The following is a 335254-nucleotide window of genomic DNA, read 5'->3' as shown; positions in this document are numbered from 1 at the left end:
ATAACGACTGGCATCATCCCGATGAACTGGATAAGAACGGCAAACCAAAACAGCCACTCAGCCCAATGATAGTGAATCGTCAAAACTGACATTATGCCAGATGGGAGCCAGCCAGCGTGGAGAAGTCTTGTTGGCACGTTATGACGGTGATTTGGCATTGGATGGCGCTTCGGAAACCGTTCATCACTATGATGGTATTGTCTGGCGTCCGGTCAGTGACCGCGATTTAAAGCGGGAAATGGTGGCAGCCTTTATGGAAGAGAAACTACCGTACTCGCCGCATGGTATTAGCTCTGCCGTAGATGCCCTGAAATTACAGCTTCCCATGATGCAGCAACCAAAGCGCCACTTAATCGGGTTCAGTAATGGCGTGTTTGACCTGAAAGCCTGCCAGTTCCGGCCTCATCGCAAACATGACTGGTTGCTATTGGCGAATGATGTTGCGTTTAATTCCCCTGTTTCTGGGGAAACCCTGCAAGATTATGCGCCTCAGTTCTGGCTCTGGCTCAATCGGGCAACAGCCAACTGTGAGAATAAGTTTGATCGGGTACTGGCGGCACTGTTTATGGTGCTGGCGAACCGTTATGACTGGCAGCTTTTTCTGGAAATCACCGGTGCCGGAGGCAGTGGCAAAAGCATCTTTGCTGAAATTTGTTCAATGCTGGCAGGCAAAGGCAACACTGTTTCTGCCAGTATGGCCGCACTGGAAAACCCACGGGAACGGGCGCTGATTGTGGGATATTCGTTGATTATCCTGCCAGACCAGACCCGCTATGTAGGCGATGGCTCCGGTATCAAGGCCATTACAGGCGGGGATGAAGTCGCTATCGACCCGAAGCATAAGCAACCCTACTCCACTCGTATTCCTGCTGTGGTGTTGGCGGTAAATAATAATGCCATGAGTTTCAGTGATCGCAGTGGGGGTGTGTCACGGCGTCGGGTGATTTTCAACTTTTCCGAAGTCGTGCCAGAAAACGAACGTGATCCACTTCTACGGGAGAAGATTGCAACAGAATTGCCTGTGATTATCCGGCATCTGCTTCATCGGTTCGCTGACCCACAAGCCGCAAGGCGTTTATTGGCAGCGCAACAGAGATCAGAAGAAGCGCTGGATATCAAACGTGGCACTGATCCGCTGGTTGATTTCTGCGGCCACTTGATTGCATCTGATGAAGCTGACGGCCTGTTAATCGGGAATGCGGAGATTGTGCCATTTAATCCTCGTAAGTACCTTTATCACGCCTACCTTGCTTATATGAAAGGCAACAACCTGAATAAACCCATTTCTGTAACCCGTTTTGGCATGGATATGCCGGGCGCACTGGCGGAGTACAGGGAGCATTACCTGCGCAAGAAAAGCAAATGCGGCATTCGTAGCAATCTGAGCCTGAATATTGATACCGCCATTGAGTGGCTGCCAAAACTGACAAGTCATAACCTGGCAGAAGAATAATTTTTTCTTTATTGATGATAATTTTCAAAGAAATATAAAAAAGTGTTCACTACTGTTCACTTTATAATTTAAACCAGATATATCAACACATTATAGGGTGAATAGTTATTTTTAAACTGTTCATAACTCTTCAACCCTGTTCACCTTTTTCAGATTGAAGGTGAACGGTTGGATGAAGAGTAGTGATGAGTTTGATTTCAAGTTATCACCATTTAACAACATGAATTTAAATGAAAATATTAATAGGTGAATAGGGTGAACAGTTTTATCCCTAATTCTTTAATAGGGTGGCTTAGATAAAAAGGCTTTTCTGGCTGGCATAGTGTTTTTCAAAATCTCTGGTTTGTCTGGTTAATGTATTAGCCGGACAAAACAGAGAAGACAAGCGTAGCGCGTCAGTGTGATTTGAATCTGTCGTACTAGGTGAAATTTAAAAGAGGTAATTATCTGATTTTGTTTAGTCAGAGAAGTTAATCACAATTTTCCTGATGTACTTTTATTCTTACTGGAACATATAAATAATTTTATTATATCCTGCACCCTTCTCAATAAACCTAAAATACATAATGGTCATTCTATTACTAAATTATTTTTACTATTCAGGTCGTAACTAAGGATTGATACACCCCAAAATTATGGAGAGTACAAATGAGCAGGGTAATGGATAAAATAAACCAACTACTTGATCGCTCAGGTTTAATATTTACACTGATTACGGAAAATTTACCTGAACAAACTTTCGCAGTTGTCGATTTTTCTCTGTATGAAGCGTTATCAACCCCTTTTCGGCTGGAAGCCACACTGACTTGCCATATTGCTGACATTAATTTTGCCGATGTTTTGGACAGAAATGCCGCTTTTGCCGTGCATCGCAATGGGCGAGTTGAACGGCAACTCACCGGCATGGTGACACATTTTTCACTGCAATCAACCGGACGCCATCTCAGCCACTACCATATCACCATTCAACCTTCTTTATGGCGCGCATCTTTACGGGTCAATAGCCGGATTTTCCAAAATCAGTCCGTGATGGATATTGTAGAAAGCCTGCTCAGAGAAAATGGGGTGCGTAATTTTTTCTTTGCGCTCGGTTACAAGCACCCACCACGAGAATTTTGTGTTCAGTACGATGAAAGCGATCTGGCCTTTATCCAGCGTTTACTGGCTGATGAGGGCATTTTTTACTACTTCACTTTCGATCAGGAACAGCACGAGCAACGCATTGTGTTTCACGACTCCTGCCTGTCTCTTAATCAGGTGATGACCGTCCCCTATCGCCCGGAACCCGATGTGACGGGTGAAACAACCTGTATCCGCCAGTTTAGCTGGTCAGAACGCGTGGGTGTGACCAATATCACGACCAAAGACAGAACGTTTAAAAACCCACGCTGGAACCGAGAATTCTGGTATGAAGGGCGCAATCTTGACAATCAGCGAAGACTGAACAGCTACCATTATTACGATTTTCCCAGCCGCTATAAAGATGATGAGTTAGGACAACGGGCAAGCCAGTATCGTCTGGAATACCTGCGCCGGGACACTCAGCTGGGTAACGGTCAGGGTGACTGTTTCGCCATGTGGCCGGGGCAGTTATTTAACCTGATGGATCACCCCAGAGCGGTTTTTAACGACCAGTGGCAGTTAATTCAGATAACCCACTCAGGTCAACAGCCACAAGCCGATGAAACCCAGTCAGGCGGTGGCGGTACGTGGCTGTCTAACCAATTTACCTTTACCACCCGAAAAAACTCTTACCGGCCTTCCCCCTACCCGAAGCCTCAAATGGCAGGTCCACACATTGCCACGGTTGTGGGGCCAGAGGGCGAAGAAATTTTCTGCGATGAACACGGGCGCGTCCGTATCCAGTTTGACTGGGACCGGTACGGTGAATTTAATGACCGCAGTTCTTGCTGGGTACGGGTCAGTCAGGCGTGGGCAGGGCAATTAATGGGCATGATTGCCATTCCCCGTATTGGTCATGAAGTATTAGTCGATTTTGTCCACGGCGATCCCGACCAGCCGATTATTGTCGGGCGGGCTTATCATGCCAACAATATTCCCCCAAACCGTCTGCCGATGGCGAAAACCCAGATGTCGATCCGTTCTAAAACCCACAAAGGAGAAGGGTTTAACGAATTACGTTTTGAAGATGAGAAAGATCGCGAAGAAGTCTTTATTCATGCTCAGAAAAACCTCGCCATTCAGGTGCGCAATTCACGCGGGGAACGCATTAACTATAACCGGACAACCAGCATCGGGCATGACGATGAATTGGTTATCGCCAATAACCGCAAGGTGACCGTAGAAGGTCAACAGGAGCATAAAACCACGGGCAATTATATTGAGCAGATTGACGGTGACCGCTCATTACAGCTCAAAGGCGATTTGGCTGAAAAAATTCAGGGGGTCGTCAGTGTGGATGCGCAGGGAGATTTGACATTACAAAGTGGCAGTAAGCTGACTTTGCGTGTCGGTGGGAGTTTTGTGGTGCTTCATGCTGGCGGCATCGATATTAAGGGTGCTGCCATTAATCTGAACTCCGGCGGTAGCCCCGGTGATTTATTGGCGCCTGCCAACCCTGCTATTTTGCTCGCGGCAGCCAGTGAAGGTTCAATGTTCGTCGCGCACTGTCCTCTGAAAGATAAGGAGAATCAGCAATGAGTCAGGAAAAACTCTACGCCATTATTGATGGGGCAGCAGAACCGGATTTGTTTTTAGCCTTAGAGCGTTACGATCCGCCTTCTGCCTGCCTTTATGGTGAACCGCTCCAGCCGGAACTGGTTAAAATCGCGCCCTATCTGGTACAGGTTACTGAAGAAGTTAAAATCTGGCTGGAATGCCGCAGAACGCCGTGGGGCATTTTCGTCCACAGCGAAGCCGATATGAAAACCGTGCGGCAACATTTACGCAAATACCTGCAAGTATTGCTACCTAAACAGGAAAAACCCGTTTTTTTTCGTTTTTACGATCCGCGTAATATCTGGGATTTTCTCGGCGTATTAAGTGACTGGGAGTTGCATTGCTTTTTGGGGCCAATTACTCGTGTTACAACACTTTATCTTGAAGAAGAACGCACGGATAACTTTGTTAAGGTGAGAGAACCTTTTCCCGTTGGTGCAACCAGCAAACGAAAAATGCTCGCTATCACAGAAATTCAGCTAGAGAAAATACAGGCCATGTTTACAGGACGGTATATTGAAAAATTAGCCGGATTCATTCCTGACTGGCTGGAAAAGGCTGATTTTGATTTTATCCCTCATATCGACACGGTGGAGTGCGCTCGGCAATTTTTTGACTGGTTTAGCGAAAATGGCATTACGGATGACCGTAATGTTCGTGGGCTGCTCCAACTTTTTATCATCCGGCATTATCTCACCATCGATGACCTGCCAGCAGCGTTATATGCCCAATTAACCGAATACAGCCGGCCAGGGCATATGCGGGCGGAAAGTGTATTAATTCAAGAAATGGGTCAGGTGCCTCTTTAACCAAAACAGGGAACAACAAGATGGGTAATGCAGTTAAAGTGGGTGATATTGGTACAAAGCACGGTAATTGTCCTGCAACCCCCGTTATTGCAGGCGCCAGTACCGTGAAAGTTGACGGAGTCTATCTCGCACGACAAGGTGACGCACTGGCTTCTCATTCGTCACACTCACGGAAGATCGCCGGCGGTTCCGGCTCTGTATTTATTGAAGGAAAACCTGCTGCCAGAACGGGCGATGCTGTTGATTGTGGCGGTATCGTAATTGGCAGTGGCAGTGTGAATATTGGTTAAGGAGAGGAGGTAAAATGACGTCAATAAAGGCCGGCTCTGCAATATGTGATTGTGACAACCCGGATGATTGCACCCACAAAATTAATGTTACATTGGGGGATAAAACGTTTAGTTATGAACAACTGCTTCCCTTCCCAGCTGTACTGTATTATGTGGTTCCTAAGCCCGAAAATGAAACAGATAAGCCTAAACTTCCTATAAAGTTAAGTGCCTTTAGTAAGGGGTGTATTTCTCACAATCCAAACTGCCCAATTGGAAATTTATCTGGTGAGGATGGGATGCCTATAGCGCAATTTTCGCCTAACAAACCGTATACTGGGGAGTTAGTCTATTCAAAGAAAATTGATGATTTTTCCCTCAAGGAAAACAGTCCGCTCGTTATTTTACAACGTTTTTTGAGCAGAGACTTTAGCTCACATATAGAAGAAGAACGTTTTTATATCAGAGCAGACGAGTGCTCAGGAAAACCATTAATAGATAAAAAATACAAACTGGCAGATAAAATTTTAACCTCCACAATAGGTAATAAGGCTATCCTTGGTTCAAACATTCACCTTGTCCTGAATGAAAAACAGGAATTTAACGTTGCCATTGGTGCATCAGAGGAAATTGAAAAGTTTACCGATGAGCAAAGAAGACAACAACAAAAAGAAACCAACAAAAAAAAGGGAATGCGGTATAAAGGATCACAAGGATGGCGAAGAAATACACAGCCTTATGAAGTTCGTAATTCACTAACAATTGAAGGCGAAATCACGGCTGAAAAAGGCACTGAAACACGTAGCTGGTCAAAAGAACTTGAGTTTGAGTTTAAAAAAGGGAAAAAGAAATTAGGCCCAGTCGATACTGCTATCGATAGTATTGGTAAATTCAATGATCTTCTTGCATTTGGGCATGATCAAGATAAGTTTAGGGTTATTAATTTAGATCTTATTAATCCCTTAATTAATATTAGTGGCAGTTATGAACTTGCGCATAATGATAAATATGAACTTTTCTATAAATATAATGCTGATATTACAGCAACACCCTTAGTCGGTTTAGAATTACGTGTTGATGTTATCCAAATATTTGCTGCCTATTTTAAAGTCAATAAAGTTGTGGCTAAAATACGAGAAAAAGGAGAAGAGCTCGAACAAGAAGTCAAGCAAGGTAAAAACGGGGCATTTTATGGTGTACAACTAGATTTAATTCTCAGTGGTGATTTGAGTGTTATGTTTGGTTGGGAGTCTGATGATAAAGGTGATTGGTCTTTTAAAAAAGATACGATGTTAGAAACTGGATTTGGTATCAGAGCCGAAACCAATATTCGTGGGGGTGTTCGCTATTATGCTGTTAATGGCTATTTTGATGCTTCTGCACAAATAGCAGCCAAAGTATTAGTGGCACTAGAATCTACAGAAAAAAGTATGGAGTTAATACTTTATCATGATGGAATACAAGCGTCAGCGAGTATTAAATATGGGGCAAGCATTAAACTCAAAAAAGATGATGAAAATCAATGGGAAGTACCTATAGAAGATGAATATGAACCAATGGAAAAACCTTGGGTGTTTCAAGACCCACTACCAAAAGAAAAATCTACTTACAGGATCTCTTTGGGGTAGCTTGTTATTTTTTGCATTATTAATGACAATAAAAACCGCATTAGGGAAACCAACAATGGAACATAAATATCTCGTCTCATTTAATACTCAGCGTAGTTTATGTATTTTAAAAGTAAATGGGATGTTAATGCTAGAAAACACATCCTCACGGACAGGAACAGAATCAAGTGGTTATAATATATCGGCTTTTTTGGAGAATGGATCTAATACAATAGAATTACTAATGGGTCGTATATCAATTGATAGAGATACAGAAAAATTTCATCCTGAATCATGGTGTGAAGCGACAATTAGAAAAGTTGCTTCACATGATGAACAAGGTGAAATTATTAGTAATATCAAGTTAACTGTGGATGATAACAGAAACGTTATAACGAAAAATTCGATAAATTTAAATGAAAAATTTGATTATGCAAATTTATCCACAAAAAAAGGAGAGAAAAATTTATTTTCGGCTCAAAAAACATTTTCAGTAAATAGTTTACCAAATTGGATGTGGATAAAAGCGCAGCCAGTTACTGATAATGATTTACCAGCTATAAAAGCATTTTATCAAGAGATTAGTAGTGCTTTTTCTCATCGTGATCTGGATAAGGTATGGAAAATGAGCCAGCCAGCATGGGAGGAATGGGCTATAGCAGACAATAGTAGCGCAAAAATATTTTTTGATTCGATGGATTTTGACGAAGATATAAGTGGTAATTTTTTTATTAAAGGACCTGAGTGGAATAAATATAAACTGGTTAGTTATAAAAATGGTCGTCTATTCCGTTTAGAAAAAGGTGTTTTTGGTTCTTCTCCTGTCATCTTTCACAACAAGGAAAATGGGAGAAATACGACTTATAATCCTTACTTATCTATAATCAATGGCAAAATCGTTATTTCAAGGTAATTAATTTATTAGGCTGGTCAGTTATTAATAATACTGGCTGGCCTTGTTTATACTAATTTAATAAAATTATTAAATCATCATTAACATGGTTTTAATAATGATTTCGTTAGATAAATCATATGATGAAATATATTATAACAATATGGTTAGTTTTCACTTTAATAGTATTTTCCCGTTATAATAAATGATTTTTATCAAATAGCAATATCTATTATTGCCACAATTATAAAAATCAGGTAGTCTAAATCAACTTAAACGCTTTTTAGCGACAGTAAAACTCCCGTAGCCTGAAAGGGAGAGCAAAATTGCGGTACATCTGCCCACCTTTGGAAGCAGATATTGTCAGGACACCTAAACCCTCGTCTGGCAATGAAGGTTTCTTAAATAAAAATACGCCCAAAAGGTGCTTTATCTTGTCACTGAAGTGTATTGAACGTGGGTTCGTACACTGGCGTTTCAAATCAACATAAATCCTATTTCTCTTCAATGAACAACAGGATAGCTTTTGCGTATCTGTTCATACTTTTATCTATCCCTGTTTGAATTATTCAACAGACAATTTTTCTACAGCTAATCCATCAACATGACTACCGTTTGACATTTAACCTTACGGCGTTTTGCTGTGCCTGATGGCACTTCAACGTTCGCACGATTTTTGTTGATTGTTTACAGAACTCAAGGCGTCACTTTTTGCGGATTTATCGCTGAAAGTGACGCCGCAACTAAAGGGCAACACAACTCTGACAGGCTCACGCCTGCTTCACCACACAGTGAATCTGACACTGCATTTTTAGATTGAAAAGGAGAACTTGACGATATCGAGGCTGGCTTTTTTGCCGGTGGGGATGACCTGCACACGCAGGCGGCAGTACCGTGTACTCAACCGATACCCCGCAATACCTCAACCTGCGTTCACTCTGGCGCACAGATATTCGTCAAGGGCAAAACCGGTGTTTTCTGTTTTGCCGCACTGACGCGCGCCAGAGATCGCATATCGTTGGGTATCGATAGGGAAAATGAGATGAGTCGATTGATTAAAGAATTAAAGTTTTTTGCCCGACAAGGTGGTGGTAGTCATAAAACCTGTCATGATCGCATTCGGATTGCTGGGCGTTTGGGTGCTTTGTTATTGAGCCTGAATATTCAGATTAAAAGCCTCAATAATCTGAAAACCAAACATGTAGAGCATTACGTTGATGCCCGTTTATCTCAGGGGGTCACCAAGCGCACAGTACAAAATGAAATGTCCGCACTGCGTAATATCTTCCGCATGGCTGGCCGGGAAAAACTGGAAACTTCTCCAAGACTGAGTAATCAGGCATTAGGGTTAAGTGGAACCAGCCGCGCCGGAACGAAACAAGCAATCCCTGATGCCACGTTTCAGATTATTTATCAAAAAGCCCTTGAACGTGATGTCGGATTTGCCGTCACACTGAAACTAGCCCGATTGTTGGGATTACGTTCTCAGGAAGCGGTGCAATGCAGTGCGTCATTGAAAAGCTGGCGCAAACAATTAGAACAGCCAGAGCCGAAACTGCATGTTGTTTTCGGTACAAAAGGCGGCCGACCAAGACAAACCCGTGTACTGGATGTTACTGCGGTAAAAGAGGCTGTCGGGCAAGCCATTGCTGTTGCAGAACAACGCGGCGGTAGATTGATTGATAAGCCCGATCTCAAACAAGCCATGAACTACTGGCGAACACATACCACAAAGATTGGTTTAACCGGTTGTCATTCTCCCCACAGTTTGCGCTATGCATGGGCGCAGGATGCTCTGGTGTTTTACCAACAAAATGGTTTTAGTCGTCAGGAAGCTCGAGCATTGGTTTCAATGGATTTAGGTCATGGTGATGGTCGCGGGCGGTATGTAGAACGAGTTTATAGCCGTTAAACTTAGTCGTTCAGTTATTGAGTAAGCTAAAACAATCAGTTAAAGTATTCTCGCCATTGGCACAATCCAATGGTCAAGGCGTCGCGGCCTTGAATGATCAACCCACTGGTAGGAAATTTCTACCAGTGTGCCTGTTATCGCCTTTTCAATGGTGGTTCAGGCAGGGAAGGCATAGCCTTGCCGGAATGGTTGATCTCCGGTCCGCGAACCCTGTCTGAATCACCACCATCAATATTAATTAATGGAAGGGGTAACAGGAATGAATGACAATATTAGAAATGATTGGCATCAAGCCGATATAATTGCTGCGCTACGTAAGCGTGGTACAACCTTAGCGGCTGTTTCCCGTGAAGCGGGACTTAGTTCATCGACATTAGCAAATGCATTCAGTCGACCGTGGCCTAAAGGCGAATGGATAATTGCGAATTATCTTGGTATACATCCTTCGGAAATCTGGCCTAGTCGGTACTTTGATATGTACGGCCAATTTATTGAACGTAAGGTTCGTAAAGTTTCAAAACTAGAAGATGTATAATTTAAAGAAGCATGTCGTAGTGGGGTAATTTATCACCCCACAGATTCTTTAGCTTTTCAAATATCCAAATTACGGTTATTTTTTATTCTGATAAAATTTAAATTAAGTTAAATCACCGTTAACTAGTAAATCAAACGCTAAAAATAGCTTCCGCAATTGTGATTTCAAAGAACTAACTTCAGTTTCCTTAAATAAGGGAAATGCTTCTTCTTGAATGTATTTTCTTAATTCAATTATATCTATTTGCATTATATTTTTGATTATTATTGATATTTCTTTGTGTTTTGTTATTTCCTCTTTTTTAATATGTTTGATGGAGTTGAATTTTTTCTCTGAATAAAATTTATCTAATTCAACGCTTTTAATTACAGAATCTATTTTTCCATGCTCTTTTATTCTTGCTTCTACTTTATCTATTTCACTTTTTGATAAACCAATGTTATGAAAATCACATTTCTGTATCAATTTAGAAAAAGGGATTCTTTTATTTGAAGTTAGACTAGTGATAAAATCAATGGCCGCATTATTTGGTATTCCATTTTTTTCAAAAATATAATCTTCCAAATATTGAATTTCTTTTACCCTAATGTAAACAAATTGCTTGTCTCCTAAGGCTACAACTAAATTCTTACTAATTCATCTAAAATAAGTTTTTTTATTGCCTTTTGATATCTAAGAACGTCATATGGAGGTAATCCTTCATCTATTTTACTTATTTCATCATATATTTTTTTATAATTGTCTGTCTCTATAGATGTATATGTTATTTGTGATTTGTCATCTGTTCTATGTGTTTTAAAGGTATTCATTTCATCCTCTTTGAATTCAATAAAAATAATTCTTTCGGCAGACTTTCTTTTATCTTCTTTTGGTAATTGTGAGGAAAAGTCAGCCAGTAATTTTTTTACATTTCTATCGGTTAGTGAATATCCAATAAAAATTATTGAACTTTTTATCATGCTTGATAAGATTTTGGCACTGATTAGGATTGATGATTCATTATCATATTTTTCGTAATCTGAACTATTAATTACTATTGATTTAGGTGTTCTTATATCTCCGTGTATCTTATATAATTCACTCCATCCAATAGTATCATCAAAAAAACCTTCATTACCAATATACATTTTAGGTTCAACGTTTTGTTCAGATAAGAGTGTTTCAATAAATGAATCGTAATTTGTTGTTATAATCATCTTTGCATTTTTTAAGAATTTTTTAAATGATTCAAATTCTTCTTTATCAAGATCTAACTTTAATTTATTTTGACTAAATCGCTGGCATAAGGAATATTTAAATGGTGATATTCCCTCATCAAAAACTCTTTTTGGTGTTAATCCTTCTAATGATATCTTACCGGATTTAAATAATTTATTATATTCTCTTTCAATATTAGTGGCTGCATCAGCATAAACCTTATGGTCTAGATCTAAACCATTATTTTCCTCTATGTATTTTTCTTTTATTTCTGATAAGTAATTATAAAAATTGATATTATTGTTATCAATTTTATTCCAATATTCTTCCAATAAGTCTTGCCATGTTGGAGAGTTTTCCAAATATCTTTTAGACATCCCAGAACCAATAAATACTATTGGATAGTTTTTGAAATTAAAAATAGTGTCATACATTTTAACTCCTTATTATTAAATTATTATCATTTAGATGTATTGCATATAGTAAATCACATTAAATCACTTTTTCTAGATAGTGTCGTCATAAATAAATTCATGTAATAATCACCCTATATTACATGAATGGATGACTTAACCATGAGCACACCCGCACACCGCCGTCACGATATTTCCGATCATATTTGGAGTTTGCTTGAACCTCACCTACCGGGGCGTAAGGGGGCCTGGGGGCGTGTTGCTTATGATAATCGATTATTTATTAATGCCGTGTTCTGGATTTTACGGACAGGCGCACCCTGGCGAGATTTACCGCCCGATTATGGCGACTGGAAAAATACGCATCGCCGTTTTTGTCGGTGGCGGGACAAAGGCGTATGGGAAGGACTGCTTGAAGAACTCATCTTTGAACCCGATTTCGAATGGCTGATGATTGACGCCAGTCATATTAAGGTTCATCCCCATGCCGCAGGAGCGGCAGGAGGCAATCAGGATATGGGGCGCACAAAAGGGGGCTCAATACAAAGATACATCTGGCCGTGGATGCGCATGGTATGCCGATCAGAGCGCTTATTACAAGCGGTCCCACAGCGGATTGCTCACAAGCTGAGGCCTTGATTGACGGAATAGAGGCAGAACATTTATTAGCGGATCGGGGCTATGACAGTAATACCGTTGTTGAACAAGCAAAAAAACAAGGCATGGCAGCGCAAATTCCCGGCCGAAAAAATCGCAAAGTGAAACGAGAATATGATCGAGACCTCTATCGACTCAGGCATTTAGTTGAAAATGCGTTTCTTCATCTTAAACGCTGGCGTGGCATAGCAACCCGCTATGCCAAAAATAGTGCATCGTTTCTTGCCGCGGTCCAAATCCGTTGCCTTGCTCTTTGGTTAAGTATCTCATGACGACACTATCTAATGATTTTATCATTGTTTGCGTAGTTTATGAGATTAGTATATCCACATGAAGTATTGAGAAATGTATAGGCTCTTTTTGAAATTATTATTGCATTTTTAGTAATATTTATTTTATTGATGATATTTTTGCAATAAACGGTTGGTTCTCAATAGGCCAGCCAAGCAAAAATTAGGCAAAGAGAGGCAAAATAATATGGGGGTATTACAGGGGGTATGGTAGATAATTGAACCAATAAAAATTATTTAAAAACAATTAAATAATCAATTTTATCGAATCCTGTAGGGGTACCATTTAAAATCAATAAGTTATCTTCATTTCGCAACCACAATTTTTCCTGATTGGGACGGATTTGGGACACCTCCACCAAAAAGCACATCAATTTGTCGTGCATGTTCGGTCAGATGATTCGGTGCTAAGTGCGCATAACGCCTGACCATTTCGATTGACTCCCAGCCGCCCATTTCCTGCAAAATTGATAATGGAACACCTGATTGTACTAACCAACTCGCCCATGTATGGCGTAGATCGTGAAAGCGAAAATTCTCTATTCCTGCACGCTTTAACGCCGAATTCCAGGCTGTGTTATCATCAACACGCATTTTCCTTACGTTAGGTAATGCGACTCCATTGGGATTGATTGCTGATTTGGAATGGACAAAGACCCACTTATTATGGTTTCCGATTTGCTCTCGCAGTACTCGGCAAGCCGTTTCATTTAAGGCTACCCCTATCGCCTTTGATGATTTACTTTGATCAGGGTGTATCCAGGCAACCTGTCTTTGCATATCAATTTGTGACCATTCCAGATTAATAATATTTGAGCGCCTTAATCCGGTAGCCAGTGCAAATTTGACAACAGATTTAAGGGGTTCAGGGCACTCATCAACCAATCTTTGCGCCTCTTGAGGTTCTAACCATCTGACCCGTTTTTCTCTGACGGCTGGAACTTTGATTACAGGGGCTTTTTCTAACCATTTCCAGTCCCGTTCAGCCGCTCTCAATAAGGCTTTTATCAAGGCTAAGTGTTTTGCCTTGGTTGCGACTGATACTGACACTTCTTTATAGGCGGGGATCTCGTGCCCTTTCTTCTTAGCCGCCTGAACCTGACTTTCCCAACGTGCTTTAGCTTTACGGTTTTTCATCTTACTGACCGCCGTATAGATACTGGCCTCCGTAATATCTTTTAACCGTACACTGCCGAAGTATTCCAGCCAGAATCCCATGCGCCCCTTATCATCATCCAATGATTTCTTATCCGCTTTTTCCTCAATCCATCGCAAACAGGCTTCGTCAAAGGTGACATCAGGAAAATCACCTAACCGTTCTATGCGCCATAATTCGGCTTTTCTTCGGTCGTGCAACTCCTGAGCTTGCTTTTTGTCCGTTGTTCCAAGCGACTCTTTAATTCTTTTGCCGCCTGGTGTCGTGTAGTTCCCATACCATGTATTTCCTCTACGGAAGATTGACATTTTTTATCTCCTTTTTCTGCCACATCTACCGTGCTCACTGGCACAGTTTGGATCGAATTGTTAAGTGCTGCAAGACATGCCGCGTATGTAAATAAATAAGGGGATCTGGGTTTGGCGGGATCTTTCTTGTTGTAGGCTATTTTACCAATAGCACACCAATAGGATAATGTATCGACATTAATGCCGATAAAGTCAGCCGCCTGTTTTCGGGTAAGACTGACTTTTTTCTTATTATTGGCGACGACTCTCATTTTATCTCTCTCTGAATATAATTCGTATATTTCACGTATAGTAAACCCGCACGGATTTAGTGCTGAATTTCATATGATTGAGTTGTTTATTTTTATTTCAGATAATCTATTGCCGCTATTTTCCTTGCATTATTGAAAGAATTAGTTATCAATGAGGGTGATTTTTATTTCCGAGGCTGAAAACTCAGTATCGGCATTCGATAGCGGCTTTTTATTTTATTCAACTACCGTATAACAATTTTTTATTATTGGCAGAGTTTTGTTTTCTGTTGGGATTGAGTAAAAGGTAATATATCCATTAAATACATATAACTTCCTTTTCGCTGATAAAGCCCATAGCCGTGACCATCAACAGGTTCTAAATGATAGCAAGGGATCGGTTCGGTATGTTTTTGTCTGACGTGGTACATCGCCAATATACCAATCTAACTTGAAGATGCCGGTTTCAAAATCTGGAAATTATCATTCAATCGACAAGCGAGTCCACCCGCTTTTTCCCGGAGTGTGACACGAAAAAAGGAGTGAATTGCCTCGCGAAACACTTTCGGTGTGGCGAAGTAGACATTGTTACGCACCTGCTCGTTCATATATTTCCATAATCGCTCTATGGGATTGAGATTAGGACTGTAAGGTGGCAAGTAATGCAACTCAATGTTGAGGATCTCGGCGATATCTTTCACCAAATCGGTACGGTGATAACCCGCCCCATCCAAGATGAGATGAATTTTCTGCGAAAGCGGATAGGTTTCTCGAATGGCACCGAAAAAATACGCCACATTTTCCGCGTTAATGCTCGGATATTCACGAATAATAGTCTCTTCAATACACTGTAAATTAAGGGCGCCCATGATGTTGAGTCGGGTACGGCTGCCTGTAGTTTCAATCATTTTGACGTGCTTTACCCCTGATTTTATCCAGCCATAGCTTAATTTTGTAGACTGTGAGGGATGCACAGCATCAATAAACAGAATCGGCTCATTCTGACCGAATTCGTCTTTCAGGGCGTGGTAGGCCTCAATAAATTGTTGCTGTTTATCCGCATCAAATTTATGAGGAACCCCTTTCGGCTTCTTGTAACTGAACCCTTGACGGTGAAGCCATTTGGTCATCCCGGCCACGGTGAACGAAACCTGCCAGCGTGCCTGGACATAGGCCACAATGTGTGCGGTAGTATGCATCAGATTCACCGTCAAATAATCCACCAGTTCAGCGGTTTGCCGGGCAGACAGATGGCTTTCAGAACCGCCATTTTCAGGGGCGAGTTTTTCCTGACTGAAATAATCTTTCAGATGACGACTGACAGTGCTTTCATGAATACGTAAGGCCTGAGCAATCATCTGAGCAGTCCAGCCCTCGGAAGCCAAAAGAACCGCTTTGATGCGGTCGCGAACGCGTCCATCACGCGTTGTATCATGCATCAGTTCGAGGGCGTGTTTTTGGTCTGGTGTCAGATGAATTTTCATGGTTGCAAGCATGATCTGATTCGGATAAGAAATCAAGCATCTTCAATGATGATTGGTATAGATAATGTTTAAATTCCTCTTCATTATTTATTTCCCGGTCATTATTCTTTTCTGCCAAAAAGGGAAGATAGAAGTGCTCTGAATACGGAACGATGGCTGTCACAATAGGGGTAATAATACCTTTAATGTGGTGGGTACTTTTAGGTGTTGTTGTCGGTTCTTCGATGATGGCAGAAATAAAGGTACGCATAAATCCTCATGTTAACGCTTTTATTATTTTGCAGTGATTACTCCTATCACTTTGATACCCCTAACGTTATCACCGAAAACCCCTTAAATCCATACCCTGAGTGATATAAATTAAATAATTCCATTATATTATTGATATTAAATAGTTTTTATTTGGAGTGAGCTGAATGATTTTTTTAGCGTGATAATGACAGGGGCGGTGAGCATCCAAGACGCTGTATGAGAAAAAAAACAGTGTCTTGGCGTAAAAAATCGGCGGAATTTGCGCGTGGAATGAAGCCGGGAGGCGGTTATCGTTTTCGTTTCATGCCACGAAATAAACAGACAATCACCCCGACGATATCGATTTCAGGCGAAACCGGGATCAGAGGAACACGGGTATCGTCAACCGACAAATAGCCCATGCCACCGCCCAGCTTATAACGATAAACAGAATACTGTTCACCGATGCGGGCATAGACTAAATCATCATTGCCCCTCTCTCCCTGAGTATCGACCACGATTAAGGCGCCCGCCGGGACATCAGCGCAACCGGTATTTTGGGGGATGCGGTAAGCCCGGCAGGTGTCAAACGCAGCCTTCTGCTCAGACAGGGCCGGTACCATGAAAGCGTCGCGGGTGGCATGTTCCTGCTCATAAATTTTGACCGACACATAGCGGTTGTACTGCCCGGCCATGTCATCCTCATCGTGAAGTTTATTACCACTGCCATCACTGAGCCATTCCGGGCGCACACCCAGCGCCTGGGCTAAGTCAATGATCCGGCCGGTTTTCGTCGCCGTCCCGGAGAGTAATTTCCATATCATGGATTGTGCCATGCCAGCTTTTTTTGCCAGCGAAGATTGGGTCAGTCCTTTATCTGCCATGGCTTCTTTTAATCTGTCAGCAAGCGTCATAAGTGCCTCATGAGTTTATCTGGGTATTCTGAATGATGGGTTGCTTATTCTATCCCTAAAGTGATACCTTTACAAACACACTGATAGTGATTTAATCTGACCGTTAGTGATATTATGATGGCAAACGTATGGGAACGGGGAAAAATGAAAAACAGCGTGATAGAGAAAGTGATAGATATTGCCGGCAGCCAGACCAAACTGGCTCAGGCACTGGGGTGTGCGCAATCGCTGATTAGCGGGTGGCTGTATGGCAAAAAACGGGTTTCGGTGTCATTGGTGCCCGAGATCGTGATTTTTTCAAACGGGGTGGTTCAGGCCCATGAACTGCGTCCGGATTTGCCTAAAGTCTTTCCACCCCCTGATGTCAGGGTCGGTGAGTAAACAGGCAGGGTGTTTAGCGTAGGGTAACAGGGAGAAACGACATGAGTATGAGCTTGATGGTGCAGGCAATGAGTATCCGGGTGGGCAATCCCCTGCGGAAACTGGTGCTGATTAAGCTGGCCGATAATGCGAATGATAAAGGGGAATGCTGGCCGTCGTATCAGCATATTGCGGATCATTGTGAGTGCAGTAAAAGTGCGGTGAGAAATCACATTGCTGCCCTGATTAAGCTGGGCTTGCTGAGCAAAGAAAACCGGCTCGGTAATCATAATGGGAAAGGAAATGCCTCGAATGTTTACACCCTGCATTTATCGGCTGCCCCTGTGTCGCTAAATAACATTTCCCCTGTGCCAGCCGCTGGCAGCCCTGTGTTATCTGCTGGTACCCCTGTGCCGCCAGATGGCAGCCCCCCTATGCCGTCAGATGGCACCAGAATCAGTCACGCTTTTGAACCCGCCAATGAATCAGTCAAAGAACCTATAAAACCCCAGGGGGCTGGGCAGAGAGAAGCCGCAAAAAAATCAGCATTCGATCCACTCACTGCTAAACCAGAAAACGTCAGCGCCGAAACGTGGGCAGACTGGGTGACGTTCCGGCAGGAAATCAGGAAACCCCTGACGGAAACCAGTTGCCGACAGCAGGCCAGACAACTGGCTGCATGTACTAACCCTGATGAAGTGATTTGTACCTCGATTGCCAACAGTTGGCAGGGACTCTTTCCTGACAGACCCAAATTCGGGCAACGGCAGCAAACCAACACCCATACTGGATTTGAACACAAGCGCTATGAAGCTCACGGTGCGAACTGGACAAAAAATATTTAAGGAGCAGAAAACGTGATGGAAACACAAGAACCCGGAATATTAAAAATCGTTCCCCGCTTTGCGCAGGCCAGCTTTGCGACCTACGAGCCGCAGAGCCTGATAGCTGAAAATAACCTGAAAACTTGTCAGGGCTATGTCCAGACATGGGAGGACCGCAAGCAGGCCGGGGAAGGTATGATCCTGTGCGGACGTCAGGGAACCGGCAAAACTCACCTTGCCGTGGCCATTTGTCGTGAGATTGCCGCCGGGGGTGATGAAGCGGTTTTTATCACCACCGCATCACGTATCATCCGGGCGTTTCGTCGCTCATGGAACAGCGAAGGGGAGATGAGCGAGTTTGACACCCTGAAATTTTACAGCGAGCTGGATTTGCTGGTAATTGACGAAATCGGGATGCAGTACGGCACAGAGTCTGAACGCCATATTCTGTTTGAGGTGCTGAATAATCGCTATGAAGACCTGCTGCCCACTCTCCTGATCAGTAACTTGCCTGTCACTGAGCTGGCGCAGTTTTTGGGTGACCGGACGCTGGACAGAGTGCTTCAGGGTGGCACGGTACTGGCTTTTGACTGGGAAAGTTACAGAAGGGAAATCGCATGAACGAATATGATTTGGAAATGGCCGTCATCAGTGGTTTGTTATCGGGTGGGGCGACACCGGACGCTTATGACGTATTGGCGATGTTGCCGGATGAGGCGTTCAGCTCCGTTCATCTGCGCCGGGTGTACAGAGAAATCAAAAAGCAGGCCCTGAGCAGCACCATTATCGATCCCTTTTTCATTGCAGATGCGATGGGAGAGGAAAGGGGTATTCTGGCTAACTTGCTGGAACTGGCTAAGACCCCGGTCTGGCAGGCAAACCTAAAAGGCTATGCGGAAAAGGTCATGCGTTACTGGCGTGTACGTCAGGTCACTGATCTGATTAACCGTTATCAGAAAGCGATTCAGGCCTGCGGCAATCACACGCAAGCGGAAGCACTGATTGAGGCGTTTGCGTCCCAGTTTAATGGATTATCCCAGGGCGATAGCAGCTTACAACCCGTTGTCATCGGCACATTGCTGGATAGATACGTTGAAACACTGGAAGCGCGTCATCAGGGCAAGACAGGCATGATCCTGACAGGCATTGAGCCGCTGGACGAATTGACCGGCGGATTTAACCCGACTGACCTGATTTTGCTGGGTGGACGTCCGGGGATGGGCAAAACGGAACTGGCCCTGTGCATGATTGACGGGATGACCCGTGACGGGGGCGGGGCTTTGTTGTTTTCCATGGAAATGGCAGCGCCACAAATTGCTGAACGAATGGTGGCGAGTTCGGCTGCGATGCCGGTGTCTAAACTCAGAAACGGTGAACTGTATGATGAAGACTGGGGACGCATTGGTCATGCACTGGGTTCACTTATCGATCGGGATATTCATGTGCTGGATGCCAGTGATCTGAGTATCGAACAAATTTGTGCCATCAGTGAAGCCCATAAGCGTCGCCACCCGAACTTAAAGGGCATTTTCGTAGACTACCTTGGGTTGATTAAAAAACCCCGGGCTGACCGTCACGACTTAGCCATCGCAGAAATCTCGAAGACGCTGAAAGGGCTGGCGAAACGACTGCATACCCCGGTCACGGCCTTGAGCCAGTTATCCAGAGACGTGGATAAACGTCCCTTGCATCAGCGTCGACCGGTGGGCGCTGACTTACGTGATTCCGGTTCACTGGAGCAGGATGCGGATCGCATTATTTTTACTTATCGGGATGAAGTGTATCACCCGAATAGCCCTGCCAAAGAGTATGCGGAGATTATTCTGGAGAAAAACCGCCACGGGCAGATCGGTACGGTTTATCAGGCATTCAGGCACGGCCATTACCTGCCAACCGATCAGATAGCGGCTGCGGAAGTGTGCCGCAGGCCGCAACACACCAGACAAAAACAACGCCGCTATGCCAATCGGGCACTTTAACCGAGGAGTGGATGAATGCGGGATATTCAATTAGTCATGGAACGCTGGGGCGCATGGGCAGCGGATAACCGCGATGGGATTTACTGGTCCGCCATTGCGGCCGGTTTCAAAGGACTCATTCCGAACAGAGTGAAGTCTCGGGTACAGTGCTGTGATGATGACGCCCTGGTGATTTCCAGTTGTATGGCAAAACTGAACCAGCAATATAGTGATGCCCATGACCTGCTGTTTGATTATTACGTCTTTGGTAAGACCTTTATGCAATTGGCCCATGATTATCACTGTTCTGATACGCATATCGGGAAACGATTACAAAAGGCCGAAGGCGTGATTGAGGGGATGTTAATGATGCTGGATATCCCACTGGACATGGATAAAGATATGCCGTTAGAGCAACACCCATTATGAGGCGGCATATAAAAATAAATCTTTACGATCGTAAAAACGCTGCTATTGTGATAAACGTGATGACAAAGTCACCCGCTTATTAATAGCAGATATTTTAAACCTTGCCCCGTGCAAGGTTTTTTTACGCCTGAAATAAACATAAGACTTGCTGTTGTGATAGGTCAGAGTTACATGTGTGTTCATGCACAAAAACTCACCAAAAGGTTAGAATTATCATGTTAAAACATGAAGATATGACAATAACAGCCGCCTGTGTTTTAGACGCCGTGCCTTTGCATACGTGGTTTTCTGTTTCTGAAGTGTCTAAATTAATGGGGCTGCCTGAACCCCGTTGCCAACTACTGTTAACACAATTTCGTCTGGCGGGTTTAATGGAAAGCCGGGAGGATGACACATTTTTCAAATGTTCTTCCTGATGGGGCTATTTCCCAGAATGTGAAAGCGCAGGCCGGTGAATGCCGGCTTTTCGTGTTGTGGTTCGCCTGAAAGCCGCCAGCGTCAAGAGGAAAAAAGCGAATGGATTTACGCCCTGTCACCTTAGTCAACGATGACGCCCTGAAATTTATCAAAACCCTGCCGGATAACTGTATCGACCTGATTGCCACTGATCCACCGTACTTTCGCGTGAAAGCGTGTGACTGGGATAACCAGTGGGAGGACGTGACGGCTTACCTTGCGTGGCTGGACGAACTACTGGCCGAGTGCTGGCGGGTTCTGAAACCGAACGGCAGCCTGTATATGTTTTGTGGTTCGCGTCTGGCCTCGGATACGGAACTGCTGGTGCGGGAACGGTTTAACGTGCTGAACCAGATTATCTGGGCGAAACCGTCTGGCCCGTGGCGCAGGCAACATAAAGAAATCCTGCGCATGTATTTTCCGGCCACGGAACGTATTATTTTTGCTGAACATTACCAAGGCCCCTATCATCCGAAAGGCGACGGCTATTTCAAACAATGTCGGGACCTCAAACAGTCGGTATTTAAACCGCTGGTGGATTATTTCCGTGATGCCCGCAAAGCGTTAGGTATCACGGCAAAAGACATACATGCTGCCACTGGGAAGCAGATGGCCAGTCACTGGTTCAGCGACAGTCAGTGGCAGTTACCCAATAAAACTGACTACCAGAAACTACAGACGCTGTTTGACCGTATCGGCCAAGAAAAGCACCAGCGTGGCGAACTGAACATCCCGTATTCTGAGCTGGTGGACTCGCATTTAACCCTGTCGCGTCAGTATGATGAATTGCGGCAGGAATATGGCTTAATGCGCCGCTCATTCACCGTCACCACCGGTGTGCCTTATACCGATGTCTGGCAGTTTGCCCCTGTGCAATATTATCCGGGCAAACACCCGTGCGAAAAACCGGCTGATTTAATGGCGCATATTATCCAGTCCAGCAGCCGGGAAGGGGATCTGGTAGCCGATTTCTTTATGGGGTCCGGGGCAACCCTGAAAGCGGCGTTGAAATTGAACCGTCGTGTGTTGGGGGTTGAGTTGGAAGAGGAACGGTTTAAGCAAACGGAGCAGGAAATAATAGGCTTGAGTTTATAGCTCAATAAATCACTTATCATCTTTCAAATTATAAGCCTTGCTATAGTCGTAATCCGATTGAGATGAAAATTTGGCCCAAGTAAGGTTTCAGGTGCGTTAACCGCAGGATGAAATTACCTTTATTAATAAATAATTAAGTGAGGTTTTTATGTCTAAAGTTAATAAGCCAGAGAATAAGGCTGCTCTTAAGTGCCTATTCGATCCTAACCAATATAATATTGGCGACAATAACATAACCGTGCCAGCTGGTACTTCCGCATGGGCGCTGAGTCTAGTCTATTTAGGAAAACAGTTGCATCGCAGTGGTTGGAATGCTCCTATAGAACATATGCGTCTTGCTCACAAGTCAGAAGTTGGAAGTGTGGGTGATGGGAATGCTTATATTGAGAAAAGTGATAAAGATGGTTATTGGTCTCGTTGGACACCAACACAAGAAGATTTGTTGGCTTGCGATTGGCAGTTATTGGAGTCGGTGTGTCCAGAAGATAGTATGCTGATTTTTGACCTGAAATCAGGGAACGGAAGTGAGTATGCTGGATATGAGGATAATCAATATGGCACTTTAAACATTATTCGGAATAAAGTGGGTTTTAAAGAAATTTTATTCTTCAAATCCGCAATGGGATCGTTTAATGATATGCCTGTAGGGTATCTCTCTTTTAAGATATCTTATGATATAGCTAACCATCAGACCCTTGAGAATTTACTCAAGAAAAAACTTTATATTACAATAGATGACACAACCTATAACATTGGTCACTATGGCGTATTTTCTCCAGATGATAACAAAGAAGAAAAAACATATAAAGTTAGTTATGAACATGATTATCCATCTGATATAGATAAACTCTATAAAATAATGAGTCAATCCGAACATTCTAAACGGTATTACCTAAATTGGAATGATATACCTAGCCCTGATTTAAATAATATATTGGAATTTGATATCAAGTTTGGTAGTAATCCTTCTGAGGCTGGGTATTTGAATTATGGATATTCGAGTCATGATGGAGTCGATGGAAATGGTGAAAAACTTGGTGTTTTTGGCACCTTGAATATAATAAAAAATAATACGAAGATTCCTGATATATTGGCTTTCTATTATGATGCAGGCCCTCATACTTTTTTAATTAATGTTCCCTATGATCGCTTTAATGCTCAGAGAATAGCAGAGCTATTCGAGAAAAATCTTTATATAACAGTTGATAATAAGCTCTATAAGCTGGGTATTCCTTCATCTGGTGATGCAAGTGGACCTGCTAATAAATTCAGCATTTTTTATAATATATATGATGATTCAGAGTTATTAAATTTAGCTGGAATATTAAAGAAAACAGGAGAAACAAAGCGGATCATCTTAACATGGCTCAATAAATAATTAATCTTTTTTTATAGGTTTAAGGCTACGAACCTTCAGCGTAGCCTTTATATTTTTGTTGTTAGAATTTTTTGTTTATACCCCGACCTGAATCAAATTAGATAAATTTCCACAAACTACAACTCACAAGGGTGAACTCATTCACCCGACAAATACCCATTATCCAATGTAAGGGAAATATAAATTGAAAGAAAATCCTGATATCTGGGTACACCTCAGTGACTGGTTCAACTCGATAAGAGGACAAGGCATTGGCGCAACCCTCGCCGGGACAATGGCATTTCTCCGAGGTCGCTATAACGGTAGCGGCTGGTTAAAGGTGTCTATTGATGCCTTTATGTGTGCCATGTTCGCCTGGTTCATTCGTGATGTATTAAATCTGTTTGGCTTGAATCCTGACTTAGCCTACATCGGCAGTGTAGTGCTTGGTTATCTGGGTACGGACTTTATCGGTCAATTGTTACGTAAGGTGGCAAAGAAAAGAACAGGAGCCTCTTCTGATGGAAATCAGCGATAAAGGTCTTGAGTGCATCAAACAATATGAAGGCCTGAAACTACAAGCCTATCCTGATCCCGCAACCGGTGGCAGGCCGTGGATCATTGGTTACGGTCATACAAAAGGGGTTAAAAAAGGGAATGCGATTACAGAACAGCAGGCCGAAGTATTCCTGCATGATGATCTCCAACCTATTTACACCACATTAAAGCAATGGGTTAAAGTTCCGTTGAATCAAGGCCAGTTCGATGCCTTGTGCTCGTTTATCTTCAATTGTGGCAGCGGTAATTTTTCGGGTTCTACTTTATTGAAGAAACTCAATCAAGGGGATTACACCGGCGCAGCGGCAGAGTTTTCCCGATGGAATAAAGCGGCAGGCAAGGTTATGCGTGGGCTGGATAATCGCAGAGCATCTGAACGCCAGATGTTTTTATCATGAAACTTAATTTCACCTCTGGCGTTGTTATTGCATTGATTATTGCCTCAGCCGCCACCTTCTTATACCGCTCTGGATATAAAAAACAGCTCGGTATTAATAGCGGCCAGATAACTGAAATCCAGCAACTGACTGACACTATTAACTACCAGAACACGCATATTGAAATACTGAATGAACTGGATACCCGCCACACTCAGGAACTTGCCAATGCCAAGACTGAAATTGACACTCTTCGGGCTGATGTTGCCGCTGGCCGTCGTAAACTGCTCATCCAAGCCACCTGTCCTGTGTCAGAAACTACTTCCTCCTGCAGCGTGGGCGATGCAGGGTCCCCACAACTTACAGAGTCAGCTAAACAAAATTATTACGATCTCCTCCGAATGATGGTGGAGAACGTGCAGCAGACCAAGTACTTACAAGATTACATCAAAACGGAGTGTTTGTACTAATAGCTATCCCACCATATTGAACAGTGGGGGATTATATAAACCGAGGTAGTTATTTATTCTGAATAGGTTAAAACTCAAGGTCACAAAACATATTGAAAGTTCGAATTTTTTTCAAGGATAATAACCTCACGATCACTTAATGAGGTTCTTTATGGATACAGATTCGATTAGTTTTGAAGCCATGATAGCGGCACAGCAATCAGCCAAATGGGCATATTGGGCAATGTTTGGTACTTGGTTTGCGGGAATTGCAACTTTTTTCGCTGTATTAGTAGCTTTGTTTAACGCGTCTGCTTGGAAAAATCAATTGATAGTGAAGGAAGAGCAACTATGGGCTACTGCACTGATGCAATATATCTCTTGTCTTGAAAAATGCCCTGATATAATAACAAGCGACGAAAGAATGCAATACTCAACTGAATTAAGCAAACTTGATGGTACTTATGATTTATTGCTTACCCAATTTGCATCATTAAAAATAGCATTAATGGTTAGCAAAACTGGAACCAACAAGTTTGAAACTAAATATAAGGATAAGTTTAATAACTTTATGCCTTTTCATTACTCTTATATCCGTGGAAGCATGGAAAGGGATGTATTATTAGATGTATTACCAGAACTGACTAAAGGTTTAATAGAATTCAAGTAAACCACCTTCGGGTGGTTTTTTGCTATATGGAGACCAGAACATGCCACCTCGCATTCACCGAGCCTGTCGCAAGTCAGGTTGCCCGAAGACCACTACCGACCGCAGCGGCTACTGCACTGACCATTTGCACACGGGCTGGCAATATCACCAACAAGGCAAGAGCCGACATGCCCGGCTACGGCAGTCAATGGGATAAGCTAAAGACGCGGGTCAAACAACGGGATAACTTGCTGTGCCAGCACTGCTTACGGCAGGGGCTGGTGGTCACAGGCATCACTGTTGACCATATCCAACCCAAAGCCCACGGTGGCACTGATGCGTTAAGCAACCTGCAATTATTATGTGAAGCCTGCCATCGGCAGAAAACCGCGACCGAGCGATTACGAAAATATTAATTTCCAATTGTAATCATTATACATGTCATCGTGATAGGGGAAGGGCGGGTCAAATCGCTACCCCTCTCGTTCCCAAGGACCGCCGCCTTGCCTTTTTTTACATCGCCGCGAAATGCAAACCTTTTTTTGGGGTGCCCCAACGGTCCCATTTTACCGGAGATATCACATGGCAGGACGTCCGCCAACCCCGACTCACCTGCGTTTGGTGAGGGGGAACCCATCAAAACGCCCGATTAACGCTCATGAACCGAGGCCAGAAAAAGGGGTCCCCGCTGTCCCTAAACATTTCGGGAAAATGGGCCGGTATTGGCACGCGCGGATCGCCGGGGAACTGGATAAAGTCGGTGTCCTGACCCGCCTTGATGCCAAAGCCCTGGAGTTACTGATTGAAGCCTACGTCGAGTACCGGACGCACTGTGACACACTGGAGAAAGAAGGTTACACCTACCGGACCGATCAGGGATTAATTAAAGCGCACCCGGCAGCAGGCATGAAAGCCGATGCGTGGAAACGCATTCACACCATGCTGAGTGCGTTCGGTATGTCGCCCTCCAGCCGGGCCAAGGTCAACATGGCCGGGGAAGACAAAGCCGATCCTTTGACTGAATTTTTACAAATGAGAGACTGACATGGCAAAAGTCACCGATGGCATCCGCTACGCTGAACGGGTGGTGGCGGGCGAGATTGTCACCGGTGAACTGGTCACCCTCGCCTGTCAGCGTTTCCTTGATGACCTGAAAACCGGCGAATCCCGCGGCATTTATTTCAGCGAACCCCGCGCTCAGCATATCCTGAACTTTTACAAATTCGTGCCACATGTCAAAGGGGCACTGACAGGCAAACCCATTGAACTGATGGACTGGCATATCTTCATTCTGATTAACCTGTTTGGCTTTGTGCGTCCGCTGGTGAATGAAGCCACTGGGGACGTGGTGCTGCGCAATGACGACAGCGGGCGGCCGGTCATGGTGCGCCGTTTCCGTACGGCCTATAACGAGGTCGCGCGTAAAAACGCCAAATCGACCCTGTCATCGGGTATCGGGCTGTACATGACCGGGGCGGACAGTGAAGGCGGGGCCGAGGTGTATTCTGCGGCCACCACCCGCGATCAGGCCCGTATCGTGTTTGAGGATGCGAAGAACATGATCAAGCAGGCCAGACCCACATTAGGGCGGCTGTTTGAGTTTAACAAACTGGCGATTTATCAGGAACCCTCGGCGTCCAAGTTTGAACCGCTGTCCAGTGATGCCAATAACCTGGATGGTCTCAATATTCACTGTGGCATTGTCGATGAGCTGCATGCGCACAAGACCCGCGATGTCTGGGACGTACTGGAAACGGCCACCGGTGCCCGGTTACAGTCCCTGCTGTTTGGTATCACCACGGCCGGCTTTAACAAGGAAGGGATTTGTTACGAGCTGCGCGACTATGCGGTCAAGGTGCTGCGCGGACAGGTCCCGGATGACACCTTTTTTGCCCTGATTTATACACTGGATAAAGACGATGATCCGTTTGATGAAGCGGTGTGGCAGAAAGCCAATCCCGGTCTGGGGATTTGCAAGCGCTGGGATGACTTAAGGCGGCTGGCGAAAAAAGCCAAAGAACAAGTGTCTGCCCGGCATAACTTCTTCACGAAACACATGAACCTGTGGGTGACGGCGGAATCGGCGTGGATGGACATGCTTAAATGGGATGACTGCGACCCGCTGGCGCCGCCGCATGAGCTGAAAACTTACCCGATGTGGGTCGGGGTGGATTTGGCAAACAAGATTGATATCTGTGCGGCGGTGAAAGTCTGGCAGGCGAATAATGGTCATGTTCATGCCGACTTTAAGTTCTGGTTACCGGAAGGCCGCATCGAACGTTGTTCCCGTCAAATGGCGGAACTGTACCGCAAGTGGGGTGAGTCAGGGGTACTCACCCTGACCGATGGCGACGTGGTGGACCATGGACAGATAAAAGAAGAATTACAGCACTGGATCAGCGGTGAGAACCTGAAAGAAATCGGCTTTGACCCGTGGAGTGCGACCCAGTTCAGCTTAGCGCTGGCCGAAGAGGGCCTGCCGTTGGTGGAAGTCGCTCAGACGGTACGCAACCTGTCGGAAGCCATGAAATCACTGGAGGCGATGGTCTACAGCGGTAAATTCCACCATAACGCCCACCCGGTGATGAACTGGATGATGAGTAACGTCACCGTCAAACCGGACAAAAACGACAATATCTTCCCCAACAAATCCACGCCCGAGGCCAAGATAGACGGTCCTTTTGCCCTGTTTACTGCCCTGAGCCGGTTACTGGTCAATGGCGGTGAGCAACAGGAAAGCCTGTCTGATGTACTGATGAGCCGGGGCCTGCGTTCACTCTGAGGTTTTCATGAAACTATTACTCATTACTGCCCCGCTGGTCGGGCTGGCAGGCGGTGCTCTGCTGTCTTACGGCGCGTGGCTGTTATTGCCGGCTGCGGGGTTTATTGTCTCTGGCAGTCTGTGTCTCGGCTGGTCGTATGGGGTCTCACGCATGCTGAGCCAGAAACCCGATAAGGAGGCCTGATGTTTTTTCCCGGATTGTTTCGAAAATCCGCCAAACCGATGACCTCACGTGAACTCAGTGAGCTGATTGGCCTGTCTTACGATACTTACACCGGACGAAAGGTCAGTCCGCAGCTGGCGATGCAACTGACCGCCGTCTTTAGCTGTGTGCGGGTGCTGGCGGAATCGGTCGGTATGCTGCCCTGTTCCCTGTATGAACAACTGGGACGCGGCAATCAACGCGCGGTGAAAGAGCGATTACATAAACTGCTGTCAGTCAAACCCAATAACTACATGACGCCGCAGGAATTCTGGGAGTTACTGATTGCCTGCCTGTGCCTGCGGGGTAATTTCTATGCCTATAAGGTCAAGGCCCTCGGCGAAGTGGTGGAGTTACTGCCCCTCGATCCGGGCTGCGTGGTCGCCAGACTGAACAGTGACTGGCAGCCGGAATATCAGGTGACGTTCCCGAACGGGGAAAGCCGGACCCTGACACAGGGTGACCTTTGGCATGTCCGTATTTTCACGCTGGATGGCCTGACCGGGTTAAGCCCCATTGCCTACGCCCGGCAAGCGATAGGGTTAGGATTGGCGACCGAAGAGCACGGGTCACGGTTATTCGGTAACGGGGCCGTCACCAGCGGGGTACTGCAAACGGATGAGAAACTGACGGATGACGCCTTTGAGCGCCTGAAAACCGATTTTGAAGCGCAACATTAGGGGCTGGCGAATGCACACAAGCCGCTCATTCTGGAAATGGGGCTGAAATGGCATCAAATCAGCCTGTCCGCCGAAGATGCGCAGTTTCTGGAAACCCGCGAGTTTCAGCTGGAAGAAATTTGCCGCATCTTCCGGGTGCCGCTGCATATGGTGCAGAACACCGACCGCGCCACCTTTAACAATATTGAAAATCTGGGGATTGGGTTTATCAACTATTCTCTTGTCCCGTATCTCACCCGCATTGAACAACGAATTAATGCCGGGTTAGTCAGAAGCAACAGGCAAGGGCGGTTTTACGCCAAATTCAATACGGGCGCACTCTTACGCGGCGACATGAAATCCCGTTTCGAGGCCTACGCCACGGGGATTAACTGGGGGATCTACTCGCCGAATGAGTGCCGGGAGCGGGAAGAACTCAACCCGCGAGAAGGGGGCGATATTTACCTGACGCCCATGAACATGACGACCAAACCGGAAAATACCACCAAACCCCAAACGGAGGATAAACCGCATGCCGATGATGACGAAACAACGGCTTGACGTGCCCCTGAAAATCAAATCGGTCAGCGACGCCGGCGAGTTCGAGGGCTACGGTTCGGTGTTCGGGGTGAAAGACAGCTACGACGACATTGTCCTGCCCGGTGCCTTTGCGAACACCTTAAAGCAATGGAATGAAAAAGGCCACCTGCCCGCGTTGCTCTGGCAGCACCGCATGGATGAACCCATCGGGATTTATACCGAAATGAAAGAAGACGAGACCGGGCTGTATCTCAAAGGGCGGTTACTGATTGAGGATGACCCGCTGGCAAAACGCGCCCACGCGCATCTGAAAGCCGGTTCCCTGTCAGGATTGTCTATCGGTTATCTGCTGAAAGACTGGGAGTATGACCGGATCCGCGAGGCTTTTTTACTGAAAGAGCTGGATTTATGGGAAGTGAGTCTGGTCACCTTTCCGTCCAACGATGAAGCCCGGGTCAGCGAAGTCAAATCCGCTTTTGCCCGCGGCGATATTCCTGCCCCGAAAAGTATTGAACGGGTCCTGCGCGACGTTGGACTCTCTCGTTCTCAGGCGAAGGCGTTTATGGCTGAGGGCTACCGGGCACTGTCGCCGCGTGACGCGGAAACCGTGTCTGCATTGAATGCACTGAAATCATTACATTTTAATTAACCGGAGTTTTTTATGCCTATTGAAGTGAAAGACGTACAACAGGTCGCGCAGGAAATCCAGCAGCGTTTTGACGAGTTCAGACAGAAGAACGATCAGCGCATTGAGGCGATTGAGGCCCAGAAAGGCAAGCTGGCGGAACAGGTGGACACCCTGAACGGCAAACTGTCTGAGCTGGACAGCCTGAAATCCGAGCTGGAAGCAGAGCTGACGGAGCTGAAACGCCCGGCAGGGGGCAATCACAGTCCGGCCGTGAGTGAACACAAGACCGCGTTTATCCAGTTTATCCGCAAGGGCAAGGACGACGGGCTGGCCGAACTGGAACAAAAGGCGATGCAGACCACCACTGATCCCGATGGCGGTCATGCGGTGCCGGAAGAGCTGGATCGCAACATTATCAGCGCACTGAAAGACCAGGTCGTGATGCGTCAGGAATGCGCGGTGATCACACTGGGGACCCCGGACTATAAGAAGCTGGTCAACCGGGGCGGGACAACCAGCGGCTGGGTGGGAGAAACCGACAAGCGCGAGGAAACCGCGACCTCCCAGCTCGGCGTGATTGAGCCGGTCTGGGGAGAAATTTACGGCAACCCGGCCGCCACTCAGCGTATGCTGGATGATGCCTTTTTCGATGTGGAAGCCTTTATCTCATCGGAACTGACACAGGAATTTGCGGAGAAGGAAGAGGCGGCGTTTACCCACGGTGACGGCAGCAAGAAACCCAAAGGGTTACTGGCTTTTGGCTCAGATGACAAGGCGGACAAAGATCGCGAGTGGGGCACCCTGCAACACCTGCGGCTGAAAAAACCGGCCGAGGTCACGGCGGACGACATCCTGCAACTGATCTACACCCTGCGCAAACCGTACCGCACCGGCGCGAAATTCATGATGAACAACAACCTGCTGTTTCAGGTGCGTACCCTGAAAGACAGTCAGGGCAACTACCTGTGGCAGCCGGGCTTGCAGTTGGGCCAGCCTTCCGCCTTGCTCGGCTACGGTATTGCCGAGAATGAGCAGTTTGCGGATTTGGGGGCCGGGGCGATACCTGTCGCTTTCGGCAACTTCAAACGCGGCTACACCATTCTGGACCGCCTCGGGGTGCGCATGTTGCGCGATCCGTACACCCATAAACCGTTTGTGCAGTTCTATACCACCAAGCGTGTTGGCTCAATGCTGGTGGACAGCCACGCGGTGAAACTGCTGAAAATGGCAGAAGGCAAAGCCTAATCACCGGGGCGGCCCGCGTGCCGCCCTGTTATCAGGAGACCCTGATGCTATTACCGACGATTGAAGAACTGCGGTTACAGTGCCGGCTTGATTCTGATGAGGAAGATGCCTTGTTGCAGGCTTATCTTGAAGCCGCCAGAGAAAAGGCCATTAATTACCTGAACCGCAATTTTTACGAAGAGGCTGTGCCTGAATCAGACCCGGAGGGGCTGGTTCTTTCCCCATTGATAAAGCTGGCCCTGATGCTGGCGGTCGGGTTCTGGTATGAAACCCGCGATCCGAAACGGTTGCCACCGGGCTTCCGGGACTTGCTGGACGATTACCGGATAAAACCCGTATAGGAGGACAGGATGTTGGTGAATGAAATCAACAAACGTATCAAACTCTTTCGCCCCATTATCACACGGGATGAACTGGGGTCAGAAACCATCACCTCCGAATATGTTACCACGGTCTGGGCCAAAGCCGAGGCGATGTCTAACCGCAAAATTCGCACCGCCGATCAGCAACAGGTCATTGAAATGCAGCAATTTACCGTGAGGCCAAGAAAGGACATTGAACCCCATTGGCTAATTGAACATCAGGGGCGGCTGTTTACGGTTCGCGCGGTAGATCGCAATCGTGCCGACCGAACCCTTATTACCACAGAAGCGGATGTCCGTCATGATAGAGTCTGACATCAAAACTGATTTAGAGCGGTTAACCCACTTGCCTGTTTACCCGCTGATATTACCGTCCAGTGTATTAGAGGGGGTAACCTATCAGCGGATCAGTGACCCGAAATTCAATACCGGTCTGGCCCCGACACGACTCATTGAAGCCCGTTTTCAAATCAGCCTCATTTTGCATGACTATACCCGGGCGCTGAAACTGGAGCGCATTATCCGTTCTGCCTGGGAATCGGTACAGCATGGACTGATTGGGCGTACTGCCGTGCAGACCGTTTCACGCGGTCCCTTGTATCAGGCGTCAGAAGAGCTGACGGAAAACCGTAAGCGTTATCGCATCACGCGTGATTTTATCATCTTCTTTGCGGAGGACACCGATGATTAGTACTGACCTTTCCGGTCTGGAGGCGTTGGGACGTCGATTGCAAGCACTGGACACCGAATTGCAGACCCGGATATTAAGAGATGCGGGCAAAGAAGCGATGCAAATTGTGCAGGAAGATATGATCGCCCATGCCGGGTATGACAAGAAAAGTGATGGTCCCCATATGCGGGACGATATCAAAATCCGCGCAACAAAATCGAAGAAGTATCCAGGCGGAGTCATGATTATTGTTGGCCCCACTCAGCCCCATCGCATGAAAGCACTGGCGCAGGAAATGGGCACCATCAAGCAAGTGCCTCGCCCGTTTATCCGTCCGGCGCTGGACTACAACAAAACGGCTGTTTTAAGAGTGCTTGCACAGGAAATTCGCGCAGCATTGTCTGTCTACAGTAAATAACCCTGACGGGAGTAAATCACCATGGCAACATCGTCACCTGAATACGCTGTATTGCCCGCGGGCACGGTCGTGAAATTCGGCAAACCCGGCGACAGCGTGGAAAACATGAAACAGTTAATTAACTGTAAGGCATTGGGTGCAACAGGACTCACGGGCAGTTTTATCGACTGCACCACTCTGATTGATACCAATAAACAATTTATTTCGGATATGCCGGAGGGACCCGAAAAGTCATTGGGGTTTATTGATGACCCCGAAAACGCCGATTTTACCGCGTTCCTGAACGCCGCTCAGAATCGTGAAACCGTCCAGTTTTACATTGCCCTGCCGAACAAGCGCACGGCAACGATGATCCTGGCTCTCTCAGGCTGGGAAATGAATGATATCAACGCACCCGCCAGTGAAGTCATTCAAATTACCGTCAAAGGCAAACAGAATAACCTCGTCTGGGGTATCGCCACCACGAAAACAGGAGTCACCCAATGAAAGGCCTGAAAGCAGCATTATTAACCCCGCGTCCTCACGTGAAGGAAGTTGAGCTTTTTGGTACTAAAGTCAATTTGCGCCGAATGACCGCGTCTGAACTGATGGGGCTGGAGGAAGCGGTAGAAAAACTTCACGACGAAAACGCACGGGAAGCTTCGCGGCTCAATATCCAGATGGTGCTGGATTGTCTGGTGAATGACAAAGGAAAACCCCTCGACAAAGCTGATCTGCCCACGGTGGATGAACTGATGGAAATTCACGATAATGCCACGATTATCGCGGCCATCAATATTGTGAAACGCCATGCTATCGGCACGCTGGAGGATGCCGAAAAAAACTAATTCAATCGCCGCTGTTGCATTTTGCCTTTACCCTTGCAGAGCAACTCGGCGAAATCGATCCCTATCGAATCCTGTTTTTGCCTGCATCCACCCTGAACGAGTGGCAGGCGTATTATCGGCTGAAAAAGCACAAACAGCCCGCTAAGACGCCGGCCGCCTCCGTACCGGTATCCCGTGATACAGTACAGGCACAGTGTGATGCGGTCATGAAATTGTTAGGTTAAGTTATGGCAAATTTATCCACACTCACCGTAGGCTTACTGGTCAATGCCACGTCGTTTAAGTCACAAATTACCGAAGCGTACCGCCACGCCGGGCGGGAATCGGAAAAATTCGCCGACAAAGCCAAATCAGGTGCGAGGAAGGCGGAATCGGCTTATCAGTCTCTGGGCAAACAAATTAAATCCGTTTCCGGTCAGTTGATGGTATTGGCCGGCACGGGTTTTTCATTGGGGGCCATTCTGACCGCCACCCGTAAGTATGGACAGGCTTTATCCGATTTGTCTGCCATTACCGGGGCCACGGGAGAGCAATTAAAACAGCTGGATGCTAATGCACAGCGGTTGGGGCGTACCACGGAGTTTGGGGCCGTCCGAATTACCGAAGCGTTTAAGTTGATGGCTTCCGCCAAGCCGGAACTGCTGAAAAGTACTGAAGGATTGACGCTGGCGACACAAAAAGCGGTGACGTTAGCGCAGGCCTCCGGGATTGATTTACCGGAAGCGACTAAAGCACTGGCACTCTCATTAAACCAGTTCGGAGCCAGTGCAGAGCAGGCTGACCGATTTATCAACGTCCTGGCAGCTGGGGCAAAATATGGCTCATCCGAAATTGGTGAAACAGCGCAGGCGATTAAAAACGGCGGGACGATGGCTGCACAGGCAGGGATCAGTTTTGAGGAACTGAACGCGGTCATTCAAATTCTGGCCGAACGGGGAATAAAAGGGGCCGAAGCAGGTACGGCTATCCGAAATGTGATCCTGGCCTTAGAGAATTCAACGGATAAAAAACTGAAACCGTCTGTGGTGGGATTGTCTGCCGCACTGGACTATCTGGCTAAAAAGAATCTGTCTACCACAGAGGCGACCAAACTGTTTGGGTGGGCGAGTATCAGTGTTGCTTCCAACTTAGTGAAAGGCCGGGGAAAATTAGATGAACTCCGGCAGTCATTGACGGGGACGCAGGTTGCCTATGAGCAGGCGGGCGCCCGGGCGAACAACCTGAGTTCGGATCTGGACGTATTAAACAGTGCGTTTGAAGGGCTGGCAATTAAAGTCGGCCAAAGTGCAGATGGCCCGCTTCGAACCGGGGTTCAGAGTGCAACCAGTGCTATTAACACACTGTCAGAAAACTTTAATTTGGTGGCTACGGTTGCATTACACACACTGATCCCCGTAATGACAACCCGACTGACCGCCAGTTTGCGTGAAAATATCACTACGTGGAAAGCCACGGAAAAAGCCGCTCGTGATACAGCCAAACAGCAGGCAGCGACAGCACAAAGAGCGATAGAATCTGCCAGAGCTATGCGAGAGCAAGCCGGACAGCAAAATCAGTGGCTGACCACCCAAAAGATGCTTAATAAGCAGCACGGTATCTATGTTAATTATCAGAAAGAATATGCGGCCAACTTTCGAAAAATTAGGGAATCGATCATTACTGAAACGTCAGCAAAGAATCAATTAGTCGCAGCTAACCGAAGATTGTCGTATTCCACTCGCCTTTTGTCAGGTGTTACAGCGGGTGCGAGTGGCGCGCTTTCCATGATTGGTGGGCCATTTGGTGCAGCTATGTTGGCAGGTTCTGCCATCTATTATTTCCATCAACGGGCGCAAGAGGCTCGCGAAAGTGCAACTAATTTAAAGGATGCTGTGCTCGAAACAAAAGATGCATTGATGCAACTTTCAAAGGTTGAGCTATCCTCTAAGATTCTGAATTACAGAGATGCATTGGAAAAACAAAAAGAAGAAACAGGCAAGATATGGCTTGATTTGCAAGGGAAGAAAAACCTTGTGTCCGGTGTTGGACTTGGGGGCTTGTGGGCAAACAAAAAGAAAGCGCAAGAAGAAGTTACACACGCAGAGGCGGAATACGAAAAAGCGCTTAAAAAAACGGAATTTCATAAGAAACAGCTTGAAGAATCCCAAGCCGCATTAAAGGCGCTTGCAGCGGGTGAAAAACCCAAGTTAAAGATCGACGAAGGCGATAATGGTAACCCATGGGAAGGCGAAGGAAAGGACAAGACCGACAACGATAAAAGTAACAGCAAAGGAAAGCAAACCCTGAATCAGTATCGTCAGTTACGTCTGGAAATAGAAAGGGTACACACGACAAGTTTAGGACGTATCATCCTGAGTGAACAAGAAATTCAGCGAAAGCTGAATGAGGTCAGTAAATCCGGTTTAGTTTCCCAAAATGAAATTTTGCGGCTAAGCACCCTCAATGCCGAAAACCACCAAAAGCAACGGATGGAACTGACAGAAAAATATGCCCCGGTAAAAGCCCTGATCCGTCAGGAAAAAGAAGCCAGTGCAGAACTTAAGGCCCTGTATGCTGAACGATTGCTGTCAGAGCAGGAGTATTTATCAGCCAGCAAAACCCTGTGTCAAACTTCTGTCAAAGATAAACTGGCGGAGCAGGCCAGACAGATCGCTGCCCCGCGTCTGGATATGACAGGTGAAGTTGACCCCATCGCTCAGCTTAGAAACCAGCTTACTGAACAAACGGCTTTATACGATGCTTATTACCAGAATGGCATCATTAAAAAAGAACGCTATGAGCAATTGGTGGCCGCAGCCGGCACACGTTCTAAAGACGCGCAATTTTCGGCAGCCAAAGAACTGTATGGTGCGCAGGGAAGTTTTCAGAAAATGCAAATGAACCTGCTGGATGCTGTTGAACAACGGACCGGGAACGCCTTAACCGGAATGCTGATGGGGACAAAGTCATTTTCTGAATCCATGAAGGAATTATCGGCATCATTGGCGCAGTCCATCATCCAGGATCTGGTGCGTATTGCTATGCAGGCACTGATAACGAAGGCGCTTTCTGGCTTCTTTGGCGGTTCAGGCGGCAGTATGGCGAATATGGGGACCAGTTCTCTGGCCTCAGCAGGTGGCGGCTTATCACCTATTGGCACAGGCACGACAATAATGCCTGATGTCTGGAAAAGCCCAATCCCCCTGCCTAATGCCAAAGGCGGCGTTTACCAATCCACAGACTTAAGTCAGTACAGCGGACAGATTGTCAGCAGCCCGACCCTGTTTAAATTTGCCAAAGGGGGTGGATTGATGGGGGAGGCGGGACCGGAAGCTATTCTGCCATTAAAACGGGGTTCAGATGGAAAATTGGGTGTTCAGGCAATGGGCGGCACCAGCAACCAGACCACCAATCATGTCAACATTGTTATCAATTCTGATGGTAATCACGAAGTGAAGACAACCAGCGGCTTTGAATCGGCAGGACAGGATATTGCGAAGTTTGTTGATCAGCGCTTCAAATTATTGCTGCATAAAAGTCTGGGGCAGGGCGGTGAACTCAGTGTGGCTATCAAAGGAGGCAGAAGGTGATAAAGACGTTTGATTTTCCCGCGAGGGTCGGTGCTGTTGGGGAATTTGAGCCTGTTGTGCGTTCTGTCCAATTTGGTGACGGATATAAACAAACTTCGGGAGATGGCATTAATTCACAGCGCGAAAGCTGGCCCTTGTCCTTTGTGGGGGCGTTATCTGAAATAGAACCCGTGATGGCTTTTCTACGCGAGCACCAGGGATGGCGCTCATTTAAGTGGCGCAATCCGTTATCTGAGATGGGGCTGTATCAAGCCGGAAAATTCACGATACAGGCCAGTGGAGCATATTTCACTCTCTCTGTGACATTTACCCGCATCTATCACCCGTAAGAGGTTTTACATGACGATCACTGCGACACTCCAGCGCCTTGAGCCGGGGAGCAAAATCTTATTGTATACGGTAGATGGCTCGGCCTTTGGCGGGCCAGAACTGCATTTTCACAGTCACCCTATCGCTTATACCGAAGCGGAACTGGAAAGCTCGGATAGCCTGCCGGCTAAATCGATCTGGTGGCAGGGTGTGGAATATAAGCCGTGGCCTGTTGAAATTAAAGGACTGGAAACCCTCAGTGACGGCAGGGCAGTGTCACCGACCCTGAGTGTGGCTAATCTGGATGGTGCTATCAGCGCCCTGTGTCTGGCTTATCAGAACATGGTGCAGGCGCGTGTCACTATTCGTATGACCTTTGCGCATTATCTGGATGCGAGAAACTTTCCAGACGGCAACCCGCAAGCCGATCCGACACAGGAAAAAATCGATGTTTTCTATATCGACAGTAAGACCCATGAAGATAACGAAAGCATTCAGTTTGCTTTATCGTCACCGGCTGACTTACAGGGCATACAAATCCCTACCCGTCAAATCCACAGTCTTTGTACATGGTGTATGCGCGGGTTATATCGCAAATCACCTTGTAACTATACGGGAACGCGATATTTTGATGAGGAGGGTAACCCGACTGATGACCCGGCAAAAGATGCGTGCGGTGGCTTGATGAGTGACTGCAAGGCCCGATACGGTGAAGCGGCTCAATTGCCATTTGGTGGATTTCCGGGTTCGGCGTTGTTGAGAAGATGATGGTACTTCTGGATATTAAAAGAACTAAAGGTTAATATTTACTGATGTATTGACATTATGAAGGTGCATTCAATGGGAACTGATGATAAGACTATTGATCCTTTATTTGATGATGCTGTTGAATATGTAATAACCAAGGAATATACATCTATCAATGAGGTAAAAGAGTATTTTGGTATAGGTTACAATAGAGCAGCTTTGTTATTGGAGCAAATGGAAATAGTTGCATGGGAATGTGATAATGAAACTTCCCGATATAAAAGAATTGCTCCGTTAACACAGAAAATAACGAGACAAGAAAAAAAAGAACCCAGTCCCAGAGTAGTTAATGCCAAGCAAAATGATTCTAAGGTGTTAGGTTTTGACGGCTTTGAATGGTTTATGGCGAGCATTAGCTTTATTGTTGTTATGTTCGTTTTCGTTTCTTGCTCCAGTCGATCACCAGCACTTGAGACAGATTATTGTTCAGATGATAAGGTAGCGTATACTTATGCTAAAAAGTTTATATCATCTCATTTAAAAGCCCCATCGACTGCTAAGTTTGCCAGTTACTACGATGTTAAATCGAACAAGCCCGCAGAATGTAAATTTAATTTTATTGGGTATGTTGATGCTCAGAATAGCTTTGGTGCAATGATAAGAACAAAGTTCAATGCTGTAGTGCGTTACGAACGTGATAATGACAAATATTATTTAACCTGAATTCCTTTTCATCCCCCAGTGGGCGCAGTTTTGTCTCGATAACGGATACCGCCTGCGCCGCAGACAAGGCCGCATGTATCCCAGTGAAATCATGACAATTTTAATCCTCTTTCAGCGGTCGCATTACCGTGATTTTAAAAACTTTTATTTGGAGCATATCTGGCAATACCATCACCGCGACTTCCCCTCCTTGCTCAGTTATACCCGTTTTATCAGCGTTGCCCCGTCCGTTTTGGTCCCCTTATCCAGTTATCTGACTCAATTAAAAGGAAAACCGACAGGCATTGCTTTTATCGACTCCACGAGTTTGCGCGTTTGTCATAACATCCGTATTCCTCGTCATAAGGTCTTTCAGGGCATAGCGCAACGCGGAAAAACCTCAATGGGATGGTTCTATGGGTTCAAATTACACCTGATTATTAACCATCTGGGCGAAATTTTAGCGCTTAAAGTGACCCCGGGTAATGTGGATGATAGGGAGCCTGTACGCGAATTATCAAAAGATCTCACGGGTTCTCTTTACGGCGACAAAGGATATCTGAGTCAGGAATTGGCGGATGATTTAGCTAAAACGGATATCACCTTTATCACGAAAAAGCGCCGCAACATGAAAGCGCTTGCACTGGCTGAGTGGGATAAGGTTATGCTTAAAAAGCGTTTTATCATTGAAACGATTAATGGACAATTAAAAAACGGCTCTCAATTAGAACATTCTCGTCACCGAAGTATAACCGGTTTTTTGTTAACCATTTTAACGGGATTGATTGCTTACTGCCTTAAAGAGAAAAAGCCATCACTGAAAATTTTCTACTCAGAAGAAGATATTTCAGTAATAGCTTAAGCGGAATTGGGGTTATTTAGAAAATTTAGATATGTAATCTACCCTACCTATTATTTATTCAATAACCCGTCTTCTGAAGCAAGCCCTTGTATTGGGTGCTTTATCTGGCGGGTTTTCTATTTTTAGGTATCCACATGCGCCCCCACATCACTCAATCTATCCTGAATCACGCCAAAGCCGAATACCCCAATGAATGCTGCGGACTGGTGATTCAGAATGGCCGAAAGCAGCAGTACATTCCCTGCCGCAATACCGCTCCTTCACCGACAGAACAATTCAGCATTCACCCCGCAGATTACGCCAATGCCGAAGAGACAGGAACGGTTGTTGCGATTGTCCACAGTCACCCCGATGCCACGACACAGCCCAGTCAATTAGACATTGCTCAGTGTGACCTGTCACAAATTCCGTGGGTCATTGTTTCATGGCCGGAAGGGGACATGCGTACCATCATGCCAACCGAGGGGGTAAAGCCTTTACTTGGCCGCCCGTTTGTACATGGCATCTGGGATTGTTATGCCATCGTGCGTGACTGGTACAAACTGGAGTGGATGCTTGAACTCCCTGATTTTGAACGTGCCGATGGCTGGTGGAGTCGGGGCGAAAATCTGTATATGAAACAGTATGCCGTGGCCGGATTTGTCGCCTGTCGGGGTGAATTACAAACAGGGGATGTGCTCATTATGCAGGTACAGGCCAGTGAACCCAATCATGCCGGAGTTTATCTGGGGGATGGCCTGATGTTGCATCATTTGTACGGGCAGCTCAGTAAGCGAGAACCCTATCATGGTTACTGGCAGGAACGCACCATCATAACCTTACGTCACTCATCCGCATCGGCGGGTTTTTTGTTGAAGGGAGTCACATCATGAACACATTACGAACCGTGCGGCTTTACGGTGTGCTGGGAACTCAGTTCGGTCGGGTACATCAACTGGCTGTCTCTACGCCGCAGGAAGCGATCCGGGCGCTGTCTGTGCTGGTTGACGGCTTTGAACGCTTTTTATTGACCGCCAAAGAACAGGGGCTGACTTTTGCTGTGTTTAACGGAAAACGCAATATCAGTCGGGAAGAATTGGTGTTTTCCGGGCAGGACGATATCCGCATTGCCCCGATGATTATCGGCAGCAAAAACGCCGGTGTTTTCCAGACCATTCTGGGCGCGGTGATGGTGGTGGCCGGGGCATTTTTGTGGGCGACCCCGTTTGGTGCGCCGATGGTGATGTCCGGGGCAGGTATGATGCTGGGTGGCGTGGTGCAAATGCTCTCGCCGATGCCGGGCGGGCTGGCCCGGCGCGAAGATCCCGACAACAAACCGTCCTATGCTTTCGGAGGGCCGGTGAACACCGTTGCACAGGGTAATCCGGTGCCCATCGGTTATGGCCGACGCCGTATTGGCGGGGCCATTATTTCAGCGGGTATCTATGCGGAAGACCAACAATAACTCTCTGAGGATGAAAGATGGAAAAACAGCCCATTCAGGGTCACAAAGGCGGGAGACAGCAGCCACGCACCCCGGTAGAAGCACCGGATTCCCTGCAATCCACCGCCTACACCAAAATCCTCCTTGCCCTTGGCGAAGGGGAGTTTGCAGGCGAGTTGGATGGCCGGCGTATTTTTCTGGATAACACGCCGCTTATCGGCGCTGACGGTACGCCCAATTTTGAAGGGGTCAAATGGGAATTTCGTCCCGGCACACCCCATCAGGCGTATATCCCCGGTCTGCCAGCGGTCGAAAATGCCCGAACCGTCAGCGCCGAACTGGTCAGCTCGTGGGTGACGACGGTCACTAATACCCAATTGTCAGCGGTCCGCCTGCGGTTATCATGGCCCCAGTTGCAGCAGCAAAAAGAGAACGGGGATGCGGTCGGTTATCGCATTGAATATGCCATTGACCTCGCCACCGATGGCGGGGCTTTTAAGGAAATCCTGAAAACCGCCGTTGATGGCAAAACTACCACCAAATATGAACGTTCCCACCGGGTGGATTTACCCGCCGCCTATTCGGGCTGGCAGGTGCGCCTTCGGCGGCTGACGCCAAAACAGAACAGTAACCGGATCGCCGATGCGATGATGGTAGAAGCCATTACCGAGGTGATCGACGCCAAATTAAGCTACCCGGAAACGGTTCTGTTATTTGTTCAGTTTGATGCCAAACAGTTTCGCAACATCCCGCAAATCACCTGCGAACCCAAGATGCGTATCATCCGTGTGCCCGCCAATTATGACCCGGCACGTCGCCGTTATTACGGTAGCTGGGATGGCACCTTCCAATGGGCATGGAGCGACAATCCGGCATGGGTGCTGTATGACCTGATGATCAATGATCGGTTCAGTATCGGTACCCGGGTGAAAGCGGAAAACCTGACTCTGGCAAAATGGGATCTGTATAGCATCGCACAATATTGCGATCAGACGGTGCCGGATGGTGAAGGCGGTGAAGAGCCGCGGTTTACCTGCAATGTTTATATTCAGTCACAGGAAGATGCCTGGGCGGTGTTGCGTGACATTGCGGGGATTTTTCGGGGAATGACGTTTTGGGCCAATAACAACATGAATGTGTTGGCGGATATGCCCCGTGACAGGGATTATCTCTTTACGGGTGCCAATGTGCGTGACGGAAAATTCACCTATGCCAGTGCCAGCGAGAAAACCCATTACTCCACGGCCATGGTGAGCTGGTCCGATCCGCAGAATGGCTATCAGGATACGATTGAACCGGTGTTTGAACACCGTTTGATACGCCGCTATGGTATCCGGCAGGCCGATATCACGGCCATCGGTTGTACCCGCCAGAGTGAAGCCATTCGGCGTGGCAAATGGGTGTTGCACACTAACGAACACGACCGGACCGTCACCTTTACCGTCGGGCTGGAGGGGCGTATTCCCCTGCCGGGTTACCTTATCGGCATATCGGATAATCTGCTGTCAGGGCCGGGTCGAAGTGGGCGTATTCAGGCCGTGCAAAGTCGATATATGCTTACCTTGGATCGGGTGCCGTCGGCAAAATCGGGGGACTGGCTGGTTATCAACCTGCCTTTCGGTAAGACAGGAAAGGATCTGATTACCGCGATCAACGGGCAGGAGGTCTCCGTGAGTAGCGGTGGCTATGCCTATGCAGATATTCCTGAGGTGGGTGCCGTCTGGGCCATTGAATCCCGCTATAGCGTGGAGCAACCCTTCAGGGTGATGGGGATCAAAGCGGGAGAGGACGGTGTCTCGTTTGACATTACGGCAGTTGAGCATAACCCTGACAAATATGCGCTTATCGACAGAAACATCCGCATTGACGAACGTCCCGTTACCATTCTTCCGCCTAGTGTTCAGCCGGCACCGAAGCATGTCCTTATCGACAGTGATACTGCGATCAATCAGGGCATTATCACCACCACGTTGCAGATCACATGGGACGCCGCCGACAGTGCCGTGGCCTATGAAGTCAAATGGCGCAAAGACAACGGCAACTGGATAACCGCTCCCCGGACGACCGCCCGGCGTCTTGAAGTACCGAACGTCGATGACGGATGCTATCAGGCGCGGGTCAGGGCGACGAATGCCGCCGCCATATCCAGTATCTGGGTGAACACGCAGGATACCTTGCTGGGAAGCCGCAAAGGGACGCCATCGGCACCGCAGTCTCTCCGCACCACGTCGCTGCTTTTTGGTATCCGGCTGGACTGGGACTTTGCCAACCCGACGGATGTCCTGTTGAAAACAGAAATTGGCTACAACAAAAACGGCGAGGATGACGACACGCTGCAGTTCGCCGATATTGCCTATCCGCAACGCACCCACACCTTGCAGGGGCTGTCGGCTGGGGAGCGGCTCTACTTCCGGGCACGGCTGGTGGACAAATCGGGTAACGCCTCGGCGTGGACGTCACTGGTCAGCGGTGCTGCGTCCAATGATACCGGCTGGATAGTGGAGGCCAGTCAGGATCATTTTCTGGACGCAGAAACCGGGCGGCGTTTACAGGAGCAACTCAATGAGCAGGCCCGAGCCGACGTGCGTCACAAGCAGTCTATTGCGGAAAATGCGCAGGCCATTGAGAGATTGCATGACATGCTGAGGGAGCTTAAGCAGCGTATATAACCTGTATTCGCTGTGACTTGACCTGATGTTATCCTGTGGTAGGACACGATTAAATCTGATGGTCGGCTATGAGCGAAGCAGACTTTAATGTTAAAGGACCTTAACGATGAAGGTCTTACTAACATTATGGTGTGTAGTTGTAATGTTCAAAGGAAGACCCCCTAGTGTTTTAAACTAGCGCGTTTCCTTAATGATGTTTAAACATAGGCCGATCGCGGGATGTGTTATATGAGATTGGAAAAGCCCATGGTAGTACCCATGGACAGTTTAAAAAGAATTAATTCGCTGCTTGCAAGGGTACTTGTTTCAGACGATTTAGCGCCAACTCTAGCTTCGCTAGATCAAACAATTTTAGCTTGCGTTGTGCCCATTTATCTCCAGCAGGCCAATGACGTATACCATCGAGCAAGGATTCTGCATCGGGAGGGACTTGCTCTTGAAACAGCAGCCAGTCTACGGTAGACAGCAGTTCTATCCCGTAAGGAGACTCGAAACCGTCGATTAATTCAGCCGTTCTTTCCAACGCGGGGAGGTAGGCTTTCGCTTCAAATTTTAAGTACAAAGCGATCTTGTCGCGCTTGTCATCGTTAAACCAAATCACATCTAGAGGACCGCAATCGCTAATACGCTTTTCACTCTTTAGGTAGCTTCCATCCAATCCATCTAATAAATGACGTAGCCTATCGGCGTAAGGACCATAATTATTGGCTACGAATTTAAGGTTCAATGGGTTTTTTAGCTCCTCAGCCTCTATCGCACGCTCTAAAAACCATGCCAGTTTTTGAATTTCCAACAAACTGCATTCCATTCCTAACACCCAGTAACGACGCACAAGTTCAGCAATCAAAGCGCGGGCAGGAGTTAGCTTTTCTACACCTTTTGGTTTGGTCACATTTTGATATTTTAATGTTGGTTCATAAACAATGATTTCTATATTTTCAAGATCACCCAATATTTGGTTGATATATGGTTTTACCTCATCCCAGTTAAGGCCACCATTACCAGCTCCCAATGGAGGAATAGCAATGGAATGTATGTGATTTTTTTCAATAAAACAGCGAAGATCTACCAGTCCATCGATAATCCACTGTATCTGTGATTTAGCCCGCCAATGTTGTTTTGTAGGAAAGTTCACAATCCAACGAGGTCCCATCAGTTCACCTGTATCGGTAACAAACATCTTTCCAGTCTTAACTTCTTTTTCTTTACATGCTTTGGCATAAGCGTCCATGTTGGCAGGAAAACGTTCTTTGAACATCAACGCAATACCCTTGCCCATAACACCAACTGTATTAACTGTGTTAACCAGAGCTTCTACATTAGCTTCCAACAGGTTACCTTGTGTAAATTTTATCATCGTCGGCCTCCTTAAAAGTACCAGCCGGGTATGCAATGTATATCCAGTTTGACTCCTAACCCATTGGCTTGTTTTTGTAATTCCTGTTGTACACTCTGTGTATAACATACTGCACCCAGCAAAGCATTGATGGGCATATACTTATAGATTAGAGCTTCTGCTTGATAACGCTCAACCTTTTCCGGGTCATCCGGATCACGCTGAAAATTGCGTTGTTGCAACAATGTCCAATCAATAGCTGTTAAATCATTCAACTCATTGTAATAATTGGTTATTACTGGGTACGCATGACGATCAGTAAATACAAAAGGTAATCCTATTTCTGCTACTCGATGCATGCTAGAAACCAGAATGACAATATCGGAATTGGACACCTTTTTTACCCCACCACGACCCGTATAAATGTTGTACATCATGGGAGAAAAAGGAGTAAAATAAAAAGGGACATAATCATTAAGTACACCTTGAGGTGGAAGAAGTACAGTTCGATGACCACGACGATTTATTAAATCTTCATTCCCAATAGTTACCCAGTTTGGCGAACGTGTTGCACCGTTTCCTGCATGTAATCCATTGGCTAGAATCCAAGGAATATTTTGGCGATGTGTAATTCTCCAAATGAGTGCTTTTTCCGGATTAAGATTAGTATATGCCATTAACTGAACATTCCTCCGTTGACATTAACATCAACTGACTGTCCATTCAGTTTTTTCATAACAGCCCTCTCAATACTCGTCGTGGGAACATAGATCATGAAGAATTTTGAAACATTGACAATATTAGGAGACAAGCACTCCGCCATGCATATGGCTCTTACAATCAGGATTGTGGTAGTCTCGCTTATTCATTATGTCCCAATTAATTAACCCGAAACCTTCATCATAGTCATAAAGTTTGATAGCAGTATTAGCCAGGGGATGCTGGGGAATTACCTTCCAGTTTTCTGCTTTAGCTACTTCCCGTTTGACTGTAATTAAAATAAAGTTTTCATCTGGTCGATCTTTCTGAACACGTCCATCAAAAGGGTTTCTTGAAAACCAATGAAAAGGCACGTATTTCTCAAGGTCATATTCCTTACGACTGTCGATTATTTCCTTATCAGCAACATCACGAAATTCTCCCAGTATTGCCCTGGATTTTAATCCATGCGTCAATATAGAGCTGACATTGTTCAAACTTGTGAGGTGATAAAGTAACTTTTGAGTTTTTATATCAGCCATATTTTTATTTCCCTTCAATTACTATAGTGTACTATAGTGGCTTCGCTCGATTCTCAGTTATACGACTTGGGCGAACTGCACCTGCGTACTTATAAATGGTTGCCCGAGACACACCATAGCACTTAGCAATTTCAGCAACTTGTATATCAGGGTTACGCAGAAGAGCCTTGATTTTCTTTACTTGCTTTTCATCTAAGGCAGGTTTCCTTCCCCCTTTACGGCCACGAGCACGAGCAGCAACTAATCCAGCCTGCGTTCGTTCTCTGATAAGGTTCCGCTCAAACTCTGCTAACGCAGAGAATAGGTGTAAAGTTAGTTTTCCTGTAGCATTGCCTGTGTCTATACATTCTGTAATACTCTCGAAACCAATGCCGAGCTGTTCCAACTCACCTACAATCCTTACCAAATCGGATAATGATCTTCCCAAACGATCAAGCCGCCAAACGATTAAGGTATCACCTTGCTCCAGAGCTCGGAGACAATGGTCAAGAATAGGGCGATCCGCAGACTTTCCACTAATTTTTTCTTCATATATATCAATACAACCAGCTCTGTTCAAAGCATCTCGCTGTAAATCTAGTCGCTGATCATCTGTAGATACACGAACGTATCCAAATCGCTTTCCCATACCTTTTCCTAACATAGATAAATATACGGGTATTCTTACATAAAAGCGGATTGTTAGCACGATGTTTAATCAATAAGTTAATGTGTCGATAAAACTACTGTTTGTTAGAACAGTGAAAATCTGGTGCTATTGTTGTACCAACTTGATCTATAGATAAAACCATATGGACTTTAGTGTCCAGAGAATGAACTGCACTTCCTAATCTCTTGTAACTTAGAAGGAGCTAATCTAATTAAACTTAATACATATTAGTGATTTCTGCTTATGGCACAATAGGGGTGTGATGGTCGCAGTTACGACTTTTGTTTAAGTGAGTTATGTCGTGGTGTGACTACAAAAATAATGAAAATTTTGCTCGTTATTTTATTCGCCAAATAGTGTCGAGTGACACGACGGTTGCATTTACCTCTCTATGGTTCTGGGAATACGTCTGCTATCCCAAATCGATAGTCAATAGCAATGGAATACATTTGCTGTCGTTATTTTGCGAGCCGCTTTGCAAAGGCCATTTTTGTCAGTGGCATGTTATTTGGGTGGGGGATAGAGTGGCGGTGAAAATTTCGACGCGGTTTTAACGTGCTGGTCACACGATAAAACCGCTAACCACAAAAACTACAGGAGATAGTTATTATGGCTGACACGTATTCTACTGCAGGCACCCGCATTTACAAAATTTCCCAACCGGAACGTTATCAGAAAGTGGTTTATCGTCCCAAGGGAGTGAACCGCACGACTCCTGCCATTAATTTAAGCGGAAAATGGCTACTGGAAGCCGGTTTTTCTATTAACGATCCGTTAAAAATCAGAGTGATGCCCGGTTGTTTGATTATCACCGCCCAAAATTTTCATGAACTGTGGCACTGCTTAAAAAGCCTGAATGAAGGTGAATGGGATGATATCGCTGTGGCACGCTGGCTGCGTCAATTCCCCGGAAAATTAAATAAAAAGTTGTCGGGATAGACTTTTAATTCAATTTTTTATCAATTAAAACATAATATTGAACGCTTCTTAGTGAGCTTCGCTTTGCATTGAAATGGCAAAAGTTTTCTTTTGCGAAGCCGTTCGCATTTTATTTTATTCATCAACAGAGAATGAACTGATGGAGCTTAAATTTTCTACTGAAGACGCTGAAAAACCGGAATGTGTGTTAACTGGTAACGATATGCGACAGATGGGCTTTACACCCAATACCCTGTTTCATATCCAGCAATATAACAACGGGTTGATGTTGACATTGGCGAAGCCTGATGATGATCCGGCTATCTTGTTCCACGCCGTGGAAGATGATCCGAAGCCGGGCATCGATTGGGTACGTGACAATGGCGAGCTGTATCTGGCTGGTGACTGGTTAACGGAAACCGGTTTGCTGGATAAGCCCGTTCAAATTGCTTTCGGTCACGGCAAGATTATGTTGATGACAGAGTCTGACCTTATGCCTGCTCGTACCATCATGTAGTCGTTCTTAAAAAAAGAATAAAGCTGGAAGATCAATCTACCAGCTATTTTAATTTATATATCAATCAAAAATTAACTTTTTTTAAATATTGCATAGCCGCACTATATGCTCCTATTGAGTGGGGATTTAAGTCTTCCATCCGTTCAAAGAATTTTTTTGCATGTCCACACATAGCAATTAAAAACTCTTCCTTTTCAATAGAAGTCTTAACTTCTGAATGGCAATTTACACTAACAAGTACTCTATTTCCCTTTGATGGAGTAAACTTAACCTCTATCGGTTGATCTGGAAAATAGCATTTGAACTCTTCATTATTATATAATATTGATAGTCCTTCGGCTAAATAACACCAAAGATCATCAATATAATCATACATTGACTTATCAATAAGACTAATACCATTGATGGTTAATTCTAAAGCGCCATCAATATAATCAGAATTTTCTATACTTCCATCATATTGAAAAATATCAATATATTCATCTTTGATTTTAATGTATGTATTTATGTTTATCATAGTTTACCTGGATAAAATTGACCTATTCTTCCATTTTTAAAACCAACTACATAATCTTGGCCTTTATACTGACCAGAAATTTGGAATTTACCGACACTTCCTTTGCTTATTACTGTATCTCTATTTTGCTTCATCACACTCCCGATAGCATCGGTAATATCATTTATTGACATTTTACGAGAAAGAAAACTTTGCTTAGCCTTTATCGAACCATCCCAATAATTAGGGTGGTGTCGCTCAAGAATATGTTTCATACCTGCTTTGTCCAGTTTGAAAGTTTGATTTCCAAAACGGTAATCTTTACCTTCAAATTTTTTCAGCTCATTAATAACCTTATAAGGGAGCTGCTTTTTAGGCATGACCTCAGAAGTACCACTCAATCCAAACGGGTCAACCCACGATAATGGATTATGCACATACCCATACGGATTCAGCCCGCCCATCAGCCCGATGGGGTCCGGCGAGATATATTGCCCCGTTTCGTTACTGTAATACCTAAAGCGATTATAGCAAAGCCCTGATTCCTCATCGAAATATTGGCCCATGAACCGGAAGTGACAACCAACATGATAATCCGCATCATTGGACGCAATCACCTGAGAATGATCTGCCTGCCCCCAGGCTTCTCAGCCGCTGTGCCCAGATAAGCTGGCCGGCCTCGTTGAGCATCTCGCGCGGCGTTCCCTGATGGTCACTCACCACATAGTGCAGCTTGCCTCGCTCAAAACGGGCTGACGGTGTGAGTGCGCCCGGTTCGTAGAGCCAGCGGACACGCTGATTTTCCGCCGGTGTGCCATCGGCATAAATCGGCGTTTCCTCAACCAGATGGTCACCGCTCCACAGGTAATCCTGTCCGACGATGGCATCCGCTCTCAGTGCTAAATCCGGTTTGCCATCCAGCCACAATTTTAAATTTGTGGCAGCCAATTTTCCATCGTGAATTTTCAGTTTTTGGAGTCGCCTACCAAAAGGATCGTATTTATACTGCCAACGCGAGCCGTCCGGGGTTTCGCAGTGGGTAAGCTGGTTTTGCGTATCCCAGCGATAGCGCCAGATTTGCGGACGGAAGCCATCACGGCGTTCAGTTTTTTCCACCAGACGACCGTTATCATCATAGCGATAACGGTTATCCCCTTGCTGCACAACACGTCCGGCTTTCTGGCGTTGATTGATTTGTGCTACCGCTCCCCGTGCATCGGTGGGTAGATGTTGACTCAGATTGCCGTTGGCATCATAGCTGAATTGCTCTTCATGCGGACGCGCACCCTCGTACAGGGTATGGAGTATTTGGTCGTTAGTATTGTAACGATAACGGGTTTGTCCCCAGCGGCTGTCGTCAATCACCCGTACATTGTGGGCGCGGTCGTATTGCCAGCTCCGGTTGACAGCGGTGGCCTGGGGTGGGAAGTGCGGATCGTTTTGCGCCAGCGTTTCCCGGAAAAATTGGGTAGCCTGACCCGCCGACTGATGTGCCAGCAGGCCAGTTGCGGTGTAGCGACTGGCAAGGATAAAACCGTTGGCACTTTCCCGCACGGTTTCCCGCCCCAGCGCATCATGCTGGAATGTCAGTGGTGCATGCTGGTTAAGCTGAAAGTGATTCAGACTCCCCGACAGGTTATAACCGAAGTGCAGGGTATTGCCATCGACACTTTCGCTGACAGGACGTCCGGTCAGATTATCCCATTCGCGCGTGATTTCCCGCCCATTGATACGCTCACAGGTCGGCAGGCCAGTGGTCTCGTCATATTCGTATTCCACCACGGCATCGGCATTGGTGGCTTTCACTAGTTGATGCCGCTTGTTGTACTCGTAACGCGTTGTGGCTTTCAGTACCCGTTGGTTTTCTTCCGGTTGCCAGCTTTCCTGTTTGAGCAACAAACCCGTAGTGGAATAATGCCAGCGGAGCTGTTGTCCGTCGGGATATTGCGTCAGTGTGCGGCGTCCCAGTTTATCGTACTGATATTCAAGAGTACGCCCGGTAAAATCAGTTTCCCGGATAATCTGCCCCGCGGCATCCCGCTCATAACGGTAGGTTTCGCCGGTGGAGGCGGTCACTGAGTTCAACCGGGTCAGCCGGTCATAGCCAAAGTGTAATACCGTGCCATCGGGTCGGGTAACCTGAGTCAGCAGGTCAAACGCGCCGTAAGTATAGCGGGTGGTACGGCCTTCGCCGTCAGTCACGGCCACTACTCGCCGTTCACTGTCATAGGCCAGTTGTTGCGTGGTGCCATCCGGCAGTTCGACTTCCGTCAGGCTACCGTTGAGACTGGCATGGTCGTCGCTGTAACGGTAGTGAGTTTGTTGTTTGAGAGCATCGGTGAATTGGCGCAGGCGGCCCAGTTCATCCAGTTGCAGGCCGGTGGTCTGACCGTCTGGGGTCATCACGGCAGCCAGCCGCTGTTGTTCGTCATAGGCATAGTGCCACTGACGCCCATCCGGTAGCAGGCGCTGACGCAATTCACCGTGCGTGCCGTATTGGTATTCTTCTTTGTGCCCCAATGGATTAGTCAGCGCTGTCAGGTTGCCTTGCTCGTCATAGTGAAATTGCCAGCGCTCACCGGTGGGCAGGACACTTTCGATAAGCTGCCCGTGTTCGTCATAACCGTAAGCAAAGGTTTCTCCCGTCGGCAGAACCATTTCGGTCAGCGCACCATCAGGGTTGTAATCGAAAGTCGTCATTCCACCGGCTGCATTGGCTTCCCAGACGATTTGACTGTAGCGCCACTGGCGGCGTGTGACGCGTCCCAGCGGATCGACTTCACGGATCACCAGCCCGTTGTTATCGTAATGGTGCTGGGTTTCACCACCTTCAGCATCCCGGTAAGTGGTGATACGCGCCTGGTCGTCATAGTGGAAACGGTCACTCCAGTAGCCGCTGGGGGACGTCATGCTCAGTACCCGCCCCTGCTCATCATAAATGAGATGCAGATCAGTTTGGTCGGTATCGTGCCAGCGGGTCATCCGCCCCTGTGCGTCATATTCATGCCACAGATGGTTGTGCTGGAACGCATCACATTGATGCAGATAACCTTGTGGATCATAGTGACAGGTCACCAGCCGTTGTTGTTTTTGCTGTTCAAGATAGTCCACTGTCTGGAGTTGCTGATCCTGATACCCCAGAATCAGCCGGAAGCCATCCGTGCGCGTGACTTCGATCAGTTGTGCGTGTTTATTGTAAATAAACCGGATCGCGTTCTGACGGCGGTCAGTGATCGCGGATAGCTTGCGGATATTGCCAACGATGTGATTGAAGTGATAGCTGAGTTGGGACTGGCGGTCGGTCAGTTGCAATTCACCATTCAATTCGCCGGTCAGCAGGTAATGGGGAATATGCTGGTTACGGGCGAGTACCTGATTATCCGGCGTATTGAAATCATAGATGACTCCGTCTGCATCGGTGAAATTGATTTTGCCGTCAGTCAGTGCCAGCTGGCGTGACCAGTCATCTGCCCATTTCGGGCCAAACAGGCCGTTTAAGTTGGCAGTGGAGCGATAGGTGCGGGTCAGGGTAATCGGCAACAATCCGGGGATAGCGATAACCGGCCAGACTTGCAGGAAGTCGCCGGTGGCCATATCGACAGGTTCACTTTTTGTGCTACAAGTCCCGTTGCAGCTACCATCTTTATCGGTGGATTTGTTGTCAACAGGGTCTTTTTCGGTGTTTTTGGGTTTGGCCGGCGCGGGGTTGGCAGTTTCTGGCGACTGGCCTTTGATTTTGGCACCTTTTTTGGCAACAGCTTTGGCAAGTCCAAGAATACCTGTCGCTAAAGAAGCGCCTTCGTATATTAAATGACCCCCTTTCTCGGCATCGCTTTTCATTTCCATCTTAATCGCATCAGCATTGACCATATCAACGGCCTTTTGCTGCAATTCAGACACCCCGACAGGAGAGCCCCCCATATATTCCCAGGCTTTTTCGGCAGCAACGGCCGGTGCCGTTGTCATGATTACGGCTCCCTTGCCAAGCAATTCCCCCATTTCAGGAACGGTATTCCAGAGTGCTTTGCCTGCCCCGATAGCCGCTTCGCCCGGACTGTCCCAGGCGGCTTGCAGATGGTGTTTACTCTCATCCACCCATTTGTTGAAGTCATCGGCGGTTTCCTGAAACCAGTCAACGGTGTTATCCCACATCCCTTTTTCCGCCGGGGCCTCTGGCTTAACGGCCGGATTAGCGGCATGCGGAGGAGAGGCGGACTGGGGGGCCTGTCCGACAATGCTACCAATTGTATTCCCTTCTCCGGTCGGGCTATCGTCTCGTGGCTTTTGCGGCAACGCAGCATTGGGTTTGGGATGATCGTCGTCGTCTTTCTCTTTTTCCCATTCTTCCTTTGGAAATTCACCCCTTTTGAATTTTTCAACGGTATCCTGAGCCGTTTTCTTAAAAGCCTGAGCTTCGAAGTCAGCGTCTGCCTGATTATAGTGAACGTCTAATTCCGGGTCGTCGCCGTAATCGCCGTAAAAACGGGTGCTTTGCCGGTATAGTGTCTCTGCATTGCTGAGCGCTTTCTCCGCCTCAGCCTGTGTGCGAATGTTAAATTCTTTGCAATATTCTTCGGCTCTGACATCGTTGCTATCTGATGTGACGAGCATCTTATCTGACATGGTTTCCCTCCTTATGCCCCGTTCATCCAAAATTTATCCCCGTGGCGCAATACCAGTTTGTTGCCGGCACGAACCGTGCGGGTATGCTCCTGCGGATGGCATTTTCCGCCGACGGTGCCGCTTTTGACGCCATTCGCTACGCCGGGCTGGTCGCCCAGTGTCTGCGGCACAAAGCTCTGGGCAAATACCACCACCGGCTGGCCATTGGCACGCACGGTTTTTTCCGGGGCTGAGCTGTCTGCCAGTTTCGCCACCACCGGATAGGGGATGGGTGGGGTGGAAGGCCCCATCGGGGTTTTGCACACGTCCGGCAGCATGCCGATAATCATCCAGGTACCCGCGGTACGGGCGATGTAGTTATCAGCCATCTTTTTTCTCCTCTTCCAGTGGCGCCAGTTTGAGTAAAGGGGCATCCGGGTTGATTTCAAACCGGGCTTCGGCGACCCGTACGGGCAGAGAGGCTTTGAAGCTCAGACGGCAGGTTATATGCAGTGTTCTGGCTTCGCTGTCGATAATTAACGTATCGAGGCGCATCGGTACGGGCAGCAGCATGCCGTTATGCATCCGCAGCAGGATAAACGGGCGATGCCCCGGCAGTTTGACATGCAGGTCACTATGGGGCGTCAGGCCACTCAGGGTGAGGGCAATATCGGTTTCCGGCCAGTCAATCTGCTGGTCAGCCGGGGCGCCGTTCCAGTAACCAAAGTCAAAATCTTTTGGCAGATAGGGATGGCGGTGCTCCAGCCAGTCGGCATCGTAAGTGCCGGCAAGTTGGCGGCGGGGCAGCCACGGGCGACCGATAAACCCCATTCCCTGCGGCTGACAGGCGGGGGTATCGGGCAGTAATGTGCCAGCCAGTTGCTCCGCAAAATGCTGTGAGGTAAACGGCGCATCCGGTCGAATAATGCGCGGGGCAGGGTAACGGGTGAGTTGTTTGGCATCGGCATACCACGGTGTGATAAATCCCATCCCCAGCGGGTTGGCTTCCCAAACGGCATGCGCAATCGGGGCATTTTCCCCGTCCGGGTGCTGCTGGCGCTGTTCGGGTGTCAGTCGGTCACGCTCTTTGAGGTGTTGGCTCGCTTTATCGTCTGCCTGAATTTTGCATTCGCCCCCAAAGGCATAGCAGTAATCCAGTGGCAGCGTGGTAAAAGGTGTTGGTTCAGTCAGTTGCCAGTGGCCAGCGGCGTCACGGATAAATTCCCGTTCACCGGTTACGGTGAGGGTTTTGTCGAGCAGGGGCTGGCCCTGCTTAGTTTGTACCTGTAACCGCACGGGAAATTCGGTGCAGGGCTTACCTTCTGGCGCATAAGCCGTGCCGTTGACAATCACGTCGCAGCGCGGTTTAAACGGCGCAAGGTCACTTTCCTGCAACACCTGCGAGGCATTCATCTGCCCGCGGTATTCATCCTGTAAACACAGGGGCGGCGCGGGCAATAATTCGGCGACGTACTCCCCCTCTCCGGCAGGCATCAGTTGGTAGCCGATTTTCATGACCGCGACGTGATGCTCGGTATCGTCGACATCGAGCATCGGGTAGTTCATCACCGCAAAGGGCGTCAGGTTACGAAATTCCATCTCAGTCTGTCCTTGTTAGTTCAGGTCGATGTCTTTACCGGTGATTTGTACCGGGCCACTGGCCTCAAATTTGAACTCACTGCCCTGAATGGTGATTTTGCCCTCGCTATCCATACGCAGGACGCTGGCACCGCATTTCAGCTCAATCACATCACCGGCATTGATAGACAAGGTATTGCCGACCACAACGGATTTATGGCTGCCAACCTGTTCAGTCTGGCTGGCGCCGACGGTGGTGTTCATGCTGGCGCCGACGGTCAGTGCGTAGACCATGCTGATGGTTTCCGTGCTGGTCATTTTCACCATTTCATTTTTGTGCTCATTCACTTTGATGGTCTGGTTTTTTTCCACGGTTTCGCTGTGGTTAGCCAGTACATGGGTATCGCGGTTATTGAGTACCTTGGTGTTCATGTCTTTCTGGGCGTGCAGTGACAGGAGTTCACTACCTTTGGCATCCTCAAACAGCAGTTCGTTGTAGCCTTGCCCTTTGTGGGTTTTGGAGCGGAACGCCATCTGGGTTTTGCTGCCCGGTAAGCTACCCGGTGGAATGTTACTGGCATGGTAGGTACGCCCGGTCACTATTGGCTGGTCGGGGTCGCCATGCAGGAAATCCACCACTACTTCCTGTCCGATACGGGGAATGGCCAGCATGCCCCAGCCCTGACCGGCCCACGGCTGGCTGACCCGTATCCAGCAGGAGCTTTGGTCATCGCTTTTACCGTAACGGTCCCACGGGAATTGCAGACGCACGCGCCCGTACTGGTCACAGAAAATTTCTTCACCGGCCGGGCCGACCACTTTGGCAATCTGCGGGCCATCAATCACCGGTTTGGGCAACGGGGCCGGGCGCCAGTTCTGGTTCTGGCGGATGAAGGTAAAGTGGCTGTGCAGTGTCGTGCCGGCGCCTGAGCTGGCGGTTTCCAGTGCCTGCGGTTGACAGCCGCTGTGGCTGGCGGAAACGGTCTGCCATGACTGGTTCAGGTCTGCCCGGGGATGGTTATCGAGAATGAACAGTTTGCCCGGTTGCAGGGCGATGGCATTGCCGCTGCCCTGTCCGGTCACGGCGTCGCTGCGCAGTGCCTCCAGGCGGTAGCGGGTAAAATCCTTGCCATGCGTCTCGTCCTTGAAGCGGCCCGGATAGTCGTAATGCTCGTAATACAGTTGTTGCAGGTTTTCATCCCGCATCTGTTGCTGAAATTCTGCCGGCCAGGCCGGGTTTTTGAAAGTGTAATCCTTAAGCTGTACCTGAGCCGGGCGCACCTGTGCGCTGCTGGTCAGACTGTTGACCGCCGGTTCCCCCAGTGTACTGCCTTCACCCGGCTTTTTGTCCCGCTCCACCGGCAAAGCCTCCGCCACTGATCATGCTACCGACACCGGCAGCAGTGTTACCACCCGCGCCCGTCAACAGGCCTTTGGCCTGTTTCGCTATCTGCGTCGTTTGCTGTCCTTGTTCCAACAGCGCTTTTCCTTTCTTCAATTTGGTGAGGTGCTTTTTCACTGACATAGTTTGTCTCCCTGAGATAATGGAATGTTATGCAATAGGCTATTCCGCCTGATAACAACGCAGGCCATAACATTCGGGCACAAGATTTAAATCTAACTCACATTGTCTCCGACAAATTGGTTAATTAAGGACGCAATATGCTGCTTTACGATAATTTGAAGGGACTTTGTTTTCCGAATATATCAGCTGATCTGTGACAAATAAAATGGAGGAAATAATAAATAACGGCTGGGTAAAGGCCAAATTAAATCAAGTGCAATAAAAAACGGCATCTGACAATGACAGTGTAAAAAGTTAAAATGATTGCCTTTTAGGAATAATATTCTGATATGGTGTATATAATTAGTGTATAGATCTGCTTAATATTTATCCATAAAAGATGTCTTTTCCGTAACTTTATGAGGTAAAAATAAAAAATAGTTAACGGGTTTGACCAAAATCATGATCATTTTCATTTCATGAACTCGATCACAAAAAAGCTGTTATTAGAAATGAGATTTTTTTATTTTCTGTCTTTTTTGTTTAATAAGAAAGAGCGTAATAATGAATGATGTATTTGCATTGAATATATAAGCTCCAGCCATTCATTCAAATAAAAGTAAATATTGCGATGAGATCAGTCCTAAATGGAAATAGCCAAATTAATATTTGGTTAATTGAGCAATATAAGGATTAAGTCAATTCAAACAACTTAACTTAGTTAGACAACTGCCTGGATTTCAAAGGGCAGTTTTCTGCCCTATAGTGATAGTAACTTACTTTCTCATTGCGCTATAATTTCCCGCTTTTCTGTCACAGACCCTATTTCTACCTATGCCAGAAATACCTATGATTCACATGGGTTCTATGAAGTTTGCCGCGAGTTCAAGAGATTAAATATCACTGCAACAATTCACTTTTCTATTGGATATTGAGTAGTCATCATCAAAATTATGTGCATAAAGTAACTTATTTATTATATCGAAAAAAGAATAAGGGGGCATAATTGGTATATGGAATTGAAATATAAATACATTGCCTTAAATTATCGAGTTCTATAGGGCTACAAACTCATCAGAGAACGGTTTGTTCAGGATGTTATCAATGCTCGTTTTTTAAATATCAAGTGCGCAATAATCCCACCAACCAATCCCCAAAATGCTGAGTTGATCCCCAGTAAATTTGCTCCTGATGCTGTGATTAGAAAACAAATAATAGCGGCATCCCTTGTAGATTCATTTTTGATTGCCAGATTCAGACTATTTGTAAAAGTGCCAAGAAGGGCTAATCCGGCCAAAATCTTTATGAATGGAGCTGGAAAAGCGTTAAATAAATAAAAGATGGTTCCGCCAAAAATGCCTGCCAGTATATAGAAAAAACCAGCACTCACAGCGGCAATATACCGTTTATCCCGATCTGGGTGAACATCATTTCCCATGCAAATGGCTGCTGTAATTGCGGCAATGCAAATGCTGAATCCCCCAAAAGGGGTCAGAATAATAGTTATTAATGATGTCCAAATAAGTAATTTGGATGTACGAGGTGGATATCCCGCCGCCTGTAGGGTAGCAATCCCCGGTGCATTTTGTGATGCCATCGTGACGATAAAAAATGGAATGCCTACACCAATAAGTGTGGTTGCGCTAAATTGTGGCATGACAAACTTAGGCAGGGAGAACATGATGCTTTCACCTGTCAAATTTAAGTTGCCGCTGAGGATACAGAGAATAACCCCTGCCGCAAGTGTTGAAATTATTGCATATAACGGAAAATAGCGGCGGAAAACTAAGTAAATAAGTAGCATGATGCTACAAAGCCAAAAGTTGGATTGTAGTATTGCAAAGGCATCCAAACCGAAGCGGAGTAATATTCCGGCAAGCATCGCGGCTGCGATGGAGTGCGGGATGTAGTTCATCAATTTGGCAAATAGCCCAGTGATACCGCATATCAATATTAATGTCGAAGCGAAGATGAAAATACCAATGGCTTCATTGACTGAGGTATTCGGAAAATGTGTCGCCAACAATGCAATTCCCGGTGTTGACCAAGCCGTTAAAATAGGAGTGCGATAATAAAGTGATAACGCAATTGTTGAGATTCCCATACCAATACCGAGCGTAACTAGCCAAGCACCAATTTGTGATGATTCGACACCAACCGCTGCCAATGCTTGGAGAATTATCGCAACTGAACTAGCATAACCAACTAATACCGCAACAAAACCTGTAACAAGCGTTGATGGTGAAAAATCTCTAAAAAATGATTGCTTAGGCATACGATATGACCTATCGGATGTTATAACGGACGATGGTGAGAATATCATCGTCTGTTTTAGCATTCAACCCATGTATTTATTTTGAGAAGGCACCAATGAGTGATATCACACCGAAAATTGCCGAAAAATTTAAGTCATTAAGAGCTTCTCGAGGGTTAAGCCTCAGTCAGGCTGCTAAACTGACGGGAGTTAGTAAGGCGATGCTTGGGCAAATTGAACGCGGTCAATCAAGTCCGACGATTTCTACACTGTGGAAAATTGCAACAGGTTTTAATGTCGCCTTTTCAACCTTTTTGGAGGGAACAGAGCCTCAGCTTCAGCCTGTATTACATCGATTTAATGAATTACCGATCTTTGAACAAAACAATTCAGGTATGCGAGTAACGCCACTGATCCCCTTTGATGATGAATTTTTCATCGATTTATTTAAAATAGAATTGTTACCGGGGGCTTCAAGTGAATCTTCTCCACATGAAGTTGGAGTGGTAGAGCATGTTATTGTGCTCAGTGGGGTGTTAGATCTGCGTATTAATGACACCTGGCATAAAATTTCAGCAGGTGAATCAATGCGTTTTCATGCCAGTTGTAACCATGCTTATGTTAATTCAGGTGATGAGATTGTTGTTATCCATAACCTCATTCATTACCCACATGACTCGTTACCTACATAATAACCTGAAAGAGTTGGCGTACAGATTGTTTATATAGATGTTAATATGGCGATTTAAATCGCCATATCTTAACGTTATCTAATTTATTTAGATTCAGGCAGTGTAGTGTTGACTACTTTTGGATGCTGTATTCACGTTTCATCATTGAAGAGAAATTATCATTAAAATATGATTTTTAATTATATTAATAATATACAGTCACATAATATGCATTTGATTTATTTGCACAATGAACATAAAACTTTTTATAATAATATTAATTTAGTATCAAAATAAGATAATTAAACTATTAATATATGAGTCTTGTAACTAAGAATGTAAATTAAACTTCATTTATTACAAAAGCTAAAGTGTAAAGATAAAATAAACAAAATTGAATTATTATTGCTTGATATAAGCAGGAAATATAATTTCCTTGACAATGACGAACTGTTAGCGATATTAATTTATAATATGGTAAAAAATCTGAAATATTCATCTGATATATCTATCCAATCAGATTTAAAATTGCAGTATATATATTCTTCTATGGCTTTCAAGATGCAACTTGAAAGACGACAGGTGTATAGCAAGTAGCAAGTAGCAAGAGAGAGGGCATATGAATAGCCGGATAATACATCAGTATTCCACCATACATGCTTTGATGTCTGGTGTTTTTGATGGAATGTTTACAATATCGGAAATCAGCCAAGGTGGCTCATTTGGTATTGGCTACTTACATGCACACGCAGGTGAAATGATTGCACTGGATGATATTTTTTTTGAAATTCAGGGAGAGGGTAATGTGCGCCGTTTCTATGCTCACGAGCAGTTGCCATTCGCACAGTTGACATATTTCAACCCTAATGAGCAGTTTCCTGTTTCGAATATCAACAAAAAATCTCTTTATGCCGAATTATCCACTCAGGTAAATATTGATAATATTTTTGCTGCGATAAAGATTGAAGGTAATTTTAAAAATATCCGGTTTCGTCGTATGAATTGCCAGGAAAAACCTTTTATTGAAGCAGTTACAGAACAATCCGAAGAAACATTGCATGATATCTGCGGTGTGATGGTTGGATTTTGGACACCAGACATCTTTCACGGTGTTTCTGTTGCAGCGTTTCACATTCATTTTATTGATGAAACCCGGACAAATGGCGGGCACGTTATTGATTTTGAATTACATAATGGTCTTTTAGGTTATGAGTTAAAACAAGATATAAAGATCCATTTGCCAGATAAATAGTGAATATCTTAATGCCGTCCTCAAAATCAATCATCTGCATGATGTTATTAGAAAAGCTAAAGGATGATAAGGGCCTGTAGAAAAACGATATTTTTTTATTCTCATTTAAGGCAGGGAAAGAGTAACTTCAATCCCTGCTCTGGATATCAGTGACTTGTTTTTAAGACACTTGAATATTCCACTGGAACCCAATTATATCCCTGTTTTTCTTTACGAATATGCCCGATCCCTGGGAAGGGTAGGTGGGCACCACCAATTAACCATTGTTGATGTGCCGCTTTTTCGAAAATAGATTCACGTGCTTCAATGGCTTTATTGTTATCTACATCGAATTCAATAGAAACTTCTGGATGTGCCAGTTGTACTGCATGAAAATGTACGATATCACCCAAAATCAACATGTGACTTTTGCCTGAATGTATCAGGTATGAAGTATGGCCGAGTGTATGACCAAAAGTGGATATTGCTTTGATGCCGGAAATAATCTCCTCTCCACTTTTAAAAGTATGAAATGCCTTTGCAGCAATATACGGTGCTACAGATTTTTGGACCATGTTAGCGAATGACTGATTTTTTTCTGAAGTTGAAGCAACAAGCTGAGGGTTCAACCTGAAATTATTTTCTTCCTCAGAAATATATACGGTCGCATTCGGGAATATGGCTTTACCCTCCGGTGAAGTAATGCCACAAGCATGGTCTGGGTGCATATGTGTCAGTAATATGGCTTTTACTTCTTCTGGTTGATAACCCGCAGAACGGATATTATTAATGATATTGCCCGCGGTGGGCCCAAAGCAGTGGCTACTGCCTGCATCAATTAATACCAAACCTTCTTTGGTATTAACAAGATAAGCATTTATCGCTGTCTGAATGCCCTCTTCATTTTCAATCTGGTACATTCGTGCGATCATTGCCTGAACATTTTTTTCATCAAGACCTTTTAGTAAAGAAGGGGAAAGATCGACGTGTCCATCATAAACAGCGGTAACCGTGAAATCACCAAGGAGATAATGATAATAACCAGGAACCTGATTTGCAGGTTGTTTAGCAAATTTTGTCGAAGCGGTGGACATTGTAGAAGTTGCCATAACGCCTGCGAGTGTCAATGTAATAGCAAGATATGATTTCTTAAAAATATTTTTCATTAAATACTCCAGAAATTAAGGAAATAAAATAACTATAATTTATCAGTGTTATTAAAATAAATTAATTAATGAAAAATAGGATGGATGCAGATTTAAATGTTGATAAATTAATAATTGGTTGAATGATATAAGATAAAAAAATAGATAACACGATATTATGGGTGTCAAAAAAACATCTGCTCCCCTTAAAAAGGATTAAATCAATTATAATAAGTCATTCTCACAAACAGTCCTGATTTATTTTTTTATCATCTCATAAAATGAGGTTGTCAGATTAATTTGAATTGATATTGAATGAAATAGTGGTTTATTCTTATTGCAATAAAATCCTTGGCCCTGCTCCTTTTTCTCCCAATATATCATTTGGGTTGCGTAGCGGGCACTCTGTCAGTGAAAGGCATCCACAACCGATACAACTATCCAGATTATCACGTAACTGGGTTAGCGTTGTGATACGTTGATTCTCCATATCCCGCCATTGTGAAGAGAGCATACGCCATTGTTCTGCCGTGAGTTTGCTGTTGGGTGGGAATTGACTTAATATTTTTTGTATTTCTTTCAAAGGAATACCTGTACTTTGTGCAACTTTGATAATCGCGATATAACGCAGAACAATGGCAGGAAATAGTTACCATCAGCCACCTTTCCGGTGCACGTATTGCCGTGAACATTGTCAGTGGCTGGTTTCGCGGCGAGTTTAAGGCCATTGGTGAACCCTGGCTCGATCATGAAGAGCGCTATTTACGCTCTGAGGAATTTATTCGCTGCCTGCGGGGGATATGGCAGGAAGAACAGTTCACTTTTGCCGGAGATTTTTATCGTTTTCGGAATTACAGCTTAAAACCGAAACCTCTTCATCCACAGCCGGAAATTTTTCAGGGAGGCAGTTCACGTGCCGCGCGGGACATGGCTGTACGGGTTTCTGACAGGTATTTCACTAACGGCAATAGCATAGAAGGTGTGCGTCAACAGATCGAAGATATTCAGGTTAAATCGCAGCAGGTGCTGCAAGAGATTATTGATCACACTGATGTGGAAGCAGTGAAAGGTTTTCAGCATGAGACACAGAATGCGGGCTTGGCTTCACCGGAAAAAGAAGGGAACTGGGCGAAATCCAGCTTTGATGATTTGGTGCAGTATAATGATGGTTTTAAACCGAGGCTGATTGGTACACCGCAACAACAAATAGCTGAACGGATTATCGACTATAAGAAAGTAGGCGTAGATCTATTGTTGCTGGGATTCCTCCATTGTCAGGAGGAGGTTGAGTTCTTTGGACGGGAGGTTATCCCTCGTGTTCGGCATTGATATTGCCAAACACAAAAGTGCGGATTTTGGATAACGATACGTATGGTTACTGTTTTTTCACGGGGATGTGGATTATATCGTGGTTCACATCCCCAAAATAAAGTCAAACCGTTAAGTCAACCTGTTGATTATCAATCAGACGTGTTTTTCCTAACCATGCCGCCATCAGGATCACAGCCTTTTTACTCTGTGATGTTAAAGGTTCCAGATTTTCTGCATCACGAATAAATATCTCATCTGGCATAAAACCTTCTTCTCGTAGATGAGTGGACATTATTTCAAGCAACTGTTCAATATCCCGTTCACCATTTCTCAACCTTTCAGCCGCACATTGCATGACTTGGTTTAGCAGAGGCGCCACTTTTTTCGCTTCTGGAGACAGGAGATTGTTGCGTGAACTGAGTGCCAGCCCATTTTTATCGCGGACAATAGGTACGGAAACCAGAGTAATATCATAAGCCATGTCAGCAATCATTTTGCGGATAACCTGCAACTGCTGAAAATCTTTTTCACCGAAGTAAACCAGATCAGGCTGGATCAGATTGAACAATTTGCTGACAACCGTGGTGACTCCACGGAAATGCCCTGGTCGGCTCGCACCTTCAAGCACATAAGAGAGTTCAGGGACTTCAACAAAAGTCTGTTTGCCGTTTAAGCCATTCGGATACATTTCGTTGGCATTAGGAGCAAAAACCATCTCAACATTGTGGCGACTCAGTTTTTCGCAATCTTCCTGTAGAGTTCGCGGGTAGTTGACTAAGTCATCTTCGCGATCAAATTGCATTGGATTGACAAAAATGCTCACAATGACTACGTCAGCCTGGGCTTTGGCAGTATCAACCAGAGCCATATGACCATCATGCAGATTGCCCATTGTAGGCACAAAGGCAATTCGTTTTCCGGCCTGACGCCAACGACGGATTTCACGGCGTAAAATGGGGATTGTTTCTATAATCAGCATTGCTCTACTCCTTTATAATTGGCCGTCATGCTGTGTATACCCGTCGTTTTTCTTGAAATCCATAGGGTATAGATTAATTGAATGAATGTGCTTGGTCGGGATAAGTGCCGTTTTCCACCTGTTCAATGTACAGGTTGATGGCATCCCTGATGTTGCCGGTCTCTTTGAGAAAATCTTTGGCAAATTTTGGTGGTTTCGCGGTAATGCCTAAAGCATCATGCATGACGAGGATCTGGCCATCAGTTTGATTGCCCGCACCAATGCCAATAACTGGGATTTCCAGCGCTTCAGTCACTTTCCGTGCCAGTTCTGCTGGCACACATTCCAGCACCAATAATTGCATCCCGGCTTTTTCTAAGGCAATAGCGTCGTTAATTAATTGTTGAGCTGTGGGCTCATCACGCCCCTGTACTTTATAGCCCCCTAATATGTTAACGGCTTGTGGTGTCAGTCCCAGATGCCCGCAAACGGGAACAGAACGGTCGGTTAGCATTTTTACTGTCTCACACAGCCAGCTTCCACCTTCAATTTTGACCATGTTAGCGCCTGAACGCATTAAAACAGCAGCATGATTGCAACCTTGCTCTGGAGTGGCATAACTCATGAAAGGCATATCGGCGATCAGAAAAGCATGGGGAGCACCAGCGCGGACGTTTCGGGTATGGTAGGCAATATCCTCCACTGTAACTGGCAGGGTAGAATCAAACCCTTGTACGGTCATGCCGAGTGAATCGCCAATAAGCATGACATTGATACCTTGGGCAGCAAACAGGTGAGCGAAGCTAGCATCGTAAGCCGTGATTGTCGCAAACTTACGTTTCTCTTTTTTTAACTGGCTCAGGTCAGCCAGAGATATTGGTTTCATTATTATCTCCTGAATAGTTATACCCGAATGAACCAGGCCCAAATTATCCAGAAATCGGCCACAACTGTATGAGATGTTGCGTTACTTTTCTTTCATAAAACTACTGTGCTACAACCAAAACGTCAGGCCATTTTCTGGAACATGTTTTAATCGTTCTGCTAATGTTTCTTTATCAGGAAACACGAGATCCGGTGCAATTTCTGCAAGCGGATAAAGCATAAATTCGCGTTGTTTTAAACCGTAGTGGGGAATAGTCAGGCGTTCAGTATTAATCACTTGGTCACCGAATAACATAATATCCAGATCAAGTGTTCTCGGCCCCCAACGCTCGTCTTTGCGGACACGCCCTTGAGCCAGCTCTATCGCTTGAGTGTGATCAAGCAAGGTTTCTGGTAGTAAGTGAGTATCCAATGCAACAGCCAGATTGAGATAGTCTGGCTGATCCTGTGGTCCCAACGGTTTAGTTCGATAAAATGAGGAACGTGCAATAAAAATCGTGTCAGGGATTGTTTTCAGGGCAGCAAGTGCATTATCAACTTGCTGCAAAGGATCAGCCTGATTACTGCCAATAGCGATGTAAATCCGGGTTATAGTATTAGACATGATTCCTGTTAATTCCTGTTATGGCGAGGGCGATTATGACCCCCCCGGTGATGGCGTGTTCTGCGACGAACAGGTTCACAGCCAAGTTCAGAGATCATGCCCCGCTGTTGTGAAGGGGTTGATTGTTGGAATTTTGTCCACCAGTGCACCAGTTCTTTCAGTTCATGACGTGGTTCAATGCTGGCGCGCAATTCCAGTAAATCAAAAGCAGCCCGGAATTTTGGGTGCTCCATCAATTTATTTGCTCGTTTCCCCTGACGGCTCGGTAGGCGAAGCTGCAATAGCCAAATATCACGCATAGTTGTGGTATGGCGTTTTGGAATGGCAATTGAACGGCACTGTTCATCAAGAATATCATTCATCGCCAGAGCAAAGGCATCGTAATACTGTAATCCACCTTCCTGCGTCAGTTTTTCCGCATGTTCAATCAGTGGATACCATAATATTGCCGCAAATAAGAAAGCAGGATTGACCCGCTTGTCATTCTGGAGACGATAATCGGTATTTTTTAATACCTGCTGCAACAGTTTTTCCATCGCTGAATCACCGCGTTGGGTGAATCCACGTTGGATTAGCGGGAATAATGGTTCAAATAGCTGGTATTCACGCAGTAGTTTATAAGTACTGTAACCGTGCCCTGTCTGTAGTAGTTTCAGAGATTCATCGAATAGACGGGCGGGAGGAATCTCTCTTAGCAGAAACGCAAGACGTGGGATAGGTTCGGCAGTGGTCTCATTGATAGTCATGTTTAGCTTGCTGGCGAAACGGATGGCACGCAGCATCCGTACAGGATCTTCGCGATAGCGGGTTTCCGGATCACCAATCAGGCGAATGATCCCTTCTTCCAGATCGGCCATTCCACCGACATAATCCCGTAGTGCGAAATCTTCAATACCGTAATAGAGGCTATTGATAGTGAAATCGCGGCGGATGGCGTCTTCTTCCACTGAACCAAAGATATTGTCACGCAGTAACATCCCACTTTGGGCTTTGTGTGACTGATTGCGGTCATTGCATTCAGTTTGTTCATGTGACCCACGGAATGTGGCAACTTCAATCACATCTGGCCCAAACATAATGTGGGCAAGGCGAAAACGGCGACCAACAAGGCGACAGTTACGGAATAACTTACGCACTTGCTCTGGTGTTGCGTTGGTGGCAATGTCAAAATCTTTCGGTTTTTTGTGCAGTAATAAGTCACGTACACCGCCGCCTACCAAATAAGCTTCAAAGCCAGATTTATTCAGGCGGTATAGAACCTTCAATGCATTTTCACTGATATCTTTGCGTGAAATAGGGTGCTGTTCCCGCGGGATCACGGTGATCAGGGGGGCAGAAGGCTTTACCTTTCCAGATGTTTTCTTCATTTTGATGTTTTCGGCATTTGATGAAGATATGCGATTCACTCTGCTGTGTTTAGGCAGAGTGCTGCTCTCTGTTTGAGCAGAATGGTCAGATACGGTGACTGGCCTTTCACTGGCTGCCTGTGTTTCGCGCTTTATCTTAGTTTCGCGGATCAGCAAATTACGGCAGAAAGTTGCTACTCGGTTAAAAATGGTACACCTCGATAGTGACGAATCAAATTAAAACAAAAAAACAGCCGCTAATCATAACTTACTGGACATTCTTTGAGAATGCTTGCAGTGCTAATAGCAACACTTTATTTAAATTGTCTATTGATTATGTTTTGGGGAAGAACATGATTTATATTCCAACCAAAGATAGCCTGTTTTAGTAATTGATCTGTGGTGAGATCTTGCCAGCCTGCAATGGTTGGTTGATTTAAAAATGATAACGCATCAATAAGCAATGGACGTGGATCATCAAGAGGGATCGGTTTTGCATGATTTTGCTTGGAAAGTTTATTGCCCTCTTGATTTAATACCAGGGGCAAATGCACATAATCTGGCGTTTTAAAATTCAGATACCGATATAAGGATATTTGGCGAACTGTAGGTTCGATCAAATCTGCTCCTCTGACAATTTCAGTGATGCCTTGATAGTTATCGTCAATAACAGCGACAAGATTATAGGCAAATAAACCATCTTTGCGATGAATAATGAAATCTTCTTCAGCCATTTTTGCAGATACGGTGATATTTCCCTGCAATTTGTCGTAAAAACCATAAACGGGATACTGTTGTTGCAGGCGAATGGCGGCATTACGGGCCGGCAGGTGCAAATGCTGGCAGAAACCATCATAAAATCCGCCCAAATTCTGAATGCGTTGACGGGTACAGGTACAATAATAACTATTTCCCTGTTGTAGTAGCTGCTCAAGTATCTCCCGGTAAGCGTCGTGGCGTTGGGATTGGTATAGTACTTCTTCGTCCCAGTGAAGGCCGTAGTGCTCTAATGCTTGTAATATCCTACTTGCTGAGCCAGGAACTTCTCGCGGAGGATCGATGTCATCGATTCTCATCAGCCATTTTCCTTGGTAAGCACGAGCCTGTAAGTAACTGCCCAGTGCTGTCACCAGAGAACCAAAATGGAGATCGCCAGAAGGGGATGGCGCAAAACGCCCAATATACAGCGGAGTATGTTTATACAATGGAAAGTGTTCGGATTCGGATTGAGTCATGTCAGGATCAGTTAAGGGAGTATACGGCGCCTTTCAGCGCCGTACTCAACCCATCAGTTAGCCAGCCATTTGCTTTTCGCGAATTTCAGCTAACGTTTTACAGTCAATACATAAATCAGCTGTGGGGCGAGCTTCTAAACGACGAATGCCGATTTCGACCCCACAGGATTCACAGTAGCCGAAGTCATCATCTTCGACTTTCTTCAGCGTTTTTTCGATCTTCTTGATCAATTTACGTTCACGATCCCGATTACGTAATTCAAGACTGAATTCTTCTTCTTGCGCCGCACGGTCAACCGGATCAGGGAAGTTCGCTGCCTCATCTTGCATATGAGATACAGTACGGTCTACTTCATCCCTGAGTTGATTGCGCCATGCTTCCAGAATCAGCTTGAAATGCGTTAACTGGGCATCGTTCATGTATTCTTCGCCTGGCTTTTCCTGGTAAGGTTCTACCCCAGCGATGGCGAGAATGCTCAAGGACGAGGTTTTACGTTTTTGCCCTTCTTGCATAATGCTTCTCCTTACACACGCACTATCAAACGACCCCCCAACAGTAGGGGGAAAAAATAGGCCGCTATAAATAGCAGATGACTGCGAGGTTGGCAATTATTCCTACCATTAGTTTTGCAATGGTGTGAAGACAGCCGTGTTTACTGGCTAAATAATGTTGCAAAACTTACCTCATTAGCATGATCTGTTTACAAATCATCCCATTGATACAAAAGGCAATTTGTGACTTAGAACCATCCTGTTTTCTGTCATGCTGGCCCCGTAACAAATTACTTCGACCCCTAAATTGCATGCTTGTTCCAAAAGAAAAGCATAATCGTGGTCAATATGTTTTGCTGCCATCACTTGATTGATACCAGAATGTAAAACAGCAAAGCACAGGACAGCTCGTTGTCCCTGTTGCGCTATCAATGATAGTTCACGTAAATGTTTTTGCCCACGAATTGTCACTGCATCAGGGAAATATCCTTTATTGTCTTGCAATAAGGTGACCGATTTTATTTCAATATAGCAATTAACTTTTTGTTTTGACTCTAACAATAAATCTATCCTGCTTTTCTCTTTTCCATAGCTCACTTCGCGGTTGATTTTTTCGTAGCCGGATAATTCTGAAATTAGATTTTTTTCAATAGACTGATAAACCAGATCATTAGCCCGCAGTGTATTCACGCAAATCCAATGCCCGTTTTGAGTTTGTGTCAACTCCCAGCTATTGGGATATTTACGCTTAGGATTGTCTGATGTGGAATACCACACAGTATCTCCGGGAGTTGCACAGCCTGTCATCGCGCCAGTATTGGCACAGTGTATAGTGAGCGTTTCACCTTCTGGAGTGAGGACATCAGCCAGAAAACGTTTGTAGCGACGAATGAATGTAGCAGGCTTCAATGGTGGCGAAAATTCCATAAACTTTCCTTTATAACTAACGGGTTCACTATCATTAAGCCATTTGCATGATGCAACTTGAACTAAAATTAAACATGAAGATGAAATTAAACGTGAACTGAAATTAAAATCGCCAATGCTACAATGACCGCCCTTGAAAGTTAATTGCTATGGTGAGCCTTTGTTATTACCTATTTATGACGTTGTAGACGCTGTCATAACTCAGTTGGAGACCTCGAAACAGGTTTTATTACATGCTCCGACAGGCGCAGGAAAATCAACCGGATTACCGCTGGCAATCCTGAATAATACCCGGTTTAGCGGACGTATTATTATGTTGGAACCCCGACGTATTGCAGCGCGTAGTGTTGCTGAACGTCTGGCAGAGCAATTGAATGAACCAGTAGGTATGACGGTAGGTTACCGAATGCGTTCGGAGACTAAAGTCAGTGCCTCCACACGCCTTGAAATAGTGACTGAGGGGATCTTGACCCGGATGCTGCAACAAGATCCTGAATTGAGTGATGTCTCTCTTGTCATTCTTGATGAATTTCACGAACGCAGCTTACAGGCCGATCTTGCGCTGGCTCTGTTGCTGGATGTGCAGAAAGGGCTGCGCGACGATTTACGTATTCTGGTTATGTCAGCCACGCTGGATAATCAGCGCCTTTCTTCTCTGTTACCTGAAGCACCTGTGATTGTATCAGAAGGCCGTAGTTATCCAGTGGTGAGAAGTTACCATCCACTTCCTGCTCATCTGCCTTTTGAACAAACAGTGGCTTCCACAGTATTACGCTTATTACAGCAAGAGACAGGCTCCTTACTGCTATTTTTACCTGGTGCGGGTGAAATTCAGCGTGTATTGGCTCAGTTGGAGGGCAAGGTTAATAACGAGACATTATTGTGCCCACTATACGGTGCTTTATCACTAGCAGAACAGCGCAAAGCAATAGCGCCTGCTCCGGCAGGAATGCGTAAGGTGGTACTGGCGACTAATATTGCAGAAACCAGTCTGACGATTGAGGGAATTCGTCTGGTGGTGGATAGTGGTCTGGAACGTACCAGCCGATTTGAACCAAAGAGCGGCTTAACCCGTTTGATTACCCAACGCATCAGTCAGGCATCAATGATTCAACGAGCTGGTCGGGCGGGCAGGTTGGAAGCTGGCGTATGTTGGCATTTATTTAGTCAAGAGCAGGCTGAGCGTGCTACAGAGCACAGTGAACCGGAAATTCTGCATTCAGATTTGAGTAACTTGCTGCTTTCTTTATTGCAGTGGGGATGTCGTGACAGTGGCCAATTACATTGGTTAGACAATCCACCACAAGCTGCCCTGGCTGTAGCCCAATCTCTGCTTACTCGATTGGGAGCATTGGATGATAAGCAACAATTAACTGCCCGTGGTTGGCGAATGACTGAATCCGGTTGTGAGCCTCGTTTGGCCGCTATTTTATGTCTGGCAAGAGAGTGGTGTTCGGATAAAGGATCATGTGCGGAGAAAGAATCGGCAGGAGATGCACTGGCAACAGCAGCGAAACTGGTTGCGATCCTTGAGGAGCCGCCACGATGGGGGCAACCGGATCTCGTCCATTGTCTCACCTCCAATCAGTCTCATTGGCAACAACGGGCAAAACAGCTATTCAAAAGTCTGGTCAGAAGCCTGGCAGATAATACTGTTGCGGAGCCTAACAGCATTAATCTGGAGTATGTGCCTGAGTTATTAGTGCAGGGGTTTCCTGACCGAATTGCGAAAAATCGTGACAACCTTGGGCGTTTTCAACTTGCTACTGGCTTGGGTGCGGTATTGGAGCGAGAAGAGTCGCTTTCAGGTGAAACATGGCTGGTAGTACCGGTATTGCAGCAAGGTAGCAAAACACCGGATGCGCGCATTCTGCTTGCCTGTCCGTTGAATATGGAACAAATAATCAGGCAATATCCTGCTTTGTTTACAGAACAGACAGCTATTGAATGGGATGATAATAAGGGAACGCTGCGTGCATGGAAACGGCTGAAATGTGGACGTTTGACGGTTAAGGCACAGCCTTTGGCAAAACCTTCTGCGACGGAATTGCAGGAAGCCCTATTAAATTGGGTCCGGCAGGAGGGACTGGCAGCTCTGACTTGGTCACAGGAAGCATCGCAGTTACGAATTCGTTTGCAACGGGCCGCAGAATGGCTGCCGGAAATTGAATGGCCTGCTGTTGATGATGATGCTTTATTGGATTCTCTTGAACAGTGGCTGCAACCTGCATTGGAAATGGAACATGTGCAAGATTTAAAGAGATTGCGACAAGTTGATCTGTCATCAGCTCTTGTGACTCTTCTTGATTGGCAGCAGCGGCAAATACTGGATAATGAATTGCCTACTAATTACACTGTGCCAACTGGAAGCCGGATCAGCGTCGAATATTTCTACGATAAGCCACCCGTATTGTCAGTCAGAATGCAGGAAATGTACGGCGAGCAGCAAAATCCGGTTTTGGCGAAAGGGCGAATTCCTGTCGTTGTCGAGTTGTTGTCTCCGGCTCATCGTCCATTACAAATCACTCAGGATCTCGCGGCATTTTGGCGGGGAGCTTATCGAGAGGTACAAAAAGAGATGAAAGGGCGTTATCCCAAACACTTATGGCCAGATGACCCTGCTAATGCAGCGCCGACGAGGCGCGTGAAAAAATATATGTAATTATTTTAATAAATTCAATATTTATACGTTTCATGAACAATTGGAGAATTCGGTATGTCTGATGATGATCGTCAGCCAATCGGACGTAAGGGTAAAAAATCGGGACATCGTCGTGGGCGTCAGGCGAATAAACGTCATCGGCGGGATAATTATGACTATGATGATTTTGAAGGCGAAAATGATAACGATAACGACGATGAGGATGAAGTCATGACGAAAAAAGGGAACAAATCCTCGCAGGTAAAAAGGCGGGGAAAATGGGTCTGGCTGCTGCTATTGAAAATCTTTATTGTGTTGACAGTACTCATTGTTGTGTATGGTTTTTATCTGGATAACAAAATTCGCCATCGCATTGATGGCAAAGTTTGGGATCTTCCTGCTGCGGTATATGGCCGTATGGTAAACCTTGAGCCGGGCATGAATTACAGTAAGGCTGAAATGGTTCGGTTATTGGAAGGTATGCAGTATCGGCAGGTGACTAAAATAACCCGTGCAGGTGAGTTTGTGGTCAGAGGCAATAGCATTGAAATGTTGCGTCGGCCTTTTGATTTTCCTGATGGTAAAGAGGGGCAAATTCAGGCTCGTTTAATTTTCAATGACAATCATTTGGTCAGTATTGAAAACATGGAAAACCAGCGTCAGTTTGGTTTCTTCCGCCTAGACCCAAAACTGATCACAATGATGCAGTCCGCGAATGGTGAGCAGCGCCTATTTGTTCCACGTTCCGGCTTTCCTGATTTACTGGTTCAGACATTATTAGAAACGGAAGATCGTTATTTCTACGAGCATGACGGCATCAGACCCCTTTCGATTTTTCGTGCAGCGCTGGAAAACTTGCTGGCAGGCCGTTCAGTTCAAGGGGGAAGTACCTTAACCCAGCAGTTAGTCAAAAACTTATTCCTGACTAACGAACGTACCTTAAGCCGTAAAGCTAATGAAGCCTTAATGGCATTATTGCTGGATGCACGCTACAGCAAGGATCGCATTCTTGAACTCTACCTGAATGAAGTTAACTTAGGGCAGAGTGGTGATGAGCAGATCCGAGGTTTCCCGTTAGCGAGTCTTTATTATTTCGGGCGTCCGATTGATGAACTGAGTCTGGATCAGCAAGCATTATTGGTCGGGATGGTTAAAGGGGCTTCGTGGTATAACCCGTGGCGTAATCCTAAGACCGCACTGAAACGCCGTAATGTTGTATTGAAGATCCTCCAGAACCGAAAAGTGATTGATCAGGAGCTATATGACCTGCTAAGCGCTCGTCCACTCGGTGTAAAACCCAAAAGTGATGTAATAACACCACAGCCTGCATTTATGCAGATGGTGCGTCAGGAATTACAGCAAAAGCTGGGTGATAAAGTTAATGATTTATCCGGTGTAAAAATCTTTACTACGTTAGATCCGGTTGCACAGGATGCAGCGGAGAAAGCAATAGAACAAGGTATTGCTGATCTGCGCAAGTCGCGTAACGTGCCTAATTTAGAAGGGGCAATAGTCGTTGTTGATCGTTTTAGTGGCGAAGTCCGGGCGATGGTTGGTGGCTCGCAGCCACAATATGCGGGTTTTAACCGTGCTATGGATGCTCGTCGCTTAATCGGTTCGCTTGCCAAGCCTGCAACTTATCTGACTGCATTGAGTGAACCCGATAAATATCGTCTGAACACTTGGCTGGCGGATGAACCTATCTCAATACCTCAGGCTGGTGGTAAACCATGGGAGCCGAGAAATTTCAGCCGTACTTTTAGTGGCCGAGCCATGTTGATAGATGCGTTGGCACATTCAATCAACATCCCGACAGTCAATTTGGGTCTGGATGTGGGGTTAGATCATGTTGCTAATACTTTAGTGTTATTAGGCATTCCGGCTAAAGAAATCCAGAAAGTCCCTGCAATGTTACTGGGAGCTATCAACCTGACGCCGATGGAAATGGCTCAGGAGTTTCAGACCATTGCCAGTGGAGGAAATCGGGCTAAACTCTCCGCACTGCGCTCTATCATTGCTGAGGATGGCACTGTGATTTACCAAAGTTACCCACAGGCGGAAAGAGCTGTACCTGCCCAAGCCGCTTATTTGACGTTATATGGTATGCAGCAAGTTGTTGCGCGGGGAACGGGTCGTTCACTGACCGGAAAATATGGCAAATATAATCTGGCGGGGAAAACGGGAACGACCAATGATCTGCGTGATACATGGTTTGCTGGAATTGATGGTAAAGAAGTCGCGATTGTCTGGGCTGGGCTAGATAACAACAAGCCGACCAAGCTGACGGGAGCAACGGGAGCACTGAAGATTTACGAACGTTATCTGGCAAATGAAACACCATTGGCGCTGAATAACCGTCCACCGGAAGGGATTGTTGATATGTCAGTTAATGAAGATGGTTCCTTTAACTGTGCTGGAAATGGTATCAGAATGTTACCGGTCTGGACAGATGACCCACAAGCGTTATGTCAGCAATCCGTGCAGCCGCCAATTGAGGAAGGTAAAGAAGAGGCTCCGGGCTGGTTGCGTGAGATGTTTGGGCAATAACCTGTAAATAAGCAGTTTTAAAATGCAATTCCCCACGCTTGAGCCGTGGGGAATCGGAAAAATGAGAATGGTGATGTTATTCAGTCGAAAAATAGAATTAAGGTTGATAATTGGGCGAGGTGATACTTAGTGAAAGCCAGACTATGAATGTTATTATCTTATCCCTGCTATTTATATCTTATCCCTGCTATTTATTTCCGCTGTGTTATTACATGGTATCAGTGGTATTGGTTTTCCTATTGCCAGTACAACCGCATTAAGTTTATTTATGCCTTTGAAAGAAGCGGTAGTTTTAGCATTATGGCCAACATTGTTGGTTAATGTGTTAAGTGTGATTTCAGGTGGAAAAATTGGCCCGATATTACATAAATACAGTTTACTGGCGCTCTTTTCATTATTAGGTAGTTTTATTGGGGCGAAACTTTTATTTCTGATTAATCCTGCCTATCTTCAATTACTGCTGAGTGGAGTCATTGCGTTTTACATTGTTAATAGTGTACGCAGCGATAATTTTCGTTTACCTGCAAGTCCGATTATTTTGGCGCTATTTGGCTTGGTGGCGGGTGTCATTGGCGGAGCGACAAATGCTATGTCACCCATATTAATAATGTGCCTGTTGGCGATGAGCAATGATCGTCATGAAATTGCACGGGCAGAGAATCTCTGTTTTTTGCTCGGAAAAATCAGCCAATTGGTGGTATTGCGTAATGAGGCATTCGAATTATTTTCTTCGGATTATTTGTGGCCTGTGCTGTTACTCACGGGGTTATCTGTCCTTTTTCTCTTTATTTTTCCGCTGGTTGATGCTCATTCTGTTAGGTGTATTGGCGGTAATGTCTGCAATTCAGGCGGTACGGGTTTTGGTGTAAGCAGTAATCCATAACACCACAATATTATTGTAGTGTTAATTATTGTAGTGTTATGGAGGAAACCGATTACTTCAATTTAGCAAAACAACGAGTTAGCAAAACAACGAGCTGCCGCATTAACGGTACGCTGGATATCTTCATCTGAGTGAGCGATGGACATAAATCCCGCTTCAAATGCGGATGGAGCCAGATAGACGCCTTCATTCAGCATGAAATGGAAGAATTTCTTAAAGCGTTCAACATCACATTTCATCACATCCTGATAGCAGGTAACGCTTTCTGCGTCGGTAAAGAAAATACCAAACATACCGCTAACGTGATTAATCACCAGAGGAATACCCGCTTCTGATGCCGCGTTCTTCAGACCAGACGCTAATTTGTCAGTCAGTTCACTCAGACGCTGATGAACACCAACCTGGGCAACTTCTTTCAGGCAGGCCAGACCGGCAGCCATCGCGATAGGGTTACCGGAAAGCGTTCCGGCTTGATAAACCGGGCCGGTTGGTGCCAGTTTTTCCATGATTTCCTGACGGCCACCAAAGGCACCTACAGGCATACCGCCACCGATGATTTTTCCAAGAGAGGTGAGATCTGGTTCAACACTGTAATATTCTTGCGCTCCACCTAAAGCAACACGGAACCCCGTCATAACTTCATCAATAATTAGTAAAGCACCGAATTCATCACACAGTTTACGCAGTCCCGGTAAAAATTCCGGCTGTGGAGGAATACAGTTCATATTTCCGGCGACAGGTTCGACGATAATACAGGCAATTTCTTCCGGGTATTTTTCGAAGGCAGCACGTACTGAATCCAGATCATTGTAGATACAGGTCAGAGTATGTTTGGCAAAGTCGGCAGGAACTCCCGGTGAATTTGGTTGCCCGATGGTCAGAGCGCCAGAGCCTGCTTTTACCAGCAAACAGTCTGCGTGACCGTGATAGCAACCTTCGAATTTGATGATTTTATCGCGTTGAGTATATCCTCGTGCCAGGCGAATGGCGCTCATGGTCGCTTCTGTACCTGAATTCACCATGCGAACCATATCCATAGAGGGAACGAGTTCTGTTACTAGTTTGGCCATTTCTACTTCGGCAGCCGTTGGAGCACCAAAGCTTAGGCCATGTTCAGCGGCTTCAATGACAGCATTACGAATGGCAGGGTGGTTATGTCCGAGAACCATTGGCCCCCACGAACCAACATAATCGATATAGGCGTTACCATCGACATCATAAAGATAGGCACCATCGGCACGTTGGATAAAAACAGGTGTACCGCCAACGCCGTTAAAAGCACGTACCGGGGAGTTAACACCACCGGGGATGACATGTTTTGCCTGAGAGTAAAGTGTTTCGGACTGGCTCATTAATAAATGCTCCTGAAAGACGATGGGTATATGAAGCCGCCATTTTAAATGACCCTAATAGGTAAGCCAAATCATAAGACTCCATCATAAGAATGAGTGGGGGGATATCGTGTATACCCTGCATCTTGAAATCCATAGGGTATACATGGCAAAAACTTGAACGAATCAGTCAGGTATTAGATAATCACCGTTAACTGATCAGAAGGTTTATACCCTTTCTCTTGGGCATCCAACAACTTTCCGAGAACTTTACCGGAAAACCGGACTGGAGTAAAAATATGAGCGATGATGCTGCACTACCTTTGCAGTTTACTGATGCCGCAGCCAACAAAGTTAAGGTATTGGTTGCAGATGAAGATAACCCGAACCTGCGTTTGCGGGTCTATATTACAGGTGGTGGTTGTAGCGGTTTCCAGTATGGTTTCACTTTCGATGACCAAATCAACGAAGGTGATCTAACAATTCAGAAACAAGGTGTTGAGCTGGTAGTTGATCCGATGAGCCTGCAATATCTGGTAGGTGGTAGCGTCGATTATACCGAAGGATTGGAAGGTTCTCGCTTTATTGTCACTAACCCGAATGCAAAAACCACTTGCGGTTGTGGTTCTTCTTTTAGCATCTGATTCCACTATTTATTCATCTTATTCATCAAATCCAATTATTCATCAAATCCAAAACATGAGGGCAATGAAAACATTGCCCTCATGTTTATTGTCATTAGCCTTGTCTCATTGTTTATCGCTTATCTCCGTTCAACATCGTTTAACTGTTGACATAATTGTTCTGTCGCCAAAATAATCCTCGGCCCGGCACGGCTGAACCAATCATCGTTAAGAATAATAATTCTGGCGTTTAATTGTGGCTGCCAAAATTCTGCGACTTTCTGCTTTTGTTCTTCGGTTCCACCCATCACAATGACTTCTGGTTGACGGACAAGAACTTGCTCACGATTAACCTGAGGCCATGGAACTGGGCTATCGGCAAATATATTTTTTCCTCCGCATACGGAAACAATTTCACTTTGAATAGAATGGCGGGATGAGGTAAAAATCGGATTTATGCCAAATTGTATAAATACGGGTTTGGTATTTGAATTGGCATAAGTCTGCTTTAGTTGGTTGAATTTTTGCCGGATATCCGCAGCAGATTTTTTGGCTATATCAGGCTGTGGGCTGTAGGCCGCCAGACGCTCCAAATCTATTGCAATATCTTCTACTTTTTTCACATCAGAATAAAAAATCGGAATGCCTAATGCCGCGAGTTGTTCCAGTGGTCTTTGGGGATTACCCCCTCGCCATGCCAAAATTAAATCAGGTTTCAGGGCAATGATCCTTTCAACATTGATGCCTTGCCAGTCTGCGACTCGTTCCAGTTTTTTCGCTGCTTCAGGATAATCGGAGTAAGCACTGGCTGCGACAAGCTGGTCGCCCATTCCCGCCGCATAGGCAAGCTCAGTTGTGGAAGGAGCAAGGCTGATAACACGGGATGCAGCCGCATAAAGTGGGGTACTGAAAATGTATAAAAAGCTGTATAGAAGAAATGAAAATGCTATCGAGGTAAAGTGATGAGAGGCATTTTTCCAAAGTGATTTCATTATTTATGCTCCATGTGAGTATTACAGTTCTAATTGTTCTGTAAACAGATGTTCTCATCGGTGGCAATAGTGATATTGCTGTAATCAGTGTTACAAATAAAAAAAGAAGGTGACTATAGATTTCGAGGTGCAACTACTGAATCTTGAGATTCATAGGGTATAGGGGATTTCATCAGGCATAAATACTATTTTTAATAAGTAATCTAACTATCTAACACAGAAGCTATTTTTAAGTTAATTAGGTATTAAATTAAAAAATATTTTTCAAAGGTAGAGGTTTTGGTTAAACAAATAGGAATACATGTAACGGTTCAAACATAGTCTGGTAGTTTCCTATTTTGTTTGGTAACTACCAGATAACGAATTTTAGGGGGTTGTAGAAATCGTAAACAGGGTAATTGTATTGATATAGCCCCGTTTTCTGGTTTTAAAAAAATAATCCCCGTGACTCAGAAGATTACTTTAGTAGGTATTTTTATTAACTTAAATCTCTGACTAACGCTATATGGTCTATATAAATTGTTTCTTCATGTATATGTTTTGTTACCTTCACTATTTTATTATGTACTAATGCTAATTCTAAAATTTTTAATAATTTATCACCAGGGCTTGACTCTATTCCATAGGTTAGTAGAGCATTATCAAGTAATATATTTTTAGATCCAACTATATCATTTATACCATAGGCTAATTGAGCATCATAAATGGCTTTTCTTGTATCTAAATCCTCTATAGTAACATATATATTATCTATATTAGGTGCTGCAACATCTATATAAATAATATTTCCACCTACTGTAAATGGTCCATAATATGGTTCATCAGGGTCATTATAATCCATTGTGTTTTTATTCATATTGAACCTCTATCAATATCATATGTATTAGAGAAATAAACCGGGTCTTATCATGAAAAAATAATAGCAACACTAATATATATAAACTTCATTCAAATAGCATGAACTCATCACATTAATATTTATTACATAAGTAATACATCTATACCTCAGTATTTCAGATGTTGACCGCCTGGCAAGCGCGATAAGCATATTCAAGCTGAAAAATGTGATGGCAGGAAAGACAACGATAGCGCTGACGTTTACCTTGACTTGTACCATGTTTTCTCATCGACTCAGTTTGTTGATAAGATAGACACTTCATTTCTATCATAGCCATATTATTTCTTGCAAAAAGTTGGGGAGTATGGTGTTTAATATTTACCAACTATTGTAGAATTCCTCATAATTAACATTCGTAATAAAGTGTTTTTTTGTGAAGTATGTTTTTTTATTTTTCTTTGATTAGTCTATCAAAATATAATTAATGTATTATTTAATATGTTTTTAAAAAAGTTGAAACTAATTTTTATTTAAATTAAAAATATTTTTCAAAGGTGGAGATTTTGGTTAAACAAACAGGAATATATTATGGTTAGTATTGAGTATGCTTTACTGGAGCCCCATTTTTCCCGTCGGATATTTTCTGAAATTATTCACAAAATAACCCCCAATTTTCTTTCTCAAGCTATTGATGTCAGCTCAGATTTAGATAGAAATGCACTAAAGCCAGCAAAAGGATTACCAGGTTATTTTACTTATGGATGGAAAAAGGCGGTAGATGAAATTATACGTGTGAACCATCTGGGCATACAGTACATATCCCTGCGTTTTGTTTCTCATGCCGGAAATATCAATGATATTAATGAGAGCATGACAACGTTTGAAACGATACTTTCGCTGATACAGCAGGAAATAAAACATTTACCAATAAAGCTTATTGTCGATCCTTTCGGTTTAGCTTTAACATCAGATGGTCAGTGGGGGATTTTACGCGATCATAAATCTTTTGATAGAGAAAAAACTTACACTTTATTAGAGCGTGTTGGATACATATTATCTCGTAACCAAGTGTATGGAGTAATTACTTTAGGACGTATTCCGGAAGAAGTTAAATTAACAAAAAAAGGAATTGTCGAAGGGGGAAATAATACAAAAATATTTTCGTTCTCACAAAATAGTGAAACAAGTATAGCATATGTTTATCTTGACAGCATAGGTCATAATACTGGACAAAAAATACAACCTGGTAATGTAGAGGAAATGGATCTTTGGTCATTAATGGATATATGGCATGGCGCAGATGTCTCAGTTATCAAGCCAATGGAAAGTTATCATTTGATGTCTTCTCTTGATTATCTTATTAAAAATGAAGTATCCAGAAATTCTTTCCTGAATTCCAAAATTGTTGCAGAAATGGCTACACAGCATGATTTCATTCGTAAGACATTAAGCGAAATGAGGGAAAATCCAGCTTTACTGGCAGAAAAGTGCGCTCGGTTAAAACTAGCTGGTTATACCGTTTCTGGAACGACTTATATACTGTCACTCCTTGCGCGGGAAAAGGGGGTTAATATGGCAAGGGCACGACTCGAAGAGATGTGGTTGACTGCACTTGGTGTAATGGGTGAGAACTGTGAATGTTTGATTGATCGGAATGCTTCATGTTTTTTGGAAGGAAGTATTCTTTATTAATCAGCCATAATTGAATTCAGGGCAGAGCAGAACATGACTGCTTTGTTCTGAAAGAAGAGAAAGATGATTTAAAATAAATTTAGTACATAGGGCGCATAGGCATAGTAAGAAAGAAAAACAGCTTTTTTAGCTATCATGATAGTGACTTTCATGATTGGTCTCGATACGACCGGATTTAGTCAGTGACTTTCACGAATGCATTCACATAGGTGAAAAAAGCAATAGGTAGAAAAGAGGACGAGCATTATTTGTCATCTGAGCTGACAGAACTTTCAGTTGTATTAGAGCCTATTCCATTAGGCTCTAAGCGGTTACTGTTTACTGAGTTCGGTTAGCATGGCATTGACCATCCGGGTGGATTCACGTGCAGCAACAACCAGAAACTCATCAAAGCTGATGTGAGATTCCTGATCTGCAACGTCAGAGATAGCACGAACCACAACGAAAGGCACTTTATATTGGTGACAAACGTGGCCAATGGCTGCTGCTTCCATTTCAACCGCAGCGACTTTCGGGAAAGTAGCCCGGATACGCGCTAATGGTTCTGAGCCATTGATAAAGGCATCGCCACTACACACCAGGCCACGGACTGCGTTCAGATTAAGGGACTGGATACATTTTTCGGCTAAAGAAATTAATTGAATATCAGCAATAAAAGCAGGAGGGCATTGTGCCATTTGACCCGGCTCATAACCAAAGGCGGTGAGATCCGCATCGTGGTAACGTACTTCTTCCGACACTACGATATCGCCCACTTTCAGTTTAGGATCAAGACCGCCTGCGGAACCTGTATTAATCACAATATCCGGCTGGCAGTGTTCAATCAACAAGGTGGTTCCCAGTGCGGCAGAGACTTTACCGATACCGGATTTCAGCAAAGCGACGTCAACACCATTCAGCTTACCGGTATAGATCTCACAGCCACCCCGTGACAATGTTTGCAGGCCATCAATCTGGTCGCGTAACAAAGTCACTTCTTGTTCCATTGCACCTATTACACCTACTTTCATTGTGTCATACTCACTTTTGTTATTAATGGGTTGTGCCTACCGGAATAGGCCTGATTTAAACCGAAGTGTATCATTGAATAACCGTTTGCCGGAGATTCCGGCTATAAATAATCGTATTATTCGGTATGGGGGGATTGATGCCTAAGATTGATTTCAAGCAAAAATTGAATTTCCAGCGTAAATATAGACACACTTTCATGCATTCTGCTGACGAGGAGCAGGTAAATCGTCAGTTTGAAAGTGATCGCGGGCGTATCATCAATTCAGCAGCTATTCGGCGCTTGCAGCAGAAAACACAAGTGTTTCCATTGGAACGTAATGCCTCCGTGCGTAGCCGATTAACCCATTCATTGGAAGTCCAGCAGATTGGTCGTTATATCTCAAAAACGATTATTGCAGAATTGGCAAAAAAGAATTTATTGGAAAAATATGGTCTGAATGAGCGTTTGATTGCTTTTGAAAGCCTGATTGAGATGGCCTGTTTGATGCACGATATCGGCAATCCCCCATTTGGTCATTTTGGTGAGGCGGCAATTAAGGATTGGTTTTCCCGTCGGCTCGATCCTGAATTTTTACCTGAGTCCACTGACCATGCCAATCGACAAGATAAATGTCAGGTCGCAGCGTTACGTTTATGTGGTGAAGAGAAAAAAGATCTGTTCCGTCGTCAATTACGTATGGATCTATGCCAGTTTGAAGGTAATGCTCAGGCCATTCGGCTGGCACACAGCCTGCTTAAACTGAATCTGACTTATGCCCAAATTGGTTGTATTCTGAAATACACTTGCCCGGCTTACCGCCTTGAAGAATCTCCGGCAGAATTCAGTTATCTGATGAAGAAAAAAGGTTATTACTGGTCAGAAGACAGTTTTATCGGTGAATTAAAAAAAGAGCTGCAATTAGGGGAATTCTGCCGTTTTCCACTGACATATATTATGGAGGCCGCAGATGATATCTCTTATTGTATCGCAGATCTGGATGATGCTGTTGAAAAGGGTATTTTCAATGTTGAGCAATTGGTGGGGTATTTAAAACAGGAGTGGGAGGAAAATGGAGGTTACAGAAAAGGTGATCTGTTTGAATTGACAGTTACTCAGGCTTATAAAAAAACAACCAATAATGAAGCCCGCCGTAATATTCATGAACAGTTTTTTATGTATCTGCGCGTGTTTATTACCGGGCGGCTGGTTCCCTATACGGCTCAACGTTTTATTGATCATCTGCCTGAAATTTACGCAGGAACTTTCAATCATGCTTTGCTGGAAGCTAACGGCGAAGAGTATCGTTTATTGAGTACATTAAAAAGCGTTACGCGGAAGCGGGTATTTAATCACCCGGAAGTGGAAGAGCTGGAGTTGCAGGGCTACCGAATTATTACCGGCTTATTGAATGTATATAGCCCATTGCTGGAATTATCCCGACAGGATTTTCTGGAACTACACCGAAATAATTTCCACAAAAAATATTTTATTGAAACGCGTCTGTTGCATAAGCTTTCCACCAAACATCGGCTGGCTTATAACGAAGCTGTAGAGGGGATCACCACCACTGATGAAGCTGAGAAAGATGTGCTCGAATTTTACTATCGTGCCCGTCTCATTCAGGACTACATCAGTGGCATGACAGACCATTATGCATACGAGGAATATCGTAAGTTTATGGTATCTAAGTAATCTGAGTTCTGTTTAAGCTGTCGCTAAATAATCAACTCGGATCAAGGACATCGTTCTGTACTCGCTCAAAAACAGGGGGAGCTTATCTGATGTTCCGCTAATGCGACAGAACCATAATATTCTAGAATTCAGTACTTTTTGCATAAAAAAATCAGGTGTTCAGAATAGGTATTCAAGAGAGGAAATCTCATCCCCAAATGAAATTTATTTAAATTTTTTAATGACTTTTCAACGAGGCAATGCGATAAAACCCTTTTCTAATCCATGAACTCCCATACCTTCCGGCATCGCTTCTCCAACAGTTACCTGCCGGATTCAGCCTGAATCGTTAAACTTTTTCCGTTTTCTCCTTGAGCCGCCCTCAGCATGATGGTCATGCTCCCAATAGTTAGATCTGTTATGAAAGATAGTATTCACGCTCAATGAACGTACCGACCACTTTGTCATGCATCTCTTCGGATTTGGAATAACCTATTGTCTTTCTATTCAGCCTCTTTATCCGGATACGAAGCGTAAGATTTGTTCTCTCAATACGTTGGGTAAATTTCTTTCCCGTGAGGTGTTTTTCTTTAGGCAGACAATCGTAAACGGCATAATCATCTGTACAGTAAAACCGGATAGTAAAAGGAGACAAGAGAGCCAGCAGCTTTTTCAACGTTTTCCTGCTGCGATCCCCAAACACATGTGCCACTACCCGTTTCCTATTCGGCTCCCAGGCATACCAGAGCCAGCGTTGATTTTTCTTATTACCGACAAAGGACCACTGCTCGTCTATTTCACAAACAAGATGAATCTCACTGCCCGCAAGCGGCAGCGTAGTTACTTGTCTTGGTGTGAGCTTTTTAATGTGCGAATGACGGTGTTAATGCCGACGTTCAGAACCCGAGCCGTGTCCCTAACACCGGCGTTATTCATGGCCATATCAATAATTCGCTCTTTCATACCGGGATGGCAGGCTTGATAGGTATAGTGCAGTTGGAAGGTTTTGCGACAGGCATAGCAGTGATAGCGAGGATGTCCAGTACGTCCTTTTCCATGCCCTTTAACCTCGTCTGTTTTATGACAGTAACGACAAATCACATCCACTTTAGCCATATCTCACCCAGAATAAAAAGTAGGGAGTTTATCACAAGATCTAATCATTGGGAGCATGACCCAGCATGATACCCGGAAAGGGGGCTTTAATTTCTTTTTGAGTGGACGGTTGCTGGAAAAAATAAAAACAAAGTTAATGAATTATAGAAGAAATATTCTTTAATCATCACGCAATGCCTGTACGGGTTCCATTTGTGAGGCTTTATGTGCGGGATAAAAGCCGGAGATAAGCCCCGCTACGATTGAGCTACCTATTCCTAACGGAATGGATAAAGGAGCCAGAGAAAATGACCAACCGGAATAAAGCACAAAAAGAAAGGAAACAATGACACCGACCAGTGCGCCAAGAACTGCACCGGTAAAAGTCAGTGCAGCAGCTTCATATAAAAACAGGTGCCGGATATCCTGAATTCGCGCGCCTAAAGCCATACGTAACCCGATCTCTTTTCGTCGAGCTGAGACGTTCATCAACATGACATTGGAAATTGCAATGCCGCCGGTGAGCAGTGAAATACCCGCTAATCCGATCAACATAAAAGAGAAAGTTTTGCTTTGTTCTGTTTGCCCTTGCAGTAATTGCTGAGCAACTCGAACATCAATGTCAACTGTGGGAAACTTATGCTTAAAGAACGTTAATAAGTTATTTGCATCGGCTTCTGTGGTGGCGCTTGTTACAGTGCGGGAAATAATACCATTCAGATCTGCACTGGGCGATATTTTACGCATGGCATTAAGAGGAACCACAACGACCGAATCCAGTGAAAAAGGAAAAATAGGGTTTTGCCCTTTTACATCGAAAACACCAATGACTGTATATAAATAATCACCAATCTGAATTTGTTTTCCAAGTATCCGTGATGCATCCCCTTCACCGAAAGTAACGGCGACTTCATTACCGATGACCAGATAAGGCGAATGCTGATCATAATCAGAGATAAATCGGCCATAACGAAGTTGCAGTTGCATAACTTCTTCAAGTTCTGCCGTGGAACCTATCAGGATAAGATTTTCTGTTTTTCCGTTATAGCGTACAGGGGAAGGATAATAAATCCACGGTGCAACTGAAGATAAACTGGGAATCGCTGTTTTCAGGTCAGTCGTTTTAATTGAATCACTATTAACACCACCATGGTAGGAATATAGATTTGTTGTAATGACGTTGATATCAAGCCCGCTGAACATTTTCAATGCAGAAAGAGTGGCATTGTGCCCGGTATTCACAAATGCCACAACAGACGCACAGCCAATAGCAATCCCCGATAAAGCAAGCAGTGTACTTCTCCCTGTCGCCATTAAATTACGCCAGGCTTCTTTCCACATCATTAATGCTGACATACCGTAGTTGCTGAACTGGCTTTTATCATGCATGTATTGTCATTCCTCTGATTTCATACAACTGCCCATAAAGTATACGAAATTCGCGTTGCATATGGTTTGCAACCATAGAATCATAGATTATTAGGACCAGCGTCATTGCATTATTTGTGTGAATAGAAGAAAGCAACGATAAGATTTCATCTGCCGTTGACATATCAATGCCGCAAAGAAAATATTTCCCGGCGGTGGGTTTATCCAGCAGACCGAGAATATTCAGCAATGTGCTTTTACCTGAATCTGATGTACCGACAATAGCGCAACTCTGACCAGAAAAAATTTGTGTTGTGATATTATTCAGAACTGGCGCTTCGCCCTTTTCACCTTGTTGATAAGTGCGGGTTAATCCTTGCATATTGATAACCAGTAATATCGGTGCTGTAGACTGAGTGGTATTTATATGATCCATTGTTTTTATAACTTTCCCATTTTAATATTTATAATTGCCTTTGTCTGACCTCCCTAAATAAAAGCCAGCCTGACTGTAAGTTTATTGTTTTTTGTGTTTATTTACCCTTATAAAAAATAATACTATCATTATTAAAATGATATGCCTATATTAACGCAGAGAGATTAATGACCAAATAATAATTGAATTTATTTAAATATATATAGTTTTAGTATAATGCGTTGCAGTTACAATCAAAATACTCCATTTATATAATTAATGCCCTCATAATTATTTATTATAAATTATGATAATTGTGGGCAAGTTTATAATATGAAATTTAATATATTGGTTGTTTCAAATTTTAAAATTGCAACTTCATTAAACAATGATTTAGATTTGGCCTGAGTTATAATACTTGTATTTATAAAAACACATTTAATCTGCAAATTCTAAAACTATGACAGGAGAATTTTTATGTTCAAAAAATTATTAACCGTCGGTGCATTGGCTGCGGTATTAATTGGAGGAATTGGAACTGCATCGGCAACCAATATCGCTCCCTGCCCTAGTCAGAGAGTAACTGAAAAATCTCATGACGATAAAGGTTATTTGTATGAGAAGTATGTTATCAATCCTTACAATAATTTTGCTGTCTCATATATTAAGTATGAGGACGATCTTAAGCAAAATGTTAAATGGGAACTCCAACGTAAAACTGGAGAGTGTTTATTTAAAGGGTCACAAAAAGGCTTTGGAGCTTACTATTTAGGTAGAGTAGTCTGGTAGATGAGTCTAAAATTTTACCCTAAAGTCTTTCAGTATAATCTTTTGATAAATACAATAAACCTCGTTAAATAACGAGGTTTTAGGATATTACATTTCGTTATTTCCTTTATTAATCGATTTTATTTCCTTTCATAATTTCAACTAATTTTCCAATATTTCAAATATAAAATAAAAACATATACTGTGGTCATGTATTAAATGGTTAGATTGAGCACTAGAAATAGTACTCGCGCTCAATGAAAGTTCTTATCGGCTCTGTCGCATTAAATAAATCAGCCTAAGCGATAATGAGATACGTTTTTTTAAACGATAAAATTATTTAGCCGTGGATAACCGTTCACCCTCCTCTTGCTGATACTGGCCTTTTCGAAGCATAGTAACGAGTTCGATCCTCTGCCAGTAACGTTTGTGCCCGGCGGAACGATTTAAATCCTGGCATCAGACTGACCCGGCGTTTGATATGGCGATGGTCCTGTTCAATGAGATTATTCAGGTAGTTGTTTTGCCAGATTTCGATCAACTCCTGCGGCGATTTCCCAGCATTGAATAGGGTGAGCGTGGCGGTATTGGCCCCACTTTTATCGATGGTTATGACGGCGGGTCTGCCGTGCTGACGCATCGCCTTACGGAAAAAATGCAGAGTGCCTGCCGCATCACAGTGAGCGTTCAGCAGGAAGTCAATCGTCTGACCATCGGTATCGACCGTCCGGTAAAGGTATTTCCACTGACCTGTCACTTAGATATAAGGTTAAGTAAGTTCTTTGGCAGTTCTTAATATATCAGGAGCTGCCGCAATAACGTGGTTGATCTCATCAATGAATTCCAGCAATTCTGGCTCTAAATCGGCCAGAGGAGTCCCCTGTTTCAACTGTTTCTCAATAAGTTCACAAATCGCTTTTAGTTTGGGGACACCGTTGTAGCAGCAACTACCATGTAATTTATGAACGTGATGGGCAAACTGTTTGCGATGAGATTCACCTTCTGAAGTTAAAGCCTGCTCAATCATGGCCTTCATTTCTGGCAGAGGTTGCACGAACATTTCTAACATTTCCCGCGCCAATGATTCTTTACCGGCAGTTTGTTGTAAAGCCAGCCGCCAATCGATAACTTGTGGCTTTTTTGTCGGGCTGTATTGATTCAGCAGGGCTTTTAAGCGAACTTCATCCAATGGTTTGAACAGACAGTCGGTAAAAGGTGAATGGTCTCTATTGCGAGTTTCATCACAGAGAAAAGCAGTGACAGCAATAATCGGTGTCTGTTTATGCTCAGGTAGTTGGTGGATCTGTTCTGAAGTTTGAATGCCATCCATATCCGCCATTTGAATATCCATCAGAATGAGGTCTAATGGGTGTTTCTCCGCCATTTTCAGGGCTTCCATACCACTACTGCATAAAATGGTATTTTCCACTTGTTCATTTAAGAGTGTGCCAATTAATTTCAAATTGGCCGGGTTATCATCTACTGCCATGACTGTCATGGACAAACGGGGGAGCGCGGGAGGTTGAGGCAAACGTTCTGGTAAAAAGCCCGACAGGATATCTTCTTTTTCCAGCCAGATATCAAAATAAAATACCGTCCCTTTAGTGGGCTCGCTGGTAAAATCGATTTCTCCGTTCATTTCATTCACCAGCTTTTTGGTGATACTCAATCCTAACCCAGTACCACCATAATGGCGGGTAATACTCGCATCAGCCTGATTGAATGCCTGAAACAGAATAGGGCGATATTCTGATTTAATACCAATGCCGGTATCGGTCACGGTAAAATCAATGTGTACCATATGGTGTCTCTGTTGACGCAGTTTGATTTCCAGCGTAACACTGCCTTTGTCCGTGAATTTTATGGCATTGCCAATTAAGTTAGTGAGTATTTGCTGCAAGCGGATGGGATCACCAATCATCAGATTTGGCAACTTGTCATCAATGTAATGATACAGAGGAAGATTTTTCACATTGGCAGAAGGTGTCAGTAATTCGATAACTTCGTTGACGGTGTCACGCAGCAGAAAGGGAACCTGATCCAGTATCAGTTTATTGGACTCCAGACGTGAAAAATCCAGAATGTCATTGATAATTTTCAGTAGATTATTAGCAGAACGCTCAATGACATAAAGATATTCAGCCTGTTGAGATGTTATTGGTGTTTTCAACATCTGACGGGTAAACCCAATAACGCCGTTGAGTGGCGTGCGTAATTCGTGGGACATATTCGCCAGAAATTCTGTTTTTATCCTGACGGCTTCTTGTGCCCGTTTCTTGGCAATAGTCAATTCAACATTTTGGATTTCTAACTGCTCCATCGTAATTTGCAGGTCAGAAGTGGCTTGATCGATATGCAATTGCATCTCATCTTTATACTTTGACAAGGATTTTGCCACCGTATTGATCCCGTTTTGGAGCGCAGATAATTCTCCCGGCATGGCACCCGTGACTCGCGTGTTTAACTGCCCCTGACGGATACGGTTAACTGCTTTCACCATACAATCCAGGGGTTCTGTCACCTTACGTACCAAAATGTGGGCAGACAGCGCAGTGCCTCCAAGGCAAAGGATCAGCAGAATGATAGAAGTTGCGATTTCTTTGTATTGTTGAAGCTGAGCAGCCCGTAAATCCAGATCAATAGCAATATAACCGATAGGAGTTGCATTATTGATAGGATTGCGCTCCTCATGAGCAGAATTGGTTTCCGAGATAATCGGCATTTTCAGGACGATACTATTACTATCTTCTTCTTTAGTCAGTGTTGTCGGTATGGGATCATTTGGTCTGAGGCGCAGTAGATCGACATCATATTTATCATTGGAAATTTCGAATAATTTATGATGTTCATCGAAAATCGCAATAGCCATAACGATTTCGGAATTGCGGTGATGGAGGCTATTTATCAATGATTTTACGCGCTTACTGTTATCCAGATTTATCCCCACCTCACTGGCAATGGATAAAGGCTCAATAATGCTAATCCCACTACGAACTATCAGGCTCTTCAACTCATAATAGCGGTATGAGATAAATGATATACTCACAAGCGTTCCGACCAGTAGAACAGGAACCAAAATCAGGCTCATCATACGGGTGCGTAGGCTATATTTGGTCATAAGCGTCCATTGTGGGAAAATCAAAACTCAATTTTTCAAAGTCAGTCAGAATCATGGTGCAATTTTACTCTCCAAACCGTCGCTCCGTAAACCCAGGTATTATTTCAGTTACCGCAGATAATCTTGATGCTCAAGGGCAGGGTATTGCCCGTCATCAGGGAAAAACGATTTTTATCCAGGGGCTATTGCCCGGTGAGCAGGCACAAATTCAACTGACAGAAGAAAAACGCCAGTTTGCTAAAGCTAAGGTGGTAAAACGGTTATCAGACAGCCCATTTCGTGTGGATCCGCGCTGCCCGCATTTCAAGGTGTGTGGAGGTTGTCAACAGCAACATGTTGCGGCTGAATTACAAGCTAAAACTAAAGCTGGTGTGCTTGAACATCTGATCCAACGGGAAACAGGGGTCAGTATCAGTGCTCAGCCTATCATCCACAGCCCAGAATATGGGTATCGGCGTCGGGCAAGGCTCGGCCTGCAATATCAAGTCAAACAACGTAAGTTATTGATGGGTTTTCGTCAGAGCCAGACCAACGATTTGGTGGATGTTAAACATTGTCCGGTAATGCACCCTGATCTGGAAAAATTGTTACAGCCATTATCTCAGTGTTTAAACAGCCTGAAAGCCGTTAAGCGACTGGGGCATATTGAATTAATTCTGGCGAATAATAGCCCATTAGTTGTTTTACGTCATCTTGACCCCATAAAGCATGAAGACAGAGAGGCACTACGCATTTTTTCTGAGCAGTATAAGGTAGCGATTTACCTGGCTGGCGATGAAAAATCCCTTGAGCTGTTGTCTCTTGGAGCGTTGCTTCCAGAATCTCTGTCTGCTGAACATTCGGCGGAAGGGCAATCTGAGCCGTGGTATCAGGTGGATGGTTTGAAGCTGGTTTTCAGTCCACGGGATTTTATTCAGGTTAATGATGAAGTTAATCAACAAATGGTGGCTCAGGCACTGTCGTGGCTGGACTTACAGCCAGAAGACCGGGTATTGGATCTTTTCTGCGGAATGGGGAACTTTACGCTGCCGATAGCCACTAAAGTACAGGCAGTTGTCGGTGTGGAAGGCGTTGCGGCATTGGTTGCAAGTGGACAATATAATGCTCGGCTAAATGGGCTTAATAACGTCAGTTTTTTCCACGAAAATCTGGAATCAGATATTCATCAGCAGCCTTGGGCTGCGCAGGGGTTCAATAAGGTATTGTTGGATCCTGCCCGTGCTGGTGCTGCGGGCGTCATGTCACATATAGTAAAACTGGCCCCTGAAAAAGTGGTTTACGTTTCTTGTAATCCCACAACTTTGGCGCGGGATAGCAGAGTTTTGCTAGAGGCCGGTTATCATCTTGTTAGTGTGCGGATGCTGGATATGTTTCCGCACACTGGTCATCTGGAGTCCATGGTACTGTTCTGCCGTGAACGGATGACCATCGAGTAGGGAGAAATTATGGTTGCGGTAAGAAGTGCTCATCTCACACCAGCAGGTGAATTTGCTGTCGATAAGTGGATCGCGAGTTTAAACATCGTCAATCCACACTCCAGTAAAAAATTAGCTGAAACATGGCATTACTGTTACGAGAAGGTTCAGGATCAGCCCAATGCAGAGCTACTGTTGTGGCGCGGTGTTGAAATGGTAGAAATCCTGTCTACGTTGAGTATGGATAATGACAGTATGCGTGCAGCACTGCTTTTTCCCTTCCTTGATGCAAAAATAGTCAGCAATGAAACAGTGACAGAAACCTTTGGAAAATCCATTACAGATCTGGTGCACGGTGTGCTGGAAATGGATGCTATCCGCCAGTTGAAAGCGACTCATACGGATTCTACTTGCTCGACTCAAGTGGATAATGTACGTCGTATGTTGCTGGCGATGGTAGAAGATTTTCGTTGTGTGGTTATTAAACTGGCAGAGCGGATCGCCTATTTGCGGGAAGTAAAAGATGCCAGTGAAGATGAACGGGTATTGGTCGCAAAAGAGTGTTCCAATATCTATGCCCCTCTTGCCAACCGACTGGGTATTGGTCAATTAAAATGGGAGCTGGAAGATTTTTGCTTCCGTTACCTGCATCCTGATGAATATAAAAAAATAGCTAGTCTTTTACATGAACGCAGGATTGATCGCGAGCAGTATATAGAAAAATTTATCACGACTTTGCGTCGGTATATGCTCAAAGAAGGGATCTCCGCAGATATTTACGGGCGTCCCAAACATATTTACAGCATCTGGCGTAAGATGCAGAAAAAATCCCTCTCTTTTGATGAACTGTTCGATGTGCGTGCAGTCCGTATTGTCGTTGAACGGTTACAGGATTGCTATGCGGCATTGGGGATAGTGCATACTCACTATCGTCATCTGCCGGATGAATTTGATGATTATGTTGCCAATCCGAAGCCAAACGGCTATCAATCAATCCATACCGTGGTACTGGGGCCAAACGGTAAAACACTTGAAATCCAAATCCGTACCCGTCAGATGCATGATGATGCTGAGCTTGGAGTAGCTGCCCACTGGAAATATAAAGAAGGCACCGCGATTGGTGGGGGTAAATCAGGTAGTTATGAAAGCCGGATTGCGTGGTTGCGGAAACTGATCGCATGGCAGGAGGAAATGGCAGATACTGGCGAGATGCTGGATGAAGTGCGCAGTCAGGTATTTGATGATCGTGTTTATGTTTTCACGCCAAAAGGGGATGTGATTGATTTACCGATTGGTTCAACACCACTGGATTTTGCTTATCATATTCACAGCGATGTTGGTCATCGCTGCATTGGGGCGAAAATTGGTGGGCGGATTGTGCCGTTCAGTTATCAGCTCCAGATGGGGGATCAGATTGAAATCATCACCCAGAAACACCCCAACCCAAGCCGTGACTGGCTGAATCCGAACCTTGGCTATGTCACTACCAGCCGTGGACGGGCAAAGATCCATAACTGGTTCCGTAAGCAGGATCGCGATAAGAACATTATTGCCGGACGCCAGATGTTGGACAATGAACTGACACATTTAGGCATCACGCTTAAAGAGGCCGAAAAAGAACTTATTTCTCGCTATAACGTGCATTCGTTAGAAGAAGTACTGGCTGGTATCGGTGTGGGTGATATCCGTATTCACCAACTGGCGAATTTCCTGCAAAACAAATTCAATAAAACCACGGCAGAAGAAGCAGACCGTAAGGCACTCCGTAGTCTGGAGAACAAAACATATTCTCCACGCAATACCAATACGCAAAAAGACAATGGCCGGGTTGTCGTAGAGGGTGTTGGCAATCTGATGCACCATATTGCCCGTTGCTGCCAACCGATTCCGGGAGATGATATCGTTGGGTTTATTACACGTGGACGTGGAATTTCTATCCACAGAGCAAGCTGTGATCAACTGGCTGAGCTGGAAATCAGTGCACCAGAACGGGTTGTGGATGCAGTGTGGGGAGAGAGTTATTCCAGTGGTTATTCCCTCGTAGTGCGGGTAATTGCCAATGATCGCAGCGGATTACTGCGTGATATCACCACGATACTCGCCAATGAGAAAGTCAATGTACTTGGTGTCAGTAGCCGCAGTGATGTGAAGCAACAACTGGCTACGATTGATATGAACATTGAGATTTATAATTTACAGGTGTTGGGACGAGTGCTGGCGAAGCTCAACCAACTGCCTGATGTCATTGAAGCCAGACGCCTGCACGGTGATTAGAAAAATATGGATAAGATAAATTTAACTTCAATTGAACGCCTTAAAGGGATTATGGCGCAGTTGCGCCATCCCCAAGATGGTTGCCCATGGGATAAAGTACAAACTTCTTCTACTATTGCCCCTTACACATTGGAAGAAACCTATGAAGTCATTGATGCCATTGAACGCAATGATACCAATGCCCTGAAAGAAGAGTTGGGTGATTTACTGTTTCACATTGTCTTTTATGCCCAGATGGGAAAAGAACAGCAATTGTTTGATTTCGACGATATCTGCGAGGCGGTTTGCGATAAGCTGGAACGCAGGCATCCCCATATCTTCAATCAACAATCAGGCATCAACAGCGAAGAAGCCATTGGTAGTTGGGAACAACGTAAGGCTGCGGAAAGAGCGGAAAAAGATCAACATTCCGTGCTGGATGATATCCCTGCCAGCCTGCCCGCATTGATGAAGGCGTATAAGATCCAGAAACGTTGTGCTTCTGTTGGTTTTGATTGGGATACCGTCGGGCCCGTTCTGGATAAAGTTTATGAAGAGATCGACGAGGTGATGGATGAAGCGAAGCAGGCGGTTGTAAATGATGCGCGTGTGGAGGAAGAACTGGGTGATTTACTGTTTGCCGTCGTTAACTTATCCCGACATTTAGGGCATAAACCCGAAATAACGTTACAAAAAGCTTGTCAGAAATTTGAAAATCGCTTTCGCAAAGTTGAGAAACTTTTTCACGATAAAGGATTGTTATTGGAAACTGCCACATTGGATCAAATGGAAGCAATGTGGCAGCGGGTAAAAAAACAACAAATTTAGGGATAAATTACATGTTTGTCATAATACTCACGTATATAAAACCATGAGCAGATGTTGATCTATTTTTAGAAGAACACCGTGCATTTTTGGATGGATGTACTTGAGCGGCCATTTTTTAGCTTCAGGGCCAAGAGCACCAAAGAGCACCAAGATGTGGCGGTGTTATTTTGCTTAACGCCATGAGCCGGAATGAACTTGATATATTGTTAGAAAGTGATCCATTTTTTCGCGAAAAAATGGCTGAATATTCAATCATTAAATTTCATCCAGCAAAATTTAATGCGTGCTTATCTGACTTTATCCTCAGCTAACACTATTTTGTAAAAAGGCTAATGTAAAAAGTCCGATTTTTCTTAAGATTAGCCGGGCTTTTTTTGATCTATGTTGTGATTAGTTTCATTTGGAAATTACTACAATTTGAAATTTCTACAATTGGACAGATAAAAGAGATAGAGTTTGTAGCGCATTTAAGGTTAGAGTATACTACTTTCCCGTCCTGTTATATTCATCATCCTTTTAAACCTAAACTTTCAGGTTCAGCATGAAAACTAATTATATTTTTGTGACCGGCGGGGTCGTATCCTCTCTGGGTAAAGGCATTGCCGCAGCCTCTTTGGCGGCCATACTCGAAGCCCGTGGACTCAATGTCACCATTATGAAACTGGACCCGTATATCAACGTCGATCCAGGTACAATGAGCCCAACCCAACACGGGGAAGTTTTCGTTACCGAAGATGGCGCTGAAACTGATCTCGATTTAGGCCATTACGAACGTTTCATTCGAACCAAAATGACACGTCGCAATAACTTCACGACAGGTCGTGTTTACTCCGAAGTTCTGCGTAAAGAACGCCGCGGCGATTATCTGGGCGCAACCATTCAGGTTATTCCTCACATCACTAATGAAATCAAAGACCGTATTATCCGTGGCGCGGAAGGTTACGATGTTGTGCTGGTGGAAATTGGCGGTACTGTAGGTGATATCGAATCCCTGCCATTCCTTGAAGCTATTCGTCAGATGGCGGTAGAAGTCGGCCGCGAGAATACTCTGTTTATGCATTTGACTCTGGTGCCTTATATGGCAGCAGCAGGCGAAGTGAAAACTAAACCTACCCAGCATTCAGTGAAAGAGCTGCTTTCCATTGGTATTCAGCCGGATGTTTTGATCTGCCGTTCAGATCGCACTATTCCAGCTAATGAGCGGGCAAAAATTGCACTTTTCTGTAACGTACCAGAGAAAGCGGTTATCTCTTTAAAAGATGTTGATTCTATTTATAAAATTCCTGCCCTCTTGAAATCTCAGGGCTTAGATGATTATATTTGTAAACGATTCAGCCTCGAATGCCCGGAAGCTAACCTGTCTGAATGGGAACAGGTCATTTATGAAGAGGCGAATCCATCAGGCGAAGTGACCATCGGTATGGTGGGCAAATATATTGAGCTGCCGGATGCGTATAAATCAGTTATTGAAGCACTGAAACACGGTGGATTGAAAAATCGTCTGACCGTCAACATCAAACTGATTGATTCTCAGGACGTCGAAACCCGTGGTGTTGAAGTATTGAAGAATCTGGATGCGATTCTGGTGCCAGGTGGTTTCGGTGGTCGTGGCATCGAAGGCAAAATTATGACAGCCCGTTACGCCCGTGAAAATAAAGTTCCTTACCTGGGAATTTGTCTGGGTATGCAGGTTGCTCTGATTGAATTCGCACGCAATGTTGCAGGCATGGAAGGGGCTAACTCTACTGAATTTGAGCCTGAATGTAAGTTACCAGTTGTAGGTCTGATCACTGAATGGCGTGATGAGAACGGCAACTTAGAAGTACGCAGTGAAGAGAGCGATCTCGGTGGAACGATGCGTGTTGGTGGCCAACTGTGTCATCTGACTGAAAACAGTCTGGTACGTAAACTTTATGGTCAGGACGATATTATTGAGCGTCACCGCCATCGTTACGAAGTGAACAATCTATTGTTGAAACGCATTGAAGACGCGGGCTTACGTGTTGCCGGCCGCTCAATCGACAATAAATTGGTGGAAATCGTTGAGAACCCGAACCATCCATGGTTTGTGGCGTGTCAGTTCCACCCTGAATTTACTTCAACACCTCGTGATGGTCATCCGTTATTTGCCGGTTTTGTTGAAGCCGCACGCAAGTACCAGAAAGGCCAGTGAAATAAGATATGGGGTGATCGATGGGGCTTTACTCGATTCTTTGAGTGACCATCAATTGCCCAGAATTTAACTTGTACTGAGGAAAACCTAATGTCCAAAATCGTTAAAGTGCTCGGCCGTGAAATCATCGACTCCCGTGGTAATCCAACGGTAGAAGCGGAAGTACATTTGGAAGGCGGCTTTGTTGGTCTGGCCGCGGCACCATCAGGTGCATCAACGGGTTCTCGCGAAGCGCTGGAACTGCGTGATGGCGACAAATCCCGTTTTATGGGCAAAGGTGTACTGAAAGCAATTGCAGCGGTTAATGGCCCAATTGCTCAAGCTCTGGTTGGTCAGGATGCGAAAGATCAAGCCAATATCGATAAAATCATGATCGAGTTGGATGGTACTGAAAATAAATCTAACTTCGGTGCTAACGCGATTTTGGCCGTTTCCCTTGCGAACGCCAAAGCGGCGGCAGCGGCAAAAGGTATGCCTCTGTACGAGCATATTGCTGAACTAAACGGGACTCCGGGTAAATTCTCCATGCCTTTGCCAATGATGAACATCATCAATGGTGGTGAACATGCTGACAACAACGTGGATATTCAGGAATTCATGATTCAGCCAGTAGGTGCGGGCACGCTGAAAGAAGCGGTGCGTATGGGTTCTGAAGTTTTCCATAATCTGGCAAAGGTACTGAAAGCAAAAGGTATGAGTACTGCGGTGGGCGATGAAGGTGGTTATGCACCAAATCTGGAGTCTAACGCAGCAGCACTGGCCGCTATCAAAGAAGCTGTAGAAAAAGCAGGTTATGTACTGGGTAAAGACATCACTCTGGCGATGGATTGTGCCGCTTCTGAATTCTATAACGAAGAAACCGGTAACTATGAACTGAAAGGTGAAGGCAAGACTTTCACTTCTCAGGAATTCACTCACTACCTGGAAGAGCTGACTAAAGAATATCCCATTGTTTCTATCGAAGATGGTCTGAATGAATCTGATTGGGACGGTTTTGCTTACCAGACTAAAGTCTTGGGCGATAAAATCCAGTTGGTTGGTGACGATCTGTTCGTAACCAATACCAAGATCCTGAAAGAAGGTATCGAAAAAGGGATTGCTAACTCCATCCTGATCAAATTCAACCAGATCGGCTCTTTGACTGAGACGCTGGCTGCAATCAAGATGGCAAAAGATGCAGGTTACACAGCGGTTATCTCTCACCGTTCTGGTGAAACTGAAGATGCAACCATTGCTGACTTAGCAGTAGGTACGGCGGCAGGTCAAATCAAGACCGGTTCCATGAGCCGTTCTGACCGTGTTGCTAAATACAATCAGTTGATTCGTATTGAAGAAGCATTGGGTAACCGTGCTCCTTTCAATGGCCTGAGAGAAGTGAAAGGTCAGGCATGATTGGCTGACGGGTTTCAATAAAAAAACAAATATTATTTATATTTTGGCGAAAGAGTAATATTCTTTCGCCTTTCTTAAAAAGATAATTTTAGTTATGTGCTTTTCTCTTTATTACATTTCTTTATTACATAATGGAGGATTATTTAACCATTCGTAAAATAAGAAATGTGATATAACTCTTTAAAATAAACTCTTTTCTTTACTCTTTTAATTAATAAATAAGCAAATATCACGTAGCAGATCCCAAAATCGCACTCCGTGTATTTTATTTATCGTTCAGACTCCTTATTATTTCAGATGTAATGTAATTCATTAACATTTAGAACAATGATTCATCAATTATTATTTTTACATTACGGAGTTATGTTTCATTGTTACATGGAGTCTTCATGGACGCTTCAGAATCTTTAACCCCTGCGGTTGGGCCAATACCCTCAAGTAAAAGAGGCTTAATTATTCTCGCGCTGGATATCATTTTGTTAATTGCTTTGCTGAAATTTTTGCCTTATAGCGAAAAAGCAAATGCAGGTTTGGCATTAATGGCATTTATCGGGGTGTTATGGCTGACCGAAGCCATTCACGTCACTATTACTGCACTTTGTATTCCAATTCTGGCTGTCGGAATGGGATTGATGAATACAGGTGACGCGTTGAAATCTTTTGCAAACCCAATTATCTTTTTGTTCTTTGGTGGCTTTGCACTGGCGACAGCACTGCATATTCAAGGTCTGGACAGACTGATAGCTAACCGTCTTCTGATGATTGCTCGTGGGCGTTTATCAGTGGCGGTCATGCTGATATTTGGTATCACGGCTCTACTTTCGATGTGGATTAGCAATACAGCAACCGCAGCGATGATGTTGCCACTGGTTCTGGGTATTTTAGCTAATCTGGATGTCCGTACTGAACGTAATACATTTGTTTTTGTGTTGTTGGGTGTGGCATATAGCGCCAGTATTGGTGGTTTGGGCACGTTGGTAGGTAGCCCACCTAATGCGATTGCAGCAGCACAGTTAGGTATAGATTTCATTACATGGATGAAGTACGGCGTGCCAATGGTGATCATCCTGTTACCCGTTATGGTGATGCTGATGTATATCATGTTGCGTCCGAATCTGAATCATAAATTTGATCTGGAGCTGGAGCATCTGGAATGGAATAGTAAACGTGTTATCGCCATGTTGATTTTCCTGCTGGCTGTTGTTTGCTGGATTTTCAGTTCCCTCATCAGTGATGCTCTTGGCGGTATCAAAGAATTAGATACTATCATTGCCGTGAGTGCAGCTATTCTGATTGGCATGACTGGTGTATCAACATGGTCACAGATCCAAAATAACACGGAATGGGGCGTGTTGATGCTGTTTGGTGGTGGTCTGACACTGAGCGCTGTTCTGAAAAACTCTGGTGCAAGTGAAGTTATGGCGAATGGTATGGCTGCGACATTTGGCTCAAGTTCGTGGTTTGTGATTATTGTTGCTATTGCTACATTCATTATCTTCCTGACTGAATTTACCAGTAATACAGCCAGTGCCGCGTTACTTGTCCCTATTTTTGCCACAGTTGCAGAAGCTCTGGGTATGCCGGTTATCGTGTTGACCATGATTATCGGTATTGGTGCATCTTGTGCATTTATGCTACCTGTTGCCACACCACCGAATGCCATTGTTTATGGCACTGGCTATATCAAGCAGGTTGAAATGGTACGGGTGGGTTTTGTGCTGAACTTGGCATGTATTGCGATTATTTCTGTAATTGCTTGGTTCTTCTGGGTGTAATTTTTATCAATAAATAAATCATCAATAAAATGGCCACCTTTAAGGTGGCCATTTTATTTGTGAGTATTGAAAAACGGCCAAAAACCATTGATAAAAAAGTGCATATTAGTGATTGAGAAGGATCTTGATATTAATCAGATGATTTAATAAGAATTCGCTAATTTTTGTGACATTGATGCATTTACCAGAAAAAATTAAATGAAATAAAAGATATTCTTATTGTAGATACTGAATACAGTAAAATTTGACAATAGTGACAGTGATAGCATTAAGTTCTTTGTGCAACTAATAAAATACAGTAGGTGTTTTATATGTATGCTGATATTGTAGTGTTTTTGTGATGCAAATTAATTTATTTTCCCTGAATCACCATAATATTCATATTATAAGTACATTAATATAACCGAAGAATTATTCATAAAATCAGACTCATAAATTCAGAAGAGTAGGATTAAGCCATAATAACATTAACAATAGGGCATACTATGCGTTACAGTTTAAAGAAAAAACCGCTGTACAAGATCCTTTACGTACAAGTCATTTTTGCAATTTTACTGGGTATTTCTCTAGGCCATTTTTATCCAGATATAGGTGAATCACTTAAGCCATTAGGCGATGCTTTCATCAAGATTGTGAAAATGATTATTGCTCCTGTTATTTTTCTGACCGTCGTAACAGGAATAGCGAGTATGAACAATATGAAAACAGTGGGTAGTGTTGTCGGAAAATCAATGTTATATTTTCTGACATTTTCAACACTTGCTTTAATTATTGGTTTAATTGTCGCTAATATTATTCGTCCCGGTGATGGACTGAATATCTCGCCTGAATCGTTGGATGGTAGTAAGGTCGCGGATTATGTGAAGAAAGCTCACGAATCATCTTTTGTGGGTTTTCTTATGGATGTGATACCTGAATCCGTTGTCAGTCCGCTTGTAAACGGAAATATTCTTCAAGTTCTCTTTATTTCTGTTATCTTTGGCCTCTCGTTAGCATTAACAGGGAAAAAGGGGGAGCCTGTATTAGTATTTTTACAAAGTCTTTCTGAACCTGTTTTTAAAATGGTGAGTATGTTAATGAAACTGGCGCCAATTGGTGCATTTGGAGCAATGGCGTTTACCATTGGTAAATATGGTCTTTCATCTATTGGTAATCTGATAATACTCATCGCCACCTTCTACATTACATCATTAATATTTGTTTTGGTTGTTCTGGGGGGAGTAGCTAAATATAACGGATTTTCTATCATCCAATTAATGAAATATATTAAAGATGAGCTATTTTTAATATTAGGTACATCTTCTTCTGAAGCAGCTTTACCTAGCTTAATGAGGAAAATGGAAAATGCTGGTTGTGAGAAATCTGTTGTAGGGTTAGTTGTCCCAACAGGTTACTCATTCAATCTTGATGGTACTAATATTTATATGACAATGGCTGCATTATTTATTGCTCAAGCCACGGGTATTGATTTAACTCTCACAGAGCAAATTTCTTTATTATTAATTGCAATGATCAGTTCAAAAGGTGCCGCAGGTATTACAGGCGCTGGCTTTATTACTTTGGCTGCGACTCTATCTGTTGTACCAAGTATTCCAATAGCTGGAATGGCACTTATTTTAGGTATTGATAGATTTATGTCTGAATGTCGTGCATTGACCAATTTTGTCGGTAATGCCTGTGCTTGTATTGTTGTAGCTCGTTGGGAAGGTGCTTTGGATAAAGAAAAAATGAATCGAGCATTAAATGGTGAACTGCCAGACTCTGTAAAAGAGTTATAAGCGTTTTGAATCGCCACCTTTGAGGTGGCGATTATTTTTCGGGATGATTTTCTCTTAAAGTGATTATTCTTTGGTGCTGATATAAATATTTTTGACCTGAGTATAAGCATCCAAAGCCATCTTATGTGTTTCTCGCCCAAGCCCTGATTTTTTATAACCACCAAATGGTGTGTGGGCAGGAAGTTCATGATAGGTATTGATCCACATACGGCCAGCTTTAACAGCTTTAGCGACACGCAGAGCACGATTAATATCCTGTGTCCAGACCGCACCAGCCAGACCATATTCTGAATCATTAGCCATCTCAATGACTTCGTTTTCATCACTGAATGGGATAACACAGAGAACCGGCCCGAAGATTTCTTCTCGTGCAACACGCATATCATTGGTCACATTAGTGAGAATTGTTGGCTGAACAAAGAACCCATCGTCATATCCTGCTCCTGTTATGCGTCTGCCACCAGTAAGGATGGTTGCTCCTTCCTGTTTGGCAAGATCAATATAGCCCAGGATAGTATTCATTTGTTCTTCACTGACCTGACATCCCATTTCAGTTGCAGGATCCATTGGGTCGCCGACTCGAACGGATTCGAAGACGGTTTTCAACGAGGGCAGGAATGAATCATAGATATCTTTATGCAGGAATAGACGAGCACCAGATTCACAAGCCTGTCCCTGATTCAGTAAAATCGCGTTAGCTGCATGCTTGACCGCTTTTTTCATATTGGCATCAGGGAAAATGATATTGGCCGATTTTCCTCCTAGCTCCAGCGTGGCCGGAATAAGTCTCTTAGCGGCAGCGGCTGCAACGTTGTAACCGACTTCTGTTGAGCCTGTAAAGGCTACTTTGTCAATACTTTCATGATCAAGGATTGCCTGACCGACGACAGAACCGCGACCTGTGACAATATTGACAACGCCCGCAGGAAGAACTTGATTTATGATGCGTCCCAATTCCAGCAAACTAATGGGAGTCAGACTGGCAGGGTTGATAATCACGGTATTACCTGCCGCTAAGGCAGGAGCGAGTTTCCAGGCTGCCATCAGCAGTGGGAAGTTCCAGGGAATGATTTGCCCGATTACACCGATTGGCTCTCTGATCACCAGACTCAGGTTATCATCATCAATAACATCCATTGCATCAGAGTGAGAGCGGATCACACCTGCAAAGTAACGGAAATGATCGATAGCAAAAGGAATGTCAAAATTGCGGCATAAAGCTTGTGTCTTACCACCATCTAATGTTTCAAGGGTGATAAAACGCTCTGCTTCTGCTTCCAATAAGTCGGCAATTTTCAATAGGATGGATTGTCTTTCTGCCGCTGAAGTTTTGCTCCAGGCGGGTAAGGCTTTAGTTGCTGCTTGAACGGCAAGTTCAACATCCTGAGCATTTCCTGCCACATATTCAGTGAGTAATTCTCCAGTTGCCGGGTTATAGCTCTTCATTGTTTCTTTTGAAACACTATCAACCCATTCACCGCCAATCAGCATCTTATAAGACTTAGCAGGTAATAGTTCTTTTACGATATCATGTAATTTCTTCATCATATTCTCCAGGTACTTTTGATTTTTGGGTATGCTAAACCATCTGTTCAAAGAGTATTATTGGATTAATTCTTAAATTCGGATTTAAATATAAAAATCTTATATCAATAAATAAAAATCTTATATCAATAAATAAGGGGGGGTAATTGATTTTTATAATAAAATAATAAACACATGAAATAAATTTTGAGAATTATTATTGGTATGTGATTATATTTTGTATGGTCTATTTTTCTGCTGTCTTTTTTCAAGATGTTATCGGAGGAGTAGCTTAGAGAGTAGTTTAAATGACCATAAACAACTTAATGATACAAGATAATAAGTAAACAAATTATCAATACGTTTATATTTAATGATAATTTTTTTAGTTAAGGTGATTTATTTTCTCAGCACTCTGCTATTATTATACTACCAATCATTGGCGGGGATGATTATGAAAAATTTGTTATTAATTTGTTTATTAGGTTTTACATTGGCCGGGTGTGATAGTCAACTTAAGATTGACGGTACAAATGAAATGGCAGTAAAAACATCCATCGAAAAAATAAGAGATACTTTATCTGAAGATAAAAAATTAAAATTTGATGATTCATTGAATATTATCATGCTTAATAGTATCGATTTTGATGAATTATTTAAAAATAACAAGTATGGAAATATCAAATATGAAGATATGGAAAAGCTGGAATATAAGTTTTATCAATCACTGAATGGAAAAACAGCCGATCAGGTTATTAGTGAAGCAGAAAGAATTAAATCGAATACGAGTACTATTAACAAATGAATACAATTATCTGCCTGTATTTTTCAAGTTACAAATCTTATTGTTGAGTGCGCTCAATGATAACTACTGATTTCTTAAGCGAAGTGCCCTGATTATGGGCATTTTGTTACCGTTACTTATGATCTTCCAATAGAGTTAATCGCTCTCCGCACTGACGGCAAACATAGCAACTTTTTCCCCTGAGCACTTTATTGTGCTGCCTGATGGTTAATTCATGCTGTTGGCAGTGGCAAGAATAAATGAATGTCTTACTACAAACGGATTGGACTGAAAATTGGTGTGTTCGATTGGCTGGTACTTTAAACACAGTTTCCATGATATAACGCCACTCCTTGCCATGAGGTGCTACTTTGCCAAATTGATGGTAAGCCAATAAATGAGCCAGTTCGTGAGGGATCACTTCATCAATAAATGATTGTTGATTTTCAATGAGCAGAATTGGGTTAAGGCGAATTTCCCAATCCTGTAGACGAGCACTTCCCGCAATTGTACCTCGTTGTTGATAGGTCACATTGGGTTCGGGAAAGGTTTGTTCAAGAAAATCATTTGCCTGAACTATTTTTTGCCGCAAAGTACGCATGACTGCTTGCTGAAGAGGAAGCGGAACCTTAACGAATTTCATAACAGCAATAATTATATAGTAACTTAACTAACGAAAACGAATATGTATGGTTGTAATACTAAAAAGCCCGCTGGTATCGGCGGGCTTTTTAGGCGTAGCAGAGGTTATTTCAACCCTGCTGCATTACGTAGGATCATGGCCTTATCTGTCGCTTCCCACGGGAACTGCTCACGGCCAAAGTGACCGTATGCTGCGGTATCGCTATAGATCGGATGCAACAGATCCAACATCTTGATGAGGCCATAAGGACGCAGATCAAAGAATTCGCGTACTAATTGGATCAGTGTTGACGTTGGCACTTTTTCAGTTCCGAACGTTTCAACCATGATGGAAGTGGGTTCAGCAACACCGATCGCATAAGACACTTGGATCTCACAGCGATCAGCCAGACCTGCTGCGACAATATTTTTAGCCACGTAACGTGCAGCATAAGCCGCAGAACGGTCAACTTTAGATGGATCTTTACCTGAGAACGCTCCACCACCATGACGAGCCATACCACCGTAGGTATCTACAATGATCTTACGACCTGTCAGACCACAGTCACCCATTGGGCCTCCGATCACGAAACGGCCTGTTGGATTGATGAAATATTTAGTCATCGGAGTGAGCCATTCAGCCGGCAATACAGGTTTGATGATCTCATCCATAACTGCTTCATGCAGCTCTTTCTGGCCAATTTCTTCAGAATGCTGAGTAGAGAGTACGACTGCATCAATACCGACAATTTTACCGTTGTCGTATTGGAATGTAACCTGACTTTTGGCATCAGGACGCAACCACGGCAGTGTTTTGTTTTTACGTACATGAGCCTGACGCTCAACCAGACGGTGAGCATATGTAATAGGTGCTGGCATCAATACGTCGGTTTCGTTGGTTGCGTAACCAAACATCAATCCCTGATCACCTGCTCCTTGCTCCAGAGGATCAGCCCGGTCAACTCCCTGATTAATATCAGGTGACTGTTTGCCAATCGCACTAATTACTGCACAAGAATTAGCATCAAAACCCATGTCGGAGCTGGTATAGCCAATTTCACGTACAGTACTGCGGGTTATTTCTTCAATATCAACCCAAGCGCTGGTGGTAATTTCACCACCAACCATAACCATACCGGTTTTCACATAAGTTTCACAAGCTACACGAGCCTTGGGATCTTGTTCTAAGATCGCATCAAGAACGGCGTCGGAAATCTGATCAGCAATTTTATCTGGATGACCTTCTGAAACGGATTCAGAAGTAAAAAGGTGTGTAGTCATTATATTTCGTTACCTTAAATATAATTTCGGTTTAAGGGTGGATGTTTTACCATCTAGACGGCTAGTCTAAGTTACTATCGCCAAATATACCAGTTTTTTTAGTTTTAAATATCTTTCACAGTATGACATTTTGGGTTTCTTCTCTGCTTTTCTCTAGGTTCGAAATCTATCGGGTAAATCTATCTAATTCTGTTAAGTACAAATAAATTTCGTTTTGCAATTTTGCAGGATTACAGGTATAAAGCGCCCGTAACTGATAGGTTTTTGCACTTCAAGTTATGGGCGTTTGCAGGGTGCGTTTATACGTGTTCTGCTTCTCAATTGAGAAACGGCTTTCGGATGATAAGCCATGTGGAGTGAATGGGGTTATGAACCATTATCTGCTGATTGTTAACGGCCAACAGCCACATTATGCCATTGATGTATCCACATCTTGTTCCTCTCTTATTGATATGAATTCAACCCGATGTTATCTGAAGCGTTTAAGCAGGCGGGTCATTTTGAACAGAAGTCATATTGCCAAACAGTAAATACATATTGTTTAGTTCCCTCTAAACGTTTCTATAATTTAAGAGCATGCTATTCCCTGACATTTATTAATGCGCAAGATACGCACAATAAATAGCGTCTTGGGTTATTGACTTACAGGTGAAGGCAAATCTCTACTCCATGAAGGAGACTGCCATGAATGATAATATCGCACGTAAAATGCGACAGACCTACAATATTGCATATTGGGGCGGTAACTATTACTACGTCAATGACCTGGGTAATGTCAGTGTTTGTCCAAATCCTGATTTGCCAGAAGCACAAGTTGAGCTTGTCGATTTGGTAAAAAAAGTTCAGGAAGAGAAAAAACAGTTACGGTTGCCTGCATTGTTTTGTTTTCCCCAGATCCTGCAACACCGTTTGCGCTCTATTAATACTGCATTTAAACGCGCACGTGAATCTTATGGTTATAAAGGTGATTATTTTCTGGTTTATCCGATTAAGGTAAACCAGCAGCGCCGCGTGATTGAGTCGTTGGCAAACTCTGGTGAGCCTGTTGGGTTGGAAGCGGGTTCCAAAGCTGAACTGATGGCCGTGTTGGCTCATGCAGGCATGACGCGGACTGTCATTGTCTGTAATGGCTATAAAGATCGTGAATATATTCGTCTGGCACTGATCGGTGAAAAACTGGGACACAAGGTGTATCTGGTTATCGAGAAAATGTCCGAAATAGAAATAGTGCTGGAAGAAGCGGAGCGCATTAATGTCATCCCCCGTCTTGGAGTACGGGCGCGCCTTGCTTCACAGGGAGCCGGTAAATGGCAGTCCAGTGGCGGTGAAAAATCTAAGTTTGGTCTGGCAGCGGCACAAGTGCTGCAATTGGTTGAAACCCTCCGTGCGGCTGGAAAACTGGATAGCTTACAACTGCTGCATTTCCATCTGGGTTCTCAACTGGCGAATATTCGGGATGTGGCAACAGGCGTGCGTGAATCCGCCCATTTTTATGTCGAGCTGTATAAACTGGGCGTTAACATTCAGTGTTTTGATGTTGGTGGAGGGCTGGGCGTTGATTATGAAGGTACACGTTCCCAGTCAGAATGTTCTGTTAACTACGGCCTGAATGAATATGCAAACAATGTTATTTGGGGCATTGGTGATGCCTGTGAGGAACATGGCCTGCCACATCCAACCGTGATCACTGAATCTGGTCGGGCATTGACCGCTCATCATACTGTTTTGATCTCCAATGTTATTGGGGTTGAGCGTAATGAGTTCACCGATACAACGCCACCCGCAGAAGATGCGGCACGTCCTCTGACAAGTTTATGGGATACATGGCTGGAGATGCAGGAGGGAGGCTATAAGCGTTCTTTGCGTGAATGGTTGCATGACAGTCAATTTGACCTGCACGATGTTCATACCCAATATGCACACGGGATATTGAGCCTTTCTGAAAGAGCCTGGGCAGAGGAATTATATTTAAATATTTGCCGTCATATTCAGCAGGATCTTGATCCAAGCAACCGTGCTCACCGGCCGATCATTGATGAATTACAAGAGCGCATGGCGGATAAATTGTATGTGAATTTTTCCCTGTTCCAGTCTATGCCTGATGCCTGGGGTATCGATCAACTGTTCCCTGTTCTGCCACTTGAGGGGCTGGATAAGCCATTAGATCGTCGTGCTGTATTGCTGGATATTACTTGTGACTCTGATGGTATTATTGATCATTATGTTGATGGTGACGGTGTGGCAACAACAATGCCAATGCCAGCTTACGATCCGGAAAACCCTCCATTAATTGGTTTCTTCATGGTCGGGGCATATCAGGAAATTCTGGGCAATATGCATAACCTGTTTGGTGATACAGCGGCCATTGATGTTTACGTTTCAGAAAACGGTGAAGTCACATATCAGCAGAGTGAAGAGGGTGATACGGTAGCCAATATGCTTCAATATGTGAAACTGGAGCCACAAGTGTTATTGACTCGTTTTCGTGATCAAGTGAAATCGACGGATTTAGGTGAAAATTTGCAAGAGCAATTCCTGCAAGAGTTTGAAAGTGGTCTGTATGGTTACACTTACTTGGAAGATGAGTCATTCTGATTAGTTACTAACCTTCATTAATAGTCATTCTTAATCATGGATTTTAGATAATCATTTGTTTTGGGATGGCTATTTTATTTAATTACTATGCGAAGTCGCACTCTTTCTGTGAACTTCTTTTGTGATAAATTCGAATACAAAAATAGCGGGCAAACTTAACAAAGAAATAAGGAGCGAGTTAGTGATAAATACTAAAGATATTATCTTCTTCCCTGAGCCTGATCCTAATGAAAATCCCTGGGTACATGGTAAACCTGCTGAAGAGGCGATTGACGTTGTAGAATACAATCCTGAATGGTTAGCTACATGGCAACAACTTTCTTCGGTTATCAAAGAAACACTTGGCAACGTTGTTTTGAATATTGAGCACGTTGGGTCAACGGCAGTTCCTGGGATGGTTGCCAAACCTGTTATTGATATTGATCTTATTGTGGAAGACCCAACTCAAGAAGAAAAATATGTACCAGCATTGGAGCAGCTTGGTTATGATTTAACGGTTCGTGAACCGAGTTTTTATCAACATCGATGCCTCCGCTTGGCAAAACCTAGAGTTAATCTTCATGTTTTTGGCCTTAATTGCCCTGAACATATTCGACATATTTGGTTTCGTGATTGGCTTAGAGAACATCCTGAAGATTGTGAACGATATATAGCTGCGAAGATAACTGCTAAAAATAATGTTAAACAGGTAATGGACTATAATAAGAGAAAAGAACAAGTGGTATATGAAATTTATCAACGTATATTTCAAAGTAAAGGATTGCTGTAATAATGTTTGATATTATTGTGCGGATAAAAATCTGTTTTGGCTTCGATTGACAGAGCACTTTTATATTCTTATTTTTTTACCATCCTCCTATAAGGAGTTTTACCTTTCAAGCCACTGTGTGGCTTGTGATAGTGGTAAATCGCCTCCCATTTTACCAATTTAATGCTAACCGACATTCCACACCTAATTCAGGATTAATAACCTAGTCTGCTAAGGCTGTTGAAACGATGAGAACAGAGAGTGCGGATTTTCATCAACGCTTTTTGAAGTCGAATAGATGTTTACCTTAATTAACTCTTGGTTAATGACCATAAAAAAAATCTAATTGCTTTTTATAATCTTAAGCTTCATTGTTAATAAATAGCATAATTAAGAGAACCACTAAGCCTGTTTTTTTAAGCAGTTAATTTGAATATTTTTTATAATTTACCTCATATATTAAAGGTGTTTTTATATACCATACAACGCTTTTATATGAATCAGTGAGAAAATTAACTATGCAAAATAAAATGAAAGATGTGAATGACTTGCTTGATGATTTAATTTCTAAGCCTGAAGTACAGGTACGTTGGGAAAATGAACCTGAAAAAGTCATGCAAGAATATCAGCTAACACCAACACAGTACCGCGCACTTTCTGAGGGCAATATAGACGATTTGATCAATGAAGGGCTGGCGGATAGACATGTCCAGCAAATGAGAGTTAGCTGGTAATGATTGATTTCAGTTCCCATTTCCTGGAAACCATAGGCTTGCGGGTATCTCGCTTGGCTGTCGGCGGGAGCCATTTTGGTGTAAGTGCCTGTAGAAAAGATGTCATGCGTATTGTTTCTACAGCATTAGATTTGGGGGTGAATTTTTTTGATACAGCCGATATTTATAGCAAAGGTGAAAGTGAAAGTGCATTAGGTGATGCGATATACGGGCGTCGGCATGATATTGTTATTGCGACAAAATTTGGTCATGATGAGACGGCAAAAGGCGCGAGCCGGGCAGCAATGACTCAATGCTTACACAATAGTCTTAAACGCTTGAAAACGGATTATATCGATTTATATCAGCTACATGCACCTGATCCGTCAACGCCTGTCGAAGAAACTGTTTCTACCCTTCAATTATGGGTAAAAGAAGGCAAAATCCGATGTTACGGCATTTGTAACGTCAGGCTTTCAGAAATAGAGCATTATTGTGATACAGCCCAGGCAACGGGGGGAATATTACCTGCCTGTGTGCAAAATCCTGTCAATATATTGAACTACCAGAGTTATGAAGAGATACGGCCTTCCCTCAACACATTTCAGCTTGGTTTGTTGGCGGCACTTCCTCTGGCTCGTGGGTTATTGGGAGGGCGTTACCGTTCTGTGCTGGATGTTCCTCGAACACATCCTTTGTCAGGTTATAAGGGGATTGGTTATCGTAATGTGCGCACAAAAAAAGCCATTGATCGATTAATATACGCTGCACAACAATTAAACCGTCCCCCATCTGTATTAGCGTTGGAAGTCATATTGGCAAATAAAGATATTATTTCTGTTCTGGTTGGTATAAGTCATTCTGACCAATTACTTTCTTTGGCTGATCTTAATTCATCATTACTCCAGCAAAAAACGATTGATTATATTCTTGGGCGACGTTTAGCTCTGGATTGAATATGTACCAAAAATTAATTCATCATTATATTGGAGGTATATTAAATGGCTAATATTCTGAATTTAGATGCATTAAAAAATATGAAACTTAATTATGATCCTTCACCGTGGGCAACTTGCGATAATACGTTTAAGCAAATGATTCCTGATGATGATTTTCCGGGCAGTCACTGGACTTATCATTCGCAGCGTAAACTTGCTGAAGCGCTTGGCAAGAAAGGGTCACAAGAATGGTATCAACATAATGTCAAAACCCGGCCTCTTCTGGAATTGGGAGTAAAAGAGCCTTACATGCCAGATGAGCTCGCTGATATTTGGCTGTCAGTTGCAAGCGATCTTTTGTCAGATGACTATATCGAATGTATCAGTGATGTCAGCGAATATAATGTCAGAAAGTTGCAATTTCAGGCACATTTTTGGGAATTCGGCCCTGGTTCATTCTTCCAGCCTCATGTAGATAAACCGCACAAGATGGTAACTCACCTAATGTATCTAACGGATAATTGGGTGCCTGAAATGGGAGGGTGTTTGCAATTATTACGCTCTGCTGATCCGAAGGATGTTGTGGTGGAAATCGCACCGAGAAAAAATACGTCAGCACTTATTCGCAGAACAGATTCAGCCTGGCATGCGGTTACACCTATTCCTAGAGAGATGCAGGCAGTAAGAAAAGTTTTGCAAGTATGGTTTTGGGATACACCTGCAACTTGAGATCAACCGAAGAGTGTTGCCTAGGAATAAATGAACATTTAACTGTTGGTTAATTATGATTATTAATCAGCCAGGAATAGTCACATGATAAATTGGTTGAATACACTTTCTGAATATAATGATGTGGTTGCTTCTGGCTTAGGGATACCGATTATCCGGCCAGAAAATACCGAGCAGGAAATTCGCTGGCGTCAAGTCATAGAAGAAATGTATGCGGAAGAATTGCGTACCAGTGACAATCAGGATGTTGCCATATTGAATATAGGGGAAAATACGTATCCAATGGCTTTATTATATGCAAAGGTGATGGGGTATCGCGTTATTTCAGTTAATGACATTGATAATATTACCTTGCTATTAACAGAAGTCAGAGAAAAAAATATTCTGCTCATAACCATGGCACATAAATTGAAAGTGGGTTTTGTTGCTAATACGCTGGAAATAGCTTCTGAGCTTGGCAAAAATATCGGTTTTTTATGTGGAAGAACTTTTTCTGGCCTCAGTTATTTAATTGCTAAATCGTTATTAAAACCTGCTCTGTTAGAACAGCATGAATTTCTTATTGACGCACCGAAACATAAATATACAAGTGATGAAAGTCAGCCAGAAAAATTAGCAGAATTACTAGCACAACCCGCTATGTTGAAAACGATCAGAAGTCATGGTGAAGGAAGTCATGCAAAACTGCCCGCATTAACTGTTTGTGGGTTGCTTGAAGAAACAGAATTCCCTCTGATGCCTGAATGTGGGTGTTCGCGCCTGACCCGGCGATGTAAACGAGCACATGGAAAAACACAAGTGTTTTATGGGGTAGATATTCGTGCCTATGCCATTAATTATATATGTTGCAATGGTTTTAATATGGCTGAAGAACTTTATCCTTCACCAGTATCAATGATTTTGGCATTGACAGAAGGGTGGCCAGCAGCTGTTTTAGCGCCCATTCGCCCATTGATTGCTCCAGATTACCTTCTGACGTTACTCAGAAATATGGCGAAAGAAGAAATGCCCCTTGGGCAAATTGTGGCAGTATTGAATGATGCTTGTGCTGTGCTTGGGCAACCTTTTACGTTTGCATTAATGGGTGATCCAACATTGCAATTGTCATTAAAAGATGAAACTCTGTCTCTGCCAATAGGCCTGTATGATAATACTGAATCAGAAACAACCCGCCAGCTCATGATAGGGATTCAAACAGTATTAGAAGAAGGAATTCATGGTCATCGATTACTACGTTCAATTGATGCGTGGTTAGGTAAGACGGTGGCGGATAAATTATTCAGCTTGCGTGAAAAGCTGATAAATATTGAGCGGCTGGCTCTTTTTTCTCTGAAAAAACATGAAGTTTCTTATCTCCAGGAAGATAAAAAAGCGCTCTTGCGAAATAACGCGCTTATCCAACTATTGATTGTTCAATGGGAAAAAATCTTGGTATCGCTGTTACATGAGGGGCGTGAAAATTTTGATGCCTTTGATTTACTGCATTACGATCAATTGATGAATACATTAAAAACCGTTGAACCTTGCCGGCGATGTGGAACATTAATGGAAGTCTCTTCATTTGGTCATGCCGGGGGAATAACGGGATGTAGCGAAACTTATATGTGTCGAGTCTGTGGTCCGCTTGCTGCTTACCGTTGTGATGGTATTCGTTTGGAAGATTTGACAGAAACATGGATTGCCCGGCAAGGGGAAAGAATCACAGCAAAAATTCGACTCCATATTCCCCATTCTGTTCATCCTATTTCTCAGCGGGTGCATTTGGAACTTCGTGGATATGATAAATCCACAGGACAATGTTTTGCCTCTGAAATAAAAACAGCAGAATTGAAAAATAATAGTGTCATCCAGTTTGAATTTAAATTGGATGAAAATCAGGGATGTGATTTACATAGTATTCGAATTATCGCTGTATCTGGTTTTGATATTGCTTTTCTCCGTATCCGTTTGGCTTGCCTACCTAAAAAGTCACAGGGATAACATTTTTCATGTCATCACATTACAGCAGGAAAATATGATGAGAGTACTGGTTCTTAATCGTCGCCCTATTGTAGAAAAGATTGCATTATGGTTTTCTGAAGCCGAAATTGACGTTTTTCTTATAACACCAAAGGCGTTATTATATCCATCGGAAAAATTACCTAATAAATCCCATCAATATATTAAGGGGATTTATCCTGTTGATAATTATGATTCACCTTCAATTAATGAATTAATTCTTAAATTAGTCGAAGAAAAGCAAATTGATCGTATTATTTCGGCAACAGAGATTGATGTCTTACGGGCAGCGAAAGCACGTGAAAAAATGGGTTTAATGGGCCAAAGCGAAATATCAGCACTGGCATATCGCAACAAGTGGATAATGAAATCCCTATTGAAAAAGAATGGGCTCCCAGTTGCCAGAATGCTGCAAATCACTGACAGGCAATCGGTAGAGAAATTTGCTGATGAGTGTGGTTTTCCTGTTGTGATTAAGCCGGTTGATGGAGGGGGCTCGGTAGGTGTGCAGATTATTCACCATGCCGCACAATTACAGGATATTAATTTTGAGTTATTAAAATCAGGTTATCTTGTTGAAGAATGGATTGAAGGGGAGTTTTTTACGATTGATGGGCTGATGAGAAACGGTGAAATGCTACATTGCTGGCCTTCACACACAACAGCTAACTTTTCGGCAGTTAGTGGGAATTCTGCGTTGCTTAGCTGGATGCTATTGCCAGATAACCCTTTAACAACGGAATTGTCTGCGCTCATTTCACGGGTGATTATGAGCCTTCCACCAACGCCGGATACTACGGCATTTCATGCAGAAGCTTTCTTTTGTGAAAAAACACATCGCCTTGTGCTGTGTGAGATTGCATGCCGTCCTGGAGGAGCAGGGCATGTACCTGTGTACGAAATGGCATTTGGCCTGAACTTGTATAAGGAAACGCTGCTTGGTCAGGCAGGGCTTCGCGCTCAAGAAACTTATCGGCATATTTATCCTCAGACGATGGCAGGGTTTGCCTGGTTTCCTCCCAACGAGGGGATATTTCATTATGCACCGGACAGTTGTCCTGTTTCTGGCATTATTGATTATCAACTAATGGCACGTACTGGCAGATATTATCAGGCTCCTCGCTCGATTTCAGATCACATTGCTAAGGCATTTGCTTTGCAGCCGATTGATCGTGATCCTGCGGGGGTTATTACTGAAATTGACACCTGGTGGAAAAATAATGCAATTTGGTGGAATGAAGAGAGTAGCCCCAATAAGACGAAGGGTATAGCCGATAGAGCAGCAACTTGAAAGATAAATGGTATATTTTATTTTCATGCTTTATGGATGGGAACTCAATGGCGATACAACGGGTATCAGATAATTGGTTTGCGGAAGTAACAAAACATTTGAAGGAATATTGGCAAGATCGTGAAGTTGGTTTATTAATTGATTGTTCAGATAGTCTGGATGCGTTAAAAAGTTTGATGTTCGAACTGCAAATATGTGGTGCCAAAATAAAAGCGTTAATATCCGTATCGGATAAAATGTGGCGGCCTAAAGGGGTATTGTGTTGGCATATAATTAATATTGAAAAATGTCCTTTATCAGAGTTATTGAAAAAGGAGTTTGTTTGTATCAAACATTGGTTGGATAAAATCGATCCAGAGAAAAATATCACTTTCCTAGGAGGAGTGAGATTAGCCATTTCTCCATTAGCGGCCCGACCTGTTTATGGTTGGCAAAGGCCTGGATGGGCAAAATTTGAAGATAAGACTTATATTGATGAAAATTTTCGTCGATGGGGAATTAATACACCGCCTTATAAAATTATCGCACCTGATTGTAACGATGCGGTAGCCGCATTTTATCTTCTGAATAAAGGTAAAGGAGTTATATTGGCTGCCGATAGTTCAAAGTCATTTAATGCAGGTTCAGAAGGTTTGTCTTGGATTAAGGATCATCATGAACTTATTAAGGCGTTGGATAAATTTCGCCATCAAACTGAAAAACTTCGTATGGCTGAATTTATACAAGGAATTCCATGCAGTATCCTTGCACTGGTTTTGCCCAATGGGGTTGCTGTCTTTGATCCGATAGAAATATTGACGGTTTTTGAGAAATCAACTAATCAGCTTTTGTTCTGTGGTTCCTCGAATCGTTGGCGACCTGGAAAACATGCCGAAGTTATGCGTGATTATACCCGGTTGGTGGGAGAAAAACTGTCAGAGGAGGTCGGTTATCGAGGGATCTTCAGCCTTGATGGAATATGGACGGGCAGTGAGTTTTTTGCGACAGAAATTAATCCTCGCCATGCATCTGGATTGGGGCTTAATCGTGCAGTTCCTTTGTTTCCTGATTATTTATTTAACCGGGCTGTTCAGGAAAATAATGCTTTTATTACGGAGCTTGACCCTTATCAGGTTGAAATCATCTGGCGTGATATGATCCAACATTATCCAGGTCAAGATATCACTGTATTGGATAGAGATGAAAAACAGCAAAAAGTGATTGAAATTGAAGTGAATGACCAGATGATCGTATTGGGAGTTCCTTCTGAAGGTGTTGATGCACTTATTTATCGCCCACTGGGTCAGGAAAAATTACTTGGGAATATTGTAGCTGAACTGGTCAGTCGAGTCTCCCATCGTCATTATGTAAGTTTTATCGATAATAATATAAAAAATGACTGATTTTCTAATGTTTCAAGTTCTGTTTTGTAATCTGAAATATACTGGATATAAGAAGTATATATCCTTCGTCTTTCAAGTTGCCTCTGCTCACTTACCCCGGTCACATAGTTATCTATGCTCCGGGGGATTCTTTCCTTTGCCGCCGCGAAGCTACTTGAAATCCATTAGGTATAGAATATATTCATAGCTTGGGGAGAAAACGCTCTTCAAGCTTATTTTATCTTTTTTGCATTAGATCATGATTAGTATTGTGATATCGATTGAGAATAAGAAATCCAATGCCTGTTAAGGTAACGTATAATATAATATTCCCCCATAAGATAGTGCTGGAAAAGCTGAGAAGTTGGGTGAATAACCAGGGGGATATGACAGTAGCACCTCCGAAAGCAAATTGAAGGACAGCAGAATAACGCCCTTCATAACCAGAATGAGAAAAAATTAAAATAGCGATTCCCATTTGTGCTCCGAGGATGGCTTCAGCAAGGCTAAGCAGTAAGGTTACAATCAAAATTAAGATAAATTGTAATGCAAAGTCACCATGAAGAAATAAAATAATGCTATAAGCGATCGTTTGTAAAAATCCAGACCAGGCTAAAGATTTCAGGCAACCAAGTTTATTGCCTAATCTCAACGCAACTTGCTGAAAGCAGGGAATGCCAAAACAAAGGCCGGTAAATACAAAAGCGGCAAACCAAGATGGTAAAGCGCGCTCAATCAGAAAGTAGTAGGGTAAGACAAGCTCGATGCTTTTTCCTGCCAGTAGTAATATACCAATCAAAAAAACGAAAATAAGATATTTTCTATCCTTCAGGATAGAAAAAGAGGAAATGTGTTTTTGATCAGTTTGTATTGGATTTTGAATAATTTTATTAGACTGTTTAGTAGCGTTTTGAGTTATGATGAAAATAATGATCCCTGATATAAAATAACCAAAAGAATTTCCCCAAATAATCAAATTAACGATGATATCAGATATTCCATCTTTATTAATAAAGAATAACGAGAATAAGGCGCCAAAACCTAATCCAATATTTCTACAGCTATTTATAATAGCAAAAATATTCATCTGAGTATTTTGCATAGGAAATAGAACCCTGATGGCAGCAGGATTGGCACACCAGTAAATACGTTCACCGATGGAAACACACATAACGATGATAGCGACCTGCCAGTGTGTTGAAACAACTAACATCCAGGGAAATGCACTAAATCGCAATAAACTACCTACCAGCGTTGAGTTAGCTGGCCCTAATCTATCAGCCAATAGGCCTGCTGGGTAACCGGCAATAAGTAATGCGATCATCGCTCCTATCGTCATTGCCAGCCCAACATCTACGATATTTAACCCTTGCACTAACACTAAATAAAAGATCGCCATAGGGCGCCAGATCCCTCCACCCATACTGCCAATTGCCATGGCCAGTAAAAACAGGTGTTCTTGACGGTTTAATGCCATGATTTTTTTCTCTCATGCAATTAATGAGCTATACCCTTCGTTTTTCAAATACAGATTCAAAATATTGGGTCAATGATGATGTTTATAACCTTGAGCTATTTTTTGTAAAAATACTTTCATTTCTGTTCTGGAAGTCAATTGAATATAATTGCCATCAAAGTTATCCAGTAATACTTTGTCTTTTTTAAGTTGATGTTTTCTATATTTTATTATTTGTCGTAAAAAATCGAAATTTATTTTTTCATAGCAACCAAGTGCCATATCAGGACGTTGTTTTCCATACCATTTAGTTATACGTTTTATGGCCTGGAATAAACAAATATAAGTTGGTATGTAGAGATGAATGACAGTATCTGCTTTTTCTAAACGTAGTGGCAGACTTGGACCATAATTACCATCGATAATCCATGATGATTGATTCGTTAAGGAGCATAATTTTTGCTGCCATTCTTCTACTGAAGGGGCTATCCACCCTTCTTGCCAATATTCTTTATCAAGATGAAATAAGGGAATCGAGCAGATTTGGCTTAGCTGTCTGGCAAAGGTTGATTTTCCCGCTCCAGGAGAACCAATCACTAAGATACGTTGCATATTATTAATCATATTTATCCCCACTGCATGAGATTATTTTTGTCCATTCGTTCAAGACAGGGATAATTGTTTTCTCCGATAGTTCATAGCGGCGAGCTTGCAGGTGATTAGGAACACCATTTTTTTTGGCTTTATCTTCGATCAATTGATATTGGCGACGAAGAAATCTGGCAGACAGCGCAAAATCATGGGCGATTTCTAAAGTGGAACATTGAAGCTGGTGAAGAATGGCAGCCGTGACAAGCCCTGTACGATCTTTCCCTAAGCTGCAATGAAGCATCACATTTCCTGTGTCAAGTAATTCTGTGATTTCCTGAGCAATTTCCCATGCCACATGGCTCATAGTGAAATAAAGATTAATATAATCAGATTCTGTGACAATATGTGTTTGATTATTCTCTGGTGGTTTAAATCTAATAGGGCGATTGATATATTTAGTTGATGCAGGAATATGCGGTTTGAATTGTGGTTCATATTCTTCAGGTGTGCGTAAATCCACCCAAATATTGATGGGAAACATTTCTGATAATTTATTAAATGCTGCTTTTTCTTTTCCTCTTTGTATACCACAACGAATGAGCGTTCCACGGTTATTTTTTTCGGTATGCTTGATTTTTAATATTCTGCCATTCAGAATAGCAGAGTGATGTATTGGGTATATCTGTAGTTGGCTGATATTATTTAATTGTTTTTTCATTACTACTCACTGTTATTATTTACTCTAAATTTTTTCGTTATGATGGTATTCTGAGGGAAAAATTTGCTTAAGAAATTTCACCATTAATTCTAATTCTCCAATACCAATTCTGACATAGCCATTCATTCTTTCTTGTGAACTCATATCACGGATGTAAAATCCACCTAAAGCGGCGGTTTCTACTAATTTAGTGGGATGATCACCAATAGTTTTGACATTGATAAAATTGGCACCTGAAGGAAGAATTTGCCAATTTGAACGTAATTTCATAATGGTTTCAATAACATATTCTCGTGTTTGAATAATGGATTGGCAAATTTTATTAATATGTTCTTTTTTCGCTAAAATTTCTTGAAGTAGTGTCCAAGTACTGCCTGAAATAGCTGATTCAGTTCTTTCCTGGGACAGGATATCTATAATCGTAGAAGAGGCTATTATGGCGGCAATACGAGCGCCCGCTAAACCGTAACCTTTAGAAAATGATCGAATATAAATAATGTGTTCAGGTTGGCCTAAAAGAGCTAAATGATTAATGTTACCAAATGCTATAAAACATTCGTCAATAACCAATAAGTGACCATGTTTGGCGCAAGCATGAGAAATTGCTAATAACGTATTATTATCAAACTCTATCCCAGTCGGGCTATTGGGATTTGAAATTGTAACAATAGAAGGTGGGGTTATTTGGATTGTTTTTAATAATGTTTTGATACAAAAATTTTCTGCGCATTGCTCATCGAAATAAATGGGTAATATATCAATTTGATTAAGATTGGCGTGATCAATCCAACCAAAATAGTTAGGTACAGGAATAATTAATCTTTTTGTTGTACATGCAATTAGACGTAATATCAGACCAATGGCGACGTCTGACCCTGGAGTGAAATAAATAGAAGACGAGTTAATTCCTAATATTTTTGCAGCATGTTCATGTTCAACTTGAGGATAAGGGTAAAATTGATGTCTCTGTGGCGGAACAGTAATCTCCTGAAGGATTTTTGTTAATGCTTTATGGTGTAATTCACCACTACGTAAGTTTATTCCATCAGATAAAAATTCTCGCTGACGAGAAGGGCGCTTGGGTGCCAAAGGCAGCGGATAAATATTATTAACAGATGTTGTCTTTGCCATTAATACACTCCGTAGCAGATTTTTTAAATTTGGGCTCCTAATAAACGAAGTTGCCCTAAAAAGTCTGGGTAACCGCGCTCAAGGTGATCGATACCACCTATTTGTGTTTTCCCTGATATTTTTAATGCTGCAATAACTAAGGCTGCGGCTCCACGTAAATCAGCGGCTTGAACTGTTATGCCACTTTTGCAGGGAACATGGGGAATAATGTCTACTGATCTGGCATTGTGAATAACTTTGGCTCCCATCTTTTCCAATTCTTCAATATATTGAAAACGCTTGACCCAAACTTGCTCTGTAATACTTCCGCCTAATTGAGATGCCATCAGTAAAAGAGCCATAAAAGGTTGACTGTCACTGAATATTCCGTGCGAGGTCACTTGAATATCCAATCGGGATGCAGGGGACACCTGGGCGATGGTGAGAGTATTTTCTTCCCATTGAAGCTGATAACCCAATTTTTCCAGGCAAGTTATTTCAGCCGATAGCCCGGTTTCGATAGCATCTTGCGAAACGCCAGTAATAGAAATTGGAGCATTGCAATAGGCGGAAAGGGTCAAATAAGTCATAACTTCGATCAGGTCAGGGCCAAGAGTCGTTTCAAAACCCTCCGCATCAGGTTTCCCCGCAATGACGATTCGGTCTTTTTCCCACGCAATATCAACCTGCTGACATTTAATGGCTTCAACTAATGCCGCAACGTCTGGTTTAGAATAAGGATTGATAATCTCGCTAATACCCTCAGCCCTTGCAGCGCATAACAATGCGGCTTTTGTTGCGCCAGAATAAAGTGGGCCAGTTAATTTGCCAGTGCTTTTTTCAACGACAGCAAAGTGAGCCATATCGATTTGAGTGGAGGAAAAACGTGATACAGTGGCTTGGATCATATTTCCTATGGTTTCAACTTTGGCACCGAATCGTTGTAAAACGGTACATAGTTGTTCAATGGGGCGTTCTCCTCCTTGACCGACTCCAATCTTACAGCCACCGGTTTCACCTAATATAACGTGGCCTGCATGAGCCAATATCCCAGGGGCAAGATACCAGGCACCATGAATCAATGTACTTAAATCTTCAGGTATTTTGGTATTGTTTAAACCACGGGGATCAATGTGCATGGTGCGTTTTTCTGGCTCATGCAATATGTTGGCACCCAGTAATTGACCTATTTCGCCCAATATCCTGATATCTGCAATATCAGGAACATTTTTGATTAAAGAAGGTTGTTTTGCTGACAATGCCAGGCTGAACAACGGTGGGAAAGCATGCTTAAATCCTGAAATGTGCACATGCCCTGATAATTGGTTGCCGCCCGTCACTTCAATCTCTTGCATATGATTTCTCCAGCACTTATTCCGAAATAAAAACAGCCGTGAGTACACGCCGGTAAGTTCCTTCAGGCGCGGAAGCAGAAATGGGCGTTACCATATGCCATGATTGTTCTGAACGTTGTAGGATCACTGACGTATTCAGTTCAGGTGGGATCTCACGATAAATATCTTGTGAATCATCAGAGTGTAAAATACGCAGACAACCTCCCCAATCAGGAGACCAATTTCGGCTGAAGTTAAAGATTTGAGTCACAATTTTTTCGGTTTTATCTGTATGTGGCCCTAACCATTGAGAAGAACGATATCGCCATAGCGTTAAATTCAAACGAGCCGAGCTGAGATCTTTTCCGATCAATTTTCCCATTCGAGTCCGATATTGATCGCTTCTTAAATATTCGCAAAATTCATTCCATACAGAAGAAAGAGGGGTATCTTTTTCAATACGTAATGCTTCCAGACTGTAGGTTTTTTTATCATCGGTCTCTTCTGCCATTTTTTCTGCAATGATAAAGCCTTCATGAGGAAATGTTTCCATCAGGCTGTTGGCTATCTCCTCGTCAATAAAAGGAGATACCATGCCCCAGTGGTAGGGGAAGTTTGTTAATGCTTGGGGCAGTAATAAATTAAACATGAGTTTCATCATCCTTATGATTTAAAGGTTATCAGGGCATACATAATGCAGGAGTAAGGCTCGCCGTGCATGTTGCGAACCAGGCGCCACCTTACGGACACTGTGCCAGGAGCGAGGGGAAGGCAGGAGGATCACTGAGCGATTGGGAGAAGGCGCAACGGCTTCCTTGATATCATCAGGCTCAGATGAACCGAGAATAAGTAACTCTCCTCCTTCTATGCTACCCGTCGGGAAATAGAGGGTTTGAGTCAGGATCTTATCGGGGCGGTCACAATGGGGAGCCAGCCAGCAATTTTCATGGTAAATAGTAAAGCGCACGTGTAAACGAGTCTTTGAGAGATCGCGTTCCATCAATGTTGAAAAGTAATGGCGATAATCATCGCTTAAGATAACTTTCAGCATTGATTTCCATGCGGTGGTCAGGTGATTCCATGTTTCCGGCACAGGAATACCGTTATCAATAGCCAATAGATCCCAAGTGCTATAGTATTTTCCGTCACCTTCTTCACGGTGAGATTTACAGAAACCCGTATGTGGAAATTCTGCTTGTAATCGTTTGAAGACGTTCTGAGATAAAAAATGATCTGAACAAAACCATTTAAACGGTTCTTTTTTCTTTTTGAAATCAGGGGAGTGCCAGCGGATATTCATAGGTGATCTCCTGATGTAGGGGATTGCTCATATCCCGCTTGCTGTGTAATTTTTTTCATGACTTCAGTGGCGCGATCTTTTTGATTAGCGAATAGCAATGCGTAGCCTTTTTGTCGTTCTTCTGGTGATTGAGGCAATGCATGAAAAAGCTGGCGGTTATATTTACCTACCTCGGTTATTGAGGAATTTTCGTGTAATTCGTTGTAAGGGGTATAAACAGTGGGACGGACTCTGGCACCTTCAGCAATCAACCAGTCGATTGTCTTAATTGATGCTTCTATTGTGTCTCCGGGTAACCCAAGAATAATGAAAGCGTTAATTTCTATGTCGTTCTGTTTGGCAATTGCGAGTAGCTCTTCAACCTTAGCCTCAGTATTTAGCTTTATTTTGGGTAATTGCAGGTTTGGTGAGACAGAAATGGTTTCTACTCCCAGACTGATTCGGATGCAGCCAGCTTGTGCCATCAATTCAATCAATTCTTTATTCAAATGATAAATTGTTGTCACGCATTTCCATCGAATAGGCAGTTTTAATTCGATGAATTTATGACACAATTCTTTTACCCATCGACGATTCAGGGTAAAAGTGGGAGCGTAAAAAGAGACATAATCAAATGGCTGGATATGCTGCTGTTCCGTGATATATTCAATGACGCGATCTACCGAAAGCCGCTCACAAAATTCGCATCCTACCGGGCATCCTCGTGCGACAGGAATAACGAGCTCACGTCGTTCAGGAATACCACAAAATTTGTTCAAGTCATTCTTATACATCCGATCATATGCCGCGTAAGGGATCTCCAATGTATCGGGGAGTATCCACTCTTCTGGACTCAGCATCTGACCGACATCTCCTTGTAAATAACCAAGGGGGGTTTTCACAATAAGACCGGGAATACGCTTTGTATCGGGTGCATAATTTAGCAGGAAAGATTCAACACCACTTTCATAATCACCGCTGAAAACAATACCTTCAAAATCAAATTGCTTAAACCAATCAGGAACCTGCTTTGATAATCGTCCGAAAGTAAATATTTTCACTTGGGGTAGAATCTCTCGACAATACATTGCTGTGCGGCCGAAACTATCCACGGCATCAAAATCATTAAATAAACCAATAAAGTCATAGCCTTTTGCCAATTCCTGGGCTAAATCATGCCAGGTGAGATTTAATGCACCACCGTCTAACGCAGTAACTTGCCATGATGAGTTTCTTTCCCTGATATAGGTGGCAACTTGAAATAAAGGCAGGTGATGACCGGCATTGAAATAAGAGGGAATATAGGGAGGAATCAATAATAGTATACGCATATGCAAACCTCCTAAGTTAAACAGTGAAAAACTGCGTGTTTGCCAAGTAGATAAATTGACAAACTGCCATCGTCGCGTAACAGCCAGATGGAAGAAAAAACTCGACTGTTAAACTGGCACGATCAGGGAATTCTTGATCTTCATTGAGGTCGATAATTTTTATAAAGGTATGCACAATGGTTGGGCGAAGACTTTGCTTTTCTACTTTTTCCCCATCAACGATATTAAATCGAATAAAGGGATACCAAGGCATCGTAGCGGCAAACGTCATGACATCAGAATAAGCAGTGGGTAAAACATAGGGTATGGATGAGCGCATCACATGTAGCCCGTGGTGATATCGCTGGAATTCTTGGGCGACGAGATTGTTCCATTGGTAAGAGCCAAAAGAAGCATAATAAAAAGAGAGCCGTCTGGGATCTAATTGATGGAAAAAATGTTCAGCTTTACCTTGCCATTTTTGGGCTGTTTGTGCTTCTGGTGATGCCGATTGGCGTATCAATGACAAGGCTTTTTCCCATTTGCCGTGGTGAAAAGCTTGCCCAATAAGATGAGTTGTAGATGGCCCTCCAGGTACACCGAATCTTTGTGTGTCATAGTAGTTAATAAAAGCATGGTTATGGAATGTCTGTTTTGCCAAGGCGTGTGCAATAGGCTTATCTAAGTTACGTATGACAATTCGAAAGCTATTACCCACGAGTTGGCCAATCTTGATATTTTCTTCAAAACAACCAACTTCATGCAATGAGAGCCATTTACTTGATGTCATATCCAAATGCGCATTAATGGCACTGGTATCTATTATATTTCGTGATAAAGATTGAATAGATATTCTCTGACTTGTTATTCCATCTTCATCTTTTAATCCTGCATACCCAATATGGCTTTCTGGTATTTCTAATATACTGGCAATATTTGTCACTGCTTCAGAGGTTGTCATTCCTTTTTTGCGTAATTGAAAATGCCAGATCTGTTTTTCTATTGAGGGTTGATAGAAGTTTGGAACTTCTTCCACGAGAAAATCGGCAGGCACTTTTTTAAGGCAATATTGAACATCCTTGCAGAAAAAGGTATTCGGTGAATATTTGGAAGAGTTTGTATTGAGTTCCATATTATTCATTGAAAAATCTCCAATTTTCAGGCCACCATTTTCAATGGTCAAAATAAGACTCATTGTTTTTGTATGATCAATACGCCAACACGTTATGTGTTAATATGGTGAACTTTCTTTAGCGAAATAATCATCAAGGTTTCCTTCTCGCCAAATATCCGTCGTGGCACAGTGCAAACCACCGCCAAAAGGATAAGCATTGCGGAAAGGTACAGGGATGACTTCAAATCCTAATTTATCCAGTTGCTCTATTTGATGAATTTCACTTTCTTCTACACACACAGTTTTCTCATCAAGTGACAATATATTCATTGACAGCCATGTACTTGAATAACATAACGGGGGAGACTGGTGATGTGCGGGAGGCGCTGCTGTGATAATTTGCCAGTCATTACGAATAAATAATTCTCTGAATTCGGGCAGTAATGGCCTATCAGGATTATTTAAAACTAAACCGGGACGCAAAGGTAATAGAGTACAGTCTATGTGGCTTGGGAAAGGATCACCAGGAAAATTGACAGCATGAATGCGGTAATCAGGAAAATGGCGCCGTAACCAATCAATACCTTTCATGTTTGTCGTAAAGCCATGCTGTACGAAAAGATCTTTTCCACATCGGAAAATATCTGCAGCTTCAAAAATGGGTTCTTCTTCTGTTGTGACGAATTCTTTTTTCATTACCCACTCTTTTCGGGTTTCCATACTGATCTTTTCAGATAAATAACCATGCCGGTAACTCTTATCCGAAAGCCGGGGACGAGGGGCTGATTCATGCCGCATGGTTTTATCTTCTTTCATATAAGCCGCAATCAAAGGTCGATAACACAAATACTCAAAGAAACGAGATCTGAAACTCATTGTTGCTTCAAGAATTTCCCGGCCAATAGTGATGAGAATGTCTCTTGGCGGTTGACAACCGAACATAGTGCCTTGGGTAAAATCCGGGGTCTGTACAGGAGAATTAAAATCTAATGGAGTTGGTCGATCAACACGAATGCCACGTGAAGTCAGTATAGAAGATAATCCATCCAATTGTTCATTGGCAGCATCAATGGATTCTTGGCTTCTTGGGCCATAACGACCGCGCATATCTGAATCTTCTGGGATGCGAGCCATAAAGGCAGGCTCTGGTGGAGGAATGCAGGCATGATCTGCACGACCGACAATGACATGCCGTAATTTTCCCCATTCTGTATGACATTCTACATGGATAGGGAGATTGTTTGATTTTGGGTTATTATGGGTATTAATAGAATTAGTCATAATATTTTCCTTTAATATTCTTTTTCATATTTATATATAATTTTTCAAAATAGTAAGCATATTTTCATAATGTCATGTGCTACAAGGGTAATGATTCTCCATAGTAGAATCGTTAGTTAATGTAGCCTGCAATGTGCTATGTATGATTTGTCCAAATATCAAACAATAGGTCAAAATGCTTATCATAATGAAAATTTTTATATATGGCTCATAATTTATTGATGATTATTTATTTCTAACTTTCAAACTATTAAACCTTGTTGTGACTAAAAATGATATCTATCAGTCTTAAAATCAATTCAAAAATTTTTTTCCACGGTTAACTAAAAGTTAAAGTGGGACTTAATTTTCTAATGTTCTTCATGGTAACATCAAATGCTCAGTACAGGTTATTTTATCAACCAGTGACCAGTTTTTATTGATCACAACAGTTTTAGCGTTTCCTGTCATACTTTAAATGCATAGATGACTATTAAACTTTAAATACCTCTTTCTTTGATTTTAATTTTATCGAATTTAATATCTTACAATTTTGTATTCTCAAAATGACTATAATATTAGTATGTTTTTGCTTTAATATGAATTATTAATTGTCCTATTTTGAACTAAAATATAACCTTGACATCTTTGTATGCTTTATATAACCTCATATTACTATTGTTAATATTTTGTTTTTTATTGGTGGGATTATTATGATTTTATCAAAGAAAATAAATCATTTTTTGAGTGTTGTAGAATGTGGGTCTTTCAAAAAAGCTTCCAAAAATATTCATATAAGCCCTCCAGCACTTTGTAAAAGTATCGCTGATATAGAAGAGGTATTGGGATTTAAGCTATTTAACCGTTCTAATACAGGAGTAACTCTGACGGAAGAAGGAATAAATTTATACAAATATTTATTACCTATACGTGATAATGTTGAGAATATTAAATCAAGTTTTTTCTCAAGATTAAAAAAAAAGAGATTAAAGTAGGAACAGATAGTTACAATAAATTGTTTAAAAAATTAACAAGTAAAATAATTGAAAATGGCCAAATTGATTTTATTAGTGAAAGGTATCAATTTGGAGATCATCGTAGTAAACTCCTTTCAGGAGAATTGGATCTTTTTATTTCAATTCATCCACCAACAGAAGACGAATTAGAACGAATTTCTTGTAAAAAATATGGTCATGAAGTAGATATGTTTATTTTTTCAAAAAAAATATTGAATAGAAATAACTCATTAGATAATATTATTCGTAATGAAAAAATGGTTCTACATTCCGAAATAAAAAATCATCCATTGTTTTATGATTTATTGAATTATCGAGAAGAACATGAAATTAAAACTCAAATGTTAGTTGTTCCAGAAATTAATTATATTATAGATTTTGTTTGTTTTGATATTGGTTATTCTATAATTAATAGTTCAGCATTGAGCTCCAGGTATCTAAAAAATATTGATTTGGAATTTATTCCTAATACTTTATTTCCATCTAAATTATTCAGTTATCTTTATTATTTAAAGAGAAGGGAGTTAGAATTGAAAGATTTTTTAATTCACTTTTCTAATTTTTAATTCCTCTTTAAATTAGGTTTTGTATTTCTCATGAAATAATATTTTGTCTATTAACTTATATACTAACGTTTATTAAATATAATGTTATAAATAATATAGGCAGGGAGTAATAATGATGAGTAAAGTAACACTGATATTCGGTGTAATTACACTTGCTTTCGGTTTAAATGGTGCAGTGCAAGCAAACGAGTTTATGCTTGAGCAAGTTGAATCTGGAGTAACTTCGGCTGATTTAACCCCGCGCCACGCCGTACATTGGGTTTCAGTTAAGCAGATCGAGAGAAGTTTGGAAGGACAACCGCCAATGGCTGTTGGGTTTGATGTTGATGATACAATCATATTTTCTAGTCCAGGGTTTTATCGAGGAAAATTAGAATATTCACCTAATAATGAAAACTATCTGAAAAAGACAGAGTTTTGGGAAAAAATGAATAATGAATGGAATAAATTCAGTATGCCGAAAAAAATCGGTATTGAACTAGTTCAGATGCATATAAAACGAGGAGATGATATTTACTTTATTACAGGGCGTACCGAAACAAAAATAGAATCTATTACTCAGCATATACAGAAAGGCCTACATATTCCTGAAGATAAAATGCATACTGTAATTTTCGCAGGGGATGAACCAAATAAAAATGATAAAGTAAGTTGGATAAAAAAGCATAAGTTGAAAATTTATTATGGAGATGCTGATGCAGATATTATAGCAGCTCGCGAGTTAAATATTCGTGGCATTCGTATCTTGAGAGCATCAAATTCTTCTTATCAACCTTTGCCAAAAGCCGGAAGATTTGGAGAAGAAGTCGTTATTAAATCTGATTATTAATATAACTATTTATTGGTTTTAATGTTTTTGTGTCACAGTAGTGACGATCTTGCTGATAACATTCATTGCACTATTGAGAGCTTCAGTAAACACGGTTAGATTTACCCGTCGTTGGTTCTAAACCTTTAACTGTCAAGCCGGGTTATTCCATGCTGAATTTAATGGCTTCAATGGGATTTGGGAAAGCGATCGGGTCATGTTCTTTTTCATAGTTTTTACTCATTAATATCATGATTTTCATGTAATTGGATTCAAGTCAACCCGTTTCAGGTTGATCATCAAACAACAGAGCTATCTCACGATTGAATAAACCCTCGTTTGTCTTTCAGATCATTGTAGCGTTTATTCAATGTAATTCTTCTCAAAATAGTGGTAAGAAAAAAATATGTCTAATACTATATATGTCTAATACTATATATGTCTAATACTATAGAAGTAGTTACCAAGCTGGAGTGTTTGGGGCTTTTTCTGTTAGAGCATGAATAAGTACATATCTGTTCTCTTTAGGCAGTAATTTATTATTTTTTAAATTAATTTTAAAATCTAGACTCTTTTGAAATTAGCGTAATCAAGCTCTGTGCTAGTTAAACACAGGACTTTTGGGGAAATATCATGAATATTAGTTCCTTAGGAAACCAAATCGATAACTCCTTGGTTTCAAATGCCTTCGGCTTCCTGCGCTTCCCGTTGAATTTCCAACCTTATTCCAGTGATGCAGAGTGGGTGATTACAGGTGTGCCTTTTGATATGGCTACATCTGGACGAGCTGGCAGTCGCCACGGGCCAGCAGCCATTCGTCAGGTATCGACTAATCTGGCTTGGGAAAGCAGCCGTTGGCCATGGAACTTCAGCCTGCGTAATCGCCTGAATATCGTGGATTGTGGTGATCTGGTATTTAATTTTGGTGATGCTCAGGATATGAGCGAAAAATTGCAGGCTCATGCTGAGAAAGTGCTGGCGTCAGGCAAGAAGATGCTTTCTTTTGGTGGTGATCACTTTGTTACATTGCCACTCTTACGTGCTCATGCGAAACATTTCGGTAAAATGGCACTGGTGCATTTTGACGCTCATACGGATACCTACCCAAATGGCAGTAAGTTTGATCACGGTACGATGTTTTACCATGCACCAAATGAGGGGCTAATCGATCCAGCCCACTCTGTACAAATCGGTATTCGTACCGAGCACGATACCGATAATGATTTCACGGTATTAGATGCCGGACAGGTTAATGATCGTAGCGTTGATGATGTTGTTGAGCAGATCAAAGCTGTTGTCGGTGATCTGCCTGTATATCTGACTTTCGATATTGATTGTCTTGATCCGGCATTTGCACCCGGCACAGGGACTCCCGTGATCGGTGGTCTGACTTCAGATCGTGCGTTGAAAATCCTGCGTGGTCTGCAACCTTTGCATATCGTTGGCATGGATGTCGTGGAAGTTGCTCCTGCCTATGACCAATCAGAAATTACCGCGCTGGCGGCAGCGACGATTGGATTGGAATTGTTATATTTACAGGCCTCGAAAAAGCGTGTTTAACATATTCAGCTAAATAAGCACTGTTTTTGTAATAGCAAAGTTTTAAAGCCCGTCCAATTGACGGGTTTTTTCTTTTTTTACTGCCTTTACTGATCGTTACTGTATCTAGTAGCCATATGAATAAAATCTATGGTCACCCTCGTTTTTGCAACACTCATTTTTGATGAATTTTGGGCTTGCTTAAATCTATCCGGCGTCACTATAGGCAAGGATGCCCGCGCCTCAATGCGTTTCGCACCTGATGAACCTTAAAAGCGACTCGGCTTCAAAAGAGCCATTTTTTATTCTAACCCCAATTCCGCTTAAGCTATTACTGAAATATCTTCTTCTGAGTAGAAAATTTTCAGTGATGGCTTTTTCTCTTTAAGGCAGTAAGCAATCAATCCCGTTAAAATGGTTAACAAAAAACCGGTTATACTTCGGTGACGAGAATGTTCTAATTGAGAGCCGTTTTTTAATTGTCCATTAATCGTTTCAATGATAAAACGCTTTTTAAGCATAACCTTATCCCACTCAGCCAGTGCAAGCGCTTTCATGTTGCGGCGCTTTTTCGTGATAAAGGTGATATCCGTTTTAGCTAAATCATCCGCCAATTCCTGACTCAGATATCCTTTGTCGCCGTAAAGAGAACCCGTGAGATCTTTTGATAATTCGCGTACAGGCTCCCTATCATCCACATTACCCGGGGTCACTTTAAGCGCTAAAATTTCGCCCAGATGGTTAATAATCAGGTGTAATTTGAACCCATAGAACCATCCCATTGAGGTTTTTCCGCGTTGCGCTATGCCCTGAAAGACCTTATGACGAGGAATACGGATGTTATGACAAACGCGCAAACTCGTGGAGTCGATAAAAGCAATGCCTGTCGGTTTTCCTTTTAATTGAGTCAGATAACTGGATAAGGGGACCAAAACGGACGGGGCAACGCTGATAAAACGGGTATAACTGAGCAAGGAGGGGAAGTCGCGGTGATGGTATTGCCAGATATGCTCCAAATAAAAGTTTTTAAAATCACGGTAATGCGACCGCTGAAAGAGGATTAAAATTGTCATGATTTCACTGGGATACATGCGGCCTTGTCTGCGGCGCAGGCGGTATCCGTTATCGAGACAAAACTGCGCCCACTGGGGGATGAAAAGACGACAAAAGTCGTCGACATCGCAGAAAATTTCAACTAACTTGTCCATGGCCTGTTCCTCCCCGGAGTCGTTTTAGGCTTTCACCAAAACTTTGCTCCTGGAACAGGCCTCTCGTCAATTTCTTATCCAGAATTCAGGTTATTCTAGGTTTCTCATAAGGCCGATAGACCGCTCATGTCATCAATTATCAGTCTTCGCAAAACCTGGCAGGTAACTGTTTAAATTTACTGATGCGGGTGTCAGAATTAATTTTCAAACACCGTGCAGTGTGTCGCTAACGCCTAGGCTATCCGGGCTAATTTGTTTGCCAGTGCACAAGCCACGATATTAGAGTGTTTTCGTTCAAGCTGTCCTCTGCCCCAATCAGCTCATTTCCCTGGATAACGTTCCAATCGTTGCATAAACACTCGTGCACATTGCACCAGAAGTCTTCGTAAATTCTTATTTCCTCGCTTACTGATGCCCAACAGGGTATTTCTTCCTCCTGTGCTGTATTGCCGAGGAACTAATCCCATTGATGCAGCAAAATCACGGCTTTTTACATACTGTTTGCCATCGCCTAACTGTGAAGAAAGTAAGCTGGCCGTGATGAGACCTACTCCAGGGATCGTCCTGAGACGTTGAGCGATGTCATCCATTGTTATTGTTTATTTTAGTTCAACTTCCAATTCAGCAATTTGCTCAACAAGATAAAGATAATGTGCATGAAGTCGCATCAATAATCGGAGCAGGTAATCGGGAAGTTCATGTTCAGCCAATACTAAAGATAAGCGCTTAATAACAGCCTCTCCCCTCGGTAAGCTAATCCCGAATTCCAGCAAGAAACCGTGCATCTGGTTAGTCGTTTTGACTTTATCCTTGACCAGTGACTCTCTGATCCGATGCAATGATAAAAACAAATAAACCGTGGGATGAATCATTCCACACAGTTTAAAGCGAAAGACAGTTGCTCATTAGTGCCCAAAAACGCACCTATTGTTGCCAAATTGAAACAATCAGGTAAAACCACAGATTAGCTTTGCAACATAATAATTGTCCGAGTGTAACAGTGTTAATTCGGCGTAAGTGGGTTAAAATTCCGGTTGATAGATTACAGGCCGTCAATATTGTTTTACCTTTGCGAGGAGTCCGATAGCTAAGCTTTCCCGATGTTATTTAAATATCGCTGTCGCTTTTCGATGTAAAACGTGCGTTGCTCATCAGAAAGTCACTTTTTATCAAAGTGGCCGAATTCATTAAAGTACAACTGTGCAAATGTTGATGTATTTATGGTCATATCGATAATTTGTTCTTTAACCCTAGATTGGGTTGTAAGCACAGTAGGTATATTTGAGCTGAAAGACCTTACTACAGGAATCGCGGTGCTAACCTTTGTTTCCTTTGTCATGCCCCTTTACGTCTTCTGATTTTTGGCAATAACGACAATAGATAACAACTTTAAATATGTGCCACCAATAAAAAGGAGGCGGAGTTTACCATAACAACTAACTGTTTAATATATTGACAATTTTCTTACTACTAACATGTGACTTGCTTTTTAACAGGATATTCTTAGCTGATTTCATGGATTCTTCAAGAGATTCCGGGCGGATGTTCCTCTGTTGGCGAGAGAACTCCAGATGATCGAGAGAAACGGTCAGTTGAGGTTGGTATTGTTGGTATAACCAAACACCTTTGTCATTATGGTAATGATACTGCTTTGCTAACCAGTGCCCATAGCGGGCGATGAGTGAAACAGCCTCTAGAATGTAATAAACTGTGGATTGTTCCAGCAGATAATGCAGATTTAACCGTACCCAGCCAGGACGGGCAAGATTGTTTCCCTGTGCTAGTTTTTCTTGGATATTCCGGCTATCGTCTTGGTTGATATCCAATAACTGGTGGGCATAAGGTCCTGCACAAGAACAACCGCCTCTGGCCTGAATTCCGAATAAGTCATTTAGCATGGCAACAACCACACCATAATGTAGTCCTTTAATATTAAATGAGAAGATGGCTAGTCTGGGAAGGGAAGGATTGCCCATTAACTCGAAATTAGGGAGATTCCTCCAATATAAGAGTGTTTGTTCAACCAGATCTTTTTCCCGTTTTTTAATGTAGTCTAGACCAATTTGTTGTTGGATTTTAAATACCAGCCCTGCACGAATTGATTCAATGATGGCAGGAGTGCCACCTTCTTCACGACGTTCGATATTGTCGACATACTGGTGGGTTGATGCATTTACATAAGATACGGTGCCACCGCCATTAAGGCCAGGGATAGTCTGACTAAAACAATTATTTCTAATCACCAACAAGCCCGGTGTACCAGGACCACCTAGAAATTTATGAGGTGAAATAAATATGGCATCCATTGGAATTTCCTGTAAATCAATGGACATATAGGGCGCTGCTGCCGCAAAATCCCAACATGATAGTGCATTAAAGCTTTTGAGTAGGGTAAAGATTCCAGTAATATCGGTTTTAATCCCTGTGACATTCGAAGCAGCAGAGAAAGAGCCGACTTTGAGAGGAACATGTTGATATTTGAGGAGTTGTGTTTTTAATTCTGTTTGATCAAGTATACCTTCTGGAGTGAGTGGAATACGAACCAATTCTACATCCGCTTCCCGCCAAGGCAGATCGTTGGAGTGGTGTTCATAACCGCCTATGAAAACAACAGGTTTTTGTTCCTTATAACGAGGAATATTCAGCATATGAATAAAGCGGTTAATAGCACTGGTTGCTCCTGATCCAGTGAAAATAATGTGATACTCCTGAGTGGCGTTTAGCGCTTGGCGGATAATGTGACGGCTTTGCTCACGCAGATATGTTGTTTGGAACCCAGTGATTGAGGTTTCGGTATGTGTGTTTCCATAGAAGGGCATCACTTGTTGCTGAATAAACTGCTCGATAAAACTGAGGCTTCGCCCGGAAGCCGTATAATCTGCATAGATCAATGGCTTGATACCAAACGGGGTTTTAATGGGCCAGCACTCTCCGATAATCGATTGGCGGATAAGATCCATACTTAATGACATTGTTTTTGTTTCCTTTTCCTGATTGTCAAATGCATTTATGGGCAATAATTAGTGTCATTTCTCCAAATGGAGTTGGGATTTTTCGGGTATCTAGACGAGAGGGGTGATTGGCTTTTAACGCCTCTTCAATCTGTTCTGATTCGATAGAAAATGGGCCATTTGCCAGTTCAGCAGGGAGGCGGCCCAATACATGAAACTCAGGTTGAGTGCGTTCTTGGTTCAGTGATTCGTGGAAACTAATCAATGTTCCGCCGGGAAACAATGATGCCCAGAGCCTAACTTTATACAATCTTGAAGATTGGTAGCAAAATAGAGAGACATTGCAGCTACTATTATTTGGTAAGGTCCGCCAAAAAGGGTGGTGTTCATATCACCAGGAAGAAACTTGATGGACTGAGAGGGATTAGATTCATCAAATCCATCCGAATCTATCAATTGCATTTGTATTGCTGTACAACAGAGAGGCAAATCAAACAATGTGATTTTGCTTTGTGGGTGAATAGCTAAAATATTTTGGGCTAGCTCTGCAGAGCCTGCTCCAACATCAAGGAAATGCAGTCCATCTTGCCAATTATCAAGCGACTGAAGGATAGATAGCAGGATTGGGTTTCTTGTACTTCGGTGAAAAGCTCGTAAACGCGATGTCGCTTTTTGCCAAAAACGTTGGTCATGCATATCCATTTGTTGTTTTGGTTGTGTGTTTTGTACCAGCCATTCAGCGGATTTCGTCAATGTGAGAGATTTGATTTCTGCCAGCGAGCAGAGTGTTTCCCCGAGATAATGTTGTGAATGACTAAGCAAGTAAGGCTGATAATTGGATTTAATAAAAAAACTCTGGGCTTGTTTTTCCATAATCCCCAGGGAGACATAAGAGTTGAGAAGTAATGTTAATCGTGTCGGGCACCAGTTGAATTGTTGGGCCACAGTGGTTGCATCGGCCATAGTGATGAAGTGATCAAACAGTCTGTGATGGAATGCGAATGCGAGTATATTCCAGCGAATTGGGCCTAATAGCATATTAAATAGATATTGTTGCTCGTTAGTTTTGTTTATTGACAAATTCATCTGTGAGTCACTTTTAATAACTTGTGAGAATGAGGAGGTTTTCCTCTAATTTCTATCAGAATACCTGTGGTATTTTGATAATCTGGTTAGAGGTTTCTTCATCGCTCAGGCAGTTCATTGCAAGCATGAACGAGAATAAACTCCGTGAATAACATGTGTTGAAGCCAATTAATTGATAACCGTCCCGTCTTAAGATTGTTTTTCCTGTCCAATATCACTATAGGGATTGTGGTGTCGCCCGATATAAAACACGGAGCAATCTGATATCAAATGACGAACAAACTAGATTTTCGTTCACAGAATGATAAAAATTAGCTCTGCGTTTGATATTCTTTACTACCTACCCTCCTTTTAAATAGCTAGCCGTATGTTGAAGTCCCGATTATTTGCACGTGGGACAGATAAAGAGAAAGTGGAGGGATTACAATGAAACTACCACCGCTTGTCGAGCCTGCACCTCACTTAGATAAAGAGGAAAAGGAGAGATACAGCCGTCATTTATTACTGCCAGATATTGGATATATCGGCCAGTGTCGTCTGAAAAACGCCAAAGTGTTAGTGATAGGGGCTGGGGGATTAGGATCACCTATATTATTCTATTTAGCTGCGGCGGGTATTGGAACAATAGGAATTATCGATTTTGATGTGGTTGATGAATCAAATTTACAACGTCAGATAATTCACGGTCAATCCGATATCGGACGCAACAAAGCGGATAGTGCTCGTCAGTCGATACAAGAAACCAACCACCTTACTCATATCATTTGCCATCAACAACGCCTTGAACCAGAGAATGCATTAGAACTGATCCGTCAGTACGATTTGGTACTCGATGGAACGGATAACTTTTCAACCCGTTATCTGGTAAATGATGCTTGTGTGCTGGCTGGCAAGCCTTATGTATGGGGATCTATCTACCGTTTTGAAGGACAGGCGTCCGTGTTTTGGGAAAATGCACCGGGTGAGCTGGGACTGAACTACCGTGATTTATATCCTGTACCTCCACCACCTGAACATGCTCCCTCTTGCTCTGAAGGTGGGGTATTTGGCGTGCTGTGTGCTGCTATTGGTTCTATTATGGCGACTGAAGCCATCAAATTGATTACGGGGGCAGGAACAAGCCTTTTAGGTCGTTTGATGGTCTATGACGCGTTGGATATGACATATCGTACGTTACCGCTTCGCCGTGCTCAAAATCGTATGACGATAACACAATTGACAGATTATCAGATCTTCTGTGGTCTCAAATCACAAACCCCTGATGAAGTTGTTCCCCAAATAACTCCGCAAGAGCTTCAAAAAATGTTGGAGCGGGGAGAAGCTGTTCAATTGGTGGATGTACGAGAACCTGGCGAACGAGCTATCTGTAATATCGAAAACTCTATTGGGATACTTCAACAAGAAATTATAAATGGGATAGGTCTCAAACTGCTTGATCGACAATGTCCGGTAGTTGTGTATTGCAAGATGGGTGGACGCTCCCGAAAAGTACTGCTTGCCATGCAGAGACAGGGATTTAAATCACTATTTAGTTTGGAAGGCGGAATCCTAAATTGGATCCGACAAGTTGATTCCTCACAAGCTACATATTAAGGAGTATCCAATGCTAGTGTTATCTCAAGTCCAATTGGATGAAATTGTGAAACATGCTGAGAAAGAACATCCAATTGAAGCTTGTGGACTCATCGTTGGTCCCTGTGGGAGCGATAAGCCTGAATTGGTTATTCCTATGCACAATAGTGCTGCTTCCGAGGTTTATTTCCGGTTTGATTCGAGACAACAGCTTCAGGTTTGGCGTCAGATGGAAGAAAAAGAACTGGAACCGATAGTTCTTTACCACTCTCATTCTGGCTCACGGGCTTATCCGAGTAGAGAAGACTTAGCTTTTTCTGTTTCACCCCAGATTCACCATGTCATTCTTTCTACTGCGCCAGCATCGCTGCTTGAACTGCGTAGCTACCGATATGTGCAGGGACATGCAATCGAAGAAATCATAAAAATTACTCAATGAGGAAATAATAATTATGTCGGTCATGGTCCATATACCTACTATTTTAAGAACATTCACTAATGACCAGAAAACTGTAACCTCTTCTGGTGAAAGTGTTTGTGAAGTTATTGATAAATTAGATATTGATTTCCCTGGAATTAAAGATCGTTTAGTGAAGGAAGGAGATGTTCACGGGTTTATCAATTTCTATGTAAATGACGATGACATCCGATTTGGAAAAGGGCTGCAAACTACCGTGAAAGCCGGCGATGTGATCACCATCCTTCCGGCAGTGGCTGGAGGATAATTCACAACGTTAGAACCGTTATTTATTGTAATCGGGGGCGTATTCATGCCAAGAAAAAAAATATTTCAGTTATTGCGGCTCAGTGGCACATTTAGTCAGGCCGATGCAGCGTTTGCCCCGTTTATCAGGGCATTAAATTCTCAGGCGGAGAAAATCGGTATTGCGGTCAATGAATCTTCAATTAAGGCTTCGAACAACGAATTGGTGTTGATATTACAGGAGCAGGAAGGCTGGCAATTTATGCTGACGGTTACTTCGCCTGTGATCAATGGACAGGTTTGTGATGAAGTCGCATTACAAGCACTGACCGGATTAGTTGCTGTTCACAGTCGCTCATTGGATCGGATTGTTCCGTTAGGTATTGAATATATTTCGGTGATTAGCGCCTCTTTGGTATTGCAACAGCTATTGGCTGGGTTAATAGCGTGGAACCGAGGCAGCAGAATACAGAAAGCTACTTTTGATCTAGTGCAAGCCGGAGTATTAGCTGTCGGACAATATCTAGCAGGTGCTACTGCAGAAACTGGAGCTGAGGTGTTCTCATGTGGCGAAGCAGATGTCTCTCTCAGGCCTCCTTTTGTATCTCTTGATGGTGTCCTGTTTGAATTAGAGTCTCTTTCTCCACTGCTTTGGCAGAAGTTTTGGCTTCAATTAGGGGCAGATATTCAACAGATAGGCAGAGGCTGGCATACCTTTATGCAGCGATATGCTAGAGGGACTGTGTCACTGCCTGGAGAGATGGTGGCACTACTTACCAGTCATGTCTATGCAGATTTGGCTGATCTGGCTCGTCAGACAGGAATTGCAATTACCCCAGTCAGGCGTATTCAGGATCGTAAGATGGATCGAGATTTACAGTCATTACTTGAGTTCGGCCCTTGGTCTATTAAGGCCATTGGTGATGAAGCCAAGAAGCCTGCTCGGATGCTCTCGGACACTGTGAAATCTGGGTTGCCACTTGCAGGAATCTGTCTGGTGGAATCCTGTCGGAGAATTCAAGGACCTATGGCAGGGCATTTGCTCGCCATGCTTGGAGCGACTGTGACGCGCATAGAGCCGCTGGGGGGCGATCCTTTGCGTGATATGCCTCCTCTGGCTGGTGATTCTTCTGCCCGTTTTCAGGCGTTGAACGCTCGTAAGCAGGTGATTGAAGTAGATATCAAATCAGCTGAGGGAAAACAAACCATCGAAAAATTGGTTCATGATGCTGACTTATTTATACACAACTGGGCGCCGGGAAAAGCATCTGAGCTAGCGCTGGATATCTCTGATTTAAGTCTTAATCACCCTGATTTGGTATATGTCTATGCAGGTGGTTGGGGGATACTAGACAATGAAATGATGATTCCTGGCACGGATTTTATGGCTCAGGCTTATTCCGGTATGGCGGATGTGATTGCCCAAAGTTCGGGTGTTAAAGGTGGTACGTTGTTTACAGCGACTGATGTTTTCGGAGGTATTCTTGCCGCACAGGCAGCGATCATGGCTCTTTACTGTCGGGTTAGAGGCACGTCAGGACTGAGTGTTGGAAGCTCATTGCTGGGGGCTGCAACGATGTTGATAGAACCCATTCTCACCGACAATTCGTCTATCCCAAAAGAGAGCTCCTTACCCGAATGGTGTTGTACCGATTTGGCATCACTCCCTACACATCCACTTGTTGAACCCTATTTGATGAGAGGGAGTTACACACAATTACGTGAATTATGGAGGCCCTTATGAATCCAGCAGGTATTATCAATTTAGTCCCCGAATCAGTTCGCCATGAATGGAAAGCATCAGGTGCTTATCCGGAATCAACTGTATTTGAAGCCTTTCGTAAGCAAGTTGAAAAACAGCCTGATGGGTTAGCGGTTTGTTCCCAGGATGGAAGTTATCGTTATTCTGAAATTTATCAGCAAAGTTTGAGGTTGGCAGCAGGTCTGGCTAATGCAGGGCTTGTGCGTGGTGATGTGATTGTTTATCAGTTGAGTAACAGTTGGCGCTCGATTGTCATTGATATTGCTGCCGCTGCTATAGGCGTCGTGGTGTGTCCTTTTCCACAAGGAAGAGGTCGGTTAGATATTGAGTCGATCCTTAAGCGCAGTCAGGCGCGTGCGATTATTGTTGAAAACCGGCATGATCAGGGTGATGTATGTCAGATTATCGAAGCGTTACGGCCTTTGATATTATCGCTACGTGTATTGATCACAGTGGGAAAAACTCGTGACTATTGGCTATCATTTGAAGCATTACTGGATGGGAAGCCTTTAACACAATTTCCTTTGGTTTCCGCTGATGATCCAGTGCGTTTTCTCATATCTTCCGGTTCTGAATCAGAGCCTAAATTAGTTGCATATTCCCATAACGCCTTGTTAGGAGGACGGGGACGTTTTATGGAGGAACTAAGAGGAAACCATACGAGGTTTGTTCCTTTGTATCTGATGCCCCTAGGCTCGGCATTTGGTTCTACTGCCAGTGCATGTGTTATAGCATGGCTGGGTGGCACTATTGTCATTTTGCCTAAGTTTAGTGTCGATGCGGCATTGGAGGCAATTCATGATTATCGCCCGACTCACATTCTCGGTGTGCCGACCATGTTCCAGAGAATTGTTGCCGATGATCGCCTGAATGACTTGGATCTTCGTGATTTAGTCGCATTAGTCAGTGGAGGAGCTTTGATCGATGAAGCCACAATTAACCGCTGTTATGAAAAATTTGGGTGTCGATTTGTCAGCCTTTACGGATCAGCTGATGGTGTAAACTGTTTTAATGCTTTGACTGATACACGAGAAAAGATTGCTATGACGGTTGGGCGTCCTAACCCTTCCATTTGTGATATCCGAATTGTTGATGAACGTCATCAACCACTGCCTCAGGGACAGATTGGGGAGATTGCGGCTCGTGGACCAATTTCTCCCATGCAGTACGTGAATTCCCCCATGCTGGATGAAAAGTATCGAGATCAAAATGGTTGGGTTTACACTGGTGATTTGGGATGCATTGATGAAAGTGGCTATCTTAATTTGATGGGAAGGAAGAAGGATGTCATTATCCGTGGAGGAGTCAATATTAGCCCTATTCAGATTGAGAAACTGATGACTAATCATCAGGATATTGTCAGTGCTGCATGTATTGCCATTCCTGATAGGGACTTAGGACAAAGAATTTGTCTCTGTTTGTCACTGCGGGAAGGCGTACAACCACTTTCTCTAAATGATGTGGCACAGTTTTTGCTGTCATATGGATTAGAGCAACACAAATTACCAGAATATCTTTGCCATTTCAGTCAATTACCTCTTAGCCCTGCAGGTAAAGTTGATAAACCTACTCTTCATAATATGTTATCAGAATTGGCTCAAACCTATTGTATTGAAAATAAATCAGTGCATCAGAAGAGGTAAGTGTATATGGCGATTCAAAATGAAGCCCATAATAAGAAGACGGAATTATCGCTAGGATTTATTTTAGTACTGGCGATGGCACTGCCTATGCTGATTCTTTATGCTAGTGGAGCATTGGCACCTTTTATGTTACAGGAGGGTGAGATTGACCGCGAACTCCTGGGAGGATTTACGCTAGCAGCATTTGGTGTAGCTGCTATTTTATCCTTTCCCGCGGGAAGATGGGTGAAAAAATTAGGTATCCGTTGGGCAAGTATTACGTTGTTTTTGTTCACTGGTGGAGCATTTGCAGCATTGGTTTTGGCAAATCATCCTTGGCTGATGATACTGGCAATAGCAGTCTGCGGTATTGCGCAGGCTTTGGCAAATCCAATGACCAATCAGGCCATTGCGACTCAGGTGACACCTACACATAAATCGTTCATGGTGGGAGTAAAGCAATCTGGAGTTCAACTCTCCGCATTGGTGGCAGGGACGATTTTGCCATGGATGGCAGCACAATGGGGATGGCGGGTAGCGTTAGGTGCTATTGTTCCAGTGTGTCTATTCATGGCGATTTTAGCTGCGATCTGTAACTGGCAGCCAAAAGTGACTGTTCCACAGATGAAATCCCACAGAACAGAACAATTGAACACAATAAGTATGCTTATGTTAATGCAAGGTTGTGTTGGTATTGTGTTGGCAGCCTTTATTACCCAGGTACCGATGTTTGCTTCTCAATTGGGAATGCCTATTAGTCAGGCTGCATTTCTTGTCACATTATTCGGGTTGATGGGCTGGATCTCTCGTTTGGTGCTGACACCTCTGGCAAGTCGCTTTAAGCAAGAATCCGATTTATTGGCTTTATTGTTTGTATTCGCATTTCTCGCTTTACTTGCGACATTTAATGCCTCCCCACAAAATCTCTGGCTGGTTTATGTCGGGGTGATTGGGATTGGTTGTACGCTTGTAGCAACCAATGCTCTGGCGATGTCTATGATTCTGCATCATGATTGTTTTGGTGAGATACCCATTGCATCTGGACGAGTTTCTTTTGCATTTTTTGGTGGGCTGGCATTGGGATCATTGCTTTTCCAGTGGGTGGTGGCTTATGTTGGATCGACATGGGCAGGAATGGTGTTCATGTTAATACTATTAAGCTTCGGCTTTCTTGCAGTGCTCCGTTTGCGCTGGTCTTTGTCACAGATGATGTAAGCAGAAGGCACTCATTATGTACTTCGATTACCAGAGATTGATTCATAAATTGGCAATGTCTGTGGCTAAGATTGAGAAACAGATTGCTCCCCGTTTTCCTTTATATCGACTTATCGATAGTCCGTCATGGATGACGTCATCTCGTGGCTCTTGGGTTGCTGGATTCTGGATGGGGAGTTGTTGGCTAGCAGGTTATTTCTCAAATCATCCTACTTTGATATCCCGTACCCAATTCCGTTGGGATCAAATCCAATCCGAGAAGTATGTTCAGTCTATATTTCGGGCGATGAATGCTTGGTACGGATTTGGTCCCGCGTTGCGTTTAGTGAATGATGCTCGGGCTGGCGAACTTATCCTCCAATTTCAAGAAAAATTGAGTCAGACCTTTGCTCCTTGGCAGGGCTTTCCTGTTGGGACTGAAATGGGAGGAGGAGAATATGGAAACAACTGCCTATCAATAGATCCTTGTGCCGCATTGGTTGAATTAGGAGTACATCATCATTGGCAGGAGATGCCACAAGCACATGCCCAATTAACTGCCCATCAATTAATTCACCCTTCAGGAAAATTTTATACCCACAGTCATTTTTGTCCGTCAGAGAGTTCAGAAAAATGGAAGCCAGTGGGAGAGGCAGGCAGTTGGCCACGTGGGCAAAGTTGGGGAATGTTAGGAATGGCTTGTGCTGCTTTGTATAATCCAGAAACATTTCTCCACGTAGCGGAATTATCTTGCAGTGTATGGTGGCAAGACTATTCCGTTCATTCTTCCGATGTGCCAAAGACGGGGCATTATAAGCATCCTGTTATTGATCCTTCTGCAACACTGATCAGTGCTGTGGCTTTTTTTAAGCTGGATGAAGCCTGTGGCGGGCATTCTGTCTGGTGGGAAAGAGGAAAAGTTTTACTGCATCAGGTACTCACTTATCCCAGTTTTATCGAAGAGGACGAAACAATCAGGTTTGTTGGATGTTGCTATACCACTTCTGAAAATAACCAAGAAATTATAGAAATGCCTTATGGCTACTTTTTCCTATGTCAGGCTTTGCTTGTCGTTTCAGGTACGATCAAAGCTAGTACATTTTGATGAATAATTATGGAGAGCCTATGCATCATTATATCGGAATTTGTGTGGTCACTCAGTCTCAAATTGTAAGTCAAGGTGTGAAAGAAGCAATTAACAAGTTGGAATTGTCAATTGGCACTGAATCTGGTGACTGTGGAGTTTGGGAACCCAATTCGGCAGTTTCGGTTGACTTTATTATGACGTACTTGCTTCAGCAAGCCAGAGAATACTTGCTGGCCTATCAGAAAAAACATCAATTTTCTTTCCATGTTATGACCTATGAAACACTGGATGAAGCTCTGGCCGATATGACATTGCATCCAGACAGAACACTCGATCTAGTGATTGCTGATGATCAGTTTTTACAGCATGGGGATTACGAACAGGTCTGTCATCAGTTTTTCCAGTTGATTGAGTCGAACTCTGGGAAATTTTCTCCCTACTCTTGTTTGTTTTCGTTGTCAGAAATGACGCAGGATAGTGCACAAATACAAATGATGGATTCTGTGACGTTCAATATTAGGCAGTCTGATCCGCTGGTTTGGGAAATACAGGTATTAAAAAATCTGATGGATCATTTGGATAATGTTTATATTAATCCCTTGCTCGTTAGAGCAACGACTTCTAAATTGATGACCTCATCGATGGCACAGTTTATCTATAATTATATGGAGTACCATTTCCAAGAGCGTTGGGACTTTCACTACTATACAGGGTCGATGATCTCTGGGTTTATCGATTCCATGCTTCGTTTATGTGATAATACATCTACCTTGTGTGAAAGTGGGCCGAATGAGCACAGCTTGGCTGTTTCTGCACTTTGTGGCTGGCAATTTTATCAGCATGGTTACGTGATTGCAGCGACTTCAGGTATGATTGATGAGTTTCGTGGCACATTATACAACCTAAAGCGTGCTCACGCGCCAGGTATCATCATTTGTGCAGATAGTCCTGGCAATAGCTGGTATCCATTTCAAGGTACGATGCACCAAGATTATGATGGCAGGAAATCGATTGAAGCCAAAGGAATTCCGTGTGTCTATATTGATGATAGAGCGACCTTACCTGAGCGGTTGAGTGAAATCGGTGCTCTATTACAGTCACAGCCCGGTCCTGTGTTTATTTTGGCAACGCAATCTGCTTTGGAATGCACTCTGAAATCTGAACAGTTGCCCTATCCGAATCAGTGGAATCTTTTGTCTCCACGGATTGAGGATAGTGAAACGTCTGTCATAGATGCCGTGATGTTTCTGATCAATCATGACAAGCGTCGTATACTGTGGCAATGTTGCCATTTGGCAGATCAAGAACGTGAACTGATTTATCAGATTGCTGAAAAAGCAGGAATAGTGTTAGCAGATGCGATGATTTCGCCGGGGGGGATCAGTGATTACCATCAGCAAAAGCTTGTTAATAACTATATCGGAACGTTGTCGAACTACGGCTTCAGCCGCAGAATATTTCGTTATTTACATGAGGGACAGGAGCTTGCTGCACCTGAAAGCCAGAGTATTTTTTTCCTCAAAAGTAAAGTCGATGAAGCATCCTCGCCACTTTCTCCCAGTAAACTTAAAAATAAGTGTCATATTGTTCAGGTGAACTGTCGTTCAGAACACATGTCACCTTACACTGATTTGGCTGTACATAGTGATTTACTCCCGTTCTTAAAAACAGTACTCGCCCGGCTTAATGTGGATGAAGAGGTGCTTGCTTATCGTCGTCACGAACTGGCACGAGTCCAGAATTGCCCTGACACAACGCCGATAGATTGGCTGCCACAGATGCCGATGTCACCCAATTACTTTTACGCCCACTTAGGGAAACAGTTGCATAATCTGATTAGTAAGCAGGGATTTGTCTATACAGGTGTTTATGATGTAGGGAGATGTGGAGTCAGTGCGATTCGGAATTTACCGAAAACAGGAAAAGGATTTTCCGGTTGGTATGGTCGGGCACTGATGGGAGATGCGTTGATGTCATTACCCTATTTGGCTCGCACATCATCTCAGAATATTCTGGCATTTATTGGTGATGGTGCCAGAGATTTAACTCCAAACATCGAACATCATATTGAGCGAGCATTGATGCAAAATCCACATCGACAGAAGATTAATATTTCTGTGTTTTATTTGTGTAATGGTATGCTGTCAATGATTCGATCATATATCGATAAGCGAAGTGCAACCAATGAGATAAAACAGTCCTCTCTTGTTGCATCATCGCGTTATCTAGCTCTGGTCACGACTTCTAATATCCAGATTTCCTCTGAGCCACATGGAACAATACAGGTCATTCGTGAGCGCTGGGCAACTTTTGATGCAGCCTATTGCGAAACTGTGTTAACAACTCCTCAAGCTATTTATTTTATCGACGTCATGCTCTCACATAACTCCGATGGGGATGGGCTAAGCCTGCTCTCTGAAGCTGCATGGCAATGTGTCAATATAGTATAAGGAATGTAACGTGAAATTTGGTTTTATTGCACATCCTACATCAATACCACTTAAGCGACATTCAAAGTTGATGGATATGTTTATCCGAACTTGCCGTGATCAAGCTCAAGGATTTCAACCGAATATTTGGCAGCATGAAAACTTAGTTCCTTTTACACGATTTGAAAAAGTGATTAGTGCAACGGGAGCTACCTGTAGTGGGATCATTCATTACATGCCATTAACTGCCGAAGAAATGCTAACACAGCCTAAAGTGATTACTGAGCGTGTAGTTGCAGGAATTAGTCAACTTTGCGAAGAAGGTGCTGAGTTGGTGGGGCTAGGCGGATTCACGGGTATTGTCGGCCAACGTGGTTTACAAACAGCCGAACAGGCTGTAGTTCCGGTGACGACAGGGAATTCTCTGACAGCTTATGTGGCTTACCGGAATGTGCTCGATACACTGGCAAATTTAAATATAAGTGAAGATGAGGCAGAAATAGCCATTGCTGGCTATCCAGGTTCCATTGCCCTCGTGCTTGCCCGCTTATTACTGCCTTTAGGGGTTCGCTTACATCTGGTGCATCGTCACCGTGAAGCGGTTACCGAAAAATTGTTGTCTTATCTGCCCGAAACCTACCACGCTCAGATACGGCTGACAAATGATATTAGCACATGTTATCCAATCGTTTCGTTCTATGTCGCGGCAACCTCCACTGGTGGGGTTATTGATCCTACCAGATTAAAACCTGGTTCAGTGGTGATTGATGTGGCACTTCCCCGGGATGTTTTGCCTCAAGATGAACCAAGGCGAGATATACTCCTGCTTGATGGGGGATTGATTTCTGCCAATGATCAGATCTCTTTTGGCGGAGCTCAGCCTGAGTTTGAGCCAAAAATGTTTATGAATGGATGTCTGGCTGAAACTCTGATTCTTGCTCTTGAAGAACGGGCAGAACTCTATTCTATTGGCAGAGAGTTAGATTGTAATAAAGTTCTCAATATTGGAGAGATTGCCTTGAAACATGGTTTTAGTCCGACCCGGCTTGCCAGTCTGGGGAGGCATGTAAAAGAGCAGGATTGGGTGGCGATCCGACGTTATCATCATCCTCAACCTCCAGCAGAACTGGTTTCTCATCCTGGTATCTCGAATTTCCGGGAGACGGTAGAACGTTTCCGCCAGTACATCAACCCTGAAATGATCGATTTCTATGAATATAATCATCTGGAAAGAGTATTTGTTAAAGGAGAAGGACTCAAACTGACTGATACGCAGGGAATTGAATACTATGACTTTATTTCTGGTTATGGATGTGTAAATGTTGGTCATAACCATCCGGCCATTGTGGCAGCAGTAACAAATTATTTAGCCCATCAACAACCTACTTTTATTCAGTATGTCTCGATTCCATATCAGGCGTCACTATTGGCAGAAAAACTGGCTAATATAGCACCGGGTGCTTTATCACGAGTATTTCTCAGTAATTCAGGGACAGAAGCCGTTGAAGCTGCAATAAAATTGGCATTAGCCGCATCGGATAAAAATACATTGCTATATTGCGAAAATGGGTATCACGGAAAAACCATGGGGGCTCTCTCCGTCACAGGAAGGGAGAAGCACCGTAAGCATTTCGAACCTTTATTGAGTCAGTGTCATGCTATTCCATTTGGGGATGTCGTCGCATTGGAACAGCAATTGAAATTGGGCAATATCGCTGCGTTTATTTTGGAACCTATCCAAGGTGAAGGCGGTGTCATTCTTTCTCCTCCAGGCTACTTGCAAGCTGTGCGCCGTCTTTGTGATCAGTATGACTGTTTGCTGATTTTGGATGAAATCCAGACGGGACTGGGGCGTACTGGAAAAATGTTCTACTGTGAGTGGGAACAGGTGTGTCCTGATATTCTGACTCTATCGAAATCGCTGTCTGGCGGTGTCATTCCTATTGGTGCCACAATTTCGACCCCTAAAGTGTGGGATGCGGCTTATGGCAGTATAGATCGATTTATATTGCATACATCAACATTTGGCGGAGGAAATTTGGCTGCAGCTGTTGCTTTGAGTGCACTTAAGTTGATTGAAGAAGAAAAACTAGCCGAAAATGCTATAGATGTGGGGTCCTATTTGAAAAAATTATTACAGGACGTTGCTGGCGACTATCCGTTTGTGAAATCGGTTCGGGGAAAAGGCCTCATGTTAGCCATTGAGTTCGAGCAACCCTTTGCTGGAAGTGTTGCTGCCACAGTTAATGAGTTGGCTCACCGTTTCAGTTGGGATGCTGTTGGAACCTACTATCTGTTGTCAGATAAGGCTAAATACCATATTGATGAGGCTCTGCATGAGATAGAGCAAGGCATGGAAGACATGTTCGTTTTGCGCATTGTCACTAAATTGGCACAAGAACACCAGATTTTGACATTTATGACCGCAAATAGTAACCGAGTGATGCGGATTCAGCCACCACTAACCCTTACTCACGATGATGCTAAATATTTTGCTGAGGCATTTCGTCAGGTTTGCGAAGATATGTCGACATTTCATTATTAGATCATCTGAATTGACCTGGATGTCAGAAGGAATGAGTAATGACTCAGTTAACACTAGACCAACATGTGCTGGTCGAAAAAGCACGTCGCTTTACTTGGGAACACCTCGTGCCATTGGAGAACACGGTGACTCAACAGGGAGGAATTGAGCCGGAGCAAGCCAGGATTCTGATGAGATTGGGGCAGGAATCAAAGTTGTTTGCGACCAATATTGATTTTCAGTATGGCGGTGTTGGACTGAGTACATTTGAAAATGTACTCATTCAGGAACAATTGGGGGTGACAAAAGATGTTCTAATCAGGCGGGCAACGGGAAATATCTATGAATGTCTGATGCTGGGTACAGCGGCTCAACAGGAACGATACTTATTTCCAGCACTGAAAGGAAAGCGTTGGTGCTCGCTAGCTGTTTCTGAGCTTGAGGCTGGATCTGATGCAGCTTCCATTAAGACCTGTGCAACTAAGAGCGATCAGGGGTGGGTGCTTAATGGACGGAAAGCGTATATCAGTGATGCCGAGTACTCAGACTATTTTATTGTGGCAGCGAAAACAGCCGCTGAACTGGGGGCGAAAGGGATTTCTCTGTTTTTAGTAGACAAAAATGTGCCTGGCTTCTCTCTCGGTAAGAGTTTTAATATGATGGGATTTATTGGCACTAGCCATAATGAACTGATATTTAATCAAATTCATGTGGAAGAAGACGCCTTACTGGGTGAGATGAATCAAGGATTTAAAATATTATGTCAAACTCTGGGAAGGGCACGGCTTGCGAAAGTTGCTGCACGTGGTTTGGGTAAATGTGTGCGTTTACTTGATCTGATGACAGAACATGCCAAGCAACGTCACCAATTTGGAAAACCTATTGTTGAAACTGGGAATATTCGATACATACTTGCAGATTGTGCTATTGAGATTCGGGCGGCGCGAGCATTGTTGTGGGAAACAGCTAGACGAATGGATAAGGGAGAATCGTGTCGTGAAGAAATTTCGATGCTGAAAGTGTTTGTTACCGAGCTGCTGGGGAGAGTTGCCGATCATGCCGTTCAGATTTTTGGCGCTTCAGGTTGCCATGACGGGCATTTAATAGAAAGTTTTTATCGCGATGCACGGTTATTCAGAATTATCGATGGAACATCTGAAATCCATCGTAATATTATCGCTAACTCTTTAATCAAACAGGGCGCACCTATTATTGTTGATGTGTAGTGTTCTCGGAGGGCTCTATTCCAATCTGTTTCAGAGCCCTCATGATGATTAGTTTATTGTAAAATCAGCCTGTTTTTTCGCTGATAAATCACAATACCTAGTGCTACAAGGAAGAATATCATTGAGAACCAGACAGGTAGGGTCGGTGTATATTGATAAAATACAACTCCCATAACAGGTCCGGCAGCCCATCCTAGTCCCTTACCGATCAAATTAATTGAGGCTGCATAAGCCTGATGTTTTTCACCGACAGTCTGACTCAGCAACGTAAGGTTGGCAGGAATAATCAAACTCATGGCGCCTCCCAGACAAACCATCGCAATCAGCATACAAATATAGGTGCTGCTTATCGCAAGATATATCAGACTCAACAAACCGAAGAAAAATCCAATGATCATGAGTCGGCCTGCGTACTTGGTAGTGAAATTAGTGAATATAATTTGTCCTGCTGCCATACTGATCATAGATGAAGTCAACAGTTCCCCACTTCCTTTTAAAGCCTCTTGAGTAGAAAACCCAAGTTGATCTTGTAATCTGAGACCAGTGGTCTGCTGGAGCATGCCATAAACGAGTAAGACGCAGAATGTTATTAAAGCAAAGGGTAAAATCGAGTTGTGTGGCTGGGGGCATGAAGAACAAGGGAGCATGGGATTCTGTGGTGCATGGGATAGTGGACGTGTTTTCAAAAAACGATGCCCCAAGCTAATGATGAGCATAATTACCCCCAAAATAAACAGCGCTGATGGAAATTGTGTTATGCCGGAACTCATTGCAAGATAGCCACCAATAATGCTACCAAAGCCAAATGTTGCCCCAATCACCCCCATTCCTGAAAGACGATCGTGGTGTGAAGTTTGGTTTACAACATACGCTTGTGCGCTGGGCATAAGTCCTGCAACACCAATAGATTGAGTCAGTTTTAACAGTAAGAACAAGGAAAAAAGCAGCGGGATAGTAAGTTCAAAGGATGTGTGAAATTTGATCATCCCAGCAGTTAATATCAGAAATAATGCAGTGCTCACAATTCCGATAACTACAGGTGCTTTTTGCCCATGTTTATCTGTATAGCGGCCCCAGAAGGGAGCAAAAATCATCATACTGAAAGCCGAGACAGAAAGTAATGTTCCTGTCAACAATTCATTGATTCCCATAGTGCGCCCTATAATTGGGAAACCAATCATAAATAGACTGTGTGCTATAGCGTTCCCAAGAAGCATTATCATCAGAGGAAATAATGAAAGATAATGAGTCGGTAATTTAATCAACATGATACATTTCCTTATTAAGATAATTAGTTCGATAGGTAACAGGGGTGCAACCTTCATGTTGACGAAATGTTTGTATGAAATGGCTAGTGCTGCTGAAACCACATAAATGTGCTATAAAAGTGATACTATATTGTCTATCTTGAAGATACGTTTTTGCAAGCTGTAACCTATATCCTCTTAGCCAGTCAAAAACAGTTTTTCCATAGTTTTTTTTGAAGTTCTGATTGAGTCGAGTGTGACTCATTCCCACTTGTTTTGCCAAATCACATAAGGTCGGAGGATCAGTCAGTTTAGTAATCAGAATCTCTCGTGCTTTTTCTACCGCATTACCTTGATAGCAACATGAGCCTAAATGATTTTTGAGGTGATGGAAATAGATTGTCCTAGTGGAAGTAACCAGTGTGAAATGAGTTCTAATGTCCTTCCCTCTGCTTTCATCCGATCAAAGGGGGTTCTGAGAGGGTTCTCGATCAGAGGGGCAATCCACTCATCATTATCCTGTTGTACTGCCACATGGGAGACATACAAATTAAAAATTGATAGAAGTTGCTCATCATTAGCTGAAAAGGTGCGTTTTAAACGTTCTGTAGGAAATTTGAGAACGGCCATTTCATGCCGGAGATTCGAAGTGCTAAAGCGGTATAATGCCTGATGGTGATGAAGATTAAATAACCAGATATCTCCTGCACTAATCGTATGATTTAGTTGTGTTTCTGAGAAACCTAGATGGCTTTTTCCTTTCAGTCCAAATATTATAAGTGTGGTGTCATAAGGATAGCTGCTCTTAGAAAACAGAGGTTCTTTTCCATAGTAATAGCTTTTTGTAAAATAAATTTCTTTACCAATATTAAAGCAACGAAAGTTACTTTGTCCCTGTTGTTTTGGGAGGTAAATATTGTACCAACCCATATTCTGGCATTCTGAATCAGAATGCAATTTTTGTGTCACAAGATTGGACTTACAATCAATAGGTTGTTTTTCAATGATTTTTTTAATTGATTTTTTTGAAATCACATTCATCGTTTAGTTCACCATAAATGATAATAATTATTATTAATATTTTATTCTTATCTAATATTGGACATTCAATTGTCTAGTTTTTTTTAAATGTTATGTGATTCTTGTCAGTATATTTATAATCTTATGAATAAAAATAGTTATAAGTTGTCTAACTTATTTGTTGATTGGAGGTAATATAACTTAGGGCAAGAGCGTGAATATTTTCTAATCAGAAATAAATTCATTGATTCGATCGAATAGCTGTGATCTTATACTCTCTCTTGAAAGCCTTACCGAACATTTTTCAAATATCGAATATCCGTGCCAGACAGCTAAAGTTGATGGCCCTCTGTTTGCCGCACTTCGTGCGGTGATTGCTGGCGCTGAGGGCTGGAGTGATATTCAGGAATATACTGAAGGTCATCATGACTGGTTCCTTAAACAAGGCATGTTTAAAGAAGGCATTCCTGTTGATGACACCTTTGCCCGGATTATTTCTCGGATCAAACTAGAACGTTTCCTCTCTATTTTATCAACTGGATGCGTTCGGTTCACCAACTGACTAAACTTTAAAAAACGGTTGAAAGCGTTCGAGGAGGAGGAAGTCGGCACTGAAGGCATCATCCTGACAGAATGCAACTCATCGCGCTGGAAAAAAAACAGGATGATGAAGCGTGCGGTGAAATTGAAACCGAACATCCCGGTTATCTGGGGCCCCTGGTTTATGTGGGGAATTTCAAAGGCGTCGGCGGATTTATCAGCAAACGTATATTGATACTTACAGTAAGGTGGCTCACTGTAAGCTTTACACGACCAAAACCCCGATTACCTCGCAGATTTACTTAACGATAAGGTATTGCTGTTATATGAAGAACATTATTTGTCTGTTACGTATATTAATTGACCGGAGAACGGAATGCTGTGGTAAGTGGATAAACATGACTATAAGCTCTACCTCGCGAGAAGTGATATAGACCACACCAAAAGGAAAGTGATGTCGCCCAAAACCAATGGTATTTGTAAACGTTTTCATAAAATGATCCTTTAAGCGTTTAATCAGATAGCCTTCCGCAAGAAGCTCTAAAGGAGCCTTGAAGGACTGCAACAAGATCTGGATGACTGGTAGTGCATTACAACTATTTTTCAGAGACTGGTAGTCATCAATAAATTGTTGCTGTTTATCCGCATCAAATTTATGAGGCACTTCGTTTGGTTTTTTGTAGCTGAAACCTTGGCGGTGAAGCCATTTCGTCATTCCACCCACGCTGAAAGACGCCTGCCAACGTGCCCGGACATAGGCCACAATTTGAGGGTAGTATGCATCAAATTTGCCGTCAAATAATCAATCTTCATGAATACGCAAGGCCTGTGCAATCATCTGAGCTGTCCAGCCTTCGGAGGCCAAAAGCACGGCCTTAATGCGATCACAGACTCGACTGTCACGAGTTGTCTCATGCATCAATTCGAGGGCACGTTTTTGTTTTGGTGTCAGATGAATTTTCGTGGTTGTAAGCATGATCTGGTTTGGATAAGAAATCAAGCATCTTCAATGGTGGTTGGTATATCAGGGCAAAATCTATTGTGGTCGAATGCCAATGGAAACTTTACTGGATGAAAAACGGGTTTGGGCTGAAAAGAATTTAACCCAAATCTGATGAGATGGAACGTCCCATATGGCGTCAATTGTACCAAAATGAAATAAGCATATTCATTTTATGGGAGCGCCCATCATGCATCATGAAATTCTTGGTATTGATCTAGCTAAATCTGTTTTTCAGCCCTGTTTACTTACCGGTAACCATGTTGTGTTTAATAAAAAAATTACCCGAAGTCGGTTACTGGATGCTGTCAGACAATGGAACCCAGTACTTTGATTGCCATGATGACCTGTAGTACCGCCCACTATTGGGGATGAACGATTGAACTTCTTGGTTTTGAGGTTTGCCCTATTCCTCCTCAGCACGTGAGAGCCTTCGTTAAAAACCATAAAAATGATGCCAATGATGCTTTGGCAATCAGTGAAGCTGCGAATCGGCCTGGTATGCATTTTGTTCCGGTAAGAACCTGTCTCAACAAGACCCTTGCGTTCTCCATAATATCCGACAGTCTCCCTCGGTGATCACACTAGTACATGTCGGATAATTTTAAGTAACCCCATCATAATTCAAAATCAGTGTTGCAAAAATGAGATGACCATAGATTCTTTCTCTACTCTATCCTTACCGCAATCATATAAATAAAAAAATCCCCCCAAAACTCACTTATTGTTCCTAAATTGAAACAATCAGGCAAAACGACAGCTTAATCTTGCAGCATAAAAAAACTGCGTTAGGATGTTTTAAAAGGCATTTCTATGAGGAGAAAAGCATGATAATCACTTCAACTGAATTTAAGAATAATGACTTCTTGCGCAAAGAGCATGAATTTAACGAATTTGGTGCCAATGGTGGTAATCGTTCACCTGAGCTAGCCTGGACAAATGTTCCAGCCGGAACAAAAAGTTTTGCTATTACGGTCTATGATCCGGATGCGCCAACGGGCAGCGGTTTCTGGCATTGGGTTGTTTTTGATATTCCGCGGGAAGTACAAACTTTGCCCGCAGATTCGGGACGGAGTGATGGCAATAAGCAGCCAGCCGGCGTGATCCAAAGCAAAAATGATTATGGCGCGTTCGGTTTTGGCGGGCCTTGTCCTCCTGAGGGAGATAAAGCTCATCGCTATATTTTCACGGTGCATGCCTTGTCGGTAGAGAAACTGGGTATTGATTCAGAAACAACAAACGCGGTTGCGCGTTTTATGATCCAGGCCAACACTCTGGCAACAGCCACTATTACCGGTTACTACCAGCGTTAACGGATTAATCGTTCTTCAGTTTTAAGTTAAAGGGTATCAATATATGAGCGGTAAAAAAATTCAATGGAACCAAGGGATACAGCAGGAAGCGGTAGAGATCCTTTCTAAGGATGGTGGAATGATTGTTTGTCCAACTAAAGTGGGCTACATCATTATGACTTCCGATGCGAAAGGGCTGGAACGTAAGTTTGAAGCCAAGCAGCGTAATCGCAATAAACCGGGAGTAGTACTGTGTGGATCTCTGGAACAACTTAAAGAGCTGGCTCAGCTTAACCCGGAAATTGAAGAACTTTATCAAAAACATTGGGATGCAGATGTATTATTGGGTTGTATTTTGCCATGGAAAGAAGAAGCTGTAGGACGCATTCCCGATGATGGTTCTAAAGAATTGATGATGGATAAGCGTGGTACAAGTTGCTTCGTGATTAAATTCGGTAAACCTGGCGAAATTCTGGCGAAAGCATTGTGGGAAGAATACGGTAAATTCTCTTTTGCCAGTTCAGCTAATCCATCAGGTAAAGGTAATCGGGGATTGGTTGAATGTATCGGTGAACGTATTGAAGAGCGTGCAGATTTGATTATTGCCGCTAATGATTATGTTAAATCTATCCAGCCAAATGAAACTGAACAAACCCGTTATGAGCAGGGTGTGATGATTTCAATGGTGGATGAAAACGGCAAATTAGTTCCGGTACAAAATGGTCAGCGTGATATTACACCGTGTCCGGTATTGATCCGTAAGGGTTTGGATGTCAACAAAATTATGGTAATGATGTCTGATATTTTCACGACTTGGGATTACCGTCACGGTAACTATTATTGATAGATAACGGTTACGCTTGGGCTGACAAGGTGATATTCGTTGCGGGTACAGCATTGTGGATACTGTACTCGTAAAAATTTTCTTGGCTATTTCTGTCTGTTATTTGCCAGATCTTGTCTCAGCTTATGCTGTAAGGTATTGGCAAAAAACTGCACACGTGAAGAGAGTGTTTCTTCTGATTTAAACAATATCCAGGATTGATAGATATCCATGTTCCATTCGGGAAGAAGTCGTATTAGTTTTCCGGCTGCTACGGATTCATGGGTGATGTAATCCGGCAGATAGGCAATACCGGCACCAGCCAGCGCAGAACTCATCAATGCTACACTGTTATTGATGCGAAATCGGCTGCGTACTTCAATATCAAATTTATGCCTTTCTTTTCTAAACGGCAGAGAAATAGTATGTGCGGGGCCACGGAAGAGCAGGTAATCATAGCGGGGGAGATCTTCCGGTTTCTTGATGGTTGAAAACTGACCGATATAGTTAGGAGCGGCGTAAAGCCCCCAAGTGATATCAATCAGAGGCATAACAAGTGCATGATTTGGTGTTTCACGCCCTATCACAACGGCTATATCGCAGTGATCATCTTGCATATTAATAATTCTGTCTGTCAGTTCCAGATCAACACTGACATGGATATTCCCGGCGATAAAATTGTTCAGGACAGGGACAATACATTGGCTGCCAAAGGATACCGGAGCAATCAGACGCAGGCTACCCATTGGCTCTTCATGAAAATTGCGGATAAAACGTTCGGCGTTTTTGGCTTCATCAAGAATACGGTGGCAGTACTGGTAATAATTCATCCCAACTTCTGTCACCTGGATTTTGCGTGTGGTTCGGTTGAGTAATTGAGTGCCCAATCTTACTTCTAGCTGCGCAATTTCACGGCTGACAGAAGACTTGGACAGTCTTAATGATTTTGCCGTTTCGGTAAAACTCAGTGTCTCCACTACACGGGCAAAGATCACCATTGAGGTAAGATTCTCAATATTATTCATAAAGTAACCTGATGATTTACTCCGAAAAAGCATAACATATCACAGGTTATGCGAAGAAATGCCAATATTCCTGGTGGAAATTTTTCTTGTGACGAACGACTGTTTCATTATAGAAACAGTGTGCTATATGATGGCATTTCTCCAGAATAAAGAGTAGTAATCTTATCAGGATTACAATTTTTTCTTTTTCAGTATGTCTAAATCTTTTGGAGGGCAATGTGAGATGAACCAAACTATAACTCAAAAAATTCTCGCACGAGCAAGTGGGCGCGAACATGTCACTCCGGGTGAAGTGGTTTGGGCGAAAGTGGATATTTTAATGTCTCACGATCCCTGTACTCCGGGTGTCGCCAGTGTATTTAAAAAAGAGTTCGGGCAGGATGCCAAGATATGGGATCCTGCCCGTTTTATTATGATCCCCGATCATTTTGTCTATTCCGCTGATCCACAGGCCAATCAGAACATTCGGGTGATGCGTGAATTTGCCGCTGAGCAGAAGGTTAAATATTTCTATGATGTTGGGACTCCCAATTATAAGGGGGTTTGTCATATCGGGCTGGCTGAGGGAGGGCATACCCGTCCCGGAGAAGTCCTGTTGGGCACAGATTCCCACACGGTGACTGCGGGGGCTTTTGGTACATTTGCGATTGGGTTAGGTATTACTGATGCCGCTTATGCGATAGGGACGGGAGAAATTCCGCTCAAAGTTCCGAGCTCTATTCGTGTGAACTTTATCGGTACTAAACCAGCTCATGTTCTGGCTAAGGATATGATCTTGGCGGTATTGGCGGAATTAACTGTGGATGGAGCAACATATCAGGCTATCGAGTTTGGTGGAAATGTCATTGATGAATTATCTGTCGAAGAACGAATGACGATTTGCAATATGGTCGTCGAATGTGGCGCTAAAAATGGCATTATGGTGCCGAATCAGGCGACGCTCGATTATCTGGCAGAGAGAAATGATATTCCTTTTGACATCGTTTACCCCGATGAGGACGCACAATATACCAGGGTATTAAATATTGATGTTTCTGATATGCAGCCGAAGATTGCTAAGCCCCATTCCCCAGACAATGTTGTTTCCATTGAACAGGTTGCTAATGTTGCGATTTCACAGGCGTATATCGGCTCCTGTACAGGCGGCAAACTGGAAGATTTTGTTGCCGCTGCCCGTATTATAAAAGGGCATAAAGTCAAAATTCCAACTTATGCTGTGCCAGCAACAAAAGAAGTGTTCCATAAAACTATCACCACCCAGATTGATGGTATGTCTGTCTATCAAATCTTAAGCGATGCAGGAGTGAAACTTTCTGCTGAATCTGGATGTGCCGCCTGCTGCGGTGGCCCACCGGATACCTTTGGTCGTGTTAATGATCCGATATCAGTGATATCCACCACCAATCGTAATTTTGTCGGAAGAATGGGGCACAAGCGTGCCAATATTTATCTTGCTTCCCCTTACTCTGTTGCTGCGGCAGCGATTACTGGCCAGATCACCAATCCGGGAGCATTTTTATGAGTGATGTTGTCATGAATGATGCTGTTTTGAATGAACAAAAGGAAAATATTATTTGCGGTCAGGTCTATGTATTGGCTGACAATATTGATACTGACCAGATTCTGGCCGGAGAATATATCAAAGTAAATCCATCTACGCCCGAAGGTTATGCGCAGTTGGCTTCATTGGCGATGTGTGGATTACCGGAAGGATCGTTGCCTTTTATTGATGAAGAAAAAGGAAAAGCAAAATATCCGATTATTGTGGCGGGGCAGAATTTTGGTTGTGGCTCTTCCCGTGAACATGCAGTGGCTGCTTTAGGTGCTTCTGGCGTAAAGGCGATTTTAGCGCAATCTTATGCCCGTATTTTCTTCCGTAATTGCGTTTCTACCGGAGAATTATTACCTGTTGCGGCACAAGAGCGTCTGTGTGACAAATTAGTTACGGGAGACAGTGTTGAGATTGATATTGAAAACCAGACGGTGACTTTGCTGAAAAGTGGTGAACAATATCCGACTGACCCTGTGGGAGAACTGGCCAATATTGTTGCTGCTGGTGGACTGTTCTCTTATGCGCGGTCAACCGGAAGAATTAAGTAATACTGGAACCAAATCATATTGACGTAACATGCCAGTAGATTATGAACTGGCATGTATTTTGCCATCCTATCTTGTAGATTGCCGCCTTGTAAGCTACGTCGTCAACTCTTCCGAGTTTTTCATCCCTTATTTTTATCCCACAAGGTAGGTCAATATCTGTTGTTGTGGCATCAGAACGAAATTGCCAAGGAACTGGCAACCAGCTTGATACTTATCAGATAGTGTTTGTCGTAATTTAATGGTTATAGTGCGATGGATACAATCAATTTCCATAATCTCTGCTGCATGGAAATCGAAAAATCGCTTTACATGGGGATAGAGCGCTTTAAAAAGGCTCTCTTTAATGGAAAAAACGAGCGTAAAAGCCTGAATAAAAGAAAGTGAGCATTTTGAAAGTAATTCAGCCTCAGCTTCATTAATAATACTGGCTGAAACACTGTCGATCGTATCCTGTTTGATTTCCTTTTCAATATCAATGCCTATTAGTTGATATTTATCGCTGGAAGCAGCAAAAACGATAGCGCAATGGGTTGAGTGAGAGATGGAACCGTAAATTTTTTCAGGCCAGACAGGGGAACGATCTTTTGCTGTTTCCACCTGAAACTCAGGATGTCCCATGGACTTCAATATCTGTCGGGTGCAGTAACGAGCGGCCAGGTATTCTGCCCGCCGTTTGGTAACAGCATTATGTAACCGTGTGGGATAAGTAATACCATATTTATCAAATAAATTATCCTGATAGAAGTTGGGAGCGAAATAAGTCAGCATAACTTGAATCTCAGGGTGATCAGATAATTGGCCTCTTTGTATGTCCGTGAAAAAAGGTTCATTGATGGTGGCCATTTGTACAGGGATAAAAGTAATTTCTTTCATTATGTTTTGTGGGAATTGTTTGTTGGAAATATTGGTAAATTGTCTTCGGCTGATTTTGCCATACTTGGTTTTTAGTTCACTAATTTGTTAACTCTTTTTATACTGTATCTTTTTATCGTATATATCGATAATAAACTGAAAAGTGATATTATCCTATTGATTGTATGGATGTTTTACTTATTCCAATTGAAAAAGAGGTAAATGTGGAAATATTAGTGACAGGTGGAATGGGGTACATTGGCAGCCATACCTGTGTCCAGATGATTGAAGCGGGAATGACGCCGATTATTGTCGATAATCTGTGTAATTCTAATCGTGAAGTTTTGAATCGTATTGAAGCACTGACGGGTATCAAGCCGCTGTTTTACGAAGGCGATATTCGTGATGAAACATTCCTGGATTCTGTTTTCTCCCGTCACTCAATTGAGTCAGTTATCCACTTTGCTGGTTTGAAGGCAGTTGGGGAATCAGTCGCAAAACCGCTTGAATATTATGATAATAATGTTAATGGAACTCTGGTATTAGTGCGTAGCATGCACAAAGCAGGTGTGAAAAGCATCATTTTCAGTTCATCGGCAACTGTGTATGGCGATCCTGCGATTGTGCCTATCACAGAGCAATCTGCGGTGGGTAATACCACAAGTCCTTATGGTACAAGTAAATATATGGTGGAACGTTGCCTGTCTGATTTCCATCATGCGGAAAATGACTGGTCAGTGGTATTACTACGCTATTTTAACCCGGTCGGCGCACACCCTTCTGGTACGATGGGAGAAGATCCGCAAGGCATTCCTAACAATTTAATGCCGTATATCGCCCAAGTGGCGGTAGGGCGTCGGGAAAGGTTGTCTGTTTATGGTAATGACTATCCTACACAGGATGGAACAGGCGTCCGTGATTATATCCATGTCATTGATTTAGCTGATGGACATATAGCGGCATTGAATGCAGTTGGCAGGAAATCAGGTTTGCATATCTACAACTTGGGAACTGGCAAAGGAACGAGTGTATTGGAAATGGTGGAAGCATTCGGTCAGGCATGTGGTAAGTCTGTTCCTTATGAAATTTGCCCACGTCGTCCGGGAGATATTGCTGAATGTTGGTCAAGCCCGGAGAAAGCTGAACGTGAACTGGGCTGGAAAGCAAGCCGTACCATTGTGGAAATGACTAATGATGCGTGGCGTTGGCAGTCACAGAATCCCAATGGTTATAAAGCCGGATAACACATCTAATTAGCATCAAGTACAAGGGCATAACCACGCTGTAAGCGTGGTTTTCAACACCAATTTTAATCGCAATAGGACATAACACGTTATATTCCTCCTATAGTTTTAATAAGTTGGTTAGTGCGGGATGTCTTCTGCATTTTGTTCATTTATGAGTAACTTTGGTTTCTCGTGCCAACTGGCAGGCTTTACGTTCATTTGGTTCACGATCTTTGATGATTTTGGCTGTTTCATCCACCGTGGGAAGAGAAAAACCCATGTCATCATAAGCCACAAAACCCATCAAATGATAACTACTGAGCGGGACATCCACAGGAATGCGAAATTCCTTTTTTTCCTCAGGGACCAGGGAATCAAATGAGTACACGATCAGGGATTGTGGTTCACATTGAATATTAAGAGGCAAAATCGCCAGATAACCACCTGCTACAGGTTGATCGCCTTTATTTTGCAGTGTTCCTCCCACAAAGAATTTTTCATTAGCTCCCAATCCCATGTGGAATAACAGATGAGCTTCCCCTTGCGCCCGTAAGATCGGGCTGAACAGACAACTTGCCAGTAATATCAGCATTGTTCCGTATGTATAGCCACGCCATCTCATTTTTTTCTCCTGCTTATTAAATTTTTATATCGATCAGTTGCCTGTTGTTATTTCATTAGATGTTTATTTTAATGATATGCAAGACGATTTCATTTTAGGCTTTTCTGCATCTGGAGTTTTAGATTCTAAGATCAGGTGCCTGAATTGATTTGGATCCAATATTGCAATGTAACTGGCTAAATAATGATTACATCCCAAACTGTCAGCTATGTTCAGGCCATCTGGTGGTTTGAGTAAGGTCACTTTTGACAGGGATTCATATTCCAGTATGAGTGGAATATGCAGGGGAAGATGGGGAACCAGATCTTTTTCGTAGTTGAAGACTGCATAATTGGAGAAATGGTGGTCAATATAGGTAACAAATTCATGATTCCCCGGTTTTGGGCTGGCGAATAAACAGGCTTTATGTTTATCACCAAGTAACGGAATATCTCTCATAAGATAAGCAGCAATGGTGGCGCCAAGGCTATGACCAAGTATGGTATATGGCGTGTTGATTCCGATGAATTGTGCGATTGCGTTGCAGAATCTGAGATATTGGAGATCACCTTTATACTCAGGATCAACAATATTAAGTTTCAATGAGTTATAAATGCTATAGAAACCCATACTGACTTTTTGTTCAGGAGTATCTGCCCATGGTGAGGTGAAAACAGGAACAAGATCATGTAGAGCTTCAAATAGGTTTGAAATATCTGTCCCGCGAATAACAATAACATACTCTTTTGGCGTTTTTTTATTCTCTGCGATATATCCATAGCAGACGCTAACAGGCAGCATAATTAAAAATTGCTTATTAGTTTTTGGATCGACAGAGAAAGACAGATCATTACCACTAATATAACCGACAAGTTTCCAGCCATCTTCTTCTATACGCGGATCAGGCGGAGGAGTGGGATTATTGTAATATTGTAGGTTCATATCTGCTGCGTACAATATTAACGATGCCAATTGGGCTTCTCTGGATAATGTTATGTTATACATAATCTATTTCCTCTTTATCATTGTTGGCTGTGTGTATCATGCATATCTCTGACACACTGCAATTCGAATATCTTGCAGCATAAAAAATATAAAAGGGATAATTTAAGCGTATATCATTCTGCCAGAATTTCTGGGAATTTGATCGCGTTATGTTTTTAACCAGTAATTAATCAGTAATCATTGTCGAATGAAGGGAACTGTCGGAGAAATGCTTTCTATTTATCAATATAGAATTAATTAATTACGTTTTGTTATATATAGTTTTGATTTGTTCTTTTAAATCTGCCGCTATGCAGCGTTATCCTTTATTAATCTGTAAGTATTATTTTTAAATATTACTGAATATTAAGAGGCTAATATGTCAGCACCACGTTCGGTTCTGGAATTGATTGGAAATACACCATTACTGGAACTGACTCATCTGGACACTGGCCCATGTCAGTTATTTATGAAGTTAGAAAACCAAAATCCAGGTGGTTCTATTAAAGACAGGGTTGCACTCTCAATGATTGAGCAGGCGGAAAAGCAAGGTTTGCTAAAGCCTGGTGGCACTATCATTGAAGCTACCGCAGGTAATACTGGTATCGGGTTGGCGCTGGTTGCTGCTATGAAAGGCTATAAGCTGATCCTGGTTGTACCGGATAAGATGAGCAGGGAGAAAATATATCACCTGAGAGCATTAGGAACGGATGTTCGTTTGACACGTTCTGATGTGTGTAAAGGACACCCAGAATACTATCAGGATTATGCCTTACGTTTGTCAAAGGAAATCAGCGGAGCCTATTATATCGATCAGTTCAATAACCTTTCGAATTCGCTTGCTCACACGACAACGACTGGCCCTGAAATATGGCAGCAAATGGAACATGACGTGGATGCGGTAGTTGTGGGCGTCGGCTCTGGTGGGACACTGGGCGGCTTAAGTCAATACTTCAAAGAAGTTTCTCCTAATACTGAATTTGTTCTTGCTGATCCCAAAGGTTCTATTCTGGCTGATTACGTTGAATACGGTCACTACGATGAAGCAGGAAGTTGGTTTGTTGAAGGTATTGGGGAGGATTTTATCCCTCCGCTTGGGGATTTCTCCCAAATTCGTCATGCTTACCGGATCATGGATGCAGAAGCATTTTCTTGCGCAAGAGCGCTGCTGTTACAGGAGGGTATTCTGGCTGGCTCTTCTTCCGGTACGTTATTGGCGGCTGCTTTACGCTATTGTCGTGCGCAAAAAACACCAAAACGGGTGGTGACTTTAGCTTGTGACAGTGGCAATAAATATTTATCCAAAATGTTCAATGACTACTGGTTATTGGAGCAGGGATTGCGTTCACAGCAGAAAGAGAACGATTTAAGCGATTATGTAACGTATCGTTACCGGGATGGTGCGACGGTTTTTGTTTCTCCACAGGATACCTTGCAAATTGCTCATGGGCGAATGCGGTTGTATGACATTTCACAACTCCCTGTGCTCGATAATGGTCAGGTTGTCGGCATCATAGATGAGTGGGATTTAATGCATGCTATTCAGGCTGATTCCCGTAATTTCTCTTTGCCTGTCAGTCAGGCAATGACCAGCCAGGTTAATACTCTTCATAAAAAAGCGTCATTAGAGCAACTGGTTGCGACTTTTGATGCGGGCCATGTAGCGCTGATTGTTGAAGATGGTAATCACTTCATCGGCCTTGTTACTCGTACGGATGTGCTGAACGCATGGCGTCAACAACTCAATTAATCTCTTTCAGGAATAATTTAATGACTAAATTTGATACTAAAAGCGTTCATGCTGGTTATATCCCTGACCATACTGGTGCTGTAATGCCTGCAATTTATGCTACATCCACTTATGCACAACCAGCGCCGGGTCAGCATACAGGGTATGAGTATTCCCGCAGTGGTAATCCTACACGTGATGCTTTGGAGCGTGCAATTGCTGAGCTGGAAAATGGTAGCCGGGGTTATGCTTTTGGCTCTGGTCTGGCAGCCAGTTCGACTATTCTGGAATTGCTGGATAAAGACAGTCACATTGTTGCCGTAGATGATCTGTATGGCGGAACCTATCGTTTGCTGGAAAAAGTACGTCGCAGAACAGCTGGTTTACGCGTCACCTATGTTGAAGCGGGAGATATTGAGGCATTGGAAGCGGCCATTCAACCAGATACCCAAATGATTTGGGTTGAAACCCCTACAAATCCACTACTTAAACTGGCTGATTTAGCGGCGATTGCCCGAATAGCACAACGCCATAAGATTATCAGTGTTGCGGATAATACTTTCGCTTCGCCTTATATTCAGCGTCCGCTTGATTTAGGGTTTGATATTGTTGTTCACTCTGCGACTAAATATCTGAACGGCCATTCGGATGTTGTCGCAGGGCTTGCGGTGGTAGGTAATAATCCTGAATTGGCAGAGCAGGTTGCTTTTCTGCAAAATTCGATTGGCGGAATTCTTGATCCTTTCAGTAGCTTTCTTGTTCTGCGTGGAATACGGACATTGGCACTGCGTATGGAACGACATATCAGCAACGCAGAGAAGATTGCTCACTGGTTAGAGCAACAACCACAAGTAGAAAAAGTTTTTTATCCCGGTCTTACTTCACATCCTCAGCATGAACTGGCAAAACAGCAGATGAAAGGGTTTGGTGGCATGATTTCTATCGTGCTGAAAGGTGATGATGACTATACGAATAGGATGATTAATGCTTTGAAATTATTTACGTTGGCAGAAAGTCTGGGAGGTGTAGAAAGTTTGATTGGTCAGCCATTTACGATGACCCATGCTTCAATTCCGCTGGAAAAACGTCTGGCGGCAGGTATCACACCACAATTAATCCGTATCTCAGTAGGTATTGAAAATGTAGATGATTTGATTGCTGATTTATCACAAGCATTGGAAACAGCAAATCTGTAGAAAAAATATAATGTTACAATATAAGTAAATAAAAAGTCGTATGCTGACCGGGTTTCCCGGTTGGCATTTTTTATTACTATAATTTACAGATATTGATTAAAATTGCCTGTATCCTCTATCTTGAAATCCATTATCTTGAAATCCATTGGGTATAGCGTGCTTGCCTTTTAGTGGTAAAGTATTTTTTAATCATCTGGATGGGAAGAGATACTACTTTTTCTGAATCAGACGTAAGAGGTGTTTTAGTTACCTCGTGAACAGAGGAGAATGGTTATGGCTGTTTTAGATATACTCACAATTCCTGATGAAAGATTGAAGCAGAAATGTGTTGATGTCACTGATGTAGAGGATGTCCAGACTCTGATTGATGATATGCTGGAAACAATGTATGACACGGATAATGGTATTGGGTTGGCCGCTCCTCAAGTGGGAAGAAAAGAGGCTGTGTTAGTCATTGATATTTCGCCGGAACGCAATCAACCTCTGGTTTTAATCAACCCTAAAATCGTTGAAAAAGAGCGTCGGTCTGTAAATCAAGAAGGATGCTTATCTATTCCCGGATATTACGCAGACGTAGAGCGATTTGAAAAAGTAAAGGTGGAAGCTCTGGATCGGCATGGTAAAGCGATTACAGTGGCAAGTGAAGATTTTTTGTCTATCGTTATGCAGCATGAAATTGACCACCTGCATGGTATTATCTTTATCGATTACTTATCGCCATTAAAAAGGCAGATGGCGCTAAAAAAAGTGAAAAAGTATTTGAATAGCAGAGCAAACTAACTGATTGTTACCAGTGAAAATAGTATCTTTAGTTTCATTTCAATACTATTGAATAATGTGATTGATATATTGGTATTGTTCAAATTATTAATTATAAATACATATAAAAGATTTAAAATCTATACCAATAGATTTCGAACTACATCGCTAAGTACAATAATACTGCATAATTTTATGCAGTATTTCAGTTTTGAACCATCGCGGCAATAAAATGGTTTTGGTTTTTGCGTGATTGTTTAGATGGTGAAATAAACAGGGGAATTATTGTGATTGAGACAAGTGAGATTGTATTTTATCAGCAATCTAATTTTATTATCAGCCTGAGCTTGATAGATACCACCGATGCTAAGGACGGTAATTATGTGATGATGATTGATGCAGAAGGTATTAATCATTTGAAGGTTTCTTCGGTTAAGGCTGGAAATGACATCAGGTATGCCCATATTCCTTCAATAGCGAGTAGTAATCGAATCACTTGTTCTATTTATATTCAGAACAGGGAGAATGGCAGTTATCCACTGGTTGGAACTATTTATGTTCACTACCATCCATCGTCGGAACATATTAATATTACTGAAATTAAGATATCTCCCAACTCTCTGCTCGACTTAGCCATTGATCAAGTGGATAACACTAAGTTTCATTTTATACTGAGAAAAAGAGAGTGACTTTGGTTTATTATGTCGAAAGTTAAGCAAGGTGGTCATATACAGACCACCGCAGGATGATAATAAATCAGATAAAAAATAATCATGCCGTTGTGAATTTAGCGGCAGTTTCTGGTTTTATAGCGTATCCATAAATACGAATGGAGCCATCAGGTTCTTTTTGGCAATAAACCCCCTGCAACTTTTGTTCGAAACCTGGCAATTGACTGATACATTCTTCCAAAGCAAGAAAATAGCTTAATACAGCGCCTCCCCAAACTTCGCCGGGTACGATACAACATAAACAGGGGGGATAAGGTACTGCACCTTCTGCTGCAATTTTCTTGTCCATATTTTGCAGGGGAATTAGTTCCACATTATTACGGACAAACTCGATATTGGCTTGTTGAGGACTCATGACCATTTTAGGAAAGTGAGATTTTCGGAAGATCTCTTTTTGTAATTGTTTGATGTTGTTACGTACATATAGATCATGCATTTCCTGACATAATTGGCGAATTGTGTAGTTAAGATAGCGTGTTTTATAAGTGCGATAGAGTGTAGGTAACATAGTTTCTACGGGAGCATCTTGTTCCAACAATTGCTCAAAACGAGCAAGTTGGGAGACAAGATGAGTTATTTTGGCCATATCTTCGGCAGGTGTGAGTACAAACAGGATAGAATTCAAATCACATTTTTCTGGAATGATACCATTTTCGCGCAGGAAGTATGCCAAAACAGTCGCAGGTACACCGAATTGAGTATATTCTCCAACATTGATATCAATTCCCGGCGTTGTGAGTAAAAGTTTGCAAGGATCGATAAAGTATTGATGCTCGTCATAACACTCAAATGAATGCCATTTTTCTCCCGGCAAAAAATCAAAGAAACGCAGGTTACTTGCGATTTCATCTGTATCATAATGCGCCCAATGACGGCCATCAATGGTATCTGGAATAAACGGCTTGATATGCTGACATTGTTGTAAGATCAACTTCCGTGTTTCAATGCCAATTTTCACGCAATCCATCCACATTTTCCTGCCACTTTCTCCTTCATGTATCTTGGCGTTGACATCAAGGGCAGCAAAAAGAGGATAGAATGGACTGGTAGATGCATGGGCGGTAAAGGCGTGGTTAAACCGTTTGTGGTTTACATAACGTGGTTGTCCTTTGATGTGCCGATCTTTTTTATGGATCTGTGATGTCTGAGAGAAACCCGCTTGTTGTTTGTGTACAGATTGTGTGACCAGAATACCGGGGTCATTTTCATTAAGTTCCAGTAATAATGGTGAACAATTCGCCATCATCGGAATGAATTGTTCGTAACCAAGCCAGGCAGAATCGAACAAAATGTAATCGCAAAGAGGACCGATTTTATCCACGATCTGTCTGGCGTTATAGACAGTACCGTCATATGTCCCTAATTGGATGATGGCCAGACGAATCGGACGTTTTTCTTCTGCGCGTTCAGGGGAAACTTCTTTTATTAAGTTGCGCAGATAATCTTCCTCATAGCAATGGGCATCTATACCTCCAATCAGACCAAATGGATTACGGGCCGTTTCCAGATAAATGGGCGTAGCTCCTGCCTGAATAAGTGCACCGATGTGATTAGATTTATGGTTATTTCTATCGAAAAGCACCAGATCACCGGGAGTTAATAAAGCATTCAATACGACCTGATTAGCAGAAGAAGTGCCGCTGAGGATAAAGTAGGTTTTGTCAGCATTGAAGACTTTCGCTGCATTCTTTTGGGCAGCGCAGGGCGCGCCTTCATGAGTGAGCAAATCTCCCATGAAAACGTCGGAGCTACACAGATCTGAATGAAACAAGTTTTCACCGAAGTAATTGAAAAATTGTAAGCCGGTGGGATGACGGCGAAAAAATTGCCCGCCTTGATGTCCTGGGCAATCAAAGGCAGAATTACCCTGTGATACATATTTGGTTATGGCACCAAAAAAAGGAGGCAATAAGTTATTTTCATATTTCTCTGCTTCTCTATCCAGTTGTTTCCCATAAAAGTTTTCATTGCCTTTTTCTGGTTGAAATACCCCCGTAATACGAGATAAGAGATTGGGCGGTATAGATTCATTCGGTGATATGACAAGATAAATAGGAAGTGGATAACCTGTTTTTTCGATACGTTTTAATTCACCATTTAATGCATCTTCCAATGAAATAACGACAGCAGATACATCAATAAAATTAGTTTCATTAATACTGATAGTTTTTCTTTCACTATTAAAAAAATCGCATACATTATTACTGCATGCAATATTAAGTTTTTTTATCATTTCAATCTTCTTATATTAAATCTAAGTCAATACGGAATTGTGGAAGAGTGGTATTGGGTATAATGATTAACTGTTTTATACCCTGCGTTTTTCAGGTTGCAGCTTTATGAGCTGTAACTACCCCAGTCATATAGAGATACTGAAGGGAAATCCTTTGTAGTTGTACTGTCTTTTGAAATTTATGAAGCCTTAAGCCAGGGAGTAAATCATAAGAGATAAATATTAATCTTTAATTAGTAATAAATAGTAAGTCGTGAAAAGCAATGGCTGAAAGAACGAGATTACTATGCCACAAGAAAAATTAAATAGCCAAAAAAATTATGTTAGTAAAAATTATATTTTTATATGTATACATTCAAATGTAAATTTATTAAAAATAGTTTCAAATACCTGACACGATTATCAGATTGGGATTTTTTATCAGTATTGAAATCTATCATCTTTAAAGTTGTAGCTTTGTTGATTGCGTTAATCAGATCCTACGAAAAAATGACGGGCCAATAATGGTGCGGTAAAACTTTTCTTTAAATAGAAACCGCGGGGAAGTGTCATAATTGGTTGACCATATTCACCAATAGCTTCTGTTAATGCCCGGCTATTTGCCGCCTTCGGGCGTAATTGGAGTACTTCACCGTGACGGGCGGTAATATTCTCAACTTTACCTAAGACGATTAAGTCCATTAACTCTTCCCAATCACATCTTAGGAGTTCTTCTTCAACCGGATTTGGGCTCCAGAGGAGTGGAGAACCAATACGGCGTTCGGAAAGGGAAATTTTTCTTTCTCCTTCAACAGGCACCCATAGAACACGTGACAGTTTGCGTCTGACATGGCAATTTTCCCATGTGATACCACTGTTACCGGTTAAAGGTGCGACACAGACAAAGGTTGTTTCCAGAGGTGTACCTTTTCTGTCCACCGGGATTGTTTTCAATTCAACGCCGATATGCTCGAAATCCTGCTCAGGTTTACTGCCTGCATTTGCGCCCAGATAATATTCAAGCAACATGCCTACCCAACCTTTATCACGTTTCAAGTTAGGAGGTATAGGGAGATTGGCCTGTGCGGCCAGCTCTCCCAGGGTTAAACCTGCCAGAGATTGAGCACGTTCGAGTAATTGTTGTTCGTTTTCTGGTGGTGCCGGCGGTATGAATTGCATGTTTATAAGATATATTTAATGGTGTTTAAAAAATGAACACGTAATTGTGGGAGTTCATTATAAGTTTATTAGTATACTGACTGGCTTGATAATAGCATGATATAAAAGATTTTTTCAGGTGTGTTTTCAGTATTAAAAATAGACTCATTATGATTGTTCACCTATTCCCAGTGATAATAAACAGGATCTTACACCATGTTATCCACAGATTTATGGGATAAGTAGTAAAAAGTGGGATTACTGGTTTGATTTACAGACAGATGTAACCAATGAGCATCAACGATTTTCTCACACCACTCTTTGACATTCAGATTATTTTGCTTCCATAAAGCGATTTCTTTGGTTAAATCATTTATCAGACATTTTTTCAACAGTGGAATTTCATAGAGAGCCGCCAGCGGTGAAAACTCCATTACCAGCCAGTAAGGTGAATTACTGGCTTTTTCAATGTTAGCGCTTTTTCAATTTAAATTTAATGCTTAACTTTTAGCACTTAACTTCTTTCGGCAATATATCGTGCGATAACATCTCCCATTTTATCAGTGCTGACTGCTTTATCATGACCTGCTAAATCAGCCGTTCGATAACCCTGTTCCAGAGCATCATTGATCGCGTTCTCAATAGCATCTGCAATATCATCACGCCCAAGGCTATAACGCAGCAACAGTGCTGTGGATAAAATCTGGGCGATTGGGTTAGCGATATTTTTGCCAGCGATATCAGGGGCAGAGCCGCCGGCAGGTTCATATAAGCCAAATCTTTTTTCATTCAGGCTGGCAGAAGGCAACAGGCCCATTGAACCAGTGATCATGGCACATTCATCGGATAAAATGTCACCAAAAATATTAGAGCACAACAGAACATCAAATTGAGAAGGAGCTTTGATCAACTGCATGGTGGCGTTGTCGATATACATGTGATTAATCTCAACGTCAGGATATTCCTTCGCAATCTCACTAACGACTTCACGCCATAAGACAGAGCTTTGTAAGACATTCGCTTTATCAATTGAAGTGACTTTATGCTGACGTTTGCGAGCAGATTCAAAAGCAATTCGGGCAATTCGTTCTATTTCAAAGCGATGGTAGATTTCAGTATCAAAAGCGCGTTCGTATTTTCCTTCTCCTTCCCGTCCCTTGGGTTGACCAAAATAGATCCCGCCAGTCAACTCTCGCACGCATAAAATGTCGAAACCTGTTTCCGCAATATCCTGACGAAGTGGGCAAAAAGATTCTAAGCCAGCATATAAACGCGCAGGTCGCAGGTTGCTGAATAGTTTGAAATGCTTACGTAATGGTAGCAATGCGCCCCGTTCTGGTTGACTGGCTGGGGGTAAATGTTCCCACTTGGGGCCACCAACGGAGCCAAACAGGATAGCATCTGCTTTTTCACAACCAACGATTGTTGCTTCAGGTAAAGGACAACCATGCCGGTCGATGGCAATTCCCCCAATATCGTATTCGCTGGTTGTGATGCGAATATTAAAACGATGACGGATAGCATCCAATACCTTGTAGGCTTGCTGCATGATTTCAGGGCCGATGCCATCGCCCGGTAATACTGCAATATGATGGTGAATTGAAGTTTGTTTGTTTGCAATAGTGTGGTTTGACATCGTTATTCCGCTTCCTTTGTAACGTCCTGAGATATATTTTTCTGGGAAATATTCGGGTTAATGTTTTTAGAAAGAAAGCCTTGTATACGTTGCTTTTCTTTTTTAACCTGTTCTGCCTGCCAAATATTGTTCAGGGCGTGGATCATCGCCTTAGCAGATGACTCAATGATATCCGTCTCCAATCCCATACCATGAAAACGGCGACCAAAGCATTCCACAATAATATTGACTTGTCCGAGAGCATCCTCCCCATGACCTTTGCTGGATAATTGGTAGGAGATCAATTTCAGTGGATAACCCGTAACGCGATTAATAGCATGATAGATAGCATCGACAGTCCCATTTCCGGTCGCAGCTTCAGATTTAATTTCATCACCACAGGTCAGACGGACAGTTGCTGTTGGAACAATATTGGTTCCGGATTGGATGCTAAAATAATCCAGTCGATAGTATTCATTTTCCTGATGTTGTTGATTAATGAATACCAATGCTTCCAGATCGTAATCAAATACCTGACCTTTTTTGTCTGCCAACCGCAGGAAGGCTTGGTACAGAACATCCAGATCATAATCCTGTTCCTGATAGCCCATTTCAGTCATACGATGTTTTACGGCAGAGCGGCCAGAGCGGGAAGTCAGATTCAGTTGGGTATCTTTCAGGCCGATGGAATCCGGCGTCATGATTTCGTAAGTTTCGCGGTTTTTCAGAACACCATCCTGATGAATACCTGACGAATGGGCAAAAGCATTACTGCCTACAACCGCTTTATTAGCTGGAATCGGAGTATTACAGATTTGGCTGACTAATTGGCTGGTACGATAAATTTCTTTGTGATTAATGTTGGTATGGACTCCTAACATTTGTTGGCGGGTTTTGATTGCCATGATCGCTTCTTCCAGTGAACAGTTTCCGGCGCGTTCGCCTAAACCATTAATTGTTCCTTCAATTTGCCTGGCTCCGGCTTGAACTGCGGTAATGGAATTGGCTACTGACATGCCTAAATCATCATGGCAATGGACAGAAATAATGGCTTGATCAATATTAGGCACCCGGTCAAATAAGGTTTGGATAATACCGCCAAATTGGTAGGGTGTTGTATAACCGACTGTATCAGGAATATTGATCGTTGTTGCTCCTGCTTTGATAGCCTGTTCTACGATATGACATAAGTTATCGATATTAGAACGACCGGCATCTTCACAGGAAAATTCGACATCATTGGTATAATTGCGTGCTCGTTTGATAGAGCGAACTGCCATTTCGACAACATCGTCAAACCCTTTTTTTAATTTATGTTCGACATGTAAGTTGGAGGTGGCTAAAAACACATGTAGCCGAAAGGCTTCTGCAATTCTCAAAGCTTCAGCCGCAATGTCAATATCATTATCAACACAGCGGGACAATGCACAGATGCGGCTGTTTTTAATCTCACGGGCAATCGTCTGGACTGATTCAAAATCCCCTGGAGAAGAAACCGGGAAGCCGGCTTCAATGATATCAACGCCCAGTCTTTCCAATGCATAAGCGATTTGCAGTTTTTCTTTCACACTTAAACTGGCCTGTAACGCCTGTTCCCCGTCACGCAGAGTTGTATCGAAGATAATGACTTGCTGGCTCATGTTGTGCTCCTGTCAATTGGCTGTCATGTTGAGTTTTAGAGCGCCGAGCCGGTATAAAAAAACCCGCATACGGCGCGGGTTTTTTATCTCTGGTATAAGTTAACTTAGAATTCAGTCTACCAGCATACCGCGCACATTAAAGGCGATTAGTAGTAGGCTTAGTAGACGGAAATTGTGAATCATGTAAGTCAACCTTTGAAAATCTGTTAAACGAGTATTATCGGTTCGATATATTTATTGATACGTTATCTGCAAAACAATGTCAAGCAGCATAAATAATGACTTAAGAATAAATAATATTCATTGATAGTTCTTTTTTTGACCTTCATTTAGCCTTAGTGACTATTTTTTACATTTTTAGCGATGTTTTTATCTATTTTTCGTATCAATATATGAAGTAAAATCCGGCCTTAATGGATAATAGATATGATGTTTGTGCTTTTACACAGATGTTCATTGAAGAGACAGGGATGAAATGAATATTCACTATGGTGTTCTTAGATATATAAATAATAACTACATTTATAATTTACATATCAATAAAAATAAATTATTAACAACATTAATCAGTTATATTGATTACTGTTGGTATTTTGTCATTTTTATTAATGTAAATCATTGTCTTCTCTGAAGGCGATTTTTATAAAAATAAACTTTCTGAAAATAGTTATAGATATTAATTTATGATAGACAGTTTATTTTTGATGAATTTTAGTGATATATAAAAAGTTGGTTTTAGCCCACATAGGTTTGGTAATTGGAATCAGTCATTTGCTATTGAATTAATTATGATTGTTATTCTGTTATTATCGACGACTTTTTATACCTACTTCGCTAAAGTAAATTGAAATTCATAGGGTATAGATAAGAATATGTCGTATGCATATTTCTTGTACAAGGAACAATCTCAATTAAATTGTAACTAATTGGGTAAATGCTCTCATTAATTGATATGGCTTTTTAAAATGTTGAAATTTTGCATGGTAAAGTTGCCAATATTCATTCCTTAATGAGAGCGCTGAAATAAATATAGTGGAGTGAAATTAGATAATGGCTGGATACAACTCAGTAACTACAGGTATGGGAAGAAAAGAACCCTGTGAAGTTCAATTGCGTAGTGTAGATCTCAATTTGCTTACTGTTTTTAATGCTGTTATGCAAATGCAGAATATTACACGCGCGGCTCAGGCATTAGGTATGTCACAGCCAGCAGTCAGTAACGCAGTTTCCCGTTTAAAAACGATGTTTGATGATGAGTTATTTGTGCGACATGGGCGGGGAATTCAGCCAACAGCAAGAGCAAAGCAGCTTTTCGGACCACTTAGGCAGGCACTTCAGATTGTGCATAATGAATTACCCGGTGCCGGGTTTGATCCCGATAATAGTGCAAGAATATTCAATCTTTCTATTTGCAGCCCACTTGATATCCGTTTAGCTGCTCAAATTGTTGGAGAAATAAAAAAACACTCTCCGAATATTGATGTGGTGATTAAAACGCAAATTAGCGACAATATTGAGAGGCAATTAAAATATCAGGAAATAGAATTTGTTATCAGCTATACCAAATTTGAACATCCTGATTTTCAGCATTTCCCATTATTTAATGACGAGTTGGTTCTGGCTGTTTCTCAAAAACATCCCAGAATTAGTGAATGTATCAATCAACAGCAATTGCTGGAGGAGAGACATGCGATTGTGGCATTAGATAACACTGATTCATTCAGTAAACCTTACTACGAAAATAGTGAATTATTGGATTCGGTCTCTTATCAGGGAACAGATTTAAATAGTGTTCTCAACATCGTGTCTCAGACTTATTTGGTTGCTATAGCTCCTAAATGGATGGTTGAACACTATGCCAAACAATTAAATATACGAGCAGTATCGCTGTCCAATAGTAACATTTCTTGTCCTTGTTATTTAATATGGCACGCTTCTATGAACAGAGATAAAGGGCACCAATGGATGAAATCGTTACTAAGAGATCTTAGTGAACAGGAATAAGGTGGTATTTAACTCTACATATCTATAGTTATCTGATAAATCCTGCAAACTTCCCCCGTCAGGGGGGAGAAGATCGTAAAAATATTCTTCCCCCTTTCATCAGGAATGGGTAGACTGCGCGAAAATAGCTAACACATGTAAGCTGAAACGTAGTCAGTTATCTTTGCTGAATATGATGAACCGAAGACTTAGAACAGGAATATATTGTGATAACAAATTTTTTGCACTCTTATCACTTGATCACGCGATTACAGCAGCAAATCAGCAAGTATCCTGAAAAGATTGCATTTCGCCAATGGTCACCGTCAGAACAGTTTGAAATGAGCTGGCAGGATGTTGATAGGAAAACAAACTCTATCGCAAAATCCTTGTTATCGCTTGGTGTGGAGATTCAGGAAAAAGTCGGTATTTTTGCGCATAACTCAATGGCATGGTCATTGGCAGATCTGGCTATCTTACAGCTACGTGCTGTCACTGTACCGCTTTATTCCACCAGTAGCCGTGATCAGGCTGCATTTATTCTTAATGATGCCGACGTACGAGTATTATTCGTTGGAGGACAGGAACAATATGATGTTGCGGTGACTCTGATAGCGTTGTGTCCGCAGCTTAATCATCTGGTTGTATTGGATGAATCTGTTGATTTGCAGGAATGTCCGCAAGCATTGTATTTATCGGCATTTATTGCGACCGATTGGTCACAGTATCAATCTGAACTCGATAGCCGTATCGCGGGGCAGAATTTGCGTGATCTCTTTACTCTGATTTATACCTCAGGCACAACCGGAGAGCCTAAAGGTGTCATGCTGGATTACCAGAATATGGCTGCTCAACTTTATCTGCATGACCAGCGATTAACGCTGACTGAGCAGGATGTATCTCTGAGTTTTCTGCCGTTATCTCATATTTTTGAGCGTGCATGGAGTTATTACGTCATGCATACAGGCGCTTTGAATGTTTATCTGACTGACACAAATTTTGTGCGTGAGGCGATGGTTGATGTGCGACCGACAGTGATGTGCTCTGTCCCGCGTTTTTATGAAAAAGTATATAGCGCAATCCTTGAAAAAGTTTCCCGTGCTCCGTTTTGGCGCAGAATGATTTTTCACTGGGCGATCAAACGGGGTGAAAGTCGTTGGTTACGCCAATTAAACAGTAAGAAAGGGTGCCCGTTTTCTTTATGTGGCGAAAAACTGGCAGATCGCTTGGTATTGGACAAACTTCGCCAGATATTGGGTGGCCGGATCCGTTTTCTGCCAGTCGCGGGAGCTCGCCTTGACGATTCCATCATGCAATTCTTCTTGTCTGTTGGGCTCAATATCAAGTATGGCTATGGTATGACAGAAACTTGTGCCACCGTTTCCTGTTGGGAAGAAAAAAATTATCTGTTAGGTTCGATTGGAAACCCATTACCCGGAGTCGATGTTCGTATTAGTACTGAGGGCGAAATTCAGGTTCGTGGCTCAATCGTGATGAAGGGATATTTTAACCGACCGGAAGAAACTGTTCATGCTTTCACCGAAGATGGTTGGTTGCGCACCGGAGATGCAGGCGGGATAGATGATAAAGGTAATTTGTTCATTACCGAACGCCTGAAAGATTTAATGAAAACATCAACGGGGAAATATATTGCTCCACAATTGATTGAGGGGACGTTAGGTCAGGATCGTTTTATTGAACATATTGCTGTTATTGCTGATACCCGTCAGTTTGTTTCTGCACTGATTGTACCTAGCTATGAAGCGCTGGAGGATTACGCAAAATCCATTAATCTCCATTATCACAGTCGTCTTGAGTTATTGCGTAATCATCAGGTTATCGAGTTATTTGAACAACGCCTGAAAGAATTACAAAAAAATATTGCGAAGTTCCATCAGGTGAAACGTTTTACTCTGTTGCCAGAGGCTTTTTCCATGGAAAAAGGCGAATTAACACCAACACTAAAATTGCGGCGCAAGGTGATCTCACAACATTATCAGAGTGAAATTGAATCTATGTATCGGGATTGAAAAGAAATGGCAAAAAAGATTATTGAAAATATAGCATAAAAACATGGTAGTTTCTGGTTCAAATTAGCTCAATGGCAATATCTTTATTAAAAAAATGTTTTTAGTATGTGAATTGATGTTTGATAACCTTGGTATCTAACGTTATGTTAATGGTTCAGTGTATTCATGAAATGAGCTTTATTAAGTACGCTTATTAAATATTCATTTTATATAAATAAGAAATGGAATAAGTAAGGTTGTTTCTCATGATGGCCTTATGAAGTTCTGACATTAACTTGCAAACAGAGCCTGGAGGCAAACTCGATGGAGATGTTGTCAGGAGCCGAAATGGTCGTCAGATCGTTAATCGATCAGGGCGTCGAACATGTATTCGGTTATCCGGGCGGGGCAGTTTTGGATATTTATGATGCCCTGCATACGGTTGGGGGAATAGAGCATATTCTGGTGCGTCATGAACAGGGAGCTGTTCATATGGCAGATGGATATACTCGTTCAACAGGAAAAACAGGGGTTGTATTAGTCACTTCAGGGCCAGGAGCAACCAACGCTATCACAGGAATTGCAACAGCCTATATGGATTCAGTTCCGATGGTCGTGCTGTCTGGTCAGGTGCCTAGTTCTCTGATAGGTAATGATGCTTTTCAAGAGTGTGATATGGTAGGGATCTCCCGCCCTATCGTAAAACACAGTTTTCTGGTGAAGAAAGCAGAAGATATCCCAAGTACAATCAAGAAAGCCTTCTATCTGGCGGCCAGTGGTCGTCCTGGGCCAGTTGTTATTGATTTTCCTAAGGATACCGTCAATCCAGCACTGAAATTTCCATATGTTTATCCAGAAAAAATCAGTATGCGTTCTTATAACCCCACGATACAGGGGCATAAGGGACAGATTAAGCGTTCGCTGAAAACACTGTTGGATGCGAAAAAGCCAGTACTATATGTGGGCGGTGGTGCCATCAGTTCAGGGTGTTCACCGCAATTGCTGAAATTGGCAGAGCGTTTTCATATTCCTGTTGTCAGTTCGCTGATGGGGCTTGGTGCTTTTCCTGCGACTCACCGGCAGAGTCTGGGAATGCTGGGAATGCATGGCACGTTTGAAGCCAATAAAGCAATGCACAATTCTGATGTTATTTTTGCTGTGGGAGTGCGTTTTGATGATCGTACTACCAATAATCTTGCTAAATATTGCCCGAAAGCGACGGTATTACACATTGATATCGATCCGACATCGATTTCTAAAACTGTAACGGCTGATATTCCGATTGTGGGTGATGCCAGACAGGTACTTGGTCAGATGCTGGAGTTGTTGGATACAACGGAAGACACACAAGACCCGGATGCCATAAAAGATTGGTGGCTTTCCATTGAACAGTGGCGTAGCCGCAAGTGCCTTGATTATGATCGCACCAGCCCGAAAATAAAACCGCAGGCAGTGATTGAAACTCTCTATCGCCTGACCGAAGGAAAAGCTTATCTCGCATCAGATGTCGGCCAACATCAGATGTTCGCCGCACTGCATTATCCATTTGATGAGCCAAGACATTGGATTAACTCCGGTGGCTTAGGCACCATGGGATTTGGTTTGCCGGCAGCACTCGGTGTTAAGCTAGCGAAACCGGAAGCGACCGTTGTATGTGTGACAGGAGATGGCAGTATTCAGATGAATATTCAGGAACTGTCTACTGCATTACAGTATGGTTTGCCGGTGCTGGTACTGAACTTAAACAACCGTTTTTTAGGGATGGTGAAACAGTGGCAGGATATAATTTATGCAGGTCGCCACTCTCAATCCTATATGGAGTCACTACCTGATTTCGTCAAATTAGCAGAGGCTTATGGTCACATTGGTGTATCCATCCGAACGTATGATGAACTGGAAAGTAAACTGACTCAGGCTTTGCGTGAGGTGGCTGAAAACCAGCGTCTGGTTTTTGTTGATGTTACCGTTGATGAAACAGAACACGTTTATCCAATGCAGATCCGGGGAGGAGCAATGGATGAGATGTGGTTAAGCAAAACAGAGAGGACCTGATCATGCGCCGGATTTTGTCTGTATTACTTGAAAACGAATCGGGAGCATTGTCTCGTGTGGTGGGTCTGTTTTCCCAACGTGGCTATAATATTGAAAGTCTGACCGTAGCACCAACGGAAGACCCAACTTTGTCACGTATGACTATTCAAACCAAAGGCGATGCTAAGGTACTAGAGCAGATTGAAAAACAATTACATAAGCTGGTGGATGTTCTACGGGTCAATGAGTTAACTGCCGGTGCTCATGTTGAACGTGAAATTATGCTGGCGAAGTTGCGGGCCAGTGGATATGGCCGTGAAGAAATCAAACGTAGCACAGATATCTTTCGCGGGCAGATCGTTGATGTCACTTCAACGTTGTATACCGTCCAGTTGGCGGGCACGAGCGAAAAACTGGATGCGTTTCTTGATGCTGTGCGAGAGGTTGCAGAGATCGTGGAAGTTGTACGTTCAGGTATTGTTGGTGTCAGCCGTGGTGAGAAAATTATGCGATGAAAGATCGCAATATGCGGATTAATATACAGATATTTACCGGGCCCTACTGTAAAGTAGGGCTTTTTCTATCATATTACTGAGGAGTTAATGTGAAACTGGATGAGATCGCCCGCTTAGCAGGGGTTTCACGTACTACGGCCAGTTATGTTATCAATGGTAAAGCCAAACAGTATCGTGTCAGCGATAAAACAGTGGAAAAAGTGATGGCAGTGGTCAGGGAGCATAACTACCATCCTAATGCTGTTGCCGCTGGTCTTCGGGCGGGGCGTACCCGTTCAATTGGTTTAGTGATACCGGATTTGGAAAATACGAGTTATACCCGCATTGCCAACTATCTTGAACGTCAGGCACGGCAACGCGGATATCAGTTATTGATAGCCTGTTCTGAAGATCAGCCAGATAATGAAATGCGTTGCGTTGAACATCTTTTGCAACGGCAAGTGGATGCTATTATTGTTTCCACCGCTCTTCCTCCTGAACATCCATTTTATCAACGTTGGGCAAATCGCTCTCTGCCGATTATCGCACTTGATCGTGCATTGGATAGTGAACATTTTGTCAGTGTTGTCGGAGATGATCTTGAAGATGCGAAAATGCTGGCACAGGAATTGCGTCGATTCCCGTCAGAATCTGTTCTTTATTTAGGAGCACTGCCTGAATTATCAGTTAGCTTTTTACGCGAGCAAGGATTCCGCGAAGCATGGAAAAATGATCCGCGTAAAGTGAACTATCTTTATGCGAACAGTTATGAACGTGAAGCCGCAGCAGAAGTTTTTGCTTCATGGTTGGAAAATAATCCAGTACCTCAGGCGTTATACACAACTTCATTTGCCTTGCTTCAGGGTGTGATGGATACCATTCTTAAGCGCAGTGGGCGATTGCCGGAGCAATTGGTCATTGCAACATTTGGTGACCATGAATTACTCGATTTTCTTGAATGTCCGGTATTATCAGTGGCACAACGCCACCGTGATGTTGCAGAACAGGCTCTGTCGCTGGTATTAGCCAGTCTGGATGAAAAACAGAGACCGGCTCCAGGAATGACACGTATGCGCCGTCATTTATGTCGCCGCGGAAGTTTGAGCCGTAAAATCTGATTGTGTGCCCTCATGTAATATGAGGGTGCTATATCATGTATCTAAAATCATTAAATGGGTTCGTTGACGTAATTTTGAGATTATTCTGACTAAAATTTTTCTAAACAAAAATCTATGAGTAAAAAAATGGCTAACATGCTATTGAAGGTGAAAAAAAATATTTTTTCTTTTAAAAAGACATTATAAATGAAAGTTATTTCTTTAATGAAAGAAAGTATTCTATTTGATTGATATTAAAATAATTGTAGTTTTTGGTATTCTATTTTATTTCATTTCATTATTACTTTTTATACTATTTTAACTTGAGTATATTTTTATTATTGATAGATTACCACTGATTAACAATTGGGCAATAATGCGATATGGATTACATAAATTAATTTAAGTGGTAATTATTTGCCCTAAAAAATTTTTTTCAGATTAACTCCGGCAGCATTATTAAATAATTCATATTTATCAAAAAGTTATATTTTATTAATATTACCAAATCTGAAAAATCCTTCTTTTTCTCTCTTAAATCTTTCTGTAAATCTAGCTAAAGCACATCGGCTCTGGCTTGACAAGGTTTTCATACCATCCGTAAACTCTTAATTGTGGTGATTTGTGGGATAATGTGGAGATTTGGGCCACCAAGGGGTAACCTGAGTATGTTTCGTGGAGCAACGCTGGTTAATCTCGATACTAAAGGGCGACTTATTGTACCTGCCCGATATAGGGAAACACTGAATACGGAATCAAAAGGTCAAATGATTTTTACAATTGATCTTCATCAGCCGTGTCTGTTGCTCTATACATTACCCGAATGGGAAATCATCGAAGAAAAATTATCTCGCTTATCCAGCATGAACCCAGCCGAACGTCGCGTTCAACGTTTGTTATTAGGACACGCTAGTGAATGTCAAATGGACAGTGCAGGGCGTCTTTTGTTAGCCAATACATTGCGTCAACATGCAGGGCTAACAAAAGAAGTCATGCTGGTTGGGCAATTTAATAAATTTGAATTGTGGGATGAGCAAGTCTGGTATCAGCAGATACAGAGTGATATCGCTGCTGAACAATCCACACATGAACCTTTATCAGCAAGGCTACAGGATTTATCACTATAAACATGGCAAATAGTCATTTTAAGCACACCAGTGTATTACTGGATGAAGCTGTCAATGGATTGAATATCCGGGAAGATGGAATTTATATTGATGGAACATTCGGGCGAGGGGGACACTCTCGCCTGATTTTATCAAAGTTGGGACCGAATGGTCGTTTGATGGCAATAGATCGCGATCCGCAAGCCATTGAAGCATCAAAAACAATTACTGACTTGCGTTTCTCTATTACTCATGGGCCATTTTCAGACTTGGCTACCTATGTAAGAGATGCAGGTCTGGCTGGAAAAATTGATGGTATTTTGCTGGATTTAGGGGTGTCTTCACCGCAACTGGATGATCCTGAGCGTGGTTTTTCATTTATGCGTGATGGACCTCTGGATATGCGGATGGATCCCACCCGGGGACAATCAGCCTCAGAATGGTTAATGAAGGCTGAAGCAGATGATATTGCATGGGTACTAAAAACTTTTGGTGAAGAACGTTTTGCCAAACGGATTGCAAGAGCCATTGTTGCGCGCAATCAGGTAGAACCCATCACGCGGACCAGAGAATTGGCAGAGCTCATTGCTCAGGCGAGTCCAATTAAGGAGAAACATAAGCATCCTGCGACACGCAGTTTTCAGGCTATTAGGATCTACATTAACAGTGAACTGGAAGAAATAGAACGTGCATTGGAAGGTGCATTACAGGTTTTAGCACCACAAGGGCGATTATCAGTCATCAGTTTCCACTCGTTGGAAGATCGCATAGTGAAACGCTTTATCCAGCAACATAGTCAGGGGCCACAGGTTCCAGCAGGTTTGCCTCTTACCGAAGTGCAATTAAAAGCATTAGGAGGGCGTAGTCTGAAATCAATTGGCAGGTTGAAACCCTCAGAGGATGAAGTGGTAACCAATCCGAGAGCGAGAAGCTCGGTATTGCGATTTGCTGAAAAGGCAGGTGAATAATGGCAGGTGAACGTCATGGATTAGTGGGAGTCATTGGTAGCGATTTAATCCGCAATGCCAAAATCCCATTGATTTTACTGGTGGCTGTAGTGATTTCAGCGATCAGTGTTGTGACGGTCACCCATCAGACCCGCTTATTGACTGCGGAGAAAGAACGTCAGGCAATTCAGATTAATGCTCAGGATATTGAATGGCGTAACTTGCTCCTTGAAGAAAATGCATTGGGTGATCACAGTCGGATCGAATCTATAGCGACTGAAAAATTTCATATGCAACATGTCGATCCGGTACAAGAAAACATTGTGATTACTCAATAAGTCCAGTTGACAACTAAAAGGTAGGCGATGAAAGCTGCACGCTCTTTAAAGTTGAAAAAACAAGAAGATAAAGCCAGTTTTGTCAAATGGCGTTTTGTCTTGCTGTGTGGAGGCATTTCGCTTGCTTTAATCGGGCTTTTGATTCGAGTGGCTTATTTGCAGATCATTAATCCTGACCGTTTGGTGAAAGAAGGGGATTCTCGCTCTTTGCGTGTCCAATCTATTCCGACTGCCCGTGGTATGATTAACGATCGTAATGGACGCCCACTGGCAGTCAGTATACCTGTAGATGCTGTCTGGGCAGATCCCAAAGAAATCTTTGAAAAAGGCGGTATTACGGATGATACCCGTTGGCAGGCGTTAGCTGATGCGCTCTCCATTCCTCTTGATCAATTAACCAGTAAAATCAATGAATATCCTAAAGGGCGTTTTGTTTATCTTGCTCGTCAAGTGAATACCTCTATTGGTGATTATGTTGGAAAACTGAAACTTCCCGGTATCTATCTGCGCCAGGAATCCCGCCGTTATTATCCGGCAGGGCAGGTGACTGCACATATTATTGGTGTGACCAATATTGATGGCAATGGTATTGAGGGGGTGGAAAAGAGTTTCGATAGCTGGCTGACAGGTAAGCCGGGAACCCGGACTGTTCGTAAAGATCGCACCGGGCGAGTTATTGAAGATGTTTCATCTGTAGACAGAAAAGCTGCCCATGATTTGGCGCTCAGTATTGATGAGCGTCTTCAGACTCTGGTTTATCGGGAATTGATGAAAGCTGTGGTACTTAACAAGGCGGAATCTGGCTCTGCCGTATTGGTAGACGTTAACACCGGTGAAGTGTTAGCAATGGCAAACAGCCCGTCTTATAACCCGAATAATCTGGCGGGAACGCCAAAAGACGCCATGCGTAATCGTACCATTACAGATATGTTCGAACCCGGTTCTACAGTGAAACCACTGGTTGTGATGAGTGCGCTGAATAGTGGCATTGTTAAAGAAAATACCGTGCTGGATACCAGACCTTACCGATTGATGTATGGTTCGAGAGGACATGAAATCAAAGACGTAGCTCCACGCCCTGAATTAACCATCACGGGGATTTTACAGAAATCGAGTAACGTTGGTGTTTCTAAACTGGCGTTAGCGATGCCTGCCTCGGAGCTGGTAGATGTTTATTACCGCTTTGGGATGGGAAAACCGACCGATTTGGGGTTGGTCGGAGAAAAGAGTGGTGTATTTCCAAAAAATAGACAACGGTGGTCTGATCTTGAAAGGGCCACCTTCTCTTTTGGCTACGGGCTGATGGTAACACCGTTACAGTTAGCGCGAGTCTACGCAACAATAGGCAGCTTCGGTATTTATCGCCCATTGTCAATTACTAAGGTCGATCCCCCAGTTCCGGGTACTCGAGTATTTCCTGAGAATATCGTGCGCACAGTGGTGCACATGATGGAGAGTGTGGCATTACCTGGTGGAGGTGGGGTACGTGCGGCGATAAAAGGCTACCGTATTGCAATCAAAACCGGTACGGCGAAAAAAGTCGGGCCGGATGGTAAGTATGTAAATAAATATATCTCTTATACCGCAGGAGTTGCGCCTGCGAGTAACCCACGTTTTGCACTGGTTGTGATTGTCGATGATCCACAAGCAGGTAAATATTATGGCGGTGCAGTTTCAGCACCTATTTTCGGCAACATCATGAGTGGTGTTCTCCGTACGATGAACGTCGAACCCGACGCATTGCCTGCGGACGATAAAAAAGAGTTCGTGGTTAATAACTAATTTGTGATGAATAAATAAAGAGGATAAAAGTGGAAGATCGTAATTTACGCGATTTATTGGCTCTTTGGGGAGTTGATGCTCCTGAGCTTCCGCTGCGAGAAATGACATTGGACAGCCGCAAAGCGGCTGCCGGAGATCTGTTTGTTGCGGTTAAAGGGCATCAGACAGATGGTCGAAAATACATTCCTCAAGCTATCGCTCAAGGGGTCACTGCGGTGATCGCTGAAGCGAAAGGAAAAGCGGATAACGGCACCATTCAGGAAATGCACGGTGTTCCGGTTATCTATTTTGATGATTTAAATAATAAACTGTCGAAATTGGCAGGTGAATTTTATCAACATCCAGGTAATAAATTAAAACTGGTAGGTGTGACGGGAACCAACGGTAAGACCACGACAACACAATTATTGGCACAGTGGAGTCAAGCTCTTGGAGAAACCAGTGCGATAATGGGTACGGTAGGGAATGGCCTGTTAGGTATGACAGTTCCCAGTGAAAATACCACAGGCTCCGCCGTTGATATTCAGCTTGATTTACAACAGCTCGTTGATCAGCAAGCGACTTTTGCAGCAATGGAAGTTTCTTCACACGGTCTGGTTCAAGGGCGAGTAGCTGCATTACCTTTTCAGGCTGCTGTTTTCACTAACTTAAGCCGTGATCATCTTGACTATCACGGTGACATGAAAAATTACGAAGAAGCCAAATGGTTGTTGTTTAGTAACCATGAGGTCAAACAGAAAATTATTAATGCCGATGATGAGGTTGGGCTGAAATGGCTCTCTTGTCTGCCAGAGGCCGTTGCTGTCACGATGGAAAATCGTTTGCCGGAACGTTGGCAGGGGCGTTGGTTATCCGCGGAGGAAATTCGTTATCACGATAAAGGTGCCTCCATTGCATTTACCTCTGGTTGGGGGGCAGGAACTATCGAGAGTCCTCTGATGGGGGCCTTTAATGTCAGCAATCTGCTATTGGCGCTTGCAACGTTATTATCACTGCAATATCCATTGGAAAAACTATTGAAGACGGCAGCTTGTCTGATGCCAGTCTGTGGGCGTATGGAGGTTTTTTCGGCATCAGGTCACCCTACGGTTGTCGTGGATTATGCCCACACTCCGGATGCATTGGAAAAAGCGTTGGTTGCTGCACGGTTGCATTGTAAGGGACAGCTTTGGTGTGTATTTGGTTGTGGAGGCGATCGCGATAAAGGCAAACGTCCACTGATGGGAGGCGTTGCAGAACAAGAGGCCGACCGGGTTGTTGTGACTGATGATAATCCTCGTAGTGAAGAACCTCAGTCTATTGTTGCGGATATTTTGGCAGGTTTCATCAACCCGGGAAGTGCAATGGTTATTCATGGGCGTGTTGAAGCTGTCACTAGTGCCATTATGCAGGCGGGCGAGGAAGATGTTGTGCTGGTAGCAGGTAAAGGCCATGAGGATTATCAATTAGTGGGTAATCGTCGGCTGGATTATTCAGATCGCCTGACGGTTGCACGTTTATTGGGGGTGGCCGCATGATCCCATTGACACTACAGCAACTGGTACAAGTTACCGAAGGAACGCTACATTGCGCTTTTGAACAGCAGGCTGCTACAACTCAGATTCGGTCTGTAGAAACTGATAGCCGTAAAATAGTTCGTGGTGATTTGTTTATTGCTTTAAAAGGGGAAAACTTTGATGCCCATCACTTCGCGGCTGATGTTGCGAAACGGGGAGCAGGGGCACTATTGGTTAGCCGACCTCTTGATGTTGATTGTCCTCAAGTGATCGTGCAGGACACCCGTTTGGCGATGGGAAAACTGGCAAGCTGGGTTCGCCAGCAAAGTAATGCGCGAGTTGTTGCATTGACCGGTTCTTCTGGCAAAACATCGGTGAAAGAGATGACCGCAGCGATTTTGCGTCAATGTGGTAATACGTTGTATACCGCAGGGAATTTCAATAACGATATCGGTGTGCCATTAACCTTGTTCAGACTCACTCAGGAACATCAGTTTGCCGTAATTGAGTTGGGTGCTAACCACATTGGTGAAATTGCTTATACCACTGAAATGGTATGCCCTGAAAGTGCATTGGTAAATAACCTGTTTTCTGCTCATCTGGAAGGATTTGGCTCGTTGGCGGGAGTTGCGAAAGCAAAAGGTGAAATTTTTGTAGGGCTTTCACCAACAGGAACCGCCATTATCAATCTGGAGAGCAATGACTGGCATAACTGGCAGCAGGCTATCAGTGAGCAACAGACAGTATGGCGTTTTTCTATTACCCCGGCAGCAGAAGCTGATTTTTACGCGACAGATATTCAAGAGCAGTTGTTAGAAACGCATTTTTGTCTGCATACGCCAATTGGAAGTCGTAACGTCAAATTACCGCTACCCGGTAAACATAATATTGCCAATGTGTTAGCTGCCAGTGCGCTGGCGATTTCCGTAGGGGCTTCCCTCGATAATATTTACGCTGGCCTATTGGAGTTGAAAGCTGTTCCGGGGCGTTTATTCCCTGTTCATTTGACCGAGGGAAAAATGGTTCTGGATGACACCTATAATGCCAATCCAGGTTCTATGATTGCCGCAGCGCAAGTATTGTCCCGGATGCCAGGCTATCGCGTGATGGTTGTCAGCGATATGGGGGAATTGGGAGAACAAGCGGTTGAATGTCACCGTCAGGTTGGTGAAGCCATCGCATCTACAAACATCGATCAACTAATTAGCGTCGGACCTTTAAGTGTACATATCTCTGATGCAAGTGGCCGGGGGCAGCATTTTGCAAACAAGGCTGAATTAGTTGCAGCGCTGCTTCCTTTACTGAAAAAACACGAAACGATTTCTGTATTAATTAAAGGTTCACGCAGTACCAAAATGGAAGAGGTAGTGAACTCATTGAAGGAGAACTTCCAATGTTAGTTTGGCTGGCCGAATATCTAGTTAAATATCACACCGGTTTTAACGTCTTTTCCTATCTGACGTTCAGAGCCATTGTCGGCTTGCTGACTGCACTGTTTATTGCGCTGTGGATGGGACCAACTTTAATTGTTTACCTGCAAAGATTACAGATTGGTCAGGTTGTGCGCAATGACGGGCCGGAATCCCATTTAAGTAAGCGTGGAACACCGACTATGGGCGGGTTATTGATCCTGTTCTCTATTACCATTTCTGTTCTGTTATGGGCACGTTTGGATAATCCTTACGTTTGGTGCGTACTGGTCGTTCTGCTTGGTTACGGCATCGTAGGATTCGTTGATGATTATCGAAAAGTTGTTCGTAAAGATACCAAAGGGTTGATTGCCCGTTGGAAATATTTCTGGCAGTCCGTACTGGCACTGGGTGTGGCATTTACGATGTACAGCATTGGTAAAGATACACCAGCAACACAACTGGTTGTGCCATTTTTCAAAGAAGTGATGCCGCAGCTTGGTTTGCTGTATATCCTGCTGACTTATTTTGTGATTGTAGGCACCAGTAATGCCGTTAACCTGACGGATGGTCTGGATGGATTGGCAATTATGCCAACAGTGTTTGTAGCAGCCGGTTTTGCATTGGTGGCGTGGGCGACAGGTAATGTTAATTTCGCTAACTATCTGCATATTCCATATTTAAGTCGTGCAGGTGAATTGGTGATTGTTTGTACTGCAATTGTCGGAGCAGGATTGGGTTTCTTGTGGTTTAACACTTATCCGGCACAAGTATTTATGGGCGATGTTGGCTCATTGGCTTTGGGTGGGGCACTGGGAACCATTGCGGTATTACTGCGTCAGGAATTTCTGCTGGTCATTATGGGCGGAGTATTCGTTGTAGAAACGCTGTCTGTCATTTTGCAAGTTGGTTCGTTCAAGTTACGAGGGCAGCGTATTTTCCGCATGGCACCTATTCATCATCATTATGAACTGAAAGGCTGGCCAGAACCGCGGGTTATTGTGCGTTTCTGGATTATTTCTTTGATGCTGGTGCTGATTGGTCTGGCAACATTAAAGGTACGTTAATCATGACAGGCTATATGACTAACAACACGGCTCCTAATTATATTGATTCTAACCCTATTACTCCTAACTACATGGGTAAAAAAGTCGTCATAGTTGGGTTGGGGTTAACTGGACTTTCTTGTGTCGATTTTTTCATGGCGCGTGGGGTGACGCCACGTGTGATGGATACCCGTAACATGCCGCCGGGAATTGATAAGTTAGCTGATAACGTTGAATGTCATACAGGCAGTTTCAATACACAATGGTTGATGGAAGCTGACTTAATTGTCTCCAGCCCAGGTATTGCACTGGCAACACCTGAATTGCGGGCAGCGGCTGACGCCGGGGTTGAAATTATCGGAGATATTGAACTGTTTTGTCGTGAAGCAACAGCACCAATTGTGGCTATTACCGGTTCAAATGGCAAAAGCACAGTGACCAGTCTGGTTGGTGAAATGGCAAAAGAAGCGGGATGGCAGGTTAGTGTAGGTGGTAACATCGGTATCCCGGCTTTAGCGCTGTTGAAGCAATCGACTCAACAGCCATCGTGCCAGCTATATGTGCTGGAGCTTTCCAGTTTTCAGCTTGAGACAACTTACAGCCTGCGGGCAGCCGCCGCGACAGTTTTGAATGTCACGGAAGACCATGTGGTTCGTTACCCTGAAGGATTGGCACAATACCGTGCAGCAAAACTGCGTATCTATGATCAGGCAAAAGTATGTGTAGTGAATGCACAGGATGAGTTGACCTTGCCAATGGCAGGTGAAGATAGCCGTTGTATCAGTTTTGGAATAGGCCAGGGTGATTATCAACTTGATAATGAACATCAGCAATTGGTCGTTAATCAACAACCAATGTTGTCCACACAGGAAATGTGTCTGACCGGGCAACACAACTACACCAACGGACTTGCAGCATTAGCACTGGCGGATGCTGTAGGTATACCTCGTGCGGCGAGCCTGCGGGCACTGCGAACTTATCAGGGATTGGCACATCGTTTTCAGGTAGTACACATGAGAAATGGTGTTCGTTGGGTAAACGATTCTAAAGCTACCAACGTAGGCAGTACTCAGGCTGCACTGAGTGGTCTGACCCTGGAAGGTACGCTTTATCTTTTAGTGGGTGGAGATGGAAAAGAGGCAGATTTCGCGCCACTCAGACCTTATGTATTAGGGAATAACATTCGCCTTTACTGTTTTGGTCGTGATGGTAATCAGTTGGCACAACTACGCCCGGAAGTATCCAGATTGACGGATACGATGGAACAGGCGATGCGGGAAATTGCACCGAAACTGATTACCGGAGACATGGTGTTATTGTCACCGGCTTGTGCGAGCTTTGATCAGTTTAATGGTTTTGAACATCGGGGGTGTGAATTCGCCCGTTTGGCGGAGGAGCTAGGCTAATGACCATTCCAAGCCTTGGTAAATTTAAAAATTGGCTGGCGGATAATGTGGAAACAGATCCCACAGATATCGTCATGTATGATCGTACCCTGGTCTGGATGATATTTGGGTTAGCCATGATTGGTTTTGTGATGGTGACATCGGCCTCAATGCCAGTTGGTCAGCGCCTTGCACAGGATCCATTTATCTTTGCACGTCGCGATGCAATTTATCTGATTCTGTCGTTTAGTCTGTCACTTATCACACTACGCATTCCGATGGAGTTTTGGCAGCGTTACAGCAACGTCATGTTATTGATTACGATCATGATGTTGATCGTGGTGTTGTTTGTTGGCAGTTCGGTTAATGGAGCATCACGTTGGGTAGCGATTGGCCCCCTGCGTATTCAGCCAGCGGAATTGTCGAAGTTATCGCTCTTTTGTTATCTCTCCAGTTATTTGGTGAGAAAAGTGGAAGAGGTGAGGAATAACTTCTGGGGATTCTGTAAACCGATGGGGGTCATGATTGCGCTGGCTATCTTACTGCTGGCCCAACCTGATCTGGGAACAGTGGTAGTGCTGTTTGTGACAACACTGGCTCTGCTGTTTCTGGCGGGGGCAAAATTATGGCAATTTCTTGCCATCATTGGCTGCGGGATCTTTGCCGTCGTCGTGTTGATTGTGGCTGAACCATACCGGGTGCGCCGGGTAACCTCTTTCCTCAATCCGTGGGATGATCCCTTCGGCAGTGGTTACCAGCTCACACAGTCCCTGATGGCATTTGGTCGTGGAGATTTTTTTGGACAAGGGCTGGGAAACTCTGTTCAGAAGCTGGAATACCTGCCAGAAGCTCATACTGACTTTATTTTCTCTATTTTAGGAGAAGAATTAGGTTATTTGGGTGTGGTTTTAGTGTTGGCGATGGTATTCTTCGTCGCTTTCCGCGCAATGATGATTGGCCGCCGGGCATTACAGCTTGATCAGCGTTTTGCTGGTTTTCTGGCATGTGCCATTGGTATTTGGTTCAGCTTTCAGGCATTTATCAACGTCGGCGCTGCTTCTGGAATGTTGCCGACGAAAGGGCTGACATTACCCCTGATAAGTTACGGTGGTTCGAGTTTGCTCGTGATGTCAACAGCCATCGTTTTATTATTGCGAATTGACTATGAAGTGCGTCTGGCAAAAGCACAGGCGTTCGTAAGGAGTCCTAAATGAGTGGCAAAAACCGGCGGTTAATGGTAATGGCAGGCGGTACTGGAGGCCATGTGTTTCCGGGATTGGCGGTTGCCCATTATTTAAAAGAACAGGGCTGGGATATTCGCTGGTTAGGAACGGCTGATCGCATGGAGGCTGATTTAGTTCCGAAACATGGCATAGATATTGAATTTATTCAGATTTCGGGATTGCGCGGTAAAGGGATAAAAGCGCTGCTTGCCGCTCCAGTCAGAATTTTTAAGGCTATCCGGCAGGCTAAAGCGATTCTCCAACGCTATCAGCCGGACGTGGTGCTGGGAATGGGTGGATATGTTTCGGGACCGGGCGGCATTGCCGCATGGCTATGCGGTATTCCGGTTATTCTGCATGAGCAAAATGGCATTGCCGGTTTGACTAATCGCTGGCTGGCGAAAATTGCGAAAACAGTCTTACAAGCATTTCCGGGAGCATTTCCTGAAGCACTTGTGGTTGGTAATCCTGTGCGTAAGGACGTATTGGCATTACCTGTGCCGGAAGAGCGCCTTGCAGGCAGACAAGGGCCTGTCCGCGTGTTGGTTGTTGGGGGGAGTCAAGGCGCGAGGATCTTGAACCAGACCATGCCGGAAGTGGCTGCCCGCATGGGAGGCAGCATCACGATATGGCATCAGGCAGGGAAAGGTGCGCAAGAAGAGACACAGGAAAAATATGGGAACGCAGTCAACTCTGAATTCAAAGTGACTGCGTTTATTGATGATATAGCGCAGGCTTATGCATGGGCCGATATCGTAGTATGTCGTTCCGGCGCATTGACCGTCAGTGAAGTATCAGCGGCAGGATTACCCGCGATTTTTGTGCCATTTCAGCATAAAGATCGTCAACAATACTGGAATGCCTTACCACTAGAGAAAGCAGGGGCGGCAAAGATACTCGAACAACCCCAATTTACGGCTGATGCTGTGGTGGAATTGCTGAAACAGTGGCAACGCCCGCAATTGCGGGAAATGGCAAAAAAAGCCCGTTCCGTTGCCATTATTAATGCAACTGAACAAGTGGCTGCGGCATTAATTGATGCTGCCGAAAAATATTCAGGCCGTTCTAAATAGGTCTATGTGTTCTGAATACTAGGTGTCCTAAATACTAGGTGTTCTGAATAACAGTAGAACAGTGATGTAAACATAACGAGTGAAGATTAAAACGTGAATATACAACAGTTGGCGAAACTAAGAGCTTCAGTGCCTGAAATGAGAAAAGTCAGGCATATCCACTTTGTTGGCATCGGTGGTGCTGGCATGGGTGGTATCGCCGAGGTGTTGGCTAATGAAGGTTACCAAATAAGTGGTTCTGATCTGGCTCCCAACTCTGTCACACAACAGTTAATTGCTCTGGGCGCGACCATTTATTTTAATCACCGAGCGGAAAACGTGCGTAATGCCAGTGTCGTTGTTGCATCTACTGCAATTCCTGCTGACAACCCGGAAATTATTGCCGCCCGTGAAGCACGCATTCCGGTTATCCGTCGTGCAGAAATGCTGGCAGAGCTGATGCGTTATCGACATGGAATTGCGATTGCAGGAACACATGGCAAAACCACGACAACGGCGATGATTGCAGGCATCTATGCTCAGGCTGGCCTTGATCCTACATTTGTCAATGGTGGATTAGTCAAAGCAGTGGGGACTCATGCTCGTCTCGGTACTAGCCGTTACCTGATTGCAGAAGCGGATGAAAGCGATGCTTCTTTCCTGCATTTGCAACCGATGATGGCTGTTGTGACGAATATTGAGCCAGATCATATGGATACCTATCAGGGCGATTTCGAAAATCTGAAGCAAACATTTGTCAACTTCCTGCATAATTTGCCGTTTTACGGGCGTGCGGTGATGTGTGTCGATGATCCGGTTGTGAAGGCGTTAATTCCCCGCATCGGGCGTTATGTCACGACTTATGGCTTCAGCAAAGAGGCTGATGTTCGTATTACCCATTATGAACAAAAAGGGGCACAGGGCTTTTTTACTATCAGCCGTGTGGATTCACCTGAACTTCATGTAATTCTGAATGCACCTGGGCGACATAATGCGTTAAATGCCACTGCCGCAGTTGCGGTTGCGACCGAAGAAGGAATTGATGATGCCGCTATTTTGTCATCATTGGCTGAATTTCAGGGAACCGGTCGTCGTTTTGATTTTCTTGGAGAATTTTCCCTCAGGAATATTAATGGCAAAGAAGGCGGTGTGATGTTGGTGGATGATTATGGTCATCACCCGACCGAAGTTGATGCCACGATTAAAGCGGCACGAACTGGTTGGCCTGATAAACGTATTGTCATGGTATTTCAGCCCCATCGCTATACGAGAACGCGTGATCTGTATGATGATTTTGCCAATGTTTTAAATCAGGTGGATGTTTTATTAATGCTGGATGTGTATTCGGCAGGAGAAACGCCGATTCCGGGGGCGGACAGTCGTTCCTTATGTCGTACCATCCGAAGTCGAGGGAAGTTAGACCCCATATTTGTGTCAGAACCGGAACAAATTTCAGTCATGTTGTCACAAATAATGGAAAACAACGACTTAGTATTAGTACAAGGTGCCGGGAATATCGGTAAAATAGCGCGCAATTTGGCTGAAACAAAATTACAGCCATCTTTTAATGAGGGGGAACATCATGGTTGATAAGGTCGCTGTTCTGTTTGGGGGAACTTCCGCTGAGCGTGAAGTTTCACTGCAATCGGGGCAAACTGTTTTGGCTGGGTTGAGAGAAGCAGGTATTAATGCACATTCAGTCGATACAAAATACGTTGATGTGACTAAACTCAAGGAAGAAGGGTTCAGCAAAGTCTTTATTGCTCTGCATGGGCGTGGTGGAGAAGATGGTACATTGCAAGGTGTACTGGAATTCTTACAGCTCCCCTATACTGGCAGCGGTGTAATGGCATCCGCCTTATCAATGGATAAATTGCGCACAAAACTGTTATGGCAGGGAGCAAAACTGCCCGTTCCTCCTTATGTCGTGATTAATTCTCAAAAATTTGAACAACTTAATGATTTTCGAATCAAAGAATATGTTCAAGAATTAGGGTTACCACTTATGGTAAAGCCAAATCTGGAAGGTTCCAGTGTCGGCATGACCAAGGTGAATGACTATTCAGAGCTGCGTGGTGCATTGGAACTGGCGTTCCAATATGACACAAATGTACTGGTTGAGAAGTGGCTATTTGGCCCTGAGTACACAGTGGCATTTCTTGGTGATGAGATTCTTCCCTCCATTCGGATTGAGGCACCGGAAGTATTTTATGACTATGAAGCTAAATATATTTCCAACGAAACGAAATATTTCTGTCCAAGTGGCTTGAGCACAGAAAAAGAGCAGGAGTTGGCTGATATTGCATCAAAAGCCTATAAGGTACTGGGCTGCTGTGGCTGGGGACGGGTTGATATTATGGATGATGGTAATGGCAATTTCTATTTATTAGAAGTGAACACTTCTCCAGGTATGACAAGTCATAGTCTGGTGCCTATTGCTGCACGTCAGGCAGGCTTAAATTTTTCACAGTTAGTCGCGAGAATTCTGGAGCTGGCCGATTGATATGTCACAGGCAGCCCGGAATACGCGGGAGATTGAAGTTAGAAGCTCCCGCCCCAGTAATGGTTATTATCTGGCTGGGATCCTCTTCTTCTTGATAGTGGTTGGCACTGTCACATGGGGAGGCTGGATGACATTAGAGTGGATGAAGGATTCAAACAGGCTGCCACTTTCAAAACTGGTGTTGACTGGTGAGCGGTATTACACCACGAATGATGATGTCAGACAGGCCATTCTGTCACTGGGAACGCCTGAGACATTTATGACACAGGATGTGAATGTCATCCAAGAACAGATAGAGCAACTACCATGGATTAGGCAAGTCACTGTACGTAAACAGTGGCCTGATGAACTGAAAATTCATTTGGTAGAATACGTGCCTTATGTGCGTTGGAATGATACGCGCATGTTGGATGCGGAAGGAAGGGTATTCAGTTTACCGATTGAGCGTAGTGCCGGGGGACATTATCCCATGCTCTATGGCCCGGAAGGCAAAGAAAAAGTCGTATTGGCAGAATATCGCACGATGGCTGCACAGCTTGCTGCACATAAAATGAAATCGAAAGCAGTGATCATGACGGCGCGTAATTCTTGGCAACTGGTACTGGATAATGACATCCGGTTGGAATTAGGCAATAAAGATCAAGAAGAACGAATTCAACGTTTTATTGAACTTTATCCTGTGTTGTTGAAAAACACGGGAAAACGTGTCGCCTATGTGGATTTACGTTATGACAGTGGTGCTGCGGTAGGTTGGGCTCCTTTATTAACTGATGCGCCGGCTTTAATGAACGGGCAAGAAAATAAATAGTGACTGGCAATAATACAGAGACAGGCAGAATAACGATGATCAAATCAACGGACAGAAAATTAGTAGTTGGCCTTGAAATCGGGACAGCAAAGGTATCTGCCCTGGTTGGTGAAATTCTGCCCGATGGTATGGTTAATATTATCGGAGTGGGAAGTTGTCCATCCCGCGGCATGGATAAAGGTGGTGTCAATGATCTTGAGTCAGTCGTTAAATGTGTTCAGCGCGCGATTGACCAGGCTGAATTAATGGCAGATTGCCAAATATCTTCAGTTTATCTGGCGTTATCTGGCAAGCATATTAGTTGTCAGAATGAAATTGGTATGGTGCCAATTTCAGAAGAAGAAGTGACACAGGATGATGTGGACAGTGTAGTCCATACCGCCAAATCAGTTCGTGTTCGCGATGAACACCGTATTTTGCATGTGATCCCACAAGAATACGCTATTGATTATCAGGAAGGGATCAAAAATCCGGTTGGGCTTTCTGGCGTGCGGATGCAGGCCAAAGTTCATTTGATTACCTGCCATAACGACATGGCGAAAAACATTGTAAAAGCTGTTGAGCGTTGTGGCTTGAAAGTTGACCAGCTTATTTTTGCAGGATTAGCAGCAAGTTATGCTGTTTTGACAGAAGATGAACGTGAATTAGGCGTATGTGTCGTTGATATCGGCGGCGGAACGATGGATATCGCTGTATATACTGGCGGTGCATTGCGTCATACCAAAGTGATCCCATATGCAGGAAATGTTGTTACCAGTGATATTGCCTATGCATTTGGTACACCTCCGAGTGACGCTGAAACCATCAAAGTGCGCCATGGTTGCGCGTTGGGTTCGATAGTCAGCAAGGATGAAAGCGTCGAAGTCCCAAGTGTGGGAGGGCGTCCTCCCCGTAGTTTACAACGCCAGACATTGGCTGAGGTTATTGAGCCGCGTTATACCGAACTGCTGAATTTAGTCAATGATGAAATTTTGCGATTGCAGGAGCAGTTGCGTCAGCAGGGAGTAAAACATCATCTGGCCGCAGGTATCGTTTTAACAGGCGGGGGTGCTCAAATAGATGGATTGGCCGAATGTGCTCAACGGGTATTCCATACTCAAGTACGTATTGGTCGTCCCCTGAACATTACCGGCTTGACAGATTATGTGCAGGAGCCTTGCTACTCAACAGCAGTCGGCCTTCTGCATTATGGCAAAGAGTCTCACCTTGGTGGAGATTCTGATGCTGATAAAAGAACGTCAGTAGGCGGCTGGTTCAAAAAAGTCAGTAGCTGGCTGAGAAAAGAATTTTGATTTTTTATACAGAGGCCGTGAAAATGACGCTGGCCTCGACATAAAGGCACAAAACGGAGAGAAATTATGTTTGAACCACTGGAATTAACCAATGACGCGGTGATTAAAGTCATCGGCGTCGGCGGTGGCGGCGGTAATGCTGTTGAACATATGGTGCGTGAGCGTATTGAAGGTGTAGACTTCTTTGCGGTTAACACTGATGCTCAAGCGTTGCGCAAAACAGCTGTCGGTCAGACTATCCAGATTGGCAACGGCATTACAAAAGGATTAGGCGCTGGTGCAAACCCTGAAGTCGGTCGTACTGCGGCGGAAGAAGATCGCGAATCATTGCGTACTGCTTTGGAAGGGGCCGACATGGTGTTTATTGCTGCTGGTATGGGCGGTGGTACAGGAACTGGTGCTGCTCCTGTTGTGGCTGAAATTGCCAAAGAACTTGGTATCTTGACTGTTGCTGTTGTCACCAAACCATTTAATTTTGAAGGCAAGAAGCGTATGGCCTTCGCGGAACAGGGTATCACTGAGCTGTCCAAACATGTGGACTCGTTGATTACCATTCCAAATGACAAGTTACTGAAAGTACTAGGGCGTGGTATCTCTTTGTTGGATGCGTTTGGTGCAGCCAATGACGTACTGAAAGGTGCGGTTCAGGGTATCGCTGAACTGATCACCCGTCCTGGACTGATGAATGTTGACTTTGCTGACGTTCGTACTGTGATGTCTGAAATGGGTTATGCCATGATGGGCTCAGGTATTGCACAAGGTGAAGATCGTGCAGAAGAAGCGGCTGAAATGGCCATCTCCAGCCCATTGCTGGAAGATATCGATTTGTCCGGAGCGCGTGGTGTTTTGGTCAACATTACCGCAGGTTTTGATTTGCGTCTGGATGAATTTGAAACGGTCGGTAACACCATCCGTGCATTTGCTTCTGACAATGCAACGGTGGTTATCGGTACGTCATTGGATCCAGATATGAATGACGAGCTGCGTGTTACTGTTGTGGCTACTGGTATTGGGATGGATAAACGTCCTGAAATCACACTGGTGACTAACAACAAATCATCTCAATCAAATACATTGGATCGTCGTTACCAGCAGATGCCTGGAGGAATGTCGCCATTGTCTGATGAGAATAAACCTGCTGCAAAAGTGGTTAATGATCAAAATACACAAACAAGTAAGGAACCTGATTATCTAGATATCCCAGCATTTTTGCGCAAGCAGGCTGATTGATAGCTAAAAAATTGGTTTCTCCGCTTTTTGTGTTAAAATATTCTGCCAATCATATTTTATAGTGGTTGGCAGGATCGGTAACATTGCGAGATATAAACGATGATCAAACAAAGGACATTAAAGCGTATTGTTCAGGCGACAGGTGTCGGCTTGCACACCGGTAAAAAAGTCACATTGACAATGCGTCCAGCGCCGGCTAATACCGGGGTCATCTATCGTCGTACTGACTTGAATCCTCCGGTAGATTTTCCGGCAGATGCCAAATCCGTGCGTGATACTATGCTCTGCACTTGTCTGGTAAACGAACAGAATGTGCGGATTTCAACCGTTGAGCACTTGAATGCGGCATTGGCAGGTCTGGGTATCGATAACATTGTTATTGAAGTTGATGCACCAGAAATTCCAATTATGGATGGTAGCGCCAGCCCATTTGTTTTCCTGCTGTTGGATGCAGGTATTGAAGAGTTGAGCGTTGCGAAAAAATTTGTGCGCATGAAGGATACAGTACGTGTAGAAGATGGTGATAAGTGGGCTGAATTGGCACCATATCACGGTTTTAGTCTGGATTTTACCATTGACTTTAAACATCCCGCTATTGATTCCAGCTCTCAGCATTATAGTCTGGATTTCTCTGCGGACTCTTTTGTTCGTCAGATTAGTCGTGCGCGTACTTTTGGATTTATGCGTGACATTGAGTATCTGCAATCTCAGGGCTTGTGCTTAGGTGGCAGCTTTGATTGCGCAATTGTGGTAGATGATTACCGCATACTTAATGAAGATGGCTTGCGTTTTGAAGATGAGTTTGTCCGACATAAGATGTTGGATGCCATCGGTGATTTGTTTATGTGTGGTTATAATATTATCGGCGCATTTACTGCATTTAAATCAGGTCATGCATTGAACAATAAATTGCTGCAAGCTGTTCTGGCACAAGAAAGTGCTTGGGAATTTGTCACATTTGAAGATGAAACTGAAATACCGTTGGCTTTCCGTGCACCATCTACCGTGCTGGCATATTAATACAAATGTTATTAATACAAACGTTATTGATAAAATATGTATTGAGAATATTCTTATGATTCATCAGTGGGTTATGTTATCTATTACACTCCTCTCGCTGATGTTTTTTATTCAGCGCTAGTCCTTCATCTTGGCTGTACTGGTACTCTCTCCGGCCAGCGCAGCCAATCGTTCTAATTTCCTTCTCAATTTTTCAGGGCAGCGTTTAGCCAATACCATCAATGCTTCTGCACTTTCATGGCTTAACTGGCGCATTGATAAATCCCGATTATCATTATTAAGTTTTTTTGCTGAGATTTTTTCAACTTTCTGTCCATTATTACGACTATTAACCATTAATGATGGATTAATCCTGATGTCGATAGAGGATAAAGATGGTAGAATTTCGCATCTTAGGGTTGAGAGTAAGATAGGGATTTCATAGTAAAGTCTGGTTTTCCAACTGGCATTACCTGTTTCCAGTACCAGAATTTGTTTACGATAATTTGCGACTCGGCACCAGGGACGTAGTTGCACGGGAAGCAAACTGAGGACGGTACGATTGAGTTTTAGTAATGCAATGGCATGCCGTTGAATGGTTTGAAGTGGGCTTTTGCCAGCAGTGGCCGCATTTTCAAATAATGTTTCAGACAACAACGTCTCTAGTGATTGTGGGCGGCTATCTCGCATAATGAAGATGGTTCCGTATTTATTAATGAAGGGTTAATGAGTATTTTAAATCTTTGGCGACAATTTGGTAGGCGTTATTTTTGGTCTCACCTTTTACTGGGCATGGTCGCCACAGGAATCGGTGTGCCTCCTGCTTTGGCAAGTGTGACAGAAAATATTCTCCATACGAATACTTCATCTGCTCAGAGAAAACACAATCAGGTGCTTTCGTCATTTGAACATTTATTTCAATTACAAAATTCTCGGCGTCAACCTTCTAATTATTTAAATTATTGGCAGCAACATACTGTCCGCAATGTTATTCGTCGGCTTTCTTTTGCTTTTTCCATTACTGAACTTGTCAGAAACGAAGAAGCAAAAGAAAGTATCCGAATTGTCATGCCATTCATGCAGCAATTAATGCTGGATACGTTACATGCTATGCTGATACAAACACCAACCCGATTTGAATCTGCGGTTGATGTTGCAATTGTGGCAGCAATCTCTCCTGATATCCATACTCCAGCACTTTGGGTTGCTCAAATTCAAGGTATTCGGGCTGGGCCTGTGGCTAACCATAGATCTTTATCTTAATGCGTCTGCCTGATTTCTGAATGAATAGGGCAGTCATGAAATATTAGTCATAAAAGACACAATTGGTTGGCTACAACTGTAGCCTTATCTGAGATGTATTAATTATGTTGATTAAATTACTTACTAAGATTTTTGGTAGCCGTAATGACCGTACCCTGCGCCGTTTGCGTAAAGTGGTTGATGTTATTAATCGTATGGAGCCTGATTTCGAAAAGCTGTCAGATGAAGAGCTGAAAGCAAAAACTGATCAATTCCGTGCCCGGATCAAAGAAGGAGAATCACTGGATAAGATCCTGCCGGAAGCGTTTGCTACGGTTCGTGAAGCCAGTAAGCGTGTATTTGGTATGCGTCACTTTGATGTGCAATTGTTGGGCGGTATGGTACTCAATGAGCGCTGTATTGCAGAGATGCGTACTGGTGAAGGTAAAACTCTGACAGCAACGCTGCCTGCTTATCTGAATGCGTTGAGTGGACGTGGTGTTCATGTTGTTACCGTGAACGATTATCTGGCGCAACGTGATGCTGAAAATAACCGCCCGTTGTTTGAATTTTTGGGTCTGAGTGTTGGCATCAATTTGCCGGGGATGCCAGCTCCAGCCAAACGCGCGGCCTATGCTGCTGATATTACTTATGGCACCAATAACGAATACGGTTTTGACTATCTGCGCGATAACATGGCATTTAGCCCAGAAGAGCGGGTACAACGTAAACTGCATTATGCATTGGTGGATGAGGTCGACTCCATCCTAATTGATGAAGCCCGTACTCCATTAATTATTTCCGGGCCAGCAGAAGACAGTTCTGAACTTTACATCAAAGTAGATAAGCTGATCCCTAAATTAATTCGTCAGGAAAAAGAGGATTCAGATACCTTCCAGGGAGAAGGTCATTTCTCTGTTGATGAAAAAACACGTCAGGTTAACCTTACCGAGCGAGGTCTGGTTCTGATTGAAGAACTTTTGGTGGATGCTAAGTTGATGGATGAAGGTGAGTCCTTATATTCACCGACCAATATTATGCTGATGCACCATGTTACTGCTGCATTGCGTGCTCATGCTCTGTTTACCCGTGATGTGGACTATATCGTCAAAGACGGTGAAGTTATCATTGTTGATGAACATACTGGGCGTACTATGCAAGGACGCCGTTGGTCTGATGGTCTGCATCAGGCAGTGGAAGCTAAAGAGCGTGTTGAAATTCAGAATGAAAACCAAACGTTGGCTTCCATTACTTTCCAGAACTACTTCCGTCTGTATGAAAAATTGGCGGGTATGACAGGTACTGCTGATACTGAAGCCTTTGAATTCAGTTCCATTTATAAACTGGATACTATCGTTGTACCGACAAACCGTCCGATGATCCGCCAGGATTTACCTGATTTGGTTTACATGACTGAGGCGGAAAAAATTGATGCGATTATTGAAGATATCAAGGAGCGTACAAATAACGGTCAGCCAATATTAGTGGGGACTATCTCAATTGAGAAGTCAGAACTGGTTTCCAACGCACTGACAAAAGCAGGGATTGAGCATAACGTTCTGAATGCGAAATTCCATGCAATGGAAGCAGATATTATTGCACAGGCCGGACAAGCAGGTACTGTAACCATCGCAACTAACATGGCAGGACGTGGTACAGATATCATGCTGGGGGGAAGCTGGCAGGCAGAGGTTGCCAAGCTGGAAGAACCTACGGAAGAAAAAATCGAACAAATCAAAGCAGCATGGCAAGAGCGTCATGATGCAGTACTGGCAGCAGGTGGTTTGCATATTATTGGTACAGAGCGCCATGAATCACGTCGTATTGATAATCAACTGCGGGGTCGTGCTGGACGTCAGGGAGATGCGGGTTCTTCACGCTTTTACCTGTCAATGGAAGACTCTCTGATGCGTATCTTTGCTTCTGAACGTGTTACAGGAATGATGCGCAAATTGGGTATGCAGCCGGGTGAAGCCATTGAACATCCGTGGGTGACCAAAGCCATTGCGAATGCTCAGCGTAAAGTTGAAAGCCGTAACTTCGATATCCGTAAACAATTGTTAGAATATGATGATGTTGCCAATGATCAACGTCGCGCGATTTATGCACAACGTAACGATCTGCTTGATGTGAGCGATGTCAGTGAAACGATTTCCAGCATCCGTGAAGATGTTTTCAAAGTCACTATTGATGCTTATATTCCACCTCAATCTCTGGAAGAGATGTGGGATGTGGCTGGCTTGCAGGAACGTTTGGCCAACGATTTTGATTTGGCTCTGCCTATTAAAGAGTGGTTGGATAAAGAGCCAGAGTTGCATGAAGAAACGTTGCGTGAGCGTATTCTTGAGCAGGCAATTGAAGTTTACAAACAGAAAGAAGAAATTGTCGGCACAGAAATGATGCGTAATTTTGAAAAAGGCATCATGTTGCAAACGCTGGACACATTGTGGAAAGAGCACTTGGCTGCGATGGATTACCTGCGTCAAGGGATTCACCTACGTGGCTATGCGCAGAAAGATCCAAAACAGGAGTATAAGCGCGAATCCTTCGCTATGTTTGCCAATATGCTGGAATCACTGAAATACGAAGTGATCAGCACCTTGAGCAAAGTTCAGGTCAGAATGCCAGAAGAAGTGGAAGCACTTGAGCAGCAGCGTCGTGCGGAAGCAGAACGTCTGGCAAGACAACAGCATTTAAGCCATGAAATTGAGCAAGGTGCTTTGATGTCAGAAGCTGAAGCACAAATGGCAAGTGGTATCCGTAAAGTCGGACGAAATGATCCTTGTCCATGTGGTTCAGGTAAAAAGTATAAACATTGTCACGGTCGTTTATAATTAAAGTTAGTCATAAACAGCCAACAGCCAGCGATATTTCATCGCTGGCTACTTTGCCCAACTTTAAGAATTTATTTCCCCAGTATCAGTTCCTGCATATTGCCAACACCCTCAAGAAATTGGTCGTCATGGGAAATCAATATCATGGCACCAGTATAATCATGCAATGCTTGTTGAAGTAATTCTCGTGACTCAATATCCAGATGGTTATCCGGCTCATCTAACAGCAGCAAGGCTGGTGCGGAAGGCCCACAAAATAGGCAAGCAAGAGCTACCTTAAGTTGTTCACCTCCGCTCAGATAACTGACAGGTTTTAACGCTTCTTCTCCACGCATACGTAGTTGTGCCAGCCGAGTACGGTAACGATCTTCAGTCCAGCCTGGTGACTGTAATTGAAAGTTATACAGAGCTGACTGTGTCTTATCCAGAAATGAAAAGTGTTGATCCATCAGACTATGTGAAGAGGTTACGCGGCAGATACCTTTTATTGGTGCCAATAGCCCCGCCATTACCTTTAATAAGGTGGATTTTCCACTACCATTTTTGCCAGTAATGGCGAGACGATCACCATTATTTATGGTTAAACTAATAGGGGAGTCGGAACCAAAGGGTAAAATGACATCTTGTAAATAAAGCAACGGAGAAGTTGCCGCTTGTGGCATTGCAACAGCGATTGACAGTGGATCGATAATTTCAAGTTTTGTACTGGCTTCAGCAGCTAATGAAGAACTGCGTTGCAATCTCTCTTCATTCTGTTTTGCTATCCGTGATAACGTGACTTCTGAGCGTCCAAGTGAGTGATCAAGAAGGAGTTTAGCTTGGTTGGCATTTTCCCTACGCTGCTTACCCTGACTTTGCCTTTTATCAGTTTTTTCCCGATCTCTTTGCTTATCGCGCAAGGCTTGTTTGAGGTTTTTTCTGGTCTGATCAACATCACGTTGTACACCCAACCGGAGCTGTTTTTTACTCTCCTGCCATGTTTCCCAGCCACCAGTACTACGGGATAATAATCCGCCACTGAGCTAACCAAAGGCGTCCTTGTCGATCAAGATGGTTACTTGGTTCATCCAGGATCATAAAACCAGCTCCCCGTCTTTTAAGGGCCAACAATCGAAGACGCGTTTGTTCTCCTCCACTCAGTGAATCGAAGGGCTGGTTTAATATCTCTGGGGCTAACTCACCTTCTGCCAGTAAGGATTCGACCTGAAATTGCCAATCCCAATTTCCCTCCATAATGTCAAAATCAACCGTTTCACCAGCGCCAGCGAGGATGCGCTCATTGGCATTTATAATATTAGTCAGCCCGAGCATATCTCCAGCGTTGCCGGTAAAAGCGGACAGGCCTTGTGACAAATAACCGACATCACAAAAATGTCTTACATAGCCTTCTGAAGGCGGAACCTGTTGTGCCAATATTGATGCTAACCAAGATTTGCCAATACCGTTACGGCCCACTAAAGCGTGTTGTTCTGTATGCAAAAAAATATCAATATTAGAAAATAATGGATTGATTTCACCAGAAAATTGATAGGCTATTTGTCTTGCTTCGATTAGTGGTTGATCTTCATATTGCATGAATGATTTTTCCTCAATCTTTAAGATGTAAAATGCTTATTTTTAGTTATTAGGCAGAGCCTTATTTGCAATTTTTTCTGTTCATTTCCTAAGTTGCCTCACAATTGTATTTTATTATTATCTTATTTAAATCAAATGATTAGCTATAAGTGTGCAGTGGTTGCCACTATGATGTAATTCGAAATTTGTTGAGTATCTGTATACATAATACTCTCTTATCTGTAGATGGTTTGGTAAAAAGAGGTAAGAAGTGACTCAGATCTCGTGATATTAATCCTGTGTTTTTCCCGTAAGGCTGTTTTATTATGGTCTGCAAGAAAGACTATTCTGGAAAAGCATTATGGAAAAAAAACATCTGCATATTGCGGCAGGAATTATTAAAAATAGCAATGATGAAATTTTTATCACCCAACGCCGTGCTGATTCACACATGGGGGGATTTTGGGAGTTTCCGGGAGGGAAACTTGAACAGGGAGAAACACCAGAACAGGCTTTGATTAGGGAATTAAAAGAGGAAGTTGGTATCACGGTAACTCATTGTGAATTACTGGAAACTATCACACATGAATTCTCGGACAGGAATATTACCCTTTACTTTTATTTGGTTGACCAATGGAAGAATGAGCCATTTGGTAAAGAGGGGCAGCCTTATCGTTGGATCTCGCAAGCTGAATTAATTGCTGATGAATTTCCACCAGCAAATCGCAGTATTGTCAATCTATTAACAAAAGGTCGAACTAACTGAGGCAAATATCGCGGTAGTGTCAGATGATTCGATACTACCGTGATATATTTTAGCGAAAAGCACCGTACACTTTCACCTAATACAGGCGGAAATATAAGGTGTGATTACTAATCAGGTTATTCACTCCAGTCATCATTTTCTGTGTTGTCGCCCTGACTGGGGATTTTCTTTTCTTCATTAGCCCACTCACCCAGGTCAATTAACTGACAACGTTTACTGCAAAATGGGCGATGAGGACTGATTTCACCCCATATTATTGTCTTGCCACATGTTGGGCATGCGACAGTCAATACTTCAGACATTTTATTCTCTCCTGCTTAGTTTGATGATTATATTAACAGCAGGCCAATTCAAATGACAAATGTGTAGGCACAGTACCGTTTTCACTATCCATTGGTAAGAAACGGATAGCAAAACGGGTTTTGTGGCCGGAGATTTGTGGATAAATCAGTGAGTTCAGCACAATATCTAATTTTAATCTCAATAGATCTGCCTCATCAGCGTTTCCTTGATAGAAACCGTTATGACTAATTTGCGCAGAGAACATCGTTGAATGGCGTATCAACCCCAGAATACTTTCTAATGCCTGTTTTAATGGTAACAAGCTATCTAGCCAGGATTTAACTGTTTCATCCCGGATAGATTGTGGTAGATGTAGCCACAGATGTAATGTTGGTAAATCAAAACTGCAACATCCTCCTGGGATGCTGAGCCGTTGACGTACCATGCTGATAATACGATCTTCCTTAATTTGTTGGCTAAGGCGCGGAGCATGATGTAATGCGAGGCTCCGCTCTTTTAGTTGCTCTATCAGCTTGTGAATCATAGGAGTGTCCACATTAGGTGCGCTGAGCCATTGTTTTAATTTTATTTGTTGACGGTCCAGTTCCTTTAGTAATTCAGAGCGTACTTCACCACGTTCCAATATCTCAATTAATTCAGCAATCGTACGAAAAAACGCGAGACTGTTTGCTTGTGAATCCAGATAACGCTGTTTTTCTAGCTGTTGTAGTGAAGACTCAATCCTCAACCATGAACGCATTTTCTCATTTAGTGGATGTTCAAAAATAATAGCGGAGGTTGCATCATTCATTACGTTCTTCCTGTCTAACTAATTCTGCTTGTTTCAGATATTTTTGATGTAATTCGATTATACGTGCAGTGAGATCTTGCTTTTTTTGATCGTTAAGTATGACATCATCTGCCTTTTCCAGACGTTCTTGACGACTGGCTTGTGCAGCCAGGATATTTTCAACTTGTTCACGACTGACGCCATCACGTGTAATTGTCCGGCTGATTTGTATCTCAGCAGGAACATCAACAACCAGGATACGGTCAGCCAAGTGTGTTAAGTTGTTTTCTATTAACAGAGGAACGACCCAAATAACATAAGGATAACTGACCTGATTTAATTGTTGTTGGGTTTCTGCATGTATTAGTGGATGAAGAAGTGAGTTGAGCCATTGTTTTTCTTCTGGTGCTGAGAAAATCTCCTGACGTAGTGCGGTGCGGTTTAAACTGCCATCTGGTAATAAGATGTCGGAGCCAAAGTGTTCTGAGATTGCTTGTAATGCGGGAGAGCCAGGAGTAACAACCTCTCTGGCAATAATATCTGCATCAACAAGCGGGACACCAAGGGATGAAAATACATTAGAGATAGTCGTCTTACCGCTACCAATTCCACCTGTGAGTGCAACAATATAATTCATTCTATCCCTTAAAAGATTTCTGATAGCATATGCAAATTGTAACTCAAGGGATGCACATGGGCTATAAACAAACATGTATAATTCCAGTTTTTACACCCCGTGAGAAAAAATAATGAAAACATGCAAATTAAGCTTTACGCCAATCTGCTATGCCAAAATAGTACCTAACTGAAAGATAGGCAGGTACATGGCGAGTAGTAGTAAGCCAACAATCACCGCCATAATCAGCATTAATACTGGTTCAAGTAATTGAACTAATTTATCAGCATAGTTGATAAATTGTTCTTGATACCATAACGCTAGATTACCCAAAAATATGTCGAGTTCACCTGATTCTTCACCAATTATGACAAATTGTTTACATAATGGTGGAAAACAGTCTTCTCTTTTCAAGGCATTACTCATTGGTATCCCTTGCTGAATCTGTCGGTGAAGGCTTTTTATCCCCGCTATAAATAAAGGATGGTGTGTTGCATTCAGTGCACATTCCAGACCGTGGGTTAAGGTCAAACCTGCTTTCTGTGTCATAAACAGAATATGGAATATTTGACTGGTATGTTGGTAGATTATGAGTTTTCTGCAAAGAGGAAGCTTCAGAAGAAGCATTTTTTCCTTTGAATGCAACACTGGGAATCGAAAACGTAACCAGGAATAGAGGCTTATCAATATTAATATTGTTGTTAAAAATGATATGCCCTGGTTAGTCAGAAAGTCAGATGCTGACAAAACTCCCTGTGTTAATAAAGGAAGTGAGGTATCAAATGCAGAATATACCTGTTTGAATTCGGGCAGGACGACAATTAACATTAACAAAATGACAAGTACTGTGATAAAGGCGATTATCAAAGGATAGCGATACGCTTTTTGGATCTTTTTATGCAGTATATTTTGTTGTTCTAATTTATGAATAAGTAGTTGGCAGCAGGTTTCGAGTTGGCCGGTTTGCTCTCCTACTGCGATAATTTGGCAAAATAAGCGAGAAAATAATCGAGGATAGCTTTTCAATGCGGTGGAAAATGATTCTCCTTGGCTGATTTTTTGAATAAGATCTGTCAATACACATCGCCAAATGATGTTCTTGCATTCTTGTAATAGAATAGTCAGCCCTTGCAATAAAGGGATACCTGATGTTAGTAATGTATTTAGTTGATAGACGAAATGCAGACGGTAAGTAAGCTCCTTTTCGCTGTAATAAATAAATCTTTTACATTTTATCGTATAAGGTTGCAAATCAAGTTGGCTCAAGTACTGGAAAATAGAGTGTCTATTTCGGCCAATACTTTCTCCTCTTATAATATTTCCTTTTTTATTAACCGCTTGCCATTGATAAATATATTCCATTTTCATTCTGTACTCTCTGCCTTGATATCTATTGGATATGTTTCTTGTCCTGTAATTTGATAAACCTCTTCCAGTGTTGTTGTGCCCTGTTCTACTAACGCTAATCCAGCAGAGAAAAGAGTTGCTTGCTGTTGTAGGATGGGAAAATAGGGAAATTTGTCAGAAGATTTTTCTGATAAAGCTTGCTGGAGTTCAGATGTGATTTCGAGAAATTCATAGATGGCTATCCTGCCATAATAACCAGAAAAACAGTGTTCACAGCCGACTGCCATCCATTGCTGCACAGTAATTTTTTGTTGTTTTATCTCTCTGTTTTCAAAATGTATGATCGCAGGTTCATCCGTTTTTTTCCGGCAATGGGGGCAAAGTTTGCGAACTAACCGTTGGGCAATAATTAATTTTACACATGATGCAGTGGTATAGCCTGAAACCCCAAGATTTTGCAGGCGAGATAGTGTGTCTATTGTGGAATTTGTATGCAGGGTGGATAAAACCAGATGGCCTGTTTGAGCAGCTTTCATTGATATTTCAGCCGTTTCGTTATCACGAATTTCACCAACCATGATGATATCGGGATCTTGCCGTAGTAATGCCCGTAAAACTTTAGCAAAATCGAGACCAATTTTGTTATTTACCTGTGTTTGGTTGATGCCCGTTAAAGGAATTTCTACCGGATCTTCAACACTACAGATATTCTTTTCCGCTTGATTTAAGTATTTCAGGCAACTATACAATGTGACAGTTTTACCGCTTCCTGTCGGGCCTGTGACTACAATCATTCCCTGTGGTACACGAAGTTTCTGCTTTAAAAGCTGTAACTGGGTCTTAGATAGACCCAGTTGTTCCAATGATAATTGGTGTATGGTGTTTAAAATTCGCAGAACAATTTTTTCTCCATACAACGTTGGTAATGTAGATATGCGTATTGCATAACTGGTTTTGTGATCATTCCAGTCAAATTGCCCGTCTTGCGGTTGGCGTTTTTCAGCGATATTAAGTTTTGCCATGATTTTTAAGCGAGCAGGAATACCCGCATTCATTTGAGAAGAGGGTGATGACATAGAATGCAACACTCCATCCACTCGAATACGTATCCGATAGTTGTATTGAAAAGGTTCAAAATGAATATCTGATGCTCTTTTTTGTATAGAGATTGAGATTGTCTGATTAATTAACTGAATGACAGGAGTATCAATATCTTCGGTATAGCTGTCATTCAATTGTGTATCATTGTGATTATTGTTTGGAATACTTAAGTTTTCTATTCGGTAGGCTTCTGTTTCATTGTTCTCAGCACAGTAACTTTCTGTACAAGATATAAATTGTCCTTCTTGTGTCAACATAGATTCAATTTTAGCTTTTGGCCAAATATCAAAATCGATTATTGCACCAGAAATAAAACGTAGTGAAGCAATGAACTCTTCGTTAGGGGATTGGCTACAGGCAATAGTTATGGTATAAGCATCCCTTTTTATAATAATTGCCTGATGTTTTTGGCAGAGTTCTTTGATTTTTCTTTCAATTAAAATGTTTTCCGTATTTTTCATTTATTATATTCCTTTGCTGTTTAAATGGTTTAATACTCTTTTTCCAAAGAGTATCTTGTAAGATAATATTTCTCTATAAAATGATTTGTTATATTTTGCAATTATTAGCTAATGATTAAATTAATGGCTGTTAAAACTTCAGTGTCTCCTGACATTTTGTTTTTAATGATTCATTTTCGGCATTACATGTCGTTTGCCAATGTGTAATACCTGTTTTAATATCCTGAATCGGTTTTAAGAGGATATTAAGGCCATTGAGATTTTGTTTACCAACGATAGTTATTTCTCCCATTTTTACAGTTATGGTACTGATATAACGGCTGTTGTGACCAGATGGAATAGATGTATGGCCAGTATTGCACTCTTTGTAGCTTTCTGTTTCAAAACGGCAAATTTCAACTCCAGATTTATAAGGTACAATAGCCTGGAGCACATCGGTTAATGCTGCCTTTTGAATATAGCCTTGATAGCTGGGAATACCAATTGCACCAAGGATAGATACAATTGCCATCACAACCATGACTTCCATTAATGTAAATCCTTGTTGATTCATATTATCTCCTTTTTATTTTCTTCTTTTATGTGTTTTTCTGCATATTCCCGCTATATTTTTTCAGAGCGATGCATGATTTTTAATATGAGTTGGTGCTAATAAGGATGGAGATATTTTAAAAAAAGAAAATAATGTTAGTGCATTTTGTGGAAATGGTTCGAAAAGATAACGATTGATTACATTTTTTACCGGAAAATTTTCGAGCTTGCTCGCAAATGAAAGCACGAGCAAAAATATCTCTCGATTGAAAATGCTAACATACTCATCTGTTACACTTTGAGCAGTTGTCTTCCAATGTAGTGGAAAAATTAGCGATGAAACAGTTCGATGGAGTAAGAGAATGAAGTTAAATGAAGGGTGGATTGATGATGCCAGAAAAGTGACTTCTCCACATTATGATTTGCGCCCGGAAGATGAAATCCCATCATTACTTGTCATTCATAATATTAGCTTACCACCTGGTAAGTTCGGCGGGCCTTATATTGATCAGTTATTTATGGGAACGCTGGATCCCGATGAAGATCCTTTTTTTGAAGAGATAAAAGGATTGCGTGTTTCTGCTCACTGTTTGATCCGTCGGGATGGTGAAGTTGTACAGTATGTTCCATTCGATAAAAGGGCTTGGCATGCGGGTGTTTCCTGTTATTGTGATCGTGAAACGTGCAATGATTTTTCAATAGGTATTGAGTTGGAAGGGACGGATTACGAACCATTCACTGAAATCCAGTATCTTAAGTTGGTGGAAGTCACTCAGCTACTTATTAAACAATACCCTGATATTCGTAACAATATTACAGGGCATAGTGAAATCGCACCGGGTAGAAAAACCGACCCAGGGCCTTATTTTTATTGGGAACATTATCGGCAATTATTGAAGGAGCGAGTTGGATGACACTTTTTATCCTGTTGTTAATACTGGCATGGGAACGCATTTTTAAAATGGGAGACCATTGGCAGCTGGAACGCTATCTGGCCCCTTTTTTTGCCAAAGTAAAATTATATTCACTGTGGGTAAGTTTAGGGATGACCCTTGTGGTTGTTTTCTTGACATGGAAGCTCATTGGGGTCCTGAGTACAGTGGCTTTTGGTATGCTGGCAATTTTATTGTGCATCATGATTAGTTTGTTATGTGTTGGTGCGGGTTCTTTGCGTCACAGTTATCGTGAATATCTCCGGGCCGTGCGTATTGATGATTCAGATCAGCAAAATATCCATCTTACCCATTTGACAATGGGGCAAGGAATTCCATCGAATACAACAAAAGATGAACGATTACGTGAAATACAAAATGCATTAATCTGGATCAATTTCCGTTACTACCTCGCTCCAATTTTCTGGTTAGTCGTGATGGGGGGATTTGGCCCGGCTATTTTGATGGGTTATGGTTTTTTGAGAGCTTATCAAGGATGGTTAGCAAGATATGGGACTACTGTACAACGTGCTCAATCAGGTGTTGATGCGCTATTAAATTGTCTGGATTGGGTCCCTGCACGTTTGGCTGGTATCGCTTATGCTCTGTTGGGACATGGTGAAAAGGCACTACCTGCCTGGATTGCTTCACTCAGCGACTTGCGGACATCCCAATATAAGGTGGTCAGTCAATTGGCACAATTTGCATTGAGTAAGGAACCTCATCTGGATCTTTTGGATACTCCCCTGGCAGCAGTGAAAATCGCGAAAAAAGCGACATTTACCATTGTGATCATTGTTGCTTTGTTGACGATTTATGGGACGTTAGCCTAGTTGAGAACAGTCACTTTAGGGCACAATATAAAAAAATCCCCGCCAGTGTCAGGTTTGACATATATGGCGGGAATTGCATGAAAAGGAGCTTTATACCGTCCATCTTTCAGGTTGCTTCTTTGATGGCTGTGAGTGTTCACTTGCTACAGTGATGCAACTTGAAATCTATTGGTACATATCAATTAGCCTGAACCTATTCATCCTTAATAGTTTTCCATCCTGAAAAGTTGGAATATTCCCTGAGTTGGCACTTAGTGTGACCACTTGAAGAAAATATCCATAACATTCTTGTTATTCCTGAGGAGAGAGTATTGCGTTCAAAGTGTCTTGCTGTTTTTTTCTAACCACTCATTTGCCACTGCTGTGTAATGTGTAACTGAAACTTCTATGTAAATTGAATCTTGAATATATAGCTCACAATCTATCCAGTATATTGATTGTGTATATCGAATATCCAGAGGTAACTCTTTAATTATGCTTAGAGATTAGACATTAGGAATTTTACCGATAATATGGTCTTATTGCTGTTATATTAAAGGATTAAATCCATTTTCTCTTTCACTATGTGTTACAAACTAATAATAATATATAAATTTAAATAATTAATAAACAAATGAATTGATATACTAAATGAATTATAATAATGGCTAATGAATTCGCATTATGCCCTAAAATGCTTACTTATTTTATTGTCTAAAAGTCCCGTTTAGTTATAATTTTCTGATAAAAATTAAAATTATTTGTTAAAATTTGCAGGTTTTTATGATTTAGCCCAAGGTCTTTATAGACAGCTAGTGAATACTTTGTTACTTTATGGCCTGTATTTTAAATTGGTATTACCAATTGACTAAATCCCGACTAAGTGAAGTCAGTTGAATGAGGTTGATTGTCTAAAAGTTAGTCTGAATATCCTGCCAAACAGGGTATAGGGATATAGTTGAAGTAACTAATTCACATAAAACTAATTCACATAAAAATAGTTCGAAAGTAACGTTTACTTACTGAATGGCTTACAGCAGATATGGCTTATAGCAAAATTCGCCAACCAAAGTTATCAGATGTGATTGAGCAACGTCTTGAACACCTCATTCTCGAAGGCTCATTACGTCCTGGAGAAAAACTGCCGCCTGAGCGTGAACTGGCGAAGCAGTTCGAAGTATCACGCCCTTCATTGCGCGAAGCCATTCAAAAACTGGAAGCTAAAGGCTTTCTTTTCCGTCGCCAGGGTGGAGGAACATTTGTACAGAATAATCTCTGGCAAAGTTTCAGTGATCCACTCGCCCAACTTATTGCAGAGAATCAAGAATCACAATTTGATCTCCTGGAAGCACGCCATGCACTGGAAGGTATTGCGGCTTATTACGCTGCTCTCAGGGGAACGGATGAAGATTTTAAACGTATTGAGAAAAAACACCTTGCTATTCAAGAAGCCCAACAATGCGGGGATATCAATGCGGAATCAGATGCTGTCTTGCAATATCAACTTGTTGTCACAGAAGCAGCCCATAACGTGGTATTGCTGCATTTATTGCGTTGTATGATCCCGATGCTGGAACAGAATATCCGGCGTAATTTCGAATTCATTTATACCCGCAAAGAAATGTTGGCAGTAGTAAGTAACCATAGGGCAGAGATTTTTCACGCAATAATGGCGAGAGAACCGGAAAAAGCGCGTGAAGCTTCGCATCGCCATTTGTCTTTTATAGAAGAAGTTTTATTGGATCTGACTCGTGAGCATACGCGTCGTGAGCGCTCACTAAGACGGTTCCAACAACATCAGGACTAAGAGCCTATCCCCTGGGGCGTCATGGATTAATACAACTCCCAAATGGGATAGATTCTAAACTTGACTGTACAGATCCTGGCTGCTGCGTCTGTACAGTTGTTAGCTCTTTATTTAAGGGGTTTAGCGGCAACATATAGCAGGGCCTATCTTCCGGTCATGACTGGCTGAATGTCAAAGGGTATGACCAGAAGATAGGCTCCAAAACAACCATTAGAAATAGATAACAGATAAGGAACACACCATGTCAGATATTTTGAAAAATGACGTGGATCCGATCGAAACTCGCGATTGGTTACAGGCGATCGAATCGGTCATCCGTGAAGAAGGTGTTGAACGCGCTCAATTCTTGATTGATCAGGTTTTGAACGAAGCACGTAAAGGTGGCGTTAATGTTGCGGCTGGTACTGCAAACCGTGATTACATCAACACTATTCCGGTTGAGGATGAGCCGGCTTACCCTGGTAATCTGGATTTGGAGCGCCGCATTCGTTCTGCTATTCGTTGGAATGCGATCATGACTGTTCTGCGTGCATCCAAGAAAGATCTGGAGCTGGGTGGTCACATGGCTTCATTCCAGTCTTCCGCTACTGTTTATGAAGTTTGTTTTAACCATTTCTTCCGGGCTCGTAATGAGAATGATGGTGGCGACTTGGTTTATTTCCAGGGGCACATTTCTCCGGGCGTTTATGCACGTGCATTCCTTGAAGGTCGTTTGACTGAAGAACAGATGAACAATTTCCGTCAGGAAATTGGCGGCAATGGTCTGTCTTCTTACCCACATCCAAAATTAATGCCTGATTTCTGGCAGTTCCCAACTGTTTCAATGGGGTTGGGTCCGATTTCTGCTATCTATCAGGCTAAGTTCCTGAAATATCTGGAACACCGTGGCCTAAAAGACACTTCTAAGCAAACCGTTTATGCTTTCCTGGGCGACGGTGAGATGGATGAGCCAGAATCCAAAGGTGCGATCACTATCGCAACTCGTGAAAAGCTGGACAACCTGGTATTTATCATCAACTGTAACTTGCAACGTCTTGATGGACCAGTAACAGGTAACGGTAAAATAGTTAATGAACTGGAAGGCATTTTCGATGGTGCTGGCTGGCAGGTACTGAAAGTCCTGTGGGGTGAGCGTTGGGATGCACTGCTGCGTAAAGATACCAGCGGCAAACTGGTTCAACTGATGAATGAAACGCTGGATGGTGACTACCAGACATTCAAGTCCAAAAATGGCGCGTATGTTCGTGAACATTTCTTCGGCCGTTACCCAGAAACTGCGGAATTGGTCAAGGACATGACTGATGACGAAATTTGGGCTCTGAACCGTGGTGGTCACGATCCTAAGAAAGTTTTCGCTGCACTGAAAAAAGCGCAGGAAACCACAGGCAAACCAACTGTAATCCTGGCTCAGACCATCAAAGGTTACGGCATGGGTGATACCGCCGAAGGTAAAAACATTGCTCACCAGGTTAAGAAAATGAACATGGAAGGCGTTCGCCAATTCCGTGATCGTTTCAATGTACCTGTATCTGATGAGCAAATTGAAAACTTGCCATACGTAACTTTCGACAAAGACTCTGAAGAATCTAAATATCTGCATGAGCGTCGTAATGCACTGGGCGGTTACCTGCCAAGCCGTCGTATTAATTTCGACGAAAAACTGGACATCCCAGCTCTGGAAGATTTCAGCTCTCTGCTGGAAGAACAATCTAAAGAAATTTCTACCACTATTGCTTTCGTTCGTGCACTGAACATCATGCTGAAGAATCAGTCGATCAAAGATCGTCTGGTTCCAATCATTGCTGATGAAGCACGTACTTTTGGTATGGAAGGTCTGTTCCGTCAGATCGGTATCTACAGCCCGAATGGTCAGCAGTATACTCCGCAAGACCGTGAGCAAGTTGCGTACTATAAAGAAGATTCTAAAGGCCAGATCCTACAGGAAGGTATCAACGAGTTGGGTGCTGCGTCATCCTGGTTGGCTGCTGCAACTTCATACAGCACCAACAACCTGCCAATGATCCCATTCTATATCTACTATTCCATGTTCGGATTCCAGCGTATCGGTGATCTGTGCTGGGCAGCGGGTGATCAGCAGGCTCGTGGCTTCCTGATTGGTGGTACTTCTGGTCGTACGACTCTGAACGGTGAAGGTCTACAGCACGAAGATGGTCACAGCCATATTCAGTCTCTAACTATTCCTAACTGTATCTCTTATGATCCAGCGTTCGCTTATGAAGTGGCTGTGATCATGCATGATGGTCTGGAGCGTATGTATGGTGAAAAACAAGAGAATATCTACTACTACATCACCACTCTGAACGAAAACTACCACATGCCAGCAATGCCTGAAGGTGCTGAAGAAGGTATCCGTAAAGGTATCTACAAGCTGGAAAGCATAGAAGGCGCGAAAGGTAAAGTTCAGTTGCTGGGCTCTGGTTCTATCCTGCGTCACGTTCGTGAAGCAGCTAAGATCCTGTCTGACGAGTATGGTATTGGTTCTGACGTTTATAGCGTAACCTCCTTCACTGAACTGGCTCGTGATGGTCAGGATTGTGAGCGCTGGAACATGTTGCACCCTTCAGAAGAACCACGCGTTCCTTACATTGCTCAGATCATGAACGATGCACCAGCAGTCGCTTCTACTGACTACATGAAGCTGTTTGCTGAGCAGGTCCGTAACTTCGTACCAGCAAGCGAATTCCGCGTATTGGGTACTGACGGTTTCGGTCGTTCTGACAGCCGTGAAAATCTGCGTCATCACTTTGAAGTTGATGCTTCTTACGTGGTTGTTGCAGCTCTGGGTGAATTGGCTAAACGTGGCGAAGTTGATGTGAAAGTGGTTGAAGAAGCAATCAAAAAATACAACATCAACCCAGAAAAAGTTAACCCACGTCTGGCATAAGAGGTAAAGATTAATGTCTATCGAAATTAACGTACCTGATATTGGTGCAGATGAAGTTGAAGTTACTGAAATTATGGTGAAAGTTGGTGACACAGTAGAAGCAGAACAGTCACTTATCACTGTTGAAGGTGACAAGGCTTCCATGGAAGTTCCATCGCCACAGGCGGGAGTGGTTAAAGAAATCAAAGTTGCGGTCGGCGATAAAGTGGAAACCGGCAAACTGATTATGATTTTTGAATCCGCAACTGGTGCAGCAGGAGCTGCACCAGTACCAGCACAACAGGAAGCGGCTCCGGCAGCAGCGCTTGTAGCGGCTGAAAACAAAGAAGTTGCTGTACCAGATATCGGTGGTGATGAAGTTGAAGTTACTGAAATTATGGTGAAAGTCGGTGACACTATTACTGAAGAACAGTCACTGATCACCGTTGAAGGTGACAAAGCTTCTATGGAGGTTCCGGCCCCATTTGCGGGTACAGTGAAAGAGATCAAAATCGCAGTTGGCGATAAAGTAAAAACTGACTCTCTGATCATGGTATTCGAAGTTGCCGGCGCAGCACCTGCGGCAGCTCCAGCAGCGGCTCCGGCTTCTGCTCCTGCGGCGGAACCTGCGAAAGCAGCACCAGCGGCAGTAGCCAGCCAGCCAGCAGAAAGCAAAAATGAGTTTGCAGAAAACGATGCTTATGTTCATGCAACTCCAGTTATTCGTCGTCTGGCACGTGAATTCGGCGTAAATCTGGCTAAAGTAAAAGGGACTGGTCGTAAGGGGCGTATCCTGCGTGAAGACATTCAGGCTTACGTGAAAGATGCAATCAAACGTGCAGAAGCAACACCTGTGGGTGGTGGTCTGCCGGGTATGCTGCCTTGGCCGAAAGTTGATTTCAGCAAGTTTGGTGAAATCGAAGAAGTTGAAATGAGCCGTATCCAGAAAATCTCCGGTGCTAACCTGAGCCGTAACTGGGTAATGATCCCTCACGTTAACCTGTTTGATGAAGCGGATATCACTGAAGTTGAAGAATTCCGTAAGCAACAGAACAAAGAAGCTGAGAAGAAACAGCTTGGCGTGAAGATCACTCCGTTGGTATTCGTTATGAAAGCGGCTGCGAAAGCACTGGAAGCAATGCCGCGTTTTAACAGTTCTATCTCTGAAGATGGCCAGAAGCTGATCCTGAAAAAATACGTCAACATCGGTATCGCGGTTGATACACCTAACGGTCTGGTTGTTCCTGTATTTAAAGATGTTAATAAGAAAGGCATCGTTGAACTCTCAAGAGAACTGGCAGAAGTATCTAAGAAAGCGCGTGCTGGTAAGCTGACTGCTTCCGATATGCAGGGTGGTTGCTTCACTATCTCAAGCCTGGGGGGCATCGGTACAACCGGTTTTGCACCAATCGTGAATGCACCAGAAGTAGCCATTATTGGGCTGTCCCGTTCTTCTATGAAGCCGGTCTGGAATGGCAAGGAGTTCGTTCCTCGTCTGATTCTGCCTATGTCTCTGTCTTTCGACCACCGTGTGATCGATGGAGCAGATGGTGCTCGTTTCATCACTTACATTAATCAATTGATGAGCGATATTCGTCATCTGGTGATGTAATGCGAAGGCCGGTAAATATGCCGGCCTAATAATTATGATCGTGACAGGTATTTTATACTTGTATCTGGCAGGTTGCGATTTCTGTCACGTTAACGCGCTTTTCAGGTTATTTACAATTCTGTAAACTGCTCGCGGTGTGTACGTCCCGGTGGAATATGTTTTTTCGTCTGACCCGCCGGACAAATAATTAAGAGGTCATGATGAGTACTGAAATTAAAGCCCAGGTAGTGGTGCTTGGAGCAGGCCCGGCAGGGTATTCTGCTGCTTTCCGTTGTGCAGACTTAGGTTTGGATACTGTTCTGGTTGAGCGTTACTCTACTCTGGGTGGTGTTTGTCTTAACGTGGGCTGTATCCCATCTAAGGCATTGCTTCATGTTGCAAAAGTGATTGAAGAAGCAAAAGCGTTGTCACAACACGGTATCGTGTTTGGAGAGCCACAAACTGATATTGATAAAATCCGTCTCTGGAAAGAAAAAGTTATTTCCCAGTTGACAGGTGGTCTGGGCGGCATGGCTAAAGGCCGTAAAGTTAACGTTGTTAACGGTGTTGGTAAATTTACAGGTGCTAACACTTTGGTAGTAGAAGGCGAAAACGGCACAACAACGATTAATTTTGATAATGCCATTATCGCAGCGGGTTCACGCCCAATTCAACTGCCATTTATTCCACATGATGACCCTCGCGTATGGGATTCTACCGATGCACTGGAACTGAAAACTGTTCCGGGACGCCTGCTGGTTATGGGCGGCGGTATTATCGGTCTGGAAATGGGTACTGTTTACCACGCTCTGGGTTCTCAGATTGACGTGGTAGAAATGTTCGATCAGGTTATTCCTGCTGCGGACAAAGACGTTGTTAAGGTGTTCACTAAGCGCGTCAGTAAAAAATTCAACTTGATGCTGGAAACTAAAGTGACCGCGGTAGAAGCTAAAGAAGATGGCATCTACGTGACAATGGAAGGTAAGAAAGCACCAGCAGAACCTCAGCGTTATGATGCAGTTCTGGTTGCTATCGGCCGTGTACCAAACGGTAAACTGCTTGATGCTGGCAAAGCGGGTGTTGCTGTTGATGAGCGTGGTTTTATCCATGTTGATAAGCAAATGCGCACTAACGTACCTCATATCTTCGCTATTGGTGATATCGTTGGTCAGCCAATGTTGGCACATAAAGGTGTTCATGAAGGTCATGTTGCAGCAGAAGTTATCTCTGGTAAGAAACATTACTTCGATCCAAAAGTTATTCCATCTATCGCGTACACTGAACCAGAAGTTGCATGGGTTGGTCTGACTGAGAAAGAAGCGAAAGAGAAAGGCATCAGTTACGAAACTGCAACTTTCCCGTGGGCTGCTTCTGGTCGTGCGATCGCATCTGACTGTTCAGATGGTATGACTAAACTGATTTTCGATAAAGAAACTAATCGTATTATCGGTGGTGCTGTTGTTGGTACTAACGGTGGCGAACTGCTGGGTGAAATTGGTCTGGCTATCGAAATGGGTTGTGATGCAGAAGATATCGCTCTGACTGTTCATGCTCATCCAACGCTGTATGAATCAATCGGTATGGCTGCGGAAATGTACGAAGGCAGCATCACTGACTTGCCAAATCCTAAAGCGAAGAAAAAGAAATAATTCTTTATAATTTGCAGTAGGTTAGCAAAGATATTAAACGGCTTCCAGAGATGGGAGCCGTTACTTACAATATATGGCATTGCCAATTAAATAAAGAGCGGGATTGAGTTAATTGATAGCCATTAGGGGTAACACTCCAGCGATTGCTTATTTTAGGGTCCAGACGCATTTCAACGGCTCCAAAGTTAGAATTGTCTGTAAATACAAAACCTAATCGTTGATAAATCGGTATAGCATAGCGTTCAGCGTAGAGTTTTAATATGCCTGAATGATTTAACGAAATGGAAAAATTCACCGCATATTCAATCAGTAAACTTCCATATCCTCGACCACTGGGATAAGTCAATATATACCCTATTAGATCAGCGGTATCGTGAGAAATGATTGACGATGCTGGAATGAATATCATGATACCAACCGGTTCAGGAGCACAAAAACAGACAAAATAACGGTGCGTATTTATATTTCCTCCGATACTTGCATTGGTATAAATATTGTTTATTGAATTTGCCGTATTGATAAATGATTGGTGTCTTCTCATATCGGGGTGAACCAGAGCTTCATTTCGCTTTAATCCGTTCAGTGCTGATATCATGTCTTCTTTGGAAACTTCTTTGATAATCGTTTTATAATCGGGATAACTTCCTTCTTCAGGGATGGAGCTTAAATGAGAAGTAGATGGTATATCATTTATTGTTTGGATATTTGGCATAATACCCTCCATGACAAGGCATTTTGTGTATCATTTGGTATTTTTTACTATTGCCTAACGGTACTTATTGCTTTTTTAGGCTAAAATAGCAACAAACCGCATTTAGTACCTTAATACACCTTTTAAGCTCATATATCCAGAGTTTTATCACGGTTCAATGTTGATTTTATGTGAATGAATTAACATGTCATTCAAATTTTGGTATGCTAATTGCTCGAAGCTCGGCATAATTTTAGTGTTATGTGAGCAAAATCCTCTGACCTGGCATCCTTGATGGTCATTTCATGGTGATCGTTACCGGGTGCAGACAGCCGGGTATATAAAATGACAATGAGAGCGAGGAGTAAGTCGTGCTAGAAGAATACCGCAAGCACGTAGCCGAACGTGAAGCGCAAGGCATCGTCCCTAAGCCATTAGACGCAGCTCAAGCAGCCGCGCTGGTCGAATTACTGAAGAATCCACCTCAAGGTGAAGAAACTTTTCTGTTAGACCTGTTGACAAACCGTGTTCCCCCCGGTGTTGATGAGGCGGCCTATGTAAAAGCTGGTTTCCTTGCTGCTATCGCTAAAGGTGAAACAACTTCACCACTTGTTACGCGGGAAAAAGCCATTGAGTTATTGGGAACCATGCAGGGTGGGTACAATATCCATGCTTTGATTGATGCTCTCGATGATGAAAAATTGGCTCTTATTGCAGCGAAGGGGCTATCCCATACTTTGTTGATGTTTGACAGTTTCTATGATGTGGAAGAAAAAGCGGAAGCAGGTAATCCACATGCTCAACAAATTATCCAGTCATGGGCTGATGCAGAATGGTTCCTGGAACGTCCTGAACTGGCAGAAAAAATTACAGTTACTGTCTTTAAAGTCACCGGTGAAACTAACACCGATGACCTTTCTCCTGCACCAGATGCGTGGTCTCGCCCGGATATTCCATTACATGCCTTGGCAATGTTGAAAAATGCCCGTGAAGGTATCGAACCTGATCAGGCGGGTGTTGTTGGCCCAATCAAGCAAATTGAAGAACTCAATAAAAAAGGCCATCCTCTGGCGTATGTAGGGGATGTCGTGGGTACAGGCTCTTCCCGTAAATCTGCTACAAACTCTGTATTGTGGTTTATGGGGGAAGATATCCCGTTTGTGCCAAACAAACGTGGCGCAGGTGTTGTATTGGGTGGAAAGATTGCGCCAATCTTTTTTAACACGATGGAAGATGCAGGCGCATTGCCAATTGAGGTAGATGTTTCCAAACTCAATATGGGTGATGTTATTGATATCTACCCTTATAAAGGTGAAATTCGTCATCACGATACCAATGAAGTGCTGGCAGCTTTTGAACTGAAAACGGATGTACTAATTGATGAAGTGCGCGCAGGCGGCCGAATTCCATTAATTATCGGCCGAGGTCTGACAGCGAAAGCCCGTGAATCTTTAGGATTGCCACACAGTGATATTTTCCGTCAGGCAAAAGCAGTTGAGAAGAGCAGTCGTGGTTTCTCGCTGGCACAGAAAATGGTAGGTCGTGCCTGCGGTACTACTGGGATCCGTCCGGGAGAATACTGTGAACCAAAGATGACTTCTGTTGGCTCTCAGGACACAACTGGCCCAATGACTCGTGATGAATTGAAGGATTTGGCCTGCCTTGGTTTTTCGGCAGATCTGGTTATGCAGTCATTCTGCCATACAGCGGCCTATCCAAAACCTGTTGATGTGACAACGCATCATACCTTGCCTGATTTCATCATGAACCGTGGTGGTGTATCCCTGCGTCCGGGAGATGGAATTATCCATTCATGGCTGAACCGTATGTTATTGCCGGACACTGTAGGTACAGGTGGAGATTCCCATACGCGTTTCCCCATCGGTATCTCTTTCCCGGCGGGTTCTGGGTTAGTGGCATTTGCGGCTGCGACAGGGGTTATGCCGTTGGATATGCCTGAATCCGTATTAGTTCGTTTTAAAGGTAAAATGCAGCCAGGTATAACCTTACGTGATCTGGTTCATGCAATTCCTTACTACGCGATTCAGCAAGGTTTGTTGACTGTAGAGAAAAAAGGTAAGAAAAATATTTTCTCTGGCCGTATTCTGGAAATTGAAGGTTTGCCAGAACTCAAAGTTGAGCAGGCATTTGAATTGGCAGATGCTTCCGCAGAACGTTCCGCAGCAGGCTGTACGATCAAACTGGATAAAGCACCGATCATTGAATATCTGCAATCTAATGTCGTCTTGCTGAAATGGATGATTGCAGAAGGCTATGGTGATCGTCGGACATTAGAGCGTCGTATTATCGGTATGGAAAATTGGTTGAAAGATCCACAATTGCTGGAAGCAGATACAGATGCAGAATATGCAGCAGTGATTGAAATTAATTTGGATGACATCAAAGAGCCTATTTTGTGTGCACCCAATGATCCGGATGATGCTCGTCTGTTATCAGAAGTTGCTAACAATAAAATTGATGAAGTATTTATCGGCTCCTGCATGACGAATATTGGTCACTTCCGTGCGGCTGGTAAGTTACTGGATCAACATAAAGGCCAGTTACCGACCCGCCTGTGGGTTGCTCCGCCAACGAAAATGGATGCTGCTCAACTGACAGAAGAAGGCTATTACAGCGTCTTTGGTAAGAGTGGTGCGCGCGTTGAGATCCCTGGTTGTTCACTGTGTATGGGAAATCAGGCTCGTGTTGCAGATGAAGCGACGGTGGTATCTACGTCTACGCGTAACTTCCCAAACCGTTTGGGCGCGGGAGCCAATGTATATCTGGCATCTGCGGAGTTAGCTGCTGTGGCTTCATTGTTAGGTCGCCTGCCAACGCCAGAAGAGTATCTGCAATTCATGGCCAAGGTGGATGAAACAGCGGCAGATACTTATCGTTATCTCAATTTTGATCAATTGAACCAATATACCGAAAAAGCAGACAACGTGATCTTCCAAACTGCGGTGTAAAAAATATCTTGCTAAGAAATGAGAAGGCGAAGGCCTTAACACCGCTCGCTTAAACGCGAGCGGGCTTTTTTTGTAAGGATAACGCTTACCAATATGCTGAGACTGAATTTTAATCAGATGGAACAACAAAGGTTCTGTCGCATTAATGGTGTTTGATACGGGTCATGTATTAAATGGTTAGATTAAACGTTAAAAATAATACTCACGCTCAATAAAAGTCCCTACCACCTTATCGTGCATTTCTTCGGATTTTGAATAACCGATAGTTTTTCTATTCAGTCTTTTTAATCGAGTACGCTGAGTTAAATTCGTTCTCTCTATATGCGGAATAAACGTTTTTCCCGTCAGATGCTCTTCTTCGACAAGGCTGTCATAAACAACATAATCATCCATGCAGTAAAACCGAATATTAAAAGGGAATAAGAGGGCAAGTATGTTCTGATTTGCGACAATAACAATAATGGACGTCAACTTTAACCATGTTTCACCATTAAAAAGCCCCTAAGCGTATCACAATAACTAATCATTTAAGACATGGACCATCCTGGTTTACTTAAGTGAGCAGTATTAAGAAGGAGTCCTCTCTTTTTTATGCCTATTTTTTGTGGCAAATTTTGTGTCAGTTTGTGGACAGACTCGGAGGTGGAATCATCGGAAATGCTTAAAATCCAGATGTGGTTGATATAACAAAAATGTGGAGGTAAGTGATGGAATATGAATTTATACAGGATATCACTGGTCAGGTGATGACAAATTTCTCAATGGATCATGAAGCTATTGGTCACTGGTTGAATGAGGAAGTAAGAGGCGATTTGAGTGTCTTAGATAAAATAATTTCAGCATTGATGGACATAAAAGATAGCGAGCGTCAATGGCAATTGAATGGTCATGAATACACACTGTTGATGAATGAAGAAGAAATTATGATCAGAGCTAATCAACTCCAGTTTGATACAGAAATGCTGGAAGAGGGAATGAGCTATTACGATAATGAGAGCCTGGCACTTTGTGGTACAGATGATTTTATTAATATGTTAGCCAATTACAGAGATTTTGTTTTGCAAAATAATTAAAGGTAAGTGTTTATGTTCAACCAATGGCAGATTTCTGCCATAATCCATATTCCATCACTTTTGTGTGACGTATTTGTGTAACATATTTGTGTGACATTGTACTGGCTTTTTATTTATAAACAGGAGCCTATATTGCTGGGAGTTTCTTCCCGGCAGGTTCCAACAAAAAAGGTAGGCTTTTATGGAAGAGATCAATCTATCAGGCGAGATTGATAAGGCTGCAAATTGGTTTGTCAATAATCAAAATCTACTGATCCAGTATGCAGTGAATATTGTGTTTGCCATTCTAATTCTGATTGTAGGCTTGGCTGTTGCCAAACTGGCAAATAAAGCAGTGAAACGCGTCATGACGCTACGTGGTATTGATGCGACTATTTCTGACTTTTTGTCAGCAATAATTCGTTATGCCATCATCGCCTTTACTATTGTTGCAGTGCTTGGAAAATTAGGCGTTCAAACCGCCTCTGTGATTGCCGTTATTGGTGCCGCAGGTTTGGCTGTCGGTTTGGCATTACAGGGATCACTGTCAAACTTTGCTGCTGGCGTGTTGTTGGTAGTTTTCCGTCCACTCCGCACTGGTGAATATGTCATTATTGGTGCAGTGGAAGGGACGGTTGTACAAGTTCAAATTTTCTCCACAACGTTACGTACTGCGGATGATCGTATTATTGTGATCCCTAACGGAAAAATTATTGCGGACAATATTATCAATACCAGCCGTGAACCAAACCGCCGTACTCAGATAATGGTCGGTGTCGCTTATGACGCTGATATTGATGAAGTAAAGAAAGTGTTGGGTGATGTTATCAAAGCTGATAAACGCATTCAGCATGAGAAAGGTGTCACTATTCGGTTGCATGAAATGGCTCCTTCATCGCTCAATTTTATTGTACGTGTGTGGACAACTAATGGAGATGTCTGGAGCGTTTACTGGGATCTGATGGAAAATTTCAAACGAGCTTTGGATAAACACAATATTGGTATTCCTTTCCCACAAATGGATATTTATCTGCATCAGCAGCAAGTCGCTCTACAGAAGAAAACGGATCAATAATCAATATATTTGGTGTGAGAAATTTTGGTGTGAGAAATAAAAGTATTCTCACACCAAGTCAGCACTGCTTAAATAGCTTGGGTTTGCCACTCTTTTCACTCTGTTTCTTCCAATACCTTTTAATTGCTCTATAAATTTCTTTAATGATAGATAAGAAATATTCATTTCTGCTAATGAATGAATTTTCCTAATATGCAGACAGAACTTATCTGATTGAATAAATATTAGGAATTTTTGTATGTTTTCAACATTGATTCAGGGCTTTTTTCTCAGTGCTGCAATGATTATTCCACTTGGACCACAAAATGTTTTTGTGATGCAGCAGGGAAGTAAAAAACGCTTTCATTTGATGAGTGCAGCATTATGTTCTATCAGTGACATTATTCTTATCATGGCAGGAGTCTTTGGGGGTAGTGCTTTGCTTGGGCAGTCAGCATTTTTGTTGCAAGCTGTAACGTGGGGAGGCGTTGCATTTTTGCTATGGTACGGATGGGGAGCTTTTCGGCTGGCATTATCAACAGATATTGCATTCTCCAGTACAGAAACTTTGGCTCAAAGCCGCTGGCGGGTTATTGTGACATTATTTGCAGTAACCTGGTTGAATCCTCATGTTTATCTGGATACTTTCGTTGTATTAGGTAGCATTGGAGGACAATTATCAGCAGAACACAGACCGTGGTTTACCGCCGGGGCGGTTACCGCATCCATCACTTGGTTCTTCGCATTGGCTATTCTGGCTGCATGGTTTTCACCAATTCTTAATCAGCCACGATCTCAGCGCATTATTAACTTATTTGTTGGTTGTGTGATGTGGTATATCGCATGGAACTTGTTTAAGCAAGGATTACAGATTTTTAATTAAATTAAACATTTCTTTATAACTTAAATACTTCTTTATAATTTAAATACTTCTTTATAATTCAAACCATTCTTTATAAATATGGTTCTTTATAAATATAGTGTGCTAATGTTTCTGAAAGTAACTTGTCTTAATTTGAGAATTCTGTAGAAAATACCTATTTATTTGCTGTGTACCTGATAGATGAAGGGTATATCCGAAAGGAGGTTTTAGTGAAACGTAACTCACTGATATTTGCTGTTATGTTAGCTGTGGGTAGTTTGTCATGTATGACGGCTTCGGCTGCGGAATTACCGTCTACTCCGCATGTATCAACTTCTGGTAATGCGACAATCAAAGCGGCTCCAGATATGGCGACTTTGTTGATCCATGTGAAAGTGGATCAGAAAAGTGCAGCAGATGCAAAGAGAAAAGTTGATGAGCGTGTTACAAAATATTTTGATTTTTTGAAAACAAATGGTATCGAAAAGAAAGATATTAATGCAGCCAATATACGAACTCAGCCAGAATATCAGTATGATCAGAAAACAGGCAAATCAACTCTTACGGGATATAACGCTTCCCGCTCAGTTGAAGTCAAAGTTCGTAAGCTGGATCAACTGAATACACTTTTGGATGGAGCCTTGAAAGCGGGATTAAATGAAATTAATTCCGTACAGTTCAGCGTGGCCGATCCTCAGCGCTATCGTGATGCAGCCAGACAGAAAGCAATTGCGAATGCGATTCAACAGGCAACTGAATTAGCAAAAGGTTTTAACAGTAAGTTAGGTTCCGTATATAGCATTACTTATCGTCCGCCTGAAGCGGTGCTTTTTCCAATGAGTCGGTTGCAATTCAAATCAGCTCTAACGTCCGCGGCTTCTGCGGAAAACTCATCTGATGAAACTTATGAACCGCAGAGCATAGAGTTTTCTGATCATGTTGATGCAGTTTTTGAGTTACAGCGTTAATTAGTTTCATCATCTTCCTGACGTAACATCTGGCGCCCTAGTTTTAGCAGGGCGTCAGTCACTTTTCTCATAGCGCTGCTTTCCGGGGCAAAGCGATGCCAGTAAAGCATACGGCGTTGACACAAGCCGGGTGTTAAATCAACTAATTCACCTGCCTTCAATTCCTTGTCGATTTGTAAGTGGGGGATCATGCAACATGTCGATCCTTGTTTTGCCAATTGAACAAACGCTTCGGACGAGTTAACGATATGGCAAGGCACACTGCCCGGTGATAAATCAAAATACTGTTGTAAAAAGGCCTGATGCATATCATCCAAATGATCGAATGCAACAGCAGGGGCTTTCAGTAAAGCTGAGCGAGTTACTCCATTGGGGAAAAAACGTTCAGCGAATTTAGGGGAGGAGACGAACAGATAATCAAGAGCACCTAGCTTATCCACCAGACAGCTTGGTAGGGGTTGTGATTGAATACTGATGGCACCAACAACTTCCCCACGTCTCAAGCTTTCTTGTGTACGTGTTTCATCTTCCACCTGAATATTGAGCTGGATAGGCAAATCAGAAAGCACGGGATGAAGTGCCGGTAAGAGCCAGGTTGCCAGACTATCCGCATTGACGGCAAGAGAGAGCAACAAAGGAGTATCATTACCATTTTCATCACCAAGCCATTGTGCTTCGAGCAACTCTACCTGATGTAATAACGCAAGCAGTTTTTGCCCTTGCTCTGTAGGACGGGGAGGAACGGTACGAACCAATAACGGTTGACCGAATAAGTTTTCTAATTGCTTGATACGTTGGGATACTGCGGATTGAGTGATACAAAGCTTTTGTGCTGCACGTTCGAAACCGCGTTCACGTATCACGGCATCCAACGCTTGTAGGGATCGGTAATCAGGGCGTTTCATCGAAAATCAGGTTCTCCGTTTTTACTCTTCTCTTTGAATATCTGGGTACTATATTGTGTGTTCAAACGATTTTTGGGTCTAGGTAGCACTATGCCATATTTTTTCACAGGATAAGATAAAATATTGTTTATACTGGTGGCTGGATTTTTCTTGTAATTGATTATAGGCAGTAATTGATATGACACAGGACGAATTGAAAAAAGCGGTAGGTTGGGCAGCACTGGAGTATGTCAAACCGGGAACGATTGTTGGGGTTGGTACAGGTTCAACGGCATCTCATTTTATTGATGCGTTGGGGACGATGAAAGACAAAATTGAAGGTGCAGTATCCAGCTCGGAGGCATCAACGGAGAAATTGAAAAGTCTTGGCATTCCTGTGCTTGACTGTAATGAAGTTGATTCTTTGGACATTTATGTTGATGGTGCTGATGAAATCAATGGCAACATGCAAATGATTAAAGGTGGTGGAGCAGCATTGACCAGAGAAAAAATCATTGCTGCTGTGGCAAAGCAATTCATTTGTATTATTGATGAATCCAAGCAGGTTGATATATTGGGTAAATTTCCGTTACCAGTTGAAGTTATTCCGATGGCACGTGCTTATGTTGCCCGTGAGTTGGTAAAATTAGGAGGAACTCCGGTTTACCGTCAGAACGTTATCACTGATAATGGTAATGTCATTTTGGATGTTCATAATCTTGCCATTCTTAATCCAATCGAATTAGAAAACAAAATTAATGCTATTGCTGGTGTGGTAACTGTTGGCTTATTTGCTAACCGTAGTGCGAATGTCGTACTGGTTGGTACAGCTAATGGTGTAAAAACGATTGCAAAGTAATTATTAGTTAAGGGCAGAATAGTCTGCCCTTAAAAAATTTTTAGAGTTATACTCAAAAAATAAAATTTAGATATATATATTGTATATTTGTCTGATTAATACTCAAAGTTCTATATTTATCTCGTAACTAAAAGTTTTACTTTGCGTAACAACTTTTTTATTGTTTCTTATGCTGTTTTACCGGCAAACGATTGTATTGCTGTTGACGTTTTTTTTGTTATTTTAGTGAAACCTATCGGCATTACGAAAATTAGTACAAATAAGGCGGATAAATGGTTAAGGTATCTTTAGAAAAAGATAAAATTAAGTTTCTGCTGCTGGAAGGCGTTCATCAAAGCACAGTAGACAATTTGCGGGCAGCAGGGTACAGCAATATTGAATATCATAAGGGCGCATTAGAACCGGAAGAGCTGAAAGAAGCGATCCGCGATGCCAGATTTGTGGGGATCCGTTCCCGTACTCAGTTAACCGAAGAAATTTTTGCGGCTGCTGAAAAATTGGTTGCAGTTGGGTGTTTCTGCATTGGCACTAATCAGGTTGATCTGAACGCCGCAGCAAGACGCGGTATTCCCGTATTTAATGCGCCGTTTTCCAATACACGCTCAGTGGCTGAAATGGTATTGGGAGAGCTGCTGTTGTTATTGCGTCGTGTTCCAGAAGCCAATGCCAAAGCTCACAAAGGGGAATGGCACAAACAGGCTGCGGGTTGTTATGAAGCACGTGGCAAAAAATTAGGCATTATCGGTTACGGTCATATCGGCTCACAACTTAGTGTCCTGGCTGAAAGCATCGGTATGAATGTCTACTTCTTTGATATTGAACATAAATTACCATTGGGGAACGCCCAACAAGTTCATCACTTATCTGAATTGTTAAATATGAGTGATGTTGTGAGTCTGCATGTTCCTGAAACATCTTCAACCAAAAATATGATCGGTGCGGCAGAATTAGAGCTGATGAAACCGGGTTCAATTTTAATCAATGCTTCACGCGGTACTGTTATCGATATTCCTGCATTAGTTAATGCGTTAGAAATTGGGCATATTGCCGGTGCTGCGATTGATGTATTCCCCGTGGAGCCGGCAACCAACAACGAGCCTTTTGTCTCCCCATTAATTAAATTTGATAATGTACTGCTGACGCCACATATCGGTGGATCTACACAAGAAGCGCAACAGAATATCGGTTATGAAGTCGCCGGAAAGTTGGTCAAATATTCTGACAACGGTTCTACACTGTCGGCGGTTAATTTCCCGGAAGTTTCACTGCCAGTACATGCTAAGGATACTAATCGATTACTGCACATCCACGAAAACCGTCCGGGTATTTTAACCAGCATCAACCAGGTTTTCACCGATCAGGAAATCAATATTGAGGCACAATACCTGCGTACTGAAGGTGATATTGGTTATGTGGTTATTGATATCATGACGCAAAATCCGGCTCAGGCTGAATTAGTTTTGCAACAACTCAGAGCCTTACCAGGTACGATCCGCTCCCGTCTGCTTTACTAAGGTGAGTTGTACTTAATTGAATGAACACAAGTAAGTTAGGTGAAAAACACGTAACTAAATAAAATAAGGGCTATTGAAGAAACAATAGCCCTAAATTAATCTGCTAAACTCAATCCTTTGCAATTATCACGACCAATGCCATATTTTTTCTGGTGTGATAATTTCTGGTAACGGAATATCCCAGCTTGCACTGGGCAGTGTATTAATCAACTGGAAATTGTGTGCCAGCCCAATCGGATAAAAATTTTTCTGTTGCCATTTGGCCAGCGTTCTGTCATAGAACCCTCCTCCCATGCCTAACCGTTGCCCTGTAAGATCGAAAGCAACCAGAGGGATAAACATAACGTCCAGTTCAGAGATAGGTAAAACCTGCCTAACGTCCAGTGATGGCTGTTCTATATTAAAGTGGTTGCGGACAAGAGAAGTTTCAGGTTGATAACGTAAGAACAATAGGTGATTCCGGCTGAAAGGATGCAATACTGGTAAGTAAACCTGTTTATTTTGCTGCCAAAGTTGTTGAATCAATGGACGTGTATCTAATTCTCCGTCAAAGGAGAGATACAGGGCAATTTTCTCTGCTTGGAGGATCCTTGGGTGAGCCATGACTCGCTCGGCAGCCTGTAGAGCAAATTGCAGTTGTTGTTCAGGAGAAAGGCTTTTACGTAGTTGTCGTATTTTTTGTCTGATGCTTTTTCGAAGAGAGAAAAAGGAATCTGATTGCATAGATACCTGCCTATTAAAGTAGTGCAGAAAAGGATACAAAACAGATAGATAGGGTTCTCCAAGATGCCGTTACAGGTGGTAACCCTTGAACCCTTGGTTCAAGGTGAACGCAGCGTCGCCCCTATTAGGCTTCTTGGCTAGCCAAGCATGCTCACAAGAAACGGAGCACCACATTCTATCAGATATGAAATATCGGCTCAGGGGACATCCCCGCTCACGAACACCTCAGAGAAATTTTTTATTACTTTAAACTAATTAGCCAGGAATCTTCAATCAGAACCTACCCATTTAGTCTTAAGTAATATCATGTGGCCTATTGTATGGAACTGTTCAATAGTCTGCTGGAGCATTTTAATTTTCTGTTCCATATTGTAGGAATAATCACGGGTTTTCATTTTTTCTTGTGCTAACTCGTGACAGATATTCAGTGCCACAATAAAAACCAGTTGCTCAGTGTTAGTCACTCTGGTGCGTTCTTTGAGGTTATGCAAACGCTGATCAAGTTCCTCCGCCGCAGCCTGTAATGCTTCTATCTGCTCTGGTGGACAATTGACACGTAATGACCGCCCAAAAATCTGAATATCTACTGGTTGTGCAGACATGACACCTTCCTGATTTATTACTGTATCGATACCTTTGTTGATACCTTAATTCTGATATACCCCTTTAGCTTTCAAGTTGTAAGTTGCTATATGTTATTAGCTGTAACTCGAAATTTATTGGGGGGTAAAAAACATATTTTGGTATAAAAATAAGGCCGACACCAATCATTACCGTACAATACCAAAAGACAACCTGATTATGTTGTCTGGTATAGCGACTCCCCTTGATGGTAGCATAGCATGAACTTATATCGCCAACGATGATCAATATACATGTCTATACAAAACTCATTACCTAATTATCAATCATTTGATGAAATTTTGCATCAACAGTCCGTTGCACTGACAGCCGCAGAGATGCATGGCTTAATAAGTGGTTTATTATGTGGTGGAAATCACGACAGTAGCTGGCAGACTCTTGTACATGATCTCGCTAACGATGGTCTTGCATTTTCACAGATACTCGCACAGTCAATCAGAGAATTGTATGAAGTCACTTTCGAATCATTGGATGATAGTAACTTTAATTTTAATTTACTGCTTCCCGATGATGAAGCTGGTGTTTTTGCATGTGCTGACGCGTTGGCAGGATGGGTAAACCATTTCTTGTTGGGATTGGGGGTTGCAGATCCAAAAATAACAGAAAAAAAAGAAATTCAGGAAGTTATTACTGATTTGCGCAATATAGGTATGCTGGGATACGACGAAGGTGAAGATCAAGAAGAGCTATCTCAGGCACTGGAAGAAGTATTGGAATATGTCCGTGTTGCAGTGCAGCTTTGTTATATTGCACTGGCGACGCCCAAAAAAGCAGGCAATACAACGCAAAAAGATGAAAAACCAACGCTGCATTGATTGGTAATTAACTAATTATTAATAATAACGAGATTGCAGGAGAGGGTATGACTAAACAAGAATATTTATCCCGTCGTCAGGTACTATTGTCAAAAATGGCACCAGCCAGTGCGGCCATTATTTTTGCGGCCCCACCTGCGACACGCAACTCAGATAGTGAATATTCTTATCGTCAGCACAGTGATTTTCTTTACCTGACTGGGTTTAATGAACCAGAAGCTGTTCTGATTCTTATTAAAAGCGATGAAACTCACAACCACAGTGTGTTGTTTAATCGAGTGCGTGATCTCACCGCAGAAATTTGGTTTGGTCGTCGGCTTGGGCAGGAAGCCGCTCCAGAAAAACTGGGGGTGGATCGTGCTTTGCCATTTAATGATATTGATGAACAACTCTACCTCTTGCTGAATGGGTTAGATGTGGTTTATCACTCTCAGGGGGAATTTGAATATGCTGATAAGATCGTATTCAGTGCCCTGGATAAGTTGCGTAAGAATAGCCGCCGTAATCTCAGTCCCCCAACAATAATAGCAGACTGGCGTCCGTGGCTGCATGAAATGCGTTTGTTTAAATCAGAAGCTGAATTGGAAATCATGCGCAAAGCCGGGAAAATCAGTGCCCAGGCACATACCAGAGCTCTGCGAAACTGTCGTCCAAATATGTTTGAGTATCAGCTTGAAGCTGAAATTCACCATGAATTTACCTATCACGGTGCGCGTTATCCTGCTTATAACACTATTGTTGGTGCAGGAGAAAATGCTTGTATTCTGCATTACACAGAAAACGACCGTCGTATGAAAGATGGCGATTTAGTGTTGATCGATGCAGGTTGTGAATATGAAGGGTATGCGGGGGACATTACGCGGACGTTTCCGGTCAATGGCAAATTTACCCGTCCTCAACGAGAAATTTACGACATTGTGCTGAAATCCATCAATGTTTCTCTTGAACTTTATAAACCGGGTACTAGCATTCGTGAAGTGACTGAACAGGTTGTGCGCATCATGGTTGAAGAGCTGGTTAAACTAGGCATTATGCATGGTGAAGTGGAATATTTGATCGAGACTAATGCCTATCGCCAATTTTTCATGCATGGTTTAAGCCACTGGCTGGGACTGGATGTCCATGATGTGGGGCATTACGGTGTTGATCGTGATCGCATTCTGGAACCGGGTATGGTACTCACTGTTGAGCCGGGGCTGTATATCGCACCGGATGCTGATGTGCCGTCGGAATACCGTGGTATTGGGATCCGTATTGAAGACGATATTGTGATTACAGAATCAGGCAATGAGAATTTGACTGAGTATGTCGTTAAAGATCCTGATGAAATTGAAGCACTGATGGCACAGGCAAAACAGGGCTACAGTAATCAGGAAGTCAAGTCATAATGAGCGTGATTATCGTGGGAGGAGGGATGGCTGGTGCAACATTAGCGCTTGCTATTTCTTCTTTGAGCCGGGGACAGTTGCAAATCTCCTTAGTTGAATCAGCAGAGCCAACACAAGAACATCCGGGTTTTGATGCAAGGGCGATTGCTTTAGCTTATGGTACATGTCAGCGTTTGAGTCAGATAGGTGTCTGGTCTGCACTGAAAGATTGTGTGACCCCAATTACTCACGTTCATGTCAGTGACCGCGGTTGTAGTGGTTTTGTTAATATCCGGGCCGACGATTATGACATTCCGGTATTGGGTAACGTGATTGAGTTGCACGATGCCGGAAACCGTCTGTTTGATTTATTAAAACAAGCACCGAATATCAAACTTTATTGTCCAGCTAAAGTGAATGCTGTTGAGCGTCTGGACACTTCAGTTTTTATTACCTTGAATAATGGCAAAGAACTTACGGGAAAACTGTTGATAGCAGCGGATGGAAGCCAGTCTTCCGTAGCAAAAGCCTGTAATATTCCGTGGCAACAGCAGGATTACGGTCAGATTGCCATCATTGCTAATGTCCTGACATCTGAACATCACCGAGGCCGGGCATTTGAGCGTTTTACTGAACATGGCCCGTTGGCACTGTTGCCAATGACAGAAGGGCGCAGCTCGTTAGTCTGGTGTCATCCATTGGATAAATGGGTGGAGATTAATCAGTGGGAAGATGCTAAGTTTCTCCATCAACTGCAAAAAGCGTTTGGCTGGCGGCTGGGAAAAATGTTGGAAACCGGTCAACGGCACAGTTACCCATTGGCCTTAACTACATCTAACCAGCAGATCAGCCATCGTTTGGCATTAGTAGGTAATTCATCCCAAACCCTGCATCCAATTGCAGGACAGGGTTTTAACTTAGGTATGCGTGATGTAATGGCATTAGCCCAGGTTATTTCGGCTGCTGCGATTGAGGGGCACGATATCGGCTCTTATCATGTTCTGACTCGTTACCAACAACAACGCTTTGCAGATCGTGAGGCAACGATCGGTATTACTGATGGGTTGGTCAGGCTGTTTGCCAATGACTACTTTCCGTTGAGAATCGGACGCAATCTTGGCCTGATGGTGATGGAAATGTTGCCACTGATAAAGGGCACACTGGCCCGACAGACATTGGGTTGGGGCGCCCATCGTTCAACGGCAGAATAAGTCAGATTTAAGAGGAAATAAAAACATGCAATCATTTGATGTGGTGATCGCAGGAGGCGGTATGGTTGGCCTTGCGCTGGCCTGTGGTTTACATGGTAGCGGCTTGCGCATTGCGATTGTAGAAGAGCATCCACCAAGCAGTATTTTTCATACCGATGATGAATATGCGTTGCGTGTTTCTGCCATCAATGCAGCCAGTGAACGGTTATTAACCCATCTCGGTGTCTGGCAGAAGCTCCTCGCAATGCGTGTCAGCCCTTATCAGGGGATGGAAGTCTGGGATCAGGATAGCTTCGGTCGTATTCAGTTTGATGCGGCGGAAAATGGCCTCAATCATCTTGGACATATTATCGAAAATAATGTGATACGACAGGCTCTTTGGCAACAGGCTGAAAGTTTATCTGATGTAGCCATGTTTGCCCCTGTTTCTCTTAAGAATGTTGCCTGGGGAGAAAACGAAGCCTTTATTACCCTGTCCGATGAGCGAATGCTGACTTCACGGCTAGTTGTTGGTGCAGATGGTGCTCAATCATGGTTACGTCAGCATGCAGATATCCCATTGACTTTCTGGGATTACGAACATTATGCATTGGTCGCTACCATTCGTACTGTGGAGCCTCATCAGGGGGTTGCGCGCCAGGTTTTTCATGGGGATGGTATTCTTGCTTTCCTGCCACTTTCTGATCCTCACCTATGTTCTATTGTCTGGTCATTGCCTGCGGAAGCGGCGCAACAGCGCAAGACAATGGAGACTGAGTTGTTCAACCGGCAATTGAGTGCTACTTTTGACATGCGATTGGGGCAGTGTGAGTTGATCAGTGACCGTCAGACTATCCCATTAATAGGACGTTATGCTCGTAATTTCGCTGCACATCGGTTAGCTTTATTGGGAGATGCAGCACATACAATCCATCCATTGGCCGGGCAAGGAGTTAATCTGGGGTTTATGGATGTAGCAGAGTTGATCGGAGAATTGATCCGTTTGAACCAGCAAGGCAAAGATATCGGTCAATATCTCTATCTTGGTCGTTATGAGCGTCGCCGTAAACACAGTGCGGCTGTTATGCTGGCTGGTATGCAGGGATTTCGGCAGCTATTTGATGGGAATAATCCTGTCAAGAAATTATTTCGTGATGTAGGGCTGACTTTGGCTAACCGTTTCCCCGGAGTAAAGCCACAATTACTCCGTCATGCGACGGGTCTTCATGATCTGCCGGATTGGTTGATTACTCAAACCTCTTCAGTTGAAAAAATCTAATTCTTCCTCTTGTTTGGGATTAGTTTTTTTTTATAACAGGCTAAAGTGTATTCAGTTAGTTTGCTTCACACTTTAGTCTATTTGTAATAAAAAAAAGAATATTTTTTACATATTACTGCCATTTTTTAGCGTTCTCACACAATAAAATAGAAAAAAATTCCGCATGATAATGAAGGGTTTTTGAAGGTATCATTGTTATGTTGATAATTTATTTTATGGTTCATTTCTATTTTCAGTGATAACTTCTAGTCCAAGGTATCGTTTGCGTCATTAACCGCTTCTTTGCTTCATGATCCAACATTTGCCGGTTAATACGCCGTATGTATGTTATTCAGATCAAGAACGTTTTCATGTCAAAAATGGAAAGAGGGAAATAATGTCAAAACACACCCCACTATATGATCAGCATCTGGCATGCGGGGCGCGCATGGTGGATTTTCATGGCTGGATGATGCCCCTTCACTACGGTTCACAAATCGACGAGCATCACGCCGTGCGTACTGACGCAGGTATGTTCGACGTTTCCCATATGACCATTATGGATTTGCACGGTGCAGGTTGCCGTGATTTTCTCCGTTATCTTCTGGCAAATGATGTTGCTAAGCTGACTGAAAAAGGTAAGGCGCTTTATACCGGTATGCTTAATGCTTCCGGTGGTGTTATTGACGACCTGATTGTCTATTTTTTCACTGATAATTTTTATCGCATGGTCGTTAACTCGGCGACACGTGAAAAAGATTTGGCCTGGATCCAACAACATGCGGAAAAATACCCTGTTGAGATCACCGTTCGTAATGACTTGGCGTTGATTGCAGTTCAAGGTCCTAACGCGCAATCCAGAGTTCAGTCTTTATTAAATAATGAGCAAAACCAATCCATTGCAGGTATGAAACCTTTCTTTGGTGTGCAATCTGGTGACTTATTTATCGCAACTACGGGTTATACCGGTGAAGCGGGTTATGAAATTGCATTGCCTCAGGAACAAGCTGTTGATTTTTGGCAGCAGTTACTGAAAGAAGGTGTTAAACCAGCGGGACTAGGCGCACGGGATACACTGCGTCTTGAAGCCGGTATGAACCTTTATGGTCAGGAAATGGATGAATCCATCTCACCTTTGGCTGCGAATATGGGATGGACGATTGCATGGGCACCGGAAGAGCGCCAATTTATTGGCCGTGAAGCCCTGTTGAAACAGCGTGAAGCTGGGGCAGAACAATTGGTTGGGTTAATCATGCGTGAAAAAGGCGTCTTGCGCAGTGGGTTAACAGTTAGTTTCACAGATAAAACGGGTGAAGTACGTTTTGGTGTTATTACCAGTGGGACGTTCTCACCTACCTTAGGATTCAGTATTGCCCTTGCTAGGGTGCCGCAAGGGGTTGGAGAACAGGCGATTGTCCAGATCCGTAATCGCGAGATGCCGGTTCAGGTTGTAAAACCGGTTTTTGTCAGGATGGGAAAATCGCTTGTAGGATGATTTTGGTCGCAACATTTTAATTAATAAAAATAAGGAGATGGAACCGATGAGTCATGTACCAACTGAATTAAAATATACCGAATCACACGAATGGATTCGCTCTGAAGGAAATGGCGAATATACCGTGGGTATTACCGAACATGCTCAGCAGTTATTGGGTGATATGGTATTCGTTGACTTGCCTGAAATCGGAGCGGTCATAAACAGTGGTGATGATTGTGCAGTCGTTGAATCAGTCAAGGCGGCTTCCGATATTTACGCACCACTGAGTGGTGAAGTTATCGCAGTCAACCCAGCTTTAGAAGGTTCGCCTGAATTAGTGAATAGAGAGCCTTATAACGAAGGCTGGTTATTCCGCATCAAGGTTACTGATGAAAGTGAATGGACCAACCTGCTGGATGCAGAAAGTTATCGGTCACTATTGGAAGAAGAAGAGTAGTAATCACCGCCCCACATCACCTATGTCGCCAACGCCATACAGTGAGTGGGGCGTTTTTTATGTGTGCCGTTTTTAGCTAGTTTCAGGAAATTATTATCAATGATCCAGACTCTAATCCAACTTGAAAATCAAGGTGAATTCATCCGTCGCCACATTGGTTCCTCTGCTGAACAGCAAAAAGAAATGCTGGCAATGGTTGGCTCGAACTCTCTTGACGATCTCACTAATAAAATTGTTCCCTGTGATATCGCATTGCCAGAGCCACCAGCAGTGGGCGAAAGTGCGACAGAGCAACAGGCACTGGCTGAACTGAAAGCAATGGCAAGTCAGAACAAACGTTATCAATCTTATATCGGTATGGGATATGCCCCTGCAATACTACCGCCGGTTATCTTGCGTAATTTACTGGAGAATCCCGGTTGGTATACAGCATATACGCCTTACCAACCTGAAGTTTCTCAAGGGAGATTAGAAGCCTTGCTGAATTTCCAGCAAGTCACCATCGATCTGACCGGATTAGATCTTGCTTCAGCATCCTTGTTGGATGAAGCCACAGCAGCAGCCGAAGCGATGGCAATGGCAAAACGGGTTAGTAAACTGAAAAATGCGGAGCGTTTCTTCGTAGTTGATGATGTTCACCCACAGATATTAGATGTAGTACGTACGCGAGCGGCAACATTCGGGTTTGATGTCATTGTTGATAAAGCAGAAAAAGTACTGGAACTAGAGGGTATTTTTGGTGTTTTGCTGCAACAAGTTGGTACTACAGGTCAGATCCATGATTACAGTGATCTTATCGCAAAACTGAAACAGCAAAAAATTATTGTCAGTGTTGCCGCTGATATTATGGCACTGGTTATGCTGACTGCGCCGGGTAAACAGGGCGCTGATATTGTCTTTGGTTCAGCACAGCGTTTTGGTGTTCCAATGGGATACGGTGGCCCACATGCTGCATTCTTTGCTTGCCGTGAGGAATATAAACGCTCAATGCCGGGTCGTATTATCGGTGTTTCCCGCGATGCCGCTGGCAACCGGGCATTGCGTATGGCAATGCAAACACGTGAACAACATATTCGCCGTGAAAAGGCGAATTCCAATATCTGTACCTCACAGGTATTACTGGCAAATATTGCTGGTATGTATGCGGTTTACCACGGTGCTGAAGGTCTGAAAAGAATTGCGGGGCGCATTCACCGATTGACCGATATTTTAGCTGCAGGTCTACAAAAAGCGGGCATAACGCTACGTCACAAAACATGGTTTGATACATTGGCTGTAGAAGTCGCTGATAAGGCATCAGTACTGGCACGAGCGGAAAAAGCACAAATCAACTTACGGACTGATATTCTTGGTGCCGTTGGCGTGTCATTGAGTGAAAAAAACAGCCGTGAAGACTTGATAACCCTGTATCAGGTTTTAACTGGTGCTGAAACCGTGTTAGATGTTGATGCTCTTGATAGTGAAATATCAGAAAACAGTCAATCTATACCGACTTCAATGCTGCGCAGTGATGAAATTCTGACACATGATACCTTCCGCCGTTATCATAGCGAAACAGATATGATGCGCTATATGCATAGCCTGGAACGTAAAGATCTGGCACTGAATCAGGCGATGATCCCATTAGGGTCATGTACAATGAAACTGAATGCGGCTGCTGAAATCATACCAATCACATGGTCTGAATTTACTGACCTGCATCCTTTCTGCCCGTCAGAACAAGCACAGGGTTATCAACAATTGATTAGCCAGCTCTCACATTGGTTGGTATTACTGACAGGATATGATGCGGTATCTATGCAGCCAAACTCTGGTGCTCAAGGAGAATATGCTGGCTTACTGGTAATTCGTCATTACTACGCCAGCCGTGGTGAACAACACCGTCATATCTGCCTGATCCCAAGCTCAGCCCACGGCACAAACCCAGCATCTGCACATATGGCAGGTATGACGGTGGTTGTGGTGAATTGTGATAAAGAAGGCAATATCGATTTGGCAGACCTGTGTGAAAAAGCGGAAAAATACCGTGATGAACTGGCTTGTATCATGGTTACCTATCCATCAACCCATGGTGTATATGAAGAAACCATCCGCCAGATTTGCGACATTATTCATCAAAATGGTGGGCAGGTTTATCTTGACGGTGCAAATATGAATGCTCAGGTTGGGATCACAACGCCGGGCTTTATTGGTGCTGACGTTTCACACCTGAACCTGCATAAAACCTTCTGTATTCCCCATGGCGGTGGTGGTCCGGGTATGGGGCCGATTGGTGTGAAAAAACACCTTGCCCCTTTCCTTCCGGGGCATTCCGTGGTGGAAATGGGATCATTAACTACATCGGGTGCCGTGTCGGCTGCACCATTCGGCAGTGCATCTATTCTGCCGATTAGCTGGATGTATATCCGCATGATGGGAGCAAAAGGGTTGAAACAAGCCAGTCAGGTTGCGATCCTGAATGCAAACTACATCGCTGCTCGTCTGAAAGGTGCTTATGAAATCCTTTATACTGGCCGCAATGGTTACGTTGCCCATGAATGTATTTTGGATATTCGCCCACTGAAAGAAGAATTCGGCATCAATGAAATGGATATCGCCAAGCGTTTGATTGACTATGGCTTCCATGCACCAACCATGTCATTCCCTGTCGCCGGAACTCTGATGGTTGAGCCAACAGAATCAGAAAGTAAGATTGAAATTGATCGTTTTATTGATGCAATGCTAGCAATCCGCGAAGAAATCAAAAAAGTGGCGGAAGGTGATTGGCCACTGGAAGATAACCCGCTGGTGAATGCACCACATATTCAGGATGAGCTGATTGCTGACTGGGAGCATGCGTACAGCCGTGAAATTGCCGTTTTCCCGACAGCAGAGACAAAAGCAAATAAATATTGGCCGTCGGTGAAACGTCTTGATGATGTGTATGGGGATCGTAACTTGCATTGCTCTTGTGCACCAATTGAAGATTATCGTTAATCATAGTGTTGTTTAATTGATTTAGAATCAAATCGATTAGAAATAAAAGCAGTGTTGAGAGCCACTCCCCCACTGCTTTTTTATATTAGCTAGAGACATCCGCTGGAATAATTTAATCCTTTTTTAAGGTGATAAAGTGATAAGAATCCATTTTGTGGTACATGAATATTTTGAAGCGCCAGGGGCATATGAAGATTGGGCTAACGCAAGAGGATATCAGACTACATTTTCACGGGTTTATCTCGGCGATAAATTACCAGATTCAGTTGAGGGTATTGATTTTCTGATAGTAATGGGAGGGCCGCAAAGTCCCGCAACCACAACGACTGACTGTGCACATTTTGATGCAGCAGCGGAAAAGCAACTTATTGTAAAAGCGATTGCATCAGATAAGGTCGTTATTGGTGTCTGTCTTGGTGCACAGTTAATTGGAGAAGCATTAGGGGCTGCTTTTGAGCATAGTCCTGAGAAAGAAATAGGAAAGTATCCTATTATGCTTACTGCGGAAGGTTTAAAAAATGATAAATTTACTCATTTCGGTGAACGTCTTGAAGTTGGGCATTGGCATAACGACATGCCGGGTTTGACTCAGGATGCAAAAATTATCGCTTATAGTGAAGGTTGCCCCAGACAGATTATTGAATACCAAAGTTTGGTTTATGCTTTCCAGTGTCATATGGAACTGACTACAGAGGTAGTTGAATTGCTTATCCAAAATTCAGAAAAAGACCTTAGTAAAGCGGATAAGTATACATTTGTTCAAACACCGGAAATACTACGCTCCCATGATTATAGTGAGATGAATAATAAGTTATTTGTTTTTCTCGATAAATTGGCTAACCAATATATGAAGTTAAATTGATTGATATAATCGTCACGACGGTTTTTAAGTCGTGACGATAAACTGAACGCTTTTAATTGGGAATAGAAAATTACACTTTTAACCAACCTTTTTCTCTTGCTGCTTCCAGTTGTGGTAGCAAATATTTCCAAAATTCAGGGTAACTTTCAGAAATAAACTGGAGCAAGTTAAAGACTTGTTCAAAACGAATACCATTTTCTACCCAACTCTGCCCATTATTATGCAAGTTCATAAATACTGGCATAACCCTGTCGAGCATTTTGGCAAAACGTGCTTCAGGTGTTTCTCCGTCTTCATACTCGTACCAAAGGGCGAGAAAATAATCTCTCTGCGTTTCTGGCAACAAGCCGAAAATACGTTTGGCAGCTTGCACTTCTTGTTCATGAATAGCTTCACGAGCAGCTAAATCAAACGCCATAACATCCCCGGCATCGATTTCCACAATATCGTGAATCAATGCCATCTGTATAACACGGCTGATGTTTACCTCTCCGGCATAAGGAGCAAAACTGATAACTGCAAGAGCAAAGTGCCAGCTATGTTCCGCAGAATTTTCATTGCGCTGATTGTTCAGAATTTTCGTTTTACGGTGAACATATTTTAATTTATCCAGCTCCATGATAAAGGAGATAACATCGGTAAACGGGCCGAAATTAACAGGAGATACAGTCGATGACATAAGAAACTAAACCTCAAATATTATTTTTCTTCCAATGAATAAGGCAGTGCCTGAATAGAGAGAGAATGCCCTTCATCGTTGCGAATACGGAATACATTATCTGTTTCCATATCATTGCTCATAACGATCTGTACCCAAACAGAGCCATCAGCCAATTTGACCGCAGCGAGAACTGAGCCAGTCCGACGCCATTTATCGCCTAACTGCCATTCCAGTTCATCACCTGCCACAGGAAGAGAAGAGGCGCTACCTGCCAGCCAATACATTGCCCGCTTATTAGCACCACGATATTTAGCACGTGCTACTATTTCCTGACCGGCATAGCAGCCTTTTTTGAAACTAATACTGTCTTTGATGGCCTGAAGATTAGTAGCCTGTGGAATAAATTGTGCGCTGCTTGCTTCATCAATTACGGGGAATCCTGCTTCAATCTCCAACGCCAGCCACTGCTGGCTATCGTTCAATTGTGCCTGAAATTTTTCAACTAACACTTCGGCTAATTTGGTTGCAGTCGTGTTATCTGTAACTAAAAGAAAACGTTCTGTAGGGAGAGAGAAATGAAGAATAGTTGTTGTTTCATGTTGGATAACGGTTGCTTCTGCATCAGGTAAAATGGGAAAAAGTGTTGCCAGTGCTTCCCGGCTTCCCACTCCGGCGATACCAAGCAAGATATTTTTTTCGTCTTTGATAAAGGACACTTTGGAGAATACAGCATACTTTTTCAATTCAGCCAGTTGCGTATCCAATACTGAGCGGCGTTCAATATAGGCAAAACCTTCTCCACGATGAAACAGCCGCAGATTGCTCCACATCTTTCCTTTAGCATCACAATGAGCACATAGTACATGTTGATTTGCAGCCAGGGAGTTAATATCTGCGGTCACCTGACCTTGCAGATATTTTTCTGTATCAGTCCCGGTTGCGGTGGCCATTGCCCAATCATCAAGGGAAATTAATGTCAGTGGAAGTGTTGTGGAAGATAATGGAGATTGTGCAGAAAACGGAATTTGGTAAGCCATAACAGCTCCTGCCATAAACTATCTGAGAAATAACGTTAATGGTAAAAGAGATGAAGCTCAATGCAAAGGAGTTATTTTTGTTATTTGCTGGTTGAAGGTTTATTGGCAGATTGGTGTGATACCTTTTATTGCGATACTTTTCGCATATTGTAGAGATACCAACAGTTCAATCGTTACCAACGATGAAAAATAGCTCAGAATCATAGATAATTACAGGTTCTTACTGTAACAAGTTTTTACAATGATAAATTTTTTACAATGATAAAGTATTGCCGTCCCTATGGCACGAATGAAAATAATCAAGAGGCTTTTTAAACATGGATATTGACAATAAAGCGCGTATTCACTGGGCATGTCGTCGTGGGATGCGTGAACTGGATATTTCTATTATGCCATTTTTTGAATATGAATATGACTCGTTAAATGATAATGAAAAACGCATTTTTGTTCGTTTGCTGGAATGTTCAGATCCTGATCTTTTCAATTGGCTGATGAATCATGGCCGCCCGGAAGATGAGGAGCTTTTCAACATGGTGCAATTGATTCAACGCAGAAACCAAGCTCGTGGCCCTGTGGCACAGTGAACTGAGAGTATCTCTCCGAGCCCGCCTGTTTTCCTCTGGCGTGCATGGAATTATTCTTCTGGTTGCTCTATTAACACCGTGGTTTGCCAATAGTTTTTATGTCTGGCTTCTGCCGTTGATCATTATCTCCATCGTAGCGAGTTGGATAAGGAGCCTGAGAAATATCATGCAGTGTCAGGGGAAACTAATACTGTTTTGTGGCAATAAGGTACACTGGCAAAAAGAAAGATGGAAAATGACTCAACCACCGTGGCTTAGCCGTTATGGGATAATGCTCACCTTACGTACCTTTGAGCAAGCGGAAAGTTTTCGCCATCGGCCTAATATTCGATTATGGGTGGCATCGGATAGTATGTCGGTTAAAGATTGGCGTAGTTTTAGCCAGATTATGCGTAGTACAGAATTGTGGAAAGAAAAGGCAGAAAGATCATGAAAATCTGACAGACTTATTCCTGAGTGGAGAATCTGTTGTGGCTAAGAAATAGATATATCACTACTGAACTGGCGAATGGCAATAAGCTGTTTTATTAGCGAATTCGGTGACCGCCTGGACGGTCACCTCTGATGAAAGGTATTCTCTTATCACCATCTATAAATCAGGCTACAAATTTTTATAATGAGTACCAACACTTTGAATCTCGATTATTTTGTCAGTGTCATTTTTGATGAATGTTACCCTGTGTTCTTGGCTTAGTCTTATACTAAATAAATCTCTACCTTGCAATTTTTCGAAGTTACTGCCGCTTGCTGTACCAATATTTTTTGCTGCTGTGATTGGATCGTTACCCTTTTGTACCTCTTTTATAAATGAGCTATATTTTTGCTTTGCAGCATCGTCCATATTAGCAAATCCATTTTTGGATTTGTTATCTCTAAGTTTTTGCAAACTAACTTTCCATTTAGACGGTGCTGTTGTGGACGACGCTACTGGACCCAATTTAGGCCCTTTTGTTGGACCGGCCAGATAACCTATTCTGCCATCAGGTAGCTTCTGAGGTGGTCGAAAGAAAGACTGAGAAAGTTTTTTTCTCCCAATATAATTCTCTAATGATTTAGTTTCTAGTCCGTTGTAAAAACTTCTTGAAAAAATCCTATTTCCTAGTGATGTCGCAGCAGATAAGATAAATAAAAAATCAATTAATTTAAAAAATCTTGCCGCGTTTGATTGTTGATTTTCCTCCAGTGGGATTTCTTGTGAAGCAAAGAAATAGAGCGCTAATAATTTATCTTCATCTAAATAATCTTTCAATGGCTTATTTTCAAGACCAGGAACATCCCAGGTATTTTCAGGATATTCACCTTCAAAATCCAGTTCGTTCTGGAGAAATCCATTTGCCATATCTTTAGAAATTTGATCACCATTCTCACCCAATAGTGCAGATGAAAGATTAGACATGTATTCTTGATAAATGCTATCCGCGGTATCCTTATTCTTATAATAGTCATCTGGAAGTTGAGAGACATTATGAATACCACTTACCGCTAAAGCGTAAGCTAATATTACTTTTTTAGCTCGATATTCAATTCCATATGCTGCTGTATGACCTTCATCTGTTTGCTTAAAGTTTAGTATACGTATTATATCTCCCGCTATTTGCTTTTCAACGGATGGATAACCTTCACCTCTAGCATCAGGCGTTAATTGTATTACACTCGAAGTTGTTATGGATTTTATAACCATTGTATTTTCAACCATTGTACTTTCCCATTATGTTGGCGTTTATTGAAATAAAGACTAATATAAATTGCAGCGTTGATTTCCGCTGTTACGGTTTCTTGACTGCTTTAATTAAATTATCAAGTTTATTTTCTCTCTATAATATCCTTACAAACACCTCGGATAATTGAGGTGCTAATATTTTAATAATAAGTAACTAGATAATCATTTTTTATGATTATGACTTAATATAAAAAACATGTGTTTATGTGACTGATGGATATATAGATAACATAGCAATTTTATGGTGTCAAGCACTGCTAAGTGACTTAATTTTGATTATATTATAGGCATGAGTGATTCGATTTTAATTAAATCTCTGTAGCCTGAGCCAGTTTATCAGGACTCTTTTAGAGACAACTGTAGCGAATGAAACAGCATTATCTCTATATATTTTGTTTTAGTGTTATCTCTAATGACAATGGAGAAGAAAGTAAAACAGATAAAATTACGCGATGTAGTTTTGATATTAATTTTTTTCCATCATTATTGTATGGAATTTCTGACAAATATGTTGGCGTATATGCTGTTAAATTTTTTTTAAATTGTTGTTAGTTTTAATTGTGAAATAATTTAAGCGTTATCACATATTTCTCAATCTTTTATGGTGGTGAATTGATTTTGCAAATAGAATTTACATTTTATTATATATTCATTAGTTATAAGTTAATGCAATTTATTTATGAGTAATATGCTTCTGCTAATAACTAAGTAATTTGTCATTAGTTCAATTTTAATTAACTTTAAAATAATCAGGGTCTTTAGATAAAATGTCACTTTCTGATGGATTAGTTACTTAAAGGTAGTATTATAATTAAGACTGTATCTTGCATACGTACAGTTATTACGAAATTTCAACTTTAAAGAAGGGACTTATATGAAGGTTTCCACACTTGTTGTATCAGTTGCTTTGGCTGGCTTTTGCTTTGTTGCAAACGCCTCTACTCTTGATCATGTTGCTGTTTATTCTACAGAGAAATCTAACGGCTCTATGTCAGCGGGTGGCAAAAATGCTTACACTAAATCCTTCGAAGTTGCAGTAGCGAACTTATCCGGTAAGGATATTGATTTGTCAAAGTTTTGTTTGAAAGCTTACTCTCCTGATAAAAAAGAATTTAGGCTGGATACGGTTGATGAAGGGCTGAATCAGGGCACACTGAAAGCGGGCAAGTCCGTCAAAGGTATTGCTGTGTTTGCTTCTGAAAATGACGTAGTTCATAAAGCCGCTCTGATTAAAATTTCTGACGATTGCAAGTGACCAGATAAAGCAGCCGGGAAGGCTGCTTTATCTGGATTAGCCTTTCAGGCCTGCTCTGAACTCTTAAGAAAATTTAAGTGATGTTAAAACAGTGCTTCCATCTCTGACAATATTTGCATACTCCATTGATTCAAGCGCTCATCAGTCTCTTCAAACTGGTTCACATCATCCAGCGCAAGGCCGACAAACTGTTTGCCATCTTCCGTCAGTGGTTTTGGGCTGGTGAATTCATAACCTTCAGTCGGCCAGAAACCGATAAACTGCACGCCCGTAGGAAGCAAATGGTGATACAGCATTCCTAAGGCATCTAGAAACCATTCGCTGTAATCAATTTGATCGCCCATGCCATACATGGCAACAATTTTCCCTGTCAAATTCAGTGATGGAAGTTGATCCCAAATAGCCAGCCAATCTTCCTGTATTTCACCGAAATCCCATGTAGGAATGCCGAGGATCAAGACAGAATATTCTTCCATCAATTTAGGATCACAATCTTTGACGTTGTGTAGGTCGATCAGATCCTCACCAAGAATATCGCGTATTTTTTCTGCTACCATTTCAGTATAGCAAGTGGTAGAGCCGTAAAAGAGACCAATTTTCATCATTATTTATCAGAGAATTTCTAATATGAGAGAGGGTATTGTAACAGAAGAATTGCTTTTTCAGGCATAATAGCCGATCGGAAGGCACAGATATAAAGGAGGGCTTGTGCCAAGAAAACACGTATTAAAAACTGATGTATCGGAACAGAGCCCGTCGGCTAATCCCCTGATAGAGCAATTTTTGGATACGATCTGGCTGGAAAAAGATCTGGCAGAAAACACATTGGCTTCTTATCGACTTGATTTACAATCTCTGAATAATTGGCTGGTGTATGGTGGTTATGATTTGCTTTCTGTACAGTCTATCGAACTACAATCATTTTTGGCTGAACGGGTAGATGGCGGTTATAAAGCCAGTAGCTCTGCGCGTTTGTTGAGTGCCATGCGCAGATTGTTTCAGTATCTCTATCGTGAAAAAATGCGGACGGATGATCCAACCGCGCTTTTATCTGCCCCCAAGTTACCTAAGCGCTTACCAAAAGATTTAAGCGAAAAACAGGTTGAAGATTTGCTAAACGCGCCCTCGACTGATCAACCAATAGAACTGCGGGATAAAGCGATGCTTGAAGTGCTTTATGCTTGTGGGTTACGCGTATCTGAATTGGTTGGATTAACATTATCGGATGTGAGTTTACGTCAGGGCGTTGTCAGGATCATGGGTAAGGGGAATAAAGAGAGATTAGTTCCTTTAGGAGAAGAAGCGCTCTACTGGCTGGAACAGTATTTAGAGTATGGACGCCCATGGTTACTGAATGGCATAGTGTCCGATGTGTTTTTTCCCAGTAAACGGGGAACACAGATGACGCGCCAGACTTTCTGGCATCGGATCAAACATTATGCTGTATTGGCTGGTATTGATTCTGAGCGTTTATCCCCGCACGTTTTACGCCATGCTTTTGCAACACATTTAATCAATCATGGTGCTGACTTACGGGTTGTGCAGATGTTACTCGGACACAGTGATCTCTCCACAACACAAATTTATACACATGTGGCAACTGAACGTCTTAAAGTGCTACATCAACAACATCATCCTCGCGGATAACAATTCATAAATGGCTGTTCATTGAGCACTGTTTATGAATATCTTGCGAAGAAAGGTGCAAAAAGGAACAAAGTAATGAAGAAGATTGCGTTTTGTCTTTCCTTGATACTAACTGCTTTTGCTAACAATACTTTTGCTGACGACAGCATGATTAATAACTCATTGTCAAAAATGGGACTTAAGGCAGAAAGTATCACGCCATCACATATTGCCGGGGTAAGTACTGCTTTAACCCCGCATGGAACTCTTTACATCTCCAATGATGGTAAGTATCTGTTCCAGGGGCCACTTTACGATCTCAGTGGAAAAGTACCAAAACAAGTGATTAATCAGGCTTTGGTAAAAAAACTGGAAGCCTTGAAAGATCAAATGATCATTTATAAGGCGCCAAAAGAAAAACATGTAGTTACTGTATTTACAGACATTACTTGTGGATATTGCCGTAAGTTACATGAAAATATTAAGGAATATAATGATGAGGGAATAACTATCCGTTACCTGGCATTCCCTCGTCATGGCCTGCAACACCAATCAGCGAAAAATATGCAATCTATTTGGTGTAGTGCGAAACCTGCTAAGGCATTGGATGATGCTTTTAAAGACGAGAAAATTTCACCTATTGAAAGTTGTAAAAAGGATATTGCTAAACATTATGAGCTCGGCTTACAGTTTGGTGTCAGTGGGACACCCGCTATGATACTCAAAGATGGCAGTATGATCAGTGGTTTTATGCCGCCAAAAGATTTAGCTGACGCATTAGCGCAGCATGCTGAATAACCATCGCCAACAGATCCTGATTTAGTGAATAACAGGTAGTGAATTAAGTCCAGTGAATAGAAAAACACAACTCCGCCGCCGCCCGGCGGCGGATGATAGCCACCTTCCCGATAGTATCCATCCGTTATTACGCCGTTTATATGCTACGCGTGGTATACGCCAGGCTGATGAGTTAGAACGCGGAGCGAAAGGGTTACTTAATTATCAATCTCTCAATGGCATTGAAGAGGCTGTTTCCCTGCTTATTGCAGCATTACACCAACATTGGCGCATTGTTGTTGTCGGTGATTTTGATGCTGATGGAGCAACCAGTACCGCATTAAGCATTCGTGCATTATGTGCAATGGGATATCGGGATCTGGATTATTTTGTGCCTAATCGTTTTGACGATGGTTATGGATTAAGTTTGCAGGTCGTGAATGATGTCGCCAAAAAAGGGGCAGATCTGATCATTACCGTCGATAATGGAATCTCTTCCCATGAAGGTGTTACAGCAGCACATCAGTACGGTATTAAAGTGATCGTCACAGATCACCATTTGCCGGGGGAAATACTGCCAGCCGCAGATGCCATTATCAACCCCAATCTGGTGGATTGTTCCTTTCCTTCAAAAGCATTGGCGGGTGTTGGTGTTGCTTTTTACCTGATGTCCGCTCTCAGAGCAGAACTACGTAAAATAGGGTGGTTTGAGCAACAGGGTATTCCTTTGCCGAATCTGGCAGAATTGCTTGATTTGGTGGCATTGGGAACAGTAGCAGATGTCGTTCCTCTTGATACCAACAACCGTATTCTGGTGTATCAAGGATTGAACCGGATCCGGGCAGGGCGTTGTTGTGCCGGTATTCGTGCATTACTGGAAGTTTCCAAACGGGAATCAGGAAAGCTGGTTGCCAGCGATTTGGGGTTCTCCCTAGGCCCACGGTTAAATGCAGCAGGGCGACTGGATGATATGTCCGTTGGCGTCGCATTGCTGTTGACTGATGATATTGTACAGGCACGACAAATTGCCTTGAATTAGATGGATTAAACCAAACTCGCCGTGAAATTGAACAGGGTATGCAGCAGGAAGCCTTGCAGATCTGTGACCAAATTGAACGTACTCATACTGAATTACCTTATGGGCTGGCTATTTATCATCCTGAATGGCATCAGGGAGTCGTGGGCATTTTAGCATCTCGTATTAAAGAACGTTTTCATCGTCCGGTTATTGCTTTTGCTCCTGCGGGAGACGGAACACTAAAAGGTTCAGGTCGTTCCGTCAATGGACTCCATATGCGAGATGCTCTTGAGCGCCTTGATACCTTATATCCGGGATTAATGCTAAAATTTGGTGGTCATGCTATGGCAGCCGGGTTATCGATTGAGCAGGATAAATTCGACCAATTTCAGCGCCGTTTCTCTGAGTTGGTGGCAGACTGGCTGGATGTCGCTCAACTTGAAGGTGTCATCTGGAGTGATGGTGAGCTGGCATTAAAAGAGCTGTCACTGGAAGTTGCTGAGATCCTGCGGGATGGAGGTCCTTGGGGGCAGGCATTTTCTGAGCCGGTATTTGACGGTAAATTCAAGCTGCTGCAACAGCGGATTGTTGGTGAAAATCATCTGAAAGTCATGCTTGAGCCGTTAAAAGGAGGGCCGATGTTGGATGGTATTGCGTTTAATATCGATACAAAATTCTGGCCAGATAACAGCGTTAAGACGGTGGAACTGGCTTATAAACTGGATATCAACGAATTTCGCGGTAATCGTGATGTTCAGCTTTTAATCCAGCACATCTGGCCTCACTGAATTGGCTTCACTGACTGAGTCGATCGATTGGCTAAGGTAGTGTGATTAACCATCTATCCATTGCCACATAATCAAATGTGATTATGTGGCAAGTCACTTGAAATGCTATAAACCCTTTGCCAGATCCGCTACAATACACGGTTCGAAAATATCCATACGATCATTTTTCTGTAAAAAACATCGTTTTTTATAAAAACACAACGTATAAGACACGAAATATGTTTGAAATTAATCCGGTAAAAAACCATATTCAGAACCTGTCTGAGCGGACAGCAGTTCTGAGGGGGTATCTTTGACTATGATGCCAAGAAAGAACGTTTAGAAGAAGTCAATGCTGAATTGGAGCAGCCTGATGTCTGGAATGAACCGGAGCGGGCACAGGCGTTGGGTAAAGAGCGTTCATCGCTGGAAGGCATTGTAGAAACGATTGATCAGCTTGAGCAAGGCTTAGAAGATGTAAACGGCTTGTTGGAACTGGCCATTGAAGCTGATGATGAAGAAACTTTCAATGAAGCGGTAGCTGAATTGGAACAATTGGAAGAAAAATTAGGCCAGCTTGAATTCCGTCGCATGTTCTCTGGCCAATATGACAGTGCAAACTGTTATTTGGATCTACAGGCAGGTTCTGGTGGTACGGAAGCACAAGACTGGGCGAGTATGTTGATGCGCATGTATTTGCGTTGGGCGGAATCCAAAGGCTTTAAGACCGAAATTATTGAAGAATCTGATGGCGATGTTGCCGGTCTGAAATCTGCTACCATCAAAATTATCGGTGAATATGCCTACGGTTGGTTACGTACAGAAACTGGTGTACATCGTCTGGTACGTAAAAGCCCGTTTGATTCTGGTGGTCGCCGTCATACATCATTCAGCTCAGCTTTTATTTACCCGGAAGTTGACGATGACATTGATATCGAAATCAATCCTGCTGATTTGCGTATCGACGTATACCGTGCCTCTGGTGCGGGTGGTCAGCATGTCAACAAAACCGAATCTGCGGTGCGTATTACTCACGTACCGACAGGTATTGTTACTCAGTGCCAGACAGACCGCTCTCAGCATAAAAACAAAGATCAGGCGATGAAACAGTTGAAAGCTAAACTGTACGAGCTGGAAATGCAGAAGAAAAATGCTGATAAACAGGCTATGGAAGAGAACAAATCGGATATCGGTTGGGGTAGTCAAATCCGCTCTTATGTTTTGGATGATTCCCGCATTAAAGACTTGCGTACAGGTATCGAAACCCGCAATACGCAGTCTGTGCTGGATGGTGATTTGGACAAATTCATTGAAGCAAGCTTAAAAGCTGGCCTATGAGGAACTAAAATGTCACAACAACAGCAGGGGGCTGAACAGGCTCCTGATTTAAATAACGAACTGAAAACACGCCGTGAAAAACTGGCTACACTGCGCAGCAACGGTATTGCATTCCCGAATGATTTTCGTCGTGAAAACATTTCTGAAGATCTGCATGCAAAATACGATGACAAGACTCAGGAAGAGCTGGAGGCGCTGAACATTGAAGTGACTATTGCAGGTCGTATGATGACCCGCCGTATCATGGGTAAGGCATCTTTTGCAACCTTGCAGGATATGGGCGGCCGTATTCAGATCTACGTTTCCCGTGACGATCTGCCGGAAGGCATTTATAACGAACAGTTCAAGAAATGGGACTTAGGTGACATTTTAGGTGCACGCGGTAAATTATTTAAAACCAAAACCGGCGAGCTTTCTATTCATTGTAGTGAACTGCGTTTACTGACTAAGGCATTGCGCCCATTGCCGGATAAATTCCACGGTCTGGCGGATCAGGAAACCCGTTACCGTCAGCGTTATCTGGATCTGATCTCGAATGATGAATCGCGTAAGGCATTCCAGATCCGTTCCCGTGTTATGTCTGCGTTGCGTAATTTCATGATCAGCAAAAACTTCATGGAAGTTGAAACGCCGATGATGCAGGCGATCCCTGGCGGAGCGAGTGCGCGTCCATTTATTACTCACCACAATGCGCTGGATATCGACATGTATCTGCGTATAGCGCCAGAGCTTTACTTGAAACGTCTGGTGGTGGGTGGTTTTGAACGCGTGTTCGAAATCAACCGTAACTTCCGAAATGAGGGGGTTTCACCACGCCATAACCCAGAGTTCACCATGATGGAACTCTACATGGCCTATGCTGATTATCAGGATTTGATCGTTCTGACAGAAGAACTGTTCCGCACACTGACTCAGGAAGTGTTGGGTACGACGTTGGTCAAATACGGTGAACAAGAGTTCGATTTTGGCAAACCTTTCGTGAAAATGACCATGAAAGAAGCGATTTGCAAATACCGCCCGGAAACCAATGTGGCGGATCTGGATGATATGGTTAAAGCTGTTGCTATCGCTGAATCTCTTGGTATTGAAGTTGAAAAAGGTTGGGGATTAGGCCGCGTTCAGTGTGAAATTTTTGAAGAAACTGCGGAAAGCCATCTGATTCAGCCGACATTTATTACTGAATATCCGGCAGAAGTTTCTCCACTGGCGCGTCGTAATGACGATAATCCATTCATTACTGACCGTTTTGAATTCTTCATTGGTGGACGTGAAATCGGTAATGGTTTCTCCGAGCTGAACGACGCAGAAGATCAGGCAGAACGTTTTGCAGAGCAGGTTCGTCAGAAAGACGAAGGTGATGATGAAGCCATGTTCTACGATGATGACTACGTAACTGCGTTGGAACACGGCATGCCGCCAACAGCGGGTTTGGGTATTGGTATCGACCGTATGGTGATGTTGTTCACTAACAGCCATACCATTCGTGACGTGATCTTGTTCCCGGCTATGCGTCCGAACAAATAATCGCTTTTTGATTAAAATCAATAAATAACGTCCTGCTCAGTTTGTTGAGCGGGGCGTTTTTGCAGTAAGAAAAATAAAAAGTGAGGAAAAGGCAAGCGTAGCGCGTCAGTAATGCGTTGAATAGGCCAAAATGATTATATCCGGTTAAGCGAGAAACTCTTTCTGGCTGGCAATCAATTTAGCACCACAGGCCGTGTACATCCCTTCCACAGCGATAGATTTTCCTTTAGTTTTTAAATTATTACTGCCTTCGACAATAGGAAAAACACCATCGCATTTGGGGCACTCAACTAAATCCGCCTCTCCAGCAACGGGAATACCTTTATAAGTATAGCCACCCACAGCAGTAATCACTTTTCCAGCGTGATCGGTTGTGTCGTTTAATAAAATAACGGCTTTGTTTGCCATGTTTAACCTCATATCTGAAACATTCTATTATCAATGATTAAATCAGCAACAACATCAGCAACCATAAATAATTTATATTAATTTCTGATGTTATGATGCTTCAAGACAAGCGTTTTACCATTCCCCATAGGGATATTTTTTCCCTTTGATAAAGTCTTTGATATATTTGGGGTAATCGTCTCCATAACCACTAGAATGCTTTGTTCTTCCCTGGCATATTGTCATCTTATCGCCGGAAATGGATTCACCAGTAGCAACTAATATATTGTTACCATTATTTTTATCATAACCGCGTAACCATGCACGGGCAGTTCCACTGGGAGCTAAACCAATAAGCATTGTATCTCGATAGAATATATGTCCCTTAACTGCGCGCCCGATATAAGGTTCACGTATCAGTTGTCAGACTTCGGGGGTAAGCTAGCGGGAAAATATTTAGGAGTGCGAAATTTAAACCACCATTTATCATAAGGCAGTGGTTCACTGTGGGCACAATAGGTTTGTAAGTCACCATCCGTTTTCCGGGTGGATAGGACTGACAGGCGGTTAATCCCAACATCACACCTAAGCTCAGTAACAAGGCGAATGATCTTTTGTTTTTCATTATGAAATTTCCTTATCGGTAATATCAAAAATGACGCGATGCCATTTGTCACATGGACGATTCACAAAATGGCAAATGCGATGGCATTTACACCACCCTGTATATGATCATCCTTTATCACGACCGAATTCCAGTGGGATGAGCAATGGACGTATTTTGTCTGGATCAACGCTAACTCTTCAGCGGTAAAAGGGGTTGAAGGCTGGCCTTGCCGAACCGCATGCCCTTGTTTAATGGCTTTTTCTGCCAGAGGTACAAGTTCCGGAGGGTTACGCTGTTTTGATACGCCTGACTGGCCCGCGAAAGGCCGTATTAACGTCATTGGCGCCATTCTCGAAAATACCTTCGTCACCTTAAGCTTATTTACCGAGAATATTAATGCCGATGTTTTTTATGCGTGGATGACGCAAGATTTGCTGCCAAAGCTTCCACACGGAGCAGTGATAGTGATGGATAATGTGCTTTCCATAAACGGAATGACACGACACAAGCGATAGCAAACAGCCGATGTCAACTGGAATGGCTTCCCGCTTATAGTCCGGATTTGAACCCGATAGAACACAAATGGGACGGAGCAAAAGCGATAAGGAGGCAGAAAAGATGTTCAGTTGATGAGTTGTTTACGGAGCATATTGAATGTGTCAGGTTATATTGATTCTGCTATATAGCCACTCATACAGGGTATGATAAATTAATAAAGAAGTATCGGGAGACACACGAATGATAAAGCCATTCAAGCAACAACAGCCTTAGTCGCTGCTAGGGGGCAGTGTGTTTGAGATGCACTGGCAATGGTTGATTATCTCATTGAGAACGACGATGATCGATATATTGGCCGCAAAAATAGCGGAGTATGAAAACAACAGCGAACGCTTTAATGTGTGACCAGATATTTTTCTTTGAAATAAATCGGATTCAAAAATGTAAACGGAGCAAAGCCCAAACAATGTTGATAAGAGAATATGAAAAACAAAAAGACAACCCCCACACCACATGATGCTGCGTTCAAAGGGTTCATGGCACGGATTGAGAATGCGCGTGATTTTTTTGACATTCATCTACCGGAAAAAATCAAAAAACTGTGTGATTTTAGTACGCTAAAATTGACTAACTCGTCATTCATTGACGGCCATTTGCGTTCACGCATGTCTGACGTGCTCTATTCGGTGGAAACCCTACAAGGGGCTGGTTATATTTATGTGCTAGTTGAGCACCAGTCAACAGTTGATAAAATGATGGCATGGCGCATGATGCACTATGCTTTTATGGCGATGAATCAGCATTTGCAGCAAGGTAATAAGGAATTGCCGCTGGTAGTGCCCGTTTTGTTTTATCATGGCGACACCAGCCCTTATCCCTTTCAGCAAACATGGACACAATGCTTTTCATTGCCGACACTGGCGGAGGAAATGTACTTCAACCCGTTTCCGCTGGTGGACGTGACCGTGATTGATGATAATGAACTGGTCAATCATCGCAAAATTGCCGTGATGGAATTGGCAATGAAACATAAGAACTTGCGTGAAGGATTTAAAGCGGTGACAACACTGTTATCCCATGCCCTTAAACAGAACTATAATAGTGACAATGATGTTTTAACTATTCTGAACTACCTGTTTGTTACAATGGATTCGCCGCATTTTGAACAAGTGATCCAACAACTGATAGAGCAGGCGGATAGCCATCAGGAGGTAATTATGAGTATTGCACAACGATTGCAGGACAAAGGCCGGGAAGAAGGTATCCAGAAAGGAAGACTAGAAGGAAGATTGGAAGGAAAATTAGAGGGTAAGAAAGAGGCATCAATTGATATTGCCCGTACCCTTTTAAAAAATGGTGTTAGTATTGAACTGGTTATGGCAAGTACCGGCCTGAGCCGTGAAGAACTACTTTCCCTGCAATAATATTTTTTTCTTCTGGTTGTTTCTTACCCGCTTTTCAGGGCGGGTAAGTGTAGATAGCCTGCAAACGAAAACCGTTCTGCCTGCAATCTGTAGTGGTATAAGGATCTCGTACACCTCAAAAGCCTGCTAATGTTATTCATATGACAATGAGGTGTGACAATGAAAGTGAAATTCACCAAACGCAACTATTCCACTGAATTTAAGCTGGAAGCGGTTCAACAGGTTATTCCCCATCAACAACGGGTTATCGATATCGCCCGTTCATTGGGGATCAATAACAGCATGCTGGGAAAATGGGTTCACTAGTACCAAGCCGAAATACAGGGAATCACGCCTGTGGGTAAGGCACTGACGCCCGAACAACGCCAGATACAAGCATTAGAAAAACAAGTGAAACGTCTGGAACTGGAAGTGGAAAAAGAAATCCTAAAGCAGGCGGCCGTGCTGATGAGCGAGATGCGCAGTGGCGCTATGCGTTGATCACACGGCTGAGTCCCCCTGTGGCTGGTGACAGACTTATGTCAGATACTTCAAGTGTCACGCAGTGCCTATTATGACTGGCGACACCGGCCGTCAACACGGAACGTCTACAGTTGCGCATCCGGGTCCGTGAACTGTATAACCAAAGCCGGGGAGCGATAGGCAGTCAATACAGGAGTAAAAAGTTTCGCCGCTTACTTTGGCAAAATAAAATTATCCAAAGCCTGAGCCGCAGAGGCAACTGCTATGATAATTCACCGATGGAACGGGTATTCCTGAGTTTGAAAAGTGAATGGATCCTGCCAGAAGGCTATCGGGACATTCATGAGGCAATGAGGGATATCACCTACTATTTTGGTGGGTATTACAACGACATCCTTCCCCATAGCCTTAATGGGGGAATTTCTCCGGCTGAATATGAAAGACAGTGGGAAGCGGCTAGAAATGTGTCCGGAATTTCTTGATCACTACAGTCTCCAGAAAATCGCTCAAATGCGGCGAGTCTTTTGCCACACGCTGTGCCAGTCCTCGCAGGTAGAAGCGGGGCGATTACTAAGTGACGCTGCCGATCCAGTTCGTGGTAAAATACCTGGTTCGGTCAATAGATTAGGTAGTATAGGTGAGGGTAAATCTATTGGTATGACTGGTGATAACGAAACACGACCTCGCAATGTGGCATTCAATTATATAGTGAGAGCTGCTTAAGTCTGAGTCAGTCGCATTTCTCCTGTTAATCGTGAAAATTATGTCTGGCAAATATTTCGCCCAGATGTTTATGAAAAAAATTGACACCAAACAAGGCTACCGATGTTTAAATTTATTGGGGAAAATATCGATATTTTCCGATGACAAGGTAAAAGCAGAACATTGTTGAGAAAATTGAACACTATCTTCCAGTGTCATTCCGGCCAGCCAACAGTGAGCAAGCCCTGCCATCATTGCGTCACCGGCTCCATTTGTATTGACGACATTACTCATTATTGCGCGTGAATGACCTGCTTTATTATCTAATTCACTATAATACACACCTTCTGCATCCATACTTAAAATTATTCGTTGGACACCTTGTTGATGAAACCAAGACGCAGCAATGGCTGCGTCTTCTAATGTTTCAATCTCAATACCACTGAGTATTTTGGCTTCGGCGCGGTTAGGTTTCAGCGTGTGGATATAGGATAGCCAATGGCGAATATTAGATGCTTTGAAGGTGGAAACGGTATCAACAAAAATCGGAACATTATTAGCGTGGGTGAATATCCATTCCAATGATTCCTGAGATAAATTGCAATCAAGAATTAATACACTGGCATTTTGGATAAGTTTTTTAGATTGAGTCAGTAACGAGGGAGTCAGTTTATTCAGAATGCTCATATCATTTACAGATATGATACACTTTCCATTTTCATCAATAAATGAATTGCAGATGGATGTTTTTTCATCATCTAGCTTATGTAAATATTTAATATTAACGCCAGATAATTTTGTTTGTTCTGATAAAATCTTGCCATGTTGGTCGTTGCCAACGACGGAAATTAAATAACTTTCATTTTTTAATGCAGCAATATTCTGAGCGATATTTCTCCCGACCCCACCGGGGGTCGAGATTATTTTCCCTGGGTTGGAATCATCATATACTATTTTAGCAAAGGTATAGCTGGTTATATCTATATTAGTTGCTCCAATCGTAACAGCATAAACATCATTGGACAAAATATAACCTTTCCCTTTGATATAACCTTTTTTACTTAGGTTCATAATATGCCCTGCAACACACGAGCGACTAATTCCAAGAATATCTGCAATTTCTTGCTGTTGGATAAAAGGATCTCGTTTTAAAATTTGCAGTATTTGATTTTCCCTATTTGACATATTATGGCCTTGGTTACTTTTTGTATCCATATTTTTATTTCATATTGAGTGGACAGTAAAGGTTATTTTTATAATTTATTCGGCTTTTGAGAAAGTGATCGTAAGTTTGGTTGGATTGATTTTTTATACAAATTGTGATCTGAATCAAAAATATTATTCTAATAAATCAAAAAAGTTTAGGAGAATAAAAGTGTTTAGATTGTAAACTATATTTTATTCTGATAAAAATCATTTTATATCAAAGAGTTATAATTTATTGTGTTTCTTGCAAACAAGTGTTTGGTTTTTATGGAACAGCCTTCGACATCATGTGATAACGAAAGATATTTCATATCTTAATATATTACATTCACATAATGAAATTAAAAAATTTGTGTAAACCTGCCTAATGCTATCGAAGACAAGTCTGGTTTCTGTATCGTCAGGTAACAACCTTGGTATTTAAGTCTATCTTCATGATATGAGCTGTTTTTCACAAATTTCTTTTATTTAAATATATATTTATTGTTATCCATCTGAATAAAATATTTTATTAGTTTGATTATATTGACAAAAATAGATTATTTATTTTATTTCTTATAATTTTCATAGGGATAATTATCAGTTTTTATTGTATTGATGTTATTAAATAGTTTTGAATTAATCTTTTTCTGTTGGTGTTTATGAATTGTTTGTATTTTTTTTGTAAAACTATGGCAATATGCAAGTGCTAAATCTGATGTTAATTAATTGTGATTTAAAAAATATCAGCATGAATTAATATATTAATGATAAGTATTAATTGATTATTTTGGTGCCCTATTATGATTAGAAAATTCACAATAATATTTATATTTTTAATACCGTATATTTCTTTTACAGTATCCGCTTCTCCAGTAAACCTGAATGAAAATCTATCGCCATCTGTTGTGAGTGAAGGAATAAATAATTTACAGAACAGTGAAAGAGAGATTAACAAACTCATTGAACAGAGACGGCATCAGGCAATACTTAATCGAGCAGAGCAGAATTCTGCAAAAAAATCATCACCAAAGCTTGTGGAGTCAAAAAAATGTCTGCTAATTAGTGGTATTTATATACAGGGAATATCATTATTGTCAACCTCTGACTTGAAAACGCTAAGTGCTATTCCTAGTGATTGTATTACCAGTAATTATATTAATAGATTAACATCAGAGATTACGAATCTTTATATTCAGAAAGGTTATGTTACGGCCAGAGTAAAACTCATTCCGCCTGGTTATGATAAGAAATTAGGGATCAGTATCATAGAAGGTTTTGTTGAAGATATTCGGGGAGGGGATCGTTGGGTTAATAGCCAAACTCTTTTTCCTGATTTAAAGAATAATCCATTAAATATACACCAACTCGACCAAGGGTTAGATCAGGCAAATCGTCTGCAATCAAACAGAACTACATTGGATATCCTGCCTGGTACAGTCAATGGAGGTTCTATCGTTCTCTTGAATAACAAACATAGTGTGCCCTGGAAAGTTTCTGTGACAACTGATAATTATGGACAAAAAAGTACCGGGAAGTGGATGGGAAGGTTAAATACCAGCTTTGACAGCCCATTAGGATTATCGGATTTTATTAGTTTCAGTGGAAGCTCTACATTAAATAATTCTAAAAAAAAGTATAACCATTCTTATATCTTACTTTACTCACTTCCTTATGGTGAGATGACATTCAGCGGATTTTATGTTGATTCCCAATATAGAAATAAGATGCATTTACAGATTAGGACAATAAATATAAGAGGAAATGCTGAGCAAGCAGGAATGCGTGCTGATTGGGTATTTCATCGTAATCAAAAGCAAATAGATACATTAAGTACACAAATTGTATATAAAAAAGGAAATAATTATTTAAATGATGAAAAACTCATAACAAGTAGTGAAACCGTTAGTCTTGTTTCTCTTAATGTCAATCATTTGCAAGTTATTCCTACAGGTATTTTTACCTTTGATATTGGAATTAATAAAGGAATACCATGGTTTGATGCACAGACAGTGATGGACAAGGATTTTATTAAAGGTCAAATGTCACTGAATCTGAAAAAGAGATTTACACTGTTTCAATCATCCTATTTTTTTGATAGCGAATTTTATACGCAATATAGTCGGAATCGGTTACCGGCTATGGAATGTATAGATATTGGTGATAAAAATAATATTCGAGGATTTAACGAAAGTTTCTTATGCTCTGATAATGGTTGGTATTTAAGAAATACATTGTCTTATCCGATCTCTATACCTCAAGGTTCTCTGACATTAAATATTGGTGGAGATTTAGGACAGAGTAAAAGTTATAGCAACAAAGATAAATGGATAAATGCTATAGGACTGAATGCCGGGCTGACATTACGCTACCAACAATTGTTTGCTGATATTCAAGTCAGCCAAGGAAAAATTTTGTCTCCACAATATCGGGGACTTAATAATCCCATACAGTTATTAACACGTTTCTCTTACCGATTTTAATTCTTAAGTAACCACTTTCACTTTTTTAAACCTATTTTTTTGATTACACATAGTAATAATTAGAAACACGGGAGTAATTATATGAAAAATAATGGTTTTAGATTATCACCTACTGGTCGGCTTGCTGTGTCAGTGGCAATTATTATGATTTTCGGTTCAAATAGTTTTGCTAGTGGGATCATACCCGGAGGTGATCCATCACACAAACCCGATGTAACAAATGCTAAGAATGGAGCTGTGGTCATTAATATTGCTGCTCCTTCAGAGTCAGGATTATCGCATAATAAATATGAAGATTTTAATGTTTCTAAAGATGGTGCAGTTTTCAATAATTCACTAATAAACGGCCAATCACAATTGGCAGGCAAGTTATTGGCTAATAATAATTTGCATGGCCGGGAGGCAGAGATCATTTTAAATGAGGTTATCAGCCGTAATCCCTCTTTATTACTGGGTAAACAAGAAGTTTTTGGTGCAGCGGCAGATTATATATTAGCAAATCCCAATGGTATCACTTGTAATGGTTGTGGTTTTATCAATACAAATCAGTTATCGCTGGTTGTAGGTAATCCATTAGTTGATAAAGGTGTTTTGAAAGGGTTTAACACGTTTGAAAATAAAAATAGTCTGAAAATTGGTGAAGGAGGTTTGGTACATGATGATATTATAAATCTTATTGCACCGAAAATTAATAGTCTTGGTAAAATTAGTACCGATCAGGATCTTAATATAATAACAGGTCAAAACAAAATTTCTTCTGATGGTCAACTATTGGATACAAAAAAATTAGTAGTAGGTTCACTTGATAGCTATTATTTAGGCAGTATGCAGGCTGGCCGTATTCGGTTATTAAGTACAGATAAAGGTAGTGGTGTTAATCTGCGAGGCGAAATGGCCGCTGATGGTGGTATTAATATTGAATCTAAAGGAGAGTTAAAATTGGAAGGAGCCAGACTGAAAGGAGGTGATCTTGAATTAAAAGGTGACACTATTTTGTCCCAAGGAGCTTTAGGAGAAGTTTCTTTAAAAGATGAAAAGTCAGAAAGCTATTTTATGAGTGGAAATAGTACTCGTAAGGAGAGGAAATTTCAGTCTATTGCTCATACCAGGTTAGAAGGTGAAAATATTACATTGAATGCCAAAAAAGATAATAAAATTATGGCAACAGATATTTATGGCAATAATATTAATCTAATCGGTGAAAATTTGAAATTAGAAGGACAGAAGTATAATCAGCATATTGAAGACAATGAAGAGAAATGGAAATTTTTATGGAAAGATAGTAAAACTAATAGCTATGATAAATTTCAACAGGATGGAGATAATATGCGAGCTAGTGGTAATGTGAAATTAGCCTCGACAGGTGGGGATATTAAAATAGAGGGTAGTCATATTGATGCAGGTAATAATATGATATTATCAGCTAAGCGTGATGTAGTAATAGACAATTTGATAGAGATTGAAAAAGCAAATAATAAAGAATATATCAGATTTGATTCTGGTAAATTAACTACGGGGGATAAAGAAAAAGGTTACTCCACCCAGAAGAATATCAGAAGTGATTTGAATGCTGGTAATGATTTGGGTATTGAAGCAAATGGTAATGTTAAATTGATTGGTACTAAAGCGCACGCTGATAATAATTTAATTATTAAGGCAAGTAAACAATCTCAAATCATTTCTAAAGCTTTTGATGATAAATCTACAGATAATGATAACGTAACATACTGGGGTGGAATTGCAGGAGGGAAGAATAAAAATAATTACAATGAGATTCAACAGAATCAATCCTCAGATGTAACAGCAGATGGGCACATATTATTAACCGGTGATGATGGAATTAAAATTACTGGAAGTAATATTAAAGCGGGAGAAGGCGCATACTTTGAAACAATTAATGGAAGTTTATTAATTGATAATGCAGTTAATTATCATAAAAACAGTATTGATGAGAGGAATGGAACGGTCTTTAATATTACTAAAGACTCCAATAAAGAAAAAGAATATAAAGAGACTGCATTACAAAGTCAGGTTGTTTCTGATGCGGATTTGAAATTACTCAGTGGTAAAGATGTTGAAGTAGTGGGTAGTTTAATAAAAAGTGCTAATGCATTGAATATCGATGCACTTGGTGATTTAAAGGTTTCCTCTTATGGTCAGAAATATGATCGGCAGAAAATAACATCTTTGCTTAAAGCAGGGATTATATTGAAACCTGCTACGAAAGATAAGGATAAAGATAATGGAAAGCTTTTTGATACTGGACTTGTTATTAATTATACCAGTGACAGTAAACAACAAGGAAAAATAACACAAAAATCATCGGAGCTTAATGGGAAGAATATTTCCATTAATGCAGGTAAAGATGTTACTGTTATCGGATCAGATATAGTAACGACAGATGGTAATGCTGATATCTTAGCTAATAATATTTCTTTCCTTTCTGCCGATAATGAAATTTCAAAAAAACAATCTCACTCATCTACTAGTGCTGGTTTAATTTTTTCTTTAGGCAAGGGGCAGATCGGGGCTACTGTTGGTACTCAATATGGCAATATCAATAGTTTTCAACAACAGAAAAATGCAAGAGTTTCAAAAACGAATATTGCTGGTGATATCAAATTACAGGCAAGAAACAAATTAGTGCAACAGGGAACTCAGCATAATATCACTGGTAATTATGAGGTTAACGCTAATCGTATAGAGAACCGGGCAGCAGTAAATAGTACTACTGAATCTTCAGGTGATCTGAAAGTAGGAGGGGCTTTAGGCATTTCTTTGGGTGTAAAAAATAATTCTCCCGGTGTTTCTCTTAATATTGCCGCTAAGGGAGATAATTACATAGAAAATTCCAGCACATCAAATGCTGATGTTACTCGAATAAACGCCGATAATATTAATATTAATGCTAAGGAAGATGTCTATGATCAAGGGACACAATATCATTCAACTAATGGAAATATAGAATTAAAAGCAAATAATCATATCAGTGAAGCTGCGTTTAATCGTAAAGAAAAAAATATTTTTCATACGTCAGGTAACGCAGGTTTACAAGCAGGTTTTGACATCCTGTCCCAGGATCTTGTTGTGAAAGGAGTAGGAAAAGGGGGAATATCGTGGAGCTCTCAATCCAGCTCTGATGCTATAGTCAGTGATTTCAGAGCGCAGAAAAACATTAATATTCAAACTAAGCATAATGCCAAATATCAGGGAACCTCTTTTGATGCTGAGAGTGGAAAAACTATCATCAATGCGGGAGATAATATTAGTTTTAATCAGGCAAACAATACTAATAAGGTTTCTAATACAAATTATAAAGCTGGTATTGAAGCTCAGATAGGAGTTAATGTTGCTACCGGTGTTGTTAATTCTGGAGCTGCCTTTGTTGGCGCAAAATATGCTACAAATGATGAAGATACGATAATCGCAAAAAGCAGTAATATTAAAGGTGAACAAGGCGTTAGTTTAACTGCTGATAATAATCTATCCTTACAAGGCACAAATGTTTCTGGTTATCAAATAGATTTAGCAGCAAAACGGGGCGGAATTATTATTACATCAGCGCAAGATATTACAAAGAAAAATAGTCTTCAAGTTGGAGGTGAAGGGGGATTCGTGGCTGCAATAACTGGTTCTAAATTAGGTCAACTTGGTGTGAAGGCTTATGGAGAATTCGGCAAAGGTTATGCAAATGCAGTTACCAACCATAACAGCCAGATTACAGGTGAAACTGTTACATTAACTAGTGGAAAAGATACAATACTCAAAAGTTCTAATATTGTAGCAGATAGAGTGAATGGTAAAATTGGAGGTAATCTTAATATTGAAACTGTTAAGAATACAAATAATGGACAAAATACATATGTAGGTGCTGGAATTATGTTTAATAGCGGCAATTTATTCAATGATAAACAGCCGGCCGGTATTTTTGGTGTGTTGAGTAAAATTAAAAGTATTCTAATTGGGACAAAAGATAAATTGAAGGTTGATTACGAAAAATATGATGATGAGGCTTTAGCGAGTCAATCTGGTATTTCTGGTGCTAATGGTGTAGATCTGAGCGTAGTTGGTAAAACTTATCTGACTGGGTCGAAAATTGACAGTACTAATAAACCTGTCAATTTGAATACTCAGGAAATAGAAAAACATTCAGTAACTGCATATAGCAAAGGAGAAAAAGTATCAGTAAAATTACCTGAATCGCCTATTGAATTTATAGCGAGTTTGCCAGAAGTCATTTCCAATATTGCAAATAAAAAAATTCCATATACAGAGATTCAAAATTATGCTGAAAAAAGCAGAACGCTTGAAAGTGAAGTAAAAGGTTATAAATTAAAGTGAGCATTATTTCATTATCATTTATAATTAATAACAATGGCACAATTGTGCAGAACTCTGTTTTTCTCCTATCTCATCACCAAAGTTGATATACAGTTTATAAGCAGGTTTGATGGCTTTTTCATTTTTTTCAACTTTGGTGATTTTGCCAACACGAATATCGAGGGACGTAAAAGTAGATATCTCTGTGAAGTAATTTTCTGGATTTTGCATGTTTGTATATTTGTTAATAGTAGGGTAATTATATTGGGATATTACTATAACAGACAGCACATAAGAATATTTGTCTGACTTTGTGAGCTAACTCACGTCGATACAAAACACTTATCTGTATGAATTCATCAAATAATCATGCAATACGTTATTCTATGGCAACAATATAATATAAGCAGGTTTAGACAGGTTTGCTGTAGCCACAAAATACGGTGGAATTTTCTGGAGTCAACAAATGATTTTAGTAACTGGCGGAGCACGTAGTGGAAAGAGTGCTTATGCTGAACGGCTGATCACAGAGCGCTGCGAACAGGTGTTGTATATTGCTACGGCTCAAATTACAGATGAAGAGATGGCCGCTCGTATTGAGCGGCATCAGCAAGATCGCCCGCCACATTGGCGAACCTGGGAAGGGCATCAGGATCTGGGAAATGTTATTCGCCAACATCTTAAACCGGAAGAGGGAGTTATACTTGAATGTGTAACTACATTAATTGCTAACTTGCTTTTTGATAAATCAGAAGGTGTGTCACCTGATAAGCTGGATTTCACCTCATTGGAGGTATTTGTCCACCACCAGATAGATGACTTGATCGATGCTTGCCTGAATTGTCCGATGCCTGTTTGTTTAGTAACCAATGAATTAGGGATGGGAATTACTCCTGAAAATCGACTGGCTCGTCATTTTATTGATATTGCCGGACGAGCTAACCAGAAACTGGCACAGGCAGCAGAAACAGTCTGGCTAATAGTTTCTGGTATTGGAGTGAAGATTAAATGAAATTGAAACTTTTTTGGGCAACATTACAGTTTATGACACGGCTTCCCGTACCCGCAAAGTGGGCTCAGGATACTGATTTTCGCCAGTTAGGGCGGGGTATACCAACTTTCCCTCTGATCGGTTTTATTGTCGGTGTAATTGCATCCTGTATTGCTCTGGCTATAAGTCAATCTGGCGGGGGAGTGTATATTGGTGCAATCGGTTATACGTTAGCTTTGGCGCTTCTGACTGGCGGATTGCATTTAGATGGTCTGGCTGATACCTGTGACGGGATTTTCTCCAGCCGCCAGAAGGAAAGAATGCTGGAAATTATGCAGGATAGTCGTCTTGGAACGTATGGCGGGCTGGCTCTGATTTTTTGTATCCTCATTAAAATGCTTGCTGTTGTTGAACTTGCCTACCATCCCCCCCTGAAGTTATTAGCCTTATTATCCTGTGCTCCTGTTGTTGGACGTACTGTTGTTGTGCTTTTGATGTTTGAGCAGCGTTATGCCCGTGAAAATGAAGGTATGGGGAGCAGTTATATTGGTCGCATTACTCCACGTGGTACGGTACTCACTTTACTGACAGGGACAGTATTGGTAATGATACTTGGCGATTGGCAGGGATTATCTGCAATGATGGTTACGATGATCGCTATTTTTTTACTTTCGCTCTATTTTAATTATCGGTTGGGAGGGCAAACAGGAGATACGCTAGGAGCGGCAATTGAAATAGGCGAAGTGGTTTTTTTACTGACTTTGATTTTGATTTGGAAATAGTTTTTTGAAAAATAGCTTTTAGAAATTGGTTTATGGAGAGTAAATAAATGTGGTTTCCTTTAAGCATCCCATCTGAAATTTGGCCGGAAGAATAATTATGGCCTTTCACTCTTTGCCTCTTTTACTTGATAAAATTCAACCGCTTGATCGAAAAAAAATGGAGAAAGCAGCACAGCATATCGACAGCTTGGTTAAACCGATTGGTAGCCTGGGACGTTTGGAGACTCTGGCAATACAACTTGCGGGAATGCCTGGTATTGAGGATCTGCGAAATTTGCAAAAAGAGATCATCGTTATGTGTGCTGATCACGGCGTTTATGAAGAAGGTGTGGCTATTTCTCCCAGGAATGTGACGGCCATACAGGCACGGAATATGTTGCAAGGGCTGACAGGGGTTTGTGTATTAGCGAAAAACAGCAATACTCATGTTTTGCCTGTAGATATTGGTATCGATTGTGAGCCAATCGATAATTTGCTCTCCCTCAAATTGGCCCGGAGCTGTGGCAATATTACACAAGGCCCGGCTATGTCTTATGAATGTGCAGAAGCATTATTATTGGCCAGTGCACAACTCGTTCAACAGCGTATTGCAGCAGGTGTTTCAGTGTTTGGTGTGGGAGAACTGGGAATTGCAAATACTACCCCAGCAGCGGCAGTTATCAGTGTCCTTACCAGAAGCGAACCTTGTGATGTGGTTGGATTGGGCGCTAATTTGCCGATTGTACGACTCAGACATAAAGAATCTGTTGTACGTCGTGCTATTGAGGTGAATCAGCCTGATGTGCACTCCCCCCTTGATGTATTAGCAAAGGTGGGTGGGTTTGAACTTGTGGGGATGACGGGAGTGATTTTGGGAGCCGCAGCCGCAGGCGTTCCGGTTGTCCTTGATGGCTTTATTTCTTACGCATCTGCGTTGGCGGCAGTCCGGATAGCGCCTTCTGTTCGGGATTATTGTATTCCATCCCATATGTCAGCAGAAAAAGGTGCAATGTTGGCATTACAGCATTTGGGGCTACAGCCTTATCTGCATTTAGATCTGCGTCTTGGTGAAGGCAGCGGGGCAGCAATTGCAATGTCTTTGATTGATGCTGCCTGTGCGATGTATTGCAATATGGGGTATCTGGCAAAAAGTGGGATTCGATTTCCTGAGTTACTCCATTGAGTTAGGTTTTTTCGGGAGTCATATTATATTGCTGCATGAGTTCTCGCATTTTACTATGTCCTGTATGTTATGGGGCTTTAGCTAATTTTCTTAATTGTTCTTTGAGGATCTTTCCGTTTACATTGCGTGGCAGTGTTAAAAAAGTATAGCCTTTGGGCCGCTTATAGCGTGCTACAACGGTACAGATATAGTCATCCAATTCTTGTTCAGTAATCAATGTATGTTTATCAAGTTCGATAAAGGCATGGGGAACTTCACCCCAATATTCATCAGGCTTTGCTACAATAGCGACAGCCAAAACTCCGGGGTAATTTGACAGCGCATTCTCCAACTCAAGGCTGGAAATATTTTCACCACCAGAAATAATGATATCTTTTTTCCGATCGATAATTTTAATATAACCATCGCAATCAACGACGGCTAAGTCTCCGGTAAAAAACCACTGACTTGTCATATCAGGTGCAATACGGCGGGCTGGATCATAAGAGGCAACAATATTGCCCCGAATGACAATCTCTCCAATGGAGTGTCCGTCAGAAGGGACTGTTAATCCGCTGTTTTCATCAATAACCCTGACTTCTCCTTGTAAATTGGAAACAATACCCTGCCGCATCTTTTTTAAAATTGTTTCTGATGTTGGTCGTGTTTCCCAATCATGTTTATCTTCACAAACAACAACCGGCCCATAAGTTTCTGTCAGGCCATAGACTTGGGTAACAGCGATCCCGACAGCGTCAAGTAGAGCAAAAATTTTCTCTGTTGGTGGAGCACCAGCAATAAGACCGTAGACATTATTATTAAAAGAAATACCGCGTTTTTGAGCTTCTTGTCCCAGGGAATAATGCACAATTGGAGCGCCACAATAGTGTGTAACCTGATGTTTTTGCATAAGCTGTATGGCTTTTGCTGCATCAAATTTGCGCATGCAGATATGTGTACCGGCACGTGCAGCTATAGTCCAGGGAAAACACCAGCCATTGCAATGAAACATTGGTAATGTCCATAAATAAGTAGGGCGCTTAGGTATATCCCAGTCCAGGATATTAGAAATTGCGTTAAGGAATGTTCCTCGGTGTGAATAGACAACCAATTTGGGTTGTCCACTGGTTCCCGAAGTGGAATTAATGCTGATGGCTTCCTGTTCGTCAATGGGATAAAAATTCAGGGTCTTGGATGGGTATTGGGTTAACAGTGATTCATAGTGGATAAAATCCTGACCAGGTCCTGCTATTAATATGGCAGCATTATGCTGAGTTGCCGCAATATTTCCAGTAACCACGATGATTTTTATCGGATTGTTAAAAACAACATCATCTAACAATGGAAGATAGGCTTTATCTATAACTAAAATCTCAGGATTAATTTTCTCAAAAATAAAATTCAGTGTCGCTGAATCTGTTCTGATACTTAAAGCATTGAGGATCCCACCGGACAGTGGAACAGCATAATGTAGTTCTAGCAGTTCGTGAGTATTGGGTAATAGTGTGGAGACAACACTACCTTTACCCACCCCTATTTGCTGAAGTGCAACTGCAACTTTTTCACAGCGCCCTGCATATTGTTGCCACGTCCAACACTGTTCTCCATCTATTATCGCAGGATAGTCACCATGACTTAATATGGTTCTTTTGAGAAATAAAATAGGTGATAGTGCGTTACCGTCATATTCATTTAAGAATGAATTAGAGAGAGTCATATTTTTTTACCTTGTATTTTCATTTATTACTAAAAGTAATCTTGGTTATGAGAATATACAATCCATAATAAATAATTATGAGTGCTCTTTTCTCAATAAATTTCTCACGAAATTAAGTTAAATAACATCACACTTTTTGTTTAGATATTAAATTGGTATTTTATTGTTTTTAATATATCGGTTATATTTATTGTTATTGATAAAATAACATGCTGAAAATATATTGATAAATTAAGTGTAAGGTAGCAAAAATACTATATCTACCGATATAAAAGGAAACAAAAATGTTTAATTTAACCGGGAAAATCGCATTTATTTCTGGAGGAACCAAAGGTATTGGTAAAGGGATTGCTCAGGTATTTAAACGGGCAGGTGCGACGACTATTATTTCAGGTACGGATAAAGTCAAAGGGGAGGTTATAGCCAAAGAATTGGGTGTTGATTTTATCTCTCTTGATGTCACGGATCAGGCTGCATGTAAAAATGTGATTGATGGAATTGTCGAAAAATATGGCAGGCTTGATATTCTTTGTTCAAATGCGGGTATTTTTCCACAACATTTTCTTCATGAAATGACGGTCGAAGATTGGGATTTAGTATATACCGTCAATCTGAAAGGCACATTTTTATTAGTTCAGGCTGCGCTGAATGTCATGGAGAAGCAGCAGTCTGGACGAATTATAATGACTTCATCTATCACTGGTGAGATGGTAGGTATGCCGGGATACAGCCATTATGGTGCGAGTAAAGCAGGGCAGCTAGGGTTTATGCGAAGTGCGGCACTTGAATATGCGACTCAGGGTATTACGATTAATTCCATTATGCCAGGCATGATAGTGACTGAAGGCTTACAGGCATTCGGTGAGGATTTTTTGAAACAGATCGAAGCTACAATCCCAATGCGTACCTTGGGAACACCGGAAGATATTGGTTATACAGCTTGTTTCCTGGCTTCTGATGAAGCGAAATATATAACCGGGCAGACAATTGTGGTTGATGGTGGACAGGTATTACCAGAAATACAAGGTATTTGATTGATCTAATGTGATCAAAATCGCCTTTTCTTTCTCTCTATTCTTTTTGTCCGTTGTCGTAAGGCAGAAGAAAAAGGTAAGATGGGTAACTAATAAACACAGGGAGGGAAAGCATATTCTCTTCCTGGTTTTTTATTGTCTGAGTTAGGTAAAATACTATGTCATTGGACTATGAACGTAAGCCCCTTCCACTACCCAATGGAAATAATAAAGTACTGCTGCACTCATGTTGTGCGCCGTGCTCAGGGGAAGTGATGGAAGCGATGTTAGCTTCGGGGATAGATTTCACGATATTTTTCTATAATCCGAATATTCATCCGCTAAAGGAATATGAGCTGCGTAAAGATGAAAATATTCGTTTTGCAAAACAGATGGGCATTCCTTTTATTGATGCTGATTATGATCGTGATAACTGGTTTGAACGAGCAAAAGGGATGGAAAACGAACCTGAACGCGGCATTCGCTGTACTATGTGTTTTGACATGCGTTTTGAGCGGACAGCGTTATATGCTCATGAACATGGTTTTCCTGTTATTACCAGTTCGCTTGGTATTTCACGCTGGAAAAATATGCAGCAAATTAATGAGTGTGGTGTCCGCGCTGCTTCCCGTTATCCGGGATTAACGTATTGGGAATATAACTGGCGTAAAGGCGGCGGTTCTGCGCGTATGATAGAAATTAGTAAACGCGAAGAGTTTTATCAGCAAGAATATTGCGGCTGTATTTATTCTCTGCGCGATACTAATCGACATCGTTTGGCGACCGGACGGGAAAGAATAAAACTCGGTACTGTGTTTTACAGTGCAGATAGCGATAAAAAAAGTAATAAAAATTGCAATAAGAAAGAGCACTAATTACTATAACTGTCGATTAACGTATTCTCTTTTCTCTCTTATTTAATACCTGTCCACCATTTTGATATGGAGGCAGGTTTATTATTTTTTGCCTCATCATATCTGCCTGAGTTTTGATGAGGCAAAAAAACTGTAATTAATTTTTGCCATATCTGGCTCTATTGGGTGTGCACCCAAAGCGCTTTCGATAGCTTTGAGTAAAGTAGGACTGACTGGAAAAACCAGATTCCAGCGAGATATCAGCAATACTCATTCCACTGTTTAATAGTAATTGATGTGCATAAAGAATACGTTGTTCACTGATCCAAGCACGTGGTGATATGCCGTAAACACTGTTAAAAAGTTCCTTGAATGAAGTTAACCCCATACCAAATTCACGGGCAAAATCATTCAGCCTCCATTCCTTGAGATAATGAGCCTCCATAAATGCTTGCAATCGTTCTACCTGACGATTACTCAACTGCCGCAGAACCGACATCAGCAATGAGCCTTGTTTTCCGAGAGAAAGTAACAAAAGTAGCTCTTCAATTCTTAACTGAACCAATACTGGGGGATAGTCATGAGCAAGTAACTTAACTAATCCACGGATACTTTCTGTTAATAAAGGAAACTGATTGAAAGGAATTAACCGATAAGCGGGGAAATCATGGCGCTCTATATTACTTAATAGATCTCCAAAGCGTTTCAAAAAACTACGCAAAAAATCCATATGTAACGGTAGCCATAATGCCTGACAATTTTTTGTATTAGTTTTTGCAGCATAGTTTCCCGGATGGGTAAGAAGGATATCATTTGACTTGATGTGATAGGTTTTGGTGCAATCTTTCCATATCATTTCTCCGTCAAGTAAAATATACAGTCCTCGTTGTTTATGTTCGAGAATATTGAAGTCCGGCATGGTTAACTGTAAAGAGAAAATACTCTTTTTGTTTAAGCCTGTCGTCCTTTTCATTTTATACTCCTAATCTTCCGTATCATGAGTAATCTGAGATCCATTGACCATATCCTCTGTCTTTCAAATGGCTTTTTTGTAGACTGGAATGCAACTCAAACTTATTGGATATAAATTGAATGTAGGATAAACATATTGGCAGATATCAAAATCGTATGCGTAACATCAATTAAATCACCTCAGTATTATATCCTCAAATTAATATTTATGTTAGTTTTAAATGTCAAAAATTTAGATTTAAATTTATTTGTTCTCAAGCTAGAGAGGTTGAGGTGGTGATATGTTTTTATCCATTCCGTTAATAAAAATTATCAATTCTTAATTGGATAAATTTAAATCCCAATAGATTGATTATTTCTTGAAATAAATTTTTATATTAGAAAAGGCAAAGAGTAGATCATATTTATACCAGAATTTATGCTCTCATTCTTATTCTTTCATTGTTTAGGTTTTAGGGCACAGCAATATTACTGTATCACCTGTGATATTATTTTGTTAATTATTCGTTTAATTGTGTTGCGGATTTATTAGTTTATATGGTTTTTATATTGAAAATAGTAAGATAAAGCTGTTGAAGTGAGCTTTTCATGTTGGAGTTTAAGAGGGAATCATCGATAATTCAGTATATTAAGCTTTATCGACAACGTTATCGATGTAATAGCGTTACAAATACCTCTGTTATAGCTTTGTAGATTGTTTTTTATACTGATACAATGCTAGGATGTATTTTCATCGCCTTTCTTCTATATCCGCTAAGGCATACTCATAGATATATTTGCTGATGAAAGATAAAAGATCACAAGAACGAGAAAAATATGGAAAAGTATCGTTTTTCAGATAACGTTTTCTTATACAGTCTATGGCTCTTCTGGGCTATTACCCTGGGTTTGTACGTGTACGGTGCAAATATTAGTTGTGCCATAACAGCAATTTTATCTTTTTTAGCCTTAGTATTTTACTTTACTAATATGAAACAGAGAATCAAAGCTATGTTTGGAAAAAAAACTGAGGCATCTGCTGCCAGCCAGGTCACACAGATCACTCCTGTGCAAACTGAAGAGAAAAAAATCTCCGGTACTGAAGCCCGCGCGAATACAATTATCGCGAAGAATTCCGTATTTAAAGGGGATATCGATATGGAAGGAGATATTCAGATTTGGGGAAAAGTTGTCGGGAATATTCGCGTAAAAGGAGGTGCTATCCGTGTTATGCATGCCGGAAAAGTGGAAGGTGAGCTAAGTGCACCTGAAATTATTATTGATGGTCATGTTGAAGGAACGTGCTGTGCAGAAACATTAGATATTCTTGAGCACGGAGAATTACGGGGTATTAGCCGTTGTGGAAGTATGTCAATCCGACGTGGTGGATTATTTGTTGGTCAGTCTGAACAAGTAGAAAATAAGAAAAAACAGGAAACTGAGCGAATTGTCTCTATTAAAGAAAGTCAGGGAGACAAGCCAAAATCTAAAAACACTGCCTGATATCTGCTGATAAAAAATACTCCCCGTTTTTCAATCTATTGAGATTCATCGAGTATAAAACTCCATGTATTCTGCCGGAAATATGTAGAATTTTCCGGCAGTTTTTGTTTTTATAGTCAATAGTTTTATACCTCAATGAATTTCAAGGGGGCGTTGTGATTATAGAACTGGAAACAGAAAGGTTACGGCTTCGCGCCTGGAAGGAAGAAGATAGAGAACCTTTCTTTCGCATGAACAGTAATCCGGAAGTGATGGAGTTTTTTCCTGAGACGCTGACAAGAGAACAAAGTGACATGTTCGTTGATAGTTTTATTCGTAAATTCGAAATACAAGGAGGTTGGGGATTATGGGCGGTTGAATTAAAGCAGAATGGCGAATTTATTGGTTTTGTCGGGCTGAATATCCCTAACCTTGAATTTCCATTCTCTCCTTTTGTTGAAATAGGCTGGCGTCTTGATAAGCCATTTTGGGGGAAAGGTTATGCTTGTGAAGCTGCCCGTAAAGTTTTTGACTTTGCTTTTACAGAAATTGGACTGGATGAAATTGTGGCGTTCACCCCTTTGCTGAACTATCGTTCAGAAAGTGTAATGAAAAAATTGGGTATGGTCAGAGATGAAAAAACATTCATGTATCCAGCAATAGAGGAAGATAACCCATTGCGGGAGCACGTTCTGTACCGGATCAAGCGTCCGGCTGCTTAAATAGACGCCATCAAGGTTATTCTGATGGGCAGGAATGACCTTGATGGAAAACGTATTACTACATAAGCCGTTATTGTCTGGAGATCACCAAAGCAACGCGGCCAATGAATTGAATATCACTGATCGCACAGTCAAAGGTGACATCATCATCACTGACCCGAATTTTACTGACAGGGATTTTGGCTATTTTTTTGATACTGTGCATTCCTTCAATATCGACCAGCCATAAACCATCCTGAATATTGTCTTCCTGGGTATCGAGCAGATACCAGGATATACCATCATCAACCACCAGCGGTTTTCTGAGGTCTTTGGAAATTAGCTCACTATCCAGGATAACCGGATCCGCCTCATTTAGCTTTCCCCCTGACAGTTTTACACGAGAGATTGACGGCGCGATGATATCTTCCAACAGTTCCGTTTTTTTACCCCCTTCTCCGTTTGGGAACATCTCTCCTTGCCCTGTACTCAACCATAGCAGTGAAGCACCTGTTTCTAGATTACACTGAATAATCCAATCCGCCGGAAAACTATCACGAAGATAGCGGTTTGCCATAGTGCTTTTGGACACGCCTAAATGGTCACTCAAAGCCTGACGAGACTTAAATCCATACGCGCGGACAAGGCGCTCGATAGCTGGTCGCCCACCGCTATCAGCCCCCATTTTGATCTCAATATTGGTATTTTTCATTGACAGTATAGATAAGAGAGATTAGCATCCCACATTAGTTCTCTAATTGAGATCTTTTGTGAGCCCAGGTTGGTTAATGCGAAAACCATTGAGAGATATTGCATCATGAACTGCCAAATTTCAATCCTTATGCCAGAGATCCGCTGTGTTCCAAGTATTGCTCTGACCATAATCTCTCTGAAGGTAAAAGAGTGAGGAAAATATGGCGAATACAGAGAAAGAGAAATTTGCCCAAATTAACCTCGGTCAGCGGTTGGAAGGATTGAACCATTTGTCGAGGATCAGAGCGACATACTGGGGAAATGATGAGAAAGAATTAAGACGGTTTCTTGCCGATATGCGTGACAAAAGGGATTGTCATTATGCAGAGAATAAGCGGGTGCTATCCGCTATTTTCTATTTGGCGAATATTCCACGTTCTCGTCATGACAGTGAAGTCAGCCAATTTACCCCAGAGGAAAAACAGTCTCTGATCAAAGCGATGAATCATATTAAGGTTGTAGTCAGTCAGTTTCCCAAGCATTTGACATTATCCAATTAATCACTCTTTTAAACATTTTTTCGGTTTATTTTTCTGAATAAATAGCATTTTTGAACAGATGGCGTGTGTACGTCAGGTACTCACATACCCTTAATATGGTGACATTGATGAATAGTATTTTTTTCGCTCATGAATATCACGCTGGCAATGCTATTGCCAACGATAAGCAGTTGGGAATGTGCCGACCAAACATCCCGCGAAATGCTTCAATGGCAGAGTATTTGTTATGGGAAGTGAATGCAGAAGATTATCAATGGTGCCATCAATATATCGGTCAGATACCGGACTTTCTGGCGAAATATTTCAGCCGCCGTTATGTCGATATTTTTACTAAATCAGGGCGTAGGGAGGCCAATTCTTATCTGAGAAAAACTGTCGGGCAGAATGTGTTGCCACGGTTACAGTTGGTTAAGCACAGATACCAATTCAAACACCATGTGTCTGGTATTGCGCCTTTCCCTTTTATTGCACAATTGAATAACGTGGTGACTTATGATCGTAAACAGCTTTTGAAGCTCGCTCATGAAGTCTCTGTATTTATCACAGAGAACTATGAGTACTATTCTCTGAAACCCTTTTGGAAACCCACTTCTTTAAGTCCCTCTTCTTTGCAAAAACCTTTTTTGCAAGAGTCCCAACATAGCCAAACAAAATCTTTGGATAGTGAGATGGAACAATTTTCTCGTATGGCAGAAGTTTATCAATTATTGGCAAAACTAACGTTGCAATGTGGTACGAGTCCTCCTTATTGGCAGCGATTTAACCATGGACGCAAAGCACTTTCTGTTGATCAACTCTGTACGGCAATGTTGCGTATGATGTCCGCCCGCTGGTGGTACTTTCGTTTAAAGCGCCTGCGAGATATTCAATCGGAACATATGGCAATTGCAGTTGGACAGGTTCAGAAAATGGCATCACCTTATGTTTCGCAACATGCTTTGCGTGAATGGTTGGAGCAAAAGCGACGCAATCGTGAATTTTTCCAGCATTTTGATTTAGAAAATGAAGCGGGAGAACGTATTTCATTAGCTGAAACTGTGGTTCACAGTAACGCGAATCCTGCTATCCGTCGTTGTGAATTGATGGTCAGAATGTGCGGTTTCGAGGATATTGCTGACAAAATGGGATGTGTAGGGGAATTCTATACCATTACGGCACCAGCGAAATACCATGCAGTCCGGCATCAAGGAGGATTTGTCAATCAGTGGGAGGGCGCGACTCCCCGCGATACACAACGCTATTTATGCAGCGTATGGGCAAAAGCCCGTGCAGCCATTGCTCGTGCAGGCATTAATCTATTTGGTTTTCGTGTTGTCGAACCCCATCATGACGGTACTCCACATTGGCATATTTTATTGTTTATGTTGCCAGAACATGTGCAGCAGGTCAGAAAAATCCTTGAACATTACGCTTGTCAAGAAGAGGGGGAAGAGTTACTGCGTCATCGTAATAATGACAAAAAATCCCGTTTTGATTACAGGGAGATAGATCCTTATCAAGGTAGCGCGACAGGTTATATCGCAAAGTACATTTCTAAAAATATTGATGGTTATGCATTAGAAGATGAAATCGATCATGAAACGGGCGAATCATTACGCGATATGGCTAAATCGGTAACAGCATGGGCAAGTCGTTGGCGTATTCGTCAATTTCAACAAATTGGTGGTGCTCCGGTTTCTGTTTGGCGCGAATTGCGTCGACTCAAAGAAGTACGTTTATCTGATAATAAAATGAATGCGGTCTTACAGGCCGCAGATGAAGGAAATTGGGCTGCTTATACGCAGGCTCAAGGTGGGCCGTGGGTTGCTCGTTGTGATTTGGTCATTCGGCTCTCTTACAAACAGATTCCATTTGGTAGCCCTTATGGTGAAGAAGTTCACGTCATCCAAGGAGTGACATCGCCTTTGCTGTCTTATGCAAAATATATCTGTACACGGATCCATCAATGGACAATTGTACCAAAATCTGATGCGATTCCGACATCGGAGAAGATTGTCTATAAAAGAAACAGAAAATGGTTCTCTTGGAGTTCTGTCAATAACTGTACGGATAGACAGAAAAGATATTGTTGTGATATAGATATAAAATGGTTTTAAAGAATGCTTTTTTTCAAAAAAAAATTTCTATAAAAGAAATATATAATAGTTATTAACTATTAATTTTTATCTTTAGGAAGGGAAAAAACTACTTTAAATTTTCACTAATTAGGTGTACTGTATATACATACAGTTTTTGAGTGGAGGCGTATATATCAGTGGACTCTCTTATGGAATCATTGGTAGCACAACGTATTAATTTTATTGCCAGAATGGCGACAAGTTGTGAATGCAATCAAGCAGAAGACAAAGAATTGGCATTGGTCTGGATAGCTGAGTTATCTGCACCTTATGAAAAAAGACTCAGTGGTTATAATAGCTTGTATAAAAACAATTTGTTAGAAAGGGAATGGTCGGTAAATTCAGATTCGGTAGAAGAATAGGCTTTGACGGGAGAAAATGATGCGAATTGAAATACTTTTCGATAAGCGAGCTAATGTTTCTGAATCGGTCATGTCTGCACTTGAAAATGAACTTAAAAAGAAAATACTACCTCAGTATCCAGATACGCGTTTTAGAATTGCCGTCAGCAGCAGTACATCCGTAAAAGTGACAGGAAGTAAAAACAGTAGTGAACACAACCAAATAATGGAACTCATCCAAAGTGTCTGGGAGGATGATAGCTGGCTATTGGATTAGGCCTAATAGATTGAAGTATCGAACAAATAATAAGTAATTTAAATAACGTAAGGGCAGGGTCAATTCCTGCCCTTATGCTTTCTTAAAAAGATAAATATTCTGGCAGAATTATTCTTCATTTGTACTACTTCCCCGACAATGCCGTTTCATTGAGGTATTCCGCTGATTATTCGATCATAACTCTCCGATTTACTGATTGTTTTCTGCAAAGAAAAGGAGAGTGTATGCAAATTATTGCACAACAAAATGAGACAGTTGATGCTTTGTGCTGGCGCCACTATGGCCGGACATTAGGCATGACGGAACGTGTATTGTTGGCCAATCCGGGACTTGCCGATTTTGGCGCGATATTGCCTCATGGAACGAAAGTTGAAATGCCGGACTTTATGCCTGTGGCCAGCAAGCCTATGATCCAGCTTTGGGATTAAGGGGCATGAATGGATAAATACAGCCATGCAACTTATGCCTGCGCCAGCACCACTGCTATTTTTTCCGGTCTTTCTTTGTATGAGTGGAGTTTCTTGCTGGGAGCATTCGCCAGTATTGCTCTCGGCATTCTGACTTATCGTCTCAATCGTCGTGAGCAAATGAAACGCACTTTGATCTTAAAAGAAATTCTGGAAAATCTGGAGGTAGATCCTGCGTCAAAATCAGCCAGTATTGTCAGCGAGCTGATAAATCACGCGCCAAAAGAGCTGTGATATGTATGCAGGATTTCAAAACTAAACTTAGCCGATTGCTTATTGGTCTTATCATCGGTGGTGCCAGTTCTTCCGTTATTCTTTCCCAGTTCCTTGATGAGAAAGAGGGTAATCAGCTTACAGCCTATCAGGATGCTGGTGGGGTTTGGACGATATGCCGGGGAGTGACGCGCATTGATGATAAAGCGGTATATAAAGGAATGCAGTTGACCTCTGAACAATGTGAAGCCTTGAACCGGATTGAAGCCGACAAAGCGATTGATTGGGTAAAAAAGAATGTCCACATTCCGCTGACTGAACCACAAATTGCAGGGATTGCCAGTTTTTGCCCATATAACATCGGTCCTTCAAAGTGCTTTTCTTCCACATTTTATCGCAAGCTCAATGCCGGAGATAGAAAAGGTGCTTGTCAGGAAATTAAACGCTGGATTTATGATGGAGGGCGTGATTGCCGAAAAACCAAAGGGCAGCCGAATGGCTGTTATGGGCAGGTCTTACGGCGTGATCAGGAATCTGAACTGGTTTGTTGGGGACTGGAACAATGAAGAAAGTGCCTTTAATTGTCACCTTTATAATTGGAGGATGCTTTGGCTGGTGGGGACACCGTTCACTGTTTCTTAGCGAAGTGGCAAACTTGAAGCAGCAACATTCCGCTCAAATTGCTGCTATCTACCAGAAAGCAAGCCAGGAAACATTATCAGCTATTCAACAAATGAAAGATGCACAGAACAGGGTCGCTCAACTGGATGAATTCTATTCTGGGAAATTAGCTCATGTTACTGAAGAAAATACCGCTTTGCGGGCTGATATTGCCGCTGGTCATCGCCGGGTGCGAATCGCCACTGCCAACCTCGCTACCTGTCAGCTCACCCAAAACCGAAATACCCGCTCCCGCAGCGTGGGCGATGGAACCCAAGTCGAACTCACTGCAAAAGCTGGACGTACTATTTACGATATCCGAGCCGGTATCATCAACGATCAAGCCAAACTAGATTACCTGCAACAGTATGTCCGTGAAGTTGTCCGGCAATGTAAGCCCTAGTCATTCTGCATGACTTAGCAGAACTCTCTATATGACCCCTAAAAGCCTTTTTTTATTCTGAAAGAAGGCTTTTATTTTATTGATTTAATTTGATTTTTTCTGCTGCTTTGTATGTCTGTTCCTACAAGCCTGGTTTAATGTTTCATCTGCTTTTTCATGGCATTCTTACGCCATGAACACACAACTCACTGAACTGATGCGCTTATTGCGCAACCTGATCCGAACAGGCGTCATTACCCAAGTGGATACCACAAAAGGAATGTGCCGAGTCGCGACAGGCAATCTTGAAACCGACTGGCTGCACTGGTTGACATCCAGAGCGGGAAACTCCCGCACGTGGTGGGCGCCCAGTGTTGGTGAACAGGTTTTATTACTGTCCATAGGCGGCGAACTGACCACCGCCTTTGTATTGCCAGCAATTTTTTCAGATGAGTTTCCGGCACCATCAACATCTCCTGAAGCAACGCATATTAAGTTTCCGGATGGTGCAGTGATGGAATATGAACCGCAATCAGGCGCATTGACTGTGACTGGCATCAAAACCGCGACAGTGATTGCATCGGATTCCGTTCATATTACTGCGCCGGAAATCACCTGTGTTGCCAGCACCAGAATTACGCTGGATACACCGGAAGTCATCTGTACGCAGCTAATGAGCACGGGGAATCTGATCGTGCGCAACGGCGGCAAAATGACGGGCAATATTGAGCACACCGGCGGCACATTCAGTTCCAACGGCGTGGTCGTGGATTCCCATAAACACACCGGTATTCGGTCAGGCGGTGACACATCAGGAGGCCCCGTATGATGTATCTGGGTATGAACCGACAGACAGGCAGGGAGCTGGCCGATCTGGAGCATGTCCGGCAATCTGTCAGCGATATTTTACTGACCCCTGTAGGTAGCCGTATTGCACGACGTACTTACGGCTCTTTGCTGCCTGAACTGATCGACTGGCCGCAAAACCCGGCGCTCAGGCTTCAAGTGATGGCGGCCAGCTTTACCGCAATCAGCCGCTGGGAGCCACGTGTGACGCTGACGTCAATCACGATGGAAACCCTACAGGACGGCAGAATGGTGGTGGATATCACGGGTACTTACCATCAGTCCGCCAAAGAATTTTCACTTTCGATTCCGGTGAGGTAAGCAATGCCAACAATCGATTTAAGTCAGTTGCCGCCACCGGACGTGGTTGAGCCACTGGATTACGAACAACTGTTAGAAGAGCGCAAAAGAGGGCTGATATCGCTTTATCCTGGAGACCAGCAAGATGCCATTGCTCGAACCCTGCAACTTGAATCCGAGCCTTTGGTGAAGTTGCTGGAAGAGAACGTGTACCGCGAACTGCTTCTGCGCCAGCGAGTTAATGAAGCTGCACGAGCGGTAATGGTTGCTTATTCAACTGGTAACGATCTGGATCAATTGGGTGCGAACAACAATGTATCCCGCATGGTCTTGCGTTCTGCGGATAACTCCACCATACCGCCGACACCGGCTGTCATGGAATCCGACAACGATTACCGCGTGCGCATTCCTCAAGCCTTTGAAGGTTTGAGCGTTGCAGGACCGGTTGGGGCTTATGAATACCATGCCCGCAGTGCAGATGGGCGTGTCGCGGATGCTTCGGCTATCAGCCCGTCACCAGCCAACGTTACGGTAACAATCATGTCCCGTGAAGACAAAGGTGTGGCATCCAAAGAACTGTTGGAAATCGTCGAAAAAGCCCTGAACGATGAAAACGTACGCCCAGTGGCAGATCGTTTGAAAGTCCAGTCAGCGAACATTGTGGAATATGAAATTGATGCGGTGTTGTACATCTTCCCGACACCGGAATCAGAACCTATCCGTAAAGCGGCTGAGCAAAAACTGAAACATTACGTCGAAGCACAGCATCGTCTGGGGCGTGACATTCGTTTGTCAGCGATTTATGCCGCATTGCATGTGGAAGGTGTCCAGCGTGTAGAACTGAAAGCACCGCTGAAAGACGTTGTGCTGGATAAAACCCAGGCTTCTTACTGCACCAAGACCACATTGACGATGGGAGGTTCTGATGAGTGATCGCCTTCTGCCGATGGGCTCAACCCAGTTAGAACTTGCCGCGGCGAAAGCATGTGCTGAGTTGCAGAAGATCAAAGTGCCATTGCGGGAACTGTGGAATCCGGACACTTGTCCGGCATCATTACTGCCTTATCTGGCATGGGCGTGGTCAGTGGATCGCTGGGACGAAAACTGGCCTGAGAACACCAAAAGGGAAGTGATCAAAAGCTCGTTGTTCCTGCACAAACATAAAGGAACGATTGGTGCGATTCGGCGGGTAGTTGAACCGTTAGGTTATCTCATCCGTGTACGGGAATGGTGGCAGACCAACGACGCTCCGGGCACCTTCCGGCTGGATATTGGTGTGCTGGATAGTGGTATCACCCATGAAATGTTCGAAGAGCTGGAAAATTTGATTTTCGATGCCAAGCCGGTGAGTCGACATTTAATTGGGTTGGATATCAACCTGGATACACGCGGTGAATATCACTACTCGGTAGCGACTTACAGCGGTGACGAACTGACAGTTTATCCCTATTTCCCGAAAGAAGTGACAGTATCCGGCTCAGAAATTGTGGGCGCGGGAGTACATATTATTGATGACATGAGGATTAGACCATGAGTACCAAATATTTTGCGCTGCTGACACAGTTGGGCGCGGATAAATTGGCAAATGCTGCGGCACTGGGTACTAAAATCGAAATTACCCATATGGCCGTTGGTGATGGTGGTGGCAGCCTGCCGACGCCAGACACTAAACAAACTAAATTGATTAATGAAAAACGTCGTGCAGCGATTAATACGCTGAGCATCGATCCGAAAAACACCAACCAAATCATTGCAGAACAGGTTATTCCTGAAAACGAAGGTGGCTGGTGGATCCGTGAAATCGGCCTGTATGATAAAGATGGCATTCTGATCGCTGTTGGTAACTGCGCAGAAACCTACAAACCCCAATTGCAGGAAGGCTCTGGTCGTACACAGACGATCCGTATGATCCTGATTGTCAGCAGCGCTGATGCCGTGACTTTGAAAATTGATCCGTCTGTGATCCTGGCGACACGTGAATATGTGGACGATTCCATTAAGAAACATGCAAATAGCCGTAATCATCCTGATGCGACGCTGAAAGAAAAGGGATTTGTGATCCTAAGCAGCGCGGTGGACAGCAATAGCGAAACTCATGCAGCGACACCGAAATCGGTAAAGGCGGCTTATGATTTGGCTAATGCGGCGAATAATAATGCTAATGGTCGTGTTCCGGCAGGGCGTAAGGTGAATGGTAAGGCGCTATCAGCAGATATTGCGCTGAATGCAGGGGATGTTGGAGCTTATTCTAAGGAAGAAACCGAAGCTAAGGTGCGTGAAGCTAAAGCACAGGCAGATGCAGCAAATAATAATGCCAATACTCGTCTGGAAAAAAACAAGAATGGTGCGGATATTCCAAACAAAGATGAGTTTGTAAAAAACCTCGGTTTAGTGGGAACTGTGGATAAAGCTCAAAACGCTGTACCAAATTCAAGGAAAGTGAATGGAAAATCATTATCGGGAGATATCACCCTGAATGCAGCAGATGTTGGTGCATTTTCTCAAACGAATCAGATGACTAATATCCCTGATCAGTCGTATATAGGGGCATTTTCATGTGGTAGAGAAGGAGAATGGGTAAAAGGCATTAGTATAGGATCTAAAGGTAGCGATGTAGGACAGATATGGATTGACTCTTCTGCTATGTTACACACTCAATTTTTGAACTCTAATGGCAACCATGCACATCAATCCTATACTGTTCGTGGGGAGTGTTACACAAAACCAGAATCTGAGAATCGTTTTATTCCATTAAATAAAGGCACTACAACATCAGGGTATATTTTATCTAAGACGGCAAATTATCTTGATGATCCTAGTTCACGTATTAGGTCGTTCAGGTTTTTTAAGAACTAATAATATGGAGAATCTTGGTGATTTTGCTATTCATGTAGCCCATCCAAATGCAGAAGGCTCTCAACATGCAAGAGGAATTTCTCTTAATTATGGTGGTAGTACAGATAAATTTGGATTATCTACTTATTCTTTTGATGAAAATGGTAAGTTTCAAGGACAGAAGAAAATCTTAACAGAAGATAATATGGCAGATATGCTGTATCCAGTAGGCATAGTTTTATGGTTTGCTCAAAACAAAAACCCGAATAACCTTTTTCCTAAAACACAATGGAAATATATAGGCGAAAATAAAACAATTCGTTTAGCTAACCAAAATGGTTCAAACGTATTTTCTGTCGGTGGAAATGATTCAATAACACTCACGGGTGCACAAATACCATCTCATAATCATTCAATTAATGCTACTACTAGCAATTTTGATTATGGTACTAAGACTACTAATTCTAATGGAAATCACTTCCATGACAGTGGGCTAGATATGGAAATTATGATAATACGGAAAATAATGTAGGTTCTCGTAGTACTGATTGGGATAATTATAAGCATAAAACTAGTACTGAAGGTGCTCATACGCATACCGTACATATAGGAGCGCATACATAGTAGCTGCTGGTGAAACGAGTATATCTCCGGTATTTACCCCAGGGAAAAAATCATGAAAGTAATAAATAAAATTGATAATAAAATTATTGGTATCTTTAATCCCAATACTGCTGAAGAAGACATTAAATTACTAGGTTATAATGTAGATGATTGTGAATTTATCAAATCTCAATCAGAATTAGACCGAGATAATCTTCTATACTTAAAATCGACGGATTGGCTTGTAACCAGACATCGTGATCAATTGAGCTTAGATATTGAATCTTCGATTACTAATGAAGAATATCAGTCTCTTTTGATAAAGCGTCAGGCGGCTAGAGCATCTATTGTCGACCAAGATGCATTAAATAAATACTATTTGGTTTTTGGTGAAAAAAATAATAAATACTAATTTTATTGCCATTCTTAAACCACCTCCCATGGTAATACCGCTCGTGTTTAAGCGAGCGGTATTACTCCATAGAAGGCGGTTTTTTACTCGACACCAATATTTTTTATATGTAATTATTGGTGCAGATGAGAATAAAACCAACCTTAACTAGGTTAATTAATAAGATGAGTTTTAATATTAATTAATACAAGTTAGGATATTCGATACCACCCCATTAACATAATATATGAGTTAGTAATATTTATAGCTGAGCTACTACCAGTATTTCCCGTTGTGCCTGAAATTGAGTGTGTATGCGCTCCTATATGTACGGTATGCGTATGAGCACCTTCAGTACTAGTTTTATGCTTATAATTATCCCAATCAGTACTACGAGAACCTACATTATTTTCCGTATTATCATAATTTCCATATCTAGCACCAGAAGCTTCACCCCACCCACTGTCATGGAAGTGATTTCCATTAGAATTAGTAGTCTTAGTACCATAATCAAAATTGCTAGTAGTAGCATTAATTGAATGATTATGAGATGGTATTTGTGCACCCGTGAGTGTTATTGAATCATTTCCACCGACAGAAAATACGTTTGAACCATTTTGGTTAGCTAAACGAATTGTTTTATTTTCGCCTATATATTTCCATTGTGTTTTAGGAAAAAGGTTATTCGGGTTTTTGTTTTGAGCAAACCATAAAACTATGCCTACTGGATACAGCATATCTGCCATATTATCTTCTGTTAAGATTTTCTTCTGTCCTTGAAACTTACCATTTTCATCAAAAGAATAAGTAGATAATCCAAATTTATCTGTACTACCACCATAATTAAGAGAAATTCCTCTTGCATGTTGAGAGCCTTCTGCATTTGGATGGGCTACATGAATAGCAAAATCACCAAGATTCTCCATATTATTAGTTCTTAAAAAACCTGAACGACCTAAATTACGTGAACTAGGATCATCAAGATAATTTGCCGTCTTAGATAAAATATACCCTGATGTTGTAGTGCCTTTATTTAATGGAATAAAACGATTCTCAGATTCTGGTTTTGTGTAACACTCCCCACGAACAGTATAGGATTGATGTGCATGGTTGCCATTAGAGTTCAAAAATTGAGTGTGTAACATAGCAGAAGAGTCAATCCATATCTGTCCTACATCGCTACCTTTAGATCCTATACTAATGCCTTTTACCCATTCTCCTTCTCTACCACATGAAAATGCCCCTATATACGACTGATCAGGGATATTAGTCATCTGATTCGTTTGAGAAAATGCACCAACATCTGCTGCATTCAGGGTGATATCTCCCGATAATGATTTTCCATTCACTTTCCTTGAATTTGGTACAGCGTTTTGAGCTTTATCCACAGTTCCCACTAAACCGAGGTTTTTTACAATCCTTAGATCCTTATGATCCTAGCTAAGATCCAATCTCCTATCCCCTGAAAACCAATAAATAGAGGTGAAAATGACCCAATTTAGCTTGTCAAAAAATAACCAAAAGCTCGAATTACTTGAAATAATATTGAATAGAATAAATTTTAAACCAAAATTGAGCTAAAAATAGACTAAAAAAGGTCATTGTTTGGTCAATAAAAGACTGCCCTTACAAAAAACTACTCATTTCTCTCTCCTATACAAAAACAAATCAAATATAAAATTAACATATTGATTATTAATAAAGATATTAATATAGATTTGTACCTTGCCCCACACACAGCCAATCGAATGATTTCCCACGTCCAATCCGCCAATATATCAGCACACCTTAACAGGAGAGAACGCTAATATGGCACAAGATTATCATCACGGAGTCCGTGTTCAGGAAATTAATGAAGGTACTCGTACTATCACTACCGTTAGCACTGCTATCGTAGGTATGGTTTGTACTGCTCCTGACGCAGACGAAAAAACATTTCCATTAAATACTCCAGTCCTGATTACTGACGTTATGAGCGCCAGTGGTAAGGCTGGAAAAAAAGGCACTTTGTCTGCATCACTAAAAGCAATTGCTGCTCAGGCTCTGCCTGTGACTGTGGTTGTTCGTGTGGCTGAGGGCGAATCTGAAGAAGTAACCGTTTCTAACATCATCGGTGGTGTCACTGATGCAGGTAAGAAAACCGGTATGCAGGCATTGTTGGCAGCACAAAGCCAACTCGGTGTTAAACCACGCATTCTGGGCGTTCCGGGTCTGGATTCAAAAGCAGTTGCTGTTGAACTGGCAAGTGTTGCTCAGAAACTGAAAGCAATGGCGTATGTCAGCGCTTATGGCTGTAAAAATATCTCAGAAGTGATCAAATATCGCGACAATTTCAATCAGCGTGAGCTGATGCTGATTTGGCCAGATTTCCTGAGTTGGGATACCGTTACCAATAGCGAAGCTATCGCGTTTGCAACCGCTCGTGCTCTGGGTCTGCGCGCCAAAATTGACGAAGAGACTGGCTGGCATAAAACCCTGTCCAACGTTGGTGTCAACGGTGTGACGGGTCTGTCTGCTGATGTCTTCTGGGATTTGCAAGATACCGCGACTGACGCTGATCTGTTGAACAAAAGTGGCGTCACTACACTGATTCGCAAAAACGGTTTCCGTTTCTGGGGTTCTCGTACTTGTGCAGATGATCCACTGTTCCAGTTCGAAAGCTACACCCGTACCGCTCAGGTTCTGGCTGATACGATGGCTGAAGCGCACATGTGGGCAATTGATAAACCACTGACCCCATCGCTGGTACGCGACATTCTCGAAGGTATCAATGCCAAGTTCCGTGAACTGAAAGCAGGTGGCTATATCATCGATGGCCGCTGCTGGTATGACGACAAAGCCAACGATAAAGACACCCTGAAAGCAGGCAAATTGACCATCGATTACGACTATACCCCTGTACCGCCACTGGAAAACATGATGTTACGCCAGCGCATTACAGATAGTTACCTGATGGATTTCGCAAAAAGTATCAATAAATAAGGGGCTAACTGATGGCATTACCTCGCAAACTTAAGTACCTGAACTTGTTCAATGATGGCAACAATTATCAGGGTATTGTGGAAGAGCTGACTCTTCCTAAGCTGAGCCGCAAACTGGAAGCCTACCGCGGTGCCGGTATGAACGGCAGTGCAATGGTGGATCTGGGTTTGGATGAAGGCGCACTGGATGCGGAATTCACTCTGGGTGGCGTTGAAGCTCAACTGTACAAACAGTGGGGCATCGCACAAGTTGATGGCGTTATGTTGCGCTTTGCTGGCTCTTTTGAGCGCGAAGACACGGGTGACGTGGTTGCAGTTGAAGTTGTTATGCGTGGCCGTTTCCAGGAATTCGATCACGGTACTTATAAACAAGGCGACAACACTCAAACCAAAATTACCGCTAAAAACACTTACTTCAAACTGACTTGGGATGGTGAAGAACTGATTGAAATCGACACCGTCAACATGGTTGAGAAAGTGGGCGGAGAAGATCGCCTGGCTCAGCATCGCCGCGCTATCGGTATTTTTTAGTCACTCTTTTATTAACAAATTTAAAACTTATTCCCTGTCTCAATCAGCATATCGCGGCTGAGACAGGTTCTTACTCGGATAAACAAGGTTGAATTATGACTGAAGCACTGAAAACTCAAGATGAAGATCTGCGCACAATCGAATTGGAAGCTCCACTGGCGCGGGGCAACGGAAAAATCACGGAAGTGATGGTACGTAAACCTAACAGTGGTGCGTTGCGCGGTGCTCGTTTACAGGCACTACTGGAAATGGATGTGGATTCTATGTTGCTGGTTCTGCCACGTGTTACCACTCCTGCATTGACCAAAAATGACCTGATGATGATGTCACCCGGTGATCTGATTAATCTCAGTGTGGAGGTGGTCAATTTTTTGTTGCCGAAGTCGGTCAAGTCCGATTCCCAGAACGATTAACCGTTGATGAACTGGTGGCAGATATTGCCACCGTTTTTCACTGGACTCCGGCAGACACAGATGAAATGTCATTGTCGGAATTATTGGACTGGCGACATCGGGCCATTTTAAGAAGTGGTGCAGAAAATGAGTAATACACAGTCGCAGCTTAACAAAGTACTGAGTACTGTTGGTAAGCTGACCAGTTCCTTTAAACCTTTTCAACAGCATCAGAAAAAACTGGTAGGTTCAGTAGATAAAATTTATAACCAGTTTAAAAAACTCAATAAGAGTGTTGAAAAATTAAAACCCATTGTAGGTTATGCGCAGGAAACTGCGCGTATGCGTGCCGAACTTAAGGCTTATAATCAAACAATTAAACAATCTTTTTCTGTGCGGCAGAATTCCCCAAAAGTGATACAGGTAAGTGCTGCCAGCCAATCAGCTAATATGGTCCAAATAACCCAGAGTGTCCAACAGGAAAATTCATCCAGTAAAAAAAATGAATTTAATCTTGGTGTGACCGGGAATATGACTAACAATTTTAAATTGTTAGATAAATTGGTCATTAATATTAATCCTCAGATAACTATTTTATTTGGCATGCTGAATAAAATTAATGGGGTTTTAAATTTAACTGCTGGTTTTGTAAAAGTTACATTCCAAACATTAATTAGTCATATACAAATATTGGGTAATGTCGGCATAAAAGCATTTGACACGTTAAGAGTCAGATTAAATATATTTGCCTTGCTGGGGATTCAGGCATTTGTCGAATTAAGGGCCAGTCTGAACTTTTTTGTACAATTGGGTATTCGGGCTTTTGTGGCGCTAAGAACGAGTTTGCGCTTTTTCGTGCAATTGGGGATGCAGGCATTTGTCGAATTAAGGGCCAGTCTGAATGTCTTTGTGCAATTGGGTATTCGGGCTTTTGTGGCACTAAGAACGAGCTTGCGCTTTTTTGTGCAATTGGGGATGCAGGCATTTGTCGAATTAAGAGCAAGTCTGAACTTTTTTGCGCAGTTGGGAGTTAGTGCTTTTATCGAACTAAAAGCCAGTCTGAATATTTTTGCGCAGTTGGGCATTAAGATTTTTGTTGATCTGAGAGTTAGTCTGAATAAATTTGCAGAATTAGGCCGTCAGGCACTGGAAACATTAAAGACCAGCTTGAATACTTTTGCGCAGTTGGGCATTAAGGCTTTGGCGACGCTGAGATCCAGCCTGAATAGGTTTGCAGAATTAGGTAGCCATGCACTGGAAACATTAAAGACCAGCTTGAATGCTTTTGTACAGTTAGGGATTCAGGCTCTGAATAAATTAACATATCCTTTGGATATGTTTGTCCAGTTAGGAATCAAAGCTTTTGAAGAGTTAAAAGCCAGCCTCAATTTCTTTGCACAATTAGGCGTTCAAGCGCTGGATAAAATAAAATCCAGTTTGGATACGTTTGTTCAGTTGGGACTCAAAGCTTTTGAGGAATTAAAGGCTAGTCTGAATTTTTTTGCACAATTAGGTGTTCAGGCGTTGGATAAGTTAAAGTCCACACTGGATGCATTTGTGCAGTTGGGGGTTCAGGCACTGAATAAATTAACGGCCCCACTGGATATATTTGCACAACTGGGCACTCAGGCGCTGGATAAATTAAAGTCCACACTGGATGCGTTTGTGCAGTTGGGGGTTCAGGCACTGAATAAATTAACGGCCCCACTGGATATATTTGCACAACTGGGCACTCAGGCGCTGGATAAATTAAAGTCCACACTGGATGCGTTTGTGCAGTTAGGGGTTCAGGCGCTGAATAAATTAACATCTCCTCTGGATATATTCGCTAAATTGGGTATGCAGGCTCTGGAAGAATTAAAAGCCAGCCTCAATTTCTTTGCACAGCTAGGCGTTCAGGCACTGGATAAATTGAAATCCAGTCTGGATATATTTACCCAGATTGGAGTTCAGGGACTGGAAGAATTAAGAGCCAATCTGAATAGATTTGCGCAAGTCGGTATTCAGGCTATGGAGAATTTAAGAGATGGCTTGAAAGCATTCGCACAATTCGGAACCGAGGCTTTGGAAGCACTAAGAGCCGCCATGGATTTTTTTGGTAAAACCGGGGATAAGGTTTTTGGCTCACTGAATAATGGTGCTGATTTGTTATCTAACAAAGGTAATAAGGATACTTTTGGAAAACAAAGAAGAGACATAGGTGCATTAGGGAATATTGGTCAAAAAGTTTTTGGTGTTTTGGGTAATGGCATAAATATTCTGGCAAGTGTTGGTGTAAAAGGCCTGTCTTTTTTAAGTGGTGCTTTCAGCGTGTTAGGTAAGGCAATACTGTTTATTGGCCGGGCTATGATGGCAAACCCAATTTTTGCTGTTATTGGTGTTATCGCAATGGCTGCTATTTATATTTGGCAGAATTGGGAATCATTAGGGCCAAAATTCACTGCTTTATGGGAGGGCGTAAAAAATATCTTCGGTATTGCTTGGGAAGGAATTAAAAACCTTGTCAGTATGGCGTGGGAAGGTATTAAGAATTATTTCATGAGTGGTGGGTTAATTGGCATTATTTACCAAAACTGGGACACCATTAAACAAAGTGCCTCAGAAGCCTGGGAGTTTGTTAAAACGATAATAAGTGGGGCTTGGGAATCTGTTAAACAGAGTACATCTGAAATCTGGGAGAGCGTTAAAAAATCAATTTCAGATAAATGGAATGAAATTGTTGCTGATGTTCAGGCTATTCCTGAAAAATTAAAAACGGCTGGGTCAGAAATGATCGATAATTTGCTAGTTGGTATTCAGGAGAAGTGGGGAAACCTGAAAAGTAAGTTTTCCTCAATTACAGATTTTTTTAAATCGTGGTGGTCTGGCGATGATGAAAAGGAAATTGCCGTAAAAACATCGCAGGAAATTACTAAGAGCGACACAATACAACAAGCGGCACAAATTACTAAGAATGACACAACACAACAAGCGGCACAAATTACTAAGCACGATTCAGGAGGATTTATTCCAGCCGGGAAGCTAGGCCTCGTGGGTGAATTTGGCCCTGAAATTATCAACGGCCCTGCCAATGTTACCAGTAGAAAAAATACGGCAAAACTGGCTGCTTTGGGGCTTGCCGTCAGCTCAATGTCATTGCCTGCTGCGGCGCAGGGTGCCCCGTTGCACGCACAAAGTTTACCTGCTCATGCTTATGAGGAAGTTCAGGCAAAACGAGAGCGGAGCCAGCCACAGCAATACAGTGGCGCAACACCGCAATATAACATTTATGTCTATGGCTCTCAGGGACAGTCCGCTCAGGATATCGCCCGTATGGTCAGACAGGAACTGGAACAACGAGAACGTATGCACCAGGCCCGTATGCGTAGCTCACTTTCTGACAGAGGAGAAGATTTCTTATGATGGCTGCACTTGGTTTATTTGTTTTTATGTTGAAAACCACGCCATACCAAAGTTTTCAGCATAAACAAAGCTGGAGACATGCCTTTAATAGCCGTGTGGGAGCACGGCCTGCATGGCAATTTGTGGGTTCAGATAACGATACGATTACATTATCGGGAGAACTTTATCCTGAACTGACTGGCGGTTCGCTTTCACTGACTGCATTGAAATTGATGGCAGATAGTGGCAAAGCGTGGTCTTTTATTGATGGCAGTGGCTCGATTTACGGCATGTTTGTCATTGAAAGTATTGATGAGACCAAAACCGAATTTATGTTAGACGGGGCGCCCCGCAAGATTAGCTTTACGCTGACTTTACGGCGGGTAGACAACAATCTGTTTGAGATGTTGGGTGATTTGCAGGATCAGCTATCTGACATCAAGGATAAACTATCTAGGTCGCAGAGTAAGTTTTCTGAGCTTAAAGATCAGGCCAATGGATAAAGTTAAGGAAGTATTCTCATGATAGATTTCAGTCAATTGACACCAAACACGGATTGGATTCCCAAATTTGATTTGATTATTGGGAAAACGGGGGCGCCAGCTTTTCGGTTGGAAACTAATAGCAAAGATATCACAGGAAAAATTCAGTCACGTTTAATGTCATTAACACTGACAGATAACCGTGGATTGGAATCAGATCAGCTCGATATTGAATTGGATGATGCAGATCACGAACTTATTTTTCCTTCCCGAGGCGATATTTTGACATTGGAACTGGGGTGGCATGGTCACACTTTAACGCCAAAGGGAAAATATGTCGTTGATGAAATTGAACATTCAGGTGCACCTGACCGATTGACTATCCGCGCTCGTAGCGCGGACTTTCGTGGTGACCTGAACGTTAAGCGTGAAGCTTCTTATCATAAACTCACGTTAGAGAACATTGTGAGTACGATTGCTACGAGAAACCAACTGAAATTTAAAATCAGTGAGGAATTGAAAGGGATCTCTGTGCATATTGATCAAACTAACGAATCTGACGTGAGCTTTTTAACGCGGGTAGCTAAGCAGGAAGGCGCGATTGTTTCAGTTAAAAATGGCGAATTGCTGTTTATTTGTCAGGGAAAAAATAAGACTGCAAGTGGTACGCCTATTACTCCTGTTGTGATTACACGTGAATCAGGGGATAGCCATCGATTCTCTCTGTCTGATCGTGAAGCTTATACTGGTGTGATTGCTCAATGGTGGGACACAGGTACAGCATCTAAACAGACAGTCACCTATCAACGACAGGAGTCGACAAAAACAAAAGTTGATGTCTCTGTCCACTATGAAAGTAGCAAAACTAAGTCATCAACTAAAAATCATTCTCAGATAAGTAATAAGCCTTATAAACATAATGATTCATCTAAACATGAGGATAGAGAAAAACTAAAAAAAGAAAAAAATAAAAATTCGGGTGTTACTAACTTGTCGAAAAAAAATCCTAAACCGAAAGAAGGGAAGAAATCTCCTTATGATAGGACTCGTTATACAGGAGGAAATCGGCATGACAAAAATAGGCGTAGAGGTGAACGTCATTTCTATGAAGAACAACGAGAATCTGTGCATGAATCTCATCAAACAACGGCGACCCAACAACAAAAACAAGAGTATTTGCAGGGAACAGCGGAAAATATACTGACACTTTCGCGGATCTATCACAACAAAGCAGAGGCAGAACGTGCTGCCAAAGCAGCCTGGGAAAAAATTCAACGAGGTACAGCGCAGTTTTCTATCACTTTGGCTAGAGGACGTGCTGACATCTATCCTGAAACACCAGTTCTGATTAGAGGGTTTAAACCACAGATAGACGAAACTAATTGGACGATAGTTAAAGTGACTCATAATCTCAATGACAGTGGTTTTACAACATCTTTAGATCTTGAGATTAAGCTTGATGAAATAGAAATCAAACCAGAGGATACCAAAATAAACACTTGATCTCAATATGAGAACTTTGATATATTGTTCACCAGACGAGATGGTGTTATTTCATTAAAAACAATGCTTTCAAGAAAGGTGAACAATTATGATTAAGTGTCCTCTGTGTGGTCAGTCAGCACATACTCGTAGCAGCTTCGAGCATTCCAGCCAAACAAAGGAGCGCTATAACCAATGCCAGAATATCAATTGTGGGGCAACGTTCGTCAGCCATGAAACGTTTGTGCGCTTTATCTCTAAGCCGGGGGAAGTTGAAAGTGTTACGCCACATCCAAGGGTAAAAACGAAAAGACAACCTCGCCAGAAAGCTGTTGCACAAGCGGCTGTAAGCCAATAAATAATGAAGAAACCTTGCTCCAGTTTTTGCCACCTTTATGGTGGCTTTTTTTGTAGCTGCTTGACAATGATGAGTTCTTGAATTGAGAACTTTATTATAGGGAAATGACAAATAAATTAGTGCTTTCATGAGACGCCCGCTTTTCAGCGTAGCAGGCGTCGGTCTATGGCAGGGTTACTTCTGAGATTCTGCTTGCAAAATTCTTTGCATCTCGTCCTTTATATGTAATTTTTCTTTTTTTAATCGCACAACTTTTTCGTTATAGCCGGCTCCGTTCGGGCCTTCAAGTTGCGATATCTCGTGGTCAAGGCGGTTATGTTTTTCAAACAAGGATTGGAAACGGGGGTGAGATTCTTTTAGGTTAGATACTAAATTGTGATCTTCTGGAAACATGAGACCTCCTATACGAAGTTTGCTACCACACTATGAGTGTAGCAGCTCATTGTAATATCAGATTTGAGAAATATCACATAAAAAATATTTTGTAGAAACTATGTATCTTTATGATTATTAATGTAAATTTATTTTGTGTCCGAAAAGAGTAGCTTTCATCTAAAGGAATAGTGGTAAAAATCAGTGTCTTGCCAAAAAAGCATAATTTCTTTAGGGATTTTCGTTGTTATGATCCTTTTGCATTGTTAAACATATCAAGAGGTGAAAAATGAAAAAGTATCTACTTGCTTTAGCTGCTATGACTGTTTCTGTTTATGCTCAGGCTGATAAACTTGAAAATGTAGCTCCTTATCCTAAAGCTTCAAAGGGTATGGTTCGCAGTGTGATTACATTATCACCTGAAAAGAACGAAAATAATTATATGGTAGAGTTGATAATTGGTAAGGATATGCTGGTGGATTGCAATCATCACTCATTCGGCGGCAAGTTTGAAACGAAAAACTTGGAAGGCTGGGGATATAATTATTACGTTCTGGATAAAGTCATGGGGCCTTTCTCAACCAAGATGGCATGCCCTGATGACAAGAAAACTATGAAATTCGTTCAGGTGAATTTAGGAAAAGATGCAGCTGTACGTTATAACAGTAAATTACCAATTGTAGTATATACACCAGATACCATGAAAGTGAAATACCGCATTTGGCATGCGTCAGATAAGATCAATAACGCGGTACAGAAATAAATTATTAATTAAATAGATCAGCGACCTGAGTTTGTTATTATTAAACTCAGGTTGTTATGTATTTAATATGATTGTTGTGTACCTCAGATTAATTTATTCATCATGGTAAATGACTTATTGCCTACTTTCCATTAGGTTCAGATATCTTCTATCTGGATAATTATCAAATCATCATTCGTCGTGTTTTTCTGTCATTTATTTTCTTCTGACAGTTCCTTGCACATACTTAAAAATACTAACTAAACTTTGTTTGGATTTTTTTGCATTCATGAAAATATTATTGAGGATTTATAGGATGTTTAAAAAATTATCAGCAGAGTTCTTTGGAGCTTTTTGGTTAGTATTTGGAGGGTGTGGAAGCGCTATTTTAGCCACGGCATTTCCACAGCTAGGAATAGGTTTTGTGGGGGTATCTCTGGCTTTTGGTTTAACTGTTTTGACAATGGCATATGCTGTCGGCCATATTTCCGGTGGACACTTTAATCCGGCTGTGACATTGGGATTATTTGCTGGTGGGCGTATTTCAGCTAAAGATGTTATTCCTTATATTATTGTTCAGGTAATCGGAGGAATTGCAGCCGCTGCGGTACTTTATCTGATTGCCAGTGGTCAAAATGGTTTTAATGCAACAGAGAGTGGATTTGCATCCAACGGTTATGGAAAGCACTCTCCTGGGGGATTTTCATTACAATCTGCAATTATTATTGAATTGGTGTTAACGGCATTTTTCTTGATCGTAATTTTTGGAGTAACAGATAAAAATGCACCAACGAAATTCGCGCCATTGGCAATTGGTTTGGCATTAACTTTGATCCATTTAATCAGCATACCTGTGACAAATACGTCAGTTAACCCTGCAAGAAGTACAGCAGTTGCGATTTTTCAGGGAACCTGGGCTATAGAGCAGTTATGGTTATTCTGGTTGGTTCCATTAATTGGAGGGATTATTGGTGGTTTAATATATCGCGGGCTATTACAAAAAAATGAGTAAATCATGGAGATTTTTATATTTTGAAATGCCACACAATTGTGTGGCTTTCTTTTAAGCATTTTTGTGATAATTTCTTTGCACAGCTAATTTTTCTGAAAAGGAAAAGAAGATGAAAGCAGCGATAGAGTGGAGACGTGACGAATATTGGATCACAACGGATAAAAATAAAATTGATGTGAAATTTGTTCACAGTAATCTTACGCAATTATTTTGGGCTCGTGGAATTGAATTTGAAAAATTTAAAACTGCAGTAGAAAATAGTTTATGTTTTGTATTATTTCATCACGATAAAGAAATTGGGTTTGCCAGATTAGTAACTGATTTTTCTATTTTTTCTTATATTTCAGATGTATTTATTATTGATGAGTATCAAAAGAAAGGATTAGGACGTTGGCTAATAGCGTGTATTTTGCAGCACCCTGCTATTACTCAGGTAAATCATGTGGCATTAGTAACTTCTAATGCGGGTTGGTTATATAAAAAATTTGGATTTGTGCCTGTCACAGAACAAGATTTTGTATGGACGTTGGAGAAAACCCAGAATAATTAGGTTGCGTTGTGGCAGCAAGGGAACGCATTCCCGGAAGCCTTGTAAACGGTGATGCGTTCATAGAGAAGGGCATAAACCTATCAAAGTCATAAAACAGCCATCATTGACTATACCCTTCATCTTTTAATTCGTTCCAATGGCTGATAATTTGCCCTACGATACCATAATCACGAGCTTCTTCCGGCCCCATCCAGAAATTACGGTCAGTGTCTTTTGCCACTTTATCAATAGGATGTCCGGTAGCTTCACTGATAAGCTGATTTATCCGGCCACGGATTTTTAATATTTCTTTTGTTTCAATTTCGATGTCGGAAGCTCTTCCCTGAACGCCTCCCAAAGGCTGGTGGATCATAAAACGAGTATTAGGAAGGGAATAACGATTCTCTTTTTTGGCGGCAAGGAAGAGAGTAATACCGGCGCTGGCAACCCAGCCTGTGCCAATCATGAATACTTCTGGCCTAATAAATTTGAATATATCATGCAGAGTATCTCCGGATTCAACGTGTCCCCCCTGGCTGTTAATGAAAATTTTTATCGGATGATTATTGATTTCTTGTAATACAAGAAGTTGAGTCACGACTTTTTCAACCAGCAGTTGATTGATCTCACCTGAGATGATAATGGAGCGTGATTGAAGTAGTTTATCGTGAAAAAGTGACTTAGAGGTATTGCTTTTTTCTGGCTTATTATCAGGAACATTATATGTCATTTTATTTCTACTTGATTAAAATTGTTAATAGTAATAAATAATATATCATATAAAAAAATTTTCTATATAAAAAAGACTAAATTGAGAAATTAAAATTTCTAATTAGTTTAATTAGGTGAGGTTTTCTCTTTGAATTATTTTTTTTAAAGTTTTTTTTCTTTACTTACAGATATTAACTATCTATATTATTTTGCATATGTACATGTAATAAAATACATTATATACAAGGAATATTATTATTTATGTATTATATGATTGTCATGTATGATTAATGTTAATCAGTTGTCATGTGTGATTAATATTAATCAGATATCATTTTATTTATTTTTATAGAGGAGGTTGCTTGTAATAATGTTTTCGGCAAGCTTAAGTTTGTCACCTTTTTATTACTTATCTGATTTTTTCGGCGTAACTTATTGTTTAGTTGAGTGAATTTAATATTCCTGAGTTTTGTGATTCTTATATTAAAAAAATTATAACCTTATAACTTTTCAGCTTTTTTGAAATTTTTATTGGGTTATATTAAATAATATTATTAGTCAGTATCTAAATCTAATGCAGATATTCTGTAGGTGGGAATTATTTGTATTAAGGTAAATGTAATAAGCTAGGAATGAATTATGAAATACTTTGATATAGAAAATGTGTCAGGAAAAATCTTGCAGGAATTATTGCAATATCGACGTCGTTTCCCAACATCTGAACATACAATTGAAAATGAGGAAAAGTACGTTGCCGAGGTTCAGTTACCACGTATTTGTGCCTTTGTTGAACAAGGCAAAACAATTAAATGTATCTTGCCCGCGTTTCCGACAAAATCACCAAATCCCCGTAAAGTGTTGGGCGTTATGCCTGATATGGCAGAAAAGTTATCGCTGATTTTTTTAAATTCTTTATGTCAACGTATTCAGCTTTATTACCCTCCAGGGGCGCATATTGTTATTTGTTCTGATGGGCATGTATTTAGTGATCTGATACGGGTCAATGATAAAACTGTTACTCTTTATCAATTGGAAATTGAGAAACTGTTACATGAATTGGGATTAACTAACCTCTCGGTATTTAATCTCGGTAATGTTGAGTCATTAACTCAATATACCAGCGATTACGATCAACTACGTGAATTGCTGGTCAGTAACTATGCTTATTCTACCGAGGAGATTAAAGCCACATTGAAAGAAAGTGAAGAGGGTGTTCAATTATATCGGGCGATCACTCGTTTCCTTTATGAAGATAGCTTATTACCTGAATATATCGGTTCTAAAAATGCTTTGCAGAAAGATGCCCGCCACCGTTCTGTTGGCGTGATCCAACGTAGTTGGGCTTGGGGGAATCTGCTGTCAGAACAATTCCCTGATGCCATCCGTCTTTCTATCCATCCTCAACCTATGGACAATATTAAAATCGGCATTCATATGATGCCTACCCGAGATGACTGGTTGACTCCATGGCATGGTGTTGCAGCCAATATCAATGGTCAGTTTGTGTTGATGAAAAGTGATGAAGTGAAAAAAATGCAAGGCAAATTGGTCGAAATTCGTGGTGTTCCCAGCCATTACTTGATCGAGGGTTTTCATGAAATAAATCAACAGGATGTACCTCTAGCGACTACATTATAGAATAAGCAAACAGCTTAGGAAGACCTTTATCCTCCATCGTTATACTGCACTTTGAGAAAAAGCATTATGTATACAGATAAACTCGATTGTCACATTGAGCCGATTACCCCTTTTGGTGTAATGATTACGCCAAATTGGCCTGAGCAGGATGTAACCACACTGCCTGTTGATACTTTACGTGAGTTAGCTCGTACTCATTTACTGGTTATATTACGCGGTTTTTCTTCCGGTTTTACAGATCCAGAAAAGTTGACTGAATACTCTCGCCGTTGGGGAGAAATCATGATGTGGCCTTTTGGCGCTGTACTGGATGTGATGGAACATCAAGACCCTTCTGACCATGTATTGGACAGTACTGAAATCCCTCTGCATTGGGATGGGATGTATAGAGAAACTATTCCGGAATTTCAGATATTCCACTGCGTTTCAGCACCAGAAACAACTCAGGGTGGTCGAACTACATTTGTTAATACTGAACAGTTGGTCCTCGATGCCAGTGAAGATGAACGCCATAGCTGGAAAAATACTCTTGTCACTTACCGTACAAACCGCGTAACACATTATGGTGGTGAGGTAGTTTCTCCACTGGTTTGTCTTCATCCTGATGGTGAGAAATGGGTAATGCGTTATAACGAACCGATGGCGGTTGGCGGTGAAAAATATTCTGATCATCACACAGTGAAATTTGCTGGTTTTTCACCAGAGCAACAGAAGGTTTTGGAAAAAGATCTGAAGATTAGGCTTTATGAGCCGCGCTATTTCCTTGCTCATCAATGGCAAACGGGTGATATTGCTATTAGTGATAACTTTACTTTACTACATGGCAGGGAATCTTTTGTTACTCGCTCATCCCGCCATCTCCAAAGGGTACATATACATGGAACACCAATATGTAATAACACCAGCTTTAAGACTATTGCCACGCCGCCTTCAGATAGTAAGGCAGTTTCATTGAAGGAGATTTGATTTATGGCACGTATTGTTTTGGCAGCAATTGCAACTCCGGGGCATGTTTTTCCCATTTGTTCCATTGCCAGACATTTAATAGAACAGGGACATAATGTAACAATATTCAGTGGTTCTCTTTTTCGGCAGCAGTCGGAAGCGCTAGGGGCGAGTTTTGTTGCCTTTGATCCGAGAGCGGATGTTGATTACCGTTATTTGGAAAAAAAATTTCCTGAACGTGGACAGCATCCGCCGGGAAATGCCCAGACGTCGTTTGCTCTTAAGCAATTTTTTGCGGGGCCGATCCCTGTACTATATCCTCAATTGCAACAACTGGTTGCAGATGCTGATTTGCTGATTGTTGACAATACGTTCTATGCTGTATTGCCCTTATTACAACAGCCTGCTTATGAACGCATTCCTGTCATGGTGATTGGGGTAAGTCCGCTGTTATTGTCATCTCGGGATGCCATATTCTGGGGGGCACGTATACCGCCCGAATTGCTTCCTGCTGATTTAAAACGTGAACAGTTGGTGGATAAGGAAACTCACGAGCTGATTGCGCAAGTCCAGGAAGCTTTTAACACAGCTTTGGCCACAGTGAATGCTCCTTTACTGACACAGGATTATAACGATGTCATTCTGAAACAATCTGATCGTTTCCTGCAATTGGCAACTCAGTCGTTTGAATTTCCGCGTGATGATCTGCCGGAAACACTGGATTTTATTGGTGCGCTGAAAGTTGATGTACAGGATGATAAAAAAGAGTTGGAATGGCCTGATGAGAGTTTGCCACTTATACTGGTTACCCAAGGTACATTGGCGAATGTTGATTTTAATCAGTTAATAATACCAACTTTTCGTGCCCTAGCGAACTTACCCGTACGCGTTTTGGCTATCACTGCAGGAAGGCCGGCTGAAATGTTGGGAGAATCAATACCGGATAATGTCAGAGTGGTAGAATATCTTAACCTGAATTCTGGATAAGAAATTGACGAGAGGCCTGTTCCAGGAGCAAAGTTTTGGTGAAAGCCTAAAACGACTCCGGGGAGGAACAGGCCATGGACAAGTTAGTTGAAATTTTCTGCGATGTCGACGACTTTTGTCGTCTTTTCATCCCCCAGTGGGCGCAGTTTTGTCTCGATAACGGATACCGCCTGCGCCGCAGACAAGGCCGCATGTATCCCAGTGAAATCATGACAATTTTAATCCTCTTTCAGCGGTCGCATTACCGTGATTTTAAAAACTTTTATTTGGAGCATATCTGGCAATACCATCACCGCGACTTCCCCTCCTTGCTCAGTTATACCCGTTTTATCAGCGTTGCCCCGTCCGTTTTGGTCCCCTTATCCAGTTATCTGACTCAATTAAAAGGAAAACCGACAGGCATTGCTTTTATCGACTCCACGAGTTTGCGCGTTTGTCATAACATCCGTATTCCTCGTCATAAGGTCTTTCAGGGCATAGCGCAACGCGGAAAAACCTCAATGGGATGGTTCTATGGGTTCAAATTACACCTGATTATTAACCATCTGGGCGAAATTTTAGCGCTTAAAGTGACCCCGGGTAATGTGGATGATAGGGAGCCTGTACGCGAATTATCAAAAGATCTCACGGGTTCTCTTTACGGCGACAAAGGATATCTGAGTCAGGAATTGGCGGATGATTTAGCTAAAACGGATATCACCTTTATCACGAAAAAGCGCCGCAACATGAAAGCGCTTGCACTGGCTGAGTGGGATAAGGTTATGCTTAAAAAGCGTTTTATCATTGAAACGATTAATGGACAATTAAAAAACGGCTCTCAATTAGAACATTCTCGTCACCGAAGTATAACCGGTTTTTTGTTAACCATTTTAACGGGATTGATTGCTTACTGCCTTAAAGAGAAAAAGCCATCACTGAAAATTTTCTACTCAGAAGAAGATATTTCAGTAATAGCTTAAGCGGAATTGGGGTTATCTTAACTTTGAATACTGGCTTCCCCGTTCAGCAATTTTTATTACTAATGGTGGATATGGTTCTCTCAATGCAGCGATGCGTCATGGTGTACCTATGGTTGTGGCTGGTACAGGAGATGGTAAGCTGGAAGCGGTTGCCCGTGTTATTTGGGCACGCTGTGGTATCAGCTTGAATACAGATACACCGAGTGAACAACAGATCTATCAGGCAGTCACACGGATACTTTCTTCTCCTGAATGGTATCAGCAGGCGCAGAAACTTAAGGCTGATTATGCTGCTCATAACGCTCTGGAATCTATTACATTCCATGTTAATGAATTGCTTGCACAGTCGGTTTAAGTAGTGACAGAGATCATAGTTTAATTTCAAGTTGCAGATTTGTTGGCTGCAACTTGAAAAGCAAAAAGGATAGGAGAAATGATTTTGAAAAGTATCAGGTTTTTTCTCGAATACCTTCCAACGAAATATTCAGTTCAACTTCCTGAGATTTGGGCCCTAAATCAGTTTTAATATTAAAATCTTTCAATTTAAGTTTCCCGTTAGCTTCAAATCCTGCGCGATAGCCTCCCCACGGATCTTTACCTTCGCCCATTAGTCGTGCTTGCAGCGTTACTGGTTTAGTCACACCATTCAATGTCAGATTACCGATAATTTTGTAGTGCTCTCCCTCTTTCTCCACCTTGGTTGAAGTAAATTTGGCTTCCGGATGTTTTGTGGTATTTAAAAAATCGGCACTGCGTAAGTGCTTATCGCGTTCAGCATGGTTTGTCTCTACGCTATCTGTTTTAATAACGACATTGACCTTATCATCTGTTGGATTGTTTGCATCGAAAGTAAAATCACCATCAAATTTTTTAAAGCTACCATAAAGCCAGCTCATACCTAAGTGCTGGATACGAAATTCGATAAAGGCGTGTTGGCCGGCAGTATCAATTTTATAGTTAGCAGCGATTGCTGAGCCTGCACTTATAAATAAAGCACCTGCTGTCAGGCCAATTAGCGTCTTTTTCAACATAATGATTCTCCATAATTTATTTTGAGTCGGGTGGGAGTCCAAACATTCTTTTTAGCGTACTATCGCGGTCAATAAAGTGATGCTTCAGAGCTGCAAGTCCATGTAATAGCGAAAGCACAACGACTAGCCAGGCAAGATAGAGATGGATAATACCGGCTGTATCTGCTTGTATTCCTTGTTTTGCCAGTGTGGCGGGGATATCAAACCATCCAAAAACACTGATAGGTTGACCATCCGCTGTGGAGATAAAATATCCGCTGAATAAAATGCCAAACAAGGCGATATAAAGAGTGAACTGAACCAATTTTGAACTGATCCGCGTAAGTTGGCTGTAACTACTCAGGGGTTTTGGCGGAGGAGAAATAAATCGCCAGATAACGCGAATGGCCATAATAATAAAAATTAAAAAACCGATGCTTTTATGAAGAGTGGGAGCTCGATGATACCAGGTATCGTAATAACTTAATGTGACCATCCATAACCCTAGTGCAAACATTCCATAAACAGCAAGCGCAATTAACCAGTGGATCAAAACAGAGATATGACCAAATTGCTTGGACGTGTTTTTTAATAACATATCGTTTCCTTATTTTTGATCACTTACAAAATACAATCTTTTAGCATAGATAGTAAACAGAAATGAAAGAAAATGAACATCATAATAGATGGAAGTTTAGTATTATTTTTGTGAATCTTCACCAAATAATTTGTTTAAGAATATCAAAAATTATCAATAATAAAATTAGCGGGTGTACTTTTGATAGAATAAAAAACAAATGGAATATCTATATTCCTATTCGATATATAAAAAAATAAACTAAATTAATTAAACATGGATTGAAAAATCATTTCTCCCTTTAGGGATGCAGTTAAATAATTAAAGAATTAGTGATAATGTTACATGCGTAACTATTTCGAATGTGAAAATAAACAACGTTAATTTATGTATTTATTTACTCATATGGTTAGAAATTGTAATGTTACATGTGCAATATTTCATCACCAAACCCAATATATTTCTAATTTCAGCCAACAAAGCAGTAAATTGAAATATGAAGGGGCTAACAGAGAGAAAAAAAATGTATACATTATGGATAGCGAATAAAAACTATTCTTCCTGGTCACTACGTCCGTGGATTTTACTCAAGGCTCTGAACATTCCTTTCAATGAGCAGTTGAGTTACTTTGAGGATGGCAAAAGTAGTTATGATAAATTCAAAACATTCTCGCCTTCTGGTCTTGTTCCTTGTTTAGTGGATGGTGATATCACGGTTTGGGATTCATTGGCTATTGCTGAATATATTGCAGAGGATCATGTGCGAGTATGGCCAAAAGATCGTATTGCCAGGGCATGGGCAAGGAGTGCTGCGGCAGAAATGCACTCTGGTTTTACGACATTGCGCCAGATGTGCGCAATGAATTGCACAAATACGCTCAAATTAGAAAAAATAGCTCCTGAATTACAAAATGATCTTGATCGTCTTGATACACTCTGGACTGAAGGGTTAAGCAAGTTTGGTGGTAAATGGCTGGCGGGAGATTCGTTTACAGCAGTAGATGCCTTTTTTGCTCCGGTGGTTTTTCGTGCCCGGACTTACGGGTTAACATTTTCGGCTACCAGTCAGGTATGGATTGATCACATGCTTAATCATCCGGCGATGATAGAGTGGATAGAAGCAGCAGTAAAAGAGCCTGTGATAGCATATTAATTATACAGTTGGTTATTTTGGCAGTGGCAAAATTTTTGACCAGCGTACGTAATATACGTACGCTGGTTCAAAACGTGACGCAAATCAAAAGAATAAAAAAAAGCTCCGCATTGGCACGGAGCAGGAATGGGTAAAAGTAGCTGGGAAAATGTAGTACAAAAGCATAGTAATACTATTCTGCTAAACATCGATTAAACGAAAGCTAAAATGAGAAGAATAGAGGTAACATCAACTATGGTTATACTGTAACCCTCTTTTTTATTCATTTTTATTGTTAAAATTTCAAATAGCCTATTTTGATTGATTTGCTTCAACGTGATATTAATTTGTGAAAATAAAACTTAATGAACTGAGAAGTTTTTTTGGAATTTTGATTATTGTTATAAACTTCTTGTATTAAACGAAACCATTTTTGGGCAGTAGATTCTCGGTTATATTCTTCAAATCTTTTTTTTCCATTTGATATCATCGATAAATATAAATTTGACTGATTTCTCAATTTATCCACTGCATCTATAAATTCTGCAGGAGTTTTTGCTATCAAATAATCTAATTCACTTAGCCTTATTGCTCTCATTGAGGGTTCATCATCGCAAATGACAGGGCAACCTGCATTCCATGCATTGATGAGCTTACTGGCTGGTTTTCTTATGATATTTGTATAATCGCGTCTAAAACTTATAGCAATATCTATATTGCTGTAATCAGTCCAACCTTTGTTCGATTTTATAAAATTAATTTCCCTTGAATTTAGCTCATTTTCTAATGTTTTGTCTGAAAAAAAATCGGGTAATGCATCTTCATGCCCAAAAAAACCAATGGTTTTTATTTCGCTATTATTTTTTGCTCTTGGTTTTAATCCTGGCTGAGGCCAATGAGGGATGAAAATTTTTCCATTCTTAGCCTGTAGGGGATTTTGCACAATCACATAATCAGCACCGTGAACTGATGGACGATCAGCCTGGCAAACTATAGTATTTCCTCTCCATGGTTTAGTCTTAGAGCTAAAGTTATCATAGTGTAATATATTAATAGCATTATCTTCGGCTTTATTGGTTAATCTAATGTCTAGACAATCTCCATAATAATAATTAAGGTTAATTAAAGTTTGCATGACCCAACAAGATTTTCCTTTACGATAGTATCTTTCTGAGAGGCTGTCGAGATCTGTTTTTCTATTTATTATATATTGAAAATCGTAAGCATATTTTTCTATGAAATTTTTATCTGAAATGCCATTGATAATGATTTTACTCATGCTATTCTACATATTTAGTTTTAAATTTTATAAAATATATCATAATATATATGATATATTCAATGAATATCGATTTTATGAGAGAGATAAATGAAAGTAACCAACAAAGGAAGCGATTTTGAAGATAGAGTATATATATTTATTATGGCAAAATTTTATCTTTTTTGGTGTTTTAAATAAAAGATAGCAGCCTTATTATTTGTGACAGAAAAGAGGTAAATATCACATTCCTGCCACAAAATAAGTCGGTTATTGGAATGAACTTCACTTTTATTAATCCATTTTTAATGAGAAACCGCATCTCGTATTACGTCCAGTGAAGCAGGATTTTCAATTAAAGCAATATCACTGGGTTCACGACCTTCACAAATGGCCTGCATGGTGCGGCGTAACATTTTCCCTGAACGTGTTTTTGGCAATTGCGTGACAAAATAGATGCGTGCTGGGCGTCCAACACTGCCAATTTTCTTATCGACCAGACTCATTAGTGATTTTTCCAAAGTGGCAAAATGGTCGGCACTCTGAATTTCACGTCCTTCTTTGAGGACGACAAAGGAAACTGCGGCCTGCCCTTTTACATCATCTTTGATACCGATAACCGCGACTTCAGCAACATCTTCATGGCTGGCGATACACTCTTCGATTTCCCGGGTTCCCAGACGATGTCCCGAAACATTAATCACGTCATCTGAACGCCCCAGAATAAAGTAGTAACCATCACGATCACGGATCCCCCAATCAAAAGTGGAGTAAACTTGCTGATCAAAATGCTTCCAGTAAGTATTCACAAAACGGTTATTATCACCATAAATAGTTTGGATACATCCGGGAGGCAAAGGGCCTTTGATGACCAACATGCCTTTTTCGTTGTTATCACACTCCTGTCCGGTCAGTTCATTAATCAACTTGACGTTAAAACCATACATTGGGAATCCTGTACTGCCAAAACGACTTGGTCTGTCATCCAGTGCTCGTGCTATTGTCATGATTGGCCAGCCCGTTTCTGTTTGCCAGTAATTGTCAATCACAGGTACGTTAATGGTTTCAGTCACCCAACGTGCAGTATGCTCATCAAGTGGTTCACCTGCCAGATAGAGTGTTTCAAGAGAAGAAATATCGTATTGAGAGAGACTGTTTGTAGGATATTTCTTCAGAACACGAATGGCCGTTGGTGCGGAAAACATCCTGTTGACCCGGTATTTTTCCACAATTTGCCACCAAATACTGGCATCTGGCCGGATGGGCAAACCTTCATACATAATAGTTGCCATACCCGCGATCAGCGGAGCATACACAATATAGGAATGTCCTACGATCCAACCGATGTCTGATGTACAAAAGAATACACCGCCAGCTTTACCGCCAAAAATAATCTCCATTGATGTCGCCAGCGCTACTGCATAACCGCCAACATCACGTTGTACACCTTTGGGTGTTCCTGTTGTCCCTGATGTATAGAGAACACAAGAAACTTCATTGGATTCCAGCCATGTTACTGGAACCTTTGCATCCAGATAGGATTGTCGCAAGGTGGCAAAATCCACATCCCGGTTTCTGACCCAATTTATCTCAGCCAGTCCACGGTTGACCATCAATACATGACGTGGTGTGTGTACCGCTAATTCAATGGCTTCATCCAGCAATGGCTTGTAGGGAATGATTTTTCCTCCACGGGAGCCAGCATCAGCAGAAACGACTAATACTGGCTCAGCATTATCTAATCGGGTAGCGAGACTATGGGCAGCAAAACCACCAAAAACCACAGAGTGGATAGCACCGATACGGGCGCAGGCAAGTAAGATAAATAAGGCTTCCGCCACCATCGGCATATATATCACAACACAATCACCTTTTTTGACACCGAGAGAAAGCATAATAGCCGCAGCCCGGTTAACTTCCTGATGTAACTCCTGGTAAGTGAAGACTTGTTCAGTATTCGTTTCTGTTGAAATCGCAATCAGTGCCTTAGCATCAGGTTGTCTTTCCAGCCAGCGATCTAATGCGTTGTAACATAAATTGGTCTTTCCACCGCAAAACCAGCGAGCAAAAGGAGGATTACTGTGATCCAGAGCTTGTGCAAAAGGGTGCTGCCAATGAATTCGTTTGGCTTGTTCTGCCCAGAAGGCGTTGGGTTCATCAATCGAACGTTGGTAAAAATCTTGGAATGACATAATTTCTCCTAACGCAGTATTTTCCTAACATAATGATAGGATAGCGGTTCCTGAAATGAGAACCGCTGAGTAGGCAGATTAAACAACGTACAAGTCAAGATATTCGTTTACCGGGATGTCTTTGATATTGTTCAGTTCAAGGGATGCTGACAGTATTTTTTGTTGCTGTTCTGCTGAGAAGCGCCGGGCCAGATTGGTTTTGAATTTTTCCAGCAGAGTGGGAATACCATCGGTACGGCGTCGTTTGTGCCCGATTGGGAACTCTATTATGACTTCATCAAATTGGCTGCCATCGTTGAAGGAGATAGTCAGGGCATTGGCAATAGAGCGTTTTTCCGGGTCATGGTAATCTTTCGTGAAATCAGGATCTTCAACACAGACTATTTTTTCCCGTAAGACATCAATACGCGGATCTTTAGCGACATCATCTTCATAATCCGTAGCGGTAAGACGACCAAACAGCAATGGAATCGCAACCATATACTGAATGCAGTGATCTCTGTCGGCTGGATTATGTAACGGGCCTTGTTTATCGATAATGCGGATACAAGCCTGATGGGTACGAATAGTGATTTTGGCGATATCTTCGACTTTTTTACCAAGTTTTTTCAACTGATTATGTAACTGTATGGCGGCTTCAACCGCAGTTTGTGCATGAAACTCAGCGGGGAAAGAAACCTTGAACAGTATGTTTTCCATCACATAGCTGCCATAGGGGCGTTGAAATTGAAATGGCTCGCTGTTGAACAAGACATCATAAAATCCCCAGGTTTTAGCGGTTAATACAGAGGGATAACCCATTTCACCTTTTTGCGCCATCAGGGCCAGACGCACAGCACGGGAAGTCGCGTCTCCTGCCGCCCAGGATTTGCGGGAACCTGTATTGGGAGCATGACGATAGGTTCTTAAGGATTGACCGTCTACCCAAGCGAGTGAAACGGCACTTAATATCTGTTCACGATCCAGTCCTAACATTTGGGCAATCACAGCGGTTGAAGCAATTTTGACCAGAACGACATGGTCCAGTCCGACTTTATTGAAAGCATTTTCCAGTGCCAGGCAACCCTGGATCTCGTATGCCTTAATCATGGCGGTAAATACATCCCACATAGTGAGTGGTTGTTCCCCACGGGCTACAGCATTTCTTGACAGCCAGTCAGCGACAGCGAGTATTCCGCCGATATTGTCAGACGGATGTCCCCATTCAGCAGCCAGCCAGGTATCGTTGAAATCCAGCCAGCGGATAAGAGTACCTATATTGAACGCAGCCTGTACCGGATCAAGCTCGAACTGAGTACCCGGCACTCGTGCACCATTGGGGACAACTGTACCCGGCACAATCGGCCCCAATAATTTGGTACAGGCGGGATATTCCAATGCCTCTAATCCACAACCTAATGCATCTAAAAATGTGTGTTGGGCTGTGACATAGGCAATAGGGGAAACGACGATGTAATCCATGACATAATCCACGATATCTACAATCACCTGATCATATTCGGGACGATCATTAACAACGGGAGTCAGTGTAGAAGCAGGAATAGAGGTAGACATAATCAATCCTTTTTGAAAAATTGTATGTAAGGGATGAATTAGTACTATTTAAAAGGCACTTATCAGTCGGTATCAGCGCTGTTCAATTGGAACAAAGAACAAATTTTCCGGGCCGGTATAATTGGCAGAAGGGCGAATAATTTTGTTATCAACACGCTGCTCAATAATGTGTGCAGCCCAACCGGAAGTACGGGCAATGACAAACAGTGGAGTAAACATAGCGGTGGGAACGCTCATCATGTGATATGATACGGCTGCAAACCAATCAAGGTTTGGGAACATTTTTTTCTTATCCCACATCACAGATTCAATTCTATCCGCAATATTAAACATTTGAAGTGTGCCTGTTTCTTTGGAAAGGGTCAGGGCTATATCTTTAATCACTTTATGGCGTGGGTCAGAAACGGTATAAACTGGATGTCCAAAGCCAATGATCACTTCCTTTTTTTCTAATCGCTTGAGAATATCGACTTCTGCTTCATCTGGTGTGTCATAACGCTGTTGAATTTCGAATGAAACCTCATTGGCACCGCCATGTTTTGGCCCTCGCAGGGCACCGATTCCTCCAATAATGGCGGAGTACATATCTGAGGCTGTACCGGCAATCACGCGGCTGGTAAAAGTAGAAGCATTGAATTCATGTTCTGCGTACAAGATCAGAGAAGTGTGCATCGCCTTTTCCCAGGATGCGGGGGGGTTTTTGCCATGCAAAAGATGAAGGAAATGGCCGCCGATAGAATCATCATCAGTTTCAACATCAATACGGCGTCCGTTATAACTATAGTGATACCAATAAAGCAATATGGAGCTGAGGGAGGCAAGTAAACGATCAGCAATATCACGGGCACCTGGGAGATTATGATCTTCTTTTTCTGGTAGAGTACAACCAAGAACGGAGACACCCGTACGCATGACATCCATTGGATGGGCGACTGCGGGCAGGGCTTCCAGCGCAGCCTTAACACTGCTTGGCAAACCGCGTAATGCTTTCAGTTTGGTTTTGTAGGCTGCCAACTCCGCACGGGAAGGGAGTTTTTCGTGGATTAACAGATAGGCAACTTCTTCAAATTCGCAATGGGCTGCTAAATCGAAAATATCATAACCCCGGTAATGTAACTCCTTACCATTTTTTCCAACAGTACAAAGTGCGGTATTACCCGCAGTAATACCCGATAAGGCAACAGATTTTTTCGGTTTAAATGATGTAGCTTCAATCTTTGTATTTTGTTCATTCATGTGTATCACCTCTGTTATTTTTCTGGAAAAACAGGGCATCCAGTTTCTGTTCAAAATCGTAGTAGTTGATGCTTTCATACAGTTCATTACGGGTTTGCATCATACCGAGCACATTTTTTTGCGTGCCATCGCGACGGAGTGTGGTATAGACCTGTTCTGCGGCCTTATTCATGGCGCGAAAAGCTGACAGGGGATAGAGGGCGATAGAGACATCCACGCTGCTTAACTCTTCGAGAGTAAAGAGCGGAGTGGCCCCGAATTCAGTGATATTTGCCAGTACTGGAACCTGAGTTATTGCAGCAAATGTTTTATACATTTGTAGCTCAGTCATTGCTTCCGGAAACAGCATATCTGCTCCTGCTTCAATATAGGCTTCGGCTCTATCGAGAGCAGCACTCAACCCTTCTACTGCCAATGCATCGGTACGAGCCATAATGACAAAATGTTCATCGCTACGGGCGTCAACGGCGGCTTTGATGCGGTCTACCATCTCCTCTTTTGAGACAATCTCTTTGTTTGGCCGATGACCACAACGTTTTGCACCGACTTGATCTTCAATATGTAGTCCGGCAGCTCCTGCTTTAATAATAGACCGAACTGTACGGGCAACACTGAATGCTGATGAACCAAATCCGATATCTGCATCTACCAGTAGAGGTAAATCACATACATCGGTGATGCGCAGGGTATCGGTCAGCACATCATCCAGTGTTGAGATGCCAAGATCCGGCAGACCTAATGAACCGGCTGATACGCCGCCACCGGAAAGGTAGATAGCTTTATAGCCTGCTCGTTTTGCCAGCAATGCATGATTCGCATTGATGGTTCCTACCACCTGTAACGGAGATTCTTCTTTTATTGCCTGACGAAAAGTTAAACCAGCAGAATAAAATCCCATGTATAACTCCATTATTATAAAAATGAAATCAATTTGTATTGAATTGTTAATTAAGCAAGTATTGTGCCAAAAAGTAAAAATAAGGAGGATAATTGAGACGGATCATGAGTGTATTTTTATTTTTCATTAATAATCAATAGATTAATTGGTTTTTCTATGTTGGGGTTTCTGAGTTTCTATGAGGTATAGTATATACTTGTTTTAAAATGAACCTGATGATGTTTCAATTTTGTTCCATTCTGGAGAAATGAAACATCGTAAAGGACGGGCGGAAAACGCAGAAGGAGAAAGATATGATACCGATACAAACCGAAGAACGTGATAATAGTAAACCGGTTATCTGGACAGTTTCCATCTCCCGCCTTTTTGATCTTTTTCGAGATATCACACCAGAGTTTAATCATCAGGCTGATATCACCCCAATCCATCTTGGTTTTGAACAAGCGGTGCAACATATTCGCAAGCGTCTGGAAAACGAACATTGTGATGCTGTGATTTGTGCAGGCTCTAATGGCTCATACCTAAAAAGTCGCTTATCAGTGCCGGTGATCATAGCCAAAGCCAGTGGGTTTGATTTTATGCAGGCACTGGCTCGCGCCCGACAAATTAGCTCGCGCATTGGGGTGATCACTTATCAGAGTACCTTGCCTGCGTTGGAGGAATTTCAGCAACGTTTTAATCTGCGTATTGAACAACGTAGTTATGCGACAGAAGAAGATGCCAGAGCACAAGTTAATGCCTTGAAAGCGAATGGAATTAAAGTGATTGTAGGTGCTGGATTGATCACCGATCTGGCTTATGAAGCTGAGCTGGTGGGCGTGTTTGTCTATTCTGCTGCTTCTATCCGGCAGGCATTTCATGATGCTTTAGATATGGCTAAAATGGCCAAACTTAATCAAGCCGTGATTTCACCTTATCCTACTAAAGATAAGCTGCGGATCAGACATACTATCAATGACATTCGGGGAAATTCCCCCGCAATAGAGCGTGTGCGCAGCACAATTATGCTATACGCTCGTTCAACGGCTACCGTATTGATTCAGGGAGAAAGTGGTACAGGTAAGGAGTTGGTTGCACAGGCTATTCATCATGAATATACCTTGCGTTATGGTCAATTAAAGGAAAAGCATCCTCGGCCATTTGTTGCCGTCAACTGTGGGGCAATTGCTGAGTCGTTATTAGAGGCTGAATTGTTTGGCTACGAAGAAGGTGCATTTACCGGCTCCCGACGGGGTGGGCGTGCAGGATTATTTGAGATTGCGCACAGAGGAACCTTATTTCTGGACGAAATTGGTGAAATGCCATTGCCATTACAAACGCGCTTATTAAGGGTATTGGAAGAGAAATCTGTCGTCAGAGTTGGGGGATATCGTCCAATTTCGGTTGATGTCCGCATCATTTGTGCAACGCACTGTGATTTGGATCAATGGGTGCGCGAAGGGCGCTTTCGTGTCGATCTATTTTATCGCTTAAACGTATTGCGGATTAATCTTCCAGCATTACGGGAGCGGGGAAATGATATCAGTATGCTGGCGTTGGAATATTTGCGGCGGGCATTTGCGACACTCAATTTACCTGTTTCTGCTTCAAGAGTACGCGAACTTTCTCATTGCGATGAGATACTGCAATCTTATCATTGGCCGGGAAATGTGAGGGAATTACGTAACCTGATGGAGAGAATCGTTCTCTACATAAGTGCTAATCCTGATCAGGTATTGACTCCCGCATTAATACTGTCACTTTCACCTGAACGTCAGGCTGATATTGGTACAACAAACAATAACCTGCAAACGCAGATAACCGCTTTTCCCTTTAAGGAAACATTACTGTCAGAACGTGATATTTCAGTACATGACGTCGTGGCACGCTTTTCAGGTAACCGTCGGGCAGCAGCAGAATATTTGGGAATTAGCCGTACAACATTATGGCGGAGACTGAAACAGACGCAGGAAAAAAATTAACTGGAAAGACCCTCATCTTTCTACTAATTACGTATTTTACTTGTTAATTTACGGTTAGAAAAATGACTGTAAGTTGAAATTCCCACTGGAATAGGGAAGTAATATTCTTTTAAAATTCCACGCAACCTTGTGGTATCCAGCCTGTTTCACCACATCTTTTATGTGCCAGAAACCAACCGTTTAATAACTTTTCCAAATATAGACATTCGCCGATTTGTACAGTTAATTCGTGAGCGATATAGTTTTCTGTGCAGATCGCTTGATTAGTCTGAATGAAACAGAGGATTTGTTGTGGAACCCAACCACTTATTTCTGATGTATCTGTCGCCCAAACCCAGTAGGGATACTCTATATCACTGTGACTAATTACAACAACATCGCCAGCTTGTAAGCGAATTGGATTTGGATAAGCACTGACATAATCTTTGATCACGATACCTTTACCAAACATGTTTTCTCCAGATTTAGCTTAATTTAGCTGGTGGAATAATAATAAGTAATTATACATCGAATAGAATTGTATATCTATGTAACTTCGACGGTCACATATTAAAAAGAGACGGGTAAGATAAAAATTATTCTGTTTTATTTTACAACAAAACTATCAATAATGTTATGTTATTATTTTCATGATGAATTTATTTTCATCTGTTGTTTTTAAATTCGGAATGTCAACGAGTTAATGATGACAAATTAATTAAAAATTTATAATCATGATTATTTTGAAATGTTTTGATAAATAATCATCATTATAACATGGCAAGTAAATTATTATGTTTAGCAGTTAACCTACACATTATTAGTGATTAATCTATATAAAATACAATTTAACATTTCTTTATTATGATAAAAAGATCCTTTATAAGGATACATTTTGAGACTTGGCTTTTATATTATTTTGTTATGATATGTTCTGTAAGAAGCTTATGAATAAAACGCAGACCCAGTGCTATGTTGGTCGCGTAGCAAAACATACTAATACCATAAACAAATGAGGGTACTATAATGTCTAAAATGATTGATGTATTAATGGGTGTAAGAACCGAAGATATTATGAATGACTTTGGTAAACTTAGCAAAGATATTAATAGTCCAGTTTCAATGTGGTCTGCGGATGTTTTTAAAAAATATGTTACTTACATCCATGAAGATGAAACAATGACTTCTGTTGATTGCTCAGGTAATTTAATGGTTAAATGCGATGTGGGAGATGTAATTCGCATGAATTTAATAACATTAAATAATAATCCTGACTATTCTGTTGCTATGATGAAGATGGATCCGATGATGAAAATGGACTCCATGATGAAGATGGATCCGATGATGAAGATGGACTCCATGATGAACATGGACCCGATGATGAAAGTCATGCAAGGTGACATGGTCCAAATGCTGGAGCCACACAAAATGGTTGCCAGCACAAAATACATGCCAGTTGTTGACGTAAGAAATCCAATGGATGTGGATATGCAGAAAGTGAGAAGTTGCTATTTGATGACCAAAGTCAATATGATGCCTCCTATGGGCACTATGCGTGTCATGTATTATGAGTGTATTTTGGGAATATATAAAGAAGGCATGTTGCAGGGTTACATTGCCGCAGAGCCTGGCCTTGTTCTGGATAACAGATAATTTCTATCAGGCAAAAAAACTGAATTAAATTTAAACTTCTTAGGTCGCGCAGATGCGTGGCCTTTTTTTTTATGTCAATAAAGTCGAATTTTCTGTTGGTTTAGCGGTAGGATGAAATTGTTTTGAATTTTAATAATCATAAGTGGGGAATTTATGTCCGAAGTTAATGATCCAAAAATTGATTTTTCAGATTATATGTTGGTTGCTGATATTACTTTAGGAATTAAAGTGCATAAGATAAATAGTTTTGTTGATAATATTTCTTGGGGATATTTGAATAAACTAAAGATGGAAGTCCTAATAAAGGGAACAGTACCAGATTATGGTTCTTTCGATGTAATAAAAAATAACCCAGGTTCCATAAAAATTCCTTAATTCTTATCATCATTAAAATAGAAGGAGGCCGATAACAAATATCAGACCGGAGAAGAAGAGCGCCGTGATGCAGTAGCCCATAATGTCGCGTACCCCAAGCCCTGCGATAGCCAGCGCCGGTAATGCCCAAAACGGTTGTGCCATATTCATCCACTGTTCACCATAAGCAATAGCCATAACTGATTTACCTAAATCTGCGCCCAACATTTCAGCGGCAGACATGACAAACGGCCCCTGAATAACCCAGTGACCACCACCAGATGGCACTGCAAGGTTAATCAGTGCGGAACTGAAGAAGGTCATAAGCGGGAAAATGTCTTTGTTAGCGACGTTGATAAAGAATTCAGTGATAAGCCCGCCTAGCCCTGAACCTTTCATCATCAGTTGAATGCCTGCATAGAAGGGGAATTGCACCAGAATACCCGCTGTACTTTTCGCAGCAGCCCCTACTGCACGCATATATGCCATTGGAGTTTTATGCAGTAATAAACCGGTCAGCAGGAAAATCATGTTGACAGTGTTAATGGTGATGTTGAACCCGTTTTTGGCGAAGTATATACCGAGGTAGGTGAAGCCTAGTATTCCGATGATCCACGCGATAATACGGCTTTCCTCCATGCGTTCAGATAGAGGGGCGTCTTTCAGCAGTTTTTTCTGGAAATCCGGCTCTTCTTCCAGCAAAGCCGGGTCGATCATTATAATTTCCTCTTTTTCGGCATCATCATACGGGTGACAAACGGCATGACGGCGATAAGGCTGAGAGTGATAAAAATGTTGTAACTGGTAAAGATAGTCTGGCTGACTGGGATCAGACCTGATATATGCTCAACCGGATTGCCAGGCGTTGCTGCCAACAGCGGCATTGAGCCGGAAAAACCGCCGCCCCACGTCAGGAAGCCGATGTAGGCGCAGGCGATCATAAGCGGATAGTCAGAACCGGGAACCTTACGGGCGACCTCACGGGCAAACATAGCTCCTACAACCAACCCGAATCCCCAGTTAATGACACAAGCCACGGAACCGAAGAAGGTTACTAGCATTACACCTTGTGTGGGGGTTTTGGCCAGTGAAGCTGTTAGCCTCAGAATACGTTTAACGGGGCCAGAACTCGCCAGCGCGTGACCAGTGACGATAATCATCGCCATCTGCATCCCGAAAGCGAGTAGGTTCCAGAAGCCGTCTCCCCACATTTTGACCAGATCCATTGATGTGCTAGATGTCAGCGACAGCGCGATCATAAAAGTGAGCATGGTGAGCAGCATTGCAAAGATCAGCGGATCTGGCAGATAGCGGCTCACAAACCGTGTCATTACACGAGAAATGCGGCCGATCATACGCTATCCTCAGTTATATTAAGAGACATCATTTTCACGTGTGGAGAAATGATAAATTTGGCCTCGGTTTTCGCTTTGATGGTGTCAATGTTTACACCCGGTGCGTGTTCAAATAGCACCATCTGACCGTTTTCGAAACGGAATACCGCAAGTTCAGTAACCAGCGTATCCACTGCATTCACTGCTGTCAGCGGCATAGTGCATTGACGTAGAATTTTGGCTGAGCCATCTTTTGCACAATGTTCCATTGCAATGATCACTCTGCGGGCGCCAGTCACCAAATCCATCGCACCACCCATGCCCGACACCATCTTGCCTGGGATCATCCAGTTAGCCAGATTAGCATTCTGGTCTACCTGTAATCCGCCTAGCACACTAGCATCAACGTGACCACCTCGGATCAGAGCAAAGGAGAACGCACTATCAAACATAGATGCGCCCGGTAGTACACCACAAGGTTGCCCCCCAGCGTTCACCAGATCTTTATCCGGCTGTGTGACAGGCCCCAGACCGAGAAAGCCGTTTTCAGACTGTAGGGTGATATGTACCCTTTCAGGCAGGTAGTTCACAACCTGAGTTGGCAGGCCGATACCAAGGTTAACGATATCTCCATCATTCAATTCAAGGGCTACGCGGCGGGCGATAAGTTCTTTAGCGTTCATGGATTTTATCCTTATTGAACAATGAGATGATCGATGATAGCACCCGGTGTGATAATGCAGTCAGGATCGAGTGAGCCAATCGGTACGATTTCATCCGGTTCAGCGAGCGTGATATCTGCGGCCAGTGCAATAAGTGGGTTAAAGTTACGTGCGCTGAGGTGATAAGTCAGGTTGCCGAAAGTGTCTGCTTTGTGTGCCTGAATCAGTGCCAGATCGGCATACAGCGGCAATTCGAGAAGGTATGTCCGGCCATTGATGACTTTTTTCTCTTTGCCTTCTTCCACCACGGTGCCCACGCCGGTTGGTGTCAGAAAACCACCCAAACCAGCACCAGCGCAACGGATCTGCTCTGCCAACGTACCTTGTGGCACCAGTTGTACTTCCATTTCACCGGATATCATGCGGCGGCCAGCTTCTGGATTGGCACCGATATGGGATGCAATTAATTTCTTTACCTGTCCATTAACAATCAATGGTCCCAGACCGGTATCAACAAAGGCTGTATCATTGGTAATAAGGGTTAGATTTTTTACACCGGTTTCTAATAGCGTTGTCATTAAACGTGGAGGGGTGCCCACACCCATAAATCCACCCACCATAATGGTCATCCCATCGCAGAAAAATTCCTTTGCCTTATCAATCGTTATTTGTTTATTTTTCATGTTTCTTTCCTTAGTAAGAAAGATATCTCAAACAGTAAAATAGCAAAGGGTATGTCAATAGATTAAATTTTATTTTCCACTAATAATAAACTTTTTGAAATAATAAATATTATTGGTTTTTAATGGTATGATAATTTTTGGTTGGCTGTGATTTAATTAATATCAAATAGCAGGAAATGGTATGTTGTAAGAAATGTATAGCAAAGATCAGCAAAAAACGGCAGGAGATCAACTTAAAAATAAAAGATTAAAGAGAAATAGAAAGTTAGAGGAATAATTATTTTCTTTTTATTTGTACGATGATATTCAATTATTATATTCTTGCAATTGATATATTAAAGTTTGACAATTAATTCCTAATACTTCGGTCGAGGCGCTGATGAGAACACCTTTATCGCCAGCCAATATAGGTGGGATCGCATCTCTTAGAGCTTTCATAAAAAGTGATGTAAAAAAATCTTGCAAGTATTAGCTTTTTTATTATGGCCTTAGCCAGTTTAAGTAGCGTCAGCTGCTTAAACATAAAACCACCCGCTATGCGGGTGGTTATGATTACAGGGTATTCAATTTAGATTATTAAGCAATTGCAGAATTGATAGGTAAAATCTTCTTTTCAGTGAATGCAATGAATGGTACTGTTTTTATATACAGTTATTGGGTGCAAATAATAATTTTCAACTCAACTTTTTCTCAAGCTTAGTACCATTTTGGCATCAAGCATAATTTTGTGATTTTTTGACATAACTCACTAAGTTAAATGTGATTTTACTTTTTCCATTGATTGATATTCTGTGTGTGATTTACTTAAGATTTGTGCAACAGACTAAAGCAAGAGAAAAGCATGAGTCAAAAGAGCAAGACATATACAGTTCGCTTTTATAAGTCCAGATGTGATGGAAGCTCAGATATTTTATGGCAGGTGCTATCAGAGCTTGTAGAACGTGGTGAACCTTTGCAAGTGATGCCAGCAGGCGACACTGCTTATCAAATTAGAGGGCTCAAGATCGGCGTAGATATGAAATCTATAACGGGATATTTGGTCATGCTCCCACGCTGGTGTCAGGGACACGGCTCGGGTTCTGAAAGTCGGTATTAACACGGTCATTCGCACATTAAAAAACTCACGCCAAGACAAGTAACTACGCTGCCGCTTTCGGGCAGTGAAATTCATATTGTCTGTGAAATAGACGAGCAGTGGTCATTTGTCGGTAATAAAAGAAATCAGCGCTGGCTCTGGTATGCGTGGGAGCCGAATAGGAAACGGGTAGTGGCACATGTGTTTGGGGATCGCAGCAGGAAGACGTTGAAAAAGCTGCTGGCACTCCTATCTCCTTTTACTATCCGGTTTTACTGTACAGATGATTATGCCGTTTACGATTACCTGCCTAAGAAAAAACACCTCACGGGAAAGAAATTTACCCAACGTATCGAGAGAACGAATCTTACGCTTCGTATCCGGATAAAGAGGTTGAATAGAAAGACAATAGGTTATTCCAAATCCGAAGAAATGCACGACAAAGTGATAGGTACGTTCATTGAGCGTGAATACTACATCTCATCACCGATCTAACCATTGGGAACATGACCGCTTAGTGCGGCGGCTATCCCCTAAATCAGCATATTGAAAAGTGTCTTTTGCCCATTGCTCAGCATCTGTTGAAAACATCATACGTGACCTCAACGTAGTATTTCTTATTGAGATCAGCCAGGTAGAAAAAGGTTCAAAAAAATCCCTCGATTCAATCGAGGGATTTGTGTAGAAGAGACAGCCCTTATCCGGGATATCCGCCCCGTTCTGCGCTTTGTCGAGGCGGCCCTCGACTGCTCGCGCCAGCTTTTCTATTTCCTTTTTACCGGCCATCGCCTGAATGGATTGCAGGGACACAATGCGTCCGTTCGGCAGTGTGATATCAACCACCCCGTTCTCACTCGACCACTTATCCATGTTCTGGAGGAAATTGATGATGTTGCTGTTAATCGCCACCATATGTCGGACGCCATCGGAAATGGAATCAGGGACGGTCGTCTGAATCTGGTAGGTAGTGTTATCCAGCGTCACCGTGGCTTTATCCGCCAGCACCAGTTCCGTATCGGAGTTCACCGCCTGTATCATATGCAACAAGTTACTGTTGCCGGACTGGATGATGATCACCTGCCCCGGGGCAATGCCGTTGATATTGTCTTTAAACTGCGTGCCCGTACCGCGGACAATAGCCGAGCCGGACACAATAGAAATTGTGCCTTGTGCATAAATCATGGTTTGATTCCTGAAAAAAGAGAGGGTTAACCTTCTATCATGGTTAAATCGACAATAAAGCCTTCCAACAGCGGCGGTGGGCCGCTCCCTGCGTTGGGATCTACACCTGTACTTCGTTCACCCACAAATTCATAGGAGTAGGCAATTTCAATACGTCCATCACTGTATTTTCCCTTGAAGGTTTCCAGCCAAACGTTATATTCCCATTCTTCATCATAAAACGGCGGATTGTTTTCACCGCGAATATAAACAATATTTTTATAATATTCTCTGGACTGCCATTTTATGGGCATGAAGCCATAATGCCGTCCCGGTTCACCCACATGAACAAAAGGCCTGTTTTTATTATTGGGGACATCGACATAAAAATATTTTACAAATGACAGTAATTTCATGGAGGAAGAAAACATCAGTTCGCCTTTCTCGCTATACACCTCCAGCCCGCTGTTGCCCGAAATTGCCAGTTCCGATACCGGGGCAAAAAAATATTTACCTCCGGCCCCATAAACCAGCGCGCAGTTATAGTATTTTTCATCCCAGCCGGCATTACTTTCATTCTTCTGCGCTTTTCTTAAAAAACCCAGTGACGGGGTTTTATAGGATAATTGCACCAGACCGTTGTCGGTATAAAACTCTAATCCCATCATATTAAATCGCCCAAATGGTCACCCGGTTTTGCATTTCAGCCCATACCCCGGTTTGTCCGCCACCTCTACCCATGTGCTCCCATCGCCAGATGTCATAATCCACGTAATAACTGAACGTGCTGCCAGATACACTGAACTTTGTGAACTCATTACTGATAGCAGAAGTAAGGGTATGACCCCTGCTTCTCATGCGTAAAAAGAAACGGGCCGTCACATTACCCCCTTCACTCAATCCCGGCAAAAACAAGTGCCCTGATTTTTGAAGCGGGATAACGTGAGTCCCTAAAAAACGCGGGATAATATTATTCGTGCTGATAATCACCCGGCCTTTTTCATCGTAAATCTCCAATCCCATCCCCATCACCAAATCCCCATTCTGATACGTAATATTCCATTATTATCAAAGAGCTGCTTGAGATTATTGGTTTCGACCCAATAACCGGAACTCCCGCGCCCGTAACGCACCTCTTCGCCTGTTTTCATATCCAGTCTGAACCCGGTTTTATTATGGGGGTCGAAATTCACGGATCTAATTTCATCCCCCACAACCAGCTTCTGGATCATCGCTTTATCGATTAACGCTTCTCTGAGAAATACCTGCCCGTCTTTAATCATAAAGACCGATTCCAGCTTGTCATCAGCAGGATTCATTACCATAAACTGGTTGGCACTGACCCCGAAGTGAGTTTCCACCTTGCCGTTCTTCACCTCTGCCCCAATCACCATCCCCGCTTTATAAAAATGACCGTTATAATTCACCCCGGCCCCGATATCCTTAATGGCATATCCATTGCCGTCGATATCGAAAACTGCCGTCGCTTTCTCACGAATAATGGCGGACTGATCTTTAAACTGTGCCTGAGTGCGTTGCTCACTTTCCGTCAGGGCTTTGTCCATTTTCGCAATGGCTTTCTGGCTTTCCTGAATGCTGGCCTTGACCTCGGTTCTCACTTCATCTTTAACCACCACAAGGTCCGCCTTCACCTCTTTAAAGGATTCGGCCCATGCTGCCTTCTCATCAGCGAATACCCGGTCAAGCCGCCTGATTTCGGCCTTGTTCTCTCCATCCTTCACGATTAAGTTACGGGCATTCTGATAAATCGCCGTACTGTTAATCAGTTCTGCTTCGGCCTGATAATTCAGTTGCTCCTGCAAGCGTTTACCGGCTTCGGCAGTAAGGAACTGGTCACCCATCGCCTGGGTTATCCAGTTTGTGTCGGTAGAGGACGCCCCCCGAATAAAGTTTGTCCACGGGGATTGATTGCCGGATTTATCCACCAGCCGGGCCCGAAAGTAGAAAGCCACCCCCGCCGCCAGCCCCTGCATCGTGTGTGTTTTTTGCGGGTAGGGAATATCCGCCAGTAACATCACCCCTTCGCCATCGTTGGTCGGACTGTATTGAATCTCTGTTTTCAGCGTATCGTCAGTTTGCAGCGCAAAACCCCAGTTTAACTGGATACCAAAGACAATCGGGGTCGCTCTGAATGCCAGGGGTACAGGCGGGTTTCCCTCTTTCCCCTTCAGATGCGTTTCGGGTGCATTCGCCCAAATACTGGAAATTTCCGCCGCATTAATCGCCCTGACCCGCGCCTGATAACGGCCTGCGTAGATGTTCGGCACTTCAAAACCTTGTGTCGACGTGCGCGGTGCGGATATCCAGTTGCCGTTATCCCGTCGCCATTCCGCTTCATAGGCAATCGCACTCTCCGCAGCCTCCCAGGTGACACGCAGTGTGGTGACAGCAATACCCTGATTGACGACAGAATAACTGTTAATCGCGACATTTTTCGGCGGTGGCTGCACGCCGGGCGGAATGACCGAAATGGGGCGTTCGTCTATGCGGGTGCCGGTATCGATGTGATCGTACTTGTCCGGGTTATGCTCTACGGCGGTGATTTCAAAGGAAACACCATCCTCTCCTTCTTTAATACCCGTGACCCGGAATAACTGAACCGCCAAATCGGCCGCATCAATGGCCCAGACGCATTCAGTGGCCGGCATTTCGGAGTAATCGGTACTGACCGTCACCACTTCGCCATTAACCGCCTGAATGGTACGCCCTTCCGCCTTACCGGAGGGCAGATTGAGAATAAGCCGCTCGCCCACTTTAGCCGATGAAACCCGGTCTAACGTGATATTGCGCCCCTCAGCGGCACTAATACGCCCACCGAGGACACGCCCGGACAGCATCTCATCCGCCAAGCCAATGATGTAACCCGGTAAGGGGATTTTGCCATCCAGTCCCACGGTAAAGGTCACCATCCGGTCATATTCGTTAGTGTGTAACACCCACTTACCGCGCCGGATAGCTTCACTCTGACGGGTACAACCAATGGCCGTCACATCCGCCTGTCTGACCCCGAAGCGGCGTATCAACCGGTTTTCGAAAACGGGTTCGACGGCGTCCTGATACCCGTTCTGCGGATCGGACCAGCTCACCATCGCTGTAGAATAGTGGGTTTTCTCACTGGCACTGGCGTAAGTAAATTTACCGTCCTTCACATTGGCACGGGTATAGAGGTAATCCATATCCCGGGGCATATCCGCCAGTACATTCATATTATTGTTGGCCCAGAATGTCATCCCCGGAAAATACCGGCAATATCCCGCAAAACAGTCCAGGCATCTTCCTGAGACTGAATATAGACGTTACAGGTAAACCGGGGTTCGGTGCCGCCTTTGCCATCCGGTACGGGATGGTCGCAATACTGGGCGATACGGTACAGGTCCCATTTTGCCAGACGCAAATTTTCCGCTTTAACCCGGGTGCCGATACTGAACCGGTCATTGATCATCAAATCATACAGCACCCAGGCAGGGTTATCTGTCCAGGCCCATTTGAACTCACCTTGCCACACCCCGGAATAAGTGCGGCCGTCCGGGTCGTAGTTGTCCGGCACCCGGATCACCCGCATTTTCGGTTCACAGGAAATCTGCGGGATATTGCGAAACTGTTTGGCGTCGAACTGGACGAATAACAGGGCGGTTTCGGGGTAACTCAATTTGGCATCAATAATTTCTGTGATGGCCTCCACCATCATCGCGTCAGCAATCCGGTTACTGTTCTGTTTTGGGGTCAGACGGCGTACCCGTACCTGCCAGCCGGAATGCGCCTGGGGTAAATCCACACGGTGAGATCGTTCATATTTGGTGGTTGTCTTGCCCGCTACCGCTGTGTTCAGGATCTCCCGGTATGCCCCGCCATCCGTTGCCACTTCAATCACATAACTGATGCGATACCCGACTGTATCCCCGTTATCTTGCTGTGTTTGCAACTGAGGCCACGATAAACGGATACGGACGGCCGATAACTGCGTATTGGTGACCGATCTGACCCATGACTCGACTAACTCTGTCCCCACGGTCAGGTCATTTTCTACGGCGGGCATACCGGGAATATAATCCTGATACGGTGTACCGGGGCGAAATTCCCACTTCACGCCTTCGAAGTTGGCCTGACCATTCGGGCCAATAATCGGTGTGTTATCCAGAAAGATATTGGTGCCATCCAGCCCGCCCGCAAATTCCCCTTCACCCAGAGCCAGGATAATTTTTGCATAGGACGTGGATTGTAAAGAATCCGGGGATTCAACCGGCGTGCGTGGACTGCGACTGCCGCCTTTACTGCCCTGAATCAGATGATTACCCATAATTCACCTACAAAAAAAGCCGCAGGCGCGGCAAGACTCAATAAAAATAAATGGCGTTATTGCTGATCTTCGGCATAGATACCTGCTGAGATAATGGCCCCACCGATGCGGCGCCGGCCATATCCCACGGGAACGGGATTGCCCTGTGCAATGGAGTTCACCGGACCACCAAAGGCATAAGAGGGTTTGTTATCGGGATCTTCCCGTCGCGCCAGTCCGCCCGGCATCGGTGAAAGCATCTGCACCACGCCCCCCAGCATCATCGACACACCGGACATCACTAAGGGCACTCCCCACGCAGTGGCCCACATAAACGCCCCCGCGGCGACCATCACCGCACCGAGAATGGTCTGAAAAATCCCGGCCTTTTTACTGCCGATAATCACCGGAGCAATGCGAATAGCCTCTTCCCCGGAAAAGGCCAGTTCCTCCCGGCTGATATTGCGTTTTCCGCTGAACACGGCAAAGGTCAGCCCACGCGCTTTGGCCGTCAGCAAAAACTGCTCAAAGCCGTCAATTAATACCGACAGCGCCCGGATCGCTTCCTGCGGTGATGAGACAGCCAGCCGGTGCTCCCGTCCGAACAAGGCACCGAGCACGCCGTATAACCGTATCACTCGCAATGTATTCATGAAATTACTCCTGATATCTGACTATTTTCACCGTACGTTCCTGCCAGTACCCGCTATAAGACACGCGGTGACTGAGTTGTCCGTACAGATGGTGTAACATGAGGCCGTCACCGAGGTAAATGCCGGCATGGTTAGGCTCACTGGCCTGCACTTGCATCATGATCACATCCCCCTGCAATTCACCGCTGCATTCTGTAAACCCCGCCGAAGCATAGTGTTTCATATACAGATTTTCGCCCCGGTTCCACCAGCCATCCGTGCGGGCAAAATCAGGCAGTTCAATATTACGTTCCAGCCGATACCAGTCACGTACAATGGCATAACAATCCCAGATACCATGCACAAACGGGCGGCCAAGTAAAGGCTTTACCCCCTCGTTTGGCATGATGGTACGCATATCCCCTTCCGGCCATGAAACAATGACCCACGGAATTTGTGACAGGTCACACTGAGCAATGTCTAATTGACTGGGCTGTGTCGTGGCATCGGGGTGACTGTGGACAATCGCAATAATCGTTCCTGCCTCTTCGGCATTGGCGTAATCTTCGGGGTGAATACTGAATTGCTCAGTGGGTGACGGGGCGGTATTGCGACAGGGAATGTACTGCTGCTTTCGGCCATTCTGAATCACCAGTCCACAGCATTCATTGGGATATTCGGTTTTGGCGTGATTCAGGATAGATTGAGTGATGTGGGGGCGCATGTAAAACTCTCCACACAATAAACAGAAAACCCGCTGCGGCGGGTTCATTGGTAAGTGCTATTTCTCTTACCATCCACATGTTTTTCTTAATGGAGCTATTTCATCTGATAATCCAGTTATATTGAATGCAGTATTAATCGTGTTTTCACCATAAGGAGTGACTTGCACAAATAACTTGTTTTTTCCAAGCAAAGATTTGATGAATGCAATTTTTCCATCCGTAGGGTAAAAAGAGGCTTTGTTATTTGTGGATATATTCCACCATTTATTATTTTTCTTTTCTTTATCAACTCTTGTTATTACTTTAGTGCTATCAATACCAAGATAAGCATTCCAGTTTATATATAATTCAGTTTTATTATTTTGACATACAATCCCTAAAACTGGAGTATATCTTCCAAGAAGATCTGTATATATTGAACGCTCAGCCTCTACTCTTAAGATGATGGTTTGCGAATCATCTATCTCAGATTTTTCCTGTGAAATATTCCATTCACTCTTGTCTTTATTTACAGTTTTCTTTCCTGAATGTAAAGATTCATAACAGTCTAATTTTTCATTAGATTCCGTCATAATCTTACATTTATTATATTCATCTGTTGATATAACATTTGCCATCGCCGTATTTATAAAAAATAAGCCTAATAAGAAAAATACCTTTTTCATGAGAATTTACCTTTCAGCCATAAAGTGGCATTAAGTTTACTTGTAAATAAATTTAGGTACATCCTTTTTGGTTAATCAAGCCTTACTGTACCAATCCTCACCTTCTCAGCAACGCCGAACCCGGAAATCCGCCAAAAGGCAATTGAGCCGCTTCACCGTATCGGGCCTTGCAGTCACTCATCAAACCCCCGCACGCATCTTTTGCCGGGTCATCAGTCGGGTTACCCTCCTCATCAAAATACCGCGTTCCCGTATAGTTGCAAGGTGATTTCGATATAACCCGCGCATACACCATGTACACAGACTGTGGATTTGACGGGTGGGGATTTGTATACCCTGTAAGTCAGCCGGTGACGATAAGGCAAAATGAATGCTTTCGTTATCTTCATGGGTCTTACTGTCGATATAGAAAACATCGATTTTTTCCTGTGTCGGATCGGCTTGCGGGTTGCCTTCTGGAAAGTTTCTCGCATCCAGATAATGCGCAAAGGTCATACGAATAGTGACACGCGCCTGCACCATGTTCTGATAAGCCAGACACAGGGCGCTGATAGTACTATCCAGATTGGCCACACTCAGGGTCGGTGACACTGCTCTGCCGTCAGTTGGCGTTGCACCGTTTAATCGGGATTCTGGGTTCTTCCGGGGAAAACGAACAATTTTTGGAGGAAGAGCAATGGTGCGTCGAATGCTTTATATGGCTACGTTAACAGCCATTAGATTTAACCCCGTTCTCTGCGCTTTCTACAAGAGATTAACCGAAGCAGGCAAGCCAAATAAAGTCGCTATCGTTGCTTGTATGCGTAAGTTACTGGTCATTATCAATGCAATGATAAAAACAAATAAACCGTGGGATGAATCTTTCCACACGGTTTAAAGCGAAAGACAGTTGCTCATTAGGCCGCCTAAGTGACCTTGATTGAGATTGGCAGGATTATTTTTTATCCTTCCCTTTTATTGCATCATAAATAAAGCTGGCTCCAATACAGATAATGGCAAGAGGTATCCCCCACTTAACATCAGAGGAAATGACACCAAAAATGCCTTTGTCCCAGCGAGAGTCGCCAAGATGCCTTGTGTACCCATAAATCAGGATGTTCTTTCATCTTCATAATCCACCCCATTGAGATAATCGGCGTCCGTGGGGTGAACGATGGTTACCCCTGTGAGTTGTAGTTAATAGGTTGCCAACCGCAATAAAGATACTGAGGTTATGGGAGTGATTGCGGTGGCAGAAATGAAAAACCTCGCGTTAACGAGGTCTTGAATGATTATTTAAAATATAGTGATTACGCAGGATAAATAGGAGTATGAGTTAAATATTCGTTAGAACCAACCAAAATCTCCATCCTATATCACCCAACATAAACACCGATGATAAAAACACCCACAAGCAAATATAAGCGCTAATATATAAAAATTGTTGCGGTGATATTACCGTCCAGCAACCAATAGCAAGAGAGAATGCATACCACATTGATACCGTAAAAACTTTCTTTAAAAGAACACGATAGTGCCCTGATATTTGCATCTTCCTCAATAAGGTATTACCTGATACGGATGCAAGAATGGATAATCCTGTAATCAGAAATCCCAGCAATGTTGCCGATACTTGAGCTGCAACGGTCGCAGCAGAGCGAATAGCGGTATCATCCAGACCTATGAACCAACCTTTATACCATGTAGTGATGGTGAGGGAGCATGCAGCAACTATACATATTTTTATATAATATCTCATAATGTCCTCCCTCTTCGTTAGTTATCACTCTTTAAAGTTAGCGTCAAAGTGATGCTGCTTCTGATCCTTTACGCTTCTAATTCCTTGATATATATCAGTTGAATAAATTTCACCACCTTCTCCAACCGCTACATCGATTTTGTCATAAATACGTTCTGCAAATAGGTCTATCGGTTTCTCTATTCCAGAAATTTTAACTTTTAATCTTTTCGTATGCTCTGAATCCAGTAACTTCCGAATATAATTTCTGGTTTTATCTAAAAGTCCTAACTGCCTGGATTGAATGGATATTGTTCCAGTAAACTTCGTACCTCCCACATCCTGCAACATATCAAAAGAATCCTGAGTCCAAGCATCTTCTGGATTTAATTGATATTCTTTTCCTACTGGTTTAGCGACTGAAAACTCAACGCTTTTTATCAATCCTTTTTTAAATATGGCGTCCAATGACTCTTTAGTTAAAATGTCATCAAAACCAACCACTTGATTTCCTTCGTTAATTTCAGTGAGGTATTTAGACAGTGCAGAGATAACACCTCCTTCTCTGCAACATTGATAGCCTATTCATGTTCCCAATGGTTAGATCGGTGATGAGATGTAGTATTCACGCTCAATGAACGTACCTATCACTTTGTCGTGCATTTCTTCGGATTTGGAATAACCTATTGTCTTTCTATTCAACCTCTTTATCCGGATACGAAGCGTAAGATTCGTTCTCTCGATACGTTGGGTAAATTTCTTTCCCGTGAGGTGTTTTTTCTTAGGCAGGTAATCGTAAACGGCATAATCATCTGTACAGTAAAACCGGATAGTAAAAGGAGATAGGAGTGCCAGCAGCTTTTTCAACGTCTTCCTGCTGCGATCCCCAAACACATGTGCCACTACCCGTTTCCTATTCGGCTCCCACGCATACCAGAGCCAGCGCTGATTTCTTTTATTACCGACAAATGACCACTGCTCGTCTATTTCACAGACAATATGAATTTCACTGCCCGAAAGCGGCAGCGTAGTTACTTGTCTTGGCGTGAGTTTTTTAATGTGCGAATGACCGTGTTAATACCGACTTTCAGAACCCGAGCCGTGTCCCTGACACCAGCGTTATTCATGGACATATCAATAATTCGTTCTTTCATGCCGGGGTGGCAGGCTTGGTAGGTATAGTTCAGTTGGAAGGTTTTACGGCAAGCATAACAGTGATAGCGGGGGTGCCCAGTACGCCCTTTTCCATGCCCTTTAACCTCGTCTGTTTTATGACAGTAACGACAAACCACGTTGGACCCGAGACCTTCAGGCTTACGGGCAAAATCAATATCATGCGAGCAGAGCTTATAAAGACAAAGAAAGCTATAAATGGGAACGGGCTTCACGCGCAATGGAAGCCCGCCTCGGTGCTGACATGCGAAAAGTTATCTCGGTCTGTGACCGGGAAGCAGACATTATCGAGTACCTGACCTATAAGGTCTCAAATCATCAGCGCTTTGTCGTTCGCTCTATGCAAAGCCGTTGCATAGAAGAAAGCAGCGACAAGCTTTATCATTACAGTGGCGCCTTGGTGTATGCGGATACGAGAACGGTTCAAGTGAGGCAAAAAGGCGGGCGAAAAGCGCGTGATGCACACTGCGAAGTGCGTTATGCGGCGGTGACCGTAAAAATCCCGGCGAATAAAACCGGTGACGGCGTCCCACTGTACTATGTCGGTTGTCAAGAAACGGGAAATCATGATGGCTTGAGCTGGCACATTCTGACCTCAGAACCCGTGAAAACAAAAGAAGATGCCCAGCGTATTCT

Annotated in this window: 294 protein-coding genes, 1 other RNA gene and 28 pseudogenes; 204 read left to right on the top strand and 119 right to left on the bottom strand. The window is 42.6% G+C overall.

The window, feature by feature from the left end; translation table 11 throughout:
- Positions 1–46: 46 nt before the first annotated feature.
- From AAC852_RS02495 to AAC852_RS02455, 9 genes and pseudogenes are all read left to right on the top strand, one after another.
- Positions 47–1453, top strand: a pseudogene (locus AAC852_RS02495) (DNA primase family protein); the annotation flags it as partial.
- A 648-nt stretch (positions 1454–2101) separates the two neighbouring features.
- A complete protein-coding gene (locus tag AAC852_RS02490; RefSeq protein ID WP_340619650.1) occupies positions 2102–4114 on the top strand; it encodes a type VI secretion system Vgr family protein in 2013 nt (670 codons plus the stop codon).
- On the top strand, positions 4111–4941 hold the full coding sequence (locus tag AAC852_RS02485) for a DUF4123 domain-containing protein (protein ID WP_047685625.1): 831 nt from the start codon (positions 4111–4113) through the stop codon (positions 4939–4941). Before AAC852_RS02490 ends, AAC852_RS02485 begins: the two co-directional genes overlap by 4 nt.
- A gap of 20 nt (positions 4942–4961) precedes the next feature.
- Complete coding sequence (locus AAC852_RS02480; RefSeq protein ID WP_047685627.1) at positions 4962–5231, top strand: type VI secretion system PAAR protein; 270 nt, start codon at positions 4962–4964, stop codon at positions 5229–5231.
- Positions 5232–5245: 14 nt separating this feature from the next.
- Positions 5246–6838, top strand: a complete 1593-nt coding sequence (locus AAC852_RS02475) for a hypothetical protein (RefSeq protein ID WP_340619649.1) — start codon at positions 5246–5248, stop codon at positions 6836–6838.
- Positions 6759–7730, top strand: coding sequence for a hypothetical protein (locus AAC852_RS02470; protein WP_340619648.1), 972 nt, complete (start codon positions 6759–6761; stop codon positions 7728–7730). Before AAC852_RS02475 ends, AAC852_RS02470 begins: the two co-directional genes overlap by 80 nt.
- A 1021-nt stretch (positions 7731–8751) precedes the next feature.
- On the top strand, positions 8752–9621 hold the full coding sequence (locus AAC852_RS02465) for an integrase domain-containing protein (protein WP_340619647.1): 870 nt from the start codon (positions 8752–8754) through the stop codon (positions 9619–9621).
- Between the two features lie 93 nt (positions 9622–9714).
- Complete coding sequence (locus AAC852_RS02460) at positions 9715–9888, top strand: hypothetical protein (RefSeq protein ID WP_156115418.1); 174 nt, start codon at positions 9715–9717, stop codon at positions 9886–9888.
- The gene (locus tag AAC852_RS02455; RefSeq protein WP_047685060.1) at positions 9881–10156 is read left to right on the top strand and encodes a helix-turn-helix domain-containing protein; all 276 of its coding nucleotides are present in this window, start codon (positions 9881–9883) and stop codon (positions 10154–10156) included. Before AAC852_RS02460 ends, AAC852_RS02455 begins: the two co-directional genes overlap by 8 nt.
- Before the next feature lie 102 nt (positions 10157–10258).
- Here the strand turns inward: AAC852_RS02455 and AAC852_RS02445 are convergent.
- A pseudogene (locus tag AAC852_RS02445) lies at positions 10259–11787 on the bottom strand (SIR2 family protein).
- A 141-nt stretch (positions 11788–11928) separates the two neighbouring features.
- On the opposite strand from AAC852_RS02445, the gene AAC852_RS02440 reads away from it, so the two are divergent.
- Positions 11929–12695, top strand: a protein-coding gene (locus tag AAC852_RS02440; RefSeq protein WP_340619644.1) for an IS5 family transposase whose coding sequence is annotated in 2 segments (ribosomal slippage) — positions 11929–12304 and positions 12304–12695 — 768 coding nt in all. Because the reading frame shifts where the segments join, the coding sequence is not laid out codon by codon here.
- A gap of 324 nt (positions 12696–13019) precedes the next feature.
- On the opposite strand, the gene AAC852_RS02435 is transcribed toward AAC852_RS02440, so the two are convergent.
- The 4 genes from AAC852_RS02435 to AAC852_RS02420 form a co-directional block, all read right to left on the bottom strand.
- Complete coding sequence (locus tag AAC852_RS02435; protein WP_340619643.1) at positions 13020–14177, bottom strand: tyrosine-type recombinase/integrase; 1158 nt, start codon at positions 14175–14177, stop codon at positions 13020–13022.
- A gap of 676 nt (positions 14178–14853) precedes the next feature.
- Positions 14854–15891: an IS630 family transposase gene (locus tag AAC852_RS02430; RefSeq protein ID WP_340619667.1), complete on the bottom strand. Its 1038-nt coding sequence runs from the start codon at positions 15889–15891 to the stop codon at positions 14854–14856.
- Positions 15839–16141, bottom strand: a complete 303-nt coding sequence (locus AAC852_RS02425; RefSeq protein ID WP_340619642.1) for a hypothetical protein — start codon at positions 16139–16141, stop codon at positions 15839–15841. Before AAC852_RS02425 ends, AAC852_RS02430 begins: the two co-directional genes overlap by 53 nt.
- Positions 16142–16430: 289 nt before the next feature.
- Positions 16431–17036: a helix-turn-helix domain-containing protein gene (locus AAC852_RS02420; RefSeq protein ID WP_340619641.1), complete on the bottom strand. Its 606-nt coding sequence runs from the start codon at positions 17034–17036 to the stop codon at positions 16431–16433.
- Positions 17037–17180: 144 nt separating this feature from the next.
- On the opposite strand from AAC852_RS02420, the gene AAC852_RS02415 reads away from it, so the two are divergent.
- The 35 genes and pseudogenes from AAC852_RS02415 to AAC852_RS02250 all read left to right on the top strand — a co-directional run bounded on the left by AAC852_RS02415 (position 17181) and on the right by AAC852_RS02250 (position 44162).
- Positions 17181–17417 (top strand): transcriptional regulator, encoded by a 237-nt coding sequence (locus AAC852_RS02415; RefSeq protein ID WP_047684838.1) that lies wholly within the window; start codon positions 17181–17183, stop codon positions 17415–17417.
- 41 nt (positions 17418–17458) lie between these two features.
- Positions 17459–18241 (top strand): helix-turn-helix domain-containing protein, encoded by a 783-nt coding sequence (locus AAC852_RS02410; RefSeq protein WP_340619640.1) that lies wholly within the window; start codon positions 17459–17461, stop codon positions 18239–18241.
- A 15-nt stretch (positions 18242–18256) separates the two neighbouring features.
- On the top strand, positions 18257–18841 hold the full coding sequence (locus AAC852_RS02405) for an ATP-binding protein (protein ID WP_047684832.1): 585 nt from the start codon (positions 18257–18259) through the stop codon (positions 18839–18841).
- On the top strand, positions 18838–20199 hold the full coding sequence (locus AAC852_RS02400; RefSeq protein ID WP_340619639.1) for a replicative DNA helicase: 1362 nt from the start codon (positions 18838–18840) through the stop codon (positions 20197–20199). The genes AAC852_RS02405 and AAC852_RS02400 overlap by 4 nt, the downstream gene beginning before the upstream one ends.
- 15 nt (positions 20200–20214) lie before the next feature.
- Positions 20215–20607, top strand: a complete 393-nt coding sequence (locus AAC852_RS02395) for an antiterminator Q family protein (RefSeq protein ID WP_340619638.1) — start codon at positions 20215–20217, stop codon at positions 20605–20607.
- Between the two features lie 215 nt (positions 20608–20822).
- Positions 20823–21023: a hypothetical protein gene (locus AAC852_RS02390; protein ID WP_340619637.1), complete on the top strand. Its 201-nt coding sequence runs from the start codon at positions 20823–20825 to the stop codon at positions 21021–21023.
- A 100-nt stretch (positions 21024–21123) separates the two neighbouring features.
- Positions 21124–22158 (top strand): DNA-methyltransferase, encoded by a 1035-nt coding sequence (locus tag AAC852_RS02385; RefSeq protein ID WP_340619636.1) that lies wholly within the window; start codon positions 21124–21126, stop codon positions 22156–22158.
- Positions 22159–22306: 148 nt separating this feature from the next.
- Positions 22307–23062, top strand: a pseudogene (locus AAC852_RS20145) (Thoeris anti-defense Tad2 family protein); the annotation flags it as partial.
- Between the two features lie 30 nt (positions 23063–23092).
- The gene (locus tag AAC852_RS20140) at positions 23093–23536 is read left to right on the top strand and encodes a DUF7823 domain-containing protein (protein ID WP_479715105.1); all 444 of its coding nucleotides are present in this window, start codon (positions 23093–23095) and stop codon (positions 23534–23536) included.
- A 184-nt stretch (positions 23537–23720) separates the two neighbouring features.
- A complete protein-coding gene (locus AAC852_RS02375; RefSeq protein ID WP_340619634.1) occupies positions 23721–24053 on the top strand; it encodes a phage holin, lambda family in 333 nt (110 codons plus the stop codon).
- Positions 24037–24471: a lysozyme gene (locus AAC852_RS02370; RefSeq protein WP_340619633.1), complete on the top strand. Its 435-nt coding sequence runs from the start codon at positions 24037–24039 to the stop codon at positions 24469–24471. Before AAC852_RS02375 ends, AAC852_RS02370 begins: the two co-directional genes overlap by 17 nt.
- Positions 24468–24920 carry a lysis protein gene (locus AAC852_RS02365; protein WP_340619632.1) on the top strand — a complete coding sequence of 151 codons (453 nt, stop codon included), beginning with the start codon at positions 24468–24470 and terminating at the stop codon, positions 24918–24920. Before AAC852_RS02370 ends, AAC852_RS02365 begins: the two co-directional genes overlap by 4 nt.
- A 151-nt stretch (positions 24921–25071) precedes the next feature.
- Positions 25072–25569 carry a hypothetical protein gene (locus tag AAC852_RS02360; protein ID WP_340619631.1) on the top strand — a complete coding sequence of 166 codons (498 nt, stop codon included), beginning with the start codon at positions 25072–25074 and terminating at the stop codon, positions 25567–25569.
- 40 nt (positions 25570–25609) lie between these two features.
- Positions 25610–25964 (top strand): annotated as a pseudogene (locus AAC852_RS02355) (HNH endonuclease).
- Positions 25965–26130: 166 nt separating this feature from the next.
- Positions 26131–26592 (top strand): phage terminase small subunit P27 family, encoded by a 462-nt coding sequence (locus AAC852_RS02350; protein ID WP_340619630.1) that lies wholly within the window; start codon positions 26131–26133, stop codon positions 26590–26592.
- A 1-nt stretch (position 26593) separates the two neighbouring features.
- Complete coding sequence (locus AAC852_RS02345) at positions 26594–28330, top strand: terminase large subunit (protein ID WP_340619629.1); 1737 nt, start codon at positions 26594–26596, stop codon at positions 28328–28330.
- Positions 28331–28337: 7 nt separating this feature from the next.
- Positions 28338–28514, top strand: coding sequence for a hypothetical protein (locus AAC852_RS02340; RefSeq protein ID WP_340619628.1), 177 nt, complete (start codon positions 28338–28340; stop codon positions 28512–28514).
- Positions 28514–29752: pseudogene (locus AAC852_RS02335) on the top strand (phage portal protein). Before AAC852_RS02340 ends, AAC852_RS02335 begins: the two are co-directional and overlap by 1 nt.
- Positions 29730–30380 carry an HK97 family phage prohead protease gene (locus AAC852_RS02330; protein ID WP_340619666.1) on the top strand — a complete coding sequence of 217 codons (651 nt, stop codon included), beginning with the start codon at positions 29730–29732 and terminating at the stop codon, positions 30378–30380. The pseudogene AAC852_RS02335 and the gene AAC852_RS02330 overlap by 23 nt, the downstream one beginning before the upstream one ends.
- A 12-nt stretch (positions 30381–30392) precedes the next feature.
- The gene (locus AAC852_RS02325; protein WP_340619627.1) at positions 30393–31604 is read left to right on the top strand and encodes a phage major capsid protein; all 1212 of its coding nucleotides are present in this window, start codon (positions 30393–30395) and stop codon (positions 31602–31604) included.
- A gap of 44 nt (positions 31605–31648) precedes the next feature.
- Positions 31649–31945 carry a head-tail connector protein gene (locus AAC852_RS02320; RefSeq protein WP_340619626.1) on the top strand — a complete coding sequence of 99 codons (297 nt, stop codon included), beginning with the start codon at positions 31649–31651 and terminating at the stop codon, positions 31943–31945.
- Between the two features lie 9 nt (positions 31946–31954).
- The gene (locus AAC852_RS02315; protein ID WP_340619625.1) at positions 31955–32281 is read left to right on the top strand and encodes a phage head closure protein; all 327 of its coding nucleotides are present in this window, start codon (positions 31955–31957) and stop codon (positions 32279–32281) included.
- Positions 32268–32657 carry a hypothetical protein gene (locus tag AAC852_RS02310; protein WP_340619624.1) on the top strand — a complete coding sequence of 130 codons (390 nt, stop codon included), beginning with the start codon at positions 32268–32270 and terminating at the stop codon, positions 32655–32657. Before AAC852_RS02315 ends, AAC852_RS02310 begins: the two co-directional genes overlap by 14 nt.
- Complete coding sequence (locus AAC852_RS02305; protein WP_340619623.1) at positions 32650–33054, top strand: HK97-gp10 family putative phage morphogenesis protein; 405 nt, start codon at positions 32650–32652, stop codon at positions 33052–33054. Before AAC852_RS02310 ends, AAC852_RS02305 begins: the two co-directional genes overlap by 8 nt.
- A gap of 21 nt (positions 33055–33075) precedes the next feature.
- A complete protein-coding gene (locus tag AAC852_RS02300; RefSeq protein WP_340619622.1) occupies positions 33076–33540 on the top strand; it encodes a phage tail protein in 465 nt (154 codons plus the stop codon).
- Complete coding sequence (locus tag AAC852_RS02295; RefSeq protein WP_340619621.1) at positions 33537–33881, top strand: phage tail protein; 345 nt, start codon at positions 33537–33539, stop codon at positions 33879–33881. Before AAC852_RS02300 ends, AAC852_RS02295 begins: the two co-directional genes overlap by 4 nt.
- Before the next feature lie 77 nt (positions 33882–33958).
- Positions 33959–34105: a hypothetical protein gene (locus AAC852_RS02290; RefSeq protein WP_340619620.1), complete on the top strand. Its 147-nt coding sequence runs from the start codon at positions 33959–33961 to the stop codon at positions 34103–34105.
- 3 nt (positions 34106–34108) lie between these two features.
- A complete protein-coding gene (locus AAC852_RS02285) occupies positions 34109–37450 on the top strand; it encodes a phage tail tape measure protein (RefSeq protein ID WP_340619619.1) in 3342 nt (1113 codons plus the stop codon).
- Positions 37447–37779: a phage tail protein gene (locus AAC852_RS02280; protein ID WP_340619618.1), complete on the top strand. Its 333-nt coding sequence runs from the start codon at positions 37447–37449 to the stop codon at positions 37777–37779. Before AAC852_RS02285 ends, AAC852_RS02280 begins: the two co-directional genes overlap by 4 nt.
- A gap of 10 nt (positions 37780–37789) precedes the next feature.
- Positions 37790–38527, top strand: a complete 738-nt coding sequence (locus tag AAC852_RS02275) for a phage minor tail protein L (RefSeq protein ID WP_340619616.1) — start codon at positions 37790–37792, stop codon at positions 38525–38527.
- A 72-nt stretch (positions 38528–38599) separates the two neighbouring features.
- Positions 38600–39229 (top strand): DNA translocase FtsK, encoded by a 630-nt coding sequence (locus tag AAC852_RS02270; protein ID WP_340619615.1) that lies wholly within the window; start codon positions 38600–38602, stop codon positions 39227–39229.
- Between the two features lie 10 nt (positions 39230–39239).
- The gene (locus tag AAC852_RS02265) at positions 39240–40070 is read left to right on the top strand and encodes an IS982 family transposase (RefSeq protein WP_340619665.1); all 831 of its coding nucleotides are present in this window, start codon (positions 39240–39242) and stop codon (positions 40068–40070) included.
- Positions 40071–40204: 134 nt separating this feature from the next.
- Entirely contained in the window at positions 40205–40942 is a 738-nt protein-coding gene (locus AAC852_RS02260; protein ID WP_340619614.1) for a C40 family peptidase, read from the top strand.
- On the top strand, positions 40939–41514 hold the full coding sequence (locus AAC852_RS02255; RefSeq protein ID WP_340619613.1) for a tail assembly protein: 576 nt from the start codon (positions 40939–40941) through the stop codon (positions 41512–41514). Before AAC852_RS02260 ends, AAC852_RS02255 begins: the two co-directional genes overlap by 4 nt.
- Before the next feature lie 17 nt (positions 41515–41531).
- Positions 41532–44162 (top strand): TipJ family phage tail tip protein, encoded by a 2631-nt coding sequence (locus AAC852_RS02250; protein ID WP_340619612.1) that lies wholly within the window; start codon positions 41532–41534, stop codon positions 44160–44162.
- 277 nt (positions 44163–44439) lie between these two features.
- Here the strand turns inward: AAC852_RS02250 and darG are convergent, their stop codons facing one another.
- The 4 genes from darG to AAC852_RS02230 all read right to left on the bottom strand — a co-directional run bounded on the left by darG (position 44440) and on the right by AAC852_RS02230 (position 47367).
- On the bottom strand, positions 44440–45519 hold the full coding sequence (gene darG / locus AAC852_RS02245; RefSeq protein WP_340619611.1) for a type II toxin-antitoxin system antitoxin DNA ADP-ribosyl glycohydrolase DarG: 1080 nt from the start codon (positions 45517–45519) through the stop codon (positions 44440–44442).
- 11 nt (positions 45520–45530) lie between these two features.
- Positions 45531–46175: a type II toxin-antitoxin system toxin DNA ADP-ribosyl transferase DarT gene (darT, locus tag AAC852_RS02240; protein WP_340619610.1), complete on the bottom strand. Its 645-nt coding sequence runs from the start codon at positions 46173–46175 to the stop codon at positions 45531–45533.
- Positions 46176–46298: 123 nt separating this feature from the next.
- Positions 46299–46739: a DarT ssDNA thymidine ADP-ribosyltransferase family protein gene (locus tag AAC852_RS02235; protein ID WP_340619609.1), complete on the bottom strand. Its 441-nt coding sequence runs from the start codon at positions 46737–46739 to the stop codon at positions 46299–46301.
- A 31-nt stretch (positions 46740–46770) separates the two neighbouring features.
- On the bottom strand, positions 46771–47367 hold the full coding sequence (locus tag AAC852_RS02230) for a recombinase family protein (protein ID WP_340619608.1): 597 nt from the start codon (positions 47365–47367) through the stop codon (positions 46771–46773).
- A 630-nt stretch (positions 47368–47997) separates the two neighbouring features.
- Here AAC852_RS02230 and AAC852_RS02225 point away from each other — a divergent pair.
- Together AAC852_RS02225 and AAC852_RS02220 are read left to right on the top strand one after the other, a co-directional pair.
- Complete coding sequence (locus tag AAC852_RS02225) at positions 47998–48327, top strand: SymE family type I addiction module toxin (RefSeq protein WP_340619607.1); 330 nt, start codon at positions 47998–48000, stop codon at positions 48325–48327.
- A 139-nt stretch (positions 48328–48466) separates the two neighbouring features.
- Positions 48467–48823 (top strand): SymE family type I addiction module toxin, encoded by a 357-nt coding sequence (locus tag AAC852_RS02220; RefSeq protein ID WP_340619606.1) that lies wholly within the window; start codon positions 48467–48469, stop codon positions 48821–48823.
- 64 nt (positions 48824–48887) lie between these two features.
- Here AAC852_RS02220 and AAC852_RS02215 read toward each other — a convergent pair whose 3' ends face one another.
- The 7 genes and pseudogenes from AAC852_RS02215 to AAC852_RS02180 all read right to left on the bottom strand — a co-directional run bounded on the left by AAC852_RS02215 (position 48888) and on the right by AAC852_RS02180 (position 59278).
- Positions 48888–49340: a hypothetical protein gene (locus AAC852_RS02215; protein ID WP_340619605.1), complete on the bottom strand. Its 453-nt coding sequence runs from the start codon at positions 49338–49340 to the stop codon at positions 48888–48890.
- A 374-nt stretch (positions 49341–49714) separates the two neighbouring features.
- Positions 49715–53024 (bottom strand): annotated as a pseudogene (locus AAC852_RS02205) (RHS repeat-associated core domain-containing protein); the annotation flags it as partial.
- Between the two features lie 929 nt (positions 53025–53953).
- On the bottom strand, positions 53954–54310 hold the full coding sequence (locus AAC852_RS02200; RefSeq protein WP_047685203.1) for a DUF4150 domain-containing protein: 357 nt from the start codon (positions 54308–54310) through the stop codon (positions 53954–53956).
- The gene (locus AAC852_RS02195; RefSeq protein WP_340619664.1) at positions 54303–55475 is read right to left on the bottom strand and encodes a DUF2169 family type VI secretion system accessory protein; all 1173 of its coding nucleotides are present in this window, start codon (positions 55473–55475) and stop codon (positions 54303–54305) included. Before AAC852_RS02195 ends, AAC852_RS02200 begins: the two co-directional genes overlap by 8 nt.
- A 60-nt stretch (positions 55476–55535) precedes the next feature.
- A pseudogene (gene tssI / locus AAC852_RS02190) lies at positions 55536–56840 on the bottom strand (type VI secretion system tip protein TssI/VgrG); the annotation flags it as partial.
- Positions 56833–57024 carry a hypothetical protein gene (locus AAC852_RS02185; protein ID WP_340619602.1) on the bottom strand — a complete coding sequence of 64 codons (192 nt, stop codon included), beginning with the start codon at positions 57022–57024 and terminating at the stop codon, positions 56833–56835. The pseudogene tssI and the gene AAC852_RS02185, both read right to left, overlap by 8 nt.
- A 1069-nt stretch (positions 57025–58093) precedes the next feature.
- The gene (locus AAC852_RS02180) at positions 58094–59278 is read right to left on the bottom strand and encodes a benzoate/H(+) symporter BenE family transporter (protein ID WP_340619601.1); all 1185 of its coding nucleotides are present in this window, start codon (positions 59276–59278) and stop codon (positions 58094–58096) included.
- A gap of 95 nt (positions 59279–59373) precedes the next feature.
- On the opposite strand from AAC852_RS02180, the gene AAC852_RS02175 reads away from it, so the two are divergent.
- A complete protein-coding gene (locus tag AAC852_RS02175; RefSeq protein ID WP_340619600.1) occupies positions 59374–59949 on the top strand; it encodes a helix-turn-helix domain-containing protein in 576 nt (191 codons plus the stop codon).
- 598 nt (positions 59950–60547) lie between these two features.
- Complete coding sequence (gene budA / locus AAC852_RS02170; RefSeq protein ID WP_340619599.1) at positions 60548–61180, top strand: acetolactate decarboxylase; 633 nt, start codon at positions 60548–60550, stop codon at positions 61178–61180.
- Between the two features lie 146 nt (positions 61181–61326).
- Here the strand turns inward: budA and AAC852_RS02165 are convergent, their stop codons facing one another.
- Together AAC852_RS02165 and soxR are read right to left on the bottom strand one after the other, a co-directional pair.
- Positions 61327–62325 carry an MBL fold metallo-hydrolase gene (locus AAC852_RS02165; RefSeq protein WP_340619598.1) on the bottom strand — a complete coding sequence of 333 codons (999 nt, stop codon included), beginning with the start codon at positions 62323–62325 and terminating at the stop codon, positions 61327–61329.
- Positions 62326–62638: 313 nt separating this feature from the next.
- Positions 62639–62950, bottom strand: a pseudogene (gene soxR / locus AAC852_RS02160) (redox-sensitive transcriptional activator SoxR); the annotation flags it as partial.
- On the opposite strand from soxR, the pseudogene AAC852_RS02155 reads away from it, so the two are divergent.
- Positions 62944–63633 (top strand): annotated as a pseudogene (locus AAC852_RS02155) (LLM class flavin-dependent oxidoreductase); the annotation flags it as partial. The pseudogenes soxR and AAC852_RS02155 sit on opposite strands and share 7 nt — an antisense overlap.
- A 103-nt stretch (positions 63634–63736) precedes the next feature.
- Here AAC852_RS02155 and panC read toward each other — a convergent pair.
- The 7 genes from panC to sfsA form a co-directional block, all read right to left on the bottom strand.
- A complete protein-coding gene (gene panC / locus AAC852_RS02150) occupies positions 63737–64594 on the bottom strand; it encodes a pantoate--beta-alanine ligase (protein WP_340619597.1) in 858 nt (285 codons plus the stop codon).
- Positions 64595–64667: 73 nt separating this feature from the next.
- Positions 64668–65459, bottom strand: a complete 792-nt coding sequence (panB, locus tag AAC852_RS02145) for a 3-methyl-2-oxobutanoate hydroxymethyltransferase (RefSeq protein ID WP_340619596.1) — start codon at positions 65457–65459, stop codon at positions 64668–64670.
- 108 nt (positions 65460–65567) lie between these two features.
- Complete coding sequence (gene folK / locus AAC852_RS02140) at positions 65568–66050, bottom strand: 2-amino-4-hydroxy-6-hydroxymethyldihydropteridine diphosphokinase (protein ID WP_340619663.1); 483 nt, start codon at positions 66048–66050, stop codon at positions 65568–65570.
- 20 nt (positions 66051–66070) lie between these two features.
- A complete protein-coding gene (gene pcnB / locus AAC852_RS02135) occupies positions 66071–67429 on the bottom strand; it encodes a polynucleotide adenylyltransferase PcnB (protein WP_340619595.1) in 1359 nt (452 codons plus the stop codon).
- A gap of 293 nt (positions 67430–67722) precedes the next feature.
- Positions 67723–68643: a tRNA glutamyl-Q(34) synthetase GluQRS gene (gene gluQRS, locus AAC852_RS02130; protein ID WP_340619594.1), complete on the bottom strand. Its 921-nt coding sequence runs from the start codon at positions 68641–68643 to the stop codon at positions 67723–67725.
- A 57-nt stretch (positions 68644–68700) separates the two neighbouring features.
- A complete protein-coding gene (dksA, locus tag AAC852_RS02125) occupies positions 68701–69156 on the bottom strand; it encodes an RNA polymerase-binding protein DksA (RefSeq protein ID WP_038269417.1) in 456 nt (151 codons plus the stop codon).
- Between the two features lie 195 nt (positions 69157–69351).
- A complete protein-coding gene (gene sfsA / locus AAC852_RS02120; protein ID WP_340619593.1) occupies positions 69352–70062 on the bottom strand; it encodes a DNA/RNA nuclease SfsA in 711 nt (236 codons plus the stop codon).
- Positions 70063–70222: 160 nt separating this feature from the next.
- Here sfsA and hrpB point away from each other — a divergent pair, with 160 nt between their 5' ends.
- From hrpB to AAC852_RS02105, 3 genes are all read left to right on the top strand, one after another.
- Positions 70223–72724 carry an ATP-dependent helicase HrpB gene (gene hrpB, locus AAC852_RS02115; protein ID WP_340619592.1) on the top strand — a complete coding sequence of 834 codons (2502 nt, stop codon included), beginning with the start codon at positions 70223–70225 and terminating at the stop codon, positions 72722–72724.
- Between the two features lie 54 nt (positions 72725–72778).
- Positions 72779–75250 carry a bifunctional glycosyl transferase/transpeptidase gene (gene mrcB, locus AAC852_RS02110; RefSeq protein WP_340619591.1) on the top strand — a complete coding sequence of 824 codons (2472 nt, stop codon included), beginning with the start codon at positions 72779–72781 and terminating at the stop codon, positions 75248–75250.
- A 160-nt stretch (positions 75251–75410) separates the two neighbouring features.
- On the top strand, positions 75411–76133 hold the full coding sequence (locus AAC852_RS02105) for a TSUP family transporter (RefSeq protein ID WP_340619662.1): 723 nt from the start codon (positions 75411–75413) through the stop codon (positions 76131–76133).
- Between the two features lie 62 nt (positions 76134–76195).
- On the opposite strand, the gene hemL is transcribed toward AAC852_RS02105, so the two are convergent.
- Positions 76196–77485 (bottom strand): glutamate-1-semialdehyde 2,1-aminomutase, encoded by a 1290-nt coding sequence (gene hemL, locus AAC852_RS02100; protein ID WP_340619590.1) that lies wholly within the window; start codon positions 77483–77485, stop codon positions 76196–76198.
- 278 nt (positions 77486–77763) lie between these two features.
- On the opposite strand from hemL, the gene erpA reads away from it, so the two are divergent.
- Positions 77764–78108, top strand: coding sequence for an iron-sulfur cluster insertion protein ErpA (gene erpA, locus AAC852_RS02095; protein ID WP_047681311.1), 345 nt, complete (start codon positions 77764–77766; stop codon positions 78106–78108).
- Between the two features lie 119 nt (positions 78109–78227).
- Here the strand turns inward: erpA and btuF are convergent, their stop codons facing one another.
- From btuF to AAC852_RS02080, 3 genes are all read right to left on the bottom strand, one after another.
- The gene (gene btuF, locus AAC852_RS02090; protein WP_340619589.1) at positions 78228–79079 is read right to left on the bottom strand and encodes a vitamin B12 ABC transporter substrate-binding protein BtuF; all 852 of its coding nucleotides are present in this window, start codon (positions 79077–79079) and stop codon (positions 78228–78230) included.
- A gap of 478 nt (positions 79080–79557) precedes the next feature.
- Positions 79558–79935 (bottom strand): hypothetical protein, encoded by a 378-nt coding sequence (locus tag AAC852_RS02085; protein WP_340619588.1) that lies wholly within the window; start codon positions 79933–79935, stop codon positions 79558–79560.
- 157 nt (positions 79936–80092) lie between these two features.
- On the bottom strand, positions 80093–80254 hold the full coding sequence (locus AAC852_RS02080; protein WP_340619587.1) for an IS1/IS1595 family N-terminal zinc-binding domain-containing protein: 162 nt from the start codon (positions 80252–80254) through the stop codon (positions 80093–80095).
- A gap of 251 nt (positions 80255–80505) precedes the next feature.
- Here AAC852_RS02080 and AAC852_RS02075 point away from each other — a divergent pair, with 251 nt between their 5' ends.
- Complete coding sequence (locus tag AAC852_RS02075; RefSeq protein ID WP_340619586.1) at positions 80506–81609, top strand: hypothetical protein; 1104 nt, start codon at positions 80506–80508, stop codon at positions 81607–81609.
- A 311-nt stretch (positions 81610–81920) separates the two neighbouring features.
- Here AAC852_RS02075 and mtnN read toward each other — a convergent pair whose 3' ends face one another.
- A complete protein-coding gene (gene mtnN, locus AAC852_RS02070; protein ID WP_340619585.1) occupies positions 81921–82619 on the bottom strand; it encodes a 5'-methylthioadenosine/S-adenosylhomocysteine nucleosidase in 699 nt (232 codons plus the stop codon).
- 137 nt (positions 82620–82756) lie between these two features.
- On the opposite strand from mtnN, the gene dgt reads away from it, so the two are divergent.
- Positions 82757–84292 carry a dGTPase gene (dgt, locus tag AAC852_RS02065; RefSeq protein WP_340619584.1) on the top strand — a complete coding sequence of 512 codons (1536 nt, stop codon included), beginning with the start codon at positions 82757–82759 and terminating at the stop codon, positions 84290–84292.
- 397 nt (positions 84293–84689) lie between these two features.
- Here the strand turns inward: dgt and AAC852_RS02060 are convergent.
- From AAC852_RS02060 to AAC852_RS02050, 3 genes are all read right to left on the bottom strand, one after another.
- Positions 84690–85387 (bottom strand): IS1 family transposase gene (locus AAC852_RS02060; protein ID WP_340619583.1). Its coding sequence is split into 2 segments (ribosomal slippage): positions 84690–85138 and positions 85138–85387, totalling 699 coding nucleotides; the frame shifts between segments, so codons are not numbered across the junction.
- Between the two features lie 159 nt (positions 85388–85546).
- Positions 85547–86755, bottom strand: coding sequence for an ABC transporter permease (locus tag AAC852_RS02055; protein ID WP_340619582.1), 1209 nt, complete (start codon positions 86753–86755; stop codon positions 85547–85549).
- Positions 86748–87170, bottom strand: coding sequence for an ATP-binding cassette domain-containing protein (locus tag AAC852_RS02050; protein ID WP_340619581.1), 423 nt, complete (start codon positions 87168–87170; stop codon positions 86748–86750). The genes AAC852_RS02055 and AAC852_RS02050 overlap by 8 nt, the downstream gene beginning before the upstream one ends.
- A gap of 456 nt (positions 87171–87626) precedes the next feature.
- On the opposite strand from AAC852_RS02050, the gene AAC852_RS02045 reads away from it, so the two are divergent.
- On the top strand, positions 87627–87938 hold the full coding sequence (locus AAC852_RS02045) for a hypothetical protein (RefSeq protein WP_340619580.1): 312 nt from the start codon (positions 87627–87629) through the stop codon (positions 87936–87938).
- A 315-nt stretch (positions 87939–88253) separates the two neighbouring features.
- On the opposite strand, the pseudogene AAC852_RS02040 reads toward AAC852_RS02045, so the two are convergent.
- A pseudogene (locus AAC852_RS02040) lies at positions 88254–88674 on the bottom strand (DDE-type integrase/transposase/recombinase); the annotation flags it as partial.
- 12 nt (positions 88675–88686) lie between these two features.
- A complete protein-coding gene (locus AAC852_RS02035) occupies positions 88687–91035 on the bottom strand; it encodes an ATP-binding protein (RefSeq protein WP_340619579.1) in 2349 nt (782 codons plus the stop codon).
- 53 nt (positions 91036–91088) lie between these two features.
- Between AAC852_RS02035 and rlmD the strand changes: the two genes are divergently transcribed.
- The 7 genes from rlmD to AAC852_RS02000 all read left to right on the top strand — a co-directional run bounded on the left by rlmD (position 91089) and on the right by AAC852_RS02000 (position 102649).
- Complete coding sequence (rlmD, locus tag AAC852_RS02030; RefSeq protein WP_340619578.1) at positions 91089–92471, top strand: 23S rRNA (uracil(1939)-C(5))-methyltransferase RlmD; 1383 nt, start codon at positions 91089–91091, stop codon at positions 92469–92471.
- 9 nt (positions 92472–92480) lie between these two features.
- Positions 92481–94724, top strand: a complete 2244-nt coding sequence (gene relA / locus AAC852_RS02025; protein ID WP_340619577.1) for a GTP diphosphokinase — start codon at positions 92481–92483, stop codon at positions 94722–94724.
- A gap of 6 nt (positions 94725–94730) precedes the next feature.
- Positions 94731–95531 (top strand): nucleoside triphosphate pyrophosphohydrolase, encoded by an 801-nt coding sequence (mazG, locus tag AAC852_RS02020; RefSeq protein WP_340619576.1) that lies wholly within the window; start codon positions 94731–94733, stop codon positions 95529–95531.
- Positions 95532–96072: 541 nt separating this feature from the next.
- A complete protein-coding gene (gene pyrG / locus AAC852_RS02015) occupies positions 96073–97704 on the top strand; it encodes a glutamine hydrolyzing CTP synthase (protein ID WP_340619575.1) in 1632 nt (543 codons plus the stop codon).
- A gap of 90 nt (positions 97705–97794) precedes the next feature.
- Entirely contained in the window at positions 97795–99096 is a 1302-nt protein-coding gene (gene eno, locus AAC852_RS02010; RefSeq protein ID WP_099136621.1) for a phosphopyruvate hydratase, read from the top strand.
- 389 nt (positions 99097–99485) lie between these two features.
- The gene (locus tag AAC852_RS02005; protein WP_340619574.1) at positions 99486–100871 is read left to right on the top strand and encodes a DASS family sodium-coupled anion symporter; all 1386 of its coding nucleotides are present in this window, start codon (positions 99486–99488) and stop codon (positions 100869–100871) included.
- Positions 100872–101356: 485 nt separating this feature from the next.
- Positions 101357–102649: a dicarboxylate/amino acid:cation symporter gene (locus tag AAC852_RS02000; RefSeq protein ID WP_340619573.1), complete on the top strand. Its 1293-nt coding sequence runs from the start codon at positions 101357–101359 to the stop codon at positions 102647–102649.
- 63 nt (positions 102650–102712) lie between these two features.
- Here AAC852_RS02000 and AAC852_RS01995 read toward each other — a convergent pair whose 3' ends face one another.
- On the bottom strand, positions 102713–104194 hold the full coding sequence (locus AAC852_RS01995) for an aldehyde dehydrogenase family protein (protein ID WP_340619572.1): 1482 nt from the start codon (positions 104192–104194) through the stop codon (positions 102713–102715).
- Between the two features lie 433 nt (positions 104195–104627).
- On the opposite strand from AAC852_RS01995, the gene AAC852_RS01990 reads away from it, so the two are divergent.
- On the top strand, positions 104628–104978 hold the full coding sequence (locus tag AAC852_RS01990; protein ID WP_340619571.1) for a DUF6694 family lipoprotein: 351 nt from the start codon (positions 104628–104630) through the stop codon (positions 104976–104978).
- A 112-nt stretch (positions 104979–105090) separates the two neighbouring features.
- On the opposite strand, the gene AAC852_RS01985 is transcribed toward AAC852_RS01990, so the two are convergent.
- Both AAC852_RS01985 and metK read right to left on the bottom strand, forming a co-directional pair.
- Positions 105091–105600 carry a SprT family zinc-dependent metalloprotease gene (locus AAC852_RS01985; RefSeq protein WP_340619570.1) on the bottom strand — a complete coding sequence of 170 codons (510 nt, stop codon included), beginning with the start codon at positions 105598–105600 and terminating at the stop codon, positions 105091–105093.
- Between the two features lie 104 nt (positions 105601–105704).
- Positions 105705–106859 (bottom strand): methionine adenosyltransferase, encoded by a 1155-nt coding sequence (gene metK, locus AAC852_RS01980; RefSeq protein WP_340619569.1) that lies wholly within the window; start codon positions 106857–106859, stop codon positions 105705–105707.
- 684 nt (positions 106860–107543) lie between these two features.
- Between metK and speA the strand changes: the two genes are divergently transcribed.
- From speA to AAC852_RS01940, 8 genes are all read left to right on the top strand, one after another.
- Positions 107544–109454, top strand: a complete 1911-nt coding sequence (gene speA, locus AAC852_RS01975; protein WP_340619568.1) for a biosynthetic arginine decarboxylase — start codon at positions 107544–107546, stop codon at positions 109452–109454.
- 181 nt (positions 109455–109635) lie between these two features.
- The gene (locus tag AAC852_RS01970; protein WP_340619567.1) at positions 109636–110223 is read left to right on the top strand and encodes a GrpB family protein; all 588 of its coding nucleotides are present in this window, start codon (positions 109636–109638) and stop codon (positions 110221–110223) included.
- A gap of 497 nt (positions 110224–110720) precedes the next feature.
- Entirely contained in the window at positions 110721–110936 is a 216-nt protein-coding gene (locus AAC852_RS01965) for a hypothetical protein (RefSeq protein ID WP_340619566.1), read from the top strand.
- Positions 110936–111871 carry an aldo/keto reductase gene (locus AAC852_RS01960; protein WP_340619565.1) on the top strand — a complete coding sequence of 312 codons (936 nt, stop codon included), beginning with the start codon at positions 110936–110938 and terminating at the stop codon, positions 111869–111871. Before AAC852_RS01965 ends, AAC852_RS01960 begins: the two co-directional genes overlap by 1 nt.
- A gap of 45 nt (positions 111872–111916) precedes the next feature.
- Complete coding sequence (locus AAC852_RS01955) at positions 111917–112582, top strand: 2OG-Fe(II) oxygenase (RefSeq protein ID WP_340619564.1); 666 nt, start codon at positions 111917–111919, stop codon at positions 112580–112582.
- An 84-nt stretch (positions 112583–112666) separates the two neighbouring features.
- Complete coding sequence (locus AAC852_RS01950) at positions 112667–114562, top strand: hypothetical protein (protein ID WP_340619563.1); 1896 nt, start codon at positions 112667–112669, stop codon at positions 114560–114562.
- A 37-nt stretch (positions 114563–114599) separates the two neighbouring features.
- Positions 114600–115871, top strand: coding sequence for an ATP-grasp domain-containing protein (locus AAC852_RS01945; RefSeq protein ID WP_340619562.1), 1272 nt, complete (start codon positions 114600–114602; stop codon positions 115869–115871).
- A gap of 47 nt (positions 115872–115918) precedes the next feature.
- Positions 115919–117253, top strand: a complete 1335-nt coding sequence (locus tag AAC852_RS01940; RefSeq protein ID WP_340619561.1) for a hypothetical protein — start codon at positions 115919–115921, stop codon at positions 117251–117253.
- A gap of 217 nt (positions 117254–117470) precedes the next feature.
- On the opposite strand, the gene AAC852_RS01935 is transcribed toward AAC852_RS01940, so the two are convergent.
- The 10 genes from AAC852_RS01935 to AAC852_RS01890 form a co-directional block, all read right to left on the bottom strand.
- Entirely contained in the window at positions 117471–118709 is a 1239-nt protein-coding gene (locus AAC852_RS01935) for an MFS transporter (protein WP_340619560.1), read from the bottom strand.
- 69 nt (positions 118710–118778) lie between these two features.
- A complete protein-coding gene (locus tag AAC852_RS01930) occupies positions 118779–119312 on the bottom strand; it encodes a P-loop NTPase family protein (RefSeq protein WP_340619559.1) in 534 nt (177 codons plus the stop codon).
- Complete coding sequence (locus tag AAC852_RS01925; protein WP_340619558.1) at positions 119305–119997, bottom strand: tyrosine-protein phosphatase; 693 nt, start codon at positions 119995–119997, stop codon at positions 119305–119307. The genes AAC852_RS01930 and AAC852_RS01925 overlap by 8 nt, the downstream gene beginning before the upstream one ends.
- Before the next feature lie 24 nt (positions 119998–120021).
- Positions 120022–121128: a pyridoxal phosphate-dependent aminotransferase gene (locus AAC852_RS01920; RefSeq protein WP_340619557.1), complete on the bottom strand. Its 1107-nt coding sequence runs from the start codon at positions 121126–121128 to the stop codon at positions 120022–120024.
- A 23-nt stretch (positions 121129–121151) separates the two neighbouring features.
- Positions 121152–122462 carry a hypothetical protein gene (locus AAC852_RS01915; RefSeq protein ID WP_340619556.1) on the bottom strand — a complete coding sequence of 437 codons (1311 nt, stop codon included), beginning with the start codon at positions 122460–122462 and terminating at the stop codon, positions 121152–121154.
- Positions 122463–122478: 16 nt separating this feature from the next.
- Positions 122479–123090, bottom strand: a complete 612-nt coding sequence (locus AAC852_RS01910) for a 2OG-Fe(II) oxygenase family protein (protein WP_340619555.1) — start codon at positions 123088–123090, stop codon at positions 122479–122481.
- Positions 123091–123111: 21 nt separating this feature from the next.
- The gene (locus AAC852_RS01905) at positions 123112–123741 is read right to left on the bottom strand and encodes a 2OG-Fe(II) oxygenase (protein WP_340619554.1); all 630 of its coding nucleotides are present in this window, start codon (positions 123739–123741) and stop codon (positions 123112–123114) included.
- Complete coding sequence (locus AAC852_RS01900) at positions 123738–125051, bottom strand: B12-binding domain-containing radical SAM protein (RefSeq protein ID WP_340619553.1); 1314 nt, start codon at positions 125049–125051, stop codon at positions 123738–123740. The genes AAC852_RS01905 and AAC852_RS01900 overlap by 4 nt, the downstream gene beginning before the upstream one ends.
- Positions 125052–125067: 16 nt before the next feature.
- Positions 125068–126171: a tRNA pseudouridine(13) synthase TruD gene (gene truD / locus AAC852_RS01895; protein ID WP_340619552.1), complete on the bottom strand. Its 1104-nt coding sequence runs from the start codon at positions 126169–126171 to the stop codon at positions 125068–125070.
- 90 nt (positions 126172–126261) lie between these two features.
- Positions 126262–127425 (bottom strand): NarL family transcriptional regulator, encoded by a 1164-nt coding sequence (locus tag AAC852_RS01890; protein ID WP_340619551.1) that lies wholly within the window; start codon positions 127423–127425, stop codon positions 126262–126264.
- Between the two features lie 692 nt (positions 127426–128117).
- Here AAC852_RS01890 and AAC852_RS01885 point away from each other — a divergent pair.
- The 4 genes from AAC852_RS01885 (at position 128118) to speB (ending at position 131354) form a co-directional block, all read left to right on the top strand.
- Positions 128118–128399, top strand: a complete 282-nt coding sequence (locus AAC852_RS01885; RefSeq protein WP_340619550.1) for a LysR family transcriptional regulator — start codon at positions 128118–128120, stop codon at positions 128397–128399.
- 20 nt (positions 128400–128419) lie between these two features.
- Positions 128420–128986 (top strand): hypothetical protein, encoded by a 567-nt coding sequence (locus tag AAC852_RS01880; RefSeq protein WP_340619549.1) that lies wholly within the window; start codon positions 128420–128422, stop codon positions 128984–128986.
- Positions 128987–129101: 115 nt separating this feature from the next.
- Positions 129102–129815 carry an acid phosphatase AphA gene (aphA, locus tag AAC852_RS01875; protein ID WP_340619548.1) on the top strand — a complete coding sequence of 238 codons (714 nt, stop codon included), beginning with the start codon at positions 129102–129104 and terminating at the stop codon, positions 129813–129815.
- Positions 129816–130427: 612 nt separating this feature from the next.
- A complete protein-coding gene (gene speB / locus AAC852_RS01870; protein ID WP_340619547.1) occupies positions 130428–131354 on the top strand; it encodes an agmatinase in 927 nt (308 codons plus the stop codon).
- A gap of 302 nt (positions 131355–131656) precedes the next feature.
- On the opposite strand, the gene AAC852_RS01865 is transcribed toward speB, so the two are convergent.
- From AAC852_RS01865 to AAC852_RS01845, 5 genes and pseudogenes are all read right to left on the bottom strand, one after another.
- Complete coding sequence (locus AAC852_RS01865) at positions 131657–132541, bottom strand: IS982 family transposase (protein ID WP_340619422.1); 885 nt, start codon at positions 132539–132541, stop codon at positions 131657–131659.
- Between the two features lie 233 nt (positions 132542–132774).
- Positions 132775–133383: pseudogene (locus AAC852_RS01860) on the bottom strand (IS110 family RNA-guided transposase); the annotation flags it as partial.
- A gap of 594 nt (positions 133384–133977) precedes the next feature.
- Complete coding sequence (locus AAC852_RS01855) at positions 133978–135513, bottom strand: aminotransferase class V-fold PLP-dependent enzyme (protein WP_047681255.1); 1536 nt, start codon at positions 135511–135513, stop codon at positions 133978–133980.
- 25 nt (positions 135514–135538) lie between these two features.
- Complete coding sequence (locus AAC852_RS01850; RefSeq protein ID WP_340619546.1) at positions 135539–135757, bottom strand: hypothetical protein; 219 nt, start codon at positions 135755–135757, stop codon at positions 135539–135541.
- The gene (locus AAC852_RS01845; RefSeq protein WP_340619545.1) at positions 135754–136365 is read right to left on the bottom strand and encodes a hypothetical protein; all 612 of its coding nucleotides are present in this window, start codon (positions 136363–136365) and stop codon (positions 135754–135756) included. Before AAC852_RS01845 ends, AAC852_RS01850 begins: the two co-directional genes overlap by 4 nt.
- Before the next feature lie 639 nt (positions 136366–137004).
- On the opposite strand from AAC852_RS01845, the gene moeB reads away from it, so the two are divergent.
- The 10 genes from moeB (at position 137005) to AAC852_RS01795 (ending at position 150697) form a co-directional block, all read left to right on the top strand.
- Entirely contained in the window at positions 137005–138171 is a 1167-nt protein-coding gene (moeB, locus tag AAC852_RS01840) for a molybdopterin-synthase adenylyltransferase MoeB (RefSeq protein ID WP_340619544.1), read from the top strand.
- Positions 138172–138181: 10 nt separating this feature from the next.
- Positions 138182–138589, top strand: a complete 408-nt coding sequence (locus AAC852_RS01835) for a M67 family metallopeptidase (protein ID WP_047681251.1) — start codon at positions 138182–138184, stop codon at positions 138587–138589.
- A 13-nt stretch (positions 138590–138602) separates the two neighbouring features.
- Complete coding sequence (locus tag AAC852_RS01830) at positions 138603–138875, top strand: MoaD/ThiS family protein (RefSeq protein WP_340619543.1); 273 nt, start codon at positions 138603–138605, stop codon at positions 138873–138875.
- 45 nt (positions 138876–138920) lie between these two features.
- A complete protein-coding gene (locus AAC852_RS01825) occupies positions 138921–140597 on the top strand; it encodes a CoA transferase (RefSeq protein ID WP_340619542.1) in 1677 nt (558 codons plus the stop codon).
- The gene (locus AAC852_RS01820) at positions 140594–142258 is read left to right on the top strand and encodes a class I adenylate-forming enzyme family protein (protein WP_052189518.1); all 1665 of its coding nucleotides are present in this window, start codon (positions 140594–140596) and stop codon (positions 142256–142258) included. The genes AAC852_RS01825 and AAC852_RS01820 overlap by 4 nt, the downstream gene beginning before the upstream one ends.
- Before the next feature lie 6 nt (positions 142259–142264).
- Positions 142265–143452, top strand: coding sequence for an MFS transporter (locus AAC852_RS01815; protein WP_340619541.1), 1188 nt, complete (start codon positions 142265–142267; stop codon positions 143450–143452).
- A gap of 61 nt (positions 143453–143513) precedes the next feature.
- Positions 143514–144536 carry a hypothetical protein gene (locus AAC852_RS01810; RefSeq protein WP_340619540.1) on the top strand — a complete coding sequence of 341 codons (1023 nt, stop codon included), beginning with the start codon at positions 143514–143516 and terminating at the stop codon, positions 144534–144536.
- 20 nt (positions 144537–144556) lie between these two features.
- A complete protein-coding gene (locus AAC852_RS01805; protein ID WP_340619539.1) occupies positions 144557–146968 on the top strand; it encodes a hypothetical protein in 2412 nt (803 codons plus the stop codon).
- A gap of 10 nt (positions 146969–146978) precedes the next feature.
- The gene (gene pigE, locus AAC852_RS01800) at positions 146979–149492 is read left to right on the top strand and encodes a prodigiosin MAP biosynthesis aminotransferase PigE (RefSeq protein ID WP_047681239.1); all 2514 of its coding nucleotides are present in this window, start codon (positions 146979–146981) and stop codon (positions 149490–149492) included.
- Positions 149493–149530: 38 nt separating this feature from the next.
- Positions 149531–150697 carry an acyl-CoA dehydrogenase family protein gene (locus tag AAC852_RS01795; RefSeq protein ID WP_047681236.1) on the top strand — a complete coding sequence of 389 codons (1167 nt, stop codon included), beginning with the start codon at positions 149531–149533 and terminating at the stop codon, positions 150695–150697.
- A gap of 53 nt (positions 150698–150750) precedes the next feature.
- Here the strand turns inward: AAC852_RS01795 and AAC852_RS01790 are convergent, their stop codons facing one another.
- The 3 genes from AAC852_RS01790 to AAC852_RS01785 form a co-directional block, all read right to left on the bottom strand.
- Complete coding sequence (locus tag AAC852_RS01790) at positions 150751–151965, bottom strand: MFS transporter (protein ID WP_047681234.1); 1215 nt, start codon at positions 151963–151965, stop codon at positions 150751–150753.
- Complete coding sequence (locus AAC852_RS19900) at positions 151955–152215, bottom strand: helix-turn-helix transcriptional regulator (protein WP_422824249.1); 261 nt, start codon at positions 152213–152215, stop codon at positions 151955–151957. Before AAC852_RS19900 ends, AAC852_RS01790 begins: the two co-directional genes overlap by 11 nt.
- Before the next feature lie 98 nt (positions 152216–152313).
- Positions 152314–152985 carry a hypothetical protein gene (locus tag AAC852_RS01785; protein ID WP_340619538.1) on the bottom strand — a complete coding sequence of 224 codons (672 nt, stop codon included), beginning with the start codon at positions 152983–152985 and terminating at the stop codon, positions 152314–152316.
- A gap of 250 nt (positions 152986–153235) precedes the next feature.
- Between AAC852_RS01785 and AAC852_RS19895 the strand changes: the two are divergent.
- Both AAC852_RS19895 and AAC852_RS01775 read left to right on the top strand, forming a co-directional pair.
- Positions 153236–153531 (top strand): annotated as a pseudogene (locus tag AAC852_RS19895) (ISAs1 family transposase); the annotation flags it as partial.
- Positions 153530–154045, top strand: a pseudogene (locus AAC852_RS01775) (transposase family protein); the annotation flags it as partial. The pseudogenes AAC852_RS19895 and AAC852_RS01775, both read left to right, overlap by 2 nt.
- A 33-nt stretch (positions 154046–154078) precedes the next feature.
- Here the strand turns inward: AAC852_RS01775 and AAC852_RS01770 are convergent.
- Positions 154079–154480 (bottom strand): annotated as a pseudogene (locus AAC852_RS01770) (transposase); the annotation flags it as partial.
- A gap of 214 nt (positions 154481–154694) precedes the next feature.
- Here AAC852_RS01770 and AAC852_RS01765 point away from each other — a divergent pair.
- From AAC852_RS01765 to AAC852_RS01755, 3 genes are all read left to right on the top strand, one after another.
- Positions 154695–154838, top strand: coding sequence for a hypothetical protein (locus tag AAC852_RS01765; RefSeq protein ID WP_156115345.1), 144 nt, complete (start codon positions 154695–154697; stop codon positions 154836–154838).
- A gap of 493 nt (positions 154839–155331) precedes the next feature.
- The gene (locus AAC852_RS01760; protein WP_340619537.1) at positions 155332–155817 is read left to right on the top strand and encodes a YbhB/YbcL family Raf kinase inhibitor-like protein; all 486 of its coding nucleotides are present in this window, start codon (positions 155332–155334) and stop codon (positions 155815–155817) included.
- A 43-nt stretch (positions 155818–155860) separates the two neighbouring features.
- Positions 155861–156640 carry an L-threonylcarbamoyladenylate synthase gene (locus AAC852_RS01755; protein WP_340619536.1) on the top strand — a complete coding sequence of 260 codons (780 nt, stop codon included), beginning with the start codon at positions 155861–155863 and terminating at the stop codon, positions 156638–156640.
- Positions 156641–156726: 86 nt separating this feature from the next.
- Here AAC852_RS01755 and AAC852_RS01750 read toward each other — a convergent pair whose 3' ends face one another.
- Positions 156727–157644 (bottom strand): LysR family transcriptional regulator, encoded by a 918-nt coding sequence (locus tag AAC852_RS01750; RefSeq protein WP_340619535.1) that lies wholly within the window; start codon positions 157642–157644, stop codon positions 156727–156729.
- Positions 157645–157867: 223 nt separating this feature from the next.
- Here AAC852_RS01750 and AAC852_RS01745 point away from each other — a divergent pair, with 223 nt between their 5' ends.
- Both AAC852_RS01745 and AAC852_RS01740 read left to right on the top strand, forming a co-directional pair.
- A complete protein-coding gene (locus AAC852_RS01745; protein ID WP_340619534.1) occupies positions 157868–159166 on the top strand; it encodes a 3-isopropylmalate dehydratase large subunit in 1299 nt (432 codons plus the stop codon).
- Positions 159163–159744: a LeuD/DmdB family oxidoreductase small subunit gene (locus AAC852_RS01740; RefSeq protein ID WP_340619533.1), complete on the top strand. Its 582-nt coding sequence runs from the start codon at positions 159163–159165 to the stop codon at positions 159742–159744. Before AAC852_RS01745 ends, AAC852_RS01740 begins: the two co-directional genes overlap by 4 nt.
- Before the next feature lie 132 nt (positions 159745–159876).
- Here AAC852_RS01740 and AAC852_RS01735 read toward each other — a convergent pair whose 3' ends face one another.
- A complete protein-coding gene (locus AAC852_RS01735; protein ID WP_340619532.1) occupies positions 159877–160617 on the bottom strand; it encodes a 4'-phosphopantetheinyl transferase family protein in 741 nt (246 codons plus the stop codon).
- A gap of 203 nt (positions 160618–160820) precedes the next feature.
- Here AAC852_RS01735 and galE point away from each other — a divergent pair, with 203 nt between their 5' ends.
- Positions 160821–161840, top strand: a complete 1020-nt coding sequence (gene galE / locus AAC852_RS01730) for a UDP-glucose 4-epimerase GalE (protein WP_340619531.1) — start codon at positions 160821–160823, stop codon at positions 161838–161840.
- 148 nt (positions 161841–161988) lie between these two features.
- On the opposite strand, the gene AAC852_RS01725 is transcribed toward galE, so the two are convergent.
- A complete protein-coding gene (locus AAC852_RS01725) occupies positions 161989–162444 on the bottom strand; it encodes a membrane-associated Zn-dependent protease 1 (protein ID WP_340619530.1) in 456 nt (151 codons plus the stop codon).
- Positions 162445–162507: 63 nt separating this feature from the next.
- Positions 162508–163428, bottom strand: coding sequence for a lipase family protein (locus tag AAC852_RS01720; protein WP_340619529.1), 921 nt, complete (start codon positions 163426–163428; stop codon positions 162508–162510).
- A 358-nt stretch (positions 163429–163786) separates the two neighbouring features.
- Between AAC852_RS01720 and AAC852_RS01715 the strand changes: the two genes are divergently transcribed.
- The 4 genes from AAC852_RS01715 to AAC852_RS01700 all read left to right on the top strand — a co-directional run bounded on the left by AAC852_RS01715 (position 163787) and on the right by AAC852_RS01700 (position 167780).
- Entirely contained in the window at positions 163787–165157 is a 1371-nt protein-coding gene (locus AAC852_RS01715; protein WP_340619528.1) for a pyridoxal-phosphate dependent enzyme, read from the top strand.
- 20 nt (positions 165158–165177) lie between these two features.
- Complete coding sequence (locus tag AAC852_RS01710) at positions 165178–166332, top strand: trans-sulfuration enzyme family protein (protein ID WP_340619527.1); 1155 nt, start codon at positions 165178–165180, stop codon at positions 166330–166332.
- Between the two features lie 273 nt (positions 166333–166605).
- A complete protein-coding gene (gene def / locus AAC852_RS01705) occupies positions 166606–167112 on the top strand; it encodes a peptide deformylase (RefSeq protein ID WP_340619526.1) in 507 nt (168 codons plus the stop codon).
- A gap of 266 nt (positions 167113–167378) precedes the next feature.
- Entirely contained in the window at positions 167379–167780 is a 402-nt protein-coding gene (locus AAC852_RS01700; RefSeq protein ID WP_340619525.1) for a hypothetical protein, read from the top strand.
- A gap of 82 nt (positions 167781–167862) precedes the next feature.
- Here the strand turns inward: AAC852_RS01700 and AAC852_RS01695 are convergent, their stop codons facing one another.
- From AAC852_RS01695 to leuA, 5 genes and pseudogenes are all read right to left on the bottom strand, one after another.
- Entirely contained in the window at positions 167863–170052 is a 2190-nt protein-coding gene (locus AAC852_RS01695) for an ornithine decarboxylase (RefSeq protein ID WP_340619661.1), read from the bottom strand.
- 471 nt (positions 170053–170523) lie between these two features.
- On the bottom strand, positions 170524–171213 hold the full coding sequence (gene mutH / locus AAC852_RS01690; protein ID WP_422824246.1) for a DNA mismatch repair endonuclease MutH: 690 nt from the start codon (positions 171211–171213) through the stop codon (positions 170524–170526).
- Positions 171214–171473: 260 nt separating this feature from the next.
- Positions 171474–171650 (bottom strand): annotated as a pseudogene (locus AAC852_RS01685) (HTH-type transcriptional regulator SgrR); the annotation flags it as partial.
- A 56-nt stretch (positions 171651–171706) separates the two neighbouring features.
- Positions 171707–172828, bottom strand: coding sequence for a 3-isopropylmalate dehydrogenase (leuB, locus tag AAC852_RS01680; protein WP_340619524.1), 1122 nt, complete (start codon positions 172826–172828; stop codon positions 171707–171709).
- Between the two features lie 2 nt (positions 172829–172830).
- Positions 172831–174447, bottom strand: coding sequence for a 2-isopropylmalate synthase (gene leuA / locus AAC852_RS01675; RefSeq protein ID WP_340619523.1), 1617 nt, complete (start codon positions 174445–174447; stop codon positions 172831–172833).
- A gap of 1050 nt (positions 174448–175497) precedes the next feature.
- On the opposite strand from leuA, the gene leuO reads away from it, so the two are divergent.
- The 21 genes from leuO to lpxC all read left to right on the top strand — a co-directional run bounded on the left by leuO (position 175498) and on the right by lpxC (position 200698).
- A complete protein-coding gene (leuO, locus tag AAC852_RS01670) occupies positions 175498–176451 on the top strand; it encodes a transcriptional regulator LeuO (protein WP_340619522.1) in 954 nt (317 codons plus the stop codon).
- Between the two features lie 209 nt (positions 176452–176660).
- The gene (locus tag AAC852_RS01665) at positions 176661–178460 is read left to right on the top strand and encodes an AMP-dependent synthetase/ligase (protein WP_422824248.1); all 1800 of its coding nucleotides are present in this window, start codon (positions 176661–176663) and stop codon (positions 178458–178460) included.
- A gap of 303 nt (positions 178461–178763) precedes the next feature.
- Entirely contained in the window at positions 178764–180491 is a 1728-nt protein-coding gene (ilvI, locus tag AAC852_RS01660; RefSeq protein ID WP_340619520.1) for an acetolactate synthase 3 large subunit, read from the top strand.
- A 2-nt stretch (positions 180492–180493) separates the two neighbouring features.
- A complete protein-coding gene (ilvN, locus tag AAC852_RS01655) occupies positions 180494–180985 on the top strand; it encodes an acetolactate synthase small subunit (protein ID WP_340619519.1) in 492 nt (163 codons plus the stop codon).
- A gap of 89 nt (positions 180986–181074) precedes the next feature.
- A complete protein-coding gene (gene cra, locus AAC852_RS01650; protein ID WP_340619518.1) occupies positions 181075–182082 on the top strand; it encodes a catabolite repressor/activator in 1008 nt (335 codons plus the stop codon).
- A gap of 647 nt (positions 182083–182729) precedes the next feature.
- Positions 182730–183188, top strand: a complete 459-nt coding sequence (mraZ, locus tag AAC852_RS01645; protein WP_340619517.1) for a division/cell wall cluster transcriptional repressor MraZ — start codon at positions 182730–182732, stop codon at positions 183186–183188.
- A 2-nt stretch (positions 183189–183190) separates the two neighbouring features.
- Entirely contained in the window at positions 183191–184135 is a 945-nt protein-coding gene (gene rsmH / locus AAC852_RS01640) for a 16S rRNA (cytosine(1402)-N(4))-methyltransferase RsmH (RefSeq protein WP_340619516.1), read from the top strand.
- Entirely contained in the window at positions 184132–184452 is a 321-nt protein-coding gene (gene ftsL / locus AAC852_RS01635; protein WP_340619659.1) for a cell division protein FtsL, read from the top strand. Before rsmH ends, ftsL begins: the two co-directional genes overlap by 4 nt.
- A gap of 27 nt (positions 184453–184479) precedes the next feature.
- A complete protein-coding gene (locus tag AAC852_RS01630) occupies positions 184480–186234 on the top strand; it encodes a peptidoglycan glycosyltransferase FtsI (protein ID WP_340619515.1) in 1755 nt (584 codons plus the stop codon).
- Positions 186235–186263: 29 nt separating this feature from the next.
- On the top strand, positions 186264–187751 hold the full coding sequence (gene murE, locus AAC852_RS01625; protein WP_340619514.1) for a UDP-N-acetylmuramoyl-L-alanyl-D-glutamate--2,6-diaminopimelate ligase: 1488 nt from the start codon (positions 186264–186266) through the stop codon (positions 187749–187751).
- Positions 187748–189130, top strand: a complete 1383-nt coding sequence (gene murF / locus AAC852_RS01620; RefSeq protein ID WP_340619513.1) for a UDP-N-acetylmuramoyl-tripeptide--D-alanyl-D-alanine ligase — start codon at positions 187748–187750, stop codon at positions 189128–189130. The genes murE and murF overlap by 4 nt, the downstream gene beginning before the upstream one ends.
- Positions 189124–190206, top strand: a complete 1083-nt coding sequence (gene mraY, locus AAC852_RS01615) for a phospho-N-acetylmuramoyl-pentapeptide-transferase (protein ID WP_340619512.1) — start codon at positions 189124–189126, stop codon at positions 190204–190206. Before murF ends, mraY begins: the two co-directional genes overlap by 7 nt.
- A 14-nt stretch (positions 190207–190220) precedes the next feature.
- The gene (gene murD / locus AAC852_RS01610) at positions 190221–191591 is read left to right on the top strand and encodes a UDP-N-acetylmuramoyl-L-alanine--D-glutamate ligase (RefSeq protein ID WP_422824247.1); all 1371 of its coding nucleotides are present in this window, start codon (positions 190221–190223) and stop codon (positions 191589–191591) included.
- Complete coding sequence (gene ftsW / locus AAC852_RS01605) at positions 191591–192784, top strand: cell division protein FtsW (protein WP_340619511.1); 1194 nt, start codon at positions 191591–191593, stop codon at positions 192782–192784. Before murD ends, ftsW begins: the two co-directional genes overlap by 1 nt.
- Positions 192781–193866, top strand: coding sequence for an undecaprenyldiphospho-muramoylpentapeptide beta-N-acetylglucosaminyltransferase (gene murG / locus AAC852_RS01600; RefSeq protein WP_340619510.1), 1086 nt, complete (start codon positions 192781–192783; stop codon positions 193864–193866). Before ftsW ends, murG begins: the two co-directional genes overlap by 4 nt.
- Positions 193867–193959: 93 nt before the next feature.
- The gene (gene murC / locus AAC852_RS01595; protein ID WP_340619509.1) at positions 193960–195435 is read left to right on the top strand and encodes a UDP-N-acetylmuramate--L-alanine ligase; all 1476 of its coding nucleotides are present in this window, start codon (positions 193960–193962) and stop codon (positions 195433–195435) included.
- Positions 195428–196348 (top strand): D-alanine--D-alanine ligase, encoded by a 921-nt coding sequence (locus AAC852_RS01590; RefSeq protein ID WP_340619508.1) that lies wholly within the window; start codon positions 195428–195430, stop codon positions 196346–196348. The genes murC and AAC852_RS01590 overlap by 8 nt, the downstream gene beginning before the upstream one ends.
- Before the next feature lies 1 nt (position 196349).
- On the top strand, positions 196350–197156 hold the full coding sequence (gene ftsQ, locus AAC852_RS01585) for a cell division protein FtsQ (protein ID WP_340619507.1): 807 nt from the start codon (positions 196350–196352) through the stop codon (positions 197154–197156).
- A 35-nt stretch (positions 197157–197191) separates the two neighbouring features.
- A complete protein-coding gene (ftsA, locus tag AAC852_RS01580) occupies positions 197192–198448 on the top strand; it encodes a cell division protein FtsA (protein ID WP_038269974.1) in 1257 nt (418 codons plus the stop codon).
- 66 nt (positions 198449–198514) lie between these two features.
- Positions 198515–199678, top strand: a complete 1164-nt coding sequence (gene ftsZ, locus AAC852_RS01575; RefSeq protein WP_047681774.1) for a cell division protein FtsZ — start codon at positions 198515–198517, stop codon at positions 199676–199678.
- Positions 199679–199777: 99 nt separating this feature from the next.
- Positions 199778–200698: a UDP-3-O-acyl-N-acetylglucosamine deacetylase gene (gene lpxC, locus AAC852_RS01570; RefSeq protein ID WP_340619506.1), complete on the top strand. Its 921-nt coding sequence runs from the start codon at positions 199778–199780 to the stop codon at positions 200696–200698.
- 117 nt (positions 200699–200815) lie between these two features.
- Here lpxC and AAC852_RS01565 read toward each other — a convergent pair whose 3' ends face one another.
- Positions 200816–201367 carry a DUF721 domain-containing protein gene (locus tag AAC852_RS01565; protein ID WP_340619505.1) on the bottom strand — a complete coding sequence of 184 codons (552 nt, stop codon included), beginning with the start codon at positions 201365–201367 and terminating at the stop codon, positions 200816–200818.
- A 36-nt stretch (positions 201368–201403) separates the two neighbouring features.
- Here AAC852_RS01565 and secM point away from each other — a divergent pair, with 36 nt between their 5' ends.
- Both secM and secA read left to right on the top strand, forming a co-directional pair.
- On the top strand, positions 201404–201940 hold the full coding sequence (secM, locus tag AAC852_RS01560; RefSeq protein WP_340619504.1) for a secA translation cis-regulator SecM: 537 nt from the start codon (positions 201404–201406) through the stop codon (positions 201938–201940).
- Positions 201941–202044: 104 nt separating this feature from the next.
- On the top strand, positions 202045–204753 hold the full coding sequence (gene secA / locus AAC852_RS01555; protein WP_340619503.1) for a preprotein translocase subunit SecA: 2709 nt from the start codon (positions 202045–202047) through the stop codon (positions 204751–204753).
- Between the two features lie 71 nt (positions 204754–204824).
- Here the strand turns inward: secA and AAC852_RS01550 are convergent, their stop codons facing one another.
- Together AAC852_RS01550 and AAC852_RS01545 are read right to left on the bottom strand one after the other, a co-directional pair.
- On the bottom strand, positions 204825–205703 hold the full coding sequence (locus tag AAC852_RS01550) for an ATP-binding cassette domain-containing protein (protein WP_340619502.1): 879 nt from the start codon (positions 205701–205703) through the stop codon (positions 204825–204827).
- Positions 205704–205749: 46 nt separating this feature from the next.
- Positions 205750–206328: an ATP-binding cassette domain-containing protein gene (locus tag AAC852_RS01545; RefSeq protein ID WP_340619501.1), complete on the bottom strand. Its 579-nt coding sequence runs from the start codon at positions 206326–206328 to the stop codon at positions 205750–205752.
- A gap of 340 nt (positions 206329–206668) precedes the next feature.
- Between AAC852_RS01545 and mutT the strand changes: the two genes are divergently transcribed.
- Positions 206669–207073: an 8-oxo-dGTP diphosphatase MutT gene (gene mutT, locus AAC852_RS01540; protein WP_340619500.1), complete on the top strand. Its 405-nt coding sequence runs from the start codon at positions 206669–206671 to the stop codon at positions 207071–207073.
- 116 nt (positions 207074–207189) lie between these two features.
- Here the strand turns inward: mutT and yacG are convergent, their stop codons facing one another.
- The 6 genes from yacG to ppdD form a co-directional block, all read right to left on the bottom strand.
- A complete protein-coding gene (gene yacG, locus AAC852_RS01535; protein WP_340619499.1) occupies positions 207190–207375 on the bottom strand; it encodes a DNA gyrase inhibitor YacG in 186 nt (61 codons plus the stop codon).
- Positions 207376–207407: 32 nt separating this feature from the next.
- Positions 207408–208166: a cell division protein ZapD gene (zapD, locus tag AAC852_RS01530; protein WP_340619498.1), complete on the bottom strand. Its 759-nt coding sequence runs from the start codon at positions 208164–208166 to the stop codon at positions 207408–207410.
- Entirely contained in the window at positions 208159–208782 is a 624-nt protein-coding gene (gene coaE / locus AAC852_RS01525) for a dephospho-CoA kinase (RefSeq protein WP_340619497.1), read from the bottom strand. Before coaE ends, zapD begins: the two co-directional genes overlap by 8 nt.
- Positions 208783–208929: 147 nt before the next feature.
- The gene (gene hofC / locus AAC852_RS01520) at positions 208930–210129 is read right to left on the bottom strand and encodes a protein transport protein HofC (protein WP_340619496.1); all 1200 of its coding nucleotides are present in this window, start codon (positions 210127–210129) and stop codon (positions 208930–208932) included.
- A complete protein-coding gene (gene gspE / locus AAC852_RS01515; RefSeq protein ID WP_340619495.1) occupies positions 210126–211670 on the bottom strand; it encodes a type II secretion system protein GspE in 1545 nt (514 codons plus the stop codon). The genes hofC and gspE overlap by 4 nt, the downstream gene beginning before the upstream one ends.
- Positions 211671–211800: 130 nt before the next feature.
- Complete coding sequence (gene ppdD, locus AAC852_RS01510) at positions 211801–212223, bottom strand: prepilin peptidase-dependent pilin (protein WP_340619494.1); 423 nt, start codon at positions 212221–212223, stop codon at positions 211801–211803.
- A gap of 340 nt (positions 212224–212563) precedes the next feature.
- Here ppdD and ampD point away from each other — a divergent pair, with 340 nt between their 5' ends.
- From ampD to lpdA, 6 genes are all read left to right on the top strand, one after another.
- Positions 212564–213115 (top strand): 1,6-anhydro-N-acetylmuramyl-L-alanine amidase AmpD, encoded by a 552-nt coding sequence (gene ampD, locus AAC852_RS01505; protein WP_340619493.1) that lies wholly within the window; start codon positions 212564–212566, stop codon positions 213113–213115.
- Positions 213112–213966, top strand: a complete 855-nt coding sequence (gene ampE, locus AAC852_RS01500) for a beta-lactamase regulator AmpE (protein WP_340619492.1) — start codon at positions 213112–213114, stop codon at positions 213964–213966. The genes ampD and ampE overlap by 4 nt, the downstream gene beginning before the upstream one ends.
- A gap of 1021 nt (positions 213967–214987) precedes the next feature.
- A complete protein-coding gene (gene pdhR, locus AAC852_RS01495; protein WP_340619491.1) occupies positions 214988–215752 on the top strand; it encodes a pyruvate dehydrogenase complex transcriptional repressor PdhR in 765 nt (254 codons plus the stop codon).
- A 241-nt stretch (positions 215753–215993) separates the two neighbouring features.
- Entirely contained in the window at positions 215994–218657 is a 2664-nt protein-coding gene (gene aceE / locus AAC852_RS01490; RefSeq protein ID WP_340619490.1) for a pyruvate dehydrogenase (acetyl-transferring), homodimeric type, read from the top strand.
- 13 nt (positions 218658–218670) lie between these two features.
- Positions 218671–220248, top strand: a complete 1578-nt coding sequence (aceF, locus tag AAC852_RS01485; protein WP_340619489.1) for a pyruvate dehydrogenase complex dihydrolipoyllysine-residue acetyltransferase — start codon at positions 218671–218673, stop codon at positions 220246–220248.
- Positions 220249–220448: 200 nt separating this feature from the next.
- Positions 220449–221876: a dihydrolipoyl dehydrogenase gene (gene lpdA / locus AAC852_RS01480; RefSeq protein WP_340619488.1), complete on the top strand. Its 1428-nt coding sequence runs from the start codon at positions 220449–220451 to the stop codon at positions 221874–221876.
- 64 nt (positions 221877–221940) lie between these two features.
- On the opposite strand, the gene AAC852_RS01475 is transcribed toward lpdA, so the two are convergent.
- Positions 221941–222588 carry a GNAT family N-acetyltransferase gene (locus AAC852_RS01475; protein ID WP_340619487.1) on the bottom strand — a complete coding sequence of 216 codons (648 nt, stop codon included), beginning with the start codon at positions 222586–222588 and terminating at the stop codon, positions 221941–221943.
- A 350-nt stretch (positions 222589–222938) separates the two neighbouring features.
- On the opposite strand from AAC852_RS01475, the gene acnB reads away from it, so the two are divergent.
- A complete protein-coding gene (acnB, locus tag AAC852_RS01470; RefSeq protein WP_340619486.1) occupies positions 222939–225536 on the top strand; it encodes a bifunctional aconitate hydratase 2/2-methylisocitrate dehydratase in 2598 nt (865 codons plus the stop codon).
- Positions 225537–225725: 189 nt separating this feature from the next.
- On the opposite strand, the pseudogene AAC852_RS01465 reads toward acnB, so the two are convergent.
- Positions 225726–225971: pseudogene (locus AAC852_RS01465) on the bottom strand (IS1 family transposase); the annotation flags it as partial.
- A gap of 272 nt (positions 225972–226243) precedes the next feature.
- Here AAC852_RS01465 and AAC852_RS01460 point away from each other — a divergent pair.
- From AAC852_RS01460 to AAC852_RS01445, 4 genes are all read left to right on the top strand, one after another.
- Positions 226244–226609, top strand: coding sequence for a YacL family protein (locus AAC852_RS01460; RefSeq protein WP_340619485.1), 366 nt, complete (start codon positions 226244–226246; stop codon positions 226607–226609).
- A 181-nt stretch (positions 226610–226790) separates the two neighbouring features.
- Positions 226791–227663, top strand: coding sequence for a small-conductance mechanosensitive channel MscS (mscS, locus tag AAC852_RS01455; RefSeq protein WP_340619484.1), 873 nt, complete (start codon positions 226791–226793; stop codon positions 227661–227663).
- Between the two features lie 238 nt (positions 227664–227901).
- Positions 227902–228525: an arginine exporter ArgO gene (gene argO, locus AAC852_RS01450; RefSeq protein WP_340619483.1), complete on the top strand. Its 624-nt coding sequence runs from the start codon at positions 227902–227904 to the stop codon at positions 228523–228525.
- Between the two features lie 209 nt (positions 228526–228734).
- Positions 228735–229472 carry an oxidative stress defense protein gene (locus tag AAC852_RS01445; protein WP_340619482.1) on the top strand — a complete coding sequence of 246 codons (738 nt, stop codon included), beginning with the start codon at positions 228735–228737 and terminating at the stop codon, positions 229470–229472.
- On the opposite strand, the gene AAC852_RS01440 is transcribed toward AAC852_RS01445, so the two are convergent.
- The gene (locus tag AAC852_RS01440) at positions 229469–230377 is read right to left on the bottom strand and encodes a LysR family transcriptional regulator ArgP (RefSeq protein WP_340619481.1); all 909 of its coding nucleotides are present in this window, start codon (positions 230375–230377) and stop codon (positions 229469–229471) included. The genes AAC852_RS01445 and AAC852_RS01440 overlap by 4 nt on opposite strands.
- Positions 230378–230555: 178 nt before the next feature.
- Between AAC852_RS01440 and rpiA the strand changes: the two genes are divergently transcribed.
- Together rpiA and serA are read left to right on the top strand one after the other, a co-directional pair.
- Positions 230556–231215 (top strand): ribose-5-phosphate isomerase RpiA, encoded by a 660-nt coding sequence (rpiA, locus tag AAC852_RS01435; RefSeq protein ID WP_340619480.1) that lies wholly within the window; start codon positions 230556–230558, stop codon positions 231213–231215.
- Positions 231216–231487: 272 nt separating this feature from the next.
- Positions 231488–232729, top strand: coding sequence for a phosphoglycerate dehydrogenase (gene serA, locus AAC852_RS01430; protein ID WP_340619479.1), 1242 nt, complete (start codon positions 231488–231490; stop codon positions 232727–232729).
- Positions 232730–232855: 126 nt separating this feature from the next.
- On the opposite strand, the gene AAC852_RS01425 is transcribed toward serA, so the two are convergent.
- From AAC852_RS01425 to zapA, 3 genes are all read right to left on the bottom strand, one after another.
- Positions 232856–233452 (bottom strand): 5-formyltetrahydrofolate cyclo-ligase, encoded by a 597-nt coding sequence (locus AAC852_RS01425; RefSeq protein ID WP_340619478.1) that lies wholly within the window; start codon positions 233450–233452, stop codon positions 232856–232858.
- Between the two features lie 51 nt (positions 233453–233503).
- A non-coding RNA gene (gene ssrS / locus AAC852_RS01420) (6S RNA) lies at positions 233504–233687 on the bottom strand.
- Between the two features lie 34 nt (positions 233688–233721).
- Positions 233722–234054 carry a cell division protein ZapA gene (zapA, locus tag AAC852_RS01415; protein ID WP_340619477.1) on the bottom strand — a complete coding sequence of 111 codons (333 nt, stop codon included), beginning with the start codon at positions 234052–234054 and terminating at the stop codon, positions 233722–233724.
- Between the two features lie 273 nt (positions 234055–234327).
- Between zapA and AAC852_RS01410 the strand changes: the two genes are divergently transcribed.
- From AAC852_RS01410 to AAC852_RS01375, 8 genes are all read left to right on the top strand, one after another.
- Entirely contained in the window at positions 234328–234909 is a 582-nt protein-coding gene (locus AAC852_RS01410) for a YecA/YgfB family protein (RefSeq protein ID WP_340619476.1), read from the top strand.
- Positions 234910–234956: 47 nt separating this feature from the next.
- The gene (gene pepP / locus AAC852_RS01405; RefSeq protein WP_340619475.1) at positions 234957–236297 is read left to right on the top strand and encodes a Xaa-Pro aminopeptidase; all 1341 of its coding nucleotides are present in this window, start codon (positions 234957–234959) and stop codon (positions 236295–236297) included.
- Positions 236297–237487, top strand: a complete 1191-nt coding sequence (gene ubiH, locus AAC852_RS01400; protein ID WP_340619474.1) for a 2-octaprenyl-6-methoxyphenyl hydroxylase — start codon at positions 236297–236299, stop codon at positions 237485–237487. Before pepP ends, ubiH begins: the two co-directional genes overlap by 1 nt.
- A gap of 25 nt (positions 237488–237512) precedes the next feature.
- The gene (ubiI, locus tag AAC852_RS01395) at positions 237513–238745 is read left to right on the top strand and encodes an FAD-dependent 2-octaprenylphenol hydroxylase (protein WP_340619473.1); all 1233 of its coding nucleotides are present in this window, start codon (positions 237513–237515) and stop codon (positions 238743–238745) included.
- A gap of 376 nt (positions 238746–239121) precedes the next feature.
- Positions 239122–240219 (top strand): glycine cleavage system aminomethyltransferase GcvT, encoded by a 1098-nt coding sequence (gene gcvT, locus AAC852_RS01390; RefSeq protein WP_340619472.1) that lies wholly within the window; start codon positions 239122–239124, stop codon positions 240217–240219.
- 46 nt (positions 240220–240265) lie between these two features.
- Complete coding sequence (gcvH, locus tag AAC852_RS01385) at positions 240266–240658, top strand: glycine cleavage system protein GcvH (RefSeq protein WP_340619471.1); 393 nt, start codon at positions 240266–240268, stop codon at positions 240656–240658.
- A 99-nt stretch (positions 240659–240757) separates the two neighbouring features.
- Positions 240758–243634 (top strand): aminomethyl-transferring glycine dehydrogenase, encoded by a 2877-nt coding sequence (gene gcvP, locus AAC852_RS01380; protein WP_340619470.1) that lies wholly within the window; start codon positions 240758–240760, stop codon positions 243632–243634.
- A 139-nt stretch (positions 243635–243773) separates the two neighbouring features.
- A complete protein-coding gene (locus AAC852_RS01375; protein ID WP_340619657.1) occupies positions 243774–244496 on the top strand; it encodes a type 1 glutamine amidotransferase in 723 nt (240 codons plus the stop codon).
- A gap of 70 nt (positions 244497–244566) precedes the next feature.
- Here the strand turns inward: AAC852_RS01375 and AAC852_RS01370 are convergent, their stop codons facing one another.
- Both AAC852_RS01370 and ygfZ read right to left on the bottom strand, forming a co-directional pair.
- A complete protein-coding gene (locus AAC852_RS01370; RefSeq protein ID WP_340619469.1) occupies positions 244567–245175 on the bottom strand; it encodes an HD domain-containing protein in 609 nt (202 codons plus the stop codon).
- A gap of 20 nt (positions 245176–245195) precedes the next feature.
- Positions 245196–246194: a tRNA-modifying protein YgfZ gene (ygfZ, locus tag AAC852_RS01365; RefSeq protein WP_340619468.1), complete on the bottom strand. Its 999-nt coding sequence runs from the start codon at positions 246192–246194 to the stop codon at positions 245196–245198.
- Positions 246195–246511: 317 nt separating this feature from the next.
- On the opposite strand from ygfZ, the gene sdhE reads away from it, so the two are divergent.
- Positions 246512–246778, top strand: coding sequence for an FAD assembly factor SdhE (gene sdhE, locus AAC852_RS01360; RefSeq protein WP_340619467.1), 267 nt, complete (start codon positions 246512–246514; stop codon positions 246776–246778).
- On the top strand, positions 246759–247211 hold the full coding sequence (locus AAC852_RS01355; RefSeq protein WP_340619466.1) for a protein YgfX: 453 nt from the start codon (positions 246759–246761) through the stop codon (positions 247209–247211). Before sdhE ends, AAC852_RS01355 begins: the two co-directional genes overlap by 20 nt.
- 168 nt (positions 247212–247379) lie before the next feature.
- On the opposite strand, the gene AAC852_RS01350 is transcribed toward AAC852_RS01355, so the two are convergent.
- Positions 247380–248474 carry a Txp40, insecticidal toxin (previously name A24tox) gene (locus tag AAC852_RS01350; protein ID WP_340619465.1) on the bottom strand — a complete coding sequence of 365 codons (1095 nt, stop codon included), beginning with the start codon at positions 248472–248474 and terminating at the stop codon, positions 247380–247382.
- 898 nt (positions 248475–249372) lie between these two features.
- On the opposite strand from AAC852_RS01350, the gene AAC852_RS01345 reads away from it, so the two are divergent.
- Positions 249373–249753 (top strand): DUF4354 family protein, encoded by a 381-nt coding sequence (locus AAC852_RS01345; RefSeq protein ID WP_340619464.1) that lies wholly within the window; start codon positions 249373–249375, stop codon positions 249751–249753.
- 83 nt (positions 249754–249836) lie between these two features.
- Here the strand turns inward: AAC852_RS01345 and fldB are convergent, their stop codons facing one another.
- Positions 249837–250355, bottom strand: a complete 519-nt coding sequence (gene fldB / locus AAC852_RS01340) for a flavodoxin FldB (RefSeq protein WP_340619656.1) — start codon at positions 250353–250355, stop codon at positions 249837–249839.
- A 106-nt stretch (positions 250356–250461) separates the two neighbouring features.
- Here fldB and xerD point away from each other — a divergent pair, with 106 nt between their 5' ends.
- The 5 genes and pseudogenes from xerD (at position 250462) to lysS (ending at position 256803) form a co-directional block, all read left to right on the top strand.
- A complete protein-coding gene (xerD, locus tag AAC852_RS01335) occupies positions 250462–251400 on the top strand; it encodes a site-specific tyrosine recombinase XerD (RefSeq protein WP_340619463.1) in 939 nt (312 codons plus the stop codon).
- Between the two features lie 75 nt (positions 251401–251475).
- On the top strand, positions 251476–252177 hold the full coding sequence (gene dsbC, locus AAC852_RS01330) for a bifunctional protein-disulfide isomerase/oxidoreductase DsbC (RefSeq protein WP_340619462.1): 702 nt from the start codon (positions 251476–251478) through the stop codon (positions 252175–252177).
- Positions 252178–252229: 52 nt separating this feature from the next.
- Positions 252230–253962: pseudogene (gene recJ, locus AAC852_RS01325) on the top strand (single-stranded-DNA-specific exonuclease RecJ).
- Positions 253963–254180: 218 nt separating this feature from the next.
- A protein-coding gene (prfB, locus tag AAC852_RS01320) for a peptide chain release factor 2 (RefSeq protein WP_187650183.1) occupies positions 254181–255279 on the top strand; the annotation gives its coding sequence in 2 pieces (ribosomal slippage) (positions 254181–254255 and positions 254257–255279; 1098 coding nt in all).
- Between the two features lie 9 nt (positions 255280–255288).
- Entirely contained in the window at positions 255289–256803 is a 1515-nt protein-coding gene (gene lysS, locus AAC852_RS01315; RefSeq protein ID WP_187650184.1) for a lysine--tRNA ligase, read from the top strand.
- A 144-nt stretch (positions 256804–256947) separates the two neighbouring features.
- Here lysS and AAC852_RS01310 read toward each other — a convergent pair whose 3' ends face one another.
- The 4 genes from AAC852_RS01310 to AAC852_RS01295 form a co-directional block, all read right to left on the bottom strand.
- Positions 256948–257211, bottom strand: a complete 264-nt coding sequence (locus tag AAC852_RS01310; RefSeq protein ID WP_340619461.1) for a PAAR domain-containing protein — start codon at positions 257209–257211, stop codon at positions 256948–256950.
- Positions 257212–257325: 114 nt separating this feature from the next.
- Positions 257326–257550, bottom strand: a complete 225-nt coding sequence (locus AAC852_RS01305) for a DUF2931 family protein (RefSeq protein ID WP_340619460.1) — start codon at positions 257548–257550, stop codon at positions 257326–257328.
- A 49-nt stretch (positions 257551–257599) separates the two neighbouring features.
- Positions 257600–257815: a hypothetical protein gene (locus AAC852_RS01300; protein ID WP_340619459.1), complete on the bottom strand. Its 216-nt coding sequence runs from the start codon at positions 257813–257815 to the stop codon at positions 257600–257602.
- Between the two features lie 61 nt (positions 257816–257876).
- Positions 257877–258137 (bottom strand): hypothetical protein, encoded by a 261-nt coding sequence (locus tag AAC852_RS01295; protein ID WP_340619458.1) that lies wholly within the window; start codon positions 258135–258137, stop codon positions 257877–257879.
- A 153-nt stretch (positions 258138–258290) separates the two neighbouring features.
- Here AAC852_RS01295 and AAC852_RS19890 point away from each other — a divergent pair.
- From AAC852_RS19890 to AAC852_RS01280, 4 genes and pseudogenes are all read left to right on the top strand, one after another.
- Positions 258291–258470: pseudogene (locus tag AAC852_RS19890) on the top strand (transposase); the annotation flags it as partial.
- Between the two features lie 307 nt (positions 258471–258777).
- Positions 258778–259719 (top strand): Rpn family recombination-promoting nuclease/putative transposase, encoded by a 942-nt coding sequence (locus tag AAC852_RS01290; protein ID WP_340619457.1) that lies wholly within the window; start codon positions 258778–258780, stop codon positions 259717–259719.
- A 159-nt stretch (positions 259720–259878) separates the two neighbouring features.
- A pseudogene (locus AAC852_RS01285) lies at positions 259879–260663 on the top strand (transposase).
- A 166-nt stretch (positions 260664–260829) separates the two neighbouring features.
- A pseudogene (locus AAC852_RS01280) lies at positions 260830–260904 on the top strand (phage tail protein); the annotation flags it as partial.
- Positions 260905–261000: 96 nt separating this feature from the next.
- On the opposite strand, the gene AAC852_RS01275 reads toward AAC852_RS01280, so the two are convergent.
- The gene (locus AAC852_RS01275; RefSeq protein WP_340619655.1) at positions 261001–262068 is read right to left on the bottom strand and encodes a PfkB family carbohydrate kinase; all 1068 of its coding nucleotides are present in this window, start codon (positions 262066–262068) and stop codon (positions 261001–261003) included.
- A gap of 803 nt (positions 262069–262871) precedes the next feature.
- Here AAC852_RS01275 and AAC852_RS01270 point away from each other — a divergent pair.
- Positions 262872–264551 (top strand): ShlB/FhaC/HecB family hemolysin secretion/activation protein, encoded by a 1680-nt coding sequence (locus AAC852_RS01270; protein WP_340619456.1) that lies wholly within the window; start codon positions 262872–262874, stop codon positions 264549–264551.
- A gap of 81 nt (positions 264552–264632) precedes the next feature.
- Positions 264633–268892: a hemagglutinin repeat-containing protein gene (locus AAC852_RS01265; RefSeq protein ID WP_340619455.1), complete on the top strand. Its 4260-nt coding sequence runs from the start codon at positions 264633–264635 to the stop codon at positions 268890–268892.
- Positions 268893–268916: 24 nt separating this feature from the next.
- Here AAC852_RS01265 and AAC852_RS01260 read toward each other — a convergent pair whose 3' ends face one another.
- On the bottom strand, positions 268917–269102 hold the full coding sequence (locus tag AAC852_RS01260) for a hypothetical protein (RefSeq protein ID WP_340619454.1): 186 nt from the start codon (positions 269100–269102) through the stop codon (positions 268917–268919).
- A gap of 235 nt (positions 269103–269337) precedes the next feature.
- On the opposite strand from AAC852_RS01260, the gene cobU reads away from it, so the two are divergent.
- The 3 genes from cobU (at position 269338) to cobT (ending at position 271806) form a co-directional block, all read left to right on the top strand.
- The gene (cobU, locus tag AAC852_RS01255) at positions 269338–269883 is read left to right on the top strand and encodes a bifunctional adenosylcobinamide kinase/adenosylcobinamide-phosphate guanylyltransferase (protein WP_340619453.1); all 546 of its coding nucleotides are present in this window, start codon (positions 269338–269340) and stop codon (positions 269881–269883) included.
- Positions 269880–270644 (top strand): adenosylcobinamide-GDP ribazoletransferase, encoded by a 765-nt coding sequence (gene cobS / locus AAC852_RS01250; protein ID WP_340619452.1) that lies wholly within the window; start codon positions 269880–269882, stop codon positions 270642–270644. Before cobU ends, cobS begins: the two co-directional genes overlap by 4 nt.
- Before the next feature lie 97 nt (positions 270645–270741).
- Complete coding sequence (gene cobT, locus AAC852_RS01245; protein ID WP_340619451.1) at positions 270742–271806, top strand: nicotinate-nucleotide--dimethylbenzimidazole phosphoribosyltransferase; 1065 nt, start codon at positions 270742–270744, stop codon at positions 271804–271806.
- Between the two features lie 67 nt (positions 271807–271873).
- Here cobT and AAC852_RS01240 read toward each other — a convergent pair whose 3' ends face one another.
- Complete coding sequence (locus AAC852_RS01240) at positions 271874–273502, bottom strand: AMP-binding protein (RefSeq protein ID WP_340619450.1); 1629 nt, start codon at positions 273500–273502, stop codon at positions 271874–271876.
- Positions 273503–273786: 284 nt separating this feature from the next.
- Here AAC852_RS01240 and AAC852_RS01235 point away from each other — a divergent pair, with 284 nt between their 5' ends.
- Together AAC852_RS01235 and AAC852_RS01230 are read left to right on the top strand one after the other, a co-directional pair.
- Entirely contained in the window at positions 273787–274536 is a 750-nt protein-coding gene (locus AAC852_RS01235; protein WP_340619449.1) for an SDR family oxidoreductase, read from the top strand.
- A 158-nt stretch (positions 274537–274694) separates the two neighbouring features.
- The gene (locus AAC852_RS01230) at positions 274695–275390 is read left to right on the top strand and encodes an epoxyqueuosine reductase QueH (RefSeq protein WP_340619448.1); all 696 of its coding nucleotides are present in this window, start codon (positions 274695–274697) and stop codon (positions 275388–275390) included.
- Between the two features lie 136 nt (positions 275391–275526).
- Here the strand turns inward: AAC852_RS01230 and AAC852_RS01225 are convergent, their stop codons facing one another.
- Positions 275527–276342 (bottom strand): helix-turn-helix transcriptional regulator, encoded by an 816-nt coding sequence (locus AAC852_RS01225; protein WP_340619447.1) that lies wholly within the window; start codon positions 276340–276342, stop codon positions 275527–275529.
- A 989-nt stretch (positions 276343–277331) separates the two neighbouring features.
- Between AAC852_RS01225 and AAC852_RS01220 the strand changes: the two genes are divergently transcribed.
- Positions 277332–277823 carry a bactofilin family protein gene (locus tag AAC852_RS01220; RefSeq protein ID WP_340619446.1) on the top strand — a complete coding sequence of 164 codons (492 nt, stop codon included), beginning with the start codon at positions 277332–277334 and terminating at the stop codon, positions 277821–277823.
- A gap of 155 nt (positions 277824–277978) precedes the next feature.
- Positions 277979–278524 carry a GNAT family N-acetyltransferase gene (locus AAC852_RS01215; RefSeq protein WP_340619445.1) on the top strand — a complete coding sequence of 182 codons (546 nt, stop codon included), beginning with the start codon at positions 277979–277981 and terminating at the stop codon, positions 278522–278524.
- A gap of 70 nt (positions 278525–278594) precedes the next feature.
- Here AAC852_RS01215 and AAC852_RS01210 read toward each other — a convergent pair whose 3' ends face one another.
- A complete protein-coding gene (locus AAC852_RS01210) occupies positions 278595–279215 on the bottom strand; it encodes a phage repressor protein CI (protein ID WP_340619444.1) in 621 nt (206 codons plus the stop codon).
- A gap of 202 nt (positions 279216–279417) precedes the next feature.
- Between AAC852_RS01210 and AAC852_RS01205 the strand changes: the two genes are divergently transcribed.
- From AAC852_RS01205 to AAC852_RS01135, 15 genes are all read left to right on the top strand, one after another.
- Positions 279418–279756 (top strand): DUF5347 domain-containing protein, encoded by a 339-nt coding sequence (locus AAC852_RS01205; protein WP_340619443.1) that lies wholly within the window; start codon positions 279418–279420, stop codon positions 279754–279756.
- Between the two features lie 107 nt (positions 279757–279863).
- A complete protein-coding gene (locus AAC852_RS01200) occupies positions 279864–281852 on the top strand; it encodes a replication endonuclease (protein ID WP_340619442.1) in 1989 nt (662 codons plus the stop codon).
- Positions 281853–282022: 170 nt separating this feature from the next.
- Complete coding sequence (locus AAC852_RS01195; RefSeq protein ID WP_340619441.1) at positions 282023–282235, top strand: hypothetical protein; 213 nt, start codon at positions 282023–282025, stop codon at positions 282233–282235.
- A gap of 19 nt (positions 282236–282254) precedes the next feature.
- Positions 282255–282491 (top strand): DinI-like family protein, encoded by a 237-nt coding sequence (locus AAC852_RS01190; RefSeq protein ID WP_340619440.1) that lies wholly within the window; start codon positions 282255–282257, stop codon positions 282489–282491.
- Positions 282492–282715: 224 nt separating this feature from the next.
- A complete protein-coding gene (locus tag AAC852_RS01185) occupies positions 282716–282919 on the top strand; it encodes a tail protein X (protein ID WP_047683408.1) in 204 nt (67 codons plus the stop codon).
- A 9-nt stretch (positions 282920–282928) separates the two neighbouring features.
- Positions 282929–283192 (top strand): hypothetical protein, encoded by a 264-nt coding sequence (locus tag AAC852_RS01180; RefSeq protein WP_047683410.1) that lies wholly within the window; start codon positions 282929–282931, stop codon positions 283190–283192.
- Between the two features lie 5 nt (positions 283193–283197).
- Positions 283198–283737 carry a lysozyme gene (locus AAC852_RS01175; protein ID WP_340619439.1) on the top strand — a complete coding sequence of 180 codons (540 nt, stop codon included), beginning with the start codon at positions 283198–283200 and terminating at the stop codon, positions 283735–283737.
- On the top strand, positions 283734–284234 hold the full coding sequence (locus tag AAC852_RS01170; RefSeq protein ID WP_340619438.1) for a lysis system i-spanin subunit Rz: 501 nt from the start codon (positions 283734–283736) through the stop codon (positions 284232–284234). Before AAC852_RS01175 ends, AAC852_RS01170 begins: the two co-directional genes overlap by 4 nt.
- 172 nt (positions 284235–284406) lie before the next feature.
- On the top strand, positions 284407–285042 hold the full coding sequence (locus AAC852_RS01165; RefSeq protein WP_340619437.1) for a phage baseplate assembly protein V: 636 nt from the start codon (positions 284407–284409) through the stop codon (positions 285040–285042).
- The gene (locus AAC852_RS01160; protein WP_340619436.1) at positions 285039–285380 is read left to right on the top strand and encodes a GPW/gp25 family protein; all 342 of its coding nucleotides are present in this window, start codon (positions 285039–285041) and stop codon (positions 285378–285380) included. Before AAC852_RS01165 ends, AAC852_RS01160 begins: the two co-directional genes overlap by 4 nt.
- Positions 285381–285383: 3 nt before the next feature.
- The gene (locus AAC852_RS01155; protein WP_047683416.1) at positions 285384–286292 is read left to right on the top strand and encodes a baseplate assembly protein; all 909 of its coding nucleotides are present in this window, start codon (positions 285384–285386) and stop codon (positions 286290–286292) included.
- Positions 286285–286893 (top strand): phage tail protein I, encoded by a 609-nt coding sequence (locus AAC852_RS01150; protein ID WP_340619435.1) that lies wholly within the window; start codon positions 286285–286287, stop codon positions 286891–286893. The genes AAC852_RS01155 and AAC852_RS01150 overlap by 8 nt, the downstream gene beginning before the upstream one ends.
- Positions 286890–288215 (top strand): phage tail protein, encoded by a 1326-nt coding sequence (locus AAC852_RS01145; protein ID WP_340619434.1) that lies wholly within the window; start codon positions 286890–286892, stop codon positions 288213–288215. Before AAC852_RS01150 ends, AAC852_RS01145 begins: the two co-directional genes overlap by 4 nt.
- Positions 288216–288219: 4 nt before the next feature.
- Positions 288220–288726 (top strand): phage baseplate protein, encoded by a 507-nt coding sequence (locus tag AAC852_RS19885; protein ID WP_422824245.1) that lies wholly within the window; start codon positions 288220–288222, stop codon positions 288724–288726.
- 144 nt (positions 288727–288870) lie between these two features.
- Entirely contained in the window at positions 288871–289209 is a 339-nt protein-coding gene (locus AAC852_RS01135) for a hypothetical protein (RefSeq protein WP_047686490.1), read from the top strand.
- Between the two features lie 191 nt (positions 289210–289400).
- On the opposite strand, the gene AAC852_RS01130 is transcribed toward AAC852_RS01135, so the two are convergent.
- The gene (locus tag AAC852_RS01130) at positions 289401–290576 is read right to left on the bottom strand and encodes a phage baseplate protein (RefSeq protein WP_338114352.1); all 1176 of its coding nucleotides are present in this window, start codon (positions 290574–290576) and stop codon (positions 289401–289403) included.
- Positions 290577–290997: 421 nt separating this feature from the next.
- Between AAC852_RS01130 and AAC852_RS01125 the strand changes: the two genes are divergently transcribed.
- From AAC852_RS01125 to AAC852_RS01090, 8 genes are all read left to right on the top strand, one after another.
- The gene (locus AAC852_RS01125; protein ID WP_209027154.1) at positions 290998–292170 is read left to right on the top strand and encodes a phage tail sheath protein; all 1173 of its coding nucleotides are present in this window, start codon (positions 290998–291000) and stop codon (positions 292168–292170) included.
- 11 nt (positions 292171–292181) lie between these two features.
- Positions 292182–292700, top strand: coding sequence for a phage major tail tube protein (locus tag AAC852_RS01120; RefSeq protein WP_340619433.1), 519 nt, complete (start codon positions 292182–292184; stop codon positions 292698–292700).
- Positions 292701–292795: 95 nt separating this feature from the next.
- A complete protein-coding gene (locus AAC852_RS01115; RefSeq protein ID WP_340619432.1) occupies positions 292796–293113 on the top strand; it encodes a phage tail assembly protein in 318 nt (105 codons plus the stop codon).
- A gap of 11 nt (positions 293114–293124) precedes the next feature.
- Entirely contained in the window at positions 293125–293247 is a 123-nt protein-coding gene (locus tag AAC852_RS01110) for a GpE family phage tail protein (RefSeq protein WP_072022032.1), read from the top strand.
- The gene (locus tag AAC852_RS01105) at positions 293240–296494 is read left to right on the top strand and encodes a phage tail protein (protein WP_340619431.1); all 3255 of its coding nucleotides are present in this window, start codon (positions 293240–293242) and stop codon (positions 296492–296494) included. The genes AAC852_RS01110 and AAC852_RS01105 overlap by 8 nt, the downstream gene beginning before the upstream one ends.
- Positions 296491–296976, top strand: a complete 486-nt coding sequence (locus AAC852_RS01100) for a phage tail protein (protein WP_340619430.1) — start codon at positions 296491–296493, stop codon at positions 296974–296976. Before AAC852_RS01105 ends, AAC852_RS01100 begins: the two co-directional genes overlap by 4 nt.
- A gap of 18 nt (positions 296977–296994) precedes the next feature.
- Entirely contained in the window at positions 296995–298458 is a 1464-nt protein-coding gene (locus tag AAC852_RS01095) for a contractile injection system protein, VgrG/Pvc8 family (protein WP_340619429.1), read from the top strand.
- 88 nt (positions 298459–298546) lie between these two features.
- The gene (locus tag AAC852_RS01090; RefSeq protein ID WP_340619428.1) at positions 298547–298795 is read left to right on the top strand and encodes an ogr/Delta-like zinc finger family protein; all 249 of its coding nucleotides are present in this window, start codon (positions 298547–298549) and stop codon (positions 298793–298795) included.
- Between the two features lie 174 nt (positions 298796–298969).
- On the opposite strand, the gene AAC852_RS01085 is transcribed toward AAC852_RS01090, so the two are convergent.
- Positions 298970–299188, bottom strand: a complete 219-nt coding sequence (locus AAC852_RS01085) for an HP1242/YdcH family protein (RefSeq protein WP_047680869.1) — start codon at positions 299186–299188, stop codon at positions 298970–298972.
- Between the two features lie 268 nt (positions 299189–299456).
- On the opposite strand from AAC852_RS01085, the gene eco reads away from it, so the two are divergent.
- From eco to AAC852_RS01070, 3 genes are all read left to right on the top strand, one after another.
- Positions 299457–299930 carry a serine protease inhibitor ecotin gene (gene eco, locus AAC852_RS01080; protein ID WP_422824244.1) on the top strand — a complete coding sequence of 158 codons (474 nt, stop codon included), beginning with the start codon at positions 299457–299459 and terminating at the stop codon, positions 299928–299930.
- Positions 299931–300225: 295 nt separating this feature from the next.
- Positions 300226–300921, top strand: a complete 696-nt coding sequence (gene aqpZ / locus AAC852_RS01075; protein ID WP_340619653.1) for an aquaporin Z — start codon at positions 300226–300228, stop codon at positions 300919–300921.
- 109 nt (positions 300922–301030) lie between these two features.
- Positions 301031–301471: a GNAT family N-acetyltransferase gene (locus AAC852_RS01070; protein ID WP_340619427.1), complete on the top strand. Its 441-nt coding sequence runs from the start codon at positions 301031–301033 to the stop codon at positions 301469–301471.
- A 100-nt stretch (positions 301472–301571) separates the two neighbouring features.
- On the opposite strand, the gene AAC852_RS01065 is transcribed toward AAC852_RS01070, so the two are convergent.
- Positions 301572–302180 (bottom strand): ATP-dependent Clp protease proteolytic subunit, encoded by a 609-nt coding sequence (locus AAC852_RS01065; protein WP_340619426.1) that lies wholly within the window; start codon positions 302178–302180, stop codon positions 301572–301574.
- 620 nt (positions 302181–302800) lie between these two features.
- Here AAC852_RS01065 and pvcA point away from each other — a divergent pair.
- The 5 genes and pseudogenes from pvcA to AAC852_RS01040 form a co-directional block, all read left to right on the top strand.
- Positions 302801–303799, top strand: coding sequence for an L-tyrosine isonitrile synthase (gene pvcA, locus AAC852_RS01060; RefSeq protein ID WP_340619425.1), 999 nt, complete (start codon positions 302801–302803; stop codon positions 303797–303799).
- Between the two features lie 66 nt (positions 303800–303865).
- On the top strand, positions 303866–304765 hold the full coding sequence (locus tag AAC852_RS01055; protein ID WP_340619424.1) for a TauD/TfdA dioxygenase family protein: 900 nt from the start codon (positions 303866–303868) through the stop codon (positions 304763–304765).
- A gap of 3 nt (positions 304766–304768) precedes the next feature.
- Entirely contained in the window at positions 304769–305731 is a 963-nt protein-coding gene (locus AAC852_RS01050; RefSeq protein WP_340619423.1) for a glycosyltransferase, read from the top strand.
- A gap of 74 nt (positions 305732–305805) precedes the next feature.
- A complete protein-coding gene (locus AAC852_RS01045; protein ID WP_340619422.1) occupies positions 305806–306690 on the top strand; it encodes an IS982 family transposase in 885 nt (294 codons plus the stop codon).
- Positions 306691–306703: 13 nt separating this feature from the next.
- Positions 306704–307045, top strand: a pseudogene (locus AAC852_RS01040) (glycosyltransferase); the annotation flags it as partial.
- 94 nt (positions 307046–307139) lie between these two features.
- On the opposite strand, the gene AAC852_RS01035 reads toward AAC852_RS01040, so the two are convergent.
- Together AAC852_RS01035 and AAC852_RS01030 are read right to left on the bottom strand one after the other, a co-directional pair.
- Positions 307140–307721, bottom strand: a complete 582-nt coding sequence (locus AAC852_RS01035; protein WP_340619421.1) for a YceI family protein — start codon at positions 307719–307721, stop codon at positions 307140–307142.
- A 16-nt stretch (positions 307722–307737) separates the two neighbouring features.
- Positions 307738–308298 (bottom strand): cytochrome b, encoded by a 561-nt coding sequence (locus AAC852_RS01030; protein ID WP_340619420.1) that lies wholly within the window; start codon positions 308296–308298, stop codon positions 307738–307740.
- A gap of 502 nt (positions 308299–308800) precedes the next feature.
- On the opposite strand from AAC852_RS01030, the gene AAC852_RS01025 reads away from it, so the two are divergent.
- Positions 308801–309430: a glutathione S-transferase family protein gene (locus AAC852_RS01025; protein ID WP_340619419.1), complete on the top strand. Its 630-nt coding sequence runs from the start codon at positions 308801–308803 to the stop codon at positions 309428–309430.
- A gap of 310 nt (positions 309431–309740) precedes the next feature.
- Here the strand turns inward: AAC852_RS01025 and AAC852_RS01020 are convergent, their stop codons facing one another.
- The 5 genes from AAC852_RS01020 to prpB form a co-directional block, all read right to left on the bottom strand.
- Positions 309741–310688: a glycosyltransferase gene (locus AAC852_RS01020; RefSeq protein WP_340619418.1), complete on the bottom strand. Its 948-nt coding sequence runs from the start codon at positions 310686–310688 to the stop codon at positions 309741–309743.
- 284 nt (positions 310689–310972) lie between these two features.
- Positions 310973–312859 (bottom strand): propionate--CoA ligase, encoded by a 1887-nt coding sequence (locus AAC852_RS01015; protein ID WP_340619417.1) that lies wholly within the window; start codon positions 312857–312859, stop codon positions 310973–310975.
- Between the two features lie 78 nt (positions 312860–312937).
- A complete protein-coding gene (locus AAC852_RS01010) occupies positions 312938–314413 on the bottom strand; it encodes a bifunctional 2-methylcitrate dehydratase/aconitate hydratase (protein ID WP_340619416.1) in 1476 nt (491 codons plus the stop codon).
- 72 nt (positions 314414–314485) lie between these two features.
- Positions 314486–315649 carry a bifunctional 2-methylcitrate synthase/citrate synthase gene (gene prpC, locus AAC852_RS01005; protein WP_340619415.1) on the bottom strand — a complete coding sequence of 388 codons (1164 nt, stop codon included), beginning with the start codon at positions 315647–315649 and terminating at the stop codon, positions 314486–314488.
- A complete protein-coding gene (prpB, locus tag AAC852_RS01000) occupies positions 315642–316547 on the bottom strand; it encodes a methylisocitrate lyase (RefSeq protein ID WP_340619414.1) in 906 nt (301 codons plus the stop codon). Before prpB ends, prpC begins: the two co-directional genes overlap by 8 nt.
- Before the next feature lie 293 nt (positions 316548–316840).
- Here prpB and prpR point away from each other — a divergent pair, with 293 nt between their 5' ends.
- The gene (prpR, locus tag AAC852_RS00995) at positions 316841–318508 is read left to right on the top strand and encodes a propionate catabolism operon regulatory protein PrpR (RefSeq protein WP_340619413.1); all 1668 of its coding nucleotides are present in this window, start codon (positions 316841–316843) and stop codon (positions 318506–318508) included.
- A 109-nt stretch (positions 318509–318617) separates the two neighbouring features.
- Here the strand turns inward: prpR and AAC852_RS00990 are convergent, their stop codons facing one another.
- A complete protein-coding gene (locus tag AAC852_RS00990) occupies positions 318618–318959 on the bottom strand; it encodes an SH3 domain-containing protein (RefSeq protein ID WP_340619412.1) in 342 nt (113 codons plus the stop codon).
- A gap of 554 nt (positions 318960–319513) precedes the next feature.
- On the opposite strand from AAC852_RS00990, the gene AAC852_RS00985 reads away from it, so the two are divergent.
- Positions 319514–320140 (top strand): AidA/PixA family protein, encoded by a 627-nt coding sequence (locus AAC852_RS00985; protein ID WP_340619411.1) that lies wholly within the window; start codon positions 319514–319516, stop codon positions 320138–320140.
- A 153-nt stretch (positions 320141–320293) separates the two neighbouring features.
- Positions 320294–320515 carry a hypothetical protein gene (locus tag AAC852_RS00980; RefSeq protein ID WP_340619410.1) on the top strand — a complete coding sequence of 74 codons (222 nt, stop codon included), beginning with the start codon at positions 320294–320296 and terminating at the stop codon, positions 320513–320515.
- 12 nt (positions 320516–320527) lie between these two features.
- Here the strand turns inward: AAC852_RS00980 and AAC852_RS00975 are convergent.
- From AAC852_RS00975 to atoD, 3 genes and pseudogenes are all read right to left on the bottom strand, one after another.
- A pseudogene (locus AAC852_RS00975) lies at positions 320528–321849 on the bottom strand (TIGR00366 family protein).
- Positions 321846–322511: a 3-oxoacid CoA-transferase subunit B gene (locus AAC852_RS00970; protein WP_340619409.1), complete on the bottom strand. Its 666-nt coding sequence runs from the start codon at positions 322509–322511 to the stop codon at positions 321846–321848. Before AAC852_RS00970 ends, AAC852_RS00975 begins: the two are co-directional and overlap by 4 nt.
- Before the next feature lie 11 nt (positions 322512–322522).
- A complete protein-coding gene (gene atoD, locus AAC852_RS00965; RefSeq protein ID WP_340619408.1) occupies positions 322523–323173 on the bottom strand; it encodes an acetate CoA-transferase subunit alpha in 651 nt (216 codons plus the stop codon).
- Between the two features lie 841 nt (positions 323174–324014).
- Between atoD and AAC852_RS00960 the strand changes: the two genes are divergently transcribed.
- Together AAC852_RS00960 and AAC852_RS00955 are read left to right on the top strand one after the other, a co-directional pair.
- A complete protein-coding gene (locus AAC852_RS00960) occupies positions 324015–324269 on the top strand; it encodes a hypothetical protein (protein ID WP_340619407.1) in 255 nt (84 codons plus the stop codon).
- Positions 324226–324743 (top strand): annotated as a pseudogene (locus AAC852_RS00955) (IS1 family transposase); the annotation flags it as partial. The gene AAC852_RS00960 and the pseudogene AAC852_RS00955, both read left to right, overlap by 44 nt.
- Before the next feature lie 15 nt (positions 324744–324758).
- Here the strand turns inward: AAC852_RS00955 and AAC852_RS00950 are convergent.
- The 8 genes and pseudogenes from AAC852_RS00950 to AAC852_RS00915 form a co-directional block, all read right to left on the bottom strand.
- A pseudogene (locus AAC852_RS00950) lies at positions 324759–324839 on the bottom strand (transposase DNA-binding-containing protein); the annotation flags it as partial.
- Positions 324840–325456: 617 nt separating this feature from the next.
- Positions 325457–326077: a hypothetical protein gene (locus tag AAC852_RS00945; protein ID WP_340619406.1), complete on the bottom strand. Its 621-nt coding sequence runs from the start codon at positions 326075–326077 to the stop codon at positions 325457–325459.
- Between the two features lies 1 nt (position 326078).
- Positions 326079–326432, bottom strand: coding sequence for a hypothetical protein (locus AAC852_RS00940; RefSeq protein ID WP_340619405.1), 354 nt, complete (start codon positions 326430–326432; stop codon positions 326079–326081).
- Positions 326433–326437: 5 nt separating this feature from the next.
- A pseudogene (locus tag AAC852_RS00935) lies at positions 326438–329727 on the bottom strand (TipJ family phage tail tip protein).
- Positions 329728–329783: 56 nt separating this feature from the next.
- Positions 329784–330359 (bottom strand): tail assembly protein, encoded by a 576-nt coding sequence (locus tag AAC852_RS00930; RefSeq protein WP_047680429.1) that lies wholly within the window; start codon positions 330357–330359, stop codon positions 329784–329786.
- A gap of 4 nt (positions 330360–330363) precedes the next feature.
- Entirely contained in the window at positions 330364–331062 is a 699-nt protein-coding gene (locus AAC852_RS00925) for a C40 family peptidase (protein WP_340619404.1), read from the bottom strand.
- 66 nt (positions 331063–331128) lie between these two features.
- Positions 331129–331728 (bottom strand): type VI secretion system-associated protein TagO, encoded by a 600-nt coding sequence (locus AAC852_RS00920; RefSeq protein WP_340619403.1) that lies wholly within the window; start codon positions 331726–331728, stop codon positions 331129–331131.
- Between the two features lie 97 nt (positions 331729–331825).
- Positions 331826–332313: pseudogene (locus AAC852_RS00915) on the bottom strand (phage minor tail protein L); the annotation flags it as partial.
- A 19-nt stretch (positions 332314–332332) separates the two neighbouring features.
- Here AAC852_RS00915 and AAC852_RS00910 point away from each other — a divergent pair.
- Positions 332333–332605: pseudogene (locus AAC852_RS00910) on the top strand (transposase); the annotation flags it as partial.
- Positions 332606–333043: 438 nt separating this feature from the next.
- Here the strand turns inward: AAC852_RS00910 and AAC852_RS00905 are convergent.
- The 3 genes from AAC852_RS00905 to AAC852_RS00895 all read right to left on the bottom strand — a co-directional run bounded on the left by AAC852_RS00905 (position 333044) and on the right by AAC852_RS00895 (position 334737).
- Positions 333044–333466 (bottom strand): hypothetical protein, encoded by a 423-nt coding sequence (locus AAC852_RS00905; protein ID WP_340619402.1) that lies wholly within the window; start codon positions 333464–333466, stop codon positions 333044–333046.
- A 24-nt stretch (positions 333467–333490) separates the two neighbouring features.
- Complete coding sequence (locus tag AAC852_RS00900) at positions 333491–333988, bottom strand: DUF6731 family protein (RefSeq protein WP_340619652.1); 498 nt, start codon at positions 333986–333988, stop codon at positions 333491–333493.
- 57 nt (positions 333989–334045) lie between these two features.
- Positions 334046–334737 (bottom strand): IS1 family transposase gene (locus AAC852_RS00895; protein WP_340619651.1). Its coding sequence is split into 2 segments (ribosomal slippage): positions 334046–334503 and positions 334503–334737, totalling 693 coding nucleotides; the frame shifts between segments, so codons are not numbered across the junction.
- Here AAC852_RS00895 and AAC852_RS00890 point away from each other — a divergent pair.
- Positions 334728–335254 (top strand): annotated as a pseudogene (locus tag AAC852_RS00890) (IS4 family transposase); the annotation flags it as partial. The gene AAC852_RS00895 and the pseudogene AAC852_RS00890 overlap by 10 nt on opposite strands.

The organism is Xenorhabdus siamensis (assembly GCF_037996745.1).
Taxonomy (GTDB): Bacteria; Pseudomonadota; Gammaproteobacteria; order Enterobacterales; family Enterobacteriaceae; genus Xenorhabdus; species Xenorhabdus indica.
Note: the sequence above shows the minus strand (reverse complement) of the source record. Positions and strands in the feature narration are given on the sequence as shown.

What these genes read in the sequence shown, in the direction of transcription:
- AAC852_RS01760 (WP_340619537.1), top strand. Translation starts at nt 155,332, where the DNA reads ATGATAATCACTTCAACTGAATTTAAGAATAATGACTTCTTGCGCAAA.
- AAC852_RS01165 (WP_340619437.1), top strand. Translation starts at nt 284,407, where the DNA reads ATGAACACACAACTCACTGAACTGATGCGCTTATTGCGCAACCTGATC.
- atoD (WP_340619408.1), bottom strand. Translation starts at nt 323,173, where the DNA reads ATGAAAAATAAACAAATAACGATTGATAAGGCAAAGGAATTTTTCTGC.
- AAC852_RS02345 (WP_340619629.1), top strand. Translation starts at nt 26,594, where the DNA reads ATGGCAAAAGTCACCGATGGCATCCGCTACGCTGAACGGGTGGTGGCG.
- gcvP (WP_340619470.1), top strand. Translation starts at nt 240,758, where the DNA reads ATGATCCAGACTCTAATCCAACTTGAAAATCAAGGTGAATTCATCCGT.
- secM (WP_340619504.1), top strand. Translation starts at nt 201,404, where the DNA reads ATGAGTATTTTAAATCTTTGGCGACAATTTGGTAGGCGTTATTTTTGG.
- zapD (WP_340619498.1), bottom strand. Translation starts at nt 208,166, where the DNA reads ATGAATGATGCAACCTCCGCTATTATTTTTGAACATCCACTAAATGAG.
- AAC852_RS02275 (WP_340619616.1), top strand. Translation starts at nt 37,790, where the DNA reads ATGACGATCACTGCGACACTCCAGCGCCTTGAGCCGGGGAGCAAAATC.
- leuO (WP_340619522.1), top strand. Translation starts at nt 175,498, where the DNA reads ATGGCTGGATACAACTCAGTAACTACAGGTATGGGAAGAAAAGAACCC.
- dksA (WP_038269417.1), bottom strand. Translation starts at nt 69,156, where the DNA reads ATGCAAGAAGGGCAAAAACGTAAAACCTCGTCCTTGAGCATTCTCGCC.
- murF (WP_340619513.1), top strand. Translation starts at nt 187,748, where the DNA reads ATGATCCCATTGACACTACAGCAACTGGTACAAGTTACCGAAGGAACG.
- AAC852_RS01750 (WP_340619535.1), bottom strand. Translation starts at nt 157,644, where the DNA reads ATGAATAATATTGAGAATCTTACCTCAATGGTGATCTTTGCCCGTGTA.
- AAC852_RS02410 (WP_340619640.1), top strand. Translation starts at nt 17,459, where the DNA reads ATGAGTATGAGCTTGATGGTGCAGGCAATGAGTATCCGGGTGGGCAAT.
- AAC852_RS00920 (WP_340619403.1), bottom strand. Translation starts at nt 331,728, where the DNA reads ATGAAAAAGGTATTTTTCTTATTAGGCTTATTTTTTATAAATACGGCG.
- pcnB (WP_340619595.1), bottom strand. Translation starts at nt 67,429, where the DNA reads ATGAAGAAAACATCTGGAAAGGTAAAGCCTTCTGCCCCCCTGATCACC.
- AAC852_RS01825 (WP_340619542.1), top strand. Translation starts at nt 138,921, where the DNA reads ATGCCAAGAAAAAAAATATTTCAGTTATTGCGGCTCAGTGGCACATTT.
- AAC852_RS02465 (WP_340619647.1), top strand. Translation starts at nt 8,752, where the DNA reads ATGAGTCGATTGATTAAAGAATTAAAGTTTTTTGCCCGACAAGGTGGT.
- AAC852_RS01290 (WP_340619457.1), top strand. Translation starts at nt 258,778, where the DNA reads ATGAAAAACAAAAAGACAACCCCCACACCACATGATGCTGCGTTCAAA.
- AAC852_RS02195 (WP_340619664.1), bottom strand. Translation starts at nt 55,475, where the DNA reads ATGCTCGATGTCGACGATACCGAGCATCACGTCGCGGTCATGAAAATC.
- mraZ (WP_340619517.1), top strand. Translation starts at nt 182,730, where the DNA reads ATGTTTCGTGGAGCAACGCTGGTTAATCTCGATACTAAAGGGCGACTT.
- AAC852_RS01125 (WP_209027154.1), top strand. Translation starts at nt 290,998, where the DNA reads ATGGCACAAGATTATCATCACGGAGTCCGTGTTCAGGAAATTAATGAA.
- AAC852_RS02425 (WP_340619642.1), bottom strand. Translation starts at nt 16,141, where the DNA reads ATGCGTACCTTTATTTCTGCCATCATCGAAGAACCGACAACAACACCT.
- AAC852_RS02310 (WP_340619624.1), top strand. Translation starts at nt 32,268, where the DNA reads ATGATAGAGTCTGACATCAAAACTGATTTAGAGCGGTTAACCCACTTG.
- AAC852_RS01745 (WP_340619534.1), top strand. Translation starts at nt 157,868, where the DNA reads ATGAACCAAACTATAACTCAAAAAATTCTCGCACGAGCAAGTGGGCGC.
- AAC852_RS01820 (WP_052189518.1), top strand. Translation starts at nt 140,594, where the DNA reads ATGAATCCAGCAGGTATTATCAATTTAGTCCCCGAATCAGTTCGCCAT.
- AAC852_RS01260 (WP_340619454.1), bottom strand. Translation starts at nt 269,102, where the DNA reads ATGCAAAATCCAGAAAATTACTTCACAGAGATATCTACTTTTACGTCC.
- AAC852_RS02390 (WP_340619637.1), top strand. Translation starts at nt 20,823, where the DNA reads ATGTTAAAACATGAAGATATGACAATAACAGCCGCCTGTGTTTTAGAC.
- AAC852_RS01915 (WP_340619556.1), bottom strand. Translation starts at nt 122,462, where the DNA reads ATGCAAGAGATTGAAGTGACGGGCGGCAACCAATTATCAGGGCATGTG.
- AAC852_RS01120 (WP_340619433.1), top strand. Translation starts at nt 292,182, where the DNA reads ATGGCATTACCTCGCAAACTTAAGTACCTGAACTTGTTCAATGATGGC.
- AAC852_RS00980 (WP_340619410.1), top strand. Translation starts at nt 320,294, where the DNA reads ATGTCCGAAGTTAATGATCCAAAAATTGATTTTTCAGATTATATGTTG.
- rpiA (WP_340619480.1), top strand. Translation starts at nt 230,556, where the DNA reads ATGACACAGGACGAATTGAAAAAAGCGGTAGGTTGGGCAGCACTGGAG.
- AAC852_RS01905 (WP_340619554.1), bottom strand. Translation starts at nt 123,741, where the DNA reads ATGAATATCCGCTGGCACTCCCCTGATTTCAAAAAGAAAAAAGAACCG.
- AAC852_RS01345 (WP_340619464.1), top strand. Translation starts at nt 249,373, where the DNA reads ATGAAGGTTTCCACACTTGTTGTATCAGTTGCTTTGGCTGGCTTTTGC.
- AAC852_RS01475 (WP_340619487.1), bottom strand. Translation starts at nt 222,588, where the DNA reads ATGCCAAATATCCAAACAATAAATGATATACCATCTACTTCTCATTTA.
- ampE (WP_340619492.1), top strand. Translation starts at nt 213,112, where the DNA reads ATGACACTTTTTATCCTGTTGTTAATACTGGCATGGGAACGCATTTTT.
- AAC852_RS02400 (WP_340619639.1), top strand. Translation starts at nt 18,838, where the DNA reads ATGAACGAATATGATTTGGAAATGGCCGTCATCAGTGGTTTGTTATCG.
- AAC852_RS01230 (WP_340619448.1), top strand. Translation starts at nt 274,695, where the DNA reads ATGTCATTGGACTATGAACGTAAGCCCCTTCCACTACCCAATGGAAAT.
- AAC852_RS02480 (WP_047685627.1), top strand. Translation starts at nt 4,962, where the DNA reads ATGGGTAATGCAGTTAAAGTGGGTGATATTGGTACAAAGCACGGTAAT.
- eco (WP_422824244.1), top strand. Translation starts at nt 299,457, where the DNA reads ATGAAAAAGTATCTACTTGCTTTAGCTGCTATGACTGTTTCTGTTTAT.
- AAC852_RS02255 (WP_340619613.1), top strand. Translation starts at nt 40,939, where the DNA reads ATGAACACATTACGAACCGTGCGGCTTTACGGTGTGCTGGGAACTCAG.
- AAC852_RS02260 (WP_340619614.1), top strand. Translation starts at nt 40,205, where the DNA reads ATGCGCCCCCACATCACTCAATCTATCCTGAATCACGCCAAAGCCGAA.
- truD (WP_340619552.1), bottom strand. Translation starts at nt 126,171, where the DNA reads ATGAATAATATGGAACTCAATACAAACTCTTCCAAATATTCACCGAAT.
- AAC852_RS00985 (WP_340619411.1), top strand. Translation starts at nt 319,514, where the DNA reads ATGTCTAAAATGATTGATGTATTAATGGGTGTAAGAACCGAAGATATT.
- AAC852_RS01300 (WP_340619459.1), bottom strand. Translation starts at nt 257,815, where the DNA reads ATGAAAAACAAAAGATCATTCGCCTTGTTACTGAGCTTAGGTGTGATG.
- AAC852_RS01225 (WP_340619447.1), bottom strand. Translation starts at nt 276,342, where the DNA reads ATGAAAAGGACGACAGGCTTAAACAAAAAGAGTATTTTCTCTTTACAG.
- AAC852_RS01830 (WP_340619543.1), top strand. Translation starts at nt 138,603, where the DNA reads ATGTCGGTCATGGTCCATATACCTACTATTTTAAGAACATTCACTAAT.
- mtnN (WP_340619585.1), bottom strand. Translation starts at nt 82,619, where the DNA reads ATGAAAGTAGGTGTAATAGGTGCAATGGAACAAGAAGTGACTTTGTTA.
- AAC852_RS01460 (WP_340619485.1), top strand. Translation starts at nt 226,244, where the DNA reads ATGGAATATGAATTTATACAGGATATCACTGGTCAGGTGATGACAAAT.
- AAC852_RS01755 (WP_340619536.1), top strand. Translation starts at nt 155,861, where the DNA reads ATGAGCGGTAAAAAAATTCAATGGAACCAAGGGATACAGCAGGAAGCG.
- ftsA (WP_038269974.1), top strand. Translation starts at nt 197,192, where the DNA reads ATGATCAAATCAACGGACAGAAAATTAGTAGTTGGCCTTGAAATCGGG.
- AAC852_RS02045 (WP_340619580.1), top strand. Translation starts at nt 87,627, where the DNA reads ATGTTCAAAAAATTATTAACCGTCGGTGCATTGGCTGCGGTATTAATT.
- mutH (WP_422824246.1), bottom strand. Translation starts at nt 171,213, where the DNA reads ATGCAATTCATACCGCCGGCACCACCAGAAAACGAACAACAATTACTC.
- AAC852_RS00990 (WP_340619412.1), bottom strand. Translation starts at nt 318,959, where the DNA reads ATGTTTGGTAAAGGTATCGTGATCAAAGATTATGTCAGTGCTTATCCA.
- AAC852_RS01305 (WP_340619460.1), bottom strand. Translation starts at nt 257,550, where the DNA reads ATGCTTATTGGTTTAGCTCCCAGTGGAACTGCCCGTGCATGGTTACGC.
- AAC852_RS01055 (WP_340619424.1), top strand. Translation starts at nt 303,866, where the DNA reads ATGTATACAGATAAACTCGATTGTCACATTGAGCCGATTACCCCTTTT.
- AAC852_RS02325 (WP_340619627.1), top strand. Translation starts at nt 30,393, where the DNA reads ATGCCTATTGAAGTGAAAGACGTACAACAGGTCGCGCAGGAAATCCAG.
- argO (WP_340619483.1), top strand. Translation starts at nt 227,902, where the DNA reads ATGTTTTCAACATTGATTCAGGGCTTTTTTCTCAGTGCTGCAATGATT.
- panB (WP_340619596.1), bottom strand. Translation starts at nt 65,459, where the DNA reads ATGAAACCAATATCTCTGGCTGACCTGAGCCAGTTAAAAAAAGAGAAA.
- AAC852_RS01920 (WP_340619557.1), bottom strand. Translation starts at nt 121,128, where the DNA reads ATGGCAAAGACAACATCTGTTAATAATATTTATCCGCTGCCTTTGGCA.
- AAC852_RS01105 (WP_340619431.1), top strand. Translation starts at nt 293,240, where the DNA reads ATGAGTAATACACAGTCGCAGCTTAACAAAGTACTGAGTACTGTTGGT.
- murG (WP_340619510.1), top strand. Translation starts at nt 192,781, where the DNA reads ATGAGTGGCAAAAACCGGCGGTTAATGGTAATGGCAGGCGGTACTGGA.
- AAC852_RS00905 (WP_340619402.1), bottom strand. Translation starts at nt 333,466, where the DNA reads ATGAGATATTATATAAAAATATGTATAGTTGCTGCATGCTCCCTCACC.
- AAC852_RS01765 (WP_156115345.1), top strand. Translation starts at nt 154,695, where the DNA reads ATGCATCATGAAATTCTTGGTATTGATCTAGCTAAATCTGTTTTTCAG.
- AAC852_RS01865 (WP_340619422.1), bottom strand. Translation starts at nt 132,541, where the DNA reads ATGGACAAGTTAGTTGAAATTTTCTGCGATGTCGACGACTTTTGTCGT.
- dgt (WP_340619584.1), top strand. Translation starts at nt 82,757, where the DNA reads ATGCCTAAGATTGATTTCAAGCAAAAATTGAATTTCCAGCGTAAATAT.
- AAC852_RS01195 (WP_340619441.1), top strand. Translation starts at nt 282,023, where the DNA reads ATGGAATCATTGGTAGCACAACGTATTAATTTTATTGCCAGAATGGCG.
- AAC852_RS02415 (WP_047684838.1), top strand. Translation starts at nt 17,181, where the DNA reads ATGAAAAACAGCGTGATAGAGAAAGTGATAGATATTGCCGGCAGCCAG.
- AAC852_RS02385 (WP_340619636.1), top strand. Translation starts at nt 21,124, where the DNA reads ATGGATTTACGCCCTGTCACCTTAGTCAACGATGACGCCCTGAAATTT.
- ilvI (WP_340619520.1), top strand. Translation starts at nt 178,764, where the DNA reads ATGGAGATGTTGTCAGGAGCCGAAATGGTCGTCAGATCGTTAATCGAT.
- ppdD (WP_340619494.1), bottom strand. Translation starts at nt 212,223, where the DNA reads ATGAATCAACAAGGATTTACATTAATGGAAGTCATGGTTGTGATGGCA.
- pvcA (WP_340619425.1), top strand. Translation starts at nt 302,801, where the DNA reads ATGAAATACTTTGATATAGAAAATGTGTCAGGAAAAATCTTGCAGGAA.
- AAC852_RS02050 (WP_340619581.1), bottom strand. Translation starts at nt 87,170, where the DNA reads ATGGATCATATAAATACCACTCAGTCTACAGCACCGATATTACTGGTT.
- mscS (WP_340619484.1), top strand. Translation starts at nt 226,791, where the DNA reads ATGGAAGAGATCAATCTATCAGGCGAGATTGATAAGGCTGCAAATTGG.
- eno (WP_099136621.1), top strand. Translation starts at nt 97,795, where the DNA reads ATGTCCAAAATCGTTAAAGTGCTCGGCCGTGAAATCATCGACTCCCGT.
- AAC852_RS01200 (WP_340619442.1), top strand. Translation starts at nt 279,864, where the DNA reads ATGAATAGTATTTTTTTCGCTCATGAATATCACGCTGGCAATGCTATT.
- pdhR (WP_340619491.1), top strand. Translation starts at nt 214,988, where the DNA reads ATGGCTTATAGCAAAATTCGCCAACCAAAGTTATCAGATGTGATTGAG.
- AAC852_RS02225 (WP_340619607.1), top strand. Translation starts at nt 47,998, where the DNA reads ATGGCTGACACGTATTCTACTGCAGGCACCCGCATTTACAAAATTTCC.
- AAC852_RS01995 (WP_340619572.1), bottom strand. Translation starts at nt 104,194, where the DNA reads ATGAAGAAATTACATGATATCGTAAAAGAACTATTACCTGCTAAGTCT.
- fldB (WP_340619656.1), bottom strand. Translation starts at nt 250,355, where the DNA reads ATGAAAATTGGTCTCTTTTACGGCTCTACCACTTGCTATACTGAAATG.
- AAC852_RS00970 (WP_340619409.1), bottom strand. Translation starts at nt 322,511, where the DNA reads ATGAACGCTAAAGAACTTATCGCCCGCCGCGTAGCCCTTGAATTGAAT.
- AAC852_RS01275 (WP_340619655.1), bottom strand. Translation starts at nt 262,068, where the DNA reads ATGTCAAATAGGGAAAATCAAATACTGCAAATTTTAAAACGAGATCCT.
- AAC852_RS02330 (WP_340619666.1), top strand. Translation starts at nt 29,730, where the DNA reads ATGATGACGAAACAACGGCTTGACGTGCCCCTGAAAATCAAATCGGTC.
- dsbC (WP_340619462.1), top strand. Translation starts at nt 251,476, where the DNA reads ATGAAGAAGATTGCGTTTTGTCTTTCCTTGATACTAACTGCTTTTGCT.
- prpB (WP_340619414.1), bottom strand. Translation starts at nt 316,547, where the DNA reads ATGGGATTTTATTCTGCTGGTTTAACTTTTCGTCAGGCAATAAAAGAA.
- AAC852_RS01180 (WP_047683410.1), top strand. Translation starts at nt 282,929, where the DNA reads ATGGATAAATACAGCCATGCAACTTATGCCTGCGCCAGCACCACTGCT.
- AAC852_RS01945 (WP_340619562.1), top strand. Translation starts at nt 114,600, where the DNA reads ATGAGAGTACTGGTTCTTAATCGTCGCCCTATTGTAGAAAAGATTGCA.
- AAC852_RS00925 (WP_340619404.1), bottom strand. Translation starts at nt 331,062, where the DNA reads ATGCGCCCCCACATCACTCAATCTATCCTGAATCACGCCAAAACCGAA.
- AAC852_RS02455 (WP_047685060.1), top strand. Translation starts at nt 9,881, where the DNA reads ATGAATGACAATATTAGAAATGATTGGCATCAAGCCGATATAATTGCT.
- ygfZ (WP_340619468.1), bottom strand. Translation starts at nt 246,194, where the DNA reads ATGGCTTACCAAATTCCGTTTTCTGCACAATCTCCATTATCTTCCACA.
- AAC852_RS02005 (WP_340619574.1), top strand. Translation starts at nt 99,486, where the DNA reads ATGGACGCTTCAGAATCTTTAACCCCTGCGGTTGGGCCAATACCCTCA.
- AAC852_RS01545 (WP_340619501.1), bottom strand. Translation starts at nt 206,328, where the DNA reads ATGCAATATGAAGATCAACCACTAATCGAAGCAAGACAAATAGCCTAT.
- AAC852_RS01115 (WP_340619432.1), top strand. Translation starts at nt 292,796, where the DNA reads ATGACTGAAGCACTGAAAACTCAAGATGAAGATCTGCGCACAATCGAA.
- AAC852_RS01805 (WP_340619539.1), top strand. Translation starts at nt 144,557, where the DNA reads ATGCATCATTATATCGGAATTTGTGTGGTCACTCAGTCTCAAATTGTA.
- mraY (WP_340619512.1), top strand. Translation starts at nt 189,124, where the DNA reads ATGTTAGTTTGGCTGGCCGAATATCTAGTTAAATATCACACCGGTTTT.
- AAC852_RS01410 (WP_340619476.1), top strand. Translation starts at nt 234,328, where the DNA reads ATGTCTATACAAAACTCATTACCTAATTATCAATCATTTGATGAAATT.
- AAC852_RS02235 (WP_340619609.1), bottom strand. Translation starts at nt 46,739, where the DNA reads ATGGCTGATATAAAAACTCAAAAGTTACTTTATCACCTCACAAGTTTG.
- leuA (WP_340619523.1), bottom strand. Translation starts at nt 174,447, where the DNA reads ATGAGCCAGCAAGTCATTATCTTCGATACAACTCTGCGTGACGGGGAA.
- hemL (WP_340619590.1), bottom strand. Translation starts at nt 77,485, where the DNA reads ATGAGCCAGTCCGAAACACTTTACTCTCAGGCAAAACATGTCATCCCC.
- AAC852_RS01190 (WP_340619440.1), top strand. Translation starts at nt 282,255, where the DNA reads ATGCGAATTGAAATACTTTTCGATAAGCGAGCTAATGTTTCTGAATCG.
- sdhE (WP_340619467.1), top strand. Translation starts at nt 246,512, where the DNA reads ATGGATATTGACAATAAAGCGCGTATTCACTGGGCATGTCGTCGTGGG.
- AAC852_RS02295 (WP_340619621.1), top strand. Translation starts at nt 33,537, where the DNA reads ATGAAAGGCCTGAAAGCAGCATTATTAACCCCGCGTCCTCACGTGAAG.
- lpdA (WP_340619488.1), top strand. Translation starts at nt 220,449, where the DNA reads ATGAGTACTGAAATTAAAGCCCAGGTAGTGGTGCTTGGAGCAGGCCCG.
- AAC852_RS02220 (WP_340619606.1), top strand. Translation starts at nt 48,467, where the DNA reads ATGGAGCTTAAATTTTCTACTGAAGACGCTGAAAAACCGGAATGTGTG.
- ubiI (WP_340619473.1), top strand. Translation starts at nt 237,513, where the DNA reads ATGCAATCATTTGATGTGGTGATCGCAGGAGGCGGTATGGTTGGCCTT.
- AAC852_RS01935 (WP_340619560.1), bottom strand. Translation starts at nt 118,709, where the DNA reads ATGGCATTAAACCGTCAAGAACACCTGTTTTTACTGGCCATGGCAATT.
- AAC852_RS01950 (WP_340619563.1), top strand. Translation starts at nt 112,667, where the DNA reads ATGATAAATTGGTTGAATACACTTTCTGAATATAATGATGTGGTTGCT.
- AAC852_RS01085 (WP_047680869.1), bottom strand. Translation starts at nt 299,188, where the DNA reads ATGTTTCCAGAAGATCACAATTTAGTATCTAACCTAAAAGAATCTCAC.
- ilvN (WP_340619519.1), top strand. Translation starts at nt 180,494, where the DNA reads ATGCGCCGGATTTTGTCTGTATTACTTGAAAACGAATCGGGAGCATTG.
- AAC852_RS01735 (WP_340619532.1), bottom strand. Translation starts at nt 160,617, where the DNA reads ATGAAAGAAATTACTTTTATCCCTGTACAAATGGCCACCATCAATGAA.
- AAC852_RS02470 (WP_340619648.1), top strand. Translation starts at nt 6,759, where the DNA reads ATGAACCAATGGAAAAACCTTGGGTGTTTCAAGACCCACTACCAAAAG.
- AAC852_RS02485 (WP_047685625.1), top strand. Translation starts at nt 4,111, where the DNA reads ATGAGTCAGGAAAAACTCTACGCCATTATTGATGGGGCAGCAGAACCG.
- AAC852_RS01150 (WP_340619435.1), top strand. Translation starts at nt 286,285, where the DNA reads ATGAGTGATCGCCTTCTGCCGATGGGCTCAACCCAGTTAGAACTTGCC.
- darT (WP_340619610.1), bottom strand. Translation starts at nt 46,175, where the DNA reads ATGGCATATACTAATCTTAATCCGGAAAAAGCACTCATTTGGAGAATT.
- cobU (WP_340619453.1), top strand. Translation starts at nt 269,338, where the DNA reads ATGATTTTAGTAACTGGCGGAGCACGTAGTGGAAAGAGTGCTTATGCT.
- AAC852_RS01010 (WP_340619416.1), bottom strand. Translation starts at nt 314,413, where the DNA reads ATGTCTACCTCTATTCCTGCTTCTACACTGACTCCCGTTGTTAATGAT.
- AAC852_RS01045 (WP_340619422.1), top strand. Translation starts at nt 305,806, where the DNA reads ATGGACAAGTTAGTTGAAATTTTCTGCGATGTCGACGACTTTTGTCGT.
- AAC852_RS02085 (WP_340619588.1), bottom strand. Translation starts at nt 79,935, where the DNA reads ATGAATAAAAACACAATGGATTATAATGACCCTGATGAACCATATTAT.
- AAC852_RS01175 (WP_340619439.1), top strand. Translation starts at nt 283,198, where the DNA reads ATGCAGGATTTCAAAACTAAACTTAGCCGATTGCTTATTGGTCTTATC.
- murD (WP_422824247.1), top strand. Translation starts at nt 190,221, where the DNA reads ATGACTAACAACACGGCTCCTAATTATATTGATTCTAACCCTATTACT.
- AAC852_RS01955 (WP_340619564.1), top strand. Translation starts at nt 111,917, where the DNA reads ATGGCTAATATTCTGAATTTAGATGCATTAAAAAATATGAAACTTAAT.
- AAC852_RS01145 (WP_340619434.1), top strand. Translation starts at nt 286,890, where the DNA reads ATGAGTACCAAATATTTTGCGCTGCTGACACAGTTGGGCGCGGATAAA.
- AAC852_RS01900 (WP_340619553.1), bottom strand. Translation starts at nt 125,051, where the DNA reads ATGCGTATACTATTATTGATTCCTCCCTATATTCCCTCTTATTTCAAT.
- AAC852_RS02360 (WP_340619631.1), top strand. Translation starts at nt 25,072, where the DNA reads ATGGATACAGATTCGATTAGTTTTGAAGCCATGATAGCGGCACAGCAA.
- AAC852_RS02460 (WP_156115418.1), top strand. Translation starts at nt 9,715, where the DNA reads ATGATCAACCCACTGGTAGGAAATTTCTACCAGTGTGCCTGTTATCGC.
- gcvH (WP_340619471.1), top strand. Translation starts at nt 240,266, where the DNA reads ATGAGTCATGTACCAACTGAATTAAAATATACCGAATCACACGAATGG.
- mazG (WP_340619576.1), top strand. Translation starts at nt 94,731, where the DNA reads ATGGATAAGATAAATTTAACTTCAATTGAACGCCTTAAAGGGATTATG.
- AAC852_RS01350 (WP_340619465.1), bottom strand. Translation starts at nt 248,474, where the DNA reads ATGGTTGAAAATACAATGGTTATAAAATCCATAACAACTTCGAGTGTA.
- zapA (WP_340619477.1), bottom strand. Translation starts at nt 234,054, where the DNA reads ATGTCTGCACAACCAGTAGATATTCAGATTTTTGGGCGGTCATTACGT.
- AAC852_RS01960 (WP_340619565.1), top strand. Translation starts at nt 110,936, where the DNA reads ATGATTGATTTCAGTTCCCATTTCCTGGAAACCATAGGCTTGCGGGTA.
- AAC852_RS01240 (WP_340619450.1), bottom strand. Translation starts at nt 273,502, where the DNA reads ATGACTCTCTCTAATTCATTCTTAAATGAATATGACGGTAACGCACTA.
- AAC852_RS01930 (WP_340619559.1), bottom strand. Translation starts at nt 119,312, where the DNA reads ATGATTAATAATATGCAACGTATCTTAGTGATTGGTTCTCCTGGAGCG.
- AAC852_RS02365 (WP_340619632.1), top strand. Translation starts at nt 24,468, where the DNA reads ATGAAACTTAATTTCACCTCTGGCGTTGTTATTGCATTGATTATTGCC.
- AAC852_RS01885 (WP_340619550.1), top strand. Translation starts at nt 128,118, where the DNA reads ATGATTTTATCAAAGAAAATAAATCATTTTTTGAGTGTTGTAGAATGT.
- AAC852_RS02200 (WP_047685203.1), bottom strand. Translation starts at nt 54,310, where the DNA reads ATGGCTGATAACTACATCGCCCGTACCGCGGGTACCTGGATGATTATC.
- AAC852_RS02300 (WP_340619622.1), top strand. Translation starts at nt 33,076, where the DNA reads ATGGCAACATCGTCACCTGAATACGCTGTATTGCCCGCGGGCACGGTC.
- leuB (WP_340619524.1), bottom strand. Translation starts at nt 172,828, where the DNA reads ATGTCAAACCACACTATTGCAAACAAACAAACTTCAATTCACCATCAT.
- AAC852_RS02475 (WP_340619649.1), top strand. Translation starts at nt 5,246, where the DNA reads ATGACGTCAATAAAGGCCGGCTCTGCAATATGTGATTGTGACAACCCG.
- AAC852_RS00960 (WP_340619407.1), top strand. Translation starts at nt 324,015, where the DNA reads ATGAGTCAAAAGAGCAAGACATATACAGTTCGCTTTTATAAGTCCAGA.
- AAC852_RS01845 (WP_340619545.1), bottom strand. Translation starts at nt 136,365, where the DNA reads ATGGAAAAACAAGCCCAGAGTTTTTTTATTAAATCCAATTATCAGCCT.
- AAC852_RS01990 (WP_340619571.1), top strand. Translation starts at nt 104,628, where the DNA reads ATGAAAAATTTGTTATTAATTTGTTTATTAGGTTTTACATTGGCCGGG.
- gcvT (WP_340619472.1), top strand. Translation starts at nt 239,122, where the DNA reads ATGTCAAAACACACCCCACTATATGATCAGCATCTGGCATGCGGGGCG.
- AAC852_RS01790 (WP_047681234.1), bottom strand. Translation starts at nt 151,965, where the DNA reads ATGTTGATTAAATTACCGACTCATTATCTTTCATTATTTCCTCTGATG.
- AAC852_RS01185 (WP_047683408.1), top strand. Translation starts at nt 282,716, where the DNA reads ATGCAAATTATTGCACAACAAAATGAGACAGTTGATGCTTTGTGCTGG.
- AAC852_RS01630 (WP_340619515.1), top strand. Translation starts at nt 184,480, where the DNA reads ATGAAAGCTGCACGCTCTTTAAAGTTGAAAAAACAAGAAGATAAAGCC.
- AAC852_RS02165 (WP_340619598.1), bottom strand. Translation starts at nt 62,325, where the DNA reads ATGAAAAATATTTTTAAGAAATCATATCTTGCTATTACATTGACACTC.
- AAC852_RS01210 (WP_340619444.1), bottom strand. Translation starts at nt 279,215, where the DNA reads ATGAAAAATACCAATATTGAGATCAAAATGGGGGCTGATAGCGGTGGG.
- AAC852_RS02395 (WP_340619638.1), top strand. Translation starts at nt 20,215, where the DNA reads ATGCGGGATATTCAATTAGTCATGGAACGCTGGGGCGCATGGGCAGCG.
- AAC852_RS01590 (WP_340619508.1), top strand. Translation starts at nt 195,428, where the DNA reads ATGGTTGATAAGGTCGCTGTTCTGTTTGGGGGAACTTCCGCTGAGCGT.
- AAC852_RS01030 (WP_340619420.1), bottom strand. Translation starts at nt 308,298, where the DNA reads ATGTTATTAAAAAACACGTCCAAGCAATTTGGTCATATCTCTGTTTTG.
- aceF (WP_340619489.1), top strand. Translation starts at nt 218,671, where the DNA reads ATGTCTATCGAAATTAACGTACCTGATATTGGTGCAGATGAAGTTGAA.
- def (WP_340619526.1), top strand. Translation starts at nt 166,606, where the DNA reads ATGGCTGTTTTAGATATACTCACAATTCCTGATGAAAGATTGAAGCAG.
- AAC852_RS01785 (WP_340619538.1), bottom strand. Translation starts at nt 152,985, where the DNA reads ATGAATGTGATTTCAAAAAAATCAATTAAAAAAATCATTGAAAAACAA.
- AAC852_RS02320 (WP_340619626.1), top strand. Translation starts at nt 31,649, where the DNA reads ATGCTATTACCGACGATTGAAGAACTGCGGTTACAGTGCCGGCTTGAT.
- AAC852_RS01310 (WP_340619461.1), bottom strand. Translation starts at nt 257,211, where the DNA reads ATGGCAAACAAAGCCGTTATTTTATTAAACGACACAACCGATCACGCT.
- hofC (WP_340619496.1), bottom strand. Translation starts at nt 210,129, where the DNA reads ATGAAAATGGAATATATTTATCAATGGCAAGCGGTTAATAAAAAAGGA.
- speB (WP_340619547.1), top strand. Translation starts at nt 130,428, where the DNA reads ATGAATATTAGTTCCTTAGGAAACCAAATCGATAACTCCTTGGTTTCA.
- AAC852_RS01940 (WP_340619561.1), top strand. Translation starts at nt 115,919, where the DNA reads ATGGCGATACAACGGGTATCAGATAATTGGTTTGCGGAAGTAACAAAA.
- mrcB (WP_340619591.1), top strand. Translation starts at nt 72,779, where the DNA reads ATGTCTGATGATGATCGTCAGCCAATCGGACGTAAGGGTAAAAAATCG.
- gspE (WP_340619495.1), bottom strand. Translation starts at nt 211,670, where the DNA reads ATGAAAAATACGGAAAACATTTTAATTGAAAGAAAAATCAAAGAACTC.
- erpA (WP_047681311.1), top strand. Translation starts at nt 77,764, where the DNA reads ATGAGCGATGATGCTGCACTACCTTTGCAGTTTACTGATGCCGCAGCC.
- speA (WP_340619568.1), top strand. Translation starts at nt 107,544, where the DNA reads ATGAATGATAATATCGCACGTAAAATGCGACAGACCTACAATATTGCA.
- AAC852_RS01050 (WP_340619423.1), top strand. Translation starts at nt 304,769, where the DNA reads ATGGCACGTATTGTTTTGGCAGCAATTGCAACTCCGGGGCATGTTTTT.
- AAC852_RS02000 (WP_340619573.1), top strand. Translation starts at nt 101,357, where the DNA reads ATGCGTTACAGTTTAAAGAAAAAACCGCTGTACAAGATCCTTTACGTA.
- AAC852_RS02490 (WP_340619650.1), top strand. Translation starts at nt 2,102, where the DNA reads ATGAGCAGGGTAATGGATAAAATAAACCAACTACTTGATCGCTCAGGT.
- cobT (WP_340619451.1), top strand. Translation starts at nt 270,742, where the DNA reads ATGGCCTTTCACTCTTTGCCTCTTTTACTTGATAAAATTCAACCGCTT.
- aphA (WP_340619548.1), top strand. Translation starts at nt 129,102, where the DNA reads ATGAGTAAAGTAACACTGATATTCGGTGTAATTACACTTGCTTTCGGT.
- AAC852_RS01740 (WP_340619533.1), top strand. Translation starts at nt 159,163, where the DNA reads ATGAGTGATGTTGTCATGAATGATGCTGTTTTGAATGAACAAAAGGAA.
- AAC852_RS01270 (WP_340619456.1), top strand. Translation starts at nt 262,872, where the DNA reads ATGATTAGAAAATTCACAATAATATTTATATTTTTAATACCGTATATT.
- darG (WP_340619611.1), bottom strand. Translation starts at nt 45,519, where the DNA reads ATGATAAAATTTACACAAGGTAACCTGTTGGAAGCTAATGTAGAAGCT.
- budA (WP_340619599.1), top strand. Translation starts at nt 60,548, where the DNA reads ATGAATAGCCGGATAATACATCAGTATTCCACCATACATGCTTTGATG.
- AAC852_RS01160 (WP_340619436.1), top strand. Translation starts at nt 285,039, where the DNA reads ATGATGTATCTGGGTATGAACCGACAGACAGGCAGGGAGCTGGCCGAT.
- AAC852_RS02230 (WP_340619608.1), bottom strand. Translation starts at nt 47,367, where the DNA reads ATGGGAAAGCGATTTGGATACGTTCGTGTATCTACAGATGATCAGCGA.
- ftsW (WP_340619511.1), top strand. Translation starts at nt 191,591, where the DNA reads ATGACCATTCCAAGCCTTGGTAAATTTAAAAATTGGCTGGCGGATAAT.
- aceE (WP_340619490.1), top strand. Translation starts at nt 215,994, where the DNA reads ATGTCAGATATTTTGAAAAATGACGTGGATCCGATCGAAACTCGCGAT.
- AAC852_RS01295 (WP_340619458.1), bottom strand. Translation starts at nt 258,137, where the DNA reads ATGACGTTAATACGGCCTTTCGCGGGCCAGTCAGGCGTATCAAAACAG.
- AAC852_RS01985 (WP_340619570.1), bottom strand. Translation starts at nt 105,600, where the DNA reads ATGAAATTCGTTAAGGTTCCGCTTCCTCTTCAGCAAGCAGTCATGCGT.
- gluQRS (WP_340619594.1), bottom strand. Translation starts at nt 68,643, where the DNA reads ATGACTCAATCCGAATCCGAACACTTTCCATTGTATAAACATACTCCG.
- yacG (WP_340619499.1), bottom strand. Translation starts at nt 207,375, where the DNA reads ATGTCTGAAGTATTGACTGTCGCATGCCCAACATGTGGCAAGACAATA.
- ftsQ (WP_340619507.1), top strand. Translation starts at nt 196,350, where the DNA reads ATGTCACAGGCAGCCCGGAATACGCGGGAGATTGAAGTTAGAAGCTCC.
- AAC852_RS02215 (WP_340619605.1), bottom strand. Translation starts at nt 49,340, where the DNA reads ATGATAAACATAAATACATACATTAAAATCAAAGATGAATATATTGAT.
- cobS (WP_340619452.1), top strand. Translation starts at nt 269,880, where the DNA reads ATGAAATTGAAACTTTTTTGGGCAACATTACAGTTTATGACACGGCTT.
- AAC852_RS02435 (WP_340619643.1), bottom strand. Translation starts at nt 14,177, where the DNA reads ATGTCAATCTTCCGTAGAGGAAATACATGGTATGGGAACTACACGACA.
- AAC852_RS01095 (WP_340619429.1), top strand. Translation starts at nt 296,995, where the DNA reads ATGATAGATTTCAGTCAATTGACACCAAACACGGATTGGATTCCCAAA.
- AAC852_RS01815 (WP_340619541.1), top strand. Translation starts at nt 142,265, where the DNA reads ATGGCGATTCAAAATGAAGCCCATAATAAGAAGACGGAATTATCGCTA.
- ubiH (WP_340619474.1), top strand. Translation starts at nt 236,297, where the DNA reads ATGAGCGTGATTATCGTGGGAGGAGGGATGGCTGGTGCAACATTAGCG.
- AAC852_RS01440 (WP_340619481.1), bottom strand. Translation starts at nt 230,377, where the DNA reads ATGAAACGCCCTGATTACCGATCCCTACAAGCGTTGGATGCCGTGATA.
- AAC852_RS01370 (WP_340619469.1), bottom strand. Translation starts at nt 245,175, where the DNA reads ATGTCATCGACTGTATCTCCTGTTAATTTCGGCCCGTTTACCGATGTT.
- AAC852_RS02180 (WP_340619601.1), bottom strand. Translation starts at nt 59,278, where the DNA reads ATGCCTAAGCAATCATTTTTTAGAGATTTTTCACCATCAACGCTTGTT.
- AAC852_RS00945 (WP_340619406.1), bottom strand. Translation starts at nt 326,077, where the DNA reads ATGATGGGATTAGAGTTTTATACCGACAACGGTCTGGTGCAATTATCC.
- AAC852_RS02350 (WP_340619630.1), top strand. Translation starts at nt 26,131, where the DNA reads ATGGCAGGACGTCCGCCAACCCCGACTCACCTGCGTTTGGTGAGGGGG.
- AAC852_RS01025 (WP_340619419.1), top strand. Translation starts at nt 308,801, where the DNA reads ATGTATACATTATGGATAGCGAATAAAAACTATTCTTCCTGGTCACTA.
- AAC852_RS01965 (WP_340619566.1), top strand. Translation starts at nt 110,721, where the DNA reads ATGCAAAATAAAATGAAAGATGTGAATGACTTGCTTGATGATTTAATT.
- AAC852_RS01715 (WP_340619528.1), top strand. Translation starts at nt 163,787, where the DNA reads ATGTCAGCACCACGTTCGGTTCTGGAATTGATTGGAAATACACCATTA.
- AAC852_RS01710 (WP_340619527.1), top strand. Translation starts at nt 165,178, where the DNA reads ATGACTAAATTTGATACTAAAAGCGTTCATGCTGGTTATATCCCTGAC.
- AAC852_RS01565 (WP_340619505.1), bottom strand. Translation starts at nt 201,367, where the DNA reads ATGCGAGATAGCCGCCCACAATCACTAGAGACGTTGTTGTCTGAAACA.
- AAC852_RS01035 (WP_340619421.1), bottom strand. Translation starts at nt 307,721, where the DNA reads ATGTTGAAAAAGACGCTAATTGGCCTGACAGCAGGTGCTTTATTTATA.
- prpR (WP_340619413.1), top strand. Translation starts at nt 316,841, where the DNA reads ATGATACCGATACAAACCGAAGAACGTGATAATAGTAAACCGGTTATC.
- lpxC (WP_340619506.1), top strand. Translation starts at nt 199,778, where the DNA reads ATGATCAAACAAAGGACATTAAAGCGTATTGTTCAGGCGACAGGTGTC.
- AAC852_RS02270 (WP_340619615.1), top strand. Translation starts at nt 38,600, where the DNA reads ATGGGAACTGATGATAAGACTATTGATCCTTTATTTGATGATGCTGTT.
- AAC852_RS01890 (WP_340619551.1), bottom strand. Translation starts at nt 127,425, where the DNA reads ATGACTAATTCTATTAATACCCATAATAACCCAAAATCAAACAATCTC.
- relA (WP_340619577.1), top strand. Translation starts at nt 92,481, where the DNA reads ATGGTTGCGGTAAGAAGTGCTCATCTCACACCAGCAGGTGAATTTGCT.
- AAC852_RS01100 (WP_340619430.1), top strand. Translation starts at nt 296,491, where the DNA reads ATGATGGCTGCACTTGGTTTATTTGTTTTTATGTTGAAAACCACGCCA.
- AAC852_RS01070 (WP_340619427.1), top strand. Translation starts at nt 301,031, where the DNA reads ATGAAAGCAGCGATAGAGTGGAGACGTGACGAATATTGGATCACAACG.
- AAC852_RS02185 (WP_340619602.1), bottom strand. Translation starts at nt 57,024, where the DNA reads ATGTCAGTGAAAAAGCACCTCACCAAATTGAAGAAAGGAAAAGCGCTG.
- ampD (WP_340619493.1), top strand. Translation starts at nt 212,564, where the DNA reads ATGAAGTTAAATGAAGGGTGGATTGATGATGCCAGAAAAGTGACTTCT.
- pepP (WP_340619475.1), top strand. Translation starts at nt 234,957, where the DNA reads ATGACTAAACAAGAATATTTATCCCGTCGTCAGGTACTATTGTCAAAA.
- AAC852_RS01910 (WP_340619555.1), bottom strand. Translation starts at nt 123,090, where the DNA reads ATGTTTAATTTATTACTGCCCCAAGCATTAACAAACTTCCCCTACCAC.
- panC (WP_340619597.1), bottom strand. Translation starts at nt 64,594, where the DNA reads ATGCTGATTATAGAAACAATCCCCATTTTACGCCGTGAAATCCGTCGT.
- AAC852_RS02250 (WP_340619612.1), top strand. Translation starts at nt 41,532, where the DNA reads ATGGAAAAACAGCCCATTCAGGGTCACAAAGGCGGGAGACAGCAGCCA.
- AAC852_RS01795 (WP_047681236.1), top strand. Translation starts at nt 149,531, where the DNA reads ATGACTCAGTTAACACTAGACCAACATGTGCTGGTCGAAAAAGCACGT.
- ftsZ (WP_047681774.1), top strand. Translation starts at nt 198,515, where the DNA reads ATGTTTGAACCACTGGAATTAACCAATGACGCGGTGATTAAAGTCATC.
- AAC852_RS01170 (WP_340619438.1), top strand. Translation starts at nt 283,734, where the DNA reads ATGAAGAAAGTGCCTTTAATTGTCACCTTTATAATTGGAGGATGCTTT.
- AAC852_RS02055 (WP_340619582.1), bottom strand. Translation starts at nt 86,755, where the DNA reads ATGCATGATAAAAGCCAGTTCAGCAACTACGGTATGTCAGCATTAATG.
- coaE (WP_340619497.1), bottom strand. Translation starts at nt 208,782, where the DNA reads ATGAATTATATTGTTGCACTCACAGGTGGAATTGGTAGCGGTAAGACG.
- AAC852_RS01725 (WP_340619530.1), bottom strand. Translation starts at nt 162,444, where the DNA reads ATGAGATGGCGTGGCTATACATACGGAACAATGCTGATATTACTGGCA.
- AAC852_RS01265 (WP_340619455.1), top strand. Translation starts at nt 264,633, where the DNA reads ATGAAAAATAATGGTTTTAGATTATCACCTACTGGTCGGCTTGCTGTG.
- AAC852_RS02405 (WP_047684832.1), top strand. Translation starts at nt 18,257, where the DNA reads ATGGAAACACAAGAACCCGGAATATTAAAAATCGTTCCCCGCTTTGCG.
- moeB (WP_340619544.1), top strand. Translation starts at nt 137,005, where the DNA reads ATGAAACTACCACCGCTTGTCGAGCCTGCACCTCACTTAGATAAAGAG.
- AAC852_RS02080 (WP_340619587.1), bottom strand. Translation starts at nt 80,254, where the DNA reads ATGGCTATGATAGAAATGAAGTGTCTATCTTATCAACAAACTGAGTCG.
- AAC852_RS01205 (WP_340619443.1), top strand. Translation starts at nt 279,418, where the DNA reads ATGGCGAATACAGAGAAAGAGAAATTTGCCCAAATTAACCTCGGTCAG.
- secA (WP_340619503.1), top strand. Translation starts at nt 202,045, where the DNA reads ATGTTGATTAAATTACTTACTAAGATTTTTGGTAGCCGTAATGACCGT.
- AAC852_RS02340 (WP_340619628.1), top strand. Translation starts at nt 28,338, where the DNA reads ATGAAACTATTACTCATTACTGCCCCGCTGGTCGGGCTGGCAGGCGGT.
- AAC852_RS01155 (WP_047683416.1), top strand. Translation starts at nt 285,384, where the DNA reads ATGCCAACAATCGATTTAAGTCAGTTGCCGCCACCGGACGTGGTTGAG.
- aqpZ (WP_340619653.1), top strand. Translation starts at nt 300,226, where the DNA reads ATGTTTAAAAAATTATCAGCAGAGTTCTTTGGAGCTTTTTGGTTAGTA.
- AAC852_RS00930 (WP_047680429.1), bottom strand. Translation starts at nt 330,359, where the DNA reads ATGAATACATTGCGAGTGATACGGTTATACGGCGTGCTCGGTGCCTTG.
- AAC852_RS02075 (WP_340619586.1), top strand. Translation starts at nt 80,506, where the DNA reads ATGGTTAGTATTGAGTATGCTTTACTGGAGCCCCATTTTTCCCGTCGG.
- rlmD (WP_340619578.1), top strand. Translation starts at nt 91,089, where the DNA reads ATGGTGCAATTTTACTCTCCAAACCGTCGCTCCGTAAACCCAGGTATT.
- AAC852_RS19885 (WP_422824245.1), top strand. Translation starts at nt 288,220, where the DNA reads ATGGAGAATCTTGGTGATTTTGCTATTCATGTAGCCCATCCAAATGCA.
- AAC852_RS01235 (WP_340619449.1), top strand. Translation starts at nt 273,787, where the DNA reads ATGTTTAATTTAACCGGGAAAATCGCATTTATTTCTGGAGGAACCAAA.
- lysS (WP_187650184.1), top strand. Translation starts at nt 255,289, where the DNA reads ATGTCACAACAACAGCAGGGGGCTGAACAGGCTCCTGATTTAAATAAC.
- AAC852_RS00940 (WP_340619405.1), bottom strand. Translation starts at nt 326,432, where the DNA reads ATGGGATTGGAGATTTACGATGAAAAAGGCCGGGTGATTATCAGCACG.
- AAC852_RS02420 (WP_340619641.1), bottom strand. Translation starts at nt 17,036, where the DNA reads ATGACGCTTGCTGACAGATTAAAAGAAGCCATGGCAGATAAAGGACTG.
- AAC852_RS02305 (WP_340619623.1), top strand. Translation starts at nt 32,650, where the DNA reads ATGATTAGTACTGACCTTTCCGGTCTGGAGGCGTTGGGACGTCGATTG.
- AAC852_RS01925 (WP_340619558.1), bottom strand. Translation starts at nt 119,997, where the DNA reads ATGAAAAAACAATTAAATAATATCAGCCAACTACAGATATACCCAATA.
- AAC852_RS01720 (WP_340619529.1), bottom strand. Translation starts at nt 163,428, where the DNA reads ATGTATAACATAACATTATCCAGAGAAGCCCAATTGGCATCGTTAATA.
- prpC (WP_340619415.1), bottom strand. Translation starts at nt 315,649, where the DNA reads ATGAATGAACAAAATACAAAGATTGAAGCTACATCATTTAAACCGAAA.
- metK (WP_340619569.1), bottom strand. Translation starts at nt 106,859, where the DNA reads ATGACTACACACCTTTTTACTTCTGAATCCGTTTCAGAAGGTCATCCA.
- btuF (WP_340619589.1), bottom strand. Translation starts at nt 79,079, where the DNA reads ATGAAATCACTTTGGAAAAATGCCTCTCATCACTTTACCTCGATAGCA.
- AAC852_RS02315 (WP_340619625.1), top strand. Translation starts at nt 31,955, where the DNA reads ATGTTGGTGAATGAAATCAACAAACGTATCAAACTCTTTCGCCCCATT.
- rsmH (WP_340619516.1), top strand. Translation starts at nt 183,191, where the DNA reads ATGGCAAATAGTCATTTTAAGCACACCAGTGTATTACTGGATGAAGCT.
- AAC852_RS01855 (WP_047681255.1), bottom strand. Translation starts at nt 135,513, where the DNA reads ATGTCATTAAGTATGGATCTTATCCGCCAATCGATTATCGGAGAGTGC.
- AAC852_RS02035 (WP_340619579.1), bottom strand. Translation starts at nt 91,035, where the DNA reads ATGACCAAATATAGCCTACGCACCCGTATGATGAGCCTGATTTTGGTT.
- AAC852_RS01220 (WP_340619446.1), top strand. Translation starts at nt 277,332, where the DNA reads ATGTTTGGAAAAAAAACTGAGGCATCTGCTGCCAGCCAGGTCACACAG.
- pyrG (WP_340619575.1), top strand. Translation starts at nt 96,073, where the DNA reads ATGAAAACTAATTATATTTTTGTGACCGGCGGGGTCGTATCCTCTCTG.
- AAC852_RS01020 (WP_340619418.1), bottom strand. Translation starts at nt 310,688, where the DNA reads ATGAGTAAAATCATTATCAATGGCATTTCAGATAAAAATTTCATAGAA.
- AAC852_RS02285 (WP_340619619.1), top strand. Translation starts at nt 34,109, where the DNA reads ATGGCAAATTTATCCACACTCACCGTAGGCTTACTGGTCAATGCCACG.
- AAC852_RS02175 (WP_340619600.1), top strand. Translation starts at nt 59,374, where the DNA reads ATGAGTGATATCACACCGAAAATTGCCGAAAAATTTAAGTCATTAAGA.
- sfsA (WP_340619593.1), bottom strand. Translation starts at nt 70,062, where the DNA reads ATGGAATTTTCGCCACCATTGAAGCCTGCTACATTCATTCGTCGCTAC.
- AAC852_RS01090 (WP_340619428.1), top strand. Translation starts at nt 298,547, where the DNA reads ATGATTAAGTGTCCTCTGTGTGGTCAGTCAGCACATACTCGTAGCAGC.
- serA (WP_340619479.1), top strand. Translation starts at nt 231,488, where the DNA reads ATGGTTAAGGTATCTTTAGAAAAAGATAAAATTAAGTTTCTGCTGCTG.
- mutT (WP_340619500.1), top strand. Translation starts at nt 206,669, where the DNA reads ATGGAAAAAAAACATCTGCATATTGCGGCAGGAATTATTAAAAATAGC.
- AAC852_RS01135 (WP_047686490.1), top strand. Translation starts at nt 288,871, where the DNA reads ATGAAAGTAATAAATAAAATTGATAATAAAATTATTGGTATCTTTAAT.
- AAC852_RS02430 (WP_340619667.1), bottom strand. Translation starts at nt 15,891, where the DNA reads ATGAAAATTCATCTGACACCAGACCAAAAACACGCCCTCGAACTGATG.
- AAC852_RS01835 (WP_047681251.1), top strand. Translation starts at nt 138,182, where the DNA reads ATGCTAGTGTTATCTCAAGTCCAATTGGATGAAATTGTGAAACATGCT.
- AAC852_RS02370 (WP_340619633.1), top strand. Translation starts at nt 24,037, where the DNA reads ATGGAAATCAGCGATAAAGGTCTTGAGTGCATCAAACAATATGAAGGC.
- AAC852_RS01015 (WP_340619417.1), bottom strand. Translation starts at nt 312,859, where the DNA reads ATGTCATTCCAAGATTTTTACCAACGTTCGATTGATGAACCCAACGCC.
- AAC852_RS01425 (WP_340619478.1), bottom strand. Translation starts at nt 233,452, where the DNA reads ATGCAATCAGATTCCTTTTTCTCTCTTCGAAAAAGCATCAGACAAAAA.
- AAC852_RS01065 (WP_340619426.1), bottom strand. Translation starts at nt 302,180, where the DNA reads ATGACATATAATGTTCCTGATAATAAGCCAGAAAAAAGCAATACCTCT.